422 protein-coding genes, 9 tRNA genes, 3 rRNA genes, 3 pseudogenes and 1 riboswitch (2 of these 438 only partly in view) are annotated in these 453,318 nt (G+C 72.3%); of the genes and pseudogenes, 282 read left to right on the top strand and 155 right to left on the bottom strand.

The window, feature by feature from the left end; genetic code table 11:
• The 10 genes from sufB to dapD all read left to right on the top strand — a co-directional run.
• Positions 1-413 carry the 3' end of a Fe-S cluster assembly protein SufB gene (gene sufB / locus ACGH52_RS10120; protein ID WP_003976894.1) on the top strand. The gene continues 1,009 nt to the left of window position 1, outside the view, so 413 of the gene's 1,422 nt are visible here — the last part of the coding sequence; the start codon falls outside the window, past its left edge; the stop codon is at positions 411-413.
• Positions 414-471: 58 nt separating this feature from the next.
• Positions 472-1,656 (top strand): Fe-S cluster assembly protein SufD, encoded by a 1,185-nt coding sequence (sufD, locus tag ACGH52_RS10115; protein WP_399938672.1) that lies wholly within the window; start codon positions 472-474, stop codon positions 1,654-1,656.
• Positions 1,653-1,970 carry a non-heme iron oxygenase ferredoxin subunit gene (locus ACGH52_RS10110; RefSeq protein WP_003976896.1) on the top strand — a complete coding sequence of 106 codons (318 nt, stop codon included), beginning with the start codon at positions 1,653-1,655 and terminating at the stop codon, positions 1,968-1,970. Before sufD ends, ACGH52_RS10110 begins: the two co-directional genes overlap by 4 nt.
• Positions 1,971-1,977: 7 nt before the next feature.
• Positions 1,978-2,742: a Fe-S cluster assembly ATPase SufC gene (sufC, locus tag ACGH52_RS10105; RefSeq protein WP_031046948.1), complete on the top strand. Its 765-nt coding sequence runs from the start codon at positions 1,978-1,980 to the stop codon at positions 2,740-2,742.
• Complete coding sequence (locus ACGH52_RS10100; RefSeq protein ID WP_076973791.1) at positions 2,739-3,995, top strand: cysteine desulfurase; 1,257 nt, start codon at positions 2,739-2,741, stop codon at positions 3,993-3,995. Before sufC ends, ACGH52_RS10100 begins: the two co-directional genes overlap by 4 nt.
• A gap of 17 nt (positions 3,996-4,012) precedes the next feature.
• Complete coding sequence (gene sufU / locus ACGH52_RS10095; RefSeq protein WP_059301800.1) at positions 4,013-4,483, top strand: Fe-S cluster assembly sulfur transfer protein SufU; 471 nt, start codon at positions 4,013-4,015, stop codon at positions 4,481-4,483.
• On the top strand, positions 4,480-4,812 hold the full coding sequence (locus ACGH52_RS10090) for a metal-sulfur cluster assembly factor (protein ID WP_059301801.1): 333 nt from the start codon (positions 4,480-4,482) through the stop codon (positions 4,810-4,812). The genes sufU and ACGH52_RS10090 overlap by 4 nt, the downstream gene beginning before the upstream one ends.
• A gap of 102 nt (positions 4,813-4,914) precedes the next feature.
• Positions 4,915-5,235: a multidrug efflux SMR transporter gene (locus ACGH52_RS10085; RefSeq protein ID WP_059301802.1), complete on the top strand. Its 321-nt coding sequence runs from the start codon at positions 4,915-4,917 to the stop codon at positions 5,233-5,235.
• A complete protein-coding gene (locus ACGH52_RS10080; protein ID WP_399938669.1) occupies positions 5,235-5,828 on the top strand; it encodes a TetR/AcrR family transcriptional regulator in 594 nt (197 codons plus the stop codon). Before ACGH52_RS10085 ends, ACGH52_RS10080 begins: the two co-directional genes overlap by 1 nt.
• Before the next feature lie 9 nt (positions 5,829-5,837).
• Positions 5,838-6,827, top strand: coding sequence for a 2,3,4,5-tetrahydropyridine-2,6-dicarboxylate N-succinyltransferase (gene dapD, locus ACGH52_RS10075; protein ID WP_210977930.1), 990 nt, complete (start codon positions 5,838-5,840; stop codon positions 6,825-6,827).
• 50 nt (positions 6,828-6,877) lie between these two features.
• Here dapD and ACGH52_RS10070 read toward each other — a convergent pair whose 3' ends face one another.
• A complete protein-coding gene (locus ACGH52_RS10070; RefSeq protein ID WP_399946698.1) occupies positions 6,878-7,540 on the bottom strand; it encodes a DNA alkylation repair protein in 663 nt (220 codons plus the stop codon).
• A gap of 95 nt (positions 7,541-7,635) precedes the next feature.
• Positions 7,636-7,824 (bottom strand): hypothetical protein, encoded by a 189-nt coding sequence (locus tag ACGH52_RS10065; protein ID WP_399938667.1) that lies wholly within the window; start codon positions 7,822-7,824, stop codon positions 7,636-7,638.
• A gap of 120 nt (positions 7,825-7,944) precedes the next feature.
• Between ACGH52_RS10065 and ACGH52_RS10060 the strand changes: the two genes are divergently transcribed.
• Positions 7,945-8,208, top strand: a complete 264-nt coding sequence (locus ACGH52_RS10060) for a hypothetical protein (protein ID WP_076973788.1) — start codon at positions 7,945-7,947, stop codon at positions 8,206-8,208.
• Here ACGH52_RS10060 and dapA read toward each other — a convergent pair.
• Positions 8,193-9,116 (bottom strand): 4-hydroxy-tetrahydrodipicolinate synthase, encoded by a 924-nt coding sequence (gene dapA / locus ACGH52_RS10055; protein ID WP_399938665.1) that lies wholly within the window; start codon positions 9,114-9,116, stop codon positions 8,193-8,195. The two genes, ACGH52_RS10060 and dapA, sit on opposite strands and share 16 nt — an antisense overlap.
• Before the next feature lie 180 nt (positions 9,117-9,296).
• Between dapA and ACGH52_RS10050 the strand changes: the two genes are divergently transcribed.
• From ACGH52_RS10050 to ACGH52_RS10040, 3 genes are all read left to right on the top strand, one after another.
• A complete protein-coding gene (locus ACGH52_RS10050) occupies positions 9,297-9,716 on the top strand; it encodes a phage holin family protein (protein ID WP_076973786.1) in 420 nt (139 codons plus the stop codon).
• Positions 9,713-10,177 carry a DUF3618 domain-containing protein gene (locus ACGH52_RS10045; RefSeq protein ID WP_399938663.1) on the top strand — a complete coding sequence of 155 codons (465 nt, stop codon included), beginning with the start codon at positions 9,713-9,715 and terminating at the stop codon, positions 10,175-10,177. Before ACGH52_RS10050 ends, ACGH52_RS10045 begins: the two co-directional genes overlap by 4 nt.
• 150 nt (positions 10,178-10,327) lie before the next feature.
• On the top strand, positions 10,328-11,035 hold the full coding sequence (locus ACGH52_RS10040) for an antibiotic biosynthesis monooxygenase (RefSeq protein ID WP_210977927.1): 708 nt from the start codon (positions 10,328-10,330) through the stop codon (positions 11,033-11,035).
• A gap of 30 nt (positions 11,036-11,065) precedes the next feature.
• Here the strand turns inward: ACGH52_RS10040 and ACGH52_RS10035 are convergent, their stop codons facing one another.
• Entirely contained in the window at positions 11,066-12,907 is a 1,842-nt protein-coding gene (locus ACGH52_RS10035) for an endonuclease/exonuclease/phosphatase family protein (protein WP_399938660.1), read from the bottom strand.
• A gap of 190 nt (positions 12,908-13,097) precedes the next feature.
• On the opposite strand from ACGH52_RS10035, the gene ACGH52_RS10030 reads away from it, so the two are divergent.
• The 5 genes from ACGH52_RS10030 (at position 13,098) to ACGH52_RS10010 (ending at position 18,978) form a co-directional block, all read left to right on the top strand.
• Positions 13,098-14,525 carry a hypothetical protein gene (locus ACGH52_RS10030; protein ID WP_399938658.1) on the top strand — a complete coding sequence of 476 codons (1,428 nt, stop codon included), beginning with the start codon at positions 13,098-13,100 and terminating at the stop codon, positions 14,523-14,525.
• 293 nt (positions 14,526-14,818) lie between these two features.
• Complete coding sequence (locus ACGH52_RS10025; protein WP_399938657.1) at positions 14,819-16,288, top strand: PhoX family protein; 1,470 nt, start codon at positions 14,819-14,821, stop codon at positions 16,286-16,288.
• A gap of 17 nt (positions 16,289-16,305) precedes the next feature.
• Positions 16,306-16,407, top strand: a tRNA-Ile gene (locus ACGH52_RS10020).
• 371 nt (positions 16,408-16,778) lie between these two features.
• The gene (locus ACGH52_RS10015; RefSeq protein ID WP_076973780.1) at positions 16,779-18,380 is read left to right on the top strand and encodes a TROVE domain-containing protein; all 1,602 of its coding nucleotides are present in this window, start codon (positions 16,779-16,781) and stop codon (positions 18,378-18,380) included.
• A 37-nt stretch (positions 18,381-18,417) separates the two neighbouring features.
• The gene (locus ACGH52_RS10010; RefSeq protein ID WP_059301815.1) at positions 18,418-18,978 is read left to right on the top strand and encodes a TetR/AcrR family transcriptional regulator; all 561 of its coding nucleotides are present in this window, start codon (positions 18,418-18,420) and stop codon (positions 18,976-18,978) included.
• 50 nt (positions 18,979-19,028) lie between these two features.
• Here ACGH52_RS10010 and ACGH52_RS10005 read toward each other — a convergent pair whose 3' ends face one another.
• The 7 genes from ACGH52_RS10005 to ACGH52_RS09975 all read right to left on the bottom strand — a co-directional run bounded on the left by ACGH52_RS10005 (position 19,029) and on the right by ACGH52_RS09975 (position 26,584).
• Positions 19,029-20,231, bottom strand: a complete 1,203-nt coding sequence (locus ACGH52_RS10005; protein ID WP_399946695.1) for a TerD family protein — start codon at positions 20,229-20,231, stop codon at positions 19,029-19,031.
• Positions 20,232-20,457: 226 nt separating this feature from the next.
• Positions 20,458-21,447: a zinc-dependent alcohol dehydrogenase family protein gene (locus ACGH52_RS10000; protein WP_059301817.1), complete on the bottom strand. Its 990-nt coding sequence runs from the start codon at positions 21,445-21,447 to the stop codon at positions 20,458-20,460.
• Entirely contained in the window at positions 21,444-22,322 is an 879-nt protein-coding gene (locus ACGH52_RS09995; RefSeq protein WP_059301818.1) for a carbohydrate ABC transporter permease, read from the bottom strand. The genes ACGH52_RS10000 and ACGH52_RS09995 overlap by 4 nt, the downstream gene beginning before the upstream one ends.
• Complete coding sequence (locus ACGH52_RS09990) at positions 22,319-23,263, bottom strand: carbohydrate ABC transporter permease (protein WP_210976868.1); 945 nt, start codon at positions 23,261-23,263, stop codon at positions 22,319-22,321. The genes ACGH52_RS09995 and ACGH52_RS09990 overlap by 4 nt, the downstream gene beginning before the upstream one ends.
• Positions 23,260-24,630 (bottom strand): sugar ABC transporter substrate-binding protein, encoded by a 1,371-nt coding sequence (locus ACGH52_RS09985; RefSeq protein WP_121702837.1) that lies wholly within the window; start codon positions 24,628-24,630, stop codon positions 23,260-23,262. The genes ACGH52_RS09990 and ACGH52_RS09985 overlap by 4 nt, the downstream gene beginning before the upstream one ends.
• Before the next feature lie 91 nt (positions 24,631-24,721).
• Positions 24,722-25,492, bottom strand: coding sequence for a DeoR/GlpR family DNA-binding transcription regulator (locus ACGH52_RS09980; protein WP_059301915.1), 771 nt, complete (start codon positions 25,490-25,492; stop codon positions 24,722-24,724).
• A gap of 282 nt (positions 25,493-25,774) precedes the next feature.
• A complete protein-coding gene (locus tag ACGH52_RS09975) occupies positions 25,775-26,584 on the bottom strand; it encodes an NAD-dependent epimerase/dehydratase family protein (RefSeq protein ID WP_399938655.1) in 810 nt (269 codons plus the stop codon).
• Between the two features lie 206 nt (positions 26,585-26,790).
• Between ACGH52_RS09975 and ACGH52_RS09970 the strand changes: the two genes are divergently transcribed.
• Positions 26,791-27,741 carry a 5-dehydro-4-deoxyglucarate dehydratase gene (locus ACGH52_RS09970; protein ID WP_399938653.1) on the top strand — a complete coding sequence of 317 codons (951 nt, stop codon included), beginning with the start codon at positions 26,791-26,793 and terminating at the stop codon, positions 27,739-27,741.
• A complete protein-coding gene (locus ACGH52_RS09965; RefSeq protein WP_399938651.1) occupies positions 27,738-28,910 on the top strand; it encodes a hypothetical protein in 1,173 nt (390 codons plus the stop codon). The genes ACGH52_RS09970 and ACGH52_RS09965 overlap by 4 nt, the downstream gene beginning before the upstream one ends.
• On the opposite strand, the gene ACGH52_RS09960 is transcribed toward ACGH52_RS09965, so the two are convergent.
• Positions 28,903-30,159 carry an MFS transporter gene (locus ACGH52_RS09960; RefSeq protein ID WP_399938649.1) on the bottom strand — a complete coding sequence of 419 codons (1,257 nt, stop codon included), beginning with the start codon at positions 30,157-30,159 and terminating at the stop codon, positions 28,903-28,905. The two genes, ACGH52_RS09965 and ACGH52_RS09960, sit on opposite strands and share 8 nt — an antisense overlap.
• Positions 30,160-30,300: 141 nt before the next feature.
• Between ACGH52_RS09960 and ACGH52_RS09955 the strand changes: the two genes are divergently transcribed.
• The 14 genes from ACGH52_RS09955 (at position 30,301) to ACGH52_RS09890 (ending at position 45,768) form a co-directional block, all read left to right on the top strand.
• Complete coding sequence (locus ACGH52_RS09955; RefSeq protein WP_399938647.1) at positions 30,301-30,900, top strand: TIGR03086 family metal-binding protein; 600 nt, start codon at positions 30,301-30,303, stop codon at positions 30,898-30,900.
• 194 nt (positions 30,901-31,094) lie between these two features.
• Positions 31,095-31,763, top strand: a complete 669-nt coding sequence (locus tag ACGH52_RS09950) for a GntR family transcriptional regulator (protein WP_076973770.1) — start codon at positions 31,095-31,097, stop codon at positions 31,761-31,763.
• Positions 31,760-32,668 (top strand): dihydrodipicolinate synthase family protein, encoded by a 909-nt coding sequence (locus ACGH52_RS09945; protein ID WP_076973769.1) that lies wholly within the window; start codon positions 31,760-31,762, stop codon positions 32,666-32,668. The genes ACGH52_RS09950 and ACGH52_RS09945 overlap by 4 nt, the downstream gene beginning before the upstream one ends.
• Positions 32,665-34,395, top strand: a complete 1,731-nt coding sequence (gene araD / locus ACGH52_RS09940; RefSeq protein ID WP_076973768.1) for an L-arabinonate dehydratase — start codon at positions 32,665-32,667, stop codon at positions 34,393-34,395. Before ACGH52_RS09945 ends, araD begins: the two co-directional genes overlap by 4 nt.
• A gap of 102 nt (positions 34,396-34,497) precedes the next feature.
• Positions 34,498-35,433: a carbohydrate ABC transporter permease gene (locus ACGH52_RS09935; protein ID WP_059301829.1), complete on the top strand. Its 936-nt coding sequence runs from the start codon at positions 34,498-34,500 to the stop codon at positions 35,431-35,433.
• Positions 35,430-36,329 (top strand): carbohydrate ABC transporter permease, encoded by a 900-nt coding sequence (locus ACGH52_RS09930; protein ID WP_059301830.1) that lies wholly within the window; start codon positions 35,430-35,432, stop codon positions 36,327-36,329. The genes ACGH52_RS09935 and ACGH52_RS09930 overlap by 4 nt, the downstream gene beginning before the upstream one ends.
• Positions 36,326-37,483, top strand: coding sequence for a Gfo/Idh/MocA family protein (locus ACGH52_RS09925; RefSeq protein WP_121702843.1), 1,158 nt, complete (start codon positions 36,326-36,328; stop codon positions 37,481-37,483). Before ACGH52_RS09930 ends, ACGH52_RS09925 begins: the two co-directional genes overlap by 4 nt.
• Positions 37,480-38,325 (top strand): PmoA family protein, encoded by an 846-nt coding sequence (locus tag ACGH52_RS09920; protein ID WP_121702844.1) that lies wholly within the window; start codon positions 37,480-37,482, stop codon positions 38,323-38,325. Before ACGH52_RS09925 ends, ACGH52_RS09920 begins: the two co-directional genes overlap by 4 nt.
• Positions 38,322-39,890 carry a family 43 glycosylhydrolase gene (locus ACGH52_RS09915; RefSeq protein WP_399938643.1) on the top strand — a complete coding sequence of 523 codons (1,569 nt, stop codon included), beginning with the start codon at positions 38,322-38,324 and terminating at the stop codon, positions 39,888-39,890. Before ACGH52_RS09920 ends, ACGH52_RS09915 begins: the two co-directional genes overlap by 4 nt.
• Positions 39,891-39,984: 94 nt before the next feature.
• Positions 39,985-41,343: a sugar ABC transporter substrate-binding protein gene (locus tag ACGH52_RS09910; protein ID WP_076973764.1), complete on the top strand. Its 1,359-nt coding sequence runs from the start codon at positions 39,985-39,987 to the stop codon at positions 41,341-41,343.
• A gap of 132 nt (positions 41,344-41,475) precedes the next feature.
• Positions 41,476-42,276, top strand: coding sequence for a rhamnogalacturonan acetylesterase (locus ACGH52_RS09905; protein WP_076973763.1), 801 nt, complete (start codon positions 41,476-41,478; stop codon positions 42,274-42,276).
• Positions 42,277-42,316: 40 nt separating this feature from the next.
• Positions 42,317-43,648: a polysaccharide lyase family 1 protein gene (locus tag ACGH52_RS09900; RefSeq protein ID WP_399938641.1), complete on the top strand. Its 1,332-nt coding sequence runs from the start codon at positions 42,317-42,319 to the stop codon at positions 43,646-43,648.
• A 75-nt stretch (positions 43,649-43,723) separates the two neighbouring features.
• Positions 43,724-44,854: a pectinesterase family protein gene (locus ACGH52_RS09895; protein WP_399938639.1), complete on the top strand. Its 1,131-nt coding sequence runs from the start codon at positions 43,724-43,726 to the stop codon at positions 44,852-44,854.
• A gap of 116 nt (positions 44,855-44,970) precedes the next feature.
• Positions 44,971-45,768: an HAD family acid phosphatase gene (locus tag ACGH52_RS09890; protein WP_399938638.1), complete on the top strand. Its 798-nt coding sequence runs from the start codon at positions 44,971-44,973 to the stop codon at positions 45,766-45,768.
• A gap of 12 nt (positions 45,769-45,780) precedes the next feature.
• Here ACGH52_RS09890 and ACGH52_RS09885 read toward each other — a convergent pair whose 3' ends face one another.
• The 5 genes from ACGH52_RS09885 to ACGH52_RS09865 form a co-directional block, all read right to left on the bottom strand.
• A complete protein-coding gene (locus ACGH52_RS09885) occupies positions 45,781-46,458 on the bottom strand; it encodes a hypothetical protein (protein ID WP_399938636.1) in 678 nt (225 codons plus the stop codon).
• Positions 46,455-47,030, bottom strand: a complete 576-nt coding sequence (locus ACGH52_RS09880) for a SigE family RNA polymerase sigma factor (protein ID WP_076973759.1) — start codon at positions 47,028-47,030, stop codon at positions 46,455-46,457. Before ACGH52_RS09880 ends, ACGH52_RS09885 begins: the two co-directional genes overlap by 4 nt.
• A gap of 75 nt (positions 47,031-47,105) precedes the next feature.
• Positions 47,106-48,560 (bottom strand): peptidoglycan D,D-transpeptidase FtsI family protein, encoded by a 1,455-nt coding sequence (locus ACGH52_RS09875; protein WP_399938635.1) that lies wholly within the window; start codon positions 48,558-48,560, stop codon positions 47,106-47,108.
• Between the two features lie 98 nt (positions 48,561-48,658).
• Positions 48,659-49,129, bottom strand: a complete 471-nt coding sequence (locus ACGH52_RS09870) for a GNAT family N-acetyltransferase (protein WP_121700906.1) — start codon at positions 49,127-49,129, stop codon at positions 48,659-48,661.
• 3 nt (positions 49,130-49,132) lie between these two features.
• Positions 49,133-49,906, bottom strand: a complete 774-nt coding sequence (locus ACGH52_RS09865; RefSeq protein ID WP_059301842.1) for an IclR family transcriptional regulator — start codon at positions 49,904-49,906, stop codon at positions 49,133-49,135.
• Positions 49,907-50,026: 120 nt separating this feature from the next.
• Between ACGH52_RS09865 and ACGH52_RS09860 the strand changes: the two genes are divergently transcribed.
• From ACGH52_RS09860 to ACGH52_RS09845, 4 genes are all read left to right on the top strand, one after another.
• A complete protein-coding gene (locus tag ACGH52_RS09860) occupies positions 50,027-51,556 on the top strand; it encodes an aldehyde dehydrogenase (NADP(+)) (RefSeq protein WP_076973756.1) in 1,530 nt (509 codons plus the stop codon).
• 131 nt (positions 51,557-51,687) lie between these two features.
• Complete coding sequence (locus tag ACGH52_RS09855) at positions 51,688-52,296, top strand: DUF1349 domain-containing protein (RefSeq protein ID WP_121701311.1); 609 nt, start codon at positions 51,688-51,690, stop codon at positions 52,294-52,296.
• Positions 52,297-52,384: 88 nt separating this feature from the next.
• A complete protein-coding gene (locus tag ACGH52_RS09850; RefSeq protein WP_399938633.1) occupies positions 52,385-53,098 on the top strand; it encodes a DsbA family oxidoreductase in 714 nt (237 codons plus the stop codon).
• A gap of 71 nt (positions 53,099-53,169) precedes the next feature.
• A complete protein-coding gene (locus ACGH52_RS09845; protein WP_399938631.1) occupies positions 53,170-54,264 on the top strand; it encodes an aminotransferase class V-fold PLP-dependent enzyme in 1,095 nt (364 codons plus the stop codon).
• A 127-nt stretch (positions 54,265-54,391) separates the two neighbouring features.
• Here ACGH52_RS09845 and thpD read toward each other — a convergent pair whose 3' ends face one another.
• The 5 genes from thpD to ACGH52_RS09820 form a co-directional block, all read right to left on the bottom strand.
• Positions 54,392-55,288 carry an ectoine hydroxylase gene (thpD, locus tag ACGH52_RS09840; protein ID WP_171987103.1) on the bottom strand — a complete coding sequence of 299 codons (897 nt, stop codon included), beginning with the start codon at positions 55,286-55,288 and terminating at the stop codon, positions 54,392-54,394.
• A gap of 6 nt (positions 55,289-55,294) precedes the next feature.
• Positions 55,295-55,693 carry an ectoine synthase gene (locus tag ACGH52_RS09835; RefSeq protein ID WP_030184764.1) on the bottom strand — a complete coding sequence of 133 codons (399 nt, stop codon included), beginning with the start codon at positions 55,691-55,693 and terminating at the stop codon, positions 55,295-55,297.
• A gap of 123 nt (positions 55,694-55,816) precedes the next feature.
• Positions 55,817-57,088: a diaminobutyrate--2-oxoglutarate transaminase gene (gene ectB / locus ACGH52_RS09830; RefSeq protein ID WP_076973752.1), complete on the bottom strand. Its 1,272-nt coding sequence runs from the start codon at positions 57,086-57,088 to the stop codon at positions 55,817-55,819.
• Between the two features lie 130 nt (positions 57,089-57,218).
• On the bottom strand, positions 57,219-57,731 hold the full coding sequence (gene ectA / locus ACGH52_RS09825) for a diaminobutyrate acetyltransferase (RefSeq protein ID WP_121701312.1): 513 nt from the start codon (positions 57,729-57,731) through the stop codon (positions 57,219-57,221).
• Positions 57,732-58,060: 329 nt separating this feature from the next.
• Positions 58,061-59,188: a pyridoxal-phosphate-dependent aminotransferase family protein gene (locus ACGH52_RS09820; RefSeq protein ID WP_399938629.1), complete on the bottom strand. Its 1,128-nt coding sequence runs from the start codon at positions 59,186-59,188 to the stop codon at positions 58,061-58,063.
• Between the two features lie 177 nt (positions 59,189-59,365).
• Between ACGH52_RS09820 and ACGH52_RS09815 the strand changes: the two genes are divergently transcribed.
• The 3 genes from ACGH52_RS09815 (at position 59,366) to ACGH52_RS09805 (ending at position 62,126) form a co-directional block, all read left to right on the top strand.
• Positions 59,366-59,848, top strand: a complete 483-nt coding sequence (locus ACGH52_RS09815) for a hypothetical protein (RefSeq protein ID WP_210976854.1) — start codon at positions 59,366-59,368, stop codon at positions 59,846-59,848.
• A gap of 43 nt (positions 59,849-59,891) precedes the next feature.
• Positions 59,892-60,983 (top strand): amidohydrolase family protein, encoded by a 1,092-nt coding sequence (locus tag ACGH52_RS09810; protein ID WP_399938627.1) that lies wholly within the window; start codon positions 59,892-59,894, stop codon positions 60,981-60,983.
• A 186-nt stretch (positions 60,984-61,169) separates the two neighbouring features.
• On the top strand, positions 61,170-62,126 hold the full coding sequence (locus tag ACGH52_RS09805; protein ID WP_399938625.1) for an SCO1860 family LAETG-anchored protein: 957 nt from the start codon (positions 61,170-61,172) through the stop codon (positions 62,124-62,126).
• Positions 62,127-62,354: 228 nt separating this feature from the next.
• On the opposite strand, the gene cobC is transcribed toward ACGH52_RS09805, so the two are convergent.
• From cobC to cobM, 5 genes are all read right to left on the bottom strand, one after another.
• Positions 62,355-63,443, bottom strand: coding sequence for an Rv2231c family pyridoxal phosphate-dependent protein CobC (gene cobC / locus ACGH52_RS09800; RefSeq protein WP_399938624.1), 1,089 nt, complete (start codon positions 63,441-63,443; stop codon positions 62,355-62,357).
• Positions 63,415-64,332, bottom strand: a complete 918-nt coding sequence (locus tag ACGH52_RS09795; RefSeq protein WP_123623030.1) for a sirohydrochlorin chelatase — start codon at positions 64,330-64,332, stop codon at positions 63,415-63,417. Before ACGH52_RS09795 ends, cobC begins: the two co-directional genes overlap by 29 nt.
• Positions 64,333-64,408: 76 nt before the next feature.
• On the bottom strand, positions 64,409-66,088 hold the full coding sequence (cobJ, locus tag ACGH52_RS09790; RefSeq protein ID WP_399938621.1) for a precorrin-3B C(17)-methyltransferase: 1,680 nt from the start codon (positions 66,086-66,088) through the stop codon (positions 64,409-64,411).
• A complete protein-coding gene (cbiE, locus tag ACGH52_RS09785) occupies positions 66,085-67,323 on the bottom strand; it encodes a precorrin-6y C5,15-methyltransferase (decarboxylating) subunit CbiE (protein WP_399938620.1) in 1,239 nt (412 codons plus the stop codon). The genes cobJ and cbiE (ACGH52_RS09785) overlap by 4 nt, the downstream gene beginning before the upstream one ends.
• Positions 67,320-68,132, bottom strand: coding sequence for a precorrin-4 C(11)-methyltransferase (gene cobM / locus ACGH52_RS09780; RefSeq protein ID WP_121700770.1), 813 nt, complete (start codon positions 68,130-68,132; stop codon positions 67,320-67,322). Before cobM ends, cbiE (ACGH52_RS09785) begins: the two co-directional genes overlap by 4 nt.
• A gap of 110 nt (positions 68,133-68,242) precedes the next feature.
• Between cobM and ACGH52_RS09775 the strand changes: the two genes are divergently transcribed.
• Entirely contained in the window at positions 68,243-68,971 is a 729-nt protein-coding gene (locus ACGH52_RS09775; RefSeq protein WP_059301858.1) for a ZIP family metal transporter, read from the top strand.
• Positions 68,972-68,991: 20 nt separating this feature from the next.
• Here the strand turns inward: ACGH52_RS09775 and cobI are convergent, their stop codons facing one another.
• The 9 genes from cobI to pitH form a co-directional block, all read right to left on the bottom strand.
• Positions 68,992-69,741 carry a precorrin-2 C(20)-methyltransferase gene (gene cobI, locus ACGH52_RS09770; RefSeq protein ID WP_059301918.1) on the bottom strand — a complete coding sequence of 250 codons (750 nt, stop codon included), beginning with the start codon at positions 69,739-69,741 and terminating at the stop codon, positions 68,992-68,994.
• Positions 69,738-71,192, bottom strand: a complete 1,455-nt coding sequence (locus ACGH52_RS09765; RefSeq protein ID WP_399938617.1) for a cobyrinate a,c-diamide synthase — start codon at positions 71,190-71,192, stop codon at positions 69,738-69,740. Before ACGH52_RS09765 ends, cobI begins: the two co-directional genes overlap by 4 nt.
• Complete coding sequence (gene cobO, locus ACGH52_RS09760; protein ID WP_059301859.1) at positions 71,189-71,788, bottom strand: cob(I)yrinic acid a,c-diamide adenosyltransferase; 600 nt, start codon at positions 71,786-71,788, stop codon at positions 71,189-71,191. Before cobO ends, ACGH52_RS09765 begins: the two co-directional genes overlap by 4 nt.
• Entirely contained in the window at positions 71,788-73,812 is a 2,025-nt protein-coding gene (locus ACGH52_RS09755; RefSeq protein WP_399938615.1) for a putative cobaltochelatase, read from the bottom strand. Before ACGH52_RS09755 ends, cobO begins: the two co-directional genes overlap by 1 nt.
• Entirely contained in the window at positions 73,809-77,462 is a 3,654-nt protein-coding gene (gene cobN, locus ACGH52_RS09750) for a cobaltochelatase subunit CobN (RefSeq protein WP_121701808.1), read from the bottom strand. Before cobN ends, ACGH52_RS09755 begins: the two co-directional genes overlap by 4 nt.
• Positions 77,459-78,967, bottom strand: a complete 1,509-nt coding sequence (locus ACGH52_RS09745) for a cobyric acid synthase (RefSeq protein ID WP_399938613.1) — start codon at positions 78,965-78,967, stop codon at positions 77,459-77,461. The genes cobN and ACGH52_RS09745 overlap by 4 nt, the downstream gene beginning before the upstream one ends.
• Positions 78,964-79,929: a cobalamin biosynthesis protein gene (locus tag ACGH52_RS09740; RefSeq protein WP_121701810.1), complete on the bottom strand. Its 966-nt coding sequence runs from the start codon at positions 79,927-79,929 to the stop codon at positions 78,964-78,966. Before ACGH52_RS09740 ends, ACGH52_RS09745 begins: the two co-directional genes overlap by 4 nt.
• A 105-nt stretch (positions 79,930-80,034) precedes the next feature.
• Positions 80,035-80,181: riboswitch (cobalamin riboswitch) on the bottom strand.
• Positions 80,182-80,353: 172 nt separating this feature from the next.
• A complete protein-coding gene (locus ACGH52_RS09735; protein ID WP_059301864.1) occupies positions 80,354-80,575 on the bottom strand; it encodes a hypothetical protein in 222 nt (73 codons plus the stop codon).
• A 34-nt stretch (positions 80,576-80,609) separates the two neighbouring features.
• Positions 80,610-81,872 (bottom strand): low-affinity phosphate transporter PitH, encoded by a 1,263-nt coding sequence (gene pitH, locus ACGH52_RS09730; protein WP_121701811.1) that lies wholly within the window; start codon positions 81,870-81,872, stop codon positions 80,610-80,612.
• A gap of 224 nt (positions 81,873-82,096) precedes the next feature.
• On the opposite strand from pitH, the gene ACGH52_RS09725 reads away from it, so the two are divergent.
• The 3 genes from ACGH52_RS09725 (at position 82,097) to ACGH52_RS09715 (ending at position 85,662) form a co-directional block, all read left to right on the top strand.
• Positions 82,097-82,795, top strand: coding sequence for a class II aldolase/adducin family protein (locus ACGH52_RS09725; protein ID WP_121701812.1), 699 nt, complete (start codon positions 82,097-82,099; stop codon positions 82,793-82,795).
• Positions 82,796-82,910: 115 nt separating this feature from the next.
• On the top strand, positions 82,911-84,038 hold the full coding sequence (locus ACGH52_RS09720) for a S9 family peptidase (RefSeq protein WP_076973738.1): 1,128 nt from the start codon (positions 82,911-82,913) through the stop codon (positions 84,036-84,038).
• Between the two features lie 205 nt (positions 84,039-84,243).
• A complete protein-coding gene (locus ACGH52_RS09715) occupies positions 84,244-85,662 on the top strand; it encodes a hypothetical protein (RefSeq protein ID WP_399938610.1) in 1,419 nt (472 codons plus the stop codon).
• A 32-nt stretch (positions 85,663-85,694) separates the two neighbouring features.
• Here ACGH52_RS09715 and ACGH52_RS09710 read toward each other — a convergent pair whose 3' ends face one another.
• Positions 85,695-86,108 carry a VOC family protein gene (locus ACGH52_RS09710; RefSeq protein WP_171987100.1) on the bottom strand — a complete coding sequence of 138 codons (414 nt, stop codon included), beginning with the start codon at positions 86,106-86,108 and terminating at the stop codon, positions 85,695-85,697.
• 206 nt (positions 86,109-86,314) lie between these two features.
• On the opposite strand from ACGH52_RS09710, the gene ACGH52_RS09705 reads away from it, so the two are divergent.
• From ACGH52_RS09705 to ACGH52_RS09695, 3 genes are all read left to right on the top strand, one after another.
• Complete coding sequence (locus tag ACGH52_RS09705; protein WP_399938608.1) at positions 86,315-87,913, top strand: ABC-F family ATP-binding cassette domain-containing protein; 1,599 nt, start codon at positions 86,315-86,317, stop codon at positions 87,911-87,913.
• A 336-nt stretch (positions 87,914-88,249) separates the two neighbouring features.
• On the top strand, positions 88,250-88,471 hold the full coding sequence (locus tag ACGH52_RS09700; protein ID WP_003976983.1) for a helix-turn-helix domain-containing protein: 222 nt from the start codon (positions 88,250-88,252) through the stop codon (positions 88,469-88,471).
• A 157-nt stretch (positions 88,472-88,628) separates the two neighbouring features.
• Positions 88,629-89,432 carry an enoyl-CoA hydratase/isomerase family protein gene (locus ACGH52_RS09695; RefSeq protein ID WP_059301870.1) on the top strand — a complete coding sequence of 268 codons (804 nt, stop codon included), beginning with the start codon at positions 88,629-88,631 and terminating at the stop codon, positions 89,430-89,432.
• Between the two features lie 16 nt (positions 89,433-89,448).
• Here ACGH52_RS09695 and ACGH52_RS09690 read toward each other — a convergent pair whose 3' ends face one another.
• Positions 89,449-90,234: a nucleopolyhedrovirus P10 family protein gene (locus ACGH52_RS09690; protein ID WP_076973734.1), complete on the bottom strand. Its 786-nt coding sequence runs from the start codon at positions 90,232-90,234 to the stop codon at positions 89,449-89,451.
• Between the two features lie 87 nt (positions 90,235-90,321).
• Between ACGH52_RS09690 and ACGH52_RS09685 the strand changes: the two genes are divergently transcribed.
• The 5 genes from ACGH52_RS09685 (at position 90,322) to amaP (ending at position 92,704) form a co-directional block, all read left to right on the top strand.
• On the top strand, positions 90,322-90,804 hold the full coding sequence (locus tag ACGH52_RS09685) for an Asp23/Gls24 family envelope stress response protein (RefSeq protein WP_059301872.1): 483 nt from the start codon (positions 90,322-90,324) through the stop codon (positions 90,802-90,804).
• A gap of 73 nt (positions 90,805-90,877) precedes the next feature.
• Positions 90,878-91,063 carry a hypothetical protein gene (locus ACGH52_RS09680; RefSeq protein ID WP_059301873.1) on the top strand — a complete coding sequence of 62 codons (186 nt, stop codon included), beginning with the start codon at positions 90,878-90,880 and terminating at the stop codon, positions 91,061-91,063.
• Positions 91,060-91,443 (top strand): hypothetical protein, encoded by a 384-nt coding sequence (locus ACGH52_RS09675; RefSeq protein ID WP_076973732.1) that lies wholly within the window; start codon positions 91,060-91,062, stop codon positions 91,441-91,443. The genes ACGH52_RS09680 and ACGH52_RS09675 overlap by 4 nt, the downstream gene beginning before the upstream one ends.
• Complete coding sequence (locus ACGH52_RS09670) at positions 91,440-92,120, top strand: DUF6286 domain-containing protein (RefSeq protein WP_210976840.1); 681 nt, start codon at positions 91,440-91,442, stop codon at positions 92,118-92,120. Before ACGH52_RS09675 ends, ACGH52_RS09670 begins: the two co-directional genes overlap by 4 nt.
• Positions 92,117-92,704 (top strand): alkaline shock response membrane anchor protein AmaP, encoded by a 588-nt coding sequence (gene amaP, locus ACGH52_RS09665; RefSeq protein WP_399938605.1) that lies wholly within the window; start codon positions 92,117-92,119, stop codon positions 92,702-92,704. The genes ACGH52_RS09670 and amaP overlap by 4 nt, the downstream gene beginning before the upstream one ends.
• A 38-nt stretch (positions 92,705-92,742) precedes the next feature.
• Here the strand turns inward: amaP and ACGH52_RS09660 are convergent, their stop codons facing one another.
• The 8 genes from ACGH52_RS09660 to ACGH52_RS09625 form a co-directional block, all read right to left on the bottom strand.
• Complete coding sequence (locus tag ACGH52_RS09660; RefSeq protein WP_121703205.1) at positions 92,743-93,498, bottom strand: SDR family oxidoreductase; 756 nt, start codon at positions 93,496-93,498, stop codon at positions 92,743-92,745.
• Positions 93,499-93,503: 5 nt separating this feature from the next.
• Complete coding sequence (locus tag ACGH52_RS09655; protein ID WP_399938602.1) at positions 93,504-95,291, bottom strand: glycoside hydrolase family 15 protein; 1,788 nt, start codon at positions 95,289-95,291, stop codon at positions 93,504-93,506.
• Positions 95,292-95,355: 64 nt separating this feature from the next.
• Positions 95,356-96,147, bottom strand: a complete 792-nt coding sequence (locus tag ACGH52_RS09650; protein WP_121703207.1) for an SURF1 family protein — start codon at positions 96,145-96,147, stop codon at positions 95,356-95,358.
• 69 nt (positions 96,148-96,216) lie between these two features.
• Positions 96,217-96,450 carry a hypothetical protein gene (locus ACGH52_RS09645; RefSeq protein ID WP_051777537.1) on the bottom strand — a complete coding sequence of 78 codons (234 nt, stop codon included), beginning with the start codon at positions 96,448-96,450 and terminating at the stop codon, positions 96,217-96,219.
• Positions 96,451-96,513: 63 nt separating this feature from the next.
• Positions 96,514-97,500: a DEDDh family exonuclease gene (locus ACGH52_RS09640; protein ID WP_399938600.1), complete on the bottom strand. Its 987-nt coding sequence runs from the start codon at positions 97,498-97,500 to the stop codon at positions 96,514-96,516.
• Between the two features lie 115 nt (positions 97,501-97,615).
• On the bottom strand, positions 97,616-98,623 hold the full coding sequence (locus ACGH52_RS09635) for a CopD family protein (RefSeq protein WP_399938598.1): 1,008 nt from the start codon (positions 98,621-98,623) through the stop codon (positions 97,616-97,618).
• A 50-nt stretch (positions 98,624-98,673) separates the two neighbouring features.
• Positions 98,674-99,237 carry a hypothetical protein gene (locus ACGH52_RS09630; RefSeq protein WP_076973725.1) on the bottom strand — a complete coding sequence of 188 codons (564 nt, stop codon included), beginning with the start codon at positions 99,235-99,237 and terminating at the stop codon, positions 98,674-98,676.
• Positions 99,238-99,326: 89 nt separating this feature from the next.
• Positions 99,327-100,868 (bottom strand): S8 family serine peptidase, encoded by a 1,542-nt coding sequence (locus ACGH52_RS09625; RefSeq protein WP_399938596.1) that lies wholly within the window; start codon positions 100,866-100,868, stop codon positions 99,327-99,329.
• Positions 100,869-101,222: 354 nt separating this feature from the next.
• On the opposite strand from ACGH52_RS09625, the gene ACGH52_RS09620 reads away from it, so the two are divergent.
• The 3 genes from ACGH52_RS09620 (at position 101,223) to moaA (ending at position 104,368) form a co-directional block, all read left to right on the top strand.
• Positions 101,223-101,579 carry a DUF485 domain-containing protein gene (locus ACGH52_RS09620; protein ID WP_059301884.1) on the top strand — a complete coding sequence of 119 codons (357 nt, stop codon included), beginning with the start codon at positions 101,223-101,225 and terminating at the stop codon, positions 101,577-101,579.
• Positions 101,576-103,210: a cation acetate symporter gene (locus tag ACGH52_RS09615; RefSeq protein WP_059301885.1), complete on the top strand. Its 1,635-nt coding sequence runs from the start codon at positions 101,576-101,578 to the stop codon at positions 103,208-103,210. The genes ACGH52_RS09620 and ACGH52_RS09615 overlap by 4 nt, the downstream gene beginning before the upstream one ends.
• Positions 103,211-103,378: 168 nt before the next feature.
• Entirely contained in the window at positions 103,379-104,368 is a 990-nt protein-coding gene (gene moaA, locus ACGH52_RS09610; protein ID WP_059301886.1) for a GTP 3',8-cyclase MoaA, read from the top strand.
• A gap of 32 nt (positions 104,369-104,400) precedes the next feature.
• Here moaA and ACGH52_RS09605 read toward each other — a convergent pair whose 3' ends face one another.
• Positions 104,401-104,631, bottom strand: a complete 231-nt coding sequence (locus tag ACGH52_RS09605; RefSeq protein ID WP_123622973.1) for a hypothetical protein — start codon at positions 104,629-104,631, stop codon at positions 104,401-104,403.
• Positions 104,632-104,854: 223 nt separating this feature from the next.
• Positions 104,855-105,253 carry a DUF3099 domain-containing protein gene (locus ACGH52_RS09600; RefSeq protein WP_399938593.1) on the bottom strand — a complete coding sequence of 133 codons (399 nt, stop codon included), beginning with the start codon at positions 105,251-105,253 and terminating at the stop codon, positions 104,855-104,857.
• Between the two features lie 263 nt (positions 105,254-105,516).
• On the opposite strand from ACGH52_RS09600, the gene ACGH52_RS09595 reads away from it, so the two are divergent.
• On the top strand, positions 105,517-105,798 hold the full coding sequence (locus ACGH52_RS09595; RefSeq protein WP_059301889.1) for a GlsB/YeaQ/YmgE family stress response membrane protein: 282 nt from the start codon (positions 105,517-105,519) through the stop codon (positions 105,796-105,798).
• Positions 105,799-105,883: 85 nt separating this feature from the next.
• Here ACGH52_RS09595 and tyrS read toward each other — a convergent pair whose 3' ends face one another.
• The 3 genes from tyrS to ACGH52_RS09580 form a co-directional block, all read right to left on the bottom strand.
• The gene (gene tyrS, locus ACGH52_RS09590; protein ID WP_121703214.1) at positions 105,884-107,152 is read right to left on the bottom strand and encodes a tyrosine--tRNA ligase; all 1,269 of its coding nucleotides are present in this window, start codon (positions 107,150-107,152) and stop codon (positions 105,884-105,886) included.
• Positions 107,153-107,225: 73 nt separating this feature from the next.
• A complete protein-coding gene (locus ACGH52_RS09585) occupies positions 107,226-108,623 on the bottom strand; it encodes a metallopeptidase TldD-related protein (RefSeq protein ID WP_121703215.1) in 1,398 nt (465 codons plus the stop codon).
• Positions 108,620-110,143: a TldD/PmbA family protein gene (locus ACGH52_RS09580; protein WP_121703216.1), complete on the bottom strand. Its 1,524-nt coding sequence runs from the start codon at positions 110,141-110,143 to the stop codon at positions 108,620-108,622. Before ACGH52_RS09580 ends, ACGH52_RS09585 begins: the two co-directional genes overlap by 4 nt.
• Positions 110,144-110,418: 275 nt before the next feature.
• Between ACGH52_RS09580 and fabG the strand changes: the two genes are divergently transcribed.
• Complete coding sequence (fabG, locus tag ACGH52_RS09575; protein ID WP_059301893.1) at positions 110,419-111,123, top strand: 3-oxoacyl-[acyl-carrier-protein] reductase; 705 nt, start codon at positions 110,419-110,421, stop codon at positions 111,121-111,123.
• A 5-nt stretch (positions 111,124-111,128) separates the two neighbouring features.
• Positions 111,129-111,896 carry an enoyl-ACP reductase FabI gene (fabI, locus tag ACGH52_RS09570; RefSeq protein WP_059301894.1) on the top strand — a complete coding sequence of 256 codons (768 nt, stop codon included), beginning with the start codon at positions 111,129-111,131 and terminating at the stop codon, positions 111,894-111,896.
• Positions 111,897-112,008: 112 nt separating this feature from the next.
• Here fabI and ACGH52_RS09565 read toward each other — a convergent pair whose 3' ends face one another.
• Positions 112,009-112,701, bottom strand: coding sequence for a FadR/GntR family transcriptional regulator (locus ACGH52_RS09565; protein ID WP_059301895.1), 693 nt, complete (start codon positions 112,699-112,701; stop codon positions 112,009-112,011).
• A 70-nt stretch (positions 112,702-112,771) separates the two neighbouring features.
• Here ACGH52_RS09565 and ACGH52_RS09560 point away from each other — a divergent pair, with 70 nt between their 5' ends.
• The 4 genes from ACGH52_RS09560 to ACGH52_RS09545 all read left to right on the top strand — a co-directional run bounded on the left by ACGH52_RS09560 (position 112,772) and on the right by ACGH52_RS09545 (position 115,305).
• Complete coding sequence (locus ACGH52_RS09560; RefSeq protein ID WP_253191361.1) at positions 112,772-114,088, top strand: CynX/NimT family MFS transporter; 1,317 nt, start codon at positions 112,772-112,774, stop codon at positions 114,086-114,088.
• Between the two features lie 99 nt (positions 114,089-114,187).
• On the top strand, positions 114,188-114,304 hold the full coding sequence (locus tag ACGH52_RS09555; RefSeq protein ID WP_037922852.1) for an SGM_5486 family transporter-associated protein: 117 nt from the start codon (positions 114,188-114,190) through the stop codon (positions 114,302-114,304).
• A 183-nt stretch (positions 114,305-114,487) separates the two neighbouring features.
• Positions 114,488-114,694, top strand: coding sequence for a hypothetical protein (locus tag ACGH52_RS09550; protein ID WP_059301897.1), 207 nt, complete (start codon positions 114,488-114,490; stop codon positions 114,692-114,694).
• Between the two features lie 92 nt (positions 114,695-114,786).
• Positions 114,787-115,305 carry a histidine phosphatase family protein gene (locus ACGH52_RS09545; RefSeq protein WP_059301898.1) on the top strand — a complete coding sequence of 173 codons (519 nt, stop codon included), beginning with the start codon at positions 114,787-114,789 and terminating at the stop codon, positions 115,303-115,305.
• A 93-nt stretch (positions 115,306-115,398) separates the two neighbouring features.
• Here the strand turns inward: ACGH52_RS09545 and serB are convergent, their stop codons facing one another.
• Together serB and ACGH52_RS09535 are read right to left on the bottom strand one after the other, a co-directional pair.
• Positions 115,399-116,643 carry a phosphoserine phosphatase SerB gene (gene serB, locus ACGH52_RS09540; RefSeq protein WP_121703218.1) on the bottom strand — a complete coding sequence of 415 codons (1,245 nt, stop codon included), beginning with the start codon at positions 116,641-116,643 and terminating at the stop codon, positions 115,399-115,401.
• 177 nt (positions 116,644-116,820) lie between these two features.
• On the bottom strand, positions 116,821-118,731 hold the full coding sequence (locus ACGH52_RS09535; RefSeq protein WP_399938589.1) for a streptophobe family protein: 1,911 nt from the start codon (positions 118,729-118,731) through the stop codon (positions 116,821-116,823).
• Between the two features lie 241 nt (positions 118,732-118,972).
• On the opposite strand from ACGH52_RS09535, the gene ACGH52_RS09530 reads away from it, so the two are divergent.
• A complete protein-coding gene (locus ACGH52_RS09530) occupies positions 118,973-121,576 on the top strand; it encodes an FHA domain-containing protein (protein WP_399938587.1) in 2,604 nt (867 codons plus the stop codon).
• Between the two features lie 122 nt (positions 121,577-121,698).
• Here the strand turns inward: ACGH52_RS09530 and ACGH52_RS09525 are convergent, their stop codons facing one another.
• The 3 genes from ACGH52_RS09525 to ACGH52_RS09515 form a co-directional block, all read right to left on the bottom strand.
• On the bottom strand, positions 121,699-122,415 hold the full coding sequence (locus tag ACGH52_RS09525; RefSeq protein WP_059301902.1) for a transglycosylase SLT domain-containing protein: 717 nt from the start codon (positions 122,413-122,415) through the stop codon (positions 121,699-121,701).
• Positions 122,416-122,768: 353 nt separating this feature from the next.
• On the bottom strand, positions 122,769-123,869 hold the full coding sequence (locus ACGH52_RS09520) for an S-adenosylmethionine:tRNA ribosyltransferase-isomerase (RefSeq protein ID WP_399938585.1): 1,101 nt from the start codon (positions 123,867-123,869) through the stop codon (positions 122,769-122,771).
• Positions 123,869-124,564 carry an SDR family NAD(P)-dependent oxidoreductase gene (locus ACGH52_RS09515; protein WP_399938583.1) on the bottom strand — a complete coding sequence of 232 codons (696 nt, stop codon included), beginning with the start codon at positions 124,562-124,564 and terminating at the stop codon, positions 123,869-123,871. Before ACGH52_RS09515 ends, ACGH52_RS09520 begins: the two co-directional genes overlap by 1 nt.
• 217 nt (positions 124,565-124,781) lie before the next feature.
• On the opposite strand from ACGH52_RS09515, the gene ACGH52_RS09510 reads away from it, so the two are divergent.
• The 3 genes from ACGH52_RS09510 to chpE all read left to right on the top strand — a co-directional run bounded on the left by ACGH52_RS09510 (position 124,782) and on the right by chpE (position 126,965).
• Positions 124,782-125,927, top strand: a complete 1,146-nt coding sequence (locus ACGH52_RS09510; protein ID WP_076973712.1) for a GAF domain-containing sensor histidine kinase — start codon at positions 124,782-124,784, stop codon at positions 125,925-125,927.
• A complete protein-coding gene (locus ACGH52_RS09505) occupies positions 125,920-126,561 on the top strand; it encodes a response regulator transcription factor (RefSeq protein WP_076973711.1) in 642 nt (213 codons plus the stop codon). Before ACGH52_RS09510 ends, ACGH52_RS09505 begins: the two co-directional genes overlap by 8 nt.
• Positions 126,562-126,716: 155 nt before the next feature.
• Positions 126,717-126,965, top strand: coding sequence for a chaplin ChpE (chpE, locus tag ACGH52_RS09500; protein WP_076973710.1), 249 nt, complete (start codon positions 126,717-126,719; stop codon positions 126,963-126,965).
• 172 nt (positions 126,966-127,137) lie between these two features.
• On the opposite strand, the gene ACGH52_RS09495 is transcribed toward chpE, so the two are convergent.
• Positions 127,138-127,920, bottom strand: coding sequence for a hypothetical protein (locus tag ACGH52_RS09495; protein WP_210976824.1), 783 nt, complete (start codon positions 127,918-127,920; stop codon positions 127,138-127,140).
• Positions 127,921-128,073: 153 nt separating this feature from the next.
• On the opposite strand from ACGH52_RS09495, the gene ACGH52_RS09490 reads away from it, so the two are divergent.
• From ACGH52_RS09490 to ACGH52_RS09480, 3 genes are all read left to right on the top strand, one after another.
• On the top strand, positions 128,074-128,871 hold the full coding sequence (locus ACGH52_RS09490; RefSeq protein WP_059301908.1) for an ABC transporter ATP-binding protein: 798 nt from the start codon (positions 128,074-128,076) through the stop codon (positions 128,869-128,871).
• A 54-nt stretch (positions 128,872-128,925) separates the two neighbouring features.
• The gene (locus ACGH52_RS09485) at positions 128,926-129,357 is read left to right on the top strand and encodes an NfeD family protein (RefSeq protein WP_076973707.1); all 432 of its coding nucleotides are present in this window, start codon (positions 128,926-128,928) and stop codon (positions 129,355-129,357) included.
• Positions 129,358-129,549: 192 nt separating this feature from the next.
• Positions 129,550-130,509 (top strand): SPFH domain-containing protein, encoded by a 960-nt coding sequence (locus tag ACGH52_RS09480; RefSeq protein WP_059301910.1) that lies wholly within the window; start codon positions 129,550-129,552, stop codon positions 130,507-130,509.
• A 116-nt stretch (positions 130,510-130,625) separates the two neighbouring features.
• Here the strand turns inward: ACGH52_RS09480 and ACGH52_RS09475 are convergent, their stop codons facing one another.
• From ACGH52_RS09475 to ACGH52_RS09465, 3 genes are all read right to left on the bottom strand, one after another.
• Complete coding sequence (locus ACGH52_RS09475) at positions 130,626-131,132, bottom strand: HNH endonuclease (RefSeq protein WP_003977027.1); 507 nt, start codon at positions 131,130-131,132, stop codon at positions 130,626-130,628.
• A 198-nt stretch (positions 131,133-131,330) separates the two neighbouring features.
• Positions 131,331-131,870, bottom strand: a complete 540-nt coding sequence (locus ACGH52_RS09470; protein ID WP_121700786.1) for a YbhB/YbcL family Raf kinase inhibitor-like protein — start codon at positions 131,868-131,870, stop codon at positions 131,331-131,333.
• A 51-nt stretch (positions 131,871-131,921) separates the two neighbouring features.
• The gene (locus ACGH52_RS09465; protein ID WP_076973705.1) at positions 131,922-132,704 is read right to left on the bottom strand and encodes a sporulation protein; all 783 of its coding nucleotides are present in this window, start codon (positions 132,702-132,704) and stop codon (positions 131,922-131,924) included.
• 147 nt (positions 132,705-132,851) lie between these two features.
• Here ACGH52_RS09465 and ACGH52_RS09460 point away from each other — a divergent pair, with 147 nt between their 5' ends.
• From ACGH52_RS09460 to ACGH52_RS09435, 6 genes are all read left to right on the top strand, one after another.
• A complete protein-coding gene (locus ACGH52_RS09460; RefSeq protein WP_399938578.1) occupies positions 132,852-133,493 on the top strand; it encodes a DNA-3-methyladenine glycosylase in 642 nt (213 codons plus the stop codon).
• 513 nt (positions 133,494-134,006) lie between these two features.
• Positions 134,007-135,533, top strand: a 16S ribosomal RNA gene (locus ACGH52_RS09455).
• A gap of 279 nt (positions 135,534-135,812) precedes the next feature.
• Positions 135,813-138,934, top strand: a 23S ribosomal RNA gene (locus ACGH52_RS09450).
• 105 nt (positions 138,935-139,039) lie between these two features.
• Positions 139,040-139,156 (top strand): 5S ribosomal RNA (gene rrf / locus ACGH52_RS09445).
• The 16S, 23S and 5S rRNA genes sit together here, the layout of an rRNA operon.
• A gap of 239 nt (positions 139,157-139,395) precedes the next feature.
• The gene (locus ACGH52_RS09440) at positions 139,396-140,514 is read left to right on the top strand and encodes a hypothetical protein (RefSeq protein ID WP_399946692.1); all 1,119 of its coding nucleotides are present in this window, start codon (positions 139,396-139,398) and stop codon (positions 140,512-140,514) included.
• Positions 140,406-141,146 carry a tetratricopeptide repeat protein gene (locus ACGH52_RS09435; RefSeq protein ID WP_210977491.1) on the top strand — a complete coding sequence of 247 codons (741 nt, stop codon included), beginning with the start codon at positions 140,406-140,408 and terminating at the stop codon, positions 141,144-141,146. Before ACGH52_RS09440 ends, ACGH52_RS09435 begins: the two co-directional genes overlap by 109 nt.
• 94 nt (positions 141,147-141,240) lie before the next feature.
• Here ACGH52_RS09435 and ACGH52_RS09430 read toward each other — a convergent pair whose 3' ends face one another.
• Positions 141,241-142,533, bottom strand: coding sequence for a DUF1015 domain-containing protein (locus ACGH52_RS09430; RefSeq protein WP_399938576.1), 1,293 nt, complete (start codon positions 142,531-142,533; stop codon positions 141,241-141,243).
• Positions 142,534-142,605: 72 nt separating this feature from the next.
• Between ACGH52_RS09430 and ACGH52_RS09425 the strand changes: the two genes are divergently transcribed.
• From ACGH52_RS09425 to ACGH52_RS09410, 4 genes are all read left to right on the top strand, one after another.
• Entirely contained in the window at positions 142,606-143,637 is a 1,032-nt protein-coding gene (locus ACGH52_RS09425) for an HAD hydrolase-like protein (RefSeq protein ID WP_399938574.1), read from the top strand.
• A 112-nt stretch (positions 143,638-143,749) separates the two neighbouring features.
• Positions 143,750-144,796 (top strand): iron ABC transporter permease, encoded by a 1,047-nt coding sequence (locus tag ACGH52_RS09420; RefSeq protein ID WP_076973677.1) that lies wholly within the window; start codon positions 143,750-143,752, stop codon positions 144,794-144,796.
• Positions 144,797-144,846: 50 nt separating this feature from the next.
• The gene (locus ACGH52_RS09415) at positions 144,847-145,884 is read left to right on the top strand and encodes an iron chelate uptake ABC transporter family permease subunit (protein ID WP_107487790.1); all 1,038 of its coding nucleotides are present in this window, start codon (positions 144,847-144,849) and stop codon (positions 145,882-145,884) included.
• Positions 145,881-146,756, top strand: coding sequence for an ABC transporter ATP-binding protein (locus ACGH52_RS09410; protein ID WP_399938572.1), 876 nt, complete (start codon positions 145,881-145,883; stop codon positions 146,754-146,756). The genes ACGH52_RS09415 and ACGH52_RS09410 overlap by 4 nt, the downstream gene beginning before the upstream one ends.
• Here the strand turns inward: ACGH52_RS09410 and ACGH52_RS09405 are convergent.
• Positions 146,740-147,087 carry an SCP2 sterol-binding domain-containing protein gene (locus ACGH52_RS09405; protein ID WP_059299778.1) on the bottom strand — a complete coding sequence of 116 codons (348 nt, stop codon included), beginning with the start codon at positions 147,085-147,087 and terminating at the stop codon, positions 146,740-146,742. The two genes, ACGH52_RS09410 and ACGH52_RS09405, sit on opposite strands and share 17 nt — an antisense overlap.
• 42 nt (positions 147,088-147,129) lie before the next feature.
• On the opposite strand from ACGH52_RS09405, the gene ACGH52_RS09400 reads away from it, so the two are divergent.
• From ACGH52_RS09400 to ACGH52_RS09380, 5 genes are all read left to right on the top strand, one after another.
• Complete coding sequence (locus ACGH52_RS09400; protein WP_059299777.1) at positions 147,130-147,420, top strand: hypothetical protein; 291 nt, start codon at positions 147,130-147,132, stop codon at positions 147,418-147,420.
• Positions 147,421-147,427: 7 nt separating this feature from the next.
• Positions 147,428-148,243 (top strand): hemolysin, encoded by an 816-nt coding sequence (locus ACGH52_RS09395; protein WP_059299776.1) that lies wholly within the window; start codon positions 147,428-147,430, stop codon positions 148,241-148,243.
• On the top strand, positions 148,240-149,145 hold the full coding sequence (locus ACGH52_RS09390) for an NAD kinase (protein WP_059299775.1): 906 nt from the start codon (positions 148,240-148,242) through the stop codon (positions 149,143-149,145). Before ACGH52_RS09395 ends, ACGH52_RS09390 begins: the two co-directional genes overlap by 4 nt.
• Before the next feature lie 171 nt (positions 149,146-149,316).
• On the top strand, positions 149,317-151,035 hold the full coding sequence (gene recN / locus ACGH52_RS09385; protein ID WP_076973673.1) for a DNA repair protein RecN: 1,719 nt from the start codon (positions 149,317-149,319) through the stop codon (positions 151,033-151,035).
• Positions 151,036-151,312: 277 nt separating this feature from the next.
• Positions 151,313-152,461, top strand: coding sequence for a glycosyltransferase family 4 protein (locus ACGH52_RS09380; RefSeq protein WP_399938569.1), 1,149 nt, complete (start codon positions 151,313-151,315; stop codon positions 152,459-152,461).
• A 31-nt stretch (positions 152,462-152,492) separates the two neighbouring features.
• On the opposite strand, the gene ACGH52_RS09375 is transcribed toward ACGH52_RS09380, so the two are convergent.
• Positions 152,493-154,139, bottom strand: a complete 1,647-nt coding sequence (locus ACGH52_RS09375) for a PucR family transcriptional regulator (protein WP_399938567.1) — start codon at positions 154,137-154,139, stop codon at positions 152,493-152,495.
• A gap of 89 nt (positions 154,140-154,228) precedes the next feature.
• On the opposite strand from ACGH52_RS09375, the gene ACGH52_RS09370 reads away from it, so the two are divergent.
• Positions 154,229-155,182, top strand: coding sequence for an LLM class F420-dependent oxidoreductase (locus ACGH52_RS09370; RefSeq protein WP_399938565.1), 954 nt, complete (start codon positions 154,229-154,231; stop codon positions 155,180-155,182).
• Between the two features lie 319 nt (positions 155,183-155,501).
• On the opposite strand, the gene ACGH52_RS09365 is transcribed toward ACGH52_RS09370, so the two are convergent.
• Positions 155,502-157,304: a glycoside hydrolase family 15 protein gene (locus ACGH52_RS09365; protein ID WP_171987093.1), complete on the bottom strand. Its 1,803-nt coding sequence runs from the start codon at positions 157,302-157,304 to the stop codon at positions 155,502-155,504.
• A 584-nt stretch (positions 157,305-157,888) separates the two neighbouring features.
• On the opposite strand from ACGH52_RS09365, the gene ACGH52_RS09360 reads away from it, so the two are divergent.
• From ACGH52_RS09360 to ACGH52_RS09305, 12 genes are all read left to right on the top strand, one after another.
• Positions 157,889-159,538 (top strand): CTP synthase, encoded by a 1,650-nt coding sequence (locus ACGH52_RS09360; RefSeq protein ID WP_059299770.1) that lies wholly within the window; start codon positions 157,889-157,891, stop codon positions 159,536-159,538.
• Between the two features lie 85 nt (positions 159,539-159,623).
• Positions 159,624-160,259: an NUDIX domain-containing protein gene (locus ACGH52_RS09355; protein WP_399938563.1), complete on the top strand. Its 636-nt coding sequence runs from the start codon at positions 159,624-159,626 to the stop codon at positions 160,257-160,259.
• A gap of 374 nt (positions 160,260-160,633) precedes the next feature.
• The gene (locus ACGH52_RS09350; RefSeq protein WP_399938561.1) at positions 160,634-162,658 is read left to right on the top strand and encodes a tetratricopeptide repeat protein; all 2,025 of its coding nucleotides are present in this window, start codon (positions 160,634-160,636) and stop codon (positions 162,656-162,658) included.
• Between the two features lie 133 nt (positions 162,659-162,791).
• Positions 162,792-163,916: an alanine dehydrogenase gene (gene ald, locus ACGH52_RS09345; protein ID WP_198538641.1), complete on the top strand. Its 1,125-nt coding sequence runs from the start codon at positions 162,792-162,794 to the stop codon at positions 163,914-163,916.
• 387 nt (positions 163,917-164,303) lie between these two features.
• A complete protein-coding gene (locus ACGH52_RS09340; protein ID WP_171987084.1) occupies positions 164,304-165,434 on the top strand; it encodes a ParA family protein in 1,131 nt (376 codons plus the stop codon).
• Positions 165,419-165,997: a hypothetical protein gene (locus tag ACGH52_RS09335; protein WP_253191359.1), complete on the top strand. Its 579-nt coding sequence runs from the start codon at positions 165,419-165,421 to the stop codon at positions 165,995-165,997. Before ACGH52_RS09340 ends, ACGH52_RS09335 begins: the two co-directional genes overlap by 16 nt.
• An 18-nt stretch (positions 165,998-166,015) precedes the next feature.
• On the top strand, positions 166,016-167,203 hold the full coding sequence (locus tag ACGH52_RS09330; RefSeq protein WP_399938558.1) for a segregation and condensation protein A: 1,188 nt from the start codon (positions 166,016-166,018) through the stop codon (positions 167,201-167,203).
• Between the two features lie 116 nt (positions 167,204-167,319).
• Entirely contained in the window at positions 167,320-167,889 is a 570-nt protein-coding gene (gene scpB, locus ACGH52_RS09325; protein WP_238696843.1) for an SMC-Scp complex subunit ScpB, read from the top strand.
• A complete protein-coding gene (locus tag ACGH52_RS09320) occupies positions 167,889-169,004 on the top strand; it encodes a pseudouridine synthase (protein WP_059299765.1) in 1,116 nt (371 codons plus the stop codon). The genes scpB and ACGH52_RS09320 overlap by 1 nt, the downstream gene beginning before the upstream one ends.
• An 87-nt stretch (positions 169,005-169,091) precedes the next feature.
• Entirely contained in the window at positions 169,092-169,811 is a 720-nt protein-coding gene (locus ACGH52_RS09315) for an NUDIX hydrolase (RefSeq protein ID WP_399938556.1), read from the top strand.
• On the top strand, positions 169,808-170,830 hold the full coding sequence (locus ACGH52_RS09310) for an ADP-ribosylglycohydrolase family protein (RefSeq protein ID WP_399938554.1): 1,023 nt from the start codon (positions 169,808-169,810) through the stop codon (positions 170,828-170,830). Before ACGH52_RS09315 ends, ACGH52_RS09310 begins: the two co-directional genes overlap by 4 nt.
• A 4-nt stretch (positions 170,831-170,834) precedes the next feature.
• Complete coding sequence (locus ACGH52_RS09305; RefSeq protein ID WP_121702645.1) at positions 170,835-171,587, top strand: nucleotidyltransferase domain-containing protein; 753 nt, start codon at positions 170,835-170,837, stop codon at positions 171,585-171,587.
• Here the strand turns inward: ACGH52_RS09305 and ACGH52_RS09300 are convergent.
• Both ACGH52_RS09300 and ACGH52_RS09295 read right to left on the bottom strand, forming a co-directional pair.
• Positions 171,513-172,265: a DNA polymerase beta superfamily protein gene (locus ACGH52_RS09300; protein ID WP_210977484.1), complete on the bottom strand. Its 753-nt coding sequence runs from the start codon at positions 172,263-172,265 to the stop codon at positions 171,513-171,515. The genes ACGH52_RS09305 and ACGH52_RS09300 overlap by 75 nt on opposite strands.
• Before the next feature lie 22 nt (positions 172,266-172,287).
• Complete coding sequence (locus ACGH52_RS09295; RefSeq protein ID WP_399938551.1) at positions 172,288-172,686, bottom strand: Rieske (2Fe-2S) protein; 399 nt, start codon at positions 172,684-172,686, stop codon at positions 172,288-172,290.
• 145 nt (positions 172,687-172,831) lie between these two features.
• On the opposite strand from ACGH52_RS09295, the gene aroH reads away from it, so the two are divergent.
• From aroH to der, 5 genes are all read left to right on the top strand, one after another.
• A complete protein-coding gene (gene aroH / locus ACGH52_RS09290; protein WP_076973660.1) occupies positions 172,832-173,194 on the top strand; it encodes a chorismate mutase in 363 nt (120 codons plus the stop codon).
• Complete coding sequence (locus tag ACGH52_RS09285) at positions 173,191-174,276, top strand: prephenate dehydrogenase (protein WP_210977483.1); 1,086 nt, start codon at positions 173,191-173,193, stop codon at positions 174,274-174,276. Before aroH ends, ACGH52_RS09285 begins: the two co-directional genes overlap by 4 nt.
• Positions 174,277-174,389: 113 nt before the next feature.
• Positions 174,390-175,085, top strand: a complete 696-nt coding sequence (gene cmk / locus ACGH52_RS09280; protein ID WP_059299758.1) for a (d)CMP kinase — start codon at positions 174,390-174,392, stop codon at positions 175,083-175,085.
• The gene (locus tag ACGH52_RS09275) at positions 175,082-175,744 is read left to right on the top strand and encodes a 1-acyl-sn-glycerol-3-phosphate acyltransferase (protein ID WP_076973658.1); all 663 of its coding nucleotides are present in this window, start codon (positions 175,082-175,084) and stop codon (positions 175,742-175,744) included. The genes cmk and ACGH52_RS09275 overlap by 4 nt, the downstream gene beginning before the upstream one ends.
• A gap of 74 nt (positions 175,745-175,818) precedes the next feature.
• A complete protein-coding gene (der, locus tag ACGH52_RS09270) occupies positions 175,819-177,297 on the top strand; it encodes a ribosome biogenesis GTPase Der (protein ID WP_210977482.1) in 1,479 nt (492 codons plus the stop codon).
• Between the two features lie 79 nt (positions 177,298-177,376).
• Here der and ACGH52_RS09265 read toward each other — a convergent pair whose 3' ends face one another.
• Together ACGH52_RS09265 and ACGH52_RS09260 are read right to left on the bottom strand one after the other, a co-directional pair.
• Positions 177,377-177,670 carry a hypothetical protein gene (locus ACGH52_RS09265; RefSeq protein WP_052842092.1) on the bottom strand — a complete coding sequence of 98 codons (294 nt, stop codon included), beginning with the start codon at positions 177,668-177,670 and terminating at the stop codon, positions 177,377-177,379.
• A 70-nt stretch (positions 177,671-177,740) separates the two neighbouring features.
• Complete coding sequence (locus tag ACGH52_RS09260) at positions 177,741-178,538, bottom strand: hypothetical protein (RefSeq protein WP_076973656.1); 798 nt, start codon at positions 178,536-178,538, stop codon at positions 177,741-177,743.
• Positions 178,539-178,947: 409 nt separating this feature from the next.
• Here ACGH52_RS09260 and ACGH52_RS09255 point away from each other — a divergent pair, with 409 nt between their 5' ends.
• Together ACGH52_RS09255 and ACGH52_RS09250 are read left to right on the top strand one after the other, a co-directional pair.
• Positions 178,948-179,808 (top strand): hypothetical protein, encoded by an 861-nt coding sequence (locus ACGH52_RS09255; protein ID WP_399938549.1) that lies wholly within the window; start codon positions 178,948-178,950, stop codon positions 179,806-179,808.
• A gap of 332 nt (positions 179,809-180,140) precedes the next feature.
• Entirely contained in the window at positions 180,141-180,356 is a 216-nt protein-coding gene (locus ACGH52_RS09250) for an I78 family peptidase inhibitor (RefSeq protein ID WP_059299754.1), read from the top strand.
• Between the two features lie 41 nt (positions 180,357-180,397).
• Here ACGH52_RS09250 and ACGH52_RS09245 read toward each other — a convergent pair whose 3' ends face one another.
• Complete coding sequence (locus ACGH52_RS09245) at positions 180,398-181,417, bottom strand: phosphatase PAP2 family protein (protein WP_121700921.1); 1,020 nt, start codon at positions 181,415-181,417, stop codon at positions 180,398-180,400.
• A gap of 238 nt (positions 181,418-181,655) precedes the next feature.
• On the bottom strand, positions 181,656-182,837 hold the full coding sequence (locus ACGH52_RS09240; RefSeq protein ID WP_399938546.1) for a mannosyltransferase family protein: 1,182 nt from the start codon (positions 182,835-182,837) through the stop codon (positions 181,656-181,658).
• Positions 182,838-183,096: 259 nt separating this feature from the next.
• Between ACGH52_RS09240 and ACGH52_RS09235 the strand changes: the two genes are divergently transcribed.
• Entirely contained in the window at positions 183,097-184,701 is a 1,605-nt protein-coding gene (locus ACGH52_RS09235; protein WP_076973653.1) for an MFS transporter, read from the top strand.
• Between the two features lie 215 nt (positions 184,702-184,916).
• On the top strand, positions 184,917-186,110 hold the full coding sequence (locus ACGH52_RS09230; protein WP_121704139.1) for an acyl-CoA dehydrogenase family protein: 1,194 nt from the start codon (positions 184,917-184,919) through the stop codon (positions 186,108-186,110).
• 49 nt (positions 186,111-186,159) lie between these two features.
• Here ACGH52_RS09230 and ACGH52_RS09225 read toward each other — a convergent pair whose 3' ends face one another.
• Positions 186,160-186,600, bottom strand: a complete 441-nt coding sequence (locus ACGH52_RS09225) for a cell division protein SepF (RefSeq protein WP_007447969.1) — start codon at positions 186,598-186,600, stop codon at positions 186,160-186,162.
• Positions 186,601-186,889: 289 nt separating this feature from the next.
• On the opposite strand from ACGH52_RS09225, the gene ACGH52_RS09220 reads away from it, so the two are divergent.
• Positions 186,890-188,086 (top strand): DUF5685 family protein, encoded by a 1,197-nt coding sequence (locus tag ACGH52_RS09220; protein ID WP_210977478.1) that lies wholly within the window; start codon positions 186,890-186,892, stop codon positions 188,084-188,086.
• 51 nt (positions 188,087-188,137) lie between these two features.
• On the opposite strand, the gene ACGH52_RS09215 is transcribed toward ACGH52_RS09220, so the two are convergent.
• Positions 188,138-189,085: an ABC transporter substrate-binding protein gene (locus tag ACGH52_RS09215; RefSeq protein WP_121704141.1), complete on the bottom strand. Its 948-nt coding sequence runs from the start codon at positions 189,083-189,085 to the stop codon at positions 188,138-188,140.
• Between the two features lie 400 nt (positions 189,086-189,485).
• Here ACGH52_RS09215 and ACGH52_RS09210 point away from each other — a divergent pair, with 400 nt between their 5' ends.
• The 7 genes from ACGH52_RS09210 to ACGH52_RS09180 all read left to right on the top strand — a co-directional run bounded on the left by ACGH52_RS09210 (position 189,486) and on the right by ACGH52_RS09180 (position 198,119).
• Positions 189,486-190,343, top strand: coding sequence for an amino acid ABC transporter permease (locus ACGH52_RS09210; RefSeq protein ID WP_059299747.1), 858 nt, complete (start codon positions 189,486-189,488; stop codon positions 190,341-190,343).
• Complete coding sequence (locus tag ACGH52_RS09205) at positions 190,340-192,145, top strand: FAD/NAD(P)-binding protein (protein WP_399938544.1); 1,806 nt, start codon at positions 190,340-190,342, stop codon at positions 192,143-192,145. Before ACGH52_RS09210 ends, ACGH52_RS09205 begins: the two co-directional genes overlap by 4 nt.
• Positions 192,142-192,939, top strand: a complete 798-nt coding sequence (locus ACGH52_RS09200) for an amino acid ABC transporter ATP-binding protein (RefSeq protein WP_274595086.1) — start codon at positions 192,142-192,144, stop codon at positions 192,937-192,939. Before ACGH52_RS09205 ends, ACGH52_RS09200 begins: the two co-directional genes overlap by 4 nt.
• A gap of 70 nt (positions 192,940-193,009) precedes the next feature.
• The gene (locus tag ACGH52_RS09195) at positions 193,010-194,089 is read left to right on the top strand and encodes an LLM class flavin-dependent oxidoreductase (RefSeq protein ID WP_399938542.1); all 1,080 of its coding nucleotides are present in this window, start codon (positions 193,010-193,012) and stop codon (positions 194,087-194,089) included.
• Positions 194,086-195,399 (top strand): NtaA/DmoA family FMN-dependent monooxygenase, encoded by a 1,314-nt coding sequence (locus ACGH52_RS09190; RefSeq protein WP_399938540.1) that lies wholly within the window; start codon positions 194,086-194,088, stop codon positions 195,397-195,399. Before ACGH52_RS09195 ends, ACGH52_RS09190 begins: the two co-directional genes overlap by 4 nt.
• Before the next feature lie 449 nt (positions 195,400-195,848).
• A complete protein-coding gene (locus tag ACGH52_RS09185; protein WP_059299743.1) occupies positions 195,849-196,751 on the top strand; it encodes a S1 family peptidase in 903 nt (300 codons plus the stop codon).
• A gap of 285 nt (positions 196,752-197,036) precedes the next feature.
• A complete protein-coding gene (locus ACGH52_RS09180) occupies positions 197,037-198,119 on the top strand; it encodes a S1 family peptidase (protein WP_076973646.1) in 1,083 nt (360 codons plus the stop codon).
• Positions 198,120-198,223: 104 nt separating this feature from the next.
• On the opposite strand, the gene ACGH52_RS09175 is transcribed toward ACGH52_RS09180, so the two are convergent.
• Positions 198,224-199,300, bottom strand: a complete 1,077-nt coding sequence (locus ACGH52_RS09175) for a DUF3533 domain-containing protein (protein WP_399938537.1) — start codon at positions 199,298-199,300, stop codon at positions 198,224-198,226.
• Between the two features lie 163 nt (positions 199,301-199,463).
• Here ACGH52_RS09175 and ACGH52_RS09170 point away from each other — a divergent pair, with 163 nt between their 5' ends.
• Both ACGH52_RS09170 and ACGH52_RS09165 read left to right on the top strand, forming a co-directional pair.
• The gene (locus tag ACGH52_RS09170) at positions 199,464-203,021 is read left to right on the top strand and encodes a DNA polymerase III subunit alpha (protein WP_399938535.1); all 3,558 of its coding nucleotides are present in this window, start codon (positions 199,464-199,466) and stop codon (positions 203,019-203,021) included.
• Positions 203,018-203,986 (top strand): DNA polymerase thumb domain-containing protein, encoded by a 969-nt coding sequence (locus tag ACGH52_RS09165; RefSeq protein ID WP_121704147.1) that lies wholly within the window; start codon positions 203,018-203,020, stop codon positions 203,984-203,986. The genes ACGH52_RS09170 and ACGH52_RS09165 overlap by 4 nt, the downstream gene beginning before the upstream one ends.
• A 12-nt stretch (positions 203,987-203,998) precedes the next feature.
• Here ACGH52_RS09165 and ACGH52_RS09160 read toward each other — a convergent pair whose 3' ends face one another.
• Positions 203,999-204,373, bottom strand: a complete 375-nt coding sequence (locus ACGH52_RS09160; protein WP_059299739.1) for a cupin domain-containing protein — start codon at positions 204,371-204,373, stop codon at positions 203,999-204,001.
• A 101-nt stretch (positions 204,374-204,474) separates the two neighbouring features.
• On the opposite strand from ACGH52_RS09160, the gene ACGH52_RS09155 reads away from it, so the two are divergent.
• Positions 204,475-204,921 carry a MarR family winged helix-turn-helix transcriptional regulator gene (locus tag ACGH52_RS09155; protein WP_121704149.1) on the top strand — a complete coding sequence of 149 codons (447 nt, stop codon included), beginning with the start codon at positions 204,475-204,477 and terminating at the stop codon, positions 204,919-204,921.
• A gap of 89 nt (positions 204,922-205,010) precedes the next feature.
• Here ACGH52_RS09155 and ACGH52_RS09150 read toward each other — a convergent pair whose 3' ends face one another.
• Complete coding sequence (locus ACGH52_RS09150; RefSeq protein WP_121704150.1) at positions 205,011-206,072, bottom strand: lytic polysaccharide monooxygenase; 1,062 nt, start codon at positions 206,070-206,072, stop codon at positions 205,011-205,013.
• A gap of 178 nt (positions 206,073-206,250) precedes the next feature.
• On the opposite strand from ACGH52_RS09150, the gene ACGH52_RS09145 reads away from it, so the two are divergent.
• On the top strand, positions 206,251-206,718 hold the full coding sequence (locus tag ACGH52_RS09145) for a GNAT family N-acetyltransferase (RefSeq protein WP_059299736.1): 468 nt from the start codon (positions 206,251-206,253) through the stop codon (positions 206,716-206,718).
• Between the two features lie 24 nt (positions 206,719-206,742).
• Here the strand turns inward: ACGH52_RS09145 and ACGH52_RS09140 are convergent, their stop codons facing one another.
• Positions 206,743-206,877, bottom strand: a complete 135-nt coding sequence (locus ACGH52_RS09140; RefSeq protein WP_003977094.1) for a hypothetical protein — start codon at positions 206,875-206,877, stop codon at positions 206,743-206,745.
• Positions 206,878-207,028: 151 nt separating this feature from the next.
• Here ACGH52_RS09140 and ACGH52_RS09135 point away from each other — a divergent pair, with 151 nt between their 5' ends.
• On the top strand, positions 207,029-207,646 hold the full coding sequence (locus ACGH52_RS09135; RefSeq protein ID WP_399938532.1) for a class I SAM-dependent methyltransferase: 618 nt from the start codon (positions 207,029-207,031) through the stop codon (positions 207,644-207,646).
• 39 nt (positions 207,647-207,685) lie between these two features.
• On the opposite strand, the gene ACGH52_RS09130 is transcribed toward ACGH52_RS09135, so the two are convergent.
• Positions 207,686-208,186 carry a DUF402 domain-containing protein gene (locus ACGH52_RS09130; protein WP_399938530.1) on the bottom strand — a complete coding sequence of 167 codons (501 nt, stop codon included), beginning with the start codon at positions 208,184-208,186 and terminating at the stop codon, positions 207,686-207,688.
• Positions 208,167-209,093, bottom strand: coding sequence for a GNAT family N-acetyltransferase (locus ACGH52_RS09125; protein WP_121704152.1), 927 nt, complete (start codon positions 209,091-209,093; stop codon positions 208,167-208,169). Before ACGH52_RS09125 ends, ACGH52_RS09130 begins: the two co-directional genes overlap by 20 nt.
• Positions 209,094-209,164: 71 nt before the next feature.
• Between ACGH52_RS09125 and ACGH52_RS09120 the strand changes: the two genes are divergently transcribed.
• Positions 209,165-209,530: a GntR family transcriptional regulator gene (locus ACGH52_RS09120; RefSeq protein ID WP_399938528.1), complete on the top strand. Its 366-nt coding sequence runs from the start codon at positions 209,165-209,167 to the stop codon at positions 209,528-209,530.
• Here ACGH52_RS09120 and ACGH52_RS09115 read toward each other — a convergent pair.
• Positions 209,521-210,354 carry a DUF72 domain-containing protein gene (locus tag ACGH52_RS09115; RefSeq protein ID WP_399938526.1) on the bottom strand — a complete coding sequence of 278 codons (834 nt, stop codon included), beginning with the start codon at positions 210,352-210,354 and terminating at the stop codon, positions 209,521-209,523. The two genes, ACGH52_RS09120 and ACGH52_RS09115, sit on opposite strands and share 10 nt — an antisense overlap.
• Positions 210,355-210,388: 34 nt before the next feature.
• Complete coding sequence (locus ACGH52_RS09110; RefSeq protein ID WP_059299730.1) at positions 210,389-211,483, bottom strand: DUF5925 domain-containing protein; 1,095 nt, start codon at positions 211,481-211,483, stop codon at positions 210,389-210,391.
• Positions 211,484-211,700: 217 nt separating this feature from the next.
• On the opposite strand from ACGH52_RS09110, the gene ACGH52_RS09105 reads away from it, so the two are divergent.
• Complete coding sequence (locus ACGH52_RS09105) at positions 211,701-212,507, top strand: SGNH/GDSL hydrolase family protein (RefSeq protein WP_121704154.1); 807 nt, start codon at positions 211,701-211,703, stop codon at positions 212,505-212,507.
• Positions 212,508-212,841: 334 nt separating this feature from the next.
• On the opposite strand, the pseudogene ACGH52_RS09100 reads toward ACGH52_RS09105, so the two are convergent.
• A pseudogene (locus ACGH52_RS09100) lies at positions 212,842-213,036 on the bottom strand (serine/threonine protein kinase); the annotation flags it as partial.
• Positions 213,037-213,263: 227 nt separating this feature from the next.
• On the opposite strand from ACGH52_RS09100, the gene ACGH52_RS09095 reads away from it, so the two are divergent.
• From ACGH52_RS09095 to ACGH52_RS09080, 4 genes and pseudogenes are all read left to right on the top strand, one after another.
• Positions 213,264-213,806: a sigma-70 family RNA polymerase sigma factor gene (locus ACGH52_RS09095; RefSeq protein WP_210976778.1), complete on the top strand. Its 543-nt coding sequence runs from the start codon at positions 213,264-213,266 to the stop codon at positions 213,804-213,806.
• Positions 213,803-214,621, top strand: a complete 819-nt coding sequence (locus ACGH52_RS09090) for an anti-sigma factor domain-containing protein (RefSeq protein ID WP_399938523.1) — start codon at positions 213,803-213,805, stop codon at positions 214,619-214,621. Before ACGH52_RS09095 ends, ACGH52_RS09090 begins: the two co-directional genes overlap by 4 nt.
• Before the next feature lie 115 nt (positions 214,622-214,736).
• Complete coding sequence (locus ACGH52_RS09085; RefSeq protein ID WP_003977105.1) at positions 214,737-215,006, top strand: hypothetical protein; 270 nt, start codon at positions 214,737-214,739, stop codon at positions 215,004-215,006.
• A gap of 211 nt (positions 215,007-215,217) precedes the next feature.
• Positions 215,218-215,358: pseudogene (locus tag ACGH52_RS09080) on the top strand (TetR/AcrR family transcriptional regulator); the annotation flags it as partial.
• 43 nt (positions 215,359-215,401) lie between these two features.
• Here ACGH52_RS09080 and ACGH52_RS09075 read toward each other — a convergent pair.
• From ACGH52_RS09075 to hmgA, 3 genes are read right to left on the bottom strand one after another with little or no spacing between them, the layout of a single operon-like run.
• Positions 215,402-216,562: a type ISP restriction/modification enzyme gene (locus tag ACGH52_RS09075; RefSeq protein ID WP_399938521.1), complete on the bottom strand. Its 1,161-nt coding sequence runs from the start codon at positions 216,560-216,562 to the stop codon at positions 215,402-215,404.
• A gap of 22 nt (positions 216,563-216,584) precedes the next feature.
• On the bottom strand, positions 216,585-217,334 hold the full coding sequence (locus ACGH52_RS09070) for a GntR family transcriptional regulator (RefSeq protein WP_076973632.1): 750 nt from the start codon (positions 217,332-217,334) through the stop codon (positions 216,585-216,587).
• Positions 217,335-217,360: 26 nt separating this feature from the next.
• On the bottom strand, positions 217,361-218,677 hold the full coding sequence (hmgA, locus tag ACGH52_RS09065; protein ID WP_076973631.1) for a homogentisate 1,2-dioxygenase: 1,317 nt from the start codon (positions 218,675-218,677) through the stop codon (positions 217,361-217,363).
• 188 nt (positions 218,678-218,865) lie between these two features.
• On the opposite strand from hmgA, the gene ACGH52_RS09060 reads away from it, so the two are divergent.
• The 9 genes from ACGH52_RS09060 (at position 218,866) to ACGH52_RS09020 (ending at position 229,786) form a co-directional block, all read left to right on the top strand.
• Positions 218,866-219,435, top strand: a complete 570-nt coding sequence (locus ACGH52_RS09060; RefSeq protein WP_399938519.1) for a hypothetical protein — start codon at positions 218,866-218,868, stop codon at positions 219,433-219,435.
• 103 nt (positions 219,436-219,538) lie between these two features.
• On the top strand, positions 219,539-220,156 hold the full coding sequence (locus tag ACGH52_RS09055; RefSeq protein WP_121704158.1) for a TetR/AcrR family transcriptional regulator: 618 nt from the start codon (positions 219,539-219,541) through the stop codon (positions 220,154-220,156).
• A 112-nt stretch (positions 220,157-220,268) separates the two neighbouring features.
• Entirely contained in the window at positions 220,269-222,512 is a 2,244-nt protein-coding gene (locus ACGH52_RS09050; protein WP_399938517.1) for a molybdopterin-dependent oxidoreductase, read from the top strand.
• Between the two features lie 123 nt (positions 222,513-222,635).
• On the top strand, positions 222,636-224,087 hold the full coding sequence (locus tag ACGH52_RS09045) for a CitMHS family transporter (RefSeq protein WP_399938516.1): 1,452 nt from the start codon (positions 222,636-222,638) through the stop codon (positions 224,085-224,087).
• A gap of 42 nt (positions 224,088-224,129) precedes the next feature.
• Complete coding sequence (locus ACGH52_RS09040) at positions 224,130-225,383, top strand: MFS transporter (RefSeq protein WP_399938514.1); 1,254 nt, start codon at positions 224,130-224,132, stop codon at positions 225,381-225,383.
• Between the two features lie 2 nt (positions 225,384-225,385).
• A complete protein-coding gene (locus ACGH52_RS09035) occupies positions 225,386-225,574 on the top strand; it encodes a hypothetical protein (protein ID WP_399938512.1) in 189 nt (62 codons plus the stop codon).
• 233 nt (positions 225,575-225,807) lie between these two features.
• Positions 225,808-227,145, top strand: coding sequence for an ABC transporter ATP-binding protein (locus ACGH52_RS09030; RefSeq protein ID WP_076973625.1), 1,338 nt, complete (start codon positions 225,808-225,810; stop codon positions 227,143-227,145).
• Between the two features lie 121 nt (positions 227,146-227,266).
• Entirely contained in the window at positions 227,267-228,655 is a 1,389-nt protein-coding gene (locus ACGH52_RS09025; protein ID WP_059299716.1) for an aldehyde dehydrogenase family protein, read from the top strand.
• 33 nt (positions 228,656-228,688) lie between these two features.
• Positions 228,689-229,786: a Zn-dependent alcohol dehydrogenase gene (locus ACGH52_RS09020; protein ID WP_076973623.1), complete on the top strand. Its 1,098-nt coding sequence runs from the start codon at positions 228,689-228,691 to the stop codon at positions 229,784-229,786.
• A gap of 243 nt (positions 229,787-230,029) precedes the next feature.
• Here ACGH52_RS09020 and ACGH52_RS09015 read toward each other — a convergent pair whose 3' ends face one another.
• Entirely contained in the window at positions 230,030-231,004 is a 975-nt protein-coding gene (locus ACGH52_RS09015; RefSeq protein ID WP_121704165.1) for a DMT family transporter, read from the bottom strand.
• A gap of 85 nt (positions 231,005-231,089) precedes the next feature.
• Positions 231,090-231,797, bottom strand: a complete 708-nt coding sequence (locus ACGH52_RS09010; protein ID WP_121704166.1) for a helix-turn-helix transcriptional regulator — start codon at positions 231,795-231,797, stop codon at positions 231,090-231,092.
• 146 nt (positions 231,798-231,943) lie between these two features.
• Here ACGH52_RS09010 and ACGH52_RS09005 point away from each other — a divergent pair, with 146 nt between their 5' ends.
• Both ACGH52_RS09005 and ACGH52_RS09000 read left to right on the top strand, forming a co-directional pair.
• Entirely contained in the window at positions 231,944-232,774 is an 831-nt protein-coding gene (locus ACGH52_RS09005; RefSeq protein ID WP_121704167.1) for an alpha/beta fold hydrolase, read from the top strand.
• Complete coding sequence (locus ACGH52_RS09000; protein ID WP_399938509.1) at positions 232,752-234,104, top strand: PP2C family protein-serine/threonine phosphatase; 1,353 nt, start codon at positions 232,752-232,754, stop codon at positions 234,102-234,104. Before ACGH52_RS09005 ends, ACGH52_RS09000 begins: the two co-directional genes overlap by 23 nt.
• Here the strand turns inward: ACGH52_RS09000 and ACGH52_RS08995 are convergent.
• The gene (locus tag ACGH52_RS08995; protein WP_358746058.1) at positions 234,088-234,729 is read right to left on the bottom strand and encodes a TetR/AcrR family transcriptional regulator; all 642 of its coding nucleotides are present in this window, start codon (positions 234,727-234,729) and stop codon (positions 234,088-234,090) included. The two genes, ACGH52_RS09000 and ACGH52_RS08995, sit on opposite strands and share 17 nt — an antisense overlap.
• A gap of 89 nt (positions 234,730-234,818) precedes the next feature.
• Here ACGH52_RS08995 and ACGH52_RS08990 point away from each other — a divergent pair, with 89 nt between their 5' ends.
• The 3 genes from ACGH52_RS08990 to ACGH52_RS08980 all read left to right on the top strand — a co-directional run bounded on the left by ACGH52_RS08990 (position 234,819) and on the right by ACGH52_RS08980 (position 237,074).
• Positions 234,819-235,970: an acyl-CoA dehydrogenase family protein gene (locus ACGH52_RS08990; protein ID WP_059299709.1), complete on the top strand. Its 1,152-nt coding sequence runs from the start codon at positions 234,819-234,821 to the stop codon at positions 235,968-235,970.
• An 87-nt stretch (positions 235,971-236,057) separates the two neighbouring features.
• Positions 236,058-236,372: a YiaA/YiaB family inner membrane protein gene (locus tag ACGH52_RS08985; protein WP_059299708.1), complete on the top strand. Its 315-nt coding sequence runs from the start codon at positions 236,058-236,060 to the stop codon at positions 236,370-236,372.
• Between the two features lie 60 nt (positions 236,373-236,432).
• Positions 236,433-237,074: a TetR/AcrR family transcriptional regulator gene (locus ACGH52_RS08980; protein ID WP_059299707.1), complete on the top strand. Its 642-nt coding sequence runs from the start codon at positions 236,433-236,435 to the stop codon at positions 237,072-237,074.
• Between the two features lie 12 nt (positions 237,075-237,086).
• Here ACGH52_RS08980 and ACGH52_RS08975 read toward each other — a convergent pair whose 3' ends face one another.
• Positions 237,087-237,548 (bottom strand): MaoC family dehydratase, encoded by a 462-nt coding sequence (locus ACGH52_RS08975; RefSeq protein ID WP_076973616.1) that lies wholly within the window; start codon positions 237,546-237,548, stop codon positions 237,087-237,089.
• 169 nt (positions 237,549-237,717) lie between these two features.
• Here ACGH52_RS08975 and soxR point away from each other — a divergent pair, with 169 nt between their 5' ends.
• Positions 237,718-238,263 carry a redox-sensitive transcriptional activator SoxR gene (soxR, locus tag ACGH52_RS08970; protein ID WP_079032942.1) on the top strand — a complete coding sequence of 182 codons (546 nt, stop codon included), beginning with the start codon at positions 237,718-237,720 and terminating at the stop codon, positions 238,261-238,263.
• Positions 238,264-238,288: 25 nt separating this feature from the next.
• Here the strand turns inward: soxR and ACGH52_RS08965 are convergent, their stop codons facing one another.
• Together ACGH52_RS08965 and ACGH52_RS08960 are read right to left on the bottom strand one after the other, a co-directional pair.
• A complete protein-coding gene (locus tag ACGH52_RS08965; RefSeq protein WP_399938505.1) occupies positions 238,289-239,026 on the bottom strand; it encodes a 3-keto-5-aminohexanoate cleavage protein in 738 nt (245 codons plus the stop codon).
• A gap of 97 nt (positions 239,027-239,123) precedes the next feature.
• On the bottom strand, positions 239,124-239,726 hold the full coding sequence (locus ACGH52_RS08960; RefSeq protein WP_399938503.1) for a hypothetical protein: 603 nt from the start codon (positions 239,724-239,726) through the stop codon (positions 239,124-239,126).
• 223 nt (positions 239,727-239,949) lie between these two features.
• Between ACGH52_RS08960 and ACGH52_RS08955 the strand changes: the two genes are divergently transcribed.
• Positions 239,950-242,757, top strand: a complete 2,808-nt coding sequence (locus tag ACGH52_RS08955; RefSeq protein WP_399938501.1) for a penicillin acylase family protein — start codon at positions 239,950-239,952, stop codon at positions 242,755-242,757.
• Between the two features lie 220 nt (positions 242,758-242,977).
• On the opposite strand, the gene ACGH52_RS08950 is transcribed toward ACGH52_RS08955, so the two are convergent.
• Positions 242,978-244,237 (bottom strand): exo-beta-N-acetylmuramidase NamZ domain-containing protein, encoded by a 1,260-nt coding sequence (locus ACGH52_RS08950; RefSeq protein ID WP_399938499.1) that lies wholly within the window; start codon positions 244,235-244,237, stop codon positions 242,978-242,980.
• A gap of 172 nt (positions 244,238-244,409) precedes the next feature.
• Here ACGH52_RS08950 and ACGH52_RS08945 point away from each other — a divergent pair, with 172 nt between their 5' ends.
• From ACGH52_RS08945 to ACGH52_RS08935, 3 genes are read left to right on the top strand one after another with little or no spacing between them, the layout of a single operon-like run.
• Positions 244,410-245,180 (top strand): SDR family oxidoreductase, encoded by a 771-nt coding sequence (locus tag ACGH52_RS08945; RefSeq protein WP_059299702.1) that lies wholly within the window; start codon positions 244,410-244,412, stop codon positions 245,178-245,180.
• Positions 245,177-246,847: a class I adenylate-forming enzyme family protein gene (locus ACGH52_RS08940; RefSeq protein ID WP_399938497.1), complete on the top strand. Its 1,671-nt coding sequence runs from the start codon at positions 245,177-245,179 to the stop codon at positions 246,845-246,847. Before ACGH52_RS08945 ends, ACGH52_RS08940 begins: the two co-directional genes overlap by 4 nt.
• Positions 246,848-246,880: 33 nt before the next feature.
• Positions 246,881-247,474 carry a TetR/AcrR family transcriptional regulator gene (locus ACGH52_RS08935; RefSeq protein ID WP_059299701.1) on the top strand — a complete coding sequence of 198 codons (594 nt, stop codon included), beginning with the start codon at positions 246,881-246,883 and terminating at the stop codon, positions 247,472-247,474.
• Positions 247,475-247,552: 78 nt separating this feature from the next.
• On the opposite strand, the gene ACGH52_RS08930 is transcribed toward ACGH52_RS08935, so the two are convergent.
• The 6 genes from ACGH52_RS08930 to ACGH52_RS08905 all read right to left on the bottom strand — a co-directional run bounded on the left by ACGH52_RS08930 (position 247,553) and on the right by ACGH52_RS08905 (position 252,541).
• On the bottom strand, positions 247,553-248,767 hold the full coding sequence (locus ACGH52_RS08930) for an acyl-CoA dehydrogenase family protein (protein WP_399938495.1): 1,215 nt from the start codon (positions 248,765-248,767) through the stop codon (positions 247,553-247,555).
• A gap of 6 nt (positions 248,768-248,773) precedes the next feature.
• Positions 248,774-249,799, bottom strand: a complete 1,026-nt coding sequence (locus ACGH52_RS08925) for a phosphotransferase family protein (protein WP_399938493.1) — start codon at positions 249,797-249,799, stop codon at positions 248,774-248,776.
• 120 nt (positions 249,800-249,919) lie between these two features.
• Positions 249,920-250,249 (bottom strand): DUF202 domain-containing protein, encoded by a 330-nt coding sequence (locus tag ACGH52_RS08920; protein WP_121700485.1) that lies wholly within the window; start codon positions 250,247-250,249, stop codon positions 249,920-249,922.
• Positions 250,250-250,251: 2 nt separating this feature from the next.
• A complete protein-coding gene (locus tag ACGH52_RS08915; RefSeq protein WP_059299697.1) occupies positions 250,252-250,644 on the bottom strand; it encodes a YidH family protein in 393 nt (130 codons plus the stop codon).
• Between the two features lie 432 nt (positions 250,645-251,076).
• Positions 251,077-251,610: an NUDIX hydrolase gene (locus ACGH52_RS08910; protein WP_399938491.1), complete on the bottom strand. Its 534-nt coding sequence runs from the start codon at positions 251,608-251,610 to the stop codon at positions 251,077-251,079.
• Positions 251,611-251,641: 31 nt separating this feature from the next.
• Entirely contained in the window at positions 251,642-252,541 is a 900-nt protein-coding gene (locus tag ACGH52_RS08905; RefSeq protein WP_399938489.1) for a DMT family transporter, read from the bottom strand.
• A 280-nt stretch (positions 252,542-252,821) separates the two neighbouring features.
• Between ACGH52_RS08905 and ACGH52_RS08900 the strand changes: the two genes are divergently transcribed.
• Together ACGH52_RS08900 and ACGH52_RS08895 are read left to right on the top strand one after the other, a co-directional pair.
• Positions 252,822-253,772 (top strand): hypothetical protein, encoded by a 951-nt coding sequence (locus tag ACGH52_RS08900; protein WP_210976752.1) that lies wholly within the window; start codon positions 252,822-252,824, stop codon positions 253,770-253,772.
• A gap of 50 nt (positions 253,773-253,822) precedes the next feature.
• Positions 253,823-255,361, top strand: coding sequence for an APC family permease (locus ACGH52_RS08895; protein ID WP_059299694.1), 1,539 nt, complete (start codon positions 253,823-253,825; stop codon positions 255,359-255,361).
• Between the two features lie 67 nt (positions 255,362-255,428).
• Here ACGH52_RS08895 and ACGH52_RS08890 read toward each other — a convergent pair whose 3' ends face one another.
• The 4 genes from ACGH52_RS08890 to ACGH52_RS08875 all read right to left on the bottom strand — a co-directional run bounded on the left by ACGH52_RS08890 (position 255,429) and on the right by ACGH52_RS08875 (position 259,322).
• Positions 255,429-256,469: an L-idonate 5-dehydrogenase gene (locus ACGH52_RS08890; RefSeq protein WP_399946686.1), complete on the bottom strand. Its 1,041-nt coding sequence runs from the start codon at positions 256,467-256,469 to the stop codon at positions 255,429-255,431.
• 29 nt (positions 256,470-256,498) lie between these two features.
• Positions 256,499-257,260, bottom strand: coding sequence for an SDR family oxidoreductase (locus tag ACGH52_RS08885; RefSeq protein WP_121701300.1), 762 nt, complete (start codon positions 257,258-257,260; stop codon positions 256,499-256,501).
• 47 nt (positions 257,261-257,307) lie between these two features.
• Positions 257,308-258,705: a GntP family permease gene (locus ACGH52_RS08880; protein ID WP_059299691.1), complete on the bottom strand. Its 1,398-nt coding sequence runs from the start codon at positions 258,703-258,705 to the stop codon at positions 257,308-257,310.
• Between the two features lie 89 nt (positions 258,706-258,794).
• Positions 258,795-259,322: a gluconokinase gene (locus ACGH52_RS08875; protein WP_076973604.1), complete on the bottom strand. Its 528-nt coding sequence runs from the start codon at positions 259,320-259,322 to the stop codon at positions 258,795-258,797.
• A gap of 137 nt (positions 259,323-259,459) precedes the next feature.
• Between ACGH52_RS08875 and ACGH52_RS08870 the strand changes: the two genes are divergently transcribed.
• Positions 259,460-260,161 carry a FadR/GntR family transcriptional regulator gene (locus ACGH52_RS08870; protein WP_059299690.1) on the top strand — a complete coding sequence of 234 codons (702 nt, stop codon included), beginning with the start codon at positions 259,460-259,462 and terminating at the stop codon, positions 260,159-260,161.
• A 16-nt stretch (positions 260,162-260,177) separates the two neighbouring features.
• Here ACGH52_RS08870 and ACGH52_RS08865 read toward each other — a convergent pair whose 3' ends face one another.
• Positions 260,178-260,552 (bottom strand): YchJ family protein, encoded by a 375-nt coding sequence (locus ACGH52_RS08865; RefSeq protein WP_399938486.1) that lies wholly within the window; start codon positions 260,550-260,552, stop codon positions 260,178-260,180.
• 80 nt (positions 260,553-260,632) lie between these two features.
• Positions 260,633-260,720 (bottom strand) — tRNA-Leu (locus ACGH52_RS08860).
• A gap of 173 nt (positions 260,721-260,893) precedes the next feature.
• On the opposite strand from ACGH52_RS08860, the gene ACGH52_RS08855 reads away from it, so the two are divergent.
• From ACGH52_RS08855 to ACGH52_RS08845, 3 genes are all read left to right on the top strand, one after another.
• Positions 260,894-262,219, top strand: a complete 1,326-nt coding sequence (locus ACGH52_RS08855) for a M20/M25/M40 family metallo-hydrolase (protein ID WP_076973602.1) — start codon at positions 260,894-260,896, stop codon at positions 262,217-262,219.
• A 132-nt stretch (positions 262,220-262,351) separates the two neighbouring features.
• Positions 262,352-262,585 carry a chaplin ChpH gene (gene chpH / locus ACGH52_RS08850; protein ID WP_059299687.1) on the top strand — a complete coding sequence of 78 codons (234 nt, stop codon included), beginning with the start codon at positions 262,352-262,354 and terminating at the stop codon, positions 262,583-262,585.
• Between the two features lie 178 nt (positions 262,586-262,763).
• Positions 262,764-263,534 carry a chaplin family protein gene (locus tag ACGH52_RS08845; protein ID WP_399938483.1) on the top strand — a complete coding sequence of 257 codons (771 nt, stop codon included), beginning with the start codon at positions 262,764-262,766 and terminating at the stop codon, positions 263,532-263,534.
• 64 nt (positions 263,535-263,598) lie between these two features.
• Here ACGH52_RS08845 and ACGH52_RS08840 read toward each other — a convergent pair whose 3' ends face one another.
• On the bottom strand, positions 263,599-263,787 hold the full coding sequence (locus ACGH52_RS08840; RefSeq protein ID WP_007388288.1) for a DUF5703 family protein: 189 nt from the start codon (positions 263,785-263,787) through the stop codon (positions 263,599-263,601).
• A 47-nt stretch (positions 263,788-263,834) separates the two neighbouring features.
• Here ACGH52_RS08840 and ACGH52_RS08835 point away from each other — a divergent pair, with 47 nt between their 5' ends.
• A complete protein-coding gene (locus tag ACGH52_RS08835) occupies positions 263,835-264,548 on the top strand; it encodes a hypothetical protein (RefSeq protein WP_399938481.1) in 714 nt (237 codons plus the stop codon).
• A gap of 436 nt (positions 264,549-264,984) precedes the next feature.
• Here ACGH52_RS08835 and ACGH52_RS08830 read toward each other — a convergent pair whose 3' ends face one another.
• A complete protein-coding gene (locus tag ACGH52_RS08830) occupies positions 264,985-267,189 on the bottom strand; it encodes a helix-hairpin-helix domain-containing protein (protein WP_399938479.1) in 2,205 nt (734 codons plus the stop codon).
• Positions 267,186-268,172 carry an aldo/keto reductase gene (locus tag ACGH52_RS08825; protein ID WP_076973696.1) on the bottom strand — a complete coding sequence of 329 codons (987 nt, stop codon included), beginning with the start codon at positions 268,170-268,172 and terminating at the stop codon, positions 267,186-267,188. The genes ACGH52_RS08830 and ACGH52_RS08825 overlap by 4 nt, the downstream gene beginning before the upstream one ends.
• 114 nt (positions 268,173-268,286) lie before the next feature.
• Here ACGH52_RS08825 and ACGH52_RS08820 point away from each other — a divergent pair, with 114 nt between their 5' ends.
• Complete coding sequence (locus ACGH52_RS08820; RefSeq protein ID WP_076973598.1) at positions 268,287-269,342, top strand: LLM class F420-dependent oxidoreductase; 1,056 nt, start codon at positions 268,287-268,289, stop codon at positions 269,340-269,342.
• A 239-nt stretch (positions 269,343-269,581) separates the two neighbouring features.
• Positions 269,582-270,370 carry a ferritin-like domain-containing protein gene (locus tag ACGH52_RS08815; protein WP_210976747.1) on the top strand — a complete coding sequence of 263 codons (789 nt, stop codon included), beginning with the start codon at positions 269,582-269,584 and terminating at the stop codon, positions 270,368-270,370.
• A 16-nt stretch (positions 270,371-270,386) separates the two neighbouring features.
• Here ACGH52_RS08815 and corA read toward each other — a convergent pair whose 3' ends face one another.
• A complete protein-coding gene (gene corA, locus ACGH52_RS08810) occupies positions 270,387-271,382 on the bottom strand; it encodes a magnesium/cobalt transporter CorA (protein WP_059299790.1) in 996 nt (331 codons plus the stop codon).
• A gap of 61 nt (positions 271,383-271,443) precedes the next feature.
• On the opposite strand from corA, the gene ACGH52_RS08805 reads away from it, so the two are divergent.
• From ACGH52_RS08805 to mshC, 4 genes are all read left to right on the top strand, one after another.
• A complete protein-coding gene (locus tag ACGH52_RS08805; RefSeq protein ID WP_210976746.1) occupies positions 271,444-272,130 on the top strand; it encodes a histidine phosphatase family protein in 687 nt (228 codons plus the stop codon).
• A gap of 85 nt (positions 272,131-272,215) precedes the next feature.
• Entirely contained in the window at positions 272,216-272,806 is a 591-nt protein-coding gene (locus ACGH52_RS08800; protein ID WP_003977160.1) for a DUF3090 domain-containing protein, read from the top strand.
• On the top strand, positions 272,770-273,600 hold the full coding sequence (locus ACGH52_RS08795; protein ID WP_171987075.1) for an SCO1664 family protein: 831 nt from the start codon (positions 272,770-272,772) through the stop codon (positions 273,598-273,600). The genes ACGH52_RS08800 and ACGH52_RS08795 overlap by 37 nt, the downstream gene beginning before the upstream one ends.
• Positions 273,601-273,703: 103 nt before the next feature.
• Positions 273,704-274,933 carry a cysteine--1-D-myo-inosityl 2-amino-2-deoxy-alpha-D-glucopyranoside ligase gene (gene mshC, locus ACGH52_RS08790; protein ID WP_210976745.1) on the top strand — a complete coding sequence of 410 codons (1,230 nt, stop codon included), beginning with the start codon at positions 273,704-273,706 and terminating at the stop codon, positions 274,931-274,933.
• A gap of 84 nt (positions 274,934-275,017) precedes the next feature.
• Here mshC and parJ read toward each other — a convergent pair whose 3' ends face one another.
• From parJ to ACGH52_RS08765, 5 genes are all read right to left on the bottom strand, one after another.
• On the bottom strand, positions 275,018-276,007 hold the full coding sequence (gene parJ / locus ACGH52_RS08785) for a filament polymerization regulator ParJ (protein ID WP_076973592.1): 990 nt from the start codon (positions 276,005-276,007) through the stop codon (positions 275,018-275,020).
• 150 nt (positions 276,008-276,157) lie between these two features.
• Positions 276,158-277,774: a glycerol-3-phosphate dehydrogenase/oxidase gene (locus ACGH52_RS08780; RefSeq protein ID WP_210976744.1), complete on the bottom strand. Its 1,617-nt coding sequence runs from the start codon at positions 277,772-277,774 to the stop codon at positions 276,158-276,160.
• An 8-nt stretch (positions 277,775-277,782) separates the two neighbouring features.
• Entirely contained in the window at positions 277,783-279,321 is a 1,539-nt protein-coding gene (glpK, locus tag ACGH52_RS08775; RefSeq protein ID WP_076973590.1) for a glycerol kinase GlpK, read from the bottom strand.
• An 84-nt stretch (positions 279,322-279,405) separates the two neighbouring features.
• Positions 279,406-280,200, bottom strand: a complete 795-nt coding sequence (locus ACGH52_RS08770) for an MIP/aquaporin family protein (protein WP_076973589.1) — start codon at positions 280,198-280,200, stop codon at positions 279,406-279,408.
• A 346-nt stretch (positions 280,201-280,546) separates the two neighbouring features.
• Positions 280,547-281,311, bottom strand: coding sequence for an IclR family transcriptional regulator (locus ACGH52_RS08765; protein WP_059299674.1), 765 nt, complete (start codon positions 281,309-281,311; stop codon positions 280,547-280,549).
• A 395-nt stretch (positions 281,312-281,706) separates the two neighbouring features.
• Between ACGH52_RS08765 and metH the strand changes: the two genes are divergently transcribed.
• From metH to ACGH52_RS08750, 3 genes are all read left to right on the top strand, one after another.
• The gene (gene metH, locus ACGH52_RS08760) at positions 281,707-285,219 is read left to right on the top strand and encodes a methionine synthase (RefSeq protein ID WP_121701876.1); all 3,513 of its coding nucleotides are present in this window, start codon (positions 281,707-281,709) and stop codon (positions 285,217-285,219) included.
• Between the two features lie 128 nt (positions 285,220-285,347).
• A complete protein-coding gene (locus ACGH52_RS08755) occupies positions 285,348-286,049 on the top strand; it encodes an HAD family phosphatase (RefSeq protein ID WP_121701875.1) in 702 nt (233 codons plus the stop codon).
• Positions 286,050-286,492: 443 nt separating this feature from the next.
• A complete protein-coding gene (locus ACGH52_RS08750) occupies positions 286,493-288,097 on the top strand; it encodes an ABC transporter substrate-binding protein (RefSeq protein WP_121701873.1) in 1,605 nt (534 codons plus the stop codon).
• 116 nt (positions 288,098-288,213) lie between these two features.
• Here ACGH52_RS08750 and ACGH52_RS08745 read toward each other — a convergent pair whose 3' ends face one another.
• Both ACGH52_RS08745 and ACGH52_RS08740 read right to left on the bottom strand, forming a co-directional pair.
• Positions 288,214-288,885 (bottom strand): response regulator transcription factor, encoded by a 672-nt coding sequence (locus tag ACGH52_RS08745; protein ID WP_003977171.1) that lies wholly within the window; start codon positions 288,883-288,885, stop codon positions 288,214-288,216.
• 16 nt (positions 288,886-288,901) lie between these two features.
• Positions 288,902-289,888, bottom strand: a complete 987-nt coding sequence (locus tag ACGH52_RS08740) for a RecB family exonuclease (RefSeq protein ID WP_399938472.1) — start codon at positions 289,886-289,888, stop codon at positions 288,902-288,904.
• Positions 289,889-290,060: 172 nt separating this feature from the next.
• Between ACGH52_RS08740 and ACGH52_RS08735 the strand changes: the two genes are divergently transcribed.
• From ACGH52_RS08735 to ACGH52_RS08725, 3 genes are all read left to right on the top strand, one after another.
• Entirely contained in the window at positions 290,061-291,692 is a 1,632-nt protein-coding gene (locus tag ACGH52_RS08735) for a site-2 protease family protein (protein ID WP_399938470.1), read from the top strand.
• Positions 291,693-291,750: 58 nt separating this feature from the next.
• On the top strand, positions 291,751-292,653 hold the full coding sequence (locus tag ACGH52_RS08730) for a tRNA (adenine-N1)-methyltransferase (RefSeq protein WP_007447851.1): 903 nt from the start codon (positions 291,751-291,753) through the stop codon (positions 292,651-292,653).
• A gap of 220 nt (positions 292,654-292,873) precedes the next feature.
• Entirely contained in the window at positions 292,874-293,464 is a 591-nt protein-coding gene (locus ACGH52_RS08725; protein ID WP_399938468.1) for a hypothetical protein, read from the top strand.
• 73 nt (positions 293,465-293,537) lie between these two features.
• On the opposite strand, the gene ACGH52_RS08720 is transcribed toward ACGH52_RS08725, so the two are convergent.
• On the bottom strand, positions 293,538-293,843 hold the full coding sequence (locus ACGH52_RS08720) for a ferredoxin (protein ID WP_059299667.1): 306 nt from the start codon (positions 293,841-293,843) through the stop codon (positions 293,538-293,540).
• 245 nt (positions 293,844-294,088) lie between these two features.
• Here ACGH52_RS08720 and arc point away from each other — a divergent pair, with 245 nt between their 5' ends.
• The 6 genes from arc (at position 294,089) to prcA (ending at position 300,275) form a co-directional block, all read left to right on the top strand.
• Positions 294,089-295,855: a proteasome ATPase gene (gene arc / locus ACGH52_RS08715; RefSeq protein WP_059299666.1), complete on the top strand. Its 1,767-nt coding sequence runs from the start codon at positions 294,089-294,091 to the stop codon at positions 295,853-295,855.
• Positions 295,856-296,087: 232 nt separating this feature from the next.
• Positions 296,088-297,599: a depupylase/deamidase Dop gene (gene dop / locus ACGH52_RS08710; RefSeq protein ID WP_343234728.1), complete on the top strand. Its 1,512-nt coding sequence runs from the start codon at positions 296,088-296,090 to the stop codon at positions 297,597-297,599.
• A 177-nt stretch (positions 297,600-297,776) separates the two neighbouring features.
• Complete coding sequence (locus ACGH52_RS08705) at positions 297,777-297,995, top strand: ubiquitin-like protein Pup (RefSeq protein WP_016325855.1); 219 nt, start codon at positions 297,777-297,779, stop codon at positions 297,993-297,995.
• 90 nt (positions 297,996-298,085) lie between these two features.
• Positions 298,086-298,652: an endonuclease VII domain-containing protein gene (locus ACGH52_RS08700; RefSeq protein WP_210976740.1), complete on the top strand. Its 567-nt coding sequence runs from the start codon at positions 298,086-298,088 to the stop codon at positions 298,650-298,652.
• Positions 298,604-299,449 (top strand): proteasome subunit beta, encoded by an 846-nt coding sequence (gene prcB / locus ACGH52_RS08695; RefSeq protein WP_059299663.1) that lies wholly within the window; start codon positions 298,604-298,606, stop codon positions 299,447-299,449. The genes ACGH52_RS08700 and prcB overlap by 49 nt, the downstream gene beginning before the upstream one ends.
• Before the next feature lie 61 nt (positions 299,450-299,510).
• The gene (gene prcA / locus ACGH52_RS08690; RefSeq protein WP_076973582.1) at positions 299,511-300,275 is read left to right on the top strand and encodes a proteasome subunit alpha; all 765 of its coding nucleotides are present in this window, start codon (positions 299,511-299,513) and stop codon (positions 300,273-300,275) included.
• 20 nt (positions 300,276-300,295) lie between these two features.
• Here prcA and ACGH52_RS08685 read toward each other — a convergent pair whose 3' ends face one another.
• The gene (locus ACGH52_RS08685) at positions 300,296-301,306 is read right to left on the bottom strand and encodes a LacI family DNA-binding transcriptional regulator (protein ID WP_399938464.1); all 1,011 of its coding nucleotides are present in this window, start codon (positions 301,304-301,306) and stop codon (positions 300,296-300,298) included.
• 104 nt (positions 301,307-301,410) lie between these two features.
• Here ACGH52_RS08685 and ACGH52_RS08680 point away from each other — a divergent pair, with 104 nt between their 5' ends.
• From ACGH52_RS08680 to ACGH52_RS08605, 16 genes are all read left to right on the top strand, one after another.
• Positions 301,411-302,670 carry an MFS transporter gene (locus ACGH52_RS08680; RefSeq protein ID WP_059299660.1) on the top strand — a complete coding sequence of 420 codons (1,260 nt, stop codon included), beginning with the start codon at positions 301,411-301,413 and terminating at the stop codon, positions 302,668-302,670.
• 9 nt (positions 302,671-302,679) lie between these two features.
• Positions 302,680-304,041: a Pup--protein ligase gene (pafA, locus tag ACGH52_RS08675; RefSeq protein WP_210976737.1), complete on the top strand. Its 1,362-nt coding sequence runs from the start codon at positions 302,680-302,682 to the stop codon at positions 304,039-304,041.
• Positions 304,042-304,205: 164 nt separating this feature from the next.
• A complete protein-coding gene (locus ACGH52_RS08670; RefSeq protein ID WP_399938461.1) occupies positions 304,206-305,213 on the top strand; it encodes an FKBP-type peptidyl-prolyl cis-trans isomerase in 1,008 nt (335 codons plus the stop codon).
• Between the two features lie 60 nt (positions 305,214-305,273).
• Positions 305,274-305,645, top strand: a complete 372-nt coding sequence (locus ACGH52_RS08665) for an FKBP-type peptidyl-prolyl cis-trans isomerase (RefSeq protein ID WP_059299658.1) — start codon at positions 305,274-305,276, stop codon at positions 305,643-305,645.
• Positions 305,646-305,782: 137 nt separating this feature from the next.
• Positions 305,783-306,736 (top strand): YafY family protein, encoded by a 954-nt coding sequence (locus ACGH52_RS08660; RefSeq protein ID WP_059299657.1) that lies wholly within the window; start codon positions 305,783-305,785, stop codon positions 306,734-306,736.
• A gap of 18 nt (positions 306,737-306,754) precedes the next feature.
• Positions 306,755-307,798 carry a YafY family protein gene (locus ACGH52_RS08655; RefSeq protein ID WP_210976735.1) on the top strand — a complete coding sequence of 348 codons (1,044 nt, stop codon included), beginning with the start codon at positions 306,755-306,757 and terminating at the stop codon, positions 307,796-307,798.
• Entirely contained in the window at positions 307,795-308,124 is a 330-nt protein-coding gene (locus ACGH52_RS08650) for a hypothetical protein (protein WP_079032934.1), read from the top strand. The genes ACGH52_RS08655 and ACGH52_RS08650 overlap by 4 nt, the downstream gene beginning before the upstream one ends.
• 10 nt (positions 308,125-308,134) lie before the next feature.
• A complete protein-coding gene (locus ACGH52_RS08645) occupies positions 308,135-308,329 on the top strand; it encodes a hypothetical protein (protein WP_059299654.1) in 195 nt (64 codons plus the stop codon).
• 279 nt (positions 308,330-308,608) lie between these two features.
• Positions 308,609-308,896, top strand: a complete 288-nt coding sequence (gene tatA, locus ACGH52_RS08640; RefSeq protein WP_399938458.1) for a Sec-independent protein translocase subunit TatA — start codon at positions 308,609-308,611, stop codon at positions 308,894-308,896.
• A gap of 47 nt (positions 308,897-308,943) precedes the next feature.
• Positions 308,944-309,894, top strand: a complete 951-nt coding sequence (gene tatC, locus ACGH52_RS08635) for a twin-arginine translocase subunit TatC (RefSeq protein ID WP_121702676.1) — start codon at positions 308,944-308,946, stop codon at positions 309,892-309,894.
• A gap of 67 nt (positions 309,895-309,961) precedes the next feature.
• Positions 309,962-312,814 (top strand): RNA helicase, encoded by a 2,853-nt coding sequence (locus ACGH52_RS08630; RefSeq protein WP_059299652.1) that lies wholly within the window; start codon positions 309,962-309,964, stop codon positions 312,812-312,814.
• A gap of 359 nt (positions 312,815-313,173) precedes the next feature.
• Entirely contained in the window at positions 313,174-314,799 is a 1,626-nt protein-coding gene (locus ACGH52_RS08625; protein ID WP_399938456.1) for a sensor histidine kinase, read from the top strand.
• 26 nt (positions 314,800-314,825) lie between these two features.
• A complete protein-coding gene (locus ACGH52_RS08620) occupies positions 314,826-315,203 on the top strand; it encodes a roadblock/LC7 domain-containing protein (protein WP_167308645.1) in 378 nt (125 codons plus the stop codon).
• A complete protein-coding gene (locus tag ACGH52_RS08615; RefSeq protein WP_059299650.1) occupies positions 315,200-315,616 on the top strand; it encodes a DUF742 domain-containing protein in 417 nt (138 codons plus the stop codon). The genes ACGH52_RS08620 and ACGH52_RS08615 overlap by 4 nt, the downstream gene beginning before the upstream one ends.
• Positions 315,597-316,217, top strand: a complete 621-nt coding sequence (locus ACGH52_RS08610) for an ATP/GTP-binding protein (protein WP_059299649.1) — start codon at positions 315,597-315,599, stop codon at positions 316,215-316,217. Before ACGH52_RS08615 ends, ACGH52_RS08610 begins: the two co-directional genes overlap by 20 nt.
• A 59-nt stretch (positions 316,218-316,276) precedes the next feature.
• Positions 316,277-317,773, top strand: coding sequence for a cytochrome P450 (locus ACGH52_RS08605; protein WP_399938453.1), 1,497 nt, complete (start codon positions 316,277-316,279; stop codon positions 317,771-317,773).
• Between the two features lie 22 nt (positions 317,774-317,795).
• Here ACGH52_RS08605 and ACGH52_RS08600 read toward each other — a convergent pair whose 3' ends face one another.
• The gene (locus ACGH52_RS08600; protein WP_059299647.1) at positions 317,796-318,746 is read right to left on the bottom strand and encodes an RluA family pseudouridine synthase; all 951 of its coding nucleotides are present in this window, start codon (positions 318,744-318,746) and stop codon (positions 317,796-317,798) included.
• A gap of 107 nt (positions 318,747-318,853) precedes the next feature.
• On the opposite strand from ACGH52_RS08600, the gene ACGH52_RS08595 reads away from it, so the two are divergent.
• Positions 318,854-319,435: a GNAT family N-acetyltransferase gene (locus ACGH52_RS08595; RefSeq protein ID WP_399938451.1), complete on the top strand. Its 582-nt coding sequence runs from the start codon at positions 318,854-318,856 to the stop codon at positions 319,433-319,435.
• 152 nt (positions 319,436-319,587) lie between these two features.
• On the opposite strand, the gene ACGH52_RS08590 is transcribed toward ACGH52_RS08595, so the two are convergent.
• Complete coding sequence (locus ACGH52_RS08590; RefSeq protein ID WP_121702673.1) at positions 319,588-320,430, bottom strand: siderophore-interacting protein; 843 nt, start codon at positions 320,428-320,430, stop codon at positions 319,588-319,590.
• 105 nt (positions 320,431-320,535) lie between these two features.
• On the bottom strand, positions 320,536-321,441 hold the full coding sequence (locus ACGH52_RS08585) for a 5'-3' exonuclease (RefSeq protein ID WP_063124370.1): 906 nt from the start codon (positions 321,439-321,441) through the stop codon (positions 320,536-320,538).
• A 193-nt stretch (positions 321,442-321,634) separates the two neighbouring features.
• On the opposite strand from ACGH52_RS08585, the gene ACGH52_RS08580 reads away from it, so the two are divergent.
• The 4 genes from ACGH52_RS08580 to ACGH52_RS08565 all read left to right on the top strand — a co-directional run bounded on the left by ACGH52_RS08580 (position 321,635) and on the right by ACGH52_RS08565 (position 327,036).
• Complete coding sequence (locus ACGH52_RS08580; protein WP_399938448.1) at positions 321,635-322,726, top strand: glycine betaine/L-proline ABC transporter ATP-binding protein; 1,092 nt, start codon at positions 321,635-321,637, stop codon at positions 322,724-322,726.
• Positions 322,719-325,334, top strand: coding sequence for an ABC transporter permease/substrate binding protein (locus tag ACGH52_RS08575; RefSeq protein ID WP_399938446.1), 2,616 nt, complete (start codon positions 322,719-322,721; stop codon positions 325,332-325,334). Before ACGH52_RS08580 ends, ACGH52_RS08575 begins: the two co-directional genes overlap by 8 nt.
• Positions 325,335-325,736: 402 nt before the next feature.
• A complete protein-coding gene (locus ACGH52_RS08570) occupies positions 325,737-326,306 on the top strand; it encodes a helix-turn-helix domain-containing protein (protein ID WP_059299641.1) in 570 nt (189 codons plus the stop codon).
• Positions 326,307-326,316: 10 nt separating this feature from the next.
• Positions 326,317-327,036: a helical backbone metal receptor gene (locus ACGH52_RS08565; RefSeq protein ID WP_399938444.1), complete on the top strand. Its 720-nt coding sequence runs from the start codon at positions 326,317-326,319 to the stop codon at positions 327,034-327,036.
• On the opposite strand, the gene ACGH52_RS08560 is transcribed toward ACGH52_RS08565, so the two are convergent.
• Positions 326,963-328,147, bottom strand: a complete 1,185-nt coding sequence (locus tag ACGH52_RS08560; protein WP_399938442.1) for a TDT family transporter — start codon at positions 328,145-328,147, stop codon at positions 326,963-326,965. The two genes, ACGH52_RS08565 and ACGH52_RS08560, sit on opposite strands and share 74 nt — an antisense overlap.
• Before the next feature lie 70 nt (positions 328,148-328,217).
• On the opposite strand from ACGH52_RS08560, the gene ACGH52_RS08555 reads away from it, so the two are divergent.
• Positions 328,218-329,192: a LysR family transcriptional regulator gene (locus ACGH52_RS08555; protein ID WP_059299638.1), complete on the top strand. Its 975-nt coding sequence runs from the start codon at positions 328,218-328,220 to the stop codon at positions 329,190-329,192.
• Between the two features lie 118 nt (positions 329,193-329,310).
• Here the strand turns inward: ACGH52_RS08555 and ACGH52_RS08550 are convergent, their stop codons facing one another.
• Positions 329,311-330,252 carry a helix-turn-helix domain-containing protein gene (locus ACGH52_RS08550; protein ID WP_076973567.1) on the bottom strand — a complete coding sequence of 314 codons (942 nt, stop codon included), beginning with the start codon at positions 330,250-330,252 and terminating at the stop codon, positions 329,311-329,313.
• Positions 330,253-330,393: 141 nt separating this feature from the next.
• On the opposite strand from ACGH52_RS08550, the gene ACGH52_RS08545 reads away from it, so the two are divergent.
• Positions 330,394-331,119 carry an SDR family NAD(P)-dependent oxidoreductase gene (locus ACGH52_RS08545; RefSeq protein WP_076973566.1) on the top strand — a complete coding sequence of 242 codons (726 nt, stop codon included), beginning with the start codon at positions 330,394-330,396 and terminating at the stop codon, positions 331,117-331,119.
• A gap of 88 nt (positions 331,120-331,207) precedes the next feature.
• On the top strand, positions 331,208-332,137 hold the full coding sequence (locus tag ACGH52_RS08540; RefSeq protein WP_399938440.1) for an alpha/beta fold hydrolase: 930 nt from the start codon (positions 331,208-331,210) through the stop codon (positions 332,135-332,137).
• A 352-nt stretch (positions 332,138-332,489) separates the two neighbouring features.
• Here the strand turns inward: ACGH52_RS08540 and ACGH52_RS08535 are convergent, their stop codons facing one another.
• Together ACGH52_RS08535 and ACGH52_RS08530 are read right to left on the bottom strand one after the other, a co-directional pair.
• Positions 332,490-333,182: a gamma-glutamyl-gamma-aminobutyrate hydrolase family protein gene (locus tag ACGH52_RS08535; protein ID WP_076973564.1), complete on the bottom strand. Its 693-nt coding sequence runs from the start codon at positions 333,180-333,182 to the stop codon at positions 332,490-332,492.
• 61 nt (positions 333,183-333,243) lie between these two features.
• Positions 333,244-333,954: a FadR/GntR family transcriptional regulator gene (locus ACGH52_RS08530; protein WP_121701160.1), complete on the bottom strand. Its 711-nt coding sequence runs from the start codon at positions 333,952-333,954 to the stop codon at positions 333,244-333,246.
• Between the two features lie 116 nt (positions 333,955-334,070).
• Between ACGH52_RS08530 and glnA4 the strand changes: the two genes are divergently transcribed.
• Genes glnA4 through ACGH52_RS08510 form a run of 4 tightly spaced genes read left to right on the top strand, consistent with a single transcriptional unit; the run spans position 334,071 to position 338,590 of the window.
• The gene (gene glnA4, locus ACGH52_RS08525) at positions 334,071-335,429 is read left to right on the top strand and encodes a gamma-glutamylethanolamide synthetase GlnA4 (RefSeq protein ID WP_076973562.1); all 1,359 of its coding nucleotides are present in this window, start codon (positions 334,071-334,073) and stop codon (positions 335,427-335,429) included.
• 8 nt (positions 335,430-335,437) lie between these two features.
• On the top strand, positions 335,438-336,841 hold the full coding sequence (locus ACGH52_RS08520) for an aldehyde dehydrogenase (RefSeq protein ID WP_193777475.1): 1,404 nt from the start codon (positions 335,438-335,440) through the stop codon (positions 336,839-336,841).
• Positions 336,838-337,620, top strand: coding sequence for a 3-oxoacyl-ACP reductase (locus ACGH52_RS08515; RefSeq protein ID WP_121701157.1), 783 nt, complete (start codon positions 336,838-336,840; stop codon positions 337,618-337,620). The genes ACGH52_RS08520 and ACGH52_RS08515 overlap by 4 nt, the downstream gene beginning before the upstream one ends.
• A gap of 37 nt (positions 337,621-337,657) precedes the next feature.
• Entirely contained in the window at positions 337,658-338,590 is a 933-nt protein-coding gene (locus ACGH52_RS08510) for a DUF2510 domain-containing protein (RefSeq protein WP_399946683.1), read from the top strand.
• Positions 338,591-338,611: 21 nt separating this feature from the next.
• Here the strand turns inward: ACGH52_RS08510 and ACGH52_RS08505 are convergent, their stop codons facing one another.
• Positions 338,612-339,820: an amino acid deaminase/aldolase gene (locus ACGH52_RS08505; RefSeq protein ID WP_399938436.1), complete on the bottom strand. Its 1,209-nt coding sequence runs from the start codon at positions 339,818-339,820 to the stop codon at positions 338,612-338,614.
• Positions 339,821-341,209: 1,389 nt separating this feature from the next.
• Here ACGH52_RS08505 and ACGH52_RS08500 point away from each other — a divergent pair.
• Entirely contained in the window at positions 341,210-342,034 is an 825-nt protein-coding gene (locus ACGH52_RS08500) for a hypothetical protein (protein WP_399938435.1), read from the top strand.
• Positions 342,031-343,212 carry a type VII secretion-associated serine protease mycosin gene (gene mycP / locus ACGH52_RS08495; protein WP_399938433.1) on the top strand — a complete coding sequence of 394 codons (1,182 nt, stop codon included), beginning with the start codon at positions 342,031-342,033 and terminating at the stop codon, positions 343,210-343,212. The genes ACGH52_RS08500 and mycP overlap by 4 nt, the downstream gene beginning before the upstream one ends.
• Before the next feature lie 16 nt (positions 343,213-343,228).
• Here the strand turns inward: mycP and ACGH52_RS08490 are convergent, their stop codons facing one another.
• Positions 343,229-343,954, bottom strand: coding sequence for a serine hydrolase (locus ACGH52_RS08490; RefSeq protein ID WP_399946680.1), 726 nt, complete (start codon positions 343,952-343,954; stop codon positions 343,229-343,231).
• Between the two features lie 170 nt (positions 343,955-344,124).
• Between ACGH52_RS08490 and ACGH52_RS08485 the strand changes: the two genes are divergently transcribed.
• Positions 344,125-344,856: an SseB family protein gene (locus tag ACGH52_RS08485; protein ID WP_076973557.1), complete on the top strand. Its 732-nt coding sequence runs from the start codon at positions 344,125-344,127 to the stop codon at positions 344,854-344,856.
• Positions 344,857-344,877: 21 nt separating this feature from the next.
• Here ACGH52_RS08485 and ACGH52_RS08480 read toward each other — a convergent pair whose 3' ends face one another.
• Positions 344,878-345,243 carry a DUF1844 domain-containing protein gene (locus ACGH52_RS08480; protein WP_052837775.1) on the bottom strand — a complete coding sequence of 122 codons (366 nt, stop codon included), beginning with the start codon at positions 345,241-345,243 and terminating at the stop codon, positions 344,878-344,880.
• Positions 345,244-345,625: 382 nt separating this feature from the next.
• Between ACGH52_RS08480 and infC the strand changes: the two genes are divergently transcribed.
• The 9 genes from infC (at position 345,626) to ACGH52_RS08435 (ending at position 355,570) form a co-directional block, all read left to right on the top strand.
• Positions 345,626-346,282 (top strand): translation initiation factor IF-3, encoded by a 657-nt coding sequence (gene infC / locus ACGH52_RS08475; RefSeq protein WP_063124369.1) that lies wholly within the window; start codon positions 345,626-345,628, stop codon positions 346,280-346,282.
• 116 nt (positions 346,283-346,398) lie between these two features.
• Positions 346,399-346,593, top strand: coding sequence for a 50S ribosomal protein L35 (rpmI, locus tag ACGH52_RS08470; protein ID WP_003977225.1), 195 nt, complete (start codon positions 346,399-346,401; stop codon positions 346,591-346,593).
• Positions 346,594-346,690: 97 nt separating this feature from the next.
• Positions 346,691-347,074 (top strand): 50S ribosomal protein L20, encoded by a 384-nt coding sequence (rplT, locus tag ACGH52_RS08465; RefSeq protein ID WP_003977226.1) that lies wholly within the window; start codon positions 346,691-346,693, stop codon positions 347,072-347,074.
• A gap of 181 nt (positions 347,075-347,255) precedes the next feature.
• Entirely contained in the window at positions 347,256-348,104 is an 849-nt protein-coding gene (locus ACGH52_RS08460; RefSeq protein WP_076973556.1) for an RNA methyltransferase, read from the top strand.
• Positions 348,105-348,154: 50 nt separating this feature from the next.
• Complete coding sequence (locus ACGH52_RS08455) at positions 348,155-349,294, top strand: ATP-binding protein (protein WP_399938430.1); 1,140 nt, start codon at positions 348,155-348,157, stop codon at positions 349,292-349,294.
• A gap of 181 nt (positions 349,295-349,475) precedes the next feature.
• Positions 349,476-350,597, top strand: a complete 1,122-nt coding sequence (pheS, locus tag ACGH52_RS08450) for a phenylalanine--tRNA ligase subunit alpha (RefSeq protein WP_076973555.1) — start codon at positions 349,476-349,478, stop codon at positions 350,595-350,597.
• Positions 350,597-353,119, top strand: coding sequence for a phenylalanine--tRNA ligase subunit beta (gene pheT / locus ACGH52_RS08445; protein WP_399938428.1), 2,523 nt, complete (start codon positions 350,597-350,599; stop codon positions 353,117-353,119). The genes pheS and pheT overlap by 1 nt, the downstream gene beginning before the upstream one ends.
• A gap of 449 nt (positions 353,120-353,568) precedes the next feature.
• Positions 353,569-354,909: a transcriptional regulator gene (locus ACGH52_RS08440; protein WP_399938426.1), complete on the top strand. Its 1,341-nt coding sequence runs from the start codon at positions 353,569-353,571 to the stop codon at positions 354,907-354,909.
• A 118-nt stretch (positions 354,910-355,027) separates the two neighbouring features.
• Entirely contained in the window at positions 355,028-355,570 is a 543-nt protein-coding gene (locus ACGH52_RS08435) for an NUDIX hydrolase (protein WP_121702567.1), read from the top strand.
• Here the strand turns inward: ACGH52_RS08435 and ACGH52_RS08430 are convergent.
• A complete protein-coding gene (locus tag ACGH52_RS08430) occupies positions 355,561-356,472 on the bottom strand; it encodes a 3-hydroxybutyryl-CoA dehydrogenase (RefSeq protein WP_079032931.1) in 912 nt (303 codons plus the stop codon). The two genes, ACGH52_RS08435 and ACGH52_RS08430, sit on opposite strands and share 10 nt — an antisense overlap.
• Before the next feature lie 137 nt (positions 356,473-356,609).
• On the opposite strand from ACGH52_RS08430, the gene ACGH52_RS08425 reads away from it, so the two are divergent.
• Positions 356,610-357,860, top strand: coding sequence for a glycoside hydrolase family 10 protein (locus ACGH52_RS08425; protein ID WP_399938424.1), 1,251 nt, complete (start codon positions 356,610-356,612; stop codon positions 357,858-357,860).
• Between the two features lie 28 nt (positions 357,861-357,888).
• On the opposite strand, the gene ACGH52_RS08420 is transcribed toward ACGH52_RS08425, so the two are convergent.
• Positions 357,889-358,083, bottom strand: coding sequence for a DUF1918 domain-containing protein (locus tag ACGH52_RS08420; protein ID WP_076973549.1), 195 nt, complete (start codon positions 358,081-358,083; stop codon positions 357,889-357,891).
• A gap of 58 nt (positions 358,084-358,141) precedes the next feature.
• Positions 358,142-359,068, bottom strand: coding sequence for a DMT family transporter (locus ACGH52_RS08415; protein WP_399938422.1), 927 nt, complete (start codon positions 359,066-359,068; stop codon positions 358,142-358,144).
• On the opposite strand from ACGH52_RS08415, the gene ACGH52_RS08410 reads away from it, so the two are divergent.
• From ACGH52_RS08410 to ACGH52_RS08400, 3 genes and pseudogenes are all read left to right on the top strand, one after another.
• Positions 359,067-360,506 carry a PLP-dependent aminotransferase family protein gene (locus ACGH52_RS08410; RefSeq protein WP_210977508.1) on the top strand — a complete coding sequence of 480 codons (1,440 nt, stop codon included), beginning with the start codon at positions 359,067-359,069 and terminating at the stop codon, positions 360,504-360,506. The genes ACGH52_RS08415 and ACGH52_RS08410 overlap by 2 nt on opposite strands.
• A 54-nt stretch (positions 360,507-360,560) precedes the next feature.
• Positions 360,561-361,000: pseudogene (locus ACGH52_RS08405) on the top strand (GNAT family N-acetyltransferase).
• A gap of 73 nt (positions 361,001-361,073) precedes the next feature.
• A complete protein-coding gene (locus ACGH52_RS08400) occupies positions 361,074-361,694 on the top strand; it encodes a histidine phosphatase family protein (RefSeq protein ID WP_076973545.1) in 621 nt (206 codons plus the stop codon).
• Here ACGH52_RS08400 and ACGH52_RS08395 read toward each other — a convergent pair.
• Positions 361,657-362,109: a DUF6314 family protein gene (locus tag ACGH52_RS08395; RefSeq protein ID WP_210977506.1), complete on the bottom strand. Its 453-nt coding sequence runs from the start codon at positions 362,107-362,109 to the stop codon at positions 361,657-361,659. The genes ACGH52_RS08400 and ACGH52_RS08395 overlap by 38 nt on opposite strands.
• A 142-nt stretch (positions 362,110-362,251) precedes the next feature.
• Here ACGH52_RS08395 and ACGH52_RS08390 point away from each other — a divergent pair, with 142 nt between their 5' ends.
• Positions 362,252-364,726: an alpha-L-arabinofuranosidase C-terminal domain-containing protein gene (locus tag ACGH52_RS08390; RefSeq protein WP_399938419.1), complete on the top strand. Its 2,475-nt coding sequence runs from the start codon at positions 362,252-362,254 to the stop codon at positions 364,724-364,726.
• A 66-nt stretch (positions 364,727-364,792) separates the two neighbouring features.
• The gene (locus ACGH52_RS08385; protein ID WP_121702572.1) at positions 364,793-365,317 is read left to right on the top strand and encodes an AAA family ATPase; all 525 of its coding nucleotides are present in this window, start codon (positions 364,793-364,795) and stop codon (positions 365,315-365,317) included.
• On the opposite strand, the gene ACGH52_RS08380 is transcribed toward ACGH52_RS08385, so the two are convergent.
• Positions 365,307-365,765, bottom strand: a complete 459-nt coding sequence (locus ACGH52_RS08380; RefSeq protein ID WP_399938417.1) for a hypothetical protein — start codon at positions 365,763-365,765, stop codon at positions 365,307-365,309. The genes ACGH52_RS08385 and ACGH52_RS08380 overlap by 11 nt on opposite strands.
• Positions 365,766-365,884: 119 nt before the next feature.
• Here ACGH52_RS08380 and argC point away from each other — a divergent pair, with 119 nt between their 5' ends.
• From argC to ACGH52_RS08355, 5 genes are read left to right on the top strand one after another with little or no spacing between them, the layout of a single operon-like run.
• Complete coding sequence (argC, locus tag ACGH52_RS08375) at positions 365,885-366,913, top strand: N-acetyl-gamma-glutamyl-phosphate reductase (protein WP_399938415.1); 1,029 nt, start codon at positions 365,885-365,887, stop codon at positions 366,911-366,913.
• Complete coding sequence (gene argJ / locus ACGH52_RS08370; RefSeq protein WP_399938413.1) at positions 366,910-368,061, top strand: bifunctional glutamate N-acetyltransferase/amino-acid acetyltransferase ArgJ; 1,152 nt, start codon at positions 366,910-366,912, stop codon at positions 368,059-368,061. Before argC ends, argJ begins: the two co-directional genes overlap by 4 nt.
• On the top strand, positions 368,058-368,966 hold the full coding sequence (argB, locus tag ACGH52_RS08365) for an acetylglutamate kinase (protein WP_076973538.1): 909 nt from the start codon (positions 368,058-368,060) through the stop codon (positions 368,964-368,966). Before argJ ends, argB begins: the two co-directional genes overlap by 4 nt.
• Positions 368,963-370,171 (top strand): acetylornithine transaminase, encoded by a 1,209-nt coding sequence (locus tag ACGH52_RS08360; RefSeq protein ID WP_399938410.1) that lies wholly within the window; start codon positions 368,963-368,965, stop codon positions 370,169-370,171. Before argB ends, ACGH52_RS08360 begins: the two co-directional genes overlap by 4 nt.
• A gap of 7 nt (positions 370,172-370,178) precedes the next feature.
• Positions 370,179-370,718, top strand: coding sequence for an arginine repressor (locus ACGH52_RS08355; protein ID WP_059299601.1), 540 nt, complete (start codon positions 370,179-370,181; stop codon positions 370,716-370,718).
• Between the two features lie 119 nt (positions 370,719-370,837).
• Here the strand turns inward: ACGH52_RS08355 and ACGH52_RS08350 are convergent, their stop codons facing one another.
• From ACGH52_RS08350 to ACGH52_RS08330, 5 genes are all read right to left on the bottom strand, one after another.
• Positions 370,838-371,578 carry an FAD:protein FMN transferase gene (locus ACGH52_RS08350; protein ID WP_076973689.1) on the bottom strand — a complete coding sequence of 247 codons (741 nt, stop codon included), beginning with the start codon at positions 371,576-371,578 and terminating at the stop codon, positions 370,838-370,840.
• A gap of 55 nt (positions 371,579-371,633) precedes the next feature.
• Positions 371,634-372,404: an FMN-binding protein gene (locus ACGH52_RS08345; protein ID WP_399938408.1), complete on the bottom strand. Its 771-nt coding sequence runs from the start codon at positions 372,402-372,404 to the stop codon at positions 371,634-371,636.
• Positions 372,405-372,431: 27 nt separating this feature from the next.
• Positions 372,432-373,814: a ferric reductase-like transmembrane domain-containing protein gene (locus tag ACGH52_RS08340; protein WP_193777617.1), complete on the bottom strand. Its 1,383-nt coding sequence runs from the start codon at positions 373,812-373,814 to the stop codon at positions 372,432-372,434.
• Positions 373,815-373,903: 89 nt separating this feature from the next.
• A complete protein-coding gene (locus ACGH52_RS08335) occupies positions 373,904-374,620 on the bottom strand; it encodes a L,D-transpeptidase (RefSeq protein ID WP_399938406.1) in 717 nt (238 codons plus the stop codon).
• Between the two features lie 3 nt (positions 374,621-374,623).
• The gene (locus ACGH52_RS08330; protein ID WP_399938404.1) at positions 374,624-375,211 is read right to left on the bottom strand and encodes a pyridoxamine 5'-phosphate oxidase family protein; all 588 of its coding nucleotides are present in this window, start codon (positions 375,209-375,211) and stop codon (positions 374,624-374,626) included.
• 119 nt (positions 375,212-375,330) lie between these two features.
• Here ACGH52_RS08330 and argH point away from each other — a divergent pair, with 119 nt between their 5' ends.
• The 4 genes from argH (at position 375,331) to ACGH52_RS08310 (ending at position 380,008) form a co-directional block, all read left to right on the top strand.
• The gene (argH, locus tag ACGH52_RS08325) at positions 375,331-376,758 is read left to right on the top strand and encodes an argininosuccinate lyase (RefSeq protein WP_399938402.1); all 1,428 of its coding nucleotides are present in this window, start codon (positions 375,331-375,333) and stop codon (positions 376,756-376,758) included.
• A gap of 103 nt (positions 376,759-376,861) precedes the next feature.
• Entirely contained in the window at positions 376,862-377,833 is a 972-nt protein-coding gene (locus ACGH52_RS08320; RefSeq protein ID WP_399938400.1) for an aldo/keto reductase, read from the top strand.
• A 94-nt stretch (positions 377,834-377,927) separates the two neighbouring features.
• A complete protein-coding gene (locus tag ACGH52_RS08315) occupies positions 377,928-378,479 on the top strand; it encodes a TetR/AcrR family transcriptional regulator (protein WP_238696748.1) in 552 nt (183 codons plus the stop codon).
• On the top strand, positions 378,476-380,008 hold the full coding sequence (locus tag ACGH52_RS08310; protein ID WP_399938398.1) for an MFS transporter: 1,533 nt from the start codon (positions 378,476-378,478) through the stop codon (positions 380,006-380,008). Before ACGH52_RS08315 ends, ACGH52_RS08310 begins: the two co-directional genes overlap by 4 nt.
• Before the next feature lie 75 nt (positions 380,009-380,083).
• Here the strand turns inward: ACGH52_RS08310 and ACGH52_RS08305 are convergent, their stop codons facing one another.
• Positions 380,084-380,755 carry a 1-acyl-sn-glycerol-3-phosphate acyltransferase gene (locus ACGH52_RS08305; protein WP_059299592.1) on the bottom strand — a complete coding sequence of 224 codons (672 nt, stop codon included), beginning with the start codon at positions 380,753-380,755 and terminating at the stop codon, positions 380,084-380,086.
• Positions 380,756-381,212: 457 nt separating this feature from the next.
• Between ACGH52_RS08305 and ACGH52_RS08300 the strand changes: the two genes are divergently transcribed.
• The 3 genes from ACGH52_RS08300 to ACGH52_RS08290 all read left to right on the top strand — a co-directional run bounded on the left by ACGH52_RS08300 (position 381,213) and on the right by ACGH52_RS08290 (position 383,521).
• On the top strand, positions 381,213-382,391 hold the full coding sequence (locus tag ACGH52_RS08300; RefSeq protein WP_399938396.1) for a glycerophosphodiester phosphodiesterase: 1,179 nt from the start codon (positions 381,213-381,215) through the stop codon (positions 382,389-382,391).
• Positions 382,392-382,465: 74 nt separating this feature from the next.
• Positions 382,466-382,966 (top strand): sigma-70 family RNA polymerase sigma factor, encoded by a 501-nt coding sequence (locus tag ACGH52_RS08295; RefSeq protein ID WP_399938394.1) that lies wholly within the window; start codon positions 382,466-382,468, stop codon positions 382,964-382,966.
• Between the two features lie 57 nt (positions 382,967-383,023).
• Positions 383,024-383,521, top strand: a complete 498-nt coding sequence (locus tag ACGH52_RS08290) for a GNAT family N-acetyltransferase (protein WP_076973530.1) — start codon at positions 383,024-383,026, stop codon at positions 383,519-383,521.
• 23 nt (positions 383,522-383,544) lie between these two features.
• Here the strand turns inward: ACGH52_RS08290 and ACGH52_RS08285 are convergent, their stop codons facing one another.
• Complete coding sequence (locus tag ACGH52_RS08285) at positions 383,545-383,982, bottom strand: hypothetical protein (RefSeq protein WP_059299588.1); 438 nt, start codon at positions 383,980-383,982, stop codon at positions 383,545-383,547.
• Positions 383,963-384,322, bottom strand: coding sequence for a hypothetical protein (locus tag ACGH52_RS08280; protein ID WP_087810295.1), 360 nt, complete (start codon positions 384,320-384,322; stop codon positions 383,963-383,965). The genes ACGH52_RS08285 and ACGH52_RS08280 overlap by 20 nt, the downstream gene beginning before the upstream one ends.
• A 60-nt stretch (positions 384,323-384,382) precedes the next feature.
• Here ACGH52_RS08280 and ACGH52_RS08275 point away from each other — a divergent pair, with 60 nt between their 5' ends.
• The 9 genes from ACGH52_RS08275 (at position 384,383) to ACGH52_RS08235 (ending at position 396,363) form a co-directional block, all read left to right on the top strand.
• The gene (locus tag ACGH52_RS08275; protein WP_399938392.1) at positions 384,383-385,033 is read left to right on the top strand and encodes an HAD family hydrolase; all 651 of its coding nucleotides are present in this window, start codon (positions 384,383-384,385) and stop codon (positions 385,031-385,033) included.
• A 427-nt stretch (positions 385,034-385,460) separates the two neighbouring features.
• The gene (locus tag ACGH52_RS08270; protein WP_171987065.1) at positions 385,461-386,519 is read left to right on the top strand and encodes a methionine ABC transporter ATP-binding protein; all 1,059 of its coding nucleotides are present in this window, start codon (positions 385,461-385,463) and stop codon (positions 386,517-386,519) included.
• Positions 386,516-387,250, top strand: coding sequence for a methionine ABC transporter permease (locus ACGH52_RS08265; RefSeq protein ID WP_059299584.1), 735 nt, complete (start codon positions 386,516-386,518; stop codon positions 387,248-387,250). Before ACGH52_RS08270 ends, ACGH52_RS08265 begins: the two co-directional genes overlap by 4 nt.
• Before the next feature lie 71 nt (positions 387,251-387,321).
• Positions 387,322-388,146: a MetQ/NlpA family ABC transporter substrate-binding protein gene (locus ACGH52_RS08260; protein WP_059299583.1), complete on the top strand. Its 825-nt coding sequence runs from the start codon at positions 387,322-387,324 to the stop codon at positions 388,144-388,146.
• Positions 388,147-388,280: 134 nt separating this feature from the next.
• Positions 388,281-388,919: a GNAT family N-acetyltransferase gene (locus ACGH52_RS08255; RefSeq protein WP_193777620.1), complete on the top strand. Its 639-nt coding sequence runs from the start codon at positions 388,281-388,283 to the stop codon at positions 388,917-388,919.
• A 118-nt stretch (positions 388,920-389,037) separates the two neighbouring features.
• Positions 389,038-390,264: a precorrin-6y C5,15-methyltransferase (decarboxylating) subunit CbiE gene (cbiE, locus tag ACGH52_RS08250; RefSeq protein WP_399938389.1), complete on the top strand. Its 1,227-nt coding sequence runs from the start codon at positions 389,038-389,040 to the stop codon at positions 390,262-390,264.
• A 372-nt stretch (positions 390,265-390,636) separates the two neighbouring features.
• Positions 390,637-394,125: a nicotinate-nucleotide--dimethylbenzimidazole phosphoribosyltransferase gene (gene cobT, locus ACGH52_RS08245; protein ID WP_399938387.1), complete on the top strand. Its 3,489-nt coding sequence runs from the start codon at positions 390,637-390,639 to the stop codon at positions 394,123-394,125.
• 185 nt (positions 394,126-394,310) lie between these two features.
• Positions 394,311-395,543 carry a uroporphyrinogen-III C-methyltransferase gene (cobA, locus tag ACGH52_RS08240; protein WP_059299579.1) on the top strand — a complete coding sequence of 411 codons (1,233 nt, stop codon included), beginning with the start codon at positions 394,311-394,313 and terminating at the stop codon, positions 395,541-395,543.
• Position 395,544: 1 nt separating this feature from the next.
• Positions 395,545-396,363 carry a TrmH family RNA methyltransferase gene (locus ACGH52_RS08235; protein ID WP_399938385.1) on the top strand — a complete coding sequence of 273 codons (819 nt, stop codon included), beginning with the start codon at positions 395,545-395,547 and terminating at the stop codon, positions 396,361-396,363.
• Between the two features lie 21 nt (positions 396,364-396,384).
• Here ACGH52_RS08235 and ACGH52_RS08230 read toward each other — a convergent pair whose 3' ends face one another.
• Complete coding sequence (locus tag ACGH52_RS08230) at positions 396,385-397,857, bottom strand: protein kinase (protein ID WP_399946675.1); 1,473 nt, start codon at positions 397,855-397,857, stop codon at positions 396,385-396,387.
• A 589-nt stretch (positions 397,858-398,446) separates the two neighbouring features.
• Here ACGH52_RS08230 and ACGH52_RS08225 point away from each other — a divergent pair.
• The 3 genes from ACGH52_RS08225 to ACGH52_RS08215 all read left to right on the top strand — a co-directional run bounded on the left by ACGH52_RS08225 (position 398,447) and on the right by ACGH52_RS08215 (position 400,504).
• The gene (locus tag ACGH52_RS08225) at positions 398,447-398,629 is read left to right on the top strand and encodes a hypothetical protein (RefSeq protein ID WP_059299577.1); all 183 of its coding nucleotides are present in this window, start codon (positions 398,447-398,449) and stop codon (positions 398,627-398,629) included.
• A gap of 547 nt (positions 398,630-399,176) precedes the next feature.
• Positions 399,177-400,112: a phosphotransferase family protein gene (locus tag ACGH52_RS08220; protein ID WP_399938383.1), complete on the top strand. Its 936-nt coding sequence runs from the start codon at positions 399,177-399,179 to the stop codon at positions 400,110-400,112.
• A gap of 101 nt (positions 400,113-400,213) precedes the next feature.
• The gene (locus ACGH52_RS08215) at positions 400,214-400,504 is read left to right on the top strand and encodes a zf-TFIIB domain-containing protein (protein WP_059299575.1); all 291 of its coding nucleotides are present in this window, start codon (positions 400,214-400,216) and stop codon (positions 400,502-400,504) included.
• A 55-nt stretch (positions 400,505-400,559) separates the two neighbouring features.
• Here the strand turns inward: ACGH52_RS08215 and ACGH52_RS08210 are convergent.
• The 5 genes from ACGH52_RS08210 to ACGH52_RS08190 all read right to left on the bottom strand — a co-directional run bounded on the left by ACGH52_RS08210 (position 400,560) and on the right by ACGH52_RS08190 (position 401,018).
• Positions 400,560-400,631 (bottom strand) — tRNA-Val (locus ACGH52_RS08210).
• 21 nt (positions 400,632-400,652) lie between these two features.
• Positions 400,653-400,724 (bottom strand) — tRNA-Val (locus ACGH52_RS08205).
• A 36-nt stretch (positions 400,725-400,760) separates the two neighbouring features.
• A tRNA-Val gene (locus ACGH52_RS08200) sits at positions 400,761-400,832 on the bottom strand.
• A 1-nt stretch (position 400,833) separates the two neighbouring features.
• A tRNA-Cys gene (locus ACGH52_RS08195) sits at positions 400,834-400,907 on the bottom strand.
• Between the two features lie 38 nt (positions 400,908-400,945).
• Positions 400,946-401,018 (bottom strand) — tRNA-Gly (locus tag ACGH52_RS08190).
• 177 nt (positions 401,019-401,195) lie between these two features.
• Between ACGH52_RS08190 and ACGH52_RS08185 the strand changes: the two genes are divergently transcribed.
• The 3 genes from ACGH52_RS08185 (at position 401,196) to ACGH52_RS08175 (ending at position 403,965) form a co-directional block, all read left to right on the top strand.
• Complete coding sequence (locus ACGH52_RS08185) at positions 401,196-402,257, top strand: chorismate-binding protein (protein ID WP_399938381.1); 1,062 nt, start codon at positions 401,196-401,198, stop codon at positions 402,255-402,257.
• Positions 402,254-403,075 (top strand): aminotransferase class IV, encoded by an 822-nt coding sequence (locus ACGH52_RS08180; protein ID WP_399938379.1) that lies wholly within the window; start codon positions 402,254-402,256, stop codon positions 403,073-403,075. Before ACGH52_RS08185 ends, ACGH52_RS08180 begins: the two co-directional genes overlap by 4 nt.
• Before the next feature lie 65 nt (positions 403,076-403,140).
• Complete coding sequence (locus ACGH52_RS08175) at positions 403,141-403,965, top strand: N-acetyltransferase (RefSeq protein ID WP_210977977.1); 825 nt, start codon at positions 403,141-403,143, stop codon at positions 403,963-403,965.
• 35 nt (positions 403,966-404,000) lie between these two features.
• Here the strand turns inward: ACGH52_RS08175 and ACGH52_RS08170 are convergent, their stop codons facing one another.
• Positions 404,001-404,525: a DsbA family protein gene (locus ACGH52_RS08170; protein WP_063124362.1), complete on the bottom strand. Its 525-nt coding sequence runs from the start codon at positions 404,523-404,525 to the stop codon at positions 404,001-404,003.
• Positions 404,526-404,716: 191 nt separating this feature from the next.
• Here ACGH52_RS08170 and ACGH52_RS08165 point away from each other — a divergent pair, with 191 nt between their 5' ends.
• Together ACGH52_RS08165 and ACGH52_RS08160 are read left to right on the top strand one after the other, a co-directional pair.
• Complete coding sequence (locus ACGH52_RS08165) at positions 404,717-405,169, top strand: hypothetical protein (protein WP_076973516.1); 453 nt, start codon at positions 404,717-404,719, stop codon at positions 405,167-405,169.
• A gap of 191 nt (positions 405,170-405,360) precedes the next feature.
• Entirely contained in the window at positions 405,361-405,540 is a 180-nt protein-coding gene (locus ACGH52_RS08160; RefSeq protein WP_003977283.1) for a hypothetical protein, read from the top strand.
• 84 nt (positions 405,541-405,624) lie between these two features.
• On the opposite strand, the gene ACGH52_RS08155 is transcribed toward ACGH52_RS08160, so the two are convergent.
• Together ACGH52_RS08155 and ACGH52_RS08150 are read right to left on the bottom strand one after the other, a co-directional pair.
• The gene (locus tag ACGH52_RS08155) at positions 405,625-406,185 is read right to left on the bottom strand and encodes a CGNR zinc finger domain-containing protein (RefSeq protein ID WP_059299569.1); all 561 of its coding nucleotides are present in this window, start codon (positions 406,183-406,185) and stop codon (positions 405,625-405,627) included.
• A 300-nt stretch (positions 406,186-406,485) separates the two neighbouring features.
• Positions 406,486-406,899, bottom strand: coding sequence for an SsgA family sporulation/cell division regulator (locus tag ACGH52_RS08150; protein ID WP_004002642.1), 414 nt, complete (start codon positions 406,897-406,899; stop codon positions 406,486-406,488).
• A 191-nt stretch (positions 406,900-407,090) separates the two neighbouring features.
• Here ACGH52_RS08150 and ACGH52_RS08145 point away from each other — a divergent pair, with 191 nt between their 5' ends.
• The 9 genes from ACGH52_RS08145 to ACGH52_RS08105 all read left to right on the top strand — a co-directional run bounded on the left by ACGH52_RS08145 (position 407,091) and on the right by ACGH52_RS08105 (position 415,330).
• Positions 407,091-407,543, top strand: a complete 453-nt coding sequence (locus ACGH52_RS08145; protein ID WP_399938376.1) for a TIGR02611 family protein — start codon at positions 407,091-407,093, stop codon at positions 407,541-407,543.
• Between the two features lie 77 nt (positions 407,544-407,620).
• Positions 407,621-407,692 (top strand) — tRNA-Val (locus ACGH52_RS08140).
• A gap of 352 nt (positions 407,693-408,044) precedes the next feature.
• Positions 408,045-409,346 carry an ABC transporter substrate-binding protein gene (locus ACGH52_RS08135; RefSeq protein ID WP_399938374.1) on the top strand — a complete coding sequence of 434 codons (1,302 nt, stop codon included), beginning with the start codon at positions 408,045-408,047 and terminating at the stop codon, positions 409,344-409,346.
• Positions 409,346-410,344 carry a carbohydrate ABC transporter permease gene (locus ACGH52_RS08130; RefSeq protein WP_399938372.1) on the top strand — a complete coding sequence of 333 codons (999 nt, stop codon included), beginning with the start codon at positions 409,346-409,348 and terminating at the stop codon, positions 410,342-410,344. Before ACGH52_RS08135 ends, ACGH52_RS08130 begins: the two co-directional genes overlap by 1 nt.
• The gene (locus ACGH52_RS08125; RefSeq protein ID WP_059299565.1) at positions 410,341-411,252 is read left to right on the top strand and encodes a carbohydrate ABC transporter permease; all 912 of its coding nucleotides are present in this window, start codon (positions 410,341-410,343) and stop codon (positions 411,250-411,252) included. Before ACGH52_RS08130 ends, ACGH52_RS08125 begins: the two co-directional genes overlap by 4 nt.
• A 12-nt stretch (positions 411,253-411,264) precedes the next feature.
• Positions 411,265-411,864: a hypothetical protein gene (locus tag ACGH52_RS08120; protein ID WP_399938370.1), complete on the top strand. Its 600-nt coding sequence runs from the start codon at positions 411,265-411,267 to the stop codon at positions 411,862-411,864.
• Between the two features lie 118 nt (positions 411,865-411,982).
• Entirely contained in the window at positions 411,983-414,721 is a 2,739-nt protein-coding gene (locus ACGH52_RS08115; RefSeq protein WP_399938368.1) for a Tat pathway signal sequence domain protein, read from the top strand.
• 39 nt (positions 414,722-414,760) lie between these two features.
• A complete protein-coding gene (locus ACGH52_RS08110) occupies positions 414,761-415,219 on the top strand; it encodes an SRPBCC family protein (protein ID WP_121702928.1) in 459 nt (152 codons plus the stop codon).
• A gap of 39 nt (positions 415,220-415,258) precedes the next feature.
• Positions 415,259-415,330: transfer RNA gene (locus ACGH52_RS08105), tRNA-Val, on the top strand.
• A 77-nt stretch (positions 415,331-415,407) separates the two neighbouring features.
• Here ACGH52_RS08105 and ACGH52_RS08100 read toward each other — a convergent pair.
• Positions 415,408-416,133, bottom strand: a complete 726-nt coding sequence (locus ACGH52_RS08100) for a 3'-5' exonuclease (RefSeq protein ID WP_399938366.1) — start codon at positions 416,131-416,133, stop codon at positions 415,408-415,410.
• Between the two features lie 171 nt (positions 416,134-416,304).
• On the opposite strand from ACGH52_RS08100, the gene ACGH52_RS08095 reads away from it, so the two are divergent.
• The 4 genes from ACGH52_RS08095 (at position 416,305) to ACGH52_RS08080 (ending at position 421,065) form a co-directional block, all read left to right on the top strand.
• Entirely contained in the window at positions 416,305-416,871 is a 567-nt protein-coding gene (locus ACGH52_RS08095) for a DUF4365 domain-containing protein (protein ID WP_059299560.1), read from the top strand.
• Positions 416,868-418,160 carry a hypothetical protein gene (locus tag ACGH52_RS08090; RefSeq protein WP_399938364.1) on the top strand — a complete coding sequence of 431 codons (1,293 nt, stop codon included), beginning with the start codon at positions 416,868-416,870 and terminating at the stop codon, positions 418,158-418,160. Before ACGH52_RS08095 ends, ACGH52_RS08090 begins: the two co-directional genes overlap by 4 nt.
• 278 nt (positions 418,161-418,438) lie before the next feature.
• Positions 418,439-420,415 carry a threonine--tRNA ligase gene (thrS, locus tag ACGH52_RS08085; RefSeq protein WP_399938363.1) on the top strand — a complete coding sequence of 659 codons (1,977 nt, stop codon included), beginning with the start codon at positions 418,439-418,441 and terminating at the stop codon, positions 420,413-420,415.
• 89 nt (positions 420,416-420,504) lie between these two features.
• Positions 420,505-421,065: an HIT domain-containing protein gene (locus ACGH52_RS08080; RefSeq protein WP_360838790.1), complete on the top strand. Its 561-nt coding sequence runs from the start codon at positions 420,505-420,507 to the stop codon at positions 421,063-421,065.
• Between the two features lie 90 nt (positions 421,066-421,155).
• Here the strand turns inward: ACGH52_RS08080 and ACGH52_RS08075 are convergent, their stop codons facing one another.
• Both ACGH52_RS08075 and ACGH52_RS08070 read right to left on the bottom strand, forming a co-directional pair.
• The gene (locus ACGH52_RS08075; protein WP_059299556.1) at positions 421,156-422,811 is read right to left on the bottom strand and encodes a hypothetical protein; all 1,656 of its coding nucleotides are present in this window, start codon (positions 422,809-422,811) and stop codon (positions 421,156-421,158) included.
• Between the two features lie 244 nt (positions 422,812-423,055).
• Entirely contained in the window at positions 423,056-425,254 is a 2,199-nt protein-coding gene (locus ACGH52_RS08070) for an elongation factor G-like protein EF-G2 (protein WP_399938360.1), read from the bottom strand.
• 207 nt (positions 425,255-425,461) lie between these two features.
• Between ACGH52_RS08070 and pgsA the strand changes: the two genes are divergently transcribed.
• The 15 genes from pgsA (at position 425,462) to relA (ending at position 440,939) form a co-directional block, all read left to right on the top strand.
• Positions 425,462-426,187 (top strand): phosphatidylinositol phosphate synthase, encoded by a 726-nt coding sequence (pgsA, locus tag ACGH52_RS08065; RefSeq protein WP_059299554.1) that lies wholly within the window; start codon positions 425,462-425,464, stop codon positions 426,185-426,187.
• On the top strand, positions 426,184-427,113 hold the full coding sequence (locus ACGH52_RS08060; protein WP_076973505.1) for a phosphatidylinositol mannoside acyltransferase: 930 nt from the start codon (positions 426,184-426,186) through the stop codon (positions 427,111-427,113). Before pgsA ends, ACGH52_RS08060 begins: the two co-directional genes overlap by 4 nt.
• The gene (locus ACGH52_RS08055) at positions 427,110-428,273 is read left to right on the top strand and encodes a glycosyltransferase family 4 protein (protein WP_399938358.1); all 1,164 of its coding nucleotides are present in this window, start codon (positions 427,110-427,112) and stop codon (positions 428,271-428,273) included. The genes ACGH52_RS08060 and ACGH52_RS08055 overlap by 4 nt, the downstream gene beginning before the upstream one ends.
• 261 nt (positions 428,274-428,534) lie before the next feature.
• Entirely contained in the window at positions 428,535-429,086 is a 552-nt protein-coding gene (locus ACGH52_RS08050) for a hypothetical protein (RefSeq protein ID WP_399938356.1), read from the top strand.
• 116 nt (positions 429,087-429,202) lie between these two features.
• The gene (gene pdxS, locus ACGH52_RS08045; RefSeq protein ID WP_121702921.1) at positions 429,203-430,114 is read left to right on the top strand and encodes a pyridoxal 5'-phosphate synthase lyase subunit PdxS; all 912 of its coding nucleotides are present in this window, start codon (positions 429,203-429,205) and stop codon (positions 430,112-430,114) included.
• Positions 430,115-430,125: 11 nt separating this feature from the next.
• Complete coding sequence (gene pdxT / locus ACGH52_RS08040; RefSeq protein ID WP_121702920.1) at positions 430,126-430,734, top strand: pyridoxal 5'-phosphate synthase glutaminase subunit PdxT; 609 nt, start codon at positions 430,126-430,128, stop codon at positions 430,732-430,734.
• 49 nt (positions 430,735-430,783) lie between these two features.
• Entirely contained in the window at positions 430,784-431,536 is a 753-nt protein-coding gene (locus ACGH52_RS08035) for a YebC/PmpR family DNA-binding transcriptional regulator (protein WP_059299549.1), read from the top strand.
• Positions 431,537-431,644: 108 nt separating this feature from the next.
• A complete protein-coding gene (gene ruvC, locus ACGH52_RS08030) occupies positions 431,645-432,208 on the top strand; it encodes a crossover junction endodeoxyribonuclease RuvC (protein WP_076973502.1) in 564 nt (187 codons plus the stop codon).
• A complete protein-coding gene (ruvA, locus tag ACGH52_RS08025) occupies positions 432,205-432,810 on the top strand; it encodes a Holliday junction branch migration protein RuvA (protein WP_059299547.1) in 606 nt (201 codons plus the stop codon). The genes ruvC and ruvA overlap by 4 nt, the downstream gene beginning before the upstream one ends.
• Before the next feature lie 47 nt (positions 432,811-432,857).
• The gene (gene ruvB / locus ACGH52_RS08020; RefSeq protein ID WP_121700864.1) at positions 432,858-433,931 is read left to right on the top strand and encodes a Holliday junction branch migration DNA helicase RuvB; all 1,074 of its coding nucleotides are present in this window, start codon (positions 432,858-432,860) and stop codon (positions 433,929-433,931) included.
• A gap of 175 nt (positions 433,932-434,106) precedes the next feature.
• A complete protein-coding gene (yajC, locus tag ACGH52_RS08015) occupies positions 434,107-434,619 on the top strand; it encodes a preprotein translocase subunit YajC (protein ID WP_059299545.1) in 513 nt (170 codons plus the stop codon).
• Between the two features lie 135 nt (positions 434,620-434,754).
• Positions 434,755-436,554: a protein translocase subunit SecD gene (secD, locus tag ACGH52_RS08010; RefSeq protein ID WP_210976480.1), complete on the top strand. Its 1,800-nt coding sequence runs from the start codon at positions 434,755-434,757 to the stop codon at positions 436,552-436,554.
• 3 nt (positions 436,555-436,557) lie between these two features.
• Positions 436,558-437,679: a protein translocase subunit SecF gene (gene secF, locus ACGH52_RS08005; protein WP_059299543.1), complete on the top strand. Its 1,122-nt coding sequence runs from the start codon at positions 436,558-436,560 to the stop codon at positions 437,677-437,679.
• The gene (locus ACGH52_RS08000) at positions 437,676-438,224 is read left to right on the top strand and encodes an adenine phosphoribosyltransferase (protein ID WP_076973499.1); all 549 of its coding nucleotides are present in this window, start codon (positions 437,676-437,678) and stop codon (positions 438,222-438,224) included. Before secF ends, ACGH52_RS08000 begins: the two co-directional genes overlap by 4 nt.
• A 171-nt stretch (positions 438,225-438,395) precedes the next feature.
• Positions 438,396-440,939: a GTP pyrophosphokinase gene (gene relA, locus ACGH52_RS07995; RefSeq protein WP_076973498.1), complete on the top strand. Its 2,544-nt coding sequence runs from the start codon at positions 438,396-438,398 to the stop codon at positions 440,937-440,939.
• 79 nt (positions 440,940-441,018) lie between these two features.
• Here relA and ACGH52_RS07990 read toward each other — a convergent pair whose 3' ends face one another.
• Together ACGH52_RS07990 and ACGH52_RS07985 are read right to left on the bottom strand one after the other, a co-directional pair.
• Positions 441,019-442,248, bottom strand: a complete 1,230-nt coding sequence (locus ACGH52_RS07990) for a DUF349 domain-containing protein (RefSeq protein ID WP_059299540.1) — start codon at positions 442,246-442,248, stop codon at positions 441,019-441,021.
• Positions 442,249-442,383: 135 nt separating this feature from the next.
• Entirely contained in the window at positions 442,384-443,211 is an 828-nt protein-coding gene (locus ACGH52_RS07985; protein WP_210976481.1) for a peptidylprolyl isomerase, read from the bottom strand.
• A gap of 183 nt (positions 443,212-443,394) precedes the next feature.
• Between ACGH52_RS07985 and ACGH52_RS07980 the strand changes: the two genes are divergently transcribed.
• The 5 genes from ACGH52_RS07980 to rpsD all read left to right on the top strand — a co-directional run bounded on the left by ACGH52_RS07980 (position 443,395) and on the right by rpsD (position 448,578).
• Positions 443,395-444,111 carry an MBL fold metallo-hydrolase gene (locus tag ACGH52_RS07980; protein WP_059299538.1) on the top strand — a complete coding sequence of 239 codons (717 nt, stop codon included), beginning with the start codon at positions 443,395-443,397 and terminating at the stop codon, positions 444,109-444,111.
• 11 nt (positions 444,112-444,122) lie between these two features.
• Entirely contained in the window at positions 444,123-445,385 is a 1,263-nt protein-coding gene (gene hisS / locus ACGH52_RS07975; RefSeq protein ID WP_399938350.1) for a histidine--tRNA ligase, read from the top strand.
• Between the two features lie 196 nt (positions 445,386-445,581).
• Complete coding sequence (locus ACGH52_RS07970) at positions 445,582-446,244, top strand: vitamin K epoxide reductase family protein (protein ID WP_059299536.1); 663 nt, start codon at positions 445,582-445,584, stop codon at positions 446,242-446,244.
• Between the two features lie 69 nt (positions 446,245-446,313).
• Complete coding sequence (locus ACGH52_RS07965) at positions 446,314-447,669, top strand: replication-associated recombination protein A (RefSeq protein WP_210976482.1); 1,356 nt, start codon at positions 446,314-446,316, stop codon at positions 447,667-447,669.
• Positions 447,670-447,963: 294 nt separating this feature from the next.
• Complete coding sequence (gene rpsD, locus ACGH52_RS07960) at positions 447,964-448,578, top strand: 30S ribosomal protein S4 (protein ID WP_003977321.1); 615 nt, start codon at positions 447,964-447,966, stop codon at positions 448,576-448,578.
• A gap of 47 nt (positions 448,579-448,625) precedes the next feature.
• Here rpsD and ACGH52_RS07955 read toward each other — a convergent pair whose 3' ends face one another.
• Complete coding sequence (locus ACGH52_RS07955) at positions 448,626-450,815, bottom strand: AAA family ATPase (RefSeq protein ID WP_193777669.1); 2,190 nt, start codon at positions 450,813-450,815, stop codon at positions 448,626-448,628.
• Between the two features lie 165 nt (positions 450,816-450,980).
• On the opposite strand from ACGH52_RS07955, the gene ACGH52_RS07950 reads away from it, so the two are divergent.
• The 3 genes in view from ACGH52_RS07950 to alaS are tightly spaced (at most 7 nt apart) and all read left to right on the top strand, a layout consistent with a single transcriptional unit that may run on beyond the window.
• Positions 450,981-451,430, top strand: a complete 450-nt coding sequence (locus tag ACGH52_RS07950; protein WP_076973493.1) for a DUF948 domain-containing protein — start codon at positions 450,981-450,983, stop codon at positions 451,428-451,430.
• A gap of 7 nt (positions 451,431-451,437) precedes the next feature.
• On the top strand, positions 451,438-451,800 hold the full coding sequence (locus ACGH52_RS07945; protein WP_059299533.1) for a hypothetical protein: 363 nt from the start codon (positions 451,438-451,440) through the stop codon (positions 451,798-451,800).
• Positions 451,800-453,318, top strand: partial view of an alanine--tRNA ligase gene (gene alaS, locus ACGH52_RS07940; protein ID WP_059299532.1) — the 5' portion only. The gene runs 1,154 nt beyond the window's last position; only the first 1,519 of its 2,673 coding nucleotides appear in the window; the start codon lies at positions 451,800-451,802; its stop codon lies off the right edge, out of view. Before ACGH52_RS07945 ends, alaS begins: the two co-directional genes overlap by 1 nt.

Genomic DNA, 453,318 nt, shown 5'->3' with positions numbered 1-453,318 from the left:
CCAAGATGGTCCACATGGCGCCGAACACCTCGTCCAACATCGTCTCGAAGTCCGTGGCGCGCGGCGGCGGCCGCACCTCCTACCGCGGCCTGGTGGAGATCGGCGAGGGTGCCCACGGCTCCAAGTCGAACGTGCTGTGCGACGCGCTGCTCGTCGACACCATCTCCCGCTCCGACACGTACCCCTACGTGGACGTCCGCGAGGACGACGTGTCCATGGGCCACGAGGCGACCGTCTCCAAGGTCTCCGAGGACCAGCTCTTCTACCTGATGAGCCGCGGTCTGAGCGAGTTCGAGGCGATGGCGATGATCGTGCGCGGCTTCGTCGAGCCGATCGCCAAGGAGCTGCCCATGGAGTACGCCCTGGAGCTGAACCGGCTGATCGAGCTGCAGATGGAAGGCGCGGTCGGTTAAGACCCGCCCCGAAGCAGTCGCCAGATATCTGACGTAGGAAGAGAGCAGACCGACAGCCATGGCTGAGGCTCAGAACATCCCCGTGGGGTCCACCACCGCGGGCCAGATCGCGGTGGCCGCCGAGTCGACCGTCGCCACGCGCATGAGCGCGCCCGCGTCCTTCGACGTGGCGGACTTCCCGGTCCCCCACGGCCGCGAGGAGGAATGGCGGTTCACCCCGCTGGAGCGGCTGCGCGGGCTGCACGACGGCACCGCCGTCGCCACCGGTGACGGCGTGAAGGTCGACATCGACGCGCCCGAGGGCGTCGTCGTCGAGACCGTCGGCCGCGACGACGCGCGCATCGGCCGGGCCGGGACCCCCGTGGACCGGGTCGCCGCCCAGGCCTACTCGGCGTTCGAGAAGGCCGGCGTGATCACCGTCCCCAAGGAGACGGTCCTCACCGAGCCGATCCGCATCGTCGTGCACGGCCAGGGCGGCACCGCCTACGCCCACCAGGTCGTCGAGCTGGGCGCCTTCGCCGAGGCCGTGGTCGTCATCGACCACTCCGGTGACGCGGTGCTCGCCGCCAACGTCGACTACGTCCTGGGCGACGGCGCCAAGCTGACCGTCGTCTCCGTCCAGGACTGGGACGACAAGGCCGTGCACGTCGGCCAGCACAACGCGCTGATCGGCCGGGACGCCACCTTCAAGTCCTTCGTGGTCACCTTCGGCGGCGACCTGGTCCGGCTGCACCCGCGCGTGGCCTACGCGGGCCCCGGCGGCGAGGCCGAGCTGTTCGGCCTGTACTTCACCGACGCGGGCCAGCACCAGGAGCACCGCCTCCTGGTCGACCACAACGTCCCGCACTGCAAGTCCAACGTCGTCTACAAGGGCGCGCTCCAGGGCGACGACGCGCACGCGGTCTGGATCGGCGACGTGCTCATCGAGGCCGCGGCCGAGGGCACCGACACCTACGAGATGAACCGCAACCTCGTCCTCACCGACGGCGCGCGGGTCGACTCGGTGCCGAACCTGGAGATCGAGACCGGCGAGATCGTCGGCGCCGGCCACGCCTCCGCGACCGGCCGCTTCGACGACGAGCAGCTCTTCTACCTGATGGCGCGCGGCATCCCCGAGCTGGACGCCCGCCGCCTGGTGGTCCGCGGCTTCTTCGCCGAGCTGGTCCAGCAGATCGGCGTCGCCGACATCGAGGAGCGCCTCCTCACCAAGATCGATGAGGAGCTGGAGGCGTCGGTCGCATGACCTTCGTACGCGTCTGTGGAGCGGACGAGCTGGAGGAGGACACCCCCAAGCGGGTGGAACTCGACGGCACGCCGATCTCCGTCGTGCGGACCGAGGGCGAGCTGTTCGCGATCCACGACATCTGCTCGCACGCGAACGTCTCCCTCGCCGAGGGCGAGGTCGACGACTGCCACATCGAGTGCTGGCTGCACGGCTCGCGCTTCGACCTCCGTTCCGGCAAGCCCGACAGTCTTCCGGCGACGCGCCCCGTCCCCGTATACCCCGTAAAGATCGAAGGGGACGACGTGCTCGTCTCCCTCACCCAGGAGTCCTGAGGCACCCATGGCAACGCTTGAAATCCGAGACCTGCACGTCACCGTCGAGGCCGACAACGCCACGAAGGAGATCCTCAAGGGCGTCGACCTCACCGTGAAGCAGGGCGAGACGCACGCCATCATGGGCCCCAACGGCTCCGGCAAGTCGACCCTCGCCTACTCGCTGGCGGGTCACCCCAAGTACACGATCACCGGCGGCACCGTCACCCTCGACGGCGAGGACGTCCTGGAGATGTCCGTCGACGAGCGCGCCCGCGCCGGCCTCTTCCTCGCCATGCAGTACCCGGTCGAGGTCCCCGGCGTCTCCGTCTCCAACTTCCTGCGCACCTCCGCCACCGCCGTCCGCGGCGAGGCCCCCAAGCTGCGGCACTGGGTCAAGGAGGTCAAGGAGGCCATGGAGCGCCTCAACATGGACCCCGCCTTCGCCGAGCGCAACGTCAACGAGGGCTTCTCCGGCGGTGAGAAGAAGCGCCACGAGATCCTCCAGCTGGAGCTGCTCAAGCCGAAGGTCGCCATCCTCGACGAGACCGACTCCGGCCTGGACGTCGACGCCCTGCGCGTCGTCTCCGAGGGCGTCAACCGCGTCCGCGAGACCGGCGAGGTCGGCACGCTGCTGATCACGCACTACACGCGCATCCTGCGCTACATCAAGCCCGACCACGTGCACGTCTTCGCCAACGGCCGCATCGCCGAGTCCGGCGGCGCCGAGCTGGCCGACAAGCTGGAGGCCGAGGGCTACGAGGCATACACGAAGGGTGGCGCATCCGAGTGACACAGCTGCCGGGCCTCCTCGACACCGAGGCGATCCGCAAGGACTTCCCCATCCTGGACCGCCAGGTCCACGACGGGCACAAGCTCGTGTACCTGGACAACGCGGCGACCAGCCAGAAGCCGCGACAGGTGCTGGACGCGCTCAGCGAGTACTACGAGCGCTACAACGCCAACGTCCACCGCGGCGTGCACGTCCTCGCCGAGGAGGCCACGGCGCTGTACGAGGGCGCGCGTGACAAGGTCGCGGAGTTCATCAACGCGCCCTCGCGTGACGAGGTGATCTTCACCAAGAACGCCTCGGAGTCCCTCAACCTGGTCGCCAACATGCTGGGCTGGGCCGACGAGCCCTACCGCGTGGACCACGAGACCGAGATCGTCATCACGGAGATGGAGCACCACTCCAACATCGTGCCGTGGCAGCTGCTGGCGCAGCGCACCGGCGCGAAGCTCCGCTGGTTCGGTCTCACGGACGACGGCCGCCTGGACCTGTCCAACATCGACGAGGTCATCACCGAGAAGACGAAGATCGTCTCCTTCGTGCTGGTCTCCAACATCCTGGGCACCCAGAACCCGGTCGAGGCGATCGTGCGCCGCGCCCAGGAGGTCGGCGCGCTGGTGTGCATCGACGCCTCCCAGGCCGCGCCGCACATGCCGCTGGACGTGCAGGCCCTCCAGGCCGACTTCGTGGCCTTCACCGGCCACAAGATGTGCGGCCCGACCGGCATCGGCGTCCTGTGGGGGCGCCAGGAGCTGCTGGAGGACCTGCCGCCCTTCCTCGGCGGCGGCGAGATGATCGAGACCGTCTCGATGCACTCCTCGACCTACGCCCCGGCCCCGCACAAGTTCGAGGCGGGCACGCCCCCGATCGCGGGGGCGGTCGGCCTGGGCGCGGCGATCGACTATCTGAACTCGATCGGCATGGACAAGATCCTCGCCCATGAGCACGCGCTGACCGAGTACGCCGTCAAGCGCCTGCTGGAGGTGCCCGACCTGCGCATCATCGGCCCCACCACGGCCGAGGAGCGCGGCGCGGCGATCTCCTTCACGCTGGGGGACATCCACCCGCACGACGTGGGCCAGGTCCTCGACGAGCAGGGCATCGCGGTCCGGGTCGGCCACCACTGCGCCCGCCCCGTCTGCCTGCGCTACGGAATTCCTGCGACCACGCGAGCGTCGTTCTATCTGTACTCCACGCCGGCCGAGATCGACGCGCTGGTCGACGGCCTGGAGCACGTACGGAACTTCTTCGGCTGACGGGACGAGCGAAGAGCATGAAGCTGGACTCCATGTACCAGGAAGTCATCCTGGACCACTACAAGAACCCGCACGGGCGGGGCTTGCGGGATGGCGACGCCGAGGTCCACCACGTCAACCCCACCTGCGGGGACGAGATCACGCTCCGCGTGAAGTACGAGGGCACGACGATCAGCGACGTCAGCTACGAGGGCCAGGGCTGCTCCATCAGCCAGGCGAGCGCCTCCGTGCTGAACGACCTGCTGGTCGGCAAGGACCTCGCCCAGGCGCAGCGCATCCAGGAGACCTTCCTGGAGCTGATGCAGTCCAAGGGCAGGATCGAGCCCGACGACGCGATGGAGGAGGTCCTGGAGGACGCGGTCGCGTTCGCCGGGGTCTCGAAGTACCCGGCCCGGGTCAAGTGCGCCCTGCTGAGCTGGATGGCCTGGAAGGACGCGACCGCCCAGGCGCTGGACGGCGCCGACGCCGAGAAGGAGACGACGGCATGAGCGAGACCCTGGAGATGAAGCCGGCCTCGGAGGAGGAACTCCGCGAGGCCCTGATGGACGTCGTGGACCCCGAGCTGGGCATCGACGTCGTCAACCTCGGCCTGATCTACGGCATCCACGTCGACGACGCGAACATCGCCACCATCGACATGACCCTGACGTCGGCGGCCTGTCCGCTGACCGACGTGATCGAGGACCAGGCCAAGTCCGCCACGGACGGCCTCGTCAGCGAGCTGCGCATCAACTGGGTCTGGATGCCGCCGTGGGGCCCCGACAAGATCACGGACGATGGCCGCGAGCAGCTGCGCGCGCTCGGGTTCAACGTCTGAGCCACCCCGGCACGACGGCTGTGGAGAACGGCGGCACCTTCGGGTGCCGCCGGTCTCGCGTTCGCTCCCCGCCCGCGTTCCTCGTTATGTACGCTCGTACACATGGGATATCTGCTCCTGGCCGGAGCCATCGCCGCCGAGGTCGCCGGCACCACCGCCATGAAGTACAGCGAGGGGTTCAGCAGGCTGGTGCCGTCCCTGCTGACGGCCCTCGCGTACGTCCTGTCCTTCGCGCTCCTCGCCCAGACCCTGAAGGTCCTCGCCGTCGGCACGGCCTACGCCATCTGGGCCGGGGTGGGCACGGCCGCCATCGCCACCATCGGGGTCGCCTTCATGGGCGAGGGGATGACCCTCACCAAGGCCGCAGGCATCGCGCTGATCATCATCGGCGTCGTCGTCCTCAATCTGGGCGGGGCGCACTGATGCCCCGCCGCCACGATCCGGAACGCCGCCAGCGCATCATCGACGCGGCGATCAGAGTCGTCGGACGGGCGGGCATCGCCGGCCTCAGCCACCGCAGCGTCGCCGCCGAGGCGGACGTCCCGCTCGGCTCCACCACCTACCACTTCGCGACCCTGGACGACCTCATGGTCGCCGCCCTGCGTCAGGCCAACGAGGGCTTCGCCCGGGTCGTCGCCGCCCACCCCGCCCTGTCCGACCCCGAGGCCGACCTGCCCGGCGAACTCGCCCGCGTCCTCGGCGCGTGGCTCGGCGGCGACCGCACCGGCGTGGAGCTGGAGTACGAGCTGTACCTCGCCGCCCTGCGCCGCCCCGCGCTGCGCCCGGTCGCCGCCGAGTGGGCCGAGGGCGTGGGCGCCCTGCTCGCCGCCCGCACCGACCCCACGACCGCCCGCGCCCTGGTCGCCGTACTGGACGGCATCTGCCTCCAGGTGCTGCTGACGGACACGCCGTACGACGAGGAGTACGCCCGTGAGGTGCTGGCCCGGCTGGTCCCCGCGCCCGGTACCCGAGACGGCTGCGGTCCCGGCTCGCTTCCACCGGCGGCGGCCGGTTAGGTTGCCCTCATGACCGACACGACTGCTCCCCGCACCACCGGCGCCGTGGCCGCCGGCCTCGCCACGATCGCCGCCGACGGCACCGTCCTCGACACCTGGTTCCCGGCCCCCGAACTGTCCGACGCGCCCGGTCCCTCCGGCACCGAGCGGCTCACCGCCGAACAGGCCGCCGAACTCCTGGGCGGCGGCGCCACCGCAGCGGTCGGTCCGGACGCCCGCCGCGGCGTCGAGGTGGTCGCGGTCCGCACGGTCATCTCCTCGCTGGACGAGAAGCCGGTCGACACGCACGACGTCTACCTGCGCCTGCACCTGCTCTCCCACCGCCTGGTCAAGCCGCACGGCCAGAACCTGGACGGCATCTTCGCCCACCTCGCCAACGTCGCCTGGACCTCGCTCGGCCCGGTCGCCGTCGACGACATCGAGAAGGTCCGCCTCAACGCCCGCGCCGAGGGCCTGCACCTCCAGGTCACCTCGGTCGACAAGTTCCCCCGCATGACGGACTACGTCGCCCCCAAGGGCGTCCGCATCGCCGACGCGGACCGGGTCCGCCTCGGCGCGCACCTTTCCGCGGGCACCACGGTCATGCACGAGGGCTTCGTCAACTTCAACGCCGGCACGCTGGGCACCTCGATGGTCGAGGGCCGCATCTCCGCGGGCGTCGTCGTCGGCGACGGCTCCGACATCGGCGGCGGCGCCTCCACCATGGGCACCCTCTCCGGCGGCGGCAACGTCCGCATCGTCATCGGCGAGCGCTGCCTGGTCGGCGCCGAGGCGGGCGTCGGCATCGCGCTGGGCGACGAGTGCGTGGTCGAGGCCGGCCTCTACGTCACCGCGGGCACCCGCGTCACGATGCCCGACGGCCAGATCGTCAAGGCCCGCGAACTCTCCGGCGCCTCCAACATCCTCTTCCGCCGCAACTCGGTCACCGGCACGGTCGAGGCCCGCCCGAACAACGCGGTGTGGGGCGGCCTGAACGAGGTACTGCACAGCCACAACTGAGCCGACGCCGGTTCGTCGAGCGCCCCCTCCGCGTGTCGTGGGGAGGGCGCTCAGGTGTTCGCCGGGGTGGGCTGCTCCTGTTGGCGGCGGACGATTTCTGTGATCCAGGTGGGGGCGTACGGGGAGGTGCAGCCCGGGGGAGTGGGGTAGTCCTTCAGGACTCCGAGGCGTTCGCCGATGGCGAGGGCGCGGGGGCGGTGTTCGGGGTGGTCGATGCCGATCCAGGCCAGGCAGTGGTTCATCGCCCACTGCAGGCGGTCCGGGGCGTCCTTCATCTCGGACTCGACGGTGTCCAGCAGGGCCGTGAGGTCGAGACCGGCGGGCTTCTTCGTCACGCGTTCGGTGGTGAGTGCCCAGCCGGCGCTCGCGACCACCGGGTCCGGGTCGGCGGTCCAGGCCGTGCGCAGTTCCTCGGCGTGCGGGTTCTTCTTCACCACGTAGTTCACGAGCCAGTCGTGCACCTTGGGGGTGCGGGCCTCGCGCAGCATGGCGTCCAGTTCGGCGCGGTCGTAGGACTTGGGGCGGCAGATCAGGACGGCCAGCAGGCGTGCGGCGGTGTCGTCCGTGGCCCAGAGGTCGCGTGCGAGTGCGGGCCGGGTCTTCAGGCGCTTCGCGAGTGCGCGCAGCCTGGTGAGGTTCACGCCGTGGTCGTCGCCGTGCTTCTCGTTCACGGCCCGGACCCGCGGGTCCTCCAGCGCGGCCAGCTCGGCCATCACCTCGGCCACCGTCGGGTCGGTCGTCTGCTCCGGCACCTCGGTCGCCTCCTGTCGCCCTCGGCGGTCATCTGCGGGGGCTCAGCCTACGGCGCTCAGCGTTTCAGGGCCCGGTAGCGCTTCAGCAGTGCGGTGAGGCGGGCCTGGTCGGCCGCTCCGTTCAGCTCGGTCAGCAGGTCGTCGGGGCACAGCTCGTAGTGGTCGCCCCACCAGCGGCGGCCCTTGCCGTCCCATATGCGGTATCCGCCCGGAACGCCCCGGGTCACGTAGCGTCTTCTGCTCATCGCGGGCAACCGTAACGCGCACGTACGGATGACTGCCCGTGACTTACCGGTGGTCTTGGCGGATGAACGGGTGGACGCAGAGTCCGATCAGACGCCGATCCGACGAGACGAGGACCTGGGATGACGCCTGAGAGCACGCCCGAGACGCCGAACGAGCGGGTGAGGGCCGCAGCGCGCCTGCTGGCCGGGGCGGGTGCCGCGGTGCTGATGTGCTGCGGGTCGGTGTGGGCCGCGGGGGCCGCGCACGCCGACGAGACGACGACCGGCTCGCACAACGGCCCCCGCGTGGGGCTCCTCAACGTCCACGTCGGCCAGATCGACGACCCGGCGGAGGACGTGCTGGAGCACACCCTGCTGTTCGGCGACGGCTACGCCTGGGACTGACCGGAGTGGGCGGCCAGTTCCTCGTAGGCCGCCAGCAGATCGGCCGTGGTCTCCCGGTCCGCGGGCCGCAGCGGCGCGCGGACCGGGCCCGCCGGGAGGCCCAGCGCGCCCAGGAGGGCCTTGGCGGTGACCGTGCCGGGCAGACCGGCCGCCATCATCGCCTCGACGAGCGGAATCGCCCGCCGCTGGAGCAGGGCGGCCCGGCCGGTGTCGCCCGCGTCGAAGGCGTCGAGGACGGCCCGGAACAGGTCCGGCGCGATGTTGGCGACGGTGCTGACGTACCCGGCCGCTCCGACCGCGTAAAGGGCGAGGACCTGCTCGTCGCAGCCCGCGTAGTACGCCAGGCCGGTGCGGGACAGCACCTTCTGGGTGCCGAGGAGGTCGTAGGCGCAGTCCTTGACGGCGACGATCCGGGGGTGCCCGGCGAGGCGGACCAGGGTGTCGGGTTCGATGCGGGTGCCGGTGCGGCCCGGGATGTCGTAGAGCATGACGGGCAGCCCGCTCGCGTCGGCGACCTCGCGGAAGTGCGCCTCCAGGGCGTCCTGCGGCGGCCTGCTGTAGTACGGCGCGACCACCAGCAGTCCGTCCGCGCCCGCCTTCTCGGCGGCCAGGGCCAGTTCCACGGTGTGCCGGGTGTCCGCGGTGCCGACCCCGGCGACGAGTGCCGCCCGGTCCCCGACCGCCTCCCGGACCGCCGTCACCAGCGCCGCCTTCTCGGCGTCCGTGGTGGTCGGCGACTCGCCGGTGGTGCCCGACAGCACCAGGCCGTCGCAGCCCCGGGAGACCAGGCGCTCGGCGAGCCGCCGGGCACCGTCGAGGTCGAGTGCGCCGGACTCGGTGAAGGGCGTGACCATCGCGCACAGGGCGCGGCCGAAGGGGGCGGCGGGGCGGTCGTCGTCTGTCGTCATGGGAGTAGTGTCGGCGCCTCGACAGTGTAGCTCCACTTAATTCTTCTACGAGGTATCTGTAAGAAATGGTTCAGTGAGGAGTGGTGTCCGGCGTTCGCGACGGCGCGGGTGCCGACAGGGGTAGTGCCGTTCGGCCCGGGGTACCCGGGGTGCTCCGAACCGAGAGGAGGCGGGAACACCGTGACCGGAACCCTGCACACCAGGCCGGTGCGCGACGAGCAGCACTCCGTGGGCGAACTCGTCGGGCAGGCCACCGAACAGCTCTCCCGGCTCGTGCGCCAGGAAGTGGCCCTCGCCAAGATGGAACTGGCCGAGAAGGGCAAGCGGGCCGGGCGCGGCGGCGGCATGCTCGGTGCCGCGGGCGCCATCGCCTACGTGGGCCTGTTCGCCCTGGCCGGCACGGCCATCGCCGCGCTCTCGCTGGTGCTGCCCGTCTGGGCCGCGGCGCTCATCGTGACGGCGGCGCTCTTCGTGATCGCCGGCGTACTGGCCATGACCGGTCGCGCCCAGCTCCGCCGGGCCGTGCCGCCCAAGCCCGAGGAGACCCTCGACAGCGTCAGGGCCGACGTCGACCAGATCAGGGAAAGGGCACATCGATGACCGACGCGACGAGCCGGGACGGTTCGAGGAGCGGCTCCACCGCGCAGCCGGTCGGCGGGGCGAAGGGCCCCGACGAGCTGCGCAGGCAGATCGAAGAGACCCGCGGCCAGCTCGGCGACACCGTGGAGGAACTGGCGGGCAAGGCCGACGTGAAGGGCCGCGCCAAGGCCCGGGCCGCCGACCTCAAGGACAAGGCGGGCGCCATGAGCGTGCAACTGCGCAGCTCCGCCGCGCACGCCGGGCACGCCGTACAGGACAAGGCGGGGCGGGCCGGGCACACCGCGCAGGACAAGGCGGGCCGGGCCAAGGAGGCCGCGGAGCGGCACGCGCCGCCCGGACGGGCACGCGGTGCGGTGCGGGCGGGGCTCGGACACCCGCGTGTCGTGCTGGCCGCCGGGGCGGCGGCGGGCGTGGTGGTCGCGGCGAGCCTCGTGCGGCACCGTCGGCACGGGCACTGCTGAGCCCTCGGAGGGCGCGGTGCGGCGAGGGGCTCCGGGCGGGGCCCCTCGTCACGTACGTCGTGCCAGTATGGGCAAGGACTTGACCTCAACCTTGGTCGAGGTCGGAGAGTGGTGCGTGTACCCGACGCGCACCGATCACTGGAGGCCGGCATGACCCGCCGCACCGACGCCCACCCCCACCTCGCCCGCCCCGACGCCCTGGCGCCCTTCTTCAGCACCTGGCGGGTCGGCACCCCCGAGCGGCAGCGGCAGACCGTCGACGCCATCGCCCGTACCTGGGAGAACCGGCCCTGGCCCGCCGAAGACCTGCGCGGCTACCACGTCTACACCGGGCACGACGGCAGCACGCTGCTGCACCACTCCCAGTGGGCGAGCGAGCAGGCGTACGAGGCCTTCGTGAAGACCCACCGGCAGGAACGGGTCGACGAGATCGACACCGCCGTGCCGGGCATCGAACGGCTGGGGCTCGGCAGGTACCGGCACTACCGCGCCGCGACCCGGAACGCCGGGGCGGCGGCCCTCGTCCCCGGCTGCATCGTGATCGTCGACGTCGAGTTCGAGGGGCCGGACCCCGACCGGCAGCGTGCCTGGGTCGACGCCGTCCTCGAGGCCCTGGAGAGCGAGCCGGCGCAGCACCCCGGCGGCATCTCCGCCCACTTCCACCTCAGCACCGACGGCACGCGCGTCCTCAACTACGCCGAGTGGGAGAGCGCGCAGGCCCACATCGACGCACTCGCCGCACCGGGCGACGGGGTCGGCTCGGCGACGCCCCAGTGGGAGCGGGTGCAGAACTGGCCGGGTCTGAAGAGCAGCACGGTCGGCCGCTACGACCACGCGCTGGGCCTCGTGCCCCGCTGAGACCCCGGACCCGCACCCACCGGGGGCCTGTTACGGACGGAACCGCAGCACCTGCGGGTCGTGGTCGCTGATCTGGTCGTGGAACTCGGCGTTGACGTGCACGCTGTCGTAGGACAGGTGCCCGCCGCGGCGGACCGACGGGCTGACCAGGATCTGGTCGAGGACCTGGCTGTTGCCCTGGTAGACGTACGAGTAGCGCTCGCTCCTCGGCAGCGACTTCACCGCCGACCACAGGGCCCCGTCGTCCTCCAGGATGCGGGTGGTCGTCGAGAACTCGAAGTCGTTGATGTCACCGAGGGCGACGACGTCGGCGTTCTTCTGGGTGGCCAGGATCTCCTTGACGAAGGTGTTCACCGCCGTCGCCTGGGCGTGGCGCTGGGTCTCCGAACTGCGCGACGGCGGCTGGTACTGCGCCGTCAGACCCTGGTCGCCGCCCTTGGAGTTGAAGTGGTTGGCGATGACGAAGACCGTCCGGCCGCGGAAGACGAACTCACCGGCCAGCGGCTTGCGGCTGTTCTCCCAGGCCGGGTTCGCCGGGTCGACCCGGCCGGGGGAGAGTGTCAGGGCCGCCTTGCCGCGCACCTCGCGCACCCCGGTCGCCGTGGTGGCGTCGCCGCCCGCGCGGTCGGTGAAGGAGACCCGCTCCGGGTTGAACAGGAACGCCTGGCGGATGTTGCCGCCGGGCTCGCCGCCGTCCGCCTTGTCCACCGGGTCGACGCCCCGCCACTCGTAGCGCGGGCCGCCGGCCGCGACGACGGCGTCGATCAGCTTGCCGACCGTCGCGTCGGCCGCCACCGTGCCGTCGTCCGTGGCGCCGTTGTTGTCCTGGATCTCCTCCAGGGACACGATGTCGGGCGACTTCAGGTGGTGCACGATCGTTTCGGCGTGCGCGGTGAAGGTGTCGTCCGACGGGTCGAGGTTCTCGACGTTGTACGTCGCCACGGCCAGCTCGCGGGAGCTCTGCCGACGCGTCGACTCGCGCTCCGTGCCGCCGCTCTCCAGGGTGCCGATCTCGCTCGCGACCAGCGTGTAGCCGCCGTACTGGTTGTAGTCCAGCGGTCCGGCGGTGGTGCCGGCGAGCGTGTCGCCCACGTCGGCGGCGGGGAAGTCGGCCGGCTTGCCGAGCGACTGGATCTGCAGCCGGCCGGTGTTCTGGTCGTCGTAGGAGCCGTAGACCGTGCCGCCGCGGCGGTTCGGGTTCTCCCAGGGCTTCACCGTGACCCACAGCTCGGTGTACGGGTCCGAGGCGCCGACCACGCGGGCGTCGGCGACGCGGACGTTCATGCCCTCCAGGGACTCGTAGTAGTCCAGGGCATACGTCCTCGGCCTCAGGGGCAGGCCGTTGACCGAGCCGTTCGCCGCCCCCTCGCCCTCGGGGGCGTACGCGCGGGGCACGGAGCGGGCGGAGACTGTCGTCGCGGCCGGGAGGGCGTTGCCGCCGGAGACGACGGTGACCGTCGGGCGGGTGATCTCGGTCAGGGACTGGTTCCCCGAGGACGTGCCGCCGGGGACGTACTCCGAGACCGTGCCGGAGACGGTGACCGCGTCACCGACGGCGACCTGAGGGGCCTTGCTGGTGAAGACGAAGACGCCCTCACTGGTGGCCGGGTCCGCGTCCGGGCGCGGGTCCTGGATCCAGAAGCCCTTGGAGGAGCCGTAGCCGCGGACGCCGGTGACGATTCCGGCCACGTCCGTGACCTGCCGGCCGGCGTACGGGGACAGCCGGGTGCTGCCCTGGATGTCGTGGATCCGCACGGAGTCGTCCGGTGCGGAACCGGCGTGCGCGGGCACGGTGAGGACGACGGTGGACGCCGCCGAGCAGACGGCGGCGACGGTGAGCGCGGCGAGGCGCGCGGAGGACTTGCTGGCCAACGGATCCCTCCGGGGATGTGACGTGGCGCGGGACTCTACGCGCGTCAATCTCCTGCGTGGTCCGGCCAGTTGTCAAGGTTTCGGCCATGTACACCACCCGTCGGGGAGATGAACCGGGCGGCATGGGTGGAAACCCGTCTAGGCTGAGCAGTCGTACGGCGGTCAAGAGGCGCGCGAGGAGAAACTTCCCATGTCAGACAGCTCCACCCTGCCGCCCGCACGGCTGCGCCCCGAAGCGGAGCTGGCCCGCGACGCGCTGTCCGCGCCGGTGCTCGCGCGGGCCGCGCGACTGGCCCGCTGGGCCGACGCCGGCACCCGCGTCGACGCCGGGGGCGGGCTCGTCGAGGAGCAGCTGCCGGCGGCGGCCGAGCAGCTCGGGCTGAGCGGGGACGACGCCGCCGCGTACGCGAGCGAGGCCTGGCGGATCGCCGTGGACACCGGGCTCGTGGAGATCACCGACGAGGAGGCGGGCACCGTGGCCGCGGGCGAGGACCTCGCCCTGCTCACCGGCGGCTCGCCTCAGGACGTGCTCGGGGTGTGGCTCACCGCCCTGGAGGCCGTGCTCGCCGACGCGAGCGTGCCCGACCTCGACGACCTGGTCGACGCGATGGCCGAGGGCGGCGAGGTCGACCTCTCCTCCCTCGACTGGGACCCCGACGCCGAGTCCGAGTTCCTCGACGGGGTGCTCGGCAACCTCTACCTGCTCACCGTCGGAGACGACGGCCCCGGCGACGCGCCGGTGCCGCTGCCCGCGCTGGCCGCCTCCATGATCGTGCCCAGCGACATGGGCGAGCCCAGCAACGAGGTCCTGGAGCGGGTGTCGGACGCGATGATGCGCCTGGACGACCAGTTCCGGCAGCTCGAACCGATCGGCCTCGTCGAGTACCAGCCGGTCGACGAGGCGCTCATGGCCGACGCCGACGAGGAGCCCGCCGCGCCCGTCGACGAGGCCGACGTCACCCGCTACGGCATGGTGCGGCTCACCCCGCTCGGGCTGTACGGGCTGCGCGCCCGCCTCCTGGACGCCGGGTTCGAGGCCCCCGCCGTCGGCGACCTCGCCGACAAGGGCGCCGACGCGCTGCTCGACGGCACCGCCCCCTTCCCGCCGGCCGCGGCCCACGCCGAGACCGAGCTGTGGCTGGCCGGACGGAGCCCGCTCGACGCCGCCCGCGAACTGCTCGCGGCGGCCCGCGGCTCCGACACCGGCGCGCCGCTGCGCCGGCTGCGCTGCCAGCAGGCGCTCTCCCTCGTCGGCGCGGAGGCCGAGCCCGCGCTGCGGGAGGTCCTCGACGACGCCGAACTGGGCGGCCTGGCCAGGGTTTGGCTCACCGAGCACGGGGCCCGGGACGTACCGGCCCCGTCACAGGACATGGTCTTCTGGCTGACCATCGACACCGTGGCCGCCCAGCTCGCCGCCGAGGGCAACTCCGAGGAGCTGCGCGCCCTGGTGGAGGGCCTCGCCCGCCAGCACAGCGGATTCTTCGACACGGTCTGGCGGGTCGAGCACCCGGCCACGCCGGACGTCCTGGAGGCGATGGGGCGGCTGCACCCCGACAAGAAGATCGCCAAGGAAGCCCGCAAGGCGGCGTTCAAGGCACGCTCCCAGCAGGGCGGCTGACGGCCGCGAACGGGGGCGGCCGGTTGGCTTGTGGGCGGGGGTGTGGTGGGTGGGTGAGCCGGTCCGGCGGGGCATCGGCCTTCGGCCGGGAGGAGGCGGTCGGGCCTCGGCCGGGAAGCGCGGCCGGGGGCGGCCGGGGCGCGGAGGCGGGGCGCGATCGTGCGGGAGAGGTCTTCGCCAGTTCAGGTTCTGTTCAGGTGTCGGCGGGATTCCCGTTCAGGCGGGGGCGGAACCGTGACGCCGGACCGAGGTCCGCCACCCTCCACGGCTCGCCCACCGTCACAGGAGACACCATGTCGCTCACCCGCAGGGACTTCGCCAGTCGATCCGCGCTCACCGGCGCCGGGGTCGTACTGGCGGGCAGCGTCGGCGCCCTCGCCACCGCCCCGAACGCCCTCGCGTCCACGGACACCGACCGCGTGGGGGAGGAGCACGGTCACGGGCACGACGGCCACCACGGCCACGGCGGGGTCGGCTACGGGCCGCTGATCCCCGACCCGGACGGCATCCTCGCCCTGCCCGCCGGCTTCCGGTACGAGATCATCACCTACTCCGGCCGCACCAAGCTGGAGTCCGGCGAGTACACCCCCTCCAACCACGACGGCACCGCCACCTTCGACGGCCCGCGCGGCACCACCCTCCTCGTCAACAACCACGAACTCGGCGGCCACCGCGACGACTGGCCGCACCCCGTCCCGCTCACCGAGGGCCTCGTCTACGACCCGGCCGCCGCCGGTGGCTGCACCGTCGTGGAGGTCCGCCGCGGCGGCCACGTCGCCGAGTGGGTCGGCATCGCCGGTACCGCCACCAACTGCGCGGGCGGCAGCACCCCGTGGGGCACCTGGCTGACCTGCGAGGAGACCGAGGACAAGGCCGGCGAGGAGGGGATGACCAAGGACCACGGCTACGTCTTCGAGGTCGACCCCGAGGACCGCCGCGCCAACCGCGACCCCAAGCCGATCAAGGCGCTCGGCCGCTACGCCCACGAGGCCGTCGTCATCGACCCCAAGCGCGGCCACGCCTACCTCACCGAGGACGCCTCGGGACCCAACGGCCTGCTCTACCGCTGGACCCCGCCGGAGCACTTCCGGCACGGCCGCGGCCGACTGCGCACCCTCGCCGACGACGCCGGGGTCCTCCAGGCCTTCAAGTGCTTCGACTCCGGCGGCAAGTTCGTCGACGACCTGTCCCGCGCCACGAAGACCGGCACCGTCTACGGCGTGGACTGGGTCGACGTCCCCGACCGCGACGCGCGGACCACCTCCGTGCGCAAGCAGTTCGGCGCCGGTGAGGTCACCCGGGCGCGCAAGCTGGAGGGCATGTGGTGGGCCGACGGCGGCGCCTACATCGTCTCCTCCTTCGCGCGTGACGAGAGCCCCGGCCGCCCGCACGACGGGCAGGTCTGGTTCTACGACCCCAAGCGCCGCACCCTCACACTGAAGGTCCTGCTCGGCGTCAACGCCGACCCGTCCGCCGACGGCGCCTTCGACGGCCCGGACAACATCACCGTCTCCCCGTACGGCGGCCTGGTCATCGCCGAGGACGGCGACGGCGTCCAGCACCTGTTCGGCGCCACCGACAGCGGCCGCACCTACCCCATCGCCCGCAACGAACTGAACCTGGGCACCGAGGACGACCCCGAATACAGCGAGTTCACCGGCGTCACCTTCTCGCCCGACGGCCGGACCCTCTACGCCAACATCCAGACGCCGGGCATCATGCTGGCGATCACCGGGCCGTGGAAGCGCCAGAAGCGCCGCTGATTTAATTCGCTCGCCCGACCGGTGGCCGCCCTTTTAGAGTGATGAACGTCCAGGTGCGAAGGCAGGACCTACTTCCACTGATAATGGGGCGGTCGCGGGTTCGAATCCCGTCACCGGTACAACGCGCCGGTGTAGCTCAGCGGTTGGAGCACCTTGTCGGTTCCGCCGACCTGAACTCTGGACACCCATAACTTCACGCACCTCCCGGTGCGCGGACCGCGGCTACTTCTTCTCTCAAAAGAATCCCATGCCGCTGTCCACTTGATCTCGGGAGGCCGGCAGTCGAGGGGTGCCCGGTGCGCAGGCAGCGGATACTTCCTTTGTTCGGACGGTTGCGGGTTCGAACCCCGTCACCGACTTCGGGTCGGTGTAGCTCAATTCGGCAGAGCATCCGCATGTTCCGTCGCCGATTCCGACCTCGGGCACCCTTCTGCTGCCGTGTCTCCCTCCGGAAAAGTTCGAGATTTCGAGAATTCGGGGGGAATTCACCATGGCGCGATTCAACACCAGGACCGCGAAGGCGCAGCCCACCTCGCGCGTGACCTCGACGGGCCGCGTACTGCGCACCTACGAGGGCGGCCGGGGCAGCGAGCGGGACCCGCGCTCCGAGCTGTTCCTGCAAGCGGTGGCCAACTTCGTGTCCCAGCGGACCTTCTACGAGACCGGCGACGCCCGCGACGACCGCTTCGCCACGCTCGTGCGCGAACTCGCCCTCAGCGACCCGTCCTGGACGGCCGGCCTGCTCGGCTGGCTGCGCGGCGAGGGCAACCTGCGCACCGCCTCGATCGTCGGCGCCGCCGAGTACGTCAAGGCACGCCTCGACTCCGGCGTCACCGACGGACCGTCGAACCGGCAGGTCGTCGCCTCCGTGCTGCGGCGGCCCGACGAGCCCGGCGAGCTGCTCGCCTACTGGACGGCGACCTACGGCCGCGCCGTGCCCAAGCCGGTCAAGCGGGGGATCGCCGACGCCGTACGGCGGCTCTACCACGGCAAGTCGCTGCTGAAGTACGACACCGCGTCCAAGGGATACCGCTTCGGCGACATCCTCAACCTGGTGCACGCGGCGCCCGACCCGGACAAGCCGTGGCAGGGCGAGCTGTTCCAGTACGCCCTCGACCGCCGGCACAACCCGGACAGCGCGGTGCCGCCCGTATCGAACCGCGTCCTGACCGCGCACCGCGAGCTGATGGCGCTGCCCGTCGCCCAGCGGCGCGCGGTGGTCACGGCGCCCGACGGCGCCGAGCGGCTCGCGGCGGCGGGCATCACGTGGGAGATGCTGGCCGGCTGGCTCCAGGGCCCGATGGACAAGGCCGCCTGGGAAGCGGTGATTCCGTCCATGGGAGCGATGGCATTGCTCCGAAACCTGCGGAACTTCGACGAGGCCGGTGTCTCGGACGAGGTCGCGGCCCGGGTCGCGGCGCGGATCAGCGACCCGGCCGAGGTGGCGCGCTCGCGGCAGTTCCCCTTCCGCTACCTCGCCGCGTACCGGCACGCGCCCTCGCTGCGCTGGTCGTACCCGCTGGAGCAGGCGCTCGGCCACTCGCTGGCCAACGTGCCCGCCCTGGGCGGCCGGACGCTGGTCCTCGTGGACCGGTCGGGCTCGATGTTCTACTCGCGGATGTCGGACCGCTCCGAACTGACCCGGGCCGACGCGGCGGCGGTCTTCGGTACGGCGCTGGCGCTGCGGGCGGCCGACGCGGACCTGGTGGAGTTCGGTTCGTCGAGCAACCGCGTGAAGTACCGCGACGGCGAGTCGGTGCTGAAGGTCCTGGGCCGCTTCGGCGACCTCGGCGGCACCGACACCACCGAGGCGGTCCGGCGCCACTACAAGCGGCACGACCGGGTGCTGATCGTCACCGACGAGCAGTACGCGTACAGCCGGCACGGCGACCCGACCGAGCAGGTGCCGCGGGACGTACCCGTCTACACCTGGAACCTCGCCGGGTACCGGGCGGGCCACGGTCCGTCGGGCAGGGCGAACCGGCACACCTTCGGCGGGCTCTCCGACGCGGCGTTCCGGATGGTGCCGCTGCTCGAGGCGGGCCGGGACGCCGACTGGCCCTGGGACGCCCGGGCCGAGCACGCGGGGTAGGGTGCCCGGAAGGTTGCCCGCTGTGCAGGGAGGGGCTGTGGCGCAGGTCAGGCCCATGCGGGCGGATGCCCGGCGTAATCGTGAGCGGCTGCTGGCGGTGGCGGCGGAGGCGTTCGCGGAGCACGGTGAGGGTGCCTCCCTGGACGACATCGCCCGGCGTGCCGGGGTGGGGGTCGGCACCCTGTACCGGCACTTCCCGACCCGGCAGGCGCTGCTGGAGGCCGCCTACCTCGAACGCGTCGAGGCGATCGCGGCCCGCGCCGACGTGATCGCGGCGGCGCGGCCGCCGGGGGCGGCGCTCCTCGCGTGGCTCGACGAGCTGGCCGTCGGGATGCTCCAGGTGCGCGGGCTCAAGGCGCTGCTCGGTACGGCCGTCACCGATGGCGGGCCCGCGTGCGGCGACTGCGTGCGCGGTGCGGCGACCCGGCTGGTGCGGGCCGCGCAGGAGGCCGGTGCGCTGCGGGCGGACGTCGAGCCGGTCGAGGTGCTGCGGCTGCTGCACGGGGTGGTGACGGCGGCCGAGGCGGCCGACGAGGTGGACGGGACGGCCGTACGGCGGTATCTGTCGCTGCTCATGGAAGGTCTGGCGAGGCCGTAGGGGGCCGCCGCCCGTGGGACGGGCAGCGGCCCCTCTCGGCGTGCGGCCGGCTACAGCGCCTTCGCGGCCGGCTTCACCATGCCGCGGACCGTGCGGGACTTGACGAATTCGCCGATGGCGGTCATCTCCCACTCGCCGGAGTACTGGCGGATCAGCTTCGCCATCATCACGCCGGTCTGCGGCTCGGCGCTGGTGAGGTCGAAGCGGACCAGCTCCTCGCCGCTCGCGGCGTCCATGAGGCGGCAGTACGCCTTGGCGACCTCGGTGAACTTCTGGCCCGAGAACGAGTTCACCGTGAAGACCAGGCCGCTGACCTCCTGCGGGAGCCGCCCGAGGTCCACGACGATCACCTCGTCGTCGCCGCCGCCCTCGCCGGTCAGGTTGTCGCCGGAGTGCTTGATCGCGCCGTTCACGATCGAGAGCTTGCCGAAGTAGCAGCTGTCGACGTGGTTGCGCTGCGGCCCGTAGGCGATGACGGAGGCGTCGAGGTCGATGTCCTTGCCGCGGTAGGCGGGCTCCCAGCCGAGGCCCATCTTGACCTGGGAGAGCACCGGGCGGCCGCCCTTGACGAGGGACACCGTCTGGTTCTTCTGGAGGCTGACCCGGCCCTTGTCGAGGTTGATCTTGCCGGTGCCCGGGGCGGGCGCGGCCGGTGCGGCGGCGGGCGGGGCGGCGGGCATCGTGGGCGCCGCGGTGGGCGGGGGCGGGGGCGTGACCGCCTGGGGCTGTGGCGGGGCGGGCTGGGCGGCGGGGGCGGCGGGCTCCTCGACCGTGACGCCGAAGTCCGTCGCGATGCCGGCCAGGCCGTTGGCGTAGCCCTGGCCCACCGCGCGGGCCTTCCAGGCGCCGTTGCGCAGGTAGACCTCGACGATCACCAGGGCGGTCTCGGTGCCGAGCTGCGGGGGCGTGAAGGTGGCGAGCACGGAGTTGTCGTCCGCGTTGCGGATGGTGGCGGTCGGTTCGACGCCCTGGAAGGTCTGGCCGGCGGCGTCCGGGCTGGCGGTGACGACGATCTTCTCGATGCCCGGGGGGACGGCGGAGGTGTCCACCACGATCGCGTCCGGGGCGGTGCCGCCGCCGGAGCGGTAGGTCACGCCCTGGCCGGTGGGCTGGTTGTAGAAGATGAAGTCGTCGTCGGAGCGCACCTTGCCGTCGGCGGTGAGCAGCAGGCCCGATACGTCGAGCCGCACGGGAGCGGCGACGTCCACCGTCACGCGGGCGGCGGAGAGGGGGATGTTCGAGCCGGGGGTCATAGCTGTCATGCCGGGTGAACGAGCGAGGGCGTTTTACCGTTCCCTTACCCGGGGGCCAATCGGGGGCGGGGGTGGTGGGGGCGGCTGTCCCAGGGTGTTTTCGCCCCCGCCGCCCCTTCCCTTCCCGTCCCTGGGGGCTGCCGCCCCCAGACCCCCGCTTCGGCCCTGAACGGGCCTTGTCCTCAAACGCCGGACGGGCTGGCTGTGCCGGGCGGGCTGGAAAGTGCTACGGCACGACCACGATCTTCCTTCCCACGCCTGCCGCGAACTGTTCCAGGGCCTGGGGGTAGCGGGCCAGTTCGATGCGGTCGCTGATGAAGACGTCCGGGTCGAGGACGCCGTTCGCGAACAGCTCCGCCGCGCGCTCGTAGCTGTGGAGGACGGCCATCGAACCCGTGATGGTGATCTCCTGGTTGTAGATGCGGTACGGGTCGATCTGGACGCGCGTCGCATAGTCGGCGACGCCGAACTGGAGGAAGGTGCCGGCCTTGGCGACCCGGTCCAGGCCGTCCTGGATCGCCGCCGCGTTGCCGGTGGCGTCGATGACCAGGTCCCAGCCCTGGGGGCGGTCCAGCTCGTCGGGGCTGGCCGCCGAGGCCGAGACGCCGAGGCCGCGGGCGGTCTCCAGGCGGGCGGGGTTGAGGTCGACCATGTCGACGCTGGCCGCGCCGGTGCGCTTGGCCAGCTCCAGCATCATCAGGCCCATCGTGCCGGAGCCGTAGATCAGGACGTGGGCGCCGAGGCGGGACTGGAGGACGTCGTAGCCGCGGACGGCGCAGGAGAGCGGCTCGATCAGGGCCGCGTCCTGGGTGCGGACGTGCTCGGGGAGCTTCACGCAGTTCGCGACCGGTGCGACCGCGTACTGGGCCGCACCGCCCGCCGTCGTCACGCCGATGGCCGCCCAGCGTTCGCAGAGGTTGTTGTGGCCGGTGCGGCAGTAGCGGCACTCGTAGCAGTAGAGGGAGGGGTCCACGGCCACCTGGTCGCCGACCGCCACCTCCGTGACCTGGGCGCCGACGCCGACCACCTCGCCGGCGAACTCGTGGCCCGGCACGATGGGGAGCTTGGGCGCGAACTCGCCCTGGAGGATGTGCAGGTCGGTGCCGCACAGGCCGCAGGCGGCGACCTCGACGACGACCTCGCGCGGCCCTGGCGTCGGGTCCGGGACCTCGGTGACGACGGCGCGGCCCACGGACTCGATGACGGCGGCCTTCATTTCACGGCTCCCAACGACAGGCCCTGGACCAGTTTGTCCTGGGCGGCGAACCCCGCGGCGAGCACCGGCAGGGAGATGACGAGCGACGCGGCGCACACCTTGGCCAGGAAGAGGCCCTGGCTGGTGATGAAGCCGGTCAGGAAGACGGGGGCGGTCTCGGCGACCACGCCCGTCAGCACCCGGGCGAAGAGCAGTTCGTTCCAGCTGAAGATGAAGCAGATCAACGAGGTGGCGGCGATGCCCGGGAGGGCGATGGGGGCCACGACCCGGACCAGGATCGTGGGCAGTTTCGCGCCGTCCACGCGTGCGGCCTCGATGATCGCGACCGGGACCTCGGCCAGGAAGGACTGCATCATCCAGACCGCGATCGGGAGGTTCATCGACGTGTAGAGGATGACCAGCAGCCAGATGTTGTCCAGCATGTCGGTGTTCTTGGCGAACAGGTAGATCGGCAGCAGGCCCGCCACCACCGGCAGCATCTTGGTGGAGAGGAAGAAGAACAGGACGTCCGTCCACTTCTTCACCGGGCGGATGGACAGGGCGTAGGCGGCGGGCAGGGCCAGGACCAGGACGAAGAGGGTCGAGGCGATGGACGCCACCGCCGAGTTGACCAGTGCGGGCCAGGGGCTGGCGCCGCCGCCCGCGCCGAAGAACTCGCGGTAGCCGTCCAGCGTCAGGGACGCCGCGAAGGACGGCGGGTTGGTGGCGGCGTCCGACTCCGAGTGGAAGGAGGTCAGCGCCATCCAGGCGATGGGCAGGAAGAAGACGACGCCGACCAGCCAGGCCACCAGGCCGAGTCCGGCACCGGCCCTGCGGCGGGTGCGTACGGGCGGCTTGGCGTCGGTGACGACGGGGCGTACGGCGGTGGCGGTCATGCGCGGCCGACCTCCTCGCGGAACAGGGACGACACCACGCGCAGCGCGAAGGTGGCGATGATGATCGAGCCGATGACGACCAGGACGCCCGCGGCCGACGCGAGGCCGTTCTCGTGGGCCTGGTAGAAGCTCTGGTAGACGGTGTAGGGCAGGTTGGCGGTGCCCAGGCCGCCGGACGTGATCGTGAAGACCGCGTCGAAGTTCTGGACGATGTAGATCGAGCCGAGCAGGGCGCCGAGTTCCAGGTAGCGGCGCAGGTGGGGGAGGGTGAGGTGGACGAAGATCTGCCAGTCGCTCGCGCCGTCCACCCGGGCGGCCTCGATCTGCTGCTGGTCGCGGCTCTGCAGTCCGGCCAGCAGGATGAGCATCATGAACGGCGTCCACTGCCACACCAGTGAGGCCTCGACCGCGAGCAGCGGGGTGTTCGAGATCCAGTCCGGTTGGGGCCCGCCGACGTAGTGCAACAGGCCGTTGAGCAGGCCGTATTCGGGGTTGTAGAGGACGTGCTTCCACAGCAGCGCCGCCGCCACCGGGACCACCAGGAAGGGGGCGATCAGGAGGGTGCGGACCACGCCGCGGCCCTTGAACCTCCGGTCGAGGAGCAGGGCGAGGGCCAGGCCGAGGACCAGGCTGACCAGGACGACCGCCACGGTGAGCAGGATCGTCGTCCAGACCGACTTGCGCAGGGCCGGGTCGCTCAGGACGTCGCCGTAGTTGGCGAAGCCGGTGAAGCTGCGGGCGTCCGGGTAGAGGGCGTTCCAGTCGAAGAAGGAGATCACCAGGGTCGCCACGAAGGGCAGCTGGGTGACCACGATCATGAAGATCAGGGCGGGGAGGAGCGGGGCGCGGGTGGCCCAGGCGCGCAGCCGGGTGGACGGCGGGCGGACGGTGGGGCGTGTGTGGTCGGGTGCGGCCGAGGGGGCCGTGGTCGTGGCGGTCATCGTCCCTCGTACTCCTCGGAGATCTGCTCGGCGAGCTGCTGGGACTTCTTCAGGGCCTCCTCGACGGACTGGCGTCCGGCGATGGCCGCGCTGATCTCCTGCGAGACCTTGGTGCCGAGGTCGGTGAACTCGGGGATGCCGACGAACTGGATGCCGGGCGCGGGCCGCGGCTGCACGCCGGGGTCCTTGGGCTTGGCGCCCTCGATGGCCTTCCTGGTCATCTCCTGGAAGGCGGCGGCCTCCTTGGCGTAGGCGGGGTTCTCGTACGTCGAGGCGCGCTTGCCGGCCGGGACGTTGGACCAGCCGATCTCGTCGCCCACCAGCCGCTCGTACTCCTTGCTGGACGCCCAGGAGACGAACTTCCAGGCCTTGTCGGAGTTGCGGGAGGCCTTCTGGATGCCCCAGGCCCAGGTGTAGAGCCAGCCGGAGGAGTCCGTCTTCTCCACGGGCGCCGGGGCGTAGCCGATCTTGCCCTTGACCGGGGACTTGGCGGCGTCCAGCGAACCGGCCGCCGAGGTGGCGTCGTACCACATGGCGACCTTGCCCTGGGTCATGTTGTTCAGGCACTCGGCGAAGCCGGACTGGGCGGCGCCGGACTCGCCGTGCTCGCGGACCAGGTCGACGTAGAACTTCGTCGCCTTCTGCCACTCGGGGGAGTCGAGGCGGGCCTGCCAGTCCTGGTCGAACCAGGTGCCGCCGAAGGTGTTCACGACCGTGGTCAGGGGTGCCATCAGCTCGCCCCAGCCGGGCAGCCCGCGCAGGCAGATGCCCTTCATGCCGGGCTCGGACCCGTCGAGTTTCTCGGCGAAGTCCGCCACCTGGGTCCAGGTGGGGTGCGCGGGCATCTCGAGGCCCGCCTCGGCGAACAGGTCCTTGCGGTACATCAGGAAGGAGGACTCGCCGTAGAAGGGCTGCCCGTAGAGCTTGCCGTCGTCGCCGGTGAGGGACTCGCGCATCGGGCCGAGGATGTCCTGCTCGTCGTAGGCCGGGTCCTTCGCGACGTAGGAGTCCATCTCGTGCAGCCAGTCGTTGCGGGCGTAGATCGGTATCTCGTAGTTGGAGAGGGTGGCGGCGTCGTACTGGCCGGCCTGGTTGGCGAAGTCCTGGCTGATCTTGTCGCGGACGTCGTTCTCCGGCAGGACGGTGAAGTTCACCTTGATGCCGGTCTCCTTGGTGAAGTGGTCGGCGGTGAGCTTCTGCAGTTCGACCATCTGCGGGTTGTTGACCATCAGGACGTTGATGGCGTTGCCGCCGGAACCGGCGCCGCCCGCCCCGACCCAGCAGCCGGTGAGCAGCGGGGCGAGCAGCGTCCCTGCGGCGGCCATGGCGAGTGTGGCTCGCGGCCTCCGTCGGCTCTGGGTTCGCATGGATCGCTCCTGAACGTATGGGGAGGTATAGGGAGGTAAGGGGCAGTGGGAGGGGTGGGTGTGCCGTGCGGGGACCGGAGTTGACCGGTTGTCAGACGCGGATGACCTGGGGGCCGAGCAGGGAGTAGCGGTGGGCCTCGGCCGAGGGCAGCAGGGTGCTGGTGACGATGGCCTCCAGGGCGCCGACCTCGGCGAAGCGGCAGAAGCTCACCGCCCCGAACTTGGTGTGGGCGCCGACGAACACCGTGCGGCGGGCGGCCCGGATGGCCTGCGCCTTGACCTCGCTGACCGCGGGGTCGGGGGTGGTGAGGCCGTGCTCGCGGGAGATGCCGTTGGCGCCGATGTAGGCCAGGTCGACGACGAAGCCGGCCAGCATCTTCGTCGTCCAGTGGTCGACGGTGGCCAGGGTGCCCGGGCGGACCCGGCCGCCGAGCAGCAGGACGGAGGTGTCGCCCGCCTCCGCCAGCGCGCCCGCGACCGGGAGGGACGCGGTGACCACGGTCAGCGGCCGGTCCCTGGGCAGTGCCTCGGCGATGAGCTGGGGGGTGAAGCCCTCGTCGACGAAGACCGTCTCCGCGTCGCCGAGCAGTTCCGCGGCCGCGGACGCGATCCGGCGCTTCTCGGGCACGTGGCTGGTGGCGCGGAAGGCGAGCGTGGTCTCGAACCCGGCGCTCTCCACCGGGTAGGCGCCGCCGTGGGTGCGGCGGACCAGGCCGTGGTCCTCCAGGGCGCGCAGGTCCCGTCGTACGGTCTCCTTGGCGACGCCCAGTTCGGCGGCGAGGGCGGTGACGTCGACCGAGCCGGTGGCGCGGGCGACCCGCACGATCTCGTGCCGACGCTCTTCCGTCGTCCTCGTGTTCATGCCGAACACCCGCCTCACCGCCTCGTCGCCGTGTGCCTGCCCGTTCGGGCCCGTGTGGTCCTTGGGGGAAGTTCTACAGCGGCCGCGCGGCACTGACCAGGTCTGTTGCGGACCCGATACTGCCCGGGTGGGCCCGTTTGCGGTGCCGGGTGCCCGTCTCGGACCTGGGGCGCAGCGCGGGGCGGGGTGGGAACGGGCAGTGCGGATGCCCGCATGCCGAAGCGGACGGGCCCGTTCGGTGCCCGTCCGCTTCTTCGAGGGTGGTGCGGGGTCGTCTTCCGGTCAGTACGGCCAGATCGGGGGGTCGGTCACGAAGTGGCCGCCCAGGCGGGCGTGCGCCGGGTTGCCGGGGTCGAGGTCGCCCTGCTCGGCGAGGAGCTTGTCGGCGTACGGCTCGGAGTCGTCCTGGGGTTCGTAGCCGAGCGCCCGCGCGGAGGTGAGGTCCCACCACAGCCGGGTGTTGGCGGAGGAGCCGTGGACGACGGTGTGCCCGACGTTCTCGGCGGTGAGGGCCGCGTGGAAGAGGCGGGCGCCGTCCGCGGGGCTCATCCACACCGAGAGCATGCGCACGCTGGTCGGCTCGGGGAAGCAGGAGCCGATGCGGACGGAGACGGTCTCGATGCCGTGCTTGTCCCAGTAGAGCTGGGCGAGGTCCTCGCCGAAGCACTTGGACAGGCCGTAGAAGGTGTCCGGGCGGCGCGGTGTCTCGATGGGGATGAGGGGGTCGTCGCCCTGCGGGCGCGGGGTGTAGCCGACGGCGTGGTTGGAGGAGGCGAAGACGATGCGGCCGACGCCCTCCTCGCGGGCGGCCTCGTACAGGTGGTACGTGCCCTCGATGTTGGCCTTCAGGATCTTCTCGAAGGGGGCTTCCAGGGAGATGCCCGCGAGGTGGATGATCGCGTCGACGCCCCGGACCGCCTCGCGCAGGGCGTCCCGGTCGGCGAGGTCGGCGACGATCGCGTCCGGCTCGTCCTCGATGGGGCGCAGGTCGAGCAGGCGCAGCTCGTAGCCGTGGCCGGGGAGCAGTTCCCGCATCAGGGTGCCGAGGCCGCCGGCGGCGCCGGTGAGCAGGACGGTGCGGGGAGCGGGCATCCTCGGGTCTCCTAGGTCGGTCTGCAGGGGTGGCGTGCGCGTACGCGCGTGCCGGTGTGTGCCTCACGTTCAGATGCGTGGACACGCTAAGGAGCGGGTGGTCGGGCGTCAAGAGGGCGCCTGCTTGACGGTGTTCGCGGGGCGGCTTAGCGTGGTGGCGTTCAGAAATGTAGACACAGGTCATAGATATGGAATGGGGAGCGCCCGTGACCTCAGCCCCTCTCGCCGCTCGGCTCACCGCGCCCAGCGGCCCGCTGTTCTTCCCCGTCACGGCGTACGGACCCGACGGCGGACTCGACCTGGACGTCTTCCGCACCCATGTGCGCCGCGGCATCGAGGCGGGTGCCGCCGCCGTCTTCGCCTGCTGCGGCACCGGCGAGTTCCACGCCCTGACGCCCGAGGAGTTCTCGGCCTGCGTCCGCGCGGCCGTCGAGGAGAGCGCGGGCCGGGTGCCCGTCCTCGCGGGCGCGGGCTACGGCACCGCCCTCGCCGTGCGCTACGCCCGCCTCGCCGAGGAAGCCGGGGCCGACGGGCTGCTCGCGATGCCGCCCTACCTGGTGTTCGCCGGGCAGGAGGGACTGGTGCGGCACTACCGGGAGGTGGCGGCCGCGACCGCGCTGCCCGTGATCGTCTACCAGCGCGACAACGCCGTGTTCACCCCGTCGAGCGTCGTCGAACTGGCCCGCACGGACGGCATCGTCGGCCTCAAGGACGGACTCGGCGACCTCGACCTCATGCAGCGGACCGTCAGCGCGGTGCGCACGGAGCTGCCCGGCGAGGAGTTCCTGTACTTCAACGGACTGCCGACCGCCGAGCAGACCCAGCTCGCCTACCGCGCGCTCGGCGTCACCCTCTACTCGTCCGCCGTGTTCTGCTTCGCCCCCGACATCGCCCTCGCCTTCCACCGGGCGCTGCGCGAGGGCGACGACACCACGGTGCACCGGCTGCTGGACGGCTTCTACCGGCCGTTCGTCGAACTGCGCGCCCGGGGCCGCGGGTACGCCGTCGCCCTGGTCAAGGCGGGCGTACGGCTGAGCGGCCTGGACGTGGGGGAGGTGCGGACGCCGCTGGAGGAACCCGCCGAGGAGCACGTCAAGCAGCTCGCGCGGATCATCGAGCGGGGTCAGGCGCTGCTTGGGGAAGGGGTCGGCCGGTGAAGGCGTCGGCGTTCGTCTACCCCTGGGACGTCAACGGCGACCCACAAGCCCCCGCGCGCGTCGCGGACCTCGGTGTGGCGCAGGTGACGCTCGCCGCCGCCTACCACTCCACCCGCGCCCTCACCCCCCGCCACCCGCGCCACCGCGTCGTCACCGCCGAGCACGCCGCCGTCCTCTACCCGCCCGACGCCGCCCGCTGGGAGGGCCGCGACCTGCGCCCGTACGAGGCGGGCGACTGGGCGCCCGGCGACGCCTACGGCGAGGCCGCCGCCGCCCTCGCGGACGCGGGCCTCCAGGTGCACACCTGGGTCGTCCTCGCCCACAACTCCCGCCTCGGCGCGGAGCACCCGCACACCTGCGTCGTCAACGCCTACGGCGACCGCTACCCCTGGGCGCCCTGCATCGCGCGGCCCGCCACGCGCGCGTACCTCACCGCCCTGGCCGCCGAGGCGGCGGTGCGGCCCGGGGCGCACGGCACGGAACTGGAGTCGCTCGGCTGGTACGGGCTCGCCCACCTGCACGCCCACGACAAGACCGGCGGGGTGGCCCTCGGGGACGCCGGGCAGTACCTGATGTCGCTGTGCTTCTGCCCCGACTGCGCGGCGGGCTACGGCGGCCAGGGCCTCGACGCCGACGCGCTCGCCGCCGCCGTGCGCACCGCCCTCGAGCCGGTGTGGCGGGGAGCGGCGCCCTCGGACGGGGGCTGGGCGGGCGTCGAGAAGCTCCTCGGAGCGGCGCCCGCGAACGCCACGCGCGCGTGGCGGGACGACCGGGCCCGCACCCTCCAGGAGGCGGCGGTCTCGGCGGTCCGCGAGGCCGCGCCCGACGGCTTCCAGGTCCTGCTGCACGCCGACCCCGTGTCCTACCACTGCGGCGCCAACGCCGGGGTCGACCCCGCGCACATCCTCTCCGTCGCGGACGGCGTGGTCGTCCCCTGCACGGGCGGCGCGGGCCTGCTGACGCCGTTCGCCGAGCAGGCCGCGGCCGGGGCCGTCCTCGCCGCCAACCTCACGGTGGTCTCGGGCATGGGCGGCAGCCCCCGCACCCTCGCCCGCGACGCCGCCCGCGCCCGCGACCTGGGGGCCACGGAACTGCGGCTGTACCACGCGGGGTTGGCGTCGGACGGGGACCTGGAGGAGGTACGGGCGGGGCTTGCGGCCCTCACGTGAGGTGCGGCCGACGTGGTCCGGGGCGGTCGGTCGGCTTCCGCGCGGGCGCCAGTGCCGTTGCCGTCGCCAGCAGTACCGCACCCACGACCGGGAGCAGCAGGCGCAGGTCGGTCAGCTCCACCAGGGCCGCGCCCGCGGCGAGACCGAGCACGTTGGGCGTGAAGACCAGGGAGTTGGCCGTCGCCGCGACCCGCCCCAGCAGCGGCCCCGGCGTCTCGCGCTGGACGGCGGTCAGGGCGGCGATCAGCACCGCGGGCAGCCCGGCGCCGATCGCCGCACCGGAGGCGAGGGCCACCGCGTCGTACGGTGCCGCCCGCGCCGCCACCGCCACCGCGAACAGGGCGATCCCCGCGACCGCGAAGCGCCGTCCGCCCAGGCGCCGGACGGCCGGTCCGGCGAGCAGCCCCACCACCACCGACCCGGCCCCCTGGACCGCGTACAGCGCACCGGCGTACGCGGGGGAGTGCCCGAGGGCGTCGACGACCGCGTAGACCGTGGCGCCGTTGACGCCCGCGCACAGCATCGTGACGCCGCCCGCGAGGACGAACGGACGCAGGCCGCGGTGCCCCCACAGGTACCGGGCGCCCTCGGCCGTGCGGTGCCGCCAGTTCGCCGCGGGGCGCTCCGGTGCCGCCTCCCGTACCCGCAGGGCGGCGTACACGCCGGCGGCCAGCACGAACGTCACCGCGTCCAGCAGCGCCACGCCCGGTCCGCCGTACGCCGCGTACAGCCCGGCCCCGGCCAGCGGCGCCACCAGCTTCATGCCCTCGCCCGCGGTCATGCGCAGGCCGTTGAAGTCGCCGAGCAGCCCCGGGTCGACGGCGGCGGCCACCAGCGCCGACTCGGCCGCGTCGTGGACGACGCCCGCCGCGCCGTACACGAAGAGCACCGCGAAGAGCAGCCACAGCGTGTCCCGTGAGTCCACGGCGAAGAGCGTGAGCAGCAGGCAGGCCATCAGCAGGCTCGTGGCGATCAGCAGCGGTCTGCGGCGGACGCGGTCCGCCAGGGTGCCCAGCGCCGGGCCCGCGAGCGTCGGCGCCCACACCGCGAGCATGCACAGCGCCGCCAGCCCGTCCGAGCCGGTGAGGTCCTTCACCCACACGCCGGCCGCCAGCCACAGCGCCGAGGTGCCGAAGCCGGACACCACCACCCCGGCGAGATACAGGCCCGCCTCGCGATCGCGCACGACGCGGACGACGGGCCAGGAGCCGTCCGGCCCCGCGGATTTCCTCGTTCCTGCCTTCGTCATACCTGGTCAGCGTGGGCCTAAGGCCCGGACGCGGGCATCGGGCAGGTGCCCTAGTGCCGAGCCCGGCGGCCGATGAGTTTCGCGGGCGCGATGAGTCCACCTTCCGAGAGAGCCGGCCACGCACATCCCGAGGAGCAGTCGATGACCGCCGAGACCACCATGCTCGACCTGGGACCGCAGACGCGGATCCTCACCCGCCTCGCCGACGGTGTGCGCGACGACCGGCTCGCGGACCCGACGCCCTGCCCCGACCTGGCGGTGCGCAACCTGCTCGGCCACCTGACCGGTCTCGCCGTCGCCTTCCGCGACGCCGCGCGCAAGGACCTGGGGCCCACCACGAACACCAGCCCCGAGGCGTCCGTGCCGGACATCGGGCCCCACTGGCGCGAGCAGCTCGCCGCCGCGCTCGGGGAACTCGCCGAGGCGTGGCGCGACCCGCAGGCGTGGACCGGTATGACCCGGGCCGGTGGCATCGACCTGCCCGGCGAGGTCGCCGGTGCCGTCGTCGCCGACGAACTGGTGATCCACGGCTGGGACCTGGCCCGCGCGACCGGCCAGGAGTACACCCCCGACGCGGCCGCGCTCCAGGCGGCGCACGGGCTGCTCGCCGCCGCCGCGCAGGAGAGCGAACGGGACCAGGGCATGTTCGGGCCGGTCATCGCCGTGCCCGCCGACGCGCCGCTGCTGGAGCGCGCCGTGGGGCTCAGCGGACGCGACCCGGGCTGGTCCCGCACCGCCTGACGAAGGCGGGCACCGACACAACTTCCTTTGTCAGAAGCATTGACGCCGCCGCGCGCCCCTCTTACCTTCAACGCGTCGTACTCCGTACGTCATATATGAGACGCGATACGCGAGATCTGATGTCGGGATCTGATGACCGAGGTCTGATGTCCGAGATCTGCCGCGCATCCGACGCGAGATTCCGAGAGGCGCGCATGACCTCTGTGCCCACGCCGATCCCCTCCCGCACGCAGTACGTGCTGGAGGAGATCAAACGCCGCATCCTCACCGGCCGGCTGACGCCCGGCCAGGCCCTGGTCGAGACCGACCTCGCCGCCCAGTTCGGGGTGTCCAAGACACCGGTGCGCGAGGCGCTCAAGACGCTGGCCGGTACCGGACTGGTCGTGAACAGCCAGTACAAGGGCGTCACCGTGCGCATGGTGGACGCGGACATGGCGCGCGAGGTCTACGACGTCCGGCTGCTCCTGGAGCCCGAGGCCCTCAAGCGCGCCGTGCGCCGCGGTGCCTCCCTGGACGCCGCCCGGGACGCCCTCACCCAGGCCGACCGGGCCACGGACACGGCCGAACGGTCGCTGGCCAACCGCGAGTTCCACCGCGCCCTGTACCTGCCGTGCGGCAACCCGCTGCTGGGCCGGATGCTCGACGAGGTCCGCGACCAGGCGGCCCTGGTCTCCGCGGTCGCCTGGGCCGCCGACCCCTCCTGGGAGCGGGAGGCCGGCGAGCACCAGGAGATCCTGCGCCTCGCCCTCGCCGGTGACGCGGACGGCGCGGCCCGCGCCCTGCACGCGCACATCGCGTCCTTCGTCGAGCGGGCCTTCCCCGAAGCGGGGACCCCGGCCCAGGAAGAGGACGGTCCGGCATGACAGCGACGTTCGAGACCCAGCGGGCGGCCCTGGCCGACGTGGTGGCGATCCCGGTGACCCCGTTCGCCGAGGACGGCACCGTCGACCCCGCCACCTACCGGGCCCTGCTGCGTCGTCTCCTCGACGGTGGCATCACGACCCTCACCCCCAACGGCAACACCGGCGAGTTCTACGCACTCGACCCGGCCGAGCGCCGCCTCGTCACCGAGCTGACGATCGAGGAGACCGGCGAGCGCGCGGACATCCTGGTCGGCGTCGGCCACGACGTGCCGACCGCGGTCGCCTCCGCCCGGCACGCCCGCGACCTGGGCGCCTCCATGGTGATGGTGCACCAGCCCGTCCACCCCTACGTCTCCCAGGGCGGCTGGGTCGACTACCACCGCGCCATCGCCGAGGCCGTGCCCGAACTGGGCGTCGTGCCCTACATCCGCAACGCCCAGCTCACCGGCGCCCGCCTCGCCGACCTCGCCGACGCCTGCCCCAACGTGATCGGCGTGAAGTACGCCGTCCCCGACGCCGCCAAGTTCGCCGCGTTCGCCCGCGACGCCGGTCTCGACCGCTTCGTCTGGGTCGCGGGGCTCGCCGAGCCGTACGCGCCCTCGTACTTCAGCGCGGGAGCCACCGGCTTCACCTCGGGCCTGGTGAACGTCGCCCCGGCCGTCTCGCTGAACATGATCGAGGCGCTGCGCTCCGGCGACTACCCGGCCGCCATGAAGGTCTGGGAGCAGATCCGCCGCTTCGAGGAACTGCGCGCCGCCAACGGCTCCGCCAACAACGTCACCGTGGTCAAGGAGGCCCTCGCCTCGCTCGGCCTGTGCCGCCGGGAGGTCCGCCCGCCGAGCAAGCCGCTGCCCGAGAGCGAACGCGCCGAGGTCGCCGCCATCGCCGCGGGGTGGTCGATATGACCCCCAGGAAGTCCCCGGAAGAGCTGCGCAGCCACCAGTGGTACGGCACGGACGGCCTGCGCTCCTTCAGCCACCGCGCCCGCACCCGCCAGCTCGGCTACCTCCCCGAGGAGCACCTCGGCAAGCCCGTCATCGCGATCCTCAACACCTGGTCCGACATCAACCCCTGCCACGTCCACCTGCGCGACCGCGCCCAGGCGGTCAAGCGGGGAGTCTGGCAGGCGGGCGGCTTCCCCCTCGAATTCCCGGTCTCCACGCTCAGCGAGACCTTCCAGAAGCCGACCCCGATGCTCTACCGCAACCTCCTCGCCATGGAGACCGAGGAGCTGCTGCGCTCCTACCCGGTCGACGGCGCCGTGCTGATGGGCGGCTGCGACAAGTCCACGCCCGCCCTGCTGATGGGCGCCGCCACGGTGGACCTGCCCGCCGTCTTCGTCCCCGCCGGGCCCATGCTCCCCGGGCACTGGCGCGGCGAGACCCTCGGCTCCGGCACCGACATGTGGAAGTACTGGGACGACAAGAGGGCCGGTCTCATCGGCGACTGCGAGATGCAGGAACTGGAGAGCGGCCTGGCCCGCTCGCCCGGCCACTGCATGACCATGGGCACCGCCTCCACCCTGACCGCCGCCGCCGAGGCCCTCGGCGTCACCGTCCCGGGCGCCTCCAGCATCCCGGCCGTCGACTCCGGGCACGACCGGATGGCCGCCGCCGCGGGGATGCGGATCGTCGAACTGGTCCACCGGGACCGGAAACTGAGCGACATCCTCACCGCCGACGCCTTCGAGGACGCCGTCACCACCGTGCTCGGCCTCGGCGGCTCCACCAACGCCGTGATCCACCTGATCGCCATGGCGGGCCGCGCGGGCGTCACCCTCACCCTCGACGACTTCGACCGCATCGCCCGCACCGTCCCGGTGCTGGCCAACGTCCGCCCCGGCGGACAGACCTACCTGATGGAGGACTTCCACTTCGCCGGCGGGCTGCCCGGCTTCCTCTCCCGCATCACCGACCTGCTCCACCTCGACCGGCCCACCGTCTCCCACGACACCCTGCGGGAACAGCTCGACGGCGCCCTCGTCCACCACGACGACGTCATCAGGACCCGCGACAACCCGGTCGCGGCCGAGGGCGGGGTCGCCGTCCTGCGCGGCAACCTCTGCCCGGACGGCGCCGTCATCAAGCACATCGCCGCCGAGCCGCACCTGCTCGAGCACACCGGTCCCGCCGTCGTCTTCGACGACTACCGGACCATGCAGCACACCATCAACGACCCGGACCTGGGCATCACCGCCGACAGCGTGCTGGTGCTCCGCAACGCCGGACCCAAGGGCGGCCCGGGCATGCCCGAGTACGGGATGCTGCCCATCCCCGACCACCTGCTCAAGCAGGGCGTGCGGGACATGGTCCGGATCTCCGACGCGCGGATGAGCGGCACCAGTTACGGCGCGTGCGTGCTGCACGTGGCCCCCGAGTCGTACGTCGGCGGACCGCTCGCCCTGGTGCGCACCGGCGACTCCATCACCCTCGACGTCGAGGCGCGCTCCCTCCGGCTCAACGTGGACGACGCGGAGCTGGAACGCCGCAGGGCCGCCTGGACACCACCGCCGGCCCGCTACGAGCGGGGCTACGGCGCGCTCTACAACGAACAGATCACCCAGGCCGACACCGGCTGCGACTTCGAGTTCCTGGCCCGCCCGGGCAAGGTGCGGGACCCGTACGCCGGCTGAACCCCGTACGACCCGAAACGCCTCCGCACAGCCCTGCCCGTCGAGAAAGCGCTTCCTGTACCGCCCCCGCACCACGCAGACGTACTAGAACGGAGAACTGTCATGGCCCAAGCCGCAGCCGTGGCGAAACCGCCCGCGCCACCCCGGCGGCGCCGTGCCTCGGCCACGCCGCGCAGGCTCCCGTACCTGCTGATCGGACCGGCCGCCCTGCTGATGCTGGGCTTCATCGCCTACCCGGTCATCAGCGTCTTCTACTACAGCCTTCAGGAGTACAACCCCACCAAGCCGTGGCGGAACGGCTTCGCGGGCTTCGACAACTTCGTCAAGATCTTCACCGACGACCCGATCTTCTGGGACACCCTCGTCTTCAGCGCGAAGTGGGTCTTCGTCGAGGTCGGACTGCAACTGCTCTTCGGCCTGGCGCTGGCGCTCATCGTCAACCAGACCTTCGTGGGCCGGGGCATCGGGCGGGCCATGGTCTTCTCCCCCTGGGCGGTCTCCGGCGTCCTGACCTCCGCGATCTGGGTGCTGCTCTACAACTCCCAGACCGGCGTGACCCGCTACCTCGCGGACATGGGCATCGGCTCGTACGGCACCAGCTGGCTCTCCGACACCTCGACGGTGTTCTCCGCGGCGGTGGTCGCCGACCTCTGGCGCGGCGTGCCCTTCTTCGCGATCCTCATCCTCGCCGACCTCCAGTCCGTCTCGAAGGACCTGTACGAGGCCGCCGAGGTCGACGGGGCGAGCCGGTTCAAGCAGTTCTGGCACATCACGCTGCCGCACCTGAAGGACGCCATCATCCTGTCCACGCTGCTGCGCGCGGTGTGGGAGTTCAACAACGTCGACCTGCTCTACACCCTGACCGGCGGCGGACCCGCCGGGGAGACCACGACGTTGCCCCTGTACATCGCCAACACCAGCGTCGACGCCCACGACTTCGGCTACGCGTCGGCCCTCACCACGGTCGCGTTCGTGATCCTGCTCTTCTGCTCGATCGTCTACCTGCGGCTGAGCAAGTTCGGAGGCGAGAACAAGTGATCACCAAGGAGGCCACCGCGCCCGCCCCCGCGCCCGCGCGGACCGACCACGAACCGCCGCGGGCGCCGAAGAAGCACCGCCCGGCCTGGGACGAGGTCCCCCGCTGGCAGATCTACCTGCCGCTCGGGATCTACCTGGTCTTCACCCTGATCCCGTTCTACTGGATCCTGCTCTTCGCGGTGCGCCCGGCCGGTTCGACCTCGCTCGTGCCCTGGCCGATGACCACCGAGCACTTCGAGAAGGTGTGGACCGACCGCGGCTTCGGCACCTACTTCGAGAACAGCGTGTACGTCGGGCTCGCGACCCTGGTGATGACCACGCTCGTCGCGCTGGCCGGCGGCTACGCCCTCGCCCGGTTCGACTTCAAGATCAAACGCGTCTTCATGCTCGCCCTGCTCTGCTCCCAGTTCGTGCCCGGCGCGCTGCTCCTGGTGCCGCTGTTCGAGATCTTCGCCGGGCTCCAGATGATCAACTCGCTGGGCAGCGTCATCATCGCCGAGACGGTCTTCCAGCTGCCGCTGTCGATCATCCTGATCAGCAACTTCATCAAGAACGTGCCGTACTCGCTGGAGGAGGCCGCCTGGGTCGACGGCTGCGGCCGGTTCCGGGCCTTCAGGATCGTCGTACTGCCGCTGCTGCGGCCGGGCCTGATCGCGGTGGGTTCCTTCGCCTTCGTGCACTCCTGGAACCACTTCCTGTTCGCCCTGATGTTCCTCAACAACCAGCACAAGCAGACCATCCCGGTCGGCCTCAACTCCCTGATGAGCGCGGACAGCGTCGACCTCGGCGCGCTCGCCGCCGGCGGCATCGTCGCCGCCGTCCCCGTCGTGATCGTCTTCGCCTTCATCCAGAAGTGGCTGATCACCGGCTTCAGCGCGGGGGCGGTGAAGGGATGAGCCGGGTTCCCGTCGTCCTCGCCGGTGCCCGCGGTCACGGCCGCTGGCACGTGGCCAACATCCGCCGCCTGGAGCGGGCGGGACTGGTCCGGCTGGCGGGCCTGTGCGAGCTGACCCCGCTGACCGAACAGGAGGCCGGGGGAGAACTCCCCGAGCAGTCCGCCGACTTCGGGGCCCTGCTCGACTCCACGGGCGCCCGGATCGCCGTGATCTGCACGCCGATCCCCACCCACACCGACCTGGCCCTGACCGCCGCCCGCCGGGGTGTGCACCTGCTGCTCGAAAAGCCCCCGGCGCCGTCGTACGCCGAGTTCCGGCGGATGGCCGACGGGGTCGCCGAGACCGGCGTCGCCTGCCAGATCGGGTTCCAGTCGCTGGGCTCGCACGCGGTCCCCGCCATCCGGGAACTGGTGGCCCAGGGCGCGATCGGCGAGGTCGTGGGCGTCGGCGGGGCCGGGGCGTGGGTGCGTGACGAGGCCTACTTCCGCCGGGCACCCTGGTCCGGCAAGCGGCGGCTGAACGGCGCCGACGTGATCGACGGCGCGCTGACCAACCCGCTGGCGCACGCCGTCGCCACCGCCCTCGCACTCGGCGGCACCGCCCGCGCCGAGGACGTCACCGGCATCGAGACCGAGCTGAGCCACGCCAACGACATCGAGGCCGACGACACCTCCTGCGTGCGCATCCACACCGCGCGCGGGCACCGCGTCACCGTCGCCGCGACCCTGTGCGCGGAGCGGGCCGACGAGCCGTACGTCCTGGTGCACGGCTCCGGCGGCCGCGTCACCTTCTGGTACAAGCAGGACCGCGTCCTGCTCCAGCGCGGCGGCCACGGCCCCGAGGAGTTCCAGCACGGCCGCACCGACCTGCTGGAGAACCTGGTCGACCACCTCGCCACCGGAGCCCCGCTGCTGGTCCCGCCGGACGAGACGGGCGCCTTCATGCGGGTCGTCGAGGCGATCCGCCGGGCCCCCGACCCGGAACCGCTGCCCGCCGCCGCCTGGCGCCGTGTCCCCGGCGAGGGGCGCCGCGTGGTCCCCGGCGTCGACGCCTTCGTGGCCGCCGCCGCCGACACCCTGTCCCTCTACTCCGAACTGGGCGCGCCCTGGGCGCCGCGCACCGAGCACCCACGACACGAGGTGAGCACCCGATGACCGGCAACGACTCCCCGGTGCTGCGCGTGGCGGGCCGCCCCGTCGCCCGGTACGTGACCCGGCCCGAGCTGCCGTACCGGCTCTCGCCACGCCCCTACCTGCACCCCGTCACCACCCTGGCCGGCACCGCCGTCACCGAGTTCAGCCCCGCCGACCACCTCCATCACCTCGGCGTCGGTGTCGCCGTTCCCGACGTCGAGGGGCACAACTTCTGGGGCGGGCGCACCTTCGTCCGCGACCGGGGGCCGACCGAGCTGGACAACCACGGCACCCAGCGGCACACCGCCTTCCAGCTCAGCGACCCCGACGGCTTCGTCGAGGAACTGCGCTGGATCGCCGCGGGCACCGAACTGCTGCGCGAGCGCCGCACGGTCGCGGCCACCGAACTGACGGGCACCGCCTGGGCGCTGGACTTCACCTTCTCCCTCACCAACGTCACCCCGGACCCGCTCACGATCGGCAGCCCCGCCACCAACGGCCGCCCCGGCGCTGCCTACGGCGGCTTCTTCTGGCGCGCCCGCAAGGAGAGCGTGGCGCCCAGGGTCTTCACCGCCGACCGGGAGGGCGAGCGCGAGGTGCACGGCGGCCGCGCCGACTGGCTCGCACTCACCGGGGAGACCTGGTCGCTGGTGTTCGCCGGTGCCACCGGACGCACCCGGCGCGACCCGTGGTTCGTGCGCACCGAGGAGTACCCGGGCGTCGGTTCCTCGCTGGCCCACGACGACCGGGTGACCGTCGCCCCGGGCGACACCCTGGTCCGCCGGATCGTCACCGTCGTCGCCGACGGCCGTCTCGACGCCGGCGGTGCCGCCGCCCTCGTCCGCAAGGCGGTGAGCCCGTGACCGCCGCCGAGACCGACCCCGGGGCCGCCCCCGGGACCGCGGGGACGTACACCAACCCCGTCCTGAACGCCGACTGGTCCGACCCGGACGTCGTCCGCGTCGGCGACGACTTCTACCTCACCGCGTCCAGCTTCGGCCGTGTCCCCGGCCTGCCCCTCCTGCACTCCCGCAACCTGGTCGACTGGACCCTGGTCGGGCACGCCCTGGAGCGCCTGGAACCCGAGCGGGAGTTCGCACGGCCCCGGCACGACTGCGGCGTGTGGGCACCCTCCCTGCGTCACCACGCGGGCCGCTTCTGGATCTTCTGGGGCGACCCCGACCAGGGCGTCTTCCAGGTCAACGCCCCCGACATCCGGGGCCCGTGGACCGCGCCCCACCTGGTCAAGGCGGGCAAGGGCCTGATCGACCCCTGCCCCCTGTGGGACGAGGAGACCGGCGAGGCGTACCTCGTGCACGCCTGGGCCCGCTCCCGCTCCGGGATCAAGAACCGCCTCACCGGCCACCGCATGCGCCCCGACGGCACCGGACTCCTCGACGACGGCCAGGTGATCGTCGACGCCGACCGGCTCCCCGGCTGGTTCACCCTGGAGGGCCCCAAGCTCTACCGGCACGACGGCTGGTACTGGATCCTCGCCCCCGCCGGATCGGTGGAGACCGGCTGGCAGGGCGCCTTCCGCTCCCGCGACTTCTTCGGACCGTACGAGGAGAAGGTCGTCCTGGAGCAGAAGGACACCGACGTCAACGGCCCGCACCAGGGCGGCTGGGTGCGCACGGCGTCCGGCGAGGACTGGTTCCTGCACTTCCAGCAGCGCGGCGCGTACGGGCGGGTGGTCCACCTCCAGCCGATGCGGTGGGGCTCGGACGGCTGGCCGGTCCTGGGCGACGACGGCGCCCCGGTCACCACGCACCCGCGCCCCGCGCTGCCCCCGCAGCCGCCCGCCGCGCCCGCGACCGACGACGACTTCCCCGGCGGACGGTTCGGCCGCCAGTGGTCGTGGACGGCCAACCCCCGGGAGGGCTGGGCCACCCAGCACGCCGCGGACGGGCTCCGCCTGACCTGCGTCCGCTCGGCCGACGCGCACGACCTGCGCCTGCTGCCGAGCGTCCTCACCCAGCGCTTCCCCGGCGAGCCCTCGGTGATCGAGGTCGAGCTGCGCCTGGACGGCGAGGAACCCGGAGCGCGGGCCGGGCTCGCGGTGCTCGGCGACGCCTACCGCTGGATCGGGCTCCAGCGGGACGCCGACGGGACGGTGCACCTGGTGCACCGGTTCGCCGAGTCGGTGGCCGAGGCCGAGCGGGACGCCGACCGGCCCCGCCCCGCACCCGGAGGACGGGCCCGGCTGCGGATCGAGACGGTCCCCGGGGCACGCTGCCGCTTCTCCTACGACCTCGGCGACGACGGTCCCGGCGACGGCCCGCATCCCGTCGGCCGGGAGTTCGCCGCCACGCCCTGGCGCTGGGTCGGCGCACTGCTCGGCCTGTTCGCCCTCGCGCCCGCCGGTCAGGGACACGCCGGTACCGCCACGTTCACGCGGTTCCGCGTCGGGCCCCACCGGACCCACTGAACCCCCACGTTGTCGTTCCACCGCTTTGTCGGACCCAGCAGATCCAGCAGATCCAGCAGACCCGGAAGAAGAGAGCCGACCCATGAGGATCAGCATGTTCAGCAGCAGAGACAAAGGCACAGTCGGGCGCCGGACGTCCGCCGCCGTCGCCCTGGGGGCGGTGCTCGCGCTGACCGCCACCGCCTGCGGTGACGACGGCAGCGGGGCGGGCGGCGACAAGGGGGCCGAGGGCAGCGGCAAGGGGAAGATCGTCTTCTGGGACAACAACGGCGGCATCCGTACCGCCGTCTGGAAGGAGATCATCGCCGACTTCGAGAAGGCGAACCCGGACATCGACGTGGAGTACGTCGGGATCGCCGCCACCGAGTACCAGTCCAAGGTCGACACCGCCATCCAGGGCGGCGGCCTGCCGGACGTCGGCGGCGTCACGGCGTCGATGCTCGCGGGCTTCTCCGCCCAGGGCGCCCTGGAGCCGCTGGACGAGCGGCTCACCAAGTCCCCCCTGAGCGGCAAGCTCAACAAGGACATGGTCGAGTCCCTGAAGGCCGCCGGCGGCGGCGACGGCACCCTCTACTCGATGCCGACCTCCGCCAACAACGGCGTCCTCTACTACCGCACCGACCTGTTCGAGAAGGCCGGTCTGGACGCGCCGACGACGTGGGACAAGTTCTACGCCGCCGCCGAGAAGCTGACCGCCACGGGCAAGAACGAGTTCGGCTACACCATCCGCGGCGGCTCCGGATCCATCGCCCAGGCCTTCGACGCGATGTACGGGCAGTCCGGCATCACCTCGTTCTGGGACGCGGACAAGAAGAAGACCACCGTCAACGACCCGAAGAACGTCGAGGCGCTGGAGAAGTACGCGGCGCTCTACAAGAAGGCCACACCGGCCGCCGACGTCAACAACGACTTCGCCAAGATGGTCGCCCAGTGGGACACCGGCACCATCGGCATGCTCAACCACAACCTGGGCTCCTACCAGGACCACGTGAAGGCGCTCGGCGTCGACAAGTTCCGCGGCATCCCGCAGCCGGTCGGCGCTTCCGGCAAGCGGGTCCAGGTGTCCAACCCCGTCGACGGGCTCGGCATGTTCAAGAGCTCGAAGAACAAGGAGGCCGCCTGGAAGTTCATCGAGTTCGCCATGTCGAAGGAGCAGAACTCGAAGTTCAACGAGTCGGCCGGGCAGGTGCCGTCCAACACGGAGGCCGCGAACGACGCGTGGATCCAGAAGGCGGAGCCGACGAAGCTGGCGGCGCAGGCGCTGAACGACGGGTCCACGACCATCGTGCAGCTGCCGTACTACCTGCCGGACTGGAACACGCTGTCCAAGTCGGAGAGTGAGCCGGCGTTCCAGAAGGTGCTGCTGGGTGACATGAGCCCGAAGGACTTCCTGGACGGGCTGGCCGAGAAGCTGAACGAGGCGCAGGGCGAGTGGACGGAGCAGATGGGTTAGTCGGCTCCGGTTCCGGGTTTCGCCGCGGGCGGTCCGTCGTTCGTTGCGGGCCGCGGGCCGCCTGTGGCTCGTCGCGCAGTTCCCCGCGCCCCTGGGGGGACTGCCCCACTCCCTACTGAAAGGCAGACCGGCGTGTCACTCAGCCGAAGACAGGTCACCGCAGCCGCCGTCTCCTCCCTTCCCCTGGCGTTCGCCGCCACCGGCACCGCCCACGCCGGCGGACGCCGTCCCCGCACCCTCTTCGTCGCCGGTGATTCCACCGCCGCGCAGAAGTACTCCGACGCCGCGCCTGAGACCGGGTGGGGCATGGCGTTGCCCTTCTTCCTCCGCAAGGAGCTGGAGGTCGCCAACCACGCCGTGAACGGGCGGAGTTCCAAGAGCTTCGTCGACGAGGGGCGGCTCGACGTCGTCCTCGGGGCGATCCGGCCCGGTGACCTCCTGCTGGTCCAGTTCGCGCACAACGACGAGAAGGACGAGGACCCCGCCCGCCACACCGAGCCCTGGACGACGTACCAGGACCACCTGCGGATGTACGTCGACGGTGCGCGGGCCCGCGGCGCGCGGCCGGTGCTGGCCACGCCCGTCGAGCGGCGGCGGTTCGACGCCGAGGGGAACGCCGTGCCGAGCCACGGGGAGTACCCGGCGGCGATGCGGGCGCTGGCGCGGGAGGAGGGCGTGGCGCTGCTCGACGTACAGGCGCTGTCGCTCGCGCTGTGGCAGCGGCTCGGCGTCGAGGGGACCAAGGCGTACTTCAACTGGACCGCCACCGAGCAGGACAACACCCACTTCAATCCGCCGGGCGCGATCGCGCTCGCCCGGCTCGTCGCCCGGGAACTGCTGCGCGGGCGCGTACTGGCGCACCGGGACGTGCGCCGGCTGGACGAGGAGATCCCCGAGTCCTGGATCAGCTGGCCCGCACCGGCCGCCGCGTAACACCCCGCACACCACCCCGAGAACAAGGGAGAGCCGCACCATGAGCACCCGTAGATGGCATGGGCATGCCACAAAGAGCGCGGCCGCACTAGTCGGCTGCACCGCCCTCGTGCTGAGTCTGACCGCGGCCACGGCGCAGGCCCGCCCCGGCCACCACCCCCGGGACACCGCCCGGCAGACGCTGCCCGCGAACGACGGCTGGGCCTCCCACGGCACCGGCACCACCGGCGGGGCCGCCGCCGACGCGGAGCACGTGTACACCGTCTCCACCTGGGCCGAGTTCAGGGCCGCCCTCGCCGTCGAAGGCACCGCGCCGCGGATCATCAAGGTCAAGGGCACCGTCGACGCCGTCTCGGAGGGCTGCGAGGCCTTCGCCGCGCCCGGCTACGACTTCGACGCCTACCTGGAGAAGTACGCCCCGGAGACCTGGGGCAGGGAGACCGACCTGAGCGCCGAGCCCGACGACAGCCCCGAGGGCCTGCGCCGCGCCTCCGCCGCACAGCAGGACCGGGCCATCAAGGCGAACGTCCCCTCCAACACCACCATCATCGGCGTCGGCCGGGGCGCCGCGCTCAAGGGCGCCAGCCTCCAGATCAAGGACGTGGACAACGTCATCGTCCGCAACCTGACCTTCGAGAGCCCCGTGGACTGCTTCCCGCAGTGGGACCCGACGGACGGGGACCGGGGCAACTGGAACTCCGAGTACGACAGCGCCGTCGTGTACGGGTCGACGCACGTGTGGCTGGACCACAACACCTTCACCGACGGCGAGCATCCCGACAGCGCGGCGCCCACCTACTTCGGCATGCTCTACCAGCAGCACGACGGCCAGCTGGACATCGTGAAGGGTGCCGACTACGTCACCGCGTCCTGGAACGTCTTCACCGAGCACGACAAGACCGTCCTGATCGGCAACAGCGACAGCGAGTCCACCGCCGCCGTCGACCGCGGCCACCTGAAGACGACCTTCCACCACAACCTGTTCAAGAACCTCGTCGAGCGCGCGCCCCGCGTCCGCTTCGGCCAGGTCGACGTCTACAACAACCACTTCGTGGCCTCGAACGACTACGCCTACAGCTTCGGCGTCGGCAAGGAGTCCGCGCTCGTCGCCGAGCACAACGCCTTTACCCTGCCGGCCGGGGTCGGCCCCGCGAAGGTGCTCAAGCGCTGGAACGACGCGCCGCTCAGCGCCGCCCACAACCGGGTCAACGGCCGCACCACCGACCTGATCGCGGCCCACAACGCCGAGAACCCGGACGCCGCACTCCGCTCCGGCGCGGGCTGGACGCCCACCCTGCGCACCAAGGTCCTGCCGTCCCGGGCGGTCCCCTTCGTCGTCGACCGCGGCGCGGGCGCCGGCCGGCTGCGCTGACCCCCGTCCCGCGAACCGGGCCGGGGCGCCCGCACCGCCCCGGCCCACCCCGCCCGTACCCGAAGGAGCATCCGTATGCACCGACCCGCCCCGTCCCGCAGAGGCTTCCTCCTGGCGACCGCCGGCGCGGGCGCCGCCCTCGGCCTCGCGGCAGCCGGTCCGGCCCTCGCCGACCCCCGCACACACCCGCGCCCCTTCGGCCGGTACGGCTCACCGGCCGCCCGCCGCACCCCGAAGACCCTGTACGTCGACCCGCACGGCCGCGGCGACTTCACCTCCGTCCAGGCCGCCGTCGACGCCGCCGGGGGCGACGGCTGGACGCTCGTCCTCGCCCCCGGCACCTACCGCGAGACGGTCTCCGTCGACGCCGACCGCACCGGGGCCACCTGGCTCGGCGCCTCCGGGGACCCGCGCGACGTCGTCATCGTGTACGACAACGCGGCCGGCACTCCCAAGCCGGACGGCTCCGGCACCCTCGGCACCAGCGGATCGGCCACCACCACCGTGCGCGCCGACGGCTTCACCGCCCGCGCGATCACCTTCGCCAACGACTGGCTGCGCGCCGACCGGCCCGACTGGACCGGCACCCAGGCGGTCGCGATCAAGGTCATGGGCGACCGGTCCGCCTTCCACGACTGCCGTTTCCTGGGCCACCAGGACACCCTCTACGCCGACACCCGTGACCTCGGCCTCTTCGCCCGCCAGTACTACGCGCGCTGCTACGTCGAGGGCGACGTCGACTTCGTCTTCGGCCGGGCGACCGCGGTGTACGAGCGGTGCCACTTCCGCACCCTGGTCCGCCCCGACCTCGACGCCGCCCCCTACGGCTTCGTGTTCGCGCCGTCCACGGCCGGCGCCAACCCGCGCGGCTACCTGGTGGTCGGCGGCCGCGTCAGCAGCGAGGCCCCCGACGGCTACTACAAGCTGGCCCGCCCCTGGGTGCCCAGCTCCGACACCACCGCCCGCCCGATGCTCACCGTGCGCGAGACCCACCTCGGCGCGGGGCTTGACGCGGTGGCGCCGTACGCGAACATGCGGGACGCCCACCCGTGGCAGGAGCAGCGGTTCCGCGAGTACCGCAACACCGGCCCCGGTGCCGCGACCACCGTCCCGGAGAACCGGCCGCAGCTCACCCGCGCCGAGGCCACCGCGCACACCCGGGAGGCGTACCTCGGCGACTGGCGGCCGTACGACCGGCGGCGCTGAGCGGCCCGCCGTTCCCCGCACTTGACTCGCTTGACGCGATTTTTGCCGGCTCTAGGGGCGCGAATCCGGCCACGGGTCTCGCGCCCACCCGGGTGACGCGCGTAGAAACCTGTGTCATGCATAAACCACTGCGCATCGCGACCGTCACCGCCGCCTGTGCCGTCGCCGGTGCCGTCCTGTACGGCACGGGCGCCGCCACCGCCGGCCAGTCGACGGCCAACTCCACCCACGAGCCGTACAACATCGGAGTGCTGGCCAAGGACATCGACGCCTACTACGGCACCACGCTCGACGCCGACGGCGTCTACCAGGCGTCCCCGGACAGCCCGTACGCCGCCGACCTGGCCCGCCTCGACGCCGCCGCGAAGCAGCAGATCGACCGGGCCGCCCGCGCGGCACACCACCGGCACACCAAGCCCGCGATCGTCTTCGACATCGACGACACGCTGCTGCTCAGCCTCGACTACGAGAAGAAGAACAACTACGGCTACGACGGCGCCACCTGGGCCGCCTACGTCGACCGCGCCGACCGCCCGGCCGTCCCCGGCAGCCCCGAACTCGCCCGGTACGCCGAGACGAAGGGCGTCGAGGTCTTCTACAACTCCGGTCTGGGCGAGGCGCAGCGCGCCGCCGCCGTCGAGAACCTGAAGAAGGTCGGCGCCGACGTGAACCTCGACACCGGCCACGTGTTCCTGAAGGACAAGGCGAACCCGCCCTCCTACCTGGACCACTGCGCCACGCCGGGCACCTGGAAGTGCACCACCGTGCAGTACAAGGCGGGCACCCGCCGCCACATCGAGCGGGACCTCGGGTACGACATCGTCGCCAACTTCGGCGACCAGTACTCCGACCTCCAGGGCGGCTACGCGGACCGGACGTACAAGCTGCCCAACCCGACGTACTTCGTCGAGTAGCGGCCCGCCCGCTCAGCCGCCCGGGGTGAAGCCGCCCCGGACCGAGAGGGGGCCGGACGCCGCGGCGGCCGCGGCCGAGTAGCGGTCGCCGCCCGCGTCCCGGCCGCCCCGCTCGTGGTTGTACTGCCCGGCGAACATCCACTCGCCGGGCGGGACGGTACGGCCCCGCCGCAGCGTCCACCGGTAGACGAGGAAGCCGTCCCGCTCGTCGAGGCTGAACGTGAAGTCGTCCTCGGGCAGGGACCGCCACGCCCCGGTGGAGGTCACCGAGCCGGTCTGCGCCACCCGCAGTTCGACGGTGAGCGCGGTGAGCGGAGTGCTCGTCCCGAGGGTGATGTTGCTCTGCGCCCAGAACTCGTTGCTGTGCGGGTCCACCGCGCCGCTCGACCACAGCGGGCCGGGCTTCCGCGGCCCGGGCGGGGTGGTGACCGAGCGCTGCGCGGGAACGTCGTCCCGCACCGCCGAGGCGACGGTGTAGCCACCGGCCACCAGGACGCCCGCGACCGCCGCCGTCGCACCGGCCACCCGCACCCAGCCCGGCAGCCGCGGGCGGGCGGCCGGTCCGCGGTTCCCGGCCGCCGTGCCGCGTTCCACCCGGGCCAGGATCCGGGCCCGGTCGGGCCGGTGCGCCCCGGCCGCCTCGTGCAGCCGGGCGCGCAGCTCCTCGTCCACGTCCCGCCGCCCGGTCACCGGGTCCCTCCCGCGGCCTCACCGCTGCGCGCGATCGCCGCGCGTACCTGCCGGGGGGCGGGCGGTGCCGCCCGGGTGCCGAGCAACCGCTGGAGTTCGGCCACCCCCTTCGACGTCTGGCTCTTGACCGTGCCCACCGAGACGCCCAGGGCGAGCGCCGTGTCCTTCTCGGAGAGGTCGAAGGCATGCCGCAGCACCACGCACGCCCGCTTGCGAAACGGCAGCCGGCGCAGCGCCTCCCGCACGTCCACCACGCCCGCGACGTCGGGGTTCTCGGCCCGTTCCGCGCGCTGCGACCAGAACAGGGCGACGCGTCTGCGCTCGCGCACGGCGGTGCGGACGCGGGTGCGGGCCAGGTTGGCGACGACACCGCGCGCGTACGCCACCGGGTGGTCGGCCGCGCGGACCCGGTCCCAGCGGTGCCACAGGGCCAGCAGGGCGTCCGCCGCGAGGTCGTCGGCGGCGTCCGGCTCGCCCGTCAGCAGGTGGGCGAGCCGGGCCAGTTCGGCGTAGTGGCGTTCGAAGAAGGCGTGGAACTCCGCGGACGCGTCGTCGTCGGCGGCTGTCCTCACGGCGGACTCTCCTCGCGGCGGCTTCCCGGGTGCCGAACACCGTACGGCAGACCGGCCCCGACCGGCCCCGGAAAGTCAGCCCTTGAGCGCCGCCTCCATCATCGCCTTGGCCACCGGGGCCGCCAGGCCGTTGCCGCTGACCTCGCTGCGGGCCGCGTCGGACTGCTCGACGACGACCGCCACCGCGACCTCCTTGTCCGACGAGTCGGACTTGGCGTACGAGGTGAACCAGGCGTACGGCGTCTTGCTGTTGTTCTCGCCGTGCTGGGCCGTGCCCGTCTTGCCGCCCACCGTCGCCCCGGCGATCTGCGCGTTGGACCCCGTGCCCTCGTCGACGACGGTCCGCATGGCCGACTGCAGCTGCTCGGCGGTGGCGGAGCTGACGATCCGCCTCGAGTCGGCGTCGGTGTGGTCCTCCAGGACGTCGCCGCCGCTGTCGGTGACCTGCGACACCATGTGCGGGGAGACCAGCTCGCCGCCGTTGGCCAGGGCCGCGGACACCATCGCCATCTGCAGCGGGGTCGCCGTCACGTCGAACTGGCCGATGCCCGTCAGCGCCGTCGACGACCGGTTCATGTCCTTCGGGTACACGCTGGTGTAGGCCCGGACCGGCACGTCCTGCGTCTCGTCGTTGAAGCCGAACTTCTCGGCCATGGCGCGCAGCGCGTCCTGGCCGAGGTCGACGGCCATCTTCGCGAAGACGTTGTTGCACGAGTACCGCAGCGCGGTGCGGATCGTGGCGTTCTCGCAGGGGGCGTTCGGGTTCTCGTTGGTCAGGTCCGTCGTGGTGCCCGGCAGGGTGTACGGGTCGGGGCTGTCGGTCTTCTCGTCCACCGATCCGTACAGCCCGTTCTCCAGCGCGGCGGCCGCCACGACCAGTTTGAACGTCGAGCCCGGCGGCAGCGGCTGGCGCAGCGCGCGGTTGGTCAGCGGCTTGTCCGGGTCACCGGTGAGCTTCTTCCAGGCCGCACCGGCGGTGTTCGCGTCGGTCAGCGACGTCGGGTCGTACGAGGGGGTCGACACCACGGACAGGATCCTGCCCGTCTTCGGGTCGATCGCCACGGCGGCGCCCTTCGTGTCGCCCAGCGCCTCGAACCCGGCCTTCTGCACGTCCGGGTCGATCGTCGTCACCACGTTGCCCGGCTCGGCCCGGGTGCCGGTGACCGTGTCCAGCACAGTCTTCAGCCGCGGATCGGTGCCGTTGAGCACGTCCTGGTAGATGCCCTCCAGCTGGGTCGGCGCGTACGCCTGCGAGGCGTAGCCCGTCACCGCCGCGTACAGCTTCCCGTTCTCGTACGTGCGTTTGTACGCGAGATCGCCGCCCTCCGTCGGCGCCGAGCCGGTGACCGACCGGCCGGCCACGACGATGTTCCCGAGCGGCTCCGCGTACGTCTCTATCGCGCCGCGCCGGTTGTCCTTGCTGTCCGCGAGCGCCCGGCCCTCGTAGAACTGCACCCAGGTCGCCCTGATCAGCAGAGCGAACACCAGGAGCAGCGTGAGGACCGAGGCCCGCCTGATCGTCTTGTTCATCCCGTTCATCCCGCACACAAGACGAACGGGCGGGAGGCGGTCGTTCCCGTGTGCCCCGTTTTCTCATCTTTCTCATCGACCGCTCATCGGCGATGCCGCTACTCCGCGAGGTGCAGGACGACCTCGTCGATCTCCTCGCCCCGGGCCGTCGCGAACCCCCGCGCCCGCGCACTGGTCACGAACCCGCACTTCTCCAGCACGCGCCGCGAGCCCGCGTTGTCGGCCGCCGCGCGCGCGTACAGCGGGCGGTCCCGCACCTCGGTGAGCAGGGCGCGCAGCGCGGCCGTCGCCACGCCCTGCCCCCAGTACGCCCTGTCCACCCAGTACGTCACCTCGCGTTCGCCCGGATCCCCGTACACCGCCGTGCTGCCGATGACGTCACCGTCGCCGAGGATGGTCCGCACCACGTCGCGGGAGGCGCGGATCTTGTTCCAGTGGGTCGCGAACGCCTCCCAGTCGGCCGGGTCCTTCACCGTGAAGGCCGCCATGCGCAGGGCCTCCGGATCGTTCATCTGCCGGAAGAAGACGGGCAGATCGCTGTCGTGTACCTCGCGCAGTGCGATGTGCATGGATCAGAGCCTACGCGTGGCCAGTGTCAGCCGGTCCCGCGCGTCGAACAGCGCGTCCTTCACCATCTGTTCGTGCGCGGGCGTCAGCCGCGCCACCGGCACCGAGCAGCTGATCGCGTCCCGCGCGGGGGTGCGGTAGGGGACCGCCACGCCGAAGCAGCGCAGCCCCAGCGTGTTCTCCTCGCGGTCCACGGCGAAGCCCTGCTCCCGCACCAGGCGCAGCTCCTCGATGAGCTTCTCCCGGTCGGTGATGGTGTGCTCGGTCAGTGCCGGGAGCGTCTCCGGGAGCAGCTTGCGCACCTGCTCGTCGCTGTACGTGCTCAGCAGCGCCTTGCCCAGCGAGGTCGAGTGCGCGGGCAGCCTGCGGCCGACCCGGGTGAAGGGCCGCAGGTAGTGCTGGGACTGGCGGGTGGCCAGGTAGACCACGTTGGTGCCGTCCAGGCGCGCGAGGTGGATGGTCTCCGTGGTGTCGTCGGAGAGCCGGTCCAGCGTCGGCCGGGCCGCCGCGACCACCTCGTCGCCGTCGATGTACGAGGTGCCGACCAGCAGCGCCCGCACCCCGATGCCGTACCGCGTGCCCGTGGCGTCCGTCTCCACCCAGCCCAGCTCGACCAGCGTGCGCAGCAGCATGTAGAGGCTGGACTTGGGATAGCCGACGGCCTCCTGGACCGACGCGAGGGAGTGCATACCGGGGCGTCCGGCGAAGTACTCGAGCAGCTCAACCGTCCGCACCGCGGACTTGACCTGCGCTCCGCCCCCCGTCTCGACAGCCGACATCGCCCTTGACCCCTTCGTTCGACGAGAAGCTGAAGATATAGTCTCGACAGCATATTCATCAGTAGAGACAGCGTTCAGTATATCGAACAACTTCTGTGCAGAGCACGTGGAGGGACCGGCGTGGCAGCAGCACCAGTCTGGAGTGTCGACCCCCGTACCGGGAAGCAGCGTGAACAGGTCGCCGTGGAAGCCACGGCCCAGGAGGTGGACGCCGCCGTCCGCGCCGCGCACGCCGCCCGGGACGCCCTCGCCGACCGCACCGTCCGCGCGGCCTTCCTGCGGAGCGCCGCCGACGAGCTGAAGGCGGCCGAGGGCACCCTCGTCGAGGTCGCCGACGCGGAGACCGCGCTCGGCCCGGTCCGGCTCACCGGTGAACTCGCCCGCACCTGCTACCAGTTGCGGGCCTTCGCCGACATCGTCGACGAGGGCGAGTACCTCGGCGTGGTCGTCAACCACCCCGACGACACCGCCACCCCGCCCATCCCGGACCTGCGCCGCTACAAGGTGCCGCTCGGCGTCGTCGCCGTCTACTCGGCCTCCAACTTCCCCTTCGCCTTCTCCGTCCCCGGCGGCGACACCGCCAGCGCCCTCGCGGCCGGCTGCCCGGTCGTCGTCAAGGCGCACCCCGACCACCCGGCCCTGTCCGAGCTGGTCGCCAAGGTGCTGCGCCGGGCCGCGGCCCGGCACGGCATCCCGGACGGGGTCCTCGGCCTGGTGCACGGCTTCGAGGCGGGCGTCGAGCTGATCAAGCACCCGCTGGTCGCCGCGGCGGGCTTCACGGGCTCGGTGCGCGGCGGTCGCGCGCTGTTCGACGCGGCGGCGGCGCGCCCGGTGCCGATCCCCTTCCACGGCGAGCTGGGCTCGCTGAACCCGGTCGTCGTCACGGAGGCGGCGGCCGTGGAGCGGGCGGAGGCGATCGGCGCGGGGCTGGCCGGTTCCATGACGCTGGGCGTCGGGCAGTTCTGCGTGAAGCCCGGGCTGGTGCTCGTGCCGGCCGGTGACGCCGGTGACGGCCTGGTCAAGTCCCTCACCGACGCGGTCAGCGCCACCGACGCCGGGGTGCTCCTCGACCACCGCATGCGGGACAACTTCGTCGCGGGCGTCGCCGAGCGCACCGCGCTGCCCGACGTGGACTCCCCGGTGACGCCGGGAGCGGGCGGCGAGCACACCGTCAGCCCCGGGTTCCTCACGGTGCCGGCGGCGCGGCTGGCGGCCGAGGGCGAGCACGACCTGCTCCTGGAGGAGTGCTTCGGGCCGGTCACCGTGGTGGCCCGCTATCAGGACGAGGCGGAGGTGCGGGGCGTACTGTCCCGGCTGCCGGGGAACCTCACGGCGACCGTGCAGCTCTCCGCCGAGGAGGTGGCGGGGGAGGGTGCCGGGGCGGCGCTCCTCGCGGAGGTGACGCCGTTGGCGGGGCGGGTGCTCGTCAATGGCTGGCCTACGGGGGTTGCCGTGGCGGCGGCTCAGCAGCACGGGGGGCCTTACCCGGCGACCACTTCGACGTCCACGTCGGTGGGCGGTACCGCTATCGAGCGGTGGTTGCGGCCGGTGGCCTATCAGGGAGTGCCTGAGGCGCTGCTGCCGGTGGAGCTGCGGGACGACAATCCGCTGGGGCTGCCTCGGCGGTTCAACGGGGTGCTGGAGCGGTAGCGCCGTGGGGGTGCGGGTTGTTCGGCGGGTCACGCGCCGTCGTGGCTTGTCGCGCCCGCGCGGCGGAGCCGCAAAATCGACACCGCCCCGCGCCCCTTAGGTGAACGCTCCCGGCCTGCGATGATCAAACCATGAATCTCGAACTCCCCGAACTGCCCTTCGCCCTCCGCCCCTACGGCCCCGACGGTGGCTGGGCCTACGCCGACGGTGTGCTCACCGGGGTCGCCGGGCCACGGCAGGATCGGTTTGTGCCGCCGACCGGGGAAGCGTTGGAGTCCGTGTCCGACGCGCCGCGGTTGTTGGGGGCGCCCGACGGGGACTTCCAGCTGATCGCGCGGGTGTCCGTCGGGTTCCGGGGAGCCTTCGACGCCGGGGTGCTCTACGTGCACGTGGGGGAGCGGGCCTGGGCCAAGCTGTGTCTGGAGTACTCCCCGGACGTGCCCACCGTCTGCACGGTGGTCACCCGGGGGCACTCCGACGACTGCAACTCCTTCACCGTGGACGGGGACTCCGTCTGGTTCCGGGTCAGCCGGACCGGACGGGCCTTCGCCTTCCACGCCTCCCTCGACGGGGAGCACTGGACCTTCGTACGGCTCTTCACGCTGGGTGACGAGGAGGAGACCGGCGCCGCCCTGGTGGGCTTCCTGGCGCAGGCGCCGACGGGGGAGGGCTGCACCGTGACGTACGACCACCTGGAGTTCCGGCCGACCTGGCCGGCGGACCTGCGGGACGGCAGCTGACGGCGGGAATGCGACCCGCTGCTTGAACGTTCACGTACGACGGCGGAGAGGGCCTCCGCCGTCGTACGACCTGGAGAAGAGCCGAGACATGCGCGTCGAGATCTGGAGCGACATCGCCTGCCCCTGGTGCTACGTGGGCAAGGCCCGCTTCGAGAAGGCGCTCGCGGCCTTCCCGCACCGGGACGGGGTCGAGGTGGTCCACCGTTCCTTCGAGCTGGACCCCGGGCGGGCCAAGGACGACGTGCAGCCCGTGCTGACGATGCTCACCGCCAAGTACGGCATGAGCGAGGCGCAGGCGCGGGCCGGTGAGGACAACCTCGGCGCGCAGGCCGCCGCCGAGGGCCTCGACTACCGCACCCGGGACCGCGACCACGGCAGCACCTTCGACATGCACCGCCTGCTGCACCTCGCCAAGGAACGGGGCCGGCACGATGCGCTCCTGGAGGCCTTCTACCGGGGCAACTTCGCCGAGGAGCGCTCCGTGTTCAACGACGACGAGCGGCTCGTCGAGCTGTCCGTCGCCGCCGGGCTCGACGCGGACGAGGCCCGCGCGGTGCTCGCCGACCCCGCCGCCTACGCCGACGAGGTGCGCGCCGACGAGCGGGAGGCCGCCCAGCTCGGAGCCACCGGGGTGCCGTTCTTCGTGCTCGACCGCGCCTACGGCGTCTCGGGCGCCCAGCCCGCCGAAGTCTTCACCCAGGCGCTGACCCAGGCGTGGGGCGAGCGCACGCCGCTGAAGCTGATCGACGACGGCGACGCGCAGGCCTGCGGTCCGGACGGGTGCGCGGTGCCCCAGGAGTGAAGGGCCGGGCGAAGGCGCAGGTGAGAGGGCGCGCATAAGCGATACTTGGAGGAACCGCGTAGAAATACGCGATGGACGGGGAGGTCACGGGGCCGCACAGTGGTGCCATGGAGAGCTTCGAGAACCTCGTCCGTACCGAGTTCGCCCCGAAGACCACGTACCTGAACACCGCCAGCACCGGCCTGCTGCCCGCCCGGACCCTCGTGGCCATGCGGGACGCGGCGGCCTCCGCGGCGGCCGGGCAGCCGCTCGACATGTTCGCCGACGTCGAGGCGTCCCGGGCCGCGTACGCCCGCCTCGTGGGGGTGCCCGCCACCCGGGTCGCGACCGGCGCGTCCGTCGCCACGTTCAGCGGCCTCGTCGCCGCGTCACTGCCCCCGGGCGCCGAAGTCCTCACCGCGGAGGCCGACTTCAGCTCCCTGGTGAACCCGCTGTACACGCGCGGCGACCTGAAGGTGCGCAGCGTGCCGCTGGAGCGGCTCGCCGAGTCGGTGGGTCCTGAGACCGCGCTCGTCGCGGTCAGTTCCGTGCAGTCCGCCGACGGGCGGCTCGCCGACCTCACCGCGCTGCGGGAAGCCGCCCGGGCGCACGGGGCGCGGACGCTGATCGACGTCTCCCAGGCGAACGGCTGGCTGCCGACGGCCGCGGACGACTTCGACTACGTGACCGCCGTCGGCTACAAGTGGGTGCTCTGCCCGCGCGGCGTCGCCTTCCTCGTGGTGCCCGAGGACCTGGGAGCGGCGGCCGGGCTGACCCCGCTGTTCGCCGGGTGGGCGACCGGGGAGCGCCCCTGGGACAGCTGCTACGGCCCCGTCGAGGAACTCGCGCACTCCGCCCGGCGGTTCGACGAGAGCCCCGCCCTGTTCTCCTACACCGGCGCCCGGCACTCCCTGGCCCTGATCGAGGAACTGGGCGTCGACACCGTGCACGCCCACGACACCGCTCTCGCCGACCGGTTCCGCGCGGGGGTGCGCTCGCTGGGCCACGAGGCGGTCGACGCGCCGGGCTCCGCGATCGTGTCCGTGCCGGGGCTGGGCCGCCGGCAGGGCGAGTTGAGCGGGGCGGGGGTCCAGGTGTCCGACCGGGCGGGCAATCTCCGGGCCGCCTTCCACGTGTACAACACCGCGGCCGACGTGGACCGGCTGCTCGACGTGCTGGCGGGCTGACCCGGCAGGTCCGGCAGGTCCGGCAGGTCCGGCAGATCCCGGCAGGTCCGGCAGATCCGGGAAGAAATATCGGGCAGGGGCCTCCCGTCCCACACGAAAAGGCCCCTGCCCGAGTCTCAGACGCGGGTCACTTCACCGGGGTGAAGTCCCGCGCGCCGATGAAGTCCGGCCGCCGGATGGGAGCCGCGAACGGCTCCACGGCCGTGTTCTCGACGCTGTTGAACACGATGAAGACGTTGCTGCGCGGGAACGGCGTGATGTTGTCGCCCGACCCGTGCATGCAGTTGCAGTCGAACCAGGTCGCCGAGCCGGCCTTGCCGGTGAACAGCTTGATGCCGTACTCGGAGGCCATCTTCGTCAGCGCCTCGTCGGACGGGGTCCCCGCGTCCTGCATCTGCAGGGACTTCTTGTAGTTGTCCTTCGGCGTGGCCCCCGCGCACCCGAGGAACGTCTTGTGCGACCCCGGCATGATCATCAGGCCGCCGTTGGTGTCGTAGTTCTCGGTGAGCGCGATCGAGACCGAGATCGTGCGCATGTTGGGCAGGCCGTCCTCGGCGTGCCAGGTCTCGAAGTCCGAGTGCCAGTAGAAGCCGCTGGCCCCGAAGCCGGGCTTGACGTTGATCCGCGACTGGTGGACGTAGACGTCCGAGCCGAGGATCTGCCGGGCCCGCCCGACCACGCGCTCGTCGCGCACCAGTTTGGCGAAGACCTCGCTGATCTTGTGCACCTCGAAGACCGACCGGATCTCCTTGGACTGCGGCTCGACGATCGAGCGCTCGTCCGCGCGGATGGCCGGGTCGGTGGTGAGCCGCTCCAGCTCCCGCTGGTACTCCGCGACCTCGTCCGGCGCGATCAGCTGATCGATGGCGAGGAAGCCGTCGCGGTCCAGGGCCTGGAGGTCACCCGCCGAGACGGGACCGGGCGTGTCCGGGGAGCCCCAGACGACCGGGTCCTGCCGGGGAGTCGCCACCTCGGTGGCGCCGCGGGTGGGATAGAGGTCGGTGACGTTCGTGGTGGTGGTCACGGTGACTCACACCTCCTCGGTGAGCAGCGGGTAGACGCCGTTCTCGTCGTGATCCTCCCGTCCGGTGACGGGCGGGTTGAAGACACAGATGCAGTGGAAGTCCTCCTTGACCTTGAGCGTGTGCCGCTCGTGGCCGTTGAGGAGGTACATCGTGCCCGGCGTGATGTGGTACGTCTTCCCCGTCTCGCGGTCGGTCAACTCGGCGTCGCCCTTGGTGCAGACGACGGCCTCGATGTGGTTGGCGTACCACATCGACGTCTCCGTACCCGCGTACAGGATCGTCTCGTGCAGGGAGAAGCCGACCTTCTCCTTGGCGAGGACGATCCGGGTGCTTTCCCAGGTGCCGGACGCGCTCTTCACGTGCCGGTCGGTGCCTTCGAACTCCTTGAACGAACGGACGATCACGGTGTTGCGATGCCTCCTAGGTGAGGATGTGCGGTGGGGTCCCCGGCGCCTTCGGCAGTGCCACCCGAAGGCGCCGGAAGCAGTGGTGGTGCCCGGCGGTCCCGTCGTCGGACGGTCAGACGGTCACGCGGTCTCGCGCACGGCCCTGGCCAGGGTCTTCATGCCCTCGTCCAGTTCGTCGGGCGTGATGGTGAGCGCCGGCAGCAGTTTGACGACCTCGCTCTCGGGGCCGGACGTCTCGATGAGCAGCCCCAGCTCGAAGGCGCGCTTGGCGACCCGGCCCGCGCGGCCCTTGTCGTGGAACTCCAGGCCCCAGACCAGACCGCGGCCCCGGTACTCCTTGATGTCGGCCAGGTTCTCCTCGGTGATGGCGATCATGTGCTGCTCGACCTGCTCACCGCGGGTGCGGGTCTGCTTCTCCATCGCCGACCCGTCGGCCCAGTAGGCCTCCAGCGTGGCGGTCGCCGTGACGAAGGCCGGGTTGTTGCCGCGGAAGGTGCCGTTGTGCTCGCCCGGCTCCCAGACGTCCAGCTCGGGCTTGAACAGGGTCAGCGCCATCGGCAGGCCGTAGCCGCTGATCGACTTGGAGACGGTGACGATGTCCGGCGTGATGCCCGCCTCCTCGAAGGAGAAGAAGGCGCCGGTCCGGCCGCAGCCCATCTGGATGTCGTCGACGATGAGCAGCATGTCCTGCCGCTCGCACAGGTCGGCCAGGGCGCGCAGCCACTCGGCCCGGGCGACGTTGATGCCGCCCTCGCCCTGCACGGTCTCGACGATCACGGCGGCCGGCTTGTTCAGGCCGGAGCCCTGGTCCTCCAGCAGCCGCTCGAACCAGATGAAGTCCTCGACGGTGCCGTCGAAGTAGTTGTCGAACGGCATGGGCGTGCCGTGCACCAGCGGGATGCCGGCGCCGGCCCGCTTGAACGCGTTGCCGGTCACCGCCAGCGAGCCCAGCGACATGCCGTGGAAGGCGTTGGTGAAGGACACGATCGACTCGCGCCCCTTCACCTTGCGGGCCAGCTTGAGCGCGGACTCGACGGCGTTGGTGCCCGTCGGGCCCGGGAACATGACCTTGTACGGCAGGTCGCGGGGCCGCAGGATGGTGTTCTGGAACGTCTCCAGGAACCGGCGCTTGGCGGTCGTCGACATGTCGAGCCCGTGCGTGACGCCGTCCCGCTCCAGGTAGTCGATCAGCGCGCGTTTCAGGACCGCGTTGTTGTGCCCGTAGTTGAGCGAGCCCGCTCCGGCGAAGAAGTCGAGGTACTCGTGGCCGTCCTCGTCGTACATGCGGCTGCCGACCGCACGGTCGAAGATGGTGGGCCAGCCGCGGCAGTAGCTGCGCACCTCGGACTCGACGGTCTCGAAGACGCTGAGGTCGGGCTGGGTGATGGTCACGACAAATCGCTCCTCGTGGGGTGAGGGTGGGAGAGGGAGGTCGTACGGATCCGGTGGGACCGGTCGTGGTCCCGGCCGGGAAGTCTGGGGGCCGGGCCGGTCGGGGGTGCCCCGACGGCTCGGCGAGGCGTCAGCCGACGGCGGGCAGGGGGCCGATGCGGTAGAGGACCTCGGGCTCGTGGGGCCCGTCGGGGAACACCGCCGTGTCGAACAGGACTTCGCGCTCGAGCGGGGCGCCGCGGCGCTCGGCGAACGAGGTGAACAGTCGTTGGGACGCCGTGTTGTCGGGAGAGATCGTTGTCTCCAGGATGGTGATCCCGCGTTCGCGGGCCACCCGGTCCGCCAGTCCGTCGACCAGCGTTGCCGCGAGCCCACGACCACGGTACGTCCCGTCCACCGCCACCTGCCACACGAGCAGGGTGTCGGGACTGTCCGGCCGTACGTAACCGGTGATGAAGCCGACCGGCACGCCGTGCCCGTCGCGGACGACGGCCGAGGTGGAGGCGAAGTCCCGGCACCAGAGCAGGTAGCTGTACGAGGAGTTCAGGTCGAGGACCTCGGAATCCCTCGCTATCCGCCACAGGGCGGCACCGTCGGCCACTCTCGGACGATCGATTTGCAGGTCTGCTTGCGCGGCAGTCATGCAAATTGAATTTACCCAGCGAAATTCGAAATTGCATCGCCGGATGGGGTTACGAATGGGCGCCTCGTGTGTTATCACGCGGGCGCGTGCCCCCGCGCGAGGCGGCGGCGGTATGTGGTGATTTGCCGGGGACGTAAGCCGCAGAACGGGCGGCTTGTGGATCGGGTCACAATCGCGTAACCCGTACGAGACGTGTCCGAAATGTGAGGGTCGGCAGTCGTGAAATCTTTGTGTTTAGGTCCGAGGAAAGCGGGCAGAAGAATACGGGAAGCTGCGCTGAGTGGAATTCCTTAATTCTGCTTGTGCGAGTATCAGGAATTCCCTCCAATTCATCCCCGCGAAAGGCCGGGTCCGGCCGGACGCCCCCACGCCTCCTCGACGGCCCGCCGGGCGGCCTCCTGATCGGCCTTCACACCCCGCTCGACCAGCGCGGCACCCAGTGCCGCCAGGCAGCCCTGCACGGCCCCGCGCGTCGCGTCCGGACCGTAGTGGTTGACCCGGACCATCTCGCCCGCCAGCGCGCCGCCGCCCGCCGCCAGCGGCAGCGCCGGGTCGGACTCCAGGGCGCGGGCCACCAGCGCGGACGCGTCCACGTCCGCCGGCGTCCGCAGCGTCGTCGCGACCGGCGCCGCGTCCCTCGCCTCGTACACGTACGGTTCGAGGCCGCCCAGCGCGAGCGCGCCCGCCCGGGTGGCCGCCGCGGCGGACGCGTGCCGCGCCCGCACCGTCTCGGGGCCCTCCGCCTCGATGCGCTCGACGCAGGCCTCCAGCGCGAGCATCTCCAACTGCGCCGGGGCGTGCAGCAGCGCCTTGCGCCCGCCGTCGATCCAGCGCTCCTTCCAGTCGAGGAGCGACAGGTACGACCGCCGCGGGGCGTTCGGGTTCGCCGCCATCCGCGTCCAGGCCCGCTCGCTCACCGACACCGCCGAGACCCCCGCCGGACCGCCCATCGCCTTCTGCGCGCCGATCACGCACAGGTCCACGCCCCACGCGTCCGGCAGCACCGGTTCGGCGCCCACGGAGGCCACCGCGTCCAGGTAGAAGAGCGCCCCGTGCGCCCGCACCACCTCGCCGATCTCCGCGACCGGGTTGGTGTTGCCGGTCGCCGCCTCGGCGTGCACGAGGGACACGAAGTCGATCTCCGGGTGCTCGGCCAGGGCGTGGCGGACCTGCTCGGCGGAGACGGCCGTGTGGAACGGCACCGCGAGGTCGTGCACGGTCGCGCCGCAGTCGCGCAGCCAGTTCCCGAAGGTCTGCCCGTAGGGCCCCGTGACGACGTTCAACGCGACGGTGCCGGGACCCGCGGCGGCGCGGATCGCGCCCTCCAGCGGCAGCAGTGCCTCGCCCTGCATGACCACCACGTCCTGCCCGGTGCCGAGCAGGCGCGCGACACGGTCCTCGATCGCGGCGAAGCGTGCGGGGCTCAGCGGGGGGAGGTCCAGGAAGGGATGGGTCACGGCGGTGCTCTCTTCGGTGACGACGGGTGTGCGGCGCGGGTACGCGGCGTACGGAGTCGAGAGTAACCATGGCGTCCGCCGGGACTCGCGCCGGAGGGCTTCCGTTGCGACACCCCCACGCCCGGAATCGTGGCTTCCGTCACAGCCGACGCCGTCCGTGCCTGATGAACTGGCCCCGTGTTCCTCGTACTTCTGCTGGTCGTCGTGGTCGCCGTGGTGTCGGCCGTCGGGCTGACCGGCCACGGCGCGAGCGTCCTCGCCGCCCGCCGCGCCCGGGGTCCCGGAGCCGGACCGGCACTGCACGCCCTCGCCGCGTTCGCCGGTGCCGCCGCCGTCGCGGTGTACGCCTGGGGGCTGCTGCACGTGACCGGCGCCGTCATGGAGTCGAACGGCGGCGCGGGCTCCGCACCGGCGCCGCCCTGCCGCACACCCGGAAACGAGGAGCGCGCCCTCCACGTCATCGACCAGTCGGTCTCCTTCCTGCCCCTGGGGTTCGTCTGCGAGACCACCGACGGCGGCGAGTACACCAGCGACGACGTCCCCGGCTACGTCAACCCCGCCACCGCCGTCCTGGCCCTGACCGCCGTCGCGAGCGCCGTCGGGGCCGGGTACGCGACCGAGCTGCGCGCCCGCGCGGCAGCCCGCGGCGGCCGCCGGTGACCGGCCCCGGACGGGCGTGCGGGCACCGTTTAGGGTGCGGGGCATGAGCGATCGCGCGGTGCTGCACGTGAAGGGTCGGGTGCTCGTCGGACCGGAGGAGGTCCGGGACGAGGTGTGGGTGATCGACGGCCGGATCTCGTACGACCGACCCACCGGCGCGGCCGACGTCCGCACCGTCGAGGGCTGGGCGCTGCCCGGCCTGGTCGACGCGCACTGCCACGTCGGCCTGGACCGGCACGGGGCCGTCCCCGCGGACGTCGCGGAGAAGCAGGCGCTGACCGACCGCGAGGCGGGCACCCTCCTCATCCGCGACGCGGGCTCCCCCTCGGACACCCGCTGGATCGACGACCGCGAGGACCTGCCGAAGATCATCCGGGCCGGACGGCACATCGCCCGCACCCGCCGCTACATCCGCAACTACGCCTGGGAGGTCGAGCCCGAGGACCTCGTCGCGTACGTCGCCCAGGAGGCCCGGCGCGGCGACGGCTGGGTGAAGCTGGTCGGCGACTGGATCGACCGCGACCTCGGCGACCTGTCGGCCTGCTGGCCGCGCGACGCCGTCGAGGCGGCGATCGCGGAGGCCCACCGCCTGGGCGCCCGCGTCACCGCGCACTGCTTCGCCGAGGACTCCCTGCGCGACCTGGTCGAGGCCGGCATCGACTGCGTCGAACACGCCACGGGGCTCACGGACGACACGATCCCCCTCTTCGCCGAGCGGGGCGTCGCGATCGTGCCCACCCTGGTCAACATCGCCACCTTCCCCTCGCTGGCCGAGGGCGGCGAGAGCCGGTTCCCGCGCTGGTCGGCCCATATGCGCCGGCTCCACGAACGCCGCTACGACACCGTCCGCAACGCCTACGACGCGGGCATCCCGGTCTTCGTCGGCACCGACGCGGGCGGCGCCCTCGCCCACGGGCTGGCCGGGGCCGAGGTCGCGGAGCTGGTCACCGCGGGCATCCCGCCCGTCGAGGCTCTCGCCGCGACGACCTGGGCCGCCCGGCGCTGGCTCGGCCGTCCGGGCTTGGAGGAGGGCGCACCGGCCGACCTGGTGGTGTACGAGCAGGACCCGCGCGCGGACGTGCGCGTGCTGACCGCTCCGCGCCGGGTGGTGCTCAACGGACGGGTCGTCGGTTAGCCGACGGGAGTGACGCGGGGGAACACCCGTGCCGTGAGATTCGAAAAGGTTCGCCAAAACTCCTCGAAGGAGTGAAGTGCCCCTGGTTCGCTGACGGTTCGGCGGGCGCGGGGACATTCTGTCCGGGTCCCAAGCACGTCGCTCATGCGTGCCCCGCACGCATGTCTCACTGGGGGTCCCACCACCTTGAACGGCAACACCTTCCGCATGCCCGCACGCCGTCTCGCCACCGTCGCGGCGGCCACGGCCCTGGCCGCGGGCCCCGCGGCCCTGGCCGGCGCGGGCTCCGCCCACGCGACCGGCGACCACGGCCGCGCGAGCGCCACCGTGCTGCGCACGGGGCTCGACGTCTCCCTGCTCAACAAGACCGTGAACGTCCCGCTCGCGGTCACCCTCAACGAGGTTCAGGCCCCCGAGAGCGCCGAGAAGACCGCGCTCACCGCCCGGCTGGACGGCGTGGACGGCGGAAAGCCCTTCAGCGTCCTGCGCGCCGACGTGGCCGAGGCCAAGGCGACGGCCACCGCCGAGAAGAGCGAGGGCACCACGACGCTGGCCCGCGCCAGGCTCCACGTCCCGGGCCTGCCGCTGCTGTCGGTGATCGAGGTCCAGGAGGTCACCTCCACGGCGACCTGCCAGGCGGGGAAGAAGCCGGTCGCCGACGCCAATCTCCTCGGTCCGGTGACCGTCCTCGGCAAGAAGGTCACGCTCAGCACCGGCGGGACGACGGACGTGAAGGTGCCCGGCGTCGGAGAGGTGCGGCTCGACCTCTCGAAGGAGGAGACCACCTCCCGCACGGCCGCCGCCACCGCGCTCGAACTCAAGGTCTCCGTCAACCCCCTCGACCTGAACGTCGCCGAGGTCGACGGCACCGTCACCCTGGCCAAGGCGACCTGCGAGTCCCCGGCCGCCCCGGCGGACGAGGCCGAGCAGCCCCCGGCGAAGGCCGACGAGCCCCCGGCCGAACAGGACGCCGACCCCGCGGCCGAACCCGCCGCGGACGTGAAGCCCCAGGGCGCCCGCACCGAGGCGGACCTGGCCGAGACCGGCGGCAGCTCCGCGACCCCGTACATCGCGGCCGGCGCCGCGGCGCTGGTCCTGGCGGGCGGAGGCGCGCTGATCCTGGCCCGACGCAGGCGGGGCTGAGGGGGGCTGAGGGGGGACCGGCTGGGGGGCGGGTCTCAGGCCGGTTCTGGCCGGGGGCGTCTCTGTGGAGGCGGTCGGGAGCGGGCAGCGGTCTGGTGGCCCCGTGCGTCGCGGCCGGTGCCGGGTCCTGGTCCAGGCGGGGGGCGCTGGACCAGGACCGGCGTAGGCGAGGCAGGCGGTGAGGGGACCGGTCGGAGGGGACCGGCCGGAGGGCGGGGCGGGCCGGGATCAGGCCGGTTTCGTCGGGGGCAGGGCGCGCTGCAACGCGTGCAGGAAGCCGTCCGTCGTCGTCCGGTCCCGTACCGCCAGGCGCAGCCACCCCTCGCCCAGCCCCGGGAACGTGTCCCCGCGCCGGACCGCGTACCCCAGATCGCGCAACCGGTGCCGTACGGCGGACGCGTCCGGGACGGCGACCAGGACGAAGGGGCCCTCGGCCGGGCCGACGACCCGTACTCCGGCACCGGCGAACCCCGCCAGCCCGGCGACGAGACGCTCCCGGTCGGCGGCGATGCGGTGGGCGGCGTGGGCGGCCTCCGCCAGGGCCCGCGGCGCCACGCACACCTCGGCCGCCGCCAGCGCGGGAGTGGACACCGGCCACAGGGGCTGGGCGCGCTCCAGTTCGGTGATCGTCTCCGGGTCGGCCAGGACGTACCCGATGCGCAGCCCCGCCAGCCCCCACGTCTTGGTGAGGCTGCGCAGGACGACGAGCCCGGGCACGTCCGTGCGCCCGGCCAGCGCCTCCCGCTCGCCCGGCACCGCGTCCATGAACGCCTCGTCCACGACCAGCGTCCGCCCGGGCCGGGCCAGCGACGCGAGCACGCCCGCCGGGTGCAGCACCGAGGTCGGGTTCGTCGGATTGCCTACCACCACCAGGTCGGCGTCCTCGGGGACGGCGCCGGGGCCGAGGCGGAAGCCGTCCGCGGCCCGCAGCAGCACCCGGCCGACCGTGTGCCTTGCGTCCCGCAGCGCCGCCTCGGGCTCGGTGAACTGCGGGTGCACCACGACCGGCCGGCGCACCTTCAGCGCCCGTGCCAGCAGCACGAACGCCTCCGCCGCGCCCGCCGTCAGCAGCACCCGCTCCACCGGCAGGCCGTGCCGCGCCGCCACCGCCGCCCGCGCGGCCCGCCCGTCCGGGTAGGCGGCGAGCGAGCCGAGCGAGGCGGCGACGTGCTCGCGCAGCCAGGCCGGGGGAGTGTCCGCGCGGACGTTCACCGCGAGGTCCACCAGCGCCGAACCGCCGTCGCGCACCTCGGCGTCCCCGTGATGCCGCAGGTCGAGGCCGTCGGCCTCAGTGTGCGTGGGAATGTGCGTGTCCATGCCCGTGATGGTGCCCGTGGTGGTGATCGCCGTCGTCGTCGGGGTGGAAGTGCGGTTGCTGCGGCAGCCCCACCTTGTCCTCGAACCCCGGCAGCGCGATCCGGTACACGCAGCTGTCGCAGTTCATCCGCAGGTCGCCCTTGACGGCCTCCTCGTACCGCTCCCACACCAGATCCAGCAGCTCCGGCTCGGGACCGATCACGTCCGCCGACCGCACCTCGGTCTCCGGGTGCGCGGCGGCCCACTCCTCGGTCTGGTGCCGGACCCGGTCCGGGAGGATGCCGGTGAACAGGAAGTACGGCAGGACGACGACCCGCCGCGCCCCCAGCCGCACACACCGGTCCAGGCCGCCCGGCACGTCCGGCTCGGCCAGCGACACGAACGCCGTCTCCACGGCCGCGTAACCGCGCCCCTCCCACAGCAGCCGCGCCGCCTTGAACACCTCGGCGTTGGCGTCCGGGTCCGTCGACCCGCGCCCGACCAGCAGCACGGTCACCTCGGACGGGTCCCAGGACGGATCGACCGCCTCCGCGAGGCGCCGCTCCAGCACCCGCAGCAGCGCCGGGTGCGGGCCCAGCGGACGCCCGTACGTGTACGAGATGCCGGGGTGGCGCTCCTTCTCGCGGGACAGCGCCGCCGGGATGTCGCCCTTGGCGTGGCCGGCGGACACCAGCATCAGCGGCACGGCCGCGAACCGGCGCACCCCGCGCTCCACCAGCTCCGTCACCGCATCGCCCAGCGGCGGCGGGGACAGTTCGATGAAGCCGCCCGCGACGGGCAGCTCGGGGTGGCGTCGGCCCAGCTCGCGCACGAAGTCGCGGAACGCCTCGGCTCCGGCCTCGTCCCGGGTGCCGTGTCCGGCGATGAGCAGGGCGGGCGGGGTCGTCACAGGTTCTCCTCGGGTTTCTCGGATTCGGACGCCCCGGACCCGGAGGTCCGGGAAGCGGCGGCAGGGGAGCGGCGGGTCACCGGGTCCCCTGCCAGCGGTAGCCGCGCGGCGTCACCATGCGCCCGGCGATCTCCCGGGTCGCGGTGTTGCCCACCGTCACGACGGTCATCATGTCGACGGTCGCCGGGTCGAGCGCGGCCAGCGTGGACAGGCGGCTCGACTCGTCGGCGCGCGACGCGTTGCGCACGACGCCCACCGGAGTCGTCGGCTCCCGGTGCTCCGCGAGGATCGCCAGCGCCTTGGGCAGCTGCCAGTCGCGGCCCCGGCTGCGCGGGTTGTAGAACGTCACGACGAGGTCCGCCTCGGCCGCCGCGCGCACCCGGCGCTCGATGACCTCCCACGGCGTGTGCAGGTCGGACAGGCTGATGGACACATGGTCGTGGCCCAGCGGCGCGCCCAGGACCGCCCCGGCCGCCAGCGCCGCCGTCACGCCCGGCACCCCGACCACGTCGATGTCGTCGCCCGCCTCGGCCAGCGCGGGCGAGGCCATCGCATACACCCCGGCGTCCCCGCTGCCGATCAGCGCGACGGCATGGCCGCGCCGCGCCTCCTCGACCGCGGTCCGGGCCCGCTCCTCCTCCGCGCCCAGCCCCGACTCCAGCACCCGGGTGCCCGGCCGCAGCAGATCGCGGATCTGGTCGACGTACTGGTCGAGCCCGACCAGCACCGACGCGCGCCGCAGCTCCGCCCGCGCCCGCGGCGTCACCAGGTCCCGGGCGCCGGGACCGAGCCCGACCACCGCGAGCCGCCCACGCCCCGGCCGCCGTACCACCGCACAGGTCGCCATCGCGGGCACCGCCGCCGACTTCCGCTTGGGCACGAGGAGTTCACCCCCGCGCACCAGCGCCGCCGCCTCCGCGACCGACGGGGTGCCCACGGCCGCGAGCGGCGCGTCGGACGGGTTGGGCACCTCGACGCCCGCCAACGCCTCCGCCGGATACGTCACCAGAGGCACGCCCAGCCGTGCGGCCGCCCCGACGATCCCGGGCTCCTCCGCCTTGGCGTCCACGGTGGCCAGCTCCGCGACCGACGCTGCCGACAGCCCCGCCTCGCGCAGCGCGGCCTCCACCAGGGCGAGCACCTCGTCCACCGGCGCCCCCCTGGACGCGCCGACGCCGACGACCAGCGACGGCGGACGCAGCACGACCTCGCGCCCGGACGGCGCCACCGCACGGTCCGTCACCCGGACCGTGTACGCCCCGTCGGCCGCGACCGGGAGCGGCGGCAGCGGCCAGGCCACCTCCGCGCGCAGAGCCACCGGCTCGCCGTCCAGCAGGGCCCGCGACACCCCGGCGACATCGCCCTCGACGGGCAGCCCGAGCGTGTCCAGACCGGCCAGCCCGACCGCGTCGGTCGCCGTCGTCACCACCGGCTGAGCACCCAGCACCTCGCCGACCGCACGGGCGAGTTCGTTCGCGCCGCCCCCGTGCCCGCCGACCAGCGACACGGCGAACCGCCCGCCCTCGTCGACGCACACCACACCCGGGTCGGTCCGCTTGTCGTCCAGCAGCGGTGCCACGAGCCGGACCACGGCCCCCGTGGCCAGGAAGCACACCAGCCGCTCGCACTCGGCGAACGCGGACCGTACGGCGTCCGCGACGGGACCCTCGTACACCCGCGTGCGGTCCGGCCACGCGGCGGCCAGCCGGTCCCGCGCCGCCGCTCCCGCCGCCGTGGCGGAAATGAGCCCGATCAAGGGGCAACTCCTTCGGTACGGCCGTGCGGCCTGACGCCCCACAGCAGGAAGACGGGATTGGTGGCCGCGAGCCGGGTCACGTCCCCCGGCAGCGGCGCGAGCCGCGAGGACTGCAGCAGCACCCCGTCGCAGTCGAGACCGGCGTCGAGCAGCGCCTGGCGCGCCGCGGGCACCCGGTCCAGCGCGGCCATCGCGACGACCACGACGCGCCGGGCCCGCCGCGCGCACTCGGCGACGATCGCGGGCAGTTCACGTCCGCCACCGCCCACGAACACCGCGTCCGGCTCCTCGTCCAGGCCGCCCAGCACCGCGGGCGCCGCCCCGTGCACCACCCGCACGTCGACCCCGTGCGCGGCGGCGTTGGCGCGGACCCGCCCGACACCGTCCGGCGTCCTCTCGACGGCGGTGACGGCGGCACCGAGCCGCGCGCACTCCACGGCCACCGACCCGGAGCCCGCGCCGACGTCCCACACCAGGTCGCCGGGGCGCGGCCCGAGGCGGGCCAGCGCCAGCGCCCGCACCTCGAACTTGGTGATCATCGAGTCGCGGTGGGCGAACTCCGCCTCGTCCAGCGCCCATCCGGCGGGCCCCGGCCGCGGCCCCGCGAGCGCCCGCACCGGCCCCAGCGCCCGCGCCTCGTCCAGGCACAGCACCACGCTCACCGCCGCCCCCCAGTCCCGGGCGGCGGCCTCGGCGGGCGTCACCCGCTCCACGCGCTCCCCGGCCGAGCCCAGCGCCGAGGCGACCACGAGCACCCGCCGGTCGGACCCGAGCGCGGTCCCCAGCTCCGCCGGACCGGCTCCGGGACCCGTCAGCACGGCGACCTTCGGGTGCGCCCGGCACAGGTTCACCGCCGTCCGCAGATCCCGCCCGTGCGCGCTCGCCACCACGGCGTCGTCCCACGGCAGCCCGGCCCGCGCGAAGGCCGCGGCGACCGAGGAGACCCCGGGCCGCACGTCCAGCCGCTCCGGACCGAACCGCTCGGCCAGCGCCCGCACGATCCCGAAGAACCCCGGATCACCGGAGGCCAGCACGGTCACCGGCCGCTCCTCGGCGACGTACTCCGCGACCGTGTCCAGGGCGGGCGCCAACGCCCCGAGGACCACCGTCCGGGCCCCCTCAGGCAGCCGTACGGCGTCCAGGTGCCGCCGCCCCCCGACGACCAGCTCCGCACCCGCGGCGACCGCCCCGGGCGCCGCACCGGAGGAGGCGCCCATCCCGACCACGGTGATCACGTGCTCGCACCCCGCGAGCGCAGCTCCCGGCGCGCCTCGGGGTCGGCCTTGCGATAGCCGTGGAAGTGCCCCGGGTGGTAGAGGTGCGAGCGGGTGCCGTGCGCGTCGAGCGCCGGGCCGACCAGGAACAGGGTGTGCTTCCAGAGCTTGTGCTCCTTGACCGTCTCCTCCAGCGTCCCGATCGTGCACCGCACGACCAGCTCCTCCGGCCAGGTGGCCTGGTAGGCGACGACGACCGGCGTCTCGGTCGGGTAGCCGCCCTCCAGCAGCTCCCGCACCAGCTGGCCGCTGCGGGCCGCCGACAGGAAGACCGCCATCGTCGTGCCGTGCTTCGCGAACTCGCGGACCTCCTCCCCGGGCGGCATCGGCGTCTTGCCCCCGCCGAGCCGGGTGAGGACCACGGACTGCGCGACCTCCGGAATGGTCAGCTCCCGCTGCGCGAGCGCGGCCACGGCCGAGAACGCGGAGACACCGGGCACCACCTCGGTCGCCACACCGATCTCCGCACACCGGTCGAGCTGCTCCTGCGTGCCGCCCCACAGCGCCGGGTCCCCGGAGTGGATGCGGGCCACCCGCAGCCCCTCCTCCCGGGCCCGCCGGTACACGGCGACGACGTCCTCCAGCGACATCGTCGCCGAGTCCAGCACCTCGGCGCCCTCCCGCGCGTGCTGGAGCACCTCCGCCTGGACGAGGCTCGCCGCCCAGATCACCACGTCCGCCTCGGCGATGGCGCGCGCCGCACGGAACGTCAGCAGGTCGGCGGCGCCGGGACCGGCACCGACGAAGGTCACCTTGGCCTCGGAATCCATCGTTTTCGGTCCTCTCCTGTGCATTCTGTTCCTGTGCGCCCTGCGCATATTTACTGCGGTTGCTGCTGTCGTACGCGCGTGAACGCGACGTGATCGGATACCAAGGGCGCATGGCGGTCTTCGTCGCGCTCGGCGCGTTCCTGATGACGCTGGCCGGCGGCTGGACGGCACAGCGCGTGACCGACCGGCGCCACCTGGTCCTCGGCCTGGCCGGCGGCCTCATGCTGGGCGTGGTCGGCCTCGACCTGCTGCCGGAGGCCCTGGAGGCGGCGGGCGACGAGGTGTTCGGCGTGCCCGCGGCACTGCTGCTCTTCGTCGCCGGATTCCTGCTCGCGCACCTGGTGGAACGCCTGCTGGCGGCGCGCCGCGCCGCACACGGCGCCGACGAGCACGGACACCGCTCGCCCGAGGTGGGCCTGACGGCCGCGGCCGCGATGGTCGGCCACAGCGCCATGGACGGCGTGGCGATCGGCGCCGCCTTCCAGGTCGGCGGCGGCATGGGCACGGCGGTCGCGCTGGCGGTGATCGCCCACGACTTCGCGGACGGCTTCAACACCTACACACTGACCAGCCTGTACGGCAACGCCCGCCGCCGGGCCATCGCCATGCTCGTCGCCGACGCGATCGCCCCCGTCGCCGGCGCGGCCTCCACCCTCCTGTTCACCATCCCGGAGGGCGCGCTCGGCGCGTATCTCGGCCTCTTCGGCGGCGTGCTCCTGTACCTCGCCGCCGCCGAGATCCTCCCCGAGGCCCACCACGAGCACCCCGCCCGCTCGACCCTGCTGTGCACGGTCGCGGGCGCCGCGTTCATCTGGCTGGTCGTGGGCATCGCCGAGTGAGCCCCGCGCACCGCGGGCGTTCACAGCTTCCCGCCCCGCCCGCCCTCGCGCCGGGCGGGCGCGATGAGCGTCGACAGATACGGCAGCGGCGCCCCGTCCAGCTCCCCGGCGGGCCGTACGGACTCCTCCGGCAGCCCCAGCGCCGACCCCCACACGGCGTCGTCGAGACGCCCGCTCTCCCGCAGCGCCTCGGCCACCTCGGCCGCCTGCCGGCCGAACTTGTACGCGACGACCGTGCCCGGCCCGTGCAGCGCCTCCTTGAGCACGGCGGCCCCCGCCGTGACCGGCACCAGCGTCAACGGCTCGGTGCCCTCGGTCAGCACGGCCCCCGACCGCGCCGCGAGATCCTGCATCGCGGTGATCCCCGGCACGGTCTCCACGACCGTCCCCGGCACCAGCGCGCCGACGGTCTGCGCGAGATAGGTGAAGGTGGAGTACACGTTGGGATCACCGATGGTCGCGAAGGCGACGCCGCCGTGCTCCCGCAGCAGCCCGGCCACCCGCTCCCCGGCCGCGTCCCAGGCCGCCTCGCGCCGCGCCCGGTCGGCGCGCTCGTTCAGCGCGAACACCACCCGTACGACCTTCTCGGCGCCCACGTAGTGCAGCACGGTCGCCTCGGCCCGGCCGCGCTCCCCGCCATCTGTTCCATCGGATGCAGCCATGACGGGCACGACCACGACATCGGCGGCCCGCAGCGCGTTGACCCCCTTCACGGTCACCAGCTCGGGGTCCCCGGGCCCGACCCCCACACCGATCAGCCTGCTGCTCATGACGTCCGGCACCTCTCCACGAACCGACTTGCGACACCGGGCTCGGCCGCCCAGTGCGTGTGCAGATAGCTCGCGTGCACACCGCGCTCCACGAATCCCTCGACACGCCGCTCCGGCGCCCGCATCCCCCACGCCGGCACCGCCCCGGCCCCCGGCTCCACCACCGTCCGGTGGAACTCGTGCCCCCGCATCCGCGTCCCCGCCCCGGCCAGCACGCTGTCGGACACGGCCACGGCGTCCCGGTAGCCCAGCGTCAGCCGCTCCGACATCCGGGCGGAGGCGTCCAGCACTCCGCACATCGGCGCCCCGTCCAGCTCCCGGCACAGATACAGCAGCCCCGCACACTCGGCGGCGACGGGAGCACCGCTCGACGCCAACTCGGCGACGGACTTCCGCAGCGGCTCGTTGGCGGACAGCTCGGCGGCGTACACCTCGGGAAACCCGCCCCCGATCACCAGCCCGGCGGTCCCCTCCGGAAGCTCCTCGTCCCGCAACGGATCGAACGTGACGACCTCCGCCCCGGCAGCGGCGAGCAACTCGGTGTGCTCGGCGTAGGAGAACGTGAAGGCGGCCCCACCGGCGACGGCGACACGCTTTCTCAGCCGGTCCGGCGCTTGAGGACGAGGCCGTCCAGGCCGATCTCGGGGGTCTGGGGGCGCAGCCCCCAGGGACGGGACGGGAAGGGGCGGCGGGGGCGAGGAGACCACGGCCTCACCCGCGTCCCAAGCCGCACAGGACAACGCACCGGCACTACGCGCCAGCCCGACCAACGCCTCCAGATCACACCCGTCGGCGACCTGCGCGGCCATCGCCGCCACGGCATCCACCGCCTCCGAGCCCCGCTCGGCAACAGGTACCAACCCCAGATGCCGAGAAGGCGTCTGCACGGGCGCGGCCCGCCGCAACACCCCAAGCACCGGCACCCCGACGCAGTCCACCGCCTCCCGCAGCAACGCCTCGTGCCGATCCGACGCGACCTTGTTCAGGATCACGCCCCCGATCCGCACCTCCGGGTCCCAGCTCACGAACCCGTGCACCAGCGCCGCCACCGACCGCGACTGCGACGACGCGTCCACGACCAGCACCACCGGCGCCCGCAACAGCTTCGCGACCTGCGCGGTGGACGCCAGCTCGCCCTCCCCGGCGGCCCCGTCGTACAGCCCCATCACCCCCTCGACCACGGCGATGTCGCACCCGCGCGCCCCGTGCAGGAACAGCGGTCCGACCAACTCGGGCCCGCACAGGTAGGCGTCGAGGTTGCGCCCCACCCGCCCCGTGGCGAGCGCGTGGTAACCGGGATCGATGTAGTCCGGCCCCACCTTGTGCGGGGACACGGCGAGCCCGCGCCCGGCGAGCGCGGCCATCAACCCGGTGGCGACCGTGGTCTTGCCGCTCCCGGACGACGGCGCGGCAATGACCAGCCGAGGAACACCGGAATCCGGGGAGGTCACCACTCGATGCCCCTCTGCCCCTTCTGCCCCGCGTCCATCGGATGCTTGACCTTGGACATGTCGGTGACGAGATCGGCGCACTCCACCAGCGCGTCGGGCGCGTTCCGCCCGGTGATCACCACGTGCTGGGTCCCCGGCCGCGCACGCAGCACGGACACCACCTCGTCGGTGTCGACCCACCCCCAGTGCATCGGATAGGCGAACTCGTCCAGCACGTACAGCTTGTACGTCTCGGCGGCCAGGTCCCGCTTGACCTGCTCCCAGCCCTCCCGGGCCTTCTCCTCGTTGTCCAGCTGCGCGTCGCGCTGGACCCAGGACCAGCCCTCGCCCATCTTGTGCCAGTCGACCGAGCCACCCTCGCCGCTGGCGCCCAGCACCCGCAGGGCGTTCTCCTCGCCGACCTTCCACTTGGCCGACTTGACGAACTGGAACACCCCGATCGGCCACCCCTGGTTCCAGGCGCGCAGCGCCAGCCCGAAGGCGGCGGTGGACTTGCCCTTCCCGATGCCCGTGTGCACCACGACCAGCGGACGGTTGCGCCGCTGACGGGTCGTCAGTCCGTCGTCCGGTACGACACTCGGCTTCCCCTGCGGCACTACGCGGCCCTCCTGCTGCCCTGCCTGCTGCCCTGCACGTCCTTCACGAGCCCGGCGATCGAGTCCGCCCGCAGCTCGTCCAGCGTCACCGCCGTACCGCCCAGCTCACCCGCGAGCTGCCCGGCGAGCCCGAGCCGCACGGGCCCCGACTCGCAGTCGACGACCACCGAGGCGGTGCCGTCGGCCGCGAACAGCCGCGCCGCACGCCCCGCCAGCGCGACGGGCTCCGGGCCGCCGGTCGCCCGCCCGTCCGTCACCACCACGACCAGCGCCCGCCGCGCCGGATCCCGCAACCGCTCCACCCGCAGCACCTCGTGGGCGCGCAGCAGCCCGGCCGCGAGCGGCGTACGCCCCCCGGTCGGCAGCGCCTCCAGGCGGACCGCCGCCGCGTCCACCGACGAGGTCGGCGGCAGCGCCACCTCGGCGGCCGAACCCCGGAAGGTCACCAGCCCCACCTTGTCCCGCCGCTGGTACGCGTCCAGCAGCAGCGACAGCACGGCACCCTTAACGGCGCCCATCCGCTGCCGCGCGGCCATCGACCCGGAGGCGTCCACGACGAAGAGCACGAGGTTGCCCTCACGCCCCTCGCGCGTCGCCTGCCGCAGATCGTCCCGGCGCACCACGAGACCGGGCCCGCTGCGCCCCCGCGCCCGCTGGTGCGGGGCGGCGGCCTGCACGGTGGCGGCGAGGTGCAGCTTGGTCAGCGCCCCCCGGGGCCGCCGGGCCCCGATGGTCCGCCCGTGCTCGGCCCGCGCCCGCGAACGGCGCCCGGCGGCACCCTCGCCCAGCCCCGGCACGCTCAGCACCTTGGTCCGGAACGGCTCGGCGGCACGCGCGGGGGACTGCTCCCCGGCACCGCCGGACGGCTGCGGCTCCCCGCCCTCCCCGGCTTCGGGCCGCGCGGCGGCGTCGCCATCACCCTGCGGCGCGTCGTCGGGCTCCGGCTGCCCACCGGGACCGCCGTCGGGCCCCGGATCGGGATCGTCGTCCCCGTCCTCGCCCGGCCCGTCCTGCCCGCTGAACTCCTCCAGCGTCTCGTCCAGCTTGTCCTCGTCCAGCCCCGGCGCGTCGAAGGGATTGCGCCGCCGCCGGTGGGGAAGCGCCAGCAGCGCCGCCTGCCGTACGTCCTCCGCGAGCACCTCCGTCCGTCCGGCCCAGGCCGCCAGCGCGGTCGCCGTCCGCGCCATCACGATGTCGGCGCGCATGCCGTCCACCTCGAAAGCCGCGCAAGTCGCCGCGATCTGCCGCAGTGCCCCGTCACCGAGCCGCACCGACGGCAGCAGCTCCCGCGCCGCCACGATCCGCGCCCGCACGGCGGCCTCCTCGTCGGCCCACCGCGCCGCGAAACCGGCCGGATCGTCGTCGTACGCCAGCCGGCGCCGTACGACCTCCACCCGCTGGTCCGGCTCGCGCGAGGCGGCGACCTCGACGGTGAGGCCGAAGCGGTCCAGCAACTGGGGCCTCAATTCCCCCTCTTCGGGGTTCATGGTCCCGACGAGCAGGAACCGCGCCGCGTGCCGCACGGATACGCCCTCGCGCTCGACGTACGAGGCGCCCATGGCGGCGGCGTCCAGCAGCAGGTCCACGAGGTGGTCGTGGAGGAGATTGACCTCGTCGACGTACAGAATCCCGCGGTGCGCGTCGGCCAGCAGCCCCGGCTCGAAGGCCTTCACGCCCTCCGACAGCGCCCGCTCGATGTCGAGGGCGCCCACCAGCCGGTCCTCGGAGGCCCCGACGGGCAGCTCGACCATCCGCGCGGGGCGCGACGCGAACGCACCCGGCTCGTGCGGGCCGTCCGGGCAGCCCGGGTCGGGGGAGTCGGGGTCACACGAGAAACGGCACCCGGAGACGACGTCCACCTCAGGCATCAACGCCGACAGCGCCCGCACGGCCGTGGACTTCGCGGTGCCCTTCTCACCGCGGACCAGCACACCGCCGACGGCCGGGGAGACGGCGTTCAGCAGCAGCGCGAGCCGCAGGTCGTCCTGGCCCACGACGGCCGTGAACGGGAACGGGGTACTCACTTGTCGTCACCCTCCAAGTCACCTTCGAGTTCCAGATAGGTGGCGCGCAGCCGCTCCAGCGTCTCCGCGTCCGGCTCCGCCCACAGCCCCCGGTCCGCGGCCTCCAGCAGCCGCTCCGTGATGCCGCGCAGCGCCCAGGGGTTGGACTTCTTCATGAAGTCGCGGTTCTCCGGGTCGAAGACGTACTCGGCGCTGAGCCGCTCGTACATCCAGTCGTCCACCACCCCGGCCGTGGCGTCGTACCCGAACAGGTAGTCCACGGTCGCCGCCATCTCGAAGGCGCCCTTGTAGCCGTGCCGGCGCATCGCCGCCATCCACCGCGGGTTGACCACCCGGGCCCGGAAGACCCGGTGCGTCTCCTCGCCCAGCGTCCGGGTCTTCACCTGGTCTGGAGTGGCGGAGTCGCCGACGTAGGCCTCCGGGCTCGCGCCCGTCAGATGGCGCACCATCGCGACCATGCCGCCGTGGTACTGGAAGTAGTCGTCGGCATCGACCAAGTCATGTTCGCGTGTGTCGACATTCTTCGCCGCCACCGCGATCCGCCGGAACGCCGTCTCCATGTCCCCCCGCGCCGCCCGCCCGTCGAGCCCGCGCCCGTAGGCGTAGCCGCCCCACACCGCGTACACCTCGGCGAGGTCCGCGTCGGAGCGCCAGTTGCGGGCGTCGATCAGCGGGAGCAGACCCGCGCCGTACGCGCCCGGCTTGGAGCCGAAGATGCGGGAGGTGGCCCGGCGCCGGTCGCCGTGCTCGGCGGTGTCCTCGTCGGCGTGCGCCTTCACGAAGTTGGACTCGGCCGGCTCGTCCAGCTCCGCCACCGCCCGCACCGCGTCGTCGATCAACCCCACGACGTGCGGGAACGCGTCCCGGAAGAAGCCCGAGATGCGCACCGTGACATCGACGCGCGGACGGCCCAGCTCCGCGACCGGCACCACCTCGAAGCCCGTCACCCGGCGCGAGGCGTCGTCCCACACCGGACGGCACCCCAGCAGGGCCAGGATCTCCGCGATGTCGTCGCCCTGGGTGCGCATCGCGGACGTGCCCCAGACGGTGAGGCCGACGGACTTCGGGTACGCGCCGGTGTCGTTCAGGTACCGCTGGATCAGTGAGTCGGCCAGTGACTGGCCCACCTCCCAGCTCAGCCGGGACGGGATGGCCTTCGGGTCGACGGAGTAGAAGTTCCGGCCGGTCGGCAGGACGTTGACCAGCCCGCGGGTCGGGGAGCCCGAGGGTCCGGCAGGCACGTAGCCGCCGTCCAGCGCCCGCAGGATGTGCCCGATCTCGTCAGTGGTCCGGGCGAGGCGCGGCACGACCTCCGTGCAGGCGAACTCCAGCACCGCGACCGCGTCGGGGAGTTCGGTGCCCAGCACGTCGCGCACCAGAGCCGGTACGGCCGCCGCGTCCCACGCCCGCAGCTCCATGCCCTCCGCGACCCGGCGGCACAGCTGCTCGAGGAGGTCGATCGCGTCGGCCGCCGACCGGGCCGGGCCGTCCACCAGCTCCGTCAGCTCCACCGGCACCTTCACCGGGGCGCCGGGCTCGGCCAGCAGTTCCTTCTCCACCAGGCCGAAGTACTCGGCGAGGGACGCCCTGAGGCCCGGCAGGGCGTTCGCCCGTCCGCCCCACACCTGCGAGGCGCGCAGCACCGCGAGGACCAGGTTGACGCGCGGCTCGCCGACCGGGCCGCCACCCAGGATGTGCAGGCCGTCGCGGATCTGCACGTCCTTGATCTCGCACAGGTAGCCGTCGATGTGCATGACGAACTCGTCGAACGCGTCGTCGTCCGGCTGGTCGTCCACATGCAGGTCGTGGTGGAGTTCGGCGGCCTTGACCAGCGTCCAGATCTGCGCGCGGACCGCCGGCGCCTTCGTCGGGTCCAGGTCGGAGACGAGCGCGTACTCGTCGAGCAGCTGCTCCAGCTTGGCCAGGTCGCCGTAGGTGTCGGCGCGTGCCATGGGCGGTACGAGGTGGTCGACGACCGTGGCGTGGCCGCGCCGCTTGGCCTGGGTGCCCTCGCCGGGGTCGTTGACGATGAACGGGTAGATCAGCGGCAGGTCGCCGAGTACGGCGTCGGGTGCGCAGCCGCCGCTCAGCCCGAGGCCCTTGCCCGGCAGCCACTCCATCGTGCCGTGCTTGCCCATGTGCACGATCGCGTCGGCGCCGAAACCGTGCTCCAGCCAGCGGTAGGCGGCCATGTAGTGGTGCGACGGCGGCATGTCCGGGTCGTGGTAGATCGCGATCGGGTTCTCCCCGAAGCCGCGCGGCGGCTGGATCATCACGACGACGTTCCCGAACTGGAGGGACGCCAGCACGATGTCGTCGCCGTCGACGTACAGCGACCCCGGCGGCTCGCCCCACGCCTCCCGCATGCCGTCCCGCAGCTGAGGGTCCAGCTTCTCGAACCAGGCCCGGTAGTCGGCCAGCGGGACCCGCGCGGGCGCGGCGGCGAGCTGGTCCTCGGTCAGCCACTCCACGTCGTGACCGCCGGCCTCGATCAGCCGGTGGATCAACTCGTCGCCCTCGGACGGGTACCCGCTGACCCCGTACCCCGCGTCCCGGAGCGCGTCCAGCACCCGTACCGCCGACGCCGGGGTGTCGAGACCGACCGCGTTGCCGACGCGGGAGTGCTTGGTCGGGTACGCGGTGAAGACCAGCGCCAGCTTCTTCTCGGCGTTCGGCTTGTGCCCGAGCGCCGCGTGCCGGACGGCGATCCCGGCGACCCGCCCGGCCCGCTCCGGGTCGGCGACGTACACCGGCACCTCGTCGGGCCCCTGCTCCTTGAAGGAGAACGGCACGGTGACCAGGCGCCCGTCGAACTCCGGGATCGCGACCTGCATCGCCGCGTCCATCGGGGAGAGCGCGGCGTCGGATGCCTCCCAGGCGGCCCGGGAGGAGGTGAGGCAGAGCCCTTGCAGCACCGGCACGTTCAGGTCGGCCAGGGCCCCGATGTCCCAGGCCTCCTCGTCACCGCCCGCCGAGGCCTGCGAGGCGTGTGTGCCGCCCGCCGCCAGGACGGTGGCGACCAGGGCGTCGGTCCGGCCCAGCAGCTCGTACAGCCCGGGGTCCGCGCCGCGCAGCGAACCGCAGTACACGGGCAGCGCGTTGGCGCCGCGCGCCTCGATCGCGTCGCACAGCGTGTCGACGAAGGCGGTGTTGCCGCTCAGCTGGTGGGCGCGGTAGAAGAGCACACCGACCGTCGGGCGGCCCTCGGTGAAGGCCCGGGAGCCGTGGACGCCGTACTCCGGCATCTTCCGCGGCTCGTCGAAGCCCTCGCCGGTCAGCAGCACCGTGTCCGACAGGAACCGGGCGAGCTGGGTGAGGTTGTCGGGGCCGCCCTCGACGAGGTAGCGCAGCGCCTGCGCCACCACCCCGGCCGGGACCGACGACTCGGCCATCAGCTCCGCGTCCGGCACGCTCTCGCCGCCGAGCAGGACGGTCGGGACACCGGCGGCCTTCAGCGCGGCCAGCCCGTCCTCCCAGGCGCGCTTGCCGCCGAGCAGGCGCACGACGGCGAGGTCCGCGCCCTCGACCAGGCCCGGCAGCTCCTCCGTCACGTCGACCCGGGTCGGGTTGCCGATCCGGTAGGCGGCGTCCGACGCGCGGGCCGCCAGCAGGTCCGTGTCGGCGGTCGACAACAACAACACTGTGCTCATGCGGGCGCTCCCGGTGGAATGAAGGGCAGTCCTTGCGGCGCGCCGGACTCGATGAGCCGCCACAGCGCGTCGGTGTCCGCGTGGTGTTCGATCAGGTCGCCGAGCCGGTCGAGCTGCTCCTCGCGCAGCGCGGCGAACGAGGTGTCGGGGGCCGGTACGAAGCGGCGGCCCGCGGCGGCGGCCACCTCGCGCAGGAACGCCCGCCGGAAGCCGTCCGACTCCAGCGAGCCGTGCCAGTGGGTGCCCCAGGTCTGTCCGACCCGGCAGCCGTCCAGGAAGGGGCTGCCGCCCGTCACTTCGGCGACCCCGTGGTGGATCTCGTACCCCTCGACGCGCTCGCCGAGGGCCTCGCCCACCGGCCGGGTGAGGGTCTTCTCGCGGGCGAACCGCACCCGCACGGGCAGCAGTCCGAGGCCGTCCACGTGCCCGGCGCGCGACTCGACCTCGTCCTCGATGTGCTCCCCGAGGAGCTGGAAGCCGCCGCAGACGCCGAGCACGGGCCGCCCCTCGGCGACCCTGCGCACGATCGCCTCCGCGAGCCCCCGCTCCCGCAGCCACTGAAGCGCCCGCACCGTCCCGCGGGTCCCCGGCACGATCACCAGGTCGGCGTCGGCCAGTTCCTCCGGCCGGTCCACGAACCGCACCACGACACCGGGTTCGGCGGCCAGCGCGTCCACGTCCGTGAAGTTGGACATCAGCGGCACCGCGCAGACCGCGACCCGCAGCACGTCCTCGCCCACCGGCGGCGCGACGACCGACTCCCGCACGGTCCCGCGCAGGGAGACGCGCAGCCCGTCCTCCTCGTCGATGCCGAGCCCGTGTTGGAAGGGCAGGACGCCGTACGTGTGCCGCCCGGTGAGCCCGTGCAGCATCTCCAGCCCCGGCTCCAGCAGCGACACGTCGCCGCGGAACTTGTTCACCAGGAACCCGGCGACCAGCGCCTGGTCCTCGGGCGCGAGGAGCGCCACCGTCCCGAAGAACGAGGCGAAGACCCCGCCCCGGTCGATGTCGCCCACCACCAGCACGGGCAGCCCGGCGCCCCGGGCGATCCCCATGTTGACGATGTCGGTGCGGCGCAGGTTGATCTCGGCCGGGCTGCCCGCCCCCTCGCAGATCACCGCGTCGTAGGAGGCGCGGAGTTCGGCCAGCGAGTCGAGCACCGTGCCGAGCAGCCGCTCCTGGCGCCCGCCGTGGTAGCCGCGGGCGCTCATCTCGCCGACCGGCCTGCCGAGCAGGACGACCTGGCTGCTGCGCTCCCCGCCGGGCTTGAGCAGCACGGGATTCATGTGCGCGGTCGGCTCCACCCGGCAGGCCTGGGCCTGCATGGCCTGCGCCCGCCCGATCTCCGCGCCCTCGCGGGTCACGAAGGAGTTCAGCGACATGTTCTGCGCCTTGAAGGGCGCCACCTTCACGCCCTGCCGCACCAGCCAGCGGCAGATCCCGGCGGTGACGACGCTCTTGCCGGCGTCGGAGGTGGTACCGGCGACGAGCAGACCACCGTTCATGACGTACGTCCCTTCCTGACGATGCCGCGCGCGAGCAGCCGTGCGCCCGCGCACACGCCCAGCGCCAGCCAGCTCACGCGCCGGGACAGCCGTACCGCCCGGTCGATGTCGCCGGAACCGGCCCGTACGGGGCGCCCGGCGGCGCCGTTGAGGACGGGCCGGTGCTCGACCCGCCCGCCGTAGGAGAGCGTCCCGCCGAGCCGCACGCCCAGGGCGCCGGCGAACGAGGCCTCCACGGGCCCCGCGTTGGGGCTCGGGTGCCGTGCGGCGTCCGCGCGCCAGGCCCGCACCGCGCCCCGCGGGTCGCCCCCGGCCACGGTGGCCAGTACGGCGGTCAGGCGGGCGCCCGGCCAGCCCGCGAGGTCGTCCAGGCGGGCCGAGGCCCAGCCGTAGCGGCGGTACCTGGGCGACTTGTGGCCGACCATGGCGTCCAGCGTGTTGGCGGCCCGGAAGCCGAGCAGCCCGGGCACCCCCGCCACGGCGCCCCACACCAGGGCGCCCACCACCGCGTCCGAGGTGTTCTCGGCGACGGACTCCACGACGGCCCTGGCGATGCCGTCGGCGTCCAGCGCCCGCGGGTCCCGCCCGCACAGGTGCGGCAGCCGCGCCCGGGCGGCCTCGACGTCACCGGCCTCCAGGGCCCGGCCGATCGCGGCGGCCTCGCGGGCGAGCGAGGTGCCGCCGACGACGGCCCAGGTGGCCGCGCCGGTCAGGACGACGCGGGCGGCGGGGGAGCGGTGCACGGCATGGGAGGCGGCCAGCCCGAGGGCGGCGGCGCCACCGGCGCACACGGCGGTGTGCAGGGCGCCCCAGCCCCGGTGGTCCCGCCACAGCACCTGTTCCACGGCGCCCGCGGCACGGCCGAACGCGGCGACCGGGTGTCCGCGGCGCGGATCGCCGAGGAGGAGGTCGCCGAGGAGGCCGGCGGCGGCGCCGTACGCGAAGACGCGTCCGGCACGCACGGGTTCAGCCGGTCACAGGGTCGGGGAAGCACCTGGCACTGGGCGTCGGGCGGTGGCGGCAGCCGGGCATCGCGTCATGTCCTCACTCAGGGTGTCCACGCCCTGGTTCGAAGAGTCCGGCGGTGAGAGTTCCTGGCTCCCGGGGGTTTCCTGATCCCCGGTCACAGTGGCGGGACCGCGCCGGATTCGCACCGGGCTTCCTCTCCTGCCGCCGTAGATGGCCCCGGAAGTCCACCACGGCCCGCGAACACCCGTCAACCTGGCGTTGACCTGCGACGGGGGAGTGTGCGAAGGCCCACACACGAGTGGTGTGCGCCGGCACGCGAAGGGGCGGGGCGCGGAACGGTTCGAGTCCGTTCCGCGCCCCGCCCCGGCGCGTGCGCCCGTGAACGGGCGGATTTCAGGCGGTGGCCGAGCGGCGCGGTCAGGCGACGATCAGATAGATCCCGTACGCCACCGCCGCCGTGCAGGCCGCGAAGCACGCGTACGCGCCGGTGACCGCGAGGGCCGCGGAGCCGCCCTCGGCGGCGGCCCGCTCCTGGCGGGAGAGGCCGACGATGCCGAGGGTGAACAGGCCCACCAGGGCCACCGTGACCACGAGGCTGACGCCGAAGACGGAGCCGAGAGCTGCCCAGTCGATGCTCATGGAGGTTCGCTTCCTTCGTACCCGGGCTGCGGGTTCAGACGGTGGTGGCGGCCGAGGGGGCCTTGGGGTCGGACGTGGTGGCGGCGGCCGGGAGGGTGGCCGACAGCTCCTCGGCCACGCCCGTCGGGGGCGGCGACACGGCGGCCATCGCCGTGGTGACCACACCGGCCGGCTCGGGCTGCTGGGCGCCCACCACGTCGCCGTCGACGACGTTGGTGTGGTCGACGACCTCGCGGCGGGAGATCCGCCAGATCGCGAAGCTGGAGGCGACCAGGAACACCGCGACGAGGGCCGTGCCCCAGTCGCCGAGGCGGCAGACCCACTCGGCGAGCGCGGCGACCAGGGCCGCGGCGGGCAGCGTCAGGCCCCAGGCGACGAACATCCGGGTGGCCGTGGACCAGCGGACCACGCCGCCCTTGCGGCCGAGGCCCGCGCCCATCACCGCACCGGAGACCGAGTGCGTGGTGGACAGGGAGAAGCCGAGGTGGGACGAGGCCAGGATGACCGTGGCGGCACTGGTCTGGGCGGCGAAGCCCTGCTGCGGCTGGAGGTCGGTCAGGCCCTTGCCCATGGTGCGGATGATGCGCCAGCCGCCCAGGTAGGTGCCGAGCGCGATCGCCAGGCCCGCGCTGAGGATGACCCACACGGGCGGGTCGGAGTCGGGGGCGAGCGAGCCGCCCGCGACCAGGGCGAGGGTGATGATGCCCATGGTCTTCTGGGCGTCGTTGGTGCCGTGGGCCAACGAGACCAGACCGGCGGAGGCGATCTGACCGGCCCGGTAGCCCTTCGCGGCGGCCTTGCCGTCGGCCTTGCGGCCCAGCGAGTACGTCATCCGGGACGCGAGCAGCGCCGCGAGTCCGGCCACGATCGGGGCGGCGATCGCCGGGAGGAGCACCTTGGTCACGAGCACGTCGCCGTTGACCGCGCCGATACCGGCCGAGGCGACGGCGGCACCGATCAGGCCGCCCATCAGGGCGTGCGAGGAACTGGACGGGAGCCCGACCAGCCAGGTCAGGAGGTTCCAGAGGATCGCGCCGACCAGTGCGGCGAAGATGACCTCGGGACGGATGCCGGTCTCGTCGACGAGACCCTTGGAGATCGTGTTGGCGACCTCCACGGAGAGGAAGGCGCCTACAAGGTTGAGGACGGCGGACATCGCCACCGCCACCTTGGGCTTGAGCGCACCGGTCGAAATGGTCGTTGCCATCGCGTTCGCGGTGTCGTGGAAACCGTTCGTGAAATCGAACGCGAGTGCGGTTACCACCACAATCGCGAGGATCAGCGAGAAGCTTTCCATTTACCCAGGCAATCGTTCGAGGTCATTGGCGCGACGAACGTAGGTAACCAGAGTGAACGGAAGATGAACTGGGCAGGGCGCCACGGTGACCGCAGACGGAGTCGGAACCTCCCTCTGCGTGCCCGCTCCGGCGCTCTCCGGAGACGTCCCTGGCAGGATCACCGCCAGGACGGTCGGCGACGGGACGTGAGGGGCGCGCGGGCGCCCCGGAGGAGACGGTGACTGTGACGCAATCGCGGGCTGCGGCGGGAGAATCGGCCGGGGAGTCGGCCCGGGAACCGAGCTGGGAGCCGGCCTGGGCGGAACTCGTCGCGACGGCCCGCCGGACGGTGACGGACGGGCTGGTCGTGGGCACCTCGGGCAACGTCTCGGTGCGCGTCGGCGACACGGTCCTGGTCACCCCGTCGGGTGTGCCGTACGACCGTCTGGCCCCACGCGACGCGACCGGCGTCGACCTGGACGGACGCCAGGTGCTCGGCACGCTGGTCCCCACCAGCGAACTGCCCATGCACCTGGCCGTGTACCGCGCCGACCCCGACGCCCGGGCCGTGGTCCACACCCACGCCGTGCACGCGACGGCGGTCTCCCTGCTCGTGTCCGAACTCCCGCCGGTGCACTACATGACCGCCGCGCTCGGCGGCCCCGTCCGGGTCGCCCCCTACGCGGCCTACGGCACCGACGCACTCGCCCGCGCCATGCTCGACGCCCTCACCGACCGCACCGGCTGCCTGCTGCGCAACCACGGCACGGTCACCTACGGCGGCTCCCTCGACCAGGCCTACGACCGCACCGCCCAACTGGAGTGGATGTGCCGCCTCTGGCTGACCGCCGTCTCGGTGCCGGGCCACGCGCCCTCCCTGCTCACACCGGAGCAGCTGGCGGAGGTGACCGAACGCCTCCGGGGATACGGGCAACGGAGCTGACGCGGAGGTGCGTGCCGGGTGGATCATGGGGTACCGGCTACGGGACACAGCATCCCCGTCACCCACCGTCACGCGTCCACTGGCCGCCCGAGGACTCCACCAGGAGACTGGCCCCATGCGCACTGTCACCGCAACGGCAGCCGCCGTCACCGCAGCTCTGGCGACCGGGGTGGCGAGCGTCGCCGTCGGCCGGCTCGCCAGCGACGCGGCGCTCAAGGCGCCCCCCGGCCGGCCCCTGCCGACCGAGCCCCGGCTCACCGTGCACGGCACCGCCGCCGGGCAGATCACCCTCACCCGGGACCTGGCCGCCCTGCGCCCCGGCCGGTACGGGCTCGCCGGTGACGGCTCCCACGCGGTCGTGGGCCCGGTCCTCGGCACCGTCGAGCACGGCGCCGACACCGTCGTACGCCGCCTCGAACGGGTCACGCACGGCACCCTGGGGACCGGTGACCGGGCGTGGTTCACCCCGAACCTGTACGTCGGCAACCCGGGCACGGCCCTCGACCTGGAGTACGCCGACGTCGAGGTCCCGGGGGAACTCGGTCCGCTCCCGGCCTGGTTCCTGCCCGGGGCCCGCCCGACCTGGATCATCGCCGTGCACGGCCTGGCCGCCACCCGCGAGCACGCCCTGAACCTGATCGCCCCGCTGCACCGCCGCAGCGTCCCGGTGCTCGCCCTCGCCTACCGCGGCGACGTCGGCGCGCCGTCCTCGCCCGACGGCCTGCACCACTTCGGCGAGACCGAATGGCGCGACGTGGACGCGGCCGTCCGCTACGCCCTCGACCACGGTGCCCGCCAGGTCGTCCTGCTCGGCTGGTCCACCGGCGCCACCATGGCCCTGCGCACCGCCGCGCTCTCCGGCGTGCGCGAGCGCATCGCGGGGCTCGTCCTGGACTCCCCGGTGCTCAGCTGGGAGGCCACCCTGCGCGCCCTGGCCGCCGCCCGCCGCACCCCCGGCGCGCTCCTGCCGCTCGCCGTCCGCGCCGCGCAGGGCCGCGCCGGGCTGCACGCCGACCGGGACACCGGCACCACCGGCCTGCACCGCCCGGCCGTCCCTACCCTGATCTTCCACGGCCCCGGCGACGCGGTGGCCCCCTGGCGCCTCTCCCGCCGCCTCGCCGACACCCACCCGCGCCTGGTCGCCCTCCACACCGTGCGGGACGCCCCGCACGGCGCCATGTGGAACGCCGACCCCGCGGACTACGAGGAGACCCTCCGCCGCTTCATGACCCCACTGGTGTGATCCCCTCCCGGCGCCTCCTCCCGCACGCCCTCCGTCCGCCCCGCGACCCCGGTCCGCGGGCGCGACGATCCGGTTCCGTTCAGCGCCGTACCACTGGCCTGATCCGATGCCCGAACAGTGCATACGACCCCCGCGCCGGCCCTCCCGGGAGGCCGCCGGGGCATTCCGTTTGGGTTTTCGGACCGTCAACCGGAAGACTGCACCCGTGACGTCCCGTATCCCGCGCGACTCCAGGCTCCGACTCGTCCGCCCGCGACCCCTGGCCGCCGCCCCCCCAGCGATGAATCAGCGGCGTCCACGCCGCCCCGCGCCGCGCCCCCCGGAAGGCACACCGGCCCGGTCCGAGCTGGCCGGAATGGCACGCTCCGGTCTTGCCGACGCGGCCCGCGTCGCCCGCTGGGCCGACTCCGCACTCGGCCCCGGCCGCGGCAGCGCGACCGCCGACGGCAAGGCCACCCTGTCCGACGCCACCGCCGAGCACGCGGCCCGCGCACTGGGCCTGCCCGTGGCCAAGGTCCGCGCCGACTGGGACACCGCCCGCCTCGCCGGACTGGTCGAGGTGCACGGCGGCACCGCCCGCCCCGGCTGGCGGCTGCGCGCCTGGAACCGCGACGACAGCGCCGTGCTGCGCGGCTGGGTCGCCCTCTTCGACGCCTGGTCGCTCGCCCACCCCGAGCCCGCCGGGCAGGAGCCCGCCGCGGTGGCCGAGGTCGTCTCCGCGATGCCCCAGGTGCTCTCCTTCCTCCAGCTGTCCGCCGGGCCCGTCCCCGTGGCGCAGCTCCTGGACCTGCTGGAGCAGCGCGTCACCGAACTGCGCACCGAGCGCTGCGAGGTGCCCTACGGCCCCCGGCTCGAACCCGGCACCCCGGGCGCCGAGCCGGACCCGGCCCCCGCCGGCGACACCCCGCTCGCCCCCCTCCTGGACTGGGCCCTGCACGCCCTCGCCTCCGTCGGCGCCCTCACCTGCGGCGACGGACACGCCACGCTCACCCCGCTCGGCAACTGGGCGGTCTGGGTCAAGCTGGAGCAGATCTGCGTCGCCGCGCAGAGCCCGGCCGGCAACATCGAGCAGTCGGCCGAGGGCATGCTCCGCGGCTGCGCCCAGCTCCGCCCCAACGCCGCCCGCGCCGAGTACCGCGCCTGGCTCGCCGCCCGCCCCGTCGGCAGCGCCGTCGCCGAACTGCTCGAGGCCGCCCGGGGCGAGGACGCCCTGCTGCGCGGCCTCGCCTTCGAGGCGCTGCGCGTCGTCGGCGCCCCCGCCGAACCCGACGTCCGCGGCGTCGTCGACGAGCCGACGCTCAGGCCCTACGCCCTGCTGTGGCTGGCCGAGCACGACGGCGCCGACCCCGAGGACGCCCACGAGGTCCTCACCCGCCGGGAGGCCACCTGGCTGTGGGTGGACACCGCGGCGGCCGTCGCCGACCACGGGGAGGCCCCGCTGCTGGTGCGGCACCTGGAGTCGGCGGTGCAGGCCACCGTCCCGGCCCTGCTCGCCGAGGTCCGCGCGGTCGGCCACCCCCGCACCGTGCAGGTGCTGGTGGCACTCGCCGCCGCGCACCCGGACCCCGCCCTGGCCAAGGCCGTCCGCCGGGCGGCCTTCCAGGTCCACACCGGGGGCAGCTGACCGGCCGGGCCCGACGGACGGACCGCCGGAGGCTACCCGCGTACCTCCGGCGCGTACGTCCCGAAGCTCCAGACGTTGCCCTCCAGGTCGCGGGCCATGTAGTCCCGCGAGCCGTAGTCCTGGTCGGTCGGGGGCATCAGGATCTCCGCGCCGTGCTCCACGGCCCGCCGGTGATGGGCGTCGACGTCCGCCACCACGACGTACACACCCGTGGTGCCGCCGCTCTTCATGGCCTCGTCGAACCGGCCGCCCCTGCCCTTCGAGCCGAGCATGACCGCGCCGTTGCCCTGCACCAGTTCGGCGTGGGCGACCGAGCCGTCCTCGTCCTCGTACACCGCGAGTGCGGTGAAGCCGAAGGCCTCGGTGAGCTGCCGGATCGCCGCCTTGGCGTCCGCGTACCGGAGCGTCGGGTAGATGCTCGGGCGCCCGTCCTCGTTGCCTGCCATGCCGATCACTTCCCTGTGAGCCGGTGGCCCGCGCCGCTCGTGGGCCCGTTCGCCCAGTCTTCCACCGGCCACCGACAACGCTCGCGGGGAAAAGTGGTTGCACCGCCCCGTTAGACTGGCCCCATGGCCATTCTCCTCGTGCATTAGAGCGGCGGGAACCTCCACAGCCGCCCACCCCGCCAATCCACCCGCCCAGGAGTCTGACCGTGATCTCCGCCTCCGGCATCGAGCTGCGCGCCGGTGCCCGTGTCCTCATCGAGAGCGCCACCTTCCGCGTCGCCAAGGGCGACCGCGTCGGCCTGGTCGGCCGCAACGGCGCCGGCAAGACCACCCTCACCAAGGTCCTGGCCGGCGAGGGCCAGCCCGCCGCCGGCGCCGTGACCCGCTCCGGCGAGGTCGGCTACCTCCCGCAGGACCCGCGCACCGGCGACCTCGACGTGCTCGCCCGCGACCGCATCCTCTCCGCCCGCGGCCTGGACACCCTGATCCGCAAGATGCGCGAGAACGAGCAGCGCATCGCCAACGGCCAGGGCGCCACCCGCGACAAGGCCCTGCGGCAGTACGAGCGCCAGGAGACCGAGTTCCTCACCAAGGGCGGGTACGCCGCCGAGGCCGAGGCCGCCACCATCGCCGCCGCGCTCAACCTGCCCGACCGGGTGCTCGGCCAGCCGCTGCACACGCTCTCCGGCGGTCAGCGCCGCCGTATCGAGCTGGCCCGGATCCTGTTCTCGGACGCGGACACCCTGCTGCTCGACGAGCCGACCAACCACCTCGACGCCGACTCGATCATCTGGCTGCGCGACTACCTGAAGACCTATCGCGGCGGCTTCATCGTGATCTCCCACGACGTCGACCTGGTCGAGACGGTCGTCAACAAGGTGTTCTACCTGGACGCCAACCGCTCCCAGATCGACGTCTACAACATGGGCTGGAAGCTGTACCAGCAGCAGCGCGAGGCCGACGAGAAGCGCCGCAAGCGCGAACGTCAGAACGCCGAGAAGAAGGCCGCCGCCCTGCACTCGCAGGCCGACAAGATGCGCGCCAAGGCCACCAAGACGGTCGCCGCGCAGAACATGGCCCGCCGCGCCGACAAGCTGCTCTCCGGCCTGGAGGCCGAGCGGAAGTCCGACAAGGTCGCCAAGCTCCGCTTCCCGGAGCCCGCACCCTGCGGCAAGACCCCGCTGACCGCCGAGGGCCTGTCCAAGTCCTACGGCTCGCTGGAGATCTTCACCGACGTCGACCTGGCCATCGACAAGGGTTCCCGGGTCGTCATCCTCGGCCTCAACGGCGCGGGCAAGACCACGCTGCTACGCCTCCTCGGCGGCGTCGAGAAGCCCGACACCGGCCAGGTGATCGAGGGCCACGGCCTCAAGCTCGGCTACTACGCGCAGGAGCACGAGACCCTCGACCCCGAGCGCACCGTCCTGGAGAACATGCGCTCGGCCAACCCCGACCTGGACCTGGTCGAGGTCCGCAAGACGCTGGGCTCGTTCCTGTTCTCCGGCGACGACGTCGACAAGCCCGCCGGTGTGCTCTCCGGCGGCGAGAAGACCCGTCTCGCGCTGGCCACCCTCGTGGTGTCCTCGGCGAACGTGCTGCTCCTCGACGAGCCCACCAACAACCTCGACCCGGCCAGCCGCGAGGAGATCCTCGGCGCGCTGCGCACCTACAAGGGCGCCGTCGTCCTCGTCACCCACGACGAGGGCGCCGTCGAGGCGCTCCAGCCGGAGCGGATCATCCTGCTCCCGGACGGCGTCGAGGACCTGTGGGGCGCCGACTACGCGGACCTCGTCGCCCTCGCTTGACCGAATGGATGATCCACTGGTGATGGATCATTCGGCCGATCCGTGATCCACCATCTGTGTGAGATCTCCTCATCAAGAGGTGTGTCCTACATCGATTTCGCGGCCGGGCCCCTCATTGCCGGGGGTCCGGCCGCGACGCCTTTCTGACCTGGAATGACGCGGAGAAACCCGTTCGGCCGAACGCGCCGGATTCTCTGGAATCACGGATTCCGTATGTGGGGGCCCGCTCCTGTCGTCACCACGTTGTCCCATCGACCTTGCCGAATGGGTGGCCAGGAGGGCCGGGAGGGGTGATCATGAGGAGTACCAGAGCGCACTTCCCATGAGGAGGCACGGGTGGCCGAGACTCTGAAGAAGGGCAGCCGGGTTACCGGCGCCGCGCGCGACAAGCTCGCGGCAGACCTGAAGAAGAAGTACGACGCCGGTGCGAGCATCCGGGCGTTGGCCGAGGAAACCGGCCGCTCGTATGGCTTTGTGCACCGCATGCTCAGTGAGTCGGGTGTCACGCTCCGAGGGCGTGGCGGGGCTACCCGGGGCAAAAAGGCCACTTCGGCCTGATACCCCGGCGGCTCCTCGGCTCCGAAAGTGACGGTGGCCACCCGGTCGGTCCTCCGACCGCCCGGGTGGTTACTGTGCAGTCACTTAGCCCTGCCGTCGCACGGCGCACCGTCCGGCGCGCGGCGGGGACGACGACCGCATCTTTCGGAGGCGCCCCATGGCTTCGCCCGCCCACGACCTCGGTCCGGCACTCGACCAGGACGGCGTGCGGCTCACCGTCGACGACGCGATCGCCACGGTGACGCTGACCAACCCGGCCAAGCGCAACGCGCAGAGCCCCGCTCTGTGGCGGGCGCTCGCCGAGGCCGGTCGGCTGCTGCCGGGCACCGTCCGCGCCGTGGTGCTGCGGGCCGAGGGCAAGTCCTTCTCGGCCGGGCTCGACCGGCAGGCGTTCACCCCCGAGGGCTTCGACGGCGAACCGTCGTTCATGGACCTCGCGCGGGGCGGCGACGCCGAGCTGGACGCGGCCATCGCCGAGTACCAGGAGGCGTTCACCTGGTGGCGGCGCAGCGACCTCGTCTCGGTCGCCGCCGTGCAGGGGCACGCCATCGGGGCGGGCTTCCAGCTGGCCCTCGCCTGCGACCTGCGGGTCGTCGCGGACGACGTGCAGTTCGCCATGCGCGAGACCAGCCTGGGCCTGGTGCCGGACCTGACGGGCACGCACCCCCTGGTGTCCCTGGTCGGGTACGCCCGCGCGCTGGAGATCTGCGCGACCGGGCGGTTCGTCACCGCCGAGGAGGCCGTGAGCACCGGCCTGGCCAACCTCGCCGTGCCCGCGGACCAGCTCGATCCCACCGTGCACGACCTGGTGTCGGCGATCCTGGCCGCACCGCGCGACGCGGTCGTCGAGACCAAGGCGCTGCTCCAGGGCGCCCTGACGCGGGACTACGAGGCCCAGCGCACCGCCGAACGCGCCGCCCAGGGGCGCCGCCTGCGCGACCTGGCCGGGCTCGGCGAGTAACGGCGCCCCGAGCCTCTCAGCCGACGGCCGTCACCACCACCGCCACCGAAGGGCGGTCCGGCAGGGCCTCGGCCACCACCGCGCGAACCCGCCGGGCCACCTCGACGGCCCGGTGGTCCGCGTGCACCGCCAACTCCACCCGGACATGCCGGCGCGGCAGGGCCCCCTCCCGCGCCGGCGGCCGGGTCACATGCACCGGGCGGCCCAGTACGCCCGTCAGCCGGACCACGCCCGGCACCGCCCGCACCACCCCGGCGACCCGGTCCTCGTCCCCGCCGACCGCCCCGCCGTCCTCGCGCCCGCCCACGTCGGGGGTGTCGGCGGGTCCCGGCTCCGGCCCGGCGCCGGGCCCACGGCCGGGTGCCGTACCCGTACCAGTGGCCGCGCCCACGTCGTCCAGACCGGTCACCCGCAGATCCACGTCCGCCGCCGCGAGGCCCAGCCGCCCCTGCGCCGCGTCCGCCAGCGCCGCACGCAGGCGGGCCGCCGTCACCGGCAGCGGCTCCGCGGTCGCCGCCGGCCCCACGACCGCCGCGAAGCCGGCCGTCACCCGCAGCGCACCGGGCGGCAGCGCGCCCGGCGGAGGCGGCACGGCCGCCTCCCGGGTGTCGTCCGGGTCCGCGAGACCGATCCGCAGGTCACCCGGGCGTACACCGGGCACCTCCCGGGCCGCCGCCAGCAGCACCTCCCGGGCCGCGCGCTCGGCGATCCACGCCCCGTCCTCCGGGCCGCCCAGCGGCAGCAGCCTGCCGAGACCCAGCCGCTCCCGCACCGTGCGCGTCCACCCGTCCGCCGTCGTCATTCCTCCAGCCTGCCGCATCCGTGGCGCGCGTCACCGCAACCCCGCCTAACGTGGTCACAGGACTACGACCGAAAGGGACGTACGGCGATGAGTGACATGGAGAGCCACCGGAGCGGGCAGGACACGATCGACACCCCCGGGGCGGCCAAGGGCCAGACGATGCGGCGCGGCGGCGGGGACCCCGGCTCCCGGGGACGGACCACCATCGCCGACGGTGTCGTGGAGAAGATCACTGGAATGGCGGCACGGGACGTCGCCGGTGTGCACGCGATGGGCAGCGGGATGTCCCGCACCTTCGGCGCCGTGCGCGACCGGGTGCCCGGCGGGACCAAGTCCGGGGTGACGCGCGGAGTGAAGGCCGAGGTCGGCGAGAAGCAGACCGCCCTCGACCTGGAGATCGTCGTCGAATACGGCGTGTCGATCGCGGACGTGGCCCGCGACGTACGGGAGAACGTGGTGGCGGCGGTGGAGCGGATGACCGGCCTTGAGGTCGTCGAGGTCAACATCGCGGTCAGCGACGTGAAGCTGCCCGACGAGGAGGACGAGGAACCGGAGCCCCGGATCAAGTGACGCGGACACCGACCGGACACTGGCCGCACACTGACTGAACGGTGGATGAAACGGTGAATGAGGGGAGCGCGCCATGAGCATGGCCGTGGTCGGCATGATCGCCGGCATGGCACTGGGCTTCGCCGGATACTTCGGCGGATTCGGTGCCTTCCTGCTGGTGGCGGCCCTGGGGGCCGTCGGGTTCGTCGTCGGCCGCTTCCTGGAGGGGGACATGGACCTCGGTGACTTCTTCCGCGCCCGCGACGACCGGCGCCGGTGACCGGCGTGAGCGAGGGGGCCGGTGAGCTCCTCGAACCCCTGGCCCGCGTGGCGCCGGGCGAGCGCGGTGCCACACGGATCGCCGACCGGGTCGTCGCCAAGGTCGCCGCACGGGCGGCACGCGAGGCGCTCGGCCCGCTCCACCCGGACGCCGAACGGCCGTACGCCACCGTCGACGTCCACCACGACACCGCCCGCGTCCGGGTCCACCTGGAACTCGACTACCCGTGCGACATCGGCGCCCGCTGCGGCCGGGTGCGTCACCAAGTGGTCCAGCGGGTACGTGCGTTGGTGGGCATGGCGGTGCCGGAAGTCGCCGTCCAGGTGGAGCGGCTGCACCTGTCGGCGGAATACGGCGCGAGGCACGGGAGGACGCGATGAGCGAGCCCCAGGGCGCCGGGACGGGAGAGGGCAGCACCCAGCGCCTGCCCGTCGTGGAACGCGGCACGGAACCGGGCGCGGCCCCGTCCCTGGAGAAGCACGGAGCCGACCTGCCGGACGCCTCGGACGGCGGACGGGCCGGCCGCTTCTGGTCCGCGCGCCGCGTCCCCGCCGGCCTCGTCGCCCTGCTGCTCCTGCTCCTCGCCGGGGCCTTCCTCTACGACGTCGTCGCCGTGCGCGCCGGCCGGACCGCGCTCGGCTGGCGCCGCGACCTGGCCCGGCAGCTCGCCGAACGGCCCGTCGACGACACCTGGGTGCTGGTCGGCGCGGGAGTCGCCGCGGCCCTCGGGCTCTGGCTGCTCCTGCTGGCCCTCACCCCCGGACTGCGCCGGGAGCTGCCGATGCGCCGCACCCACCCGGACGTACGCGCCGGGCTGCACCGGGACGCCGCCGCCACGGTGCTGCGCGACCGGGCCATGGAGGTCTCCGGTGTGCAGTCGGCGCGGGTGCGGCTGCGCCGCCGCAGGGCCCACGTACGGGCACTGTCGCACTTCAGGGAAGTGGACGACGTACGGTCCGAACTGGACGGCGTGCTCGACGACGCGGTGCGCGGCCTCGGCCTGGCCCGGCCGCCCGCCGTGTCGCTGCGGGTGGCGCGACCCGGACGGAAGGGGTGAGCGCGGTGCTCAGAACGGTGAACCGGGTACTGACCGCACTGGCGGGCCTGATCCTGCTGGCTCTCGGCGGCACGGTACTGGCCGTGGGCTTCGACGCCCCCGCGCCCTCCTGGTGGGTCCACCAAGGACCGCACGACGTGCTGCTGAGCGACGCCGAACGGACCCGCTGGCGGGACGCCGGCTGGTGGTGGCCGGTCGTCATCGCGGCCCTCGCCGTCCTCCTGCTGCTCGCCCTGTGGTGGCTGGTGGCGGTGGTGCGCCGCCGCAGGCTCACCGAGGTCCTCGTCGACACCGGGGACGGCGAGGGCGCCACGCTGCGCGGCCGGGCGCTCGAAGACGTCCTCGCCGGTGAGGCGGACCGCGTGGACGGGGTCGAACGGGCCGCCGTACGGCTCACCGGCCGCCGCGACGCCCCGGCGGCCCGCGTCCGGCTGCTCCTGGCCCCCCACGTGGACCCCGGCACCGCCCTGCACGACCTCACCACCCGGGCCCTGACCCACGCCCGCGAATCGGCCCGCCTCGCGTCCCTCCCGGCCGAGGTCCACCTCCGGGGCGTCAAACACGGGGCGGAACGGGTCAGCTGAGGGCGCCCCAGGCCGACGAGGACCGCGGTCCTGCCCTCCTAGAACCCGTGCCGCACGCCGCCGTCCACCGGCAGCATCACGCCCGTGACGTACGACGCCGCGGGGGAGAGCAGGAACGCGCACGCGCGGCCGAACTCCTCCGGGGCGCCGTAGCGGCGCAGCGGGATACGGGACTCGGCGGCCGCCCTGGTCGCCTCCGGGTCGGCGGACAGACCGTCCAGCTCGCGCACCCGGTCGGTGTCCACGCGGCCCGGCAGCAGACCGACGACGCGGATGCCGCGCGGGCCCAGCTCGTCGGCGAGGGACTTGGCGAAGCCCGCCAGCCCGGGGCGCAGGCCGTTGGAGATGGTCAGGCCCGGGATCGGCTCGTGCACCGAGCCCGACAGCACGAACCCGATCACCCCGCCCTCCGCCAGCTCGGCCGCCGCCGTCCGGGCCAGCCGCACCGCGCCGAGGAACACCGACTCGAACGCCGACTGCCACTGCTCGTCAGTGTTGTCGGCGACGAACCCCGGCGGCGGCCCGCCCACGCTGATCAGCACGCCGTCGAACCGGCCGAAGCGCTCACGGGCGGTCGCGATCAGCCGCCCGGCGGCCTCCGGATCGGCGTTGTCCGCGGCCACCCCGACCGCCCCCGGTCCCAGCGCCGAGGCCGCCTCGGCGACGCTCGTCCCGTCCCGCCCCGTGACGACCACCTTCGCCCCGTCGGCGACCAGCTCCCGCGCGGCGGCGTTGCCCAGGCCCCGGGTGGCACCCGTGACGACGTACACCCGGTCCTTCAGTCCAAGATCCATGGCCCCTATCCTGCCTTCTCGTCCCCGAACAGGGCGAGGGCCGTGTTCACCAGGCCGACATGGCTGAAGGCCTGCGGGAAGTTGCCGAGGTGATGCCCGGTCACGGGGTCGTACTCCTCGGCCAGCAGACCCACGTCGTTGGCGAGTGCCACCAGCCGCTCGAACAGCTCCCGGGCCTCCTTCGTCCGGCCGGTCGCGTGCAGCGCGTCCGCGTACCAGAACGAACACACCAGGAACGTCCCCTCGCCGCCCGGCAGGCCGTCGACGGGATCGCCCTCGGTGCTGTAGCGCCGCACCAGGCCGTCCCGGGTCAGCTCCGCGCCGATCGCGTCCACCGTGCCGACCACGCGCGGGTCGTCCGGCGGCAGGAATCCCACGCGCCCGATGAGCAGCACCGAGGCGTCCAGCTCCCGCGAGCCGTAGTACTGGGTGAAGGTGTTGCGCACCGGGTCGTAGCCCTTCTCGCACACCTCGCGGTGCACCTCCTCGCGCAGCGCGCGCCAGCCGTCGAGGTCGCCGCCGCCCAGCTCGGGATGGTCCTCCAGTGTGCGCACCGCCCGGTCCAGGGCCACCCACGTCATCACCTTCGAGTGCACGAACGGCCGGCGCCCGCCCCGCACCTCCCACAGGCCCTCGTCCGGTTCCCGCCACGTCGTGGCCAGGAACTCCACCAGGGCGCACTGCAGCTCCCACATCTGCGGCCGGGGGCGCATCCCCGCCAGCCGGGCCAGCGACAGGGAGTCCATGACCTCGCCGTACACGTCCAGCTGGAGCTGGTTCACGGCGTCGTTGCCGATGCGCACGGGCGCGGACCCGGCGAAGCCGGACAGCCACGGCAGCTCGAACTCGGGCAGCCGGCGCTCGCCCGCCACGCCGTACATGATCTGCAGGTCCGCCGGGTTGCCCGCGACCGCGCGCAGCAGCCAGTCGCGCCAGGCCTCGGCCTCCTCCAGGTAGCCGGCCGACAGCAGGGCGCCCAGGGTGAGGGTGGAGTCGCGCAGCCAGCAGAAGCGGTAGTCCCAGTTGCGCACGCCGCCCGGTTCCTCCGGCAGCGAGGTGGTGGGGGCGGCCACGATGCCGCCGGTGGGCTGGTACGTGAGCGCCTTCAGGGTGATCAGGGAGCGGACCACCGCGTCCCGGTGCGGACCGTCGTAGCGGCAGTGCGCCGCCCACTCGCGCCAGTCCTCGACGCTGTGCTCCAGCGACACGTACGGGTCGATCAGGGGCGGCCGGGGCTCGTGCGAGGGGTGCCAGGTCAGCACGAACGCGACCTTCTCGCCCGCGGCGACCGTGAACGACGCGTGCGTCCCGAAGTCCTGGCCCCAGCTGTGCACCTCGGGCTCGCTGCGCAGCCACGCCGAGTCCGGCCCGGCGACGGCCACCCGGTGCCCGTCGGACCTGCGCACCCACGGGACGATCGAGCCGTGGTCGAAGCGCAGCCGGAGCACGCTGTGCACGGTCACCTCGCCGCTCAGGCCCTCCACGATGCGGACGAGGTCGGGGGCGCGGTCGCGCTGGGGCATCAGGTCGGTGACGCGGACCGCGCCGTCCTCGGTCTCCCACTCGGTGTCCAGGACGAGGGTGTCCGGCCGGTAGGCGCGCCGCGTGCAGCGCTCGGCGCCCTCGGGGGCGATGCGCCAGTGGCCGTTGTCCTCGTCGCCGAGCAGTTTGGCGAAGCAGGCGGCCGAGTCGAAGCGGGGCAGGCAGAGCCAGTCCACGGAGCCGTCCGTGCCGACCAGGGCGGCGGTCTGCAGATCGCCGATGAGCGCGTAGTCCTCGATGTGGGGGTGCACGGGTTGACCTCTTCCCGGCCGGAGCCGGAGCAATCGGGTCCGCCCGCGTCCGCCCGTATCGCGGCTACACCGCCGCGGGTTCCGCCTCCGCGGGCCGCACGTCCTCGGCGGTCTCCCGGTCGCGCTTCTCGCGGCGGACCAGGAACCACCAGCCGACCGGTACGGCCGCGGCGAACAGCCACCACTGGATGGCGTACGCGAAGTTCAGCGCGGCGTTCTCGTTGCCTGGCTTGCCGATCGGCTCCGGGGTGCCGTTCTTCGGCTCGGGCGTCTTCAGGACGACGTATCCGCCGAGCACCGGGGCGTCCAGGCGCTCGGCCTGCTGCTCGCTGTTGATGAGCATGACCTGCCGGTCCGGGAGGCCCTGGAGGTCCTTGATGCCGCTCGCCTCGGTCGTCTCGTCGGGCATCAGCCGCCCGGTGAGGGTCAGCTCGCCCCGGGGCGGCGCGGGGACCTTCGGGAACGCGGTCTGGCTCGCGCCGTCCGCGGGGATCCAGCCCCGGTTGACCAGCAGGACCTTGCCGTCGTTCAGCACGAAGGGGGTCAGTACGTGGTAGCCGATGTTGTCGTCGGAGTCGGTGCGGCGGCGGACGACGACCTCGCGGTCCGTGTCGAAGCGGCCCTGCGCCGTGACGGTGCGGTACCGCTCACGCGTGGTGATGTGCGCGCCGGGTGCGGTCAGTGACTCCACGGGCACCGGCGAGGCCTCGAGCGCGTGCGCGACCAGGTCGTTCCGGGCGGTGCGTTCCTCGTAGCGGTGCATCTGCCAGAAGCCCAGCCGGATCATCGTGGGGATGAGCAGCACGGCCACCAGCGTGAGGATCACCCACTGGCGGGACAAGAGGAAGCGGTACACCCCACGAACGGTACAACTCGGTCGTGGGGCGTCACGCGGCGGGTACGGGCTCGCGCCCGTCGGCCGGGCTCAGACCTTGTCGACGATCCCCGCCCTCCCCTCCGCGCGGGCGCAGTGGGCGCCGCAGAACCAGTGGCCGTCGACCTCGACGCCCTGGCCGATGATCTGCACCCGGCAGTGCTCGCAGATGGGGGCCATGCGGTGGATCGCGCAGGAGAAGCAGTCGAAGACGTGCACCGCTCCCTGGGCGTGGACCTCGAAGGACATTCCGTAGTTGTTGCCGCAGACTTCACATGTCGCCATGCGCCACAGGGTGGGCCGTCGCCGTGAACGCGGGCCAGCGGGCGCCGGGCGAGTCGCCCGGAATCACCCGTCCGCAGGCTCGACGTCCGCGAGCAGCTGCCCGAACGCCGCCTCGTCCACCACCGGTGTGCCGAACTGCCGGGCCTTGACCACCTTGGAGGTGCCCGAGTTCGGGTCGTTGGTGACCAGCAGGCTGGTCAGCCGGGACAGGCTCGTCGCGACGTGCAGCCCGGCCTCGACGGCGCGGTCCTCCAGCAGGTCGCGCTCGACGGAGGTGTCACCCGAGAAGGCGACCCGCATGCCCTGCTTGAGTCGTTTGCCCTCTTCGTACCGGCCCGGGTTGGGATGGGGGCAGGCGGGCCTTTTGCGGGAGGGACGCCAACTGTTCGGCCGGTGGCTTCCGTAGCCCGCCTGCTGCCCGATCCGGGGCGTGGGCCGGTCCGACCACTCGGTCAGCGGCCGGCACTCGTGCAGCGGCAACCGCACGTCCCCGGCCGCCGCGGCGAGCAGGCTCGGCCGGAACGCCTCCGCCAGCACCCGCGCGTCGTCCAGCGCGTGGTGCGCCCGCTGCTGCACGACGCCGAAGTGCGCGGCCAGCGACTCCAGCTTGTGGTTGGGCAGCGGCAGGTCCAGCGCCTTGGACAGGGCGATGGTGCACAGCCGTTGACGCACCGGCGCCTCGCGCCTCGCGCGCGCGTACTCACGGGCGATCATCTGCCAGTCGAAGACCGCGTTGTGCGCGACGAGGACCCGCCCGTCGAGCCGGGCCGCGAACTCCTCGGCGACGTCCGGGAAGAGCGGCGCGTCCCGGAGCACCTCGCTCGTCAGACCGTGTATCCACACCGGCCCGGGATCGCGCTGCGGATTGACCAGGGTGTACCAGTGGTCCTCGACCTCGCCGCGGGCGTCCAGCCGGTAGACGGCCGCCGAGATGATGCGGTCGTCGCGGGCCAGGCCGGTGGTCTCCACGTCGACGACCGCGTACCCCTGCGGATACGCGGCCGGCCACGCCGTGGCGGGCGGCGCTGCGGTCGTGCGGTCTTCGAGCATGGTCAATGAGGATACGGGCCGGGACCGACACTCCGGACCCGCAGGTGCCCCGTGCCGTCAAGTTCCGGGCGCCAGGGGAGCGTTGCGGCACCTGGCGGGCGCACTCATCCCGCACTCACCACCGGATGGGCACCGGAAGGGCCGTCAGGAGCCCCGACACGGCCACCACCACGCCCAGGGCGACGACCTCCGCGCGCGCGGGGGAGCAGGCGTCCAGCGGGTCGGCCGCGCGGCTCAGCCGGATCCTGGCCCACAGCGCGAGGACGGCGACGGCGGCCACCAGGAGCACCTTGGCGAGCAGGACCCGCCCGTACGCGGTGTCCGTCAGCTGGTCCAGGATCGTGCCCGCCGGCATCCGGCGCAGCGAACTGCACACTCCGGTCGCCGTGAGGACCGCCAGCAGGACGGCCGCCACGCGCGCGTAGAGCCCCAGCAGGGCCGGGCCCGCCTCCGCGCCCCGCCACCGCCGCAGCACCCGCAGCACGTACAGCAGGCCGCCCGCCCACAGGGAGGCGCAGGTCAGATGGACGAGGGTCAGACCGGAGCCGAGCAGCGGGCTGTACTCGGTCGTGGGGTGCGCGCGAAGCGCGTCCGCGACGACCACCGCGGCCAGCGGCCACACCTGGAGTCCGGGCCGCCGCGAGGTCGCGCACAGCCAGGCCGCGAGGAATCCGTTGACCTCCAGGAGCGCGAGCTTGCCGTCGCGGGACTCGTAGAGACCACCGACGTCGATGTCGGCGACGGAGCCCGGGACCAGATTGCCCGTGGCCACCACCGAGGCCAGCCCCAGCGCGGCGACGAGACCGGCGACGGCCGCGTACGGCGACCAGCTGCGGGGCCGGTCCGGGGGAGCGCCCGGCAGCGACCGGGCCAGGCGGTTGACGAAGAGTTCGCCGAGCGGGACGCTCAGCGCGGCGAAGAGCACCGTGCGCAGCAGGGCGATGCCGCCGGTGCCGGGCGCCTCGGCCTCCCCGGTGCCGTGCAGCGCGGGGGACGGGCCGAGCACGGGTATCAGCGCGCCGAGCGCCACCAGGACGAGTACGGCCATCGTCCGGCCGGTCCCGGAGGGCCGCGAGTGGCGTCCGGTGCCGACGGTCCGGGACGGGGGGCGTATCGAGGTCACCCCAGGATCTTCACCAAGTCACCAGATCCGGGCAAGTTCCGCCGTCGCCGTCATGAGCCCCCTGCCGCGTCGGCCGCGGACGCGTCCCGCGGGTGGGAAGCGGCCGACCACCACAGCCGCACCTCCTTGCGCACGTCCGTGGGCCGCAGCTCCCACCCCTGGGCGAGGGCGACTTCGGCGACGTACCGTCCGCCCACGCCGCGATAGACGCGCAGGGGTATCTCGCACTCCACGGGCGGCCGGGCCTTCTTCGGCCGGCGCGGGGCGGAGGCCTGCCCGGTCCAGTTGCCCACCACCTTCTCGACCCGTGCCCGGTAGTAGGGGACGTCCCCCTCGTGCCGCAGCTCGGGCCACGTCACACACCAGGAGCCAAGCCGGGCGATTCCGCCGAGGGTGTGGTCCATGAACCGCATGTAGCCGCGTCCGAAGCCCTCGCTGACCGCCGCGATCGCGTCGGCGAACAGACCCACCACGAAGAGGACCGCGGCCACCGCCAGCCAGAACGCGCACAGCAGCGGGAAGAACAGCAGGGTCGCGACGAACTTCAGGGCCAGCGACCAGCGGGGGCGCACCGGTTCGGGGGCCCAGGTGGCGGGGTCTTCGTAGGTCTCCATGACGCAGATACTGCCGCACGGCCAGGGGGCGGCGGACCGGGTGAAGACCGGACCGCCGCCCCCGCGTCACGTGCGGGTACGGGTACCGGCTACCAGGTCACCGCGTCCAGCGCGTCGGTCATGCCCCAGCCGTAGAAGCCGTTGCGGTTCTTGGGGCCCTCGCACACCGCGTCGACCTTGCCGTCGCCGTCGATGTCGTACGGCTTGGTGCACGCCGTGGCGTCGGCCTCGGCGTACAGCAGGGCCTTGACCATGGCGGGAGAGGCCTGCGGGTGCGTCGACTTGATGAGGGCGGCGACGCCCGCGACGTGCGGCGAGGCCATCGACGTACCGGCCATGTAGCCCCACTTGCCGCCGGGCAGCGTGCCCAGGATCAGTCCGCTGGTGGCGGGCGGCTGAGGCGTCTGGTAGGCCGTCGAGTCGCCGCCGGGCGCGGCGATGTCGATGACGCCCCGGCCGTAGTTGGAGAAGGACGACTTGAGGCCCTTGGCGCCGGTGGCCGCGACGGTCACGACGCCGGGCAGCTGGGTCGGGATGTCCAGGCACTCCGACGGGTCGACCGTCCGGTCACCGGGCGTGGTGTCGTTCGGCGAGGACGGGTCGGTGATCTCGTCGGAGGCGAGGTCGTAGTTCTCGTTGCCGGCCGCGGCGACGTTGACCGCGCCCTTCTTCTCCGCGTACCGCGAGGCCCGCGAGACGGCCTCGACGAGCGCCTTCTGGTCCGGGTCGTCCTTGCAGTTGAAGTACCACGGGTCGGTGTAGTAGCTGTTGTTGGTCACGTCGACGCCGTGCTCGGCCGCCCACATGAAGCCGCAGACCACGGCCTCGGTGTAGAAGAAGCCGTCGGGGTTGGAGACCTTGATGCCGGCGACCTTCACCCCGGGCGCCACACCGGTCATGCCGACGCCGTTCTTGGCGGCGGCTATCTCCCCGGCCACGTGGGTGCCGTGCGGGCTCTCCGCCGCGCTCGGCCGCCAGGCGCCGTCGGTGGTGTCCGGCTTGCCCGCGACGCAGTTGACGGACGCCTGCCGGTCGAAGTTCGGGGCGATGTCCGGGTGGGTGTCGTCGACGCCGGTGTCGATGACGGCGACGGTCACCTTCTTGCTGCCCAGCGACTTCTCGTGCGCCTTGTCCGCCTTGATGGCGGGCAGGTCCCACTGCAGCGACTCCAGCGGGTCCTGGCTCTCGGCCTTCGCGGAGGAGGCCTTGGCGGCGGCCAGTTCCCTGCCGCTGAGCACCTGCGGCGCGCCCGTGTCCGTGGTGGCGGCCGAGGGCAGCGGCGCGGTGCGGGTGGCACCGGCCGACTGCACGCCGCGCACCTTGCGGACGGCCTGGGCGAAGTCGGGGTTGGCGGAGTGGACGACGATCACGCCAATGCGGTCGTACGAGGTGACGATCGTGCCGCCCGCCTTGGCTATCGCCCGCCGCAGGGTGTCCGAAGGGCGGTGCCCGGGGGCGACGTTGACGACGTAGCTGAGCGAGGTCGCGTCCGCCGCCGTCGAGGGGGCGGCTGCCTCCGCCGCGGGGGCCGCGGCGGCCGGGGTGCCCGGCAGGAACGCCAGCGAGGCGGCCACGGCCAGTCCGGCCGGGATCGCGAGGGCGCGGCGGTGACGCGGGTGGGGAGCGGTCATGCGTGGTGTCTCCAGTCCGTCGGGAAAGCTCGGAGGACGAGCCCGCGTCTGGAGCGCGGGTCGCGCGGGAAGCGCAGATGATCCATGGGGTCTCCACATCATCCGGCAAACGGCACCGGCCCGGGACACGGGTGAACGGCCCGGGCAGGTACATGACGTAGTGGTGCAGGGTGAAGCTATCCCCCGGAGTCGCTGGCCAGCAATGACCCACCGAGGGTGACTTCGGAAAGTGCCACGGGCGTTGAACCGGTCCCCGCGGGGCGCCGTGTCGTTGGACAGGGAACCCGAGCACGATCGGTTCCCTGCGAGAACACCGAGGTCCAAGCCGTCATGTCCGTCGTACGAGGAGACTCCGTGGCCACCGACGCACCACCCCCCGCGAAAGGGGAACGCCCGCTTCCGTCCGCCGAGGAGTTCTCCGAAGTGCAGCAGAGCGCTGAGTTCGCCGAACTGCGCCGCTCCTTCCGCTCCTTCGCGTTCCCGCTGACCGTCGCCTTCGTGGCCTGGTACCTGCTCTACGTGCTGCTGTCGAACTACGCCGGCGGCTTCATGGGCACCAAGCTGTTCGGCAACATCAACGTCGCGTTCGTCTTCGGCATCGCCCAGTTCGTCACCACGTTCCTCATCGCCTGGTGGTACTCGCGGCACGCCGCCGCGAAGCTCGACCCCAAGGCCGAGGCCATCAAGTCCCGGATGGAGGGCGGCGCATGAGCCCCGCACAGTCCGTATTCGCCGCCGAGCTGGCCGCCAACGAGGCGAGCGAGCACCGGCCGCTGATCATCACGCTCTTCGCGGTCTTCGTGCTCGCCACGCTCGGCATCACCGTGTGGGCCGGCCGCCAGACCAAGGACGCCGCCGACTTCTACGCGGGCGGCCGCCAGTTCAGCGCCTTCCAGAACGGCCTCGCCGTCTCCGGCGACTACATGTCGGCGGCGTCCTTCCTCGGCATCGCCGGCGCCATCGCCCTCTTCGGCTACGACGGCTTCCTGTACTCCATCGGCTTCCTGGTTGCCTGGCTGGTCGCCCTGCTCCTGGTCGCCGAGCCGCTCAGGAACTCCGGCCGCTACACGATGGGCGACGTCCTCGCCTACCGGATGCGCCAGCGTCCGGTGCGCACCGCCGCCGGCACCTCCACGATCGTCGTCTCGATCTTCTACCTGCTGGCCCAGATGGCGGGCGCGGGCGTACTCGTCTCGCTGCTGCTCGGCATCACCTCCGACGCGGGCAAGATCCTCATCGTCGCCCTCGTCGGCGTCCTGATGATCGTGTACGTCACCATCGGCGGCATGAAGGGCACCACCTGGGTCCAGATGGTCAAGGCCGTGCTGCTGATCGGCGGCACCATCCTGATCACCTTCCTGGTGCTGCTGAAGTTCGACTTCAACATCTCCGACCTGCTCGGCAAGGCCGCGGAGAACAGCGGCGCGGGCTCCGCCTTCCTGGAGCCCGGCCTCCAGTACGGCGCGACGGGCACCACCAAGCTCGACTTCATTTCCCTGGGCATCGCCCTGGTGCTCGGCACCGCCGGTCTGCCCCACATCCTGATCCGCTTCTACACGGTGCCCAACGCCAAGGCCGCCCGTAAGTCCGTGAACTGGGCGATCGGCATCATCGGCGCCTTCTACCTGATGACCATCGCCCTCGGCTTCGGCGCGGCGGCGCTCGTCGGCAAGGAGGAGATCACCGCGTCCAACCCGTCCGGGAACACGGCGGCGCCCCTGCTCGCGCTGCACGTGGGCGGCGTCGACTCGGCCTGGGGCGCGATCCTGCTCGCCACGATCTCGGCGGTGGCCTTCGCGACCATCCTCGCCGTCGTCGCCGGCCTCACCCTCGCCTCGTCCTCGTCCTTCGCGCACGACATCTACGCCAACGTCATCCGCCGGGGCCAGGCCACCGAGAAGGAGGAGATGCGGGCGGCCCGCTGGGCGACCGTCTTCATCGGCATCGTCTCCATCGCGCTCGGCGCCCTCGCCCGCGACCTGAACGTGGCCGGACTGGTCGCGCTGGCCTTCGCGGTCGCCGCGTCCGCCAACCTGCCGACGATCCTGTACAGCCTGTTCTGGAAGAAATTCACCACCCAGGGCGCCCTGTGGTCGATCTACGGCGGCCTGATCGTCGCCGTCGGCCTGGTGCTGTTCTCACCGGTCGTCTCCGGCGACCCGACGGCGATGTTCCCGGACGTCGACTTCGCCTGGTTCCCGCTGAAGAACCCGGGCATCATCTCGATCCCGTTCGGCTTCCTGATGGGCTGGCTCGGCACGGTTCTGTCGAAGGAGGAGCCCGACAAGGCGAAGTACGCGGAGCTGGAGGTCCGGTCCCTGACCGGCACCGGAGCGCACTGACGCCCCCGCCCGACCGCTACCGGCGCGGCCGCTCGTAGATCCCTACGACGCGGCCGCGTCCCGCGTCGTGGGATCGGGCCGCTGTCGATGTCGGACCCGTCACGTAGGCTCGACGGTGTCGGAGGAGAAGAAGTGCTCCGCCGATCCGCGTCGAGGGAGGGGGCCCACGTGCTCATCGACACCTACGGCCGAGTGGCCACCGACCTGAGGGTCTCGCTCACCGACCGCTGCAATCTGCGCTGCACCTACTGCATGCCCGAAGAAGGCCTCCAGTGGCTGGCCAAGCCCGATCTGCTCACCGACGACGAGATCGTCCGCCTCATCGGCATCGCGGTCACCTCCCTCGGTATCGAGGAGGTCCGCTTCACCGGCGGCGAGCCGCTGCTGCGCCCCGGCCTGGTCGGCATCGTCGAGCGCGTCGCCGCCCTGGAGCCGCGCCCCCAGATGTCCCTGACCACCAACGGCATCGGCCTCAGGCGCACGGCGACGGCCCTGAAGGCGGCGGGTCTGGACCGGGTCAACGTCTCCCTGGACACCCTGCGCCCGGACGTCTTCAAGACCCTCACCCGGCGCGACCGCCACAAGGACGTCCTGGAGGGCCTGGAGGCCGCCCGCGAGGCCGGACTGACCCCGGTCAAGGTCAACAGCGTCCTGATGCCGGGGCTGAACGACGACGAGGCCCCCGACCTGCTGGCCTGGGCCGTCGAGCACGACTACGAACTGCGGTTCATCGAGCAGATGCCCCTGGACGCCCAGCACGGCTGGAAGCGCGAGGGCATGGTCACCGCCGGAGACATCCTGGCCTCCCTGCGCACCCGCTTCGAGCTGACCGCCGAGGGCGCCGGGGAGCGCGGCTCGGCCCCGGCCGAACGCTGGCTGGTGGACGGTGGGCCGCACCGCGTCGGCGTCATCGCCTCCGTCACCCGCCCGTTCTGCTCGGCCTGCGACCGCACCCGCCTGACCGCGGACGGCCAGGTGCGCACCTGCCTGTTCGCCACCGAGGAGACCGACCTGCGCGCGGCCCTGCGCTCCGACGCCCCCGACGAGGAGATCGCCCGCATCTGGCGCCTGGCCATGTGGGGCAAGAAGGCGGGCGCGGGCCTCGACGACCCGACGTTCGTCCAGCCCGACCGCCCGATGTCGGCGATCGGAGGCTGAGCGCAGGCTGAGCAGAAGGCCGGGGACCAGTCCTAGGACCGGCCGGAGTCCTCGGGCGCTTCCCACTCGCTGAGCGGGACCACGTCCTTCAGGAAGCCCCGCACCCCCAGGAACTGGGACAGGTGCTCGCGGTGCTCGTCGCACGCGATCCACGTCTTGCGGCGTTCCGGGGTGTGGAGCTTGGGGTTGTTCCACGCCAGCACCCACACGGCAGGGGTGCGGCAGCCCTTGGCGGAGCAGATCGGGGTGGTTTCGTCACTCACAGGTTCGTCTCGCAGATCCACGCACAAGGCCCGCACACAAGGCGACGCCGAGCAGCCACGGGGGGAGCTGCCCGGCGTCGGTCCGTCGCTCCGACGGGGGATGCGGAGCGCGTACGAAGTATGTCACGGCCCACCCATCGCCCGGCACCGGAACAACACGATTCATCTGAGCAGTTCTTCGGTCTGGCGCGGAATCGACGCCACCGCAAAGGGGGCGCACCGGTCACGGCCGACCGCGCGACTCACCGCCCGCACCGGGCGCCGGATCGGCGGCGGCGCCCTCCGGGACGGATTCCGCCGCACCGTCCCCGGCCCGCGGCGGCATGATCATCGGCGGGGTCGGCACCGTCATGAACGTCGACGGCAAGGATGGCGCGTTCTCACGCCCGGCGTTGGCGATCACCACCGCGATGTACGGCAGGATCGCCCCGAGGACCAGGGCCACGATCGCGACGTGCCGTTCCACGTTCCACAGGCAGACCGCGAGGATCACCGACGCCGTACGGACCGACATCGAGATGATGTACCGCCGCTGCCGCCCGCGCACGTCCTCCTGGAGGCCCGTCCGGGCCCCGGTGATCCGGAACACCTCGGCACTGCCGCCGGCACTCTGCTTCCGCATCTGGTTCCACCATCCGCCCGCATCGGACTCTCCCCGCCCCGCTCTCGTCCGCGGCCGCTCGGGGACTCCGGTCCCGGACAACTCACCACGTTACGCCGCGTCTGCGCCGCCCACGAGACCGGGGCACCCCCGATCCGGCCGCGCCGCGTGCGCCGCCCGGCGTAGGCACCCGTACCACGTTCGGCCGAACGCGGCATGCGCCGACCGCGGTACGCCCGAACACTGGTGGCAATGCTCGCGTAGAGCCGGACGAGGAGGCAGCCATGGGCTGGTTGTGGGCGATCATCGTGGGATTCGTGCTCGGCTTGATCGCCAAGGCGATCATTCCCGGCAAGCAGCACATGCCCCTGTGGCTGACCACCATCTGCGGCATGATCGGCGCGATCATCGGCAACGCGATCGCTCGCGCGGCCGGCGTCGACGCCACCTCCGGCATCGACTGGTGGCGGCACGTGTTCCAGCTGGTGGCGGCGATCATCGTCGTCGGCCTCGGCGACGCGGCCTACACGGCGATGCGCGGCAACAAGCGGCGCGAACGGGCCTGACCGTCCCCAGGGACCCGGGCAGGGCGAAGGGGCGGACTCCGACAGCCGTGCGGCTGCGGAGCGCGCCCCTCGCGCGTGCGCCCGCTCAGGCGCCGGTGATCTCCACCGCGGCCAGGTTCTTCTTGCCGCGGCGCAGTACCAGCCAGCGCCCGTGCAGCAGGTCCTCCTCGGCGGGGACGGCGTCCTCGCCGGTGACCTTGGCGTTGTTCACGTAGGCGCCGCCCTCCTTCACCGTGCGGCGCGCGGCGGACTTGCTGGCCACCAGACCCACCTCGGCGAACAGGTCGACGACCGGGGCCGGCTCGGCGATCCGGACGTGTGGCAGCTCGGAGAGGGCCGCGGCCAGCGTCCGCTCGTCCAGCTCCGCCAGCTCGCCCTGGCCGAAGAGGGCCTTGGACGCGGCGATCACGGCGGCGGTCTGGTCGGCGCCGTGCACCAGCGTCGTCAGCTCCTCGGCCAGCGCGCGCTGCGCGGCCCGCGCCTGCGGCCGCTCCTCGGTCTGCCGCTCCAGCTCCTCCAGCTCCGCACGAGAGCGGAAGGACAGGATCCGCATGTACGTCGAGATGTCCCGGTCGTCCACATTCAGCCAGAACTGGTAGAACGCGTACGGCGTCGTCATCTCCGGGTCGAGCCAGACGGCGCCGCCCTCGGTCTTGCCGAACTTGGTGCCGTCCGCCTTGGTCATCAGCGGGGTCGCGTAGGCGTGCACGGACGCGTCCGGCTCCAGCCGGTGCAGCAGGTCGAGGCCGGCCGTGAGGTTGCCCCACTGGTCGCTGCCGCCCTGCTGCATCGTGCAGCCGTACCTCCGGTAGAGCTGGAGGAAGTCCATCGCCTGGAGCAGCTGGTAGCTGAACTCCGTGTAGCTGATGCCCTCGGAGGACTCCAGGCGCCGGGCCACGGAGTCCTTGGTCAGCATCTTGTTGACCCGGAAGTGCTTGCCGATGTCCCGCAGGAACTCGATCGCCGACAGGCCCTCGGTCCAGTCGAGGTTGTTGACCATCACTGCGGCGTTCTCGCCCTCGAAGGACAGGAACGGCTCGATCTGCCCGCGCAGCCGCTGGACCCAGCCCGCGACGGTCTCCGGCGAGTTCAGCGTGCGCTCCGCGGTCGGGCGCGGGTCGCCGATCTGGCCGGTGGCCCCGCCGACCAGCGCCAGCGGCCGGTGCCCGGCCTGCTGGAGCCGGCGCACGGTGAGCACCTGCACCAGGTGCCCCACGTGCAGGGACGGCGCGGTCGGGTCGAAACCGCAATAGAACGTGACGGGACCGTCCGCGAGAGCCTTGCGCAAAGCGTCCTCGTCGGTGGACTGGGCGAACAGCCCGCGCCACTTCAGCTCGTCGACGATGTCCGTCACGGTTCTCGTGTCTCCTACGTGCTCATGCGTGCTTGATGATCTTCAGGCAGTCGGGTGACGGCCGCCTACGAGGTTATACGCCCTGGCTGACAGAGCTCATATTGAAATCCGGGACCCGCAGCGCCGGCATCGCGGCCCTGGTGAACCAGTCGCCCCACTCCCTGGGCAGCGTCTTCTCCGTGCGCCCGGCCTCCGCGGCCCGCCCCAGCAGGCCCACCGGCGACTCGTTGAACCGGAAGTTGTTCACCTCGCCGACGACCTCGCCGTGCTCGACGAGGTAGACCCCGTCCCGGGTCAGCCCGGTCAGCAGCAGCGTCGCGGGATCGACCTCGCGGATGTACCAGAGGCAGGTCAGCAGCAGCCCGCGCTCCGTGCTCGCGATCATGTCGTCCAGGGACCGGTCGGGGTCGCCGCCGTCCAGGATCAGGTTCCCGATCGCGGGTGCCACCGGCAGCCCGGCCAGACCCGCGCCGTGCCGGGTGGTCGTCAGCCGGTGCAGCTCGCCCGCGCGGATCCAGTCGGTCGCCGTGACCGGCAGCCCGTTGTCGAACACCGACTGGTCGCCGCCCGAGGAGTGCGCGACCACGAACGGCGCGCTCTCCAGACCCGGCTCGTGCGGATCACTGCGCAGCGTCAGCGGCAGCGCACCGAGCCGCTCGCCGAGCCGGGTGCCGCCGCCGGGCTTGGAGAACACCGTGCGCCCCTCGACCGCGTCCCGCCCGGAGGCCGACCAGTACAGGTAGATCAGCAGGTCCGCGACCGCCGTGGGCGGCAGCAGCGTCTCGTACCGCCCCGCGGGCAGGTCCACCCGACGCTCGGCCCAGCCGAGGCGTACTGCCAGCTCGGCGTCGAGGGCCGCCGGGTCGACGTCCTTGAAGTCCCGGGTGGCATGCCCCGCCCACGCCGACCGGGTCCGGTCCGGCGACTTGGCGTTCAGCTCCAGCGTCCCGTTCGGCTGGTCGTGCCGCAGCCTGAGCCCCGTGGACGTACCGACGTACGTCGACGTCATCTCGTGGTTCGCGAACCCGTACAGCTCCCGGCCGCCCGCACGCGCGCGGGCGAACGCCTCCCCGAGCGCCGGCGCGAAGTCGGCGAACACCGCCGACGAGGTCTCGGCGGGCGCGTCGGTGAAGTCCGGCGCCGCGGGCCTGCCCGTGACCAGCGGCTGCGCGTCCTCGGCCGGACCGGCGCCCCGCGCGGCGGCCTCGGCGGCGCGCACCAGGGGCTCCAGTTCGTCCGCGGTCACGGCCGAGCGCGACACGACCCCGGACGCCGTGCCCTGCTGCCCGTCGACGGTGGCGACGACGGTGAGCGTGCGCCCGCGCGTGACGCCGTTGGTGGTGAGCGCGTTGCCCGCCCAGCGCAGGTTGGCGGTGGACTCCTCGTCGGCGATGACGACGCACCCGTCGGCCCGGGACAGCTCCAGCGCCCGCTCGACGATTTCGTGCGGCTTGTTGCTGCGGGCGCTCATCGACCGGCCTCCTGCGTCGTGTTGAGGATGTTGACTCCCTTGAAGAGGGCGGACGGGCAGCCGTGCGAGACGGCCGCGACCTGTCCCGGCTGGGCCTTGCCGCAGTTGAAGGCACCGCCCAGGACGTACGTCTGCGGGCCGCCGACGGCCGCCATGGACCCCCAGAAGTCGGTGGTCGTCGCCTGGTACGCCACGTCCCGCAGCTGCCCGGCGAGCCGCCCGTTCTCGATCCGGAAGAACCGCTGCCCGGTGAACTGGAAGTTGTACCTCTGCATGTCGATGCTCCAGGACCGGTCCCCGACGACGTAGATCCCGCGGTCGACACCCCCGATCAGGTCCTCCGTCGACAGCCCGCCCGGATCGGGCCGCAGCGACACGTTGGCCATGCGCTGCACCGGCACGTGCGCGGGGGAGTCGGCGTAGGCGCACCCGTTGGACCGCTCGAACCCGGTGAGCCGCGCGATCCGCCGGTCGAGCTGGTACCCCACCAGCGTGCCGTCCTTCACCAGGTCCCAGGACTGGCCCTCGACGCCCTCGTCGTCGTACCCGATGGTCGCCAGACCGTGCTCGGCGGTGCGGTCGCCGGTCACGTTCATCAGCTCGGAGCCGTAGCGCAGCTTGCCGAGCTGGTCGAAGGTGGCGAAGGAGGTCCCGGCGTAGGCGGCCTCGTAGCCGAGGGCGCGGTCCAGCTCGGTGGCGTGCCCGATGGACTCGTGGATGGTCAGCCACAGGTTCGACGGGTCGACGACCAGGTCGTACAGCCCCGCCTCGACGCTCGGCGCGCGCATCTTCTCCGCGAGCAGCTCCGGGATCTCGGCCAGCTCCGCGTCCCAGTTCCAGCCGGTCCCGGTCAGGTACTCCCAGCCCCGCCCGGCCGGCGGCGCCAGCGTGCGCATGGAGTCGAACTCGCCGCTGGAGTCGTCCACCGACACGGCGGTGAGCACCGGGTGCAGCCGCACCCGCTGCTGCGTGGTCACGGTCCCGGCGGTGTCGGCGTAGAACTTGTTCTCGTGCACGGTGAGCAGCGAGGCGTCCACGTGGTCGACCCCGTTCGCCGCCAGTAGCCGCGCGCTCCAGTCGGCCAGCAGGGCCGACTTCTCCGCGTCGGGCACGGAGAAGGGGTCGATGTCGTACGCCGAGACCCAGGTCCGGTCGGCGTGCACGGGCTCACTCGCCAGCTCCACGTGCTCGTCCGACCCGGCGGCGCGGATCACCTGAGCGGACAGCTTGGCCATCGCCACCGCCTGCGAGGCGACCTTCGCGGCCGCGTCCATGGTCAGGTCCACACCGGACGCGAAACCCCACGTACCGCCGTGCACCACCCGCACCGCGTACCCGAGGTCGGTGGTGTCCGAGGACCCGGCGGGCCGGGCGTCCCTGAGCCGCCAGGAGGCGTTGCGCACCCGCTCGAGGCGGAAGTCGGCGTGCTCCGCACCCAGGGCACGCGCACGGGCGAGGGCGGCGTCGGCTAGGGCGCGTAGGGGGAGTGCCGTGAAGGCCTGGTCGATGCTGTGAGGCACCTGCGTCTCTTTCTGTCGGCGTGGCCGGTCGTCTGCCGCGACACCGGGGGCTGCGCCGCATCATGTCGCGTCGGGGGACCGGCGACCACACCTTTCCCGCCGCGCCGGGCAACGGTTCTGTAGGGACCCGACAGACAGCCCCGTAAGCCACTGTGGGTGCCCGAGTCTCTCAGCGGGGCCCGGGACCGATAGGTTTTCGAGGAAGCCGCCTGCCGTCGCCGCCCGCCGTACGGGTGAGCGGGCGGGTGGACGACCGCTAGGGAAAGGGTGATCCGTTGAGCCGCTCGGTTCTCGTCACCGGAGGAAACCGGGGCATCGGCCTCGCCATCGCCCGCGCTTTCGCCGACGCCGGCGACAAGGTCGCGATCACGTACCGTTCGGGTGAGCCGCCGGAGGGCTTCCTGGCCGTCAAGTGCGACATCACCGACACCGAGCAGGTGGAGCAGGCCTACAAGGAGATCGAGGAGACGCACGGTCCCGTCGAGGTCCTGGTCGCCAACGCCGGTGTCACCAAGGACCAGCTCCTGATGCGCATGTCGGAGGAGGACTTCACCTCCGTCGTCGAGACCAACCTCACCGGCACCTTCCGCGTGGTCAAGCGCGCCAACCGCGCCATGCTGCGCGCCAAGAAGGGCCGCGTCGTCCTCATCTCCTCGGTGGTCGGGCTGCTCGGCTCGGCGGGGCAGGCGAACTACGCCGCCTCCAAGGCCGGCCTGGTCGGCTTCGCGCGTTCCCTCGCCCGTGAGCTGGGGTCGCGCAACATCACCTTCAACGTCGTCGCGCCGGGCTTCGTCGACACCGACATGACCAAGGTGCTCACCGACGAGCAGCGGGCCAACATCGTGTCGCAGGTGCCGCTGGGGCGGTACGCGCGGCCGGAGGAGATCGCCGCGACGGTGCGGTTCCTCGCCTCGGACGACGCCTCGTACATCACTGGAGCCGTCATCCCCGTTGACGGCGGACTGGGAATGGGTCACTGAACACCATGAGCGGAATTCTCGAGGGCAAGCGCGTCCTGATCACCGGCGTGCTGACGGAGTCCTCCATCGCCTTCCACGCCGCGAAGCTGGCCCAGGAGCAGGGCGCCGAGGTCATCCTCACCGCGTTCCCGCGGCCCACCCTGACCGAGCGCATCGCCAAGAAGCTGCCGAAGCCCGCCAAGGTCATCGAGCTGGACGTCACCAACGAGGAGCACCTCGCCCGGCTCGCCGACGTCGTCGGCGAGGAGCTGGGCGGCCTCGACGGCGTCGTGCACTCCATCGGCTTCGCCCCGCAGGACGCCCTCGGCGGCAACTTCCTCAACGCGCCGTTCGAGTCGGTCGCCACCGCCATGCACGTCTCGGCGTTCTCCCTGAAGTCGCTGACCATGGCCTGCCTGCCGCTGATGCAGAACGGCGGTTCGATCGTCGGCCTCACCTTCGACGCGCAGTTCGCCTGGCCGCAGTACGACTGGATGGGCCCGGCCAAGGCCGCGCTGGAGGCCACCAGCCGCTACATGGCCCGTGACCTGGGCAAGCAGAACATCCGCTGCAACCTGATCTCGGCGGGCCCGATCGGCTCCATGGCCGCCAAGTCCATTCCGGGCTTCAGCGAGCTGGCCTCCGTGTGGGACACCCGCTCCCCGCTGGAGTGGGACCTGAAGGACCCGGAGCCGGCCGGCCGCGGCATCGTCGCGCTGCTGAGCGACTGGTTCCCGAAGACCACGGGCGAGATCGTCCACGTCGACGGCGGACTGCACGCCATCGGCGCCTGACGGACACCTCGCCGAGGGCCCGCGTCCCCTACGGGGCGCGGGCCCTCGTGCCGTGCAGTGCCGTGCAGGGCCGGAGCGGCTCGGCGACGCGGCCGGTCGGTCCGGAGCGGGATCAGCCTTCCGAGGACGGGCCGAACAGCCCGGGACGGCACACGAACGGATAGGCGGCGGCCTCCTCCGCCGCCGTCGCCGCGTCGCCCGCGCGGATCGCGTCCACCAGCCGGCCGTGGTCCAGGTGCATCGCCGGGGACATGCCCTCGCCCACGTCGCCCCGCAGCCAGTCCCGCAGCACCTCGCTCAGGTCCGCGTACATCGCGGTCATCACGTCGTTGTGCGAGGCGGCCACGACCGCCAGGTGGAACGTGGCGTCCGCCGCCACGAAGACCTCCGCCTCACCCGACTCCCAGGCTTCCTCCCGGCGCAGCAGCAGGGCGTCGATCTGCTTGAGGTCCTTCTCCGTGCGCCGTTCGGCGGCCAGGCGCGCGGCGGCCGACTCCAGCGTGGAACGCAGCTCGGCGATGTGCTGGGGCGCGGCGTCGGCGAAGCGGCGCTGCATCACGCCGGCCAGCTCGCTGGTCGCCACGACGTACGTGCCCGAGCCCTGGCGGATGTCCAGCAGACCGTTGTGGGCCAGCGCGCGGACCGCCTCGCGGACCGTGTTCCGGGCGACGCCCAGCTGCTCGACCAGCTCGGGCTCGGTGGGGATGCGGGAGCCGACCGGCCACTCGCCCGAGGTGATCTGCTGCCGCAGCGCCGCGATGACCTGCTCGGACAGGGCCGAACGACGGGGATGGCTCAGCGGCATGGCTCACCTTCGCACATGAGGGGACGAGCGAGTGGACAATCAATCATCCCATGATTCTATGATGGGTCTCATGGCTAGTGACGAAACCCGGACGGAGCCGCGCACGCAGGCGCGTGTCGCAAGCGGTGTGGCCGAGGTGCCCGGCGAGGCACCCGCCACGCGCGCGTGGACGACGTGGACGACCCGGCTGCTCATTCTTGGCATCGTCCTGGCCGCGGTGAACCTGCGCCCCGCCATCACGAGCCTGGGCGCGCTCCTGGAGGAGGTCCGCGACGGGCTCGGCATGAGCGGCAGCATCGCCGGACTGCTCACCTCCGTGCCGCCGCTCTGCTTCGCCGTCTTCGGGGTCACCGCTCCCCGGCTGGCCCGCCGCTTCGGGCCCGGCGCGGTGGTCTGCGCCGGCATGGTCGCCATCACCGCGGGCCTGCTGATACGCCCGTACATCGGCGGCACGGGCGGCTTCCTGGCCGCCACCGCCCTGGCGCTGATGGGCATCGCGGTCAGCAACGTGCTGATGCCGGTCATCGTCAAGCGCTACTTCCCCGACCGCGTCGGTTCCATGACCGGCCTGTACTCGATGGCCCTCGCCCTCGGCACCTCCGTCGCGGCCGCGGCGACCGTGCCCCTGACGAACGCGCTGGGCGGCCACTGGCAGCCCGGCCTCGCGGTCTGGGCCGTGCTGCCCGCGCTGGCCGTCCTGCCCTGGATCCCGTTCGTACGGAACCGGAAGGCACCGGCCTCCACGGCGCCGGCCACGCCGCTGCCGGGCCGGGAGGGCGAGAAGCCCGCGGAACAGCCCCCGCTGCGGATCACCCGCAGCCGCACGGCCTGGGCGCTCGCCGTCTTCTTCGGCCTCCAGGCCACCGCCGCCTACATCACGATGGGCTGGATGGCGCAGATCTTCCGGGACTCGGGCGTGTCCGCGGGCACCGCCGGGCTGCTGCTCGCCGTCATCATGGTGATGGGCGTGCCGCTCGCCTTCGTCATCCCGCGCGTGGCGACCCGCCTGCCCCACCAGGGCCCGATCGTGGTGGTCCTGGGCGTGTGCGGGCTCGCCGGATACGCCGGCCTGTACTTCGCTCCGGTCGGCGGCGCCTGGGCCTGGGCCCTGCTGCTCGGCGTCTCCAACTGCGCCTTCCCGCTGGCGCTGACCATGGTCGGGATGCGGGCCAGGACGGGAGCGGGCGTCGCCCAGCTGTCCGCCTTCGCGCAGAGCACCGGCTACCTGATCTCCATCCCGGGTCCGCTCCTGGTGGGCGTGCTCTACCAGCACAGCGGCGGCTGGGGGCTGCCGATCGCCCTGATGAGCGCGCTGATGGTGCCGCAGATCGTGGTGGGCGTCCTGGCCGGGCGCAACCGCACGGTGGAGGAGGAGGCGGCCCGCTGACTGGAGGAGGAGGCGGCCCGCTGACCGGTCGTGCAGCGCGCCGGTCCCGGTCGGTGGCCCGCCGGGAGCGGCCCGCGCGGGGGATGCGAGACTTGCCGTATGCCAGTCCTCGACCCGAACCCCCAGCACGGCCAGAAGAAGATGCTGATCGTCTTCGGCGCCTTCCTCGCGATCTTCGTGATCATCGGCGTCATCGCGACGATCGCCTCGCCGTGACCCCGTCCCCGGCGGCCGGACGGTGGGGTTAACCCCCCTTCCCCTAGGGGGACAGGGTCAGGGTCAAGTGGGTGGACCTCCGGATGGGTTGGGCCCCGTGGATTCCGTAACTTCGAGATGTGCCCGCGACAGGCGGGCCGCCGAGCACGGACCAGGGACGCCCGAAGACCAGCGGAGGCACTCATGTCGGCCCCTACCTACACCCGGCCTCCCCAGGCGACCCGGGGCGGCGTCGACATCCGCCTGCCCTGGTGGGCCCTCGCCCTGCCCGTGCTCGCCTTCGTCGCGCTGTTCCTGCTGATACTCGAACCCGCCGACGCCCACGCGGCCGCGGAGCAGCCCGCCGTGGCCCACCTCCTGGAGCGGCTGGAGCAGCTCGCCGCGCGCTGAGTACCGACCGCGGGCTCCCACCCGCGTCCCGTGGTGAGCCCGCATGTCAACTCCCAGAGCCCCATGGCCTGTTTCGTGCGAAGCTGGATGACATGAGCGTCGCAGAACTCCGCAGGATTGTTCTCTTCCGGCATGCGAAAGCCGACTGGCCACAGGTGTCCGACCACGAGCGACCGCTCGCCGACCGGGGCCGCATGGACGCCGCGGAGGCCGGGCGTCGGCTGGCGGACACCGGCGTGCCCTTCGACCAGGCCCTGTGCTCCACCTCGGCCCGGACCCGCGAGACCTGGAAGCTCGCCGTCCAGGAGTTTCCGCACCGGCCGAAAACCGTCTATGAGGAGCGGATCTACGAGGCCTCGCCCGGCGAGCTGATCGCCGTGCTCAACGAGACCCCCGACGACCTGCGGAACCTGCTGGTGATCGGCCACAACCCGGGCATGGAGGCACTGACCGAGATCCTGGCCGGCTCGACCGAGGACGAGGTCCGCCGGCGGATCGACCGCCGGGGCTTCCCGACCGCCGCCTTCGCCGTCCTGACCTTCACGGGCTCCTGGAAGGACGTGGAGCCCGGCCGGGCCGCACTGGTCGACTACTGGGCGCCGTCCGAGTGACCCATCCCCACGTGACAGGGCCCGGCACTCGCGCGGTCCGGGCCCCCGTCCTGTCGGGCGTCCGCTCCCGCCCGCGTCGGCTCCTCCGCCTGGTCAGAGCCGCTCGGCGGGCAGACCCAGGTCCTCGCCGAGGCCCTCGTCCAGCGTGTCCGCCGCCTCGACCTCCTCGCGGGTGATGCCCAGCAGGTAGAGCACCGTGTCCAGGAAGGGCACGTTCACCGCGGTGTGCGCCGCCTCGCGCACCACCGGCTTGGCGTTGAAGGCGACCCCGAGCCCGGCCGCGTTCAGCATGTCCAGGTCGTTGGCGCCGTCACCGATCGCGACGGTCTGCGACAGCGGTACGCCCGCCTCGGCGGCGAACCGGCGCAGCAGCCGCGCCTTGCCCGCCCGGTCCACGATCTCCCCGGTGACCCGGCCGGTCAGCCTGCCGTCGACGATCTCCAGCGTGTTGGCCTGGGCGAAGTCCAGCCCCAGCTGCTCCTGCAAGGCGTCGGTGACCTGGGTGAAGCCGCCGGAGACCACGCCCACCTGGTAGCCGAGCCGCTTCAGCGTGCGGATCAGGGTGCGGGCACCCGGCGTCAGCCGCACCTCGGCGCGCACCTTGTCCACCACCGACGCGTCGAGACCCGCCAGCAGGGCCACGCGCGCGTGCAGCGACTGCTCGAAGTCCAGCTCCCCGCGCATCGCGGCCGCCGTCACCTCGGCGACCTTGTCCTCGCAGCCGGCGTGCGCGGCGAACAGCTCGATGACCTCGTCCTGGATCAGCGTGGAGTCCACGTCCATCACCACCAGGCGCTGCGCCCGCCGGTGCAGTCCCGCCGCGACGACCGCGATGTCCACGCCGAGCGCCGCGGCCTCGGTGGCCAGGGCCGTGCGCAGCGGTTCGGTCTCCACGCCGGACACCGCGAACTCGACGGCGGTCACCGGGTACTTGGCCAGCCGGAAGATACGGTCGATGTTGCTGCCGGACTCGGTGATGCGGGCCGCTATGGCGGCGGTTGCCTCCGCGGTGAGCGGGTGCCCGAGCACCGTGACCAGGGAGCGGCCGAGTCCGCGCGGCCGGTTGTCGCCGATGCCGGAGATGATCTCCGCCTGCAGCTTCAGCGACTCCGCCCAGCTGTGAACGGTCGCCCGCAGATCGCCCTCCAGGCCACGGGGCGGCTCGGTCACCAGCGCGCACAGCACGATCCGGCCACGGGTGACGACCTGCTCGATGTCGACGACATCGACGGAGTAGGCGGCGAGAGTGTCGAACAGGCCGGCCGTGATGCCGGGCCGGTCCTTGCCGAAGATCTTGACGAGAAGAGTGGGAACGTCAGAGGTCTGCGAAGCGCTCATGGTGCTCCCACCGTATCCGGCACGCGGTGCCGCCCGCGCCTCAGGTCCGACTGGCGGACAGGGGGCGCGCGAGGGGCGCGCGGGCCGGATTCCCGTGCGGGCGAGCGGCGGCCGGCGGCCGGGATGCGGGGTGCCGCCTTCACACCCGCGTGGCACTGAGGCACGGGATTCGCGCGTTCACGCTCCGGGCTGTCCCGGCGGTCGCCGCGGCGGCGCGGGTGGCGGGGAGGGAGGCGGCGGGGGTGGAGGCGGCGGAGGGCCCTCGCCCCATGGCCGGGACGGTGGCCGCCGCGGCGCTCCCGGGGGCGGCAACAGCGGCCCGGCCACCGTGGGGGCGCCGTACACGTCGTCGTCGGACCGGTGGTCCGCCCCGCGGCCTTCCCGGCCGGCGTTGCCGCCTTCGTGCCCGGGGGTACCGCCCGCGCCGCCCGCGCCGTAATGCTCCGGGCCGGCCCGGCCTAGTTCCCGCCCCTGCCCCGTGCCGCCCGGCCGGGCGTCCTCGGGTTCGCCCGTGGGGCCGCGCGCTCCTGGCGTGCCGCCGGGCTCCGCCCCCGCGCCGTCCCCCAGCCCCAAGTAGGGATGGGTGCCCGGGGCGGGCGGCCGATGCGGCGTACCAGGCCGGTACGAGCCCGAGCCCGCCCACACCGGACCGCCCGCGCCCCTGCCCCCGGTCACCGCCCCGGCACTGCGTGCCAAGCCCGTCGCCCGCGTCCCCACCGCCCCGCTCACCCACGCCAGCAGCGCCCCGGCGGCTCCCGCGCCCGCGCCCCAGGCGGCACCCAGCAGCAGGGCCGTGCCGAGATGCCCGCGCAGGTCGAGGCCCGCGCCGAAGGCGTCGGTACCGAGCACCGACAGGGAGGCGTCCACGGACACCTCGGTGAGGCGGCCCAGCAGCGGCAGCGTCACCGCGGTGGCGACGCCCAGCCGCAGCGCGCAGCGCACGGAGAGGCCGAGGAGACGCGCGTCGTCGGGCCCCACCGGCGTCCGTACCGCCGTGAGCACCCCGGCCAGCAGCATCATCAGCGCCGCGGCAACCCCCAGCAGCCACACCCGCCCGTCCAGCTCCGCCAGCCGCCCCAGCGTGACCGGCCGCTCGACGCCCGAGCCGAGCAGGTCGTCGAGAGGGGCCGGGAGGACCCCGACCAGCGCACCGGTGGCCCGCCCGTCCCACGGCACGAACAGGCCGATCGGGATGCCGAGCCAGACCCCGTTCGGCGCGCCCAGCAGCGCGGCCCCCGCGATCCGCCGGGGGTGGTCGTCGCCGATCGCCGCCCAGGCCGCCGCCGCGAGCCCGGCCGCCACCGCCGTCAGCGCCACCGTGACCAGGGCGGACACGGCCGGCCGCACCACCCGGTGCACGGCCTCGTACCCGCGCGGCAGCGGAGTGCGGCGCGAGGCCAGCAACGCGATCAGCAGCACCGCCGCGGACCAGACGAGACCGCCCAGCAACGTCGGCGCGGTGTCGACGGTGAACCCGACGGCGGCCCGGGCGTCCACGAGGTCACCGATCCGGTCGGGCAGCAGCCCGCCGATGTCGCCCACGTCGCCGAGCCCGGGAACCTCCAGCCCACCGCGACCGCCGTCACCCCCGCCGGGCAGGTCGTCGAGCCCGAGCGAGGCGCCGTCGATCGTGATCACGTCGTGCCCCGCCCAGGCCAGCCCGCCCGTCATCGCCGTGAACAGCGCGACCACCGTGCACACGCGCGCGAGGAGTTCGGCGGGAACGACGACAACTCCGGCCGCCCGCAGGGACCGCAGGAAGAAGAACGACAGGAACAGCGCCCCGACTAGGCTCACCCCCAGTGGCGTGATCTCGATGGCCGTGTGCGCCTGGGCACCTCGCAGACCGAACGAGGACACATCCCCGGCCGGGGTGACCGAACCACCCGCCCCGAGCGCCACGACCGCCGCGGTCATCGGCCCGAGCGAACCCGCCGCGTCCGCGTCCAGCAGACGCAGGCCGAGCGCCGCCGTGCCCGCCATGCCGATCAACGCCCAGCTCACGGATGCGATCGCGGACAGCAGTACGTCGGCCCACGGCACCCGGGCGCGGTGCCCCCCGGTTCCGACGCTCGTGGACGCGCTCATGGCAGACCCCCCGATCCGCTGCGCGGTCAGGTTGCCGCGCATGTCCCCCCTCGCGTGGAATACCACTCTCCGGGCAGGTTTCAACCCCGTCAACGGGAACGGCCGATGGGCGCCTACGCACTTTTCACAAGGCCCGACTTTCGGTCAGGGGCCCGAGCCTGAAATAGTTCCCCCCGATGTTCGACATCCCTAGACTCCCCGCGACGGGAGCACATCGGGGGACAACTCAGTGGGGCATGGAGTGCCGGAACTCGTACTGGAATCCAATGGACGGACCTGGACGCTCGATCCGTCCCGGTCATACGCGCTAGGACGCGATCCGCAGGGGGAGCTTGTTTTCGACGACGCCAGGGTCTCCTGGCGGCATGCCACGATCAGTTTCAACGGCCGCAGTTGGGTGGTCGAGGACCACGGCAGCACCAACGGCACGTTCGTGCACGGGCAGCGCGTCCAGCAGACGGAGCTGGGCGCCGGCACCGTGCTGAACCTCGGCAACGCGACCGACGGACCGCGCGTGAGCCTGACCGGTGCCCAGGCCCCGGCCGGCGCGCCGCAGGCCCAGCCGCAGCAGCAGCCGTACGCCGCACAGGGCGCGAACGCGGGCTGGGCCCAGCAGGCGCCGCCCGCGCAGGAGCCGTTCCAGCAGCAGGCACCGCCCCAGCAGGTGCCGCCGCAGCACGGGCAGCAGCACCAGGCCCAGCAGGCCGGCTGGCAGCAGCAACAGCCACCGCAGCAGGCCGCGCCGCAGCCGCAGCAGGCCGCGCCGCACTTCCCCCAGCAGCACGGATCAGGCGGCGCGGCGGGGGCGCCACCGGTCCACGGGGACCGCAGCCCGACCACGTTCCACCAGTTCTCGCTCGGCCGCGTCATGCGCATCGGCCGTGCCCTGGAGAACGACCTGGTCGTCTCCGACCTCCAGGTCTCCCGCAACCACGCGGAGTTCCACTCGACGCCCGACGGGCGCATGGAGATCCGCGACCTGGGCTCGCACAACGGCACGTACGTCAACGGCCAGCCGATCGCCAAGGGCGGCTCCCAGCTGCTCGGCCCGACCGACATCGTGGGCGTCGGCCACTCGACGTTCCAGATCGTCGGCGACCGGCTCGAGGAGTTCGTCGACACCGGTGAGGTCTCCTTCTCCGCCCGGCACCTGACCGTCACGGTCGACGGCGGCAAGCAGATCCTCAAGGACGTCTCCTTCGGCGTACCCGAGAAGTCGCTGATCGCCGTCATCGGCCCGTCAGGCTCCGGCAAGTCGACCCTGCTCAAGGCGCTCACCGGCTACCGGCCCGCCGACCAGGGCGAGGTCCTCTACGACAACCGGAACCTCTACAAGCAGTTCGCCGAGCTGCGCCAGCGCATCGGTCTGGTCCCGCAGGACGACATCCTGCACAAGGAGCTGACCGTCAAGAAGGCGCTCAAGTACGCGGCGAAGCTCCGCTTCCCGGCCGACACCACGGCCGCCGAGCGCGACGCCCGCATCGACGAGGTGCTGCGCGAGCTGAAGCTGGACATCCACAAGGACAAGAAGGTCACCTCCTTGTCCGGCGGACAGCGCAAGCGCGTCTCCGTCGCCCTGGAGCTGCTGACCAAGCCGTCGCTGATCTTCCTGGACGAGCCGACCTCCGGCCTCGACCCGGGCATGGACCGTGACGTCATGCAGCTGCTGCGCGGCCTCGCCGACGACGGCCGCACCGTCCTCGTCGTCACCCACTCGGTGGCCGAGCTGGCGACCTGCGACAAGCTCCTTGTGATGGCGCCGGGCGGTTCGGTGGCCTACTTCGGCCCGCCGGAGGAGGCGCTGAACTTCTTCGGCTACGACACCTGGGCCGACGTCTTCTCCGCCTTCGAGAACTACCGCGAGTACGACTGGGCGGGCCGCTGGAAGGGCTCGCAGCACTACCAGGTGTACGCCGCGGACCTGGACGCCGTCGCGCCGCAGTCCGTACAGGTACCGCCTATGCAGGCAATGAGGCCGCCGAAGCCGCAGGGCTGGATGTCCCAGTTCGTCACGCTGGTGCGGCGCTACACGTCGGTCATCGCCTCCGACAAGGGCTTCCTGGCCCTGATGGTGATCCTGCCGGCGGTGCTGGGCGCGGTCAGCCTGCTCATCGACGCGGACAAGGGCCTGCTGCCCAACCCGGCGAACCCGCAGACCGGCCGGATCATCCCCAACGGCACCGCCACCACGGTCCTGCTGATCCTCGCGGTCGGCGCCTGCTTCGCCGGTGCCGCGAACTCGGTCCGTGAGCTGATCAAGGAACGGGTGATCTACGAGCGGGAACGCGCGACGGGCCTGTCCCGGTCCGCGTACCTGATGTCCAAGGTCTTCGTGCTCGGCCTGATCACGGTGTTCCAGGGCCTGCTGGTCGGTGTGATCGGCTTCGCCACCCGCGAGATCCCGGAGGAGGGGCTGGTCCTCGGGGGGCTGACGCTGGTCGAGCTGTCCCTGCCGATCATGGCGCTGGGCTTCACCTCGATGATGTTCGGCCTGGTCATCTCCTCGCTGGTGAAGACCGCCGAGAAGACCATGCCGCTGCTGGTGATGTTCGCGATCATCCAGGTCGTCTTCACCGGCTGCCTCTTCGCCCTGAACGGCGCGGTCGGCGTCAACCAGTTCTCGTACCTGATGCCCTCGCGCTGGGCGGTCGCCGCGGCCGGTGCCACGCTGGACTTCAACAAGATCAGCCCGCCCGAGAAGGGGGCCGAGGCGGACCCGCTGTGGGAGCACACCGTGGGCGCCTGGGGCATGGACATGGCCGCGCTGATCGTCCTCGGCGTGATCTGCGGCTTCTTCGTCGCCCGCTTCCTGCGCCGGCACGAGCCCGAGGTCATGCGCAAGTAGGCCGAGGTCCGGCGGGCCCGAAGGCCCCCGTACGCCCCGAAGGGCGGCACCCCGTCAGGAGGGTGCCGCCCTTCGGCGTACGGTGCGGCGTCGGCGACGTCGTGAAGAGGTCCGCGCCGACCTCAGTACGCGCTGTCGACGTTGTCCATGGTGCCGTACTTGTCCGCGGCGTAGTTGCACGCGGCGACGATGTTGGCGACCGGGTCGTAGATGTTCTTCGAGGTGCCGGGGACGTGGTAGGCCGCGAAGGTCGGCGGGATGACCTGGAGCAGGCCCTTCGACGGGATGCCGTTGATGGCGTTGATGTCCCAGTCGTTGATGGCCTTCGGGTTGCCGGAGGACTCCCGCATGATGTTGCGGTGGATGCCCTCGTAGGTTCCGGGGATGCCGTGCTTCTTCATGATGGCGCGGGCCTCGCGGATCCAGCCGTCGAGGTTGTTCGGGTAGGACTTCGCGGCCTTCTTGACCTCGGTGCGCTGGGCGGACCGGCTGGTGGTCTCCTTCGCCTCGCGCTTGGCGGCGGCCTTCTTGGCGGTGGCCTTCTTCTCGGCGGTCGCCTTCTTGGCGGCCGCCTCCTGCTTGGCCTCGATGGCGGCGACCTTCTGGCTGGCGCCGGCGAGCTGGCCGGTGACCCCGGCGTGCACGTCCTGGATCTGCTTGGTGCTGTACGCCACCTTGGCCGTGGGAGCGGCCTCGCTCGTGGTCGTCGTCTGGCCGCTGGCCGGGACGGCGGTGAGGGCGACGGCGGCGGCGCCGAGCGCGCCGACACCGGCGATCGCGGCCTTCTGGGTGCGGTTCAGGGAACGACTGCGACCACGGGGAAGGATGTTCTTGAGCATGGCGGGATAGACCTCTTCGAATAGCGCGGAGGTCGCTCTCGTCCGGTGGGGACAGTTGGTGCTTCCGGCACAAACGCCGCGGGGGAGAACCCACGGCGCTGAGCGACGAGAGCAATTCTTAGCGGCCGCAAAATCCGGAGGCAAAGGTGTGACGTACGATCCGAGATAGTGGATCAGGGAACGACAAAGCGGGACAGATTGGACCATCTGCCCCGCTCAAAACGGACGAGTCGTTCTCCTACTCCCCTTCGTACGTGACGTGCGCCCTATGCCCGGGCTCACATCGACCCCCCACCCTTTTCACTGCTAGTTGCTGAAGCAATGCAATGTGTGAGTGAGTGCGCGACACCCTCCTACGGCAGGAGGAGATGGACGTCCCCGAACTCGTGCCACAGGTAGCGCCCGCGCACCGCCGCCTCGTACCCGCGGTCGATCGCCGCCCGCCCCGCCACCGCCTCCAGCATCAGCAGATGCGAGGCCTCCGGCTCGTGCAGCCCCGTCAGCAGGCCCTCCACCACCCGCACCCCGCGCTCGGGAGTCACCACCAGATCGGTCCACCCGGCACGCTCCCGTACGACCCCGTCGGCCCCGGCCGCCGACTCCACCGCCCGTACGGCCGTCGTCCCCACCGCCACAACGCGCCCGGCACCGGCGCGCGCCGCGTTGATCAGCCGCGCCGACGCCCGGGGCACCGCGAACCGCTCCGGATACGGCGGCTCGTGCGACTCGGCCGAGGCCACACCCGTGTGCAGCGACACCGGCGCGAACTGCACCCCGCGGCTCACCAGCTCCGCCACCAGCCGCGCCGTGAAGGGCCGCGCCGCGCTCGGCATCTCCGCGCTGCCCGTCCCGTCCGCGGACGGCAGCGCGAACACCGTCTGGTAGGCGGACAGCGGCTGGTCCCGCTCCGTGTAGGAGTACCGGATGGGCCGCCCGTACTCCCGCAGCAGCGCGGGCACCTCCGCTCCCGACACCCGCGCCCACCACAGCCGCTCCCCGCGCCCACTCAGCGGCTCCTCCAGCACCAGCCGCCCGCCCCCGGGCAGCCGCACCCTCGTCCCCGCCAGACCACCGCACCCGCGCCCCTCCACTCCCAGGGCACGCGCGCGCGGGACACCCCTTACTTCCGCACGCGCGCGCGTGGTGCCCCTGCCGTCCGGCTCCCGCAGCTCCACCGCCCACCGGCCGTCGTCCCCACGCGTGGAGAAGTGCACCACCACGCGCGCGTGCCCGACCCGCCCGTCCATGGCGGCGGCCAGCGTGGGGGAGGTGTTCACCACCAGCAGATCACCGGCCCGCAGCAGCCCCGGCAGCTCCGCGAACGCGTGGTGCGACACCTCGGTGCCGCGCGACACCAGCAGCCGTACGCCGTCCCGGTCGAGACCCGGCTCCCGCTGCTCGACCGGCACCCGGGCCGACAGCTCCTGTGGGACCCTCACCGCCAGCGACGACATCACCGCGCCTCCAGCAGCGCCGGAGCCCCGTAGCGCCCGCTCGCCGGACGCTCGTCCAGCAGCCGCAGCAGCGCGGGCACGACACTCGCCGGGTCCGGCCGCGGGTCGTCGTCGTCCGGCACGGCCGCCGCGTACAGATCCGTGGCCATGTCCCCCGGATCGACCGCCCAGACCCGCAGCCCCGGCTCCTCGGCGCCCAGCACCGCCGCCAGCTGGTCCAGGGCCGCCTTGGACGCGCCGTAGCCGCCCCACGTCTCGTACGCCTCGGCGGCCGCGTCCGAGCTGATGGTCACCACCGTGCCCGCGGGAGCCGCCCGCAGCAGCGGCAGCGCCTCACGGACCAGGCCGAGCGCGGCCACCACGTTCACCTCCAGAGCCCGCCGCAGACCCTCCATGGGCAGCTCCGCCAGCCGCACCAGCGGCTCGGCACCCAGCGCGCTCGCGTTGCTGACCAGCAGATCCACGCCGCCCAGCCGCCGCGCCTCCGTCACCAGCCCGGTCCGGTGCCAGGAGTCGGTGACGTCGCCGGGCAGCGCCGTCACGCGCGTGCCGTACGCCTCCAACGCCGTCGCCGTCTCCTTCAGCACCTCGGAACTCCGGGCGTCCAGCACCAGGTCCCACCCCCGGGCCGCCAGCGCCTCGGCGAGCGCCCGGCCCAGTCCCTTCGACGCCCCCGTGATGATCGCCACCGGCATGACACACGTCCCCTCGTCGTCCCCGCCGTCCGTCCGGCCGGCGTGATCCTCAACGTAGGAACCGGAGCCCACCCGCCGCCTCGGGCACGGGCCCCAACCGGCCAGGGCCCTTCGCCCTAGGCCCGCCGGGCGGGACCCCCGACCTAGGCCCACCGCCCTAGGCGAGGCCCGTCACGGGGCCGATCCCGCCCGCACCCCCCGCGGGTACCGTGAGGACATGAGTCACGGCCCCCGGTCCGGCCTCACCGCGGTGAGTTCCGCGCTGCTGGCCATGAGCAGGCACCTCGAGGTGCGCGACGTCCTCAAGACGATCGTCGCCTCGGCCCGCGAGCTGCTCGACGCGCAGTACGCCGCCCTCGGCGTCCCCGACGACCACGGCGGCTTCGCCCAGTTCGTGGTCGACGGCGTCAGCGACGAGCAGTGGAAGGCCATCGGCCCCCTGCCGCGTCAGCACGGCATCCTCGCCGCCATGCTCCAGGAGGCCACCCCCCAGCGTCTGGGTGACGTCCGCAAGGACCCCCGCTTCGGCGGCTGGCCCTCCGCCCATCCCGACCTGGTCGACTTCCTGGGCCTGCCGATCCGCGACGGCGACGAGGTGCTCGGGGCCCTGTTCCTCGCCAACAAGAACTGCCCCAAACCGACGGGCACCTGCGGCTTCACGCAGGACGACGAGGAACTGCTCGGCATCCTCGCCCAGCACGCCGCGATCGCCCTCACCAACGCGCGCCTGTACGAACGCAGCCGCGAGCTGACCATCGCCGAGGAGCGCTCCCGCCTCGCCCACGAGCTGCACGACGCGGTGAGCCAGAAGCTGTTCTCGCTGCGCCTGACCGCCCAGGCCGCCGCCGCCCTGGTCGACCGCGACCCCGCGCGGGCCAAGGGCGAGCTGCACCAGGTCGCCACACTCGCCGCCGAGGCCGCCGACGAGCTGCGCGCCGCCGTCGTCGAGCTGCGCCCCGCCGCGCTGGAGGAGGACGGCCTCGTCGCCACCCTGCGCACCCAGATCCAGGTCCTCGACCGCGCCCACAGCGCGCGCGTGACCTTCACCGGCCACGGCGTCAAGGCCCTGCCCGCCGCCCAGGAGGAGGCGATGCTGCGCGTGGCCCAGGAGGCCCTGCACAACGCCCTGCGCCACTCCGGGGCGGAGCACGTCCAGGTGACCCTGCGCCGACGCGGCACCGGAACCGTCCTGCGGATCACCGACGACGGCAGCGGTTTCGACCCGCGCACGGTACGCCGCGCCGGACGCCACCTCGGCCTGGTCTCGATGCGGGACCGGGCCGGCGGCACCGGCGGCAGGCTGACCGTGCGGTCCGCGCCCGGCGAGGGCACCACGATCGAGATGGAGGTTCCCGGTGGCTGACGCGATCAAGGTGCTCATCGTCGACGACCACCAGGTGGTCCGCCGGGGGCTGCGCACCTTCCTGGAGATACAGGACGACATCGAGGTGGTCGGCGAGGCCGCGGACGGCGCCGAGGGCGTCGACCGCGCCCAGGAGCTGAAGCCCGACGTGATCCTCATGGACGTCAAGATGCCGGGCATGGACGGCGTCGAAGCGCTGCGCAGACTCCGGGAACTGGACAACCACGCGCGCGTGCTGATCGTCACCAGCTTCACCGAGCAGCGCACCGTGGTCCCGGCCCTGCGCGCGGGCGCGGCCGGGTACGTGTACAAGGACGTCGACCCCGACGCGCTGGCCGGTGCCATCCGCTCCGTCCACGCCGGCCACATCCTGCTCCAGCCCGAGGTCGCGGGCGCCCTCCTGAGCCAGGAGGAGAGCACCCCCGGGACCGGCCGGGCCGGGTCCCTCACGGAGCGGGAACACGAGGTGCTGGGCCTGATAGCGGACGGCCGCTCGAACCGGGAGATCGCGCGTGCGCTGGTCCTCTCGGAGAAGACGGTGAAGACCCACGTCTCGAACATCCTGATGAAACTCGACCTCGCGGACCGCACCCAGGCCGCCCTGTGGGCCGTACGCCACGGTGTGGCCGGCTGATCCCGTACGCGGCGACGCGGCGGAGGGTTCCCCTCCGGTCGGAGATTCATACCGTCGTGGGAATGTCCCCCATATGGCGCATCCTTCGAGGGGTCCGGCCGTTCTTCAGTGCGCACCACGGCGACTGCCGCGGTGATCGCAAGGAGGGCTTGTAAGTGAAGAACCTGAAGAAGGCAGCGGCCGTGACGATGGTGGCCGGCGGCCTGATCGCCGCCGGTGCGGGCATGGCCTCCGCCACCGACGGCGGCTCCCACGCCCACGGCAAGGCCATCGGCTCCCCGGGCGTCGCCTCCGGCAACCTGGTCCAGGCGCCGATCCACATCCCGGTCAACGCCGTCGGCAACAGCGTCAACGTCATCGGCGTCCTGAACCCGGCCTTCGGCAACCTGGGCGTCAACCACTGACCCCGGTCACACACGATGCCTGCGGCCTCCCGGGACCACTGGGAGGCCGCATCGGCAATATCCAGCCCGTCCGGCGTTTGAGGACGAGGCCCGTTCAGGGCCGAAAGCGGGGTCTGGGGGCGCAGCCCCCGGGACGGTCACACCAACACGGAGCACCGGCCGGAGAAGTCGGTCACCGCATCCCCCGCTCCACCACAACGGAGTTGTACGCCGCGACCTGCGCCCGCCGAGCCACCCGCTCCACCGGCCTGAGCGCATCCCCCCGCGCGGCCATCTCGGACGCGCTCACCGCACCCCCGTGCCCGTTCTCGGACGCCAGCGACACCAGCATCCCCACCCGCTGCGCCATCTCCAGCACCCGCACCGCCCGCGGCGGATACCCCGGCGCCAGCACCTCCCGTCCCCGCTCCGCTCGCGCCCGGTACGCCGCGACCGCCGCCTCCGCCACCGGCCCCGAACCGGCGACGTCCAGCCGCGTCAGCACCTCCGTCGCGTCCCGCAACGCCTCCGCCAGCTCCCGCTCCGCCTCCCCGAGCGAGGGCACGTCCGCCGGCGGCGCCTCCCGCACCGGCAGGCAGTGCCAGACGACCTCGACGTGCACGTCACCCTCGGGCCCCGCCTCGTACACCTCCGGCACCAGCCCCAGCGCGGCCCCCTCGCAGATCACCGCCTCCTCGGCCTCCAGCGCCCGCGCGTTGAACTCCGGCGGCCCGCTCAGCCCCAGCGGATGCCCCGGCGCGGGCAGCGCGACCCGCAGCCCGGACGCCCCGAGCGCCCGCAGCCGCCCCAGCGCCAGTGTGAGACCGACCGGGGCGTCCTCGCCCGGCAGCCCCTCCACCCGGTGCACCGCGTCCTCGCCCACGACCGCGGCCGCGGCGTCGTCCGGCGAGACCATATGGGCAATTAGGGCATTTCCCCAGGCGGCAAGGCGCCCTGCGCGTGGTTCCGAGAGCATCCCCCCACCCTAAGGACCGGACCGATGGAACGGTGCGGCCGACCGGTGGCGTAGATTTCCTGGAGGGGCCTGCGCCCACCGGCGCCGCGGCCCGAGTCACAGGTGTACGCGACAGCCGAGACCGGCCACAATGCAAGGGGAGACAACGCGCTCATGAGCGATGTTCTGGAGCTTCAGGACGTATCCGTGGTCCGCGAGGGCCGGGCTCTGGTGGACCAGGTCTCCTGGTCGGTCAAGGAGGGCGAGCGCTGGGTCATCCTCGGCCCCAACGGCGCCGGCAAGACCACCCTCCTCAATGTCGCGTCCAGCTACCTCTACCCGAGCACCGGCACCGCCACCATCCTCGGCGAGACCCTCGGCAAGCCCGGCACCGACGTCTTCGAGCTGCGCCCGCGCATCGGCGTCGCCGGCATCGCCATGGCCGACAAGCTGCCCAAGCGCCAGACCGTCCTGCAGACCGTGCTCACCGCCGCGTACGGCATGACCGCCGGCTGGCAGGAGGAGTACGAGGACATCGACGAGCAGCGCGCCCGCGCCTTCCTCGACCGCCTCGGCATGACCGAGTACCTGGAGCGCAGGTTCGGCACCCTCTCCGAGGGCGAGCGCAAGCGCACGCTGATCGCCCGCGCCCTGATGACCGACCCCGAGCTGCTCCTCCTCGACGAGCCGGCCGCCGGTCTCGACCTCGGCGGCCGCGAGGACCTCGTCCGCCGCCTCGGCCGGCTCGCCCGCGACCCCATCGCGCCCTCCATGATCATGGTGACCCACCACGTCGAGGAGATCGCCCCGGGCTTCACCCACGTCCTGATGATCCGTCAGGGCAAGGTCCTGGCCGCCGGACCGCTGGAGCTCGAACTCACCTCCCGCAACCTGTCCCTGTGCTTCGGACTCCCGCTCATCGTCGAGCAGGCCGGGGACCGGTGGACGGCGAAGGGGCTCCCGCTGTCCTGACCCGCCCCCCGTGCGCCCTGTCCCCGGTGGTCCCAACGGACCTACCATGACAGCGTGAACGACATCGACGCATGGGTTTGGTGGCTCGTCGCCGCGGCAGCGCTCGGAATCCCGCTCGTGGTGACCGCGATGCCGGAGTTCGGGATGTTCGCCGTCGGCGCGGTCGCCGCGGCCGTCGCCTCCGGACTGGGCGCCGACCTCGTCGTCCAGGTACTCGTCTTCGTCATCGTCTCCGTCGCCCTCATCGCCGTCGTCCGGCCCATCGCCGCCCGGCACCGCGCCCAACAGCCCCAACTGGCCACGGGAGTGGACGCCCTGAGAGGCAGACAGGCCGTCGTGCTGGAGCGGGTGGACGGCTCGGGCGGCCGCATCAAACTGGCCGGGGAGATCTGGTCGGCACGGGCCCTGGACACCGGCCGTGCCTTCGAGCCCGGCGAGGAAGTGGACGTCGTGGAGATCGACGGGGCCACGGCCGTGATCATGTGATCTGGCCGTGCACAACTGGCCCGAACGTCCCCCGCGTCGTGCGACGGTCTGTCAGACTCGACCGGCAAGATCCTCAACAGCCGTAAGATCAGCAGTAGTCAGGCTCAGACAGGTCAACAGGACCTGCTCAACAAGATCTGGTCAATAGGATCTGCCGGAGCGCCGAGGCGGAGAAGGGGACGGACACCCACGATGGAACCGGTCATCATCGTCCTGATCATCCTGGTGGTGTTGGTCTTCATCGCCCTGATCAAGACCATCCAGGTCATTCCACAGGCCAGCGCCGCCATCGTCGAGCGCTTCGGCCGCTACACGCGGACACTCAACGCGGGCCTCAACATCGTGGTCCCGTTCATCGACACCATCCGCAACCGCATCGACCTGCGTGAACAGGTCGTCCCCTTCCCGCCGCAGCCGGTCATCACCCAGGACAACCTGGTCGTCAACATCGACACCGTCATCTACTACCAGGTGACCGACGCCCGCGCCGCGACCTACGAGGTCGCCAGCTACATCCAGGCGATCGAGCAGCTCACCGTCACCACCCTGCGCAACATCATCGGCGGCATGGACCTGGAGCGGACCCTGACCTCCCGCGAGGAGATCAACGCGGCGCTGCGCGGCGTCCTCGACGAGGCCACCGGCAAGTGGGGCATCCGCGTCAACCGCGTCGAGCTGAAGGCTATCGAACCGCCCACCTCCATCCAGGACTCGATGGAGAAGCAGATGCGCGCCGACCGCGACAAGCGCGCCGCGATCCTCCAGGCCGAAGGTGTCCGGCAGTCCGAGATCCTGCGCGCCGAGGGCGAGAAGCAGTCCCAGATCCTGCGCGCCGAGGGTGAGGCCAAGGCCGCAGCCCTGCGCGCCGAGGGCGAGGCCCAGGCCGTCCGCACGGTCTTCGAGGCCATCCACGCCGGCGACCCGGACCAGAAGCTGCTCTCCTACCAGTACCTCCAGATGCTCCCCAAGATCGCCGAGGGCGACGCCAACAAGCTATGGATCGTCCCCAGCGAAATCGGCGACGCCCTCAAGGGCCTTTCGGGAGCCATGGGCAACCTCGGCGGCCTGGGCGGCGGTTCGGGCAGCGGAGGCGGCAACGGCGGCGCGAGCGTCCCCGCCCAGGAACGCCGAGAGAAGCCGTCGATCGACTGACGGTACTCATTGGGTGCCGGGTGCCCCGTAGCGCCCCGTCAGGGGCGCGGGGAACTGCGCGACCAGCCACCACGAACCCGCAGTCAGCGACGCTCCTCAACCGCTACGGCGCAGACTCACGCGGCGTCCAACACCAACCACTCCGGCAACGCCGCGAAGTCGTCCCGGGCCAGCGCCAGCAACATCGCATCGGCAGGCGTCGGCTCGAACGGCTTCCGCAACAGCGGCATCCCCGCCTGCTCCGGCGTCCGGTTCGCCTTGCGGTGATTGTCCTCCGCACACGAGGCCACCGTGTTCAGCCACGTGTCCTGCCCGCCGTGCGACCGCGGCACCACGTGGTCGACGGTCGTCGCCCGTCGCCCGCAGTACGCGCACCGGTGCCGGTCCCGGACCAGTACCCCCCGCCTCGACCACGGGGCGCGTCTTCGGAACGGCACCCGTACGTATTGGCACAGCCTGATCACCCGTGGCGCGGGTATGTCGAGCGCGGCTCCGCGCATCCGCAGCGAGGGGTGGGCCTGCTCGACGACGGCCTTGTCCTGGAGCACCAGCACGACGGCTCGATTCAGCGTCACCGTCGACAACGGCTCGAAGCTCGCGTTCAGCACCAGCGTGTCCCGCATACCAGCCCACCTCCCGTGCGCACCGGCCCACCCCCTGGCGGGCTGGAACAACTCTGGCCGGGCACGCCGGGATGGACAACGCAATATCTGCTGCTCCGACGAGGGACGCGCCCCCGCCACCCCCGGCAACAAAAATGCCCGCCCCTGATCCATTCCAAGACCGGGGGCGGGCAAACGTTCCATGAACGCTCGGAACACTCAGCTGTCCGCGGGCACCTCGTACTCGGCGATGAGCTGGGCCCGCGCGAGCGTGTGGAACCGCAGGTTGAAGCCGACGAAGGCGGGGGTGCCGTCCGCGTCCGGTCCGAGCTTCTCCTGGTCCACGGCGTACACCGTGAACACGTACCGGTGCGGCCCGTCCCCGGCCGGCGGCGCGGCACCGCCGAACTCCTTGGTGCCGTAGTCGTTGCGCGCCTGTACGGCACCCTGGGGCAGCCCTTCGAACGTGCCGCTGCCCGCCCCGGCCGGCAGCTCGGTCACCGAGGCCGGGATGTCGAACACCACCCAGTGCCAGAACCCGCTGCCCGTGGGGGCGTCCGGGTCGTAGCACGTCACGGCGAAGCTCTTGGTCTCGGCGGGGAAACCCTCCCACCGCAGGTGCGGGGAGGTGTTGCCGGCCGCGTGGACCTGGTCGTCCTTGAGCGTGCCGCCCTCCGGGACGTCCTCGCTCGTGACGGTGAACGACGGCACGGGCGGGTGGAAGTCATGGGGGAGCGGACGCCGCTTCAGCTCGGTCACCTCGGTACCTCCTGAATGGTCTGGTGCAGAGATGACCGAGCCTAGATCCTTCTAGAACCAGTTGCGCTTGCTGCCGACCTCCGACAGCCACTGGTTGAGGTACGCGGTCCAGTCGGTGCCCTGGTAGTCGTTCAGCCCGACCTTGAAGGAGCGGAACGTGTCGCTGCCCTCGCTGAACAGACCGGGCTTCTTGTCCATCTCCAGCACGACGTCCATCGCCTGCGCGTCGGCCACGAAGCTCAGCTCGACCTGGTTCAGCCCGCGGTACTGCTGCGGCGGGAGGAACTCGATCTCCTGGTAGAAGGGCAGCTGCTGCCGCGTCCCCCGGATGTGACCGCGCTCCATGTCCGCGCTCTTGAAGCGGAAGCCCAGGCCGATGAACGCGTCCAGGATCGCCTTCTGCGCCGGCAGCGGGTGCACGTTGATGGCGTCCAGGTCACCGGAGTCCACGGCGCGCGCGATCTCCAGCTCCGTGGTGACACCGATGTTCATCCCGCGCAGCGACTGCCCGTCGATCATGGTGATCGGCGTCTCCCACGGGATCTCGAGCCCGAAGGGCACCGCGTGCACCACGCCGGCCTTCAGCTGGAAGGCCCCACCGAGCCGCACCTTGGTGAACTCGATGTCCTGCTTGTACTCCTGGTCACCGCTCTCCACCTCGACCTTGGCCTGGAGCCCGACCGACAGCCCCTCGATCTCCTGGTCGACGGACCCTCCCTGGATCCGCACCTCGCCCTGGACGACACCCCCCGGTACGACGTTGACCTCGCTCAGCACGGTCTCCACCGAAGCCCCGCCGGCCCCCAGGCTCGCGAGCAGCTTCTTGAACGCCATGTCTCTCCCTCTCCAGGCTTGCGTGTGAACCCTCGATCCCTACAAACGCGATCCGGCCGTGGCCGGTTCCGCGCGCCACACCCTGGCAAGGCGGACGCTCCCTGACCACCCCCGCGCACGGTCCCGGCTGCGTTACGCTCGGACGGCATGATCGCGAGCCCCGACCGTACGCCCCTGCCCAGGGAATTCTTCGACCGCCCCATCCTCGAGGTGGCCCCCGACCTCCTGGGCCGCATCCTGGTGCGCAACACCCCCGACGGCCCGATCGCCCTCCGCCTGACGGAGGTGGAGGCCTACGACGGTCAGAACGATCCCGGCTCGCACGCCTACCGCGGTCGCACCCCCCGCAACGACGTGATGTTCGGTGCCCCCGGACACGTGTACGTCTACTTCACCTACGGCATGTGGTTCTGCATGAACCTGGTGTGCGGACCTGAGGGCAGGGCGAGCGCGGTCCTGCTCCGCGCCGGCGAGATCATCGAGGGCGCCGAGCTGGCCCGGACCCGTCGGCAATCCGCCCGCAACGACAAGGAACTGGCCAAAGGCCCGGCCCGCCTCGCCACCGCCCTGGACGTGGACCGCGCCTTGAACGGCACGGACGCGTGCACGACCGAGGACACCCCTCTGCGCATCCTGACCGGTGCCCACGTCCCCGGTGACCAGGTACGCAACGGGCCCAGGACCGGTGTGGCCGGTGAAGGCGGCGTGCACCCCTGGCGCTACTGGGTCGCCGACGACCCGACGGTCAGCCCGTACCGGGCCCATGTCCCCAGGAAGCGCCGAAGTTGACTCTCCCTTGGCAGACGCGTAACGTGGCCCGAGCCGCTTGACCCGGGTACGGCAATCGCCTGCAGCCGGAAGCGGCCAACCCACTACCTACGACTTCCCTCAGCGGGAGCGAATTCGGCGTGCCCGCATGCCTGAATTCAATCTCGCGGGACTCGATTATGAGTCCACGGAGAGATCGGCTAACGTAGTGAATGTCGAAAGGCCGACGAGCGAAAGCCCGAAAGCAGTCGACAAACCCGCCGACCGGGAATCGGATCGAAAAGGATCTGATAGAGTCGGAAACGCAAGACCGAAGGGAAGCGCCCGGAGGAAAGCCCGAGAGGGTGAGTACAAAGGAAGCGTCCGTTCCTTGAGAACTCAACAGCGTGCCAAAAGTCAACGCCAGATATGTTGATACCCCGACCTGATCGGATCTCCGTTCGGGTTGAGGTTCCTTTGAAGTAACACAACAGCGAGGACGCTGTGAACGGTCGGATTATTCCTCCGACTGTTCCGCTCCCGTGATGTAAAGCATTCACGGAGAGTTTGATCCTGGCTCAGGACGAACGCTGGCGGCGTGCTTAACACATGCAAGTCGAACGATGAACCACTTCGGTGGGGATTAGTGGCGAACGGGTGAGTAACACGTGGGCAATCTGCCCTGCACTCTGGGACAAGCCCTGGAAACGGGGTCTAATACCGGATACTGATCCGCCTGGGCATCCAGGCGGTTCGAAAGCTCCGGCGGTGCAGGATGAGCCCGCGGCCTATCAGCTTGTTGGTGAGGTAGTGGCTCACCAAGGCGACGACGGGTAGCCGGCCTGAGAGGGCGACCGGCCACACTGGGACTGAGACACGGCCCAGACTCCTACGGGAGGCAGCAGTGGGGAATATTGCACAATGGGCGAAAGCCTGATGCAGCGACGCCGCGTGAGGGATGACGGCCTTCGGGTTGTAAACCTCTTTCAGCAGGGAAGAAGCGAAAGTGACGGTACCTGCAGAAGAAGCGCCGGCTAACTACGTGCCAGCAGCCGCGGTAATACGTAGGGCGCAAGCGTTGTCCGGAATTATTGGGCGTAAAGAGCTCGTAGGCGGCTTGTCACGTCGGTTGTGAAAGCCCGGGGCTTAACCCCGGGTCTGCAGTCGATACGGGCAGGCTAGAGTTCGGTAGGGGAGATCGGAATTCCTGGTGTAGCGGTGAAATGCGCAGATATCAGGAGGAACACCGGTGGCGAAGGCGGATCTCTGGGCCGATACTGACGCTGAGGAGCGAAAGCGTGGGGAGCGAACAGGATTAGATACCCTGGTAGTCCACGCCGTAAACGGTGGGCACTAGGTGTGGGCAACATTCCACGTTGTCCGTGCCGCAGCTAACGCATTAAGTGCCCCGCCTGGGGAGTACGGCCGCAAGGCTAAAACTCAAAGGAATTGACGGGGGCCCGCACAAGCGGCGGAGCATGTGGCTTAATTCGACGCAACGCGAAGAACCTTACCAAGGCTTGACATACACCGGAAACGTCCAGAGATGGGCGCCCCCTTGTGGTCGGTGTACAGGTGGTGCATGGCTGTCGTCAGCTCGTGTCGTGAGATGTTGGGTTAAGTCCCGCAACGAGCGCAACCCTTGTCCCGTGTTGCCAGCAAGCCCTTCGGGGTGTTGGGGACTCACGGGAGACCGCCGGGGTCAACTCGGAGGAAGGTGGGGACGACGTCAAGTCATCATGCCCCTTATGTCTTGGGCTGCACACGTGCTACAATGGCCGGTACAATGAGCTGCGATACCGCAAGGTGGAGCGAATCTCAAAAAGCCGGTCTCAGTTCGGATTGGGGTCTGCAACTCGACCCCATGAAGTCGGAGTCGCTAGTAATCGCAGATCAGCATTGCTGCGGTGAATACGTTCCCGGGCCTTGTACACACCGCCCGTCACGTCACGAAAGTCGGTAACACCCGAAGCCGGTGGCCCAACCCCTTGTGGGAGGGAGCTGTCGAAGGTGGGACTGGCGATTGGGACGAAGTCGTAACAAGGTAGCCGTACCGGAAGGTGCGGCTGGATCACCTCCTTTCTAAGGAGCACATGGCCGACTGCAGGCAAATGTCCTGCACGGTTGCTCATGGGTGGAACGTTGACTACTCGGCCTGGTTCACGGGTCGGAGGCTGCAAGTACTGCTCTTCGGAGCGTGGAAAGCACGATCTCCGGACGGAACCTGGTCGGGCACGCTGTTGGGTATCTGAGGGAATGAGTTTCCTTCAGTTGCCGGCCCCAGTGCACTCGGGAGTTTTTCCCGGGGTGATGGGTGGTTGGTCGTTGTTTGAGAACTGCACAGTGGACGCGAGCATCTGTGGCCAAGTTTTTAAGGGCGCACGGTGGATGCCTTGGCACCAGGAACCGATGAAGGACGTGGGAGGCCACGATAGGCCCCGGGGAGTCGTCAACCAGGCTTTGATCCGGGGGTGTCCGAATGGGGAAACCCGGCAGTCGTCATGGGCTGTCACCCGCTGCTGAACACATAGGCAGTGTGGAGGGAACGCGGGGAAGTGAAACATCTCAGTACCCGCAGGAAGAGAAAACAACCGTGATTCCGGGAGTAGTGGCGAGCGAAACCGGATGAGGCCAAACCGTATACGTGTGAGACCCGGCAGGGGTTGCGTGTGCGGGGTTGTGGGATCTCTCTTTCACGGTCTGCCGGCCGTGAGACGAGTCAGAAACCGTTGATGTAGGCGAAGGACATGCGAAAGGTCCGGCGTAGAGGGTAAGACCCCCGTAGTCGAAACATCAGCGGCTCGTTGGAGAGACACCCAAGTAGCACGGGGCCCGAGAAATCCCGTGTGAATCTGGCGGGACCACCCGCTAAGCCTAAATATTCCCTGGTGACCGATAGCGGATAGTACCGTGAGGGAATGGTGAAAAGTACCGCGGGAGCGGAGTGAAATAGTACCTGAAACCGTGTGCCTACAAGCCGTGGGAGCGTCGCGCAAGGACTTGTCCTTGCGTCGTGACTGCGTGCCTTTTGAAGAATGAGCCTGCGAGTTTGCGGTGTGTTGCGAGGTTAACCCGGGTGGGGAAGCCGTAGCGAAAGCGAGTCCGAATAGGGCGTTTTAGTAGCACGCTCAAGACCCGAAGCGGAGTGATCTAGCCATGGGCAGGTTGAAGCGGCTGTAAGAGGTCGTGGAGGACCGAACCCACCAGGGTTGAAAACCTGGGGGATGACCTGTGGTTAGGGGTGAAAGGCCAATCAAACTCCGTGATAGCTGGTTCTCCCCGAAATGCATTTAGGTGCAGCGTCGTGTGTTTCTTGCCGGAGGTAGAGCACTGGATAGGCGATGGGCCCTACCGGGTTACTGACCTTAGCCAAACTCCGAATGCCGGTAAGTGAGAGCGCGGCAGTGAGACTGTGGGGGATAAGCTCCATGGTCGAGAGGGAAACAGCCCAGAGCATCGACTAAGGCCCCTAAGCGTACGCTAAGTGGGAAAGGATGTGGAGTCGCACAGACAACCAGGAGGTTGGCTTAGAAGCAGCCACCCTTGAAAGAGTGCGTAATAGCTCACTGGTCTAGTGATTCCGCGCCGACAATGTAGCGGGGCTCAAGCGTACCGCCGAAGTCGTGTCATTGCAGCAATACGGCCAACGCCGGCTGTGATGGGTAGGGGAGCGTCGTGTGCCGGGTGAAGCAGCCGCGGAAGCGAGTTGTGGACGGTTCACGAGTGAGAATGCAGGCATGAGTAGCGATACAAACGTGAGAAACGTTTGCGCCGATTGACTAAGGGTTCCTGGGTCAAGCTGATCTGCCCAGGGTAAGTCGGGACCTAAGGCGAGGCCGACAGGCGTAGTCGATGGATAACCGGTTGATATTCCGGTACCCGCTGTGAAGCGTCAAACATTGAACCAGGCGATGCTAAGTCCGTGAAGCCGCCCCTGATCTCTTCGGAGTGAGGGGGAGTGGTGGAGCCGATGATCCAGACCTGTAGTAGGTGAGTGATGGGGTGACGCAGGAAGGTAGTCCATCCCGGGCGGTGGTTGTCCCGGGGTAAGGGTGTAGGCCGCAAGGTAGGTAAATCCGCCTTGCATACGGCTGAGACCTGATGCCGAGCCGATTGTGGTGAAGTGGATGATCCTATGCTGTCGAGAAAAGCCTCTAGCGAGTTTCATGGCGGCCCGTACCCTAAACCGACTCAGGTGGTCAGGTAGAGAATACCGAGGCGTTCGGGTGAACTATGGTTAAGGAACTCGGCAAAATGCCCCCGTAACTTCGGGAGAAGGGGGGCCACGTCCGGTGACGAGTCTTGCACTCCGAGCTGGGGGTGGCCGCAGAGACCAGCGAGAAGCGACTGTTTACTAAAAACACAGGTCCGTGCGAAGCCGTAAGGCGATGTATACGGACTGACGCCTGCCCGGTGCTGGAACGTTAAGGGGACCGGTTAGCTCCATTTCGGTGGGGCGAAGCTGAGAACTTAAGCGCCAGTAAACGGCGGTGGTAACTATAACCATCCTAAGGTAGCGAAATTCCTTGTCGGGTAAGTTCCGACCTGCACGAATGGCGTAACGACTTCTCGACTGTCTCAACCATAGGCCCGGTGAAATTGCACTACGAGTAAAGATGCTCGTTTCGCGCAGCAGGACGGAAAGACCCCGGGACCTTTACTACAGTTTGATATTGGTGTTCGGTTCGGCTTGTGTAGGATAGCTGGGAGACTTTGAAGCTCGCACGCCAGTGTGGGTGGAGTCGTCGTTGAAATACCAGTCTGGTCGTGCTGGATGTCTAACCTGGGTCCGTGATCCGGATCAGGGACAGTGTCTGATGGGTAGTTTAACTGGGGCGGTTGCCTCCTAAAGAGTAACGGAGGCGCCCAAAGGTTCCCTCAGCCTGGTTGGCAATCAGGTGTTGAGTGTAAGTGCACAAGGGAGCTTGACTGTGAGACCGACGGGTCGAGCAGGGACGAAAGTCGGGACTAGTGATCCGGCGGTGGCTTGTGGAAGCGCCGTCGCTCAACGGATAAAAGGTACCCCGGGGATAACAGGCTGATCTTCCCCAAGAGTCCATATCGACGGGATGGTTTGGCACCTCGATGTCGGCTCGTCGCATCCTGGGGCTGGAGTCGGTCCCAAGGGTTGGGCTGTTCGCCCATTAAAGCGGTACGCGAGCTGGGTTTAGAACGTCGTGAGACAGTTCGGTCCCTATCCGCTGTGCGCGTAGGAGTCTTGAGAAGGGCTGTCCCTAGTACGAGAGGACCGGGACGGACGAACCTCTGGTGTGCCAGTTGTCCTGCCAAGGGCATGGCTGGTTGGCTACGTTCGGGAGGGATAACCGCTGAAAGCATCTAAGCGGGAAGCCTGCTTCGAGATGAGGACTCCCACCCCCTTGAGGGGTTAAGGCTCCCAGTAGACGACTGGGTTGATAGGCCGGATCTGGAAGCACCGTGAGGTGTGGAGGTGACCGGTACTAATAGGCCGAGGGCTTGTCCTCAGTTGCTCGCGTCCACTGTGTTAGTTCTGAGGCAACGACCGTTGCCGGATTTGAGCAGAACGCCACAATTAAAGAGTGTGCTTGTTCGCTCGAAACCATTAGGGTTTCGGTGGTCATAGCGTAGGGGAAACGCCCGGTTACATTTCGAACCCGGAAGCTAAGCCTTACAGCGCCGATGGTACTGCAGGGGGGACCCTGTGGGAGAGTAGGACGCCGCCGAACAATCTTTGGAAAGGACCCCTGGTCCCCAGCGTTCAGCTGGGGACCAGGGGTCCTTTCGTTTTTCCAGGGCGCACCGGGTAGCCGGCTGCGCGAGAATGACTTGCAGTACCGAAGACAGGAGTCACCGATGACCACCAACTCTCCCGACGACCGACCGGAGCGCGACCAGCGGCGACGGGACAGTGGTGACCGCGGTGACCGCAGGGGTCAGCGCGGTGACCGTGGTGGGTTCCGCCGTGATGACCGCCGGGGCGGCGACGCCCGTGGCGGACAGGGTGGCGGCTTCCGCCGGGACGACCGCGACCGTGGCCCTCGCCGCGACGATCGCGATCGTGGAGGCGACCGTCCGTCCTTCCGTCGTGACGACCGTGGTGGGGACCGTCCGTCCTTCCGGCGTGACGACCGTCGTGATGACCGTGGCGGTGACCGTCCCTCGTACCGGCGTGACGACCGCCGTGATGACCGTGGTGGCGAGCGCCCTCCCTTCCGGCGTGACGACCGACGTGACGACCGTCGTGATGACCGTGGTGGGCCGCGCGGTGGTTTCCGGCGTGATGACCGGCGTGACGACCGCCGTGACGGTCGGCGTGAGGACAGCCGTGGTGGTGGTTACGGACGTCGTGACGATCGCGATCGTGGGGGCGACCGTCCCTCGTACCGTCGCGATGACCGGCGTGACGACCGTGGTGGGGACCGTCCGTCCTTCCGGCGTGACGACCGACGTGATGACCGTGGCGGTGACCGTCCGTCCTTCCGGCGTGACGACCGGCGTGACGACCGGCGTGACGACCGACGTGACGACCGTGGCGGTGACCGTCCCTCGTACCGGCGTGACGACCGTCGTGATGACCGTGGTGGCGACCGTCCGTCCTTCCGGCGTGACGACCGGCGTGACGACCGTGGCGGTGACCGTCCCTCGTACCGGCGTGACGACCGACGTGACGACCGTGGTGGCGACCGTCCCCCCTTCCGGCGTGACGACCGGCGGGATGACAGGGGTGGCGACCGGCCTCCCTTCCGCCGTGACGACCGGGGCGATCGTGGTGGCTTCCGGCGGGACGACAACCGTGGTGAGCGGGGTGGCGACCGCGGTGGGTTCCGCGGGCGGGACGACCGCGGCGGCCGTGGTCCCCGGCGTGACGACCGGGGTGGGCGGCCCGGCGGTTACCGGGGGCGTGACGACCGGCACGGTGGCGGCGGTGGCCGTTTCCGTGAGGAGCGGGACCGTGACCGCGAACCGATCAAGCGCCTGCCGATTCCCGAGGAGGTCACGGGCGACGAGATCGACAAGGACGTACGGCAGGAGCTGCAGAGCCTGCCCAAGACGCTCGCGGAGGACGTCGCCAGGAACCTGGTGATGGTCGCGCGGCTGCTGGACGAGGACCCGGAGGGCGCGTACGGCTACTCCAGGGTGGCCCTGCGCCTGGCGTCCCGAGTCGCCGCCGTACGGGAGGCGGCCGGGTTCGCGGCGTATGCCAACCAGAAGTACGGCGAGGCGCTGGCCGAATTCCGGGCCGCGCGGCGGATGACCGGGTCCGTGGAGCTGTGGCCGGTCATGGCCGACTGCGAGCGTGGGCTCGGCCGGCCGGAGAAGGCGCTGGACATGGCCGGTGCCCCTGAGGTGCACAAGCTGGACAAGGCCGGTCAGGTCGAGATGCGCCTCGTGGCGGCCGGTGCCCGGCGTGACATGGGGCAGCTGGACGCGGCCATCGTGACGCTGCAGAGCCCCGAGCTGGCCTCCAACTCCGTACAGCCGTGGACCGCGCGGCTGCGGTACGCCTACGCCGACGCGCTGCTGGCCGCAGGCCGGGAAGGGGAGGCGCGGGAGTGGTTCGCGAAGGCCGTGGAGTCGGACCGGGACGGCAGCACGGACGCCTCCGACCGGCTCGCCGAGCTGGACGGCGTGGAGTTCATGGACGCCATGGACGAGGACGAGTCCGAGAGCGACGGCGGGGAGAGCCCTGCCGCCGAGGACCGGGACAAGGACTGACACAACGGGCTGACGGACTGACTGCCTGACGGCGTGTCGAAGGGGGCGGGACCGGTTCACGGTCCCGCCCCCTTCGGCGTGTCGTCAGGGCGTCTCAGGTGTCGAGTGTGCGCAGCACCAGGCCCGAGGCCGGTTTCGGGCCGAAGGACGTGGACTTGCGGGGCATCGTGACGCCCTGCCGGGCCAGGTCGCGGACGACCTCCTCGCGGACCGGGTGCATCAGCACCGCCGTACCGCCGTCTCGTTCGGCCTTCTCGACGGTGGCCGCCGTCTCGTGGATGTAGGTGATGTGGGCCGCCGAGTCGTCGGGGACGTGCCAGACGTGGGCGAGGAGTGTGGCGTGCAGGACGGTGGCGTCCAGGGTGCGCCAGGCCTCGGGCCGGTCGGTGGGAATCGTGCGGGCCAGCAGACCGGGCTCCGGCAGGTCGACGAGGTGGAAGCCGCCGTCGCCGGCGAGGAGGAAGGCGTTGCCCGCGTCGGCCGCCTTCGCCAGGGTTTCCAGGGACGCGCCCAGCGGTGTGTCCAGGCGGCGGACGCGGAAGTGCCCGTCCAGGGCGGCCACTGCGTCGCGCACCGGGAGACCGTGCAGCAGCCGGTGGATGGCGCGGACGCGCAGCGGGTAGCGGGCCGTGTCGACCAGGAGGACCAGGCCGTGGTCCCACGGGCTGGGTGAAGGGTGTTCCGCGCGGAGGGTGCGGTAGGTGGCCCAGCGGTGGTGGCCGTCGGCGATGAGGGCCTGGTGCCGGGACAGCTCGGCCCGGACGCGGGCCACGGTGTCCGGGTCGGTGACCGACCACAGGCGGTGGCAGTAGCCGTCCTCCGTGGTCGTGGAGAGGAGCGGCGGCTGTCCGGCGGTGCGTTCCACGAGGGCGGTGGTGGCCGGCGCCTCGTCGTCGCCGCGGTAGGTCAGGAGCAGCGGTTCCAGGTTGGCCCGGGTGGCCCGCATGAGTGCCGCGCGGTCGGCGACGACGTGGGGCATGACGTCCTCGTGCGGCAGGACCACCCGCTCGTCGGGGTCCGACACGCGCAGGGCACCGATGACGCCGCGCTGCAGCATGCCTTCGCGGTCGCGCTGCTCGTAGACGTACAGGCCCGGTTCGGGGTCGGTGGTCAGGATGCCCTCCGCAGTCCAGCGCCGCAGGGTGCGCGCGGCCTGCTCGTTGCGCGCCTCGGGCGTGGCGGCCTGGGGCAGGATCAGCCGGACGATGTTGTACGGGTCGGCGGACTCGAGGTGGAGCAGGCCGTCGGGGCGGACCACGACGTCGTAGGGAGGGGAGGTCACGGCGGCCAGGCTGCCGACCCGGTCGGGGTCGTAACGAAGGCCTCGGAACGGGGTGAGTTCCAGGCCCCGGCGCGCCGTTGCTTCCGGGTGACCTGCAGAGTTCATCCCGGCATCGTACGTGTGTCAGTGGCATGGGGGATGATCGGGGGAAAGGCGACGAACGAGGAGCGATGCGGAATGAGCCGGAGCGTCAGGACGAGGCCCGAGGGCAGTGGGCGGGGTCTGAACGAGGCCTACGACACGGCGCTGCTCGACCTGGACGGCGTGGTCTACGCCGGGGGGAACGCGATCGCTCACGCCGTCGACTCCCTCGCCACGGCCCACGCCGGCGGCATGCGCCTGGCGTACGTCACCAACAACGCGCTCCGGACTCCCGACGCGGTGGCCGCGCACCTGACCGAGCTGGGCATACCGACGGGGGCCGAGGACGTCATCACGTCGGCGCAGGCGGTGGCCCGGCTGATCGCCGAGCAGGTGCCCTCGGGGGCACGGGTGCTGGTGATCGGCGGTGAGGGGCTGCGCGTGGCGCTGCGTGAACGCGGTCTGGAGCCCGTGGAGTCGGCCGAGGACGATCCGGCGGCCGTGGTGCAGGGGTTCGGCGGTCCCGAGCTGCCGTGGGGCCGGTTCGCCGAGGCCTGCTACGCGATCGCGCGGGGCGTCCCCTGGTACGCCTCCAACACCGACCTGACCATCCCGGGCGCCCGCGGCATCGCCCCGGGCAACGGCGCGGCGGTGGAGGTCGTGCGGATCGCGACCGGTGCCGAGCCGCAGGTCGCGGGGAAGCCCTTGCCCCCCATGCACCGGGAGACGATCCTGCGGACCGGCGCCCAGCGCCCGTTGGTCGTGGGCGACCGGCTGGACACGGACATCGAGGGCGCGTTCAACGGGGAGGTCGACTCGCTGCTCGTCCTGACCGGCGTGACCGACGGGGCGCAGTTGCTGGCGGCGCCGCCGCAGCACCGGCCGACGTATGTCGACGCCGATCTGCGCGGGCTGCTCACCGGGCAGCCGGAGATCACGGGTGACGCGGAGGGAGGCTTCCGCTGCGGAGGCTGGACGGCGAGGGCAGGCGGGGAGCGGCTGGAGCTGGACGGCGAGGGCGCGGCGCTGGACGGGCTGCGTGCGCTGTGCGCGGCGGCCTGGACGGCGGGCGGGGAGCGGGGGTGCGGGCTGGACTCGGAGAAGGCGCTGGCGCGGTTGGGATTGTGACGGCGGCGTACGGGGAAGACGCCCGTTCACGGGTGGGACGGACGCGGCCCGGGGGCCTCCTGGCAGTCATCGGGAATCGTGATCGATTGGCAGGGTAGGCTAACCTAACTGCGTGTTGGTCGACAGTCCCCCCGAACAGCGCGCGGAGACCGCTCCCGCGCCGCCCTCCAAGCGCCGCGTCCTGCGTGCCGCGGGGCTGCCCGTCTCCGTCGCGGTCCTGGTGCTCATCGTGTTGACGAGCATCGCGATCGGCGCCAAGGACCTGTCCCTCGCACAGGTCTGGCACGGCCTCTTCCACGACTCCGGCACCTACGGCGACGTCGTGGTCGGTGAGCGCCTGTCGCGCACCGTCCTCGGCCTGCTGGCCGGCGCCGCCCTCGGCCTCGCGGGAGCCGTGCTGCAGGCGCTGACCCGCAATCCGCTGGCCGATCCCGGACTGCTCGGCATCAACGCGGGCGCCTCGGCGGCCGTCGTCACGGGCATCACCTTCTTCGGCGTCACCTCGCTCACCGGATACGTGTGGTTCGCCTTCGCCGGTGCGGCGGGGGTCGGCGCACTGGTCTGGTTCCTGGGCGGCAGCCGGGGGGCCACACCGGTGCGGCTGGTGCTTGCCGGGACCGCGATCAGCGCCGCGCTCTTCGGCTACCTCCAGGCCGTGATGATCATGGACGACGCGGCGCTGGGCCGGATGCGCTTCTGGACGGTCGGTTCGCTCGCCTCGGCGACGAACGGGACCATCAAGGAGGTGCTGCCCTTCTTCGTGGTGGGCACGGTCCTCGCCCTCGCGCTCGCCCGGCCGCTCAACGCCATGGAGATGGGCGACGACACCGCCAAGGCGCTCGGCGCCAACCTGAACCGCACCCGGGCGCTGTCCATGCTCGCCGCGACCGTGCTGTGCGGGGCCGCGACCGCCGCCTGTGGGCCGATCGTGTTCGTCGGGCTGATGATCCCGCACATCGTCCGCTCCTTCACCGGACCCGACATGCGCTGGATCCTGCCGTACGCGGCGATCCTGTCCCCGGTGCTGCTGCTCGGCGCGGACGTCCTCGGCCGGATCGTCGCCCGGCCCTCGGAACTCCAGGTCGGCATCGTCACCGCCGTCCTGGGCGGGCCGGTCTTCATCTTTCTCGTACGACGGCGGAGGACGGCCCAGCTGTGAAGAACGGGAAGACCGCGAAGGCCGCGAAGGCCGCGAAGAGTGCGAAGACCGTGAAGAGCAACCGGGCCGTGCGCAGCCCGGGTGGGCTGTCGTTGCGCCTGGACGTGCGGGCCACCGTGGTGGTCGCGGCGCTGCTGCTCCTCGCGCTCGCCGCGAGCGTGCTGCTGATCGGCACCGGCGACTTCGACATACCGGCCGCGGACGTACTGAAGACCCTGGTCGGCCAGGGCAACCCCGGGCAGGAGTTCATCGTCAACGAGCTGCGGCTGCCGCGGGTCCTGGTCGGACTGCTGGTCGGCGGGGCGCTCGGTGTCGGCGGCGCGCTCTTCCAGGCCATCTCCCGCAACCCGCTCGGCAGTCCGGACGTCCTGGGCCTCGGACAGGGCGCGACGGCCGGTGCGCTCATCATGATCGTCCTCTTCTCCGGCAGCTCGGCCCAGGTCACCGTCGGCGCGCTCGTCGGCGGCCTGGTGACCGGCATCGCCATCTATCTGCTCGCCTGGAAGCGAGGCGTGCACGGATACCGACTGGTCCTGGTCGGTATCGGCGTGTCCGCGATCGTCACGGCGGTCAACGGCTACCTGCTGACCCGCGCCGACATCGTCGACGCCTCCCGCGCCGTCGTCTGGATGACCGGCTCCCTCAACGGCCGCGACTGGGACCAGGTCTGGCCCCTGCTCGCGCTGTGCGCCGTACTCGTCCCGCTGGTGCTCACCAACGGGCGGGCGCTGCGGATGATGGAGATGGGCGACGACATCTCGTACGCCCTCGGGGTGCGCGTCGAGCGGGTGCGGGCGCTGCTGATGGTGGCCGCCGTACTGCTCACCGCCGCGGCCACCGCCGCCGCGGGACCGGTCAGCTTCGTCGCGCTCACCGCGCCGCAGCTCGCCCGGCGCCTGACCCGCTCGCCGGGCCCCAACCTGGTGCCGTCCCTGTGCATGGGCGCCGCCCTGCTGGTCAGCGCGGACTTCATCTCGCAGCGGGTCTTCGGAGCCGACCAACTGCCCGTCGGCGTCGTCACCGGCGTCCTCGGCGGCGTCTACCTGCTGTGGCTGCTGGTCACCGAGCGCAAGGCGGGCCGGATATGAGCGCCGGCACCGGCCACCGCGGCGGGTCGAACAACCAAAGGAGCAACGTGAACCGCCTGTCCGCCGAGAACGTCACCCTCGCCTACGACCAGCGGGTCATCGCGGAGCAACTGTCGGTGGAGATACCCGACAACTCCTTCACGGTGATCGTCGGCCCCAACGCCTGCGGCAAGTCCACGCTGCTGCGTGCCCTGTCCCGGATGCTCAAGCCGAGTCAGGGCCGGGTGCTGCTCGACGGGTCGGTCATCCAGTCGATGCCCGCCAAGCAGGTCGCCCGGACCCTCGGCCTGCTCCCGCAGTCCTCCATCGCGCCCGACGGCATCACCGTCGGCGACCTCGTCGGCCGCGGCCGCTACCCGCACCAGGGCATCCTGCGCCAGTGGTCGACCGAGGACGAGCGCGTCGTCCAGGAGTCGATGGCCCAGACCGGCATCTCCGAGCTGGCCGACCGCTACGTCGACGAACTCTCCGGCGGACAGCGCCAGCGCGTGTGGATCGCCATGGCACTCGCCCAGCAGACCCCGCTGCTGCTCCTGGACGAGCCGACGACGTACCTGGACATCCAGCACCAGATCGACGTCCTCGACCTGTGCGCGCAGCTGCACGAGGAGCAGGGCCGCACCCTCGTGGCCGTGCTGCACGACCTCAACCACGCCGCCCGCTACGCCACCCACCTCATCGCCCTGCGCGGCGGGGAGATCATCGCCGAGGGCGCGCCGAAGGACATCGTCACCGCCGACCTGGTCGAGCGGGTCTTCGGGCTGCGCTGCCAGGTCATCGACGACCCGGAGACGGGTACGCCGCTGGTGGTGCCGGCCGCTCGCAAGGGGCGTACCAAGCTGGAGAAGGCGGCCGTTACAGGAGCTTCCTGAGCCGGAACAGGTCGCGCAGGCCCGCCTCCAGCTTCACCCGGCCCGAGCCCCACGCCTTGGCGAAGTTCAGTTCGCCCGCCACCAGGGCCACCAGGTCGTCGCCGGTCATCGCCAGCCTGATCTCGGCCTTCTCGCGCGGCGGGCCCTCCAGGGTCTCGCGCACGTCGATGCGGCCGTCCGCCATGCGTCCGGCGAAGGTGACGTCCAGGTCGGTGATGTGGCAGCTCACCGAGCGGTCCAGCTCGGTGGCCGACCGCACGTCCCCTTCGGCGCCGCGCATGTTGTCCGAGAGCTTGTCGAGTGCGGCACGGCACTCCTCAGTCGTCGCCATCGGGACCGACCGTACCCCAGCGCCACGCGGTAGCGTCGGGGCATGAGCGACGCAGTACCGGAGCCGGAGCCCGAGGAGACGGAGCCCGGCGCCCGTCCGGACCCCGGGTACGAGCCGGCCGCCCCCGCCCCGCTGGACGTCCCCCGCGCCCCCACCGGGGACGCCGAGGTCGACGCCCGGCTGGCGCGGCTGGCCGACGCCGACCACCTGGCCACCGACGGACACGTGGAGGTGTACGAGGATGTACACCGGGGGCTGCGCGACGCGCTCACCGCGCTCGACGCCCGCCCGGGACCGCCGGCGCCCCCGTCCCCGCACGAACACAGGAGCTGAACCGAACGTGGCAGGAGTCGCACGCCGCCGTCTCGACGCGGAGCTGGTCCGCCGCAAGCTGGCGCGCTCGCGCGAGCACGCGAGCCAGCTGATCGCCGCCGGGCGGGTCACCGTCGGCAAGACCGTCGCGACGAAGCCCGCCACCCAGGTCGAGACCGCCGCCGCGATCGTGGTGACCGCCGACGACAACGACCCCGACTACGTCTCGCGCGGCGGCCACAAGCTCGCCGGGGCACTCGCCGCCTTCGTACCGCAGGGCCTCGTCGTCGAGGGGCGGCGGGCGCTGGACGCCGGTGCCTCCACCGGCGGCTTCACCGACGTACTGCTGCGGGCGGGCGCCGCGCACGTCGTCGCCGTGGACGTCGGATACGGGCAACTCGCGTGGAGTCTTCAGCAGGATGAACGCGTCACCGTCAAGGACCGTACGAACGTACGCGAGTTGACGCCGGAAGCGATCGATGGGGAGCCCGTGGACCTTGTCGTGGGGGATCTGTCCTTCATCCCGCTCGGACTGGTACTGCCCGCACTGGTGCGGTGCACCCGGCCGGACGCCGACCTGGTGATGATGGTGAAGCCGCAGTTCGAGGTGGGCAAGGAACGGCTCGGCAGCGGGGGAGTGGTGCGCAGCGCCGAGCTGCGGGCCGAGGCCGTGCGGACAGTGGCGCGGAAGGCCTGGGAGCTGGGGCTCGGGGTGAAGGGGGTCACCGCCAGTCCGCTGCCCGGTCCCTCCGGGAACGTCGAGTACTTTCTGTGGCTGCGGGCCGGGGCCGGTGAACTGGACCCGGCGGATGTCGATCGTGCAGTGGCGGAGGGGCCGCGTTGACACAGAACCGAGCGCGTACTGTTTTCCTGCTCGCCCACACCGGGCGCCCCGCTGCCGTGCGCAGCGCCGAGCTGGTGGTCAAGGGGCTGCTGCGGGCCGGGATCGGCGTACGGGTCCTGGAGGCCGAGGCGCGCGACCTGCCGCTGCCGGGCGAGGTGGAGCTGGTCGGCGAGGCCACTCCGCAGTGCCTGGACGGGTGCGAGCTGCTGATCGTGCTGGGCGGCGACGGCACGCTGCTGCGCGGCGCCGAGTTCGCCCGCGCCTCGGGCGTGCCGATGCTCGGCGTCAACCTGGGCAGGGTCGGCTTCCTCGCGGAGGCCGAGCGCGACGACCTGGACAAGGTCGTCGACCGGGTGGTGAGCCGGGCCTACGAGGTCGAGGAGCGGATGACCGTCGACGTCGTCGTGCACCGCAACGGCGACATCGTGCACACCGACTGGGCGCTGAACGAGGCGGCCGTGCAGAAGGCGGGCGCGGAGAAGCTCCTGGAAGTCGTGCTGGAGATCGACGGCCGGCCGGTGACCGGGTTCGGCTGCGACGGCATCGTGCTGTCGACGCCGACCGGGTCGACGGCGTACGCGTTCTCGGCCGGGGGCCCCGTGGTGTGGCCCGAGGTGGAGGCGCTGCTGATGGTGCCCATCAGTGCCCACGCGCTGTTCGCGAAGCCGCTGGTGACCTCGCCGGACTCGGTGCTCGCCGTGGAGGTGCTGCCGCATGTCCCGCCGGGGGTGTTGTGGTGTGACGGGCGGCGGACGGTGGAGTTGCCGCCGGGGGCGCGGGTGGAGGTGCGGCGGGGGGCGGTGCCGGTGCGGTTGGCTCGACTGCATCACGCGTCGTTCACGGACCGGTTGGTGGCGAAGTTCGCGTTGCCGGTTTCTGGATGGCGCGGCGCCCCCCATTAGCGCGCAGCAGCGCCGTAGGGCCGCCGGCGGTACGGCGTGTGCGGGTCGTGTGTGGTTCTCGCGCAGTTCCCCGCGCCCCTGAGGGGGCGCGTCCACTCCCCTGGGTGACAAGGGCGGGCCGGTCGCACTCCCGGGCTCGGACCTCGTAAGGTCGTGTCCGTGCTTGAGGAGATGCGGATACGGTCGCTCGGGGTCATCGACGACGCCGTGGTCGAGCTGTCGCCCGGGTTCACCGCTGTCACCGGTGAGACGGGTGCCGGCAAGACCATGGTGGTCACCAGCCTGGGCCTGCTGCTGGGCGGACGCGCGGACGCGGCGCTCGTGCGGATCGGGGCGAAGAGCGCGGTCGTCGAGGGGCGCATCACCGTGCCCGGCGACGCCGCGGCCGCCGTCCGGGCCGAGGAGGCCGGGGCCGAGCTGGACGACGGGGCGCTGCTGATCAGCCGTACCGTGTCCGCCGAGGGGCGCTCGCGCGCGCATCTGGGCGGGCGGACGGTGCCGGTGGGGATGCTCGCCGAGCTGGCCGACGAGCTGGTGGCCGTGCACGGGCAGACCGACCAGCAGGGGCTGCTCAAGCTGTCCCGGCAGCGGCAGGCGCTCGACCGGTACGCGGGCGACGCGGTCGCCGGACCGCTCACCAAGTACGCCGAGGCGTACCGACGGCTGCGGGCCGTCACCACGGAGCTGGAGGAGATCACCACGCGCGCGCGTGAGCGCGCCCAGGAGGCCGACCTCCTGCGCTACGGCCTCGACGAGATCGCGGCCGTCGAGCCGCGCGCCGGTGAGGACGTGGAGCTGGCGGAGGAGGCGGAGCGGCTGGGACACGCCGAGGCACTCGCGTCGGCCGCCACGGCCGCCCACGCCGCCCTGGCGGGCAACCCGGAGGACCCCGAGGGCGTGGACGGCTCCACGCTCGTCGCGGGCGCGCAGCGGGCCCTGGACGCCGTACGGTCCCACGACCCGGCGCTGGCCGCGCTCGCCGAGCGGATCGGTGAGGTCGGCATCCTGCTGCGCGACGTGGCCGGGGAACTCGCCGGGTACGCCGACGACCTGGACGCCGATCCGCTGCGCCTCGCGGCGGTCGAGGAGCGCCGGGCCGCGCTGACCGCGCTGACCCGGAAGTACGGCGAGGACATCGCGGCCGTGCTGAGCTGGGCCGAGCAGAGCGCCGCGCGGCTGACCGAGCTGGACGGGGACGACGAGCGGATCGGCGAGCTGACCGCCGAGCGGGACGCGCTGCGGGCGGAACTGGGCGGGCTCGCCCAGGCGCTGACCGACGCGCGCACCGAGGCCGCCGAGCGGTTCGCGGCCGCGGTGACCGCCGAGCTGGCGTCGTTGGCCATGCCCCACGCGCGCGTGTCGTTCGAGATCCGGCAGACCGAGGACCCGGAGGGCGTCGAGGTCGGCGGGCGGACGGTCGCCTGCGGGCCGTCGGGCGCCGACGAGGTGGAGCTGCTGCTGGCCCCGCATCCCGGCGCGCCGCCGCGGCCGATCGCCAAGGGCGCGTCCGGTGGTGAGCTGTCGCGCGTGATGCTGGCCGTGGAGGTCGTCTTCGCGGGCACCGATCCCGTGCCGACGTACCTGTTCGACGAGGTCGACGCCGGAGTCGGCGGCAAGGCGGCGGTGGAGATCGGGCGGCGGCTGGCGCGGCTGGCGAAGAGCGCGCAGGTCGTGGTCGTCACGCATCTGCCGCAGGTGGCCGCGTTCGCCGACCGGCAGCTGCTGGTGGAGAAGACGAACGACGGCTCGGTCACCCGCTCCGGGGTGAAGGTCCTGGAGGGCGAGGACCGCGTGCGGGAACTCTCCCGGATGCTCGCCGGCCAGGAGGACTCGGAGACGGCCCGCGCCCACGCGGAGGAACTGCTGGAGACGGCCCGGGCGGACCGGTAGGGACTCCGGCGTCCGAGCGGGCGTGTCGGCCTCCTGGACCTGCGTCCCGGGCGGGGCGGTGTGCGTCGGCGTGACGTTCACTTGTACGGGTGGGACGGTGTCGTGTCGTTGCCCCGTCGGTCGTCCGGTCGTGGCGGTCGTCGTTCCCGGAACACCCGTGCGGCCTGGCATCCTTGACGGAGCAGCGCACCGGAATCCGCCCGGCGCGCCCCGTCCGCACCATCCTTCTGTACGTTCTTCGTGACCGTCCCCCGCCGAAACCAGGAGCCGCGGCCAGGTGACCCCCGTGAGCAGCCACTCACCGCACGGCCAGTCGCCGCTGCGCACCGTGCAGGTCCTGGGCGGCGGCAACGCCGGCAGCAGCGCGCACGTGCGCTCACTGGCCGCGGGGCTCGTCGCACGGGGCGTGAAAGTGACGGTGTGCGCCCCCTTTGATGCGGAGCGCACCTACGATTTCACGGGCGCCGGGGCCGACCATGTGCACGTGCCGCGCAGCAGCGACCCCGTCTCGGTGGCCGCGCTGCGGACGGTGTGCGCCGAGGCCGACCTGGTGCACGCGCACGGACTGCACGCCTCCTTCCGGGCCGTGCTGGCACTGAGCGGGCGGCGCGTGCGCACCCCGCTCGTCGTCACCTGGCACGACCGGGCGCACGCCGAAGGGGCCCGTGGCCAGCTGCTGCGCGTGCTGGAGCGGCGGGTGCTGAAGGCCGCCACCGTCGTGCTCGGCGCCACCTCGGAGCTGGTCGACGGGGCGCGGCGCACGGGCGCGCGGGACGCCCGTCTCGGCCCCGTCGCGCTTCCCGCCCGGCCGGACCCGCCCGCCGGACCCGAGGACCCCGACCGGCTGCGGCCCAAGGTCCGGGCCGAACTCGGCGTCATCGACCGCCCGTTGCTGGTCGCCGTCGGCTCCCTGGACCCGCACCGGGGGTACGACGTCCTGCTCGACGCCGCGCGCGCGTGGCGCCGCCTCGACCCGGCGCCGCTGGTCGTGGTCGCCGGGGAGGGGCCGCTGCGCGGCGAGTTGCAGGGGCGGATCGAGGGCGAGGGGCTGCCGGTGGTGCTCGTCGGCAGCCGCGACGACGTGCCCGACCTGCTGGCGGCGGCCGACCTGGCGCTGCTGCCGAGCCGCCGCGAGCCGGGGCGTTCCGTGCTCGCCCAGGAGGCGCTCCACGCGCGCGTGCCGCTCGTCGCCGGTGCTGTCGGCGGCATCCCCGAGCTGGTCGGCGACGCCGCCGAACTCGTGCCGCCGGGGGACGCCGAGGCCCTCGCCGACGCCGTGGTCCGTCTGCTCGCCGACCCCGCGCGGCGTAACGAGCTGCGGGAGCGGGGCGCACGGCAGGCGGCCACCTGGCCGACCGAGGACGAGACCGTCGCCCAGGTGCTGAGCATCTACGACGAGTTGACGCAGCCCACGCCGTTGCTCTAGGCACCCGCCCGCGGGCTCCGCCGGACAGGCCCTAAGGCACGTGCCGGCGGGCGCGCAGGGCCAGGCTCAACGCCAGTACGGTCTGCGGGTCGTCGAGGTCCGTGCCCAGCAACTCCCCGATCCGGGCCAGCCGGTTGTAGAGCGTCTGCCGGTTGAGGTGGAGTTCGCGCGCCGTCTCCGCCTTGCGGCCGGCGTGGGCCAGGTACGTCTGGAGGGTGGGCAGCAGCGGCGGCTTCGAGCGCTCGTCGTGGTCCCGCAGCGGGCCGATCGCCCGGTCCACGAACGCCGCGAGGTCCGGGTGGTCGCGCAGCCGCCACAGCAGCAGGTCGATGTCCAGGCGCCGGGCGTCGTACCAGGGCCGGTCGGTCAGGCCCTGCGCCGCGGTCGCCGTCTCCGCCGCGTGCCTGAGACTCGCCGAGGCCGCCGCCCAGCCGCCGGGCACCCCGACGACCACGACCGGCGGCTGCGCCCCCGGCCGGCGCATCCCTGCCCGCTCCACGCCCGCCCGCAGCGCCGCCGCGACCCGGTCGGCGACGGCCGCGCGCTCCGACTCCGAGCGCAGCCCCAGCAGCAGCGGGACGCGGCCCTCCACCGGCCGCACCCCCAGCAGGACCGGCACTCCCACCGAGGCCAGCTCCTCGGCGACCGCGCGCGCCAGCACCGCCCAGCCGCCGCCGGCCGGGGACAGGGCGTCGCCCAGGCGCATCACCACCGGCAGCAGCGGTCCCGAGCCCGGCTTGAAGCCCAGGACCCGGGCCTGCGCCGGGGCGTCCTGCGCGGTGATCCGGCCTTCGGCGAGGTCGGTGAGGAAGTCGCCCCGCCCGCGCGCGGCCAGCTCCTCCTCCTGCCGCGCCTGCATCAGCACCACGGCGAGGATGCCCGCCGCCCGCTCCGCCGCCATCCGGTGCACCGGCGCCGGTGAGGACCGTACGGGCAGCAGGACGAGGCGGGCCCGGACCGACCCCGTGCCCGGTCCGCCGCCGGGCACGTCCACGAGGACCGAGCCCGCCGGGGGCGGCGCCTCCTTGTGCGGGCCCCGCAGCCCTTCCCAGACCTGGAGGGGGTCGGCGCCCTCGGGGCCGGAACCGGCGGCGTACAGCAGGCGGCCGTCGGTGGTTTCCAGGAAGACCGGGTTGCCGGCGAAGTCGGCCAGGATGGCGAGGACCTGGGGCACTCCGCCGCCGCCCAGCAGGGCCTCGGTGCAGCGGCGGTGCACCTCCTCGGCCCGCTGGAGCAGCGTGTAGTGGCCGTTGACGATCTCGGTGTGGATCTCCTCGGTGACCGTCACGAACGGCACCTCGCGGTGCAGCTGCACCAGCGGCAGCCCGGCCGCGCGGGCCGTGTCGACCAACGCCGCCGGCAGCCGGGCGAAGCGCGGGCCCAGCTCCACGACGAGCGCCGCGATACCGCGCTCGGCCAGCGTGCGCACGAACGCCCGCTGCTCGGCGGGGCGGGTGCCGAGGCCGTACCCGGTGGTCAGCAGCAGTTCGCCGCCCTTGAGCAGCGAGGCGATGTTGGGCACTTCACCGGCGTGCACCCAGCGCACCGTGCGCTGCATGCGGTCGGCGCCCGCGAGGATCTCCGGCAGACCGCTGCGCAGCCCGGGCAGTTCCAGTGCCCGACGCACGGTGATCCCGGCGCCGTGCGTGTCGAATCCGCTGTTCATGCCGCTGTCCATGAGCCGGACGCTACCCGGCAAGGCCCCGCGCGGGACATCCACCCGGCCTCCCCCGGGTCGGCAGGCGTCCGCTGGGTAGGGCACCGGACATGGAGATCACCGTCGTGGCCGCCGCACGTGAGGACGCCAGCCCCCTCGACGAGCCCCTGCGGGTGGCACATCAGGCAGACCGGCTGGGATACCCCGAGGTGTGGCTGGGGGAGGGGCCGACCTGGGACGCGTTCGTGCTGGCCGCGGCCGTCGGGGCGGGCACGCGGCGGGTCGCGCTCACCGCCGGGCCGGTCGCCGTGTCGGTGCGCGACCCGCACGGCATCGCGCGGGGCGCCGCCTCGGTCGCCGCGGTCACCGGGCGCCCGGTCGGTGTGGCGCTGGGCACGTCCAGCAAGCGGGTCGTCGAGGGGGTGCACGGCCGGGCCCGGGAACGTCCGGCGGCCACGCTGGAGGCGACCGCCGCGGCGCTGCGGGACCTTCTCCACGGGGTGCCGGGCGAGCCCGTCGTGCCCGGCAGCGCCTTCCCGCGCCGCCACCGGCCGCCGGGCGGTCCGCTCACCGTGGCGGCCTTCGGCGAGCGCGCGATCTCCGTCGCCGCACGGTACGCCGACCGCATGCTCCTCGACGTGGTCTCGCCCGAGCAGGTCCGGGTCCTGCGCGGCAAGCTGCTCGCGGCGTCCGGCGAGGCCGGACGGACCCCGCCGGTGCTGGCCGCCTGGGTCCCCGCCGCCGTCGACCCGGACCCCGCCTCCCTCACCCAGGTCATGCGCAGCGTCGTGGGGTATCTCACGGTGCCCGGCTACCGCGAGATGTTCGAGGAGGCCGGCTTCGGCGAGGCGGTCGCGCTGGCCCGCACGGGAGCCGACGCGGACGTCCTGCTGCGGGCGCTGCCGGAGGAGGCGGCGGCCACCGTGGGCCTGATCGGCGACCGCGACACCGTACGGGCCCGGATGGACGTGTACGCGGAGGCCGGCCTGGACGAAATCGCCCTGGTACCGGCGACGACCGGCGACCCGGGCGGAGAACGCACCCTGACGGCACTGGCTCCCTGACCGACGTGGGCGGCCCGCCGTGGGCCGTTGGTGACGGCGGGCGCAGCTCTGGTCGGCTGGTGCCGTGGGCCGGGGGACCGGTGGTCGTCTGGTGTGCCGGGCCACGAGTGGCGGGCCGCCACCATGGGGGTCGGGAGCGTCAGGGCCCCGTCCCGGCCCGCCGTGGGCCGTTGGTGACCGCAGGCGCGGCTTCGGTCGGCTCGGTGCCGTGGGCCGGGGCACCGGCGGCCGTCCGGTGCGCCTGGGCGCCGCGCGGGCGTCCGGTGCGGGGCCGTAGTACCCCGCACCCGGTGCTCAGACCCGCTCCCAGCCCCTGGGCTCAGCCCCCGTACGCCCCGCTCGCCGTCAGCCTCAGGGCCGTGTCGATCAGGGGGACGTGGCTGAAGGCCTGGGGGAAGTTGCCGACCTGGCGCTGCAGGCGGGGGTCCCACTCCTCGGCCAGGAGGCCGAGGTCGTTGCGGAGGGAGAGGAGCTTCTCGAAGAGCCTGCGGGCCTCGTCCACGCGGCCGATCATCGCCAGGTCGTCGGCCATCCAGAACGAGCAGGCGAGGAACGCGCCCTCGTCGCCGGGGAGGCCGTCCACGCCCTCGTCCTTGCCGTCCGTCGGGTAGCGCAGGATGAAGCCGTCCGAGGTGGACAGCTCGCGCTGGATGGCCTCGATGGTGCCGATGACCCGCTTGTCGTCCGGCGGCAGGAAGCCCATCTGCGGGATCAGCAGCAGGGAGGCGTCCAGCTCCTGGGAGCCGTAGGACTGCGTGAAGGTGTTGCGTTCCTTGTCGTACCCCTTCTCGCACACGTCCCGGTGGATGTCGTCGCGCAGCTGCTTCCAGCGCTCCAGCGGACCGTCCGCGTCGCCGGACTCGATCAGCTTGATGGTGCGGTCGACGGCGACCCAGGCCATCACCTTCGAGTGCACGAAGTGGCGGCGCGGGCCGCGCACCTCCCAGATGCCCTCGTCCGGCTCGTGCCAGTGGGACTCCAGGTAGCGGATCAGCTTGAGCTGGAGCACCGAGGCGTAGTCGTTGCGGGCCAGGCCCGTCATGTGGCCCAGGTGCAGGGCCTCGGTCACCTCGCCGTAGACGTCCAGCTGGAGCTGGTGGGCCGCGCCGTTGCCGACCCGGACCGGGCCGGAGCCCTCGTAGCCCGGCAGCCAGTCCAGCTCCGCCTCGCCCAGCTCCCGCTCGCCGGCGATGCCGTACATGATCTGCAGGTTCTCGGGGTCGCCGGCGACCGCGCGCAGCAGCCACTCGCGCCAGGCGCGGGCCTCCTCGCGGTAACCGGTGCGCAGCAGCGAGGAGAGCGTGATCGCCGCGTCGCGCAGCCAGGTGTAGCGGTAGTCCCAGTTGCGCACCCCGCCGATTTCCTCCGGCAGGGAGGTGGTGGGCGCGGCGACGATGCCGCCGGTGGGGGCGTACGTCAGGGCCTTGAGCGTGATCAGGGAGCGCACCACGGCCTCCCGGTAGGGCCCGTGGTACGTACAGTGCTCGACCCAGTCGCGCCAGAAGTCCTCGGTGGCCACCAGCGACTGCTCCGGCTCCGGCAGCGCCGGCGGCTCCTTGTGCGACGGCTCCCACGAGATCGTGAACGCGATCCGGTCACCCGGCGCCACCGTGAAGTCCGCGTACGTGGTCAGCGCCTTGCCGTAGGTCTCCGCCTCCGTGTCGAACCACACGGAGTCCGGGCCCGCGACGGCCACCGTGCGGCCCTCGTGCTTGTGCACCCAGGGGACCACCCGGCCGTAGCTGAACCGCATCCGCAGCTCCGAGCGCATCGGCACCCGGCCGGAGACGCCCTCCACGATCCGGATCAGCTGCGGCGCGCCGTCGCGCGGCGGCATGAAATCGATCACCCGGACGGTGCCGCGCGGGGTGTCCCACTCGGACTCCAGGATCAGCGAGTCGCCGCGGTAGGTCCGCCGGGCCGAGGTGGGCGGTTCGGCGCCCGGCGCGTAGGCGGGGCCGAGCCGCCAGAAACCGTGCTCCCCGGTGCCCAGCAGGCCGGCGAAGATGGCATGCGAGTCGAAGCGGGGCAGGCACAGCCAGTCGACTGTGCCGTCCCGGCAGACCAGGGCAGCGGTCTGCATGTCTCCGATGAGTGCGTAGTCTTCGATGCGCCCGGCCACGTGCAACTCCAGTCGAACGGCCACGTCACCCCGCATGGGGGCGGTCGCTAGTGCGGTCAGCGGTCAAGGGTGGGGTCAGGGTCTGTGTCAGGGGATGTGTGTCGAGGATGTCTGTCCTGTGTGCCATGCCTCGTTGAGTGATGAAGCAAAGCAGCCGTCCGGCCGTGCAGCCAAACGTGGTGCCCCGAACGACAATTGTTGCTCAACGAACTGACGAGCTCTCGTTGTTCCGGTGCTGACGGGCGAGGGGTGGTGCCATGTCGCCGGGCGGGCTCGGCAGCGAACGTCCGAGCAGGATACGACGCACGTAGATGATCTGTGTGCCGCTCCGGGCAACCCGGGTCCGCCGAACGGGTGACCGCCGGGTGAGGAAACGGTAACGGTCCCACCTGCGTGTCCGTGCGTGCGCGGAGGGTGGCCGGACGCCATCGCCCCGAGGCGCTGATACGCTGGTAGCCCGTGGACCGGTGGGAGAAAAACCCCGGAACCGCAGCGACGGCGCCGCCGACGACACCCGGGACGACCGGGGCGGAGGACGAACGCACCGCACCCCAGACCGCGACCACGGGAGCCCCCTCTTGGCCATGCCGCCCAAATCTTCGACGACCAAGCACATCTTCGTCACCGGGGGTGTCGCCTCCTCGCTCGGCAAGGGGCTCACCGCCTCCAGCCTCGGCATGCTGCTCAAGGCCCGGGGCCTGCGCGTCGTGATGCAGAAGCTCGACCCGTACCTGAACGTCGACCCCGGCACGATGAACCCCTTCCAGCACGGTGAGGTGTTCGTCACCAACGACGGTGCCGAGACCGACCTGGACATCGGCCACTACGAGCGCTTCCTCGACCGCGACCTCGACGGCTCGGCCAACGTCACCACCGGCCAGGTCTACAACACGGTGATCGCCAAAGAGCGGCGCGGCGAGTACCTGGGCGACACCGTCCAGGTCATCCCGCACATCACCAACGAGATCAAGCACCGCATCCGCCGCATGGCGACGGACGAGGTCGACGTCGTGATCACCGAGGTCGGCGGCACCGTCGGCGACATCGAGTCGCTGCCGTTCCTGGAGACCGTCCGCCAGGTCCGGCACGAGGTCGGCCGGGACAACGTGTTCGTCGTGCACATCTCCCTCCTGCCCTACATCGGCCCGTCGGGCGAGCTGAAGACCAAGCCGACCCAGCACAGCGTCGCCGCCCTGCGCAACATCGGCATCCAGCCGGACGCGATCGTCCTGCGCTGCGACCGCGAGGTCCCGACCGCGATCAAGCGCAAGATCTCGCTGATGTGCGACGTCGACGAGGCGGCCGTGGTGGCCTGCCCCGACGCCCGCTCCATCTACGACATCCCCAAGGTCGTCCACACCGAGGGCCTGGACGCCTACGTCGTCCGCAAGCTGGACCTGCCGTTCCGCGACGTGGACTGGACGACCTGGGACGACCTGCTCGACCGCGTGCACAAGCCCGAGCACGAGATCGTCATGGCCCTGGTCGGCAAGTACATCGACCTGCCCGACGCCTACCTCTCGGTCACCGAGGCGCTGCGCGCGGGCGGCTTCGCCAACAAGGCCCGCGTGAAGATCAAGTGGGTCACGTCCGACGACTGCAAGACCCCGGCCGGTGCCAAGGCGCAGCTCGGCGACGTCGACGCGATCTGCATCCCCGGCGGCTTCGGCGAGCGCGGTGTGACCGGCAAGGTCGGCGCGATCAAGTACGCCCGTGAGAACGGGATCCCGCTGCTGGGCCTCTGCCTCGGCCTGCAGTGCATCGTGGTCGAGGCCGCGCGCAACCTGGCCGGCATCGCGGACGCCAACTCCACCGAGTTCGACCCCGCCACCGCCCACCCGGTCGTCTCCACCATGGCCGAGCAGCTGGACATCGTGGCCGGCGAGGGCGACATGGGCGGCACGATGCGGCTCGGCATGTACCCGGCGAAGCTGGCCGAGGGCTCCATCGTGCGCGAGGTCTACGACGGCAAGGAGTACGTCGAGGAGCGGCATCGCCACCGCTACGAGGTGAACAACGCCTACCGCGCGGAGCTGGAGAAGAAGGCCGGCATCCTCTTCTCGGGCACCTCCCCGGACGGCAAGCTCGTCGAGTACGTCGAGTACCCGCGCGACGTCCACCCCTACCTGGTCGCCACGCAGGCGCACCCGGAGCTGCGCTCGCGTCCGACCCGCCCGCACCCGCTCTTCGCCGGGCTGGTCAAGGCCGCGGTCGAGCGGAAGACGTCGAAGTAACACACCAGTTGTACGGTGGCCGGGGCGCGCGCACTCAACGGCGCGGGCCCCGGCTTTCGCGTACGTCTGGAAGGGCAGGTCAGGCATGACGGGCAGCACGATCAAGGACACTCCCGAGGAGTGGGAGATCCGGGGCAGCCAGACCCCCTTCCGGGGCAAGAAGACCTCGGTCCGCACGGACGACGTGGTGATGCCCGACGGCTCGGTCGTGACCCGCGACTACCAGGTCCACCCCGGCTCGGTCGCCGTCCTCGCCCTGGACGCGGAGGGCCGGGTGCTGGTCATCCGGCAGTACCGGCACCCCGTGCGCGAGAAGCTGTGGGAGATCCCGGCCGGACTGCTCGACGTCCCCGGCGAGAACCCGCTGCACGCCGCCCAGCGCGAGCTGTACGAGGAGGCGCACGCCAAGGCCGAGGACTGGCGGGTGCTGACCGACGTCTACACCACCCCCGGCGGTTGCGACGAGGCCGTACGGATCTTCCTCGCCCGGGACCTGTCCGAGGCCGCCGGTGAGCGCTTCGAGGTCGAGGACGAAGAGGCCGACATGGAGCTGGAGCGGGTGCCCGTCGCCGACCTGGTCCGGGGCGTGCTCGCGGGCGAGCTGCACAACAACTGCCTGGTCGTGGGCGTGCTCTCGCTGGTCGCCGCCGAGCGGGGCGACGGGCTCGACGCCCTGCGCCCGGCCCTGGCGCCGTGGCCGGCGCGGCCCTTCGAGGCGTAGGGAACGGTCAGGTACCCAGCGGTACGGGAGCCGGGGCGGCCGGTCCGCGTGGTCGGCGGGCGCCCCGCGATGCCGCCTGGCGGGGGCTCCGCCGGCCGCCTTGCCGCAAGGGCCCGGCCTTCGCCCGTCGGACCGACCCGGACGGGCAGGCGCCGGTCCGGGCCCGCGTCCGGGACCCGTCCGGCGGAGGCGAGGCGCGGAGGCCGGGGCCGGCCCGATGCCCCACCCGTCCGGTGTGACCATCGGCTGATCCGATCGGGGGATGTGCCCGCCGCGCTCCACCGGGAACGTCGCAGACCGTGAACTAGGCTCGGAATCGCCCGAACCGGGCTTCCGGCGGGCACCGGCGTGCGGTGGGATCGGGAGTGTGGCCCGTGACGGATCAGGCGGTGGACACGGACGGCGTACGACTGTCTCCGGACCCTGCGGACAGCGGATTCCTGGGCCGCACCCGGGAGCTGAAGGAGCTGCGCGCCGACATCGAGCGCGCCGGCCTCGACACCCTCTCCGGCCGCAAGGCCCCCCGCGCGCGCGTGCTGCTCATCGCGGGCCGTCCCGGCTCGGGGCGCACCGCACTCGCGGAGGAACTGGCCGCCCGGGTCGCGGACGCCTACCCGGACGGCGTGCTGCGGGCCCGGCTGAGCGAGCCGGACGGCACCCCCGTCCCCGTCGGACGCCTCGCCCGGGACCTGCTCACCGCACTGGACCGCACCGCGCCGCCCGGGGCCGACGAGGACGACCTCACCGAGGCCCTGCGCACCGCGCTCGCCGACCGCAGGGTCCTGCTCCTGCTGGACGCCGTCGCCGACGCCGAGCAGGTCGACGCCCTGCTGCCCGACACCCCGGACTGCCTGGCCGTTGCCGTGGCCGAGGGCCCGCTGACCGGCATCGCGGACGTCCGTCCGTGCACGCTGGGCGGCCTGGACACCAAGTCGGCCGTGGAACTGCTGTCCCGCCACACCGGCTCGGTCCGCATCACCGTCGACCCCCGGGCCGCCGAACAGCTGGTCGAGCTGTGCCAGGCCCAGCCCGCCGCGCTGACCCTGGCCGGCGGCTGGCTCGCGGCCCGCCCCCAGGCGGCCGTCGCCGACCTGGCCAAGCACCTGCACGCGGAGAGCGACGAGGGGAGCGCGCTCGACCGCGTCTTCCGCCTCGTCTACGCGTCGCTGCCCAGCACCGCCGCCCGCATGCTGCGGCTGCTCTGCCTCGCCCCGGCGGGCCTGGTCGACCCGCACACCGCCTCCGCGCTCGCCGGCTGCTCGGTGAGCGGCGCCCGCACCACCCTGGACGACTTCGTCGCCCACGGCCTGCTGCGCGCCGCCGACTCGCCGCTGCCCGAGTACGAGGTCCCCGGGTGCCTGCACGAGCGGCTGAGCGCCCTCGCCCGCAAGCACGACCGGCCCGCCGAGCTGCAACTGGCCCGCGCCCGCATGCTGGAGCGCACGGTGCGGCTGCTCCAGTCCTGCCGGGCGGTCACCGAGACCGACAGCCCGCAAGCCCGCGAGAAACTCCTCGCCACGCCGCGCGACCTGCGCTTCCCGCACCCCAGGGCCGCCGCCGACTGGCTGCGCGCCCGGCGCCCCGCCCTGCTGGCCGCGGCCCGCCTCGCGGTCGCCGACGGCGAGCTGGACACCCTCGCCCGCAGACTGATGTCCCAGCTGGTGCGGGCCATGGTCGCCCACTTCGGCACCCAGGCCGCCGCCCCCGACCTGTACGGCGTCCACCGCCTCGTCCTCGACGTGGCCGAGCGGCGCGAGCTGCCCCGGGAGAAGGCCGCGGCGCTGCTGAACCTGGCCGACCTGGACGCCCGCACCGGCCGCACCGCCGAGGCCCTGGTGCGCTACCGGGCCGCGCTGGACGCCGGACGCGAGGCGAACGACCCGTACGCGACCGGCCGCGCGATGGAATCCGTCGGCGGCGCCCACCTGGAGCTGGGGGACTACGACCGCGCCGCCGACTGGTTCGGCCGGGCCCTCGCCCAGCGCCTGGCCCGGGACGAACGCGCCGACGCCGCCCGGATCTACGGCCGCCTCGCCACCGCCCACACCTACGCCGGACGCTACGGCGAGGCGGTGCGCTGCTGGCGCGCCGCGGTGGCCGGGTACCGCAAGGCGGGGGACGTGGCCGCGCACGCGCGGGCGCTGTCCGAGCTGGCCCGGGTCCAGGAGTACGCCGGGCGCCCCGAGGAGTCACTGCGCACCTGCCGGGAGGCCGTCGACTGGGCCCGCCGGGCCGAGGACGTACGGCTCCAGGCCGCGCTGCACCTGCGGCTCGCCGACACCCTGGACCGGCTCGGCGACCCCACCGCGGCGGGCCTGGAGCGGGGCACGGCCGAACGGATGTTGAGGGAAGATCCCGCAGAAGCCTGCGAAATCCGCAGCGCGGTGACTGAAGATTGATGCTTTGAAAGGCTAGACAGAGAGAACACCTTCATTAGACTGGCTCTGCCGCACGTTCTCCTGCGGTCTCTCCCGGTGTGCCCGCGCTTGAGTGGGTATGCCTTGTAATAGCCCATCCTCTGAGCCAAGGACCGTGATCCACGTGAAGGTCGGCATCCCCCGCGAGGTCAAGAACAACGAGTTCCGGGTGGCCATCACCCCCGCCGGCGTGCACGAGCTGGTGCGCCACGGTCACCAGGTCGTCATCGAGCGCAATGCCGGAGTCGGCTCCTCGATCCCCGACGCGGAGTACGTCGCGGCCGGCGCGCGGATACTCGACACCGCCGACGAGGTGTGGGCCACCGCGGACCTGCTCCTGAAGGTCAAGGAGCCGATCGCGGAGGAGTACCACCGCCTGCGCAAGGACCAGACGCTCTTCACCTACCTGCACCTGGCCGCGTCCAAGGAGTGCACGGACGCGCTCATCGAGTCCGGCACCACCGCCATCGCCTACGAGACGGTCGAGCTGCCCGGCCGCGCGCTGCCGCTGCTGGCTCCGATGTCCGAGGTCGCGGGCCGGATCGCCCCGCAGGTCGGCGCCTACCACCTGATGGCCCCCAACGGCGGGCGCGGCGTGCTGCCCGGCGGCGTGCCGGGCGTGACCCCCGCCAAGGCCGTCGTCATCGGCGGTGGCGTCTCCGGCTGGAACGCCACCCAGATCGCCGTCGGCATGGGCTTCGACGTGACCCTGCTCGACCGCGACATCAACAAGCTGCGCGAGGCCGACAAGATCTTCGGCACCAAGGTCAAGGCCGTCATGTCCAACTCCTTCGAGCTGGAGAAGGCCGTCGTCGACGCCGACCTGGTCATCGGCGCGGTGCTCATCCCGGGCGCCAAGGCCCCGAAGCTGGTCACCAACGAGCTGGTCTCCCGCATGAAGCCGGGCAGTGTCCTTGTCGACATCGCGATCGACCAGGGCGGCTGCTTCGAGGACTCGCACCCCACCACGCACGCCGAGCCGACCTTCAAGGTCCACAACTCGGTCTTCTACTGCGTCGCCAACATGCCGGGCGCGGTGCCCAACACCTCCACCAACGCGCTCACCAACGCCACGCTGCCCTACATCGTCGAGCTGGCCGACCGCGGCTGGGCCGAGGCGCTGCGCCGCGACCCCGCGCTGGCCAAGGGTCTCAACACCCATGACGGCAAGGTGGTTTACCGCGAGGTCGCCGAGGCGCACGGCCTGGAGTATGTCGACCCGGCGACACTGCTCGCCTAAGTCATCAAACGGCAAAGGCGATACGTCAACAGCGGTCGTCAACCCCGCACACCCGGCCGGACCTTGCCCGACAAGGTCCGGCCGGGTGTGTGTATGGTCACTTTGCGATTCTCGGTCAACTCGCCTCGAACGTAACGCTTCAACCGATTCGCGCACCGGTGAAACCTGCTGTGCGACGGCCGTACGCCCTTGACAGAGGGATGTTTCATTGCCGACACATCGGGCCGGGTCCGGCGGATTGTGTTGCTGCGGACGGCCGACACGCCATAGAGTCGCCGAACGTCGGCATGGTGCCACGCTGACCTGTCTAGAAGTTCCCTGGTCACCAAGGAGGTAAGACGACTTGTGAATGAGTCGACATTTACTCCCGGGGGTGGTCAACCAGGAATGCCGGCACGGACCCACGGTCCCGGGCGTCTCGAGGCTGTCGGCTCCGTGGCTGTACGCACCTTGGCAGCCGACCACCAGAGTCCGCAGGCAACTCGGACAGCACACATGAGTATGGATGGCCAACACGTGAACGCCATGGCCGGCGACGGAAGTGGCGCGCCACGCAACCACTTCGCCGACTACGACGAACTGCCCGAGGGGCACTTCTACGACCCGGACGCGGAGTACGAGCCGGATCCCGAGTACGCCGCCACGCTCGCGCCCGACGCGGCCCGACAGCGCCGCGAGCGCATCGGCCCGACCGGACGCCCGCTGCCGTACTTCCCGATCCCGGGCCCGCTGACCGAGCACGGCCCCGCCAAGATCATCGCGATGTGCAACCAGAAGGGCGGCGTGGGCAAGACCACGTCGACCATCAACCTGGGTGCCGCGCTCGCCGAGTACGGGCGCCGGGTGCTGCTCGTCGACTTCGACCCGCAGGGCGCGCTGTCGGTCGGACTCGGCGTCAACCCGATGGAGCTCGACCTCACCGTCTACAACCTGCTCATGGAGCGGGGCATGGCGGCCGACGAGGTGCTGCTGAAGACCGCGGTCCCCAACATGGACCTGCTGCCCAGCAACATCGACCTGTCGGCCGCCGAGGTGCAGCTGGTGAGCGAGGTCGCGCGCGAGTCCACCCTCCAGCGGGCGCTGAAGCCGCTGATGGACGACTACGACTACATCGTGATCGACTGCCAGCCCTCGCTCGGCCTGCTCACGGTCAACGCGCTGACCGCGGCGCACAAGGTGATCGTGCCGCTGGAGTGCGAGTTCTTCGCGCTGCGCGGTGTGGCACTGCTGACCGAGACGATCGAGAAGGTCCAGGAGCGGCTCAACCCCGACCTGGAGCTGGACGGCATCCTCGCCACGATGTACGACTCGCGCACCGTGCACAGCCGTGAGGTGCTCGCGCGGGTCGTCGAGGCGTTCGACGACCACGTCTACCACACGGTCATCGGGCGCACGGTCCGCTTCCCGGAGACCACGGTCGCCGGTGAGCCGATCACCACGTACGCGTCCAACTCCGTCGGTGCCGCCGCCTACCGCCAGCTCGCCAGGGAGGTGCTCGCCCGGTGTCACGCCGAGTGAGTCTGCCGGGGGCCGACGAACTCTTCCGTACGACAGGGGGAATGGCGCTCCAGGCGTCCACCCCGCGGCGACCGGCGGGCGGCGAGGCCCGGGTGCCGGCCCCGGCGGGGGAGAGCGACCAGGCCGCCGCCGAGGACGGACCGCAGTCGGTGCCCGCGCAGGCCGGGGACGGCGAGGGCGCGGAGCACGCCGCGGCGGACGCGGAGCCGGGCTCGGCGGGCGAGACGCACACGCGGGGCACGGAGCGCTCCGCACGGGCCTCCGGGCCGGGAGCGGGCGCGCAGGAAGGTTCTGCCGCCCCCGGCGCCGACCGGCCCCGCAAGCGCGGCAGGGCCGCCGCACGGCGCCCCAGCGGGCGTGAGCGCCACGACGAGAAGATCACCGTGTACGTCTCCGCCGAGGAGCTGATGGACCTGGAGCACGCCCGCCTGGTGCTCCGGGGCGAGCACGGCCTGGCCGTGGACCGCGGCCGCATCGTCCGCGAGGCCGTCGCCGTGGTCCTGGCGGACCTGGAGACCCGCGGGGACGCCAGCATCCTCGTACGACGGCTGCGCGGACGGTAGCGGTAGCCTGCGGGGGCCATGACCTCGAACGACGCCCCCCACCCCGGCCGCGGCCCGCGCGCCGGTCGCCGGCGTGCGCTGGGCCGGGGCCCGGAGACGCCGGGGGCTGCGCCGCTTCCGGAGGAGGCGCCTTCCGGCGACGGCACGTCCGGGACCGCGGGAGCGGCGCCCACCGAGCAGGACCTCGGGTCCGGACCGGCGCCCGCCCCCGCCGGACCGGCCACCGCATCGGCCGGGACGTCGGCCGCCGACCCGGGAGACCCGGCACGGGTCCGGGAGACGGCGGCGCCGGGCGCGGAGGAGCACGACCCCGGGGAGCAGGCCGAGGACCTCTCCGGTCGGCACGGTGCCGCCTCCTCCCAGGGGGCGTCGGAGGAGGACCCCGGTGAGGGGGGCGACGGTGTCTTCAAGGTGCGGCTCGCCAACTTCGAGGGGCCGTTCGATCTGCTGCTCCAGCTGATCTCCAAGCACAAGATGGACGTCACCGAGGTCGCGCTGTCGAAGGTGACCGACGAGTTCATGGCGCACATCCGGGCGATGGGGCCGGACTGGGACCTCGACCAGACCACCGAGTTCCTGGTGGTCGCGGCCACGCTGCTCGACCTGAAGGCGGCCCGGCTGCTGCCCGCCGCCGAGGTCGAGGACGAGGCCGACCTGGCCCTCCTGGAGGCCCGCGACCTGCTCTTCGCCCGCCTGCTCCAGTACCGCGCGTACAAGCAGATCGCGGAGATCTTCAACGAGCGGCTGGAGTCCGAGGCCCGCCGCTACCCCCGTACCGTCGGCCTGGAGCCCCACCACGCCGAGCTGCTGCCCGAGGTCGTCATCAGCATCGGGCCGGAGGGCTTCGCCAAGCTGGCCGTCAAGGCGATGCAGCCGAAACCCAAGCCGCAGGTGTACGTCGAGCACATCCACGCCCCCCTGGTCAGCGTGCAGGAGCAGGCCGGGATCGTGGTCGCACGCCTGAAGGAACTGGGCGAGGCCAGCTTCCGCGTGCTGGTCCAGGACACCGAGGACACCCTGACCGTCGTCGCCCGCTTCCTGGCCCTGCTGGAGCTGTACCGGGAGAAGGCCGTCGAGCTGGACCAGGAGACCGCGCTCGGCGACCTGCTGGTGCGCTGGACCGGCGGCGACGGTGAGGCGCAGCCGGTGGTGACCGACGAGTTCGACCGGCCGCCCGAGGCACCGAAGGAGGAGCAGAAGGCGTGAGGGAACCCACCACCGAGGCCGAAGCGGCCACCGAGGCCGAAGCGGCCATCGAGGCTCCGGACGGCCCGGAGGGCGTGGCCGGACTCGACCTCAAGCCCGCCCTCGAAGCCGTCCTCATGGTCGTCGACGAGCCCGCGACCGAGGAGCAGCTCGCGAAGATACTGCAACGGCCCCGGCGGCGGATCGCGGACGCCCTGCGCGAGCTGGCCGACGAGTACGCCGTCCAGGGCCGCGGCTTCGAGCTGCGCCTGGTCGCGGGCGGCTGGCGCTTCTACAGCCGGCCCGAGTACGCCGCGGCCGTCGAGGGCTTCGTCCTGGACGGCCAGCACGCCCGCCTCACCCAGGCCGCCCTGGAGACCCTCGCCGTGGTCGCCTACCGCCAGCCGGTCAGCCGCAGCCGGGTCTCCGCGGTGCGCGGCGTGAACTGCGACGGCGTGATGCGCACCCTCCTCCAGCGGGGTCTGGTCGAGGAGGCGGGTACGGAACCCGAAACAGGTGCGATCCTGTACGTGACGACGAACTACTTCCTGGAGCGGATGGGCCTGCGCGGCCTGGACGAGCTCCCGGAGCTCGCGCCCTTCCTCCCGGAGGCGGAGGCGATCGAGGCCGAGACGCTGGAAGCGGTCCCGTCGTTCGATCCGGACGCCCCGGATTCCGAGGGCGCACACGACAAGACGGAATTTTGATGCGAAGCAGCAGCGGCAGGAACAGCAGCGGAAACAACGGCGGGAGCCGTGGTGGCAACAGCGGCGGCCGCGGCGGAAGTGGCGGTGGCCGCGGCAACTACCGCGGCGCCGGCAACGACCGCGACGACAAGCAGGGCGGCCGTCCCAAGAAGCCGCGCCCGGAGGAGCGGCGCTACGACGTGGGCCCCGGCGCCACCAAGGACGGCCCGAAGTCGGGCCGCGGACCCTCGGCCCGCGGCGGGGCCAAGGGCGGCCCCAAGCGGCCCCAGCAGCGCGGCCGCAGCGCCCCGGCCACGTCCCGCGAGTACGAGACGCGGGCCGAGGAGCGCAACCGCGAGCGGTACGCGGGCAAGAAGGACGTCAAGCTGCCCAAGACCTTCCCGGGCGCCGAGCAGGAGGGCGAGCGGCTGCAGAAGGTCCTCGCGCGCGCGGGCTACGGCTCCCGACGCGCCTGCGAGGAGCTGATCGAGCAGGCCAGGGTCGAGATCAACGGCGAGATCGTGCTGGAGCAGGGCCGCCGCGTCGACCCGGAGAAGGACGAGGTCAAGGTCGACGGCCTGACCGTCGCCACGCAGTCGTACCAGTTCTTCTCGCTCAACAAGCCCGCCGGTGTCGTCTCCACCATGGAGGACCCGGAGGGCCGCCAGTGCCTCGGTGACTACGTCACCAACCGCGAGACCCGCCTCTTCCACGTCGGCCGGCTCGACACCGAGACCGAGGGCGTGATCCTGCTCACCAACCACGGCGAGCTGGCGCACCGCCTGACCCACCCCCGGTACGGCGTGAAGAAGACCTACCTCGCGCACATCGTGGGCCCGATCCCGCGCGACCTCGGCAAGCAGCTCAAGGACGGCATCCAGCTGGAGGACGGGTACGCGCGCGCGGACCACTTCCGGGTCGTCGAGCAGACCGGCAAGAACTACCTGGTCGAGGTCACCCTGCACGAGGGCCGCAAGCACATCGTGCGCCGGATGCTGGCGGAGGCGGGTTATCCCGTAGACAAGCTGGTGCGCACCGCCTTCGGCCCGATCACGCTGGGCGACCAGAAGTCGGGCTGGCTGCGCCGCCTGTCCAACACGGAGGTCGGGATGCTGATGCAGGAGGTCGAGCTCTAGGTCTCCTGGGTCTCCTCCGTCTCCGAGGGTTGTTCCGAGCACCCACCGTCTTTATAGTCGCAGTGACTATTAAGGGGGTGGGTGTTCGTGCACGGCTACGACAAGCACGCTTTCGAACCCTTCGCCGTCACCGTCGACCTCGCCGTGCTCACGCTCCGCGCGGGCGCCCTGCACGCGCTGCTCGTCGAGCGGGGCCAGGAGCCGTACGCGGGCCGCTGGGCGCTGCCCGGCGGCTTCCTGCTGCCCGTGGAGTCGGCCGAGGAGGCGGCCCGGCGCGAGCTGGCCGAGGAGACCGGCCTGGCGGACGTGACCGGGCTGCACCTGGAGCAGCTGCGGACCTACAGCGAACCCGGCCGCGACCCCCGGATGCGGGTCGTGTCCGTGGCCTTCGCCGCGCTGCTGCCCGACCCTCCCGAGCCGCACGGCGGCGGTGACGCGGCAACGGCCCGCTGGGTGCCGTACGACGAGGCCCGGGGCCTCGCCTTCGACCACGACCGGATCCTGGCCGACGCGCGGGACCGCGTCGGCGCCAAGCTCGAGTACACCTGCCTGGCCACCGCCTTCTGCCCGGACGAGTTCACGCTCGGCGAGTTGCAGCAGGTCTACGAGACGGTGTGGGGCACGGCCCTGGACCGGCCCAACTTCCGCCGCAAGGTCCTCGCCACCCCCGGCTTCGTCGAGCCCGTCCCGGGCGCCGCCCGCCTGACCGGAGGCCGCGGCAAGCCCGCCGCCGTATACCGCGCCGGCCCGGCCACCGCCCTGCACCCGCCCCTGCTCCGCACCCCTCGGGAAGGACGCCCCGCATGACCACGACCACCGGCACCAAGCGCGCCGCCACCGGAGCGCTCACCGGCCTCGCCCTCGGCGACGCGCTGGGCTTCCCGACCGAGTTCAACGACGTCCCGTCGATCCTCGCCAAGTGCGGCCCCTGGCGGGAGATGGCGCTGCCCCGGCCCGCGATCGTCACCGACGACACCCAGATGACACTGGCGCTGGGCAAGGGGCTGCGGACGGCCATGGACCGGGGGCTGCTCGGCCCGAAGCGGATGGAACGGCCGGTGCGCGAGGAGTTCGTCGACTGGTACCAGTCACCGGAGAACAATCGGGCGCCGGGCAACACCTGCCTCAAGGCTTGCAACCTCCTCAAGACCCCGGACCGCCCCTGGCAGGACGCCAGCCAGATCCACTCCAAGGGCTGCGGCGCCAACATGCGCGTCGCGCCGGTCGGGCTCGTCCCCGGCCTCAGCGACGAACAGCGCGCGGGCGCCGCCCAGTTGCAGTCCGCGCTCACCCACGGCCACCCCACCGCGCTCGCCGCCTCCGACCTCACGGCGCACGCCGTACGGCTGCTCGCCGAGGGCGCCGAGCCCACCGGCCTGGTCGGGCTGCTGCGCTCGTACGCCTACGACAACCGCACCCGGTACCACGAGCGCTGGCTCGGCGACCTGTGGACCCGCGCCCAGGACCCGACGCCCGAGCACTTCATCGCGCGCGGCTGGGACGAGTGCCTGGCGACACTCGACCGGCTCCAGGAGGCGGCGCGCACCGTCTCGCCCGAGACCGACCCCTGCCTGGCCGTCGGCGAGGGGTGGATCGCCGAGGAGGCCATGGCGGCCGGGCTGCTCTGCTTCCTGCTCTTCGTCGACGAGCCGCTCACCGCCCTGCGCCGCGGCGCCTGCACCTCGGGCGACTCCGACTCCATCGCCTGCCTCGCGGGCGCCTTCGCGGGCGCGCACCTGGGGGCCGACGCCTGGCCCGCCGACTGGGCGGACCGCATCGAGTACCGGGGCGACCTGCTGGCCCTGGGAGAACTCTGGGACGCTTGAGCGCATGATCGACGCCCTCGACATCGACCTGGCGCCGGTGGTGGCCGAACAGCCCTTCCCGGTGCTGTTCGCCACCGTCTCCGGCGCCCACCTCTACGGCTTCCCCTCCCGCGACTCCGACGTCGACCTGCGCGGCGTGCACCTGCTGCCCGCCGCCGACCTGGTCGGGCTGCGCGAGCCGGAGGAGACCCGGTCGCGGATGTGGGACCGGGACGGTGTCGAGATGGACCTGGTCACGCACGACCTGCGCAAGTTCGTACGGCTGATGCTCCGCCGCAACGGCTATGTGCTGGAGCAGCTGCTCTCCCCGCTGGTCGTGCACACCACCGAGGCGCACCGGGAGCTGGCCGCCCTGGCGCCGGGGGTTCTCACCAGTCACCACGCCCACCACTACCGGGGGTTCGCGGGCACCCAGTGGCGGCTGTTCGAGAAGACCGGCCAGCTGAAGCCGCTCCTGTACACCTTCCGGGTGCTGCTCACCGGCATCCACCTGATGCGCGCCGGAGAGGTGCAGCCCCACCTGCCCTCCCTCCTCGGGGAGGTCGACGCCGCCCCGGACTACCTGACCGAGCTGATCGCCGCCAAGGCCGAGCGCGAGCACGGGGACGCGGGCGTCGATCACGCGCGTGTGCGGGCCGACGTGGAGCGGCTGCACGCCGGGCTCGACGAGGCGCAGGCCGCGTCAGGTCTCCCCGACGCCCCGGCCGCGTACGAGGCCCTGCACGACTTCGTCGTACGGGCCCGGCTGGAGCGCTGAGGCGCGGCGGGTGCGGACCAGGAAGTCCTCCACCCGGCGCCGGTCCGGCTCCTCGGGGAGGGGGCTGTGCCGGGCCGCCTCCTCGCCCTCCCGCGCCAGGCGGTTCATCCGCGCCTCCACCTCCGGCCAGGGCACCTCGCCGCGCTTCACGGCGAGCAGGGAGTCACGGTCCTCGCCGACGTCGATCGTCAAGGCGCCCGTGCGCAGCAGGTCGCGGGCGCTGGTCAGGAGCCGCAGCAGGTGCATCGCGTGCTTCCAGCGCGGGGCGCCGTGGGTGCGCACGTCGGCGTCGAGCTTGCGGCGCTGGCCGTGGGCGTAGCGAGTGAAGGTCTCGTAGGCCCGGCGGGAGAGGAACGCCTCGCGGAGGGAGAGGAGTTCGCGGCCGGTGTCGTCCACGGAGTCCACCAGCGGGGAGTGCAGGCACTCCAGGATGTTCGGGTTCGCGCGCAGGGCCAGTTCGCAGAAGCGCTCCAGCTCCCAGCTGAACTGCTCCTCCCCGGGGCCCTCCACGTGCGTCGGCGGCTTCTCGAAGCGCCAGTACAGCGCGGTCGGCGCGAGGAAGACGCCCCGGCGGTCCGTGTCGCTGTCCTGCGTCGCCAGACCGAAGGCGCGCGAGCCCATGACGCAGGAGTAGACGGTGTGGTCGCGGACCAGGGCCTCGGGGGTCTGGGGGTGCATGGCGGGAGCGTACGCGGACGGCTCACGCCAGGCGGACCGAATTTCCCTCCACCGTGATCCGCTTCTCCGGCAGCGGCTTCGTGGCCGGGCCCCGCACCACCGAGCCGTCGGCCGCGGCGAACCTGCTGCCGTGGCAGGCGCAGTCGATGGTGCCGTCCCGCACGTCCGACACGATGCAGCCCTGGTGGGTGCAGACCGCCGAGAACGCCTTGAACTCGCCCTTCTCCGGCTGGGTCACCACGATCTTCTCCTCGGTGAGGACCTTGCCGCCGGCGATCGGGATGTCGCCCGTCCGCGCCAGTTCCCGCCCGGGCGAGGTCTCCGAGGAGTCGCCGTCGCCGCCTCCGCAGCCCACGCAGATCGCCGCCGCGCCCGCGCCGGTGCAGCGGAGGACCGTACGGCGGGTCGGGTTCTGGGTCATGTCGCAACTCCGGGGGAGGGGGGTTCGGACGGCGGGGCCAGCGTCTCAGGAGACGGGCGCCGCGGGCCGGTACGCGGCGGGCTGACTAGGCTGGACGGACCAAGAACCGATACATGCGTCAGCACTGTGAGCAAGGAGCATCGCCGTGGCGGTACGAGCGGTCCGGGGCGCCGTCCAACTGGAGCGGGACGAGGCGGGGCACATGGACGAGCAGGTCGCGGCCCTGCTCACCGCCCTCATGGAGCGCAACGGCCTGACGGTCGACGACCTGATCAGCCTGTGGTTCACCGCCACCCCCGATCTGCACAGCGATTTCCCGGCCGCCGCGGCCCGCGGGCTCGGCATCACCGACGTGCCGCTGATCTGCGCCCAGGAGTTGGACATCGAGGGCGCCATGCCCCGTGTCGTCCGTGTCCTCGCCCACATCGAGTCCGACCGGCCCCGCGCCGAGATCGCCCACGTCTACCTCGGCGCCGCCGCGGCCCTGCGCAAGGACATCGCCCAGTGAGAACCGCACTCGTCATCGGCACCGGCCTCATCGGCACCTCCGCCGCCCTCGCGCTGACCGACCGGGGCGTCACCGTCCACCTCGCCGACCACGACCCCGAGCAGGCCCGCACCGCCGCCGCGCTCGGCGCCGGCACCGACGACGCCCCGGACGGCCCGGTCGACCTCGCGATCGTCGCCGCCCCGCCCGCCCTGGTGGCCGACGTGCTCGCCGACGCCATGGCCCGCGGCGCCGCCCGCGGCTACATCGACGTGGCCAGCGTCAAGGGCGGCCCCCGGCGGGAGCTGGAGGCGCGCGGCCTGGACCTGTCGGCGTACATCGGCACCCACCCCATGTCCGGCCGGGAGAAGTCCGGTCCGCTGGCCGCCACCGCCGACCTCTTCGAGGGGCGCCCCTGGGTGCTGACCCCGACCCGGGACACCGACACCGAGGTGCTGAACCTCGCCCTGGAGCTGGTCTCGCACTGCCGCGCGGTGCCGGTGGTGATGGACGCGGACGCCCACGACCGCGCCGTGGCCCTCGTCTCCCACATGCCCCACCTGGTCTCCAGCATGGTCGCCGCGCGCCTGGAGCACGCCGAGGAGGCCGCCGTACGGCTGTGCGGGCAGGGCATCCGCGACGTGACCCGGATCGCCGCCTCCGACCCCCGGATGTGGATCGACATCCTCTCCGCCAACCCGGGGCCGGTCGCCGACCTGCTCACCGACGTCGCCGCCGACCTGGAGGAGACGGTGCGGGCCCTGCGCGCCCTGCAGTCCTCCGACGAGGACAAGCGCCGCGAGGGCGGCACCGGCATCGCCGAGGTGCTGCGGCGCGGCAACGCCGGACAGGTCCGCGTCCCCGGCAAGCACGGCTCGGCCCCGCGGGCCTACGAGACGGTGGCCGTCCTCATCGACGACCAGCCCGGCCAGCTGGCCCGCATCTTCGCGGACGCGGGACGGGCCGGGGTCAACATCGAGGACGTACGGATCGAGCACGCGACCGGGCAGCAGGCGGGCCTGGTGCAGCTCATGGTCGAGCCGAGGGCCGCCGCCGTCCTCACCGCGGCCCTGAAGGAGCGGGGCTGGGCGATCCGCCAGTGATCACGGGGCGCCGGACGCCTGTCATAGGGGGCCCAGCGGCCCGGTAACCTTGTGCGGGACGCGCTCGCGTCCCGCACACCACCCACCGCACCGCACCAGGAAGGTGTCCCCTCGTGGAAAACGGCGCCGCCCCGACCGTCCCGGCCGTGATTGTCGCCATCGACGGCCCCTCCGGCACGGGCAAGTCGAGCACGTCGAAGGCCGTGGCCGCACAGCTCGGCCTCAGCTACCTGGACACCGGCGCCCAGTACCGGGCGATCACGTGGTGGATGGTCAACAACGGCATCGACACCGACGACCCGCACGCCATCGCCGCCGCGGCCGGAAAGCCCGAGATCCTCTCCGGCACCGACCCGGCGGGCCCCACCATCACGGTGGACGGCGTGGACGTGGCCGGCCCGATCCGCACCCAGGAGGTCACCTCCAAGGTCAGCGCGGTCAGCGCCGTACCGGAGGTCCGGGCCCGGATCACCGAGCTGCAGCGCTCCATCGCCGCCGCCGCGCCGCTCGGCATCGTCGTCGAGGGCCGCGACATCGGCACCACCGTGCTGCCGGACGCCGACCTCAAGATCTTCCTCACCGCGTCGGCGGAGGCCCGCGCCGCCCGCCGCAGCGGCGAGCTGAAGGGCGCCGACGTCAACGCCACCCGCGAGGCCCTGATCAAGCGGGACGCGGCCGACTCCAGCCGCAAGACCTCCCCGCTGGCCAAGGCCGGGGACGCGGTCGAGGTGGACACCACCGCCCTCACCCTCCCGCAGGTCATCGAGTGCGTCGTCACCCTCGTCGAGGAGAAGCGGGCGGGGAAGTGACCGCATCCTCCGCAGCGCCCGCCCCCTCCGAGAAGGGCGCCGAGGTCGGCCGGCGCATCGGCGTCGGCCTGATGTACGGGCTGTGGAAGCCGCGCGTGCTCGGCGCCTGGCGGGTCCCCGCCACCGGCCCGGTGATCTACGCCGTCAACCACGCGCACAACATCGACGGCCCGATGGTCATGGGCGTGGCGCCCCGGCCGACACACTTCCTGATCAAGAAGGAGGCGTTCATCGGCCCGCTCGGACGCTTCCTGACCGGCATCGGCCAGCTGAAGGTGGACCGCCACTCCACCGACCGCGCCGCCATAGGGCAGGCGCTCGGCGTGCTGGCCGACGGCGGCGTCCTGGGCATCTTCCCGGAGGGCACCCGGGGCGAGGGCGACTTCGCCTCACTGCGCGCCGGGCTCGCCTACTTCGCGGTGCGCAGCGGCGCGCCGATCGTCCCGGTCGCGGTCCTGGGAAGCACGGACCGTCCCGGACGGTTGATAAAGGCGCTGCCCCCGCTGCGCTCCCGCGTGGACGTCGTCTTCGGCGACCCCTTCGACGCGGGCGACGGCAGCGGGCGGCGCACCCGCAAGGCCCTGGACGAGGCCACCGAACGCATCCAGAAGCAGCTCACCGCGCACCTGGAAAACGCCAGGCGCCTCACCGGGCGCTGAGTGACACTTGAGTAGTGGATCACCCGGTACAGGGGTGTTCCACCGATCACCACGATGAACGAGGTACGGACTTCATGAACGACCACATCCACCCCGAGGGCTCGGGCGAGGAGCACGACCACGGGGCGCTCGGCGACGCCGAGTACGCGCAGTTCATGGAGCTGGCCGCCGAAGAGGGCTTTGACATCGAGGAGGTCGAGGGCGCCATCGAGGAGGCCGGGCACGGCCCGCTGCCCGTCCTCGCCGTCGTCGGCCGCCCCAATGTCGGCAAGTCGACCCTCGTGAACCGCATCATCGGCCGCCGCGAGGCCGTCGTCGAGGACAAGCCCGGCGTCACCCGCGACCGCGTCACCTACGAGGCCGAGTGGGCCGGGCGCCGCTTCAAGGTCGTCGACACCGGCGGCTGGGAGCAGGACGTCCTCGGCATCGACGCCTCCGTGGCCGCCCAGGCCGAGTACGCCATCGAGGCCGCCGACGCGGTCGTCTTCGTCGTGGACGCCAAGGTCGGCGCCACCGACACCGACGAGGCGGTCGTCCGGCTGCTGCGCAAGGCCGGCAAGCCCGTCGTGCTGTGCGCCAACAAGGTCGACGGCCCAAGCGGCGAGGCCGACGCCTCCTACCTGTGGTCGCTGGGCCTGGGCGAGCCGCACCCGGTCTCCGCGCTGCACGGCCGCGGCACCGGCGACATGCTGGACCGGGTCCTGGAGGCCCTGCCCGAGGCCCCGGCCCAGACCTTCGGCACCGCCGTCGGCGGCCCGCGCCGCATCGCCCTGATCGGCCGCCCCAACGTCGGCAAGTCCTCGCTGCTGAACAAGGTCGCGGGCGAGGAGCGCGTCGTCGTCAACGAGCTGGCCGGCACCACCCGCGACCCGGTCGACGAGCTGATCGAACTGGGTGGCGTCACCTGGAAGTTCGTCGACACGGCGGGCATCCGCAAGCGCGTCCACCTCCAGCAGGGCGCCGACTACTACGCCTCGCTGCGCACCGCCGCCGCCGTCGAGAAGGCGGAGGTCGCCGTCATCCTCATCGACGCCTCCGAGTCCATCTCGGTCCAGGACCAGCGGATCGTCACCATGGCCGTCGAGGCGGGCCGTGCCATCGTCGTCGCCTACAACAAGTGGGACACCCTCGACGAGGAGCGCCGCTACTACCTGGAGCGGGAGATCGAGACCGAGCTGGGCCAGGTGGCGTGGGCGCCCCGGGTCAACGTCTCGGCGCAGACCGGCCGGCACATGGAGAAGCTCGTCCCGGCCATCGAGACCGCCCTGGCGGGCTGGGAGACCCGGGTCCCGACGGGCCGGCTGAACGCCTTCCTCGGCGAGCTGGTCGCCGCCCACCCGCACCCGGTGCGGGGCGGCAAGCAGCCGCGCATCCTCTTCGGCACCCAGGCGGGCACCAAGCCCCCGCGGTTCGTGTTCTTCGCCTCCGGCTTCATCGAGGCGGGCTACCGGCGCTTCATCGAGCGCCGGCTGCGCGAGGAGTTCGCCTTCGAGGGGACGCCGATCCACATCTCCGTGCGGGTGCGCGAGAAGCGCGGCGCGAAGAAGAAGTAGGCCCCCCTGGGGGACACCCAGTGACGCGTGAGGGGCGCCCCCGGCCGGGGGCGCCCCTCACGCGTCGGTCGTCCGGCGGTCAGGTGCCGGACCGCGGGGCCGGTGGCAGCGCCGCCGGGACGTGGTGCGTGCCGCCGACGCGCTGCCACACCGACTGCTGGCCGACGCGGGCGCTCTGGGCCCCCGCGCTGTAGGCGCTGTAGCCGCCTCTGCCGCGCGGGATGCTCCGGAAGGCCGTGAACCCCAGCTCCTCCTCACCGCTGCGATCGCCCGGCAGCGATCGGAAGGACCTGACGTACTCGGCGTAGAGCGCGTCGTAGATCGGCGTGGTCGAGGGGCCGCCGTGGCGGTGGAAGGCGTCGTATGCGTACACGTATGTCCAAACGACCCCGCGCTGGAAGGGATGCGGCCCAGGTGACAGCCGTCCGGCGGCGTGAACGGGCTCAGGTCCCCGCCAGCGGCAGCGCCGCCGCGACCAGCTGTCCGTTCGCCGCCGCCTTGTCCAGCGCGTCGCGCAGCAGATCCTCGCGCGGCTGCCGGCCGATCGACCCGACGGGCGCCGCGAACATCAGCACCTGCTGGTGCTTGTTGGCCGCCGTGCGCCACCCCTCGGTGACCTGGAGCGGCTGGTGCGCCTGCCACCAGGCCACCGGCCGGCCGCCGCTGGTCCCGGGCTGGAGCACCGCGTGCAGCTGGCCCATCGCGAGCAGGACCGACCAGCCGTGCAGCACGGCCGGAGCGGACGCCAGCTCGGTGACCGGCATGAAGCCCTGCTCGATCAGCAGCGGCAGGAAGTCGTCCCCGGCGCCGGCCGTGCCGGGCCGCGCGATGGGAGCGGTCGGCTCCACCACGAGGGCCGGGTGCAGCTCCCCGGCGATCAGGATCAGTCCGCTGGTCACACCGAGCACGGCCTGCTCGGGCGCGGCCTTCTCCGGGGCGGCGGGAGCGGGCTCGGAGCGGGCCTGGTCGGCGCTGATGGACCGCACCGCGCCCTGGAGCTGCTCCTCGGTGACCTTGACGACCTGCGAGGGCAGGCAGCCCGCGTGGGCGAAGGCCAGCACGGCGGTCTCTTCCCCGATGAAGAGGACGGTGCTGGTGCGCTCCTGCTCACAGTCGCCCGGGGTGCGGCAGGACGTGCAGTCGTAGCTGCCCGGGGCGGACTCCCCGGCCAGCAGGCGGTCGGCTTCTTCGTCGCCGATCTCGGCGCGTACGTCGTCGCTGACGTCGAGCATGCGCGGCACGGGTTGCTCCCTCGGGATGCGGTGCGTGACCGGACCGGGTGGCTCCCGGGCCGTGGTCCGGGCGGATCCCCGGCTCATGCAAGGACAACGGGGGACCGGTGGCGGGAGTCACGCCCCATGGCCAACGGAATCGAACCATGCGACACACGCGACGGCCCGGCGACCGCGATCCCCGCTGTACGCCCAAGTGGGCTGCCGCACAGGGTGGTTGGGTCGCCGGGGCCGGGTCGGCCGCCCGGTCCGCGAGTCGACAAATCATGAAATCAGTGAATGAACCGGGTGGCTGGAAACAGCCGCCGTCGGGTGCTCCTCCCCGTCGTGACCACATCGCAATCGGACACGGACAACCAGAAGGCAGGGTTCCGGGTCTAACCGGACGACGAGAAGCCCATGGGAGGAACCGCACCGCATGACGCCGCCGGCCCCACCGGCCGCTCCGCTGCGCGCCGACTGCATCGGCGACTCCGCGGGCGGTCTGACCTTCGACGTCGCCGCGCGCCGAAACAGCCGGAACGCCGGAGCGGCCCTGCTCGTCCTGCGCCGCCGCGTCCTGGACGCCGTCGATGCCGTCGGCGCCGCCGCGGACACGGTCAGCCTGCCGCTGGCCCCGGCGGCGGAGGGCCGGCTGCGCGCCGCGCTGCCCAGCAGCGTGTCCCTGCCCGAGGGCCGCTGGGACGCCTACGCCCGCCTGTCCGACGGCCGGCCGCGGCGCCTGGTGCCCGGGGTCACGGATCTGCGCTCCCTGGCCGAGCGCACCCCCAGCGGGCTGCTCGGCCACGTCGCCGTCCGTATCCCGTACGCCACCCGGCAGGGCAACCTCACCGTCCGCAGCTGGCTGCGCGCCCCGCACGCGGAGGCGGTCGACCTGCGCCTGGCGAGCGGCGGCCTGACCGTACGCGGGCGCGTGTACGGCACCCCGCTCGGGCCCGGGGCGGACGCCGAGCTGCGCGCCCGGCCCGGCGACGCGGCGGGCGGCGCGGACGGCTCCGGCGTGCGCCGGGTGGAGGTCGCCGCCGAGCGGACGGAGTTCGCCTTCACCGTGCCCTACGACGGCCTGGCACCGGGCCACTGGGACCTGTGGCTGCGGCCCGCCGGTGACTCCGGTCCGGTGGTGCGGCTCGCGCGGCTGCTGGACGACGTCGCCGACAAGAGCCCGGTGTTCACGTTCCCCCGCGCGCGCGTGTGGACGCCGTACGGCCCCGTGGAGGCCGGGCCGTACTACACCACGGACAACGACCTGTCGCTCGCCGTCGCCCCGCTGGAAGCCTGATCGGTGTCCGATGTTCGATTCGTGTAAGTGATCCGGGGCCCTTCCGTACGGGCGCACGCAAGTCCGTTCGGGAGTGTTCGGAGGCGGAATGCGGGGCCTCGCCGGGGCGCCCCGAACGCCTTTTCCGTCCACTTATTCGACGGAGTACCGCGACACGCGGGAATTCACCTGGGTCGCTCGCGGAGCGCCCGCAAATCCGTCCGTCCGTGTGAACGAGTTCCGGCAAAACGCACAGCGTGATCCTGTGACAGAAATGTGACCGTAGGTGCATCTGCGACCCGTGTTACCGGCGCGGGCTTCCCCGCTTCCGGAGCAGGGCATAGCGTGGCGGCATGGCACCGATTCCGACACCCCCGGCCGAGCCCCAGGACAGTCCGGACACCTACGTCGGCCTCGATTCCGACGCGGCCGAGCGGCAGGCGCGCGAGCGCGGCTGGTCGACGGTGCGGTCCCTGGCGCCCGGCACGGTCATCACCATGGAGTACCGCGTGGGCCGCCTCAACTTCGAGGTGAAGGACGGCCGCGTGTCCCGGGCCTGGAAGGGCTAGGGAAGGGCCCAAACGGGCCAGGACGGGCCCTGGGCGGGCGGTCAGCCGCCCGACAGGGGGCGTGCGGCCGGGGCCGTATTGCGCGGGTGGCGGTCGGCGTGCGGCGGCCGGCGGCTGCCGGCCGGGGTCACGGGCGTACGGTCCGAGCGGGCCGTGTGCGGGCCCGGAGGCAGGTACACCGGGGCCCGGGTGGTGTGCGGCGCGGCGACCGGCTCGCGGGCCGGTGCCTCCGGCCGGCCGGAGGCCGCCGGGGCGACGGGCACGGGCCGCCCGACCGGCCGCTTCGCCGCCCGCTCGCGGCCCAGACGGGCGTACCAGCGGTCGCGCAGGCCGAGGATCCAGGCCTCCGCACGGGTGATCAGCGGCTCGAACCAGGGGAGCGCCAGCAGGATCAGCAGCCCCGCCACCCAGCCGAGGAGCACGTCGCTGAGCCAGTGCGTACCGAGGTAGACGGTGGACATGCCCACCCCGAGTGAGGTGACCGCGGACAGCGCGGACAGCCAGCGCCGGGCGCGGTGCGTCGAGGCCAGATAGGCGAGGATGCCCCAGGTCACGACGGCGTTCGCGGTGTGACCGCTCGGAAATATATCGCCGCCGAGCCACATCTCGTTGGCGCCGATCGTGGTCGCGTAGTGCGGTCCCAGCCGGCCCATGCCGTACTTGGCGGCGCCGACCGTGACGTTCAGCAGGAGCAGGGAGACACCGAGCGCCAGCAGCGGACGCAGGGTGTGCTGCCGCCAGGAGCGCCAGCCGAGCCAGGCCGCGACCATCACGGCGGTGGGGCCGCGCTGGCCGAGCACCACGTAGTAGTCGACGAACGCGTGGATCTCCGGCCACTGCTGGTAGGGCCTGAAGAACATGACCTGCCAGTCGAGCCGGACCAGCCACGAGGTGATCACGACGGCCCACACGATCGCGAGGTAGAACGCGAGGGTTCCGGCGAACAGCGCGAACCTGTGCCGGGACATCTCCGGCACGTCCAGGAGCTCCGGTCGCTCCGGCTCCCGGTCCAGTCTCGCGAACACCCGGTCCAGACGGGTGGGCTTCCGTTCGGTACGCACCCAATCGACGTTACAGCGAGTGAGGAGTGATCCCGGCCGAATCAACGGCTTTGTGATGACGATGTGATGTGGGATTCCTCTCAGGCGACGCCTTATTTCCGGGTAATCCGCAATCCCGTCCGGTCGCGGACTTCAATTCCTTTGATCTGTCCGGTCGGCGGTTTTATCGTGCTTATGAATTCGTTCACCGAATGCTGGTGCGGAATTGTCCCGGCGGTCATCGGACGGCCACGGCCGGTCAGGGCGGGCCGGAGCCGTTCAGCCAGAAGGCCCCGTAGACCGCCGAGGCCGCCGCGACGGCGCACACGACCGACGCCGCCCTGCCGGTGCGCAGCCGGGCCAGGCCCAGGGCCAGGGGGAACAGCAGCGGGAACGCGGGCATCAGCAGCCGGGGCTTGGAGCCGAAGTAGCTCGACGCGCACAGGGCGAGCAGGGTGACGATCCCCGCGTAGACCAGCAGCGGCAGCGGCTGGCGCTGCCGCACGCATACCACGTACAGCCAGACCAGCAGCGCGACCCCGACGATCAGCCCGACGCCCGCCAGGGCCCCCGGGAGCGACGTGAACTTCCCGGCGACGAAGCGGGCGAAGGCCGCGCCCCCGTCGAAGCCGTTGCGCCAGCCCGCCTGCACGTCGAGGTATCCGAGCGGGCCCTTGCCGGTACGGTGGCCGACCCACAGGACGTAACCGGCGGCGCCCAGGGGCGCGAGCAGCATGCCGAGCACGTGCCGTGCGCCCGGGGCGCCGCCGGCACCGTCCTCGCGCCGGCTCCGCGCGAAGGCCGTGAGCACGGCCACCCACACCGCCGCCGTCACCGCGAGCCCGACCGGGCGGGTCAGCCCGGCCAGCGCGGCCAGTGTCCCGGCCGTCACCCAGCGCCCGGTCAGCACCGCGTACAGCGACCAGGCGGCCAGCGCCGTGAACAGGGACTCGCTGTACGCCATCGACTGCACGATCCCGACCGGCAGCACGGCCCACAGCAGCGCCGCGCACACGCCCGCACGGGGGCCGTACACGTGGTCCGCCACCGCGAAGATCCCCCAGGCCGCGGCGAGCGAGGCGAGGAGGCTCACGACGAAGCCCGCGTCCGCGTACGACAGCGGGGAGACGGCCGCGCCCAGTCGCTCCAGCCAGGGCAGCAGCGGGAAGAAGGCGAGGTTGGAGTGCACGTCGCCGCCCGGCAGCCGCACCTCGTAGCCGTACCCCAGCTCGGCGACCCTGGTGTACCAGAGGGAGTCCCAGCGGGCCGTCAGCAGCGCGTACGCGCTCTTGTCGCGCGCCGCGCTCCACAGGGCCAGGGCGAGCAGGCCCAGGGCGCGCACGGCCGCGTAGCCGAGGAGCGCCGGGGCGGCCCGGCGCAGGGCACCGGACGGACCCGGGGCGCCGGGGCGGCCCGCGGTGCGCGTTTCAAGATCGGTCACGGGCTCGATTATCTGCCGTGCGCCGAGGCGGCCGTCCCGGCGGGGCGGACGGGACCGTTGCCGCAGTGGCGCACGCCACACGGATGACGCGGGATCTGTGAGGCCCGCCACGTGTGCCCTGCCCGGTCTCGCGTACTCTGGCGAGTCACTCGCGTTCCGTTGCACGGCCCGGAGCCCCCCGCTCCTCTCCGGCCGAGCCGCAGGGGAGTCCCCACCCCACGGCCCGCCGGACGCGAGGGAACATCTTGGAGGTACGTACATGTCCGGGACGACCACGGCTGCCGCCGCGCTGCGCCGTCGGGCGGCCGGGGCCGGTGCCAACCGCTGGGTGGTCCTGGTCGTCCTCTGCGTCAGCCTGCTGCTCGTCGCCGTCGACGCGACCGTGCTGCACGTGGCGGTCCCCGCCGTCACCGAGGACCTCAGGCCCGGCGCCATCGAGCTGCTCTGGATCGTCGACGTCTATCCGCTGGTCTGCGCCTCGCTGCTGATCCTCTTCGGCACGCTGGGCGACCGGGTGGGCCGCAGACGGGTCCTGCTGCTCGGCTACGCCCTCTTCGGCGTCGCCTCCGCACTGGCGGCCCTCGCCGACAACGCCCAGCTGCTGATCGTGGCCCGTGCGCTGCTCGGCGTCGGCGGCGCGATGATCATGCCGGCGACGCTGTCGATCCTGCGGCAGGTCTTTCCCGACCGGCGGGAACGGGCGATGGCCATCGGCATCTGGAGCGCCGTGGCCGCGGTCGGCGCGGCGGTCGGCCCGCTGCTCGGCGGCTTCCTGCTGGAGCACTTCTGGTGGGGCTCGGTCTTCCTCGTCAACATCCCGCTGATGCTGGTCAGCCTGCCGGTGGGGCGGCTGCTGCTGCCCGAGTCGAAGGGCGACGGCCGCGGGCCCTGGGACGTGGTCGGCGCGCTGATGGCGGCGGGCGGACTGTTCGGGGTCGTCCTGGGCGTGAAGCGCCTCGGCGGCGGGGAGCCGGTGGTGAGCCTGCTCACCGTGGGTCCGCTGGTGCTGGGCGCGGCGCTGCTCGCGGGCTTCGTACGGCGGCAGCGCAGGCGTGCGTATCCGCTGGTGGACCTGGCGATGTTCCGGCGTCCGGCGTTCAGTACGTCGGTGGGGTGCATCGTGCTGGCCATGCTGGCGCTGGTGGGTCTCGAACTGATCGCGGCGCAGTACCTGCAACTGGTGCTCGGTCTTTCCCCGCTGGAGACCGGGCTGCGGCTGCTGCCGCTGACCTTCGCGGCGATGGCGGCGGGGCTGGCGGGAGCGCGGCTGCTGCGGCGCTTCGGGCCGCGGCGGACGGTGTGCGCGGGGTTTTGCCTGACGGCCTTCGCGGTGGTGCTGCTGACGGCGATGGGCCGGGCCGACAACTGCGCGCTGCTGCTGACCGGGTTCGTGCTGCTCGGCTTCGGTCTGGAGACGACGCTGTTCGGGGCGTACGAGTCGATGCTGAGCGAGGCGCCGCAGGAGCAGTCGGGTGGGGCGGCGGCGATCGGCGAGACCTCGTACCAGCTGGGTGCGGGGATCGGTATCGCCCTGCTGGGCAGTGTGATGAACGCGGCGTACGCGCCCGGGCTGGCGGGGGGCGTGCCGGGGGTGCCGGCGTCGGCGTCGGTGGCGGCGGGGCATTCGCTGGGGGAGGCGTACGAGGTTGCCGCGCAGCTCGGGGGGCCTGCGGGGGTCGCGCTGCGGCGGGCCGCGGGGGACGCGTTCGTGCACGGGCTGCATGTGACGTTGGTGGTGAGTGCGGGGTTGTTGTTGCTGGGGGCGGTGATGGCGTTGCGGTTGCCGCGGGTGATGCAGTGCGAGGAGGCTTCGGTGCCTGCGCCCCGGGGGGCCGTGGAGTCCCAGTCCCGCGTCTCGGTGTGACCCCACGGTCTCCCACCCACGCACCACCCGTTCGCCGTCGGCCAAGGGGTGGACGTTTCCCGTGGGGGTGGTCCGCCGTCGGCGGCCGCGGCTCGTGGGCCGGAGGGGGATCGCCCGGCCGGAGCATGGTGGACGTGCCGCGCGCCGCATCGTAACGTCGGCAGCGAGAGCCGTGACTAGCGGCGCTAGTTTTTAGAGTTCCGGAGGGTGTCCCCATGGCCGCGTCCCCCAAGTTGCCCGCGTTCGACCCCGTCGACCCCCTCGGCCTCGACGACCTGCTCGAGCCGGAGGATCTCGCGGTCCGGGACACCGTGCGGAACTGGGCCGCCGACCGCGTGCTGCCGTACGTCGCGGACTGGTACGAGAAGGGCGAGCTGCCCGGGATCAGGGAGCTGGCGCGCGAGCTGGGCTCCATCGGCGCGCTCGGCATGTCCCTGGAGGGATACGGCTGCGCCGGGGCGAGCGCCGTCCAGTACGGGCTGGCCTGTCTGGAGCTGGAGGCGGCCGACTCCGGCATCCGCTCCCTGGTCTCCGTGCAGGGCTCCCTCGCCATGTACGCCATCCACCGCTTCGGGAGCGAGGAGCAGAAGCAGGCGTGGCTGCCCCGGATGGCCGCCGGCGAGGTCATCGGGTGCTTCGGGCTCACCGAGCCCGACCACGGGTCCGACCCGGCCGACATGCGCACCCACGCCAAGCGCGACGGCGGCGGGGACTGGGTGCTCAACGGGCGCAAGATGTGGATCACCAACGGCTCGGTGGCCGGCGTCGCCGTCGTCTGGGCGCGGACCGAGGAGGGGATCCGCGGGTTCGTGGTGCCGACCGACAGCGCCGGGTTCTCCGCACCCGAGATCAAGCACAAGTGGTCCCTGCGGGCGTCGGTCACCAGTGAACTCGTCCTCGACGACGTACGGCTGCCCGCCGACGCCGTACTGCCGGAGGTGACCGGGCTGCGCGGACCGCTCAGCTGTCTGTCGCACGCCCGTTACGGAATCGTCTGGGGCTCGATGGGCGCGGCCCGCAGTTCCTTCGAGACGGCCCTGGAGTACGCGAAGTCGCGGGAGCAGTTCGGGCGGGCCATCGGAGGCTTCCAGCTGACCCAGGCCAAGCTCGCCGACATGGCGGTCGAACTGCACAAGGGGATCCTGCTCGCCCACCATCTGGGGCGGCGCATGGACGCCGGCCGCCTGCGTCCCGAGCAGGTCAGCTTCGGCAAGCTCAACAACGTGCGCGAGGCCATCGACATCTGCCGTACGGCCCGTACGATCCTCGGCGCCAACGGGATCTCCCTCGAATACCCCGTGATGCGGCACGCGACGAACCTGGAATCGGTGCTCACCTACGAGGGCACCGTCGAGATGCACCAGCTGGTGCTGGGCAAGGCGCTCACCGGGCTCGACGCCTTCCGGTAGGAGGCGGTCCGGCGAGCGGGGGAGCGGGGCCGTGGTGTGCGGCCCCGCCTCAGCTCTGGTTGAAGAAACCGTCGGAACGGTGTGCGGCGGGCTCGCCGCTGATCACCTGGGTGTCGGCCGGGCTCAGCAGGAACACCCGGGTGGACACCCGCTCGATCGAACCGCGCAGGCCGAAGATGAGCCCGGCCGCGAAGTCGACCACGCGCTTGGCGTCGGTCCCCTCCATGGCCGTCAGGTTCACGATGACCGGGACCCCGTCCCGGAACAGCTCACCGATGGCCCGTGCGTCCCGGAAGCTGTCCGGGGTGACCGTCGCGATGCGGCGGCCCTTCTCCTCGGCCACGTCCGAAGCCACCTTGACCCGCGGGTCCGTGACCCAGGCGTCCCCGGGCTGCTCGGTGCCCTCGGAGTAGTCGTCGTCGTAGTAACGCTCGTCATCGTTGTCGTCGACGAGGCCGAGCCACGCACTCGCCTTGCGTACCGATCCCATGGACGCCTCCTCTCACAGCGGTCTTTCGTGCTTCCGCATCCCTATGGTCATCCATGATGCGGACGTCGCGCCAAGTGGATAGACGCCGCGCGGGGGGTTTGTGACGGTACTGGTGCACAGCCGATCCGTCGAGAGTCCTTGTGTCCCAAGGGTCGTTTCCCAAACGGCTGCTGACTGTGAGTGAAATATGATTCTTCACGGCACACGGGTGAGAGAGGGTGCGTACGGGTGATGGCGGCGGTCGGTACGATGCCGCAGCTCAGCGTCGTACCAACCACGGGGGAGCGTCGTGTTCGGAATCGTCAGGCCGTGCAGGCACCGGCTCGGAGAAAGCCTTACGAGCCAGTGGATGGCTCATTTGTGCGGGTTGTGCCTCGCACTGCGCAAGGACCACGGACAGTTCGCGCGGATCGTGACGAACTATGACGGGCTGCTCATATCGGTTTTGACGGAGGCTCAGGCCGAGCGGGGCGGTGCGGGTGCCGGGCGGCGCACCGCCGGGCCCTGTCCGCTGCGCGGGATGCGCACCGCGTCCGTCGCGCACGGCGAGGGCGCCCGGCTCGCGGCGGCCGTCTCGCTGGTGCTGGCCTCGGCCAAGGTGCGCGACCATGTCGCCGACGGGGACGGCCTGCTGGCCCGCCGGCCGGTGGCGCTCGCCGCCCGCCGGATCGCCGGCGGCTGGGACGCGGCCGGGGCGCGCGGGGGCAGCGCCGTCGGCTTCGACACCGCCGTACTGGTCGACGCCGTGGACCGGCAGGGCGGCATCGAGGCGCTCGCCGGGCCCGGCACGCCCCTGCTGACCGTCACGGAGCCGACCGAGACCGCGACCGCCGCCGCCTTCGCGCACACCGCGCACCTCGCCGGGCGGCCGCACAACGCCGCGCCGCTCGCCGAGGCCGGTCGGCTCTTCGGCCGGCTCGCCCATCTCCTGGACGCCGTGGAGGACCGGGAGGCCGACGCCGCGTGCGGCGCCTGGAACCCGCTCACCGCCACCGGGACGCCGCTCACCGAGGCCCGGCGGCTCGCGGACGACGCCGTGCGCGGGGTGCGGCTGGCCCTGCGGGAGGCCGAGTTCACCGACGGGCGGCTGGTGCACCGGCTGCTCGTGCACGAGCTGGGCACGTCCGTGGACCGCGCGTTCGGCACCGTCTCGTGCGCCCATGGCAACCATCCGTACGCCCCTCCCGGCGCGCCCGGCACCCCGGGTGCTCCCGGCGGCCCCGGCGGGCCGACGCCCCCGGAGCCGCCGCGCCGCGACCGGCGCGGGCTGCTCGCGGGCTGCGCCGTGTGGCTCGGGCTGGCCTGCACGTGCCAGGTGTGCTGCGGCACTTACCACGACCCCTGGAGCGGTGAGCGCAAGGAAGGGCTCTGCTCCCAATGCGACTGCGGCAGCTGCTGCGACTGCTGTGACTGCTGCGGCAACTGCTGCGGCGACGACGGGTGCGACTGCGGCTGCGACGGCTGCGACTGCGGGTGCAGCTGCTGAGGCGTCGTCCGCCTCAGCCCCGTCTCTCCCGGCCGTCAGTCCTTCGGCCCGTCAGTCCTTCAGTTCCGGGGGCGAGATCTCGGACTTCGCTATCGCCGACTCCGTCGTGTCCCACTTCTTCAGGATGCGGGCGTACGTCCCGTCGGCGATCAGCCCGTTCACCGCGGCCCGGAGGGCGGGCGCCAGCGCGGAGCCCTTCTTCAGAGCGAAACCGACGTCCAGGCGGTGGAACTCGTTCAGGAACTTCAGACCCTCCTGGTGGGCGACCGCGTAGCGCAGGCCGTTGATGGTCGACATCACCACGTCGCTGCGCCCCTGCTGGAGCGAGGACCACAGCGCGCCGGGCTCGCTGTACGTCTGCACCGTGTACGCCTGGTCGCCCGCGTCCGTGCACAGGTGCCGGCTCTTCTCCAGCGTCGCCTCGAAGGTGGTGCCCGCACCGGTCGCCACCTTCCGCCCGCACAGCTGCTTCAGGTCGGTGACCTCGGACAACTCGCTGTCCTCGCGGGCGGCGAAGCCCTGGCCGTCGTTGATGTAGGTGACGAAGTCGATGGTCCTGCGCCGTTCGTCGGTCACCCCGAAGTTGCTGGCGCCGACGTCGTACTTGCCGCTGTCCAGGGCCGGCAGGATCGCCTCGAAGGAGGCCTGCTCGGTCTTGAGCGTGATGTCGAGCGCCTTGGCGACCGCGTGCGCGAAGTCGACGTCCTGGCCGGTCAGCGTCCTGCCGTCGGACAGATAGGTGGTGCCCGGCGGGGTGCCGCCGACGCTGACGGCAAGGGTGAGTTCCGTGGTGCCCGCCGGCAGCAGCCGCACGGCGTCCGCGTTCCGCCGGACACCGGAGACGACGTCGGTGGTGGGGACCGCGTCGGAGCCTCCCGCCGCGCCCGCGACGTCCGCGGCGGGGTCGCCGGAGCCGCACGCCGTGAGCAGCAGGGCGGCCGAGGCGATCAGAGCGAAAGGGAGGAAGAGTCTTTTTCGGGCACGCGTGGGCGTACGCATCGTCAGTGGTCTCCTGAGAGCGAAGGCAGGGGGCGGCGCGAGGGGAGGGGTGTGCGTGCGCGTGTGAAGGCGGGTCGACGGCAGGCCGAACCAGGGAGAGGCCCCGACGGGGTCAGGCGATCAGGGCAGGCAGGGGGGTCGGCTCAACAGGAACAGGACCACACTCGACCGAAGTCGATGTGGGAGCGCGTGACCAGCCACTGCTGTGGATGCATGAAGTAAGTGGAACAGGCATCCGGTTCCGCGTCAACGACTTGAGATGTGCGGCTCACAGTGTGGACAGCCTTGACAGCGGGCGGAAACGTCCCCGTACTCTCGGCGCACGGCCATGCTGAGGGGCTCGGCCGTGTGAAGGCACCACCCACCGTGTCCGACTGACTCGATGTCACGGAGCCTTCGCATGTCCTCCGACACCCTCGCCAAGTCCGCCGCCGTACCGGAAACCCCGGACCGGGCGGACCTCCCGCGGATCGTCCCGCAACGCCGGCCCGGTCAGTGGACGGCCGCCGCGGTCGTCCTCGTCCTCCTCGCCCTCGCCGTCAACTCCGTCCTGCGCAACGACGCGTTCCAGTGGGGTGTCGTCGCGGACTGGTACACCTCCGACACCGTCCTGCGCGGCCTGTGGCTCACCCTCTGGCTCACCGCCGTCGTCATGGTCCTCGGCTTCGCGCTGGGCACCCTGCTCGCCGCGTTCCGGCTCTCCGCCAACCCCGTGCTGCGCGCCGTGAGCTGGGGCTACGTATGGTTGTTCCGGTCGATACCGATCCTGGTGCAGCTGCTGCTGTGGTTCAACATCGGCGCCCTCTACCCGCAGGTCCTCGGCGTGAAGACGGTCGACCTGCTCGGCCCGGTCACCGTGGCGGTCATCGGCCTGACGCTGCACGAGGCCGCGTACGCCGCCGAGGTGGTTCGCGGCGGCATCCTCTCCGTGGACCGCGGCCAGGTCGAGGCCGCGCAGGCCCTCGGTCTGAGCCGGTGGCGCCGGTGGCGGCGGATCGTCCTCCCGCAGGCCATGCGCGCCATCGTGCCGCCCGCCGGGAACATGCTGATCGGCACCCTCAAGGGCACCTCCATCGTCAGCGTCATCGCCGTGCAGGACCTGCTCTACTCGGTGCAGCTCGTCTACCACCGCACCTACCAGGTCATCCCGCTGCTGATGGTGGCCACCGTCTGGTACACCGTGGTCACCTCCCTGCTCGGCATCGGCCAGTACTACGTCGAGAAGCACTACGCCCGCGGAACGGAGCGCACCCGATGAGCCGCCCCGCGCGGGGCGCCCGGGCCTCCCTGGTGGTCGTGGGCGCGGGGCCCCGCGGCACCGGACTGCTGGAGCGCATCGCCGCCAACGCGCCCGAGCTGTACGACGGCCGCGGCCTCGACATCCACCTCGTGGACCCGCACCCACCGGGCGCCGGACGCGTCTGGCGCGCCCGGCAGTCGCCGCTGCTGTGGATGAACTCGCACGCCGAGGACGTCACCGTGTTCACCGACGACACGGTCGAGATGGCCGGTCCCGTACGGCCCGGACCCACCCTGCACGAGTGGGCGGCCGTGGACGGGCGCACCTTCGCCGACCGGCGGACCCAGGGCGCGTACCTGCGCTGGGCGTACCAGCGCACGGTGGCGGGACTGCCCTCCGGCGTCGTCGTGTACCACCACGCGCGCCGCGCGCTGCGGGTGGAGGGCACGCCCCGGGAACGCCAGCGGGTGTGGCTCGACGGCCGCGACACTCCGCTCCCCGCCGACCTGGTCGTCCTCACCCTCGGCCACCTCGACGCCGAACCCGACGGCGAACAGCGGGAGTTGTCGGCGTACGCCCGCGCGCACGGCCTTCTCCACCTCCCGCCGGACTTCACCGCCGACAGCGACCTGTCCGCGCTGCGCCCCGGGGAGCCGGTCCTCGTGCGCGGTCTCGGGCTGGCCTTCGTCGACCTGATGGTGCTGCTCACCGAGGGCAGGGGAGGGCGGTACGACGGGGACACCTACGTGCCGTCCGGACGGGAGCCGGTGCTGTACGCGGGCTCGCGGCGCGGAGTGCCGTACCACTCGAAGATCGGCTACGACTGGAGTGGGGAACGGCCGCCGCTGCCGCGGTTCTTCGGGCCCGCCGAGACCGAGGCGCTGCTCACCCGGCCGGACGGCTTCGACTTCCGGCGCGACGTGTGGCCGCTGGTCGAGAAGGAACTGGGCTTCGCCCACTACCACCGCCTGTTCACGGCCCATCCGGAACGGGTGCGTACCGGCTGGGCCGGCTTCGAGGCGCGGTACGCCGCCGCAGGACCGGACGAGCGGGCCGCCCTCGTCGCCGCCGCGGTGCCCGACCCCGCCGACCGGCTCGACCTCGCCGCCCTCGACCGTCCCCTCGACACCGTGCGGTACGGCTCGCACGCGGAACTCCAGGTGGGGCTGCGCCGCTACGTCGAGGCCGACCTGCGGCGCCGCCACGACCCGGCGCACAGCCCCGACCTCGCGGTCTTCCTCGCCCTGCTCTCCGTGTACGGGCAACTCGTCCGGTTCGGCGACGTCGGCGGCTGGTGGCACGGCTTCTTCAGCCTCCTCGCCTCGGGACCGCCCGGGCCCCGGCTGCGGCAGCTGCTCGCCCTGTCCCGGGCCGGTGTGGTGCGCTTCCTGGGCGCCGACACGGCGGTCACGGCCGAGGACGGGGTGTTCCGGGCGAGGAGCGCCACCGTGCCGGGCGCCGTCGTCGAGGCCCGGGCACTGGTCGAGGCGCGGCTGCCGCACCCCACCGTCGAACGCGCCCGCGATCCGCTGCTGCGCGCGCTGCACGCCGACGGGGCCGCCGCGACCCCGGACGGGCTGCTGGCCGTGGACCGCGCCGACGGGCGCGTCCTGGACCGGGCCGGGCGGCCCCACCCGCGGCGGTTCGCGCTCGGCCCGCACACCGACGCGCGCGGCTCGGGCGCGTTCACCCGGCCCCGTACGGGCGGCGTGGCCTTCCGGCAGAACGACGCCACCGCGCGGGCCGTACTGACCTTCCTGCGGGCGCCCGGGGCACCCGCGGCGCCGCACCACCCCCTGCTGGAGGAGTCCGCGCGATGAGCAGCACCGACGACACGAACGTCATGGACGACACGAACGTCATGGTCGACATCAGGTCCGTGCACAAGAGCTTCGGCCCGCTGGAGGTGCTCAAGGGCATCGACCTCACCGTGCGCACCGGCGAGGTGACCGTGGTGCTCGGCCCCTCCGGTTCCGGCAAGTCGACGCTGCTGCGCACCGTCAACCACCTGGAGAAGGTGGACCGGGGCCTGATCAGCGTGGACGGCGCCCTCATCGGCTACCGGCGCAGCGGCGACCGGCTGCGCGAGCTGCCCGAGCGCGAGGTGCTGAAACAGCGCACGCGGATCGGCTTCGTCTTCCAGGACTTCCACCTCTTCCCGCACCTGACCGTGCTGGAGAACATCACCGAGGCCCCGGTCTCGGCCCTGCGGCGACCGCGCCGCGAGGCCGTCGAGGCGGCACGCCGGCTGCTGGAGCGGGTCGGGCTCGCCGACAAGGCGGGCGCCTACCCCCGGCACCTGTCCGGCGGCCAGCAGCAGCGGGTGGCCATCGCGCGGGCGCTCGCCCTGGAGCCGAGGCTGCTCCTGTTCGACGAACCGACGTCCGCGCTCGACCCCGAACTGGTCGGCGAGGTGCTCGACGTCATCAAGGACCTGGCCCGGCAGGGCACCACCATGATCGTCGTCACCCACGAGATCGGCTTCGCCCGCGAGGTCGCCGACACGGTGGTCTTCATGGACGACGGACGCATCGTCGAACAGGGCCCGCCCGGCGACGTACTGGACCGCCCGCGGCACGAGCGCACCCGGGCCTTCCTCTCCAAGGTCCTGTGACGGCAAGGCCGTTGAGACCGAAAGCCTCGACACCGACAGCCTTGACACCGACAGAAGGGAACGACCCCGCATGACCTCCTCCCACGGCGTACGGCGGCTGCACCTGGCGACCGCCCTGGACCGGCGGTCGGTGTACGACGCCGACGAGTTCGCGGCGGCCGCCCGGCTCGCCGAACAGGGCGCGCTCGACTTCGTGACCCTCGGCGACAGCCTCGCCCGCCCCGGCCCCGACGCGCTCTCCGTGCTGTCCCGGGTGGCGCCGGTCACGCGGCGCGTCGGCCTGGTCCCGACCGTCACCACCACCCACACCGAGCCCTTCCACGTCCAGGCGGCCGTGGCGACCCTGGACTGGGTCAGCCGCGGCCGGGCGGGCTGGCGGATCGAGGTGTCCACCACCGAGGGCGAGGCCCGCCTCTTCGGCCGCCGCCACGCCGCCCCCGCCGACGCGCTCTGGCAGGAGGCCGGCGAGGTGGCCGACGTGGCGGCGCGGCTGTGGGACAGCTGGGAGGACGACGCCGAGATCCGGGACGTGCCCACCGGCCGCTTCGTCGACCGGGACAAGCTCCACCACGTCGACTTCACCGGCTCCGCCTTCTCCGTCAAGGGCCCCTCGATCGTGCCGCGGCCCCCGCAGGGGCACCCCGTGCGGGTGGTCGACGCCACCGACCGGGCCGCACGGGCGGTCGCGGCCCGGTACGCCGACGTGGCGCTGGTGCGCACCGCGCTCCCCGCCCGGGCCGCCGCCGCACGGGCCGAACTGCGGGCGTCCGCCGCGGCGCACGGCCGCGATCCGGACGGCCTGCGGGTCCTCGCCGCCCTGGACGTCGACCTCGGCGACGGCGAGTACGCGGCCGAGCCCGGCCACGGAGGAGGCGGCCCCCGCGCCACGCCCCGCGGCCCGCAGTACCGCGGCGGTCCCGTGGACCTCGCCGAACTCATCGCCTCCTGGCACCGGGACGGCACCGTCGACGGCTTCCACCTCACGCCGGCCGAGCCGCACCGCGACCTGGAACGCCTCGTCAACGGCACCGTGTCGCTGCTCCAGCACCGGGGCCTGTTCCGCACCTTCTACCCGGGCAGCACGCTCCGGGACCACCTGGGCCTGACCCGGCCCGCCAACCAGTACGCCGTCGCGCAGGGAGCGTCATGACCGGACCGAAGCCGATGCAACCGAAGCCGATGCACCTCGCCGCCCACTTCCCGGGCGTCAACAACACCACCGTCTGGGCCGACCCGCGCTCGGGTTCGCAGATCGACTTCGCCTCCTTCGAGCACCTCGCCCGCACCGCCGAACGCGGCCTGTTCGACTTCTTCTTCCTCGCCGAGGGGCTGCGGCTGCGCGAGCACAAGGGCCGCATCCACGATCTGGACGTGGTCGGCCGCCCCGAGTCCCTGACCGTGCTGAACGCGCTCGCCGCCGTCACCGGGCACCTCGGACTCGCCGCCACGGTCAACGCCACCTTCAACGAGCCCTACGAACTGGCCCGCCGGTTCGCCACCCTGGACCACCTCAGCGGCGGCCGGGCGGCCTGGAACGTGGTGACCTCCTCCGACGCCTTCACCGGCGAGAACTTCCGGCGCGGTGGTTACCTGGACCGGGCCGAGCGGTACACCCGGGCCGCCGAGTTCGTGGCGACGGCACGGAAGCTGTGGGACTCCTGGACCCCGGACGGCACCCCCCGTCCCTTCGCCCACCACGGGCGGCACTTCGACATCGCGGGCGAGTTCACGCTGCCCCGCTCCCCGCAGGGGCACCCGGTGGTGATCCAGGCGGGCGACTCCGACGAGGGCCGGGAGTTCGCCGCCTCCTCGGCCGACGTGATCTTCACCCGCCACGGCACCCTGGAGGCGGGCCGCGCCTTCTACGCCGACGTGAAGCGCCGCCTGGCGAAGTACGGCCGGAGCCCCGGCGACCTCAAGATCATGCCCGGCGTCACCGTCGTCCTCGGGGACACCGCCGCCGAGGCGCACGAGCGGGCCGAGGAGATCCGGGGGCAGCAGGTCTCCCCGCAGACCGCGCTGCTCACGCTGGAGCAGATCTGGGGCGTCGACCTGTCCGGCTACGACCCCGACGGGCCGCTGCCGGACGTCGACCCGGTGCCCGATCCGCAGCTCACCCAGGGGCGGACCCGGCAGGGCGACAGCGTCGCGACCGCCGAGAAGTGGCGGGCCCTGGCGCAGGAGCGGGGGCTGTCCATCCGGCAGACCGTGATCGAGGCGAGCGCCCGGCAGTCCTTCGTGGGCACGCCCGGTGAGGTCGCGGCCGAACTGACGGAGTTCGTGGCGCGGGACGCCGCCGACGGCTTCATCCTCGTACCGCATCTGACCCCGGGCGGGCTGGACGAGTTCGTGGACCGGGTGGTCCCGTTGTTGCAGGAGCGCGGCGCGTTCCGAACCGCGTACCGGGGTGCCACCCTGCGCTCCCATCTCGGCCTGGCCGAACCGGTGGGGACGCCCTGAACCATGGCGAAGGGCCCACCCGCCATCCGGACGGGCAACTTCCGGACATCCCCGGGCGGTGAGGGACGGGGCGACGCGGTGCTGCCGACGGCCGGTCGCGCGGCCGGGCTCACCGTGGACGACCGCTTCCGGTCCCGGCGCCCGGCCGCGCCGGACGCCGAAGGGGCGTACGACGGCCGACCTCAACCGCGCGCTGCTGCCGCCGTGCGCTTCGCCGGCCACTTCGTCTGCCCCCTCCCAAGGACCGACCGGGGGTTGGCAAAGGCAAGTTCAAAGGCGGACGACCGAAAGGCACTCTTGCGCCGACCGGTCGTTCGGCCGAGACTTCAACCTCAGCGCTTGTCAGGGGCACGACGTATTCGGAACCCGGAGGTCCGTCCCTGGCTGCGCCTCACGGGCCCCCACCCCCACGAGAGGGGCCCCCGACTTCCCCTGTGGAGGAACGAAAAGTGAGGATCAAGCGCACCACCCCCCGCAGCGGCATCACGAGACGGACTCGGCTGATCGCCGTATCCACCGGCCTCGTGGCCGCGGCCGCCGTCGCGATCCCCAGCGCGAACGCGGCACCCACCCCGGTCACCTTCAGCGCCGCCGAGCTGAACAGTGCCAGCGGTGCGGTGCTCAAGTCCGACGTCCCCGGCACCGCCTGGGCCGTCGACAGCAAGACCGGCCGGGTGCTCGTCACCATCGACAGCACCGTCTCCCAGGCCGAGATCGCGAAGATCAAGGAGCAGGCCGGCGACAAGGCCGGCGCGCTCACGATCAAGCGCACCCCCGGCACGTTCAACAAGCTCATCCAGGGCGGCGACGCCATCTACGCGAGCAGCTGGCGCTGCTCCCTCGGCTTCAACGTCCGCACCAGCAGCGGCGCCGAGTACTTCCTGACCGCCGGACACTGCACCGACGGCGCCGGCGCCTGGCGCGCCAGCTCCGGAGGCACCGTCATCGGACAGACGGCGGGCTCCAGCTTCCCGGGCAACGACTACGGCATCGTGCAGTACACGGGGTCCGTCTCGCGGCCCGGCACCGCCAACGGCGTGGACATCACCCGCGCGGCCACCCCGAGCGTGGGCACCACCGTCATCCGTGACGGCTCCACCACCGGCACCCACAGCGGCCGGGTCACCGCCCTGAACGCCACCGTCAACTACGGCGGCGGCGACATAGTCTCCGGCCTGATCCAGACCACGGTCTGCGCCGAACCCGGCGACTCCGGCGGCTCGCTCTACGGCAGCAACGGCACCGCGTACGGTCTGACCTCCGGCGGCAGCGGCAACTGCTCCTCCGGCGGGACGACGTTCTTCCAGCCGGTGACGGAGGCCCTGAGCGCCTACGGCGTCAGCGTCTACTGACCGGTCCGCCCGTCCCGCACCGCGCGGCCGGCGGTGCGACGAGCCCCCGTGCACCGAGAGGTGTGCGGGGGCTCTCCCGCGTCCGGACTGCGGGTCCGCGCGTCCCGCTGAGGGGGAAGCGAACGGTGAAGGCCGTGTGACCACCCTGGAGTTGTCGTGCGCACGTCCTGGAGTCGACCTTGTGTGCGGCCTGTGGAATCGGAAGAGTCAACGCTCGTCAACCAGCCTTCCGGTTCACGAGGTCCCCACAACCTCGCGGACCGACCCCCCACAGGAGGACGTGAGTTGAAGCACCGACGCATACCCAGGCGGCGGGTCGCCGTGGTAGGTGCGGGCATCACCGCACTGGTCGCGGCCGGGGTCACCTTCCAGACCGCGAACGCCAGCGAGGCCCCCACGGCCTCAGCGCCCGAGACCCTGTCGGTCACGGCGGCCGGAAAGCTCGCCTCCACGCTGCTCGGCGACCTCGGCGCCGACGCGGCCGGCACGTACTACGACGCCCGGGCCAAGAGCCTCGTCGTCAACGTGCTCGACCAGAGCGCCGCGCAGACCGTCGAGGAGGCGGGAGCCGAGGCGAGAGTCGTCGAGAACTCGCTCGCCGACCTCAAGAGCGCGCGCACCACGCTCACTAAGGACGCGACCATCCCGGGCACGTCCTGGGCGACCGACCCGACCACCAACAAGGTCGTCGTCACCGCCGACCGCACGGTCTCCGGGGCCGAACTGGCCAAGCTGACCAAGGTGGTCGACGGGCTGGGCGCCAAGGCCGAGCTGAAGCGCACCAAGGGCGAGTACAAGCCCTTCGTCGCGGGCGGCGACGCCATCACCGGAAACGGCGGGCGCTGCTCCCTCGGCTTCAACGTGACCAAGGGCGGCGAGCCGTACTTCATCACCGCCGGCCACTGCACCGAGGGGATCACGACCTGGTCGGACTCCTCCGGGAACGTCATCGGCGAGAACGAGGCGTCCAGCTTCCCGGACAACGACTACGGCCTGGTCAAGTACACCGCCGACGTGGACCACCCGAGCGAGGTGAACCTCTACAACGGCTCCTCGCAGGCCATCTCGGGCGCCGCCGAGGCCACCGTCGGCATGGAGGTGACCCGCAGCGGTTCCACCACCCAGGTGCACGACGGGACGGTGACCGGCCTGGACGCCACCGTGAACTACGGCAACGGCGACATCGTCAACGGCCTGATCCAGACCGACGTGTGCGCCGAGCCCGGCGACAGCGGCGGCTCGCTCTTCTCGGGCGACCAGGCCATCGGCCTCACCTCCGGCGGCAGCGGCGACTGCACCTCGGGCGGCGAGACCTTCTTCCAGCCGGTGACGGAGGCCCTGTCGGCCACCGGTACGCAGATCGGCTGAGCAGCGGTACCCGCACACCCGTGAAGTCCCGTCCCGCGCGCGAGGGGCGGGACTTCCGCGTGCGTACGGCGGCCGGCCGTCGCGTGGGTAGGGCGGTAGGGCGGTCAGCCGGCCGCCGCGGGCGGCAGCTCCGTCTCCTGCCGTCCGCGGCGCGGCAGCACGGCCGCCAGCATCGCGATCACCGTCCCCGCGACCGCCCACGCCCACAGCACCAGCAGGGAGGCGGTCACGTCGTTCCCCTTGAAGTAGGCGATCGAGCGGGCCGCCCAGGTGCCCGCGCCCGGAGGCAACGCCGGGCCGATCGCCTGCCAGAACGGCGGGAGCAGCGGCAGCGGGAAGGCACCGCCCGCGCTCGGGTTGCCCGCGATCACCACCAGCAGGATCGCGAGACCGATGCCGACGATCCCGAAGACGCCCTGGAGGGCGAGCGTGGCGGCGCCCACCGCGAAGGTGATCAGCGCCCCGAGCCCCCACAGGTCCACCACGCTGCCGGGCAGCGCGCCCAGGATCGGCCCGATGATCACCGCGCCGCCGAGCCCGCCGACGATCGCGACCAGCGCCATCACGATCAGCCGGATCGCCGCCCGGCGCGGGTTGGCCGGCCGGGCGCCGGTGCTGATCGCCAGGATCGAGGCGCACAGGTAGCCGCCGACGCACCAGCCCACGACCAGGTAGAAGGACGACAGCCCGTCGAAGTCGTGGGGCGAGGCCGGGGCCACGTCGACCACCCGCACCGCGCGTCGCTCGGCCTGCTCCGCCTTGCCGACGATGCCCTCCAGGGTGGTGGCGAGGACGGTGCCGCCGCCGGAGGCGACCAGCAGGGTGTCGGTGCGGCCGGAGGGGTCGAGGACCAGGGCGCCGTCGATGTCCCGGTTCACGATCTGCCGCCGGGCGCTCGACTCGTCGGCCACCGCGCGCGGGTCCAGCGGGGAGCCGGGCAGCCGCTCCAGCCGGTCCACCGTCTGCCCGGCGGCCGCCCCGGGCGCGACCACCCCGAAGGGCACGTCTTTCGGCTTCGGGTCGTGCAGCGCCCCCACGTAGGAGGCGATGAACAGCAGCTGGAGCGCGATCACGCCGAGGACCAGCAGGGTGGCTCGCGGGGTGACGGCGTCCTTCACCTCACCGAGGAAGGAGCCGCTTCGCGTGCCGCCTCGCGTGCCGGGGCCCGGTGTGTGTGACATGTCCCCACAGTCCTGGTCGGGGAGCGTTTGCGCAGGTGGGGCGGGGCCGAACGGATGTCGCACACATATTCGAGGATGGAGGTATGGTGGGTGAGGTAGCTGGGAACAGGCGTTCGATAATGGCGTTCGGTCATGCGTCGGGTCCATGAGTCGGGAGGTGCGTGTGCCGGGTTTCACGCATCTGCACACCGTCTCCGGGTTCTCCGCCCGCTACGGCGCCTCCCACCCGGAGCGGCTGGCCGAGCGCGCCGTCGAGCGGGGCATGGACGCCCTCGCCCTCACCGACCGCGACACCCTCGCGGGCACGGTCCGCTTCGCCAAGGCCTGCGCGAAGGCGGGCGTCCGCCCCCTGTTCGGCGCGGAGCTGGCGGTCGCGGCCCCCGGGTCCGCGGCCACCGACCGCGACCGCACGGAGACCTCCGTACGCCGGGACCGGCGCCGCGTCCCGGTGCGCGGCGGCGCCTTCGTCGACGAGTCGGCCCCGCGGGTGACCTTCCTCGCCCGCGACGGCGCCCGCGGCTGGGCCGACCTGTGCCGCCTGGTCTCCGCCGCCCACACGGCCGAGGGCACCCCGCTGCTGTCCTGGCCCGACAACCACGCCGACGGCCTGACCGTCCTGCTCGGCCCCGACTCCGACGTCGGCCGCGCCCTCGCCGCCGGGCGCCCCGACCGCGCGGCGCGGCTCCTCGCCCCCTGGCGGGAGGCCTACGGCGACGCCCTGCGTCTGGAGGCCGTCTGGCACGGCCGCGAGGGCACCGGCCCCGGCTCCCTGCGGCTGGCCTCCCGCACGGTGGGCTTCGCCGCCGAGCAGGGCGTCCGGCCGGTGCTCTCCAACGCCGTCCGCTACGCCGACCCCGGCCAGGGCGAGGTCGCCGACGTCCTGGACGCCGCCCGCCGCCTGGTCCCGATCGACGCCACCAAGGAACTGGACTCCGGCGAGGCCTGGCTCAAGGACGCCGGTGCCATGCGGCACGCCGCCGAGCGGATCGTCGAGTCCGCGGGCTTCCGGCGCGACACCGCACACCGGCTGCTGGAGCAGACCCGGGCCACGGCCGCCGAGTGCCTGGTCGACCCCGAGGACGACCTCGGCATGGGCGCCGTCCACTTCCCCGAACCGCACCTCGTGGGTGCCGGCCGCCGCACCGCCCAGCGGGCGCTCGCCTCCCGGGCGGCGGCCGGCATGGTGCGGCGCGGCTACGACCGGCGGCCGGACCACCGGGAGTACTGGGAGCGGATGCACCACGAGCTGGACATCATCGCCCACCACGGCTTCGCCTCGTACTTCCTCACCGTCGCCCAGGTCGTGGACGACGTACGGCACATGGGCATCCGGGTCGCCGCGCGCGGCTCCGGCGCGGGCTCGCTCGTCAACCACCTGCTCGGCATCGCGCACGCCGACCCGGTCGAGCACGGGCTGCTGATGGAGCGGTTCCTGTCCAAGGAGCGGGTCGTGCTGCCCGACATCGACATCGACGTGGAGTCCGCCCGCCGCCTGGAGGTCTACCGCGCGATCATCGGCCGGTTCGGCACCGAGCGGGTCGCCACGGTCGCCATGCCGGAGACGTACCGGGTGCGCCACGCCATCCGCGACGTGGGCGCCGCCCTGTCCATGGACCCGGCCGAGATCGACCGCGTCGCCAAGTCCTTCCCGCACATCCGCGCCCGCGACGCCCGCGCGGCGCTGGAGGAACTGCCCGAACTGAAGGAGCTGGCGGGGGAGAAGGAGCGGTACGGCAAGCTCTGGGAGCTGGTCGAGGGCCTGGACGCCCTCCCGCGCGGTGTCGCCATGCACCCCTGCGGCGTCCTGCTGTCCGACGCCTCCCTGCTCTCCCGTACGCCGGTCATGCCGACCAGCGGCGAGGGCTTCCCGATGGCGCAGTTCGACAAGGACGACGTGGAGGATCTCGGGCTGCTCAAGCTGGACGTGCTCGGCGTCAGGATGCAGTCGGCGATGGCGCACGCGGTCGCCGAGGTGAAGCGGGCCACGGGCACCGAGGTCGACCTGGACGCCGTACCGGAGGGCGACCCGGCGACGTACCGGATGATCCGGTCCGCCGAGACGCTGGGCTGCTTCCAGATCGAGTCGCCGGGCCAGCGGGACCTGGTCGGCAGGCTCCAGCCGTCGACCTTCCACGACCTCGTGGTCGACATCTCGCTCTTCCGGCCGGGCCCGGTCGCCGCCGACATGGTGCGGCCGTTCATCGAGGCCCGGCACGGGCGGGCGCCGGTGCGCTACCCGCACGAGGATCTGGCGGAGCCGCTGGAGGGGACGCACGGGGTCGTCGTCTTCCACGAGCAGATCATCGACATCGTGGCCATCATGACCGGCTGCGGGCGCGGCGAGGCGGACCGGGTGCGGCGCGGGCTGTCCGACCCGGAGTCGCAGGGGCGGATCAAGGTGTGGTTCGCCCAGCACGCGACGGCGAACGGGTACGACGCGGAAACGATCCAGCGGACCTGGGAGATCGTCGAGGCGTTCGGCAGCTACGGCTTCTGCAAGGCGCACGCCGTCGCCTTCGCCGTGCCGACCTACCAGTCGGCGTGGCTGAAGGCCCATCACCCGGCCGCCTTCTACGCCGGGTTGCTCACCCACGACCCCGGCATGTACCCCAAGCGGCTGCTGCTGGCGGACGCGCGGCGGCGCGGGGTGCCGATCCTGCCGTTGGACGTGAACAAGTCCGGGGTCGCACACAGGATCGAACTGGTGTCTGAATCACGGGGAGCGCGGTCACGGAAGCCCGACGCGTGGGGCCTGCGCCTCGCCCTCTCCGACGTGCACGGCATCAGTGAGGCCGAGGCGGAACGGATCGCCGAGGGGCAGCCCTACGCCTCCCTGCTCGACTTCTGGGAACGGGCCCGCCCCAGCAGGCCGCTGGCCGGACGGCTCGCCCAGGTCGGCGCGCTGGACGCGTTCGGCGCCAACCGCCGCGACCTGCAACTCCACCTGACCGAGCTGCACCGCGGCGCCCGGGCCGGGCGCGGCGACCAGCTCCCTCTGTCCGGCGGCCGGAAGACCGCGTCGGCCGGGCTGCCCGACCTCACCTCCGAGGAGAAGCTCAGCGCCGAACTCGGCGTGCTCTCCATGGACGCCTCGCGCAACCTGATGGACGACCACCGCACCTTCCTGCGCGAGCTGGGCGTGGTGTCGGCCAAGCGGCTGCGCGAGGCACGGCACGGGGAGACGGTGCTGGTCGCGGGCGCCAAGGCGGCCACCCAGACCCCGCCGATCCGCTCCGGCCGCCGCGTCATCTTCTCCACCCTCGACGACGGCACCGGCCTGGTCGACCTCGCCTTCTTCGACGACTCCCACGACGCCTGCGCGCACACCGTCTTCCACTCCTGGCTGCTGCTGGTGCGCGGGGTGGTGCAGCGGCGCGGCCCGCGCAGCCTCAGCGTGGTCGGCTCCGCCGCCTGGAACCTCGCCGACCTGCTGGAGGTGCGCCGGGAGGAGGGCCTGGAGGGAGTCGCCGCCCGGCTGGCCGGGGCGGGCGGAGGCCAGGAGGGCGACGACCCCGAGGGCGGCCCGGCGCGCCGCCGCCTCGCCGGTTCGGACGGGCGGCCCGCGCCGGCCGGCTCCGCGGCCCAGGACCCGATGGAGCAGCGGAGGATCCGCATGTCCACCGGGTACGAGATGCACCCCTGGGCCGATCTGCGCCCCGCGGGCGAAGGGCCCGCGGTCGGAAGGAAGTTGTGGCACCAGAGTCCGGGGAGTGCGGGATGACGATCCTCTGCGTACGTTTCCAACTGCCGCCGATGTACGAGGCGGCCCTGCCCCGGCTCCTCGGGCTGTTGGAGGAGTTCACGCCGGTCGTCGAGGCGCTGCCGCCGGACGGCGCGCTGGCCGACCTGCGCGGCGCCGAGCGGTACTTCGGGCGCGACGCCGTGGAACTGGCCTCGGTGATCCGGGTCCGCGCCCTCGCGCTGTACGGCGTGGACTGCGTGATCGGCGCCGGACCCGGCCCGATGCTGGCCCGCATGGCGCTGCGCGACGCCCGGCCGGGGCTGACCCGCGCGGTACCGGAGGGCGAGGAGCGGGAGTTCCTCGCCGGAAAGCCGGTCGCCGCGCTGCCCGGCGTCGGCACCGCCACCGCCCGCACGCTGTGCGAGTACGGCCTCGACACCCTCGGCCGGGTCGCCGCCGCGCCGTTGTCCACGCTCCAGCGCCTGGTCGGCGCGAGGACCGGCCGCGAGCTGCACGAGAAGGCGAACGGCGTCGACCGCGGCCGGGTCGTCCCCAACGGCGTCTCCCGGTCCCTGGCCGCCGACCGCCCCTTCGACCGCGACGAACTCGACCCCGACCGGCACCGCCGCGCCCTGCTCTCGGCCGCCGAGGAGCTGGGCGCCCGGCTGCGCGCCGTGGACAAGGTCTGCCGCACCCTCACCCTCACCGTCCGCTACGCCGACCGTTCCGCCACCACTCGCAGCCGCACCCTGAAGGAGCCGACCGCGCACTCGGCGGCGCTGACCCGGACCGCGTACGACCTGTACGAGGCGCTCGGTCTCCAGCGCGCCCGGGTCCGTTCGATCGCCCTGCGCGCGGAGAGCCTCACGTCCGCCGAACACGCCTCCCACCAGCTCACCTTCGACCCCGTGGACGAGAAGGTCCGCCGGATCGAGGAGGTCGCGGACCGCGCGCGGGCGAAGTTCGGGCCGAGGGCGGTGATGCCGGGGTCGCTGGCGGCGTGAGGCCCCCGCGGGTCAGTTGGCCCACGGGGGAGTGAGGCGGGTGCCGTCGGCCAGCTCCGCCGTCAGGCCGACGGAGGTGGTGACCCAGGAGGTCGCGGTCCGGGCGGTGGGGTTCTCGACGGCGAGGGTCGCCCCGGGGTTGATGATCACCGTGTCGCCCGCGGTGACGCGCTCGGTGCGGCCGTCGAGGGTGATCAGCAGCTCGCCGGTGAGCAGGTGGAAGATCTCCTCCCGGTCGACGGTGTGCGCGGGCGCCTGCGTCCCCGCCGGGATCTCGCCCCGCCAGGCGCACAGGTCCTTGCTGCCGACGCGGGGATGGGCGTACGAGACGAAACGGGCGCCGTGGATCTCGTGGGTGATGCCTTCGGACGAGCGGACGACGGGCATGACGGCACTCCTCTGGAATTATGGTCAAGCAGCTTGACTACTACTGCGACTCTTATGGTCAAGCTCCTTGACCAATGTGTCAAGGGTGTTTCAATGCGCTCGTGCAGAACTCCGACGCCATGGCCCTCACCGCCGCCCTGCTCGCCGCGGCCGGCGGACTCACGCAGCGCATCCACGAGGGTGTCGTCGCCCGCGGCTTCGAGGGGGTGCGGCCCGCGCACGGCTTCGCCTTCGTCCGGCTCGCCCCGGACGGCGCGACGGTCACCGACCTGGCCGTGCACCTCGGGATGACCAAGCAGGCCGCCAGTCAGCTCGTCGACGAACTGGTCCGCAAGGGGTTCGCGGAGCGCCGGCCGCATCCCGCCGACGCGCGCGCCCGGCTCGTCGTCATGACGGAGGCGGGGTGGGCCTGCACGCGGGCCGCGGAGGCGGCGGCCGCCGAGGCCGTGGGCGCGTGGGCCGAGGTGCTCGGCGAGGACGGGGTGCGCGCGCTGGCCGACAGCCTGCTGCGGGTGGCGCCGGGCGGGCCGATCCGGCCCACCTGGTGACGTCGGCCATCCCTGGAAGCACACGCGGGGTCCGCCCGGCCTGAGCCGCCGGACGGACCCCGCGTTCCCCCGCGCCCCCGTGCTCCGGGTCAGTGGCCGTGCCGGCCACCGCTCGCCGCGCGTCGGCGGACCGACGCGAACAGGACGGCCGCGCCCAGGGCCAGGGCACCGGCACCGCCGACCGCGAGGTACGGCGTGCTGCTGTCCCCGCCGGTCTCGGCGAGGTTCTCGGTGCCCCCGCCGGCGGCCTTGACCTGGTTGGGTTCGGCGGCATTGGCGGAGGCCTCGTCCGGGGCCTGAGGGGTGGCCGGGGCGCCCGTCGGGTCCGTGGTGGTCTCCGCGTCCTGGTCGCCGTGACCGTGGTGCTCGATCGTCGACTTGTCGGCCGCGGCCGCCAGCTGCTCCTCGGACGGCACGGATGCCTCCGGCGCGGGCGCAGCGCCACCGGCCGAGTCGCCGGACGCGGTGGCGTCACCGGCTGCCGCATCGCCGCCGCTGCCGGTGTCGCCTCCGAAGGAGACGTCCGAGCAGGAGTAGAACGCCTCCGGGCTGTCCGAGCGCTGCCACACCGCGTACAGCAGGTGCTTGCCGGACCGCTCGGGCAGGGTGCCGGAGAACGTGTAGAAGCCGCCCGAGGCGACCGGGTCGGTGGCGGTCGCCACCGGCGCGGACAGGTCGAGGTCGCCCCAGCCGAGCGGCTCGGACGGGTCGTAGCCGGGCTTGGTGATGTAGACCTTGAAGGTGCCCTTGTGCGGGGCCGTCACGCGGTACTTGAAGGTGTGCGAGCCGCTGCTCACGCCGGTCGCGGGCCAGTCGGCGCGGGCCAGGTCCATGCCCTTGAAGGCCGGGTCGTTGGCGCTGCACAGCTTGCCGTCCGGGATCAGTTCCTGGTGCTTGCCGTCGGCGTTCCCGATGCGGATGCCGTTCCAGTCGTAGAGCGCCTGGGTGCCACCCGCCGCGACCGCCGCCCTGCACGCCGCCGACTTCGGGTTCTCCGGCCCCTCGGCGTGGCACTGCGACACCCGGCTGACCGGGTCGCCCATCGAACCGTGCGCCGCGGCGGGGGCGGCGGCCAACGTGGTCAGGGCGAGCGGGGCGAGACCGGCGACGGCGACGGCTGCGACCCTGCGGGGCGCGGAGGGTGCGGGCATGGGGAACTCCTCGAAACGGTCACTGGGGATGCGGGAACTCGGGCCGGAACCCGTGGGGTTGATCAGCAAGCTAGCCCCAGGAGACCGCGCAATCGCCTGCTGGAGGCGGGTGACGGAGATCCTTATGGCCCCGTTAAGGGAGTGCTCAGGCTGGGCTGAGGTAGCTACCGTTCGCGGCATGGAACGAGAGCAGATCCGGCAGGCGGTCACCGCGGACGTGCCGGCGGTGCGGGCCGTGACCGATGCCGCGTACCGCCCCTACGTCGAGCGCATCGGGGTGGTGCCGCAGCCCATGGAGGCGGACCACGCGGCGGACGTGGCGGCGGGGAAGGTGTTCGTCGCCGACGAGCCCGGCACGGGCCTGGCGGGCCCCGTGGGCCTCGTTGTCGTGGAGGCGCACGCGGACCATCTCTTCCTCGACAGCGTCGCCGTCCACCCCGACGCGCACGGCAGAGGGGTGGGACGGCGGCTGCTGGGATTCGTGGACGCGCACGCGCGGGCGCTGGGCCTGCCCGAGGTCAGGCTCTACACGAACGCGATGATGTGGGAGAACCAGGAGATCTACCCGAGGTACGGGTACGAGGTCGTGGAACGCCGGGTGGACGGGCCCTACGACCGCGTCCACTACCGCAAGCGGCTGCTCTGAGGCGTCTCATGCCGGGCCTGCCGGTCAGCTCTCCGGCCACCAGGTGCGCGCGATGTCCTTGCGGACCTCCGGACGCCCCGAGGGGCGCTCGTCGATCTCCTCGCGGACTCGGCGGGCGTCGGTCTTCTTCAGGGGCTTCTGCACGGTCAGACGGCGCATGGCTGCCTCCTTACGGATCCACCGGGTTCCGCGTTCTCACGGAGGTAGACCCTTTCCCCGAGACTCACTCATCGATGCATACCTGTCAGTGGCGGTTGTCACGTTCCCGCGCCCCGACTCCGTTGTCAGTGGCGGGTGTCACCCTGGGCGCATGAGTGGGAACAGTGACGGAGCGACCGCGCCGGGTACCGACTGGGACGCGCTGGCCGCCTCCTTCGACGACGAACCGGACCACGGCCTGCGCGACGCGGACGTACGCCGGGCCTGGGCCGCCCGGTTGGCCTCCTGGCTGCCCGGGCGGCCCGGCGACGTCCTCGACCTGGGCTGCGGCACCGGCAGCCTGTCACTCCTCGCGGCCGAACAGGGGCACCGCGTCACCGGTGTCGACCTCTCCCCGGCCATGGTGGAGCTGGCCAGGACCAAACTCGCCGGTCGTGACGCGGTGTTCCTCGCCGGTGACGCCGCGGCACCGCTCGTGGGCGAGCAGCGCTTCGACGCCGTGCTGGTCCGGCACGTCCTGTGGACGCTGCCCGATCCCGGCCGGGCCCTGCGCCACTGGTGGCAGTTGCTGCGCCCGGGAGGGCGGCTGGTCCTGGTCGAGGGCGTGTGGGGGAGCGTCTCCCCGGTTGGCATACCCGCCGACCGGCTCACCGCCCTGCTCGACCCGCTCGCCGGGCAGGCGCGGGTGGAGCGGCTGTCGGACGACCCCTCGCTGTGGGGCAGGAAGGTCACGGACGAGCGGTACGCGGTGGTGGCGACGTACGGGTGAGTCGCGCGGCGGGGCTGCGCCGACCGGCCGGTGGAGCCGTCACTCCAGCAGGCCGGTGAAGCCGTCCCCGCGGGCCAGCCGCTCCAGCTCGTCCAGTGCGGCCACCGCGGCGGCAGCGGCCCGGGGATCCCGGTCCGCCAGCCCGCTCCCGGCGAACTCGTCCTCGTCCAGGCGTCGTACGTCCGTGCCGTCGGCGGAGCGCCACAGGTCCAGGTCGAGGTCCTCGACGACCAGTTCCGCGCCGGTCAGGACGGCGGGGCGGGTGACGTCGCAGTACCAGCCCTTCAGCACACCGGCCCCGGTCCGGACCTCCTTCACCGCGTACCACCGGTCGCGCCAGTAGTACTCCGTGAAGACATCCCCGGCCTCGAAGCGCACGAAGCCGAAGTCGCGTACGCCGTCACCGGCCCAGGGGGCGCGGACGGCGAGGCGGGTGCCGTCGTCGTGCAGCAGCGTGGCCGCGTACCGGATCTTCGTACGGCCTGCCTTGACCAGCGCGACGCTCACCTCGGTCGCCGGCTCAGCCGAGTTCGCGGACATGGCGCACCTCCGTCGCGCAGATCTCGTACCCGAGCCACTTGTTGATGGCGAGCATCGGGCCGTTGTCGGTGTCGTTGCCGGTGAGTGCCTCGGTGTACCCGGCCGCGCGGGCCCGGTGCAGGGAGTCGGTCTTGGCGAGCTTGGCCAGGCCCCGGCCGCGGTGCGCGCGGACCGTGCCCGTCATCGCGGTCGCGTACCGGGTGCCGTCGGTGTAGGCGACGCTGAAGGCGGCCGGACGGCCGTCGACGACCACGACCGTGGTCAGTTCACGGTGGAGCAGCGGGTGCCGCCAGGTCTCCGCGAGCCAGGCCTCGTAGTCCGAGAACTCGACGTCGACGTCGCTCGGTTCGTCCGCGACCGTCTCCGCGTCCAGTTCGAACACGGGCCGGGGATCGTCCGCGTAGTCGGCGGCCGTGCGCAGCTCGACACCCGGCGGAGGGGACCACAGGGGAGGCAGCGCGGCGTTCGCCAGGTCGAGGCGCAGGAAGTGCGCGGCGCGCCTGCGCTCGTAGCCGTGCCGCTCGGCGAAGGCCAGGTGGGCGGGGCCGTCCAGCACCCAGGAGTACAGCTTCGTCGCCCCCTCGCCGGTCAGGTATTCCTCCGCCGTACGCACCAGCAGCCCACCGGCCCCGCGCCGCAACCGCTCCGGATCGACATAGACGTTCAGGAAGGCCTGGCCGGGCTCCGGGCTGTCGTGCACCAGCCCGATCTGCGCCGTGCCGATCACCTCCCCGTCCTCCTCCGCGACCAGGGACCGGCTCCGGGCGTCCGGGTGGGTGTGGACGAGCCGGTGCACGACGGCCTCCGGCGTCCACAGGATGAACGGCAGGGCCCGATGGCGGACCTGGGCGAAGGCCCTGACATCGGCCGGGTCGTCGGAACGCAGATCGCGTACAAGAACGGTCATGGGGGCGCACGCTACGGCGGCCGGGCGGTCGGGTGCCTCTCATTTTCGCGGGGATACGGGACAATCGCCGGGTGACCTTGAAGATCCACATCGACGACGGCACGCCGCCCTACGAGCAGGTGCGCGCGCAGATCTCCGAGCAGGCGCGGTCGGGAGCGCTGCCGGTCGGGTACCGGCTGCCCACCGTGCGCGGACTCGCCGAGTCCCTGGGGCTCGCCGCGAACACGGTCGCCAAGGCGTACCGGGCGCTGGAGGCGGACGGGGTGATCGAGACGCGGGGGCGCAACGGGACGTTCGTCGCTGCGGCGGGCTCTGCGGCTCAGCGGGAGGTTGCCGCGGCGGCCCAGGGGTTTGCCGAGCGGGCTCGGCGGCTCGGGCTCAGCGAGGGGGACGCGCTCGCCGCGGTGCGGGATGCTCTGCGGGCGGCTTATGGGTGAGCGCCGTTCGGGTTGGGGTTGTTCGTCAGCTGCGGGTGCGTCGTGGCTGGTCGCGCAGTTCCCCGCGCCCCTTGCGGCGTTCTGGTGACCGTCAGGGTCGCAGTGCGGGCCAGTCTGGCGAACAGCGTCGCGTCGGTCACCGCTGCCGCGTTCGGGTCGTTGTTGAAGTAGGTGTAGACGTCGCTCGTGTCCGGCCAGGTCGTTGCGATGCGGTCGATCCACGTGGCCAGGGAGCGGCGGCCGTAGTGGGGCCAGGGGGCGGCCCGGCCCTCGTGGAAGCGGACGTAGCCCCAGTCGGTGGTGCGCCACAGCGGGGTGGCCGGGCGGGCGCGGACGTCCGCCCAGCACAGGGCCGCCTGCCGGGAGACCAGGACCTCGCGGGTCTCGGGCGTCCACCAGGACGCGTGCCGGGGTTCCACCGCGACCCGGGTGCCGGGCGGGAAGCAGGCCAGGCAGGCGTCCAGGAGGTCCGGGTCGGCGCGCAGGGTCGGCGGCAGTTGCAGCAGGACCGGGCCGAGCCGGTCGCCCAGGCCGGCCGCGTGGGTCATCAGGCGGTCGACCGGTTCGGCCGGGTCGCGCAGGCGTTTGATGTGCGTCAGGTAGCGGCTGGCCTTGACCGCGACCGTGAAGTCCGCTGGGACGCGGTCCCGCCACGCGGCGAAGGTCTCCCGGGTGGGCAGGCGGTAGAAGGCGTTGTTGATCTCGACCGTCGCGAAGGCGGCCGCGTAGTGCTCCAGCCAGCGCCGGACCGGCAGACCGGACGGGTAGAGGGCCTCCCGCCAGTCCCGGTACTGCCAGCCCGACGTGCCGACGAACAGGGTCATACCCTCATCAAAGCACCGGAACGCGGGCGGCGGGCTACAGGTACAGCCCGGCCTCCGTGCCCGCCCGCGGTTCCGGCAGCGCGGTCGGCGAGGTGCCCCGGCGCAGGGCGTACAGCTCCGCCAGGGTGGCGCCCTCGCGGGAGACCCCTTCCTCGGTGCCGAGCCAGTCCACCGCCTCCCGCCGGGTCAGCGGGCCGACCTCGATGCGGGCCAGGCAGCGGCCGGGGCGGACGACGGCGGGGTGCAGCCGTTCCAGGTCCTCGTTGGTCGTGACTCCCACCAGGACGTTGCGGCCCTGGCCGAGGAGCCCGTCGGTGAGGTTCAGCAGGCGGGAGAGCGCCTGGCCCGCCGTGTGCTTGGCCTCGCCGCGGATCAGTTCGTCGCAGTCCTCCAGCAGCAGCAGCCGCCAGCGGCCCTTGCCCGCCGCGTCCTCCTCGCCGATGGCGATGTCCATCAGATAGCCGACGTCGGAGAAGAGCCGCTCCGGGTCCAGTACGCAGTCCACCTGGCACCAGTCCCGCCAGGAACGGGCCAGCGTGCGCAGCGCCGAGGTCTTGCCGGTGCCCGGCGGCCCGTGCAGGAGCAGCAGCCGGCCCGCGATGTCCTCCGGCGTCGTCTTCATCAGACTGTCCATCGCCTCCGCGACCGGCGCCGTGTAGTTGGCCCGGACCTCGTCCCAGGTGCCCGCCGCGATCTGGCGGGTGGTGCGGTGCGGGCCGCGCCGCGGGGAGACGTACCAGAAGCCCATCGTCACGTTCTCCGGCTGCGGCTCGGGCTCGTCCGCCGCCCCGTCCGTCGCCTCGGCGAGCACCTTCTCGGCGAGGTCGGCGCTGGTCGCCGTCACCGTGACGTCGGCGCCCCGGTTCCAGCGCGAGATCAGCAGCGTCCAGCCGTCGCCCTCCGCCAGCGTCGCGCTGCGGTCGTCGTCCCGGGCGAGCCGCAGCACGCGGGCGCCGGACGGCAGCAGCGTGGCACCGGACCGTACGCGGTCGATGTTCGCCGCGTGCGAGTACGGCTGCTCACCCGTGGCGAAACGGCCGAGGAACAGCGCGTCGACGACGTCGGACGGGGAGTCGCTGTCGTCCACGTTGAGCCGGATCGGCAGGACTTCGTGCGGGTTCACGGACATGCCGCCATGATCCGGCACCCGGCCGCCGCATGCACCCGCTTTCCCGGGCACACGCGCGGCACGGACGCCCGAGGGCGTCGCGCCCCGACGGCCGTTCAAACGCCCGATTTTCGTCCGAACTTGAACGAGTGTCAGCCAATCGTTGGCATGGACACTTCCAGTCAACGCGCGTAGCCGCTACCACGGTTGTGGCAGCAATCCTGCTAAGGGAGGTTCCATGAGACGTTCCCGACTTGTCGGCTTTCTGAGTTCACTCGTCCTCGCCGCCGGCGCCGCCCTCACCGGGGCCGCGTCAGCCCAGGCGGCCCAACCCGCCGCAGCCGACGGCTATGTGGCCCTCGGCGACTCCTACTCCTCCGGGGTCGGAGCGGGCAGCTACATCAGCTCGAGTGGCGACTGCAAGCGCAGCACCAAGGCCCACCCGTACCTGTGGGCGGCCGCCCACTCGCCCTCCACGTTCGACTTCACCGCCTGTTCCGGCGCCCGTACGGGTGATGTTCTCGCCGGACAGCTCGGCCCGCTCGGCACCAGCACCGGCCTCGTCTCGATCAGCATCGGCGGCAACGACGCCGGGTTCGCCGACGTCATGACGACGTGTGTGCTCCAGTCCGACAGCTCCTGCCTGTCGCGGATCGCCACCGCGGAGGCGTACGTCGACTCGACGCTGCCCGGCCGGCTCGACGGCGTCTACTCGGCCATCGGCGACAAGGCCCCCAACGCCCACGTCGTCGTCATCGGCTACCCGCGCGTCTACAAGCTCGGCACCAGCTGCCTCGGCCTGTCCGAGACCAAGCGGAAGGCGATCAACGACGCCTCCGACCACCTCAACACCGTCATCGCCCAGCGCGCCGCCGCCCACGGCTTCACCTTCGGCGACGTCCGCACTCCCTTCACCGGCCACGAGCTGTGTTCCGGCAGCCCCTGGTTGCACAGCGTCAACTGGCTGAACATCGGCGAGTCGTACCACCCCACCGCGGCCGGCCAGTCCGGCGGCTACCTGCCGGCCCTCAACGGCGCCGCCTGACCGGAGGCGGAAGCGGAAGAAGGTGCGGAAGGAGAAGCGGAGGGGGAGGCCCCGCCTGTCGGGGTCTCCGTCTCCGTATCCGTCTCCGTCCCGGTCCCGCAGGTCACCGAGAACGCCACCGCGTTCGACGTGGCCCGCACCGGAGTCCGCACCTCCACGCGCACGGCGCTCTCGAACGCGCCGCTGTCGTCGTGCGTCGTCACCACCACGGTGTCCCGACGCGAACGGCAGCCGACCTCCGCGGGCAGCCGCCCCACCGTGAACGCCGCCGTGAACAGGGCGCCCGGTCGTGCGGCGCCGGACAGTCACCCGAGTAGTGGGTGCGCGAGCCCGTCACGGACACCTTCACCCACGCCTCGCGCTCCAGCCGGACGTACATCCGCCCGACGTCTGCCCGCGGCAGTCCGGTGGGGGCGCGCACCTCCTTGACTGCGACCTCGCGGTGCAGCACCTCGTCGCGGGCGCGCCACACGGTGCCCATGCCGCCCTCGCCGAGCGGGGACAGGAGCCGGTAGCGGCCGGCGATCACACGCTCACCGTCGGGTTCTCCGGACACGGTCGCCCCCTATGACGTCGCGCGCGGACCCTTCACAAAGTAGCCCAGCCCGGTGCGGATGCCGCCCCCCTGACGCCGATCCGGCCCCGCGACTGGCGTTTTCGGGCCGCCCGTCCGTAACCCCTGCGGAGGGCGTGCCGTCGCGCGCGCCCGGCGGTGACGTCGACGGGCCGGACGCGGTCCGCGGAGAGGGGGACCGGGTGGAGGCGGACGAGCTGCTGGTGCTCGTGGCGGACGGCGACCAGAAGGCGTTCGAGGAGCTGTACGGACAGGTGTCGGGGCCGGTGTTCGGGCTCGTGCTGCGCGTGGTGCGCGACCCCGCCCAGTCGGAGGAAGTGGCGCAGGAGGTGCTGCTCGAACTCTGGCGGTCCGCGGCACGGTTCGACCCGCGCCGGGGAAGCGCCCTGTCGTGGATCCTCACCGTCGCCCACCGCCGCGCCGTCGACCGGGTGCGCAGCGCCCGCGCCGCCGGTGAACGCGAACGGCGCGAGGCCCGCCGCGCCCACCACCCCGCCTTCGACCAGGTCTCGGAGGAGGTCGAGGCGGGGCTCGAACGCGAGTGGGTGCGGCGCTGCCTCGACCGCCTGACCGCACTGCAGCGCCAGTCGGTCACCCTCGCCTACTACGACGGCTACACCTACCGGGAGGTGGCCGAGCGCCTCTGCCTCCCGCTGGGCACGGTCAAGACCAGGATGCGGGACGGACTGGGCCGCCTGCGCGACTGCCTGGGAGGCGCCGCATGAGCCCCTTCGGCCGACTGCCGGTCCGTCGCCGCGGCACCCTCCACTCACTCGCCGCCCCCTACGCCCTGGACGCCCTGGACGGCGCCGAACGGGTCCGCTTCGAACGGCACCTGGCGGGCTGCGGCCGGTGCGCCGCCGAGGTGCGGACGCTGTCCGAGGACGCCGTCCGGCTGGCCTGGTCCACGGCCGCCCCGGCGCCGCACGCGCTGCGCGAGCGGGTCCTGGCCGCCGTACGCGCCACGGCGCAGGAGCCCGCGCCCGCCGACGGGCCCGTCCTGCGCCTGCCGGCCCACGTGTGGTGCGGGCGGTCCGCGGCCGAGCACTCCCGCGGGGTCCGGCCGCGTCCCCTGCTCGTACCCCTCGCCACGGTGACGGCCGCCGCGGCGCTCGTGGTCGCCTCGCTCTTCGCCGTGCGGGCCGACCACACCCAGGACGAGCTGGACATCGCACGCGACCGGACACGTGAGATCGCCCACGTTCTCGCCGCTCCGGACGTCCGTGCGACGCGCGGCGCGGACGCACGCGGCCGCGGTGTCGCGGTGGTCGCCTCCGCCTCCAGGGGGCGCGCGGTGGTGACCCTCAGCGGGTACGGGGAGCCGTCGGGCGACCGCGTGCGCCAACTGTGGCTGATGCGCCCCGGCGCCCAGCCGCGCTCCCTCGGGCTCTTCGACGGCGACACGCCCCTGATCGCCTCCGGCCTCGGCCGCTCCGCCTCGTCACTCGCGGTGACGGTCGAACCCGGCGGGGGGTCGGACCTGCCGACGAGTGAGCCGGTCGTCCAACTCGCCCTGGAATCTGTCGGATTCGGAGAGTAATCGTCAACCCCCTTACGGGGAAGGTGAATCCTGTGACCGCGATACACGCATGCCGTACCGGGGCGATAGGGTTACCCTGCCCGGGCCGGGTGGACTCGTACGGGTGGGGAGTGACATGGAACAGATAACAGTGCGCAGCAGGGCAAGGGTCCCTGCGATCACCTGCGGGAGCAGCGCGACCAGCTCGCGCCTCGACCGTCATCTCGCGGTACTCGGAGGGCCCGCCCTCCCGCCGCGGGAGACCGTGGAGGCGACGTCGCTGATGCGTGAGCTGACCGCGCGTGAGCCCGCGCACAAGCGCAGCAACAGGGGCGCCAGGGTGCGTCGGGTCTCGCTGTTCGCGCCACTGCGCCGTCTGCGCCGCTCGCTGTTCGGCGGCAACTGAGGGCCCGCGCTCCGGAGGTCACACCTCCCGGCGCGGCGCCGCTGCACTCGTCCGTCATCCCCACGGCACGCAGCGGCGCTCCGGTGTGCTCCCGAGCGCGGCTCGATCCCGGTACACCCGGCTCCGTACGCCCGTATGTAGGTCCGTCCCGCCGTCTCCCCACCGGCGGTGACGTGCCCCGGCTCGTTCAGCGGTCTCCGCGCGCGGACCGGCGCACCGGAACCGCGCCCTGACGCACCGCCACACCTGGCTGCCCCGCCTGATGTCCCCCGTCTACGGCTTCAGCCCCAACGCCCTGCGCCACCTGGAGCACTGCCTGGCCTGCCTCGACCCCTTCGAGGCGCCCCACGGCGAGATCGCCACCGCCGAGAGCGGGGCCCCGCCTCCGCAGGGGTTCACAGCAGCGCCAGCTGCCCCTCCGGTCCCTCCTCCCGGTCGTCCAGGACGGAGGCGGGGCGGCGGGCCGACGCAGGCACCGGCAGGACGCCCGCCGCGCGCAGCTCGGTGGCGGTGATCCCGTCCGTGACTGTCAACTCCCGGCACTCCTGCCGTACTTCGGCGAGCAGCGCCAGGACCGTGATCAGCTCCAGCAGCTCGGACGTCCACGACTGCGGCCAGCCGGCCGGACGGATCGCGGTGAGCGTGCCCGGCTCGCCCTCGGCCGTGCGGGCCGCGAACCACTGCTCGAGCACCCGGACCCCGCCCACCTCGAAGTCCCAGGCGCCGGGCGGCACGGGGGAGACGCGGCCCTCGTCCAGGAAGAGGGCCTCCTCGTCCCGGTCGTAGCGCAGCGTCAGCGGGCGCGGCGGCAGCGGGGCGCGGACGTACGGGCGGCGGCCGCCGGGCAGCTTGGGGCGTTCCCCGTCGCGGCGCATCAGCCACAGGGCGCGGCGGCCCAGCGCGACCCCGCGTTCCCACAGCGCGGGGTCCGCGGTGAGCGGGACCAGCGCGCCGGGCCGTACGGCCGCCACCGACCAGGCGAGCACGTCCAGTGGGCCGGGGCGCAGGCCGAGGCGGGCGGCCAGGTGGTCCAGGAGGCCCGGGGCGAGGTTGGGCTCCGCGCCGCCGGGGCGCCGGTGCAGCGGGCGGACGCGGGCCGGGCCGAACAGCGGCAGCAGCGAGGTCCCGACGAGCAGCGGCCCGCCGGCGGCGTCGGGCACCTCCACGACGAACACCTGCCGCTCGTCCGCCACCCGCCACAGCTCCGGACGGGCCGCGTCGATCAGCCGGTGGTCGGGGATCAGCCACTGCTCGTCGAACGGCGCCCGCAGCACCCGGACCGGCTCGGGGCAGGGCCCCGTGGCGCGCGCCAGCCGCTCGGTGCCCCCGGCGCCGCCCGGCAGCCGTCCGACCGCCGAGTACGGCGTGCGCGAGCGGGTCGGCTCGAACAGGGTCGCGCGGTCGGGTCCCTCGGCCTTCAGCAGGGCGTCCCAGCGGGCCTTGAGGGACGCCGCGTCGGGAGCCGCCGGCCACCCCCGGCCGAGCCGCGGCGGTGCGACGGACCACGGCATGAGGTCCGCCAGCGGCGGGGCGTCGTCGTGCGTCACGCCGGGCATCGTACGACGGGGCGGCGCGGCCTCATGTGGCATCCAGGGTGACCGTGAAGGAGAAGCGGTCGCCCCGGTAGTGGATGACGGCCACGTCGAGGACCCGGCCCGCGCTGTCGTAGGTGATGCCCGTGTAATGCAGGATCGGGCTGAGCAGCGGGACTTCGAGCAGCCGCGCCGTCTCCGGGTCGGCGAGCCGGGCCTCGACGGTGTCCGTGATCCGGCTGATGTCCATCCCCACCACGTCCCGCAGCACCTTGGTCATCGGCCACCGGGTGAGGTCGTCCACGTCGATGCGCCCGGCCACTTCGGGACGGACGTAGTTGCGGGCGTGGTTGGTCGGCTCGCCGGTCTTCTCGTCGCAGCGCAGCCGGTGGTACGTCGCCACCTCGGGCAGCTCCGGGAAGAACTCGGCGAGTTCGGACGGCACGGGAGCGGTGCCGTGGTCCAGCAGCTCGGCCTTCATGCCGGACTGCTGGGCCACGATCGCGTCCACCGAGCCGAGCAGCCGCACCGGGGCGCCCCGCCGGGCGTGCGGCTCGATGAACGTGCCCCGCCGGCGGTGGCGGGTGATCAGCCCCTCGTCCTCCAGCTCCTTCAGCGCCTGCCGCATGGTCAGCACGCTCACCCCGTAGTGCCCGGCCAGCTGCTCCTCGGTGGGCAGACGCAGCGGGTCCCGGGGCGAGCGGCCGAGTATCGAGGCGCGCAGCGACTGCGACACCTGGTACCAGAGCGGCAGCTTGCGGTTCAGGACGATGGAGTCCGGGGCGAAGGAGGTCACGGGCCATCCGTACCGGTAGGCAATCCTCAGTGCAAGGGGCGGAAGTGGCGCTCCAGGCCCTGCCAGACGTCGTCGTAGCGGGGTTGCAGGTGCTCGGCGCGGGCCGCCTGGGGGGTGAGGGTCACCGGCCACCGGGTCTCGAACATGAACGCCAGCCCGTCGTCGATCCGCTGCGGCTTCAGCTCGGCGGCGCTCGCCCGGTCGAAGGTCTCCCGGTCCGGGCCGTGCGCGGACATCATGTTGTGCAGCGAGCCGCCGCCCGGTACGAAGCCCTCCGCCTTCGCGTCGTAGGCGCCCTCGATCAGGCCCATGTACTCGCTCATCACGTTGCGGTGGAAGTACGGCGGCCGGAAGGTGTCCTCGCCCACCAGCCAGCGCGGCGCGAACACCACGAAGTCCACGCCCGCCAGGCCCGGCGTGTCCGACGGGGAGGTGAGCACCGTGAAGATCGACGGGTCCGGGTGGTCGTAGGAGATGGTGCCGATGACGTTGAAGCGGCGCAGGTCGTAGACGTACGGCACGTGGTTGCCGTGCCAGGCGACGACGTCCAGCGGGGAGTGGTCGTACTCGGCGGTCCACAGGTTGCCGCAGAACTTGTTGACCACCTCCACCGGACCCTCGTCCTCCTCGAAAGAGGCGACCGGCGCGCGGAAGTCCCGGGCGTTGGCGAGGCCGTTGGCGCCGATCGGGCCGAGGTCGGGGAGCTGGAAGGGGGCGCCGTAGTTCTCGCAGACGTAGCCGCGGGCGTCCTCGTCCAGCAACTCCACGCGGAAGCGGACCCCGCGCGGGATCAGTGCCACGTGGCCCGGCTCGGCGTGCAGCAGCCCGAACTCGGTGCGCAGCAGCAGTCCGCCGCGCTCCGGGACGATCAGCAGCTCGCCGTCCGCGTCGCTGAAGACGCGCTCCATGGACGCCGTCGCGTGGTAGAGGTGCACGGCCATGCCGGTGCGCTGGGTCGCGTCGCCGTTGCCGCCGAGCGTCCACAGGCTCGCGACGAAGTCGGTGGCGGGCCCGGGCACCGGCAGCGGGTTCCACCGCAGGCGGTTCGGGTCCGGCACGGCCTGGTTGAAGGGCGCCGTGCGGATCGTGCCGTTGCCCGAACGGGTGAACGCCGGGTGCGCGGCCGACGGGCGGATGCGGTACAGCCACGAGCGCCGGTTGTGCGCCCTCGGCTCCGTGAACGCCGTGCCGCTCAGCTGCTCCGCGTACAGGCCCAGTGGCGCCCGCTGCGGCGAGTTCCGGCCCTCGGGCAGGGCGCCCGCCACGGCCTCCGAGCTGTGCTCGTTGCCGAAACCGGACAGATAGGCCAGTCCCTCCGCGGTCTTGCGCGCGTCCCCGCTCATCGATCGCTCCCTCGCAACCCGTTCCCGTCCGATTCCTATGGCACACCGTAGGATTGCGGTTTCCCGTGCGCAAGGGGGCACAAGAGGACTTCCCCGCTCCGCGCCTTCTCCGTCGTACGTCGTGAGGATGACCGGAACCAGACCCCCGGGGGATCCGGAGTGTCGGACCCGTGTTCTAGTCTCGCGTCATGTCGTGGACGCGGGGAGTGCTCGCCGTGCTCGCGGTCTGTGTCCTGCTGTTGACGGGATCGGCGGGCTGCGGCTCCGGTGACGTGGAGGAACCGGAGGCCGGTGATTCGGCCACGCCGGTGGGCAAGCTGCTCGACGCCACCGACGAGGAGGGCCGGCGCTACCGCGAGGTGGCCGCCGAGCACGCCCCCGAGGTCGGGATCGAGGTGCAGCCCGAGGCCGACGACAGCTGGGACGTCCGCCTGACCGTCCGCGACTTCCGCTTCTCGCCGGGCGGCACGGAGGCGAAGGCGGTGGCCGGCCGCGGCGTCGCCCACCTCTTCCTCGACGGCGACCTCCTCACCCGCCTGCGCGGCCCCCGCTACCGTCTGCCCGCCGGCCTGGTCCCGCGCGGCACCCACCAGATCACCGTCCGCCTGTACGCGGACGACGACACCGTCTGGGCCGTCGACGGCGAGCCCGTCGAGAGCACGGCGGACATCACGGCGTCGGACGCCGAGCCGACCGGGGCGACGCGGCCGGAGGAGATCGAGGGGTCGAAGGTCACCGAACCGGCGGCGGACCGATGAGCGCGGCGGCTCTGCTCACGCGATGCGTCGGAGGGCCGGGCCCCGGCGGTGCCCCCGGCCGTACCGGAGGTCACGGTTCACCCGGCCGGTCCTGGAGGGCATCATGAGCAGCGTGTCCCATGCGACCCCGCTCCGCCGCGCCCCCGTGCAGCGGCGCAGCGCCGAACGGCTGACCCGCATCCTCGACGCCTGCGCCGACCTCCTCGACGAGGTGGGCTACGACGCCCTGAGCACCCGGGCCGTGGCACAGCGCGCGGACGTCCCCATCGGATCGGTGTACCGCTTCTTCGGCAACAAGCGGCAGATGGCCGACGCCCTGGCCCAGCGCAACCTGGAGCGCTACGCGGAGCGCGTGACCGAACGGCTGACGGAGACGGGCGACGGCGGCTGGCGCGGTGCGCTGGACGCCGTGCTCGACGAGTACCTCGCGATGAAGCGGACCGCGCCCGGCTTCTCCCTGATCGACTTCGGCAACCAGATACCGGTCGGCGACCGCCACGCCGTCCCCAACCACCGGGTCGCCGAGCGGCTCACCGAACTGCTCTCCGGCTACCTGGGCCGCCGCCCCGACGACGACATGCGCCGCGTCTTCCTCGTCGCCGTGGAGACCGCCGACACCCTCGTACAACTCGCCTTCCGGGTCGCCCCGGACGGGGACGAGAAGATCATCGAAGAGGCCCGGGAGCTGCTGCGGGCGTATCTGGGGCGGGTCCTGGACTGACGGGCCTCCGTCCACCGTTCACGCGGCATTCGGTGCAGGGCCTCCCCAACATGCCTACCGGTCGGTATGCTCGCGCCGAGAGGTCAACGCCGCCGCCCTCCCGGGAGGACCCGTGCCCCGCACCGCCCTGCGTATCTGCCCCCTGTGCGAGGCCACCTGCGGCCTGGCCCTCACCGTCGACGGCACCACGGTCACCGCCGCCCGCGGCGACCGGGACGACGTCTTCAGCCGCGGCTTCATCTGCCCCAAGGGCGCCTCCTTCGGGGCCGTCGACTCCGACCCCGACCGGCTGCGCGCGCCCCTGGTGCGCAGGGACGGTGAGCTGCGTGAGGCCACCTGGGAAGAGGCCTTCGACGCGGTCGCCGCCGGTGTCCGGCCCCTCTTCGAGCGGTACGGGCCGCACTCCGTCGGCGTGGTCCTCGGCAACCCCAACGTCCACACCATGGCCGGCGCCCTCTACCCCAACGTCCTGCTCGGCGCCCTCGGCACCCGCAGCCTCTTCACCGCGTCCACCGTCGACCAGATGCCCAAGCACGTCTCCAGCGGGCTGCTCTTCGGCGACGCGAACGCCATCCCGGTGCCCGACCTCGACCGCACCGACCACCTGCTCCTGCTCGGCGCCAACCCGCTGGAGTCCAACGGCAGTCTGTGCACCGCCCCCGACTTCCCCGGCCGGCTCAAGGCGCTCAGGGCCCGCGGCGGCACCCTCACCGTCGTCGACCCGCGCCGCACCCGCACCGCGAAGCTCGCCGACCGGCACGTGGCGATCCGCCCCGGCACCGACGCGCTGCTGCTGGCCGCGATGGCCCACGTGCTGTACGAGGAGGACCTGGTCGACCTCGGCGCCCTCGCCCCGCACGTCGAGGGGGTCGGCGAAGTCCGCCACGCCCTGCGCGACTTCACCCCCGAGTCCGTCGCCGCCGCCTGCGACGTGGCACCGGACGTGACCCGCGCCCTCGCCCGCGAACTCGCCGCCGCCCCCACCGCCGCCGTCTACGGCCGCATCGGCAGCTGCACCGTCGCGCACGGCACCCTCGCCAGCTGGCTCGTGGACGTCCTCAACATCCTCACCGGCAACCTCGACCGGCCCGGCGGCGCGCTCTTCCCGCAGGCCGCCACCGACCGGACCCCGCGCCCCGCCGGACCCGGCCGCGGGTTCGCGCTCGGCCGCTGGCACTCCCGGGTGAGCGGACACCCCGAGGCGAAGGGCGAGCTGCCGCTGTCCGCCCTCGCCGAGGAGATCGACACCGCCACCGGCACCGGCGAACCGGTCCGCGCGCTGCTCACCGTCGCCGCCAACCCCGTGCTGTCCGCGCCCGACGGCGACCGGCTCGACAAGGCGCTGGACTCCCTCGACTTCATGGTGAGCGTCGACCCCTACCTCAACGAGACCTCGCGCCACGCCCACGTCGTCCTGCCGCCGCCCCCGCCGGCCCAGAGCCCGCACCACGACTTCGCCTTCAACACCCTCGCCGTGCGCAACCAGGTCCGCTACACCCGCCCCGCCGTCCCGCTGGAGCCCGGCAGGATGGCCGAGACGGAGATCCTCGCCCGGCTCACCCTGGCCGTCACCGGCGCGCACGGCACCGACCCCGGCGCCGTGGACGCCCTGGTGATCGAGCAGACCCTCGCCAAGGCCGTACAGGAGCCGCACTCACCCGTGCACGGCCGCGACCCCGGTGAACTCACCGCCCTGCTCACCGGCGAGGACGGCCCCGAACGGCGGCTCGACCTGATGCTGCGCCTCGGCCCCTACGGCGACGGCTTCGGCGCCCGGCCGGACGGGCTCAGCCTCGAACGCCTCCTCGCCCACCCGCACGGAATCGACCTCGGCCCGCTGCGCCCGCGCCTGCCGCAGCCGCTGAAGACCCGCAGCGGCAAGGTGGAACTGCTGCCGGGTCCGATCGCCGCCGACCTGCCGCGCCTCGTGCGGGCCCGCGCCGCACGCCCCGCCGGGCTCGTCCTGGTCGGCCGCCGCCACCTGCGCTCCAACAACAGCTGGATGCACAACATCCCCACCCTGACCGGCGGCTCCAACCGCTGCACCCTGCACGTGCATCCCGAGGACGCCGAACGGCTGGGTGTGCGCGGTGCGCAACCGGTGCGCGTGACGGGGCCCGGGGGAGCGGTGACCGTCCCCGTCGAGGTCACCGACACCGTCCGGCCCGGCGTGGTCAGCCTCCCGCACGGCTGGGGCCACGACCGGCCCGGCACCCGCCAGACGCACGCCGCCGCCGATCCCGGCGTCAACGTCAACCAGCTCCTCGACGGCGGCACGCTCGACCCGCTCTCGGGCAACGCCGTCCTCAACGGCGTACCCGTAACGCTCACACCGCTGACCGGCGCAGAGCTGTGACCTGGAGTTTTGCGCTTATTGCTCGCATGTCAAAGTCTTGTTAACGCTCCCTTACGCCCCCTAACGTCGCTCGCACCGCCTGCCCCGGTGGGATGTTCAAGGGCGAACGTTAGGTACTCACTCATGCTGACCATCCTCGGCTTCGCCATGATCGCGACCTTCCTGGTCCTGATCATGATGAAGAAGATGTCGCCGATCGCGGCGCTCGTGCTGATTCCCGCGCTGTTCTGCGTGCTCGTCGGCAAGGGCGCCCATCTCGGCGACTACGTCATCGACGGCGTGTCCAGCCTCGCCCCCACCGCGGCGATGCTCATGTTCGCGATCGTCTACTTCGGTGTGATGATCGACGTCGGGCTCTTCGACCCGATCGTCCGGGCCATCCTGAAGTTCTGCAAGGCAGACCCGATGCGCATCGTCGTCGGCACGGCCCTGCTCGCCGCGATCGTCTCGCTGGACGGCGACGGCTCCACCACCTTCATGATCACGGTCTCGGCGATGTACCCGCTGTACAAGCGGCTCAAGATGAGCCTGGTCGTGATGACCGGTGTCGCCGCGATGGCCAACGGCGTGATGAACACGCTGCCCTGGGGCGGCCCCACCGCCCGCGCCGCCACCGCGCTGAAGGTCGACGCCACCGACATCTTCGTCCCGATGATCCCGGCCCTGGCCGTCGGCCTCGTCGCGGTCGTCGTCCTGGCGTACGTGCTCGGTCTGCGCGAGCGCCGGCGGGTGGGGACGCTGTCGCTGGACGAGGTGCTGGCGCGGGAGCCGGAGAGCGAGACGGTGCTGGTCGGTGCGGGTGCGGGTGCGGGTGCTGGTGCCGGTTCGGGTTCGGCCTCCGGTGCCGGTACGGACAAGGCGCCCGGGGGTGGCGCGGGCACCGGCGGTTCCGGTGATGTCGCCGCCGCCCATGACGGCGAGTCCGACGACGACTTCAAGGGCCTCGACCCCGACCGGCCGACGCTGCGTCCCAAGCTGTACTGGTTCAACGCGCTGCTCACGGTCGCGCTGCTCACCGCCATGATCATGGAGCTGCTGCCGATCCCGGTGCTCTTCCTGCTCGGCGCCGCGCTCGCCCTCACGGTCAACTTCCCGCACATCCCCGACCAGAAGGCCCGCATCGCGGCCCACGCCGACAACGTCCTCAACGTCTCCGGCATGGTCTTCGCCGCCGCCGTCTTCACCGGCGTCCTCACCGGCACCGGCATGGTCGACCACATGGCCAACTGGCTCGTCGACACCATCCCCGACGGCATGGGGCCGCACATGGGCCTGGTGACCGGCCTGCTGAGCCTGCCGCTCACCTACTTCATGTCGAACGACGGCTTCTACTTCGGCGTCCTGCCGGTGCTCGCGGAGGCCGGTCAGGCACACGGCGTGTCGACGCTGGAGATCGCCCGCGCCTCGATCGTCGGACAGCCGCTGCACATGTCCAGCCCGCTCGTCCCGGCCGTGTACGTCCTGGTCGGCATGGCCAAGGTCGAGTTCGGCGACCACACGCGGTTCGTGGTGAAGTGGGCCGTCCTGACGAGCCTGGTGATCCTCGCGGCGGGCATCCTGTTCGGCATCATCTGACCGTCGCAGATCGTCCAGGGACTGTCGGGAAAGGACACGATCATGGTGCCCGGTGGGAACCGCGGCTGGCTGCTCCGCCTCGTCATCGCCTTCGGCTTCGCGCAGGGGGCGGTGTCGATGGCCCGGCCCGCGGTCTCCTACCGGGCCCTCGCGCTGGGCGCCGACGAACGGGCCGTCGGTGTCATCGCCGGGGTGTACGCGCTGCTGCCCCTGTTCGCCGCCGTTCCGCTGGGCCGCCGCACCGACCACGGCCGCTGCGCGCCGCTGCTGCCCGTCGGGGTGGTGCTCATCGCCGGGGGCTGCGCGCTCAGCGGTGTCGCCGGGTCCCTGGGGACGATGGCCCTGTGGAGCGGCGTCATGGGCCTCGGGCACCTCTGCTTCGTCATCGGCGCCCAGTCCCTGGTCGCCCGCCAGTCCGCGCCGCACGAACAGGACCGCAACTTCGGCCACTTCACCATCGGCGCCTCGCTCGGCCAGCTGATCGGCCCCATCGCCGCGGGCGCGCTGATCGGGGGTCCCGACATGGCAGGCAGCAGCGCGCTGGCCCTGCTGGTGGCGGGCGCGGGCGCGGCGATCGCCTTCACCTCCCTGTGGCGCATAGAGCACCCCCAAGCCGCCGAGACCGGTGCGCGACGGGGTGCGCGCGTCCCCGTGGGGAGCATCCTGCGCGCCCGGGGCGTGCCCGCGGGCATCCTGATCAGCCTCTCCGTGCTCTCCGCGACCGACATCCTCACCGCCTACCTGCCGGTGGTCGGCGAGCACCGGGGGATCTCCCCGGCCGTGATCGGCGTACTGCTCAGTCTGCGGGCCGCCGCCACGATCGCCTGCCGGCTCGTGCTGACGCCCCTGCTGCGGCTGCTCGGCCGCACGGTGCTGCTCACGGTCACGTGTCTGCTGGCCGCCCTGCTGTGCGCCGGGGTCGCGCTGCCGGTGCCGGTGTGGGCGCTCGCGCTGATGCTGGTCGTCCTCGGCTTCTGCCTGGGCGTCGGCCAGCCGCTGTCCATGACCACGGTCGTCCAGGCGGCCCCCGACGAGGCGCGCTCCACGGCCCTCGCCCTGCGCCTGACCGGCAACCGCCTCGGCCAGGTCGCCGCACCCGCCGCCGCGGGCCTGATCGCGGGCGTCGCGGGGGTGGCCGCGCCGTTCGTGATGCTGGGCGGGCTGCTGCTGCTCTCCTCCGGTGTCGCTCTGCGGGCCCCGTCCGCGGGTGCGGGCGGCGGGCGGCGTCCGGCGGTGGGGCAGGATGTCCCGGACCGGTCCGGCGGCAGGCGGCGGTGCCGGCAAGCGAAGGGATGAGCATGATGCTGCTCCTGCTGTCCGTGGTCGTCCTCCTCGTCGTCGGCGGCTGCGCCTGCGTGGTGTGGGCCGCCCGCGGTGGCCCGCCCTGGACGCGCGCGGTGGCGCGGACGACCCTGGCGGCGGGCGAACTGGTGCGCGCCTCCGGCCGCTCCGGCGGCAACCGCGGCCGGGGCGGCGACGCGGACTGACCCGGCGCCTGCGCGAGGGCCGGCCGGTTTGATCACCCCATGAGACGCTCCGCGCCCTGAATCCGGGCGTCCGCTTTCTCACCAGATGGACGTTCGCGTCGAGTTGCGGTCCAGCGTCTTCCCCCGACCGGGCACGGTCCGTTAACTTCCGTGACTCACACGCCCCGTACGACCCGCACGAGGGCGTCCGACCGCGGAGCACCAGAGCCCAGTGAGCCCCCGGGGGCACCTCCATGACACGCGCCATCTCCCTGCACGACGTGAGCAAGACCTACGCGCGAGGCGTCCGCGTGGTGGACCGGCTGTCGCTGGACATCGCGCCGGGCGAGTTCCTCGTCCTGCTCGGCCCCTCCGGCTGCGGCAAGTCGACCGTGCTGCGCATGATCGCCGGGCTGGAGGAGATCACCGAGGGCGAGCTGATGCTGGACGGCGCGTACGCCAACGACCTGCTCCCCGCCGAACGGCGCATGGCGATGGTCTTCCAGAACTTCGCCCTGTACCCCAACATGACCACCCGCGGGAACATCGGCTTCCCGCTGCGCGTCGAGGACCCGCAGACCGACCCCCGCCCCCGCGTGGACGCCACCGCCCGCATGCTGGGCATCGAGGACCTCCTCGACCGCCTCCCCGCCCAGCTCTCCGGCGGTGAACGCCAGCGGGTCGCGATGGGCCGGGCCATCGCCCGCCACCCCACCGCCTTCCTGATGGACGAGCCGCTGTCCAACCTCGACGCCAAGCTCCGCAACCACCTGCGCGCCGAGATCACCCGGCTGACCCGGGAGCTGGGCGTCACCACGATCTACGTCACCCACGACCAGTCCGAGGCCATGTCGCTGGGCGACCGCGTCGCCGTCCTGCGCGGCGGGGTGCTCCAGCAGGTCGACACCCCGCGCGCCGTCTACGCCCTGCCCCGCAACGTCTTCGTCGCCGCCTTCATCGGCACCCCGCGCATCAACCTGCTGCGCGGCCTCGTGCGCGCACCGCTCGACGGGGCGATGACCATCAGCCTGGGCAAGCAGTTCCTGCGCCTGCCCGAACCGCTCTCGCTGGACCACCAGTTGCTCCGCGTCCAGCAGGGCCGCGAGGTGATCGTGGGCCTGCGTTCGGAGGCCGTGAGGATCGCGAAGCCCTCCTCCGCCCGCCCCGGCGAGGTGTTGCTCACCGGGCTGGTGGAGCACGTCGAGTTCCAGGGGCACGAGGTCCTCGTGCACTTCAACACCGGTTCGCAGCCGGCCGTCGTGCCCGACCTGGAGGCCCCGCGCCCCGTCACCCGCCCGGCCCGGCGCCGCCGCCGCGACGGCACGGTCCTGGACCGGCTGCGGGAGCGGGCGGGTGCCCTGCGCGCCGGACCGGTGGTCGTCATGGACGAACCGGAGGAGCCCGAGCCCGCGGTCGCTCCGCCCGACGGCCGCCTCCCCGGCGACCTCATCGTCCGGACCACCCCCGACATCGACCTCCGCCACGGCATGCAGGTGCCCCTCCTCGTCGACCTGGCCCACCTGTTCGTCTTCGACCAGCACGGCGACCGCATCTGCCCCGCCCCGGCGCGGCTGCCCGACCTGGAGGAGTGACCCGCCCCGGCTTCGCGTTCCGGGAGGGTGAGCCGCGCCACCATCGTGGGAGCCCCTGGTGCCGTAAAACTAACGGCGCTAGTTTGGGGTCGGACGACGAGGCCCGCCCGGAAGGAACGCGATGAAGGCACACGACGGCATGTACATCGACGGAGCCTGGCGCCCCGCCGACGGCCGGGACACGATCGAGGTCGTGAACCCGGCCGACGAGCAGGTGATCGGACACGTGCCCGCCGGCAACGCCCTGGACGTCGACAGCGCCGTACGGGCCGCCCGCGCCGCCCTGCCGGGCTGGGCCGCCACCCCGCCCGCCGAGCGGGCCGCGCGCCTGGCCGCCCTGCGGGACGTCCTGGTGGCCCGCAAGGACGAGATCGCCGAGACGGTCACCGCCGAACTGGGCTCCCCGCTGAAGTTCTCGCAGGCCGTGCACGCCGCCGCCCCGATCGCGGTCGCGGGCTCCTACGCCGAGCTGGCGGCGACGTACGCCTTCGAGGAGAAGGTCGGCAACTCCGTGGTCCACCAGGAGCCGGTCGGCGTGGTCGGCGCCATCACCCCCTGGAACTACCCGCTCCACCAGATCGTCGCCAAGGTCGCCCCGGCGCTCGCGGCCGGCTGCACCCTCGTACTCAAGCCCGCCGAGGACACCCCGCTCACCGCGCAGCTCTTCGCCGAGGCGGTGCACGAGGCGGGCGTCCCGGCGGGCGTCTTCAACCTGGTCACCGGCCTCGGCCCGGTCGCCGGACAGGCGCTCGCCGAACACCCCGGCGTCGACCTGGTCTCCTTCACCGGCTCCACCGCCGTCGGCCGCCGGATCGGCGCCACCGCGGGCGCCGCCGTCAAGCGGGTCGCCCTGGAACTCGGCGGCAAGTCCGCCAACGTGATCCTGCCCAGCGCCGACCTGGCCAAGGCCGTCAACGTCGGCGTCGCCAACGTGATGTCCAACTCCGGCCAGACGTGCAGCGCCTGGACCCGGATGCTGGTCCACCGCGACCAGTACGACGAGGCGGTGTCGCTCGCCGCCGAGGCCGCCGCGAAGTACGGCGACCGGATCGGCCCCGTCGTCAACGCCAAGCAGCAGGCGCGGGTGCGCGGCTACATCGAGAAGGGCGTCGCCGAGGGCGCGCGCCTGGTCGCGGGCGGCCCCGAAGCCCCGCGCGAGCAGGGGTACTTCGTCAGCCCGACCGTCTTCGCCGACGTGCGCGAGGACATGACCATCGCCCAGGAGGAGATCTTCGGCCCGGTCCTCTCCCTCCTGCGCTACGAGGACGAGGACGACGCCCTGCGGATCGCCAACGGCACGGTCTACGGCCTCGCCGGTGCCGTCTGGGCCGGGGAGGAGGCCGAGGCGGTCGCCTTCGCCCGCCGGATGGACACCGGGCAGGTCGACATCAACGGCGGCCGGTTCAACCCGCTGGCACCCTTCGGCGGCTACAAGCAGTCCGGCGTGGGCCGCGAACTGGGCGCGCACGGCCTCGCCGAGTACCTCCAGACCAAGTCCCTCCAGTTCTAGCCCGCTTCTAGCCGTAGGGGAGCCGTCCACGTCATGGCCGTCCGTACCGCAGTCCGTGCCGCCGTCGTATCAGCACCGGGGGCCCCGCTGGAGGTCACCGGGATCGAGCTGCCCGAGCCCGGCCCCGGCCGGGTCCGGGTGCGGCTCGCCGCCGCCGGGGTCTGCCACTCCGACCTGTCCCTGTCCAACGGCACCATGCGCGTGCCGCTGCCCGCCGTCCTCGGTCACGAGGGCGCCGGTACCGTCGTCGCCGTCGGCGAGGGCGTCACCCACGTCGCGCCCGGCGACGCGGTCGTCCTCAACTGGGCCCCGTCCTGCGGCGCCTGCCACGCCTGCTCGCTCGGCGAGGTCTGGCTGTGCGCCAACGCCCTGGCCGGCGCCGCCGACGTGCACGCCCGCCGCGCCGACGACGGCACCGACCTGCACCCCGGGCTGAACGTCGCCGCGTTCGCCGAGGAGACGGTGGTGGCCGCGTCCTGCGTCCTGCCCGCCCCCGAGGGCATCCCCCTCGCCGAGGCGGCGCTGCTCGGCTGCGCCGTCCTCACCGGCTACGGCGCCGTCCACCACTCGGCGAAGGTGCGCGAGGGAGAGACGGTCGCGGTCTTCGGCGCCGGGGGAGTGGGTCTCGCCACCCTCCAGGCGGCCCGGATCGCGGGCGCGTCGAAGATCGTCGCGGTCGACGTGTCCCCCGAGAAGGAGGAGCTGGCCCGCGCCGCGGGTGCCACCGACTACGTGCTCGCCTCCGACACCACCGCCCGCGAGATCCGCGCCCTCACCGGCAAGCAGGGCGTCGACGTCGCCGTGGAGTGCGTCGGCCGCGCGGTCACCATCCGCACCGCCTGGGAGTCCACCCGGCGCGGCGGCCGCACCACGGTCGTCGGCATCGGCGGCAAGGACCAGCAGGTCACCTTCAACGCCCTGGAGATCTTCCACTGGGGCCGCACCCTCTCCGGCTGCGTCTACGGCAACGCCGACCCCGCCCGCGACCTCCCGGTCCTGGCCGAACACGCCCGCGCCGGCCGCCTCGACCTCGGCGCCCTGGTCACGGAACGCATCGCCCTGGACGGCATCCCGGCGGCCTTCGAGAACATGCTGGCGGGCAAGGGCGGCCGGGCCCTGGTGGTCTTCTAGCCCGCTCCGGCAAGAGCCCAGAGGCGGAGGCCCGGGCGGCGACGCGGGCCGCCGGTCGCCCGGGACTCCGTGGGCAGCCTCACGGCACGGCGCGGGCGGCACGGCGTGGGCGCACGGGTGGGAAGGGCCCGGGGCCGCTCACCCAGGCCCCTCCGGCGGTGCCGCGGGTCCTCCGACGGCGCCCAGGTCCCCGGGGCGGGCGCTCCGCTCGGCTCCCCGCGCCGGGCACGTGGCGGGCGGGTCCTAGACGCGGCCCGCCCCCTCGCGTCGCGGCTCCGCCGTGGGCTCGGCCGGGCCGGAGGGCGCGGCCGTGCGCCTTCGCGAGCGGGACACCGCCACGCCCGCCAGGCACAGCGCGCCGCCCGCCAGGGTGAGCAGCCCCGGTACCTCACCCAGCGCCAGCCACGACATCAGTACGACCAGCGCGGGTACGGCGTACGTGGTCGCGCCCATGCGGCCGGCGGTCGTACGGGCCAGGGCGTACGCCCACGTGGTGAACGCCAGCGCGGTCGGGAACACGCCCAGGTACACCATGTTGAGCGTGGCGGACACCGGGGCGTCGGCCGCCTCGTGCACCAGCTGCCCGGCGAACGGCAGACACAGCACCGCCCCCACCAGGCAGCCGAACGTCGTCACCTGAAGGGCGCTCGCGTGCGCCAGCGCGGGTTTCTGGGCCACCACCCCGCCCGCGTACGCCACCGCGGCCAGCAGGCACAGCACCACCCCGAACAGCGAGGAACCGCCCTCGCCCGACATGGACAGCCCCACGGTCACCGCACCGGCGAAGGACACCGCCATCCCCGCCAGCAGCCGCGGCGGCAGCGCGTCGCCCAGCAGCCGGGCACCCAGCAGGGCGATGAGGATCGGACCGACGTTCACCACGAGGGCGGCCGTACCGGCGTCCACCTGCTGTTCGCCCCAGTTCAGGACGACCATGTAGAAGCCGAACCACAGCACCCCCGATATCGCGATCCCGCGCCACGCGGAGCGCGGCGGCACGCCCTCCCGGCGCAGCAGACAGATCACGCCGAGGGCCAGGGCCCCCGACAGCAGCCGCCCGAGCGCCAGCGCGCCCGGCGAGTACGCCTCACCCGCACTGCGGATCGAGACGAACGCGGACGCCCACAGCACGACGGTGACGGTGGCGGCGCCGGCCGCGAGCAGTTCCGGACGGCGGTGCGGGGAGAGGACACGGGACGCGCGGGCGGTGCTCATCATGCTCCAGAGGCTAGGTGGCAGGAATGGGTGTGTGCTCGCGGATTTCGGACGGTGAACCGGTGCCGGTGCCGGGGACGGACGGCTTTCAGCGCAGCGCCGCCGGGTCGATGCCCAGCAGTTCCGACAGCGCGTCCTCGCCCGCCGGTGTCACCTTCACCGCACGCTCCGAGCCGATGCGCACGCACCAGCCGCTGTCCAGGGCGTGCCGGCACAGCGCCGCGCCCGCGACGCCGGCGAGGTGGGGGCGGCGCTCGGTCCAGTCGAGGCAGGCCCGGGCCAGCGGCCGGCGCCCGGTACGCCGCAGGGGGATCCCGGCGGCGTCGAACCAGGCGAGCCCGGCGTCAGTGAGGGCGAAACCGGTGTCCTGACGCAGCAGTTCGCGCTCGGTCAGCGCGTCGGTGACCGCGATCCCGAGCCGTCCGGCGAGATGGTCGTAGCAGGTGCGGCCCGCGGCCATCGCCGACCCGGCGCTGGAGGCCCGCAGCGTGCGCGGACGTCGGGCCTGGGGCGCCGTCTGTGCGGCCAGGTCCTCCACCAGCTGTGCGACCCGTTCGTCGGCGAGCCGCACGTACCGGTGCCGCCCCTGCCGCTCCTCGGCGAGCAGCCCGCCCGCGACGAGCTTGCCGAGGTGCTCGCTCAGCGTCGACGCGGCCACCCCCGCGTACCGGGCGAGTTCACCGGCGGTCCAGGCCCGCCCGTCGAGCAGTGCCAGCAGGCACGCGGCCCTGCTCTCGTCGGCGATCAGCCCGGCCAGTCGCGCCAGTCCGGGTGCGCCCGGGTCCTTCGAGGTCATGTCCCCAGGATGCGGCACGGACGGTTCGGCGAACGCCGAAGTATCCGCGCCTAGGCGGTCGGGCACCAGGAGGGTGGAGGAAATAATGATGTTTATCAACCTATTCTTTCCTAAGGGGGTGAAAACGCGGGCGAGCTGGAGGCGGCATGGTGGAAGCGGATGTTCGGCACCGGAACAACGTCCACGTGACCGGCGATCCCGACGGGCCGGTGGTGGTGCTGGCCCACGGGTTCGGCTGCGACCAGAACATGTGGCGCCTGGTGGTGCCCAGGCTGGCCGGGCGCTACACGGTCGTCCTGTTCGACTACGTCGGGTCGGGCCGGTCCGACCCGTCGGCCTGGGTCCCCGAGCGGTACGCGTCGCTGGACGGCTACGCACAGGACGTGGTCGACGTCCTGCGGGCGCTGGACCTGCGCCGGGTGACGTTCGTCGGGCATTCGGTGAGCGCGATGGCCGGAGTCCTGGCCGCCCGCAGGTCACCCGACCGGATCGGATCCCTGATCATGGTCACCCCCTCCCCGCGCTACATCGACGACGACGGGTACCGCGGCGGCTTCACGCCGGACGACATCGAGGAACTGCTGGCCTCTCTGGACTCGAACTACCTCGGCTGGTCGTCCGCGATGGCGCCGGTGATCATGGGCAACCCCGACCGGCCGGAGCTGGGCCAGGAGCTGACCGACAGCTTCTGCGCGACCGACCCGGCGATGGCCCGGGTGTTCGCGCGCACCACGTTCCTCTCGGACAACCGTGGGGACCTGGACGGGGTGAAGGTCCCCACGCTGGTCCTCGAATGCGCCGAGGACGCCATCGCTCCCCGGGGGGTCGGCTCGTTCGTGCGGTCGCGCATCCCCGGTGCCCGGCTGGTCACGCTGGACGCCACCGGACACTGCCCGCAGCTCAGCGCCCCCGAGGCCACCGCCGACGCCGTACTCGACTTCCTGGACCGTGTCCATGGCGCCCGGCCGGACTCCTGACCCCGCGCCCGGCGACGACCGGGGTGAGCGGGTGCCCCCGGCCGGCGCGCCCGGTCCGGAGGACAGCGCCGAGGAACTCTACGACGCCGCGCCCTGCGGCTTCCTGTCCACCGCCCTGGACGGCACCGTCATCAAGGTCAACGCGACGCTGCTGGACTGGCTCGGCCTCGAGCGGCGCGAAGTGGTGGGCCGGATGCGCTTCGCCGACCTGCTCACCGTCGGTGGGAAGCTCTACCACGAGACCCACTTCGCACCCCTGCTGAGCCTGCGGGGCGAGATCGGCGGGATCGCGCTGGAGATGCGGACGGCGACGGGCGGACGGCTGCCGGTGCTCGTCTCCGCCGCGGTCAAGAGGGACGCGGACGGTGCGCCGGTACTGATCCGCACCACGGTCTTCGACGCCTCCGAGCGACGCGCCTACGAGGAGGAACTGCTGCGCCGCAGGACGGCCGCCGACGAGGCCCGCGACCTGGCGGAGACGGCGCGGCGGGAGGCGGAGGCGGCGCGGCGGGAGGCGGAGGCGGCGCGCTCCCGCTCCGAGGCGGACCGGGCCCGGCTCACCGACGCCCTCGCCGTGCTCCAGCAGGCCCTGCTGCCCGCCGACCTGCCCACCGTCCCGGGCCTGGACGTGGCCTCCTACTACTACACGGCCTCGCCCGACCGGCTCGGCGGCGACTTCTACGACCTGTTCGCCCTCGGCGCGGGGCGCTGGGCCTTCTTCCTCGGCGACGTGAGCGGCAAGGGCCCCAGGGCAGCCGCCGTCACGTCCCTCACCCGCTACACTCTGCGGGCGGCCGTCTTCCACGACTCCGACCCGGTCAGCGCCCTGGCCACGCTCAACGCCGTCCTCCACGACCGCTACGGTCTCGAGGCCGACCCGCGCCACTGCACCGCCGTCGTCGGCGTCGTCGAACCGGACGCCGCCCGCGGCCGCACGAGGGTCCGCCTCGCTTCCGGCGGTCACCCGCCGGCGCTTGTGCTGCGGTCCGGCGCCCCGGTCGACGGTCCGGGGCGTGCCGACTACCTCACCACCCCTGGCGGCATGCTGGTCGGCGCGCTGCCCGACGCCGTCTTCACCCCCGCCACCACCGTCCTCGACCCCGGCGACACCCTGCTGCTCTACACCGACGGCCTGACCGAGGCCCGCACGGACCCCGACCGCACCACCCTCTACGGCGAGGAACGGCTGCGGGACTTCGCCGCCCGGCAGGCCTCCACGGCGCCCGGCGACGTGATCGCCGCCGTGGCCGACCTGCTGGAGAAGCTCGGCGACGGTGTCGACGACGACACCGCCCTGCTCGCCCTGGGGGTCCCTAGCCGTCCCGGGTGAACCGCTCGTACTGCTGTGCCAGCCCGTCCAGCAGCGCAGTCAGGCCGGTCTCGAAGGCCCGCTCGTCGATCTTCTCCTGCTGCTCGGCCAGGAGGTGGGCCTGCTGGAGGTGCGGGTAGTCGGCGGGGTCGTAGGCGCCCGCGTCGTCCACGAAGCCGCCGGCGAAGGAACCGAGGGCCGAGCCCATGATGAAGTACCGCATCAGCGCGCCGATGGACGTGGCCTGGGCCGGGGGCCAGCCCGCCCGGACCATCGCGCCGTAGACGGCGTCCGCCAGGTGCAGCGCGGCCGGGCGGCGGCCGGGGCCGTGGGCCAGTACCGGGACGATGTTGGGGTGGTCGCGCAGGGCCTTCCGGTAGGAGACGGCCCAGTCGTGCAGTGCGGTCCGCCACTCCCGGCCGTCCTCGAACATCGACAGGTCGACCTGGGCGCTCACCGAGTCGGCGACGGCCTCCAGGATCTCGTCCTTCGTGCGGAAGTGGTTGTAGAGCGAGGGCCCGCTGACCCCCAGTTCCGCGGCCAGCCGGCGCGTGGAGACGGCCGCGAGACCCTCCGCGTCCACCAGCGCGCGGGCCGTGTCGACGATCCGGTCGGTGCTGAGCAGGGGCTTGCGCGGTCGGGCCATGGCGCACATAGTAGGGCTGCGAGCAGAAACTAGCAGTGCTAATTTAAATGTACGGCTTTCAAGATTTCTTTCCTGTGGGGTGACTCGGCATGAACCTGGAGCTCAGCGAGGAGCAGACCGCCGTACGGCAGCTCGCCCGGGACTTCGTGGAGCGGGAGATCGCCCCCCATGTCGTCGAGTGGGACCGCGCCGAGGAGGTGGACCGGGGAATCGTGAAGAAGCTCGGCGAGGTCGGCTTCCTCGGGCTCACGATCGACGAGGAGTACGGCGGGTCCGGCGGCGACCACCTCGCGTACTGCCTGGTCACGGAGGAGCTGGGGCGCGGCGACAGCTCCGTGCGCGGGATCGTCTCCGTCTCCCTCGGCCTGGTCGCCAAGACGATCGCCGCCTGGGGCGACGAGGAGCAGAAGCGGCGCTGGCTGCCCGGGCTCACCTCCGGCGAGTACGTCGGCTGCTTCGGCCTCACCGAGCCCGGCACGGGGTCCGACGCGGGCAACCTCTCCACGCGCGCCGTGCGGGACGGCGACGACTACGTGCTCAACGGCACGAAGATGTTCATCACCAACGGCACGTGGGCCGACGTCGTCCTGCTCTTCGCCCGCTCCACCGACGCCCCCGGCCACAAGGGCGTCTCCGCCTTCCTGGTGCCCACCGACACGCCCGGTCTGACCCGGCGCACCATCCACGGCAAGCTCGGACTGCGCGGACAGGCCACCGCCGAACTGGTCCTGGAGGACGTCCGCGTCCCCGCCTCCGCGATGCTCGCGCCCGAGGGCAAGGGCTTCTCGGTGGCCATGTCGGCCCTCGCCAAGGGGCGGATGTCGGTCGCGGCCGGCTGCGTCGGCATAGCCCAGGCCGCGCTGGACGCGGCCGTGCGGTACGCGGGGGAGCGGGAGCAGTTCGGCAGGACCATCGCCCACCACCAGCTGGTCCAGGAGCTGATCAGCGACATCGCCCTCGACGTGGACGCGGCCCGGCTGCTGACCTGGCGGGTCGCCGACCTGATCGACCGCGGGCAGCCCTTCACCGTCGAGTCCTCCAAGGCCAAGCTGTTCGCCTCGGAGGCCGCCGTCCGCGCCGCCAACAACGCCCTCCAGGTCTTCGGCGGCTACGGCTACATCGACGAGTACCCGGCCGGCAAGCTGCTGCGCGACGCCCGCGTCATGACCCTCTACGAGGGCACCAGCCAGATCCAGAAGCTGGTCATCGGACGCGCGCTGACCGGGGTCTCGGCCTTCTGAGCCGGTTCCCGCAGGGCGAGTTTCTGAGTACCCGGACTGAGTACGCCGGCGGATGTGGCCCGGGCCACATCCGCCGATCCTTGTGCCATGAGTGACACACCGGTCAAGCAGCAGAACACCGCGGCCTTCTACGGACAGGCCGTCGCCTCGTTCTCGGTGGCCATGGCCGCCACCGCCATCGGCATCTACCAGCTCGAGGCCGACGCCTGGGTGCGGGCCTTCCTCGCGATCGCCGTCCTGTACCTCGTCACCTCGGCCTTCACGCTGGCCAAGATCATCCGGGACCGCCAGGAGGTCGGCCAGATAGTGAGCCGGGTGGACCAGGCGCGACTGGACAAGATCCTGGTCGAGCACGACCCCTTCCAGAAGCCGGGCGGCGCCCCCGCCGGACAGCGCCCCTAAGCAACCGCTCAGCTTCGGCGGTATGGTGGTGCTCCTGTCACCGAGAGGGGCGAACAAGCGATGAGTACGGCGGCCGAGACGACGGGCGGCGACATCGAGCCGTGGGAAGAGGTCACGCCTGACGCGGCCCGGCGGCTTCTGGTCGCGGCCGTGGAGGCGTTCGCCGAACGCGGGTACCACGCGACCACCACCCGGGACATCGCCGGGCGGGCCGGCATGAGCCCGGCCGCGCTCTACATCCACTACAAGACCAAGGAAGAGCTGCTCCACCGCATCAGCCGCATCGGCCACACCCGGGCGGTGGCCATCCTGCGCTCCGCGGCCCAGGGCGAGGGCGGTGCGACCGAACGGCTCGCCGACGCCGTGAGTTCCTTCGTCCGCTGGCACGCCGGGCGGCGCACGACCGCGCGGGTCGTGCAGTACGAGCTGGACGCGCTCGGTCCCGAGGCCCGGCAGGAGATCCTCACGCTCCGCCGCCAGTGCGACGCCGCGGTGCGCGGCATCATCGACGACGGTGTGGCGACGGGCGAGTTCGACGTGCCGGACGTCAAGGGCACGACACTCGCCGTGCTGTCGCTCTGCATCGACGTGGCCCGCTGGTTCAACGTGAACGGCCCCCGCACGCCCGACGAGGTCGGCGCGCTCTACGCCGACCTCGTGCTCAGGATGGTGGGAGCCCGGGACCGCTCCGGCGCGGAGTAGTCGCGCGCAGTCTCAGACGTAGTAGCGCGAGACGGACTCGGCGACGCACACCGGCTTGTCGCCGCCCTCGCGCTCCACGGTGAAGGCGACGCTCACCTGGATGCCGCCCTTGACGTCCTCGACCCCCGTGATCGTCGCCGTGGCGCGCAGGCGCGAGCCGACCGGGACGGGGGAGGGGAAACGGACCTTGTTGGTGCCGTAGTTGACGCCCATCTTCACGCCCTCGACCCTGATCAACTGCGGCCCGAAGAGGGGGAGCAGCGACAGGGTCAGGTAGCCGTGCGCGATCGTGGTGCCGAACGGCCCGGCGGCGGCCCGCTCCGGGTCCACGTGGATCCACTGGTGGTCCCCGGTCGCCTCCGCGAACAGGTCGATCCGCTTCTGGTCGACCTCCAGCCAGTCGGTGTGCCCCAACTGCTCGCCCACCGCCGCCTTCACCTCGTCGGTGGACGCGAAGATCCTCGGCTCTGCCATGTTCCGGCCTCCCTGCTCGCTCAACCCGTGTGCTCGACCTGTGTGCTCGACTCGTGTGCTCGACCCGCGCGCTCGACTCTAAGCGACTGCTTAGCATGGTCGCCCGGGCGAGGTCTGTCAACGGACCGGGCCCGTCCGCGCGGGTGACCGGATCGGTAGGGTCTGAGGGGTGCCTCAGATTCCCGAGACGATCCAAGAGCTCACGGTCGGCCAGCTCGCCGCACGCAGCGGCGCCGCCGTCTCCGCCCTGCACTTCTACGAGTCCAAGGGCCTGATCAGCAGTCGCCGGACCTCGGGCAACCAGCGCCGCTTCAGCCGTGACGCGCTGCGCCGGGTCGCCTTCGTCCGAGCCGCCCAGCGGGTCGGCATCCCGTTGGCCACGATCCGCGAGGCGCTCGCCGAGCTGCCGGAGGGGCGCACGCCCACCGAGGAGGACTGGGCCCGGCTCTCCCGGTCCTGGCGCTCCGAACTGGACGAACGGATCAAACAGCTCAACCGGCTGCGCGACCACCTCACCGACTGCATCGGCTGCGGCTGCCTGTCCCTGGAGACCTGCGTCCTGTCCAACCCCGACGACGCGTTCGGTGAACGCGGCGTGGGCTCGCGCCTGCTCGTGGAGCGCCGCGGCCCGGCCGCCTCCACCGCCAACTCCGCCCCGGGCGGCGGGCGGTCGAGCCGCGCTCAGGGGCAGCAGGCGCCGTGTTGCGGCGACTGACGGACCGGTGACCCGGGACCGGTCGTCAGCGCTCGCCCCGGCGCGCCGAGGCCCACTCCCTCAGACCCGCGGTGACCAGGGAGGCGTTGGAGGCGGCCCGGCCGCCGTCCGGCAGGAACAGGGTGTCCTCCAGGCCGATCCGGGTCGCAAGGCCCAGCCGGCCGGCCAGGCGCAGCACCGGCCAGGTGCCGCCGTCCTCGCCGTGCAGCAGTACCGGGCGGCCGTGGGCCGGGCCGAGTGCGGTCAGCAGGGCGCGCGCCGAGTCCCGCGCGGTCGCCGGTCCGGTGTCCGTGACCTCCGCCAGCACGCGCAGCACCTTCGGTCCGAGCGGTGAGCGCAGGAACCGGGCCGCCCCGTCCGTGCCGGACCAGACGCCCGCCTCCACTCCCACCCCGCGCCCGATCAGGGCGGCGGCCGTCTCCTCGGCGCCCGGCTCGTGCCAGTTGACCGAGGCGTGGTCGGGCAGCACCGTCCAGCTCCGTATCCGCGCCACCCGGGCCGCGGGGTCGGGCTCGGTCCAGGCGCCCGTCGTGACGCCGACCGGCACCGAGGCCGGGACGCGTGCCCTGATCGCCTCCAGTGTCACCGCGAGCACACGCGGGGACAGCGTGTCCCGCCCGCACGGTGTCTTCGGGTGGACGTGGACGTCCGTGGCCCCGGCGGCGACCGCCGCGGCCACCGAGTCGGCGACCGCCTCCGGCGACAGCGGCACCACCGCGCCGTCGGCGCTCCCTCGCGTCCCGTTCACACACAGCTGCACCATTCCCCCATGGTGCCGGGCGCCACCGACAACGCCCGCCGGACCCGGTGCCGTACCGGCCACCGGGGGTGCGGCATCCCCGGCACACCCCCGCGGCCGGTCACGCCGACATCAGCAACCGCCCCCGCCGGGCGTCCGCACGCGCGTCCGGAGTGAGGACGGGACGCGGCACGAGGATGCCGCAGTCCGTGCAGACCGGGCCCGTCGAGGGCTCGTGGTCGAGGTCGTACCTCCAGGCGAGGCGCTCTCCGTCGCACACCGGGCACACGGAGCCCGGTTCGCGCTCCAGCGCCGAGATCAGCCGGCGCAGCACCTCCGCCAGCGGTCCGTCGGGATGGACCCGGGGGTCGTCGCACCAGGCCACCCCGAACCCGCCCCAGGTCAGCCGGTGCCAGTCGTCCACGCTGCCCGGCCTGCGCAGCCCGTCGTGCTTCTCCTTCCTGCGCCGTTCGGCGAACCCGGCCTCGTAGGCCAGCCACACCGAACGCGCCTCCTCCAGCTCCTCCAGTGCGGCCACGAGCCGCGCTGGGTCGGGGGAGCGGTCCTCGGGACCGAACCCGGCCCGGGAGCAGAGATGGTCCCAGGTCGCCCTGTGCCCATAAGGGGCAAAACGCTCAAGGCACTTGCGCAGCGAATAGCGCCGCAGCGCCAAGTCGCACCGTGGATCACGGACCTGTCTCGCCAGACTTCGGAAACCGGCCATAGCCCTGCACCTCCGTCACACCTGCACCTGCACTTGGGTCACTCCGGCGTCGTCGAACGGACGTCGCCGAATAGACGTATCGACAACCGATTCGGCTCCATCCGATTTCCGATGCCCCCCATAAGCCGATCCACCCGCTCCCAAAAAAGTGACGCATGTTCATCTTCCAACTCGGGGATACCGGCGGTAACGTCCCGCCACACCCCCGTCGGGAGGAGCTGCCATGCCACGGCGCACCCCACGCAACGCCCTCGACACACTGAGAACTCCCCGCGGCTTCCACGGGTTCCTGAAGGCCGCATCCGTATGCGCGCTCATTGCCGGACTTTTGTCACCGCTTTCCCCGGCGATGGCCGCCGGGGACACGGCCACCGAGGTCACGGCCGCCGAAGCCGCCGCCAACGACCACTGCGGCGGCCAGTGTTCCGACATCCTGCCGCCCGGCCAGAACGGCAACGCCACCCTCGCCCAGATCCTCCTCAACCAGGCGTTCGGCACCCAGCCCGCGCACGCCGAGGACCAGCTCGGCCCCTACGCGAACCTCGCCACCGGCTACCCCGGCCTCACCAACGACAAGATCAACACCTTCTTCAACGACGCCTCCTTCGGCGTCCCGGCCGGCCAGGTCGCCTCCACCCTCCGCCCCGCCGGACGCGGCGACGTCACCATCGTCCGCGACAAGAAGACCGGCGTGCCGCACATCACCGGCACCACGCGCTACGGCACCGAGTTCGGCGCCGGATACGCCGCGGCCCAGGACCGGCTGTGGCTCATGGACCTCTTCCGGCACGTCGGACGCGGCCAGTTGACCCCCTTCGCGGGCGGCGCCCCCGCCAACCAGGGCCTGGAGCAGCAGTTCTGGCGCAGCGCCCCCTACACCGAGGACGACCTGGAGGCGCAGATCGAGAGCGCCGCCGCCAAGGCCGGAGAGCGCGGCGAACTGGCCCTGGCCGACGTGGACGCCTACGTCGCGGGCGTCAACGCCTACATCGACGCCTCCGACAAGGGCCGTTACTTCCCCGGCGAGTACGTCCTGACCGGCCACAAGGACGCCATCACCAACTCCGGCACCATCGAGCACTTCAAGCGCTCCGACCTGATCGCGCTGGCCTCCGTCATCGGCTCCCTCTTCGGCGCGGGCGGCGGCGGCGAGGTGAACAACGCGCTCTCCCTCCTCGCCGCCCAGGAGAAGTACGGCGTCGCCGAGGGCACCGAGGTCTGGGAGTCCTTCCGCCAGCGCAACGACCCCGAGGCCGTCCTCACCCAGCAGGACGGCAGCTTCCCGTACCTGCCCACCCCGGACGACCCGCAGGGCCGCGCCCTGCCCGACGCCGGGTCGGTCGAGGCGGAACCGCTGGTGTACGACCGTACGGGCAGCGCCGGTGCCGCGGGCGCGACCGGCGCCTCCGCCGAGGCCGCGGACACGGCCGTGACGTCGGCGCGACGCGGCATGTCCAACGCCCTGGTCGTCAGCGGAGAGCACACCGCGAGCGGCCACCCGGTCGCCGTCTTCGGACCGCAGACCGGCTACTTCGCCCCGCAGCTGCTCATGCTCCAGGAGATCCAGGGCCCCGGCATCAGCGCCCGCGGCGCCTCCTTCGCGGGCCTGAGCATGTACGTCGAACTCGGCCGCGGCCAGGACTACGCCTGGAGCGCCACCACGTCCGGCCAGGACATCATCGACACCTACGCCGTCGAGCTGTGCCAGGACGACTACCACTACCTCTACCGCGGCACCTGCACGCCCATGGAGAAGGTCGAGCGGCACAACGCCTGGAAGCCGACCGTCGCCGACTCCACCGCGGCCGGCTCCTACACGATGCGCGTCTGGCGCACCAAGTACGGCCCCGTCGAGTCCCGGGCCACGGTCGGCGGCAAGAAGGTCGCCTACACCACCCTGCGCTCCTCCTACCTCCACGAGGCCGACTCCATCATCGGCTTCCAGATGCTGAACGACCCGGACTACCTCAACGGTCCCGAGCGCTTCCGGGGCGCCGTCCAGCACATCAACTACACCTTCAACTGGTTCTACGCCGACTCCGAGCACACCGCGTACTACAACAGCGGCGACAACCCGGTACGGGCGAACGGCGTCGACGCCGAGTTCCCGGTCTGGGCCCGCCAGGCGTACGAGTGGCAGGACTGGGACCCGGCCGCCAACACCGCCCGGTACACCGGCCCGTCCGCCCACCCGCAGTCGGTCGACCAGGACTACTACGTCTCCTGGAACAACAAGCAGGCCCAGGACTACCCGGCAGCCTCCTGGGGCAACGGCTCCGTCCACCGCGGCAACCTCCTCGACGACCGCGTGAAGAAGCTGGTCGCCGAAGGCGGGGTCACCCGTACCGCGCTGGTCAAGGCCATGGCCGAGGCGGGCCTCGCCGACCTGCGCGCCGAGGACGTCCTGCCCGACCTGCTGAAGGTGGTCGAGTCCGCGCCCGTGACCGACCCCGCCACCAGGACGGCCGTGGACCGGCTCAAGGCGTGGCGGTCCGCGGGCGGTCTGCGCACGGAGACCTCGGCGGGTTCCAAGAAATACGCCCACGCCGACGCGATCCGCACCCTGGACGCCTGGTGGCCGCTGCTGGTGAAGGCCGAGTTCGAACCCGGCCTCGGCAGCGACCTGTACAGCGCCTTCACCCGCAACCTGCCCGTCGACGAGTCCCCGTCCGCCGCCCACGGCCCCACGGGCGCCCACGCCGGCAGCGCCTTCCAGTACGGCTGGTGGAGCTATGTCGACAAGGACATCAGGTCCGTGCTCGGCGAGCCCGTCAAGGGCCCGCTCGCGCGCGCGTACTGCGGCGACGGCGACCTCGCCGCCTGCCGGGACACCCTGGTCACCACCCTCGAGGAGGCGTCGGGCCGCACGGCCGCCCAGGTCTACCCCGGCGACGACAACTGCTCCGCCGGAGAGCAGTGGTGCGCCGACTCGGTGATCCACCGCACCCTCGGCGGCATCAAGCACGGCGGCATCAGCTGGCAGAACCGGCCGACCTACCAGCAGGTCGTGGAGTTCAACAGTCACCGGTAGTGACGGGTTGGCTCCGTCCGGTAGATGGGAGTTGCGCGTCGCGAGAGCCAAGCACGCGCAACTCCTATGGCCCACCGGCAACCGGGCAGGTTCCGTCCCGGCCGGTGCTGAGAGCGTCAGTCTCAATCACTCGCAGAGTGGCTGAGCTGCTTGAGCCAGGAATCCCCCCACTGCGGTGGGGGAGGGTTCAAGTCCCACCGGTGACCGGCCTGCCCGGCGCCTACTTGTAGAGCAGGTACTGGCGGCGCGTCCTGCGGAACGCCGCCAGTTCGCTCTCCCAGCCGTCCACCACCTCGTCGGTGTCCGCGCCCGCGTCGATCATCGTGCGCACCCGGGTGGAGCCGGTGAGCTTGTCGATCCAGTGGTCCGACCGCCAGGCGAAGCCGTCCCAGGACCGCTTCGCGGTCACCAGGAGGGCGATGCCGGTGCGCACCGGGTCGAACGCGGCCCGGTCGTGGACATGGAGCTGCACACCGCCGACCGTCTTCCCCTGGAACTTGGAGAAGGTGGGCGCGAAGTACGCCTCCCTGAAACGCACGCCCGGCAGGCCGAGGTCGTTCGCGGCGGCGGCCCAGCCCCCGTCGATCCCCTCCGCGCCCAGCAGCTCGAACGGGCGGGTGGTGCCGCGGCCCTCGGAGAGGTTCGTGCCCTCGAACAGGCAGGTCCCCGAGTACACCAGCGCGCACTCCGGCGTCGGCATGTTCGGACTCGGCGGCACCCAGGGCAGCCCGGAGGCGTCGAAGAACTCCGAGCGCTTCCACCCCGTCATCGTCACCGTCTCCAGCGGCACCGGCGACGGCAGGAACTCGCCGTTGAAGAGCAGCGCCAGCTCGGCGACCGTCATGCCGTGGGCCTGCGCGATCGGCTGCCGCCCGACGAAGGTCGCGAACTCCTTGTGCAGGACCGGCCCGAGGGCCGCCCGCCCGGTCACCGGGTTGGGCCGGTCCAGGACCACGAACCGCTTCCCCGCGAGCGAGGCCGCCTCCATGCAGTCGAACAGCGTCCAGATGTACGTGTAGAAGCGCGCGCCCACGTCCTGGATGTCGAAGACGACGGTGTCCACGCCGGAGGTCGTGAACACGTCCGCGAGCGGCTGCCCGCTCTTCAGGTACGTGTCGTAGACCGGCAGCCCGGTCGCGGGGTCGTCGTAGCGCCCCTCGGAGCCGCCCGCCTGCGCCGTACCGCGGAAGCCGTGCTCGGGGCCGAAGACGGCGGTCAGGTCCACGCGGTCGTCGGCGTGCATGACGTCGACGATGTGGCGCACGTCCCGGGTGATGCCGGTCGGGTTGGTGACGATGCCGACCTTCTGCCCGGCGAGCGGCGCGTAGCCGCCGTCGGCGAGGCGCTCGAAGCCGGTGCGCAGCCGGCGGCCCCCGTGCCCCGCGGGCGCGGCCTGCGCCGTGCCCGCCGACACGGCGGCGGTGGTGCCGGCCGCCACCGCGGCCGTCGTGGCGAGCAGGTTCCGTCTGGACAGCGTCATGCGGTGACCTCCGTGATCGCGGCGGGTGTCATGCGCACGCACGCTAACCCGCGCCCGGGCCGCAGGGAATGGAGTAGACCGCGGTTCACCTCTTCCGTCGAACATACCGACTGGTTAGTCTGGCGCTGCAACGGGGGAGCGAGCCGTGCCCGAGCCGTGTCGAAGGAGACCGATGGTGGAAGCCGTGCAGGATGCCGGAGTCGTCGTCACCGGGGCGGGAGGGGGCATCGGCGCCGCGCTGGCCCGGCGCTTCGCCGCCGAGGGGGCCCGGGTCGTCGTCAACGACCTGGACGCCGACCGGGCGAAGGCCGTCGCCGACGAGATCGGCGGCATCGCCGTCCCCGGCGACGCGTCCGCGATCGTCACCGACGCCCGCGAGGCGCTCGGCGGGACCGTCGACGTGTACTGCGCCAACGCGGGCGTCGGCAGCGGCGGTACGGAGGCCGCCGAGGAGGCCGTCTGGGCACTCGCCTGGGACGTCAACGTCATGGCCCACGTGCGGGCGGCCCACGAACTGCTCCCCGACTGGCTGGAGCGCGGCAGCGGCCGCTTCGTCTCCACCGTCTCGGCCGCGGGACTGCTCACCATGATCGGCGCCGCCCCCTACAGCGTCACCAAGCACGGCGCCTACGCCTTCGCCGAGTGGCTCTCCCTGACGTACCGCCACCGCGGGGTCAAGGTCCACGCCATCTGCCCGCAAGGGGTGCGCACCGACATGCTCACCGCGAGCGGCAGCGCGGGCGAACTGGTGCTCCGGCCCACCGCGATCGAACCGGGGGACGTCGCGGACGCCCTCTTCAAGGGCATCGAGGAGGACCGGTTCCTGATCCTGCCGCACCCCGAGGTGGCGGCGTACTACCAGGCGCGGGCCACCGAACCCGACCGCTGGCTGCACGGCATGAACCGGCTCCAGCGGCAGTGGGAGGAGGCGACGGCCCGGTGACCGGCTCCCTCTACGCGGCCAAGCCCTGGCTCGACCTGCTGACCGACGACCAGAAGGCGCCGCTCGACCCCGACGCCTCCCTGGTGCACGCCCTGCGCCGGGCGACCGCCGAGGCCCCCGACCGCGCCTTCCTCGCCTACTTCGACGGCCGCCTCACCTACCGCGAGGTGGACGAGCTGAGCGACTCCGTCGCCGGGCACCTCGCCGCACGCGGCCTGGAGCGGGGCGACCGGGTCGCCGTCCTGCTGCAGAACTCACCGCACTTCGTGCTCGCCGTCCTCGGCGCCTGGAAGGCGGGCGCCGTCGTCGTGCCCGTCAACCCGATGTACAAGTCGGGGGAGGTCGGCCACGTCCTGCGGGACGGCGAGGTGGCCGCGCTGATCTGCTCCGAGGGGGCCTGGGAGTCGTACCTGCGCGAGACGGCGGCCGACTCGCCGGTGCGGATCGTGCTCACGGGGTGCGAGCTGGACTTCCAGACCCGCCGGGACGCGCGCGTGCTGACCTTCGAGCGGCTGCCGGACGCCCCCGACGCCGACGACCTCGCGAAGGTGGCCCGCGCCGGACACCAGGCACCCGAGGGCCGCGACCCGGAGCCCGGCGACACCGCGCTCATCAGCTACACCTCGGGCACCAGCGGCACGCCCAAGGGCGCCACCAACACCCACCGCAACATCATGTACAACGCCGAGCGGCAGCGCACCGGGCTCGGCCTGCCCGCGGCGCCGGTCTACTTCGCGCTGGCGCCGCTGTTCCACATCACCGGCATGGTCTGCGAGTTCGGGGCCTGCCTGAACAGCGTGGGCACGCTCGTCCTGGCGTACCGCTTCGAGGCGGGCGTCGTCCTGGACGCCTTCGCCGAGCACCGGCCGCACTACACCGTCGGCCCGTCCACCGCCTTCATGGCGCTCGCCGCCCACCCCTCGGTCACCCGGGAGCACTTCGCGTCCTTCGCGAACATCTCCTCCGGCGGCGCCCCGCTGCCGCCCGCCCTGGTGGAGAAGTTCCGCGCGGCCTTCGGCCCGTACATCCGCAACGGCTACGGGCTCACCGAGTGCACCGCGCCCTGCGCCTCCGTACCGCCGCACCTGGAAGCCCCGGTGGACCCCGTCTCGGGGACCCTGGCGGTCGGTGTGCCCGGCCCCGAGACCGTCGTGCGGATCGTCGACGACCAGGGCGCGGAGGTGCCCTTCGGGGAGCAGGGCGAGATCCTCGTCGGCGGCCCCCAGGTCGTCCCCGGCTACTGGCGCCGCCCGGACGCCACCGCCGAGAGCTTCCCCGGCGGCGAACTGCGCACCGGCGACATCGGCTTCATGGACGCCCTGGGCTGGCTCTACGTCGTCGACCGCAAGAAGGACATGATCAACGCCTCCGGCTTCAAGGTCTGGCCGCGTGAGGTCGAGGACGTGCTCTACACCCACCCCGCGGTGCGCGAGGCCGCCGTCGTCGGCGTGCCCGACGGATACCGCGGCGAGACCGTCAAGGCGTACATCAGCCTCCGGCCCGGCGCCGCGACGGACCCGGACGCACTCGTCGCGTACTGCGAGGAGAGACTGGCCGCCTACAAATACCCGCGACAGGTGGAGATCCTGCCCGACTTGCCGAAGACGGCGAGTGGGAAGATCCTCCGTCGGGAACTGCGTTCCGGCAGCAACGGAACGCAGCAGTGAACGGACAGTGAAACGGAAAGGCAGGTGACGGCAGTGCCCAGGACCACGGACGGGGACGGCACTCCGGTGCCGCAGCGGCTCCTGGCCGCCGCCACCCGGCTCTTCGCCGAGCAGGGCTACGACCGCACCTCGGTACAGGAGATCGTCGAGGCGGCAGGCGTCACCAAGGGCGCGCTCTACCACTACTTCGGCTCCAAGGACGACCTGCTGCACGAGGTGTACGCGCGCGTGCTGCGCCTCCAGCAGGAACGCCTGGACGCCTTCGCCGACGCCGACGCGCCGGTCGAGCAGCGGGTGCGGGACGCGGCGGCCGACGTCGTCGTCACGACCATCGACAACCTCGACGACGCGTCGATCTTCTTCCGCTCCATGCACCAGCTCAGCCCGGAGAAGAACAAACAGGTGCGCGCCGAGCGCCGGCGCTACCACGAGCGCTTCCGCGCACTCATCGAGGAAGGCCAGCGGACCGGCGTCTTCACCAAGGAGACCCCCGCCGACCTGGTGGTGGACTACCACTTCGGGTCCATCCACCACCTGTCCACCTGGTACCGGCCGAACGGGCCGCTCAGCCCGCAGGAGGTCGCCGACCACCTGGCCGACCTGCTGCTGCGGGCCCTGCGGCCTTGACACGACCGCGACGCGACCGTGAGGCGCGCCCCCGGGGGTTCCTGGGGGCGCGCCTTCGTTCGGAGGAACTGCTGTGATCTAGAGGTACCTCTTGATCTCCCGGCGGGCCAGCGAGCGCTGGTGGACCTCGTCGGGGCCGTCGGCGATCATCAGCGTCCGCGCGCCCGCGTACAGCTCGGCCAGCGGGAAGTCCTGGCTCACGCCGCCCGCGCCGTGCAGCTGGATCGCCCGGTCGATGATGTCGACCACCGCGCGCGGCGTGGCGATCTTGATGGCCTGGATCTCGGTGTGCGCGCCCCGGTTGCCGACGGTGTCCATCAGCCAGGCGGTCTTCAGCACCAGCAGCCGCAGCTGCTCCACGGTGACCCGGGCGTCCGCGATCCAGTTGTGGACCACACCCTGCTGGGCCAGCGCCTTGCCGAAGGCGTTGCGGGACACCGCGCGGCGGCACATCAGCTCGATGGCGCGCTCGGCCATGCCGATCAGCCGCATGCAGTGGTGGATCCGGCCGGGACCGAGCCGGGCCTGGGCGATGGCGAAGCCGCCGCCCTCCTCGCCGACCAGGTTCGACACCGGCACGCGCGCGTGGTCGAACGTCACCTCGGCGTGGCCGCCGTGGTAGTGGTCCTCGTAGCCGAAGACCTGCATGGCGCGATCGACCGTCACCCCGGGCGTGTCGCGCGGCACCAGCACCATCGACTGCTGGCGGCGGATGTCCTCGCCGTCCGGGTCGGTCTTGCCCATCACGATGAAGATCCGGCAGTCCGGGTTCATCGCCCCGGAGATGTACCACTTGCGGCCCGTGATGACGTACTCGTCGCCGTCGCGCTCGATGTGCGTGGTGATGTTCGTGGCGTCCGAGGAGGCCACGTCCGGCTCGGTCATCGCGAACGCCGAGCGGATCTCCCCGGCGAGCAGCGGCTCCAGCCACTGCTTCTGCTGCGCCTCGTCGGCGAACTGGGCCAGCACCTCCATGTTCCCGGTGTCCGGCGCCGCACAGTTCGTCGCGGTCGGCGCCAGCTGCGGGCTGCGGCCGGTGATCTCGGCGAGCGGGGCGTACTGGAGGTTGGTGAGACCGGCGCCGTGCGCGGCGTCGGGCAGGAACAGGTTCCACAGGCCCTGGCGGCGGGCCTCGGCCTTGAGGTCCTCCACGACCTGCGGGGTGTCCCACGGCGAGGCCAGCCGGGCGCGCTGCTCGTGGGCGACCTGCTCGGCCGGGTAGACGTACTCGTCCATGAAGGCGAGCAGTTTGGCGCGGAGTTCCTCGGTGCGTGCGTCGAACGCGAAGTCCATGGCGGGTCAGCCCTTCTGGAGGGTGGTCAGGCCGTGCTCGATGAAGACGGGGACGAGGTCGCCGATGCGGTCGAAACCGCGGCCGACCGTCTGGCCCAGCGTGTAGCGGTAGTGGATGCCCTCCAGGATCACGGCGAGCTTGAACCAGGCGAACGCCGTGTACCAGGCGACCGTGGAGACGTCGCGTCCCGAGCGGGCGGCGTACCGCTCGATCAGCTCGGCGGGGGCGGGGTGGCCGGGGGCCTGGGCGGTGGTGGAGACGGGGGAGTCGGGCATGCCCAGCGGGCTGCTGTACATCACCAGCAGGCCCAGGTCGGTCAGCGGGTCGCCGAGCGTGGACATCTCCCAGTCGAGGATCGCCCGGATCTCGTCGCCCTCGCCGCCGATCAGGACGTTGTCGAGGCGGTAGTCGCCGTGCACGACCGTCGGGGCGGGGGAGCGGGGCAGCTCCCGGCCGAGGGTGGCGTGCAGCTCGTCGATGCCGGCCAAATCGCGGTTGCGCGAGGCGTCGAGCTGCTTGGCCCAGCGGCGCAGCTGGCGGTCCAGGAAGCCGTCCGGGCGGCCGAAGTCCGCGAGGCCCACCTCGGCGGGGTCCACGGCGTGCAGCCCGACCAGGGTGTCGACCAGGTTCAGCACGGCGGCGCGGGTGCGCTCGGGCCCGAGGGGGGCGAGCTGCTCGGCGGTGCGGAACGGGGTGCCGTCCACGAACTCCATCACGTAGAAGGGCGCCCCCAGCACCTCCTCGTCCTCGCACAGGAGCACCGGGCGCGGCACGGGCACGTCGGTCGGGTACAGCGCGTCGATGACGCGGTGCTCGCGTCTCATGTCGTGCGCGGTGGCCAGGACGTGGCCGAGCGGCGGGCGTCGTACGACCCAGCGGTCGGTGCCGTCCGAGACGGCGTAGGTGAGGTTCGACCGTCCGCCCTCGATCAGCCGGCCGGACAGCGGGCCGGTCACCAGGCCGGGCCGCTCGCGGTCGAGCAGGACGCGCAACCGGTCGAGATCGAGTCCGGGCGGGTGGTCGGGGCTCATCGTCTCTCCCTGGGACGGGTGAACAGTACCCGACACATGATGCCGACCGGTCGGTATGCCGTCCAGTGGGCGGGCGGAACGTGATCGGCGTTACGGCCGGTCCCGGAGGCTTTCCCGGCCTCAGAGGACGAGCAACGCCCCGCAGACGGCGAAGGCCAGCGTGCACAGCCCCGCGGCGGCCGCGTGCGCCGCGGTGAGGGCGCGGGGCCGGTTCGCCGCGGCGAGGGTTCCGATACGGCGGTGGGCGATCCGGAGGAAGGCCAGCCAGAGGACGCAGCACAGGGCGGCGGCGAGCACCGGGACGGGCGTCGCGCCGCCGTGCAGCGCGGTCCGCGCGGCGAGGACGGCCACGACCGTGCTGGACAGGGTGGTGCGGCGCCAGGCGAGCCGGGTGCGCTCGGGCTGGAGCCCGGGATCGCGGTCCGCGGGTGCCGCGTCGGCGCCGCTCACGCTCAGCCCTCCCAGCCGGCGAGGACCACGACGACCATGACCAGGGCGACCACGGCGACGACCAGGCTGAGCAGCGCCGGGAAGCGGGAGACGGGCAGGTCCTCGCCCCGGCGCATGGCGCGTTCGCAGCGAGCCCAGTGGTTCACCGCCCGCAGTGAGCACAGCACACCGGCGGCGAGCAGCGCGAGCGCGAGCCCGACCCGCCAGCCCCAGCGCAGGTCGGGCAGGAACTGGTCCACGGCGAACCCACCGCCGATCAGCGCGAGAGCGGTACGCAGCCAGGCGAGGAACGTCCGCTCGTTGGCCAGCGAGAACCGGTAGTCGGGGGTGACCCCCTCCCGCCGCACCTCCGCGGGCACGAACCACAACCGAACACTCCGCACGAAATCGATCACCTGGGGACCCTATCCGGGGCCCGTCGCGGATGCCTGCGGCGCCTGTGCGGGGTGGGTGGGGGTGCGCGTTGCGCGGTGCGTTGTCTGTGGGTCGGGGCCGCGCCGGGGGGTGTCCGTCCTCGGAACGGCGCGGAATCGGTCACTTGAAGAGGCTCGGGGCGTTGACGCGCCAACCGCTGCGGGCGGACACCCCCCGACACGTCCCCTGCTCGCCGTACGCGGCTCTCCCGCCGCCTCGCCCCCGCTGCGGGCAGTCGCCAGTCGCCCCAGCTGCGGGCAGTCGTGCCTCCCCCAGTGCCTGAACGGCCTGGGAGGTACCCCCAGACGGCACGGGTGGGCGGTGGGGGCACCTCCCGCTCGAGCGAAGCCGAGAGTGGGGGAGGCACCCGGCCAGCGCCGGCCCGCGTCCCCCCCGCCCGCACCCACGCCGGGTCACCGCACCGACGCCGGTCCACCTGACCCCCGCCAATCCCGCAGCCGCGCATACGCCGACAAACCGTCCGGCACGAACTCCCACTCCCCGACCCGCCCCTCCAGCTCCTCCTCCGGCAGAAACCCGTACCACGCCACCTCCTCCACCTGAGGAGACACCGCCCCCGCCACCCGCACCTCGTACACCGCCGACCACCAGCTCCGCCCGGCCCCGTCGTCGTAGAGGAACTTGAACAGGAACTCCGGCCGCGGCAGCCCGCTCACCCCCAGTTCCTCCTCCGCCTCCCGCAGCGCCGCGTCGTCGTAGGACTCGCCCGCGCCCACCACCCCGCCGACGAACATGTCGTACAGCGCGGGGAACACCAGCTTCGTCGCCGTACGGCGGTGGACGAAGACCCGCCCCTCGGGGTCGCGGGCCCACACGAACACGCACCGGTGCCGCAACCCCCGGGCGTACGCGTCGCCCCGCCGGGCCCGCCCGACGACACGGTCGTTCTCGTCGACGACGTCGAGGATCTCGTCAGCAGAACTCATCCGCCCATCCAAGCAGCCGCCGCCGCGGGCCTCAGCTCCGCTCCAGCGCCGGTTCGCGACCGCTCTCGCCCGAGCCCGTCCCCTGCGGCATCGCCGGGTGCAGGCCCAGCAGGACGATGCCCGCCACGACCGCAGTGAGGCCGCCCGCCTGCCACGCGAGCGCCGCGGCGTCGGTGTGCAGCCGGTCGCCGAGGAAGCCGACCCCGCAGACGATGCCCGCGAGCGGCTGGGCCGCCGTCAGCGCGGGCAGCGACCTGCGCAGCGGCGCCGTCTCGAAGGCGCTCTGGACCAGGACCAGTCCCGTGATGCCCAGCACCACCACGACGTACGGCTGCCAGCCCGTCAGCAGTTCCGCGAGGCCGCCCGCCGAGAAGCGCCGGCCGCTCACCCGGGTCAGCGCGTCCTGCACCCCGTACAGCAGACCGGCGGCGAGCGCCAGCAGCGTCGGGCCCCAGGTCAGCCGCACCCGGGCGGCGCACAGCGTGAGCAGGAGGGCCAGGCCCAGCATCACGCCGACGATCAGCCAGTGGCGCAGCGGATCGGTCACCGCACTGCCCCCGCGCGGCTCACCCGCCAGGATGAACGCGCTCACCCCGCCCGCGAGCAGCGCGAGACCGGCCCAGCCCTGGCGGCCCAGCGGCTGCCGGGTCTGGACGCGGGAGAGGGCGAGGGCGAAGAGGAGGTTGGTCGCCAGGAGCGGCTCCACGAGGGTGAGTTCACCACCGCCCAGCGCGAGCGCGCCCAGCACCAGACCGGCCATCATCAGCCCCATGCCGGCCAGCCAGCGCGGCACCCGCACGAGGTCGAGCAGGAGGCGGGGCGAGAGGAAGTCGCCCAGCGGGGCGCGCTGGGCGGCGTTCTGCTGGAGGACGAAACCGAAGCCCAGACAGCACGCGGCGCACACGGCGAGAACCAGAACGAGAACCGACACGCTGCGTACCTCGATCGTCGGTCGGGTCACGGGGGCGTCGGGGACGACTCTAGTGCGGGTGGGTACCGGGCGCCGGGCGAGTGGCGCATTCGAGGTGCGGCGGAGCGGCGTACGGCATCAAGTTCCCCTGGAGTCACGCGCGTTGACGCGTGTAACGGACTGATTCCCCTTGACGTCAAGCGTTGGCTGCCGGTTTGCTGTGCGTGATCAGTTCATGGCAATCCGGTCATGGCAGCCCGGCTACGACGACCTACCGCGTCGCGTGAGGAAGTTTCCCGCGGTGTCCCCACCCCCGCCTCCCCTCGGCCGCGGCCGCAAACGCGCGGCCCAGACCTTCGACGAGGCCCTCGACGACGCCGAACTGATCGCCGTACGCTCCGCGTTGGCCCAGGGGCGCTGGCAGTCCGTCCGCTCCCTGCTGGTCCACACGGGTGACGACTGGGACCGCCGGGGACACCGGATGGCGGTGCTCGCCAAGGAGCCCCACTGCGCCCCCTGGGCCCGCGAGTGGCTGCTGGCCGAACCCGACTCCGCCGACGCCTCGGTGCTGCTCGCCCTCGCCCTGGTCCACCGGGCCCTGCGGGGCAAGGAGAAGCCCGCCCGGGTCCGCGAGACCTGCCGGGACGCCGCCGTCCTGGTGCCGGACGATCCCACGCCCTGGCTCGGGCTCCTCATGCTGGAGCGCTCCCTGGGCGCCGACGAGGACGTCATCCGCGTATTCGACGAGGTGCGCGGGCGGTACGCCGACCACCACCACGCCCACCACCTGATGGTGGCCCGGCTGGCCGAGCGCGGTGACGGCGGCGGCCCCGACCCGCTGCACGAGGTGTACGACTTCGCCAACTGGGCCGCCGAGCAGGCCCCCGCCGACTCCCCGCTGGCCATCCTCCCGGTCGTCGCGCACGCCGAGCGCTACCGCGTGCTGGCCGCCGCCGGTCACGAGTCCCCCGACCCGGCCGCCTCGGGACACTGGGTCGGCCGGCGCGCCCGGCTGGTGATGAAGGCGGCCTTCGACTGGTGGCTGGAGTGGGAGCAGGACGGCCACCCGCGCCGGCTGATCGACCTCAACTTCCTCGCCCACGCCAAGTCCTGCGAGGGCCGCGGCGCCGAGGCCGCTGCCCTGTTCCACCGCATCGGCGAGCACGCCACCCCGGCCCCGTGGTCGTACCCGGACCGCGACCCGTTCCCCGCCTTCCGGGCCGCCCGCGCCGGCGCGCTCGGCACGGGCTGACCGCCCGAAAGACCCGACGCACAAGAGACACGAGAGAAGGACGTCCTGCGATGACCACGGGCAGTTCGAGCACGAGCAGATCCGCGAGCGGTGGCCCCATCAGCACCTTCAAGGGCGAGGAGCGCGCGCTGCGCGCCGACCGGCTCGGCACGGGCGGGCTGCTGCTGTCCGTGCTCGCCGCCACCGCCCCGCTGATGGTGGTCGCGGGCGTCATGCCCACCACCTTCGCGGTCATGGGCATCGTCGGACAGCCGCTGCTCTTCGTGCTGCTGGGCGTGGTGCTGATCCTGTTCAGCGTCGGGTACGCCGAGATGAGCCGGCACGTCCACAACGCGGGCGCCTTCTACGCCTACATCTCCCGCGGACTCGGCGGCACCGCGGGCGCGGGCGCCGCCCTGGTCGCACTGGTCGCCTACAACGCCCTCCAGGTCGGCATCTACGGCATCCTCGGCTTCGAGGTCTCCGGCCTGCTGTCCACCTACGCCGACCTCGACGTGGCCTGGTGGATCCCCGCACTGCTGGCGGTCCTCGCGGTCGGCGCGCTGGGCTGGCTGAAGATCGACGTGAACGCGCGCGTGCTGGGCGTCCTGCTGCTCGTCGAGGTCGCGCTCGTGGTGGTGTTCGACATCGCCGCCGTCACCGATCCCGGCGCCCAGGGCCTGTCGCTGCACGCCTTCAACCCGGACACCCTGACCGGCGCCGGGGTCGGCACCGCGCTCTGCTTCTGCATCGCCGCCTTCCTCGGCTTCGAGCAGGCGCCCGTGTACGCCGAGGAGACCAGCCGGCCGCACGTACTGGTCCCGCGTGTCATGTTCCTGGCAGTCGCAGGGGTCGCCGTCTTCTTCGCGCTCAGCAGCTGGGCGCTGACCGTGGCCACCGGCCCCGACAAAATCGTCGGCACCGCGCAGGAGCAGAGCGCGGGACTGCTGTTCTTTCTGACCGAGTCACGGCTCGGCGACACCTTCACCGACGTGCTCCACGTCCTGTTCGTCACCGGCATGTTCGCCGCCCTGCTCAGCTTCCACAACGTCGTCGCCCGCTACGCGTTCGCCATGGGCCGCGAGGGCCTGCTGCCCGCCGCCTTCGGACGGACCAGCGGCACCAGCGGCGCGCCCGGCACCGGTTCGCTGCTCCAGACCGCCGTGTCCGCGGTCGTCGTCATCGGCTTCGCGATCGCCGACGACAAGCCGAACGGCGACCCGACCCAGCCCGTACTGCACCTGTTCACCTGGGGCGGCAACATCGGGGCCCTCGGCGTGATCGTGCTGATGGCCGCCGCCTCGTTCTCCGTCGTGGCCTTCTTCGTCCGGCGCGGGGCCGCCGCGGCCCAGGGCGTACGCCTGGTCACCTCCACCGTCGCGGGCCTCGCCCTGCTGGTGATCGCCGGTTACACGGTCAAGGACTTCGACGTCCTCGTCGGCGCGGGACCCGACTCCGCCCTGAGCTGGGTACTGCCCGGCATCATCGGCCTCGCCGCGGTCGCCGGCGTGGTGCAGGGCCTGATCCTGCGCTCCCGCGCCCCCGAGCGGCACGCCCGCATCGGCCAGGGCAACGAGGCGTTCCAGCTGGACAAGGCCGCCTCCTCCTGACGCCGGGCCGGGAACGGGGCAGGGGCCGCAGTCCGGACGCGCCGGACTGCGGCCCCTGGAACGCGTCTCAGGCGGCCGGGGCCGCGCCGAAGTCCAGCAGCACCTTGCACGACCGGCTCCGGTCCGCGGCCAGTGCGAACGCCGACTCCGCGTCCCGCACCGGGACCACCGCGCTGACCAGCGCGTCGAACGCGGGCTCGGCCGCGAGCAGGCGCAGCGCGTCGTCGAACTCGCCGTCGAAGCGGAACGCCCCGCGCAGCTCGATCTCCCGGCTCACCAGCAGGTTCCCGGCGAAGGGGCTCTGCCCCGGAGGCAGCATGCCGAGCTGGACGACCACGCCGCCGCGCCGCACCAGCCGCAGACAGGTGTCGAGCCCCGCGGCCACCCCGGAGGCCTCGATCGCCGCGTCCACCTCCACCGGCCAGCCCGGGTCCTCCGGGTCGTCCGCCCGTACGAGGGTGTCGGCACCGGCGGCCCGCGCGTACTCCAGCGCCGCGGGCAGCAGGTCCGTCACCGTCACGTGTGCCGCGCCCGCCGCCTTCGCCGCCGCGACCACCAGGCAGCCGATCGGCCCGGCCCCGGTCACCAGCACCTGACGGCCGGACAGGTCCCCGGCCCGGCGTACGGCGTGCAGCGCGACGGACAGCGGCTCGGCGAGGGCGGCGCGGCGCGCACCGAGCCCGGCCGGGAGGGCGCGCAGTTGTCCGGCGGGGACGACGATCCGCGCCGCGAAGCCGCCCTGGACGTGCGGGAAGCGGGCCGCGCTGCCCAGGTACCGGGTGTCCCGGCAGACATTGCGCCGCCCGTCCCGGCACTCCGGGCACACCCCGCACGGGGTCGCCGGGTGCACGGCGACGGACGTACCGGCCGCCGGACCGCGCGTGTCCGGGGAGCCGTACGCCACGACCGTGCCGACCACCTCGTGCCCGAGCAGCATCGGCTCCCGCAGGCGGAAGTCGCCGACGCCGCCGTGCCGCCAGTAGTGCAGGTCCGATCCGCAGACGCCGCCGTAGCCCACGGCGACCAGCGCCTCACCCGGTCCCGGGCGGGGTACGGGCACGTCCTCGACCCGCAGGTCGCCCGCCCCGTGGATCACGCAGCCCGGCACGAGTGCCGCTCCGGCACCCTCCCCGGCGCTCACAGGACGCTCGTCATTCCGCCGTCGACGTACAGGATCTGTCCGCCGACGAAGTCCGCGGCGGGCGAGGCGAGGAACAGCAGCCCGCCCACCAGGTCTTCCGTACGGCCCCAGCGGCCCGCCGGAGTGCGTCCGCGCACCCAGGCGCTGAACTCCTCGTCCTCGACGAGCGGCCGGGTCAGCTCGGTCTCGATGTAGCCGGGGCCCAGGCCGTTGACCTGAACGCCGTGCGGGCCCCAGTCGGCGCACATGCCCTTGGTGAGCATCTTCAGCGCGCCCTTGGTGGCCGCGTAGGGCGCGATGCCCGGGCGGACCACCTCGCTCTGCAACGAGCAGATGTTCACGATCTTGCCGTGGCCGCGTTCCGTCATCCGGCGCGCGGCCTCCCGGCCCACCAGGAAGGCACTGGTCAGGTTGGTGTCCAGAATGCGGTGCCAGTCGGCGTCCGCGAACCGCAGCAGGGGCGCCCGCAGCTGCATCCCGGCGTTGTTCACCAGGATGTCGAGCGGGCCCACCCGCTCCTCGACCTCCGCGATCCCGGCGGCCACGGCCGGGCCGTCGGTCACGTCGAACACCGCCGTGTGGACCTCGCCGGGCAGTCCGGCGGCGGCCTCGGCCAGGCGCTCGCCGTCGCGTCCGTTCAGGACCACCCGGCAGCCGGCCTCCGCGAGGCCCCGGGCCAGCGCCAGCCCGATGCCCCGGCTGGAGCCGGTCACCAGGGCGGTGCGCCCGCCGATGTCGAAGAGGGGATGGGCCGTCATCGTCGTACTCCCGTTCCTTCCGGCCTCCCGGCCGGTGCGTGCTGCGGCTATATGACCAGGGACAACAGCAGCACCAGGGCACCGGCGACCACCGAGATGATCGTCTCCATCACGGACCAGGTCTTGATGGTCTGGCCGACGTTCAGTCCGAAGTACTCCTTCACCAGCCAGAAGCCGGCGTCGTTGACGTGGCTGAAGAACAGCGAGCCGGCGCCGATGGCCAGGACCAGCAGAGCGGCGTGCGTGGTCGACATGTCGGCCGCCAGCGGCGCGACCAGACCGGCCGCCGAGACGGTCGCCACCGTCGCCGAACCGGTCGCCAGCCGGATCACCACCGCGATCAGCCAGGCGAGCAGCAGCGCCGGGATCGACCAGTCCTTGGAGATGTCCAGGACCATCTGGCCCACGCCGGAGTCGATCAGCGTCTGCTTGAAGCCGCCGCCCGCGCCGACGATCAGGAGGATGCCGGCGATGGGCGCCAGCCCCTTCTCGACCAGGCCGGAGAGACGGTCCTTGCCGAACCCGGCGGGCCGCAGCAGCGTGAAGATACCGACGAGCACCGAGACCAGCAGGGCGATCAGCGGGTTGCCGATGACGTCGAAGGTGCGCTGCACCACGTTCTCCGGGTCGTCGACGATGATGTCGACGAGCGCCTTCAGCAGCATCAGCACGACCGGCAGCAGGATCGTGGACAGGGTGGCGCCGAAACCGGGGCGCTTGTCCAGCTGCTCCGAGGCACGCTGCGGGATCATGCGGTCGGGAGCCTGGACGTCCACCCAGCGGGCCGCGTACTTCGAGAACACCGGACCGGCGATGATCACCGTCGGGATCGCGATCAGCACGCCCAGCGCCAGGGTCACACCGAGGTTGGCGTCCACCGCGTCGATGGCGACCAGCGGGCCGGGGTGCGGCGGGACCAGACCGTGCATCACGGACAGACCGGCCAGCGCCGGGATGCCGATCCGCATCAGCGAGTAGTTGCCGCGCTTGGCGACCATGAGGACGACCGGGATCAGCAGGACGATGCCGACCTCGAAGAACAGCGGCAGTCCGATGACCGAGGCGATCAGCACCATCGTCCACGGCATCGAACGCGGGCTCGCCTTGGCGAGGATGGTGTCCACGATCTGGTCGGCGCCGCCGGAGTCGGCGAGCATCTTGCCGAGGATCGCGCCGAGGGCGATCAGCACGCCGACACCCGCGACGGTGGAGCCGAGCCCGGCGGTGAAACTGGTGATGACCTTGTCCAGCGGCGCACCGGCGAACGCGCCCAGCGCCAGTGACCCGATGGTCAGCGCCAGGAAGGCGTGCAGCTTGAACTTGGTGATGAGCAGGACGATGACGGCGATGCCCAGGAGCACGGCGATGCCCAGCTGGGCGTGGCCCGCCGAGGTGATCGGCTCGACGGGGTCCGCTGCCAGCATCTCGACGCTGAGTCTGGTCACGGTGGTTCCCTTGCGGTGATGGGGATTGGGGGGAGAGCGGGGCCGTGCGCGCGGACGCGGCACGACCCCGGGGGAGGGGGTGCGGGGGGTTACTGGACCGGCTCGGGAAGATCCCGCAGGGCGTCGACCGCCCGTTCGGTGATCTCCTCGGGGGTGCCGGCGACGTCCACCGCGACTCCCGCCTCGTCCGGCTCCAGCGGCTGGAGCGTGGCGAACTGGGAGTCGAGCAGGGCCGTCGGCATGAAGTGGCCCTGCCGGTGCGACATCCGGTCCTCGATCAGCTCGCGGCTGCCCGTGAGGTGCACGAAGACGACACCGGGAGCGGCGGCCCGCAGCCGGTCGCGGTACGACCGCTTCAGCGCCGAACTGCTCACCACCCCACCGAGCCCGGCACGCCCGTGCGCCCAGCCGCCGATGGCGTCCAGCCAGGGCCAGCGGTCCTCGTCGGTGAGCGGGGTGCCGGCCGTCATCTTGGCGATGTTGGCCGGTGGGTGGAAGTCGTCGCCCTCGGCGTAGGGAACGCCGAGCCGGGCCGCGAGCAGGGGACCGATGGTGGTCTTCCCGGTGCCCGCGACGCCCATGACCACGACCACGTGGGGGGTGTGCAGTTGCTGCATCGCACTCTCGCTGTCTGCTGTCTTCGTCGACACCTGATGTCGACGTAACTGAAACGCATTAGGTACGACGACTTCAAGAGTGTGTGACATATAAGTCTGACTTTTTATTCCGGTGACGCGCCCCGTACGCTGAGTGCATGAGCACACCGGGCCGGGGGCTGCACGGCCGCGTACTGGACACCCTCGGCCCCGCGATCACAGCGGGCGAATACCCCGCGGGCAGTGTGCTGCGCACGGACGAGCTGGCTCAGCGCTTCGAGGTCTCGCGCTCCGTGATGCGGGAGGCGGTCCGGGTGCTGGAGTCCATGCACCTCGTCGAGTCGCGCCGCCGCGTCGGCGTCACCGTCCTGCCCGAGTGCGAGTGGAACGTCTACGATCCGCAGGTCATCCGCTGGCGCCTGGCCGGCTCCGAACGCCCCCGGCAGCTGCGCTCCCTGACCATGCTCAGGTCGGCCGTCGAACCGGTCGCGGCGGGCCTGGCCGCCCGGCACGCCACGGCGGAGCAGTGCGCCGAGCTGACCGAGTGCGCGCTCGGCATGGTCGCCAACTCACGCGGCCACCGGCTGGAGGAGTACCTCTTCCACGACGTGGCCTTCCACCGCGTCATCCTCACCGCCTCCGGCAACGAGATGTTCGCCCGCCTCGGCGGCGTCGTCGCCGAGGTCCTGGCCGGGCGCACCCACCACGACGTGATGTTCGAGGACCCCGACCCGGCCGCCGTCACCCTGCACGTCCAGGTCGCCGAGGCCGTCCGCGCCCGTGACGCCGAGCGCGCGGAGCGGCTGACCCGGGAGATCACGGAGGGCGCGCTCCAGGAGCTGGACATCCTGGCGCCGTAGGGCACCGGGGGAGGTGTCAGTCGATGAACTCCCCGTCCACGTACACCCACGCCCCGTCCACGCGCTCGAAGCGGCTCCGCTCGTGCAGCGAGCCACCGCGGTAGGACGCCCGGAACGTCACGGTCCCGGTGGCGTGGAAGGGGGAACCGTCGGCCGTGTCCAGGATCTCCAGGCCGGTCCACCGCATCCCCGGGTCCAGGTCGAGACGCGCGGGCCGGGTGCGGGGGTGCCAGGTGCGCCGGAGGTAGCCCGCGTCCAGGCGCACGAAGGCGCTGTAGCGCGAGCGCATCAGGGCCTCGGCGGTCGGGGCGGCGGCGGCCCCGGCGTGGAAACGGCCGCAGCACCGCTCGTACGGCTCGGACCGCCCGCAGGGGCAGGAAGGGGTGGTCATGGCGCCCACTGTAGAGGAGGGGCAGGAGGGGAAAGCAGGAGGCGAAAAGCAGAAAACCCCTGCTCAGCAGGGGTTTCAGCTGGTGTCCGAGGGGGGACTTGAACCCCCACGCCCGATAAAGGGCACTAGCACCTCAAGCTAGCGCGTCTGCCATTCCGCCACCCGGACAAGGTGTCTGTCGCGCGGGTTTCTCCCCGCGGCGACGACGTAAACATTACCAGGCTTTCCGGGGTGGCCGATCACCCCCTCCTTGGGTCCGGACGGCCCAGGGAGGAGGATGAGGGGGACCCACCAGCAGTGACATCGGCACTGACATCGGCAGTGACAGCGGGAGGAACCACGTGAGCGACTCGGGCACGGCCAGGAGCGTCACCGGCGAGGACGAGGTCGTCGACCTCTGCCGCGAGCTGATCCGGATCGACACCAGCAACTACGGCGACCACTCGGGGCCGGGCGAGCGCAAGGCCGCCGAGTACGTCGCCGAGAAGCTCGCCGAGGTGGGACTCGAACCGAAGATCTTCGAGTCACACCCCGGACGCGCTTCCACGGTGGCCCGGATCGAGGGCGAGGACCCGTCCCGGCCCGCGCTGCTCATCCACGGCCACACCGACGTCGTCCCGGCCAACGCGGACGACTGGACCCACCACCCCTTCTCCGGGGAGGTCGCCGACGGCTGCGTGTGGGGGCGCGGCGCCGTCGACATGAAGGACATGGACGCGATGACCCTCGCGGTCGTCCGCGACCGGCTGCGCAGCGGGCGCAAGCCCCCGCGGGACATCGTGCTGGCGTTCCTCGCCGACGAGGAGGCCGGCGGCACCTACGGCGCCCGTCACCTCGTGGACCACCACCCCGACCTCTTCGAGGGCGTCACCGAGGCGATCAGCGAGGTGGGCGGCTTCTCCTTCACCGTGAACGAGCAGCGCCGCCTGTACCTGATCCAGACGGCCGAGAAGGGCATCCACTGGATGAAGCTGACGGTGGCCGGCACCGCGGGGCACGGGTCGATGATCCACCGCGACAACGCCATCACCGAATTGTCGGAGGCCGTCGCGCGTCTGGGCCGGCACAAGTTCCCGGTCCGGGTCACCAAGACCACCCGGGCCTTCCTCGACGAACTCGGCGACGCGCTCGGCACCGAACTGGACCCGGAGAACATGGAGGGCACGCTCGCCAAGCTCGGCGGCATCGCCAAGCTCATCGGCGCGACCCTGAGCAACACCGCCAACCCGACCCAGCTGGGCGCGGGTTACAAGGTCAACGTCATCCCCGGCGAGGCCACCGCGCACGTCGACGGGCGCTTCCTGCCCGGGTACGAGGAGGAGTTCCTCGCCGACGTCGACCGGATCCTCGGACCGCACGTGCGGCGCGAGGACGTGCACGCCAACAAGGCCGTCGAGACGACGTTCGACGGAGCACTCGTCGACGCGATGCAGTCCGCGCTGGTGGCCGAGGACCCGGCCGCGAAGGCGGTGCCCTACATGCTCTCCGGCGGCACGGACGCCAAGTCCTTCGACGAACTCGGCATCCGCGGCTTCGGCTTCGCGCCGCTCAAGCTGCCGCCGGAGCTGGACTTCGCGGGCATGTTCCACGGCGTGGACGAGCGGGTGCCGGTGGAGGGACTCCAGTTCGGTGTGCGGGTGCTCGACCGCTTCATCGACGCGTCCTGAATTCGCCCGTGCGTACGGGAGGTGACCGGGGCGAGTGAATGCGCTCATAAGCTCGTAGCCTCATTACTCCCTCCTCGTTACAGGTGATGCGATCGGCAATTTTGGGATCGCGTTTGCCAACTAGGAGGAACAATGTTCAAGAAGGTCGTCGCCGCCGCGGCTGCCACCGGTGGTCTGGTTCTCGCGGGCGCGGGCATGGCTGTCGCCGACTCCGGTGCGCAGGGTGCCGCCGTGCACTCGCCCGGCGTCCTTTCCGGCAACGTCGTTCAGGTTCCCGTGCACGTGCCGGTGAACGTCTGCGGCAACACGATCTCCGTGATCGGTCTGCTGAACCCCGCCTTCGGCAACGTCTGCGTCAACAAGTGACGTTGTGCCTCGCCCCGTGAGGGTCTGATTCCGTCGGCCCCGGAGCGCACGCCATGCGCTCCGGGGCCGACGGCCTTTCGGGGGACATTCGAGGCGTGGGCATGACGGCGACGCCGGAGTTCCGGCACTCTCGGCATTCTCGGTACCACGGGACCAGGACAAGGCAGGGATTCAGGAAATGCGACAGGTCACCCGCAAGGGCCTGATGACGATGGCGGCGGCCACCGGCGTGATCGCCGCCGCGGGCGGCGCCGCCCACGCGGACTCGGGCGCGCACGGTTCGAGTTCGGGTTCGCCCGGCGTACTCTCCGGCAACACGGTGCAGGCCCCGGTACACGTGCCGGTGAACGTCTGCGGCAACACGGTGGACGTGGTCGGCGTCCTCAACCCGGCGATGGGCAACTCGTGCGCCAACAAGGGTGGCGGTGCCTCCCAGGAGCACGGCGACTCGGGCGGATACGGCGACTCCGGGAGCCAGAACGGGTCGCCCGGCGGCTCGCCCGGGGGCTCGCACGCGGGCGGCCACGCGTCGGACTCGCCGGGCGTCGGCTCCGGCAACCACGTCGAGGTGCCGATCGACGTGCCGGTGAACGTGTGCGGCAACAGCATCGACGTCGTCGGGGTCCTCAACCCGGCCTTCGGCAACGACTGCGAGAACGGGGGCGGAGGCGGGGATCACCCGACGCCGCCGCCCGGGGACCACGAGACGCCTCCGGAGAAGCCGGACAACCCCGACACTCCGGACAAGCCGTCCGGTCCGGAGGACGAAACGCCGGGCGACTCCACGGACCGCAACGAGCAGGGCACCCAGACCGTCGACCAGCCCCGTGGCGACGTGGCGCTCGCCGAGACCGGCAGCGACCTGCCGCTGGGCCTCGCCCTGCCGGTGGGTGCCGGCGCGCTGCTCGCGGGCACGGTGCTCTACCGCAAGGCGCGCGCCTCGGCGTGATGTGGGCGCACCGGCGCACGCGGCGGGCTCCGCACCGGCGGGGCCCGCTCCGCGTCTACCTCCCTCACCAGGTGGCGCGTACCTGACGGATGATCCGCCGCCGCAACCGCACCTTGCGGCTGCCGTCGCGCAGCAGGGTCAGGCGGTACAACTCCCAGTGTCCGTACTCGGCATGGTCCGTCAGCTGACGTGTCGCCTCCTTGCGGGTGACCCCGCGCGGTAGGTACACATCGACAAATTCGTATTCCGGCATCGAATCTATTGTGCGGGCTGGGGCCCGGTACGGATAGCGTCTGCACTATGTCTGATGCTGCGCAGCCCACCGCTGCCGAGGTACGCGCCGCCGCTGAGGCGGTCAAGACCGCGCTCGACCGCCACCTGGCCGCGGTCGAACGCCGGTCGGGAGAGGAAGACCCGGCCGTCTACGACGCGTTCAACGAGCTGGCCGCGGCCGCGGAGGCGTACGACGAACTGCTCTACGACCGGTACGACGAGGTCACTCCCTTCGAGATCCCCGGCGAGGACACGCTGCCGCCGTACACGGGCCCCGAGGAACCCAGCGCGCTGAGCGTCCTGATCCGCCGCGACTACGCCGTGGCCGAGCCGCAGCGGCTGATGGCCCAGGCCCGGCGGGTCGAGGCGGCGGACGAGGAGGGGTCGGGCGCGGAGACCTCCGGCACGGTGCACGGGGCCCTCGGTCTCCTCTTCGGCGAGTTCGAGCCGGACGAGATCGCCTCCCGGCACAAGGAGTTCGGTCTCGAGGAGGGCGACTCCACGCTCTGGGTGACGGCCGCGGACGAGAGCGCCGAACCCGGCGAGTGGCTGGAGGCCCCGTTCGAACAGGCCGACCCGCAGCGGGTGGTCTGCCGTTTCGACGTCAGCGCGGTCTTCGACGAGGAGTTCGACGACGGCGACGACGAGGACGGCGAGGCCGACCTCGCGGAGCTGGACGAGGACCTCGACACGGACCTCGACGAGGACGAAACCCCCACCCGACTGGAGGCCGACCGCTGACCACCCCTGCCCCGCCCGGTCCGGACAGGTGTCAGCAGTGCCCGCGGGCGCGGCATCGGTGGCCTCCGCCGGGCCGGGCTTCGGCGTGGTGCGTGCGGTCCCGGTGGTGGCCCAGGAGGGTCGCGTCGGGTGACGGGGCCGGGCGCCTGTGATCGGTTGGCAGCCGGGGGTACGGGGCGCCCGCAGGGCGGGGCATCGGTGGCTTCCGTCGGGCCCGGTGTGTCGGCACGAGCGCTGCTGTCCCCCGGCGGTGGCCCGGCCCTGCCCGCGTCGGGTGACGGAGCCGGGTGCCCGTGGTCGGTTGGCGGCCGGGGCCGGGGTGCCTGCACGGCGGGCCTTGGGGGCCTCCGAAGAGCCTGGTGTCGGTGCGGGCCTTGTCGGCCCACCCCTGTGGCCCCGGCGGGCTCGCGCCGGGGACGGGAGTGGGTGCCCGGGGTCAGTCGGTGGTGGGGATCTGGGGGGCCAGCAGGGTCGGCAGGCGGGTTGTGCGGGGCTTGGCCGGGGTCTCCGCCACCGTGTGGGGGAGGGCCTGCTCCACGCCGTGCACCACGGACAGGTGCCGGGCGGCCCGGCCGAACGCCGTGTAGATCCAGGGGCGGCTGAGGGCCTGCACGGCGTCGCCGGGCAGCACCACGACCACCGCGGGCCAGCGACCGCCCAGCGCCTGGTGGGCGGTCAGCGCCCAGCCGTGCCGTACGGAGCCCGCCACCCGGTCCCTGGGCACGACCACGGTCTCGCCCGCGCACGACAGGTGCAGACCGTCGGCGTCGGCCGTGACCACCCGGCCCGGCAGCACCCGGCCCGGCGCGGGGGTGTGGACGACCCGGTCGCCGGGGTCGAAACCGCCGAAGCGGCCGGGGCCGGGGTTGAGGCGTTCCTTCAGCGCCGCGTTGAGCGCCCGGGTGCCCGCGGCACCGCCGTGGCCCGGCGTGATCACCTGGGTCTCCTCGGCCGGGACGCCGATCGCGCGCGGCACCGAGTCCGCCACGAGCTGGACGGTGCGGTGCACGGCCTCGCCCGCGTCCCGCACCGGCACGATCACGACCTCCTTGCCGGGTGCCTCCACCTGGCTCAGCTCGCCGATGCCGATGCCGGAGACCAGCTCGCCGAGCGGGCCGGGGTCCGGGCGCCGCGAGGCGACCTGGGGGCAGGCCCGTGCCGCCAGCAGGTCGGCGAAGACCCGCCCGGGGCCCAAGGACCAGAGCACCGCCGGGTCCCCGGCGAGCACCAGCCGGGCCCCGTCCGGCAGCGACTCCGCGAGCAGCGCGCCCGCCTCGACGTCGAGCTGCGGCGCGTCGAGCACGACGAGCAGGTCGAGGTCCAGCGCCCCGTCGGCGTCCCGCCCCGGCCCCTCGGCGCCGGTCAGCAGCCCGGCCACGGTGACCACGGCGGGATCGGCCGGTCCCGAGGAGGGCGGCTCGGCCGGCGGAGCGCCCAGCAGGGCGGCGAAGCGGTCGCGGCCGAGCGGACCGGGCGCGGCGGCCCAGGCCCGCAGGCCCAGCGCGCGCGCCGCGTGCAGTAGGGCGGCGGGCTCGGCCAGGGACGCCTCACCCCCGGTGTGCAGGACCAGCCCGTGGGCCGCGACGGCACGGATCAGCTCGCCCGCGGAGCCCTGCGCGGAGGCGGCCGCCTGCTCCCAGTCCGCCGCGGAGCCGTCCTGCTTGGGCGCCGAGTTGACCAGCCGGGCCAGCCCGTCGGCGAGGCTCTCCTCGGCGAGCGCGTACCGCTCCAGGCCGATCAGCACCCGGACCGGGCGCTCCTCGCCCTCCGCGCCCTCGCCGTCCGTGCCCTCCGGACGGGCGCCGGGCTCGTCCAGGGCGTCCTGGAAGGCGAGTGCCTCGCCCTCGGCGAGCGTGCTCTGCACGGCCGCGTCGGGGTCGGGGACGCCCCGCTGGGCCAGCGTGGCGGTCAGCCGCGGCAGCTCCAGCGCGGTGTGCCCGGCCAGGGCCGCCTGCTCCAGGAGCCACACGGTGACCGCACGGCCGCGCCGCTCGTCGTCCGGGCCGCACTCCGCGCCGAGCAGTGCGCGGGCGAACCCGTCGGCCTGCTCCGGCCGCACTCCACCGACCCGGAGCAACTGCCAGGGGTCCGCGCGCAGCGCGTCCGCCGCGCCCTCACCGAGGAGCGCGGCGGTCTGCGGCGCGAGCGCCTCGGGGGCGCCGCCCTCCGCCAGCACGCGCCCGACCGACTGCACGGTCTCCGGCGCCGGTCCCGCGGGTCCCGCGGGTGCGGTGGCGCGCTCGGCGGGCGCCGGGCGGGGCGGGCGTACCGGCTCCGGCGCGGGACGGCGCGCGGGCTCGGGGGCGCCGAAGACCGCGGCCGCCGGCTTCTCCCCGCTCTCCACGGCGCGTACGGCGGCCAGCAGATCGGCCGCCGTGCCGCTGAGCTTGCCGCCCGCGTCGATCGGCGCCTGCTTCTCCGCCTTCCGCCGCTCGATCCGCTCCCGCTCGATCCGCTGCGCGGCCAGCTCGGCCTCGCCCTCGGACACCTGCGCGGCCGCCTCGCCCCCGTCCCCGGCGGTCTCGCCGCCCGGGCGCGCTTCGGAGGCGGCCCCGGCCGTCTCCGCGGTGCCCGGGGTCTCCGACCCGGTGTCCACGGCGTCCGTGGCGTCCTCGGTGGCGGGCTCGGGCTCCGTGCTCACAGCGTGCTCCAGTCGTGATCGGGATAACGGTGCACGGGCGCCGACACGTCGTCGAGCGCCCGGCAGATCTCGTCAGGAAGACTAAGGGTCTCCACTGACAACGCCGCCGTGAGCTGCTGCGCGTTGCGCGGGCCGATGATCGGGGCGACCACCCCGGGCCGGTCGCGGACCCAGGCCAGCGCCACCTGGAGCGGGGTCACCGCGAGCCCGTCCGCGGCCGTCGCCACCGCGTCCACGATGTGCCCGGCCGTGTCGTCGAGGTAGGGCTCGACGAACGGGGCCAGATGGTCCGAGGCGCCCCGCGAGTCCGGCGGCGTCGCGTCCTTGCGGTACTTGCCGGTGAGCACCCCGCGGCCCAGCGGGGAGGAGGGCAGCAGCCCGATGCCCAGGTCCAGGGCGGCCGGCAGCACCTCCCGCTCCACGCCCCGCTGGAGCAGCGAGTACTCCATCTGGGTGCTCGCCAGCCGGTTGCGGACACCGGGCGCCGCCAGCTGCCAGGTCGCCGCCTTGGCCAGCTGCCAGCCGCAGAAGTTGGAGACCCCCGCGTACCGCGCCCGGCCGCTGCTGACCGCCACGTCGAGGGCGTGCAGCGTCTCCTCCAGCGGCGTGTGCGGGTCGAAGGCGTGCAGGTGCCACACGTCGACGTGGTCCGTGCCGAGGCGGGCCAGCGAGGCGTCCAGCGCGGAGAGCAGATGGGCGCGCGAACCGTCGAACCGGCGGTCGGGATCCGGAACGCTGCCGGCCTTCGTCGAGATCACCAGGTCCCGGCGCGGCACCAGGCCCTCCATGATGCGGCCGAGCAGATACTCCGACTCGCCGTCGCCGTACACGTCCGCGGTGTCGACGAGCGTCCCGCCCGCTTCCCAGAAGGTCTTCAAGAGGTCCGCGGCGTCATGCTCGTCCGTGTCCCGGCCCCAGGTCAGGGTGCCTAGACCGATGCGGGACACGCGCAGGCCGGTGCGGCCGAGATGCCTCTGCTCCATGAACGCCGACATTACTGGCCACCGCTTGCCCTGTGGGGGCCTGTGGACAACCGATTTCCGCGCGCTAAGGTCGGGGGCACCAGCCACGTTACTGATCGGTAAGGGGAATCGGCCATGCAGCTCGGGATCAACCTCGGCTACTGGGGTGCCGGAATGGACGCGGACAACCTGGCCGTCGCCCAGGAGGCCGACCGGCTCGGCTACGCCGTGTGCTGGGCCGCCGAGGCCTACGGCTCCGACGCGGCCACCGTGCTGACCTGGGTCGCCGCCCAGACCGAGCGCATCGACGTGGGCTCGGCCATCTTCCAGATCCCGGCCCGCCAGCCCGCGATGACCGCGATGACCGCCGCCACCCTGGACTCCCTGTCCAAGGGCCGCTTCCGCCTCGGCCTCGGCGTGTCGGGACCGCAGGTCTCCGAGGGCTGGTACGGCGTCAAGTTCGACAAGCCGCTCGCCCGCACCCGCGAGTACGTGGAGATCGTGCGCAGGGCGATGACCCGGGAGCGGCTGTCCTACGAGGGGCAGCACTGGACGCTGCCGCTGCCCGGCGGCCCCGGCAAGCCGATCAAGCTCACCGTGCACCCCCAGCGCGAGCACATTCCGCTGTACATCGCCGCGATCGGCCCGAAGAACCTGGAGCAGACCGGCGAGATCGCCGACGGCGCCCTGCTCATCTTCCCCTCCGCCGACCACCTGGAGGAGACCGCCGTCAAGCACCTGCGCGCCGGACGGGAGAAGGCCGGCAAGACCCTCGACGGCTTCGACGTCTGCCCGACCCTGCCGCTCGCCCTCGGCGACGACAAGGACGTCACCACCCTCGCCGACACCTTCCGCCCCTACACCGCCCTCTACGTCGGCGGCATGGGCAGCCGCAAGCAGAACTTCTACAACCAGCTCGCCCAGCGCATGGGCTACGAGCGGGAGGCCGCCGAGATCCAGGACAAGTACCTGTCCGGCGACAAGCAGGGCGCCGCCGAGGCCGTACCCCACGAGCTGATCGACCAGACGACCCTGCTGGGCTCCGTCGACCGCATCGCGGACCGGATGAAGGCCTACGCCGCGGCCGGCGTCACCACCCTGACCCTCGCCCCCGCGGGCTTCACCCTGGACGAGCGGCTCGCGGCCCTCCGCGCGGGCACCGAAGCCCTGGAGCACGCCGGACTGGCGTAGTACCGACGAGATAAGTTTCTGCGGCCGTGGTGGGGGCTCGGGGGTCTTCCCCGCCACGGCCGTCACGGGGAACAACGCGCCCACGCGCGCGGGGTTACGCCTTCCCGCGTCCCCGGCCGTCCCTCTTTCGGCGGAGTTGCGCGCCGCACCTGTTGCCGCGCCCCCTCTCCCGCACTTGACTCGTGCATGGCGGAGTGTGCGGAACCTGCGGACCACGCAGCGGCAGAGAGGTGCCCCCGATGCTTTCGGCCAAGAGCCTTTTCCAGGAGATCGTCGACAACGACGAGTCGTTCCGTCTCTTCTGCTCCATCGCGGCCAGCGGCGAGTCCCAGGGCGGCTGGGAGAACGCGCGCATCGCGGCGCTGGTGCCGGAGAGCGAGCGCGCCCTCGCCCCCAAGATCACCCGGCACGGCGCGGACGAGGACAAGCACGGCCGGATCTTCAACGCCCTGCTGAAGAAGCGCGGCCTCGAGCCCGTCGAGGTACCGCCCGAGACCGACTACACGATGCTCCTGGAGCGGCACGGCATCGGCCTCGCCCACGAGAAGCTCAAGGCCGACCAGCCCCTGGCCGTGCGGGACATCATCACCTACCTCGCCCACAGCAGGGTCACCGAACAGCGCGCGGCCGAGCAGATGGCGATGCTCCTCAAGTGCTTCGCGGACCACCCCGACCTGGGCCGGGCGGTCCGGATGATCTCGGCCGACGAGGACAACCACCTCGCCTACTCCCACGAGGAACTGCTGCGCTACGCCGCCGCCGGACACGGCCAGTACATCCAGCGCACCCTGCGCGAGTGCGCGCACGCCGAGATCCGCGTCCACCGCGACGTCAGCCTCGCCGTGATGGCCCGCATGGGGCGCCTCCTCGGCTGGTCCCGCGCCAGGTCGGCACTGCTCGCGGCGGGCATCCACGCGGTGTACGCCGCCGAGCGGCTGGCCGGCTGGCGCCGCATGGTGACGCTGCGGGCACCCGAACGGCGCGACGCGCTCGGCGGACCCGCCACCGCGGCCCCCGAGGTCGCCTGACCGGACCTGGCCGTCCCTACAGCCAGCCCCGGCGCTTGAACTGCCGGTACAACAGCACCTCCAGGGCGGCCATCAACGCGATCACCGCCGGATAGCCCCACACCCAGTGCAGCTCCGGCATGTGGTCGAAGTTCATGCCGTAGATCCCCGCGATCATCGTGGGGACCGCCGCCATCGCCGCCCACGCGGAGATCTTCCGCATGTCGTCGTTCTGCCGGACGCTCGTCTGCGCCAGATGCGCCGACAGGATGTCCGACACCAGCCGGTCCAGGCTCTCCACCGACTCGTTCACGCGCGTGAGGTGGTCGCTCACGTCCCGGAAGAACGGCCGTGCCCGGTCGTTCACGAACGGCACGCCGCCGCCGTACGCCCCCGTGCCCGCGAGCCGGGCCAGCGGCGGCGCGAGCGGACCGGTCGCCCGGCGGAACTCCAGCACCTGCCGCTTGAAGTTGTAGATCCGCGACGCGGTGTGCCGGGTGCCGCCGCCGTCCGGCGAGAAGACCTCCGCCTCCAGCTCCTCCAGGTCGGTCTGGAGCTCCACCGCCACGTCCAGGTAGTGGTCGACGGTGGCGTCCGCGATCGCGTACAGCACCGCGGTGGGGCCCTTGCCGAGCAGTTCCGGTTCGTGCTCCAGACGCCGCCGTACGGCCTTCAGCGGCGAGCCCTCGCCGTGCCGGACGACGACCGCGAAGGAGTCGCCCAGGAAGATCATCAGCTCGCCGGTGGAGACGGCGTCGCTGTCCGGCTCGTACACCACCGGCTTGAGGACGACGAAGAGCGAGTCGTCGTACACCTCCAGCTTGGGCCGCTGATGCGCCTTGAGGGCATCCTCCACCGCCAGCGGATGCAGCCCGAACTCCTGGCTGACCAGCTCGAACTCCTTCTCCGTCGGCTCATGCAGACCGATCCAGACGAAACCGCCCGCTTGCCGCGCCTCACCGAGCGCGTCGGAGAAGTCCTCGGGCCCGTCCGTGCGGTGCCCGTCCCGGTAGATGGCACAGTCGACGATCACCGAACCCATTCTCCCCTCGCCCCGGCGCCCCTGTACCGCGCCGTACGCCTACCCTGGCCGCATGCCCACGCTGATCCTGGTTAGGCACGGACGTTCCACCGCCAACACCGAGGGACTGCTCGCCGGCTGGACACCCGGCGTCGCCCTCGACGAACGCGGCGCCGCACAGGCCGCCGCGCTCCCCGGGCGGCTCGCCGGCCTGCCACTCTCCGAGATCGTCACCAGCCCGCTGCAGCGCTGCCAGGAGACCCTCCGGCCGCTGCTCGACGCCCGGCCCGGCCTGCGGGCCCACACCGACGAACGGATCGGGGAGTGCCACTACGGCGACTGGTCCGGCCGCAAGCTCGCCGAACTCAAGGACGAGCCCCTGATGGAGGTCGTGCAGGCGCACCCCTCCGCCGCGGCCTTCCCCGGCGGCGAGTCCATGCGCGCCATGCAGACCCGCGCCGCCGAGGCGGTACGCGAGTGGAACGCGCGCGTGGAGCGCGACCACGGCTCCGACGCCGTCTACCTCATGTGCTCCCACGGCGACATCATCAAGTCCCTCGTCGCCGAGGCACTCGGCCTCCACCTCGACCTCTTCCAGCGGATCTCCGTCGAACCCTGCTCCGTCACCGCGATCCGCTACACCCGGCTGCGCCCCTTCCTCGTCCGCCTCGGCGACACCGGCGACTTCGCCTCCCTGGCCCCGCGCGAGGAGCCGTCCGGTGACGAGGCCCCGGTCGGGGGTGGTGCGGGCGCACCGTGATCGTCCGCCGCAGTAGGGTGAACCGGTCGCGGCAGTGCCCCCGATCCCGATCTTCCGCTTTCCCCGACCTCCATGGAGACAGGACGTGTCCCGTCAGGTGTTCCTCTACGACCAACCGGAACGTTTCGTGGCCGGTACGGTCGGGCTGCCCGGGCGCCGTACGTTCTTCCTCCAGGCCTCCGCCGGCTCCCGGGTGACCAGCGTGGCCCTGGAGAAGACCCAGGTCGCCGCCCTCGCCGAGCGCATGGACGAGCTCCTGGACGAAGTCGTACGGCGCAGCGGCGGCAGCACCGTCGTCCCCGCCACCGCGCCCACCGGGCCCGCCGACACCGCGCCGCTGGACACCCCCGTCGAGGAGGAGTTCCGGGTCGGCACCATGGCGCTCGCCTGGGACGGCGAGGACCAGCGCATGATCGTCGAGGCGCAGGCCCTCGTGGAGCTGGACGCCGAGTCCGAGGAGGACCTGGCGGAGGCCGAGGAGCGGCTCCTCCAGGACGAGGAGAACGGCCCGCCGATGCTCCGGGTCCGCCTCACCGGCGCGCAGGCCAGGGCCTTCGCCAAGCGCGCCCTCGACGTCGTCAACGCCGGGCGGCCGCCGTGCCCGCTGTGCAGCCTCCCGCTCGACCCGGAAGGACACGTATGTCCGCGCCAGAACGGATACCGCCGCGGAGCGTGACCACCGACGCGGCGGCGGCCGAACTGCTCGCCCTGGGCGAACTGACCGTACGCGGACGCATCCGTGACGCGTCCAACGCGGCGCTGTACTGCACGGTGACGCACGAGGGACGCGAGGCGGCCTGCGTGTACAAGCCGGTCGCCGGTGAGCGCCCGCTGTGGGACTTCCCCGACGGCACCCTCGCCCAGCGCGAGGTCGCCGCCTACGAGGTCTCCGAGGCCACCGGCTGGGGCCTGGTCCCGCCCACCGTGCTGCGCGACGGCCCGTACGGCGAGGGCATGGTCCAGCTGTGGATCGAGACCGTGCCGGAGACGGAACTGCTCGCCCTGGTGGACGAGGAGGAACCCGGCCCCGGCTGGAAGGGCATCGCCCTCGCCGAGGTCGGCGAGGGGCGCACCGCGCTGCTCGTCCACGCCGACGACGCACGGCTGCGCCGCCTCGCCGTGCTCGACGCCGTGATCAACAACGCCGACCGCAAGGGCGGCCACCTGCTGCCCGCGGCGGGGGAGCGGCTGTACGGCATCGACCACGGGGTCACCTTCAATGCCGAGAACAAGCTCCGCACCCTCCTGTGGGGCTGGGCGGGCGACCCGCTCACCGAGGAGGCCCTGGCGGTGCTCGACGCCCTCAGACAGGCACTGAAGGACGGCGGCACCCTGGCCATCCGGCTCGCCGCGCTCATCACCGACACCGAACTCGACGCCACGCGCGCGCGGGTCGACGCCCTGCTGGCCACCGGGAAGCACCCCGAACCGAGCGGCGACTGGCCGGCCATCCCCTGGCCGCCCGTGTAGCCGCCCCGCCCGCACGCGGGCCGGTGTCGCGCAAGAGCGCTTTACCGGCCATCCGGCCCGGTCCGGTTCGTGTACGGAACATCCGTCCGGTTAGGCTCATGACATGCATGCCTGGCCCGCTTCCGAGGTCCCCGCCCTGCCTGGTCAGGGCCGCGACCTGAGGATCCACGACACCGCGACCGGCGGCCTCGTCACCCTCGACCCCGGTCCCGTCGCCCGTATCTACGTCTGCGGCATCACACCGTACGACGCCACCCACATGGGGCACGCGGCGACCTACAACGCGTTCGACCTCGTGCAGCGCGTGTGGCTCGACACCAAGCGGCAGGTCCACTACGTCCAGAACGTCACCGACGTCGACGACCCGCTCCTGGAGCGGGCCGTGCGCGACGGGGTCGACTGGACCGCCCTCGCCGAGCAGGAGACCGCCCTCTTCCGCGAGGACATGACGGCGCTGCGGATGCTGCCGCCGCGGCACTACATAGGCGCCGTCGAGGCCATACCCGGCATCGTCCCGCTCGTCGAGCGGCTGCGCGACGCCGGCGCGGCCTACGAACTGGAGGGCGACACCTACTTCTCCGTCGAGGCCGACCCGCACTTCGGCGGCGTCTCCCACCTCGACGCCGCCGCGATGCGGCTGCTCTCCGCCGAGCGCGGCGGCGACCCCGACCGGCCGGGCAAGAAGAACCCGCTCGACCCGATGCTGTGGATGGCCGCGCGCGAGGGCGAGCCCAGCTGGGACGGCGGCACGCTCGGCCGCGGACGCCCCGGCTGGCACATCGAGTGCGTCGCCATCGCCCTCGACCACCTCGGCATGGGCTTCGACGTCCAGGGCGGCGGCTCCGACCTCGCCTTCCCGCACCACGAGATGGGCGCCTCGCACGCCCAGGCCCTCACCGGCGAGTTCCCCATGGCCAAGGCGTACGTACACGCCGGCATGGTCGGTCTCGACGGCGAGAAGATGTCCAAGTCCAAGGGCAACCTGGTCTTCGTGTCGCAACTGCGCCGCGAGGGCGTCGACCCGGCCGCCATCCGGCTCACGCTGCTGGCCCACCACTACCGCTCCGACTGGGAGTGGACCGACCAGGTGCTTCAGGACGCCCTCGCCCGCCTCGACCGCTGGCGCGCCGCCGTCTCCCGCCCCGACGGCCCGCCCGCCGAGGCCGTGGTGGAGCAGATCCGCGAGGCCCTCGCGGACGACCTGGACTCCCCGGCCGCCCTCGAAGCGGTCGACCGCTGGGCCGCCCTCCAGCAGACCTCCGGCGGCACGGACACGGGCGCCCCGGGCGTCGTCTCCCGCGCGGTGGACGCGTTGCTGGGCGTGGCGCTGTAAACAGGCGCAGGGACGAAAGAACCGGGGGCCGCTTCCTGAGAAGCGGCCCCCGGTTCTTTCGCTCATCCTCCGAGGTTCTTGCGCTCAGTCCTCCGACGACTCCTCGTCGTCCCCGCCCGCCTTCGGCGGCTTCGGCGGCCGCGTCCGTCCACTCGGGTTCTCCCGCAGGAACGGCGTCCCGGTCGGCCCCTCGCCGCCGTCCGCCGTGGCATGACCGCCCGGCCCCGGCCCCGCACCGTCCCGCCGCCGCAGATACCGCTCGAACTCCCGCGCGATCGCCTCGCCCGACGCCTCCGGCAGCTCCGCCGTGTCCCGGGCCTCCTCCAGCGACTGCACGTACTCCGCGACCTCGGTGTCCTCCGCGGCCAGCTGGTCCACGCCCACCTGCCAGGCCCGCGCGTCCTCGGGCAGCTCGCCCAGCGGGACCCGCACGCCGATCAGGTCCTCCAGCCGGTTCAGCAGGGCCAGCGTGGCCTTCGGGTTCGGCGGCTGCGACACGTAGTGCGGCACCGCCGCCCACAGCGACACGGCCGGCACGCCCGCGTGCGTGCACGCCTCCTGGAGGATGCCGACGATGCCCGTGGGCCCCTCGTACTTGGTCTCCTCCAGGTCCATGCGCCGGGCCAGATCGGCGTCCGACGTGGTCCCGCTGATCGGCACCGGACGGGTGTGCGGCGTGTCGCCCAGCAGAGCGCCCAGGACGACCACCAGCTCGACGCCCAGCTCATGGGCGAAACCGAGCAGCTCGTTGCAGAACGAACGCCAGCGCATGGACGGTTCGATGCCACGGACGAGAACGAGGTCGCGCGGCTTGTCGCCACCGACGCGGACCACCGACAGCCTGGTCGTCGGCCAGGTGATCTTGCGTACGCCGTCCTCCATGAACACCGTGGGACGGTTGACCTGGAAGTCGTAGTAGTCCTCGGCGTCCAGCGCCGCGAACACCTCGCCCTTCCACTCCCTGTCGAGATGCGCGACCGCGGTGGAGGCGGCGTCACCGGCATCGTTCCAGCCCTCGAACGCGGCCACCATGACCGGGTCGACCAGCTCGGGAACCCCCTCGAGCTCGATCACCCAGCGCCTCCTTCCGACGTGCCCTCGCGTACCCCCCAACCTTACGGCGTGTCGAGGGGCCGCCCGCAGCCCCCTTGTACGGGGCAGTGAACGGATCACTGCCCCGTCCCCGGGGTCCGGACACCCGCGGCCCGGTGCCGAAGCGCGGGCCTACTTCTTGTCGAGCACGTCCTGGACCTGCGCGCGGACGTCGTCCGTGGCCAGGCCGCGGATCGTCAGCGTCGTACGGCGGCGCAGCACGTCGTCCGCCGTCTCGGCCCACTCGTTGTCCCGCGCCCACACGACCTGCGCCCAGATCTCGGGGGCGTCCGGGTGCACGCGCTGCCCCAGCTCCGGGCTCTCGTTGGCGAGCCGGGCGATGTCGAAGGCGAGCGAACCGTAGTGCGTCGCCAGGTGCCTGGCGGTGTCCGCCGCCATGCGCGGGCCGGGCGCCGAGCCGTCCACCAGAAGCCGGTGGGCGACCGCGCGCGGGTTGGCGACGCCGGGCAGCGGCAGCTTCTTCGGCAGCGACGCGATCGGCTCGAAGTCGTTGCCCAGCGGGTGGCCCGGCAGCGCCTCCAGCTTCTTCATCACCGTACGGCCGATGTGGCGGAAGGTGGTCCACTTGCCGCCCGCGACGGACAGCATGCCGCCCCGCCCCTCGGTGACGACCGTCTCGCGCTTGGCCTTCGCGGTGTCGCCGGGACCGCCCGGCAGCACGCGGAGCCCCGCGAACGAGTACGTGATCAGGTCCCGGTCGAGCTGCTGGTCGCGGATGGAGAACGCGGCCTCGTCGAGGATCTGGGCTATGTCCTTGTCGTTGACCGCCACGTCCCCGGGGTCGCCCTCGAACTCCTCGTCGGTCGTGCCGAGCAGCAGCATGTCCTCCCAGGGGAGGGCGAAGGTGATCCGGTATTTGTCGATCGGGGTGGCCAGCGCGGCCTTCCACGGCGCGGTGCGCTTGAGCACCAGGTGCGCGCCCTTGGAGAGCCGGATCGACGGCGCCGCGGCGGGGTCCTCCATGCGGCGCAGGTGGTCGACCCAGGGGCCGGTGGCGTTGAGCACCAGGCGGGCGTTCACCCCGAACTCGTCGCCCGACAGCCGGTCCTTCAGCTCGGCGCCGGTCACCCGGCCGTTGGTGAAGCGCAGACCGGTGACCTCCGCGTGGTTGAGGACCACCGCGCCGGACTCGACCGCCGCGCGGACGGTCATCAGGGCCATGCGGGCGTCGTTCATCTGGTCGTCGCCGTACACGGCCACGGCCTTGAGGTTGTCGGTGCGCAGCTCCGGCACGTCCTGCGCGGCCTTGGCCGGGGAGAGCAGGTGGCCGACGCCGTCGCCGAAGGCGGACAGCGCCGAGTACGCGAAGACACCGGCCCCGAGCTTCGCCGCGCCGTGCGGGCCGCCCTTGTACACGGGGAGGTAGAAGGTGAGCGGGTTCGCCAGGTGGGGGGCCACCTGGCGGGAGACCGCACGGCGTTCGAAGTGGTTCTCCGCCACCAGCTTCACCGCGCCGGTCTGCAGGTAGCGCAGGCCGCCGTGGAGCAGCTTGGAGGAGGCGGAGGAGGTGGCGCCGGCGAAGTCGCCGGCGTCGACCACGGCCACCCTGAGGCCGGACTGCGCGGCGTGCCAGGCGGTGGAGATGCCCAGGATGCCGCCGCCGATCACGAGAAGGTCGTACGACGCCTTGGAGAGCTGTTCCCGGGTCTCGGCCCGGCTCGGGTTGGAGCCGGAGGCCGGGTGCGTCCCCAGGGCAGGCACGGACTGCAGGGTGGACTGGGTGGTCATGGTGGTTCTTACTCCTCGTCCTCGAGCCAGCCCATGGTCCGCTCGACGGCCTTGAGCCAGCTCTTGTACTCACGGTCGCGGATCTCCGCGTCCATGCGGGGGGTCCACTCGGCGGCCCGCCGCCAGTTGGCGCGCAGGTCGTCGGTGCTGTTCCAGAAGCCGACGGCGAGACCGGCGGCGTAGGCGGCGCCGAGGCAGGTGGTCTCGGCGACCATCGGGCGCACCACGGGGGCGTCCACGAAGTCGGCGAGGGTCTGCATCAGCAGGTTGTTGGAGGTCATGCCGCCGTCGACCTTGAGGGCGGTCAGCTCAACCCCGGAGTCCTTCGTCATGGCGTCCGCGATCTCGCGGGTCTGCCAGGCGGTGGCCTCCAGGACGGCGCGCGCGAGGTGCGCCTTGGTGACGTAGCGGGTGAGACCGGCGATCACACCGCGGGCGTCGGAGCGCCAGTACGGGGCGAACAGGCCGGAGAAGGCCGGCACGAAGTAGGCGCCGCCGTTGTCCTCGACCTGCATCGCCAGGGTCTCGATCTCGGCGGCGGTGGAGATCAGGCCCATCTGGTCGCGCATCCACTGCACCAGCGAACCGGTGACGGCGATCGAGCCCTCCAGGGCGTAGACCGTGTCCTGGTCGCCGATCTTGTAGCCGACGGTGGTCAGCAAGCCCGAGTAGGAGTTGATGAGCTTGTCACCGGTGTTCATCACCATGAAGGTGCCGGTGCCGTACGTCGACTTGGTCTCGCCCTCGGAGAAGCAGGTCTGGCCGAACAGGGCCGCCTGCTGGTCGCCGAGCGCGGAGGCGACCGGGATGCCGCCCAGCAGTTCGCCGAGGCGGCCGCCGGTGATCTCGCCGTAGACCTCGGCGGAGGAGCGGATCTCGGGGAGCATCTGCATCGGGACGCCGATGGACTCGGCGATCTTCGGGTCCCACGCCATGGTGTGCAGGTTCATCAGCATGGTGCGGGAGGCGTTGGTGACGTCGGTGACGTGCTTGCCGCCGTTCACACCGCCGGTGAGGTTCCAGATGACCCAGGTGTCCATGGTGCCGAAGAGCAGGTCGCCCGCCTCGGCGCGCTCGCGCAGGCCGTCGACGTTGTCGAGCAGCCAGCGGGCCTTGGGACCGGCGAAGTAGGAGGCGAGGGGGAGGCCGGTCTCGCGGCGGAAGCGGTCCTGGCCGACGTTGCGGCCGAGTTCCTTGCACAGGGCGTCGGTGCGGGTGTCCTGCCAGACGATGGCGTTGTGGACGGGCTCACCGGTGTTCTTGTCCCAGACGAGGGTGGTCTCGCGCTGGTTGGTGATGCCGATGGCCTTGATGTCGTCGCGGGTGATGCCGGCCTTCTCGACGGCTGAGGCGACGACCTCCTGGACGTTGGTCCAGATCTCGGTGGCGTCGTGCTCGACCCAGCCCGGCTTGGGGAAGATCTGCTCGTGCTCCTTCTGGTCGACGGAGACGATGCGCCCGTCGCGGTCGAAGACGATGCAGCGCGAGGAGGTCGTGCCCTGGTCGATGGCGGCGATGAAGGGCCCTGCGGTGTGGGCGTCGGTCACTGTGTGCTCCTGGGGTTCCGTGGTGGGTGGCCGGTGCGTACGGCGCGTGGTCTGCGGCTCGATGATCGCCGAGCGGGGGCCCGCTCAGGCAAACGCGACGTTGTAGACACCTCCGGCGATCGCACCGCCGATCAGCGGACCGACGACCGGGATCCAGGCGTAGGACCAGTCGGAGCCGCCCTTGTTGGGCAGCGGCAGCAGGGCGTGCACGATGCGCGGGCCGAGGTCGCGGACCGGGTTGATCGCGTATCCCGTCGGGCCGCCGAGCGACAGACCGATGGAGACCACCACGAACCCGGTGATCAGGGCGCCCAGGACGCCCAGGCCGTTGCCCTCGTCGTTGAGGCCCTGGGTGAGGATGGCGAGGAGCAGGACGAAGGTGCCGATGATCTCGGTGGCGAGGTTCTGGACCGTGTGCCGGATCTCCGGACCGGTGGAGAAGACGCCCAGGACGGGGCCGGCGCCCTTCTCCTGCGCCTCGACGGACTTGGCCGTCTTGTCCTGCGCGAGGGGATCGCCGACGATCTCCCGGTCGGTGAGGTGGGCCTGGAACTGGCCGTAGTAGGCGATCCAGACCAGGACCGCGCCGATCATGGCGCCGAGGATCTGGCCGGCGAAGTAGGTCGGCGTGTTGCTCCAGTCGCCGTCCTTGATCGCGATGCCGATCGTCACGGCCGGGTTCAGGTGGGCTCCGGAGAGCGGCCCCGAGATGTAGGCCGCCGTCATGACGGCGAAGCCCCACCCGAGGGCGATGGCGACCCAGCCGGCGTTGCGCGCCTTGGAGGCCTTGAGCGTCACGGCGGCACACACGCCGCCGCCGAGCAGGATGAGTATGGCGGTACCGATGGTCTCGCCGATGAAGATGTCGGAGCTGGACACCCGCGACTCCTTTGTCCTTCGTCCAGGGGAAGCCGAACCCCCGGGTCCCTCCGGGTGTTCCGGCGCCCTCGGTATGAGAGCGATGGCGGCCCTTGGCACTGTCACATTCTAACGCGTATTGCCGGTAGGTGTTCGACAATGCCGACCGATGGACGCGAGTCTCGTTCGGCGCCACGCGCGCGTCAAGAGCTGTGTTATCGAAAGCACGATCGTTATTGATCGTCGCGGGCTATCGATCTCCGGTCGGCCGTTCCCGCGGGGACGTCGCCCGTGGCAACGCGAAAGGCCGGAACACTCTCGTGTCCCGGCCCCGTATGCGCGTGTCCGCGCCCCCCTCGCGTGCGCTCTAGAACCGCCCGGCGCCCAGATCGCGCGACACCGCGCGGGCGCAGTCCCGTACCGCCGCGACCAGTTCGGGCCGCAGCTCGCCCTCCCGGCACAGCCGCTCCACGGCCCCCGTGATGCCGACCGCGCCGACCGGCATGCGCCTGCGGTCGTGGATGGGGGCGGCGATGGAGGCGATGCCCTCCCAGGTCTCCTCGACGTCGGCGGCGTACCCGCGCGCGCGGGTGATGTCCAGGACGTGCTCGAAGCTGTCCGGCTCGCAGACCGTGCGGTCCGTGAACGACTTGCGGTCGGCCTCCAGGGCCTCGCTGTGTGCGACCGGGTCGTACGCCGACAGCACCTTGCCCAGCGCCGTGGAGTGCAGCGGCTGCATGGCCCCGATCTCCAGGACCTGCCGGCTGTCGTCGGGCCGGAAGACGTGGTGCACGATCAGGACGCCCTGCTGGTGCAGGACCCCGAGGTGGACGCTCTCGCCGCTGGAGCGGGCCAGGTCGTCCGTCCACACCAGGGCGCGGGCCCGCAGCTCGTGCACGTCCAGATAGGTCGTGCCCAGACGCAGCAGCTCGGCGCCCAGCTGATAGCGCCCGGAGGCGTCGTCCTGCTCGACGAAGCCCTCCTGCTGGAGGGTGCGCAGGATGCCGTGCGCGGTGCCTTTGGCCAGACCCAGCGACGAGGCGATGTCCGACAGGCCGAGCCGCCGCTCGCCGCCCGCGAGCAGGCGCAGCATCGCGGCCGCCCGCTCGAGCGACTGGATGTTCCGTGCCATCGACGTACTGCCTCCGTCCCCTTCGACTGCCGACCTCGGCGTCGCTGACGTCGTTCGGCAATGCCGAACACTACCGGTCGATGCCGACCTCTCGCTAATGGTCGGCGGGCAACTGTTGCACTTCGGCCACCGCACGGTGCCCGCGGACGTCCGCGGGACGCACCGCCGCGACGGTGGTGGCCCGCGCGGTGTGGACGTCCGGTGCGGTTCCGGGAGGTGAGGCTCATCCGTTCGGCCGCTCTTCGCCCGCCATCCTCGTCCGTCTCGTGGACGCCCTGACCATCAGCCCCCGGTCCCGGCTACCCTGGCGGCGTGCGTTCTCCCGGGGGCGTCCACGGCGGACGGCACCGGGCAGACGCAAAGCCGACAGCCGTCGCATCCTAGGGAGCCCCTTCATGGCCTCGTCGCCATCCACCCCGCCCGCCGACACCCGCGCCCGCGTGTCCGCCCTCCGAGAGGCCCTCGCCACCCGCGTGGTGGTCGCCGACGGCGCCATGGGCACCATGCTCCAGGCGCAGAACCCGACGCTGGACGACTTCCAGCAGCTGGAGGGGTGCAACGAGGTCCTGAACCTCACCCGGCCCGACATCGTCCGCTCGGTGCACGAGGAGTACTTCGCGGCCGGCGTCGATTGCGTCGAGACCAACACCTTCGGCGCCAACCACTCCGCCCTCGGCGAGTACGACATCCCCGAACGCGTCCACGAGCTGTCCGAGGCCGGTGCCCGCGTCGCCCGCGAGGTCGCCGACGACTTCGCCGCCCGCGACGGCCGGCAGCGCTGGGTCCTCGGCTCCATGGGCCCCGGCACCAAGCTCCCCACCCTCGGCCACGCCCCGTACACCGTGCTGCGCGACGCCTACCAGCGCAACGCCGAGGGCCTGATCGCCGGCGGCGCCGACGCGCTGCTCGTGGAGACCACACAGGACCTGCTCCAGACCAAGGCCTCCGTGCTCGGCGCCCGGCGCGCCCTGGACGCCCTCGGCCTGGACGTCCCGGTCATCGTGTCCGTGACCGTCGAGACCACCGGCACCATGCTCCTGGGCTCCGAGATCGGCGCCGCGCTCACCGCGCTGGAACCCCTCGGCATCGACATGATCGGCCTGAACTGCGCCACCGGCCCGGCCGAGATGAGCGAGCACCTGCGCTACCTCGCCCGCCACTCCCGGATCCCGCTGTCCTGCATGCCCAACGCCGGTCTGCCCGTCCTCGGCAAGGACGGCGCCCACTACCCGCTGACCGCGCCCGAGCTGGCCGACGCGCAGGAGACCTTCGTCCGCGAGTACGGCCTGTCCCTGATCGGCGGCTGCTGCGGCACCACCCCCGAGCACCTGCGCCAGGTCGTCGAGCGGGTCCGGGACACCGCCCCCACCGAGCGCCACCCGCGCCCCGAGCCCGGCGCCGCCTCGCTCTACCAGACCGTGCCCTTCCGCCAGGACACCTCCTACCTGGCCATCGGCGAGCGCACCAACGCCAACGGCTCGAAGAAGTTCCGCGAGGCCATGCTGGACGGCCGCTGGGACGACTGCGTCGAGATGGCCCGCGACCAGATCCGCGAAGGCGCGCACATGCTCGACCTGTGCGTCGACTACGTCGGCCGGGACGGCGTCGCCGACATGGAGGAACTGGCCGGCCGGTTCGCCACCGCCTCCACGCTGCCGATCGTGCTGGACTCCACCGAGGTCGACGTCATCCGGGCCGGCCTGGAGAAGCTCGGCGGCCGTGCGGTGATCAACTCCGTCAACTACGAGGACGGCGCCGGCCCCGAGTCCCGCTTCGCACGCGTCACCAAGCTGGCCCGGGAGCACGGCGCCGCGCTGATCGCGCTGACCATCGACGAGGAGGGGCAGGCCCGCACCGCCGAGAAGAAGGTCGAGATCGCCGAACGGCTGATCGACGACCTCACCGGCAACTGGGGCATCCACGAGTCCGACATCCTCGTCGACTGCCTGACCTTCACCATCTGCACCGGTCAGGAGGAGTCCCGCAAGGACGGCCTGGCCACCATCGAGGGCATCCGCGAGCTGAAGCGGCGCCACCCGGACGTGCAGACCACGCTCGGCCTGTCGAACATCTCCTTCGGCCTCAACCCGGCCGCCCGCATCCTGCTCAACTCCGTCTTCCTCGACGAATGCGTCAAGGCGGGCCTGGACTCGGCGATCGTGCACGCGAGCAAGATCCTGCCGATCGCCCGCTTCGACGAGGAGCAGGTCACCACCGCCCTCGACCTGATCTACGACCGCCGCCGCGAGGGCTACGACCCGCTGCAGAAGCTGATGGCCCTCTTCGAGGGCGCCACCGCCAAGTCGCTGAGGGCCTCCAAGAGCGAGGAACTGGCCGCCCTCCCGCTGGAGGAGCGCCTCAAGCGCCGCATCATCGACGGCGAGAAGAACGGCCTGGAGCAGGACCTGGACGAGGCGCTCCAAGAGCGTCCGGCGCTCGACATCGTCAACGAGACCCTGCTCGACGGCATGAAGGTCGTCGGCGAACTGTTCGGCTCCGGCCAGATGCAGCTGCCGTTCGTGCTCCAGTCCGCCGAGGTCATGAAGACCGCGGTGGCCCACCTGGAACCGCACATGGAGAAGACCGACGACGACGGCAAGGGCACCATCGTGCTGGCCACCGTCCGCGGCGACGTCCACGACATCGGCAAGAACCTCGTCGACATCATCCTGTCCAACAACGGCTACACCGTCGTCAACCTCGGCATCAAGCAGCCCGTCTCCGCGATCCTGGAGGCCGCCGACGAGCACCGGGCCGACGTCATCGGCATGTCCGGCCTCCTCGTCAAGTCCACGGTGATCATGAAGGAGAACCTGGAGGAGCTGAACCAGCGGGGACTGGCCGCCGACTACCCGGTCATCCTCGGCGGCGCCGCCCTCACCAGGGCCTACGTCGAACAGGACCTCCACGAGGTCTACGACGGCGAGGTCCGCTACGCCCGCGACGCCTTCGAGGGCCTGCGCCTGATGGACGCGCTGATCGGCATCAAGCGCGGCGTGCCCGGCGCCAAGCTGCCCGAGCTGAAGCAGCGCCGGGTGCGGGCCGCCACCGTGGAGATCGACGAGCGCCCCGAAGAGGGCCACGTCCGCTCCGACGTCGCCACCGACAACCCGGTCCCCGAGCCCCCCTTCCGCGGCACCCGCGTCGTCAAGGGCATCCAGCTCAAGGAGTACGCCTCCTGGCTCGACGAGGGCGCCCTCTTCAAGGGCCAGTGGGGCCTCAAGCAGGCCCGCACCGGCGAGGGACCCTCGTACGAGGAACTGGTCGAGTCCGAGGGCCGCCCGCGGCTGCGCGGCCTGCTCGACCGGCTCCAGACGGAGAACCTGCTGGAGGCGGCCGTGGTCTACGGCTACTTCCCCTGCGTCTCCAAGGACGACGACCTGATCGTCCTCGACGACGACGGCAACGAACGCACCCGCTTCACCTTCCCCCGCCAGCGCCGGGGCCGGCGGCTGTGCCTGGCCGACTTCTTCCGCCCGGAGGAGTCCGGTGAGATCGACGTCGTCGGCTTCCAGGTCGTCACCGTCGGCTCCCGGATCGGCGAGGAGACCGCCCGGATGTTCGAGGCCAACGCCTACCGCGACTACCTCGAACTGCACGGCCTGTCCGTCCAGCTCGCCGAGGCCCTCGCCGAGTACTGGCACGCGCGCGTGCGCTCCGAACTCGGCTTCGCCGGGGAGGACCCGGCCGACATGGAGGACATGTTCGCCCTGAAGTACCGGGGCGCCCGCTTCTCCCTCGGCTACGGCGCCTGCCCCGACCTGGAGGACCGCGCCAAGATCGCGGCCCTGCTGGAGCCGGAGCGCATCGGCGTCCACCTGTCCGAGGAGTTCCAGCTCCACCCCGAGCAGTCCACCGACGCCATCGTCATCCACCACCCGGAGGCGAAGTACTTCAACGCCCGCTAGCGGCTGCGTACCCGCTCCACTGGCCACATCAGGCGTTCGCGTCCCGCACGACGTACACTGGTCGGTCCACCGCAGGCCGGTTCCCTTCGTGGGAACCGGCCTGATCGTCCCTTCAAGGAGGTACGTGGATGACCAGTACGGTCCCCGCGCTCGGAACCCGTACGGCCGAAGGCTCCGCCCTCCAGGCCGTGCTCCTCGACATGGACGGCACCCTGGTGGACACCGAGGGCTTCTGGTGGGACGTCGAGACGGAGGTCTTCGCCTCCCTCGGCCACACCCTCGACGACTCCTGGCGCCACGTCGTGGTCGGTGGCCCCATGACCCGCAGCGCGGGCTTCCTGATCGAGGCCACCGGCGCCGACATCACCCTCGCCGAACTCAGTGTCCTGCTCAACGACGGCTTCGAGCAGCGCATCGGCCGCGACCTGCCACTCATGCCCGGCGCCGCCCGACTGCTCACGGAACTGTCCGCGCACGAGATCCCCACGGCCCTGGTCTCCGCCTCGCACCGGCGCATCATCGACCGCGTCCTGAAGTCGCTCGGCCCCCAGCACTTCGCCCTCACCGTCGCCGGTGACGAGGTGCCGCGCACCAAGCCCCACCCCGACCCGTACCTGGCGGCCGCGGCCGGACTCGGCGTGGACCCGGTCCGGTGCGCCGTCGTCGAGGACACCGCGACCGGGGTCGCCGCCGCGGAGGCCGCCGGCTGCCACGTCGTGGCGGTGCCCTCGGTCGCACCCATCACCCCGGCCGCCCGGCGCACGGTGGTCGCCTCCCTCGAAGAGGTCGACCTGACATTTCTGCGCGGTCTGATGACACAAATGCGTTAGGCGTTCACCAAGCGTGCGGCGGCGCCTGCGCGGCAATTCGGGGAAGGGCCGTCCGGTGTGACGTGACGGTTGTTCACCGTCCATTCCCGCCGCCGCGCATGGCCGAATTCCGGCAGCAGCGGCCGAAGTCAGACTGTGATGTTCGCCACGTCGCCAGGGGTCGACAGGGGTGCGGGGGTGTGCTGCTCCAGGCCTGGCGAACGTTGTCGAGGAGCCCTTGTGTCCTGATTGGTGAAAGCCTGCACGAATCCTTCCCCTGTCGGGTTTTCGGTGTGTCCACACCCGGTTTCGCTCCGTGATGAGCCCTCAACTCCGGTGGCTGCGAGCGCCCGTGCGGGCGCGGACTAATCTCGTCGCGAGAACATCGGCCACTACCCCCGTGATCCGCCGCGACACCCCTGCATGCCGGATACACGGACCGACAGCTCTGGAGAAACTCGAGCATGAACCGCAAGACTTTGGTGCTGCCGGCCGTCGTCGGCCTGCTCGCGCCGGTGCTCGCCGCCTGCGGCGGATCGGACAGCGGCAGCGGCGACGGGGACGCGATCGCCGTCGGCACCACGGACGGGTTCAACGTCTCGAAAGAGATCACCGCGCCCTTCGACCCGGCGTACGCCTACGACGTCGGCGCCTGGAACATCATGCGCCAGACCTCGCAGACGCTGATGGTGCTGCCCCGCGGTGACGGCGAACCCGTGCCCGAGGCCGCCCAGCAGTGCGGATTCACCGACACCGGCAACGAGCGCTACGCGTGCACCCTGCGAGACGGCCTGGAGTTCGCCAACGGCGACCCCGTCACCGCCGAGGACGTCAAGTACTCCATCGAGCGCGTCCGGAAGATCAACGCCGACACCGAGGTGGCCTCCATCCTCTCCACGGTCGACACCGTCGAGACGAAGGGCGACCGCGAGGTCATCTTCCACCTCAACACCGCCGACGCCACCTTCCCGTTCAAGCTGTCGACGCCGGTCGCGGGCATCGTCAACCCGAACGACTACGGGAAGGACAAGCTGCGCGACGGCTTCGAGCTGACCGGCTCGGGCCCGTACACGATGAAGGCCGAGGTCAAGGGCGACCGGATGACCAAGGCCGTGTTCACCAAGAACCCCACCTACAAGGGGAGCCTCAAGGTGAACAACGACAAGGTCGAACTCGTGTCCTTCGCCGACGCCGAGGCCATGGGCGACGCCATCGACAAGGGCGACATCGACGTGATGACCCGCGCGATGACGCCGGAACAGATCCAGAACCTGTCCAAGGCCACGGACGGCGACGTCGACCTGGTCGAGGTGGCCGGTCTCGAGATCCGCTACCTCGCCTTCAACACGGACGCCGCCACGGTCAAGGACAAGGCCGTCCGCGCCGCCATGGCCCAGCTCATCAACCGCAGCGAACTCGTCTCCGCGGTCTACGGGTCCCAGGCCGAACCGCTGTACTCGATGGTTCCGGCCGGCATCACCGGCCACTCCAACTCGTTCTTCAACAAGTACGGCGACCCCAGCGTCGCCAAGGCGAAGGCGATGCTGGAGGACGCGAACGTCACCACGCCGGTCAAGCTCACGCTGCACTACACGACGGACCACTACGGCGCAGCGACCAAGCCGGAGTTCGAGCACCTCCAGAAGCAGCTGAACGACAGCGGTCTGTTCGACGTCGACATCAAGGGCACGCCCTGGGAGAAGTTCCACAAGGCGGAGCGGAACCGGGAGTACGACGTCTTCGGCATGGGCTGGTTCCCCGACTTCCCGGACGCCGACAGCTTCGTCGCGCCGTTCCTCGACAAGGGCAACACCCTCAACATCCCGTACGCCAACCCGCAGATCATCAACGACCTGATCCCCGCCTCCCGCGGCGAGGCCGACCGGCTCTCCGCGGTGGACAGCCTCACCGAGATCCAGGACATCACCGCCAAGGACGTCCCGCTGATCCCGCTCTGGCAGGGCAAGCAGTACGTCGCCACCCGCGACGACGTCACCGGCACCGCCTACCTCCTCAACTCCTCCTCCTCGCTCCAGCTCTGGGAGCTGGGCCGGGGCGTGAGCGGCTGACGCCGGCACCGCACCAGCGCGAAGGGCGCCCTCCTCCGGTCGGAGAAGGGCGCCCTTCGTGTCAGAGCCTGTCCGCTGGTGCGCCCGCCGGGTCGAGCACGCGCTGCCAGGGGCGGCTACTGCGCGCCCGGACGCACCAGACCGCTCTCGTACGCGTACACCGCGGCCTGCACCCGGTCCCGCAGGCCCAGCTTGGTCAGCACATGCCCCACATGGGTCTTGACGGTCGTCTCGCTGACGAACAGGTCCGCGGCGATCTCCGCGTTGGACAGCCCGCGGGCCACCAGCTTCAGCACCTCGACCTCGCGGTCCGTGAGCGTGTGCAGGGTGTCCGGCACCGGCTCGTCCCCGGAGGGCAGATGCGTGGCGTACTTGTCGAGCAGCCGCCGGGTGATGCTCGGCGCGAGCATCGCCTCGCCGTTCGCCACCACCCGGATCGCCTGCACCAGCTCGTTGGCCGGGGCGTCCTTGAGCAGGAAACCGCTGGCACCCGCCTTCAGCGCCTCGACCACGTACTCGTCGAGGTCGAACGTGGTCAGCACCAGCACCTTCGCCGGGCCGTCCCGCTCGGGCCCGGTGATCTGCCGGGTCGCCTCCACTCCGTCCATCCGCGGCATGCGGATGTCCATCAGCACCACATCGGGCTGCAGCGCCCGCACCTGGTCGAGCGCCTGGAGGCCGTCTCCGGCCTCGCCGACGACCGCGAGGTCCTGCTCCGCCTCCAGAATCATCCGGAAGCCCGTGCGCAGCAGCGGCTGGTCGTCGACCAGTAGGACGCGGATGGCCACGTAAGTCTCCTTCTCGCTAGTCCGGCCCCATTCTGCCCTGCTCGACGACGCCGGAGTCGGCCGCCCTCACCGGCAGCGGGTAGGGCGGGGGAGTACCGCCGAACTCCGGACAGTGCGCCTGGTGGTCGCACCAGCCGCACAGCTTGGTGGGACGCGGCCGCCAGTCACCCGTCTCGGTCGCCAGCCGGATCGCCTCCCACAGCGCCAGCAGCTTGCGCTCGACCCGCTCCAGGTCGGACAGGACCGGGTCGTACGTCAGCACGTCACCGCTGCCGAGATAGACCAGCTGCAGCCGCCGCGGGACGACCTTCTTCAGCCGCCACACCACCAGCGCGTAGAACTTCATCTGGAACAGCGCGCCCTCGGCGTACTGCGGCCGGGGCGCCTTGCCCGTCTTGTAGTCGACGATCCGCACCTCGCCGGTGGGGGCCACGTCGACCCGGTCGATGATGCCGCGCAGCCGCAGCCCGGAGTCCAGCTCGGCCTCGACGAACAGCTCCCGCTCGGCGGGCTCCAGCCGACTCGGGTCCTCCAGGGTGAACCAGCGCTCGACCAGCCGCTCCGCCTCGCCGAGCCACTGCGCCAGCCGCTCGCCCTCCGGGTCGTCGGCGAACAGCTCTCCGACCTCCGGCCTGCTCTCCCGCAGCCTGTCCCACTGGCCGGGGACCAGCGCCTTCGCCCTCGGCGCCGTGCGCTCGGCCGCCGGGGCGTCGAAGAGCCGCTCCAGCACCGCGTGCACCAGGGTGCCCCTGGTCGCCGCCTCGCTGGGCTTCTCCGGCAGCCGGTCGATGACCCGGAACCGGTACAGCAGCGGGCACTGCATGAAGTCGCCGGCCCGGGAGGGCGAGAGCGAGGTGGGCGGTATCGACACGGGCGCGGGCGAAGGGGCCGCGGCCGTCGGGCCCACCGCCTCCACCGCCGCGTCCGCCTGGTCCCCCACTGCCGTCGGCGGTCGGGCCGGGCCGCCGGCCCCCTCCGCGACATCCTCGGTACTCGTCTCCATAGCCACCGACCTTACGGCCGGCCACCGACAGCGACCCAGCCCGCAGGCGTGACCCGTGTGACGGAGGGGAAGCAGAGGGGTGCCGGAGCGGAACGGGCGGCAAGGGACGCATACCATCGACACGAGACCCTCCCGACCGGCAGGCGGGAGACGCTTCGAACGAGGGGACACCGTGGACGTGAGCGGCGGGAGCGGGCAGCCGCGGTCCGGCAACGACGAGTCGGCCGAGCCCCAGGCACATCCCACGGCCCCGGCCGCCGGTCCCACCGACCCCGCACCAAGGGAACCCACCGGCCCGGCGGCCACGGGCCCCGAGACGCGAGGCAGCGATACACCCGGACCCGAGACGCCGGGACCCCACACGCCGGAACCCCACACGCCGGAACCCCATCCGCCGGGACCGCAGACACCCGCGCCTCCCACGCCGGGGGAGACCCCCGGCGAGACCCCCGTCACCCCCGGCGAGCGCGACACGAGCCCCCGGCCGAATCCGCCGTCGGACAGCGACCGCGAGCCGGGACCCCCCGGACACCCCGAGCCCTCGGAACCGGCCGTCGGCCCCCGGCACGCCGCTCACCACACCGGCTCCCCACGCCACCGCACCGAGGCCCACACCGACCACACGGGCGGGCCGGGACGGCCCCCGCAGCGCCGACCGGAACCCGGGGGCGGGCTGCTGATGGGCCGCCCCTTCGGCGTGCCCGTGTACGTCGCCCCCAGCTGGTTCCTCGTCGCCATCCTCATCACCTGGGTGTTCGGCGGCCAGCTCGACCGCGTCCTGCCCGAGCTGGGCGCCGCCCGCTACCTGGTCTCCCTCTTCTTCGCCGTCGCCTTCTACGCCTCCGTCCTCGTCCACGAACTCGCCCACACCGTCGCCGCCCTCCGCTTCAAGCTCCCCGTCCGCCGCATCCAGCTCCAGTTCTTCGGCGGCGTCTCCGAGATCGAGAAGGAGGCCGAGACCCCCGGCCGCGAATTCGTGCTGGCCTTCGTCGGCCCCCTGCTCTCCCTCGTCCTCTCCGGCGTCTTCTACGCCGCCCTGCTGCCCGTGGAGCCGGACAGCGTCGCCGGGGTGCTGCTGGCCGGCCTGATGGTCTCCAACCTCATCGTGGCCGTCTTCAACCTGCTGCCCGGCCTCCCCCTCGACGGCGGACGCATGCTCCGCGCCGTCGTCTGGAAGCTCACCGGCAAACCGATGAGCGGAACCATCGCCGCCGCCTGGGTCGGCCGCGCCCTCGCCATCGCCGTACTGATCGGCCTGCCGCTGCTCACCCAGTCACTCGGCAGCGACGCCGCGAGCGACGTCGGCATGGACACCGTCATGGACGCCCTGCTCGCCGCCATCCTCGCCGCGATCATCTGGACCGGCGCCGGAAACAGCCTCCGCATGGCCCGCCTGCGCGAACACCTGCCCGAACTGCGCGCCCGCGCCCTCACCCGGCGCGCCGTCCCCGTCCAGGCCGACACCCCCCTCTCCGAGGCCCTGCGCCGCGCCAACGCCTCCGGAGCCCGCGCCCTGGTCGTCGTCGACGCCGACGGCACCCCCGCCTCCCTGGTCCGCGAGGCCGCCATCGTCGGCGTACCCGAGCACCGCCGCCCCTGGGTCGCGGTCAGCACCCTCGCCCAGGACCTCACCGACGGCATGCGCGTCTCCGCCGAGCTGTCCGGCGAGGAACTCCTGGACGCCCTGCGCGCCAACCCCGCCAGCGAGTACCTCGTCGTCGAGGAGACCGGCGAGATCTACGGCGTCCTGTCCGCCGCCGACGTGGAGCGCGCCTTCGTCAAGGCCATGGCCCGCCCCTCCTGACCCCCGCCCTCCCACAGCGGTGGTCGGCGGCCCCGCGCGGGACCGGTAGGCTGGTCACATGTCCGAACCGACCGGTGCCGCCCGCAGGCGCGGGCCCTTCAAGGTCGGGGACCAGGTTCAGCTGACCGACCCCAAGGGCCGCCACTACACGTTCACGCTCGAGGCCGGGAAGAACTTCCACACCCACAAGGGTTCCTTCCCCCACGACGAACTGATCGGTGCTCCCGAGGGCAGCGTCGTCCGCACCACCGGGAACGTCGCCTACCTCGCGCTGCGCCCCCTGCTCCCCGACTACGTCCTGTCCATGCCCCGCGGGGCAGCCGTCGTCTACCCGAAGGACGCGGGGCAGATCCTCGCCTTCGCCGACATCTTCCCCGGCGCACGCGTCGTGGAGGCCGGCGTGGGCTCCGGCTCCCTCAGCAGCTTCCTGCTGCGCGCCATCGGCGACCAGGGCATGCTGCACTCCTACGAGCGCCGCGAGGACTTCGCCGAGATCGCCCAGCAGAACGTGCAGCGCTACTTCGGCGGCCCGCACCCCGCCTGGCAGCTCACCGTCGGCGACCTCCAGGACAACCTGTCCGACACCGACGTCGACCGCGTCATCCTCGACATGCTCGCCCCGTGGGAGTGCCTGGACGTCGTCAAGAAGGCACTCGTGCCCGGCGGCATCCTGTGCTGCTACGTGGCCACCACCACCCAGCTCGCCCGGACCGTCGAGTCCATCCGCGAGATCGGCTGCTTCAACGAGCCGACCTCCTGGGAGACGATGATCCGCAACTGGCACGTGGAGGGCCTCGCCGTCCGCCCCGACCACCGGATGATCGGCCACACCGGCTTCCTGCTCACCGCCCGCCGCCTCGCCGACGGCGTCGAGCCGCCCATGCGCCGCCGCCGCCCCGCCAAGGGCGCCTACGGCGAGGACTACGACGGCCCCAACGCCGGCGGAGGCTCCGGCCGCTGAGGCGGCCCGTGCCGCGTACAACGCACAGACGCCGTGGTGGAGTTCCGGGACACTGCCGGAACTCCACCACGGCGTCGACGCGTTGACGGCGACCACCCGACGGGACGCGCGCCCGCACGGGAATCGGAACGAGTACCCACCCCGCCGTTCCCCCGCACTGTGACGTGTGGCACGATGCTGGCCACCCCCACCGGCACAGCCCTCACAGGAGACACTCCTCGTGCAGCACCCCGCCGTTCCGGACCTCTCGCACACGCACACCCGGCCGATCCACTGGGTCGCCACCGCCACGGCCGTCGCCGCGGTGGTCGCCCTGTCCTCGGTCCTCCAGCCCGACGCCGCGACGGCGGCCCAGAGCGGCGACGGAGCCACGGCCCCCGGCCCCAAGAGCGCACCGGCCCACATCGCGCCGCCCGACCCCGCCACCGTGGCCTTCCCCCTGGAATGCGGCCCGGTCAAGGCCGTGGTGCAGAAGAAGGCCTCCGGCGACCTCGACGGCGACGGCCGCCCCGAAACGGTGGCCGTCGTGCACTGCGACGCCCCCATGGGCACCCCGCCCGACGGCGTGTACGTCATCACCCGGGACACCGACGGCGGCAAGCCCCACGTCGTCGCCACCCTCGTGGACCCCAAGGAGCGCCGTACGGCCACCGAACTCGCGGTGCGCGACGGCGTCGTCCGCGCCACCCTTCTCGGCTACTCGTCGGCCGACGTGCCCAGTTGCTGCCCCGACGTCACGGACGACGTGAAGTGGCAGTGGAAGAACGGCGCGTTCGTCAGCGACACGCCGTCGCAGGCACGCACCGTGTGACCGGCGGCCCGGTACCAACGATGTGACGCACCAGACAACGGTCACGGAGCGTACGCATCAAGTCACATTTTGGTCACTGTGAGTCCGGGCCGTACACCTCGGCCCTGTCCGAAACGCGACGCACGTGGATGCACTCACCCGGACACTCCTTGGCGGAGTCCACCACATCCGTGAGAAGCGTCAGCGGCACGGGCGTTGTCGCCCCCGGGGCCTGCAGCAGCTCGTCGTCCGCGCCCTTCACATAGGCCAGACCATCGATGTCCAGCTCGAACACCTCGGGCGCGTACTGCGCGCAGATGCCGTCGCCGGTACACAGGTCCTGGTCGATCCAGACCTCCAGAGCCTCGCCGTCGACTCCGGCCTCCTGCTGCACGCTCATCTCTCCTGCCGTTTCCTGCGTCGAGCCGTTCGGGAATCCGGCCAGCTCTGACGGGTGTTGAACACTTCGACCCTACCCCCGCCGGGGTTCCCTCCACGTTCCGTGGGTATTCCCCTGGCGTGAGGGAGAGCGCAAGGGTGAAGATCGGACACACCCCGACAGTCTTTGTGATCTAGGGGTTTCAATCGACACCCACCCAGGTAGGGTCTGGAAGCGTCCAGCTCCCCTTGGAGGAGGTGAGGACCGTGGCAGCCCACGACGACGACATGAACCGCGGCATCCGCCCGGGACGCGGGTCCGAGGACCCGGCCGGGCAGGTGGCCTACCTTGAGCAGGAGATCGCCGTCCTGCGACGCAAGCTCGCCGAATCTCCGCGACACACGAGAATTCTCGAAGAGCGGATCGTCGAACTGCAGACCAACCTGGCCGGCGTGTCCGCCCAGAACGAGCGACTCGCCGGAACACTCCGCGAGGCCCGCGACCAGATCGTGGCCCTCAAGGAAGAGGTCGACCGGCTGGCCCAGCCGCCCGCCGGCTTCGGTGTCTTCCTACAGGCCAACGAGGACGGCACCGCCGACATCTTCACCGGCGGCCGCAAACTCAGGGTGAACGTCAGCCCGAGCGTCGAGCTCGACGAGCTCCGGCGCGGCCAGGAAGTGATGCTCAACGAAGCACTCAACGTGGTCGAGGCCATGGAGTACGAGAGCGTCGGCGACATCGTCACCCTCAAGGAGATCCTCGAGGACGGCGAGCGCGCCCTGGTACTCGGCCACACCGACGAGGAAAGAGTGGTAAGGCTCGCCGAACCCCTGCGCGGCCTCACCATCCGCCCCGGCGACGCCCTCCTGCTCGAACCCCGCTCCGGCTATGTCTACGAGGTCGTCCCCAAGAGCGAGGTCGAAGAACTCGTCCTCGAAGAGGTCCCCGACATCGGCTACGAGCAGATCGGTGGCCTCGGCGGACAGATCGAAGCCATCCGCGACGCGGTCGAGCTCCCCTATCTCTACCCCGACCTGTTCCGGGAGCACGAGCTGCGTCCGCCCAAGGGCGTCCTGCTCTACGGGCCCCCCGGATGCGGCAAGACGCTCATCGCCAAGGCCGTCGCCAACTCGCTGGCCAAGAAGGTCGCCGAGGTCACCGGCCAGGCCGCCGGCAAGAGCTTCTTCCTCAACATCAAGGGACCCGAGCTCCTCAACAAGTACGTCGGCGAGACCGAGCGGCAGATCCGCCTGGTCTTCCAGCGAGCCCGTGAGAAGGCCAGCGAGGGCACCCCCGTCATCGTCTTCTTCGACGAGATGGAATCCCTCTTCCGCACCCGCGGCTCCGGCGTCAGCTCGGACGTGGAGAACACCATCGTCCCGCAGCTGCTCGCCGAGATCGACGGCGTGGAGGGCCTGCAGAACGTGGTCGTCATCGGCGCCTCCAACCGCGAGGACATGATCGACCCCGCCATCCTGCGGCCCGGCCGGCTCGACGTGAAGATCAAGATCGAACGTCCGGACGCCGAAGCGGCCAAGGACATCTTCGGCAAGTACCTCACCGAACGCCTCCCCCTCCACTCCGACGACCTCGCGGAGCACGAGAAGGACAAGGCGGCCACCGTCCAGAGCATGATCCAGACGGCGGTGGAACACATGTACGCCGAATCCGAGGAGAACCGCTTCCTGGAAGTCACCTATGCCAACGGCGACAAGGAAGTCCTCTATTTCAAGGACTTCAATTCCGGCGCCATGATCGAGAACATCGTGGGCCGCGCCAAGAAGATGGCGATCAAGGACTTCCTCGACAAGAACCAGAAGGGCCTCCGCGTCTCCCACCTCCTCCAGGCCTGCGTGGACGAGTTCAAGGAGAACGAAGACCTGCCCAACACCACCAACCCCGACGACTGGGCCCGCATCTCCGGAAAGAAGGGCGAACGGATCGTGTACATCCGTACGCTCGTCACCGGAAAGCAGGGCGCGGACACCGGACGCTCCATCGACACGGTGGCAAACACCGGTCAGTACCTGTAAAAGGCGGGGCGGCTGCGGGTGCCCACACCGGGTACCCGCAGCCGACTGTTTTCCGGAGCCCCGGCTGGAGCAAGGCAATGACGCAAATGATCTCCCCGCCAGCGCAAAGGCGTTCTAGGCTCTTCCATACCGCCGAGTCGCGCAGTGCGGGGACGGGCACCGCACACGCATCGGAGCGCCAGCGGTACTTGAGCGGCGCCCACTACGGGCGCTGCCGGGCAAGGAGGGCCGCATGACCGTACGGCGAGTAATGGGCATCGAGACGGAGTACGGGATCTCCGTCCCCGGCCACCCGAACGCCAATGCCATGCTCACCTCGTCCCAGATCGTCAACGCCTACGCGGCGGCGATGCACCGGGCCCGCCGGGCCCGCTGGGACTTCGAGGAGGAGAACCCGCTCCGGGACGCGCGAGGCTTCGACCTCGCCCGCGAGGCCGCCGACTCCAGCCAGCTCACCGACGAGGACATCGGCCTCGCCAACGTCATCCTCACCAACGGAGCACGGCTCTACGTCGACCACGCCCACCCCGAATACAGCGCTCCGGAAGTCACCAACCCGCGCGACGCGGTCCTGTGGGACAAGGCCGGCGAACGCATCATGGCCGAGGCCGCCGAACGCGCGGCCCAGCTCCCCGGCGCCCAGCCCATCCACCTCTACAAGAACAACACCGACAACAAGGGCGCCTCCTACGGCACGCACGAGAACTACCTGATGAAGCGGGAAACCGCTTTCTCGGACATCGTGCGCCACCTGACGCCCTTCTTCGTCTCCCGCCAGGTCTTCACCGGCGCCGGCCGCGTCGGCATCGGCCAGGACGGTCACGAACACGGCTTCCAGCTCAGCCAGCGCGCCGACTACTTCGAGGTCGAGGTCGGCCTGGAGACGACGCTGAAGCGCCCCATCATCAACACCCGCGACGAACCGCACGCCGACGCCGAGAAATGGCGCCGACTGCACGTCATCATCGGCGACGCGAACCTGTCGGAGATCTCGACCTACCTGAAACTGGGCACGACGGCCCTGGTCCTGTCCATGATCGAGGACGGCTTCATCGCCGTCGACCTGGCCGTGGACCAGCCGGTACGGACCCTCCACCAGGTCTCGCACGACCCCACGCTCAAACACCTCGTCACGCTGCGCAGCGGCCGCACACTGACCGCCGTGCAGCTCCAGATGGAGTACTACGAGCTGGCCCGCAAATACGTCGAGGAGCGGTACGGCGCCGACGCCGACGACCAGACCAAGGACGTCCTCGGCCGCTGGGAGGACACCCTCAACCGGCTCGAGAACGACCCGATGAGCCTGGCCGGTGAGCTGGACTGGGTCGCCAAGCGGGAGCTGATGGAGGGCTACCGCCGCCGCGACAACGTCGACTGGGACGCCCCCCGGCTGCACCTCGTCGACCTCCAGTACGCCGACGTACGGCCCGACAAGGGCCTCTACAACCGCCTGGTGGACCGCGGCCGCATCAAGCGCCTGCTGGACGAGAACGAGGTCGAGCGGGCCCGTACGAAGCCGCCGGAGGACACCAGGGCCTACTTCCGCGGGCGCTGTCTGGAGCAGTACGCGGACGACGTCGCGGCGGCCTCCTGGGACTCGGTGATCTTCGATCTGCCGGGCCGGGACTCGCTCCAGCGGGTGCCAACCCTGGAACCGCTTCGCGGAACGCGTAATCACGTCAAGGAGCTCCTGGACCGCTGCCGCACCGCGGACGACCTGGTCAGGGTCCTGTCCGGCGGGTGAGGGACCGGAGCGGGTACACGGAGGAGACCGCCGGACAGGGTGGAAACCCACCCGGTCCGGGAACCATCGAGATGGCCCCCGTTCGTTGGAGAAACGCGGGGCCGATGTCGGACCCGGCTTGTAGGGTCTGATCTTGACCGAGCAACTGTGTCGGGCGAACCGAGCGGGGTGAGGGTTATGGCGACCAAGGACACCGGCGGCGGGCAGCAGAAGGCCACGCGGTCCACCGAGGAGGTCGAGGAGCAGGCGCAGGACGCGCAGGCATCGGAGGACCTCAAGGAACGCCAGGAAAAGCTGAGCGACGACGTGGACTCCGTCCTGGACGAAATCGACGACGTACTCGAGGAAAATGCCGAGGATTTCGTGCGGAGTTTCGTGCAAAAGGGCGGACAGTAAAGGCCCAACGGCGACTCTCCCTTCGAAGTGAAGGTAACGGGGGATATTGGGGTGGTTGGGCAATCGGGCGAGAAGCGGTGCACGGGATGCATGCGCGATCTGCCCGTGTCCGGGTTCGCCCGGGACAAAAACCGCGGTGACGGCCTCCAAGTGCGGTGTCGGGAGTGTGTGGCGGAATACAGCGCCGCGCATTACCGGCGCCGCCGCGAGGCCATGGGGCTGACTGTCCGGGAGAAGGTCGACGTTCCAGCGGGGCACAAGCTCTGTCGGACCTGCGGTGAAGTCAAGCCGCACAGTGAGTGGCACCGCAACGGGAGCGCTTCCGACGGCCTGTCGACCCGCTGCAAGGCATGCCGGGCCATCCAGGGGCGGGAAGGGCACCTGAAGCGCCACTACGGCCTCACCGAGGCGGAGCGGGACCAGTTGATCGCCGACCAGGGCGGCGTCTGCTGTATATGTCTTGCCGCCCCCGCCGCGCATGTGGATCACTGCCACGAGACGGGTAGGGTCCGTGGCGTACTGTGCTTCAGCTGCAACGCTGCGCTGGGGCAGTTCAAGGACCGGCCCGATGCCATAAGGCGGGCTGCCGCTTACGTGGAAGGAATCGCGTGGAAGCCAACACTCGTAGCACCGGGCGTCTACCAGCTGCCTTCCTGACGCCCGGGTCCTCTTCTTTCATGGACTTCCTCGGTGAGCATCAGCCGGAGATGCTCCCGGGCAACCGGCAGCTGCCGCCGGTGCAGGGCGTCATCGAGGCACCGCACGGCACCACGATCGTGGCGGTCACGTTCCCCGGGGGCGTCGTCCTCGCCGGTGACCGGCGGGCCACCATGGGCAACATGATCGCCCAGCGGGACATCGAGAAGGTCTTCCCGGCCGACGAGTACTCGGCGGTGGGCATCGCCGGCACGGCGGGTCTGGCCGTGGAGATGGTGAAGCTGTTCCAGCTGGAGCTGGAGCACTTCGAGAAGGTCGAGGGCGCCCAGCTGTCCCTGGAGGGCAAGGCGAACCGCCTGTCGACGATGATCCGGTCCAACCTGGGCATGGCGATGCAGGGGCTGGCCGTGGTGCCGCTGTTCGCCGGGTACGACGTGGACCGGGGCAGGGGCCGTATCTTCTCGTACGACGTGACGGGTGGCCGGTCCGAGGAGCGGAACTACGCGACCACGGGGTCGGGCTCGGTCTTCGCGCGCGGTGCGATGAAGAAGCTGTTCCGTGACGACCTGACCGAGGAGCAGGCCACGACCCTCGTGGTGCAGGCGCTGTACGACGCGGCCGACGACGACTCGGCGACCGGTGGTCCCGATGTCGCCCGCCGGATCTATCCGATCATCACTGTGATCACCGAGGACGGTTTCCGCCGGCTCAGTGAGGACGAGGCCGCGGAGCTGGCCGGCTCGGTGCTGCAGGCCCGGCTCCAGCAGCCCGACGGCCCGCGGGCCGCGCTGCTGTAGCGGGCGCGGGTCTTCGTTGTCAGGTGGTCCAGTGATTTCGACAGGAAGGGACGGATAACCGGTGTCGACGCCGTTCTATGTATCTCCTCAGCAGGCGATGGCCGACCGGGCGGAGTACGCCCGCAAGGGCATCGCCCGTGGTCGCAGCCTGGTCGTGCTGCAGTATGCCGACGGCATCGTGTTCGTGGGTGAGAATCCGTCCCGTGCGCTGCACAAGTTCAGCGAGATCTACGACCGGATCGGCTTCGCGGCCGCCGGTAAGTACAACGAGTACGAGAATCTGCGGATCGGCGGCGTGCGCTATGCCGACCTGCGGGGTTACACCTACGACCGTGACGACGTGACGGCGCGCGGTCTGGCGAACGTGTACGCGCAGACGCTGGGCACGATCTTCTCCAGTCAGGCCGAGAAGCCGTACGAGGTGGAGTTGGTCGTCGCGGAGGTCGGTGACAGTCCGGACAGTGATCAGATCTACCGGCTGCCGCACGACGGTTCGATCGTCGACGAGCACGGCTCGGTGGCGGTCGGGGGCAACGCGGAGCAGATCAGCGGTTATCTGGACCAGCGGCACCGGGACGGTATGACGCTGGCCGAGGCGCTGAAGCTGGCGGTGCAGGCGCTGTCGCGTGACACCAACGGGAGTGAGCGGGAGATTCCGGCGGAGCGGCTGGAGGTCGCGGTGCTGGACCGGACGCGTCCGCAGAAGCGCAAGTTCAAGCGCATCGTGGGCGGCCAGCTGTCGCGGCTGCTGGAGTCGGGTGCGGGTGCCGACGTCAGCAAGACGCCTGAGACGGACGAGGCCGACTCCGGGTCGGACGAGGAGTAGGCGCTCACCTCACCCTCACCTCATCGCGGCGGGGCCGTAGACCCCCGTACCACCAGGCTGACCGGCAGGTCCCCCTCCTCGGGGGGCCTGCCTTCCAGTACCGCCAGCAGTGCGCGCATGCCCCGTTCGCCGAAGGCCTCCGCGTCGAGGCGGACGGTGGTGAGTTCGGGGTCGATGGCGGTGGCGAGGCCGAGGTCGTCCAGGCCGGTGACGGACAGGTCGTCGGGGACGCGGAGTCCGGCGCGCCGGATGGCCTTGTAGGCGCCGACCGCGAGCTTGTCGTCGTCGCAGACCAGCGCCGTGGGCCGGGGCCCGGGCGCGGCGAGGGCGGCCTCGGTGGCCCTGAGGGCGCCCTCGATCGAGATGGGGGCCCGGATCGTGCGCAGGTCGGTGCCGGGGGCGTCGGCGAGCCGCGAGGCCAGTTCGCGGGCGCGTACCTCGAAGGTCCAGGACGGGATGTCGGCCGCGAGGTGGAGGAAGCGGCGGTGGCCCAGGGTCAGCAGGTGCTCGGTGACCTGGCGGATGCCGTCGGCGATGTCGAGGTTGACCGTGGCGGCGCCCAGGCTGCCCTCGGGGTCGCTGTCGAGCATGACGAGGGGGAGTTGGTCGCCCCGGATGGCGGTGAGGGCGTCGGCGGCCATGGAAGAGGCGATGACGCCGTCCAGGGCGGCCTGGGCGGAGGCGAAGGGGTCCCGGGCGGGGCCGACGCCTTCGGGTGAGGGGTAGAGGACCACGCCGAAGCCGTGCGCGGCGGCGACGCGTGCGGCGCCGGTGTACACCTCCGCGAAGAACTCCGTGGTGAGGGCGGGGACGACCAGCAGGACGGTGCGGGTGCGGCCGAGACGCAGGTTGCGTGCGGCCAGATTGGGGCGGTAGCCGAGTTCCTGTGCGGCGTCGCGGACCCGCTGGGCGGTCGGTTCGGAGACGCGGCCGCGCCATTTGTCGCCGAGGACCAGGGAGACGGCTGCCTGGGAGACGCCGGCGGCCTGGGCGACGTCCCGGCTCGTGGGGCGGGTGCTGCCTCGTGCCACCGTTCGCCTGCGCTTTCGTCTGGACTGCTGAACTGGCGACATGGTACGTATGGCGACGGCAGTTATACGTAACACTTGCTGGAGCGAGGACAAGGAGGTGCGTCGTGGTCGCCGGGTATCTGGACATCCTCCGGGCGCGGCACGCCGTGCGGCTGCTCGTCGGCACGCTGGTCGGGCGGTTGCCGAACGCGACGGCGGCGATCGCGATCGTGCTGTTCGTGCGGGCCGAGGGCGGTTCGTACAGCCTCGCGGGGGCGCTGGCGGCGGTGTACGGCGTCGCCAACGCCGTGGGGCAGCCGGTGCTGGGGCGGCTGGTGGACCTGCACGGGCAGCCGCGGGTGCAGTTGCCGGCCGCGGTGCTGTCGGCGCTGGCGATGGCCGTGTTCGCGTTCGCGGGCACCGGGACGGCCGTGCTGGCGTACGGGGCGGTGGCGGCGGCCGGGTTGTTCACGCCGCCGCTGGAGGGCGGGCTGCGGGCGCTGTGGCCGAGTGTGCTGGGTGAGGAGGACCAGGTGCACACGGCGTACGCGATGGACGCCGTGGCGCAGGAGGTCATGTTCACCGTCGGGCCGCTGCTGGTGACGGTGTGCGTGTCGCTGTGGTCACCGCAGGCCGCGCTGCTCGTGCTGAACGCTGTCGGGGTGCTGGGCGCGCTGTCCGTGGTCGTGTCGCCGCCCTCGCGGGCGTGGCGGTCGGCGCCGCGGGAGGCGCACTGGCTGGGCGCGCTGCGTTCGGGCGGGCTGCTGGCGCTGCTGGGGGCCTTCCTGTTCATCGGGATGGCGCTCGGGTCGATCACGGTCGCCTCGGTGCCGTACGCCGACGAGCACGGGGGCGACGCCGTGTACGGGTGGCTGATGGCCGCCCTGGGGCTCGGTGCGCTGGTCGGGGGAGCGGTCTACGGGGCGCGGCGGTGGACCGGTGAGCCAGCGCGGCGGCTGCGCGTGCTGGTGGCCCTGCTGGCGGTCTGCTACCTGCCGTTGCTGCTGATGCCGGGTGCGGTGGCCATGGTGCTGCTCACGGTCCTCGCGGGTGTCTTCCTCGCGCCGTGCATCGCCTGTGCGTTCGTGCTCGTCGACGTGCACGCGCCGCGGGGGACGGTGACGGAGGCGTTCTCGTGGCTGGTGACGACGTTCACCGTGGGTGCGTCGGTGGGGACCGGCCTCGCGGGGCCCGTCGTGGAGCACGGCGGGGCGCTGTGGGGCTTCGCGGTGCCGGGGGCGGCGGGGGCCGTCTCGCTGCTGGTGCTGGCGTGCACCGGGCGGGTCCTCGCAGCTCCCGCGCGGGGAGCGGTGGTTGCGGCTTCATCGGAAAATGATCCAAACCGTGCCGTCGAACCCCGTTTCAGTTCGGGTCATCAGGCGTAATGTTCAGTCATGGACCGCCGCATTTTCGGGCTGGAGAACGAGTACGGCGTCACGTGCACGTTCAGGGGACAGCGCCGCCTGTCGCCTGACGAGGTGGCGCGGTACCTCTTCCGCCGTGTCGTGTCATGGGGCCGCAGCAGCAATGTCTTTCTGCGCAACGGGGCCCGCCTCTATCTCGACGTGGGATCACATCCGGAATACGCGACACCCGAATGTGACAACGTGATCGAGCTCGTCACCCACGACAAGGCGGGCGAGCGCATTCTCGAGGGACTCCTGGTGGACGCCGAACGACGCCTGCACGAGGAGGGAATCGCGGGCGACGTCTACCTCTTCAAGAACAACACCGACTCCGCCGGCAACTCCTACGGCTGCCACGAGAATTACCTCGTGGCCCGGCACGGGGAGTTCTCGCGCCTCGCGGACATCCTCATTCCGTTCCTGGTGACGCGGCAGTTGCTGTGCGGTGCGGGCAAGGTGCTGCAGACGCCGCGCGGTGCCGTGTACTGCGTCAGTCAGCGGGCCGAGCACATCTGGGAGGGCGTCTCCTCGGCGACGACCCGGTCCCGGCCCATCATCAACACGCGCGACGAGCCGCACGCGGACGCCGAGCGTTACCGGCGCCTGCACGTCATCGTGGGCGACTCGAACATGTCCGAGACGACCATGCTGCTCAAGGTCGGCGCCACCGACCTGGTGCTGCGCATGATCGAGGCGGGCACGGTGATGCGGGACCTGACCCTGGAGAACCCGATCCGGGCGATCCGCGAGGTCAGCCACGACATCACCGGGCGCCGCAAGGTGCGTCTGGCCAGCGGCCGGGAGGCGTCGGCGCTGGAGGTGCAGCGGGAGTACTACGAGAAGGCCGTGGACTTCTGCGAGCGCCGCGGCATCCGCACCGGCACCGTCGAGCGCGTCCTGGAGCTGTGGGGCCGCACGCTGGACGCCATCGAGGCCGAGGACCTCGACCGCATCGGCACCGAGATCGACTGGGTCATGAAGTACAAGCTGCTGGAGCGGTACCGGGCCAAGCACAACATGACCATGTCGCACCCGCGGGTCGCGCAGATAGACCTCGCCTACCACGACATCCACCGGCGTCGTGGTCTGTACTACCTGCTCGAGAGGAAGGGCCAGGCCGCCCGGGTCGCCAACGACTTGAAGATCTTCGAGGGCAAGTCCGTTCCGCCGCAGACCACTCGGGCCCGGCTGCGCGGCGACTTCATCCGGCGGGCCCAGGAGCAGCGCCGGGACTTCACCGTCGACTGGGTCCACCTCAAGCTCAACGACCAGGCGCAGCGCACCGTGTTGTGCAAGGACCCGTTCCGGTCGGTGGACGACCGGGTGGAGAAGCTGATCGCCGGGATGTGATCCGGGCGGCGTGAGGCCGGACGGGTGAGAGAGGCGTCTTCGCGTGAAAGCGCGGAACGCCACACGGGCACCGTACGTTAGCCGTGCGGTGCCCTTCTCACGCCGTAGAGTTGCGCGCACGCCAGCCGACAGGACCGACCCGATACCGATACGAGGCCCCCACCGTGCGCCGACGCTCACTCCTCATCGCCGTCCCCACGGGACTGGTCACGCTCGCCGCCTGCGGTGACAGTGACGACTCCGGCTCATCGAGCAACGCGAGCGACAGCGCGTCGCCCGAGGCGTCGGCCACGTCGGCCGCTCCGCCGCCGAAGATCGTGGACGGTCCGCTGCCGGCGATCACGGCGGGGACGAAGTTCGACGAGAAGCCGACCGTCGCCAAGGGCAGCGGCGAGCCGTCCAAGGACCTCGCGGTCAAGACGGTCATCGCGGGCGGCGGCAAGGCCGTCGCGGAGAACGACTTCATCACGGCGAACTACCTCGGCCAGGTCTGGCAGAGCGCGAAGGTCTTCGACAACTCCTACGACCGCAAGACGCCTCTGGTGATCCAGCTCGCCCAGGGCAGCATCATCGACGGCTGGCGGTACGCGCTCGCCGGCAAGAAGACCGGCAGCCGTGTCCAGTTCTCGGTGCCGCCGACCTGGGGGTACGGCGAGCAGGGCAACGAGCAGGCGGGTATCAAGGGCGACGACACGCTGGTGTTCGTGGTCGACATCCAGGACACCTTCAACGCCAGGAGCAGCGCCGACGGCAAGAAGGTCGCGCAGGACGACGCCGCCCTGCCGAAGGTCGGCACCAACACCGACGGCAAGGCGCCGTCCATCGAGGTGCCGAAGAGCGACCCGCCGAAGAAGCTCGCCGCCGAGTACGTCCTGGAGGGGGACGGCGCCGAGGTCGGTGCCCAGGACAGTGTGCTGGTGCAGTACGAGGGCGTGCTGTGGGACGGGGGCAAGGAGTTCGACTCCACGTACGCCAGGAAGCAGCTGACGTCGTTCTCGTTGCAGCAGGTCGTCAAGGGGTGGGCGCAGGGTCTGACGGGCAGGAAGGTCGGCAGCCGCGTCCTCATCGTCATCCCGCCGGACCTGGGGTACGGCGACAGCCCGCCGGAGGGCAGCGGCATCGAGAAGGACTCCACGCTGGTCTTCTCCGTGGACATCCTCGCGAAGATGTGACGCCTCAAAGATGTAAGACTTGGGCCGTTGCCTTTCCGCAGACAAGCAGGAGCTGAACACGTGAGCATCGACAAGCCCGAGGTCGACTTCCCGGGCGGCGAGCCCCCGGCGGACCTCGAGATCAAGGACATCTGGGAGGGCGACGGCCCGGTTGCCGAGGCCGGTCAGACCGTGACCGTCCACTACGTGGGCGTGACCTTCAGCACGGGCGAGGAGTTCGACGCCAGCTGGAACCGCGGTGCGCCGTTCCGCTTCCCGCTCGGTGGCGGTCGCGTCATCAAGGGCTGGGACCAGGGCGTGCAGGGCATGAAGGTCGGCGGCCGCCGCCAGCTGACCATCCCGGCGCACCTCGCGTACGGCAACCAGAGCCCGACCCCGGCGATCCCGCCCGGCTCGACGCTGATCTTCGTGGTCGATCTGCTCGGAGTCTGATCGAAGTACGAACGGCCGGCGATCGGAGCCGGTCACCTGGGGTCCATGCCTGTCCGGGCATGGGCCCTCGGCTTTTGCCGCGCCACCACGGGGCGGTACGGTCATCCGTCGTAAGCACCATAGGGAGAAGGGCGTCGATGGCCATTGCCAAGGCCGAGCGGCTGATGAACCTGGCGCTGTGTCTGCTCGGGACACGGCGGCCACTCAGCAAGCGTGAGCTGCGCGAGTCGGTCGAGGCCTATCTCGAGGCGGGCTCCGACGACTCCTTCAACCGCATGTTCGAGCGCGACAAGGACGACCTGCGCGAACTCGGACTGGTCATCGAGACCGTGGAGAGCCTGGACGGCGAGATCGGCTATCTGGCCCGCCGGGACAGCAACCGGCTGCCGCCCATCACCCTGGACGCCGAGGAGGCCGCGGCCCTCGGGCTGGCCGCGAAGGTGTGGCAGCAGGCCCGGCTCGCCGGTGCCGCGAGCGGCGCGCTGCAGAAGCTGCGGGCCGCCGGGCTGCCCGAGGACGTCGACCCGTACGAGCCGCACAGCGCGCTGGAGCCCCGCATCCCGGTGCACGAGGCGGCCTTCGAGCCGCTGATGCTGGCCTGCCGCGACCGCCGGCCGGTCGTCTTCGACTACCGCAAGGCGAATGCCGCCCAGCCCGAGCCCCGGCTCGTGGAGCCGTGGGCGCTGGAGTGCTGGCGCGGCCACTGGTACCTGGCGGGCTTCGACCGCGACCGGGGTGCCGAGCGGGTGTTCCGGCTGTCGCGGATCACGGGGAAGGTGCGCTCGCGCGGATCGCGCTTCACCGCACCGGTGCCCGACGTCGTCACCGTCCGGGAGACGGTCGCGAGCTGGGCGGGGGAGAGTGCCGACCGTTCCGCACTGATCCGGCTGCGTGCGGGCGCGGGCTACCCCCTTCGGGCGAAGGCCACCGGGGTGCGGGAACTCGGTGACGGCTGGGACGAGTTGGAGATTCCGTACGGGCACGGCCTGGACGCCTGGCTGGTGGAGTTCGGACCGGACGTGGTGGTGCTGGAGCCCGCCGAGCTGCGTGCGGACGTGGTGGACCGGCTGCGTGCCGTGGCCAAGGGCTGAGGGGGAGCGGACAACACTGTGGCAGGCAAACCGGTCAGGCCCGTGAACGCCATCGACCAGACCCGACGGATGCTGTCCCTGGTGACGTATCTGCGCGAGCGCCCCGGCGCCCGGATCGAGGACGTGGCCCGCGCCTTCGGCATCACCGAGGACGAGCTGGTCTCCGACCTCGACGTGCTGCCCATGTGCGGGACCAGTTTCCGGGGCGGCGATCTGCTGGACATCGACACCGACGGCGAGCGCATCTGGTGGCACAACCCGGCCGCTCTCGGGGCGGACGCCGCGGAGCCGCTGCGGCTGGCCGCCGACGAGGCGACCGCGCTGCTGGTCGCCGCCCGGGCCGTGGCGACCCTGCCGGGGCTGCGCGAGAGCGACCGGCAGGCGCTGCTGCGGGCGACCGCGAAGGTGGAGACCTCGGCCGGTGAGGCGGCCGGTGCCAGCTCGCGCCTGTCCGTCACCTTCGAGTCCGAGGGCGGTGTCTTCGCCGACGTCGACCGGGCCATCTCGGAGCGCCGCCGGCTGTGGATCCGCTACTACTCGCCGGCCCGCGACGAGGTCACCGAGCGCGAGATCGACCCCATCCGCCTGGTCAGCGTCGGGCACACGTACGTGGAGGCCTGGTGCCGCCGCTCCGAGGCCCGGCGCACCTTCCGGCTCGACCGGGTCGCCGAGATCCGCATCCTGGACGAGCCCTCCGCACCGCCGGAGGTGGAGCTGCGGGACCTGTCGGAGGGGCTGGTGCAGCCCGCCGCGGAGGACCCCGAGGTCGTCGTCGAGGTCGGCCCGGGCGGCCGCTGGGTCGCCGAGTATTACCCGCACGACAGCGCCGATGAACTTCCCGACGGCGGTCTGCGTATCACTCTGCGCACCCCCGACCCCGCCTCGCTGCGGCGGCTGGCGCTGCGGCTGGGCCGCGACGGCCGGATCGTGTCCCCGTCGGCGCTCGCCGACAGTGCCCGGCGGGCCGCCCGCGAGGCGCTGGCCGCGTACGACGGGATCGAGGCACCCTACGGGGCCGGGACGGTCGACGGGCAGCACGGCAGGCAGGAGCGAGCACGGTGAGCGACCCCCTGGGACCGCCCGGACCGTCCGGACCCACAGGGCAGTCCGGGCCGTCCGGGCCGGGCATGACGGCGGCGACCGCGTTCGCCGGCATGAGACGCGTGTCACCGGTCGTGTTCAAGGCGGGCTGCCCGGACTGCCGGGGCCGTTTCGAACTCGCCGCGAGCGCCCTGCGCCTGGCCATCGGCGCCACCAGCCGTACCACCTTCTACTCGTTCACCTGCCCCGAGTGCGGGTCGGCCGTGCGCAAGCCGGCGGGGGAGCGGGTCGTGGAGCTGCTCACCGGCGGCGGGGTCAGGACCCTGCGGCTGCACTCGACGGTCTAGTCTCGACGTCATGTTCTGGCCGATGTTCGCGGTTGCCGTGGGTTTCCTGGGTCTCGCCGTCCTCGCGGTGTTCGCCGTGAAGGTGTTCGTGGAGGCGCAGCGCCTCGGTCGGCAGGTGACGGACTCCACCCGCCGCATCAGCCGGGCCGCCGAGGACCTGGAGCGCGCGACCGAGAGCGCCGCCCGCGCCGTGGACGCCTTGTGAACGCGCGGAAGTATGCGGCGAAGTGGCGCCGGTGACCCGACGGGCCGGTGTGAGTTACGTTTTGGGGCACTTCGCCCTGTCACCTCACGGGTCGCGGGCGGTACGCTGCTGGTCGCGGCCAGGAAAACGAGGCCCGGTCGCGGACGGGAGTACGCACGGGGATTGCCTCACGTTCACCCCTGAGCGTTACGATCGCTGCACAAGACGATCGATCGGACGTATGTCCGGCCGGTCGGACAGCACCCCCACCCAGCCGCCTCGGTGAGAAGGTAAAGACTTATGTTCGGAAGGCTCGGCGCCCCCGAGATCATTCTCATCCTCGTCGTCATCATCCTGCTGTTCGGCGCGAAGAAGCTTCCGGACATGGCGCGGTCGCTCGGCAAGTCGGCACGCATCCTCAAGAGCGAGGCCAAGGCCATGAAGAGCGAGGCCAAGTCCGACGAGGCCGCCCCCGCCGATCCGCCGGGCCCCGAGCAGTCCGCGGCGCAGCGCACCATCCAGGCCGCCCCCGGCGACGTGACCAGCTCCCGGCCGGTCACCGAGTCGACGGACACGACCAAGCGCTGACGCAGGGCCGGTGACCTCCGGCCCGCCGCACGAGATGGGAACGTGGGTTGCTGAAGTCTGCCCGCAACAAGGAGAAGGATCCCGAAGGGCGGATGCCGCTCGCGGAGCACCTTCGTGAGCTCCGCAACCGGCTCGCGAAGGCGCTGCTGGCCATCGTCGTCGTCACCGTGGCCGCCGCCTTCTTCTATCAGGAGATCATCAACCTCCTCACCGAGCCGATCCTCGAGTCGATCGGCTGTGAGAAGTCGTTCGCGGAGCTGGCCCAGTCGCAGGCCGGCTCGGAGCCGTGCGCGCAGATCACCATCAACGGTCTGCTCGGCCCCTTCACCCTGGCGCTGAAGGTGTCCCTGACCGCCGGTGTCGTGCTGGCCTCGCCGGTCTGGCTCTACCAGCTGTGGGCGTTCGTCGCCCCGGGCCTGCACCGGAGCGAGAAGAAGTACGCCTACGCGTTCGTCGCCACCGGCGCCCCGCTGTTCCTCATCGGCGCCTACTTCGCCTACGCGGTGCTGCCCACCTCCGCGGAGGTGCTGATCGAGTTCACGCCGAGCGACGTCGACAACCTGCTGCCACTGGACGAGCTGCTCGATCTCGTCACGCGCATGGTGCTCGTCTTCGGTCTCTCCTTCGAGCTGCCCCTGCTGCTGGTGATGCTCAACCTCACCGGCGTGTTGACAGGCCGCCGCATGCTCGGCTGGTGGCGCGCGATGATCATGGGCATCACGCTGTTCGCCGCCATCGCCACGCCCAGCACCGACCCCCTGACCATGCTCCTGCTGGCGGGACCGATCTGGGTCCTGTACTTCGCCGCGGTCGTCTTCTCCCTGGTGAACGACCGTCGCAAGGCCCGCCGCGAGGCCCTGGAGCCCGACGTCGACGAAGCCTCCGACCTGGACCTCACCCCCGAGGACATCGGCGAGGTCGAGCCCGTGACCACCGCCCATGCGCTGCCCGAGCAGGCCACGAAGGACCGGGTCAACGGCTACGACGACGTGACCTGAGGACCGCCGGGGCGGTGACGGCAGGCGTCGCCGCCCCCACGGAACCCCCACACGGCCGATCCCGATAATGATCGTCCGGTTGTCAGTGCGGGCCGGTACGCTCGAAAGCACGATGACAGAGGATCTCTCACCGGCCGAGCGGTACGCGGCAGCCCGTCAGCGCGCTGTCGAGCAGGCCACCGCGCTCGCCTCCTTCCGCGAGATGTACGACTTCGGCCTCGACCCCTTCCAGATCGAGGCCTGTCAGGCACTCGAGGCGGGCAAGGGCGTCCTGGTGGCCGCGCCCACCGGCTCCGGCAAGACGATCGTCGGCGAGTTCGCCGTCCACCTCGCCCTCCAGCAGGGCAGGAAGTGCTTCTACACGACCCCCATCAAGGCCCTGTCGAACCAGAAGTACGCCGACCTGTGCCGCCGCTACGGCGCCGACCGGGTGGGCCTGCTCACCGGCGACAACAGCGTGAACTCCGACGCCCCGGTGGTCGTGATGACCACCGAGGTCCTGCGCAACATGCTGTACGCGGGCTCCCAGACCCTCCTCGGCCTCGGTCACGTGGTCATGGACGAGGTGCACTACCTCTCCGACCGGTTCCGCGGCGCGGTCTGGGAGGAGGTGATCATCCACCTCCCCGAGTCCGTGACCCTGGTGTCGCTCTCGGCGACCGTGTCGAACGCGGAGGAGTTCGGCGACTGGCTCGACACCGTGCGCGGCGACACCCAGGTGATCGTCTCCGAGCACCGGCCCGTGCCGCTGTTCCAGCACGTGCTGGCCGGGCGCCGGATGTACGACCTGTTCGAGGAGGCGGAGGGCCACAAGAAGGCCGTCAACCCCGACCTCACGCGCATGGCACGCCTGGAGGCCAGCCGCCCGTCCTACCAGGACCGCAGGCGCGGCCGCGCCATGAAGGAGGCCGACCGGGAGCGGGAGCGCAGACAGCGCTCGCGGGTGTGGACGCCGAGCCGGCCCGAGGTCATCGAGCGGCTGGACTCCGAGGGGCTGCTGCCCGCGATCACCTTCATCTTCAGCCGGGCCGGCTGCGAGGCCGCCGTCCAGCAGTGCCTGTACGCGGGCCTCAGGCTCAACGACGAGGGCGCCCGGGAGCGGGTGCGGGCCCTCGTCGAGGAGCGCACCTCCTCCATCCCCCGCGAGGACCTGCACGTCCTGGGCTACTACGAGTGGCTGGAGGGGCTGGAGCGCGGCATCGCCGCCCACCACGCCGGCATGCTGCCGACCTTCAAGGAGGTCGTCGAGGAGCTGTTCGTCCGCGGTCTGGTGAAGGCCGTCTTCGCCACCGAGACGCTCGCCCTCGGCATCAACATGCCCGCCCGCTCGGTCGTGCTGGAGAAGCTCGTCAAGTGGAACGGCGAGCAGCACGCCGACATCACCCCCGGCGAGTTCACCCAGCTCACCGGCAGGGCCGGCCGGCGCGGCATCGACGTCGAGGGCCACGCCGTGGTGCTGTGGCAGCGCGGCATGAACCCCGAGCACCTCGCGGGACTGGCCGGCACCCGCACGTATCCGCTGCGCTCCAGCTTCAAGCCGTCGTACAACATGGCGGTCAACCTGGTCGAGCAGTTCGGCCGGCACCGTTCGCGGGAGCTGCTGGAGACGTCCTTCGCGCAGTTCCAGGCGGACAAGTCGGTCGTCGGCATCTCCCGTCAGGTGCAGCGCAACGAGGAGGGCCTGGAGGGCTACAAGGCCTCCATGACCTGCCATCTCGGCGACTTCGACGAGTACGCCCGGCTGCGCCGCGAGCTGAAGGACCGCGAGCAGGAGCTGGCCCGACAGGGCGCCAACCAGCGCCGCGCGGAGGCCGCCGTGGCGCTGGAGAAGCTGAAGCCGGGCGACGTCATCCACGTGCCCACGGGCAAGTACGCGGGCCTCGCCCTGGTCCTCGACCCGGGGCTGCCCGCCGGGCGGTCCAACGGCCACCGCGGCTTCGACCACCACGACGGGCCCCGCCCGCTGGTGCTGACCGCCGAGCGGCAGGTCAAGCGGCTGGCGTCGATCGACTTCCCGGTGCCCGTCGAGGCGCTGGACCGGATGCGGATCCCCAAGTCCTTCAACCCGCGCTCGCCGCAGTCCCGCCGCGACCTGGCCTCCGCGCTGCGCACCAAGGCCGGGCACATCCCGCCGGAGCGGGCCCGCAAGAAGCGTTCCCAGGCCGCCGACGACCGGGAGATCGCCCGGCTGCGCAAGGCGATCCGCGCCCACCCCTGCCACGGCTGCGACGACCGCGAGGACCACGCCCGGTGGGCCGAGCGCTACCACCGGCTGCTGCGCGACACCTCGCAGCTGGAGCGTCGGATCGAGGGCCGGACCAACACCATCGCCCGCACCTTCGACCGGATCGTGGCGCTGCTGACCGAGCTGGACTACCTGCGCGGCGACGAGGTCACCGAGCACGGCAAGCGCCTGGCCCGGCTCTACGGCGAGCTGGACCTGCTCGCCAGCGAGTGCCTGCGCGAAGGCGTGTGGGAGGGGCTGTCCCCGGCCGAGCTGGCCGCCTGCGTCTCGGCGCTGGTCTTCGAGTCCCGGGTCGCCGACGACGCGATGGCGCCGAAGGTGCCCTCGGGCAAGGCGAAGGCCGCGCTCGGTGAGACGGTCCGCATCTGGGGCCGCCTCGACGCCCTGGAGGAGGACTTCCGGATCAGCCAGACCGAGGGGGTCGGCCAGCGCGAGCCCGACCTCGGCTTCGCCTGGGCGGCGTACATGTGGGCCTCCGGCAAGGGCCTCGACGAGGTGCTGCGCGAGGTCGAGATGCCGGCCGGCGACTTCGTGCGCTGGTGCAAGCAGGTCATCGACGTCCTCGGCCAGATCTCGGCCGCCGCGCCCGGTGACGGCTCCACCGTCCCGAAGAACGCGCGCAAGGCGGTCGACGAACTGCTGCGCGGGGTGGTCGCCTACTCGTCCGTGGGCTGAGCCCCACCCCAGCAAGGCCCGGCGGTGACCCCGCCGGGCCTTCGCGCGTTCCGGGGCCCCGGCGCCTCTTTCCCCCATCACGGTGAGTGATTTTCGAGAACCCTCGGGGCATTACTCCACGTGTTCGAATGACTCCCCGTCGTGCAAATGGGCCCGACCATACTCCAGTCCCCACGCCCGTTTCAGGTGCTTGCCGAATATGACACGGCGATGATCCCCCCGGACTAAGCTCGCCCGCAGCGCACCGAGTTGAGGTGTATTCGCGCGCTTGTTCCCAATGCGCCGAAGATCCCGACAACTCCCAGACATACCCCGACGCAAGCTTTCCCATCCCCGCCGATTCGTTTCAGAGGGCCTACATGGTGAGTGTTGATTCCCCTCCAGGTCGCCGTGAACTTCCCTACGCGCGCACCCTGTTGCTGCCGGCCATACTGATGGCCGCGGCCACCGGGGCCGCCGTCGCCCTCGTGACGGAACCGGCCCGGCTCGCCGTCGGCCTGTGCGGTGCCGTCGCCACCGTCCTGGTGATCGCCGCGGGCGCCGAAGCGGTGCGCCGCGGCCGCGCGCTGCGAGACCAGCGCGCCGAGCACGCCCGTCACACCGCGTATCTGGAACACCGGGCCGCGAACCACCATGAGGAGATGGTCCGCCTCGGCTCCGAGGTCATCCCGAACGTCCTGCAGTACATGCGCCGGGGCGCCACGCCCCGCGAGATCATGAACCGCCTGGCCGAGATCGACCCCACCTACGCCGAACTCGGCGAGCCCCAGCGCAAGCTGGTCCGCATGGTCTGCGAGATCGTCGACCACGAGGACGCCATGCGCGAGTCCGCCGAGCGCTCCTTCGTCGACATCGCCCGCCGTGTCCAGGCGATCGTCCACCAGCAGCAGAAGGAACTCCGCGAGATGGAGGAGGACCACGGGCGCAACCCCGAGGTCTTCGACGACCTCCTGCGCATCGACCACGGCACCTCGCTGATCGGCCGCCTCGCCGACTCCATCTCCGTGATCGGCGGCGGCCGGCCCGGCCGCCAGTGGCCCCAGCCGGTCGCCCTGTACAGCGTGCTGCGCGGCGCCATGTCCCGGATCCTGGAGTACCGCCGGATCAACCTGGCCTCCATCGCCAAGGTCAACATCAAGGGCACCGCCGTCGAACCGGTCATCCACGCCGCGGCCGAACTCCTCGACAACGCCACCCGCTACTCGCCGCCCGCGGCCAAGGTGCACGTCACCGCGACCGAGGTGCAGAGCGGGGTGTGCATCGAGATCGAGGACGCCGGAGTCAGCCTCAGCGAGGAGTCCCGCGCCCGTATCGAGGGCCTGCTCGAACAGGCCAAGCGCGGCACCGACGTGCAGGACCTCGCCCACCACCCGCGCCTGGGCCTGTCGGTGGTCGGCCGGCTGTGCACCCAGTTCGGCATGGACGTCTCGCTGCGCGCCTCCGCGTACGGCGGCGTCCGCGCCATCCTCATCGTGCCCAGCAAGATGATGACCACCGAGCCCGGCGTCGGCCTCGCCCACGGCATCGGCGCCACCTCGATCCCCACCCCCGGCCCCGACGCCCTGCCCGGGCCGCAGCGCAGGCCCAAGAAGCGCCGCCCCACCAGTCCCCGGATCCCCGCCTCGGTCTCCATGGAGGACGACGTTCCCGAGGTGACCGAGTGGACGGCGGGCGGCCTCCCGCAGCGCCGCAGCCGGGTCAAGATGCCGCTCAGCCAGCGCCTCGCCGAGCAGGCGGCGTGGGAGCGGGAGGACGCCGAACGCGAGGCCCGCCAGGCCGCCGAGCGCGCCCGCAACGGCATCCCGGCGCCCGCCGAGCCGGAGCCCGCGCAGGAGAAGGACCAGGGCGGCCTCCCCCCGGGCCACTTCATCGGCGCCTTCTGGGAGGGGCTCAAGCAGCACCCGGGCAGCACCCAGGCCCAGCAGCAGTCCAGCAGCAGTGAGCCGGCCCACGCCCCGGCAGACGACGAGGGGAACCTCAAGTGATCGAGCAGCAAGGCAAGTTCGACTGGATGCTCCGGGACCTCTACGACGGCGTCCCGGGCATCGAGATGATCGTGGTGCTCTCCGCCGACGGCCTGCGCATCGCCCGCTACTCCGGGGACCCGGACGCCGCCGACCGGGTCGCCGCCGCCTGCGCGGGCCTGCAGAGCCTGGCGAGCGCCGTCAGCCAGGAGATCCCCACCAGCGACGGCGACATGAAGATGGTGCTCATCGAGATGAACGGCGGCTACTTCTACCTGATGGCCGCGGGACCCAACGCCTATCTCGCCGTGCTCTCCGACGTCCGCTGCGAACCCGGCCGGATGGGCCTGAGCATGGCCGACCTGGTCGCCCGCATCGGCCCCCATCTGACCAGTCCCGCACGGCGCAACGGGCAGACCGTATGACTCCTCCCAGGCGCCAGAGGCGATCCCCGGAGCCGGAGCGGCCCGCCGCGCCGGCCCCTCCCGACCCGCCCGCCAAGGAGGGCGAACTCAGCAACCCCGAGCGGCTCTTCGTCATCGGCGGCGAGGGCGGCGGCGAACGCGCCGACATCGACCTCGTCACCCTGATCGTGGCCCGCGCCGACCCCCCGGTGTCCGCCACACCGGAACAGGCCGCGCTGCTGCGACTGTGTGCCGCACCCCTGTCCGTGGCCGAGCTGTCGGCCTACCTGAGCCTGCCGTTCAGTGTGGTGACCGTGCTGCTCACCGACCTGCTGGCGTCGGAACTGGTGCAGGCCCGCGCCCCGATCGTCCGCCAGAAGGTCGCCGACCGAAACCTCCTCGAAGCGGTGATGCATGGACTTCAAAAGCTCTGACACGATCCCGGGCCCACGGACCGAGGACCGGCTGCCGCACACGGCCGAGGCCGCCGTGAAAATCGTCATCGTGGGCGGCTTCGGGGTCGGCAAGACCACCATGGTCGGCTCGGTCAGCGAGATCAGACCGCTGACCACCGAGGAGACGATGACCCAGGCCGGCATCGGCGTCGACGACAACTACGGCTCCGCGTCCAAGACCGCCACCACCGTCGCCATGGACTTCGGCCGCATCACCATCACCGACGAACTGGTGCTGTACCTCTTCGGCACGCCCGGCCAGGAGCGCTTCTGGTTCCTGTGGAACGGCCTGTTCGAAGGCGCCCTGGGCGCGGTCGTCCTGGTTGACACGCGGCGCCTGGAGGTCAGCTTCGACGTCATGGGACGCCTGGAGGAGCGCGGCGTGCCCTTCGTCGTCGCCGTCAACACCTTCCCGGACGCGCCCCGTTACCCCGTCGCGGAACTGCGCACCGCGCTCGACCTGCCCGAGGAGATCCCCATCCTCGACTGCGACGTGCGGCGCCGGGCCTCCAGCCGGGACGTCCTGATGACCCTGATGCGCTTCCTGCACGCCCTCGCCATGAAGGGCGCGCTCACCTGAGCCGCGCGCCCACCCACACCCCCTGACGTGACCACACCTTTTGTTTGCGGAGCGAGACTGTGACGCCTGAAAGCCACTCCCCGACCGGAACGGGCGAACCCCTGCTCGAACCACCGCCCGGCTGCCCCGCGCACGGCCTCGGGCCGGGCGGACTGCACCGGCTGCACGAGGCGGACGACCTGGAGGAGCTGTACGAGAAGCTGCGCGAACAGCACGGGCCCGTGGCGCCCGCGCTGCTCCACGACGACGTACCCATGTGGGTGGTCCTCGGGCACGCCGAGAACCTGCACATGGTGAGCACCCCCGCCCAGTTCTGCCGCGACAGCCGGATCTGGACCCCGCTCAACGAGGGCATGGTCAAACCCGACCACCCGCTGATGCCGCACATCGCCTGGCAGCCCATCTGCTCCCACGCCGAGGGCGACGAGCACAAGCGTCTGCGCGGCGCGGTCACCAGCGCCATGTCCGACCTCGACTACCGGGAGCTGCGCCGGCACATCAAGCGCTACACCCAGCGCATCGTCAACCGGTTCTGCGAGGAGGGCCGCGCCGACCTGGTCAGCCAGTTCGCCGAGCATCTGCCGATGGGCGTGATGTGCCATCTGCTCGGCATGCCCGAGGAGTACAACGACCGGCTGGTGGAGGCGGCCCGCGACACCCTCAAGGGCACCGAGACGGCGATCGCCAGCCACGCCTACGTCATGGAGGCGCTGGGACGGCTCACCGCCGCCCGCCGGGCCGACCCGGCCGACGACATCGCCGGCCGTCTCGTCGTCCACCCGGCGGGCCTCACCGACGACGAGGTCCGCGAGCACCTGAGGGTGGTCCTGCTGGCCGCCTACGAGGCGACCGTCAACCTCATCGCCAACGTGCTGCGCGTGGTCCTCACCGACCCGGGCTTCCGCGCCCAGCTCAGCGGCGGCCAGATGACGGTGCCCCAGGCGGTCGAGCAGTCCCTGTGGGACGAGCCGCCGTTCAGCACCGTCTTCGCCTACTTCGCCAAGCAGGAGACGGAACTCGGCGGTCAGCGCATCCGCGCCGGTGACGGCCTGCTGCTCGGCATCGCCCCGGGCAACGTCGACCCGCGCATCCGTCCGGATCTGAACGCGAGCATGATGGGCAACCGCGCCCACCTCGCCTTCGGCGGCGGCCCGCACGAGTGCCCCGGCCAGGACATCGGGCGGGCCATCGCCGACGCCGGTATCGACGCGCTGCTGATGCGGCTGCCGGACGTCCAGCTCGCCTGCGACGAGGACGACCTGCGGTGGCGGTCGTCGATCGCCTCGCGGCACTTGGTGGAGCTGCCGGTGCGGTTCGAGCCCAGGGCGCAGCAGGACGTCATGCAGCAGCCGAGCCACGCCCCGGCCCCGCCGCCGCGCGATACTTGGCACGTCGGCCTCTCGAAGCCGGAGGAGCGGACGCAGCCACCGCTGCCGTCCCAGCCGCCGCAGCCCGTGTCGGCGGCGGCCGCCCGGCCCCAGCAGGCACCGGGCGCGGACCAGGCTCCTCCTCGCGGTGCCTGGCAGCGCTTCCTGCGCTGGTGGCGCGGCTACTGACGGCCGGCCGATCCGGGTCCGCCTACGCGGCCCAGTCCTCGTACGCCGTCCAGGCGCCCAGGGACCGGCCGCTGCGGAAGCGGTGCTCGCGCCCCGTGACCGGATCGGTGAACGCCAGCTCCCGCGCGAGCAGTTGCAGCGGGCGCCGGAAGTCACCGGGCGGCACGGGGGCGGCCACCTCCGGGTAGAGGGGGTCACCGAGGATCGGCACGCCGAGCGCGTTCATGTGCACGCGCAGCTGGTGCGTCTGGCCGGTGCCGGGAACCAGCCGGTACCGGCCGAGCCCGCCCTCCGGCCGGTGTGCGAGCAGTTCGACGCGGGTCACGGCGTTCGGCTCGCCGTCGACCTCGCGGGCGGCGAGCACTCCGCGCTCCTTCAGGATCCGGCTGCGGACCGTGCGGGGAAGGGCGAGCGCCGCGTCGTACGGGGCGACGGCCTCGTACTCCTTGCGCACCCGCCGGTCGGCGAACAGGCCCTGGTACGCGCCGCGTTCCTCGGGGCGCACGGTGAACAGGACCAGCCCCGCCGTGAGCCGATCCAGGCGGTGCGCGGCGCCGAGCGCCGGGATGCCCAGCTCGCGGCGCAGGCGGGCCAGCGCGCTCTGCGTGACGTGGCCCCCGCGCGGGGTGGTGGCGAGGAAGTGCGGCTTGTCCACGACGACGATGTGCTCGTCGCGGTACACGACCTCCAGCGGGAAGGGGACCGGAACCTCGGCGGGCAGCTCGCGGTGGAACCACACGAACATGCCCGGCTCGTACGGCGCGTCGCCCGCCACGGGGCGCCCGTCGGCCCCGACGAACAGCCCGGCGTCGAACATGCCGTCGACCACCCCGGCGCCCGCGCCCGACAGCCGCTCCGTGAGGTGCTCCCGCACCGTGGCCCACGGCCCGTCCGCGGGCAGCCGCACCCGCACCGCGTCGATGCCGTCGCGCTGCGGCAGGGGCGAGGGCGGGGGAGGGGTACGGCGTCTCATCACCTGCCAGCGTACGAGGCGGTGACCCGCGGCGGCGGTCCGAGTCGGCCGGGCCGATCCGGAAAACCGCTGGGCCGCCGCTCGGCTCCCTTGACAGGATGCCGCCCATGCCCTTCCTCACCCGCCCGGTCCTCGCCGCCGGCACCCTCTCCCGCACCCCGCAGCCCACGCTCCCCACCGGCGACGGGCTGGTGCTGCGCCCCTGGCGCACCGAGGACGCGCCCGCCGTGCACGCGGCCTTCCAGGACCCGGTGATGCACCAGTGGCACGTCCGCGCCGCCGACTCCGAGGAGGAGGTGCGGGGCTGGATCACCGAGTGGCAGCGCGCCTGGGAGCAGGAGAGCGGCGTCCAGTGGGCGGTCGCGGACGCGGCGGACGACCGGCTGCTCGGCCGGGTCGCGCTCCGCGAGTGGGTGCTCGGCGACGGGGAGGCCGAGGTCGCCTACTGGACGACGGCGGACGCCCGCGGCCGGGGCGTCGCCGCGCGGGCCACGCGGACCCTCGCCCACTGGGCCCTGGACGAGATCGGCTTCCAGCGCCTGGAACTCCTGCACGCCGTGGCCAACGAGGCCTCGTGCCGGGTCGCGCAGAAGACCGGCTTCGCCTTGGAGGGCACCAAGCGCCGCGCCGTGCTCCACCCCGACGGGTGGCACGACATGCACCTGCACGCACGCGTACGCGGCGACTGACACGCGCGCCGCCCGCGGAACCGCCGATACCGGGTGGTCCGCCGGGGGTGTCACTGGGCGCGGCCGGTGTCCAGCGGGGGCTGTGCCGCGGAGGGCAACGGGGCCGGGGTGCGCCCGGCCGTGCAGGCATCGGTCGTGGGCCGGCGCGGCCGTTATGCCGCCGTGGTGCCCTCCTGTTCGGCCTCGATGCGGGCGTTCCACTCCCGCTTGGAGGCCTGCCAGCCGTCCTCGTTGTGGCCGAGTCGCCAGTAGCCGGAGATGGACAGGTCCTCGCGGGGGACCTCGCGCTCCAGCCGCAGGTACCGGCGCAGGTCCTTCACGCAGGCCGCCTCGCCGTGGACGAACGCGTGCAGCCTGCCCTCGGGGAACTCCAGCGCACGCACGGCCTCCACCAGGGCCTGCCCGACCGGACGGCCCGCGCGGTGCAGCCAGACCACCTCCACGTCGGAGTCGATCTTCTGCTCCTCCTCGGGCCCCTCGACCTCGACGAACGCGAAGGCGCGGGCGCCGTCGGGCAGCGCCTCCAGGGAGCGGGCGATCGCGGGCAGGGCGCTCTCGTCACCGGCGAGCAGATGCCAGTCGGCGGCGGGGTCGGGGGCGTAGGCGCCGCCGGGGCCCATGAAGTGGATCTCCTCGCCGGGCCGCACCCGCTTCGCCCAGGGCCCGGCCAGACCCTCGTCGCCGTGGATGACGAAGTCCAGCGTCATCTCGCGGTGCTCGGCGTCCCAGTGGCGGACCGTGTACGTCCGGGTCACCGGCCACTGCTCGCGGGGGAACTCCTCGCGGATCCGCTCCATGTCGAACGGCTCCGGATAGGTCGCGCCCCCGGAGGGGAAGAGCAGCTTCACATAGTGGTCGGTGCAGGTGTCCGCCGCGAACGCGGAGAGCCCCTCGCCGCCGAGGACCACGCGCTGCATGTGCGGGGTCAGCCGCTCGGTGCGGACGACCTGCGCGGTGTGCGGCTTGCGCGGCTTGCGTGCCGGACGGTCTGCCATGACGGCCTCCCTGCTCCCTGCGTGCGGTTCCCCGAGTTAGGTATACCTAAGCTAGCATCCCGAACCTGTGAGTGACCCCTGGAAACCGGTGCCGCGTGCCGCCGCTCAGGTGGTGAGCGTGGTCAGCAGCCGGTGCAGCGACCCGCCGAGCCCCCAGCGGGCCGCCAGCGCGTCCAGTGCCCCGGCGTCGCGCGGGCCGCGCGGCAGCGCCGTGGCCGTGTCCGGCAGCGGCACGTCGTCCGCCACCCGGACGACCTTCGGGGCCACCGCGAGATACGGCGCGGCCTCGGTCAGCCGCTTGCGCTGCGTGGGCGTGAGCTTCGCCTTCGGGTCGTCGACGGCGGCCTGGATCCCGGCCAGGTCCCCGAACTCGGCGAGCAGCTTCGCCGCCGTCTTCTCGCCGATGCCGGGCACCCCGGGCAGGCCGTCGCTCGGGTCGCCGCGCAGCAGCGCCAGATCGGCGTACCCGCCGCCGTCGACGCCGTACTTCTCGCGCAGCGCGGCCTCGTCGACGAGGTTGAGCGTGCCGACGCCCTTGACCGGGTAGAGCACGCGCACGCCGCGGGCGTCGTCGACCAGTTGGTACAGGTCGCGGTCGCCGGTGACGATGTCCACCGGGCCGGTGGCCCGCGCGGTGTAGGTGCCGATGACGTCGTCCGCCTCGTATCCCGCCACGCCGACACGGGCGATGCCGAGCGCGTCGAGGACCGCCTCGATGACCGGCACCTGCGGGGACAACGTGTCGGGCACCTCCTCCTCGTCCGGGCCCGCCGGGCGCTCCTCGGCCACCCGGTGCGCCTTGTAGGAGGGGATCAGCTCCACCCGCCACTGCGGCCGCCAGTCGGCGTCCATGCAGGCCACCAGATGGTCGGGCCGGTGGTCCTTCACCAGGCGGTCGATGAAGTCCAGCAGCCCGCGCACGGCGTTCACCGGCGTGCCGTCGGGCGCCCGCACCGAGTCCGGCACGCCGAAGTAGGCGCGGAAGTAGAGGGAGGCGGTGTCGAGAAGCATCAGTCGTCCGGTCACGCCTCGCATCATGCCGCAGGTGGTGCGGGGGAGGGGCGGCGGGCATGTGAACTGAATCACTCAAATGTTTGGCGCATAAGGATCGGGGCAGGCGCGCAGCCGGGCCGAAGCTGGTTGATGCATTCAACTGTTAGGGGAGCTTTGGGCCCCGTCCCTGCCCCCGAGCCAAGAGGTAAGCGTGTCAGCCAGACTAGAGGCCGAGAACCTGTACAAGGTCTTCGGCAGGAAACCGGACCAGGCAGTCCAGCGACTGCGCCAGGAAGACGTACGGGAGGAACTGCGCGCCGACGGCACCACCGCCGCGGTCATCGACGCGTCCTTCACCGTGGAGCCCGGCGAGATCTTCGTGGTCATGGGACTGTCCGGATCAGGCAAGTCCACGCTGCTGCGCATGCTCAACGGTCTGTCGGAGCCGACCGCCGGGCACGTCCGCTTCGGGGGCCAGGACCTCACCGAGCTCAGCGACCGCGAGCTGCGCGAGGTCCGTTCCAGGAAGATCAGCATGGTCTTCCAGCACTTCGCGCTCTTCCCCCACCGCAGCGTCCGTGACAACGCTGCCTACGGTCTCGAAGTGCAGGGCGTGCCCCGCGCCGAGCGCGAGCGCCGCGCCGACGAGGCGCTCGCCCTGTGCGGCCTGGCCGGCTGGGAGAAGTCCTGGCCCGACGAGCTGTCCGGCGGCATGCAGCAGCGGGTCGGCCTGGCCCGCGCGCTCGCCACCGACGCCGACCTGCTGCTGATGGACGAGTCCTTCAGCGCCCTCGACCCGCTGATCCGCCGCGACATGCAGGACCAGCTGCTCGACCTGCAGAAGACCCTGAAGAAGACCATCGTCTTCATCACCCACGACCTCAACGAGGCCATGCGCCTGGGCGACCGCATCGCCATGATGCGCGACGGCCGGATCGTGCAGATAGGCACCGCGCAGGACATCCTGATACGTCCCGCCAACGACTACGTCGCCTCCTTCACCAAGGACGTCGACCGCTCCCGCGTCCTGACCACCGCTTCCGTCATGGAGACCGACGTGCGCGGCGACGAGGCGGACTGCGACTGCGAGACCGCCACGCCCCAGACGCCGTTCTCGGAGCTGTGCGCGATCAGCGCCCGCGTGCCCCACGCGGTGGCGGTGGTCGACGGCGACCGCCGCCTGGTCGGCGTCGTCCCGGCCCAGCGCCTCATCGGCTTCCTCGGCGACGAGGACGACGTCGTCCCCGGCGTCTGCGACAACCCGCGGGACAAGGGCGGCAAGAAGGTGATCAGCCGTGCCTAGGATCCCCCTCGGCGACTGGGTCAACAGCAGCGTCGACTGGCTGCTCGACAACGTCTCCTGGCTCTTCACCTTCTTCAAGAGCGTCTTCACCGGCGCCTACGACGGCATCAACGCCGTCCTCCAGGCCCCCGAGCCGCTGCTGCTCGCCGGCATCTTCGCCGTGCTGGCCTTCTGGCTGCGCGGCACCGTCGCCGGTGTCCTCTCCTTCGTCGGATTCGCCTTCATCGACTCCCTCGGTCTGTGGGAGAACGCGATGGTCACCCTGGCGCTCCTGCTGGTCGCCACGATCATCGCCCTGGTCATCTCGGTGCCGGTGGGCATCTGGGCGGCGCGCTCGGACCGGGTGAGCGCCTTCGTGCGGCCGGTCCTGGACTTCATGCAGACGCTGCCCGCGATGATCTACCTGATCCCCGCGATCCTGTTCTTCGGGACCGGTTCCGCCCCGGGCATCGTGGCCACCCTGATCTTCGCCCTCGCCCCCGGCGTGCGCATGACCGAGCTGGGCATCCGCCAGGTCGACAAGGAACTGGTCGAGGCGGCCGAGGCGTTCGGCACCACCCCCCGCAACACCCTGCTGCGGGTCCAGCTCCCGCTGGCGCTGCCCACCGTGATGGCGGGCGTCAACCAGGTCATCATGCTCGGCCTGTCCATGGCCGCGATCGCCGGCATGGTCGGCACCGGCGGCCTCGGCGGCGACGTCATGGAGTCCATCGGCCAGCTCAACGTCGGCCTCGGTGCCGAGGCCGGTGTCGCCATCGTGATCCTGGCGATCTACCTGGACCGCATGACCAGCGCGCTGGGCACGCACGTCTCCCCGCTGGGCCGCCGGGCCGCCGCCAAGGCACGCGCCGCCAAGGGTCTGAAGATCTGGTCCTACCGCCCCCAGCCGCAGGTCGCCGTGATCGGCATCGTGATCCTCGCGCTGGTGGCCGGCGGCATGGGCATGTTCGGCGGCAGCTCCGACGACACCGCCACGGCCGCCGGCGGCAAGGACGTCGGCGCGGGCAAGAAGGTCTCCATCGGCTACATCCCCTGGGACGAGGGCGTCGCCTCCACGTTCCTGTGGAAGGAGATCCTCGAACAGCGCGGCTTCGAGGTCGAGGCCAAGCAGTTCGAGGCCGGCCCGCTCTACACCGCGCTCGCCCAGGGCAACATCGACTTCCAGACCGACTCGTGGCTGCCCACGACGCACGAGCAGTACTGGAAGAAGTACGGCAAGCAGCTCGAGGACCTCGGCTCCTGGTACGACCAGACGTCGCTGGAGCTGTCCGTCCCGGCGTACATGAAGGACATCAACTCCCTCGAGGACCTCAAGGGCAAGGCCGACCTCTTCGGCGGGAAGATCACCGGTATCGAGCCCAGCGCCGGTGAGATGAACCTGCTCAAGACCAAGGTGCTCAAGGAGTACGGCCTCGACAAGGAGTACAAGGTCGTCGACAGCTCCACGCCGGCGATGCTGGCCGAGCTGAAGCGGGCCTACAGCAAGCAGGAACCGATCGTCACCACGCTGTGGTCCCCGCACTGGGCGTACAACGACTACAAGCTGAAGAAGCTGAAGGACCCCAAGGGCGCCTGGGGCAAGGGCGACGGCGTGCACTCGCTGTCCCGCAAGGGCTTCTCGGACGACAACCCGGTCGTGGCCAAGTGGCTGAAGGACTTCTCCATGACGGAGAAGCAGCTCACCAGCCTGGAGGCCGAGATCAACAAGGCCGGCAAGGGGCAGCAGCAGGACGCCGTCCGCACCTGGCTCAAGGCCAACCCGGGCGTCGTCGACAAGCTCGCCCCGGTCGAGGGCGGCAGCGGCGGCACCCCCGCCGAGGCCAAGCGGACCCTCGACGTCGCCTGGTTCCCCTGGGAGGAGGACGTCGCCGTCACCTACCTGTGGAAGAACGTCCTCGAGCGGCGCGGCTACAAGATGAACCTGAAGCAGATGGACGTCGGCCCGGTCTACACCGGGCTGGCCTCCGGAGGCATCGACCTCAACTTCGACGCGTGGCTTCCCTACGCCCAGAGCAACTACTGGAACAAGCACAAGGACAACCTCGTCGACCTGGGCACCTGGTACGAACCGACCTCCCTGGAGATCGCCGTCCCCTCGTACGTGAAGGACGTCAAGTCCCTCGCCGACCTCAAGGGCAAGAGCGACCTGTTCGACGGGAAGATCATCGGCATCGAGCCCGGTACTGGTGAGATGCAGCTGCTGAAGAACGAGGTCCTGACGGGCTACGGCCTCGAGGACGAGTACGAGGTCGTCGACGGCTCCACGCCCGCCATGCTGGCCGAGCTGAAGCGCGCCCTCGCCAAGAAGGAGCCGGTCGCGGTCACCCTGTGGTCCCCGCACTGGGCCTACAGCGACTACGAGCTGACCAAGCTGAAGGACCCGAAGAAGGCCTTCGGCGAGGGCAACACGATCCGGACCATCTCCAGCAAGGACTTCCCCGAGCAGTATCCGCAGCTCACGAAGTGGATCAAGAACTTCAAGATGAGCGAGGACGAGCTGGGCAGCCTGGAGGCCGAGATCAAGGACCGCGGCCAGGGCAAGGAGGAGGAAGCCGTCGCCGCCTGGCTCAAGGACCACCCGGACATGGTCGGCCGGATGACCCCGTAACAGCGCGGTATGCAGTGACGGTCACCCCGAGGGGTGGGCCCGGTGGCGTCTCCTGACGGCGCGCCGCCGGGCCCGCCCCTCGGGTCGTTCCCGGACCGGCCACGGTAGGAATTCGGCCAACCACGGAGCGCCAGGCCCCGGCCTGAGCATCCCCCGACCGGGGCGCGAGCGGCTGGCGGGAACATGCGGGACCGCCCACGCCTTGAACCGGTAGGGCCCGCGGACCGGTCCGTCGATGGCGAGAAACGTGAGGTCGCGGCCACCGCACCGTGACATCGATGTGACGGCCGCATGAAACGGTTTGCCGAACATGCGTAGGGTGCAGAGAACTCATCAGGAGGCCGGCGCCCCGCACGGGGCACGGTGACGGTACGACGACGGGCGAAGGAGGGAGCCGGAGCGATGGGCGACCACAAAGATCAGCACCTCCGGGTGGGCGCGGCCGTACGGCGGCGGCGCCGGGACCTCGAACTCACCCTCGCCGTGGTGTCCGAGCGCAGCGGCCTGTCCGTGCCCTTCCTGAGCCAGATCGAGAACGACCGGGCGCGGCCCAGCCAGACCTCCCTGGAGAAGGTGGCCGACGCCCTGCGCACCACCGCCGTGGAGCTGCTCGCCGCGGCCGACCCCGCGTGCAGCGTCGACGTGGTCCGCGCCGAGGACCCCGACCCCGAGCTGGCACCCAGGGTGCGCTCCCTGGTGCGCGGGCACCACCAGATGCACGCCTCCGAGTTCACCGGCGACCACGACGCCGGCCGGGAACTGCAGTACCGCAACGACCAGTTGATGTTCGTCGCCGAGGGCGCCGTGGAGATCGAGGCCGAGGGCCGCGCCTACCGGCTCGGGCGCGGCGACACGCTGTACCTCACCGGCGGGGTGCGGCACCGCTGGCGGGCCACGGTGGCGGACACCCGGCTGATCGTCGTCGCCGTCGCCGAGCACATCGAGGCGGTCCGGGAAGGGCCGCGCCGGTGAGGCCGCGCCGGTGAGGGTGGTCTCGCTGGTGCCGTCGCTGACCGAGGCGGTGGCCCGTACGGTGCCGGGCGCCCTGGTCGGCGCCACCGACTGGTGCACCCACCCGGCCCCCCTCGACGTCGTCCGCGTCGGCGGCACCAAGAACCCGAAGACCGACCGGATCCTCTCCCTTGCCCCCGACCTGGTCGTCGCCAACGAGGAGGAGAACCGCGCCCCCGACCTCGACGCCCTGCGCGCGGCGGGCGCCGAGGTGCTGGTGACCGAGGTGCGCACCGTCCCCCAGGCCTTCACCGAACTGGACCGGGTGCTGACCGCCTGCGGCGCGCCCTCCCGGCCCCGCTGGCTGGACGAGGCACAGGCCGCCTGGGCGGATCCGCCCGCACCCGCGCGGCGCGTCACGGCCGTCGTGCCCGTCTGGCGCAGGCCCTGGATGGTGCTGGGCCGGGACACCTTCGCGGGGGACGTCCTGGCCCGCCTCGGCGTCGACCACGTGTACGCCGCCCATGCCGAGCGCTACCCGCAGGTCCCGCTGGACGAGCTGCGGGCGGCCCGCCCGGACGTCGTGGTGCTGCCGGACGAGCCGTACCGCTTCACCGCCGACGACGGCCCGGAGGCCTTCCCCGGCCTGCCCTGCGCCCTCGTCGACGGGCGGTACCTCACGTGGTACGGGCCGTCACTGGCGAAGGCGCCCCGGGCGCTGGCCGCGGCCCTGCGAGCAGCACGCCGCTGAGCAGACCCCGGGCGGTGTGCACGGCGGCGACGGCCCAGGCGGCCACGAGCAGGGCGTACAGGGCGACGGTGAGCCCGTCGTAGACGACCAGCCCCGTCCGACGGGCCAGCGCCTCGGCGCCGGTGACACAGGTGCCCACCGGGAAGGTGAACGACCACCACGTCATCGAGAAGCGCATGCCCTCCCGGCGGGCCCGCACGACGTGCGCGACGGCGAACGCCAGCCACATCAGCGCGAAGCCCGTCACGGGCACCCCGTACAGCACGGCGAAGACCGCGAAGCCCTCGGCGTACGGCCCCGGCACGACGCCCGGCGCCAGGTCCGCGAACTTTCCCACGGCGGTCGTCGACTGTCCGAGCGGGCCGAGGACGAGGAACAGCGACGGGGTGAGCGCGAGCGGCAGCGGGCCGCCGGTGAGCAGCCTGCCGAAGATCACCGGGAGCGTCACCAGGGTCGCGAACAGGCTCACGCCGAACATCGCGACGCAGGCGAGCAGCAGCGTCTGGCGGGGCTGCCCCGGCGGGAGGTGCGGGACCAGCAGCGGACCGACGGCCGCGGACACCATCGGCGCGACGAGCGGCAGCAGCCACACCGGGCTGGCCTGCCCCGGCTCGATGCGGTGGCGTACGGCCATCAGGTACGGCACGGCGACCGCCGCCGCGAGCCCGATCACCGTACCGGCGGTGAACAGCACCGTGTCCAGGGCGACCGCGGCCGAGGTGCCGATCCAGTCCCGGCCGAGGACCAGGGCGCCGCCGCCGACGGCCAGCAGGGCCATCGACAGACAGCCGTAGAACGGGGCCGCGGCCGGGTCCAGGAGATGCGCGCGGGCCTGGTCGCGGTGGTGGCGCCAGTGCAGGGACCGGGCCACCAGCAGCACCGCCAGCAGGAGGAGGGACAGGGCCCAGACCGCGGTGCAGACGGCCCGCAGGCCGGGTACGTGCCCCGGGAGCGCGGCTCCCGCCGTACCGACGATGGCGGTGCCCATGACGCAGGCGTACCAGTTGGGTCCGAGATGACGCACGGCCGGGACCCGCCGGACGGCCGGGCCGACGGCGGGGGAGGGGGAGGGGGAGGGCGCTGGAGAGCGGTGCTGGGCTGCGGTGACCATGGCTCCACCGTCCCGGCGGGCGAAGCTCCTGACCAGGGAGCATGTCCCTATGAGGACATAAGCTGGAGTTATGAGCAGGAGTACGGCGAGCGGGGCGGGGAACGGCGTGGGCGGCACGGAGGGCGGGCACGCGGGCCGGGCACGGTCCGTGGCGGGTTCGCTGGCACACCGGGTGCCAGACCTCGGCGCGATGGAGCTGCTGCTGGCGGTGGCGCGCCTGGGCAGTCTCGGCGGGGCGGCGCGCGAGCTGGGGATCACCCAGCCGGCCGCCAGCAGTCGCATCCGCTCGATGGAGCGGCAGCTGGGCGTCGCCCTGGTGGACCGCTCGCCGCGCGGCTCCCGGCTCACCGACGCGGGCGCGCTGGTCACGGACTGGGCGCGGCGGATCGTGGAGGCCGCCGAGGCGTTCGACGCGGGCGCGCAGGCGCTGCGGGACCGGCGGGACTCGCGGCTCCGTGTCGCGGCGAGCATGACGATCGCCGAGTACCTGCTGCCGGGGTGGCTGGTCGCGCTGCGCACCCAGTTGCCGGACACGGCGGTGTCGCTGCTCGCGGGCAACTCGGCGGCGGTGGCGGAGCGCCTGCTGGCCGACGAGGCCGACCTCGGCTTCGTGGAGGGGGTCAGCGTGCCGACCGGCCTCGACTCCGCGGTCATCGGCCACGACCGGCTCGTCGTGGTGGCCGCGCCGGGCCACCCCTGGGCCCGCCGCAGGCGCCCGCTGGCGGCGGCGGAGCTGGCGGCCACCCCGCTGATCCTGCGGGAGAAGGGCTCGGGCACCCGGCAGGTGCTGGACGCGGCGCTGGGCGGTCTGGCCCGCCCCCTGATCGAACTGTCCTCGACCACGGCGGTGAAGGCGGCCGCGGTCGGCGGCGCCGGTCCCTCCGTCCTCAGCGAACTCGCCGTCGGCGAGGAACTGACCACCCGGCGTCTGGTGAGCGTCCCCGTGGCGGACGTCGTCCTGGCCCGCGACCTGCGAGCGGTATGGCCCACCGGCCACCGCCCCACCGGCCCGGCCCGCCAACTGCTGTCCCTGACCCGGGCGTAGGCACGCGGCCGGTCCCGCCCAGCTAGGGGGGTGTCGGTTGGATCAGGCCGGCTCCGGTCGACGGCGCCTTGTTGCCGGCCCGACCCCGCGACCCCGGCAAGATCCAAACGACGGCCCCCTAGGTGGCATCCGTTTCACGAGCGGCGGTCGCGGCGTAGTCGGTCGGGGTCAGGCCGTAGTACTTGCGGAAGGCGCGGGCGAAGTGGCCGCTGTCGGCGAACTGCCAGCGGGCGGCTATCTCCGTGACGGTCATGCGCCGGTGCGGTGCGACGAGCGCGCGGCGTGCTTCCTCGAGGCGGCGGCGCCGGATGTAGGTGCTCAGCGGTCGGCCCTCCCTGGCGAAGGCCCGTTGGAGGGTACGCGGGGAGACGTTCAGCTCCCGGGCGAGAGCAGAGGGGGACAGGGCCGGGTCGGTGAGGCGGCGGTCGGCCAGGTCCCGCGCGGCTTGGGCCAGGGCCGGCGACAACAGGGGCTCCACGTCGTCCAGGCCGCCCCCGGCGGCGGCCCGGGCCAGCTCGGCCAGGGTGTTGCGGGCGGCGTCGAGCCCGGCCGGCCCGAGACGGTCCAGCATCCGGTCCACCATGGCGGCGTGCGCCGTGAGCAGCCGCACCTCGGCGGTGTCGGCCGGACCGGAGGCCGGCCCGCCCCGTCCGGGCCGCACCTCCGCGGCGGGCAGGACGAGTACCTGCACGGCGGTGTGCGGCGCCGCGGAGAAGTGGGACAGCCTTCCCGTCTGTACCAGCAGGCGGCCGGCCGGTGCCGTGTGCTCGGCTCCTCCCGGTTCCTCGAACCGCCAGGTCCCCCGGTGGACGATCCACAGGCGTACGTGATCGTCGGCCCCGACCCGTCGGCCCGCCGTCCGCAGGGCGGCCGCGGTCTCGAAGCGGTTGAACATCATGTCCCGCACCCTGAACCCGCGGGACCGCGCCGAGAAGCCGGACACGGTCGTCCGGCGGAAGGGCGCCAGCGCGAAGGTCTCGCCCATCCGGCTCCGCCACGCGTGTGCGAAGTCGCTGAAGGCGTTCGCGCCGCTCACGTCTGCCGAGAAAGTGCCACTCATCGTTGTCGCGAATCTCCCGTTCGGGCTGACGCGCCGGTCCGAGGCGCCGAGACCACACGCTTCCTACGGTTGTTCCGGCATGCATCGAAGAGCCGACATCCGCGGTCCGGAATGTCGATACAAGGGTAACGAGGTAGCGAATTGAGCACGCTCGCGATCGTGGGCGCAGGTCCGCAACTGGGGCGCTCGATCGGCCGGCGGTTCGCCGCCGAGGGGGTCGACGTGGCGCTGATCGCCCGCAGCCGTACGACGCTGCAGGCGGTGGCCGACGACTTGGCCGACACGGGCGTGCGGGCCGAGGCGTTCCCCGCCGACGTGACCGACCGTCCCGCTCTGCACGCGGCGCTCACCGCCGCCGAGGAGCGGCTGGGACCGATCGACATACTCGAGTACTCGCCCGCGCCGTCCCCGGCCGACCTGCGCCGGGCGCCGCTGGTCGAGGCCACGAAGGTCACCGTCGACTCCGTTCTGGCCCAGCTGGACCTCTATCTGCTCGGGGGTGTGGCGGCGGTGCAGCACGTCCTGCCCGGCATGCTGGAGCGCGGCACGGGGACGATCCTGGTCAGCAGCGGGGCGGGGTCGGGGCCGGTGATCGCCCCGCACGTGGCGAACGTGCAGATCGCCACCGGCGGTATGCGCAACTGGATCCTCAACCTGCACGCGGCGCTCTCCGGCACCGGCGTCTACGCCGCGCACGTGGCGATCGCCGCCTACATCGGCCAAGGGGGCCACGACTCCCAGCCGCAGACGATCGCCGACGCCTACTGGCGGCTGCACACCGAGCGCACCGAACCCGAGCTGGTCATCCAGGATCTGCCGGACGACTACCTGGAAAGGGGGTTGGCGGACAAGTTCGTCGAGCCCTGAGCCGCAGGCGGCCGCACGGCCACCGGCTCCGGCCGCAGGAAGCGTCGTCCGCCCGTAACGACGGGCAGCACAGACCGAGGAGACCACCATGGTGACCGACCCCGCGCTGCGCGACGTCCACGTCCCGCACCTCTATCCCGAACGGCAGATCGATCTCGGCGAGATCACCATGAACTATGCCGAGGCCGGTGACCCGGATCGGCCCGCCGTGCTGCTGATCCCCGAGCAGACGGGCTCCTGGTGGTCGTACGAGGAGGCGATGGGCCTCCTCGCGGAGCACTTCCACGTCTACGCCGTCGACCTGCGGGGCCAGGGGCGCAGCAGTTGGACCCCGAAGCGCTACAGCCTCGACAACTTCGGCAACGACCTGGTCCGGTTCATCGCCCTGGTGGTGAGGCGGCCCGTCGTCGTCGCGGGCAATTCCTCCGGCGGCGTCCTCGCGGCCTGGCTGTCGGCGTACTCCATGCCCGGTCAGCTCCGGGGCGTCCTGTGCGAGGACCCGCCGCTCTTCGCGTCCGAACTCGTCCCGGCGCACGGTCATTCGGTCCGGCAGGCGGTGGGGCCGGTGTTCGACCTCTTCCGCACGTTTCTCGGCGACCAGTGGAGCGTGGGTGACTGGGAGGGGTTCTGCCGCGCGGCCGGAGTCTCGTCGTCGCCGATGGCGCGGTCCTTCGTGGCGGACGTGATCCCGCAGCACCTCAAGGAGTACGACCCGGAATGGGCCCGGGCCTTCTACGAGGGGACCGTCGGGCTGAACTGCCCGCACGAGCGCATGCTGGGCCAGGTCAGAACGCCGGTGCTCCTCACGCACCACATGCGCGGCACCGACCCGGAGACCGGGAACCTGATCGGGGCGCTTTCCGACGACCAGGCCGCGCAGGCCCGGCGGTTGATGGAGTCGGCGGGGGTGAAGGTCGACTACGAGTCGGTGCCGGACGCAACGCACATGATGCACCAGTCGGAACCGGCGCGGTACGCCGAGATCTTCACGCGCTGGGCGGCCACGCTGGCCCGGTGACCGGGTGTCGCGCGGTCGGGCTCACCTCGTCCTCGCGGCGGCGGGCGGTCAAGGCTCTTCAGTGCAGCGGCGCCGGTGCTGCCGCCTACCGTGCCTCCGGAATGCCGGCGGAGTTCGCTGACGCCCTTGCCGCCGTCGAGCGCGGAATCAAGGAGGGGCGCGAGGACCAGGTCAGCACCGCGGTGCTCGAACCGACCGGTCGTCCGTCGCGCGCCTTTGCCGCATTCGTCTCCGACCACGCGTACGAGCGGACGCAGTACCTGAACGGTCGGGGCGGCGCCGAACCGGCTGGTCGCCCCGCGGGTACGCGGGCGGTCCGCTCGGTCCGTTCGTGCCGCGTTCACCGGGCCCCTCAGCCCGCTCGTGCCGCGTCCACAAGGGCCCGCATCACGCGTGTGTCCTCGCCCATCTCCGGGTGCCACTGGACGCCCAGGACCCAGCCGGGGGCGGAGGGCAGTTCGAGGGCCTCCACGGTGGCGTCCGCCGCGTGCGCCGACGCGATCAGGCCGGTGCCGAGACGGTCCACCGCCTGGTGGTGATACGTCGGCACGAACGTCTCCTCCGGTACGGCACCGGCGTACAGCGTCCCCGGCACCGGCCGGACCAGGTGGCCGCCGAACACGCCCACCGCCTCGGCGTGCCCCTCGATGTGCTGAACCAGGGTGCCGCCCAGGGCGACGTTGAGCAGCTGCATGCCCCGGCAGACGCCCAGCAGCGGGACGCCCGCGGACAGCGCCGCCTCGATGAGCGCCAGCTCCCAGGTGTCCCGCGCCCGGGCGGGCGGGCCGGTGCGCGGATCGGGCTCGGCGCCGTAACGGACCGGCTCCACGTCCGGGCCGCCCGCGATCACCAGCCCGTCGACGCGGGCGACGGCCGCGGCGGCGTGCTCCGGCGCGTCCGGCGGGAGCATCGCGGCCAGCCCGCCCACCCGCTGCACCAGCCGCGGGTACCCGGCCGGCAGCAGCGCGGCCTCCAGCTCCCACACGCCCCAGCGCGCACCGGACTCCAGATACGTACTGACACCGATCAGCGGCCGGTCGCCCATCCGTCCTCCAGACAATGAACCGTTCTCATACCTTTGCCGGAGCGTGCGCCCCCGGCGGCGTTCAGGTCAGGAACCCGCGCAGCAGCGCCGCCGTCCCCGCGCAGTGCTCCCGCGCGATCTCCCGCGCCCCGTCCGCGTCCCCGTCGAGCACCGCCGCCACCAGCGCGGCGTGCTGGCGCTGGGAGTGCTCCAGGTTGCGCACCAGCAGCGGGATGCAGTCCAGCAGGTCGTTGAGGGTGGCGCGGACCGCCGCGTACTGCGCCGCCAGCGCCGGTGAGCCGCACAGCTCCGCCAGGGTGAGGTGCAGCATCGTGTCCAGCCGCCGGTAGTGCGCCAGCGGCGCGTCCCGCGTACCGGCCAGCGCCCCGCGCAGCCGCGCCGCCCCCGTGTCCGTCAGCCCGTGCGCCGCGCACAGCCCGGCCGCGCCCGCCTCCAGCACCTCCCGGAAGCGCAGTACGTCCTCGATGTCGACCCCCGTCACCCGGCGCCGCAGCTCGTCCTCGCCGCCCGCGTCCGCGCGGGGCAGCACGAACGTTCCGCCGTAGCGCCCCCGCCGCGCCTCGACCAGGCCCTGCTCCTGGAGCACTCGCAGCACCTCGCGCAGCGTCACCCGGCTGATTCCCAGCCGCTCCGCCAGCTCCCGCTCGGCCGGCAGCCGCTCGCCCCCCGCCACCAGGCCCAGCCGGACGACCTGGAGGATCTGCTCCAGCGCCTCCTCGAAGCCGTTTCCGGCCCGCACCGGTCGCAGCACCGGCGCCAGCCGGTCCGTCACGCTCCCGGCGCTCCCGGCACTCCCGGCGGATTCCTTCCGCACGCGGCCGCGCCCCCTTCCCAACCAAAGGTTCCCGGCAATACCTTATGGCTCCCGGCCAGAAGGAGGCTCCCCCCGTGGCAGACCGCACACCCCCGCTCGGGGTCGAGGAACTGCACGCCCTCGTCGCCGCCGGTGACATCGACACCGTCGTCCTGGCCTTCCCCGACATGCAGGGCCGCCTCCAGGGCAAGCGGTTCGCCGCGCGCTTCTTCCTCGACGAGGTCCTGGAACACGGCACCGAGGGCTGCAACTACCTCCTCGCCGTCGACGCCGACATGAACACCGTCGACGGCTACGCCATGTCCTCCTGGGACCGCGGCTACGGCGACTTCGCGATGCACGCCGACCCGGCCACCCTGCGCCGGCTCCCCTGGAACGAGGGCACCGCGATGGTCGTCGCCGACCTCGCCTGGGAGGACGGCTCCCCGGTGCTCGCCGCGCCCCGCCAGATCCTGCGCCGCCAGCTGGAACGGCTCGCCGGGCACGGGTACACCGCGCAGGTCGGCACCGAGCTGGAGTTCATCGTCTTCCGGGACACCTACGAACACGCCTGGGACGCGGGCTACCGCGGCCTGACCCCGGCCAACCAGTACAACGTCGACTACTCCGTGCTCGGCACCGGCCGCGTCGAACCCCTGCTGCGCCGCATCCGCAACGAGATGGCCGGCGCCGGGCTCACCGTCGAGTCCGCCAAGGGCGAGTGCAACCCCGGCCAGCACGAGATCGCCTTCCGCTACGACGAGGCCCTGGTCACCTGCGACCAGCACGCGGTCTACAAGACCGGCGCCAAGGAGATCGCCGCCCAGGAGGGCATGTCCCTCACCTTCATGGCCAAGTACAACGAGCGCGAGGGCAACTCCTGCCACATCCACCTCTCGCTCGCCGATGCCGACGGCCGCAACGCGATGGCCGACGGCACCGGCATGTCCGAGGTCATGCGGCACTTCCTCGCCGGACAACTGGTGGCGCTGCGCGAGTTCTCCCTCCTCTACGCCCCGCACATCAACTCCTACAAGCGCTTCCAGCCCGGCTCCTTCGCCCCCACCGCCGTCGCCTGGGGCCACGACAACCGCACCTGCGCCCTGCGCGTCGTCGGCCACGGCCGCTCGCTCCGCTTCGAGAACCGGCTCCCCGGCGGCGACGTCAACCCGTACCTCGCGGTGGCCGGTCTGGTCGCGGCCGGGCTGCACGGCATCGAGCAGCGGCTGGAGCTGCCCGAGCCCTGCCCCGGCAACGCGTACGCCGCCGACTTCGAGCACGTCCCCACCACCCTGCGCGAGGCCGCCGAGCTGTGGGAGAACAGCGCCCTCGCCAAGGCCGCCTTCGGGGACGAGGTCGTCGCCCACTACCGCAACATGGCGCGCGTCGAACTGGACGCGTACGACGCCGCCGTCACGGACTGGGAACTGCGCCGCTCCTTCGAACGCATGTGAGGCACCGGTTGTCCGAGAAACTCCCTGACGCACTTCGGGTACTGAACCCCGCCACCGAAGAGGTCGTCGCCACCGTCCCCGCCGCCTCCGCCGCCGACGTGGACGCAGCCGTCGCCCGCGCCGCCCGCGCCCAGACGGCCTGGGCCGCCCTCGCACCCGGCGACCGGGCCCGGCTGCTGCGCCGCTTCGCCGCCACCGTCGACGAGCACCTGGAGGAGCTGGCCCGCCTGGAGGTCCGCCAGGCCGGTCACCTCCTCGGCAACGCCCGCTGGGAGGCCGGCAACGTCCGCGACCTGCTGGACTACGCAGCCGGGGGAGTGGAGCGGCTCACCGGACGCCAGATCCCCGTGGCCGGCGGCCTGGACGTCACGCTCCTCGAACCGCTCGGCGTCGTCGGCGTCATCGCCCCCTGGAACTTCCCCATGCCGATCGCGGCCTGGGCCACCGCACCGGCGCTCGCGGCGGGCAACGCGGTCCTCCTCAAGCCCGCCGAGACGACCCCGCTCACCGCGCTCCGCCTGGCCGAACTCGCCCTGGCGGCGGGCCTGCCCGAGGGCCTGTTCCAGGTGCTGCCCGGGCACGGGCCCGTCGCGGGGGACGCGCTCGTCGAGCACCCGGGCGTCGCCAAGATCGTCTTCACCGGGTCCACGGCCGTCGGGCGGCGGGTGGCCGCCAAGGGCGCGGCGCTCCTCAAACCCGTCACCCTCGAACTCGGCGGCAAGAGCCCCAACATCGTCTTCGCCGACGCGGACATCGAGGCCGCCGCTGCCGCCACTCCCATGTCCTTCCTGGACAACGCGGGCCAGGACTGCTGCGCCCGCACCCGCATCCTCGTCCAGCGGTCCGTGTACGACCGTTTCCTGGAACTCCTCGCCCCCGCGATCGAGGCCGTCCGCGTCGGCGACCCGGCCGACGAGAGCACCGAGATGGGCCCGCTGATCTCCCGCGCACAGCTGGAGCGCGTCCGCTCCCACGTCCCCGCCGACGCCGCCGGCATCCGCGGCAAGGCGCCCGAGGGCGGCCCCGGCTTCTGGTTCCCGCCCACCGTCCTCACCGGCGTCGACGCGCACGCGCGCGTGGCCGTCGAGGAGGTCTTCGGACCCGTCGCCGTCGTGCTGCCCTTCGCGGACGAGGACGACGCGATCCGCCTGGCCAACGCCACCGAATACGGCCTGTCCGGCTCACTGTGGACCCGGGACGTCGGCCGCGCCCTGCGCGTGTCGGGCGCGGTGCGCGCCGGGAACCTGTCCGTCAACTCCCATGCCAGCGTCCGCTACTGGACACCGTTCGGCGGGTTCAAGCAGTCCGGCCTCGGCCGCGAACTGGGGCCGGACGCGCTGACCGCGTTCACCGAGACCAAGAACGTCTTCATCAGCACCACCCCATCGAGCACGGAGGGCCCCGCACAGTGAGCGAAGACATCGTCTGCCGCAGGCTCGTCGGCCGCAGTGCCGTCGTCACCGGAGCGGCCAGCGGCATCGGCCTCGCCACCGTCCGCCGACTGGCCTCGGAGGGCGCCCACGTCGTCTGCGGCGACGTGGACGAGACCCGGGGCAAGGCCGCCGCCGAGGAGAGCGGCGGCATCTTCGTCAGGGCCGACGTCACCGACCCCGAGCAGGTCGAGGCGCTGTTCGCGGCGGCGTACGACACCTACGGCAGCGTCGACGTCGCGTTCAACAACGCCGGCATCTCGCCGCCCGACGACGACTCCATCCTGGAGACCGGCCTGGAGGCGTGGAAGCGCGTCCAGGAGGTCAACCTCACCTCCGTCTACCTGTGCTGCAAGGCCGCCATCCCCTACATGCGGCGCCAGGGCCGGGGGTCCATCATCAACACCGCGTCCTTCGTGGCCCGGATGGGCGCGGCCACCTCGCAGATCTCGTACACCGCCTCCAAGGGCGGCGTCCTCGCCATGTCCCGGGAACTGGGCGTGCAGTTCGCGCGGGAGGGCATCCGCGTCAACGCGCTGTGCCCGGGGCCGGTCAACACCCCGCTCCTCCAGGAGCTGTTCGCCAAGGACCCGGAGCGGGCCGCGCGCCGCCTCGTGCACATCCCGGTGGGGCGGTTCGCCGAGGCCGAGGAGATCGCCGCCGCCGTCGCCTTCCTGGCCAGCGACGACTCCTCCTTCGTCAACGCCACGGACTTCCTGGTGGACGGCGGGATCTCCGGGGCGTACGTCACACCGCTGTAGAACACCGCGTACGGCGTCCTACAGTGCCGGGATGAGCATGACGCCGCCGCCCGGCTGGTACCGCGACCCGTCGGCCCCGCACCAGGAACGGTGGTGGGACGGCACCGCCTGGACGGAGCACCGCCGCGCTCCGGAACCCGTCGGCTACGGTCCCGCGGTGGGCGCCGCGGGCCCCGGGCCGCGCACGGGCACCGGCGGACGGGGGAAGGCCGTCGCCCTCACCGCCGCCGCGGCCGTGCTGGTCGCGGCGATCGTCACCGGCGTGTTCGTCCTCGGCGAGGACGACGGCGGCAGCCCGCGGACGCGGACCCCGCCGGTCACCGAGACCGCCACCGGCCCCGCCCCGGTGAGCGACCCGCCGTCCCCCTCACCCACCGCCTCCGGACCCTCCGCCGACGACCCGGCCCTGGTCGAGGACCAGCTCAACGGCATCACCTTCCCGCTGCCGGACGGCTGGGTCCCGCCCAAGTACGTCGCCGAGGACGACGTCATGATGACCACCGACGGCACCTACGACTGCCCCGCCGACGGCGGCGTGTGCCGACACGGCCTCGTCGTCTCCCGCACCGTCACGGCGAACGCCGAGTCCTCCCCGAAGGCCCTGGCCCGGCAGGACATCGAGGACGCGGCCGACGACGCCTACGACCGCGACCTGGTCGGCAACAAGCCCTTCGGCGGCATCGTGTCCCACGAGGAGGTGGCGTCCGGCCCCGTCGCGGTCGCCGGACGCGCCGGGTACTACGTGCGCTGGCGGGTGAGGACGGCCGAAGGACCCGGCGGTCACGTGCAGTCGATGGTCTTCCCGTCCACCGTCGGCACCGAGTCCCCGATCCTCGTCCGCTACGTCTTCGACGCGGGCGAGGACGGGCCGCCCCTGGCGGACATGGACCGGATCACCAAGGGCATCCGGCCCATCGGCGACGCGGACACCGGCGGCGGCGTGGGCAGCGGCATCGGCCCGACGGACTGACCCCGGCCCGCGGTGCCCGCGCTACAGGAAGGTCTGCCCCTCGCCCCGGTACGTCGGCACCGTCGCCGTCACCGCGTCCCCCTCCACCAGGTGCAGCGCGTCGAACCGCTCGCACAGCTCCCCGGCCTTGGCGTGCCGGAACCACACCTTGTCGCCGATCAGCAGATCGTCGGCGGGCGAGCCCAGCAACGGCGTCTGCACCTCGCCCGGGCCCTCCTGGGGGTCGTAGCGCAGCTCCTCGGGCAGGTACGGCACCGGCAACCGGTCGGCCCCGGCCGCACCCGAGGCCGGATAGCCGCCGCCGAGCACGGTCACGACCCCGACCCCCGGCCGCCGTACGACGGGCTGGGCGAACAGCGCGGCCGGACGACCGCTGAACGACGTGTAGTTGTCGAACAGGCGCGGCACGTACAGCCCGGAGCCGGCCGCGATCTCCGTCACCGCGTCCTCGGCGGCGGTGTGCTGCACGCTGCCCGTACCGCCGCCGTTGACGAACTCCAGACCGGGCACCACGGCCCGTACCGCCCGCACCACGGCCGCCCGCCGCTCGGCCAGCTCCCGGCGGGCGGCGGCCTGCATCAGCCGCACGGCACGCGACCGGAACGGACGCCCCGCCACCGCGTCGCCGACCCCGGCGACATGCCCCTCGTACGCCATGATGCCGACGACCTCGAACCCCGGCCGGCGGGCCACCGCGCGGGCCAGGTCGGCGACCTCGGCGGGGGAGTGCAGCGGCGAGCGCCGGGCCCCGACCCGCACCCGGCCGCCGAGCAGCCTCAGCGAGGTGTCCAACTCCAGGCACACCCGCACGACTTCCCGGCCGCCGCCGCCCTCGCGCGCCGCGTCGACCAGGTCCAGCTGGGCCACGTCGTCGACCATCACCGTCACGGCGGCGGCGAGCTTGGGGTCGGCGGTCAGCTCGGCGTACCCGGCGCGGTCCGCCGACGGATAGGCGAGCAGCACGTCCTCGAAACCGGAGCGCGCCAACCACAGGGACTCGGCAAGCGTGAACGACATGACGCCCGCGAAACCGTCCCGGGCCAGGACCCGTTCCAACAGCGCACGACAGCGTACGGACTTGCTGGCGACCCGGATCGGCTTCCCGCCGGCCCGGCGGAGCAGGTCGTCCGCGTTGGCGTCGAAGGCCTCCAGGTCCACGATCGCCACGGGGGCGTCCAGATGGGCGGTGGCCCGGTCGTAGCGGGCCCGGTCGGCGGCGCGTGCGGTCATGGACGCAGCCTGCCAGACAGGATTACCGCGGGGTAGGGGGACGATCCGGGCCAATGCCACGGGCGTGCGGACTGGTTCCCCCTCCGGCGGGGTCACGCCGTAGAGTGACGCGCACGCACGGCGGGCCCCACCCCGGCGGCAGGGCCCTGGAGGCCGCGCCGGGATGGTGGTCCTCCCGAGCGGGTATGCGTGCCCGGGACGGAACGGTTCCGCGCCGGGCCGGGCAGGAGACGACCACGGCCAGGACCACCGTCTCCGGCCCTTTCGGAGAGACGGGCCGGGGCCCGGGGAAACGGGGGGTGCATGAGCACGGAAGCGCGCCGCGCCTCCCTCCCCCCGCACCCCGAGACCCCACCCCGCCCGCAGACCCCACCCCGCCCCGCGACGCCCCCGAGCCCCGAGTCGGCTCCGTCGCGCCCCGAGTCCGCGCCCGGTCCGCCGCCCCCGCCGGGCCCCGGCACGGCACATCGGCCGACCTCGCCCCATCCGGAGCCCCCGGCCCGCCCCGCGACGCCGCCGCGTCCGGAGTCGGCTCCGTCGCGCCCCGAGTCCGCGCCCGGTCCGTCGTCCACGCCGGGCCCCGGCAGGGCACTTGGGTCGACCTCGCCCCTTCCGGAGCCCCCGGCCCGCCCCGCGATGCCGCCGCGTCCGGAGTCGGCTCCGTCGCGCCCCGGGTCCGCGCCCGGTCCGTCGTCCACGCCGGGCCCCGGCACGGCGCTTCGGCCGACCTCGCCCCATCCGGAGCCCCCGGCCCGCCCCGCGACGCCGCCGCGCCCCGAGTCGGCTCCGTCGGCGCCGCCGCGCCCCGAGTCCGCGCGCGGTCCGCGGACTGCTTCTCGCCCCGACGCCGCGCCGGGCTTCGGTGAGGCCGCGCGTCCGGCGGGCGGCTCCCGTCCGCCGACACCGCCGACCCCGGGCGTTCCACCCCGCCCGGCGCAGGCGCCCGCGGCGGAGCGCGGCGGCGACGCGCGGTCCGGTGCGCGGCGGGACACCGCCGCGTCCTCCCCCGGGGGGCCGACGACGGCCGGTGACGGCCGCGCGGACTCCGGTGCCCGCACCCGCTACCCGCGCTTCCGGCTCGGTGAGCCCCGGCCCGCCGACGACGCGCCGCCACCCCGCGCCTCCGCCCGCTTCCCCGACTCCGCGCCGACCGTCGGTCGTGGTGACGCCCCGTCCGCCGGAGGCGCACCCCAGGCGCCGGCCCGCCGTCCCGGCGCCCCCGCGCAGACCCCGACCGAGACGACCGCGCGCCTGCGCCCGGTCCCGGCGGAAACGGAACCGGAGCCGAGACCGGAGCCCGCGGCTCGACCGGCACCCGCCCCGTCTGCCGGCCCGGCGGACCGCCCCGCCGCCCCCGACCCCGCCTTCTCCTGGAGCAGCCCGATCGACATGCGGCCCCGGGTCTCGTTCGGGGAGCCCGAGGGGTACGACGCACTGGCCCGGCCGCGTCCGCTCGGCGGGCGCCCGCGGCCGCAGGCCGTCGCCGCCGCCGTCTGCCTCGTCCTCGGCGTGGGGCTCCTCACCGGCGCCGTCACCGGCAGCTGGCTCGCCGGAGACTCCGGGGACGACGGCGCGCGCAGCGCGTTCGCCGAGGCCGGGGACCTGTGGCACAGCGTGCCCGTCGACCAGCTGTTCCCGCCCACCGTCCAGGGCAAGGGCGCGGGCCCCGGCGGAGCCGACCGCACCTGGACGCGGGTCGCGGTCGCCCCGGACGGCGACTGCGCGGGCGCCTTCGACCCGCTCCTCGCCAAGGTGCTCGACCCGGTCGGCTGCTCCCGGCTGCTGCGCGCCACCTACACCGACGCCACCCAGAGCCACGTCACCACCGTCGGCCTGCTCTTCACCAAGGCCGACGCCGCAGCCATGACCGCGCTGGCGGGCCGGTTCGAGAAGGAGGGCCTGGGCCGCCGGGAGGACCTCATGCCCCTGCCGTACGCGGCGAAGGACACGGTCGCCGCGGGCTTCGGCGCACCGCAGCGGGCCTCCTGGACCGTCTCCGTCCTCACCGACGCCCCCGTCGTCGTCTACGCCGTCTCCGGCTGGGCCGACGGCCGCACCGTCGACGAGCCCGAACCCGCCGAGGAGGCCATCGAGTCCGGCGCCACCTCGGCGTCCGCCCAGGCCGGTCTCGGCCACGAGGCGCAGGGCCTCGCCGACCGCGTCGAACGCGCCCTGCGCAAGAACGTCGGCGCCCCCACGGAGCACCCCTCGTGACCCCCGCCGACCTCCGCCGCAGGACCGGGGCCCTGAGCCTCCTCCTCGCCGCCGCCCTGGTCCTGGTCCCGGCCCCCGCCGCGCACGCCGACGGCATCCGCGCCCAGCAGTGGGCCCTGGACGCCATGCACACCCAGGAGGCGTGGCGCACCACCAAGGGCGCGGGCGTCACCGTCGCCGTCCTGGACACCGGCGTCGAGGCCGACCACCCCGACCTGACCGGCAACGTCCTGCCCGGCAAGGACCTGGTCGGCTTCGGCGCGAGCGAGGGCGACCGCTCCTGGGCCCGGCACGGCACCGCCATGGCCGGGATCATCGCCGGTCACGGACACGGCACCGGCAACGCCGAAGGCGTCATGGGCATCGCCCCGGAGGCCAGGATCCTCCCCCTGCGCGTGATCCTGGAGGACGGCGACCCCTCCCGCGTCAAGGCCCGCAAGACCCGCGGCAACGCCCTGGCCGAGGGCATCCGCTGGGCCGCCGACCACGGCGCCGACATCATCAACCTCTCCCTCGGCGACGACTCCGCCTCCGCGCACCCGGAACCGGCCGAGGACGAGGCCATCCAGTACGCCCTGGGCAAAGGCGTGATCGTCGTCGCCTCGGCCGGGAACGGCGGCGAGAAGGGCGACCACATCTCCTACCCGGCGGCCTACCCCGGCGTGATCGCCGCCACCGCCGTCGACCGCTACGGCACCCGCGCCTCCTTCTCCACCCGCCGCTGGTACGCCACGGTCAGCGCCCCCGGCGTCGACGTGATCATCGCCGACCCCGACCACCGCTACTACGAGGGCTGGGGCACCAGCGCCGCCGCCGCCTTCGTCTCCGGGGCCGCCGCCCTGGTGAAGGCGGCCCACCCGGACCTCACCCCGGCCCAGGTCAAGTCCGTTCTGGAGGACACCGCCCGCAACGCCCCGGCCGAGGGTCGCGACGACTCCCGCGGCTTCGGCTTCGTCGACCCGGCCGCCGCCATCGAGGCGGCCGGACGGCTCAAACCGGCGGGGCTGAAGGCGGCGGCCCACGGCGACGAGTTCTTCGGCCCGGGACCGGACACCCCCGCCTCCGACGACGCCACCTCGGCCTGGGCCGGTCCGCTGGCCGGCAGCGCGGGCGGCGTCCTGGTGGTCGCGGCCGTGGTCCTGTGGCGCGGCCGCCGCGAACGCCACGACGACTTGTGACCACCCGCAGCGGCTTCTAGAGGCCGGCGCCCGTGTCGTCGGTGAGCACGGACACCGCCGCCCGTGCCGCCGTCTCGGTCAGCTCGATCCCCTCCGCCCGCGTACCGCTGCCCCGCGACAGCACCGCCACCAGGCAGTCGCGGCCCCCGCTCTCCACCCGCCCGACGCTGTTGACGACCCACAGCCCGGTGGTGCTGCGCCGCAGCCAGCCGTTCTTCAACGCCCACGCCGCACCGGCCGCCCCCTCGGCCGCGTCGGCCGCCGCCGACACACCCCACCGCTGACCGTCCGCGATCCGTTCCATCAGCCCGCGCACATACGCCCGTGAGGGCCCGTTCAGCACCGAGCCGTCCGCCACGAACACCTGCCGCAGCAGCGTGACCTGATCGGCGGCGGTGGTGCGGGTCAGGCCCCACAGCGGGCCGTCGCCGCCCTCGGTGCCGGTCAGCCCGAACCGTTCGTTCGCGGCGTCGAGCCCGTCGCCCGCCCCGATCGCCCGCCACAGCGCCGACGCCGAGTCGTTGTCGCTCTTCTCGATCATCGCTGCGGCGTACGCCTTCTCCGCGGCGGTCGGCGAGCGTCCCGCGTCCTGGGCCCGGAGCAGCAGCGCCGCCAGGATGTCCACCTTGACGATGCTCGCCGTCTCGAAGGCACCGGTGCCGTACGAGGCGGCCTCGCCCGAGTCCGGGTCCAGCACCGCCACCGACACCTCGGCGCCGTCCGGCACCGTCACCGACGCCATGGCCGCGGCCAGCCGCGCGTCACCGTCCACCACCGGCTCGGCCGGTTCGACCGTCTCCACCGCTGCCTCCCGCCCGAGGGTGCCGAGGCCGACGACGATACGGTGCCGCCCGCGCCCGCCGGACTGACCGGTGCGGAGCGCCGTACGCGCCCCCCGATAGGGTCGGGGACGTGGCGAACAAGAACATCCCCGACTCCGCCTTCTCCGACGACGACGGCTCCGCCGACCCCCGGCTGAGCGCCGCGCTCTCCGCCTGGGCCGAGGACCGCGCCGCCGTGGGCCCGGTCCTCGAAGCGCTCAAGGGTGCCCGGCTGCTCGTGCCCGTCGTCGCCGTGCTGGGTGAGGTGGAGGAGGACGAGAACGGGCTGCGCCGCGAGAAGACCAGCGACATGGCCGTACCGACCCTGAAGGCAGGTGACCGCACCGCGCTGCCCGCCTTCACGTCCACGGAGTCGCTCGCCCGCTGGGACCCCGCGGCCCGCCCCGTCGCCGTACCCGTGCACCAGGCGCTGCAGGCGGCCGCGCACGAGAAGGCGGACACCGTCGTACTGGACCTGGCCGGGCCGGTGCCGTTCGAGCTGACCGGAGCGGTGCTGCTGGCGCTGGCCGAGGGGCGTACGACGACCGACCCGCTCGCGGACCCGGCCGTGGCCGGGGCCGTGCGCGCCGCCCTGGCCGACGAGCCCGCCGTGCTCCGCGCCCACCTCGGACCGGGACGGGCCGACGGCACGCTCGCGCTGGTCCTGGACCCGGACGCCGACGCGGCGAAGGCCGCCCGCGCCGTCGCCGAGCGGCTGGCCGCCGACGACACACTGAGGGCCCGCCTGGTGCGCGGCCTCGACCTGGCACTGCTGCCGGCCGGGGCGACGCCGCCCGGCGAGCCCTTGTACGTGCGGGGATAGCTGGAGGTCGACGGGCGGCGGTCAGCCGTAGACCGCGCCCGTGTACTTCTCGCCCGGACCCTGGCCCGGCTCGTCCGGGACCAGCGAGGCCTCGCGGAAGGCGAGCTGGAGCGACTTCAGGCCGTCGCGCAGCGGCGCGGCGTGGAACGAGCTGATCTCGGTCGCCGTCGCGTCCAGCAGACCGGCCAGCGCGTGCACCAGCTTGCGGGCCTCGTCCAGGTCCTTGTGCGCGTCGCCCTCCTCGGTCAGGCCCAGCTTCACGGCGGCGGCGCTCATCAGGTTGACGGCGACCGTCACGATCACCTCGACCGCCGGGACCTCGGCGATGTCGCGGGTCATGGCGTCGAAGTCGGGATTCGCCGAGGATTCAGCGGGGGTCTCACTCATGCCGCACACGATAGGCGCAGCGGGGGAGCGGGCCCCACTCGGACTCGGTTAGCCCTTCCCCCGCCGAGCTGCTAACCTTGTGTAACGACCGGTCGGACACGTACGCCCACGGCAGCGGATCCGGCCCACAAGTGGAGGCTTTCGAACTCCCACCTGGCCGTCCTCCGGACGGCGGGTCACCGGTCAGGCGGTCCCGTCCCACGGCGGCGACCAGCCCGAAATCGCGCCCCGCGGTCATCGCGGCGGTGCTCCGGTAGCAGTTCGAGGAGCCCCGCCTGTGATCGTCCGGGGCATTTTTTGTGTGCCGGCGCGGTTAGGTCTTAAAAACAGACGTTACGCGGCTGTCCGCCAGACCGTCGCGTGGTGCTACCGAGGAGGATCCATCAGCGCCGAGCCCCGCATCAACGACCGGATTCGCGTTCCCGAGGTGCGACTTGTCGGTCCCAGCGGCGAGCAGGTCGGGATTGTCCCGCTTGCCAAGGCCCTGGAGCTTGCGCAGGAGTACGACCTCGATCTCGTCGAGGTCGCGGCGAACGCCCGTCCGCCCGTGTGCAAGCTCATGGACTACGGGAAGTTCAAGTACGAGTCGGCCATGAAGGCCCGTGAGGCGCGCAAGAACCAGGCGCACACGGTCATCAAGGAGATGAAGCTCCGGCCGAAGATCGACCCGCACGACTATGACACCAAGAAGGGTCACGTCGTCCGGTTCCTCAAGCAGGGCGACAAGGTCAAGATCACGATCATGTTCCGCGGTCGTGAGCAGTCCCGGCCGGAGCTCGGCTACCGACTGCTGCAGCGGCTCGCGGAGGACGTCCAGGACCTCGGCTTCATCGAGTCGAATCCGAAGCAGGACGGCCGGAACATGATCATGGTTCTCGGTCCGCACAAGAAGAAGACCGAGGCGATGGCCGAGGCCCGTCAGGCGCAGGAAGCGCGCAAGGCGGACGCGAAGGCGAACCCCGGCAAGTCGCAGAACGCCGCGGAGGCCGACGAGGTCGAGGACGTCGAGGCCCAAGCCGAGGCACCTGCCGAAGCGTGACCCCGGGGGACCGCCAGTCCCCAGGACGACACAGACCGATACAAGAGCGACGCTCCACCCGTGCCCGGTTTCACGACCGGGCACCGGAGCGCCACCGACGAGGAGAGAACGGCGCTATGCCGAAGAACAAGTCGCACAGCGGTGCCAGCAAGCGCTTCAAGATCACCGGCTCCGGCAAGGTGCTCCGTGAGCGCGCCGGCAAGCGCCACCTGCTCGAGCACAAGTCGTCCCGCGTGACGCGTCGCCTCACCGGCAACGCCGAGATGGCCCCGGGCGACGCCGCGAAGATCAAGAAGCTTCTCGGCAAGTGACGTACGGGCGCCACTGAGCGCCGTACGGCAGGACCGGGACCCCATCGATACCGGGCCGCGTGAGGATCACCGCGGCCCCGCTACAAGGAGTTAACAAGTGGCACGCGTCAAGCGGGCAGTCAACGCCCACAAGAAGCGCCGGGCGATCCTCGAGCAGGCCTCCGGCTACCGCGGTCAGCGTTCGCGCCTGTACCGCAAGGCCAAGGAGCAGGTCACCCACTCGCTGGTCTACAACTACAACGACCGCAAGAAGCGCAAGGGTGACTTCCGCCAGCTGTGGATCCAGCGCATCAACGCCGCTGCCCGCGCCAACGGCATCACGTACAACCGCTTCATCCAGGGCCTGAAGGCCGCCAACGTCGAGGTCGACCGCAAGATCCTCGCCGAGCTGGCCGTCAACGACCCGAACGCGTTCGCCGCGCTCGTCGAGGTCGCGCAGAAGGCGCTGCCGAGCGATGTGAACGCGCCGAAGGCGGCGTGACGCTGCGCCGGCTTTAGCCGGTTGTCGAAGGGACCCGCAGGCTTGGAGCCTGCGGGTCCCTTTGGTTGCCGTCCGGCCGGTTCGTTTTCGGCTGCGGGTCCGTTGTGGCTTGTCGCGCAGTTCCCCGCGCCCCTGAAGGGGCGCCCCAGCCAGCGTTGATCTAGTTGTGAAGGTGAGAAGAGTGCCACCCGCCACCCCCGAGCTGATCTCCCCCCGTTCTCCCCGTGTCGCCGCCGCGCGGCGGCTCGGTAAGCGGAACTTCCGGGGGAAGGAGCGGCTGTTTCTCGCCGAGGGGCCGCAGGCCGTGCGGGAGGCCGCGGGGTTCGGGGAGACGCTGGTCGAGCTGTTCGCCACCGTAGAGGCCGCGGAGCGGTACGCCGACATCGTCGGGGCCGCCCGTGACGTCGGCGCCCGGGTGCACCTCGCCGCCGACTCGGTGATCGAGGACATCTCCACCACCGTCACCCCGCAGGGGCTGGTCGGGGTCTGCCGGTTCCTGGACACGCCGTTCGAGGAGATCCTCGCCGCCCGGCCCAAGCTCGTCGCCGTCCTCGCCCACGTGCGGGACCCCGGCAACGCGGGCACCGTACTGCGCTGCGCCGACGCCGCCGGGGCCGAGGCGGTCGTGCTCACCGACGCCTCCGTCGACCTGTATAACCCCAAGGCCGTACGCGCCTCCGTCGGTTCCCTGTTCCATCTGCCGGTCGCCGTCGGTGTCCCCGTCGAGCGTGCCGTCGCCGGGCTCAGGGACGCCGGGGTCCGGGTCCTCGCCGCCGACGGCGCGGGCGAGGACGACCTCGACACCGAGCTGGACGCCGGCACCATGGGCGGGCCCACGGCCTGGGTGTTCGGCAACGAGGCCTGGGGGCTCCCGGAGGAGACCCGCGCCCTCACCGACGCCGTGCTGCGCGTCCCGATCCACGGGAAGGCGGAGAGTCTGAACCTAGCGACCGCCGCCGCCGTATGTCTCTACGCGTCGGCGCGTGCACAGCGTGCCGCCGGAGGGTGCCGCTCCGTCACCAAGAGCTAGTAGGGTGACCAGCTCAAGGCCCCTGCGCGGTTGAGAGGTGGGGTACGGGGATGAGCGTCGGTACGAGCAGCGCACCGGGAGCACGCCAGGTGCCGCGCCCGCCCGCGCCCCGTACGCCCGGCGATCTCGCCGACCTCGGCGTCGACCCGGACCAGCTGCCCGACGGCCTGGTCGTCGCGGACGAGCACGGCCGGGTGGTCTGCTTCAACGCGGCCGCCGTCCGCATCACCGCCACCCCCGCCGCCGAGGCCCTCGGACAGCCGCTGGAGGGCGCCCTCCCCCTGGAGGACCTGGAGGGCCGCCGCTGGTGGCAGCTCACCGACCCCTACGGTGGCCTCGCCATCCGGGTCGGCCAGCCCGAGCGCAACCTGCTGCTCCCCGGCGGCCGGGAAGTCCTGGTCACCGCCCGCTACGTACGCACCGAACGCCGCGGCCCCGTCCACCGCGTCGTCGTCACCCTGCGCGACACGGAGGCCCGCCGCCGCACCGAGCGCAGCCACGCCGAGCTGATCGCCACCGTCGCCCACGAGCTGCGCTCCCCCCTCACCTCCGTCAAGGGCTTCACCGCCACGCTGCTGGCCAAGTGGGAGAGGTTCACCGACGACCAGAAGCGGCTGATGCTGGAGACCGTCGACGCCGACGCCGACCGCGTCACCCGCCTCATCGCCGAGCTGCTCGACATCTCCCGGATCGACTCCGGCCGCCTGGAGGTGCGCCGCCAGCCCGTCGACATCGGCGCCGCCGTCGGCCGGCACATCCAGGCGTACGTCGCCGCCGGTCAGGAGGCCGACCGGTTCCTGCTCCGCCTCGCGCAGCCGCTGCCGGACCTGTGGGCCGACCCCGACAAGGTCGACCAGGTGCTGAGCAACCTGCTGGAAAATGCGGTGCGGCACGGCGAGGGAACCGTCACCATTGACGTCACGCCCACGGCGTCACCCCGCGAGGGGGAGAACACCGGCACGTCGGTCACGGTGAGCGACGAGGGGGCGGGCATCCCGGAGGAATCCATGAACCGCGTCTTCACCCGCTTCTGGCGGGGCAGCAAGCGCGGCGGCACCGGCCTCGGGCTGTACATCGTCAAGGGCATCGTCGAGGCCCACGGCGGCACCATCACGGTCGGCCGCGCCCCCGGCGGCGGCGCCGAGTTCCGATTTACGTTGCCCGTGGCGGCCCCGGCGTACCTCAGCTGAGCAGCACCAGAGGCGGCCGACGACCCCCACGGGCGTAATCCGCGTTCCACAGCCCCGTTAGACTCGGTCTTTGGCACCTTTGCGTCCAGATCCGCAGACGAAGCGTCGACGAAGCGTCTCCGCGCCGCCTGAGGACCGTAGACGGGGCGTCCCAGCCAGCCAATCGGAAGCACGGGAAGAGATGTCGGCACCGAATAAGTCGTACGACCCAGTCGAGGTCGAGGCGTTGAAACCGGAAGAGATCGAGCGCATGCGGGACGAGGCGCTCGCCGCCTTCGCCGCCGCGGACTCCCTCGACGCGCTCCAGGAGGCCAAGGTCGCCCACACCGGCGGCGCCTCCCCGCTGGCGCTGGCCAACCGCGAGATCGGCGCCCTGCCCCCGCAGGCCAAGGCCGAGGCCGGCAAGCGCGTCGGCATGGCCCGCGGTGCCGTGAACAAGGCGCTGGCCGCCCGCCAGGAGGAGCTGGAGGCCGAGCGCGACGCGCGTGTCCTGGTCGAGGAGGCCGTGGACGTCACGCTGCCCTACGACCGCGTACCGGCAGGCGCCCGCCACCCGCTCACCACGCTCTCCGAGCGCATCGAGGACGTCTTCGTGGCCATGGGCTACGAGGTCGCCGAGGGCCCCGAGGCCGAAGCCGAGTGGTTCAACTTCGACGCCCTGAACATCGGCCCGGACCACCCGGCGCGCGGCGAGGCCGACACCTTCTTCGTCGAGGGACCGCAGGGAGGCACCGAGTCCGGCGTGGTGCTGCGCACCCACACCTCGCCCGTGCAGATCCGCTCGGCGCTCACGCGCGAGCTGCCGGTCTACGTGATCTGCCCCGGCCGGGTGTACCGCACCGACGAGCTGGACGCCACCCACACCCCCGTCTTCCACCAGGTCGAGCTGCTCGCGATCGACGAGGGCCTGACCATGGCGGACCTCAAGGGCACCCTGGACCACATGGTCCAGTCGCTGTTCGGCGCGGAGATGAAGACCCGGCTGCGGCCGAACTTCTTCCCCTTCACCGAGCCGTCCGCCGAGATGGACATGCTCTGCTACGTCTGCAAGGGCGCGTCCGTCGGCAACCCCGACCGGCCCTGCCGCACCTGCTCCAGCGAGGGCTGGATCGAGCTGGGCGGCTGCGGCATGGTCAACCCGCGGGTGCTCACCGCCTGCGGCGTCGACCCCGAGAAGTACAGCGGCTTCGCCTTCGGGTTCGGCATCGAGCGGATGCTGATGTTCCGCCACAACGTCGAGGACATGCGAGACATGGTCGAGGGTGACGTCCGGTTCACCCGGCCGTTCGGGATGGAGATCTGATGCGGGTCCCGCTTTCCTGGCTGCGGGAGTACGTCGACCTGCCGGCCACCGAGACCGGCCGCGACGTGCAGGCCAAGCTGATTTCGGCCGGTCTGGAGGTCGAGACCGTCGAGCACCTGGGCGCCGACCTCAAGGGCCCCCTCGTCGTCGGCCAGGTGCTGACCATCGAGGAGCTGGAGGGCTTCAAGAAGCCGATCCGCTTCTGCACGGTGAACGTCGGACAGGCCAACGGCACCGGTGAGCCGCAGGAGATCGTCTGCGGCGCCCGGAACTTCGCCGTCGGCGACAAGGTCGTCGTGGTGCTGCCCGGCGCCACCCTGCCCGGCGGCTTCTCGATCTCCGCCCGCAAGACCTACGGCAAGACGTCCCACGGCATGATCTGCTCCAGCGACGAGCTGGGCATGGGCGACGACGGCACCCACGGCATCATCGTGCTGCCGCCGGAGACCGAGGTCGGCAAGGACGCCATCGAGCTGCTCGAACTGGTCGACGAGGTGCTGGACATCGCCGTCACCGCCAACCGCGGCGACTGCCTGTCCATCCGCGGCGTCGCCCGCGAGGCCGCCATCGCCTACGGCCTGCCGCTGCGCGACCCGGCCCTGCTCGACGTGCCCGGTCCGAACGCCTACGGCTACCCGGTGAAGATCGGCGACCCCACGGGCTGCGACCGCTTCACCGCCCGCACCGTGACCGGCCTCAGCGCCGAGGCGCGCTCGCCGATCTGGCTCCAGCGGCGCCTGCAGAAGGTCGGCATGCGTCCGATCTCGCTCGCCGTCGACGTCACCAACTACGTGATGATGGAGCTGGGCCAGCCCCTGCACGCCTACGACCGCTCACTGGTCCAGGGCACCATCGGCGTACGCCGGGCCCAGGAGGGCGAGAAGATCGTCACCCTCGACGGCACCGAGCGGAAGCTGCACGCCGAGGACCTGGTCATCACCGACGACCGCGGCCCGATCGGCCTCGCCGGTGTCATGGGCGGCGCCAACACGGAGATCGCGGACCACGACTCCGCCGAGAACGGCGGCAACGCGACGAGTGACGTGGTCATCGAGGCCGCCCACTTCGACCAGGTGTCCATCGCGCGCACCGCCCGCCGCCACAAGCTGTCGTCGGAGGCCTCCCGCCGCTTCGAGCGCGGCGTCGACCCGCAGGCCGCCGCCGCTGCCGCGCAGCGCACCGTCGACCTGCTGGTGCTGCTCGCGGGCGGTACCGCCGAGTCCGGGGTCACGGAGATCAGTGCTCCGTCCGCACCGCACACCATCCGCGTCCCGGCCGACCACCCGGACAAGGTCGCGGGAGTGGAGTACGGCCGCGAGACCGTCGTACGCCGCCTCCAGGAGGTGGGCTGCGACGTCTACGGCCAGGACGAGCTGATCGTCACGGTGCCGTCCTGGCGGCCCGACCTCACCGACCCGAACGACCTGGCCGAAGAGGTCATCCGCCTGGAGGGCTACGAGAACCTGCCCTCCACGCTGCCCCGGCCCCCGGCGGGCCGCGGCCTCACCTCCCGGCAGCGGCTGCACCGCCGGGTCGGGCGGGCCCTGGCCGGTGCCGGTTACGTCGAGGCACTGAATTACCCCTTCGTCGGCGAGCAGGTCTTCGACCAGCTCGGTCTCGACGCCGACGACCCGGCCCGCCGCGTCGTCAAACTGGTCAACCCGCTCAGCGACGAGGAGCCCGCGCTGCGGACCTCGCTGCTGCCGGGCCTGCTGGGCGCGCTGCGCCGCAACGACGGCCGGGGCGCGCACGACCTGGCGCTCTTCGAGACCGGCCTGGTCTTCCACCCGCGCGACGAGCAGCGGGTCGCCGCCGACCTGCCCGTCGACCGGCGCCCCAGCGAGGACGACCTCGCCGCGCTGGACGCCGCGCTGCCCGACCAGCCCCGGCACGTCGCCGTGGTCCTGACCGGCGCCCGCGAGCAGGCCGGCTGGTGGGGCAAGGGCCGCCCGGCCGACTGGGCCGACGCGGTCGAGGCCGCCCGCACCGTCGCCCGCGAGGCGGGTGCCGAACTGGGCGTCCGCAAGGGCCAGTACGGTCCCTGGCACCCGGGCCGCTGCGCCGAGCTGACCATCACCGTGGACGGCGAGGAGCGCGTGATCGGGCACGCGGGTGAGCTGCACCCGCGGGTCCTGAAGACGCTGGGCCTGCCCGCGCGGACCTGCGCGATGGAGCTGGACCTCGACGCCGTGGCTCGGGTCGGCGACGACACCCCGCAGGCGCCGAGCATCTCGACCTTCCCCGTCGCGACGCAGGATGTCGCCCTGGTGGTCGACGCGTTCGTCCCGGCCGCGGAGGTCGAGGCGGCGCTGCGCGAGGGCGCGGGTGAACTGCTGGAGTCCATCCGGCTGTTCGACGTGTACGACAACGCGGAGCAGCTGGGTGAGGGGCGCAAGTCCCTGGCGTACGCGTTGCGCTTTCGCGCGGGGGACCGGACGCTGACGGTCGACGAGGCGTCGGCTGCGCGTGACGCGGCGGTCGCCCTCGCGGGCGAGCGGGTCGGAGCGGTTCTCCGTAGTTAGCGGTGCGCCCAAGGGGCGTGGGGTTTCTGCCGGTCGGCGGCTGCGGGCAGTCGATGGCCGGTCGCGCAGTTCCCCGCGCCCCTTGAGGGTCGTCAGCGCAACGTGCCTTGTTTTTCAGGGGTGCGGGGAACTGCGCGACCAGCCACAGTGCACCCGCAGCCGACAACGCACCGCACACTGAACGGCGATTGGTCGCACCGCGAAGCCGGCTCGCCGTCCGCCCCGCCACGGAGTGTCGGGCAGGCAGCCGGGCGGACGGCGTGGATACGGGCCGCCGCACTGTACGAGGGGGAGCCGGCGGCCCGGCCGGCCTCTTTCGAGGCCCTTCAGTCAACCGGCCCGGAACTCTCCGCGACAGCGCGCACACGCTACGGATGCGCGCACTCCGTTCACACCCCGTGTGAAGACCGACGCACTACGCTGTCGGCACCGATCCACCGGGGGGCACCATGCAGCCCAACACCCTGCTCGACGCGATCCTCGACGAGGCCGGGATCTCGCACGCGGGGCTGGCCGCGCACGTCAACCAGGCGGGGCGGGCGCGCGGGATCGCACTGAGGTACGAACACACCGCCGTCGCACGGTGGTTGAAGGGGCAGCGGCCGCGCGGCCAGGTGCCCGACCTGATCTGCGAGGTCCTCGCCTCCCGGCTGCACCGCCCGGTCACTCTCGACGACATCGGCCTCGGCGTGCCCGGCGAACCCGTCGCCCCGCACACCGGCTCGCTGTCCGGGTTCGTGGAGCGCGCGACCGCCCTGTGGCGCTCCGACCAGCAGCGGCGCCCGCACATCCTGGGCGCCCCCGCGCTCACCGGCACGCCCGCCGTGATGCCGGTGTGGGAGTGGGAGAACCCGCCCGAGGACACGGACGTCTCCCGCGGCGGGCGGCACCGCGTCACCGCGGCCGACCTGGAGATGGTGCGCTGCGCCCGCACGCACTACGAGCAGATGTACCGCAAGGCCGGCGGCATCGCGACCCGCGCCCGCATCGTCGGCTTCCTCAACTCCGAGGCCGCCCCGCTGCTGCGCGGCAGCTACACCGACGCCACCGGGCGGCAGCTGCACCGGGCCACCGGGGGCCTGGTGGCGGTGGCCGGGATCTGCGCGTACGACTCCGACGCGCACGGCCTCGCGCAGCGCTACTTCCACCAGGCGCTGCGGCTCGCCAAGGCCAGCGGCGACCGGGGGCTCGGCGCCTACGTCATCGCGCTGCTGGTCAACCAGGCGCTGTTCATGCGGGAGTACCGGCAGGCCGTCGCCTTCGCCGAGGCCGCGCTGCGCGCCGCCGGACGGCACATCACCCCGGCGCTCGCCTCCGACCTGTACGCGATGCAGGCGAAGGCGTACGCGCACCTGGGCGACGGCAGCGCCGCGCTGGCCTGCATCCGCCGGGCCGAGCAGGCCGCCGAGCGCATCCGGCGGGGCTACGAGCCCGACGAGACCGGCTACGTCCAGCCGGGACTGGTGAACGTCCAGGTGGCGGAGGCGCTGCTGAGCCTCGGCGAACTCGCGGCGGCCGGGGAGCACGCGGCGGCGGCCGTCGACACCCCGGCGCACGACCGGGGCCGGGTGCACCGGCTCGCCATGCTCAGCACCATCGAGCTGCGCCAGGGCAACGCCGACAAGGCGGGGGCGACGGCCGTGCGGATGGCCGAGCAGGCCCGGGGAATGGAGTCCCAGCGGCTGCGCGACAGACTGCGCGCGGTGCGCGAGCACCTGGTGAGCAGCGGGTGCGCGGGCACGGTCGAGGCGGCCGAACTCATCGACGGGGCACTGCGCGTACCGCTGTAGGCGGCCCGCCCGCGCGGACCCTGCGCCCGTCCCTGCGCCGTGAGCGGCCGTCGTACGCCTGCTGCCGGAACGCTGCTGCTGCGATATTGCCACCTACTCAAAGGAAGGTGGCAAAACCGTGCAGTGGACGAAACAGAGCGAACAGAATGTGTACTCAAATCGCTGGTTCAGCGTCAATCTGGCCGATGTCGCCCTACCGGACGGGCGGCACCTCGACCACTTCCTGATACGGATGCGTCCGGTGGCGGTGGCCACGGTCGTGAACGAGGCGGGCGAGGTCCTCCTGCTGTGGCGGCACCGTTTCATCACCGACAGCTGGGGCTGGGAACTCGCGGCCGGCGTCGTCGAGGACGGCGAGGACGTCGCGGTGGCGGCGGCCAGGGAGCTGGAGGAGGAGACCGGCTGGCGGCCCGGACCGCTGCACCACCTGATGAGCGTGGAGCCCTCCAACGGCCTCACCGACGCCCGGCACCACGTCTACTTCAGCGACGAGGGCACATACGTCGGACACCCCGTGGACGACTTCGAGTCGGACCGCCGGGAGTGGGTGCCCCTCAAGCTCGTACCCGACCTCGTCGCCCGCGGGGAGGTCCCGGCCGCCACCATGGCGGCCGCGTTGCTCCTGCTGCACCATCTCAGGCTCGGGCGCGATCAGCCGTAGGCGTAGAAGCCCGAGCCGCTCTTGCGGCCGAGGCGGCCCGCGTCGACCATGCGCTGGAGCAGCGGGGGAGCGGCGTACAGCGGCTCCTTGTACTCCTCGTACATCGAGTACGCCACCGAGGCGACCGTGTCCAGGCCGATCAGGTCGGCCAGCTTCAGCGGACCCATCGGGTGGGCGCAGCCCATCTCCATGCCGTTGTCGATGTCCTCGCGGCTGGCGATGCCGGACTCGAACATCCGGATCGCGGAGAGCAGGTAGGGGATCAGCAGCGCGTTGACCACGAAGCCGGAACGGTCCTGGGCGCGGATCGCGTGCTTGCCCAGCACCTTCTCGGTGAACAGCTGGGCCCGGCTGAGCGTGCCCTCGGAGGTGGTGAGCGCCGGGATCAGCTCGACCAGCTGCTGCACCGGGGCCGGGTTGAAGAAGTGGATGCCGATGACGTGGTCGGGGCGCGAGGTGGCGACCGCCAGCTTCACCAGCGGGATCGAGGAGGTGTTGGACGCCAGGATCGCGTCCGGCCGGGTCACCACCTGGTCGAGCACCTGGAAGATCTCGGTCTTGACCTGCTCGTTCTCGACGACGGCCTCGATCACCAGATCACGGTCGGCGAACTCGCCGAGGTCGGTGGTGAAGCTGAGGCGCGCCTGCGTCGCGTCCCGCTCCTCCTCGGTGATCTTGCCACGCTCGGCCGCCTTGGTCAGCGAGTTGTACAGCCGGGTGCGGCCGATCTCCAGAGCCTCGCCGGTGGTCTCGGCGACCATCACCTCCAGACCCGAGCGGGCGCACACCTCTGCGATGCCCGCCCCCATCTGACCGCAGCCCACCACGCCGACGCGTGCGATATCTCCCGAGATGCCGGTCACATCGTCCCTTTCGCTGACTCCACGGCTGGCAGCAGGCATGCCGGGGTCCCCGTCGCCTGCTCCGATCGAGCACGTTACCCCCGAATGGTCACGGATCCGTCTCCCGGGTCGGGCATGCTGAGGCCCCGTACACGATCCGTGACCGTACGGATCCACAGCGTTCAGGAGGTCTTCCCATGGGCGGTGTATCGCGCCGTGCCTTCGCGGTGGCGGCGTTGTCGGCGTTCACGCTGGCACCCGGGACGCCCGGAGCGTCCGCGGCCCCGGGTCCCGGGAAGCCGGAGCCCTCGCGCAGCGCCGCCGCCGGGATGCGGGGGATGTGGCTGGCCACCGTGGCCAACCGCGACTGGCCCACCCGCGCGGGGCTGCGCGCCGCCGAGCAGCGCGCGGAGCTGATCGAGCACCTCGACAACGCGGTGCGGCACCACCTGAACACGGTGATCCTCCAGGTCCGCCCGACGGCCGACGCGCTGTGGCCCTCGGCGCACGAGCCGTGGTCGCAGTACCTGTCCGGCAGCCAGGGCCGCGACCCGGGCTGGGACCCGCTGGGCACGGCCGTGAAGGAGGCCCACGCCCGCGGCCTGCACCTGCACGCCTGGTTCAACCCGTACCGCGTCGCCACCCACGACGACCCGGCCCACCTCGTCTCCTCTCACCCGGCGCGCAAGAACCCGGGGTGGGTGGTGCCGTACGGCGGGAAGCTCTACTACAACCCGGGGCTGCCCGAGGTCCGGGCCTTCGTGCTGGACGCGATCATGGACGCGGTGGAGAAGTACGCGGTGGACGGGGTCCACTTCGACGACTACTTCTACCCCTATCCGGTGGCGGGCCAGAGCTTCGACGACGGCGGAACCTTCGGCACGTTCGGCACCGGCTTCGCCACGAAGGCCGACTGGCGCCGGGACAACATCGACCGGCTGGTGCGCGAGACGGCGCAGCGCGTCAAGGAGGTCCGTCCGACCGCCCGCTTCGGCGTCAGCCCCTTCGGCGTGTGGCGCAACTCCGCCACCGACGAGCGCGGCTCCGAGACCCGGGCGGGCGTGCAGACGTACGACGACCTGTACGCGGACACCCGGAAGTGGGTGCGCGAGGGCTGGATCGACTACGTCGTGCCGCAGCTGTACTGGAACATCGGCATGGACGGCGCCGACTACGCGAAGCTGCTGCCCTGGTGGGCCGAGGTGGCCAAAGGCAGCCGCACCCAGCTGTACGTGGGCGAGGCGCTGTACAAGTCCGGGGACCCGGCCCAGCCCGCCGCCTGGCAGGACCCGGCCGAGCTCTCCCGCCACCTCGCACTGGCCGCACGCCACCCCGAGGTCCGCGGGCACGTCTACTTCTCCGCGAAGGACGTCGCCGAGGACCGCGGCGGCGCCATGGCGCGGGTGGCCGCCGACCACTACACGCAGCCGGCCACCGTCCCGCGCTGAGCCGCTTCCGCGCGGTGTGCCGCCGGGGTTACAGCTGGGACTCCCTGTGCCGGATCTCCGAGTCGGGGCCGGGCGAGCAGACGGCCTCGTGGCCGTCCTCGAACCGGACCCGGTACGGGGGAGTGCCCTGGTCGCCCATGACTTCGACGATCTCCGCGACCTTGTCGTGCTCACCGACCACCCGGCCGTGCTGGACCAGCTGGTCGCCCTTGGTTGCGCGCATCCGTGAGCCTCCTCACCTGTGTGCCGCCCGAGGGCAGGGTCTGACGGTCTGACCGGGGCTAACCCCTGGCCCGCTGGGTGACCGCGATGCACACCAGTACGGCCGCGGCCGTCAGCGGAGCGGCCACCGGAAGGTGCTCGCCCAGGAGAAGTACCGACCACACCAGTGTGAGCAGCGGCTGGGCCAGCTGCAACTGGCTGGCCTTCGGGATGCCGATCGCCGCCATGCCCCGGTACCAGACGACCAGGCCGAGGAACTGCGAGCCGATCGCCACCCACAACAGCCCGGTCACACTGTGCGCCGTCAGGTGCACCGGCTCGAACGACAGCGCCACCGCCGCCATCGGCACCGTCAGCGGCAGACACAGCACCAGCGCCCAGCCGATGACCTGCCACCCCGGCATCTGGCGGGCCAGCCGCCCGCCCTCCGTGTAACCGGCCGCGCACACCAGCAGCGCCGCGAAGAGATAGGCGTCGGCCGAGGTCAGCGCGCCGCCGCTCTGCTGCACGGTGAAGGCGATCACGGCCGCCGCGCCCGCCAGGGCCGCGATCCAGAAGGTGCGCGAGGGGCGGGTGCCGACGCGCAGGGCGGACAGCAGCGCGGTGGTCAGCGGGAGCAGCCCCACCACGACGGCGGCGTGCGCGGTGGTCGAGGTCTGCAGGGCGAGCGTGGTCAGCAGGGGGAAGCCCAGCACCACCCCGGCGCCGACCACCGCGAGGCCGAACCAGTGCCGCCGCTCGGGCGGCGCCACCCGCAGGCCCACCAGGCAGGCACCGGCGATCGCGGCAGCCAGGATGCTGCGCACGGCGATCAGGGACCAGGGGCCGAAGCCCTCCAGACCCCAGGCGGTGGCCGGGAAGGTGAGGGAGAAGGCGACGACACCCAGGGCGGCCTGGACGGTACCGAAGGAGGCGCCGCGGTTCTCCGCGCTCGCGGCGCCGACTGCTATCCGAGGTGATTCGGTAGCGCTACTCTGTGCTCTCATGCAAGAGCGTAGCAGCGTCGCTGACCTGGTGTCCGTGTTGCGGCGGGAGCTGGACCGCTACTCACCCGGCGGAAAGCTCCCGTCCAGCCGGGCCCTCGTCGACCGGTTCCGGGTGAGCCCCGTGACGGTCTCCCGGGCCCTGGCCCAGCTGGCCGCGGAGGGGCTGGTCGTCACCCGGCCCGGCGCCGGTGCCTTCCGGGCCCGGCCGCGCCCCTCGGCCGCACCCGTCGGGGACACCTCCTGGCAGGAGGTCGCGCTCAGCGCCGACGGCGCCGCCGACCTCGTACCGCGCTCGGTGGACGCCTCCGGAGTGCTGGTCTCGCTGGCCGCCCCGCCGCCCGGAGTCGTCGAGTTCAACGGCGGCTACCTGCACCCGTCCTTGCAGCCCGAGCGGGCGATGGCGGCGGCCCTGGCCCGGGCCGGGCGGCGGCCGGGCGCCTGGGGCCGGCCGCCGATGGAAGGGCTGCCGGAGCTGCGGGAGTGGTTCGCGCGCGGCATCGGCGGCGCCATCACGGCGGCCGAGGTGCTGATCACCGCGGGCGGCCAGTCCGCGCTGGCCACCGCCCTGCGCGCGCTCGCCCCGCCCGGCACTCCCGTCCTCGTCGAGTCCCCGACCTACCCCGGCATGCTGGCCATCGCGCGGGCGGCCGGACTGCGCCCGGTGCCGGTCCCCGTGGACGCCGACGGGGTACGGCCCGCCCTGCTCGCCGACGCCTTCCGCGCCACCGGCGCCCGCGTCTTCGTCTGCCAGCCCCTGTTCCAGAACCCGACCGGCGCCGTGCTCGCCCCCGAGCGGCGCGGGGAGGTGCTGGCCATCGCGCGGGCGGCCGGTGCCTTCGTCGTGGAGGACGACTTCGTGCGCCGCCTCGTGCACGAGGACGCCGGCCCGCTGCCCGCCCCGCTCGCCGCCGACGACCCGGACGGCGTCGTCGTCCACGTCGGCTCGCTGACCAAGGCGACCTCGCCCAGCTTCCGGGTGAGCGCCCTGGCGGCGCACGGCCCTGTCCTCGAACGCCTGCGCGCCATCCAGATCGTCGACACCTTCTTCGTGCCCCGGCCGCTCCAGGAGGCGGCGCTGGAACTCGTCGGCTCGCCCGCCTGGCCGCGCCATCTGCGCGCGGTCTCCGCGGAGTTGCGGGCCCGCCGGGACGCCATGACGTCCGCGCTGCGTCTGCAGCTCCCCGAGATCACCCTCGCCCACATCCCCTCCGGCGGCTACCACCTGTGGCCGCGCCTGCCGGAGGGCGCCGACGAGAGCGCCCTTACCTCGGCCGCCCTGCGCGCGGGCGTCGCGATCACCCCGGGCCGCCCGTACTTCAGCGCCGAGCCCCCGGCCGCCCACCTCCGGCTGAGCTTCGCGGCGGTCGCGAACACGGGGGAGATCGCGGAGGGGGTACGGCGCCTGCGCGCCGCCTGCCTGGAGGTGTGGGGCGGCTGACGGCGGCGCGATATCCGCTCGACGCGCTCTTCGCGGCCCTGCGAGCATCCCGGCATGACCGACACGCCGAAGCTGCCCGAGGGCTACGAGATCTCCACCGACCCGCACCGCATCGACGCCGGGCGCGTGCACCACTGGCTGTCCACCGACGCGTACTGGGCCCGGGGACGGACCCGCGAGAAGCAGGACCGGGCCATCGCGGCTCGCTCAACTTCGGGGTGTACGACGCGGTCTCGGGCGAGCAGGTCGCCTACGCCCGGGTGATCACCGACCTGGCCACCTTCGCGTGGCTCTGCGACGTGTACGTCGACCCGTCGGTGCGGGCCAAGGGCCTCGGCACGGCCCTGGTCGCGGCCGTGCGCGAGCACCTGGCGCCCCACGGGCTGCGGCGCATCCTGCTGGCGACGCACGACGCGCACGGGGTCTACGAGAAGCTCGGGTTCACGGCGCTGGACCGCCCCGAGCAGTGGATGGCGTTCGCCTTCGGCCGGTGAGCCCCGGCCCACCCTGTGTGAACCACAGGTAACTCCCCTTGACCTGGACACCTCAGCGCTCCACCATCACCGCATGGCGCTTCGGGTCACGTTCGTCGCGGCGGCGCGCAGCTCACCGCTGCTGGCGGAGCGCTTCGACGACGACCGGCCGCTGGACCGGGCCGGCTGGGACGAGGTGCTGCGCGCCGCGGGCGGCCTGCTGCCGCTGGCGGCGGCCGAGTTGCGCTACTGCTCACCCACGCCCCGCAGCCGTGCCACGGGCGACGCCCTCGGCTGCGCTCCGCTGGTCCAACTCGCCCTGCGGGACTGTGACATGGGCCGGTGGCGCGGACTGACGCTCGGTGAGGCCATGGCGCGCGAGCCGGGGGCGGTGGACGCCTGGCTCGCCGATCCGCGGTCGGCGCCGCACGGCGGGGAGTCGCTGCTGGGCTTCATCACCCGGGTCGGCGGCTGGCTCGACACCCGCCCCGGCGAGGACGGCGACCGGATCGTCGCCGTGGCCGAGCCCTCGGTGATCCGGGCCGCGCTGGTCTACGTGCTGAAGGCGCCGCCGGGAACGTACTGGAACCTGGACGTCCGCCCGCTGTCGGCGGCCACCGTGACGGGCCGCGCGGGCCGCTGGAGCCTCCGTTTCGAAGGCGCGCCGGACCAGGGTGCTACGTATGCGGCGTTTCGCGACGGTAGTCCGTGGTGAGCAGCAGGTCCTTCGCCGGGCCGCCCACCCGCCATACGGTCCGCCAGCGGTCCGGGTCCCGGACGGTGAACTCGCCCCGGTAGAGGTCGGCGGCGCACGGATGGTCGGCGACGTGGTGTCCCGCGGTCAGGTCCAGGCCGTGGAAGGGGCGGCCGTCCGCGAAGCGCACGTCCACGCGGCCCGGCGCGCTCCCCGGCTCGTAGCGCAGCGTGCGCTCGGCGGGCCGGGTCACGCCCTGCCAGGTGAAGGCGCCCGACTCGCGGCTGATCAGCCCGCCGCCGTCGAGCGCGTCGAAGGAGGTGACCCCTTCGAACCGGCCCTCCAGGCCGCTCGCCAGATCCCGCACCGAGCGCTCGGTGCGCCAGCGCCCCGCGAGGTACGCCAGTACGTCGGGCACCGGCCACAACTCGCCCATTTCCACTCGCTTTCCCGCTCCGGCCCACTCGTTGCCGCGCGACCCATTGACGCGCCGCTACCCCCTCCCTATCTTGCCGTTCGAAGTGCTGACCAATGTCCGATATCTCGAACGACTGTCTAGTGAGAGCCGCGGAGTATCCATGTCACGCACCCGCTGGAGACTCGGTCTCAGCGTCACCGCCCTCCTGACGGCCTCGGCCCTGCTGCCCTCCCCGGCACACGCCGAGGCCGTCGCCGACTACACGATCACCGTCGACCCGTCCGGCCGGGGCCCCACCATCGACGACACGATGTATGGCGTCTTCTACGAGGACATCAACCGCGCCGCCGACGGCGGCCTGTACGCCGAGCTGGTGCAGAACCGGTCCTTCGAGTACTCCACCGCCGACAACGCCTCGTACACCCCGCTCACCGCGTGGGCGGCCGACGGCACGGCCGAGGTGGTGGACGACGAGGGCCGCCTCAACGAGCGCAACCGCAACTACCTCTCCCTGGCCGCCGGTTCCACCGTCACCAACGCGGGCTACAACACCGGCATCCGGGTCGAGAAGGGCGAGCGGTACGACTTCTCGGTCTGGTCCCGCGCCGAGAGCGGCACCACCCTCACCGTCGCCCTCCGGGATGCCGCGGGCTCCCTCGCGAAGGTGCGCGAGGTGGCCGCGGAGGGGAAGTGGCGCAAGTACACCGCCACCTTCACCGCGACCCGCACCAGCAACCGCGGCCGCCTCGCCGTCGCCACCACCGCCCCCGCCGCCCTCGACATGGTGTCCCTCTTCCCCCGCGACACCTACCGGCACCAGCCGAACGGCCTGCGCAGGGACCTCGCGGAGAAGATCGAGGCCCTGCGCCCCGGCTTTCTGCGCTTCCCCGGCGGCTGCCTGGTCAACACCGGCTCCATGGCGGACTACAGCGCGGACTCCGGCTGGCAGCGCACCCGCTCCTACCAGTGGAAGGACACCGTCGGCCCCGTCGAGGAGCGCGCCACCAACGCCAACTTCTGGGGCTACAACCAGAGCTACGGCCTCGGCTACTACGAGTACTTCCGCTTCGCCGAGGATATCGGCGCCATGCCGCTGCCCGTGGTCCCCGCCCTGGTCACCGGCTGCGGCCAGAACAAGGCCGTCGACGACGAGGCACTGCTGAAGCGGCACATCCAGGACACCCTGGACCTCATCGAGTTCGCCAACGGCCCCCGCACCAGCGAGTGGGGCGCCAAGCGCGCCGCGATGGGCCACCCCAAGCCCTTCCGCCTCACCCACCTGGAAGTCGGCAACGAGGAGAACCTCCCGAAGGAGTTCTTCGCCCGCTTCGAGCGGTTCCGCGCCGCCGTCGAGGCGAAGTACCCGGACATCACCGTCGTCTCCAACTCCGGCCCCGACGACTCCGGCGCCACCTTCGACACCGCCTGGCAGCTGAACCGCGAGGCCGGGGTCGCGATGGTCGACGAGCACTACTACAACAGCCCGCAGTGGTTCCTCCAGAACAACGACCGCTACGACTCCTACGACCGCAGCGGCCCCAAGGTCTTCCTCGGCGAGTACGCCTCCCAGGGCAACGCCTGGAAGAACGCCCTCGCCGAGGCCGCCTTCATGACCGGCCTGGAGCGCAACGCCGACGTGGTCAAGCTGGCCTCCTACGCCCCGCTGCTCGCCAACGAGGACTACGTGCAGTGGAGCCCGGACCTGATCTGGTTCAACAACCACGCGTCCTGGAACTCGGCCAACTACGAGGTCCAGAAACTCTTCATGAACAACACCGGCGACCGCGTGGTCCCCTCCAAGGCCACCGGCACCCCCGCCGTCAGCGGCCCCATCACCGGCGCCGTGGGCCTGTCGACCTGGGCGACCAGCGCGGCGTACGACGACGTGAGGGTGACCTCGGCCGACGGGGAGACGCTCCTGTCCGACGACTTCTCCGGTGACGCCTCGCGGTGGACCCACTCGGGCACCGGCAGCTGGACCGTCCGGGACGGCCAGTACGTCCAGACGGACCCGGCCGCCGAGAACACCCTGGTCACGGCGGGCGACCCGGCCTGGCACGACTACGACCTGCACGTGAAGGCCACGAAGAAGTCCGGCAAGGAGGGCTTCCTGGTCGCCTTCGGCGTCAAGGACACCGGCAACTACTACTGGTGGAACCTGGGCGGCTGGAACAACACCCAGTCCGCGGTCGAGCAGGCCTCCGACGGCGGCAAGTCGACGCTCCTGTCCAAGGCCGGGTCGATCGAGACCGACCGCGCCTACGACATCGACGTCAAGGTCCGGGGCCGCCAGGTCACCCTCTACCTCGACGGCGAGGAGTGGGGCAGCTTCACCGACGACAAGCCGGCCGAGCCCTTCCGCCAGACCGTCACGCGCGACGACCGCACCGGCGAGCTGATCGTCAAGGTCGTCAACGCCCAGGACACGGCCGCCCGCACTACCGTCGACCTCGGCGGCACCCAGGTCGCCTCCAGGGCCCGCGTCACCACGCTGGCCGCCGCCCAGGACGCGGTCAACACCGAGACGGACACCCCGGTGACCCCGGTGACGTCGACCTTCTCGGGGGCGGCGAGCGAGTTCACGTACACCTTCCCGGCGAACTCGGTGACGTTCCTGCGGATCAGAGAGCGGTAGCCCGCGCCCCGGACCGGCGGCGAAACCGCCACGCGGCGTCGCCGGTCCGGGCTAGCGTGGGGACGCATGATCGTATGGCTCAACGGGACGCACGGTGCGGGCAAGACGACGACCGCCGCACTGGTGCAGCGGCTGCTTCCGGATTCCCGGGTGTTCGACGCCGAGAAGGTCGGCGAGACGCTCATGGACATCACGCCGGGGCTGCCCGGGACGGACAACTTCCAGCACTGGCCGCCGTGGCGGCCCCTCGTCGTCGAGACCGCCCGGCGCGTGCTCGACTACACCGGCGGCACCCTGGTGATGCCGATGACGGTCCTGGTCGAGGAGTACTGGAGGGAGATCGCGGGCGGTCTCGCCGGGCACGGGATTCCGGTGCGGCACTTCGTCCTCCACGCCGACCGGGAGACCCTGCGGGGGCGCATCGCGGGGGACACCGTACTGGGGCCGGACTCGCCGTTCCGTCTCCGCCACCTCGAACCCTACGCCGAGGCGGCCCGCACCTGGCTGCACGCCGAGGCCGAGGTCGTCGACACCACCCACCTCACGCCCGACCAGGCCGCGCTGCGGATCGCGGAGGCCGTCAAGGCGTAGTGCTGCGGTAGCGCTGCCTCAACGAACGCATCTCCTGGTTGTACGTCGAGCGCCGCCGGGCGATCCAGACCACGAGCGCCGCGCCGGCCGTCGCCACCGTGTACTGGGCCACCGCGTGGCGGAGCAGGGTCCCGCGGTCGGCGACCGCCCAGTCGCGGCCACCGAAGAGCGGGATGTCCTCGATGAGCTCCTCCTCGGCGGTGAAGTCCAGGCCGTCGATGCTGCCCCGGCCCCGGCTTCCGTCGGCCAGCGTCCACGCGCCCTGGCACGGCCCGTCCCACTCGCAGTCGACGTGCCCCTCCGTCACGGCCGACTGCCCATGGCGATACCGGTCCGTGTTCCCCGCGGCGAACCACAGGGGAAGTACGAGGGCGCACAGGCACGCGACGAGAGCACCGCGCTGCCACGGCCTGAGCCCGCCGATCAGCTCGATGATCCACGAACGCACGGCTCGCCCCTCCCCGAGATCTCCAGGTGCGAGAACGGCAGCGTAGCGGAGCCCGATGCAGCGCGTTGCATAAACGTGCAGCGAAACGTATAGTCATGCCATCCAGGAGGAGGTTTTCCATGGCGGTACGTGCGGCGGTGGCCGGAGCGAGTGGGTATGCGGGCGGTGAGCTGCTGCGTCTGCTCCTGACCCACCCCGAGGTCGAGATCGGCGCCCTGACCGGCAACTCCAACGCCGGGCAGCGGCTGGGTGCGCTTCAGCCGCATCTGCTGCCGCTGGCCGACCGGGTCCTGGAGCCGACCACGGCGGAGGTCCTCGCGGGGCACGACGTCGTCTTCCTCGCGCTGCCGCACGGGCAGTCCGCCGCCGTCGCCGAGCAGCTCGGCCCGGACGTCCTCGTCGTCGACATGGGCGCCGACTTCCGGCTCAAGGACGCCGCCGACTGGGAGGCGTTCTACGGCTCCCCGCACGCCGGCACCTGGCCCTACGGCCTCCCCGAACTTCCGGGTGCCCGCGCCGCGCTGGAGGGGTCCAAGCGCATCGCGGTGCCCGGTTGCTACCCGACCGCCGTGTCGCTGGCGCTCTTCCCGGCCTACGCCGCCGCGCTCGCCGAGCCCGAGGCCGTGATCGTCGCCGCGTCCGGCACCTCCGGCGCCGGCAAGGCGGCCAAGCCGCACCTGCTGGGCAGCGAGGTCATGGGCTCCATGTCCCCGTACGGCGTCGGCGGCGGCCACCGGCACACTCCCGAGATGATCCAGAACCTCGGCGCGGTGGCGGGGGAGCCCGTCACCGTCTCCTTCACGCCGACCCTCGCGCCGATGCCCCGCGGCATCCTCGCCACCTGCACCGCCAAGGCGAAGCCCGGCACCACCGCCGAGACGGTCCGCGCCGCCTACGAGAAGGCCCTCGCCGACGAACCGTTCGTGCACCTGCTGCCCGAGGGGCAGTGGCCCGCGACCGCCTCCGTGTACGGCTCGAACGCCGTCCAGGTGCAGGTCGCGTACGACGCCGCCGCGGGCCGGATCATCGCCATCAGCGCCATCGACAACCTGGCCAAGGGCACCGCGGGCGGTGCCGTCCAGAGCATGAACATCGCCCTCGGTCTCGACGAGACCACCGGACTGACGACGATCGGAGTTGCGCCGTGAGTGTGACGGCAGCGAAGGGGTTCACGGCGGCGGGCATCGCCGCCGGGATCAAGGAGAGCGGCAACCCCGACCTGGCCCTCGTGGTCAACACCGGCCCCCGACGCTCCGCCGCGGGCGTCTTCACCTCCAACCGCGTCAAGGCCGCGCCGGTCCTGTGGTCCGAGCAGGTACTCAAGAGCGGTGAGCTGACCGCCGTCGTGCTCAACTCCGGCGGCGCCAACGCCTGCACCGGACCCAAGGGCTTCCAGGACACCCACGCCACCGCCGAGAAGACCGCCGAGGTGCTCGGCACGGGGGCGGGCGAGGTCGCCGTGTGCTCCACCGGGCTCATCGGCGTACTGCTCCCCATGGACAAGCTGCTCCCGGGCGTGGAGGCGGCCGCCGGTCAGCTCTCCGAGCACGGCGGCGAGAAGGCCGCCATCGCCATCAAGACCACCGACACCGTGCACAAGACCTCCGTCGTGACGAAGGACGGCTGGACGGTGGGCGGCATGGCCAAGGGCGCGGGCATGCTCGCCCCCGGCCTCGCCACCATGCTCGTCGTGATCACCACCGACGCCGACCTGGAGACCGAGGCCCTGGACCGCGCCCTGCGCGCCGCAACCCGGGTCACCTTCGACCGGGTCGACTCCGACGGCTGCATGTCCACCAACGACACCGTGCTGCTGCTCTCCTCGGGTGCCTCCGGCGTCACCCCGGAGTACGACGCCTTCGCCGAGGCCGTCCGCACCGTCTGCGACGACCTCGGACAGCAGCTCATCCGCGACGCCGAGGGCGCCAGCAAGGACATCAAGGTCGAGGTCGTGAACGCAGCGACCGAGGAGGAGGCCGTCCAGGTGGGCCGCACCATCGCCCGCAACAACCTGCTCAAGTGCGCCATCCACGGCGAGGACCCCAACTGGGGCCGCGTGCTCTCCGCCATCGGCACCACCGACGCCGCCTTCGAGCCCGACCGGCTGAACGTCGCCATCAACGGCGTCTGGGTCTGCAAGAACGGCGGCGTAGGCGAGGACCGCGAGCTGGTCGACATGCGCTACCGCGAGGTGCACATCGTCGCCGACCTCGCCGCGGGCGACGCCACGGCCACCATCTGGACCAACGACCTCACCGCCGACTACGTCCACGAGAACAGCGCGTACTCGTCATGAGCAGCGGACCCACGCGGAAGCACACCGCGCTCCCCAAGGCCCAGATCCTCATCGAGGCGCTGCCCTGGCTGACCCGGCACCACGGCAAGACCGTCGTCATCAAGTTCGGCGGCAACGCCATGATCGACGAGGACCTCAAGGCCGCCTTCGCCCAGGACGTCGTCTTCCTGCGGCACGCCGGTCTCAAGCCCGTCGTCGTGCACGGCGGCGGCCCCCAGATCAGCGCCGCCCTCGACAAGCACGGCATCGTCAGCGAGTTCAAGGCCGGGCTGCGCGTCACCACCGAGGACGCCATGGACGTCGTACGGATGGTGCTGGCCGGACAGGTGCAGCGCGAGCTGGTCGGGCTGCTCAACCAGCACGGACCGCTCGCCGTCGGCCTCACCGGCGAGGACGCGCACACCCTCACCGCCACCAAGCACCAGCCCGAGATCGACGGCGAGCTCGTCGACATCGGCCGGGTCGGCGAGATCACCGAGATCGACACCGGCGCCATCGAGGCACTGCTGGCCGACGGCCGCATCCCGGTCGTCTCGTCCATCGCCCGCTCCCAGGACGACCACCATGTCTACAACGTCAATGCTGATACGGCGGCTGCGGCACTCGCTGCGGCGCTCGGCGCCGAGACTCTCATGGTCCTCACCGACGTCGAGGGCCTCTACGAGGACTGGCCGCACTCCGACGAGGTGATCAGCCGCCTCACCGCGTCCGAGCTGGAAAAACTGCTGCCCGACCTCTCCAGCGGCATGGTGCCGAAGATGGAGGGCTGCCTGCACGCCGTACGGGGCGGCGTCACCACCGCCCGCGTCATCGACGGCCGGGTCCAGCACTCGATCCTGCTGGAGATCTTCACCGACGAGGGGATCGGCACGATGGTCGTGCCCGACGAACAGGGGGAGTCGTGAGCAACACGGAGCTGACCGAGCGGTGGCAGGGCACCCTCATGAACAACTACGGCACCCCGCGCCTGCCCCTGGTGCGCGGCGAGGGGTCCCGGCTGTGGGACGCCGACGGCAAGGAGTACCTCGACTTCGTCGGCGGCATCGCGGTCAACGCGCTCGGCCACGCCCACCCGGCCGTGGTGGACGCCGTGAGCCGGCAGATCGCCTCCCTCGGCCACGTCTCCAACCTCTTCATCGCCGAGCCGCCCGTCGCCCTCGCCGAACGGCTGCTGAGGCACTTCGGCCGCGACGGCAAGGTCTACTTCTGCAACTCCGGCGCCGAGGCCAACGAGGGCGCCTTCAAGATCGGCCGACTGACCGGCCGGCCGCACATGGTCGCCACCCACGGCGGCTTCCACGGCCGCACCATGGGCGCCCTCGCCCTGACCGGCCAGCCCGGCAAGCAGGAACCGTTCCTGCCGCTGCCCGGCAACGTCACGCACGTACCGTACGGCGACCCGCAGGCCCTCGCCGCGGCGGTCACCGAGGAGACGGCCCTGGTGGTCATCGAGCCGGTCCAGGGCGAGAACGGGGTCGTCGTCCCGCCCGCCGGCTATCTGAAGGCGGCCCGCGCGATCACCGCCGCCACCGGTGCGCTGCTCGTCCTGGACGAGGTGCAGACCGGCGTCGGCCGGACCGGGCACTGGTTCGAGTACCAGGCCCACGAAGGTGTCCTGCCGGACGTCGTCACCCTCGCCAAGGGCCTCGGCGGCGGACTGCCCCTGGGCGCGACGGTCGCCTTCGGACGCGCCGCCGAACTCCTTCAGCCCGGCCAGCACGGCACGACCTTCGGCGGCAACCCGGTCGCCTGCGCCGCCGGACTCGCCGTCCTCGACACCATCGAGGACGAGGGACTGCTGGACAACGTGAAGCGGCAGAGCGAGCGGCTGCGCGGCGAGATCGAGGGCCTGGGGCACCCGTTGATCGCCCACGTCCGGGGCGCCGGCCTGCTCCTGGGTATCGTGCTCACCGAGCCGCTCGCCGCCCAGGTGCAGCAGGCGGCTCAGGACGCCGGAATCCTGGTGAACGCGCCCGCACCCGATGTCGTACGGCTGATGCCCGCGCTGAACCTCGGCGACGACGTGGCCGACGCGTTCCTCGGGGCGCTGCCCGGCATCCTTGACCAGGTCGCCGAGGCGGCCCACGGGGACGGACGATCCGGAGAATGAGACGACGATGAGCCACGCGCAGGAGCACGAGCAGACGGCCGGGCCCGCCCTGCCGCAGACCCGCACCGCACGCCACCGCCGGATCGTGGACATCCTCAACCGGCAGGCGGTGCGCTCGCAGAGCCAGCTGGCGAAGCTGCTCGCCGACGACGGGCTCACCGTCACCCAGGCGACGCTCTCCCGGGACCTGGACGAGCTGAACGCGGTGAAGATCCGCAACACCGACGGCGACCTCATCTACGCCGTGCCCAGCGAGGGCGGCTTCCGCACCCCGCGGGCGCCGCTCGGGGAGTCGGCCAAGGAGGAGCGGATGCGGCGGCTCTCCGCGGAGCTGCTGATCTCCGCGGAGGCGTCCGCGAACCTCGTGGTCCTGAGGACGCCCCCGGGGGCGGCGCAGTTCCTCGCCTCGGCGATCGACCAGGCGGAGCTGCACGACATCCTGGGGACGATCGCGGGCGACGACACGCTGATGCTGATCAGCCGGGAGCCGACGGGTGGGCAGGCGCTGGCGGACCACTTGCTGCGGTTGGCTCAGAACGGGGGGTGAGGGGGCGGGGGCGGAGCGGTGGTCTGCCGGGTGCGGGTGCGTCGTGGCCGGTCGCGCAGTTCCCCGCGCCCCTGGGGGTTGCAGCAAGGCCGGGCGCAGCGGCACGCCGCCGACGCCACTCACCCCAGCCACCCCGCCAATCCCCCCGTGCACCGCACCTCGTCCCCCGCCGTGATCAGCAACGCCTCCACCCCGGCCAGCGACTCCAGCCAGCGCAGCCCCTCCCGCGCCCCCATCGCGAACGCCGCCGTCGCCCAGCAGTCCGCCCACGTCAGCCGGGGTGCCACCACCGTCACGGACAGCAGGTCGGTCACCGCGGAGCGGCCGGTGCGCGGGTCGACGACGTGTGCGCCGCGCTCGGCGGAACCGGACGTCGCCACGGCCAGCTCCGCCGCCCCCGCCGCCGAGACGACCGCCGCGAGCCCGCCCGGGCGCAGCGGGTCCGACACCCCGACCCGCCACGGTCGCGCCGCCCCCGGCGTCCCGAGCAACTGCACGTCCCCGCCGCCGTTGACGCTGACCCCGCTCGCACCGCCCGCCGCCGCGATCCGCCGCGCGGCGCGCTCCACGGCCCAGCCCTTGACGATCCCGGTCGGATCGAGCCGCCCCTCGTACCGCGTGCTGAACCAGCCGTCGCTCACCCGCTCCGCCTCGGCCGCCAGCTCCAGCACCTCGGCGACCTCCGGCGCGCACGCGGCGACGGTCAGTTCCCCGCGGGCCAGCCGGGACAGCTGGCTGCCTTCCCGGTACGTGCTGAACACCTCGTCGGCCCGGTGCAGCCCGGCGACCGCCTCGTCCAACGCCGCCCGTACGGCCGCGGGTTCCCCGCCGCGGACGTCGAAGGAGAAGACGGTCCCCATCGCCTCCTCCACGTGACGCACCGCGGCGGGAGCCTCGGCGGATCCGGCTCCGGTGTCAGCCACCGGCCCGGTCCAGCGCCGACTGGAGCGACTGCCGGTACCCGGCGCTGGTGTAGGTGGCGCCGGAGACCGCGTCGATGTCGGCGCTGCCCGCGGCGACGGCGGCCCGTTCGAGCTTGGGTACGGCGTCGGCGGTGACCTGGTCGCTGCGCCCGCCCTTCGGCGCCTGGAGGGTCTCGACGTCGGTGATTCGCCCGGCGCCGACCGTGACTCGGACCTGCACGGGCCCGTACTGGGTCTGCGCGGCGTCACCGGTGAGCACCTGCGTGCCCTGCCCGGCGCCGGTGCCCGAGCCCTCCTCGGCGGCTCCGGAGCCGGCCGCCGCGGCCGCCTTGTCCAGCGCCGACTGGAGGGACTTCACGTACCCGGCGCTGGTGTAGGTGGCCCCGGAGACCGCGTCGATGTCGGCGCTGCCGGCCGCGACCGCCGCCTGGTTGAGCCTGGGTACCGCGTCCGCGGTGACCCGGTCGCTCTGCCCGCCCTTGGGCGCCTGCACGGCCTCGGCCTTGGTGATCTTCCCGCCGCTCACGGTGAGCCGGACCTGCACGGGACCGTACTGCGTACCGGCCGCGTCACCCGTGACGGTGCCGGCCCCGGCGTCCCGGCCGCCCTGCGGCGACTGAGCGGCCACGGGCGGGGCCGCGCCGCCCGCCGCCGAGGCGGAGCCCGGGTCGGACGCCGGTTTCAGCGACAGCAGCAGCACGATCCCGGACACGGTGGCGGCCCCGGCGAGCACGGTCCGCCGAACGGGGTGGCTTTTCCTCATCTGTCCTGGACTCCTGATGTCCGTCGCTCACATCTCGAACGACTCGTGGTGGATACGGCGAGCGGGGACCCCCGCGCCGCGCAGTGCCTCGTACACCGACTGGGCGAAGCCGGGCGGCCCGCACAGGAAGACGTCGTGGCGCTCGACGTCCGGGATCTTCCGGGCCAGGGTCTCGGCCGAGATGTCCGGACGCTCCCCGTCCGGGCTGTTGACCGCGTACATCAGCCGGGCGCCGCGCGCGTCGGCGATACCGGCCAGCTCGTCCCAGAGCGCCAGGTCCTGGGTGCTGTTGGCCCGGTACAGCAGCGTGATGTCGCCGGACGCGCCGGGCAGCGTCTCGAACAGCGCCCGCATCGGCGTGATCCCCACCCCGCCCGCCACCAGCAGCACCTTGCCGCGGCTGCGGCGCTGGGCGGTCAGGGCGCCGTACGGGCCCTCCGCCCACACCCGGGTGCCGGGCGTCAGCTCACGGAGCCGGGCGCTGTGGTCGCCGATCGCCTTCACGGTGATCCGCAGCATGTCCGGGCGGGGCGCCGCCGACAGCGAGTACGGGTGCGAGCTGAACCGCATGCCCGGCGCCAGGAACCGCCAGCGGAAGAACTGCCCGGCCTCCGCGCCCATCCGGTGCAGCCGGCGCCCGCCGATGAGCACCGACACGATCCCGGGCGTCTCCTCGATCACCGCCTCCACCCGCAACCGGTGCCGGAGGTTCAGCCGGAGCGGGGTCAGCACGCGGTACCAGAGCACGAGCGCGGTCACCGAGCCGTACAGCGCGTACCAGACGGTTTTGGCGGCCGGTTCGACGGCGAAGTCGTTGCCGGTGGTCAGCTGGTGCCAGAAGGTCAGGAACACGGCCGCGTAGGTGAGCAGGTGCACGTGGTACCAGGCGTCGTACGGGATCCGGCGCCGCACGGGGCCGACGGACAGCAGCCCGATGACGACCAGCAGGCCGGTGCCGACGGCCGCCTTGCCCAGGTCCGGGAGCTGGTTCACGGAGTCGACCGTCTGCGCCACGACGTCACCGAGGCCCTTGCCGGCCTGCGCCGCGTAGCCCCACATGATCAGGAAGACGTGGGCCAGGACCAGGCAGAGGGTGTAGCGGCCGGTCATGGCGTGCCAGCGGGCGACCCGGTCGGACCCGACGCGCCGCTCCAGGGCCGGCACCCGCGCCATCTGGAGCACCACCAGCGCCATCAGGTACCCGGCGAGCAGACCGGTGATCCGGCCCGCGTTGAGGATCATGCCGGTCTGGTCGGAGATGGCGGGCGTGTTGCGCCACCACAGCCACAACACGCCCGCCGCGCCCGCCCACACGGCGAGCAGCAGGGGGACGGCGGGGGAGCGGCGCGGGCGGATGCGCCGCATCGTCTGACGGCGGGCGGCACGGCCGCCGGCGAGCGTGGTGGTCACGGTTCCTCCGTGGGGGACTCGGCCCTTGGCCCACAGATACGCGCCGTACCGGGCGAGCGTTCAGCCCGTGCGGGTGGTGCCGTCCGCGTTCAGTAGCGGGTGACCGCCGTCGCCCCGCCCTCGGTGCCGATCGCGAGGTGCGGCCGTTCGCCCGGCTCGGCCCACCGCAGGATGCGCCGCATGGCCTCCTTCGGCACCGACACGCATCCGGCCGTCGCCCCGTGCCCGTCGACGTGGAGGAAGATGCCCGCGCCGCGGCCGCGCACCGGGCGGTGGTAGTTGAAGCCGACGACCAGGGCGTGCGCGTACTGGGCGGTGTAGGTGATCAGGTGCTCGGCCTCGGTGGCGCGGCAGTCGGCGGGGCGCGGTTCGGTCCAGCGGTTGTAGGAGCGGGAGGCGTTGTCCTGGCACCACCAGGAGTCCTCGTGGACCGGGCGGTAGCGGTACGCGGTGCCGCCCGGTGCGCGCTCGATGCCGAAGGCGTAGGGCAGGTCGTACAGGCCGGTCGGGGTGGTACTGGTGCCCTGGACGCGCGTCGGCCCGTCGGTGAGTCCGCCGGACCCGAAGCGGGCCGGTGCGGAGCCCGCTGCCACCCAGTGTCCGTCGGACCCGCCCCGGCGGTCCCACCAGGTGACGGTGCCCGTGGTCGAGCCGGTGTCCGGCGCGACGGCGGTGATCAGCTGGGTGCCGCCGCCGGTGTCCGCCATCCGGGCCGGAAGCGGCGGACGAGCGGGGCCGTCGGCGGGGGCGGCGCCGAGCAGGAGGAGGGAGGCGGACACGAGGACGGCGACGGCACCGGGGCGCATGGTTCAGACGGTAGAGGGAGGCAGCGGCAACGGCAGCCCGGGGAGGCCGTCGATGCTGGAGGCGATGTGCTCCTTCTTGGTGAAGTACGCGCTGAGCGAGGCGTCGTCCTCCCGCGCGAACCGCTTGCCGTGCAGGTCCCGGTCGTTCTCGTAGGCCATGAAGGGGACGGCGTAGCCGCAGGTGTCGCGGATGAGTTCGGCGCTCACGACGATGACCGCGCGCAGGCCGTGCGCGGTGGTGTCGATGTCCGGGAAGTGGGTGAGCAGTTCGGGGAAGCGGGGGTCGTCGCGGAAGACCGGCTCGCCGCGGCCGTGCACCCGCACGATGTTCGGCGGGCCCTGGAAGGCGCACCACATCAGGGTGATCCGCCCGTTCTCCCGCAGGTGGGCGATGGTCTCCGCGTTGGAACCCGCGAAGTCGAGGTAGGCCACGGCCAGTTCGTCCAGCACCGCGAAGCAGCCCGTGAGGCCCTTGGGTGACAGGTTGACCGTGCCGTCGCCGGCCAGGGGGGCGGTGGCGGTGAAGAAGAGGGGCTGCGCCTCGATGAAGGTGCGGAGTCTGCCGTCTATGCGCTCATAAGTCTTTCCCATGTCTAACGATTATGGGGGTGCGGGACGCCGTGGGCGGCACCAACCTGCAAGATTGACGAATCATGCAGAGTTCTGCATACTCATGCATGTCAGTGATCGTACGGTGAGGAGCGACCCAAGTGAGCAGCAACAGCGGTGACGTCCGGCTCTGGGGCGGCCGTTTCGCCGACGGTCCCGCCGAGGCGCTGGCGAAGCTGTCCGCGTCCGTCCACTTCGACTGGCGGCTCGCCCCCTACGACATCGCCGGTTCGCGCGCCCACGCCCGCGTGCTGCACAAGGCCGGGCTGCTCACCGAGGACGAGCTGACCCGGATGATCGCCGGGCTCGACTGGCTTGAGGCGGACGTCGCCGACGGCTCCTTCACCGGCACCATCGCCGACGAGGACGTCCACACGGCCCTGGAGCGCGGGCTGCTGGAGCGCCTCGGTGCGGACCTCGGCGGCAAGCTGCGCGCCGGCCGGTCCCGCAACGACCAGGTGGCGACCCTCTTCCGGATGTACCTGCGCGACCACGCCCGGACCGTCGGCGGTCTGATCGCCGACCTCCAGGACGCGCTGATCGGCCTCGCCGAGGCCCACCCGGACGTGGCCATGCCCGGCCGCACCCACCTCCAGCACGCCCAGCCGGTGCTCTTCGCCCACCACGTGCTCGCCCACGCCCACGCGCTGGGCCGGGATGCGGAGCGGCTGCGCCAGTGGGACGAGCGCACGGCCGTCTCCCCGTACGGCTCGGGCGCGCTCGCGGGCAGCAGCCTCGGCCTGGACCCCGAGGCCGTCGCCCGGGACCTCGGCTTCGAGCACGGCAGCGCCGGCAACTCCATCGACGGGACCGCCTCGCGCGACTTCGTCGCCGAGTTCGCCTTCATCACCGCGATGATCGGCGTCAACGTCTCCCGGATCGCCGAGGAGATCATCATCTGGAACACGAAGGAGTTCTCCTTCGTGACCCTGCACGACGCCTTCTCCACCGGCTCGTCGATCATGCCGCAGAAGAAGAACCCCGACATCGCCGAGCTGGCCCGCGGCAAGTCCGGGCGCCTGATCGGCAACCTGACCGGCCTGATGGCCACCCTCAAGGCCCTCCCGCTCGCGTACAACCGCGACCTCCAGGAGGACAAGGAGCCGGTCTTCGACTCCATCGACCAGCTGGAGGTCCTGCTCCCCGCCTTCACCGGCATGATGGCCACCCTCACCGTGCACCGCGAGCGGATGGCGGAGCTGGCCCCGGCCGGCTTCTCGCTCGCCACCGACATCGCCGAGTGGCTGGTCAGGCAGGGCGTGCCGTTCCGGGTCGCGCACGAGGTGGCCGGCGAGTGCGTGAAGGTCGCCGAGGTCGACGGCAAGGAGCTGGACGAGCTGACCGACGAGCAGTTCGCCAAGATCTCCGAGCACCTCACCCCCGAGGTGCGCACCGTGCTCAACGTCCCCGGCGCGCTCGCCTCCCGCGACGGCCGCGGCGGTACGGCGCCGAGCGCGGTCGCCGTCCAGCTCGCCGAGGTGAAGGCGGACGTGGCGGCCCAGCACGCCTGGGCGGACGCCAAGAAGTAGCGGCGGGACGCAGCGGCAGGCGGCAGGCGGTGTGCCCGACGGGCATCGCGGTTACGTTGGTCAACAGCTCAGCAGCTCAGCAGTCGACCGAACGGAGCCCGCGATGCCCTTCGCCCGCCTGGCCGCGGCGACCACCCCCACCTGCCACATCGGTCTGGGTCTCGCCGCCGTCGGCCGCCCCGGCTACATCAACCTCGGCCGCGACCGCGACCTCGGAGCGGACCGCACCGTCGAGGCGCTGCGCGAACGCACCCACGACCTCCTCGACGCCGCCTATGCGCAGGGCGTGCGCTACTTCGACGCGGCCCGCTCCTACGGCCGCTCGGAGGAGTTCCTGGCCGGCTGGCTCCGGGACCGCCCGGACGTCGACGACGTGGTGGTCGGCAGCAAGTGGGGCTACACCTACACCGCCGACTGGTCCACCGACGCCGACCAGCACGAGGTCAAGGACCACGGCCTCGCGACCTACGACCGCCAGCGCGCCGAGACCGACGCCCTGCTCGGCGACCGGCTCGACCTGTACCAGATCCACTCGCTCACCCCGGACAGCCCCGCCCTCACCGACAAGGAACTGCACGCCAGGCTGGCCGAGGCCGCCGCGCAGGGCAGCACCGTCGGCTTCTCCACCAGCGGCCCCGCCCAGGCCGACGCCATCCGCGCCGCGCTCGCCGTGACCGTGGACGGCGAGCCCCTCTTCCGTACCGTCCAGTCGACGTACAACGCGCTGGAGGTCTCCGCGGGACCCGCGCTGGCCGAGGCGCACGAGGCCGGACTCACCGTGATCGTCAAGGAGGGCATGGCCAACGGCCGCCTCGCGGAGCCGCACGCACCCGACGTCCTGAGGGCCGTCGCCGAGGAGACGGCCCTGGGCTGCGACGCGGTCGCCCTCGCCCTGGTCCTGCGGCAGCCCTGGGCCGGTGTCGTCCTGTCCGGCGCGGCGACGGTCAACCAGCTCGGCTCGAACCTGCACGCCGCCGCGGTCGACCTCGACGACGACCAGGTGGCGCGCCTCGGCGCCCTCACCGAGGACCCGCACGCCTACTGGGAGCGCCGCGGGCAGCTGCCCTGGCACTGAGACCGCCGCCCCGCCGGACCCGTGACCGCCCGAGAGGTGGGTCACGCCTGCCTTGGATGAGACAGCGATGTCTCATATGGGTTATCGTTGTCTCATGGCCGTCGATCGTGAACAGGTACTGCGCAGCGCCGCGGCCCTGCTGACCCGCAAATCCACCGCGACCATGGACGAGGTCGCCAGGGCCGCCGGGATCAGCCGGGCCACGCTGCACCGGCACTTCGCCGGGCGCGACGCCCTCGTCCGCGCGCTGGAGTCGCTGGGCATCGCCGAGTGCGAGGCCGCCCTGGCGGCGGCCCGCGCCGACGAGGGCCCGGCGGCCGACGCGGTGCGCCGGCTGGTCCGCGCGATGGAGCCCTCCGCCGCCCTGCTCGCCTTCCTCTATTCCGAGAACCAGCTGTTCGAGGGCGAGGAGCAGAACGAGGGCTGGGCACGGATCGACGCCGGGCTCACCGAGCTGTTCCGCAGGGGCCAGGAGAGCGGCGAGTTCCGCATCGACCTCACACCCGCCTGGCTCACCGAGGCGCTGTACGGCCTGCTGGCCTCCGGCGCCTGGGCGGTGGCCGAGGGCCGCGTGGCCCGCAACGACTTCACCCACATGATCGTCGAGCTGCTGCTCGGCGGCGCGCTCCGGAGAGAGGAACCATGAACCGCACCCTGCAGCCGGCCCACCCGACCGAGGCGGTGAAGCGCCCCGGCCGCTGGCTGGCGTTGTCCGTCCTGGTGCTGGCCGTGCTGCTGGTGGCCGTCGACGCGACCGTCCTCGGTCTCGCGACCCCCTACATCAGCGAGGACCTCGCACCCTCCGGCACCCAGCTGCTCTGGATCGGCGACGTCTACTCCTTCGTCATCGCCGGTCTGCTGGTCTCCATGGGCAGCCTCGGCGACCGCATCGGCCGCAAGCGCATCCTCCTCATCGGCGCCACGGCGTTCGGCGCGATCTCCGTCCTCAACGCCTACGCGCACAGCCCCGAGGTGTTGATCCTCGCCCGGGCCCTGCTCGGCGTCGCGGGCGCCACCCTGATGCCCGCCACCCTGGCCCTGATCCGCAACCTCTTCCACGACCCGCGCGAACGCAGCCTCGCCGTCGGCATCTGGGGCGCGGCCGCCTCCGCCGGTGCGGCGGTCGGCCCGGTCGTCGGCGGGTTCCTGCTGGAGCACTTCTGGTGGGGCTCCGTCTTCCTGATCAACCTGCCCGTGATGGCCGTCCTGGTCGTCGTCGGCGTGAAGATGCTGCCCGAGTCCCGCAACCCGAACCCGGGTCCCTGGGACCTGCTCAGCGTCGTCCTCTCCCTGGTCGGCATGGTCGGAGTCGTGTACGCGGTCAAGGAGACCGCCGCCCACGGGTTCGCCTGGGCCACGCTCGCCGCGGGTCTGCTGGGCGCCGCCGCGCTCTACGGCTTCGTCCGCCGCCAGCTGACCATGCCGGTCCCGCTGCTCGACATGCGGCTGTTCCGCCACCGCGGCTTCAGCGGTGCGGTCCTGGCCGACCTGCTGACCATCCTGGGCCTGTCGGGGCTGGTGTTCTTCCTCTCCCAGTACCTGCAACTCGTCCAGGGCAGGCGGCCCTTCGAGGCGGGTCTGGCCGAACTGCCCGCCGCCGTCGGCGCGGTGGTGGCCGGTCTGATCGCGGGCCGCGCGGCCCGGCGCTTCTCGGTCCGTGCCGTGGTCTCCGGCGGGCTCGCCGCCGTCGGTCTCGCGCTCGCCGCGCTGACCGTCATCGGCCAGCACACCGGCTACCCGCTGCTCGGTGCGGCCCTGCTGGTCGTCGGCCTCGGCGCGGGCTTCGCCTTCACCGTCACCGCCGACGTGATCCTCTCCAGCGTGCCCGGGGAACAGGCGGGCGCCGCCTCCGCGGTCTCCGAGACGGCGTACGAACTCGGCGCCGCCCTCGGCATCGCGGTGCTCGGCTCCATCGTGACCGGCGTCTACCGCGACTTCACCGGCCCCGCGGGCACCCCGGACGCGGCCCACGAGTCACTGGGCGGTGCGGTGGAGGCCGCCGCCGGACTCCCGGCGGCCACCGGGGACGCGCTCCTGGACTCCGCCCGGCAGGCCTTCGTCGACGGCCTGACCCTCGCGGCGGGCGTCGGCGCCGCCGTGCTCCTGGCCGCCGCCGCGGCGTCCTGGTACCTGCTGCGCGGCCAGCGCCTGGAGGACGGGGCGGAGCACCCCTAGCCGTACGGCCAGGGAACGCCGACGGCGGACCGCTCACCGAGCGGTCCGCCGTCTCGCGTACGCGGGTCCGCGGTGCTAGGCCGCCTTCGCCTTGCTGGCGTACATGTCCACGTACTCCTGACCGGACAGCCGCATGACCTCCGTCATCACGGAGTCGGTCACCGCCCGCAGGACGTAGCGGTCGCGGTCCATGCCCTCGTAGCGGGAGAACTCCATCGCCTCGCCGAAGCGGACCGTGACCCGGCCCGGCCGGGGCAGACCCGCGCCGCCCGGCTGGAGCTTGTCGGTGCCGATCATGGCGAACGGGACCACCGGGGCGCCGGTCATCAGCGTCAGCCGGGCGATGCCGGTGCGGCCCCGGTAGAGGCGGCCGTCGGGGGAGCGGGTGCCCTCCGGGTAGATGCCGAAGATCCGGCCCTCGTCCAGCACCCGCCGCCCGGTCATCAGCGCCGCGACACCGCCCCGGCCGCCGTCGCGGTCGACCGGGATCATGCCGACGCCGGTGAAGAACCAGGCCATCAGCCGGCCCTTGAGGCCCTTGCCGGTGACGTACTCGTCCTTGCCGATGAAGACGACCTGCCGGTCGCAGACCAGCGGCAGGATCATCGAGTCGATGAAGGTGAGGTGATTGCCGGCCAGGATCACCGGACCGTCGCCCGGGATGTTCTCCACACCCTCCACCCGTGTGCGGAACATCAGGCGCATGATCGGACCGAGCACTGCCTTGATGAACACGAAGCGGGACAACGGGCCCTCCGGTGTCGGGGATGCGGTATGAGTCTGTGCAGGTGAGGACATTACTCGCGGCCCGGGGGGTCACGCACCTCGGGTCACCCGGGTCTTACACGCCGTTGACGCGTGTTCACCTGCGGTGCGTGGGCGTTGCGCGGCGGTAACGCCCCCGCGTCAATGTGAGGCAGGTCGCGCCCGCGCGGACCGGCGTCCCGGTCCACGCCCCGCGGCCACGGCCCGGATCGAAGCACATACGGCCCGCGCGCCGAGTGAGGCGCGCCGCCCGGGTGCCACCTCCGAGCCCGTGTCCTTCGCCTACCCCGCCACGCCGCCGTCAAGCCGACGGCACGTCAGCCGCCCGCCCCACCACGACATCCCCGCGCACCCGCGTGTTCCGGCCGCGGTCTCCCGCTCGTCATGTACGCGCCCCTACGATCGGCCCGCACTCGACGGTCAACGGCAGGAGGGCCCCATGGGAACGCAGGAGTCGGACGAGCGGGCGGGCGGCGGCACCGGACGGCGGGCGCTCCTGGGCGCGGCGGTGCTCGGCGCGGGCGGAGCGGTGCTCGGCCTGCCCGGCACGGCCGGAGCCGCCGGCACCCGGCACGGCGGCGGACCCGGCGGTGGGGTCAAGAGCCTGCCCGTGCCGACCGTCATCGGTCACCGCGGAGCCAGCGGCTACCGCCCCGAGCACACCTTCGGCGCCTACGAGCTGGCCCTCGACATGGGCGCCGACATCGTCGAGGCCGGCGACCTGGTCCCCACGAAGGACGGCCACCTCGTCTGCCGGCACGAGCCGGAGATCGGCGGCACCACGGACGTCGCCGACCACCGCGAGTTCGCCGACCGCAAGCGCACCAAGCTGCTCGACGGCGTCTCCACCACCGGCTGGTTCACCGAGGACTTCACCCTCGCCGAGCTGAAGACGCTCCGCGCCACCGAGCGCATCCCGGCCAACCGCCCGCACAACACCCTCTACGACGGCCGCTGGGAGATCCCCACCTTCGAGGAGGTGCTGCGCTGGCAGAACGAGCAGACCCGCAGGCGCGGCAAGCAGGTCTGGATCTACCCCGAACTCAAGCACCCCACCTACTTCCGCAAGCTGGGCCTGGGCACGGAGGAGCGCCTGGCGCGGCTGCTGCGCAAGTACGGCAAGGACCGGAAGAACTCGCCCGTCATCATCCAGTCCTTCGAACCCACCAGCATCCAGCGGATGAACAAGCTGGTCGGCAACCCCCTCGCCGTCCTGCTGTCCGGCGCGAACAGCCGCCCCTGGGACTTCGTCGAGACCGGAGACCCGCGCACCACGGCCGACCTCGTCACGCCCCAGGGCCTGACGGAGATCGCCTCCTACGCGCAGGGCATCGGCCCCACCCTCGACCTGATCATTCCGAAGGACTCCGCCGGGCGGCTCACCGAGCCGACGACGCTCGTGCGCGACGCGCACCGGGCGGGCCTGATCCTGCACCCGTACACCCTGCGCAACGAGAACCCCTTCCTGCCCGCCGAGTTCCGCAAGGGCGGCGACCCCGACGGCTACGGCGACGTCTTCGGCACGTTCCGGACGTACTTCGCCACCGGTATCGACGGCATCTTCACCGACAACCCGGACACCGGCGTGCTGGCCCGCGAAGACTTCGTCAACGGCTGAGCGTCCGCCCCCGGTTGGGGTGAGCTTCGGCCGCCCGGGCAACCCGCCGCCCGGGCGGCCGCGTCGACGTGCATATGACGCACGAGCTGCTCACCTCCCTGCGCCCCCTGCTCACCGCCGAGGCCTCGGCCGAGGCATATGCGTCCGGAACCGAGGCGGGCGACCTGGAACAGGCGGTCTGGCTGCGCCTGCTGGAACGCCTGGCGGCCGACGGACCGCCCCCCGACCCGCACCGCTGGCTGCGCAGCACCGTCCGCACCGAGGCCCGCCGCACCCGCCGCACGGCCCGCAACGAGCGGCCGTACGGGACCGAACCCGCCGGTGTCGCCGAGTCCGCCCACGAGCCCGAGCGGCTCGCGCTCGCCGCGGCCCGCCGCCGCGCCCTGCGCGACGCCGTGCGCCGGCTGCCGGGCCGCTGCCCCCGCCTGATGGAGGCGCTGCTGTCGCCCAGGGACCTCACATACCGGGAAATCGCGGGGGAGTTGGGTATCTCACAGGGCAGTCTTGGTCCGGAACGCTCCCGATGTCTGGGATGTCTGCGGCGATTACTGACGCCGGAGGTTGCGGCGGGCTGAGGACGGGGATAGGAGTGGGGGACCACAGGTGATCAGGTGAGCGGGAGGCATGCGCACATGGGCATGAGCGTGACCATCTCGGCGGCGACCGAACAGGACGCCGAGCAGATCTTCCGGCTGCAGTACCTCTGCTTCCAGAGCGAGGCGGCGCTGTACGCCAACTACCGCATCGACCCGCTCGTCCAGACCCTGGACTCGGTGCGCGAAGAGGTCGCCGCCGACTGCGTCTTCGTCGCGCGGCTCGGCGACGAGGTCGTCGGCTCGGTGCGGGGGCGGGTGACCGAGGACGGGGCGGCGGCCATCGGCAAGCTCTGCGTCCACCCCCGCCTCCAGGGACACGGCATCGGGGCCCGGCTGCTGCGGGCCGCCGAGTCCGCCCTGGTCGAGGAGCGCGGCGCCAAGCGGTTCCGGCTGCACACCGGGCACCGCAGCGAGGGCAACCTGCGGCTGTACCGCCGGGTCGGCTACCGGACGGTGGGCACCGCCGAGGGCACCGACGGCGTGCCCATGATCGTCCTGGAGAAGCCCGCGGAGGAGTACGCGACCACGGCCTGACCCGCCGCCGGGCTCCGCGGCCGCTACGCGGTGCGGGCCCGGCGCAGCCAGTACAGCGCCGACAGCGGCAGCAGCACGGGAATGAAGAGGTACCCCATCCCGTAGTCCGACCACACGGTGGCGTCGGGGAAGGCCGACGGCTCCACCAGCGTCCAGGTGCCGACCGTCAGCACGCCCACCAGTTCGGCGGCGCAGCACACCTGCGCCGCCTTGCGGGCCGTCTCGCCGCCGCGCACCAGGGTGTAGGTGATGAACCCGTAGACGATGCCCGCGAGCGCCGACAGCGTGTAGGCGAGCGGCGCCCGGTCGAACTCGGTGGCGATCTGGTACACGGACCGCGACACCGCGCCGACGACCATCACGCCGTACAGCCACACCAGCAGGATGCCGGGCCCGGCGATCAGCCGCTGCCCGGCCTGCTTCTCCTCCGTGGCCACCGTCTCAGCCTCCCCAGATGTCATACAGCCGCACCTCCAGGACGGCGAGGACGACACCGCCTGCCGCGACCGTCACCGAACCCCAGCGGGTGCGTTCGGCCAGCGACATGAACCCCGCCGCCGGCACACAGGCGAAGGCGCCCAGCAGATACGCCACGAAGATCGTCGTGCCCTGTTCCGGTTCCTCGCCCCGCGCCAGCTGCACGACGCCGACCACCAGCTGGATCAGCGCCAGCGCCGAGACCACGGCCATGCCGATGAAGTGCCAGTCCTTCGTCGGCTGGTCACGGTAGGCGGCCCAGCCGCACCAGGCGGCCAGCAGCAGTGCGGCGACGCCGGTCACCAGCGTCAGGACGTCAAGCATGGCAGCGAGCCTATTACGGGCCAAAAGGCCCGCCGTCCCCGGCCCCGTAGGGTCGGGGACATGAAGCTCCACGCACAGGCCCTCCTGTTCGACAACGACGGCACCCTCGTCTCCTCCCTCGCCTCCGTACGCCGCTGCTGGACGCGGTGGGCCGTCGAGTACGGGATCACCGCCGAGCGGTTCGGGCAGGTGGAACTGCACGGGCGCCCGGCCGCCGAGATAGCCGCCGACCTGCTGCCCGCCGAGGTGGTCGCCGAGGCCGTCGCCCGCATCGAGCAGCTGGAGGTCGAGGACGTGCCGAACGGGGGCGTGCACCTGCTGCCCGGCACCTCCGCGTTCCTCGACGCGCTGCCCGCCGACCGCTGGGCCGTCGTCACCTCCGCCACCCGGCGCCTCGCCGAGGCCCGCCTCGATGCCGTCGGCATCCTTCCCAAGACCCTCGTCGCCGCCGACGACATCACCCGCGGCAAGCCCGACCCCGAGCCCTACCTCCTCGGTGCCCGCGCCCTGGGTGTCGACCCGGCCGACTGCGTCGTCTTCGAGGACGCCCCCGCCGGGCTCCAGGCCGGCCGCGCCGCCGGTATGCGGACCGTGGCGTTGGCCACAACCCACCGGGCCGACCAACTCGACGCCGACCTGGTGGTCACCGACCTCTCGGCCTTGTCGGTACTGGTCACCGACGCCGGAATCGAGATCGTCGTGCGGGGCTGATCCGGGCCGCCGCGACCGCCTGCCGTCCACCGCTGTCCAGTATCCGGACAGCGGTCTCCGGACAGGGCCGTACGTCTGCTTTACTGATCGGCATGAGCACCACGAGCGACCGCACCCCTGCGACCGAGGCGACCACGACGCCCGGTGCTCGTTGTATGTGCCTGCGAATGTGCGCCTTCTAGAGGGCCCCCGCACCACCTGAGCCTCGCGCCCCGAAGCGAGCGCCCGCCCCTGTCCGCCCGCGCCGACGCGCGCACCGCGGCTGGGCCACGCCCCGCGCACACGTTTCTCCCCGGTCCCACCGCCATGGCGCACCGCCACCGCGAGAACCGTGCCGCGTTCCGAAGGGCCCCGAGAACCCGAAGAACAACGCCCCGTGCCCGGCGCACACCACCGCGCCGCGCACTCGACAGTGACGGAAACCCACGTGATCACCACATCGGGCCTCACCAAGGTCTATCGTTCACGCGGCCGCGAGGTCACCGCCCTGGACGGCGTCGACCTGCACGTCCGCGAGGGCGAGGTGTACGGCGTCATCGGCCAGTCCGGCGCCGGCAAGTCCTCGCTCATCCGCTGCGTCAACCTCCTGGAGCGCCCCACCGCCGGCACGGTCACCGTCGCCGGTCAGGACCTCACCGCGCTGGCCGGCCGCGGCCCCCGCGCGGGCCGGGAACTGCGGCGGGCGCGCAGCCGGATCGGGATGGTCTTCCAGCACTTCAACCTGCTCTCGGCGCGGACCGTGCAGGACAACGTCGAACTGCCGCTGGAGATCCTCGGCACGTCGGGGAAGGAACGTTCCCGCAAGGCGCTGGAGCTGCTCGACCTCGTCGGACTCGCCGACAAGGCCAAGGCCTACCCCGCCCAGCTCTCCGGCGGCCAGAAGCAGCGCGTCGGCATCGCCCGCGCCCTGGCCGGCGACCCCAAGGTGCTGCTCTCCGACGAGGCCACCAGCGCCCTCGACCCGGAGACCACCCGCTCCATCCTCCAGCTGCTGCGCGACCTGAACCGGCAGCTCGGGCTGACCGTCCTGCTCATCACCCACGAGATGGACGTCGTCAAGAGCGTGTGCGACTCGGCCGCCCTCATGGACCGGGGCCGCATCGTCGAGTCCGGCACGGTCGGCGAACTCCTCGCCACCCCCGGCTCCGAACTGGCCGCCGCGCTCTTCCCGGTCGGCGGTGACGCCTCCGCCGAGGACCGCACCGTCGTCGACGTCACCTTCCACGGCGAGGCCGCCACCCAGCCCGTCATCTCCCAGCTCTCGCGCACCTACAACATCGACATATCGATCCTCGGCGCCGCCATCGACACCGTCGGCGGCCTCCAGGTCGGCCGGATGCGCATCGAACTGCCCGGCCGCTACGAGGACAACGTCGTGCCCGTCGGCTTCCTGCGTGAACAGGGCCTCCAGATCGACGTGGTGGACCAGGTCTCCGCTGAGGCCTCCGCTCAGGGCTCCGTCCTGGTGAAGGAAGGTGCCAAGTGACCTGGTCGCAGATGCAGCCACTGCTGGAGCAGGCGTCCTGGGAGACCCTGATCATGGTCGGCTGGTCCACCCTGATCGCCGTCGTGGCCGGGCTCCCGCTCGGCGTGCTCCTCGTCCTCACCGACCGGGGCGGACTGCTGCAGAACGTCGTGGTGAACAAGGTCGTCGGCCAGATCGTGAACATCGGCCGCTCGATGCCGTTCATCATCCTCATGGTCGCGCTGATGAGCTTCACCCGCTGGGTCACCGGCACCACCATCGGCAGCGAGGCCGCGATCGTGCCGCTCGCCATCGGCGGCATCCCGTTCTTCGCGAGGCTCGTCGAGACCGCCGTGCGTGAGGTCGACGGCGGGCTCGTGGAGGCCGTCCAGTCCATGGGCGGCAACACCTGGACCATCGTCCGCAAGGTCCTGGTCCCCGAGGCGCTCCCCTCCCTGATCGCCTCCACCACCACCACGATCATCGCCCTCATCGGCTACTCCGCCATGGCCGGCACCGTCGGCGGCGGCGGCCTCGGCGACCTCGCCGTCCGCTACGGCTACCAGCGCTTCGAGCCCGACTTCATGTGGATCACCGTCGCGCTCCTCGCCGTCGCGATCTCGCTCATCCAGTTCGCCGGCGACTACGCGGCCCGCACCCTGCACCGCCGCGGACGCGGCGGAGCGGCGCCCAGGCTCCGGCTGCTCAGGGCCAAGGAGCCCGCCGCGGCCGACGTGAGCAAGGTCGCGTAACCCGAACCCCCTCAAGACTCCCCGCTCGTCACCCGAGACGGGGTCGCACCACCTCAGGAAAGGCACTTTTCGTGCGTAACACCGCCAAGTTCACCACCGCCGTCCTCGCCGCCGGAGCCCTCACCCTCGGGCTGTCCGCCTGCGGCTCCGAGGACTCCGCCTCCGACACCTCCGGCCCCCTCGTCGTCGCCGCGACGCCCGTCCCGCACGCCGAGATCCTCACCTACGTGAAGGACAACCTGGCGGAGAAGGAGGGCCTCGACCTCGAGGTCAAGGAGTTCACCGACTACGTCACGCCGAACACGGCGACGGAGGACGGCTCGGTGGGCGCCAACTACTTCCAGACCGAGCCCTACCTGGCGGACTTCAACAAGAAGAACGGCACCCACCTGAAGTCCGTCGCCTCGGTGCACCTGGAGCCGCTCGGCCTCTACTCCAAGAAGGCCGACAAGGCCGGTGACCTGAAGAACGGCGCGACCATAGCCCTGCCCAACGACACGGTCACGGAGGCCCGCGCCCTGCAGTTGCTGGCCTCGGAGGGGCTGCTCACCCTCAAGGACGGCGCCGGCAACTCGGCCACGACCGCCGACATCACCAAGAACCCGAAGAACCTCGAGTTCAAGGAGCTGGAGGCGGCCCAGACCGCCCGTTCCCTGAACGACGTCGACGCGGCGGTCATCAACGGCAACTACGCCCTTCAGGCCGACCTCAAGCCCGCGAAGGACGCCCTCGTGCTGGAGTCCGCCGAGAACAACCCGAACGTCAACCTCCTCGTCGTCAAGGAGGGCCAGGAGGACGACCCGCGGGTGAAGAAGCTCGCCAAGCTCCTCACCTCGCCCGAGGTGAAGAAGTTCATCGAGGACAACTACGCCGGGTCCGTGCTCCCCTCCTTCTGAGCCGAACCCCGCGTCACCCACCGGGTCCGCTCCGTGCTCACGGGCCGGACCCGGTGGTGTGGTTGAGTGCTTTCATGCTGCATGCTGGGCAGTTCGAGCAGGCCCTGACGGTTCCCCAGGTTACGGAGCGGCGCATGACGAGCACCTTCCCCAACATCTCCATCAGCACGGAGCGGTTGGTGCTGCGCCCCCTCGACGAGGACGACATCCCCGCGCTGGCCGCGATGATGAACGACGAGCAGGTCGCCGCCTGGACCCACGTCCCCCAGCCCTTCACCGAGGACGACGCCGCCACCTGGATCGGCGAGTACGCCCCCGCCGAGCGCACCGCGGGCCGTGGGCTCGACCTCGCCGTCACCGAGTTCCTCACCCAGCGACTGGTCGGCGTCATCCAGCTGACCAAGACCAACTGGCACGTACGGTCCACCGAACTCTCCTACATAATCGCGCCCTGGGCCCGGGGTGAGGGGTACGCCTCCGAGGCGGCGCTCGCCACCGCCCAGTGGCTCTTCGGCGACCAGAAGTTCGAACGCGTCGAGCTGCGCACCGCGGCCGACAACACCGCCTCCCAGCAGGTCGCCCAGAAGATCGGCTGCATCAGCGAAGGAGTCCTGCGCGGCGCCTGCATAGCCCGCGTACGCAGCGACGACGGCGTCTGGACGGAGGTGCGTACCGACTTCATCGTGTGGAGCCTGCTGCCGGAGGACCTCGAAGGCACCACCGGACAGCTGACCGACACCGATGGTTTCACCACCTTCACGGACTGGAACTGATGGACGGGGGCCGACCGGCGCCACCACCCCGGACCCGGGCCGCACCAGGTACCCTCACGGGGCGCACCCGCGACGGTACCGCGACCACGACCCGCGAAAACCCTGGAGACTGACGACGATGGCCGACCGGGTCACGGTGATCGGCTGGGACGGTTCGCCGCTGACCGCCGCGGCACGCTCCGCACTGGGCGCCGCCACCCTGGTGGCCGGTGCCGCACACCATCTGGCACTTCCCGAGGTGCCGCCCGCCGCCGAACGCATCCGCCTCGGCAGCGTCGCCCTCGCCGCCCGCCGCCTCGCCGCCCACCGCGGCACCACGGTCGTGCTGGCCGACGGCGACCCCGGCTTCTTCGGCGTCGTACGCACCCTGCGGGCCCCCGAGTTCGGCCTGGAGGTGGAGGTCGTCCCCGCCGTCTCCTCCGTGGCCGCCTCCTTCGCCCGCGCCGGGATGCCCTGGGACGACGCCCATGTGGTCGTCGCCCATCCCCGCACCCTGCGACGCGCGGTGAACGTATGCCGGGCCCACACCAAAGTCGCGGTCCTCACCTCCCCGGGCGCCGGACCGGCCGAACTCGGCCTGCTGATGGAGGGCGTCCACCGCACCTTCGTCATCTGCGAGGAACTCGGCACCACCCGCGAGCGGGTCACCGTCGTCACCTCCGACAAGGCCGCCGACCACACCTGGCGCGACCCGAACGTCGTCATCGTGGCGGGCGGCAGCGCGGGACCGGCCCCCGGGGGCGACGGCACCGGCTGGATCGCCGGCCGCGACCCCGCCACCGGACCGCGCGGCTGGTCCCTGCCCGCCACGGCCTACGGCGGCGAACTGGGCGAGGGCGAGACCGACCTGCTGCGCACCGCCCAACTCGCCAGGCTCGGACCGCGCCTCGGCGACCTCGTGTGGGACATCGGCTGCGGCAGCGGCGCCTTCGCCACCGAGGCCGCCCGCGGCGGCGCCGCCGTCATCGCGGTCGACCGGGACCGGGAGGCCTGCGCCCGTACCGAGGCCACCGCACGGCACTTCGGCGTCCAGCTCCAGACCGTGCACGGCAACGCCCCGCACATCCTGGAGAACCTCCCCGAGCCGGACGTCGTCCGGGTCGGTGGCGGCGGAGCGGCCGTGGTCTCCGCGGTCGCGGACCGCCGCCCGCAGCGCATCGTCGCGCACGCCGCCACCCGCGACGCGGCCGAACTCGTCGGCAGGGACCTGACGGAGCACGGGTACCGCGTCGAATGCGCCCTGCTGCAGTCCGTCGGACTCGACACCCGGGCCTGGACGGAGACGGAGCGGAGCGTCGCGTTCCTGCTCAGCGGAGAGATCGTGCGGCGCGAGGCACCCCGCTGAGGTCCCACCGCGACCGCGCCCCGTGATCGGTTGTTCATACCGCGCGGGGTAGGCTGGCGGATTGTTGTACCGCATGCGGACACCCGACAGTTCGTCGGTCGATGTCCGTAAAAACCCGCTCCTTCGGGGGCGGGTGTGGTACGGCAGAACCGGAGGACGCGCAACGTGGCGCAGTCCACAGCGGGCCGTCGCGGATCAAGCTGTCGTGGCGGGGGAACGGCCGCGACAATGCCACTCAATGGCTTTGTCGTCTTTTCCCGCGGGTCGTTCGTGCCGCTGGGCACGCCCGCTCGTTCTTCACTACGGGCGGTCGGTGCGCCGTCCCGGGTGAGCTGGTCGTAGAAGCACTAACCGATGGGCGAGGGGTTACGCATGACCGACACCGGCCAGATCCCGGGCGAGGGGCTGCCGGAGAACGCAGGCATGGTGGAGCAGCCGGGCGTCCCCGCACCCGGCGCGTACACCTACCTCTCCGAGGCCACCGCCGAGGACGAGGACCTGTTGTTGCTGCCGGGAGCCCAGAGTGCCTGGGGCAACGAGGTCGCGCCGCCGGCGCCGGAGCCGGTCGTGGAGACCGTGCACCAGCCCGGCCCGCACGAGATGTCCGGTCGCGACAGCGGCTCGGTCGACCTCGGCGGCGTCCGGCTGCCCGACCCGGCGCAGGACCTCGCGTCCGCCCCGGTCCCGCCGCGCAGGCCCCTCCACCTCGGTCCGCCGATCCCGGACACCTCCGCGAGCCCGGTCCGTTCCCTCGCCGACCGCGGCCCCGCCGACGCGCCGGTACGGCACCCCGGCCCGCCGGCCGCGGGGCCCGAGTACCTCGACGTGCCGCAGGCCGCCGTGCCCGTCCCGCAGGCGGCGGCACCCTGGGGAGCGCAGACGGCGCCGCAGGCCCAGGAGGCCCCGGTGCACGCCGGGGCGGGGCCTGCGGAAACGGTTGTTCCGGTACCGGAGCAGCAGTCGGCCGAGCCGGTGGGCGCGGCCCAGGCGCTCGTGACCCGCGTGGCGACGGAGGCCGTGGCGGCGACGGGCGGGCCGTCCGGGGGCGCCGACGAGCCCGGCGAACCGCAGGAGGCTCCCGCTCAGGCGGAGGCTCCTGCTCCAGCTGAGGCTTCGGCGCCGGAAGAGGTGGCGCAGACCGAGGCGGAGCAGGTGACCGGCCCCGCGGAGGAGGCCGTACCGGCTCCCGAGGCGGCCCCGGCGGAGCCCGTGGCTCCCGTGACCCCCGTGACCGAGCCCGCCCAGGAGGCTCAGGACAGCGCTGGGCCCGAGGAGGCCCCTGCGGTTCCCGAGGCCCAGGAGGTCGCCGTGGCCCCTGTGGCCCCTGAGGCCCTCGTGCAGGCAGCTCCGGAGGAAGCACCGGCGGCGGTGCCGGCCGAAGCACCGCAGGGACTCGGCGAACCCCCGGCGGCAGAGGCCCCGGAGGCCCCCGCGCCCCAGGAAGCCCCGCCCGCCGAGGCACCCGAGCCCGAGCCCGACCGCGGCGACGTCCAGGCGGCCGACGCGTCCGACGCACCCGTGGCCGTCACGGAACCCGAGCCGGTCGTGCCCGAGGCCGCCGAGCCCGAGCCGTCCCCGGCACCGGAGCAGCCCGCTCCGGTCCAGGTGGAGCCCGCGCAGCCGGAGGCACAGCCGGACGTCCCGCCCGCGCCGCAGTTCGCCGTCGCCCAGCCGTCCCCGGAAGCCGATCCGGAGCCGCAGGCCACCGAGGCCCCCGCCCCCGCCCCCGCACCGCAACCCGCCCAGGGCCCCCAGTCCCTCGCGGACGCCAACATGCAGCAGGAGCAGGAGCAGGAGCAGGAGTCGCAGCCGGAAGCGGTCATGGCCGTGGCCGACGGCACCGCGGAGCCCGTGGTCCAGTTCCTGCCCGTCGACGGCGGTCAGGTGCCCACGCTCCCGCACCTCGCCCCCACGCCGCCCGAAGCGGTCCTGGTCCCGCCGGAGCCCCCGGCACCGGAGCCCGTCGCCGCGGCCCCCGAAGCCGAAGACGCCGCGACCGCGGTACCGGCGCCGCGCGAGGCCGACCCCGAGGTCGTCCAGAGCGTCGACGACCTGGACACCCGCGACGCCGGCCAGGAGGACCAGGACGTGAGCCCGGCCGCGGCCGTGGAAGCACCACGGTCCGCCGGCCCGGCGGCCCCCGCCTACGACGACGCCGAGCGCGAGGCCGTACTGAAGGTCATGCGCGAGCGCCGCGACATCCGCAACGGCTTCCGCGGCGACCCCATCCCGCACGAGGTGCTGCTCCGCGTCCTGGAGGCCGCACACACCGCGCCGTCCGTCGGCCACTCGCAGCCCTGGGACTTCGTCGTCATCCGCTCCGCTGACACCCGCCGCGCGATGCACGAACTGGCGATGCGTCAGCGCGACGCGTACGCGAAGTCGCTGCCCAAGGGCCGGGCCAAGCAGTTCAAGGAACTGAAGATCGAGGCCATCCTCGACACACCGGTCAACATCGTCGTCACCGCCGACCCGACCCGCGGCGGCCGGCACACCCTCGGCCGCCACACACAGCCGCAGATGGCGCCGTACTCCTCCGCGCTCGCCGTCGAGAACCTCTGGCTCGCCGCCCGCGCCGAGGGCCTCGGCGTCGGCTGGGTCAGCTTCTTCGACGAGCGCGAGATGGTCCGCGCCCTCGGCCTGCCCGAGCACCTGGACATCGTCGCGTACCTGTGCGTCGGCTACGTCGACGAGTTCCCGGACGAGCCCGAGCTGATGCAGGCGGGCTGGTCCAAGCGCCGCCCGCTGTCCTGGGTGGTCCACGAGGAGACGTACGGCCGTCGCGCCCTGCCCGGCGAGGCACCGCACGACCTGCTCGCCGAGACCGTCGCGCAGATCCGTCCGCTGGACGCCAAGGCGCTCGGCGAGGCCTGGGAACGGCAGAAGCGCATGACCAAGCCGGCGGGCGCGCTCGGCATGCTGGAGATCATCTCCGCCCAGCTGTCCGGGCTGTCCCGGCAGTGCCCGCCGCCCATCCCGGAGCCCGCGGCCGTCGCCGTCTTCGCCGGGGACCACGGGGTGCACGCCCAGGGCGTCACCCCCTGGCCGCAGGAGGTCACCGCCCAGATGGTGGCCAACTTCCTGGGCGGCGGAGCGGTCTGCAACGCCTTCGCCACCCAGGTCGGCGCCGAGGTCTGCGTCGTGGACGTCGGTGTCGCCACCGACCTGCCCGCGACGCCGGGCCTACTGCCCCGCAAGGTGCGCGCGGGCACCTCCGACATGACCACCGGCGCGGCGATGACCCGCGAGGAGGCCAAGCAGGCCATCGAGGTCGGCATCGAGACCGCCCGCGACCTGGTGGCGGCCGGCAACAAGGCGCTGCTCACCGGCGAGATGGGCATCGCGAACACCACCGCGTCCGCCGCGCTCATCTCCGTGTTCACCGGCGCCGAACCGGCCGAGGTCACCGGACGCGGCACCGGCATCAACGACGAGACGCTGGCCCGCAAGACCGAGGTCGTCCGCCGAGCCCTCGAGCTCCACCAGCCGGACCCGGCGGACCCGATCGGCGTGCTCGCGGCGGTCGGCGGCTTCGAACACGCGGCCATGGTCGGCCTGCTGCTCGGCGGCGCCTCCCTGCGCACCCCGGTGATCCTGGACGGCGTCAGCGCCGGTGCCGCCGCCCTGGTGGCCCGGGCCATCGCCCCCGAGGTCCTCGCGGCCTGCATCGCCGGTCACCGCAGCGCCGAGCCCGGCCATGTCGCCGCGCTCAACAAGCTGGGCCTGCGTCCACTGGTCGACCTGGACCTCCGCCTCGGCGAGGGCACCGGCGCGCTGCTCGCCCTGCCGATGGTGCAGAGCACCGCGCGGGCGATGCACGAGGTCGCGACGTTCGACTCGGCGGGCGTCACCGAGAAGTAGCACCGGGCGGGGCAGGGCGGCGCGGCAGGCGATCCGTCGCCCCCCGCCCCGCCCCGCCCCGCCGTAGGCTGGACCGATCTCGTGCCGCCTCCGCGCGTCTCCTACAATCCGCACGTATTCCCACGTCAGGGCCGCTCCATCGCCGCAGCGCCCCACCGCACCGCCAGGACGAGGAGCCCTCCCTCATGGCCGAACACCCCGCCTACCCCGTAGGCCTCCGCCTCACCGGCCGCCGCGTGGTCGTCCTCGGTGGCGGACAGGTCGCCCAGCGCCGCCTGCCCGCCCTCATCGCGGCGGGCGCGGACATCCGCCTCGTCTCTCCCGAGGCCACCCCCTCGGTGGAGGCCATGGCGGACGCGGGCGAGATCACCTGGGAGCGGCGCCCGTACGCGGACGGCGACCTCGCGGACGCCTGGTACGCCCTGATCGCCACCAGCGACACCGAGGCCAACAACGCCGCCTCCGCCGAGGCCGAGCGGCACCGCGTCTGGTGCGTCCGCTCCGACGACGCCGACCGCGCCACGGCCTGGACCCCGGCGACCGGACACAGCGAGGGCGTCACCGTCGCCGTGCTCACCACCGACGCGCGCCACCGCGACCCCCGCCACACCGCCGCCATCCGGGACGCGGTGGTGGAGGGCCTGCGCGACGGCACCCTCGTCGCCCCGCACCAGCGCACCCGCACCGCCGGTGTCGCCCTGGTCGGCGGCGGCCCCGGCGACCCCGACCTGATCACCGTCCGCGGGCGCCGCCTGCTCGCCGAGGCCGACGTCGTCATCGCCGACCGCCTCGGCCCCCGTGACCTGCTCGCCGAACTGCCGCCGCACGTCGAGGTCATCGACGCGGCCAAGATCCCGTACGGGCGCTTCATGGCCCAGGAGGCCATCAACAACGCGCTGATCGAGCACGCCAAGCAGGGCAAGGCGGTCGTACGGCTGAAGGGCGGCGACCCCTTCGTCTTCGGTCGCGGCATGGAGGAGGCGCGGGCGCTGGCCGAGGCGGGCATCGCGTGCACCGTCGTCCCCGGTATCTCCAGCTCCATCTCGGTCCCCGGCGCGGCCGGTATCCCGGTCACCCACCGGGGCGTCGCCCACGAGTTCACCGTGGTCAGCGGGCACGTCGCCCCCGACGACGAGCGCTCCCTGGTCGACTGGCCGTCCCTCGCGAAGCTGACCGGCACGCTCGTGATCCTCATGGGCGTCGACAAGATCGGCCGGATCGCCGAGACCCTCGTCGCGCACGGCAGGTCCCCCGACACCCCGGTCGCCCTCGTCCAGGAGGGGACCACGGCGGCCCAGCGCCGGGTGGACGCGACCCTCGCCACCGTCGCGGACACGGTGGTCGCGCAGGAGGTCAGGCCGCCCGCCGTCATCGTCGTCGGCGAGGTCGTCGCCGTGGGCCCGCACGGGACGGTCTGACGTGGCCGACCTCATCACGATCGACGACCCCGACGACCCGCGCCTGCAGGACTACACCGGCCTGACCGACGTCGAACTGCGGCGCCGCCGCGAACCCGCCGAGGGCCTGTTCATCGCCGAGGGCGAGAAGGTCATCCGGCGGGCGGGCGAGGCGGGCTACGCGATGCGCTCGATGCTGCTGTCCGCCAAGTGGGTCGACACCATGCGCGACATCATCGACGAGGCCCCGGCCCCGGTGTACGTCGTCGACCCGGCGCTCGCCGAACGGGTCACCGGCTACCACGTGCACCGCGGCGCCCTGGCCTCGATGGGCCGCACGCCGCTGCCGACGGCCGCCGACCTCCTGACCACCGCCCGCCGCGTCGTCGTCATGGAGTCGGTCAACGACCACACCAACATCGGCGCCATCTTCCGCTCCGCCGCCGCCCTCGGCATGGACGCGGTCCTGCTCTCCCCGGACTGCGCGGACCCTCTGTACCGGCGCAGCGTCAAGGTGTCGATGGGCGCCGTCTTCTCCGTGCCGTACGCCCGCCTCGACACCTGGCCGGCCGGTCTGGCGACGGTCGGTGAGGCGGGCTTCACGCTCCTCGCCCTCACTCCCGACGAGCGGGCCGAGCCCCTCGACGCGGTCGCCCCGCACCGCATGGACCGGGTGGCACTCATGCTGGGCGCCGAGGGCAGCGGCCTGTCCCGGCGGGCCCTGGCGGCGTCCGACGCGTGGGTCCGCATCCCGATGTCCCACGGTGTCGACTCCCTGAACGTGGGCGCGGCCGCCGCGGTCGCCTTCTACGCGGTGACGGCGGGACGTCCCTCGGCGTAGGCGCCCGTCCGGGCGCGGCCCTCAGAGGCCGGAAGCCCGCTGCCCCGGAAGACCGCCGGGCAGGACCGCCCGCTCCTGCTGTGCCACCGGCTCCGGCTGTGCCACCGGCTCCTGCTGCGCCGCCCGTACGCCGCCCCGCTCGTCGCCGAGCCCGCGCGAGGGCCCCTGGCAGCCCTGTGCGGCGGCGATGCCCAGCGCGACCAGCAGCGTCACGACCACGAACACGAACAGGCGCTGCCGCAGCAGCCGCGGATTGGCGGGCCGCCGCCAGCCGTTCCCCGTCGTCCTGGGCCCCGTACGGCCTGCTCCGCTGCGCGGCGCGGGCCTGCCACCGTCGTTGCGGGAGGAGTTCCGGCCGGTCGTGTCGCGGGATGACGGCGTCGGCCGGGACCCGGACCGGCTGCCCCCCGCGGCGCCGCCCCGCGACGGTGTACCCCCGCGTGACGGTGTCCCGCCCCGTGAGGGTGTTCCGCCCCGCGACGGAGCGGAACCCCGGGACGCGGACCCCCGCGACCCCGAGGTGCCGCGCGGCGGGGGAGTGCCCTGCGTGCCCGGTCGGCCCTGCGGGCGCCGCTGGGCACGCTCCGGATAGGTGTCGGCGAGCCGCCCCGTCGGCACGTCCGCCTCACCACTGCGCGGCGCGGGCGGCCGTACGTCGGCCATGCCCTGGGCCTCCCGGGCGGCGATCTCCTTGAGCCGCAGGGACAGCTGCAGGGTGCTGGGCCGTTCCTCGGGGTCCTTGGCCAGGCACGCCCGCACCAGCGGGGCGAGCGCGTCCGGGACGCCGTGCAGCTGGGCCTCCTCGTGCACCACGCGGTAGAGCATCACCTCGGAACTGCCGTGCCCGAAGGGCGAGTCGCCCATCGACGCGTACGCCAGCGTGGCACCGAGCGAGAACACGTCCGTGGCCGGGGTGACCGCGGCCCCGCGCACCTGCTCCGGCGCGAGGAACCCGGGGGAGCCGACCGCGGTACCGACGTGCGTGAGGGTGGAGGCACCGGTGGCCCAGGCGATGCCGAAGTCGATGATCCGCGGTCCCTTCGGGGACAGCAGGATGTTGGACGGCTTCAGGTCCCGGTGCACCACCCCGGCCTCGTGTACGGCGACCAGGCCCTCGGACAGGGCGGCGCCCACGGCCGCGACGTCGGCCGCGACCAGCGGACCCCCGTCGACGACCTTGTCGTGCAGGGAGGGGCCGGGCACGTACTGCGTGGCGAACCAGGGACGGTCCGCCTCCAGGTCCGCGGCGACCAGCCGGGCCGTGCAGCCGCCCCGGATGCGCCGGGCCGCGGAGACCTCGCGCGCGAACCGTGACCGGAACTCCTGGTCCTCCGCCAGGTCCGGCCGGATGACCTTCAGCGCGACCCGCTGCCCCTTCTTGTCGGAGCCCAGGTAGACCACGCCCATTCCACCCGCGCCGAGCCGCCTGTGAAGCCTGAACGAGCCGACGACGCGCGGGTCCTCGCGCCTCAGGCGCATCATCGCCATGTTCATCCCCGCTGCCCGGTCCCTGTGACGTGCCACAGCTTACGTTTCCACGGCCGCCCGCGCGCAGAGGCCGCGCCCTCTCGCGAGAACGGATTGTCAGTGCCTGGTGCGAGAGTTGAGACGTGGTCAGCGAACGCGTGGACGCGGCGGCCCCGCCGCGCCCGTGATCCCAACCGGCCTCCAGGGCGGGGGGATTGGGCCGGGGGAGGGGGCCGGGGCGGGGGCGGCTGGGGGCGGTGGGGTGAGGCCGCGCGCCTACGGCGTGGTGGCGGGCGCGGTGGGCCCCGGGGCCTGGGCGGGGGCGTGCCGGGAGCCGATCGGAGTGAGGGATGTCACCGGGCATCCAGGAGATAACGGGACACGGTGGACACCCCGTCCGGGAAGACCCCGAGACCCGGCAGCCGGTCTCCACCCAGGGGAGTACTCGGCAGGCGGGGGCTCATCCTCCGGGAGGCCCGGCAATCGGTACGAGGGCATGACGTCCGGCGGGCGCCCGAGCCATAGATTTGAGGTCAAGCGGCGGGTGCAGCACTCGTCCCCCGAGGTCAGACACCCGCCGCTGCAACGAGACAACGAAACGGTCAGGAGAGGGACCATGGCCCAGACGGTTCCGCGGACACTGCTCCGCACACGGCAAAGCCGCCGTCAAGGCCGTCGCCACCCCGCGGTGGCGACGCTCATGGCCCTGCCCCTGGCGGTCCTGCTCCTCCTCGTCTTCGACGGGTGGGAGACAGTGGCCACACAGGCGTCGTCCGTGGGTGTGGTGCTGGGGCGCTGAGCGGCGACCCCAGGCCCGGAAGAGCGGTCTGGGCGGGGACACCCATCCATGAAACCCCGTGGGGACGGGGGTGCGGCGGACGGCAAGAAATGCCGGCGCAGCTGGGGAGCTGCGCCGGCATTGCTGTGCCCTCCGGAAGAAATCGGGCATGGAAACACGGCGACCGGCCCCGCAGCGGTACGGGGCGCCGCCTGTTACGCGGGGGTCGTCGCACGGACCCGGGCGGAACTGGAGCCAGTCCGAGGCGGGTCCACTGCCGGAGCGGTACAGCCGAGTCGAGCCGACGCAGCTGGAGAGCTGCGGCGGCGTTGCTTTTCCCTCCGGGCGGTTCGAGACCTCCGGAGCGGAGACACGGCGACCGGCTCCGCAGCGGTGTGGGGTGCTGCCTGGAACGCCGGGACCGTCACGCCGACCCGGGGCGGGACTGGAGCCAGCCCGGGGGTGGGCTTGGAGCCGGACCGAGGCGGAACCGGTGCCGGACCGATGCGGGCCGGGTCGAGTCGGGGAGCGAGGTCGCCGCACGCCGCGCCTGCGTACCCTCACCCACGTGACCACGGACGCCCCCGCCCTCCTCCCCGCCCTCGAAGCCCGCGTCAGGCAGACGGCCCACGCCCGCGCCTCGGCCTGTCCCTGCGGCGCGGCCACCCTCGCCGACCGACCCGACGCCACGGTCGTCCGGCACGGGGGCACCGTCGCCAAGGCGCACGCCGCGGACGTCGACCCCGCCGAGCTGTCCCTCCGTGTCACGGCCGCCGCCCGGCTCCCCGGCGTGTTCCTGCCCCCGCTCGCCCCGGTCCCCGTCGACCTGCACGGGCGGCTCGTCACGTACTGGCCCTACGGCACGCCCGTCGACCCGCAGGACCCGGACGCCGCTCCGTGGGAGGCCGCGGCCACCCTCCTGGCCCGCCTCCACCGCACACCGGCCCCCGCCCCCGTACCCCCCATGCGCGGCCCCGCGAAGGCGGCCCTGGCCGCGGCCCGCCTCCGGGACGCCGCCCCCGGCCACCCTGCCACCGCGCCCGTACTCGCGGCCTGGGCGGCACTCCCCGCCTGGGCGCGCGGCGAGGCCGCCATGCCGGACGCGACCACCCTCTGCCACGGCGACCTCCACCTCGGCCAGCTCATACGCCACCCCGCCCCCGCGGGACCCTGGCTGCTGATCGACGTCGACGACCTCGGCACCGGCGTCCCGGCCTGGGACCTGGCCCGTCCCGCGGCCTGGTACGCGTGCGGCCTGCTCCCGCCCGAGGAGTGGCACCGCTTCCTGACCGCCTACCGCGCCTGCGGCGGCCCCGCCGTCCCCGCCGACGGCGACCCCTGGCCCGCCCTGGACGTCCCGGCCCGGGCCCTCACCGCGCAGACCGCCGCCCGGGCCGTCACCAAAGCGGTCCTGGAGGACCGGCCGCTGGACGAGGTGGAGCGTTCCCTCGTCGACGCCTGCGCGCGCATGGCGGCCGTCCGGCCCACCGCCCCACGGAGTTGAGCCGAAGTTCCGCGCAGTAGGGTGCAACCGACCCGCGGCGGGACAGAGTCTGTCCTGGCGATACGCGAAGCAGGACCGACCGGCGAGGAGTTGAGCCGAGCATGCAGTGCCCCAAGTGCCACGCACCGATGCACACCTACAACCGCAACGGTGTTCAGATCGAGCAGTGCAGCGGCTGCCGCGGCATCTTCCTCGACTACGGCGAGCTGGAGTCGCTGACCCGCCTGGAGGCCCAGTGGTCCCAGCCCGCGCCGCCGCCCCCGCCCGCTGCGCCGCAGGCGTACCCGGCGGCCCAGGCTCCGGCCTGGGGCGCCCCGCAGCACGGCGGCGGCCACGGCCACTACGGCCACCACCGCCAGAAGAGCTTCGGCCGCATGCTGTTCTCCAGCTGATCCGCCCACGACGAAGCCCCCGGCCGCTCGAGGCGGCCGGGGGCTTCGTTCCGTGTGGACGATACTGGGATTGAACCAGTGACCTCTTCCGTGTCAGGGAAGCGCTCTCCCGCTGAGCTAATCGTCCGGGAGTGGTGCGATTACTGCGTGCGCGATACTGGGATTGAACCAGTGACCTCTTCCGTGTCAGGGAAGCGCTCTCCCGCTGAGCTAATCGCGCGGGGATCCGTACGGATCGGTGATCCTTGCGGATCAGTGGACGATACTGGGATTGAACCAGTGACCTCTTCCGTGTCAGGGAAGCGCTCTCCCGCTGAGCTAATCGTCCTTGGAGGTGGAGACGGGATTTGAACCCGTGTAGACGGCTTTGCAGGCCGTTGCCTCGCCTCTCGGCCACTCCACCAGGAGTGTAGGAGGCCCGGGAGGCCCCCTGTTCCTGCGAGCGGACGACGAGGCTCGAACTCGCGACCTCAACCTTGGCAAGGTTGCGCTCTACCAACTGAGCTACGTCCGCCTGTCGGTTCGGTCCGCTTGCGCGGCCCGGCGACGTGATGAACTCTAGCGGATTCCGGGGCCAGCACAAAAACGCGTTTGCGCAGCGTGCTGCGGTGCGTCTGCTCGCGGACCAGGTCAGGGCACCCGGAAGGACACGTTCGGGTCACCTCCGCGCCACCGGCCTAGACTCGACAGCGTGCTCGACCTCCCTCCCCTCGCCCGCTTCGGCGACCGTCTCGCCACCGGTCTCCTCGACGTCACGAGCGATCCCGCCGCCCTCGACTCCGAGGGCTTCTGGGCGGTCTGCGCGGACTTCGAAGGCCGTCTGACCTGCGCACGCTTCGCGCACGTACGGACCGAGCCGGTGCCCGCGCCCAGGCCGGGAGCGTGGCGGGGCCCCGCCGCCGGCGACTGGACGTCGTCGCTCGACCGCGCCGCGTACACGGCGGGCGTACGGCGCGTCCGCGCGCACATAGCCGCCGGCGAGGTCTACCAGGCCAACCTCTGCCGCGTGCTCTCGGCGCCCGTCGGCCCCGACGCCGACGTGGACGCGCTCACCGCCCTGCTGGCCCGCGGCAACCCGGCGCCGTACGCCGGAACGATCCGGCTGCCCGGGCACGGCGTCGAGATCGCCACCGCCTCGCCCGAGCTGTTCCTGCGCCGCAGCGGCCGCACCGTCGAGTCCGGCCCGATCAAGGGCACCGGCCGGACCGAGGACGACCTGCTGGAGAAGGACTACGCCGAGAACGTCATGATCGTGGACCTGGTCCGCAACGACCTGGGGCGGGTCTGCGCCACGGGCACGGTCACGGTGCCCGACCTGTGCGCCGTCGAGAAGCACCCGGGCCTCGTCCACCTGGTGTCCGCGGTGCGCGGCGAGCTGTCCGCGGACGCCGGCTGGCCGGAGCTGCTCGACGCCGCCTTCCCGCCCGGGTCCGTCACCGGCGCGCCCAAGTCCAGCGCCCTGCGGATCATCGACGCGCTGGAGACCGCGCCCCGGGGCCCGTACTGCGGGGGCGTCGGCTGGGTCGACGCCGACCGGGGCACGGGCGAGCTGGCCGTCGGCATCCGCACCTTCTGGATCGACCGGACCGCCGACGGCGCCGCGCGGCTGCGCTTCGGCACCGGCGCCGGCATCACCTGGGGCTCCGACCCGGACGGCGAGTGGCGCGAGACCGAACTGAAGGCTTCCCGGCTGCTCGCGATAGCGTCGGGGACGTACGAGGCGAACGGAACCGGAGAGGCGCTGGCGACGTGAAGATCTGGCTCGACGGCGGGTTGCAGGACATCGAGTCCGCCCGCGTCTCCGTCCTGGACCACGGGCTGACCGTGGGCGACGGCATCTTCGAGACGGTGAAGGCGGTGGACGGCAGGCCGTTCGCGCTGACCCGGCACCTGGACCGGCTGACCCGCTCGGCCCGGGGCCTGGGCCTGCCGGACCCCGACCTCGACGAGGTGCGCCGCGCCTGTGCCGCCGTCCTCGACGCCAACCCGATGCGGCTCGGCCGGCTGCGCATCACCTGCACCGGCGGCCACGGCCCCCTCGGCTCGGACCGCGGCGAGCACGGCCCGACCCTCGTCGTCGCCCTCGGCGAGTCCGCCCGCCGCCCCGACTCCACGGCCGTGATCACGGTGCCGTGGACCCGCAACGAGCGCGGCGCGCTCACCGGCCTGAAGACCACCTCCTACGCCGAGAACGTCGTCGCCCTGGCCCGCGCCCGTGAACGGGGCGCCACCGAGGCACTGTTCGGCAACACGGTCGGGCAGCTGTGCGAGGGCACCGGGTCCAACGTCTTCGTCGTCCTCGACGGCGAGATCCACACCCCGCCGGTCGCCTCCGGCTGCCTCGCCGGGATCACCCGCGCCCTGGCCGTCGAGTGGACCGGCGCCCGCGAGACCGACCTCCCGCTGGACGTCCTGGAACGCGCCGACGAGGTCTTCCTGACCTCGACCCTGCGGGACGTCCAGGCCGTGCACCGTGTCGACGACCGCGAACTGCCGGGCGCCCCGGGACCGGCGACCGCCAAGGCCATGCGGATCTTCGAGGAGCGCTCCGGGGACGACCTGGATCCGTGAGCCGGGTCCGCCAAGGCGCCGATATTCAGCTGCCGTTCCCGTCCGCGGTGGGTAGAACTGCCGTGATGACCACGACCCTGCGGCCGACCGAGCCGCTCCAGCGCGCCGCCGACGGGACCCGTTCGCGCCACTACCAGGTGTGCGTGAACAGCCGCCCCGCCGGTGTGCTGCACCTCGGCACCTCCTCCTCCCTCGGCGACTCCGTCGCCGTGATCCACAAGCTGCGCGTCGACGCGCCGGACCGGCGGCGCGGCCGGGGCACGGTGGCCGCGCTCGCCGCGGAGGAGGTGGCGCGTACCTGGGGCTGCCGGCAGATCGAGGCGGGCGTCGCCGGCGACGCCGAGGCGGGCATCCGGCTCGCGCAGGCACTCGGCTACGTCCTGCGCAACCGCACCATGACCAAGCCGCTCGGCGCCACCCCGCCCGCCCTGCCCGCGGGCAGCGGGACACGGCCCATGACACCGGAGGAGTTCGCCGCCTGGCAGGCGTACGAGTCGGAGTCGTACGCCCGCACCTGGGTGGAGCGGGGCGTGCCCGAGGCCGACGCGCGCGCGAAGGCGCGCCGCGACCACGAAGTACTGCTGCCCCAGGGGCTGGACACCGAGAACACGCTGTTCAGCGTGTTGGAGCACGAGGGCGAGCGGGTCGGGATCCTGTGGCTGGCGCTGCGGCAGGACCGGGCTTTCGTCTTCGACGTCGAGACCGACGCGCCCCACCGGGGCCGGGGCCACGGCCGCAGCCTGATGCTGCTGGCCGAGGCCCAGGCGATCACCGCGGGCCGCGATCTGATCGGCCTCAACGTCTTCGCGGGGAACACCGCGGCCGAGCGGCTCTACGAGTCGCTCGGCTACGAGACCACGCGGTACCACTACAGCAAGCCGCTGCTGTAGCGGCGGGCGGCCGGTCCCGGCCCCGCCGCCGTCCCTCAGTCCCGCGGCTCGGCCAGCAGCCGGTCCGCGATCTCCTCGACGCGCTCGCGCAGCCCCTCCTGGCTCTTGCCGCCGTCGAGGCGCTCGCCGCCGATCACGTACGTGGGGGTGCCGGTCACGCCGATCGCCTTGCCCTCGGCCTGGTCGGCGTCGACGATCAGGATGTGCCGGCCGTCGATGAGCGCAGTGTCGAACTCCTCCGCGTCCAGCCCTAGTTCCCGGGCCACCTCGACCAGGAAGGGCTCTCCCGCACGGTCCAGCTCCGGGACCCGGTCCAGGACGGCCTCGGCGTACGCCCAGCCCCGGCCCTGGGCGAACGCCTCCTCGGCGGCCTGCGCGGCGGCGAAGGCGTGCTTGTGCTTCTCCAGCGGGAAGTGCCGCAGCCGCACGTCCAGACGGTCGCCGTAGCGGGCGCGCAGGGCGCGCAGGTCGTCCAGGGCGGTGTGGCAGTCCGGGCACTGGAGCTCGCACCAGACGTCGAGGACGGGTGCGGCGGGGCGGGCGGGGGAGGAGTCGCTCATGCCCTCCATCCTCCCAGCCCGCGGGGTGCCGCCCCAACCGGCCTCGTACCGCGCCCCCGGCACCTGCGGAGGAGCCGACCCCGAGATCTCCCTGATCTCGGTCCCCCGGCATGGCCCCACGGCGGGCGGACGGTGCAGGATGGAAGGGACGAAGTACTCAAGCCCGACCGAGCCCAGCCCTGGAGGACCGGATGATTGCCGAGACCGTCTGCTCCGCGGTGTCCGCGGCGGGCCTGGGTATCGCGGCGGTCACCGCGTACCGCAAGCGCTTCCTCACCGCCGCCCGTATCGCCGCCTACTCGCTGGTCCCGATCGGCCTGGTGATGACCGGGGTCGTCGAGTGGCTGGCCGACACGGCCTTCAGCCCGGTGGCCTGGGCAGGCTTCGGAGTGCTGGGTGTGGCCTGGGTGCTCTTCATGACCACGCGCGCCGTGGAACGCCGCCGCGGCGGCACCCGCAAGGAGCGCAAGGAGGCCCGGGCCGCGGCACGGCGCGACGCGGTGGCTCCCGGCGCCTCCGCCCCCTCCCTGGGGACCGGCTCCGGTCCGGCGGCCCAGCCCGCGCCCCGCCCGGCGAAGGCGTCCCGGGGCGGTGACGACGACTTCAGCGACATCGAGGCCATCCTCAAGAAGCACGGGATATGAAGCAGGGGACATGAAGCACGAGGCCTGACGGCCAGCGCCGGGGGCTGAAACGACACAGCGGTCCGAGGCCGACAGCGCGTGCTCCGTAATGATCACGATCCGACCGGACATTGCGACATTCAACCAACACGCGGTCGTCACGGGCGTGTTGATCGCGTGGACCCCGCCTGCTGCGTCATCATCGCGGCGAGATGCCGGACACCACTCAGCTGGATTCCCAGCTGGACACGAGACAGAGCGAAACCGCGCGGGTGCAGGACGAACCACGCGGCTGCCTCTTCGCCCTATCCCAGCCACCGCTCATGATCTTCCTGGCGGTGATCGGGTGTCTGCTGCTCATGGCTTCGTTGCACGATCTGCTGTTGCTGTGAGCCGTACCCGCGCTCCCCGGCGCCACCCGCCGGGGGCCGCGTCGTCGTCCCCGCGTCCGCGACCGCACAGCCCCGAGGGCGGCGTCAGCCCGCCGCCTCCTTGCGCCGGGCCCGGTAGGCGGCCACGTGCAAGCGGTTCCCGCAGGTGCGGCTGTCGCAGTACCGCCGCGAGCGGTTGCGGGAGAGGTCGACGAAGGCGCGCCGGCAGTCGGGGGCCTCGCACCGCCGCAGCCGCTCCTGCTCCCCGGCCACCACGAAGAACGCCAGGGCCATCCCGCAGTCCGCGGTGAGGTGGTCCGCGACGGAGGCGCCGGGCGCGAAGTAGTGGATGTGCCAGTCGTAGCCGTCGTGGTCGGTGAGCCGGGGCGTGGTGCCGGCGGCCGCGACCAGGTCGTTGATCAGTCCCGCGGCGGTCCGGGCGTCGGGGGCGGCGAAGACCGCCGCGAACCGTCCGCGGATCCCCCGCACCGCCGAGAGGTCGAGGTCCGTGAGCACGCCGACCTCGCTGATCTCGTGCGTCGCCACGAATTCCTGGAGGGCCGCGACGTCCGGCAGCCCGTCCGGAGCCGATTCGTCCTCCGGCATCGTGTTCACCAGATCCACCACGGTGTCGAGCGCGCACCGGGTGTCGTGGGTGATCAGCACGTTTTGCTCCCTGGCCTGGGGGTCGGGCGGGCGCCCGCCGATGCTGGCCGATGGTAGCGGCAGGCACGGCGGGCGAACCGGCCGCGAGCCGGTCCGGGTCGTCGGTTGCCTCTTCAACGGTGACGGGCCCGCCATCGTTCCCCGGTGCCGCGCACACAGCGGCGCCGCCTTCGCGCACAGAGCGGCGCCGCCCCCGCGGAGATCCGCGGCGACGACGCCGTGTGTGCCGTATGCGGTTGTCCGGGCCCGTGCCGTCACCCCGAGTCGACGGCGACGGGCGGCTTCACGCGGGGCCCCGCCCTAGCTTTCGGCCAGGATGTGCGAGAGCTCCTGATCGAGGTCGAAGTGCCGGTGTTCCGTGCCGGGGGGCACGGCGGCGTCTGTGCGCTTCAGGAAGGACTCCAGGGCCCGCGCCGGGGCCTCGAGCAGTGCTTCGCCCTCCGGGGAGCTGAGAGCGATGCACACGACGCCCTGGCCGTGACTGCGGGACGGCCAGACTCGGACGTCGCCGGTGCCTGTGGGGCGGTGGAGACCTTCGGCGAGGAGGTCGCGGGCGAACACCCACTCGACGGTCTCCTCGGCTCCGGTGTGGAAGGTGGCGTGCACGGCGTAGGGGTCGGCCGTGTCGTACCGCAGGCCTGCGGGGACAGGCAGGGAGGACTCGCTCGACACAACGAGGCGCAGGTGCAGCTCGCAGCTGACCGTGGTGTTCATAAGCGCCAGGGCCTTTCGCTCAGTGTGCGCTCGGGGATTCGCACGTCGGCGAAATCGACATGCCACCTACGGTGCCGTTGTAAACCCCTCTGAGTGTTTTGCGTGCGTTTACGTAACTCTTCCGGCCGAGAGATCGTTCGGGTCGTGCGCCCATTCCGGTGACAGGTTTCGCTCCGGTAGTGTTTGGCCGTATGAACACGGGGAGTAACAAGCCCGGCGAGGCGGCCGTGGCGGCAGACCGTACGGGGACGGACGAGGCCGCGGCCGAGCGAGCGCTCGGTTCGCGGGCTCCGGAATTCATCAAGGCGCGGCGTGCGCTGCACCTGAGCTGGCAGGTCGGCGTCTTCATCGTCGGCCTCGCGGTCGTGGTGGCCGGCATCATCATGCTGCCGCTGCCCGGACCGGGCTGGGTGGTGATCTTCGGCGGCATGGCGATCTGGGCGACCGAGTTCGTCTGGGCCCAGCTGGTGCTGCGCTGGACCAAGCGCAAGGTCACCGAGGCGGCGCAGCGTGCCCTCGACCCGAGGGTGCGGCGCCGGAACATCATCCTGACCTCGATCGGCGTGGTGGTCATCGCCGTGCTGGCCGGGATCTACCTGTGGAAGTTCGGCCTCCAGATGCCCTGGAAGATCAAGGACCAGTGATCGTCGGCGGGGGTCGCTGTCGCGGCCCCCGCTGGTCACGGGCGCCTGTGACATGGGGTAATGTTCTTCCTGCGTCCGGGCGATTAGCTCAGTGGGAGAGCGCTTCGTTCACACCGAAGAGGTCACTGGTTCGAACCCAGTATCGCCCACCGGATCATCAGTCGGCCCCGTTCACCATCGTGAGCGGGGCCGCCTTCGTGTGCGGTGCCCCGGGCGCCCGGGCACTCGGCTCCGGTCCGCCTTCACTCAACCGTGACCTTCCGCGCCGCCGTCCGTGGCGGTCCGGTGCGCGTTCGGCCCGTCGGTCACGCCGCGCCGACCTGTGGGTTCCGCACGGTGACGACCGGTGGGTTCCGGTCGGGCGCCGACACCGCCCCCGGTCGGGGCCCGCGAATTCCTGTCCGAGTCATTGACGCGCCCCCGGGCCCTTCGTACCTTGTGCCAGCAAGCGCTTACTTGAAACGATTCATGAAGCGGACGCGGTGTCGCGGGGAGGCTCGTATGCAGCAGGGCGGGAATGCGGAGCGGCAGGCCGGGAGGCGGACGATCCTCAAGGCGGCGGGGGCCTCGCTGGCCGTCGCGGGACTGGGCGCCACGGCCACCGCGTGCGGCGGCGGGAGCGGTTCGGGGAACGGAACGGTGACGATCCGTTACTCCTGGTGGGGTGCCGAGGACCGGGCGGAACGCATCAACAAGACCATCGCGCTCTTCGAGAAGAAGTATCCGAAGATCAAGGTCAAGACCGACTTCCAGCCGTACACCGACTTCTGGAAGAAGTTCAACACCCAGGCCTCCGGGGGGAATCCACCGGACGTCTTCCAGAATGCCATCGGATTCCTCCGCAAATACGATGCCAAGAATGTCCTGCTCGATCTCGGCGAGCAGGTGAAGGCGGGAAACCTCGCCATGGACGGCTTCCGCGCGGGTCTGGAGAAGTTCGGCGAGGTCGACGGAAAACTCCTCGGCGTGCCCGTCGGTTCCAACTCGATGGCCCTGGTCATCGACAAGCCCGTCTACACCCGGGCCGGGATCACACCCGAACAGGGCTGGACGTGGGACGACTTCGACGAGGCGATGACGAAGGTCCGCGACAAGACCGGCCGGGCCGGTGACAGCGGCATGTACGGCGTCATGTACCTCTACGACCTGTACCTGCGTCAGAACGGAAAGGCGTTCTTCACCGAGGACGGACTCGGCTTCACCGAGGCGGATCTGACCACCTGGTGGACCAAGGCGGAGAAGGGCGTGAAGTCCGGCCTGTTCGCCGACGCCAAGAAGGTCGCCCAGATCAAGCCCAAGTCGGCGCTCTCCGCGGAACTCGCCGGCAGTGAGTTCACCTGGGACAACTTCACCGTCCGCTACACCTCCGAAGGCAAGAGCGAGTACGGCCTCGCGCCGATCCCCACCACGGACGGCAAGCGGACCGGCCAGTACCTCGGCTCCCTGATGCTCAGCGCCTACAAGCGCACCGAGCACCCCAAGGAGGTCGCCCAGTTCATCGACTTCATGGTCCACGACCCCGAGGTCGCCAAGATCATGGGCTACGACCGCGGTGTCCCCACCACACAGGCCCAGTACGACGCGTACCGGCCGACCGACCCGGTCAACAAGGCCATCGCCGCCTACGAGGAGTCACTCGTCGAGGCCGGTGTCCTGGAGCGGATCACCCCGCACCCCAACGGGGCCGACATCTGCGAGGCCGCGTTCCTGCGCATCGCCGAGGAGATGGCGCTCGGCTCGCGGTCCGTCGAGGACGCGGTCGGACAGTTCTTCACCGAGTCGAAGACGGCTCTCGCCGGCTGATGGGGAGCGCCGTGACACACGCTCCCGCGCTGGAGGGCCCGACGGACTCCGGGCCGCGCCACGGTCCCGTGAAATCCCCGCGCCCCGCCGGGGCGAAGCGGCTCGGCCGCCGGGAGAACCTGGCCGGATACCTCTTCATGTCCCCCTGGATCGCCGGGTTCCTGCTGCTGACGGCGGGCCCGATGGCCGCCTCGCTCTACTTCGCCTTCACCGACTACAACCTGTTCGACGCGCCCCGGTGGATCGGCCTGGACAACTTCTCCGAGATGTTCGGCGACCCGCGCTGGCGCCACTCGGTCCGCATCACCCTCTGGTACGTCGTGGTCGGCACGCCGATCAAGCTGATCGCGGCGCTCGGGGTCGCGCTGCTGCTGGCCCAGAAGCGACGCGGACAGGCCTTCTACCGGGCCGCGTTCTACGCGCCGTCGCTGATCGGCGCGAGCGTGTCCGTCGCCATCGTCTGGAAGGCGATCTTCTCGGACGACGCGGTCGTCGACCGTACGCAGCGGTTCTTCGGGATCGACGCCGGCGGCTGGACCGGCGACCCGGAACTCATCATCTACAGCCTGGTGGCGCTCACCGTCTGGCAGTTCGGCGCCCCGATGGTCATCTTCCTGGCCGGTCTGAAGCAGGTGCCGCGCGAACTGTACGAGGCGGCCGACGTGGACGGCGCGGGCAAACTGCGGCAGTTCTGGAACATCACCCTGCCGATGATCTCCCCGGTCCTCTTCTTCAACGTCCTGCTGGAGACCATCCACTCCTTCCAGATCTTCAGCTCGGCCTACATCGTCGGCGGCGGCGCCGGGGGCAACGCCTGCGGTCCGGCGGACGGCACGATGGTCTACACCTGCTACCTGTACGTCCAGGGCTTCGAGAACAGCCGCATGGGCCTGGCCTCCGCCATGGCGTGGATGCTGCTCGTCGCGGTCGCCCTGGTCACCGCGGTGCTGTTCTGGTCCCAGAAGCGCTGGGTGCACTACGAGGAGGGCGGCCGATGAGCGCGCGGGCCACCGATGTCACCCCGGCCACCGAAGCCCCACCGACCCCGTCCACCAGGGCGGCCGCGCTCCGGCGCGGGCTGCCCGGGTCGCTCGCCTGGCACCTCGGGTCGCTGGCGATCCTCGCCGTGATCCTCTACCCGGTGCTCTGGGTGATCGGCGGCTCCTTCAAGGAGAGCGGCGACATCGTCGGCAGCCTGGACCTCTTCCCGGGCGACCCGGTCACGGACAACTACACGAGTCTCGCCGACGGCATCGCGGACATCTCGATCTCCACGTTCTTCGTCAACTCGCTCTTCCTCGCCGTCGGTTCCGTGATCGGCATCGTGGTGTCCTGCTCGCTGACGGCGTACGCCTTCGCGAAGATCAGGTTCGCGGGCCGCAACCTGCTGTTCACGCTGATGATCGGCACCCTGCTACTGCCATACCACGTGCTGCTGATCCCGCAGTACGTGCTCTTCCGCAACCTGGACATGATCAACACGTACACCCCGCTCCTGCTGGGGAAGTACCTGGCCACCGAGGCGTTCTTCGTCTTCCTGATGGTGCAGTTCATGCGCAACCTGCCCAGGGAGCTGGACGAGGCCGCCCGGCTCGACGGCTGCGGGCACTTCCGCATCTACTGGTCGATCGTGCTGCCGCTGTGCCGCCCCGCGCTGATCACCAGCGCGATCTTCACCTTCATCAACTCCTGGAACGACTTCATGGGCCCGCTGATCTACCTCAACGAGCCCGGCAAGTACACGATCTCCCTCGGCCTCAAGATGTTCGTGGACCAGGAGGGCCTGGCGAACTACGGCGGCATGATCGCCATGTCGCTCGTCGCCCTGCTGCCGGTCCTCGCCTTCTTCCTGGCCTTCCAGCGCTATCTGATCGACGGCATGGCGACGTCCGGCCTGAAGGGCTGAGGTGGGACACCGATGACCGAAGCGCGTGCGAAGGCCCGTGTGGAGCCGGGGGAGTCCCGGTTCGCCCAGGGCTTCGCCCTGTTCGCCGAGTGCCTGCTCACCGGCGTGTGGATCGCGGTGGCGTCGCTGGGACTGGTCACCTACCCCGCCGCGTTCGCGGCCGGCGCGCGCCACCTCGGGCGACGGATGGCCCACGAACGCGGCGGTGTACGGGAGTTCGTCGCCGACTTCCGGGCGGCGGTGTGTCACGGGTGGCTCGTCGGGGTCGCCGGCTGGGCCGCCCTGGCGGTGGTCTGGGTCGACGTGCGTGCCGTGCGGGACGGTCTGCCGGGCGGTCCGCCGGTCGGCGCCGTCGGCGTCCTCGCCCTGATCGGCGCCGCCGTGGCGGGGCTGCGGGCCGCGGCGGACTGGCACCCCGGCGCCTCCTGGCGGTCACTGCTCGCGCGGGCGGGCCGTCGTACCGTGCTCGACCCCGCCGGTTCCTTCCTCCTGGTCGGCGGACTGGCCGTCGTGGTCTGCTCCGCCTGGTTCAGCGCACCGCTGGGCGTCGCCGTCCTGGGGGCCGTCGCCGCGGCCGCCGTGGCGGTGGAGGAACGGCACCGGCGCCGCTGACCTGGCGGCTCCGCCCCGGAGCGGCAAGCCCCGGGTACCGAGGCCGGTGCCCCGCTCCCGCGCCTCCGTCTGTCATGCCCTTGACACCCCTGCACCCCCCGCACGGAAAGGAAAGGCCATGTCCCCCATCCCCCGCAGGTCCCTCCTCAAGGCGGCCGCCGTCGCCGGTGCCGCCGCCCAGTTCAGCTGGGCGCTGGGCACCCAGAACGCGCAGGCCGCGCCCGCCGCCGTTCCCGTCGCCGACGACGGCCCCGTCACCCTGACCTGGCTGGAGGACGGCGGACTCGGCGCAGCCCCCGGCTCCACCGTCGGCGTCCCCTGGCCCAGGGGCGCCTTCCGCGAAGACCAGTCGTTCGCCGTCACGGACGCGGACGGCAAGGCCGTACCCGTGCAGTCCTGGCCCCTCGCCCACTGGCCCGACGGCTCCCTCAAGTGGACCGCCCACGCCGTCGGTTCCGGGAGCGGCAAGCTCACCCTGGCCGCCGGTGCCCCCGCCGCGCCCCCGAAGAAGGTCTCCGTCGTCCGGCGCGGCGGCACCATCGACATATCGACCGGTGTCATCACCGCGAGTATCGGCACATCCGGATCGAACCTGATCAAGTCGGTCACCAGAGGCTCCACCGAGATCGCGAAGAACGGCCGCCTCGTCCTGCTGCGCCAGCCCGAGATCGAGGACGGCGACCAGGGCACGGTGACGTACGAACGCTTCGACGGCGCGGTCGACGCAGTGCAGGTCGAGCAGGACGGCCCGGTCCGCGCCGTCGTCCGCATCGACGGCAAGCACCGCAAGGGACACCGCGGCTGGCTGCCCTTCTCCGTCCGCCTCTACTTCTACGCGGGCGCCGACTCCTTCCGCATGGTGCACACCGTCACGTTCGACGGGAGGCAGGAACCCGGCAGGGCGAGCGGCGACTTCATCCGCGGCCTCGGCGTCCGCTTCACCGTCCCGATGCGCGACGCGTCCTACGACCGCCACATCCGCATCGGCGGCGAGGGCACCGGCCTGCTCCGCGAGGCGGTCAAGGGCATCACCGGCCTGCGCCGCGACCCCGGCGCGGCCGTACAGGCGGCCCAGTTCGCCGGGGAGAAGCTGCCCGACCCCGCCACCTGGGACCAGCGGGTGACCACCCGTCTGAAGTACATCCCCGAGTGGGGCGACTACACCCTCGCCCAGCTGTCCGCCGACGGCTTCACCCTGCGCAAGCGCACCAAGAAGGGCCACGGCTGGATCGGCGCGGGCGGTGGACGGCGCGCCTCCGGCTTCGGCTACGTCGGCGGCGTGAGCGGCGGCCTCTCCTTCGGCCTGCGCGACTTCTGGGAGAAGTACCCCGCCCAACTCGACATCCGCGCCGCCCACACCGACGAGGCCGAGGTCACCCTCTGGCTCTGGTCGCCCGAGGCCCAGCCGATGGACCTGCGCTTTTACCACGACGGCATGGGCCAGGACACCTTCCCCGAGCAGCTCGAAGGCCTCAACATCACCTACGAGGACTACGAACCGGAGTTCGGCACCCCCTACGGCATCGCCCGCACCTCGGAACTCCTCTTCTGGGCCAACGCCGCCACCCCGAACGCCGAGGAACTCGCCGAGCAGGTCGGAGCCGTACGCGTCCTGCCGCAGCTCGCCGCCCCGCCCGAACAGCTCATCAAGGCCGGGGTCTTCGGCCCCGGCCTCTACTCCCGGCCCGACCGCTCCACCCCCGCCAAGGCGAAGATCGAGGACCACCTCGACTTCCTCTTCACCCACTACAAGGACCAGGTCGAGCAGCGCCGCTGGTACGGCTTCTGGGACTACGGCGACATCATGCACACCTACGACGCCGCCCGGCACCAGTGGCGCTACGACATCGGCGGCTACGCCTGGGACAACTCCGAGCTGTCGCCCGACCTCTGGCTCTGGTACGCCTACCTGCGCTCCGGCCGCGCCGACATCTTCCGCTTCGCGGAGGCCATGACCCGGCACACCGGCGAGGTCGACGTCTACCACCTCGGCAAATGGGCCGGACTCGGCACCCGGCACGGCGTCCAGCACTACGCCGACAGCGCCAAGCAGCAGCGCATCGCCAACACCACCTACCGGCGCTTCTACTATTTCCTCACCGCCGACGAACGCGTCGGCGACCTCATGCACGCCAACGTCGACTCCGACGAGACCTTCCTCGCCCTCGACCCGCTCCGCAAGATCCGCACCGAGCCGTACACACCCGACCGCAACGCCCTGTCCATCGGCTTCGGCACCGACTGGAGCGGCCTGGTCTCCGCGTGGCTCACCGAATGGGAACGCAAGGGCCCCAAGTGGGAGAAGGCCAGAGACCGCGTCCTGTCCACCATGGAGACCATCGCCGCCCAGCCCAACGGCTTCGTCCAGGGCAGCGGCCTGTACGACCTGGACACCGGGAGGTTCGCCGTCGCCGACACCCCCAAGGTCGAGGTCTCCCACCTGTCGGCCGTCTTCGGCCTGAACGAACTGTGCGCCGAACTGATCGACCTCGTCCACATGCCGCGGTTCGAGGAGGCGTACTACGACTACTGCCGCTACTTCAACGCGAGCAAGTCCGAACAGGCCGAGCGCTACGGCGCGAACTTCGGCAGCCTCATCCTCTTCCAGGGCCACTCGCGCCTCGACGCGTACGCGGCCGTACGGACCGGCGACGAGAAGCTCGCCACGCGCGCGTGGCAGAAGTTCTACGACTCCGACGGCTACAAGGAGTCGGCGCCCTGGACGACGGAGAAGCTGAGCGGCCCCCTCGCCCTGGTGCCGGGCAGCGAGGCGAGCTGGGTGTCCACCAACGACACCGCCCTCTACGGCCTCGCCGCCATCGAGAACCTCGCACTCCTGGGGGGCAGGATGCCGTAGCCCGCCCCTGACCGGCGCGGGCGCGGGCACACTGCACGGGTGGACTGGAACCATTACCGCTTCCGCAGCCTGTGGCCGCTGCCCGCGCCCGCCCCGGACGTCTACCGCGCCCTGGAACGCGTCGAGGACTACCCCCGCTGGTGGCCGCAGGTGCGCGAAGTCACCCGGCTCGACGACACCAGCGGCGTCCTCCGGTTCCGCTCCCTGCTCCCGTACGAGCTGACCGCGACCGTGCGGGAGGGGCGCCGGGACCCGGCCGCGGGAGTGCTGGAGGTCGTGATGAGCGGTGACATGGAGGGCTGGGCGCGCTGGACGGTCGCCCCCCGCGGTTCCGCCACCCTCGTCCGCTACGACCAGGAGGTCGTCGTGCGCAAGCCGCTGCTGCGCCGCCTCGCCGTGCCCGGCCGTCCCCTGTTCCGGGTCAACCACCGGCTGATGATGCGGGCGGGACGGCAGGGCCTGGCCGCGCACCTGGCGGGCGGTCGGCAAGCGGTTTGATGGAACCGCGCGGCGCCCTGTATTGTTCAGTGCGTTCCCGGGCGATTAGCTCAGTGGGAGAGCGCTTCGTTCACACCGAAGAGGTCACTGGTTCGAACCCAGTATCGCCCACCCGGGAAGAGCCGGTCCGTCGCACGACGGACCGGCTTCTTCGTGTTCCGGCGTTCCCGCGGGCCGGGGACGGAAGGTCACGCCGCCGCCGGCAGGTCCGGTCGCAACGGCCAGGCCGGGTCCACCGGCTCCTCCGTCCCGTTGAGCGCGAACCACGCCTGCAGCCCGCGTGCCTGACCCGCGTGCCACACCGCCTGGAGGGTGTGCAGCTCCGCGGGGGAGAGGCGCTCCAGCCGGGCCTGGAAGCGGCGCCCCACCGCCCGTACGACCTCCAGCGCCGCCTGGGCGTCGGCCGCCGCGTCGTGCGCGCCCGCCAACTCCACGCCGTAGTGCGCGCACAGGTCGGTGAGGGTGCGGCGGCCCTTGCGATAGCGGTCCAGCTGCTTGTCCAGCACGCGCGGGTCCAGCACGTGCAGCGACGTCCGCTCCAGCCAGCGGCCCAGCGACGAGGCACGGTGCCTGCGCAACTCCCGGTCCAGCAGCGTGAGGTCGAACGGGGCGTTCATCACCACCAGCGGACGCCCGGCGCGGGCCTGCTCGGTCAGCGCCTCGGCTATCTCGTACATCACCGGCGCCGGCCAGCGGCCGTTGCACTGCACATGCTCCTGGGTCAGCCCGTGCACCGCCGTCGCCGCCTCGGGCACCGGCACCCCCGGGTTCACCAGCCACCGGGTCACCCGCGGACGCAGGCCCGGCGCGTCCTGGACGACGAGGGCCGCCGACACGATCCGGTCGGTCTCGACGTCCACACCCGTCGTCTCCGTGTCGAAGGCGGCCAGCGGCCCCTCGAACCAGTTCGTCATAGGGCACTCAACTCCTCGTCCGAGCACGGCGGCTGACGTGCCGTCCCTTGTCCCGGTTCGGTGATACCCGGGCTGTTTGCGACGTACGCCGGAAGGACACAACAGGAGTACGGGTCGTCGCAGTTCACAGACCCGCTACGGGGATTCACCAGTTCTGGAAGGCTGTTGGCCATGGCCATCGCGCAGCCCGAACGGGGCGGGCTGCTGCCCGAGCGCACCGCACCCTCCCGGGGCTCTCTCGCCACCACCGCCTGCATGGAGACCTTGCAGGTCGGCTACCTCCACGCGGTCGCCGCCGCGGCGGGCTGCTCGCTCTCCCAGCCCTTCCCGGACAACGGCATCGACTGGCACGTCAGCCACAGCGCCCCCGGCCACACGGTCGACGACGAGGTCACCATCAAGGTGCAGCTCAAGGCGACGTACCAGATCCCGCCGAGCCCGCCGGGCCGCTTCTTCTCCTTCACGCTCGACAACGACCACCTGGCGAAGCTCGCCCGCACCCCGGTCTCGGTGCACAAGATCCTCGTCGTGATGATCGTCCCCCGGTCGCGCGACCAGTGGCTGCGCGCGGGGCACGACCGGCTCGACCTCAGGCACTGCTGCTACTGGACCAACCTCGCCGGACATCCGGTCACCGGACGGCGGCGCACCACCGTGCGGATACCGACCGCGCGGATCTTCGACGACCGTGCGCTGTGCGAGATCATGACGCGGGTCGGGACGGGAGGGAAACCATGACGCACCGCCCGACCGGCGAGCCCCCGCCGTCCGCGGAGCCCTCGCGGTTCGCCGAGCCCCTGCGGTTCGCCCGCCCGCACCCGGCCGACTCCCGCGACGGCGGCCCCCGCGACGGCGGCACGCCCGAGCCCGGCACCGTCGACCCGGCCGTGCTGACCGCCCTGCTGCACCGGCACGGCTGGCGCCGGCGCGGCGGCGCCCCGGGCCGCTACGGCCGCTGGACCCCGCCAGGACCGGCCGCGGGCGTCACCAGCCTCCTGGTGCCCGTCAGCCGCGCCTTCCCCGACAGCGACGACCTGCTCGGCGAGGCGCTGCACGCCCTGTCCCGCAGCGGCACGCCCGCCGCCCGCGAGATCCTGCTCTCCCTCGCCGTCCCCAGCGACGAGATCCGCTGGGAACGCGACATACCGACGGGGCCCGGCGACACCGCGTCCTGGACGGCACAGGAGCAGCTGCGCTCCGCCGCCCGGCAGATGCTGCTCGCCGGGGCGCTCGCCACGCGCGCGCGTGCGGGCTACTACGGCGCCCGGCACCGGCGCGCCGCCGGCGCGGCCCTGGAGAACGTCGTGGTGGGCCCCGCCGCAGGTGGCCGCCGCCTCACCGCGTTCCTGCCGGTCGGCACCGGCCGCCCCCTCGCCGTACGCCTTCACCAGGCCCTCTACGCCGCCCGTGAGGCCGTCGACTACCGGCGGGCCACCGGGGGCGCGGAGGCCTTCGACTCGGCCGTCGCGGCGGGCGTCAGCCACGAGCTGACCGAGTCCCTCGTCGCCCTGGTCCGGGGCACCGAGGGCGCCCGGATCGCCGTCGGCTGGGCGCCGGCCGCGGGTGTCCCCGAGGGCTGCGGCGTCCCCACCGAACCCGTCGAGTTCTCGCCCGGCGACCTGCCCGCCCTGCGCGAGGCCGCCGCCCGCTACCTGCGCGCGGAGCCGTCCGTGCCGGTGCGGATCACCGGCACCGTGGTCCGCATGCGCCGCCCCGGACCGCGCGGCACGGGCACCGTACGGCTGCGGGTGCTGGCCGGGGCCGAGGTGCCGCACGTGCGGATCGCGCTGGACGAGGAGGCCTACCGGATCGCGGGGCACGCCCACCTCGTCGGGCTGCCGGTGCGGGTGCTCGGGCGGCTGGAGAGCCGGGGCGGGTTCCGCAGGCTCACCGGCGCCTGCGAGATCACCCCCGTACAGGTCGACGACGCGGAGCGGGACCGGCTGCTGAAGGCCGTGCAGGAGCACGTCGAGGTCGCGGCCTTCTTCGAGGAGACCTGCGGTGACGGAGGGGAGTGCGCGGACTAGGGGGCGTCGTCTGGATCAGGCCGGGTTCGAGGGACGGTGCCTTTGTTGTCGGCCCGAGCGGGGCTTGGTGCGTGCAGCTGCAAGGCGGAGGAGGGCGACAGGGCGGAGCCCTGGCAACCGACGACAACGCCGCAGATGCGCGTGCCAGGCCCCGCGACCCCGGCAGGATCCAGACGCCGCCCCTAGTTTCGCGGTGGGGTGCCCCGGGTCGGTACGATCGCCCCCATGCGTGCGCTCCGGTATGGCGCCGCGGCCCCACCTTCAGTCAGGAGAGACCGGTGTCAGACGTCCGTGTGATCATCCAGCGGGATTCCGAGCGGGAAGAACGCGTGGTGACGACGGGCACTACGGCCGCCGAGCTCTTCGCCGGCGAGCGCTCGATCATCGCCGCCCGCGTGTCCGGCGACCTCAAGGACCTCGCCTACGAGGTTCAGGACGGCGAGACCGTCGAGGGCGTCGAGATCTCCTCCGAGGACGGTCTGAACATCCTGCGCCACTCCACCGCGCACGTCATGGCGCAGGCCGTGCAGGAGCTGTTCCCCGAGGCCAAGCTGGGCATCGGCCCGCCCGTCAAGGACGGCTTCTACTACGACTTCGACGTCGAGAAGCCCTTCCACCCCGATGACCTCAAGGCCATCGAGAAGAAGATGCAGGAGATCCAGAAGCGGGGGCAGAAGTTCTCCCGCCGCGTGGTCACCGACGACGAGGCCCGCGAGGAACTGGCCGACGAGCCGTACAAGCTGGAGCTGATCGGCCTCAAGGGCTCCGCGTCCAGCGACGACGGCGCGGACGTCGAGGTCGGCGCCGGCGAGCTGACGATCTACGACAACCTGGACGCGAAGACCGGCGAGCTGTGCTGGAAGGACCTCTGCCGCGGTCCCCACCTGCCCAGCACCCGGAACATCCCGGCCTTCAAGCTGATGCGCAACGCCGCCGCCTACTGGCGCGGCAGCGAGAAGAACCCGATGCTCCAACGCATCTACGGCACCGCCTGGCCCACCAAGGACGAGCTGAAGGCGCACCTGGAGTTCCTCGCCGAGGCCGAGAAGCGCGACCACCGCAAGCTCGGCAGCGAGCTGGACCTGTTCTCCATCCCGGAGCAGATCGGCTCCGGCCTCGCCGTCTTCCACCCCAAGGGCGGCATCATCCGCCGGACCATGGAGGACTACTCGCGGCGCCGCCACGAGGAGGAGGGCTACGAGTTCGTCTACACCCCGCACGCGACCAAGGGGAAGCTCTTCGAGACCTCCGGGCACCTGGACTGGTACGCCGACGGCATGTACCCGCCCATGCAGCTCGACGAGGGCGTGGACTACTACCTCAAGCCCATGAACTGCCCGATGCACAACCTGATCTTCGACGCGCGCGGGCGGTCCTACCGCGAACTGCCCCTGAGATTGTTCGAGTTCGGCACCGTGTACCGCTACGAGAAGTCGGGCGTCGTGCACGGCCTGACCCGGGCCCGGGGCTTCACCCAGGACGACGCGCACATCTACTGCACCCGTGAGCAGATGTCGGAGGAGCTGGACAAGACCCTCACCTTCGTCCTGAACCTGCTGCGCGACTACGGCCTGAACGACTTCTACCTGGAGCTGTCCACCAAGGACCCGGAGAAGTTCGTCGGCTCCGACGAGGCATGGGAAGAGGCCACCGAGACGCTGCGCCAGGTCGCCGAGAAGCAGAACCTGGAGCTGGTGGCCGACCCGGGCGGCGCCGCGTTCTACGGCCCGAAGATCTCCGTCCAAGCGCGCGATGCCATCGGGCGCACGTGGCAGATGTCGACCATCCAGCTCGACTTCAACCTGCCGGAGCGCTTCGACCTGGAGTACACGGCCGCGGACGGTTCCAAGACCCGCCCGGTCATGATCCACCGCGCGCTGTTCGGCTCCATCGAGCGCTTTTTCGCGGTGCTCCTGGAGCACTACGCGGGCGCGATGCCGCCGTGGCTCGCTCCGGTACAGGCGGTGGGCATCCCGGTGGGCGACGCTCACGTGCAGTACCTGGAGGAGTTCGCGGCGGAGGCACGGCGCAAGGGGCTGCGTGTCGACGTCGATTCCTCCTCGGACCGGATGCAGAAGAAGATCCGGACGCAGCAGAAGCAGAAGGTCCCGTTCATGATCATCGTCGGCGACGAGGACATGCACGGAGGCACGGTGTCGTTCCGCTACCGCGACGGTTCGCAGGAGAACGGCATTCCGCGGGATCAGGCACTGGCGAAGCTCGTTGATGTGGTGGAGCGCCGGATTCAGGTCTGATGCTGTCCCCGCACGAGCGGGGACCGGCCCCCGGGAGCGATCCCGGGGGCTCTTTCCGCTCCCGAGCCCGCGCGCCATATGCTGCACGCATGACGAGTGAGCCGGAGCAGCAGCTGGGAGTGGGGACGCAGGACGCGTTCCAGCGTCTGTGGACGCCCCACCGGATGGCCTACATCCAGGGCGAGAACAAGCCGAGCGGCCCCGGTGCCGACGACGGCTGTCCCTTCTGCTCGATCCCGGCCAAGTCCGACGAGGACGGTCTGATCATCCGGCGCGGCGAGCACGTGTACGCGGTGCTCAACCTGTACCCGTACAACGGCGGCCACCTGATGACCGTGCCGTACCGCCACGTCGCCGACTACACGGAGCTGAACACCGTGGAGACCGCGGAGCTGGCCGAGCTGACCAAGCAGGCCATGACGGCCCTGCGCACCGCGTCCGGCGCCCACGGCTTCAACATCGGCATGAACCAGGGCACGGTGGCCGGCGCGGGCATCGCCGCCCACCTGCACCAGCACGTCGTCCCCCGCTGGGGCGGCGACACGAACTTCATGCCGGTCGTCGGCCACACGAAGATCCTGCCCCAGCTCCTGGGCGACACCCGCAAGATGCTGGCAGACGCCTGGCCCTCCAGCCCGTCCGGCGTCTGAGGACGAGGCCGGCAAGGCCGAAAGGCGGGGGTCTGGGGGCGCCGCCCCCAGGGACGCCCACCCCCAAACCCCCGCCCGACCGCCGGAGGCCTACGCGTCGTAGACGTCCGCCTTCTTCGGCACCGCCTCCTGCACGGCCCCGCTCAGGCCGCCCGCGCGGGCGCCGAACTTCTCCGTGTTCACGCCGTTCTCCTTCAGCACCTTGATCGCCGCCGAGTGCACCGCCCTGAGGACCGGCGTGGCCGCGCGCAGCGCGTCGTCGGCCATGAAGCGGTGCCGCCACGGCCGGTCCGCCCAGGCGTGCCGCACGCCGAAGGGCTCGGGCAGCGTGAGCTTGCCGCCCAGCCAGTACAGCAGCGGCGGGTACCAGGTCAGCGGGGCCCGCGCGGCCAGCCGCACCACCTCGTCGGTGTCGACCAGCGGGAGCTTCACCGTGCGGGTCTCCCAGAACTTGACGGACTTCTGGACCGTCTTCTCCTTGGCCGCGGGCTTGCTGGTGAACAGGGAGTGCACCGGCCCCAGGGCGTGTCCGGTGACCTCGATGCGCAGCGTCTCGTGCAGCACCGTCACCGTGATCAGCATGGAGATGACCAACTGGCCGTCCCACAGGGTCCACTGCACGCCCAGGTAGTGCCGGTCGCCCGCGCCGAACTGCTGCTTGTCGCAGATCTCCTGTATCGCGTGCTGCTTGACCTGGTACGCCTCGACGTCCGTGCCCTCGGGCCGGGACACCGAGTCGGCGTTCTCACCGATCGGGGTGACGATCCAGTGCCGCACCGTCGGCTTGGTGAAGCCGCCGGTGTGCAGCGGGCCGCGCTCCAGCATCCGCAGCCGGTCGTGGATGGCCTTGATGACGTCCCAGCTGCGGAACGGATTGATCTCCCGGTCCGGATCGACGGGGACCAGCTCCTCGGCGAGCTGCCAGTTGCCCCAGCGGGTGCCCATGCCGAGGATCCCCTTGGGACCGGCGTAGAAGACCGAGTTGGACTGCTGCTCGGCGCTGAGCCGGGCCAGCGACTGCCGCAGCTCCTCGGCGGCCGTCTCGCCGGGGCTGCTCGGCACCGCCTCGGGCACCTTGGCGCCCACGCCCGCGCCGGACAGGAGGCCGCTCCAGCGCTCCCGGAGGTCCCGTGCGGTGCGCTCGCAGATCCGCTTGGCCCAGAACCAGCCGATCACCGGGGCCACGACGCAGGCGCGCGCGTACCAGGCCCAGAAGCCGCTGAAGGGCATCTTGAGCAGGAAGAGCACGGCGAGGACCGCCATCGCGAGCAGCACCGCGGTGGCGAGCGCGCCGGCCCGCTTGTCCTCGCGCCGGGCGACGGTGGTGCGGATCTGGAAGACGAGCAGCCAGATCAGCAGTCCGGGCAGGAAGAGCACTCCGCACAGCACCATGACGGCGCTGAGCCAGTTGTCCCGGTCCCGGCGGATGCGGTGTGCCGCGAGACTGTGCTCCACGACCACCTGGGGCTGGGTGCCGAAGGACTGGATGAGCGGGGCACGCTTGGGGCCCAGCATCCGGTCGATGATCGCCCGGGAGTACGCCTCGCCGAGGTTGGGCCGGAACAGCTTGATCCGGGGCTTGCTCACGGACGACTTGTGCCACTCGCTGTTGGCCTTGAGTATCTCCTCGGCCTCGCTGTCCCGGTAGGCGGCCGATGCCAGCGCGAAGGTGGCCGTCTGGCCGCCGTCGTCCGTGCGCGGCACCTGCGGTCCGAAGAAGTCCGCGTAACCGCCGTCAACGGTCATTCCCGCCCCCGATCGCCACCACTGTCGCTCCTGCGGCCTTCCCGACTTCCCTGCCCCGCACACCTGTTGATCTGGTCATCAGCGTATCCGCCGGCACCGCCGCGCGTCACGGGACGTCCAAAGGCGCCCCTCACACGCGCGGATCGACCGCCGAGCGCGCCGTCGCACGCCGGGGTGGGGCGGTTCCGTCGCGGGGAGCGGGCCCTCCGGTACGGCGGACCCCGCACCGGAGGGCCGGGCTCCGCTAGGACGCCATCCGCACCTCCTCGCGCAGCCGGTCCGCGACCTGGGCCGGCATCGGTTCGTGCCGGGCGTACCGCCGGTCGAAGCGTGCCGTGCCGTGCGACAGGGAGCGCAGGTCGACGGCGTAGCGGCCGATCTCGATCTCGGGCACCTCGGCCCTGATCAGGGTCCGGCCGCCGCTGGTCTGCTCGGTGCCGAGCACCTTGCCGCGCCGTCCGGACAGGTCGCTCATCACCGCGCCCACGTAGTCGTCGCCGACCAGCACGCTCACCTCGGCCACCGGCTCCAGCAGGTGAATCCTGGCCTCGGCCGCGGCCTCCCTGAGCGCCAGCGCGCCGGCGGTCTGGAACGCGGCGTCGGAGGAGTCCACCGAGTGCGCCTTGCCGTCGAGCAGCGTGATCCGTACGTCGATCAGCGGGTGCCCCGCGGCGACGCCCTTGGCCGCCTGCGCGCGCAGGCCCTTCTCGACGGACGGGATGAACTGCCGGGGCACCGCGCCGCCGACGACCTTGTCCACGAACTCGATGCCCGAGCCGCCCGGCAGCGGCTCCACCTCGATCTCGCAGATGGCGTACTGGCCGTGCCCGCCGGACTGCTTGACGTGCCGCCCGCGCCCGGCCGCCCGGCCGCCGAACGTCTCGCGCAGACTGACTCGGTGGGGTACGACGTCGACCTGGACGCCGTAGCGGCTGCGCAGCCGTTCCAGGGCCACGTCGGCGTGCGCCTCGCCCAGGCACCACAGGACCACCTGGTGGGTGTCCTGGTTGTGCTCCAGGCGCATCGTCGGGTCCTCGGCGACCAGCCGGGCCAGCCCCTGGGAGAGCTTGTCCTCGTCGGGTTTGCTGTGCGCCTCGATGGCGAGGGGCAGCAGCGGGTCGGGCATCTCCCAGGGGGCCATCAGCAGCGGGTCGTCCTTGGCCGAGAGTGTGTCCCCGGTCTCCGCGCGGGTCAGCTTGGCCACACAGGCGAGGTCGCCCGCGATCACGTGTGAGACCGGACGCTGCTGCTTGCCGAAAGGCGTCGACAGGGCGCCGATCCGTTCGTCGACGTCGTGGTCCTCGTGTCCGCGGTCGGTCATCCCGTGCCCGGACACGTGCACGGTCTGGTCGGCGCGCAGGGTGCCGGAGAAGACGCGGACCATCGAGATCCGGCCGACGTACGGATCGGAGGACGTCTTGACGACCTCCGCGACCAGGGACTCCCCGGGGTCGCACATCCGCAGCTCGCGCCCGGCGCCCTCGGGCGTGGTGACGCGCGGCGCCGCCCGTTCCAGGGGTGTCGGGAAGCCGCGCGTGATCAGTTCGAGCAGTTCGACCGTGCCCAGTCCCTGCCGGGCGCCCTGGGCGGCCGGGGCGGCGGCCAGGACGGGGAAGAACACCCCGCGGGCGACGGCCCGTTCCAGATCCTCGATGAGCGTCTTGACGTCGACCTGCTCGCCGCCGAGGTAGCGCTCCATGAGGGTCTCGTCCTCGCTCTCCGAGATGATCCCCTCGATCAGCATGGAGCGGGCCTCGTCGAGCTGCGGCAGCTCCGCCTCGCCCGGCTCCGAGGCCACCCGCTCGCCCGAGGCGTAGTCGGACAGCCTCCGTGACAACAGCCCCACGAGCCCGGTCACGGGCGCGTGCCCGTCGGCCGCGGGCGGCCCGTGCAGCGGGAGGTACAGCGGTAGTACGGCGTCGGGATCGTCGCCGCCGAAGGCCTCGGCGCACAGCCGCGTCATCTCCTCGAAGTCCGCGCGGGCGGCCTCCAGGTGCGTGATCACGATGGCGCGCGGCATGCCGACGGCGGCGCACTCCTCCCAGAGCATCCGGGTCGAGCCGTCCACCCCGTCGGAGGCCGAGACGACGAAGAGGGCCGCGTCCGCCGCGCGCAGACCGGCCCTCAGCTCACCGACGAAGTCGGCGTACCCGGGAGTGTCCAAGAGGTTGATCTTGATGCCGTCCCATTCGACCGGCACCAGGGAGAGCTGCACGGAGCGCTGCTGGCGGTGCTCCATGTCGTCGTAGTCCGAGACGCAGCCGCCGTCCTCCACGCGGCCCGCCCGGTTCACCGCTCCCGCCGTCAGCGCGAGAGCTTCCACCAGGGTCGTCTTGCCCGATCCGGAGGGGCCGACCAGCACCACGTTCCGTACGGACGCGGGGTGGTCGGCCGCCGTTGCCCTTCCGGCGGCTCCGGGATGGGTGTGTGCCTTGTCGCCCATGTCCTTGCCTCCCGTGCACGGTGAGGTCGTTGTGGGCGCGGACTCGCGGGACCGCGTGCACTGGCGGCTCCGGCGACGCCCGCGGTCCTTCGAGCTTTCCACTCCCGTCACGCCGCGTCCATACGAAGAACCCGATCCCGCCGCCCGCCTGCCGCCCACCGGGGGCTGAGGGTGCCCGGCCACCGCCCACGCGCGCGCGTGACTACGATGGGCCAGCCGGTGGCCAGCAAGGGCCGCGGCGCCACACCGACCGTCGGGAAGGCCATGCTGAACAAGTACGCGCGTGCATTTTTTACGCGTGTCCTCACACCGTTCGCCGCGTTTCTCATCCGCCGGGGCGTCAGCCCCGACACGGTCACGCTGATCGGCACCGCCGGTGTGGTCGCGGGTGCGCTGGTCTTCTACCCCATGGGTGAGTTCTTCTGGGGCACGGTGGTGATCACGCTCTTCGTCTTCTCCGACCTCGTCGACGGCAACATGGCCCGCCAGCTGGGCCGCTCCAGCCGCTGGGGCGCGTTCCTGGACTCCACCCTCGACCGGGTCGCCGACGGCGCGATCTTCGGCGGTCTCGCCCTCTGGTACGCGGGGGGCGGCGACGACAACGTCCTGTGCGCGGTGTCGATCTTCTGCCTGGCCAGCGGCCAGGTGGTGTCGTACACCAAGGCGCGCGGCGAGGCGATCGGCCTGCCGGTGGCCGTCAACGGGCTGGTCGAGCGCGCCGAGCGCCTCGTCATCTCGCTGGTCGCCGCCGGATTCGCCGGGCTGCACAAGTTCGGCGTGCCCGGCATCCAGTACCTGCTGCCGATCGCCCTGTGGATCGTCGCCGTCGGCAGCCTCGTCACGCTGGTCCAGCGGGTCGTCACGGTCCGCCGCGAGGCCGCCGAGGCGGACGCCGCCGCGCAGGAGAACCAGGGCACCGAGGCGGCGAAGTGAGCGCTCGGGACCGCCTGACCGACGGTCTGTACGGCGCGGGCTGGACCACCGTGAAGAAGCTCCCCGAGCCCGCCGCCGTGCGCCTGGGCCGTACCGTCGCCGACGTCGCCTGGAAGCGGCGCGGCGCGGGGGTGCGCCGCCTGGAGAGCAACTACGCGCGCGTGGTGCCCGGCGCGGGTCCGGAGCGGCTCGCCGCCCTCTCGCGCGCGGGGATGCGCTCGTACCTGCGCTACTGGATGGAGTCGTTCCGGCTCCCGGCGTGGAGCACCGAGCGGATCAAGGACGGCTTCGTCCCCGAGGACCTGCACCACCTCACCGACGGCATGGACGCGGGCAAGGGCGTGGTGCTCGCCCTGCCCCACCTGGCCAACTGGGACCTCGCGGGCGCCTGGGTCACCACCAAGCTGGGCATCCCGTTCACCACGGTCGCCGAGCGCCTCAAGCCGGAGACCCTGTACGACCGGTTCGTCGCCTACCGGGAGGGCCTCGGCATGGAGGTCCTGCCGCACAGCGGCGGCACCGCCTTCGGGACGCTGGCCCGGCGGCTGCGCGACGGCGGCCTGGTCTGCCTGGTCGCCGACCGCGACCTGTCCGCCTCCGGCGTGGAGGTCGACTTCTTCGGCGAGACGGCCCGGATGCCCGCCGGTCCCGCGCTGCTCGCCCAGCAGACGGGCGCGCGGCTGCTGCCGGTGACGCTCTGGTACGACGACTCGCCGGTGATGCGGGGCCGGGTGCACCCGCCGGTCGAGGTGCCCGAGTCAGGTACCCGGGCCGAGAAGACGTCTGTCATGACACAGGCGCTGGCCGACGCCTTCGCCACGGGGATCGCCGACCACCCGGAGGACTGGCACATGCTGCAGCGCTTGTGGCTCAAGGATCTCGACCCGGCGAAGGCGCCCGGGGCCCGCGAGCGGGGCGACCGGTGAGGATCGGCATCGTCTGCCCGTACTCCTGGGACGTGCCGGGCGGCGTCCAGTTCCACATCCGGGACCTCGCCGAGTACTTCATCCGGCTCGGTCACGAGGTGTCCGTCCTCGCCCCGGCCGACGACGACACCCCGCTGCCCGGGTACGTCGTCTCCGCGGGCCGCGCGGTGCCGGTGCCGTACAACGGCTCGGTGGCCCGGCTGAACTTCGGCTTCCTGTCGGCGGCCCGGGTCCGGCGATGGCTGCACGACGGCGCCTTCGACGTCATCCACATCCACGAGCCGACCTCGCCCTCTCTGGGCCTGCTGACCTGCTGGGCGGCGCAGGGCCCCATCGTGGCGACCTTCCACACCTCCAACCCGCGCTCGCGCGCGATGATCGCCGCGTACGCGATCCTCCAGGCCGCCCTGGAGAAGATCAGCGCCCGGATCGCGGTGAGCGAGTACGCCCGGCGCACGCTCGTCGAGCACCTGGGCGGCGACGCGGTCGTCATCCCCAACGGCGTCGACGTCGACTTCTTCGCCGACGCGGAGCCCAAGCCCGAGTGGCAGGGCGACACGATCGGCTTCATAGGGCGCATCGACGAGCCCCGCAAGGGCCTGCCGGTGCTGATGCGGGCACTGCCCAAGATCCTCGCCGCCCGCCCGCAGACCCGGCTGCTGGTCGCCGGCCGGGGCGACGAGGAGGAGGCGGTCGAAAGCCTGCCCAAGGAACTGCGCTCCCGCGTGGAGTTCCTCGGCATGATCAGCGACGAGGACAAGGCCCGCTTGCTGCGCAGCGTCGACCTGTACGTGGCGCCCAACACCGGCGGCGAGAGCTTCGGCATCATCCTCGTCGAGGCCATGTCGGCCGGCGCCCCCGTCCTCGCCTCCGACCTGGACGCCTTCGCCCAGGTCCTCGACCAGGGCGCGGCCGGGGAACTCTTCCCCAACGAGAACGCCGACGCCCTGGCGGAAGCGGCCGTGCGCCTGCTGGCCGACCCGGAACGCCGGGCCGCGCTGCGGGAACGGGGCAGCGCCCACGTACGACGCTTCGACTGGTCCACCGTGGGCGCGGACATCCTGTCCGTCTACGAGACGGTCACCGCGGGAGCGGCGGCCGTGGCGACGGACGACCGCGCGACGGGCCTCCGGGCCCGCTTCGGCCTGGCGAGGGACTGACCCACCGCGGCGCACGGCTCCCCGGGCGCGTACGCCCACCGGCGGGTCTACCGACGGGCGAGGCCCGACCGCGCGGGTACCGAGCCCGAGTACGGACGGGTCGTCTCGCGTGCTCCGGCGTCCCCCGCGGCACAGGCGCGCGCGGGCCACGGGGGCGCGCGGGGCGACGCCCCCTTGGCGGGTACGGGACGGGTGTCTCGTGCGTACCGGTGTGCACGGGGCCCGCCGGGGGTGCTCGGGCCACCGATAGGGTTGCCGCCCGTGACCGCAACCCTCATCTGGATCCTGGTCGTCCTCGTCGCCGTCGGCCTGTACCTCAGCTGGACGGCGGGCCGCCTGGACCGGCTGCACACCCGGATCGACGCCGCCCGGGCCGCCCTGGACGCGCAGCTGCTGCGCCGGGCGTCCGTGGCCCAGGAACTCGCCACCTCCGGCGTGCTCGACCCGGCCGCCTCCATGGTCCTCTACGAGGCCGCGCACGCCGCCCGGCAGGCCGAGGAGGAGTCGCGGGAGGTCGCCGAGAGCGAGCTGAGCCAGGCCCTGCGCGCCGTGTTCGCCGACGCGCAGCAGGTGGACGTGCTGCGCGAGGCGCCCGGGGGAGAGGCGGCCGCCCACGAACTGGCCGAGGCCGTACGCCGGGTGCCGATGGCCCGGCGCTTCCACAACGACGCCGTGGGTGCCGCCCGCAGGCTGCGCGAGCACCGCAAGGTCCGCTGGTTCCGCCTCGCCGGGCACGCGCCCTTCCCGCCGGCCTTCGAGATGGACGACGAGCCGCCGGCCGCCCTGGTGGAGCGGGCGGCCAGAGACCAGTAACGCCGGGGCCAGGGAAACGAAAACGATCCACCGGCTTCCCATTGGCCCTTGCTGTGGCCTGCTCGGCTCGCGTTTCCTCGTGCTGCACCATCCCCCTTCCCCTCAGCGAGGTACCCGTGTCCAGCACGCTCTCCGAAAACCAGGCACCCGAGACCGGCACCGCCCGCGTGAAGCGCGGCATGGCCGAGCAGCTCAAGGGCGGCGTCATCATGGACGTCGTCACGCCGGAGCAGGCGAAGATCGCCGAGGACGCGGGCGCCGTGGCCGTCATGGCCCTGGAGCGGGTCCCGGCCGACATCCGCAAGGACGGCGGCGTGGCCCGGATGTCCGACCCGGACATGATCGAGGGCATCATCGGCGCGGTCTCCATCCCGGTGATGGCCAAGTCCCGCATCGGCCACTTCGTGGAGGCCCAGGTCCTGCAGTCCCTCGGCGTCGACTACATCGACGAGTCCGAGGTCCTCACCCCGGCCGACGAGGTCAACCACAGCGACAAGTTCGCCTTCACCACCCCCTTCGTCTGCGGCGCCACCAACCTCGGCGAGGCCCTGCGCCGGATCGCCGAGGGCGCCGCGATGATCCGCTCCAAGGGCGAGGCGGGCACCGGCAACGTCGTCGAGGCCGTCCGCCACCTGCGCCAGATCAAGAACGAGATCGCCCGGCTGCGCGGCTGCGACAACAACGAGCTGTACGCCGCCGCCAAGGAGCTGCGCGCCCCCTACGAGCTGGTCAAGGAGGTCTCCGAGCTGGGCAGGCTCCCGGTCGTCCTCTTCTCCGCCGGTGGTGTCGCCACCCCGGCCGACGCCGCGCTGATGCGCCAGCTCGGCGCCGAGGGCGTCTTCGTCGGCTCCGGCATCTTCAAGTCCGGCGACCCCGCCAAGCGCGCCGCCGCCATCGTGAAGGCCACCACCTTCTACGACGACCCGAAGATCATCGCGGACGTGTCCCGCAACCTCGGCGAGGCCATGGTCGGCATCAACTGCGACACCCTCCCCGAGACCGAGCGCTACGCCAACCGCGGCTGGTAAGGCGCCGATCCATGAGTGACACCCCCGTCATCGGCGTCCTGGCCCTCCAGGGCGACGTACGGGAGCACCTCGTCGCCCTGGCCGTGGCCGACGCCGTGGCCAGGCCGGTGAGGCGCCCCGAAGAACTCGCCGAGGTGGACGGCCTGGTCATACCCGGCGGCGAGTCCACCACCATCTCCAAGCTCGCCGTCCTCTTCGGTGTGATGGACCCCCTCCGCGCGCGCGTGCGCGGCGGCATGCCCGTCTACGGCACCTGCGCCGGCATGATCATGCTGGCCGACAAGATCCTCGACCCGCGTTCCGGGCAGGAGACGGTCGGCGGCATCGACATGATCGTGCGCCGCAACGCCTTCGGGCGGCAGAACGAGTCCTTCGAGGCCGCCGTCGACGTCAAGGGCGTCGAAGGCGCTCCCGTGGAGGGCGTCTTCATCCGCGCCCCCTGGGTCGAGTCCGTGGGAGCCGCCGCCGAGGTGCTCGCCGAGCACGACGGCCACATCGTCGCCGTCCGCCAGGGCAACGCGCTGGCCACGTCGTTCCACCCGGAACTGACCGGCGACCACCGGGTGCACCGGCTCTTCGCCGACATGGTGCGCGCGAACCGGGCGGCTCGGTCCTTGTAGGATTCCTGCGTTCGTTGCAGGAGATGGGTTACGCGAAGGAGACAGGCAGATGTCCGGCCACTCTAAATGGGCTACGACGAAGCACAAGAAGGCCGTGATCGACGCCAAGCGCGGCAAGCTCTTCGCGAAGCTGATCAAGAACATCGAGGTCGCGGCGCGCATGGGCGGCGTCGACGTCGAGGGCAACCCGACGCTGTACGACGCCATCCAGAAGGCGAAGAAGCAGTCGGTTCCCAACAAGAACATCGACTCCGCGGTCAAGCGCGGCGGCGGCCTGGAGGCCGGCGGCGCCGACTACGAGACGATCATGTACGAGGGTTACGGCCCGAACGGGGTCGCGGTGCTCATCGAGTGCCTCACCGACAACCGCAACCGCGCCGCCTCCGACGTCCGCGTCGCCATGACCCGCAACGGCGGCTCCATGGCCGACCCGGGCTCGGTGTCGTACCTCTTCAACCGCAAGGGCGTCGTGATCGTGCCCAAGGGCGAGCTGAGCGAGGACGACGTCCTCGGCGCCGTCCTGGACGCGGGAGCGGAGGAGGTCAACGACCTCGGCGAGTCCTTCGAGGTGCTCAGCGAGGCCACCGACCTGGTCGCGGTCCGCACCGCCCTCCAGGCAGCCGGCATCGACTACGAGTCCGCCGACGCCAACTTCGTCCCGACCATGCAGGTCGAGCTGGACGAGGAGGGCGCGCGGAAGATCTTCCGGCTCATCGACGCGCTGGAGGACAGCGACGACGTGCAGAACGTCTTCGCCAACTTCGACGTGAGCGACGAGATCATGGAGAAGGTCGACGCGTAACGCGTTCCCTGCTCAGCGGGCCGACGGGGACACACTCCGTCGGCCCGTCGCTTTGTCAGTGGCACCCGATAGCCTGCACAAACAGGTGATCGACGAGAGGGGCCCGCGTTGCGTGTGCTGGGGGTGGACCCGGGGCTGACCCGCTGCGGGATCGGTGTCGTGGAGGGCGTCGCGGGCCGGCCGCTCACCATGATCGGCGTCGGCGTCGTCCGCACGCCCGCGGACGCCGACCTCGGCCACCGCCTCGTCGCCGTCGAGCAGGGCATCGAGCGGTGGCTCGACGAGCACCGGCCGGAATGCGTCGCCGTGGAGCGCGTCTTCAGCCAGCACAACGTCCGCACCGTCATGGGCACCGCCCAGGCCAGCGCCGTGGCGATCCTGTGCGCCTCCCGCCGCGGCATCCCCGTCGCCCTGCACACGCCCAGCGAGGTCAAGGCGGCCGTCACCGGCAGCGGCCGCGCCGACAAGGCGCAGGTCGGCGCCATGGTCACCCGCCTGCTCCGGCTCGCCGCCCCGCCCAAGCCCGCCGACGCCGCCGACGCCCTCGCGCTCGCCATCTGCCACATCTGGCGCGCCCCCGCGCAGAACCGCCTCCAGCAGGCCGTGGCCCTGCACTCCTCCCAGGGCCCGCACCGCCCCCACCCCCACCCGTCGAAAGGCCGCCCCGCATGATCGCCTTCGTCAGCGGCACCGTCGCCGCCCTCGCACCCGACGCCGCGGTGGTCGAGGTCGGCGGCGTCGGCATGGCCGTGCAGTGCACGCCGAACACGCTCTCCACGCTCCGGCTCGGCAAGCCCGCCAAGCTCGCCACCTCGCTCGTCGTCCGCGAGGACTCGCTCACGCTCTACGGCTTCGCCGACGACGACGAGCGCCAGGTCTTCGAGCTGCTCCAGACCGCCAGCGGAGTCGGCCCCCGCCTCGCCCAGGCCATGCTCGCCGTGCACCAGCCCGACGCCCTGCGCAGAGCCGTCTCCACCGGCGACGAGAAGGCGCTCACCGCCGTCCCCGGCATCGGCAAGAAGGGCGCGCAGAAGCTGCTCCTGGAGCTGAAGGACCGGCTCGGCGAGCCCATCGGCGCCCCCGCCGTCGGCGCCCCGGTCAGCACCGGCTGGCGCGACCAGCTGCACGCCGCCCTCATCGGCCTCGGATACGCCACCCGCGAGGCCGACGAGGCGGTCACCGCCGTGGCACCGCAGGCGGAGGCCGCCGGGGGCACCCCGCAGGTGGGCCAGCTGCTCAAGGCCGCCCTGCAGACGCTGAACCGCGCCCGCTGACCACGCCCGCCACCACCGACCCGGTGCGCCACGGCAAGGAGAATCAAGTGAACTGGGACGACACGACCGACGCGGAGGCCGCCGCCGAGCGGCTGGTGGGCGCTGTCGCCGACGGCGAGGACCAGGCCGTGGAGGCGGCCCTGCGCCCCAAGGACCTGGGCGAGTTCATCGGCCAGGAGAAGGTCCGCGAGCAGCTCGACCTGGTGCTGCGCGCCGCACGCGCGCGCGGGGCGACCGCCGACCACGTGCTCCTGTCCGGCGCCCCCGGCCTCGGCAAGACCACCCTCTCGATGATCATCGCGGCCGAGATGGAAGCCCCCATCCGCATCACCTCGGGCCCCGCCATCCAGCACGCCGGCGACCTCGCGGCGATCCTCTCCTCCCTCCAGGAGGGCGAGGTCCTCTTCCTCGACGAGATCCACCGCATGTCGCGGCCCGCCGAGGAGATGCTCTACATGGCGATGGAGGACTTCCGCGTCGACGTCATCGTCGGCAAGGGCCCCGGCGCCACCGCCATCCCCCTGGAGCTGCCCCCGTTCACCCTGGTCGGCGCCACCACTCGGGCGGGGCTGCTGCCGCCCCCGCTGCGCGACCGCTTCGGCTTCACCGCCCACATGGAGTTCTACGGACCGGCGGAGCTGGAGCGCGTGATCCACCGCTCCGCCGGCCTGCTCGACGTCGAGATCGACGCCACCGGCGCCGCCGAGATCGCCGGCCGCTCCCGCGGCACCCCCCGCATCGCCAACCGCCTGCTGCGCCGGGTCCGCGACTACGCCCAGGTCAAGGCCGACGGCCTGATCACCCAGGAGATCGCCGCGGCCGCCCTCGCCGTCTACGAGGTCGACGCCCGGGGCCTGGACCGCCTCGACCGCGGGGTGCTGGAGGCCCTCCTCAAGCTGTTCGGCGGTGGCCCGGTCGGCCTGTCCACGCTCGCCGTCGCCGTGGGGGAGGAGCGTGAGACAGTGGAAGAGGTCGCCGAACCCTTCCTCGTACGGGAGGGTCTGCTCGCCCGCACCCCACGCGGGCGGGTGGCCACTCCGGCCGCCTGGGCGCATCTCGGGCTCACCCCACCGCGTTCGCAGAGTTCAGGAAACGGACAACAGGACTTGTTCGGGGCGTGACGACCCGCTCACGCGGGGCACATTCGCCGGAGCAGGAACCCCGGTGCCATGCTGGGCGTTGTTCCATGCGCGCGGACTCGCCTAGACTCCGCCGATGCCGCCCTTGTCGGCGGCGTACACACCCCCAACCATCAGGCCGCTCACCATCGCGGTCGTGTGAAGGAAGTACCGACCCGTGAGTCTCGTGACCCTCCTCCCGTTCATCGTGCTCATCGGGGCCATGTTCCTGATGACCCGGTCGGCGAAGAAGAAGCAGCAGCAGGCCGCCAACATGCGGAACGAGATGCAGCCCGGAACCGGTGTCCGCACCATCGGGGGCATGTACGCCACGGTCAAGGAGGTCAACGACGACACGGTCCTCCTCGACGCCGGCCCGGGTGTCGAGCTGCTCTTCGCCAAGAACTCGATCGGTGCCGTCCTCTCCGACGACGAGTACAACCGGATCGTCCACGGCATCGAGCACGACCTGAAGTCCGACGCGGACATCGTCCCCGACGACGCCTCCTCCCTCACCGAGACCGACGCCCCCGCCGCCGACGCCTCCGACGACAAGTCCGTCGACCTCGGCAAGAAGGCCGTCGAGCCCGCCGACGAGACGGCCGACGAGCCGACGGTCGACGCCGCGCCCGCCGAGGCGAAGTCGGACGAGCAGGCGAAGAAGTCCGACGGCGGTTCCGAGGCGAAGTAGACCGTGCCCCGGGGTGCGCGGGACGGGTTCCCGCGCACCCCGCGTGACGCGCGGCTCGCACGGATCCGGACACCATGTGATGGCCGCCGGTGACGCCTTCTGGGCGCGAAGCGGCCCGAGAGGGAGTACACAAAGGTGGTAGCACCTAAAAAGGGAAAGAGTGCGAGCGCTCAGAGTAAGCCCGGGCGCTCGCTGGCCCTGATCCTGATCGCCATCGTGGCGCTCACTGGAGGCATGTTCGTCTCCGGGCACACGACTCCGCGTCTCGGTATCGACCTGGCGGGCGGCACCAGCATCACGCTCCGGGCCGTGCCGGAGGCGGGCCAGGAGTCCGCGATCAACAAGACCAACATGGACACCGCGGTCGAGATCATGAACCGCCGTGTCAATGGTCTGGGTGTTTCCGAGGCCGAGGTCCAGACCCAGGGCGACCGGAACATCATCGTCAACATCCCCAAGGGGACGAACTCGAAGGAAGCCCGAGAGCAGGTCGGCACCACCGCCAAGCTGTACTTCCGTCCGGTCCTCGCCACCGAGCTGTCCGGCGCCAACGCGACCGGCAGCCCCTCGCCGAGCGAGACCGGCGGCGCCTCGGACAAGGCGACCGACAAGGCCACGGACAAGGCGACCGACGGGGACAAGGCCACCGACGGGGACAAGGCGAGCGGCACGCCGTCCGACTCCGCGTCGGCGAGCGCCACCTCCCAGGGTCGCGCCGCCAGCGGCGCCCTGAAGGCCGACCCCAGCCCGTCCGCGAAGAGTTCGGACGGCGCCTCCCCGTCCCCCAGCACCAGCGCCTCCGGCGACGACGCCGCCGCCAAGCTGCAGCAGCAGTACGCGGCCCTGGACTGCACCGACCAGGGCGCCCGCGCCCAGGCCGGCAAGGGCGCCAAGCCGGGCGAGCAGACCCTGGCCTGCGGCCAGAACTCGCAGGGCCAGTGGCAGAAGTACATCCTCGGCGCCGCCGCGGTCGACGGCACCGAGGTCGACGAGGCCGAGGCCGTCTACAACACGCAGACCGCCGCCGGCTGGACCGTGACGATGAAGTTCACGGACAAGGGCAGCAAGAAGTTCGCCGACATCACCGGCAAGCTGGCGCAGAACCAGTCCCCGCAGAACCAGTTCGCCATCGTCCTGGACAACGAGGTCGTCTCCGACCCCTACGTCAGCCAGGCGCTCACCGGCGGCAACGCGGAGATCTCCGGCAGCTTCGGCCAGGAGGAGGCCCAGAGCCTCGCCAACATGCTGTCCTACGGCGCGCTGCCGCTGACCTTCAAGGAGGACAGCGTCACCACCGTCACCGCCGCGCTCGGCGGTGAGCAGCTCAAGGCCGGTCTGATCGCGGGTGCCATCGGCCTCGCCCTGGTCGTCCTCTACCTGCTGTTCTACTACCGCGGGCTGTCGTTCATCGCCGTCTGCTCGCTGCTGGTCTCGGCCGGCCTCACGTACGTGATCATGGCCTTGCTCGGCCCGACCATCGGCTTCGCGCTGAACCTGCCGGCCGTGTGCGGTGCCATCGTCGCCATCGGCATCACGGCGGACTCGTTCATCGTGTACTTCGAACGCGTCCGCGACGAGATCCGGGAGGGCCGCACGCTGCGCCCCGCCGTCGAGCGGGCCTGGCCGCGCGCCCGGCGCACCATCCTGGTCTCCGACTTCGTGTCCTTCCTCGCCGCCGCGGTGCTCTTCATCGTCACGGTGGGCAAGGTGCAGGGCTTCGCGTTCACGCTCGGTCTGACGACCCTGCTCGACGTGGTGGTGGTGTTCCTGTTCACCAAGCCGCTGCTGACGCTGATGGCCCGGCGCAAGTTCTTCGCCAGCGGTCACAAGTGGTCCGGCCTCGACCCCAAGGCCCTGGGTGCCAAGCCCCCGCTGCGCCGCACCCGCCGTCCGTCCCGTCCTGCCGCCGGCCCTGTCGACCCGAAGGAGGCGTGAGAGATGTCGAAGCTCGGCACACTCGGCGCCCGACTGCACCACGGCGAGGTCGGCTACGACTTCGTCAAGAACCGCAAGATCTGGTACGGCATCTCGATCCTCATCACCATCACGGCCATCGTCGGCCTGGCGGTGCGCGGCCTGCACATGGGCATCGAGTTCCAGGGCGGCGCGGTCTTCACCACCCCGAAGAACATGAGCGCCTCGGTCGCCCAGACCGAGACCTGGGCGGAGGACGCGTCCGGCCACGACGCGATCGTCCAGAAGCTCGGCGACGGCAGCCTCCGCATCCAGATCGCGGGCACCGACACCCAGCAGTCGGACCAGATCAAGGAGGACCTCTCCAAGAACCTGGACGTCCCCGCGGAGAAGATCAACGCCGACCTGGTCGGCCCCAGCTGGGGTGACCAGATCGCCAACAAGGCCTGGCAGGGCCTCGGGATCTTCATGGTCCTGGTGGTGATCTACCTGGCGATCGCGTTCGAGTGGCGGATGGCACTGGCCGCCTTCGTCGCACTGATCCACGACATCACCATCACGGTGGGCATCTACGCCCTCGTCGGCTTCGAGGTCACACCGGGCACGGTGATCGGTCTGCTGACGATCCTCGGTTACTCGCTCTACGACACGGTCGTCGTCTTCGACAGTCTCAAGGAGCAGACCCGGGACATCACCAAACAGACCCGCTGGACCTACGCGGAGATCGCCAACCGCTCGATCAACAGCACCCTGGTCCGCTCCATCAACACCACGGTGGTCGCCCTGCTGCCGGTCGCGGGCCTGCTGTTCATCGGCGGCGGCGTCCTCGGCGCCGGCATGCTCAACGACATCTCGCTGTCGCTGTTCGTCGGTCTCGCCGCGGGTGCCTACTCGTCGATCTTCATCGCCACGCCGCTCGTCGCCGACCTCAAGGAGGCCGAGCCGCAGATGAAGGCCCTCAAGAAGCGGGTCCTCGCCAAGCGTGCCCAGGCGACGGCCAAGGGCGAGTCCGACCGGCCCGCGGACGCCGAGGAGGCGTACGACGCCGACGAGCCCGACGACGCGGCACCCGCGGTGGTCGGCCCCCGCAACCAGCCCGCGTCCCGTGGCAGGGGCCGCGGCCGACCGTCGGGGAAGCGCCGATGACCGGCACGACCGACCTCACCGAGCTGCTCCTCAGCCGCATCCGGGACGTGCCCGACTACCCGGAGCCGGGCGTGGTGTTCAAGGACATCACCCCGCTCCTGGCGGACCCGACGGCGTTCACCGCCCTGACCGACGCGCTCGCCGAGGTCGGCCGGAGCACCGGCGCCACCAAGGTCGTCGGTCTGGAGGCCCGCGGCTTCATCCTCGGCGCCCCGGTGGCGCTCAGGGCGGGCCTCGGCTTCATCCCCGTACGCAAGGCGGGCAAGCTCCCCGGAGCCACGCTCAGCCAGGCGTACGACCTGGAGTACGGCTCCGCCGAGATCGAGGTGCACGCCGAGGACCTCTCCGCGGGCGACCGCGTGCTGGTCGTCGACGACGTCCTCGCCACCGGCGGCACCGCGGAGGCCTCGCTGGAGCTGATCCGGCGGGCCGGTGCCGAGGTCGCGGGTCTCGCCGTGCTGATGGAGCTGGGCTTCCTCGGCGGGCGTGCCCGTCTGGAGCCCGCTCTGGCCGGGGCACCGCTGAAGGCGCTGCTCACGGTCTGAACCGCGCACACCGCACCTGGGGCGGGCCCGGAGGAATCCGGCGCCCGCCCCAGGCGTTGCAGGGGTTGACAGCCCCCACATTGGCCAGAAGGCGATCCTGAAGGGCAGGATCGCTACCATGGGGTATCCGGAGCCTGACCGGGGGACCCGGATCGCGCACGAGGAGTCCTCTTGCCAGACGAGGCCCAGCCACTGACCGCCGCAAAGCCCGAGTCCGCCTCGGCGTCCGCGGCGAAGCCCGCGCCGAGCGCGCCCCAGGCGAAGAACGACACGCACGGGCCGATCCAGCACGCCCCGTCCGCGCCGGTCGACAAGCCCGCCGAGCAGCAGCCGCGCCCCAAGACGCTGCCCGCCGAGCGCCCGCAGAACGCGCCCGTGGTCCGCGCCCCCGCAGGCCAGCCCGCGCGCTCCGGCTCCTCCAACCGCGTCCGCGCCCGCCTCGCCCGCCTCGGCGTGCAGCGCGCCAACCCGTACAACCCGGTCCTGGAGCCGCTGCTGCGCATAGTGCGCGGCAACGACCCCAAGATCGAGACGGCGACCCTGCGCCAGATCGAGCGCGCCTACCAGGTCGCCGAACGCTGGCACCGCGGCCAGAAGCGCAAGAGCGGCGACCCGTACATCACGCATCCGCTCGCCGTCACCACCATCCTCGCCGAGCTGGGCATGGATCCGGCCACACTGATGGCCGGGCTGCTGCACGACACCGTCGAGGACACCGAGTACGGCCTGGAGGACCTGCGCCGCGACTTCGGCGACGTGGTCACCCTGCTCGTCGACGGCGTCACCAAGCTCGACAAGGTCAAGTTCGGCGAGGCCGCGCAGGCCGAGACCGTGCGCAAGATGGTCGTCGCCATGGCCAAGGACCCGCGGGTCCTGGTCATCAAGCTCGCCGACCGCCTGCACAACATGCGCACCATGCGCTACCTCAAGCGCGAGAAGCAGGAGAAGAAGGCGCGCGAGACCCTGGAGATCTACGCGCCGCTCGCCCACCGGCTGGGCATGAACACCATCAAGTGGGAGTTGGAGGATCTCGCCTTCGCGATCCTCTACCCCAAGATGTACGACGAGATCGTCCGCCTGGTCGCCGAGCGCGCCCCCAAGCGCGACGAGTACCTGGCCGTCGTCACCGACGAGGTCCAGCAGGACCTGCGGGCGGCCCGCATCAAGGCGACCGTCACCGGCCGCCCCAAGCACTACTACAGCGTCTACCAGAAGATGATCGTCCGCGGCCGTGACTTCGCGGAGATCTACGACCTGGTGGGCATCCGCGTCCTGGTGGACACCGTCCGCGACTGCTACGCGGCGCTCGGCACGGTCCACGCCCGCTGGAACCCGGTTCCGGGGCGGTTCAAGGACTACATCGCGATGCCCAAGTTCAACATGTACCAGTCGCTGCACACGACGGTCATCGGGCCCGGCGGCAAGCCGGTCGAGCTGCAGATCCGCACCTTCGACATGCACCGCCGCGCGGAGTACGGCATCGCCGCGCACTGGAAGTACAAGCAGGAGGCCGTCGCCGGCGCCTCCAAGGTCCGCACCGACGCCCCCAAGTCGTCCGGCAAGAGCAAGGACGACCACCTCAACGACATGGCGTGGCTGCGCCAGCTGCTCGACTGGCAGAAGGAGACCGAGGACCCGGGCGAGTTCCTGGAGTCCCTGCGCTTCGACCTCTCCCGCAACGAGGTCTTCGTCTTCACCCCCAAGGGCGACGTCATAGCGCTGCCCGCCGGGGCCACCCCCGTGGACTTCGCCTACGCCGTCCACACCGAGGTCGGCCACCGCACCATAGGGGCACGGGTCAACGGGCGGCTGGTGCCGCTGGAGTCGACCCTGGACAACGGCGACCTGGTGGAGGTCTTCACCTCCAAAGCGGCCGGGGCGGGGCCCTCCCGCGACTGGCTGGGCTTCGTGAAGTCGCCGCGCGCCCGCAACAAGATCCGCGGCTGGTTCTCCAAGGAGCGCCGAGACGAGGCGATCGAGCAGGGCAAGGACGCCATCGTCCGCGCGATGCGCAAGCAGAACCTGCCGATCCAGCGCATCCTCACCGGCGACTCCCTGGTCACGCTCGCCCACGAGATGCGCTACTCGGACATCTCCGCGCTGTACGCGGCGATCGGCGAGGGCCACGTCTCCGCGCAGAACATCGTGCAGAAGCTGGTCTCGGCGCTCGGCGGCGAGGAGGCGGCCACCGAGGAGATCGACGAGTCGGTCCCGCCGGCCCGCGGACGCGGCCGCAAGCGGCGGACCAGCGCCGACCCGGGCGTGGTCGTCAAGGGCGTGGACGACGTGTGGGTCAAGCTGGCCCGCTGCTGCACGCCCGTGCCCGGCGATCCCATCATCGGCTTCGTCACCCGCGGCAGCGGCGTCTCCGTCCACCGCAGCGACTGTGTGAACGTGGACTCGCTCTCCCGCGAGCCCGAGCGCATCCTCGAGGTCGAGTGGGCGCCCACCCAGTCCTCGGTCTTCCTGGTCGCCATCCAGGTCGAGGCACTGGACCGCTCCCGGCTGCTGTCGGACGTCACCCGCGTGCTGTCCGACCAGCACGTCAACATCCTCTCGGCGGCCGTCCAGACCTCCCGGGACCGCGTGGCCACCTCCCGCTTCACCTTCGAGATGGGCGACCCGAAGCACCTCGGGCACGTCCTGAAGGCCGTACGCGGTGTGGAGGGCGTCTACGACGTGTACCGGGTGACGTCGGCGCGCAGGCCGTCGTAGGCGGCCGTAGAGGCGCACACACGAGAAGGGCTCCCGTACGCGATGTACGGGAGCCCCTCTCGTGTCCGGTCCGCGACCGTCAGCCGCCGAACTCGTGCAGCCCCTTGAGCGCCTGGTCCAGGAGCGCCTGGCGGCCCTCCAGCTCACGCGCGAGCTTGTCGGCCTTGGCGTCGTTGCCCTGGGCGCGCGCCTGCTCGACCTGGGAGCGCAGCTTGTCCACGGCGGCCTGGAGCTGACCGGTCAGCCCCTCGGCACGCGCGCGTGCCTCCGGGTTGGTCCGGCGCCACTCGGCCTCCTCGGCCTCCTGGAGCGCCCGCTCGACCGCGTGCATCCGCCCCTCGACCTTCGGCCGGGCGTCGCGCGGCACATGACCGATGGCCTCCCAGCGCTCGTTCACCGCGCGGAACGCGGCCCGGGCCGCCTTCAGGTCGGTGACCGGGACGAGCTTCTCGGCCTCCTCGGCCAGCTCCTCCTTGAGCTTCAGGTTCTCCGTCTGCTCCGCGTCCCGCTCGGCGAAGACCGAGCTGCGGGCGGCGAAGAACACGTCCTGGGCGCCGCGGAAGCGGTTCCACAGGTCGTCCTCGTGCTCGCGCTGGGCGCGGCCCGCGGCCTTCCACTCGGACATCAGGTCGCGGTAGCGCGCGGCCGTCGGGCCCCAGTCCGTCGAGTTCGACAGGGACTCGGCCTCGGAGACCAGCCGCTCCTTGATCCGCCGCGCCTCCTCGCGCTGCGCGTCGAGCTGCGCGAAGTGCTGCTTGCGGCGCTTGGAGAACGCCGAGCGGGCGTGCGAGAAGCGGTGCCACAGCTCGTCGTCGGACTTGCGGTCCAGGCGTGGCAGGCCCTTCCAGGTGTCGACCAGGGACCGCAGCCGCTCACCGGCCGCCCGCCACTGGTCCGAGCGGGCCAGCTCCTCGGCCTCGGCGACCAGGGCCTCCTTGGCACCGCGCGCCTCGTCGGACTGCTTGGCCCGCTGGGCCTTGCGCTCCTCGCGCCGTGCCTCCACGAGCGCGACGAGCTTGTCCAGCCGGGTCCGCAGGGCCTCCAGGTCGCCGACCGCGTGGTGCGCGTCCACCTGCTCGCGCAGATGGCCGATGGCGGTCTGGGCGTCCTTGGCGGACAGGTCGGTGGTCTTCACCCGCTTCTCGAGGAGGCCGATCTCGACAACCAGGCCTTCGTACTTGCGTTCGAAGTAGGCCAGTGCCTCCTCGGGGGAGCCTGCCTGCCAGGATCCGACGACCTTCTCGCCGTCGGCCGTCCGCACGTACACGGTCCCCGTCTCATCGACGCGGCCCCACGGGTCGCTGCTCACAGCGCCTCCTCCACATGATGCCTGCGGAGGGCTTCGCTACCCCCGGGCATCGTCCACAGTTTCGTCACGGCCAACATAGGCGACCGGCGGGGGGCCTGTCCGCACCCGCGCGAGTCGAACTTTCGCTGATGAGGGTCAGGATTTCGTGACGGTGGCCTTGTCGATCACGACCGTCGCGTTGGGCGCTCCGTCGCCCTGGCCGGTGCTCTCTCCGGCCTCCGCGATCTTCTTCAGCACGGTCATGCCCTCGTCCGAGATGGTGCCGAACGGCGTGTAGCTCGGCGGCAGCGGACTGTCCTGGTACACGAGGAAGAACTGGCTGCCGCCGGAGTTCGGCTGCCCCGTGTTCGCCATCGCAACGGTGCCCGCCGGGTACGAGTTCGACTTGAGGCTCTTGTCCTTCAGGTTCTCGTCCGGGATGGTGTAGCCCGGACCGCCGTTGCCCTGCCCCGTCGGGTCGCCGCACTGGAGCACGTAGATGCCGTTGGTGGTGAGGCGGTGGCACGGCGTGTGGTCGAAGAAGCCCTTGCCCGCCAGGAAGTCGAACGAATTGACGGTGTGCGGTGCCGCGTCGCCCTTCAGCGCGATGTCTATGTCACCGCACGTGGTCGCGAGCTTCATCGTGTACTTCGCCGACTTGTCGATGGTCATCGCAGGTTCCTTCTTCCAGGTCTGCGGCTTGACCTTGCCCTCGGCGGGCTTCTCGCACGGGTCCGGCGCCTTGCTCGGGGCCGAGGCACTCGGCGTGACCTCCGCGCCCGCGTTCGTCTTGCTGTCGTCGTCGTCCCCCAGGACCACGCCGGTCGTGTACAGCGCGACGCTGCCGATCAGGATCACGCCGAGTACCGACGCGATCGCGGCGTTGCGCATGCGCGACTTGCGCCGCGCGGAGGTGCGTCGCTGCTGCTGCCGCAAGAACTTCTCCCGGGCGAGCTGACGCCGCCGCTGCTCCTGGGTGACCACCGGGTTCTCTCCTCATGCGTCTTCGTGTGCCGACCGGTACGCGTGGGTGCGATGAGCCGACCGTGGGCGTGTAGCCCCGTACCGTATATGGGTTCGCTGAGGAATCGGCACCGCCGGTAGGCTCTGACCATGGGCGCGACACGTGCGCAAGCCCACCCGTACCGACCCAAACGAAGGACGATCGTGCTCATTGCCGGGTTCCCCGCCGGTGCCTGGGGGACGAACTGTTACCTCGTCGCCCCCGCAGCCGGTGAGGAGTGCGTGATCATCGACCCGGGCCACCAGGCGGCCCCCGGAGTCGAGGAAGCGATCCGCAAGCATCGGCTCAAGCCCGTCGCCGTCGTCCTCACCCACGGCCACATCGACCACGTCGCCTCGGTCGTCCCGGTGTGCGGCGCCCACGACGTGCCGGCCTGGATCCACCCCGAGGACCGCTACATGATGAGCGACCCCGAGAAGGGCATCGGCCGCACCATCGGCATGCCGCTCATGGGAGAGCTGACCGTCGGGGAGCCCGACGACGTCAAGGAGCTGACCGACGGCGCGCGGCTGGCGCTGGCGGGCATGGAGCTGACCGTCGCGCACGCCCCGGGCCATACCAAGGGGTCGGTGACCTTCGGCCTGCCCGAGACGGCGGACATCCCGCCGGTCATGTTCTCGGGCGACCTGCTGTTCGCCGGCTCCATCGGACGCACCGACTTCCCCGGTGGCTCCATGGACGACATGCTCGAGTCCCTGGCACGCGTGTGCCTGCCGCTCGACGACTCGACCGTGGTGCTGTCCGGGCACGGCCCCCAGACGACCATCGGCCAGGAGCGCGCCACCAACCCGTACTTGCGGCAAGTGGCCGCAGGCCGCCAAGGGGACAGCGCTGCCGAGGCTCCCCGACGAGGAATGTGACGAGACCTTCCGTGAGCACCTTCAGGGCCCCCAAGGGCACGTACGACCTGCTGCCGCCGGACTCCGCCAAGTACCTGGCCGTCCGCGAGGCGATCGCCGCCCCGCTGCGCAACTCCGGCTACGGCTACATCGAGACGCCCGGCTTCGAGAACGTCGAGCTGTTCGCGCGCGGCGTCGGCGAGTCCACCGACATCGTGACCAAGGAGATGTACGTCTTCGAGACCAAGGGCGGCGACCGGCTCGCCCTGCGCCCGGAGACCACCGCTCCGGTGCTGCGCGCGGTCCTGGAGGCCAACCTGCACAAGGCGGGCAACCTGCCGGTGAAGGTCTGGTACTCGGGTTCGCAGTACCGCTACGAGCGCCCCCAGAAGGGCCGTTACCGCCACTTCTCCCAGGTGGGCGCCGAGGCGATCGGTGCCGAGGACCCGGCTCTGGACGCCGAACTGATCATCCTGGCCGACCAGTCGTACCGCGCGCTCGGCCTGCAGAACTTCCGCATCCTGCTCAACTCGCTGGGCGACCAGGAGTGCCGCCCCGTCTACCGGGCCGCGCTCCAGGACTTCCTGCGCGGTCTCGACCTGGACGAGGACACCCTGCGCCGCGCCGAGATCAACCCGCTGCGCGTCCTGGACGACAAGCGCCCCGACGTCCAGAAGCAGCTCACCGACGCCCCACTGCTGCGCGACTACCTGTGCGACGCCTGCAAGGCGTACCACGAGGAGGTGCGCGAGCTGATCACGGCGGCGGGCGTGGTCTTCGAGGACGACCCGAAGCTGGTCCGCGGCCTCGACTACTACACTCGTACCACCTTCGAGTTCGTCCACGACGGCCTCGGCTCCCAGTCCGCGGTGGGCGGCGGCGGCCGCTACGACGGCCTGTCCGAGATGATCGGCGGCCCCTCCCTGCCCTCGGTCGGCTGGGCCCTCGGCGTCGACCGCACCGTCCTCGCCCTGGAGGCGGAGGGCATCGAACTGGACATCCCCTCCGCGACCTCCGTCTTCGCGGTCCCGCTGGGCGAGGAGGCCCGCCGGATCCTGTTCGCCAAGGTCACCGAGCTGCGCAAGAACGGCGTCGCGGCCGACTTCTCCTACGGCGGCAAGGGCCTCAAGGCCGCGATGAAGGCGGCCAACCGCTCCGGCGCCCGCTACACGCTGGTCCTGGGCGAGCGGGACCTCGCCGAGGGCGTCGTCCAGCTCAAGGACATGGAGTCCGGCGAGCAGACCGCGATCGGCGTCAACGAGATCGTCGCGGAGCTGGAGTCGAGGCTCGGCTGACGGGCCCGGTGTTCCCTCCAGGGGCACGCGCTTCGTTCGCGCGTGCCCCTGGGGAACGGGTGTTGGCCGGAACGGGCCTCCACGGAGTGATCGCCGATCCGTTCATATGTTCATCGAACGGTGGCCATACAGGGTCGTGCGGCACAATGGCCCCTGCCCGAAGCAGGTCCCACTCCCCAGTGACGGAATCGGCGTGATGAGCAAGACGACAGTGAAGGACGTCTCCACCGTGGCAGAGTCCGCGCCGGACAGCGGCACCCGCACCCCGCGCTCCGAGGGCGGCAGCCGCGCGCTCGCACTGCTGCTGGTGATCACGGGCGCGGCCGGTCTGCTCGCCGCGTGGGTCATCACGATCGACAAGCAGAAGATCCTCGAGGCCAAGGTCGCCGGCACCACCTTCACGCCCGGCTGCAGCCTCAACCCGGTCGTCTCCTGCGGCAACATCATGGAGAGCGACCAGGCCTCCGCCTTCGGCTTCCCCAACCCGATGCTCGGCCTCGTCGCCTACGGCATCGTCATCTGCGTCGGCATGAGCCTGCTCGCCCGCGCCACCTACCCGCGCTGGTACTGGCTCACCTTCAACGCCGGCTGCCTCTTCGGCGTCGGCTTCGTCTCCTGGCTGCAGTTCGAGTCCCTGTACCGGATCAACTCGCTGTGCCTGTGGTGCTGCCTGGCCTGGGTCGCCACCATCCTGATGTTCTGGTACGTGACGTCCTTCAACGTCCGCAAGGGCTTCCTGCCCGCGCCGGGCTGGCTGCGCGGGTTCTTCGGCGAGTTCACCTGGGTCCTGCCCGTGCTGCACATCGGCATCATCGGCATGATGGTCCTCACCCGCTGGTGGGACTTCTGGACCAGCTGACGGGGCGGCCGGCCACCCCGGCCCACCGGGCCCGTCGCGTTGTCGGTGCGGTCCTTTAGGGTTCAGAGGGTGGAGCCCGATCTGTTCACCGCCGCAGCCGAAGAACGCCAGGAGAAGGACCCGACCGGCAGCCCCCTCGCCGTCCGGATGCGCCCGCGCACCCTCGACGAGGTCGTCGGCCAGCAGCACCTGCTCAAGCCCGGTTCTCCCCTGCGCCGCCTGGTCGGCGAGGGCGCGTCCGGCCCCGCGGGGCCCTCCTCGGTCATCCTCTGGGGCCCGCCGGGCACCGGCAAGACCACCCTGGCGTACGTCGTCTCCAAGGCCACCAACAAGCGCTTCGTGGAGCTGTCGGCGATCACCGCGGGCGTCAAGGAGGTCCGCGCGGTCATCGACGGCGCCCGCCGCGCGGTCGGCGGGTACGGCAAGGAGACCGTCCTCTTCCTCGACGAGATCCACCGCTTCAGCAAGGCCCAGCAGGACTCGCTGCTCCCGGCCGTCGAGAACCGCTGGGTCACATTGATCGCCGCCACCACCGAGAACCCGTACTTCTCGGTGATCTCCCCGCTGCTCTCCCGCTCCCTCCTGCTCACCCTCGAATCCCTCACCGACGACGACGTGCGGGGCCTGCTCCGCCGCGCGCTGAGCGACGAGCGCGGCCTGGGGGACGCCGTCGCCCTCCCCGAGGACACCGAGGAGCACCTGCTGCGCATCGCCGGAGGCGACGCCCGGCGCGCGCTCACCGCGCTGGAGGCCGCCGCCGGGGCCGCGCTGGACAAGGGCGAGACGGAGATCTCCCTGACCACGCTGGAGGAGACGGTCGACCGCGCCGCGGTGAAGTACGACCGCGACGGCGACCAGCACTACGACGTCGCCAGCGCCCTGATCAAGTCCATCCGCGGCTCCGACGTCGACGCCGCCCTGCACTACCTGGCCCGGATGATCGAGGCCGGCGAGGACCCCCGCTTCATCGCCCGGCGTCTGATGATCTCCGCCAGCGAGGACATTGGCCTGGCCGATCCGAACGCGCTGCAGATCGCCGTCGCCGCCGCCCAGGCCGTCGCCATGATCGGCTTCCCCGAGGCCGCCCTCACCCTCAGCCACGCCACCATCGCCCTGGCGCTGGCCCCCAAGTCCAACGCCGCCACCACCGCCATCGGCGCCGCCCTGGAGGACGTGCGCAAGGGCCACGCCGGGCCGGTCCCCGCGCACCTGCGCGACAGCCACTACAAGGGCGCCGGCAAGCTGGGGCACGGGCAGGGGTACGTGTACCCGCACGACCTGCCCGAGGGCATCGCCGCCCAGCAGTACGCCCCGGACGAGCTGAAGGAGCGGACGTACTACACGCCGACCCGGCACGGCGCCGAGGCGCGGTACGCGGACGCGGTGGAGTGGACCCGCGGGCACCTCGGTCGCAAGCGGTCCTGAGCAGCCTGTAGAATCACCCGGAGTGCCGAGTCCCGTGCAGTCAGAACGGGACACCCGGCCGGGACCCCCAGCGGGTCCCAGGAGCGTCGCGCACCGTCGATAGGTGTCGCGGGCAGCCCACCACCGTCCGGAGTTCCGGAAGCGGTCGGTGGGCCACTCGCGTGCTGCACGTATGTGCCCAGACCAGGGAGCGGCTGCCCGGCAGGTCCACGCGGACCAGGCGGGTTTCCCCGGCTGCGGATTGCGACCTCCCTCAACCCTGACAAGCCGGAATCCAGGAAAGAGACACAGACAGTGGCGAACCAGCCCCGTCCCAAGGTCAAGAAGTCGCGTGCCCTCGGCATCGCGCTGACCCCGAAGGCCGTCAAGTACTTCGAGGCCCGCCCCTACCCGCCGGGTGAGCACGGCCGCGGCCGCAAGCAGAACTCGGACTACAAGGTCCGTCTGCTCGAGAAGCAGCGTCTGCGCGCGCAGTACGACCTCAGCGAGCGCCAGCTCGTCCGCGCCTACGAGCGTGCCTCCAAGACCAACATGAAGACCGGCGAGGCCCTGGTCATCGAGCTCGAGCGCCGTCTCGACGCGCTGGTCCTGCGTTCGGGCATCGCCCGCACGATCTACCAGGCCCGCCAGATGGTCGTCCACGGCCACATCCAGGTCAACGGCCAGAAGGTCGACAAGCCGTCCTTCCGCGTCCGCCCGGACGACGTGGTGCAGGTGCGCGAGCGCTCCAAGGAGAAGACGCTCTTCACCATCGCCCGCGAGGGTGGCTTCGCCCCCGACGGCGAGACCCCGCGCTACCTCCAGGTGAACCTCAAGGCCCTGGCGTTCCGCCTGGACCGCGAGCCGAACCGCAAGGAGATCCCGGTGATCTGCGACGAGCAGCTCGTCGTCGAGTACTACGCCCGCTGATCCAGCCTCCAGGCTGACCGAGCAGGCCGCAGTACACCCGCGGTACCTCAGCCCGCCGTCTCCCCGCCCTTCCGGGTGGGCGAGGCGGCGGGCTTCGCCGTCCGGGCGCCCGCCGCGGCCCGGCCTCCGGCCGTCGGGCGCGGCCCCGGCAGCGAGACGGGCACCCCGGGCCGGCGCAGCGCCCGCGCCACCGCCTCCCGGCGGCCGAGCCGCGTCCCGTGCCGTACGCACTCCTCGTACCGTTCGTCGCCCAGCTGGTCCCGGGACGCCGTCTCGCACAGTTCGTGCGGGGCGTTGTAGTGCGCCGAGCCGAACAGCGGCAGCCCCACCGACGGCCACATCCGAGCCGCAGCCCCCTGCAACACCGCAGCCTCCGCCGCATCGCCCTCCGCCACCGTGACCAGGGCGAGCAGCTCCACCGCCAGCACCGAGCCCAGCTGGTCGCGGAAGCGGTGCGCACTGCCCAGGCAGTCGGTCAGCAGCTCGCGGGCGCGCACCGGCTCGCCGTCGCTCCAGGCCGCGTAGGCCAGCACGTACAGGGCGTAGCCCCGCGCCCAGCGCTCGCCGTGGTCCTCGCACACCTGGCGCACGTCCTCGCACAGGCGCACCGCGTCCGGCAGATCGCCCTGGAACGCCCGGGTCATCGCCAGCTCGACCTGGCCCATCAGCACGTTGCTGTTCAGCTCGCCGATCTCCCGGTAACGGTGCAGTGCGGAGCGCAGCAGCCGCTCCGCGCGCGGCATGTCGTCGGTGACCAGTGCCAGACAGCCCGTGCGGTGCACCGCGTACGCCACCGCCGTCGGGTTCGCCGAGCGCTCCGCCTCCTGGCGGCACTCCTGGAGCACCGCCAGCGCGGGCACCGTGTCACCCTGCAGGATCGCCACGTAGGCGAGCACCCACAGTGCCTTCAGCCGGGACTGCTCGCCCGCCGTCGGCTCCGCCTCCAGCCGCACCGCCTGCTCCAGCCAGTGCCGCCCCTCCGACAGCCGTCCGCAGCCGACCCAGTGGAACCACAGGGCGCCCGCCAGGTACTGGCCCAGGTGGGCCCCGTCCGGCTCGTCCAAGCAGTGCTCCAGGGCGCTGCGCAGATTCGGCAGCTCGGCGTCCACCCGGGCGGCGACCTCGCCCTGGCGCGGCGAGAACCACTCCAGCTCGCACCAGGTGGCCAGGCCCACGTACCAGTCCCGGTGCCGCCGCCGCAGCCGGTCCGCGTCGCCCGTCGCCTCCAGCCAGTCGGCGCCGTACGCCCGTACCGTGTCGAGCATCCGGTAGCGCACCCCGGCCGGGGTCTCCTCGCGGGTCAGCACGGACTGCGCGAGCAGCGCGGAGAGCACGTCGAGGACGTCGTCGGCCGGGAGCCCGTTCCCGCTGCACACGTACTCGGCGGCCTCCAGGTCGAACGGCCCGGCGAACACCGAAAGGCGCGCCCACAGCAGCCGCTCCGGCGGTGTGCACAGCTCGTGGCTCCAGCCGATCGCCGTGCGCAGCGTCCGGTGCCGGGGCAGCGCGGTGCGGTCCCCGCCGGTCAGCAGCCGGAACCGGTCGTCGAGGCGGCGCAGCACCTGTCCCGGCGAGAGCGCGCCCAGGCGCCCCGCCGCCAGCTCGATCGCCAGCGGGATCCCGTCGAGCCGCCGGCACAGCTCGCGCACCTCCCGCTGGTCCGCGTCCGGGTCGGCGTCGTAGCCGCAGGTGACGCTCCGCTGCCCGGCCCGGACCGTCAGCAGCTCCATCGCCTCCTCCGTCCCCAGCGGCGCCAGCGGAAGGAGCCGTTCCCCGGCCACGCCCAGCGGCCTGCGCCCCACCGCCAGCACTCGCAGCCCCGGGGCGCGGCCGAGCAGGTCGCTCACCAGCGCCGCGCACGCGTCCACCAGGTGCTCGACCCCGTCCAGGAGCAGCAGCAGTTCCCGCTCGGCCAGGTGCGCGAGCAGCGTCTCGCGGGGCAGCCGGGTCGTGTGGTCGGTCAGGCCCAGCGCCTCCACGACCGCGTAGTCGACGAACTCCTCGTCCCGCACCGGCGCCAGCTGCACCCGCCACACCCCGTCCCGGGGCGAGCGGCGCGCGGCCGCCCGCGCGGCCAGCCGGGACTTGCCGACGCCACCCGCGCCGGTGACGGTCACCAGCCGTGCGGAGTCCAGCGCCCGGGCCAGCTCCGCCAGTTGCGCCCCTCTGCCCACGAACGCGTCGAGTTCCAGCGGGAGGTTGCCGTGCGGGATGCCGTCGCGCCGATGGTCTCGCATAAGACACGGAGCGTACTGAACCGTATTCACTCCGTACAATCGCTTCGCCGAACTCGACCGCACCGCGCCGCGCGGGACGGGGAATCGGGTGCGGAGCCCCGCGCCCGGCGCGATAGGCTCGGTGCACGACTTTCCCGATGTTCAGGCACGTCTTTCAGGGAGCGGGTGCACACAGTGTCCGGTGGCGAGGTGGCCGGGATCCTGGTGGCCGTCTTCTGGGCGATCCTGGTCTCCTTCCTCGCCGTCGCACTGGCGAGGCTGGCCCAGACGCTCAGGACGACCACCAAACTCGTGGCGGACGTGACCGACCAGGCCGTCCCGCTGCTGGCCGACGCCTCCGCGGCGGTGCGCAGCGCGCAGACCCAGATCGACCGGGTCGACGCGATCGCCTCCGACGTCCAGGAGGTCACCTCGAACGCCTCCGCGCTGTCCACCACCGTGGCCTCCACCTTCGGCGGCCCGCTGGTCAAGGTCGCGGCGTTCGGATACGGCGTGCGCCGGGCACTCGGCGGTCGCAAGGAGGACATGTCCGCCCCGGCCGCCCAGGCGCGGCGTACCGTGATCGTGGGCCGTACGCTCCCGGCCGCGCGGCGGACGAAGCGGAAGAAGGGCTGACCGAGCGATGTTCCGCCGTACGTTCTGGTTCGGCACCGGCGTGGCCGCCGGTGTGTGGGCCACCACCAAGGTCAACCGGAAGCTCAAGCAGCTCACCCCCGACAGCCTCGCCGCCACCGCGGCGAACAAGGCGCTCGACGTGGGCACCCGGGTCAGGGACCGCGCGGTGGGTTTCGCGCTCGACGTCCGCGACAACATGGCCCAGCGGGAGGCCGAACTGGACGACGCGCTGGGCCTGAACGCCCCCGTCGACCGTGAACTGGCCGCCCCCCGGCACCCCTACGCCATCGAGAACAGCAACAGCAGCAACCCGAAGTACGTCGTCGACGACAGGACGACGCACTCGTACAACCGGAATGAGGACCACTGATGGAGTCGGCCGAGATTCGTCGCCGCTGGTTGAGCTTCTTCGAGGAGCGCGGTCACACCGTCGTCCCTTCGGCGTCGCTCATCGCGGACGACCCGACTCTGCTCCTCGTCCCGGCCGGCATGGTGCCCTTCAAGCCCTACTTCCTGGGTGAGGTCAAGCCGCCCTTCGACCGTGCCACCAGCGTGCAGAAGTGCGTGCGCACGCCGGACATCGAAGAGGTCGGCAAGACCACCCGCCACGGCACGTTCTTCCAGATGTGCGGCAACTTCTCCTTCGGCGACTACTTCAAGGAAGGCGCCATCAAGTACGCCTGGGAGCTGCTCACCAGCGCCCAGGACAAGGGCGGTTACGGCCTCGACCCCGAGCGCCTGTGGATCACCGTCTACCAGGACGACGACGAGGCCGAGCGCATCTGGCACGACGTCGTGGGCGTTCCCTCCGAGCGCATCCAGCGCCTCGGCAAGAAGGACAACTACTGGTCGATGGGCGTGCCCGGCCCCTGCGGCCCCTGCTCCGAGATCAACTACGACCGCGGCCCCGAGTTCGGCGCCGAGGGCGGCCCCGCCGTCAACGACGAGCGGTACGTGGAGATCTGGAACCTCGTCTTCATGCAGTACGAGCGGGGCGAGGGCATCGGCAAGGAGGAGTTCGAGATCCTCGGCGAACTGCCGAGCAAGAACATCGACACCGGCCTCGGTCTGGAACGCCTCGCGATGATTCTGCAGGGCGTGCAGAACATGTACGAGATCGACACCTCCATGGCCGTCATCAAGAAGGCCACCGAACTGACCGGCGTGGCCTACGGCGACGCCCAGGCCTCGGACGTGTCCCTGCGCGTGGTCACCGACCACATGCGCACCTCCGTGATGCTCATCGGTGACGGCGTCACCCCCGGCAACGAGGGCCGCGGCTACGTGCTGCGCCGCATCATGCGCCGCGCCATCCGCAACATGCGCCTCCTCGGCGCCACCGGGCCGGTCGTCAAGGACCTCATCGACGTCGTGATCGAGATGATGGGGCAGCAGTACCCCGAGCTGATCACCGACCGCGAGCGCATCGAGAAGGTCGCCCTCGCCGAGGAGAACGCCTTCCTCAAGACGCTGAAGGCCGGCACCAACATCCTCGACACCGCCGTCAGCGACACCAAGGCCGCGGGCGGCACCGTCCTCGCCGGTGACAAGGCGTTCCTGCTCCACGACACCTGGGGCTTCCCGATCGACCTCACCCTGGAGATGGCCGCCGAGCAGGGGCTCTCCGTGGACGAGGACGGCTTCCGCCGCCTGATGAAGGAGCAGCGGGAGCGCGCCAAGGCCGACGCCCAGGCCAAGAAGACCGGTCACGCGGGTGCCGGCGCCTACCGGGAGATCGCCGACAAGGCCGGTGCCACCGACTTCGTCGGTTACACCGACACCGAGAGCGAGTCCACGATCGTCGGCATCCTCGTCGACGGCGCCTCCTCCCCGGCCGCCACCGAGGGCGACGAGGTCGAGATCGTCCTGGACCGCACCCCGTTCTACG

The organism is Streptomyces sp. BBFR25 (assembly GCF_044590125.1).
Taxonomy (GTDB): Bacteria; Actinomycetota; Actinomycetes; order Streptomycetales; family Streptomycetaceae; genus Streptomyces; species Streptomyces canus_D.
This window is presented reverse-complemented; position numbering and strand designations above follow the sequence as displayed.

Coding starts and splice junctions, on each gene's coding strand:
- sufD (WP_399938672.1), top strand. CDS start 472: ATGGCTGAGGCTCAGAACATCCCCGTGGGGTCCACCACCGCGGGCCAG.
- ACGH52_RS10110 (WP_003976896.1), top strand. CDS start 1,653: ATGACCTTCGTACGCGTCTGTGGAGCGGACGAGCTGGAGGAGGACACC.
- sufC (WP_031046948.1), top strand. CDS start 1,978: ATGGCAACGCTTGAAATCCGAGACCTGCACGTCACCGTCGAGGCCGAC.
- sufU (WP_059301800.1), top strand. CDS start 4,013: ATGAAGCTGGACTCCATGTACCAGGAAGTCATCCTGGACCACTACAAG.
- ACGH52_RS10090 (WP_059301801.1), top strand. CDS start 4,480: ATGAGCGAGACCCTGGAGATGAAGCCGGCCTCGGAGGAGGAACTCCGC.
- ACGH52_RS10085 (WP_059301802.1), top strand. CDS start 4,915: ATGGGATATCTGCTCCTGGCCGGAGCCATCGCCGCCGAGGTCGCCGGC.
- ACGH52_RS10080 (WP_399938669.1), top strand. CDS start 5,235: ATGCCCCGCCGCCACGATCCGGAACGCCGCCAGCGCATCATCGACGCG.
- dapD (WP_210977930.1), top strand. CDS start 5,838: ATGACCGACACGACTGCTCCCCGCACCACCGGCGCCGTGGCCGCCGGC.
- ACGH52_RS10070 (WP_399946698.1), bottom strand. CDS start 7,540: ATGGCCGAGCTGGCCGCGCTGGAGGACCCGCGGGTCCGGGCCGTGAAC.
- ACGH52_RS10065 (WP_399938667.1), bottom strand. CDS start 7,824: ATGAGCAGAAGACGCTACGTGACCCGGGGCGTTCCGGGCGGATACCGC.
- ACGH52_RS10060 (WP_076973788.1), top strand. CDS start 7,945: ATGACGCCTGAGAGCACGCCCGAGACGCCGAACGAGCGGGTGAGGGCC.
- dapA (WP_399938665.1), bottom strand. CDS start 9,116: ATGACGACAGACGACGACCGCCCCGCCGCCCCCTTCGGCCGCGCCCTG.
- ACGH52_RS10045 (WP_399938663.1), top strand. CDS start 9,713: ATGACCGACGCGACGAGCCGGGACGGTTCGAGGAGCGGCTCCACCGCG.
- ACGH52_RS10040 (WP_210977927.1), top strand. CDS start 10,328: ATGACCCGCCGCACCGACGCCCACCCCCACCTCGCCCGCCCCGACGCC.
- ACGH52_RS10030 (WP_399938658.1), top strand. CDS start 13,098: ATGTCAGACAGCTCCACCCTGCCGCCCGCACGGCTGCGCCCCGAAGCG.
- ACGH52_RS10025 (WP_399938657.1), top strand. CDS start 14,819: ATGTCGCTCACCCGCAGGGACTTCGCCAGTCGATCCGCGCTCACCGGC.
- ACGH52_RS10015 (WP_076973780.1), top strand. CDS start 16,779: ATGGCGCGATTCAACACCAGGACCGCGAAGGCGCAGCCCACCTCGCGC.
- ACGH52_RS10005 (WP_399946695.1), bottom strand. CDS start 20,231: ATGACCCCCGGCTCGAACATCCCCCTCTCCGCCGCCCGCGTGACGGTG.
- ACGH52_RS10000 (WP_059301817.1), bottom strand. CDS start 21,447: ATGAAGGCCGCCGTCATCGAGTCCGTGGGCCGCGCCGTCGTCACCGAG.
- ACGH52_RS09995 (WP_059301818.1), bottom strand. CDS start 22,322: ATGACCGCCACCGCCGTACGCCCCGTCGTCACCGACGCCAAGCCGCCC.
- ACGH52_RS09990 (WP_210976868.1), bottom strand. CDS start 23,263: ATGACCGCCACGACCACGGCCCCCTCGGCCGCACCCGACCACACACGC.
- ACGH52_RS09985 (WP_121702837.1), bottom strand. CDS start 24,630: ATGCGAACCCAGAGCCGACGGAGGCCGCGAGCCACACTCGCCATGGCC.
- ACGH52_RS09980 (WP_059301915.1), bottom strand. CDS start 25,492: ATGAACACGAGGACGACGGAAGAGCGTCGGCACGAGATCGTGCGGGTC.
- ACGH52_RS09975 (WP_399938655.1), bottom strand. CDS start 26,584: ATGCCCGCTCCCCGCACCGTCCTGCTCACCGGCGCCGCCGGCGGCCTC.
- ACGH52_RS09960 (WP_399938649.1), bottom strand. CDS start 30,159: ATGACGAAGGCAGGAACGAGGAAATCCGCGGGGCCGGACGGCTCCTGG.
- ACGH52_RS09955 (WP_399938647.1), top strand. CDS start 30,301: ATGACCGCCGAGACCACCATGCTCGACCTGGGACCGCAGACGCGGATC.
- ACGH52_RS09950 (WP_076973770.1), top strand. CDS start 31,095: ATGACCTCTGTGCCCACGCCGATCCCCTCCCGCACGCAGTACGTGCTG.
- ACGH52_RS09945 (WP_076973769.1), top strand. CDS start 31,760: ATGACAGCGACGTTCGAGACCCAGCGGGCGGCCCTGGCCGACGTGGTG.
- araD (WP_076973768.1), top strand. CDS start 32,665: ATGACCCCCAGGAAGTCCCCGGAAGAGCTGCGCAGCCACCAGTGGTAC.
- ACGH52_RS09935 (WP_059301829.1), top strand. CDS start 34,498: ATGGCCCAAGCCGCAGCCGTGGCGAAACCGCCCGCGCCACCCCGGCGG.
- ACGH52_RS09925 (WP_121702843.1), top strand. CDS start 36,326: ATGAGCCGGGTTCCCGTCGTCCTCGCCGGTGCCCGCGGTCACGGCCGC.
- ACGH52_RS09920 (WP_121702844.1), top strand. CDS start 37,480: ATGACCGGCAACGACTCCCCGGTGCTGCGCGTGGCGGGCCGCCCCGTC.
- ACGH52_RS09910 (WP_076973764.1), top strand. CDS start 39,985: ATGTTCAGCAGCAGAGACAAAGGCACAGTCGGGCGCCGGACGTCCGCC.
- ACGH52_RS09900 (WP_399938641.1), top strand. CDS start 42,317: ATGAGCACCCGTAGATGGCATGGGCATGCCACAAAGAGCGCGGCCGCA.
- ACGH52_RS09895 (WP_399938639.1), top strand. CDS start 43,724: ATGCACCGACCCGCCCCGTCCCGCAGAGGCTTCCTCCTGGCGACCGCC.
- ACGH52_RS09890 (WP_399938638.1), top strand. CDS start 44,971: ATGCATAAACCACTGCGCATCGCGACCGTCACCGCCGCCTGTGCCGTC.
- ACGH52_RS09875 (WP_399938635.1), bottom strand. CDS start 48,560: ATGAACAAGACGATCAGGCGGGCCTCGGTCCTCACGCTGCTCCTGGTG.
- ACGH52_RS09870 (WP_121700906.1), bottom strand. CDS start 49,129: ATGCACATCGCACTGCGCGAGGTACACGACAGCGATCTGCCCGTCTTC.
- ACGH52_RS09865 (WP_059301842.1), bottom strand. CDS start 49,906: ATGTCGGCTGTCGAGACGGGGGGCGGAGCGCAGGTCAAGTCCGCGGTG.
- ACGH52_RS09855 (WP_121701311.1), top strand. CDS start 51,688: ATGAATCTCGAACTCCCCGAACTGCCCTTCGCCCTCCGCCCCTACGGC.
- ACGH52_RS09850 (WP_399938633.1), top strand. CDS start 52,385: ATGCGCGTCGAGATCTGGAGCGACATCGCCTGCCCCTGGTGCTACGTG.
- ACGH52_RS09845 (WP_399938631.1), top strand. CDS start 53,170: ATGGACGGGGAGGTCACGGGGCCGCACAGTGGTGCCATGGAGAGCTTC.
- ectA (WP_121701312.1), bottom strand. CDS start 57,731: ATGACTGCCGCGCAAGCAGACCTGCAAATCGATCGTCCGAGAGTGGCC.
- ACGH52_RS09810 (WP_399938627.1), top strand. CDS start 59,892: ATGAGCGATCGCGCGGTGCTGCACGTGAAGGGTCGGGTGCTCGTCGGA.
- cobC (WP_399938624.1), bottom strand. CDS start 63,443: ATGGACACGCACATTCCCACGCACACTGAGGCCGACGGCCTCGACCTG.
- cobM (WP_121700770.1), bottom strand. CDS start 68,132: ATGGATTCCGAGGCCAAGGTGACCTTCGTCGGTGCCGGTCCCGGCGCC.
- ACGH52_RS09775 (WP_059301858.1), top strand. CDS start 68,243: ATGGCGGTCTTCGTCGCGCTCGGCGCGTTCCTGATGACGCTGGCCGGC.
- cobI (WP_059301918.1), bottom strand. CDS start 69,741: ATGAGCAGCAGGCTGATCGGTGTGGGGGTCGGGCCCGGGGACCCCGAG.
- cobN (WP_121701808.1), bottom strand. CDS start 77,462: ATGAGCACAGTGTTGTTGTTGTCGACCGCCGACACGGACCTGCTGGCG.
- ACGH52_RS09745 (WP_399938613.1), bottom strand. CDS start 78,967: ATGAACGGTGGTCTGCTCGTCGCCGGTACCACCTCCGACGCCGGCAAG.
- ACGH52_RS09735 (WP_059301864.1), bottom strand. CDS start 80,575: ATGAGCATCGACTGGGCAGCTCTCGGCTCCGTCTTCGGCGTCAGCCTC.
- pitH (WP_121701811.1), bottom strand. CDS start 81,872: ATGGAAAGCTTCTCGCTGATCCTCGCGATTGTGGTGGTAACCGCACTC.
- ACGH52_RS09720 (WP_076973738.1), top strand. CDS start 82,911: ATGCGCACTGTCACCGCAACGGCAGCCGCCGTCACCGCAGCTCTGGCG.
- ACGH52_RS09710 (WP_171987100.1), bottom strand. CDS start 86,108: ATGGCAGGCAACGAGGACGGGCGCCCGAGCATCTACCCGACGCTCCGG.
- ACGH52_RS09695 (WP_059301870.1), top strand. CDS start 88,629: ATGGCTTCGCCCGCCCACGACCTCGGTCCGGCACTCGACCAGGACGGC.
- ACGH52_RS09690 (WP_076973734.1), bottom strand. CDS start 90,234: ATGACGACGGCGGACGGGTGGACGCGCACGGTGCGGGAGCGGCTGGGT.
- ACGH52_RS09685 (WP_059301872.1), top strand. CDS start 90,322: ATGAGTGACATGGAGAGCCACCGGAGCGGGCAGGACACGATCGACACC.
- ACGH52_RS09680 (WP_059301873.1), top strand. CDS start 90,878: ATGAGCATGGCCGTGGTCGGCATGATCGCCGGCATGGCACTGGGCTTC.
- ACGH52_RS09670 (WP_210976840.1), top strand. CDS start 91,440: ATGAGCGAGCCCCAGGGCGCCGGGACGGGAGAGGGCAGCACCCAGCGC.
- ACGH52_RS09660 (WP_121703205.1), bottom strand. CDS start 93,498: ATGGATCTTGGACTGAAGGACCGGGTGTACGTCGTCACGGGTGCCACC.
- ACGH52_RS09645 (WP_051777537.1), bottom strand. CDS start 96,450: ATGGCGACATGTGAAGTCTGCGGCAACAACTACGGAATGTCCTTCGAG.
- ACGH52_RS09640 (WP_399938600.1), bottom strand. CDS start 97,500: ATGCTCGAAGACCGCACGACCGCAGCGCCGCCCGCCACGGCGTGGCCG.
- ACGH52_RS09630 (WP_076973725.1), bottom strand. CDS start 99,237: ATGGAGACCTACGAAGACCCCGCCACCTGGGCCCCCGAACCGGTGCGC.
- ACGH52_RS09625 (WP_399938596.1), bottom strand. CDS start 100,868: ATGACCGCTCCCCACCCGCGTCACCGCCGCGCCCTCGCGATCCCGGCC.
- ACGH52_RS09615 (WP_059301885.1), top strand. CDS start 101,576: ATGAGCCCCGCACAGTCCGTATTCGCCGCCGAGCTGGCCGCCAACGAG.
- ACGH52_RS09600 (WP_399938593.1), bottom strand. CDS start 105,253: ATGCGGAAGCAGAGTGCCGGCGGCAGTGCCGAGGTGTTCCGGATCACC.
- ACGH52_RS09595 (WP_059301889.1), top strand. CDS start 105,517: ATGGGCTGGTTGTGGGCGATCATCGTGGGATTCGTGCTCGGCTTGATC.
- ACGH52_RS09585 (WP_121703215.1), bottom strand. CDS start 108,623: ATGAGCGCCCGCAGCAACAAGCCGCACGAAATCGTCGAGCGGGCGCTG.
- fabI (WP_059301894.1), top strand. CDS start 111,129: ATGAGCGGAATTCTCGAGGGCAAGCGCGTCCTGATCACCGGCGTGCTG.
- ACGH52_RS09565 (WP_059301895.1), bottom strand. CDS start 112,701: ATGCCGCTGAGCCATCCCCGTCGTTCGGCCCTGTCCGAGCAGGTCATC.
- ACGH52_RS09560 (WP_253191361.1), top strand. CDS start 112,772: ATGGCTAGTGACGAAACCCGGACGGAGCCGCGCACGCAGGCGCGTGTC.
- ACGH52_RS09555 (WP_037922852.1), top strand. CDS start 114,188: ATGCCAGTCCTCGACCCGAACCCCCAGCACGGCCAGAAGAAGATGCTG.
- ACGH52_RS09550 (WP_059301897.1), top strand. CDS start 114,488: ATGTCGGCCCCTACCTACACCCGGCCTCCCCAGGCGACCCGGGGCGGC.
- ACGH52_RS09545 (WP_059301898.1), top strand. CDS start 114,787: ATGAGCGTCGCAGAACTCCGCAGGATTGTTCTCTTCCGGCATGCGAAA.
- serB (WP_121703218.1), bottom strand. CDS start 116,643: ATGAGCGCTTCGCAGACCTCTGACGTTCCCACTCTTCTCGTCAAGATC.
- ACGH52_RS09535 (WP_399938589.1), bottom strand. CDS start 118,731: ATGAGCGCGTCCACGAGCGTCGGAACCGGGGGGCACCGCGCCCGGGTG.
- ACGH52_RS09525 (WP_059301902.1), bottom strand. CDS start 122,415: ATGCTCAAGAACATCCTTCCCCGTGGTCGCAGTCGTTCCCTGAACCGC.
- ACGH52_RS09520 (WP_399938585.1), bottom strand. CDS start 123,869: ATGTCGTCGCTGGCGGTGAGGGTCCCACAGGAGCTGTCGGCCCGGGTG.
- ACGH52_RS09515 (WP_399938583.1), bottom strand. CDS start 124,564: ATGCCGGTGGCGATCATCACGGGGGCGTCGAAGGGACTGGGCCGGGCG.
- ACGH52_RS09510 (WP_076973712.1), top strand. CDS start 124,782: ATGAGTCACGGCCCCCGGTCCGGCCTCACCGCGGTGAGTTCCGCGCTG.
- ACGH52_RS09495 (WP_210976824.1), bottom strand. CDS start 127,920: ATGCTCTCGGAACCACGCGCAGGGCGCCTTGCCGCCTGGGGAAATGCC.
- ACGH52_RS09490 (WP_059301908.1), top strand. CDS start 128,074: ATGAGCGATGTTCTGGAGCTTCAGGACGTATCCGTGGTCCGCGAGGGC.
- ACGH52_RS09480 (WP_059301910.1), top strand. CDS start 129,550: ATGGAACCGGTCATCATCGTCCTGATCATCCTGGTGGTGTTGGTCTTC.
- ACGH52_RS09475 (WP_003977027.1), bottom strand. CDS start 131,132: ATGCGGGACACGCTGGTGCTGAACGCGAGCTTCGAGCCGTTGTCGACG.
- ACGH52_RS09465 (WP_076973705.1), bottom strand. CDS start 132,704: ATGGCGTTCAAGAAGCTGCTCGCGAGCCTGGGGGCCGGCGGGGCTTCG.
- ACGH52_RS09460 (WP_399938578.1), top strand. CDS start 132,852: ATGATCGCGAGCCCCGACCGTACGCCCCTGCCCAGGGAATTCTTCGAC.
- ACGH52_RS09440 (WP_399946692.1), top strand. CDS start 139,396: ATGACCGCCGGGGCGGCGACGCCCGTGGCGGACAGGGTGGCGGCTTCC.
- ACGH52_RS09430 (WP_399938576.1), bottom strand. CDS start 142,533: ATGAACTCTGCAGGTCACCCGGAAGCAACGGCGCGCCGGGGCCTGGAA.
- ACGH52_RS09425 (WP_399938574.1), top strand. CDS start 142,606: ATGAGCCGGAGCGTCAGGACGAGGCCCGAGGGCAGTGGGCGGGGTCTG.
- ACGH52_RS09410 (WP_399938572.1), top strand. CDS start 145,881: ATGAGCGCCGGCACCGGCCACCGCGGCGGGTCGAACAACCAAAGGAGC.
- ACGH52_RS09405 (WP_059299778.1), bottom strand. CDS start 147,087: ATGGCGACGACTGAGGAGTGCCGTGCCGCACTCGACAAGCTCTCGGAC.
- ACGH52_RS09400 (WP_059299777.1), top strand. CDS start 147,130: ATGAGCGACGCAGTACCGGAGCCGGAGCCCGAGGAGACGGAGCCCGGC.
- recN (WP_076973673.1), top strand. CDS start 149,317: ATGCGGATACGGTCGCTCGGGGTCATCGACGACGCCGTGGTCGAGCTG.
- ACGH52_RS09375 (WP_399938567.1), bottom strand. CDS start 154,139: ATGGACAGCGGCATGAACAGCGGATTCGACACGCACGGCGCCGGGATC.
- ACGH52_RS09370 (WP_399938565.1), top strand. CDS start 154,229: ATGGAGATCACCGTCGTGGCCGCCGCACGTGAGGACGCCAGCCCCCTC.
- ACGH52_RS09360 (WP_059299770.1), top strand. CDS start 157,889: ATGCCGCCCAAATCTTCGACGACCAAGCACATCTTCGTCACCGGGGGT.
- ACGH52_RS09355 (WP_399938563.1), top strand. CDS start 159,624: ATGACGGGCAGCACGATCAAGGACACTCCCGAGGAGTGGGAGATCCGG.
- ACGH52_RS09340 (WP_171987084.1), top strand. CDS start 164,304: ATGCCGGCACGGACCCACGGTCCCGGGCGTCTCGAGGCTGTCGGCTCC.
- ACGH52_RS09330 (WP_399938558.1), top strand. CDS start 166,016: ATGACCTCGAACGACGCCCCCCACCCCGGCCGCGGCCCGCGCGCCGGT.
- scpB (WP_238696843.1), top strand. CDS start 167,320: ATGGTCGTCGACGAGCCCGCGACCGAGGAGCAGCTCGCGAAGATACTG.
- ACGH52_RS09320 (WP_059299765.1), top strand. CDS start 167,889: ATGCGAAGCAGCAGCGGCAGGAACAGCAGCGGAAACAACGGCGGGAGC.
- ACGH52_RS09310 (WP_399938554.1), top strand. CDS start 169,808: ATGACCACGACCACCGGCACCAAGCGCGCCGCCACCGGAGCGCTCACC.
- ACGH52_RS09305 (WP_121702645.1), top strand. CDS start 170,835: ATGATCGACGCCCTCGACATCGACCTGGCGCCGGTGGTGGCCGAACAG.
- ACGH52_RS09300 (WP_210977484.1), bottom strand. CDS start 172,265: ATGCACCCCCAGACCCCCGAGGCCCTGGTCCGCGACCACACCGTCTAC.
- ACGH52_RS09295 (WP_399938551.1), bottom strand. CDS start 172,686: ATGACCCAGAACCCGACCCGCCGTACGGTCCTCCGCTGCACCGGCGCG.
- der (WP_210977482.1), top strand. CDS start 175,819: ATGAACGACCACATCCACCCCGAGGGCTCGGGCGAGGAGCACGACCAC.
- ACGH52_RS09255 (WP_399938549.1), top strand. CDS start 178,948: ATGACGCCGCCGGCCCCACCGGCCGCTCCGCTGCGCGCCGACTGCATC.
- ACGH52_RS09250 (WP_059299754.1), top strand. CDS start 180,141: ATGGCACCGATTCCGACACCCCCGGCCGAGCCCCAGGACAGTCCGGAC.
- ACGH52_RS09235 (WP_076973653.1), top strand. CDS start 183,097: ATGTCCGGGACGACCACGGCTGCCGCCGCGCTGCGCCGTCGGGCGGCC.
- ACGH52_RS09230 (WP_121704139.1), top strand. CDS start 184,917: ATGGCCGCGTCCCCCAAGTTGCCCGCGTTCGACCCCGTCGACCCCCTC.
- ACGH52_RS09225 (WP_007447969.1), bottom strand. CDS start 186,600: ATGGGATCGGTACGCAAGGCGAGTGCGTGGCTCGGCCTCGTCGACGAC.
- ACGH52_RS09215 (WP_121704141.1), bottom strand. CDS start 189,085: ATGCGTACGCCCACGCGTGCCCGAAAAAGACTCTTCCTCCCTTTCGCT.
- ACGH52_RS09210 (WP_059299747.1), top strand. CDS start 189,486: ATGTCCTCCGACACCCTCGCCAAGTCCGCCGCCGTACCGGAAACCCCG.
- ACGH52_RS09205 (WP_399938544.1), top strand. CDS start 190,340: ATGAGCCGCCCCGCGCGGGGCGCCCGGGCCTCCCTGGTGGTCGTGGGC.
- ACGH52_RS09200 (WP_274595086.1), top strand. CDS start 192,142: ATGAGCAGCACCGACGACACGAACGTCATGGACGACACGAACGTCATG.
- ACGH52_RS09195 (WP_399938542.1), top strand. CDS start 193,010: ATGACCTCCTCCCACGGCGTACGGCGGCTGCACCTGGCGACCGCCCTG.
- ACGH52_RS09190 (WP_399938540.1), top strand. CDS start 194,086: ATGACCGGACCGAAGCCGATGCAACCGAAGCCGATGCACCTCGCCGCC.
- ACGH52_RS09175 (WP_399938537.1), bottom strand. CDS start 199,300: ATGTCACACACACCGGGCCCCGGCACGCGAGGCGGCACGCGAAGCGGC.
- ACGH52_RS09165 (WP_121704147.1), top strand. CDS start 203,018: ATGACGATCCTCTGCGTACGTTTCCAACTGCCGCCGATGTACGAGGCG.
- ACGH52_RS09160 (WP_059299739.1), bottom strand. CDS start 204,373: ATGCCCGTCGTCCGCTCGTCCGAAGGCATCACCCACGAGATCCACGGC.
- ACGH52_RS09150 (WP_121704150.1), bottom strand. CDS start 206,072: ATGCCCGCACCCTCCGCGCCCCGCAGGGTCGCAGCCGTCGCCGTCGCC.
- ACGH52_RS09145 (WP_059299736.1), top strand. CDS start 206,251: ATGGAACGAGAGCAGATCCGGCAGGCGGTCACCGCGGACGTGCCGGCG.
- ACGH52_RS09140 (WP_003977094.1), bottom strand. CDS start 206,877: ATGCGCCGTCTGACCGTGCAGAAGCCCCTGAAGAAGACCGACGCCCGC.
- ACGH52_RS09135 (WP_399938532.1), top strand. CDS start 207,029: ATGAGTGGGAACAGTGACGGAGCGACCGCGCCGGGTACCGACTGGGAC.
- ACGH52_RS09130 (WP_399938530.1), bottom strand. CDS start 208,186: ATGTCCGCGAACTCGGCTGAGCCGGCGACCGAGGTGAGCGTCGCGCTG.
- ACGH52_RS09125 (WP_121704152.1), bottom strand. CDS start 209,093: ATGACCGTTCTTGTACGCGATCTGCGTTCCGACGACCCGGCCGATGTC.
- ACGH52_RS09115 (WP_399938526.1), bottom strand. CDS start 210,354: ATGACCCTGTTCGTCGGCACGTCGGGCTGGCAGTACCGGGACTGGCGG.
- ACGH52_RS09110 (WP_059299730.1), bottom strand. CDS start 211,483: ATGTCCGTGAACCCGCACGAAGTCCTGCCGATCCGGCTCAACGTGGAC.
- ACGH52_RS09105 (WP_121704154.1), top strand. CDS start 211,701: ATGAGACGTTCCCGACTTGTCGGCTTTCTGAGTTCACTCGTCCTCGCC.
- ACGH52_RS09090 (WP_399938523.1), top strand. CDS start 213,803: ATGAGCCCCTTCGGCCGACTGCCGGTCCGTCGCCGCGGCACCCTCCAC.
- ACGH52_RS09085 (WP_003977105.1), top strand. CDS start 214,737: ATGGAACAGATAACAGTGCGCAGCAGGGCAAGGGTCCCTGCGATCACC.
- ACGH52_RS09075 (WP_399938521.1), bottom strand. CDS start 216,562: ATGCCCGGCGTGACGCACGACGACGCCCCGCCGCTGGCGGACCTCATG.
- hmgA (WP_076973631.1), bottom strand. CDS start 218,677: ATGAGCGGGGACGCGCGCAAGACCGCGGAGGGACTGGCCTATCTGTCC.
- ACGH52_RS09060 (WP_399938519.1), top strand. CDS start 218,866: ATGTCGTGGACGCGGGGAGTGCTCGCCGTGCTCGCGGTCTGTGTCCTG.
- ACGH52_RS09055 (WP_121704158.1), top strand. CDS start 219,539: ATGAGCAGCGTGTCCCATGCGACCCCGCTCCGCCGCGCCCCCGTGCAG.
- ACGH52_RS09045 (WP_399938516.1), top strand. CDS start 222,636: ATGCTGACCATCCTCGGCTTCGCCATGATCGCGACCTTCCTGGTCCTG.
- ACGH52_RS09040 (WP_399938514.1), top strand. CDS start 224,130: ATGGTGCCCGGTGGGAACCGCGGCTGGCTGCTCCGCCTCGTCATCGCC.
- ACGH52_RS09035 (WP_399938512.1), top strand. CDS start 225,386: ATGATGCTGCTCCTGCTGTCCGTGGTCGTCCTCCTCGTCGTCGGCGGC.
- ACGH52_RS09030 (WP_076973625.1), top strand. CDS start 225,808: ATGACACGCGCCATCTCCCTGCACGACGTGAGCAAGACCTACGCGCGA.
- ACGH52_RS09025 (WP_059299716.1), top strand. CDS start 227,267: ATGAAGGCACACGACGGCATGTACATCGACGGAGCCTGGCGCCCCGCC.
- ACGH52_RS09020 (WP_076973623.1), top strand. CDS start 228,689: ATGGCCGTCCGTACCGCAGTCCGTGCCGCCGTCGTATCAGCACCGGGG.
- ACGH52_RS09015 (WP_121704165.1), bottom strand. CDS start 231,004: ATGATGAGCACCGCCCGCGCGTCCCGTGTCCTCTCCCCGCACCGCCGT.
- ACGH52_RS09010 (WP_121704166.1), bottom strand. CDS start 231,797: ATGACCTCGAAGGACCCGGGCGCACCCGGACTGGCGCGACTGGCCGGG.
- ACGH52_RS09005 (WP_121704167.1), top strand. CDS start 231,944: ATGGTGGAAGCGGATGTTCGGCACCGGAACAACGTCCACGTGACCGGC.
- ACGH52_RS09000 (WP_399938509.1), top strand. CDS start 232,752: ATGGCGCCCGGCCGGACTCCTGACCCCGCGCCCGGCGACGACCGGGGT.
- ACGH52_RS08995 (WP_358746058.1), bottom strand. CDS start 234,729: ATGGCCCGACCGCGCAAGCCCCTGCTCAGCACCGACCGGATCGTCGAC.
- ACGH52_RS08990 (WP_059299709.1), top strand. CDS start 234,819: ATGAACCTGGAGCTCAGCGAGGAGCAGACCGCCGTACGGCAGCTCGCC.
- ACGH52_RS08985 (WP_059299708.1), top strand. CDS start 236,058: ATGAGTGACACACCGGTCAAGCAGCAGAACACCGCGGCCTTCTACGGA.
- ACGH52_RS08980 (WP_059299707.1), top strand. CDS start 236,433: ATGAGTACGGCGGCCGAGACGACGGGCGGCGACATCGAGCCGTGGGAA.
- ACGH52_RS08975 (WP_076973616.1), bottom strand. CDS start 237,548: ATGGCAGAGCCGAGGATCTTCGCGTCCACCGACGAGGTGAAGGCGGCG.
- ACGH52_RS08965 (WP_399938505.1), bottom strand. CDS start 239,026: ATGGTGCAGCTGTGTGTGAACGGGACGCGAGGGAGCGCCGACGGCGCG.
- ACGH52_RS08960 (WP_399938503.1), bottom strand. CDS start 239,726: ATGGCCGGTTTCCGAAGTCTGGCGAGACAGGTCCGTGATCCACGGTGC.
- ACGH52_RS08955 (WP_399938501.1), top strand. CDS start 239,950: ATGCCACGGCGCACCCCACGCAACGCCCTCGACACACTGAGAACTCCC.
- ACGH52_RS08950 (WP_399938499.1), bottom strand. CDS start 244,237: ATGACGCTGTCCAGACGGAACCTGCTCGCCACGACGGCCGCGGTGGCG.
- ACGH52_RS08945 (WP_059299702.1), top strand. CDS start 244,410: ATGGTGGAAGCCGTGCAGGATGCCGGAGTCGTCGTCACCGGGGCGGGA.
- ACGH52_RS08930 (WP_399938495.1), bottom strand. CDS start 248,767: ATGGACTTCGCGTTCGACGCACGCACCGAGGAACTCCGCGCCAAACTG.
- ACGH52_RS08925 (WP_399938493.1), bottom strand. CDS start 249,799: ATGAGCCCCGACCACCCGCCCGGACTCGATCTCGACCGGTTGCGCGTC.
- ACGH52_RS08910 (WP_399938491.1), bottom strand. CDS start 251,610: ATGAGTTCTGCTGACGAGATCCTCGACGTCGTCGACGAGAACGACCGT.
- ACGH52_RS08895 (WP_059299694.1), top strand. CDS start 253,823: ATGACCACGGGCAGTTCGAGCACGAGCAGATCCGCGAGCGGTGGCCCC.
- ACGH52_RS08885 (WP_121701300.1), bottom strand. CDS start 257,260: ATGACGGCCCATCCCCTCTTCGACATCGGCGGGCGCACCGCCCTGGTG.
- ACGH52_RS08875 (WP_076973604.1), bottom strand. CDS start 259,322: ATGCAGCAACTGCACACCCCCCACGTGGTCGTGGTCATGGGCGTCGCG.
- ACGH52_RS08870 (WP_059299690.1), top strand. CDS start 259,460: ATGAGCACACCGGGCCGGGGGCTGCACGGCCGCGTACTGGACACCCTC.
- ACGH52_RS08865 (WP_399938486.1), bottom strand. CDS start 260,552: ATGACCACCCCTTCCTGCCCCTGCGGGCGGTCCGAGCCGTACGAGCGG.
- chpH (WP_059299687.1), top strand. CDS start 262,352: ATGTTCAAGAAGGTCGTCGCCGCCGCGGCTGCCACCGGTGGTCTGGTT.
- ACGH52_RS08845 (WP_399938483.1), top strand. CDS start 262,764: ATGCGACAGGTCACCCGCAAGGGCCTGATGACGATGGCGGCGGCCACC.
- ACGH52_RS08840 (WP_007388288.1), bottom strand. CDS start 263,787: ATGCCGGAATACGAATTTGTCGATGTGTACCTACCGCGCGGGGTCACC.
- ACGH52_RS08835 (WP_399938481.1), top strand. CDS start 263,835: ATGTCTGATGCTGCGCAGCCCACCGCTGCCGAGGTACGCGCCGCCGCT.
- ACGH52_RS08825 (WP_076973696.1), bottom strand. CDS start 268,172: ATGGAGCAGAGGCATCTCGGCCGCACCGGCCTGCGCGTGTCCCGCATC.
- ACGH52_RS08820 (WP_076973598.1), top strand. CDS start 268,287: ATGCAGCTCGGGATCAACCTCGGCTACTGGGGTGCCGGAATGGACGCG.
- ACGH52_RS08815 (WP_210976747.1), top strand. CDS start 269,582: ATGCTTTCGGCCAAGAGCCTTTTCCAGGAGATCGTCGACAACGACGAG.
- ACGH52_RS08805 (WP_210976746.1), top strand. CDS start 271,444: ATGCCCACGCTGATCCTGGTTAGGCACGGACGTTCCACCGCCAACACC.
- ACGH52_RS08795 (WP_171987075.1), top strand. CDS start 272,770: ATGTCCGCGCCAGAACGGATACCGCCGCGGAGCGTGACCACCGACGCG.
- mshC (WP_210976745.1), top strand. CDS start 273,704: ATGCATGCCTGGCCCGCTTCCGAGGTCCCCGCCCTGCCTGGTCAGGGC.
- ACGH52_RS08780 (WP_210976744.1), bottom strand. CDS start 277,774: ATGACCACCCAGTCCACCCTGCAGTCCGTGCCTGCCCTGGGGACGCAC.
- ACGH52_RS08765 (WP_059299674.1), bottom strand. CDS start 281,311: ATGGCACGGAACATCCAGTCGCTCGAGCGGGCGGCCGCGATGCTGCGC.
- metH (WP_121701876.1), top strand. CDS start 281,707: ATGGCCTCGTCGCCATCCACCCCGCCCGCCGACACCCGCGCCCGCGTG.
- ACGH52_RS08755 (WP_121701875.1), top strand. CDS start 285,348: ATGACCAGTACGGTCCCCGCGCTCGGAACCCGTACGGCCGAAGGCTCC.
- ACGH52_RS08750 (WP_121701873.1), top strand. CDS start 286,493: ATGAACCGCAAGACTTTGGTGCTGCCGGCCGTCGTCGGCCTGCTCGCG.
- ACGH52_RS08740 (WP_399938472.1), bottom strand. CDS start 289,888: ATGGAGACGAGTACCGAGGATGTCGCGGAGGGGGCCGGCGGCCCGGCC.
- ACGH52_RS08730 (WP_007447851.1), top strand. CDS start 291,751: ATGTCCGAACCGACCGGTGCCGCCCGCAGGCGCGGGCCCTTCAAGGTC.
- ACGH52_RS08720 (WP_059299667.1), bottom strand. CDS start 293,843: ATGAGCGTGCAGCAGGAGGCCGGAGTCGACGGCGAGGCTCTGGAGGTC.
- dop (WP_343234728.1), top strand. CDS start 296,088: ATGACCGTACGGCGAGTAATGGGCATCGAGACGGAGTACGGGATCTCC.
- ACGH52_RS08705 (WP_016325855.1), top strand. CDS start 297,777: ATGGCGACCAAGGACACCGGCGGCGGGCAGCAGAAGGCCACGCGGTCC.
- ACGH52_RS08700 (WP_210976740.1), top strand. CDS start 298,086: ATGCGCGATCTGCCCGTGTCCGGGTTCGCCCGGGACAAAAACCGCGGT.
- pafA (WP_210976737.1), top strand. CDS start 302,680: ATGGACCGCCGCATTTTCGGGCTGGAGAACGAGTACGGCGTCACGTGC.
- ACGH52_RS08660 (WP_059299657.1), top strand. CDS start 305,783: ATGGCCATTGCCAAGGCCGAGCGGCTGATGAACCTGGCGCTGTGTCTG.
- ACGH52_RS08645 (WP_059299654.1), top strand. CDS start 308,135: ATGTTCTGGCCGATGTTCGCGGTTGCCGTGGGTTTCCTGGGTCTCGCC.
- tatA (WP_399938458.1), top strand. CDS start 308,609: ATGTTCGGAAGGCTCGGCGCCCCCGAGATCATTCTCATCCTCGTCGTC.
- ACGH52_RS08630 (WP_059299652.1), top strand. CDS start 309,962: ATGATCGTCCGGTTGTCAGTGCGGGCCGGTACGCTCGAAAGCACGATG.
- ACGH52_RS08625 (WP_399938456.1), top strand. CDS start 313,174: ATGGTGAGTGTTGATTCCCCTCCAGGTCGCCGTGAACTTCCCTACGCG.
- ACGH52_RS08620 (WP_167308645.1), top strand. CDS start 314,826: ATGCTCCGGGACCTCTACGACGGCGTCCCGGGCATCGAGATGATCGTG.
- ACGH52_RS08615 (WP_059299650.1), top strand. CDS start 315,200: ATGACTCCTCCCAGGCGCCAGAGGCGATCCCCGGAGCCGGAGCGGCCC.
- ACGH52_RS08610 (WP_059299649.1), top strand. CDS start 315,597: ATGGACTTCAAAAGCTCTGACACGATCCCGGGCCCACGGACCGAGGAC.
- ACGH52_RS08600 (WP_059299647.1), bottom strand. CDS start 318,746: ATGAGACGCCGTACCCCTCCCCCGCCCTCGCCCCTGCCGCAGCGCGAC.
- ACGH52_RS08595 (WP_399938451.1), top strand. CDS start 318,854: ATGCCCTTCCTCACCCGCCCGGTCCTCGCCGCCGGCACCCTCTCCCGC.
- ACGH52_RS08590 (WP_121702673.1), bottom strand. CDS start 320,430: ATGGCAGACCGTCCGGCACGCAAGCCGCGCAAGCCGCACACCGCGCAG.
- ACGH52_RS08585 (WP_063124370.1), bottom strand. CDS start 321,441: ATGCTTCTCGACACCGCCTCCCTCTACTTCCGCGCCTACTTCGGCGTG.
- ACGH52_RS08570 (WP_059299641.1), top strand. CDS start 325,737: ATGGGCGACCACAAAGATCAGCACCTCCGGGTGGGCGCGGCCGTACGG.
- ACGH52_RS08560 (WP_399938442.1), bottom strand. CDS start 328,147: ATGGTCACCGCAGCCCAGCACCGCTCTCCAGCGCCCTCCCCCTCCCCC.
- ACGH52_RS08555 (WP_059299638.1), top strand. CDS start 328,218: ATGAGCAGGAGTACGGCGAGCGGGGCGGGGAACGGCGTGGGCGGCACG.
- ACGH52_RS08550 (WP_076973567.1), bottom strand. CDS start 330,252: ATGAGTGGCACTTTCTCGGCAGACGTGAGCGGCGCGAACGCCTTCAGC.
- ACGH52_RS08540 (WP_399938440.1), top strand. CDS start 331,208: ATGGTGACCGACCCCGCGCTGCGCGACGTCCACGTCCCGCACCTCTAT.
- ACGH52_RS08535 (WP_076973564.1), bottom strand. CDS start 333,182: ATGGGCGACCGGCCGCTGATCGGTGTCAGTACGTATCTGGAGTCCGGT.
- ACGH52_RS08510 (WP_399946683.1), top strand. CDS start 337,658: ATGACGCCGCCGCCCGGCTGGTACCGCGACCCGTCGGCCCCGCACCAG.
- ACGH52_RS08505 (WP_399938436.1), bottom strand. CDS start 339,820: ATGACCGCACGCGCCGCCGACCGGGCCCGCTACGACCGGGCCACCGCC.
- ACGH52_RS08500 (WP_399938435.1), top strand. CDS start 341,210: ATGCGGCCCCGGGTCTCGTTCGGGGAGCCCGAGGGGTACGACGCACTG.
- ACGH52_RS08490 (WP_399946680.1), bottom strand. CDS start 343,954: ATGGCGTCGGTGACGGTGCCGGACGGCGCCGAGGTGTCGGTGGCGGTG.
- ACGH52_RS08480 (WP_052837775.1), bottom strand. CDS start 345,243: ATGAGTGAGACCCCCGCTGAATCCTCGGCGAATCCCGACTTCGACGCC.
- rpmI (WP_003977225.1), top strand. CDS start 346,399: ATGCCGAAGAACAAGTCGCACAGCGGTGCCAGCAAGCGCTTCAAGATC.
- ACGH52_RS08455 (WP_399938430.1), top strand. CDS start 348,155: ATGAGCGTCGGTACGAGCAGCGCACCGGGAGCACGCCAGGTGCCGCGC.
- pheS (WP_076973555.1), top strand. CDS start 349,476: ATGTCGGCACCGAATAAGTCGTACGACCCAGTCGAGGTCGAGGCGTTG.
- pheT (WP_399938428.1), top strand. CDS start 350,597: ATGCGGGTCCCGCTTTCCTGGCTGCGGGAGTACGTCGACCTGCCGGCC.
- ACGH52_RS08440 (WP_399938426.1), top strand. CDS start 353,569: ATGCAGCCCAACACCCTGCTCGACGCGATCCTCGACGAGGCCGGGATC.
- ACGH52_RS08430 (WP_079032931.1), bottom strand. CDS start 356,472: ATGCCTGCTGCCAGCCGTGGAGTCAGCGAAAGGGACGATGTGACCGGC.
- ACGH52_RS08425 (WP_399938424.1), top strand. CDS start 356,610: ATGGGCGGTGTATCGCGCCGTGCCTTCGCGGTGGCGGCGTTGTCGGCG.
- ACGH52_RS08420 (WP_076973549.1), bottom strand. CDS start 358,083: ATGCGCGCAACCAAGGGCGACCAGCTGGTCCAGCACGGCCGGGTGGTC.
- ACGH52_RS08410 (WP_210977508.1), top strand. CDS start 359,067: ATGCAAGAGCGTAGCAGCGTCGCTGACCTGGTGTCCGTGTTGCGGCGG.
- ACGH52_RS08415 (WP_399938422.1), bottom strand. CDS start 359,068: ATGAGAGCACAGAGTAGCGCTACCGAATCACCTCGGATAGCAGTCGGC.
- ACGH52_RS08400 (WP_076973545.1), top strand. CDS start 361,074: ATGGCGCTTCGGGTCACGTTCGTCGCGGCGGCGCGCAGCTCACCGCTG.
- ACGH52_RS08395 (WP_210977506.1), bottom strand. CDS start 362,109: ATGGGCGAGTTGTGGCCGGTGCCCGACGTACTGGCGTACCTCGCGGGG.
- ACGH52_RS08390 (WP_399938419.1), top strand. CDS start 362,252: ATGTCACGCACCCGCTGGAGACTCGGTCTCAGCGTCACCGCCCTCCTG.
- ACGH52_RS08385 (WP_121702572.1), top strand. CDS start 364,793: ATGATCGTATGGCTCAACGGGACGCACGGTGCGGGCAAGACGACGACC.
- argC (WP_399938415.1), top strand. CDS start 365,885: ATGGCGGTACGTGCGGCGGTGGCCGGAGCGAGTGGGTATGCGGGCGGT.
- argB (WP_076973538.1), top strand. CDS start 368,058: ATGAGCAGCGGACCCACGCGGAAGCACACCGCGCTCCCCAAGGCCCAG.
- ACGH52_RS08355 (WP_059299601.1), top strand. CDS start 370,179: ATGAGCCACGCGCAGGAGCACGAGCAGACGGCCGGGCCCGCCCTGCCG.
- ACGH52_RS08350 (WP_076973689.1), bottom strand. CDS start 371,578: ATGGGGACCGTCTTCTCCTTCGACGTCCGCGGCGGGGAACCCGCGGCC.
- ACGH52_RS08345 (WP_399938408.1), bottom strand. CDS start 372,404: ATGAGGAAAAGCCACCCCGTTCGGCGGACCGTGCTCGCCGGGGCCGCC.
- ACGH52_RS08335 (WP_399938406.1), bottom strand. CDS start 374,620: ATGCGCCCCGGTGCCGTCGCCGTCCTCGTGTCCGCCTCCCTCCTCCTG.
- ACGH52_RS08330 (WP_399938404.1), bottom strand. CDS start 375,211: ATGGGAAAGACTTATGAGCGCATAGACGGCAGACTCCGCACCTTCATC.
- ACGH52_RS08320 (WP_399938400.1), top strand. CDS start 376,862: ATGCCCTTCGCCCGCCTGGCCGCGGCGACCACCCCCACCTGCCACATC.
- ACGH52_RS08315 (WP_238696748.1), top strand. CDS start 377,928: ATGGCCGTCGATCGTGAACAGGTACTGCGCAGCGCCGCGGCCCTGCTG.
- ACGH52_RS08310 (WP_399938398.1), top strand. CDS start 378,476: ATGAACCGCACCCTGCAGCCGGCCCACCCGACCGAGGCGGTGAAGCGC.
- ACGH52_RS08300 (WP_399938396.1), top strand. CDS start 381,213: ATGGGAACGCAGGAGTCGGACGAGCGGGCGGGCGGCGGCACCGGACGG.
- ACGH52_RS08295 (WP_399938394.1), top strand. CDS start 382,466: ATGACGCACGAGCTGCTCACCTCCCTGCGCCCCCTGCTCACCGCCGAG.
- ACGH52_RS08290 (WP_076973530.1), top strand. CDS start 383,024: ATGGGCATGAGCGTGACCATCTCGGCGGCGACCGAACAGGACGCCGAG.
- ACGH52_RS08285 (WP_059299588.1), bottom strand. CDS start 383,982: ATGACATCTGGGGAGGCTGAGACGGTGGCCACGGAGGAGAAGCAGGCC.
- ACGH52_RS08280 (WP_087810295.1), bottom strand. CDS start 384,322: ATGCTTGACGTCCTGACGCTGGTGACCGGCGTCGCCGCACTGCTGCTG.
- ACGH52_RS08275 (WP_399938392.1), top strand. CDS start 384,383: ATGAAGCTCCACGCACAGGCCCTCCTGTTCGACAACGACGGCACCCTC.
- ACGH52_RS08255 (WP_193777620.1), top strand. CDS start 388,281: ATGACGAGCACCTTCCCCAACATCTCCATCAGCACGGAGCGGTTGGTG.
- cbiE (WP_399938389.1), top strand. CDS start 389,038: ATGGCCGACCGGGTCACGGTGATCGGCTGGGACGGTTCGCCGCTGACC.
- cobT (WP_399938387.1), top strand. CDS start 390,637: ATGACCGACACCGGCCAGATCCCGGGCGAGGGGCTGCCGGAGAACGCA.
- cobA (WP_059299579.1), top strand. CDS start 394,311: ATGGCCGAACACCCCGCCTACCCCGTAGGCCTCCGCCTCACCGGCCGC.
- ACGH52_RS08230 (WP_399946675.1), bottom strand. CDS start 397,857: ATGAACATGGCGATGATGCGCCTGAGGCGCGAGGACCCGCGCGTCGTC.
- ACGH52_RS08225 (WP_059299577.1), top strand. CDS start 398,447: ATGGCCCAGACGGTTCCGCGGACACTGCTCCGCACACGGCAAAGCCGC.
- ACGH52_RS08215 (WP_059299575.1), top strand. CDS start 400,214: ATGCAGTGCCCCAAGTGCCACGCACCGATGCACACCTACAACCGCAAC.
- ACGH52_RS08175 (WP_210977977.1), top strand. CDS start 403,141: ATGACCACGACCCTGCGGCCGACCGAGCCGCTCCAGCGCGCCGCCGAC.
- ACGH52_RS08170 (WP_063124362.1), bottom strand. CDS start 404,525: ATGAGCGACTCCTCCCCCGCCCGCCCCGCCGCACCCGTCCTCGACGTC.
- ACGH52_RS08165 (WP_076973516.1), top strand. CDS start 404,717: ATGATTGCCGAGACCGTCTGCTCCGCGGTGTCCGCGGCGGGCCTGGGT.
- ACGH52_RS08160 (WP_003977283.1), top strand. CDS start 405,361: ATGCCGGACACCACTCAGCTGGATTCCCAGCTGGACACGAGACAGAGC.
- ACGH52_RS08150 (WP_004002642.1), bottom strand. CDS start 406,899: ATGAACACCACGGTCAGCTGCGAGCTGCACCTGCGCCTCGTTGTGTCG.
- ACGH52_RS08145 (WP_399938376.1), top strand. CDS start 407,091: ATGAACACGGGGAGTAACAAGCCCGGCGAGGCGGCCGTGGCGGCAGAC.
- ACGH52_RS08135 (WP_399938374.1), top strand. CDS start 408,045: ATGCAGCAGGGCGGGAATGCGGAGCGGCAGGCCGGGAGGCGGACGATC.
- ACGH52_RS08130 (WP_399938372.1), top strand. CDS start 409,346: ATGGGGAGCGCCGTGACACACGCTCCCGCGCTGGAGGGCCCGACGGAC.
- ACGH52_RS08125 (WP_059299565.1), top strand. CDS start 410,341: ATGAGCGCGCGGGCCACCGATGTCACCCCGGCCACCGAAGCCCCACCG.
- ACGH52_RS08120 (WP_399938370.1), top strand. CDS start 411,265: ATGACCGAAGCGCGTGCGAAGGCCCGTGTGGAGCCGGGGGAGTCCCGG.
- ACGH52_RS08115 (WP_399938368.1), top strand. CDS start 411,983: ATGTCCCCCATCCCCCGCAGGTCCCTCCTCAAGGCGGCCGCCGTCGCC.
- ACGH52_RS08100 (WP_399938366.1), bottom strand. CDS start 416,133: ATGACGAACTGGTTCGAGGGGCCGCTGGCCGCCTTCGACACGGAGACG.
- ACGH52_RS08095 (WP_059299560.1), top strand. CDS start 416,305: ATGGCCATCGCGCAGCCCGAACGGGGCGGGCTGCTGCCCGAGCGCACC.
- ACGH52_RS08090 (WP_399938364.1), top strand. CDS start 416,868: ATGACGCACCGCCCGACCGGCGAGCCCCCGCCGTCCGCGGAGCCCTCG.
- ACGH52_RS08080 (WP_360838790.1), top strand. CDS start 420,505: ATGACGAGTGAGCCGGAGCAGCAGCTGGGAGTGGGGACGCAGGACGCG.
- ACGH52_RS08075 (WP_059299556.1), bottom strand. CDS start 422,811: ATGACCGTTGACGGCGGTTACGCGGACTTCTTCGGACCGCAGGTGCCG.
- ACGH52_RS08070 (WP_399938360.1), bottom strand. CDS start 425,254: ATGGGCGACAAGGCACACACCCATCCCGGAGCCGCCGGAAGGGCAACG.
- pgsA (WP_059299554.1), top strand. CDS start 425,462: ATGGGCCAGCCGGTGGCCAGCAAGGGCCGCGGCGCCACACCGACCGTC.
- pdxT (WP_121702920.1), top strand. CDS start 430,126: ATGAGTGACACCCCCGTCATCGGCGTCCTGGCCCTCCAGGGCGACGTA.
- ACGH52_RS08035 (WP_059299549.1), top strand. CDS start 430,784: ATGTCCGGCCACTCTAAATGGGCTACGACGAAGCACAAGAAGGCCGTG.
- ruvA (WP_059299547.1), top strand. CDS start 432,205: ATGATCGCCTTCGTCAGCGGCACCGTCGCCGCCCTCGCACCCGACGCC.
- secF (WP_059299543.1), top strand. CDS start 436,558: ATGTCGAAGCTCGGCACACTCGGCGCCCGACTGCACCACGGCGAGGTC.
- ACGH52_RS08000 (WP_076973499.1), top strand. CDS start 437,676: ATGACCGGCACGACCGACCTCACCGAGCTGCTCCTCAGCCGCATCCGG.
- ACGH52_RS07970 (WP_059299536.1), top strand. CDS start 445,582: ATGAGCAAGACGACAGTGAAGGACGTCTCCACCGTGGCAGAGTCCGCG.
- ACGH52_RS07955 (WP_193777669.1), bottom strand. CDS start 450,815: ATGCGAGACCATCGGCGCGACGGCATCCCGCACGGCAACCTCCCGCTG.
- ACGH52_RS07945 (WP_059299533.1), top strand. CDS start 451,438: ATGTTCCGCCGTACGTTCTGGTTCGGCACCGGCGTGGCCGCCGGTGTG.